The following is a 386,020-nucleotide window of genomic DNA, read 5'->3' as shown; positions in this document are numbered from 1 at the left end:
GCGGTGTCCTAGGCCTCTAGACGATGGGGACACATAAATGTGTCACTAGGACAGTTGATAAGTTTAACTCACATCATGAGCTTTAAGGTAATTGCGTTTAATACAAGTAAAGACTCGAGCTTTAATTGTGACGCTATTTTCTCGGTAAAACCGCCTTTAACTAATAAAAGTTAAGTGGCGTCCCCAAGGGGATTCGAACCCCTGTTACCGCCGTGAAAGGGCGGTGTCCTAGGCCTCTAGACGATGGGGACACAGAAAACTGCTACCCTAGGACAAAACACTAATTTTTGGTGGAGCCATGCGGGATCGAACCGCAGACCTCTTCACTGCCAGCGAAGCGCTCTCCCAGCTGAGCTATGGCCCCAACTTAATCAATACCCGCCGTGATAAACACATCGTGTATCGCTTAGTGCGGGGCGCATTCTATGCACCACCCAAAATAAAGTCAACAGTTTTTTACCTAGCTTTATTTAAATGGTTTAATTTTCAACAAACTGGCTATCAAGCGTGCTAAAAAATACAATTTGAATAAGATTCTAGCCCTACTGCTTATAATAACATCACTATATCGCAGCGAATACTTAACAACACCCTACTCCCCTATTTAATGCAACAAAATTGCATCAAAGCAAAGGTATACATTTATATGCAAATTGAACTTATCTAAAAACTACCAATTAAGGCCCCGCCAATCGCCTTAATCTTTTAAAAGTTACAATTGCTTATAATAACCAAAACTTAAATGTGGATTTGAGAGTACCCGCAGCCTTTACTTGCTTATTAACCAGCGTCACTCGTACTAAAAAACTCGATTATTGTTTGAAGAACATTTTTTAAAGAGCATTGTAGCTTCGTAATGCTATGTACAAAACTTTAGGGCGTGTTGATCTTTGGTGGGTGAATTTGCAGCAGTATGTTTGGTTTTTAGGCAAGGCAGAGCCTATGTAGTTTGGTTATTACCCATGAATAGGCGATAACGCCGCATAAAGTCCAAACATGCGCTGCCCTTTGGGTTCAATCCACTAAGGTCAACACGCCCTAGTTATATGTGATCTATTTAGTCTTAATCCGAAGGCTATTAGTGAAGTATGAGTATTTACGATTTGGCTAGGTTGGCTTATAAAAATAAAGTAAGTACAAAAATAGAGTTTAGAATGCTGAAAATAGCATTTGTTTTGGGGAGTTTAGATTAAATTCATTTTTAAAGGACCGCTCTATTCACTAAATAACTCGCCCTAATATTAATCCATCTTGCTCATAATCATAAAAACGACTCCAGTAAAAAAACAATAAGTATCGTGAAGCTAAATTTAAGATTAATAAAATATAATTCCCTACTCACTTTTAGGAGCTTATTAGGTGCTTAATTGAACTGCAATATCAAATTTGATGATAAAATAGACTTCAACCATATCCTATTGTTTATAAAACCTTCATTCAGCACATTTTTATCATTCAAGTGTTGACACATTTCCAACTCTATCTATAATAGCGCCCCACAACAACGCAGCAATGCAATGTTGTTTAGATGTGGGTGATTAGCTCAGTTGGGAGAGCATCGCCCTTACAAGGCGAGGGTCACTGGTTCAAGTCCAGTATCACCCACCACTTTTTAATTAAAGTGTTCACATCTAAATTCTATATGGGTCCTAAGCTCAATTAGAAAATAGAGAGCATTACCGCTACTTACAAGTAACGGCAAAGTTCACTGGTTAAAGTCCAGTACTATTTATTTTAATAGTAGCGTTTTAATTTATATGTGGGTGATTAGCTCAGTTGGGAGAGCATCGCCCTTACAAGGCGAGGGTCACTGGTTCAAGTCCAGTATCACCCACCACATATAAAACCTATTATTATATAATAGTCGTGTTTTAAAATTGTAATATGGGTCGTTAGCTCAGTTACAAGAAAAGAGAGCATCAACGTCTTTTATAAAAGATGGCGAAGTTCACTGGTTAAAGTCCAGTACTATCTATATAGGTAGTAGCATGTAATATGGGTCGTTAGCTCAGTTGGGAGAGCATCGCCCTTACAAGGCGAGGGTCACTGGTTCAAGTCCAGTACGACCCACCATTCTTAGAATGGTGCATATTACAAGAAAATCTAAATGGGTCGTTAGCTCAGTTAGAAAAAAGAGAACATTACCGCTATTTACAAGTAACGGCGAGGTTCACTGGTTAAAGTCCAGTACTATTTATTTCAATAGTAGCGTTTTAATTTATATGTGGGTGATTAGCTCAGTTGGGAGAGCATCGCCCTTACAAGGCGAGGGTCACTGGTTCAAGTCCAGTATCACCCACCACATATAAAGCCTATTATTATGTTAATAGTCGCGTTTTAAAATTTAATATGGGTCGTTAGCTCAGTTGGGAGAGCATCGCCCTTACAAGGCGAGGGTCACTGGTTCAAGTCCAGTACGACCCACCATTCCTAGAATGGTGCATATTAAAATGTAATTTGGGTGATTAGCTCAGTTGGGAGAGCATCGCCCTTACAAGGCGAGGGTCACTGGTTCAAGTCCAGTATCACCCACCAAATTACATCAAGCGGTTAATTGACAGCAAAGAATTAAATAACAGGCATACCTATTATATGTGGGTGATTAGCTCAGTTGGGAGAGCATCGCCCTTACAAGGCGAGGGTCACTGGTTCAAGTCCAGTATCACCCACCACATATAAATACCATTAAACAACTTCTCTAGTAATAACTCTTCCTTCTCATATTAAACACATTTACAAACTTTATAAAAACTCAATATATAAATCGCATTTAATAAAGAGCATCCCCACTCTTTACAAATAATGGCGAGGGTCACTGGTATCAAGCCAAGTAATCACCCACCACATATAAATACCATCAGACAACTCTTTAAATGACAACTTCTCTAGTAATAACTCTTTTCCCATATTAAATACGTTTAACTCCTCTTTTTACCTTAAATACATTTCATATTTTTATTAAAATCTAAATTACCATATTAAAGCACTCATCAAATATAGCGTTTCCATTTTACTTATTTAGTTTTTAATTATGCTATTCGGCTCAGTACTTTCGAAGTTAGATAAACGTATTAGACAAAGTTAAGTACCTAATAAATACAGCTATCATTTAAATTCCCTTGTAAGGAGTTAAACTGTTGATTATAGTCTGTGTTAAATACAATTACGCTTAAGCCAATGCCAACTAAGATCTATTCAAAAGCCAAAATACTTATAGTAGAGGAGCAGCCACTTGCTCAAAGCTATATGAAACAATCGTTAGAAAGGCTTGGCTTTCGGCAGTTGCGCTTTGCTGATCATGCAAACTCTGCAAAAGAGCAGTGTTTAAGTGAAGAATTTGATCTAATAGTTTGCTCATTCAACTTAAACAAACACCAAGATGGCTACCAGCTTTATGAAGAGCTACGTGTAAAGCAGCTCATAAAAAGTTCGACTGGCTTTATTTTTATCTCAGCAGAAACAAGTGGCTCACTCGTTCATAGTGTTCTTGAGCTGCAGCCAGATGACTTTTTAGTTAAGCCTTTTACAGTACAAGAGCTTAAAACACGCATTGAACGAATCTTAAAGCGTAAACACGACTTACAAACAGTGTATTCATTAATTGATGATGGTAACGATTCAAAAGCTATTAAATTTATTGATACCGCTCTGGATAAAAAAAATAATAATTACAGTCCTATCCTACTTCGCTTAAAAGGCGATGCCCTACTTCGCTTAAAGCGTGCTCAAGATGCAAAAGACTTTTTTAAGTCTGTTCTCGATATTCAAAAATTTGCTTGGGCAAAAGTAGGTTTAGTAGAGGCACTTATAGCGAATAACGAACATATTTTGGCGCAGCGAATGCTCAAGACAATGTTAGAGCGCCAAGAAACTCGTTTAGTAGCCCTTGATTTGTTGGGCAGATTAGAAATAAAGCTAAATCAGTTTGAGCTAGCACAAAGCTTTTTAAGTCAAGCAGCAGACATTGCACCGCGAAACATCACACGCCAAAAATCGTTAAGTAATGTGTCGCTAATTAATCACGACTACGAAAAAAGCTATTTAACTCAAAAAGATATAGCCACCTTTGCAAAGCACTCAATACACGACCACCCCGATGTTTATTTGAATGCAGCACGTGCTGGTATCGACTTTGCGTTAACGACTGATCAAACTGATCAAATTCAACGAATTTCTAGGCAAACCAATCAGTACATTAATGATTTAAAAAAACAGTTTCCTAATAATGCAAATCAAGCTCAAATTGATGTACTTAATGCACGACTTCATTACTTAAAAGACGAGCATCAAAAAGCGAAAAAGCTAATTGAACAACTTGATGATGACGATACTCATATCCGATCGGTTGATGGCGCACTTGATAAAGCAAAAGCATTTCATGAACTGGGGTTTCATCAAAAGGCGCAAACCTTATTCACACAAATAATTAGCCACTGTGAAAGACACCCTGCAGTTAGCGACACAACTTACTTGCGTTATATTCAGCAGCAACAAAGTGAGCGACGCGATATTAAAATGGGTCCAAAAGAGCTTAATAACCATGCCGTTAGTCAATTTAATAAAGGCCAATTAAATACTGCGTTGGAAGCTTTTACACAAGCGTTTAGAGTCATGCCTCGTAATCAAAGTATCGCACTTAATTTATTACAGTGCCTATTTGATTCAACTAAGCAATCTGGCAGCTCATTTAATATGGATCTTGCTAGAAGGTGCTACGCCCTTCTTGATAAAACTAAATTACAAGCAGATCAGACGCAGCGTTTAGATAAGATTTTGCACATAGCAAAAGAAATGAATTTAGATATTCAAAGCGCTAGTAAATAAAATATTAGAGCTTTTTCATTGATGCGGCATTAACGCAATAACGTAAACCCGTTGGTAATGGACCATCTGAAAAAATATGACCTAAGTGCGAATCGCACACGTTACAAACCACCTCTATGCGCTCCATACCATGACTTGTATCGCTTACATAGCCAATCGCTTCAATTGTCGCAGGTTGCGTAAATGACGGCCAACCAGTGCCACTATCAAACTTTTCATCGGCATCAAACAATAGGTTATCACAGCAAATACACACATACTTGCCAGGTTCGAGTAATGTACAACTACCCGAGCTATCTGGGCGCTCTGTTCCTTTCTTACGTGTTACGTAATATTCATCTTCTGATAGTTGCATCCGCCACTGCTCGTCAGTTTTGACTACTTTTTTACTTGGGGTAGGATTGCCGTTGGTGGCAAAGTTAATAACATCATTCCACTTCAACATAATAGCCTCATTGAATAGTTGATTAACCGTACTTAATAAATTTATAAGAAGTACGGTCAATTATTACGTTATTTAATACACTAGAGATCAGCTAAAGAGTGTTGACCGTTTAAAACTAAAACTCGTTCAATTTTAAAGGTAATCTCCTCAGCTAAAGGTAATATTTTGTTTTTCTGAGTCGGTAAGTATTCGTTTAATAAAACTATCTAGCTCTGCTTTTTTTACAGGTAAACTAACACTCATTTGGCGCTCGTTATTACTGTAAATTATTAGCTCATCATCCTTTGTCGTTATACGTTCAATACTCTCAATAACTAACCAATCTGGACCGTGCTTTTTATCAAAAAATCCCATCAAACTAAAAAGTAATAAGTGTTGGGCGTCTCGCTGAATAAAATCCTCTAACCTGTTTCTTGATTTAAATAAAGGCGTTAACCTATAAACGCTTGAGCAAAAAACAAATACCCATAACCCAAATGACGCTTTAAACCACATAAACTCTAAAAGCTCAGTGCTAATCATTAAAATAATAAGCACAAAGCCTATTATCGATATAGCTATCGCTATTTTTTTATTTACGGCGTCCACAACTAATCCCTTTTAAGTCGCTTTTTTTCTTCTGATGCCTTTTCTGTCGGCTCAGGCCAATCATTAAAGAAAACAGTTAAATAGCGGCTTTTCACCAAATACCATAATACCCATAAAACAATCATCATTTGTACTGCTAAAAATGATGAAAATCGATAATGGCTATGCGCTGCTTGAACACTTAACCATGTTAAATCAACAACTGCACATAAAATAAGAGGCCAGCGCATATGTCGCCATATTCTTGCTAACCTGTTGCTTGCACTGTGTGAATCTCGTGGTCTGCGTAAACAAAATAAAATAGTCGGTATTATTGCAATACTTCCAATCGTTATTGCGATAAAAAAATCATTTTTATTTTTAAAAAATAACGACATTAAATCTAGTTCAGGCCTGCGGCTTAAAGCCGCAATAACCCAAATAAAATAACTGCGTAATAGCACAAGCACACTTAAATGAAATGCAATAGGCGTACGGTAACTTCCGTACTTATCCCAGTATTCTGGCCCATATCGGCTCATTGTCATTTTCCTAACCGTTATGCTTTATAAGCAACTCAATTAATTCATCTTCAGTTAGTATGTCTATGCCTAGGTCTTGTGCTTTTGTTAGTTTTGAACCTGCTTTTTCACCCGCCACTAACGCATCTGTTTTAGCCGATACGCTACCAGACACCTTGGCACCAAGTTGTTGTAATCGTGCTTTTGCATCATTGCGATTAAGTGTATTAAGCGTACCTGTAAGTACATATGTAAGCCCAGCGAGCGGCTGTTCTTCCTCAGAAGGTGCGCTCAACGCTGGCCAGTTTACACCTTGATCTATCAGCGCATTAACAACTGCTAAATTATGCTCTTCATCAAAAAAGCCACGAACATGAGCAGCTACTATTTCGCCTACATCACTTACTTGCGTTAAACTATCAATGCTGGCATTTATTACATTTTCAAGGGTTAGAAAGTGATTAGCTAAATTTTGTGCTGTCGCCTCCCCGGCTTCTCGAATACCTAATGAATATAAAAACTTAGCAAGCGTAGTGCCTTTAGCCTCTTCAAGTGCTGTTACTAAGTTTTTAGCTGACTTAGGTCCCATACGTTCAAGTGACTCAAAATGCCCCTGTTTTAAAATAAACAAATCAGCAGGCGTTTTTATAAGTTCTCTATCGACTAACTGATCAACAATCTTATCGCCAAGACCATCTATATCCAGCGCTTTGCGCGAAGCAAAGTGCTTAATAGCTTGCTTACGCTGTGCAGGACATACAAGTCCACCCGTACAACGGGCTACAGCTTCGCCTTCAACCTTTTCAACATGAGAATCACAGATTGGGCAAGTCGTCGGGAATTCGATATCTCTGGCATCATCAGGTCTGCGTTCAAGTACAACTTGAGTTATTTGTGGGATTACGTCTCCAGCACGGCGAATAATAACTGTATCGCCTACTTTTACGCCTAAACGTGCAACTTCATCACTGTTATGAAGCGTTGCATTTGATACGGTAACGCCACCCACAAAAACAGGCTTCAAACGTGCAACAGGTGTAATGGCGCCAGTACGACCGACTTGAAAATCAACATCAAGTAGTTGGGTTATTTCCTCTTGCGCCGGAAACTTATACGCAATAGCCCAACGAGGAGCACGTGCCACAAAGCCTAAACGCTCTTGTAAGGTCTTTTTATTTATTTTTATTACTACGCCATCAATTTCATATTTAAGCTCACCACGGCGCGTTAAAATATCGCTGTAGTAATCGAGCGCGGCTTTTGGACCTTCAACTAATTTTGTTTCTGGGCACAAAGGTAGTCCCCAATCAGTCAGCTTTTCTAATTGCTGATAGTGATCCTCAGGAATGCTGCCATCAGCAACAAGCCCGGTGCTGTACGCATAAAACATGAGTGGGCGTTTAGCGGTAATTTTAGAGTCGAGTTGACGCAAACTCCCCGCCGCTGCATTACGCGGGTTAACAAATACTTTTTCACCGCGTTTTTCTGCCTCAGTATTCAATTTATCAAAGCCAGCGCTGTCCATAAATACTTCGCCGCGAACTTCAAGCTCTTTTGGGTAATCACCACGGAGCTTGAGCGGTACATTACGAATGGTTTTAACATTTTGAGTAATGTTTTCACCGGTAAAACCATCACCTCGAGTAGCCGCTTGTACAAGCACACCATCGCGATAAATAATTGATACAGCTAAACCATCAAGTTTTGGCTCACAACAAAAAGTAAGCTCATCAGTACTCATTAAACGCTCTTTTATACGGCGATTAAACGCAGTGAATTCTTCTTCACTAAAGGCGTTATCAAGTGAGAGCATGGGTACTTGGTGCGCTACTTGTTCAAATTTACTAAGTGCTGCACCGCCTACTTTTTGTGTAGGTGAGTCGGCGGTTAAAAATTCAGGATGCTCGGTTTCAAGTGCGCTTAGTTCGCGTAATAACCTATCGTATTCAGAATCAGGAATACTGGGGGTGTCGAGCACATAATAATTATAGTTGTGTTGCTCTAATGTAGTACGAAGATGATTAACTTGCTCACTAATGCTGCTAGACATTTAAACCTCAATAAACATAAAAAAAGCCACTTTGACGATTCACCGTCCAGTGGCTTATAAAAATATAATGTATGCGTTATTTACGCTGAAAAAGAACGAACCTGCTCAACATATTGTCTTACGCGATCTACTGTCATTTCATTTCGCTCAGCATCTAAAATTTGTGCACCAAATTCATCCGCTAACTTTTTAGCTGCGCTGTGCAACATATTAAATGCAGCTAGACCATCGCCGTCGCACGGTAACGTCATAAATAAGCTTACCCCAGCGGTACTAAACTGTTCCATATTATCAATATCAAACGTACCTGGGTTGTACATATTTACTAATCTAAATAAAACAGGGCCTTGACCAGCCGGATCTAAGTGGCGATTAAAAAAGCCTTCCTCAGAATATTTAAAACCTAAAGTGTTAACTGCCGGCAATAATTTACTGCCCTGCATACTAAGCTCTTCTGGCATTTGAATATGTACAATAACAAAGTCAGACATTTGGGCAGGTGCTTCTTCAGCGCTTTGCTCTTTTGCTTCTAGGTCATCAACTATTTCTAGGTCATCTTCAATCGGCACTTCTGGCACGCTTGTATCTATTTGCGGCTCATTTGCATCAAAGTTAAGCTCACCAAACTGTGGCTCATCACGTTCGTTTTGCATTGGCTCTTTTGGTTCAGCCTCAGTTCGAAACGGTTCAGATGAAGCTGATGCGCTTTCTTGTAATGGTTCAACCCGCTCGTTATCAGATACTTCTGGGCGGTCTTTTTTTCTCACAGACCACAATCCATGTATTAATAAACCACCAATGACAACTACACTGATAATGATTAAAACCCATCTTAATTGTTCGGCCATCCCCTCACCTTTTATTATTTGATATGCCTAAAACCTGTATATTAATTAAAAATAATACACTTGTTATAAAAATTTATGCATGTGCAAGTTGCACAGCCTGCTCTATATCTACAGCAACCATACGGGATACGCCAGGTTCTGCCATAGTAACACCTGTTAATCTACCAGCCATTTCCATCGCAATTTTATTATGACTAATATAAATAAACTGCACTGATTGTGACATTTCTTCAACCAAACGGCAAAAACGCACAACGTTGGCATCATCCAATGGTGCATCTACTTCGTCCAGCATACAGAAAGGAGCTGGATTGAGCCTGAATATAGAAAACACTAATGATAATGCGGTCAGCGCTTTTTCTCCACCACTTAACAAATGAATTGTTGAATTTTTCTTACCCGGTGGTCGTGCCATTATACTAACACCACTTTCGAGTAAATCGTCACTGGTTAATTCTAAATACGCACTACCACCACCAAAAACTTTAGGAAATAGCTCTGCAAAGTCTTCGTTAACTTGATCGAACGTCGCTTTAAAGCGTGTTTTGGTCTCACTATCAATTTTACGAATTGCACCTTCAAGGGTACTTAACGCTTTTGTTAAATCATCTAATTGACTATCAAGATAATCACTACGAGCTTTAGCTAAATCAAACTCTTCTATTGCCGCTAAGTTTACTGCACCTAATTTATCTAACTGATTAGTAAATCCGGTTAACTGATTTTGCGCTGCACTTAAATTCAATGAATCAGGTAATTCATCAAGTATTGCTTTTAAGCTTTGTTTCAACTCTTCTAATGGTTCGAGAGCAACTTGCGCTTTTATTACTAAGCTTTGCTCTTCAATTGTTAGCTTTTGATGCTGCTCTTGCAAGCCCACCAGCTCACCTTGTGAGTTTTTAAGACTTGCTTGCTTGGTGTTTAAACTTTCTTTAGCGTGAGATAATTCTTTTTGTAGCACTACTAGTGCCTGCTCGCCTTTTTGATGCTGCGCTAAAAACTGCGTTATTTTATCGCTAAGCTCTTGCTCTGGGATCAGCAGCTCTTCTATTTCATTGAGTAGTTCTTGCGCACCTTCAGATGCACTAACGTGTTCCTGCTCTGCATGGCTCAATTTGGTTTGGCTTAACTGCCATTCACTGCGTGCCTTTTGCTCTGAGAGCGTTGCCTTATGCGCTTGCGTTTTATATTGCTCAAGCATGCTTAATGCTTCGCTATAACTTTTATCACTTTGTGAGCGCAGGCTATTTGCAGCGTCTACCTCATCCGCTAAGTTAAGTTGCTGCTCATTTAACACTTCAAATTGCTCTGTTTGCTCATCAAGCACGTTATTTAATTGCAAAAGCGCAGTGGTTAATTGCTGTTTTTGTTGCTGTAGCTTTTCTAGTTGCAGCTTAAAGTGCGCTACTTGCTGTTTGAGCATATCGCTGCGTGTACCGGCTACTGCTATATTTTGCGCAAGCTCATGTATGGCTTCTTTTAGCTCGCTTTGCTCGTTAATTAACTTTACTTGCTCGGCTGTATGTTCATCACGAGTGTGTGTTACTTGTTTTAGCTCATCCTCGGCATTGGTTAACTGCTGAGCTTTATCCTGCAATTGCTTATGTTTTAAAAGTAATGAGTTTTCGGCATTTCTATCGGCACTTACATGCCAGTTACGACCATATAAAGCACCGTTTTTATCCATAACGGCTGTATAATAAGCATCTTTTAACAGCGTTAGATCACCGCTCTCGCTATAAGCAATGCGCGTTAAATGATCTGGGTACACGCCGCTTGTTATGAATGCCGCTAAGCTATTTTCAGCAATGTGCTTACCACTAATTGGCCACACACTATTATCAGCTTGCTGCTCACTTACATTTAAGTGCTCTAGCGATTTAAGTGCTTGCTCTATTAAGGGCTCAAAGCCTTCTTTAACACTTAGCTGATTAAACAAACCATTAGTACTTTCACTTTCTTCATCAAGCCCTAATGTACTTTTAAGCCCCGTTATACTGGCTTTTAACTCATTTATTGTTTGAGTAAGCGTCGAATATTGCTTTTGTGAGTTATTAACACGCTCATTTTGCACTTCAAGCTTAGCACTGCACTGCGTGTGCGCTGTTTGTTTAGCGGCAAGTTCTTGGGTTAATGTTTGTGTTTGCTGTGTTTGCTGCGTTAATTGTTGTTCTACATCGCTACTTTGTAAGTCAGTAAGCTGCGCATTTAACTGATCAATTTGCTCGTTAACGTGGCTTATTTGCTGCTGAGTTTGTTTAATGTGACTGCTATGCAGTTGCGCATTATTATTAAGTTGCTGCTGTTGCTCACACAAAGTTTGCCAGTGTGTATTGTGGCGCTGCTTCAGTGCTAATAATTCCTCAAGCTCATGCGTTAACTTCCTTACTTGCTCTTCGCACATTAACGCGTTTTCACTTGCCTCTTGCAGGGTTTCATTTAGTTGCTCGCACACAATTTGCTGCTGCGTTTTAACTTCAGTGCTATGGGTTTGGCGTTGCTGTAATTTAATTAAATTTTGTTTAAGCGTTTGAGTTTGTTGCTTTACATTTATTTGCTGTTGCTCAGCGCGGGTAAGCTCGGTGTGTATTACATGTTGCTGATGTTGTGCATCGCTTAGTTTATCTTGCTGAGCTTGTACTTGCCCTTCTAAGCTTGCAAGTACATCGTCATGCCCTGAGTTAGCAGTTTTAAAAAACGAAATTTGATCGTTCAGTTTTTTAATTAGAGTACTTTTTTCAAGTTGTTGCTGATGTAACTTTTGCCATTTTAAAACCGCAATTTGCCCTTTTAACGTTCGCTCTTGCGCTTTTAACTCGCGGTATTTTTTTGCATCAACCGACTGCACAGCCAATTTATCTAACTGGCTTTGCAGCTCTTTACGCACATCTAACAAACGCTCAAGGTTTTCGCGGGTGCTTTTAATGCGTGTTTGTGTTTCGCGGCGGCGCTCTTTGTACTTAGAAACGCCAGCGGCTTCTTCTAAAAATACGCGTAATTCTTGTGGTTTACTTTCTATTAAACGCGAGATCATCCCTTGCTCAATAATCGCGTAACTACGCGGACCAAGACCTGTACCTAAAAATATATCGGTAATATCACGCTTACGGCATTTACTGCCATTTAAAAAGTACAGCGATAGCCCGTCGCGCGTTACTAAGCGTTTAATTGCAATTTGGTTTCGATCAGCAAATGTATTAGAAGGACTACCTTTATCGTTATCAAAAACAAGCTCTACAGAAGCTTGTGATATGGCTTTACGATTAGTTGAGCCATTAAAAATAACGTCGGTCATGGCATCGCCACGCAGGTTTTTAGCAGAGCTTTCACCTAGCACCCATCGTACTGCATCAATAACGTTAGATTTGCCACAGCCATTAGGGCCTACAACACACGTCATTTGATCAGGAAATGGAATTTTAGTGGGCTCTACAAACGATTTAAAGCCCGCTAATTTAATAGTGCTTAAGCGCATCTTATTGTTATTACCAATTTATTATTGTTATTTGTCATAAACAATTTAACCCATAATTTACTAATAGATTAAGCTTGTCGTTTAAAGTTATCTAAAATAATACCGGTCGCCATTGCAACATTAAGTGACTCTGCTCCACCAAAAGCGGGAATGGTGATTTTATTGGTCACTAACTTTGCACATGTCTCGCGTATACCATGCGACTCACTGCCCATTAGCAAAACGCCTGAGCCCGTAAATTGGGTTTTATGTACACTTTGTCCATCTAAAAAAGCACCGTAAACAGGTAAATTTAAAGACTGTAAGTAATCAGGTAAATCTACTTGGCTTACCGATACCCTTACAAATGAGCCCATTGTGGCGCTAATTGTTTTAGGGTTGTAAGCGTCTGCGCTGTCGGTGCTAGTTACTATATGTTTAATACCGTACCAATCAGCTACTCTAATTATTGTGCCTAAGTTACCAGGGTCTGATACGCCATCAAGCGCGAGTATTAAGCCATTTGCTTGTGGTAAAGCTGCCTTTGGCATATCAACAATAGCAATGGCTGCATTATTGCTAACTAGCGTGCTCGCTTTAGTGAGGGTCTCTTCATCCGCTTCAATAAAATTAGCGTCCTGATACTCACCTTGGTACGCATTTATAAATTCGTTTGTAGCAAAAATATTAACCGCATTTAATGGGCTGTTTAATAACTCAAGTACGTTTTTTTCACCCTGTACAAGGTATTGATTATATTGCTTTCGGTACTTTTTTTGGCCAAGTTGGCGAATAAGTTTGAGTTGGTTTTTTGAAATCATAACAGCCCCATAAAATTATCCAGCAAGTATAACAGATTTCGTTATAACATCTGAACTCGAAAAGCAGCGAATAGGGCTAATTTATCTTACTCGCACTTCTTTCAAAGGTCAGATTAATGCGAATAAACATCCCTTTTATCGCTTCTAATTGATTTGAATCACCAACAGATGCGGCTAATTCGTTATAAAGATTATCAGACGCTTGCTTAAAGTTTTCATCAAACTTACCTTTGGTAGCCAGCATAAATGCATCAGCCAACGTGCGTTGCCACTCATTTAAGTATTTTAGCTTTGTGTCACCAGCAAGGTTTTCGCAAATTGAGTTTAATCGCACTGAAGCATGCCCTAAGTTTAGACCGGTAAGAGCCATATCGGTAACAGCGCGTGAGTGTGAACCCTGATCGTAATTAGTTAAACGGATTAACCTATCTGCCATGCGGCGGTTGTACCAAATACTCGGAGTTTGATGGGTATTTATTTCGAGTAAATCTTTATAGGTAGCCTTAAAAACACGATGAACAAGTAACTGAACACTTGGTCCTGTAAATAACTGAAAAATCCAAAATAAAATACTCACGCCAGCAAAAATAGCGATTGCAGAACTAAGTGTATAATCAATTGAAAACGCTAGGCTCATATCCGTGCTGGGTCTAACCAAAATAGTAAATGGAATACAAAACCCTAAGCCGTATGGCAGCGTTTGTTGATCAGCGAGTAACAGTAAACCCAAAAAATACGGACCAGCTAATACAAGCAACAATATTTCTAATTGCCCACCACTTTGCGACAGTAAATTTAACGCATAAAAAATAGTTACAAAAGTAGCAACAATTATACCTGCCAATAAACGTTTAATTACAACCTGTAAAATAGCCAAGGGTATTCTCGCCAGCATTATCGAAAATATGACCGGTAATATCATAATTAATAATGCAGCTGAAGAACCTGTATTAATCCAAATAAATGCGCCGATAGAAAACACCAAAGCAGTTCTAAATCCAACAATAATGCCAGCTAATGGGTCGCGATATGTAAGCATACTGGGTGCATTTAATAATGTTTTATCGCGTTGTTCTAAAGCTCTGTATGCCCGTAGTAAAATTGTTAAGTCGGCTGCCACTTCTAAGCTTACATTGAGCATGTGAGATTCAAATGGTGAATCACACACCGTATTTGCTCTATAGTCGGTTAGCTCTTTACGCAGTGTTTTAACTTGTTCGGCGCAGTAATCAAAATCGTCAGATTCTTTAATTTGCGCGAATACGTGTTTAAGTTTACTTATTAATTTGTCTAATGTGGAAGTAATGAGGTCTGCGTGGTTTCGTTGCAGGCGACCAATTATTTGAATTGAAGCCAGTAAAGAAAGCACTTTTTGCGACAATTGATTTGCAGCACGTGAGCGCCCTGGACCTTTTGGTCCTTCGTACCTTACTGCGCTAGAGTCTTCGTTTATAGATCCTAATGTTGCCATAATGCCATCTATTTGTTGATGGCGATTTTCGTGCGAGCCTTTAGAATCAAGCTCAGTTACTAAATAATCTAACGTTTGGTTTATAACCGACCGCGCTTGTACTTGCAGTAAGTGTTTAACTTTTACAGGCCAAAACAAATGGCTCACAAGGCCTGCACATATCGAGCCTATTACTATTTCACTCACGCGCGCTTGTGCAATATCAAATATGCTTTGGCTGCTCACCATTGCCGGAGTAACCATGACTAAAAGTACAATAATAGCGGCTGTTACACCTGCCATAGCAAACGCATAAACAAAGTTTGCTTGGCGTACCATTGCCGATAACGCAGAGTTTACCCCCAACCATAATGCCAATGCACCGAGCGCTAAATAAGGGTAGAGAATTAACTGAGTTAAAAGCAATATGCCAAATAAACCACCCACTATGGTGCCTATTATTTGGCAAATTGCTTTTTCAATAACCAATCCGCTTTGCGGGCGTAATTGCAAAAATATAGCCGAGACTAACGCCCAATAAGGTCTTTCAAGATTAAGCCACATAGCAATAGTAAGCGCCATTACCATGGCTATAACGCCCTTAGTCGCAAAAATAATTGCCTGTTTTTTAGGAAAAAACAAATTTTGTAATACAACGCCCACTGTCTTCCCCTTAACGTGTAGCGAGATGTATTGTGGCGGTCATTCCTGCGCTTAACTGTGTATCTTCGGGCAATGAATCTAACTTAATATCAACAGGAATACGTTGCGATAAACGTACCCAATTAAATGTTTGTTGTACTTGTGGTAAAAGCTGCCCGTTACTTTGTGTATTCGTATTTGCAATTGCTTTACCTACACTCACTACATGCCCCGTTAATTGCTTACCACCGCTTAAAAGTGCTATTTTAGCTTTTTGATCAGGATAAATAAGCGGTATTTTACTCTCTTCAAAGTAACCCGTTACGTAAAATGAATCTGACTGCACGATAGCAAACACAGGTGTGCCTTGAGCTACATAGTTACCTTGGCGTAAATTCAGATTAATTATTTGCCCCGATGCAGGCGCAACAATTTTAGTTCTATCAACATTTAATTGCGCAATTGTTTGCTCTGTTTTAGCTAGGTTATAATTTGCCTCAGCAATTTTAGTATTGATACGTGTTGATTCTAGCGTTTCTTCACTTATTGCCTGTTGAGTGTTTAGCTCAACACGTCTTTCGTATTTATGTTTAGCAAGCTCCCATGTATATAGCGTATTTTCTGTATTGGCTTTACTTTTATCAAGCGCTGCTTGGTAACGCTTTTGATCAACATTAAAAAGTACTTCGCCTTTTTGTACGTTTTGACCATCTTTAATGTTTAAAGCAGTCACCCAACCCGACACGTCTGGAGCAATTGTAACTATGTCTGCTCGAATGCGACCGTCGCGCGTCCAAGGAGTATGCATGTAGTCAGTCCATACCCAACGCCCAGCAAAAACCGCAGCTATAACAACCAATATAGTAAAAGTAATACGCAGATATTTAATCATTCAATTTATCTTCCACTTAGTAAATAGACGGCCAGTGCCAAGTAACAAACAAATAGTGACACTTCAAACCAAGCCACTTTCCAAATACGGTCATGCCAATCTAGTCGATGCAAAGCAAAACGAGTCAGCGCTGTTAAAATAAACGCAATTGGGAAGTAAACAATCAGCGGGCTAAACTCTAATCCCCCTAACACGACTGCTTGAAACATAATAAATATCCTAATGTTATTTAAAGCGGTGATAAAAGCTGTAAAACCTAAATAAATTTACATCCCCACTACTCTTACAATCTATTATTTTGGCATATAAATCAATTAGCTTAATTGTACGTAGGTGTGCTTAATACATAATTAATGCCATTACATTTAAGCAGCATTAACTATGTATAGTAGCTAAATCGCATATTAAAAAGCTAAAGTTCCCAGTTACCAGCCAAATAAATAAAACCAGCGAGATTTATTTATAAAAAAGTATTAGAGTATTTAACTCAATACTTAAAACGCCTATTTATAGCTGTTTACAGAAGGGTGAGATAATTATAAACATTGAATTTTGCACTAAAAATGGGTAAATTAACAAAAAAACAACATGGATATAATTTTAATGGAATCAATACACCCTACCCCATCTGAAACAACCCCACCAATAAATGAGCCTGCTGAACCAATTTTTAGCGGAAAAGTGCAGTTTAGTGGTAAAGGCGGTGAGTTTTTTGGAATTTGGATTGTAAATATATTACTTAGCGTTATTACGCTTGGCATATACTCAGCGTGGGCTAAAGTACGTACGCATCGCTATTTTTACGGCCACACCCGTATAGATGGTCATAGCTTTGACTACCTAGCAACGCCAATACAAATTTTAAAAGGTCGGATTTTAGCGGTTATTGTATTTTTTATTTATACATTCTCTATTAGCTTTATGCCTATTTTAGGCCTGTTTATTGCTCTTGGTTTTATCTTTTTAATGCCATGGATTATTAACCAAGGTTTACGTTTTAATCTGCGTATGACCCGCCATCGTAATGTTCGCTTTGCTTTTAAAGGCAGTTATGGCGAAGCCTTTGTTAACTTTATACTTTTACCTATTGCAAGCATATTTACGCTTTATTTATTAATGCCTTACGTTATAAAGCGTATTGATAGCTATATACATAGCAATATTAGTTACGGTGACAAACCGCTTACTGTAAATCTAAAAGGCGAAACCTATTACTTAACAGCGCTTATTTGCTTTGTAGTGAGCTCTATCACCATGGTGGTATTTATGGGGATTTTAGGGTTATTTGGCCTCAACTTAGTAGATATTGAAAACCAACAAAATTTAGAAAACTCTGCAGCTATGGTTATGCTTCCTATCTTTATGATGATTGCCTATGTGCTAATGATTGCCATTGTTTCTGCTGTATGGCATGCCGCTATTAGAAATCACATTTTTGATAACAGCCATTTTGAAGGCGTTGCTACATTTAAATCTGAGCTAAAACCAATTCCTTTCGCTGTTTTACTATTAACTAATATGTTGGCTATTGTATTTTCTTTAGGCCTTGCATACCCATGGACAAAAGTACGTACATCAAAAATGCTCGCTGATGTAACTAACGTCACTATTTATCCTGGTGCATTAAACCTAATCGATACCGCGCAAGAACAGCAATCATCATTTGCTGAAGAAGCTGCAAACGTATTTGATATTGACCTTTCTCTAACTTAAGAGCTCACTATGCATGTAAAGGGACATTTTTTCCCCATCGCATCGAGTAACTATCAAGTGTGTGTTGCAACTATTAGCGACACACACATTGAAGTTATCAACGATGAACACGTTATAGCTCGCCACGCAATCTCAAGTCTAAAATTAAGTTCGGGGATGGCAGGGCTTGCCGACGAACTAAACTTTGAAGATGGCAGTCGTTTTATTCCTCAAGATGTAAGTTACAGATGGCCATTTAAAGAAAATAACCATCACATAATGGAGCGCCTTGAAAAAAGTAAATGGGCAATTTTAGCTGCAGTCATATTTACACCGCTTTTTATGTGGTTAGTACTTTATAAAGCGGTACCGGCCATTGCTGTTTACAGTGTTGATACACTGCCACGTAATGTTGTGGAACAAATGGGGGAGCAAAGCTTTACACTTATTAAAAAGATTGCGCTTGACCCAAGTGAGCTGCCCGCAGAGCAGCAAACTAAAGTACAAGCGCATTTTACAAGTATGCTTAATGCGTTATCGCTTGATCAATCGGTTTATAGATTATCGTTTTATAAATCAGACAGCTTTGGTGCTAACGCGTTTGCACTACCCCATGGTCGTATCGTGGTCACAGATGATTTAGCAAATTTACTTGCCGATAAACCCAATGCACTAAAAGCGGTATTGCTACACGAGATGGGCCATGTAGTCCACCAGCATAGCGTACGTATTACAGCACAATCTGCCGCAAGTACGATTGTGCTAGCGGTTGTATTTGGTGATTTAGAAGGGGTTGCAGAGGTTGCATTAGGTACGGGTGCATCGTTTGCTCAGCAAGGGTTTTCACGAGATATGGAACGCGAGGCAGATACCTTTGCACTCATTCAATTAGAGTCGCTTGGGTATTCGAGTAATGATTTTGCTGATGCAATAGAAGCGCTGCAAGAAAGCCATACCAGCGAAAACGAACACCTAGAAAAAGTAAATGACTTTTTAGAGTACTTATCTAGCCACCCAAGTGCACAAGAGCGTATTGACAATGCTAGGAAATAATCGCGGTTATATTCAACTTGCTCGCTACATAGTGAGTTTAAGTTGGATATATCATGGCTTTTTTCCAAAGCTTTATCATATAGCACCTCTTGAAAAATTAATGACTGGCAGTGCTGGTTTTTCAGCAGAAGTGTCTGACTTAATTACACGTTCGGCGGGTGTTGGCGAAATTATATTTGGATTGTGTTTATTTGTGTTTTATAAAAATAAACACCTAGTAATTTTAAATATTTTAGCATTAATTGGCCTTTTACTCGCTGTAGTTGCAATGCAGCCACAATTACTTATTGAAGCATTTAACCCTGTTACTACTAACCTGCCTCTTATTGGGCTAAGCGTTATTTGGTTAAAGGAAATTAAGCTGCTGAATAATCGATACCTCTAACTAAAAAAGGGTATGCCTGCGCATACCCTTTTTTGTAGTATTTAATTTGTAAAATTAGTACTTATTTTTATGCGTCCACAAATGCAGTAATTCGCTCGCAATGGTTGCTGCGGCAATAGCGGTAAGCTCACTTTGGTCGTACGAAGGTGATACTTCTACCACATCCATACCTACCATGTTTATGCCTTTTAGCGCACGCAGTACTTTAAGTACTTTATCTGACGTTAAACCACCGCACACAGGAGTGCCTGTACCAGGCGCAAACGCAGGGTCTAAACAATCAATATCAAACGTTAAGTAAACAGGTAGGTCACCTACTCGTTCAAGTATTTGCGCTGCAATATCATTTGCATGTAAATCGTTGGCTTGCATTGCATCAATCACAGCAAACTCATGTTTACTTTGATCAAAGTCGGTACGAATACCTATTTGTATACTGTGCTCAACATCAATCAGCCCTTCCATTGGTGCATGATAAAACATAGTGCCGTGATCAAAACGCGAGCCATTGCTATAGGTATCGGTGTGCGCATCAAAGTGCACTAACGCCATTTTGCCATGTATTTTTGCATGAGCGCGTAATAGCGGAAGCGTCACAAAGTGATCGCCCCCTAAACCTAATAGCGTTTTACCTTGGCGAAGTATTTGCTCAGCAGCCATTTCTAGTTGCGCAGTAAAATATTCAGGATCGCCAACGGGGTAAGTAAAGTCCCCTGCGTCTGCCACCTTTAAGCGCTCAAACAACGGGAACGTCCATGGGTACTTAGTGTCTTCCCATGCTAAATGAACCGACGCACGACGAATCGCATCAGGGCCTAAACGTGCACCAGGGCGACCCGATGTCGCTAAATCAAACGGTAAGCCTAAAACGACTACGTCTGCATCAATTGCATTAATATTTTGCACCATAGGACGACGTAAAAACGTCATCCCATTTGAGTACAATGAGTGATCTGCGTGACCAAACAAAGTCGACATTGCTTATAACTCTTCTAAATAAGTGTAGCCATCAAGGCCGCTTTGCAACTCGTCTAAAACGCTTTGCTGTTCGTGTTTTTCAATTTTAGTGCTTACTAACTGCTCGTATGATTGCTGAAAACTTTCAACATCTAAATGTACATAGCGCATCATATCGGCAACAGTGTCACCTTGGTTTATCTCGGTAATACTTGCAACGCCTTGCTCATCCATATTAACAATTGCGCTGTGCGTATCGCCAAACAAATTATGCATGTCACCTAAAATTTCTTGATAAGCACCCACCAAGAAAAAGCCCATTAAATAAGGTTTATCGGCACTAAATTCTGGTACAGGTAATGTGCTTTCAATACCTTGTCCATCTACGTAATGCTCAAGTGCGCCATCTGAATCACAGGTTATATCAAGTAATACAGCACGTTTTTTTGGTGCTTCAGTTAAGCCACTTAATGGCAATACCGGAAACACTTGATCAATGCCCCATGCATCTGGAAGCGATTGAAATAACGAAAAGTTTACAAAAAACTTATCGGCTAAACGTACGTTTAACTCGTCAATAATAGGACGATGAAAACGGTTTTTGTTATCCATGTGCTTGTTAAGTTCATAACAAATACGAATATTAATTTGTTCAGCCCACGCACGCTGCGATAAGTCTAATAAACCGAGTGCAAACTGGTTATGCGCTTCAGCTAAATCACCTTGGCTGTCGTGATAAATTTCAATTAATGCACGGTCATCCGTTAAATCAGTTAATTGTACAAACGATGCCCACATGTTTTTTAATAACAGGGGTGCATCTACTGCTGGCGCTACTAACTCTTCTGGCGTGTAACTTTCAGTACCAATAACATTAGAAATAAGCACAGCATGATGCGCCGTAAGCGCACGACCCGACTCAGAAATAATAGTCGGCATTGGTTGCTCATATTGCTTACATGTATCACCAATGGTGTACACAATGTTATTTGCATATTCAGCTAAGCTGTAATTCATAGAGTTATGCGACTGGCTACGTGTGCCGTCGTAATCAACAGCCAAACCGCCACCTACATCAAGGCAATCAATTTCTGCGCCTAATTTACGTAGCTCACAGTAAAAACGCGCAGCTTCGCTTACACCTAAACGTACGTCACGAATGTTCGCCATTTGTGAGCCTAAGTGAAAATGTACTAGCTGAAGTAAATCAAGCTGGTTTGCGTCTTTTAAACGATTAACTACATGCAAAACTTGCGATGCAGATAAACCAAATTTTGATTTTTCGCCGCCACTCGCTTGCCATTTACCTTTACCTTGCGACGCTAAACGTACACGAATACCAATGCGTGGTTTTACGTTAAGCTCTTTTGCTTGGCTAAGCACCATGTCTAGCTCAGAAAGCTTTTCAAGTACGATATACACTTTATGACCTAGCTTTTCGCCAATAAGTGCTAAACGTACGTATTCTTTATCTTTGTAGCCATTACATACAATAACGGCGCTGGTTTTTTCAGCCAATGCTAATACTGTAAGTAGTTCAGGCTTGCTGCCTGCTTCTAAACCAAGTTGCTTTTTTTCTACTTGTGCTTGGCTTGCTACTATTTCCTCAACCACTTCACGTTGTTGGTTTACTTTTATTGGGTAAACTAATAGGTAGTCTTTAGGGTAACCATAGTTTTCAATCGCAGTATTAAATGCGCCGCATAAGCTGTGTACACGATGGTGTAAAATTTGCGGAAAACGAACTAAAGCAGGTAAGCTTAAACCTTTATCTTGTAGTTGCTTTGCGATATCTGTTAATGCAATGGTTTGCTCTGGGGCATGAGCCTTGGGCGCAACATACACATCACCTTGATCATTAATACCAAAAAAACCTTGGCTCCAATGACGAACATTGTAGCTCGTACGAGCTTGTTCTAGTGATGTTGTTTCTTTCATTTATCTTTCTCTTTTATTTAATTAATTAGTGCCAACTCGGCTAGTGCCGCGCATTAAAAGAAAAATAGACATTCAAGTCCAACAAGTATTTTTACTCGTAACGAGTGATTTTTAATGTTGATAAAACGACCAATCACGTATTGCTCTCTAGCGTATATAAAATAGGACTTTGATGATTATTAAAGATAAGAAAAGCTGTAAAAAATGGCTGTTTTTAAATGACTCATTATAAATTTTATTAGCAAAAATGAGTTGGCTCATTCACTAAAATTAATCTTGAGTTACTTTTTTATAGAATTTACTTTTGATGGATTAGAGCAAGGCATTCTCAACACCTCAATTACTTACAGTTTAGCCAACGTGTTGTGACCAAGTAATACCCATGTATTTTTAATTTAATATAATTTGCACTTCTAAAACGCTCAGCATAACATCCACCAGCTTCAATAGTTGCTTGGCGCATATGTAGCGTTAGGTACTACCTGTCGTAGTGAAGTTGTTATATTTTATTGGCAGTTTGAAAATAATCGAGGTAGGACTTTAAATGGCACTAGGGTGTGTTTATCTTTGGAGGTAGAAATTGCAGCTGTGCCTTTGGTTTTTAGCCAAGGCAGGGCCTATATGTGTTTCCCCCTATAAATAGGCGCTTTTTATTTATTGAGTATGAGCCAGCTATGCACTTTTTGGTGCGAACATAATTATAGCCATACCTAGCAGTGCAACTAAACCACCAATAATATCCCACATAGTAAGCTTTACGCCATCAACAACCCATAACCATAATAGCGCAACACAAATATATACGCCGCCATAAGCTGCATACACGCGCCCTGCTGCAGTAGGATGTAAAGATAGCAACCATGCAAATAGTGCCAAACTTAAAGCCGCAGGAATTAAAAGTAAAATACTTTTATCTTGCTTAAGCCAAAGGTAAGGCAAATAACAACCCACTATTTCTGCTAAGGCTGTAATAGTAAAAAGTGCGATTGTTTTTAGTTCAAACATAATGCTCCACGCTAAGATAACAAGCATAACAATCTATATAAATTGTTATGCTTAGTATTCGTTATGAATCTGCGTTGTTATTCGCTAAGCGCCATAGTGGCAAGCTTCATTGTGCTTTCAAACGACTTAGTGCCCGCTATAAATAAGCCATTGTGACAGAACACAGCGTCATCAATACCGGTTTCATCTACAAACGCTTGATCAGATAAACCTGACCATGCTTTAGGAAGCGGTTTTCTATCTTCAAACGAGCCAGGCTCAACGGGTACTGTTTGTAATATCCATTGCCCAGAATGCGATGGGTAAACCATGTATAGCGCATCGCTTGATAAGATATGCACTGTTTTTTTCCACGGTGTGTATTTTTCAAGCACTATAACTCTGGCATCTTCTGCATTTTCAATTGCTTTAGCAACAATCGCCTTTGCATTTACACTACCGTGAGCTGAGGCGATAAAACGAATGAGCATGCGAGCTGCAAATTCAACAGCTTCATCAAAACAGGTATCAAAGTTACTCTCTTCTTCCCACGTAGGGTTAAACATTGAGATTGTTTGGCTCAAGCTTATTCCCTTTGATACACCTTCAACATGACCACAATCAATGGCATCAATGGTTGAAACTAAGCCCGAATCGACTCTGTCAGCCACGGCTTGGTTATCATCACACAGCGCTAAGCCGTATTTTTTCCACACTAAACCAAATGATGAAAAAGGAATGCCATTTTCTCGCTCGCCTGCACCACCGCGTTGATGATGATCAAAGCGATTAGTTTCAGGATCGTATTCGCCACCTACATCAATTACAAAGTCGGCACTCTCTATAAGCGCTTTATCGCGAGTACGTACCAGTTTAAACGTTGGCAAAACATGTTTAAGTACCGCAATACTAAAAACGTCATCTGCATGAAAATTACCATTGTGGGTTACTACTGTTATTTCGCTCATTTGTTTATTGCTACTTTTAGAAAAGATAAAAATTCTCGCTTTGTAAGTTAGTCACTAATTATCGAGGCAGATTTTATACGAAGACAGGTGTTAAAAACAGTGAAGTATTTTTTGCATCACTATAAAAGCTGCTTTTATAGTTAATAGCTTGAGTATGACTTTTATTACAAGGTAATAATGAGGCCAGATATTTACGACACATTAAGCTTTAACATGTCGTAGCGTTAATAAGCTTATTGGCTAAGCCCTAACTCCATAAATACACTTTGTGGATTATCTACATATGAGCCAAAACTGCTACAGCGTTTAAAGCCTAAATTTTCATATAAATTGATTGATTTTATTTGCTTTGGACCTGTTTCTAAACGTATTAACGGGATTTTCTTTTCGCCAGCTTGATGTAATAAAATCTGCATAATACGTCTTGATAGCCCTTTACCACGATGACTTGGTTTTACATATAAACGTCTTATTTCGCCATAAGGCTGAGTATCAAATTTCTCTACAATCGCACCACAAGCGATAATACCTTCTTCAGTTTTTAAACCAATAGCATACACATTAGGTAAGGTTAATTCGTTTAACTCCAAAGACTGCGCTGTAGCAACAGGGTATAAAGAATTTATAAGTCGGTCTATATCGTCAAATACATTTACTACATCGGGATCATTAGGGTTCAAATCGACTAACTGCATAAAGCTTCCATTCATTGTTATAAGTTTATTAAGCTTTAAATAATATATTCAAGCGGGCATAGCTTAGCATTGTTTAACCAAAAAATCTTTAGTCCTTATTTAGCATATAGTTTGGGGAATTTTAGCAGTTAGAAAAAGTAAAAGTGACCTAGCATATGGGAAATCTCTGTTAGGTTATTCCCAATTATTAAACATTGGCCTTTAAGTAATTAAGCTCTGAGAGCATTTCCGTACCAAATTTGCTTAATTAAGTGATCTATTTTGAGATAAGAAAATCGTGTCGATAACAAGGCAGAATTTTTTAACACAGTTACCGCCAGATTTAATCCCTCTAATTGATTAAGTATTATTGCGGATTGCTATTAGCACTATGCCATTTTAAATAACGTTCTTTATCCATCGGCTTTGCAACTAAGTAGCCTTGCATAGTGTCAATATTCATTTTTTTAAGTAAGTCATACTGCTCTGTTGTTTCTACGCCTTCTGCAACGACCACTAAGTTTAAGCTTTTTCCTAAACTGATAATTGTTTGCGCGATATTAAAGCCAATCTCATTATCTAAAATTTTATCAATAAAGCTTTTATCTATTTTTAATTCTTTAACAGGAAACGCACTTAAGTAAGCTAAGCAAGAGTATCCAGTTCCAAAATCGTCAATCGAAAATAAAAAGCCAGCCGCAATGAGCTCTTTCATTTGCCTAATTGTATAATCTATATCACTAGAGAGCATTGACTCGGTTATTTCTAACTTAATTTGTGATGCTCTAATATCAAATTCATTGATAGTGTTGAACAGCTCACCTTTTAAATTTGATGAATTGAACTGACTTTGACTAATATTAATTGAAACACTAAACGAGTCGTCAATGATAGCGCTTGCTTTAAGCTCGTTAATTAAAATACATATATCATGCAAAACAATATTTTGTAGTTTTTGAATAAGTCCGTATTGCTCTGCAATAGGTATAAATTCGTTTGCTGTTATCAGCCCTCTTTGAGGGTGGTCCCATCTAATAAGTGCTTCAGCACCAACAACATCACCCTGCGTATTAACTTGTGGCTGAAAGTAAGCACAAAACTCATTAGATGCAATTGCTCTCACTATGTCGGTTTCTAGCTCTGTTTGCTTTTCAAGTAGTGTTTGCAAGGCTGGATCGTAAAAGCTGCTGCTATTACCTCCTTTATTTTTAGAACGATACATAGCAGTATCTGCAAATTTTAATATATTGTCAGCCTGTGCATTTACGCTATCAATTAGGCAAATACCTATGCTACAACTTACTTGAAATGCAAGGTTGCCCACTTCAAACTTATCATGAAAAGCTCTTTGAATTTCTTTAGCAACGGCTTTACATTCTAGGATTGCTTGCTTTGTATCTTGCCCTATGTGTTTAAGTAAAATAATAAATTCATCACCACCCGCTCTGGCCAGTGTATCTGAGCCTTTTATTATTGCGCTTAACCTTTTTGATAACTCTACAAGTACTTCATCACCCGCACTGTGCCCTAACGAGTCATTAATACGCTTAAAGTTATCTAGGTCTAAAAATAATAATGCCCCTATATTTTTATTACGCTTAACACTCTCTACACACGTGCTTAATCTGTCGCTAAGCATTCTTCTATTTGGAAGGTTAGTTAATGGATCGTAAAAGGCGAGTTTATGAACTTCTTGCTCAGCCTTTTTCTTTATTGAAATATCTCTGGCCATCCATACTACATGTCTTTTTGTAGGACTATTGGGGTTGTAATGATCTAAAGCGGCAGCTCGTCCCTCAAAAACTATACTTCCTTTTGGCACATCTAATTCATATTCAAAAATTTGCATCTCGTTAGTCGATAGAGTTGTTTCGATGACATCCATTATCATCTTCGCATCTTTTTGAGGAAGCAGGTCTTTAACATTTTCACCAATAAGATCCGTGGTCGAATCAAGCAGTAACTCATTAGAGGTACCATAAACATCGGTATATGTGCCATCTTCACTTAAAATGAGGATGAGATCGGGCATTACTTTGGTGAAGGCTTTAAATTTTTCATTACTGTGCTGTAAATTAACGACAAGCTGTTTTGCCTTCTCAAATTCGTTACTTTTCTCAAGAGCGATACTTGAAAAGTGCACAAAAAAATCTATTAATTCTAAATCTTGCTCTGATGGGGTTTTAGGTGTGCTGTGATAGATAGCAAAGGTGCCTAACAAATCAGCTTGAGTTGAAAAAATAGGTGTTGACCAACATGACCTAAGATCAAACTTTAGCGCTAAATCTTTAAAGTCCTCCCAAAGCGGTGAGGTTTCAATATTTTCTACAATTGTGCGCGATTTCGAAAATGCAGCAGTACCACATGAACCTACTTTTGGCCCTATGTGAACTCCATTAAGCAAACTACAGTACTCTGGGTGAATATTAGGGGCTGCGCAATGAAAAAGCTGCTGGCCTTTAACTGATAAAATAGAACACCTAGCAGACTCATCATTAATAATCTGCTCTATTGATAAACAAATTTCAGTAAGCACCTCATTTAAAGGTACCCCTAATGCAATTTTAGATAGAATGCCTTGCTGGTGAGATAATAACTTTTTTAACCTATCCGTACCCATTTTCACTTGCTCGCATTATTTATACATATTGATACAACAAAAAGCCTCAAACAGATGCTTTTTTTCTACGTAGTAAAGTTCAGTATAGTCATGATTAGTAAGTTCATTCTTTTATTAATAAAAAACTAACCGGGTCTACATTGATTAATCATAATTGCATATTACTAAACACCTGTAGTTACTATATAACCAAAACCGCAACATTAAAGCTAACACTTTGTTACTTAAAATTACTGTTCAAAATTACTCAGCTATTTATACTGTCACTAATGGTGAATATTTTTTGAGGTTACAGTGCAGATCACACAAGGTATGGAATATTTTTTTTCGGGATTTAAATTAATTAGCCAAAAAGGGTTAAAGCGCTTTGTACTTATCCCGCTTTTAATTAATGTTCTGCTATTTGGTAGTTCGTTGTTTTTCTTATTTGGATGGCTAAGTGATAGCTTTAGCTACATCAGTAACATGCTACCAGAATGGTTAAGCTGGCTTGAATGGCTAATGTGGCCAATTGCTGTATTAGTCGTATTATTTAGCTACAGTATGCTATTTACTATAATCACTAATTTTATTGCAGCCCCATTCAATGCTTTATTAAGCGAAAAAGTTGAGCTTTATTTAACGGGTCAAAAAATTAACGATGATGGTTTTTCCGAATTAGTTAAAGATGTACCTAGAATGCTTGCCCGTGAGTGGACGAAGTTGTGCTATTACCTTCCTCGCGCTATTGGTTTTTTCATACTACTTTGGGTTTTACCTGTCATTGGCCAAATACTATGGGTTTTGTTTACCTGTTGGATGTACGCGGTGCAGTATGAAGACTATGCGTTTGATAACCATAAAATTGGCTTTAAGCAGATGAAAGACGATTTAAAATCTAAGCAAGGTTTATCATACGGATTTGGTTTTGCTGTTATGTTATTAACGGCTATACCCTTTGTAAACTTAATAGTTATGCCTGTAGCTGTGTGTGGTGCAACACGTTTGTGGGTCGATAATTATCGACCAAAATACCGTAGTTAATTAAGAGGTAGCTGACTTTTCAATATTCAAAGGTCACCCGTACCCGAGATTAAAAAAGCACCTAAGGTGCTTTTTTAATCTATTTTTAAAGCAATAAACTCAAGCGATGCACGCCTTGGTAATGCGACACTTTGTTTATCTACTTCTTCAAATTTTTTAATCAAAATACTAAAGCGCTGATTGTTAAAATTAACGGCTGTAACTTCACCAATTTTTATACTGTAGTTTTGCTGCTGATCAAACAGCTTTAGTGTTCGCCCTTTTATACGCTCTACGAATAAGTAAGGTGTTTGGTCTGGCATCTTTAAACGGATAACATTGATTTTACTTAACTCATGTACCGCCACCCAATTTTGACTCTGCATTAACGTATTATAACTACTAATGCCTTCAGGTTGATAAACAACATCTTGGCTTATAACGCATGTCTTACAGCCCTTTACTGATTCAACTCGCCAGTCAATAGCTGTATTTTTGTAATATAAATTGTCATTTTTTAGTAACCATTCACGTGCATTGTTAGTATCGCTACACGCTATTAGTAAGCTTAAAAAACTACTACAAACAATAAACTTAATACTTAACCCTAGTTTCATATTAATGCTCTTTAATTGCTTTTAACTCAGCAATAATTGCACTACTTGGCTGCGCTTCTTTTATATAACTGGGCAGCGTTTCAATATTAGTAGGTGAGCTTTGTAAATTATACACCTTACTATTATTAGTATTTGGCACGCCAAATCGATTACCTGCACTTTGCATATAAAACTGCAAATTAAGCATGCTCCACTCATTTACATCACTAAGTATTGATATTGTATTATCTTGGTTAGTATCAAAGCTGGTTAAGCTTTCGGTGTTAATTGCATTACAGTTAAAATCAACAGGTAGTGAGCCATTTCGATTTAGCCCCTGTGCTTCAAGTATTGTGCTCTCATTTAAATCTGCTGAACTACCACTTGAATAATCAATAATAAAATCATCTGTAGAGCCTAAATGACTATTAGTATTTGGTGTAATATCGCAGCTAGCATTGGCGGGATAAAAACGCTCATAATAACGATCGCCTTCGTTATTACCTATTGTTGATAAACCCGCTAATTGATATAAATAATTCATAGAGCTTAAATGATTAGGCTTAAAGTTAACCTCTTCATCGCCACCATGGTATAAGCCTAAGTTATGGCCTAGCTCATGAAAGATAGTTGATGCTTGATAATTATAAGTTACATTGGTTGCTATTTGCGTATCGAGCGTTAAGCCCCAGCCCCCCATAGTTACCATTAAATCATTACCGCTGATCTCAGCAATACCCGACCCACTAATACTGCCATCTTCATTTCCACTACTTGCCATTAATAGGTAATGAAAGATGGGTCTGCGGGTTATATCGGTATATTCCATTTTATAAGCAAACAAATTAGGGCTACTTAAATCGTACTCAAACGGAGTATAACTATTAAAAGGGACAACATTTCCGCCACCTAAATCAAAGTTTTGCGGCGCAATATCGCTACTTTGATCAAATAAGTCACCTACATCAAAATGAACGGTATAGCCTTTACTTGCAAATACACTAACAATTTTTTCAAGTGCAGTTCGATGAGGCGTTATTCCAACATCACTACTATCCATATAATCTATTTCAATAAATATATCTTTTTGTGAAGTACGCGCCCCCCATTCATACAAAGGCAGCCCACCAAATGTTGCCCCCTCTACCTCTGCGCAATCTGGAATACCGTCTTCATCATCATCTATTGAGCAAGTTATATCGTTAGGCCCTGCCGGAGTACTGAATACTGAGTAGTTCCAGTCTGTATTTTGGTTGGTATCGGTTGCGCCGAGCGTACGCTTTAAGCTGGCGCCCTGCTCTGGCAGTATTTGTGCAGCATTTTCGCCTTGCCACTGCGAGGCTGTCACAGGCTCTTGGGTTGAATTTCCAAACTTAACAAAGTCGATAGTTTGTGTACCCGCACTATTAAGTAATTCTGCAAAACCATTTATGTACCAATAAGGCCTAATTTGATCATTCGCGCTACCAACAAGCACAAGCTTAGTGTTATTTAATGACGCACTTGCTAAAAAGTCATCGCCAAAGCGGCTTTGTAAAATAATATAGGCGCCATTTAAAAGCTCTTTATTAGGCAGCGTAAATATTTGCTCACCACTCAACGTACTATCAGACATATTAATACTGCGAGCTTTAAGAGAGTAGTCTTGTAAATTTACTGTCGCACCGGTGCCGTTATAAAGTTCAATCCAAGGTAAGTCATTACTAAATTGCACAGATGAAAGCTCTGTTATTTTTATATCTTGGCTAGAAGTTGTAAACGAGGTGGCAGTTTGCGCCAAAATAGTTGTGCTATCAAAATTAGCTAAATCAGCTGTAACACGAACAATATATTGAGTGTCTTCATCAAAGCTTGCGCTTAAATTTACAGTATGAAAATAAGTACTTGTGTCGCTGGTAGTACCCGACAAACTTTCAATAGTTAAGGCCAAGCAAGTAGTAAAATTATCTGCTGATACTTGTACGCTTCCAGTACAAGTACCACTACTAGAGTTAACGGCTAAAGTACTCACGAGCATAATATCTGAAAATGTAATGCTAACAGGGCTATCTACAAATACTGGTTCATTACTATTTTGGGGCGTTACATTACTAATTGTAGCGGGCGTTGAATCAACAACGGTAACATTCAATACAAATTCAGTTGTGTCTTTTGTATCAGTCGCCGTTAACGTATAGCTTTGTGGAGTGATACTGTTTGCAGGAGGTGTGTAACTAAAACGTAAGGCTTGGTCATCAATAACACTGATTTGCGCTCCATTTAAATCATCACCAAAGTCAATCTGTACGCTATCGTTATCTGCGTCGCTAACCACTAAGCTAAATTCTGTGGCTTGGTTATATTGCACATTTATATTTACATCATCGGCAGTCGGTGGGTTATTTGGGGCTAATATTAAAACTATTTTCTGGGCGTTATTTGTAGCGTTATCGTCATCGGTAACAGTTACTACAAACGTTACATTGGTATTTTGCGCAACAGTAGGCGCATTAAAGCTAATACTTGTTTCTGTTTGGGTAAGTTCAACTACAGGGCCACTTGTTTGCTGCCAGGTTATGCTATTAATACTGCCATCGCTGTCCTGTGCATCTGCAACTAGGGTTACACTGTCATCTTTTTCAGCTTCATCTGGGCCTGTAACAATGACTGTTGGTGCGCTATTTACTTGATTAATTAAAACCGTTTTACTCGCTTGAGCGCTTTTACCGGCATTATCTGTTACGGTTACGCTAAAGCCTAGCGTTGTATTTTCAGATACATTAGGGGCAGTAAAACTAAGTACACCATCTGATTGGCTAAAATCAACATTATCTCCCGCAGACTGAATCCAACTAATAGTGCTTATGGTTCCATCTGTATCTTGAGCGTTAGCAACTAAGCTTACTTGTGTGTTAGCAAGTGCACTACTTGGGCCTGTAATATTAACTGTAGGTGCATTATTTTGAGAAGTGATAGTGCCTGAAAATACTTGTTGTGCAGTAGCACCTGAATTATCAGTAACAGTAACTGAAAAACTAAAGGTCGTGTCAGTGGTTACACTCGGTGCAGTAGCTGTAAGCGTATTGCCATTAACAATAAATGTAAATTCAGGACCACTAAGTTGTTGCCATTGATAATTGGCTATTTGCCCGTCACTATCACTTGCAAGCGCAGTAATAGTAAACGATTGGTTAGAGACAATAACGTTACTACTAACAGAGAGCGTAACACTGGGCGCAGCGTTACCAGAGGGCGTAGTTGAATCACTACCTTCTCCGCCGCCACAACCTGTGATTAAAAGTGATAAAAAAAGTAAACTTAGCCATTTATTAATATTGTTTTTTACCACTTTTAGCCTCTACATATTAACTATACAAATTTTGTGGCACCTTAGTAACGTTTAAATGAACGGTTATTTCCTCACGATCATGATAGAGATGTTTAGCTTGTAACTCGTAATTAATGCTATGTTTCTCAAGCTCTTTTCTTATCATCGAAAGACATTCATAAACACTATCAAAGCGTTTTTTCATAGGTAGTTTTAAGTTAAATATAAACTCTTTTGCGTATGCATTTACTGCCCAGTCAATCATTAGCGTAGTCACTTTGGTTGGTTTTTCCACCATATCGCACACTAACCAAGTAATATTTCTTTTTTCTGGGCGATATTTAAAACCATCTGCTCTAAAATGTTTAACTTGCCCAGTTTGCATTAAATCGTCATTCATTGGGCCGTTATCAATCGCACTTACAAACATACCTCGGCGTACAAGCTGATAAGTCCAACCACCCGGGCATGCACCTAAATCAACACTGCGCATACCTGCTGCCACGCGTGATTCACGTTGTTGCTCAGGAATAAATACATTAAACGCTTCGTCGAGTTTTAACGTTGAACGACTCGGTGCATCGCTTGGCATACGAAGGCGTAAAATACCCATGAAAAATGGAGAATTATTAAAGCTATACGAGTAACCAACATAAGCCGTATTGTTTGTTAAAAACATGACATGCATTACTGGGCGGTTTGCTTTTGGCTCACGCAGTACTGTATTTTGTTTTTCGAGGGCTTTTTTAAGCGGCGTTGATATTTTTTTACAGAACGTTAAAAGCTCTTTGCCTTCATTTGTATCTGGCGTTTCTACGCGCAGCTCTGAGCACAATGTAAAATCTTTAGCAGCTTCAACTACTGCACTTACACGGTCCTCTACTGGCATGTTTTCAAGTAATGTACCGGCAAACCATTGGCGTGCGAACACCATATTTTTAAAATCGACTTTTTTGATTATTTCGTCGCTGTGATGCGCTTCAAAACATTCGTAAACAACATAACCTGTATTTGGCTTTGCTTTTACATACCCTGCAAAACCCTGCTCTGCAGCATGAAACGTTATTTCAGCAGCGGCATCGCTTTCAAAACCACTACGACAATAAATCACAACACTAGACATATTAACCCTTAAACTCTTTAAAACTTAAATCGTGCGACTTGCACTAAAATAACAATCCAACCAATAATAAAGCACAATCCACCAAGCGGTGTTATCGGCCCTAGCCACTTCATATCTGTTAGAGCGAGTAAATATAAACTGCCACTAAAAAGTAGTGTGCCCGTTATAAAAAAGCCACCAGCCCAACTCAGGTTTATGCCCCATTTAATTAAAATAGCCACCGTAATAAGTGCAAGGCCATGCACCATTTGATACTCAGCAGCTGTTTTAAAAACCCCTAATGAATACTCCGATAAGCGGCTTTTTAAACCATGGGCAGCAAATGCACCTAACATAACCGAGAGCATACAAAAAATACTGCCGGCCATTAAAAATAATTTAATCATCTAATCCCCTAATCGAGTCTTAACACATCTCTACTTGTTGCTTAATAAATTCAACGGCACTTAACGCTGCTGTTTCTCTATTTTGCAGTTCAGTTACGCCACTTTTTTTACGTGGTTTTAATGAATGATCGCCATCAGCCAGCCATGTGAGTAAAGGCTGTTTTGGCATTTCCATAGTAAGCAGTTCTTCACGTGTACCAAATGTATCTCGCTCGCCCTGTAATACTAAAAAAGGACAAACAATATCAGCAAAATGATCGGTGCGTAACTTTTCTGGTTTACCCGGCGGATGAAATGGATAACCAAATGCAATAACACCTGAAAGTCTTTGCTCTGTGCTGCACGCAAGCATTGATGCCATGCGTCCGCCCATCGATTTACCGCCTATAAATAACGGTAAATCTGGCTGCGCCTGACCAAGCACTTGCTCATAATAAATAAGTAGCTTTGGCGCTCGCTCAGGAGGCCTACGTTTATTAGTTTGTTTAGCAATTTGCATATATTCAAAATCAAATAAACCAACATCAACACCTTGCTCGCTTATTAATTTTGCCATATGTTGCATAAAGTCAGAATCGCTACCGGCACCTGCACCATGCGCAAATATAAACTGTGCAATTGCAGGTTGTGCGGTGCTTTTAAACCATTCAATCATTATTAATACTCATGTTCTTGCTCATGCTCTACTAAGCTCAGCATCCACTCTTTAAACGAAACTATTTTACCAAGCTCGGTTTGCGATTCGCGAAGCACTAAGTAATATGCATTTTTACTTTCTAGACTGTGATTAAACGGAATAACCAAACGCCCTGCATCTATGTCGGGTTTAGCTAATACACTATTACCAATTGCCACACCTTGCCCATGTACTGCAGCTTGTAACACCATTGATGAGTGACTAAATATAGGTCCTTGATTTACCTGAATGTTACGCACGCCTGCAGTTTTCATCCACGTTTTCCAGTTTTTACGTGTGGTGTCATGCAATAAGGTGTGATGCGCTAAATCACTAGGTTGATCAAGCGGCTTTAATCCGCTTAATAACATAGGACTACAAAGTGGTACTAAATACTCGGTATGAAGTTTGTACGCTTGTACGCCATTCCAATGACCTCTTCCATAGTAAATAGCAATATCTACGTCATCAGTCAGTGAGTTTTCATCTTGATCTTGTGCTTTTATTCGCACGTCTATCTCTGGGTGTAACTCATTAAACAAACTCAAACGAGGCACTAACCACTGAATAGCAAAACTTGGTGTTAGACTAACTGTTAATGAGCCCTTAGCACCACGGGCTAATAGCTTTTCAGTTGCATCAATAAGCTGAGTAAAAATCTCTTTTATATCTAAAAAATAGCCTTGGCCTTCTTCAGTTAATAATAATGAGCGGTTTTTACGTAAAAACAACTTTAAACCTAAATGCTCTTCAAGTGTTTTTATTTGATGACTTACTGCCGCCTGCGTTACATAGAGCTCTTCTGCAGCCTTAGTAAAACTTAAATGACGCGCAGCCGCTTCAAAGGCTTTTAATGCGTTTAATGGAGGTACCCGTCTTGACATAATAACCAAGCTTAGAATTAGTTTTTCTTATGCGTGAGATTATATACATCATATAAGTTTGTGTATATTAAAGGCATAAAAAAAGCGACCTGAGTCGCTTTTTAATAAACATCATGCTTAATTATAAATCGCTTGCACTTGTATCAAGTGGGGCAAAGCTTTTAATTAAATCATCAACCGCTTTCATTTGCGTTAAGTACCCTTCTAACTTACTAAGCGCTAGCGCACATGGGCCATCACATTTAGCTTCGTTAGGGTTTGGATGCGCCTCAATAAATAAACCTGCAATACCTAGCGCCATACCGCTGCGTGCAAGCTCTGCTGCTTGTGCTCGACGACCATCAGCAGAGTCAGCTCGGCCACCAGGGCGCTGAAGTGCATGTGTTGCATCAAAAATAACAGGCGCCATTGCTTTCATGTCATCCATACCCAGCATATCAACCACTAGGTTGTTATAACCAAAGCTAGAACCACGCTCACAAAGTGCGATGTTATTATTACCCGCTTCATTAAATTTAGTAATGATATGGCGCATTTCATGCGGCGCTAAAAACTGTGGTTTTTTCACGTTAATAATTGCACCTGTTTTAGCCATCGCCACAACTAAATCTGTTTGACGTGCTAAAAAGGCTGGTAACTGAATTACATCAACAACTTCAGCAACAGGTGCTGCTTGATGCGGTTCATGTACATCAGTAATAAGCGGTATGTTGAAAGTCTTTTTAATCTCTTCAAATATTTTTAAACCTTCTTCCATACCCGGACCACGGTACGAATTGATTGAAGAACGGTTAGCCTTATCAAATGACGCTTTAAATACATAAGGAATATTGAGTTTCGTCGTAACTTCTACGTAATGCTCTGCAACACGCATAGCTAAATCGCGAGATTCTAATACGTTAATACCACCAAACAATACAAACGGTTTGTTGTTTGCTAGTTCAATTTCATTAATTTTAATAATTTGGTCTTTCATTTAAATTCCTTACGGTGCAACTGCTTGCATCATTAATCCACAAATATAAGCCATATAAGTACCCACACCATAGCCCAGTACAGCTAACAGGACACCAACAGGCGCAAGCGAAGGGTGAAATGCTGATGCTACAACAGGTGCAGACGCTGCACCGCCCACATTAGCCTGCGAGCCCACAGCCATATAAAATAACGGTGCTTTAATTAGTTTAGCTACTACTAACATTATGCTTGCATGCACTAACATCCAAATGGCACCAACTAAAAATAACCCTGGGTTATTAAAAATAGCGGTTACATTCATATGCAAACCAATCGATGCAACTAAAATATACAAAAAGCTAGAGGCTACTTTTGAAGCGCCAAACGCTTCTATTTGTCTCACTTTAGTAAACGATAAGCCTATGCCAATCGTTGTTGATATAACAATTAGCCAAAAGAATTTACTGTTTAAGCTGTATTCTTTTGCCCACTCATAAGTCGTGCCAAAGTACGGACCTAAAAAGTCAGCACAAAAATGCGCTAAACCGGTTATACCAAATGCAATTGCAAGCAGCGTCATGTAATCGTTAAGAGTAGGAATACGGGCATGTTCAGCGTGATAGGCTTCAACACGTTTTTTTAAATCTTCAATTGCGCTTGTATCAGCACCCGTAGCTGCATCAATCTTTTTATGGTTTGCTGCCATTAACAATAAAACAGCCATCCAAATATTCGCGACTATTACATCTACTGTAATCATTACAGAAAATATATCACCACCCACTTCAAACATCTCTTTCATTGAGGCTTGGTTAGCACCACCGCCAATCCAGCTACCCGCAACGGTTGTCATACCGCGCCATACTGCATCGGGCCCATGACCACCAACAATACTTGGATCAAATGCACTCACGACTAAAATAGCTAATGGCCCACCAATAACAATACCGAGTGTACCCACTAAAAACATAATGAGGGCTTTCGGGCCTAAATTAATAATAGCTTTTAAATCAATACTAATGGTAAGCAGTATTAAACAAGCAGGCAATAAGTAGCGCGAAGCCACATAATAAACATTGGATTTATTACCGTCTACAATACCAAAGGTATTTAATAGTGAAGGTAAAAAGTAACACAGTAGTAAAGCAGGTACGTATTTATAAAATCGTTTTAAAGCTGGACGCTCACTGTTTGAGGTTTTAAAAATAAACCCCAAAATAATAGCAAGCAAACCAAGCACAACGGCATCATTTGTAATTAATGCGCTTTGAGTTTCAACCATAATTATTCCTATTCTTAATGGTGCGTTTTATTATTATCTTCTAGTTCTTCTATTTGGTGTTGAATTATCTCTATTGCAGGATCATCCGGACACTCATCGACAAAAAACTGTAAATCATCACGTGCCATTTTAGGGCAACCGAGCTGATTTAATAAGTAACCTCTGTCGCGTCTCTCATACGGGTCGTCGCCTATTAGCTCCATTAGCATCTCTACACAGGTCAAAGCATGACCAAATTTGTTTTCGCTAATGAAAGACCATTTTTGCTGAGCTAAAAATAGCTTATATACTTCGTCATCAAAAATTAACTCTAAAGGTTCTTGTTCTTGCCCATCATCTTCATCTGCGTTTTCAGGGATGATATACCAGCTTTGTTGCCCGCTGCTTGGCTCAATTATGTAGCCCTCTTCATCACTTATCGCCACATGAACACCAACATCACCCAGCGTAAGACTAAGATTTGCATCAAAGTTAGCTTGTTGTAAAAAGTGACAAAGTATAATTGCAAGCGTTGTTGGTGAGCCACTACGCATAGAAAGCGTATAGCTTAATGTATTTAATTTGTATTCTGGCACTTTTAAGCCTGAGGCACTAAATAGCCAATCGCTGTAAAACATATCTAATAATTTTTCGAAGCGATCGTGCTCATCACTCACTTTTAAACACAGCGCTGAAATTTGCTGTTCAAAGTCAGTTAAAGTTTCATAACATGGTGTTAAATCTATCTGAGGGTCCCATTTTGACTCTGCTTTAATACAGCGGTAAATCGCTGGAGGTGTAAATTCATCGTAAGCATCATCAAGATAAGATTCATCGTGTTCGTCAAACCCGAGGGTAGTCATTAATACTGCAACATTTTAGAAAACGAAGGCGTAGTTTACCTAACTTTAAAGCTATATACCAATATAGAGATGTTTTTGAATATTTTCTGAGAGAGAGTCGTATTTGAGCTTTATAAAACAACTATAAAGCTCAAATAGTCAGGTATTACTTAAAGCAAAAAAGCTGATTTAGACGTCGCTAAATAACCTATCGCTAAAATAACAGCAGTGTTAACTAAAACGTAAGCAACTTTAGCCGTCATTTTAGTTTGTCTGGCGCTTTTAGCCCCAATACCAATATATATAACCACTAAAACTATTTTTTCTAATAGCCAATATTGTTCAAACGGGTTAATTTTAGCCATAAATATAAGCGTAAGTGCAGACACTAATAACAAAGTATCTATACTATGACTACCAATCATTACCGCTTTATTTTTTGCTAATTTACCACTGCCCATTCGCGAAAATGCGCGAACATAAAATAAAATCACACTCAACATCGCAATTGCCATGTGTGAATGCTTTACTGCTAAATAATCCATATGCCCCTGTACTTCTGTTTTATAAAAATTTAATCAGGAAAACGGTTAAGAACCGCTTCTAACTCATCAAGCTTCTCGTTAAATACTTCAACCAATTTTGGTTCAAAGTGTGTGCCTTTTTGAGCGTTAATTTCATCAACTACGTTTTGCAGTGTCCAAGGTTCTTTATAGCATCGTTTATGGCGAAGTGCATCGTATACATCAGCAAGTGCAACTATGCGACCAAATACATTAATTGCGTTTCCGCTTAAACCTTGTGGGTAACCAGAGCCATCCCATTTTTCATGATGCTCTTTTGCAATAATTGCACCTGCACTAACAATCTCATGCGGCGAGTCTTTTAAAATAGTATAGCCTTTATCAGTATGGGTTTTCATCACTTCCCATTCTTGGGCGTCTAACTTTGCTGGTTTATTTAATACCGCATCAGGAATGCCCACTTTGCCTACATCATGAAGAGGCGACGCCAACCTTACTAAATCAGCATCATGCTTAGATAAGCCATACCCTTGTGCCAATATATGACAAATATGTGCTACACGCTTAACATGATTACCCGTTTCTGTTGAGCGTTGCTCTACCGCTTCACTTAACCTGTAAACAAGCTCTTGTTGCGTTGCTTCTATTTCAGACTGAAGTTGTACATTTTCAAACGCAAGTTGCACGTTTTGAGAAAAAATCTTAATTAAATGGCGCTGAGTATCCGTTAAATCCTTTGGAATACCTGATATAAATAGCATCGAATTATGATTGTACTCACTGCTACAATACGCAAATAAGTAGTTATCTTTATAAATAATGCTTTTTTCATTAAGCGCCTGATGACATGCACTTAACTGTTCAGCTTGTAATACCTCATCGAGCTCTTTACCTTCACTTTTTTCAAAGTCACCGGTACCCGAGCAAACAATTAATTTTTTATTATTTTGTGCTTCAGGATTTTGCGCAACTAAAGTAGTTGCATACATAGCTTGATCAGCAATACCGAGTAAAGAAGTTAACTGCTGCATAACGCCTTCAATAAAGTGCTCTATTGAATGCGCTGAAAAAATATCACGGGACGCTATAATTATTTTCTCAAGCCCTTCGCGTGACTGCTCAATCGAAATAATATCCCGATACGAACGCAGGCTAGACATAATAACAGTAAATAACTTTTGAGCCGTTAGCTCTGTTTTAGATTTGTAATCGTTAATATCATAATTAATAATTACTTGTCGTTCAGGTGCTTGACCAGGTTGACCCGTTCTTAAAATAATTCGAATATGATTATTTTTAGCTTCTTCACGAATAAACTTAGCAACTTGCAAACCGGCATCATCGGTCTCCATTACTACATCAAGTAGTACAATGGCTGCATCTGGATGCTCTTTCACAAGCTCTTTTGCTTCAGCACCTGAGTACGCACTAATAAATTCTAAGCGTTTATTTTGAAACTCAAAATCACTCAACGCTAGTTTTGTAACAGCATGAACTTCAGGTTCATCATCAACGATTAATACTTTCCAGGTACCGAGTTCAATCTCATTGATTGCTTCTTCTGGCTCATCTGAAAATAAAAAATCACCCATCATAGTCGAAATTCCTTCATGGCATTATTTAACGCACTAGCAGGCAATTATTATTCTTTAGGGCCACTGTGCAAACGTTACACGGTCATTATCACCAAAGTCTTTCACTGTTTTAATATTCACAAATGCCATTTTTTTGAAAAAATGACGAACAGCTTCACCTTGCTCAAAACCGTGTTCTATTAAAAGATAGCCACTAGATAACAAATAGTCACGTGATTGTGTAATTATTTGTTTAATATCAGACATTCCACAATCATCAGCCACTAATGCCGACAAAGGCTCAAAGCGCACATCGCCCTGATTTAAATGTATATCACTGCTTTCAATATAAGGTGGGTTAGTGACAATTAGGTTGAATTTCTCACCATGTAACTCGCTAAACCAGTTGCTTTGCTTAACGTGAACGTTATTAATAGCCAATCGCTGCTGGTTACGTGTAGCCAGTGCAACTGCATCGCTTACTCTATCTACTGCAATAATTTGCCAATTAGGCATTTCACTACCCAATGCCAGCGCTATTGCACCAGTACCCGTGCCTAAATCAAGCACTTTAGCTGTAGCAGGTACAGCCACTTCAAGCGCTTGTTCTACTAACGTTTCGGTATCTGGTCGAGGTATTAAAGTTGTTGCGTTAACTTCAAGCGATAAGCTCCAAAATTCACGTTGCCCCGTAATATGTGCAACAGGTTCACCGTTTAAACGTCTTTGGCAAAATGTATTAAATTGCTGTTGTTGTTCGGCATTAAGCGCATGCTCTGGCCAAGTAAAAAGGTAACTGTGAGGTTTTTGAAGAATATGTAGAAGTAAAACTTGTGCGTCTAATTTAGCACTTTCGCTGCTAGGTGCTAATAAATTAGCGCCTGCAGCAATAGCTTGTTCAAGAGTTTGGCTCACGATTACTCGTCGCCCATAGCCGCTAATAAGTCAGCTTGATGTTCTTGCATTAATGGGTCAATAACGCAGCTTAAATCACCCGCTACCACTTCATTCAAACGATAAAGTGTTAAGTTAATACGGTGATCGGTAATACGACCTTGTGGGTAGTTATAAGTACGGATACGTTCAGAACGATCGCCACTACCTACTAAGTCACGACGTTCAGATGCTTCTGCCGCATGGCGTTTTTCATCTTCAGCCTGTTGCAAACGTGCTGCAAGTACCGACATCGCTTTAGCACGGTTTTTATGCTGTGAACGCTGATCCTGACACTCAACAACAACACCGGTAGGTATATGTGTAAGTCGAATAGCAGAATCTGTTTTATTAACGTGCTGACCACCTGCGCCTGATGCACGAAATGTATCAACTTTTAAATCTGCGGTATTAATTTGTATCGCTTCGGCCTCTGGTACTTCCGCCATTACCGCAACAGTACACGCAGAGGTATGAACTCGCCCTTGTGACTCAGTTTCTGGCACACGTTGTACGCGGTGTACACCTGATTCAAACTTTAATTGACCGTAAACGCCTTCGCCACTAATATTTGCAATAACTTCTTTGTAACCACCGTGCTCACCTTCATTGGTGCTCACAACTTCTACTTTCCATTTTTTAGTTTCTGCATAGCGGCTGTACATACGGAATAAGTCGCCAGCAAAAATAGCCGCTTCATCACCGCCCGTTCCAGCGCGTACTTCAACAAACACGTTGTTATTATCTCGCGGATCTTTTGGCAACATTAATACTTGAATTTGATCTTCAATTGCCAAAATTTGTGCTTTAGCTTCTTTATATTCTTCTTGCGCCATTTCACGCATTTCAGGGTCAGAATCTTTAAGCATTTCTTCTGCACTGGCTAAATCATCTTGCGTTTCTTTGTAAGTTAAAAACGTTTTTACAATCTCTTCAAGCTCAGAGTATTCTTTTGAAAGCCCACGAAAACGATTTTGATCACTAATGACCGACGGGTCGCTTAGTAGCGCTTGTACTTCTTCGTAACGCTCTACTAAGGTTTCTAATTTATTATAAACAGACTCTTTCATTTAACGGTTATTCCTGATCAATACCTAACATTTTTTTCAACTGGTTTAGCTGCGCCACTTCACCTTTTTTCGCTGCGTCTTGTATTGCACGGGTAGGCGCGTGCATTAAGCGATTGGTTAATTTATTGGCGAGCTCTAATATAATTTTTTCTGCATCTTTACCTGTATTTAGCTGACTAACAGCACGCTCTACAAGTTCTGACTTAATTGTTTGTACATCATTTCGATAATGGCGGATTAAATCTACCGAATCGAGTGAGCGCATCCACATTGCAAATTCTTTGGTGCGTTCAGTAATAATTATTTGCGCTTGCTGTGCAGCTTGCTCACGCGCTGCCATATTCTCGCTTACAATGGTTTGTAAGTCATCAACGGAATATAAATAGGCAGCATCTAGCTCACCTACTTGGCTTTCTATATCGCGCGGAACCGCAATATCTATAAATAGCATAGGCTTGTGACGGCGCTGCTTAAGCGCTTGCTCAACCACCCCTTTACCAATAATAGGTAAAGTACTGGCGGTAGAACTAATGACTATATCGGCTTCATGTAAACGTTCTGGTAACTGTGCAAGTGCGATAACATCTGCCGACACTTCATCAGCAAGGCTGCGAGCACGTTCAATTGTTCTATTAGCTACCGTTATTTTTTTAGGCTCATTTTGATATAAATGTTTAGCAACCAGTTCAATGGTTTCACCAGCACCAATCAATAACACATTGGTTTGATCAAGCTTGCCATAAATATGTTTTGCTAAATTAACAGCCGCAAATGCAACCGACACGGCACTTGCGCCTATATTTGTTTCAGTGCGAACTTGTTTTGCTACCGAAAAGGTTTTTTGAAACAACCTATCAAAAGTAACCCCTATTGCATCGTGGGTTTTAGCACTAAAAAACGATTGCTTTATTTGCCCTAAAATTTGCGGCTCGCCTAACACAAGAGAATCCAACCCACACGCTACGCGCATTAAGTGGTTAATGGCGTCATTACCTTCATGGCAGTATATATTGCTGCTCAGTTCATGTTCATCCAAACCATGGAAACTGGCAAGCCACGTTAACAGTGTTTGGGAATTTTGCTGAGCGAGGCTACAATAGATCTCGGTTCGATTACAGGTAGACACAATAACCGCTTCATTAAAGTCGGCATGGCCACTTAATTGTTGCAACGCCTCTGAAATTTGCTCAGGCGAAAAAGCCACTTTTTCACGTAATTCTACGGATGCGGTTTTGTGATTTATACCTAGTGCTATTATGGTCATATTTGCCAAATATTGCTGAGCCCTACTTCAAAGGCGGTAATTTTACCAAAAATCAGCGGAATATGGAAAGTAAGGAACAACATTTGATTCGACAATATTTGATTTTATTCATGTTTTTTTTATTATTAGGTGGCTGTGCCCATCAAATTGATACAAAAACAACACTTTATGATGATTGGAAGCCACGTTTAGCTGCTCAAAAAACTTGGCAGGTCGAGGGTAAACTCGCGTTTATAAGCCCAGAAGAGCGTCAATCTGCAAACTTAAATTGGCAGCAAACAACAAATTCCAATAATTTAATACTGACTACTTTTATTGGTACTCGTATTTTGTCGCTTAAACAAACAGCAAATGGTGCTGAATTAGAGTTTGACGGTGATGAGTACTTTGATACTAATGCTGCAGAGCTTTTAAAGCGTTTAACGGGTTTTACACTCCCTGTTGATAATGCCGATAATTGGCTTAAGGGCACCATTGACGATCAAAGTTTAGTCGTTGATGAACTAGGCCGTGCAAAGCAAGTATTATGGTTTGATAATGCAGGCAAAAAATGGCAAATAGATTACGGCACTTACGTACAAAACGCAGGTTACTGGCTACCAACTAAACTGACGTTAAAGCATCAACAAATAAAAATAAAAATTCAACTCTACGATTGGCAGTTTAAATAAGTATGAATAACAAAACCTCTTTTTCACTTATTGCTCCGGCAAAACTCAATTTATTTTTACATATTAATGCTCGCCAAGAAGATGGCTATCATGAACTAGAAACCTTATTTACTTTTTTAAATTTTGGTGATGAGTTGCATTTTGAGCTAACAACAGACGGTGGTATTTCTGTCGGTGGTGATACTAAAGACATACCCCTAAATGATAATCTCATCTATAAAGCGGCTTTATTATTACAAACACACTGTAAAACCTCTTTGGGTGTAAAAATAAATTTAATTAAACGCTTACCGATGGGCGGAGGTGTTGGAGGTGGTTCATCCGACGCTGCAAGTACTTTATTAGCCCTAAATAAATTATGGAAATTAGAACTAAATTTAGAAATTCTAGCCCAATTAGGACTTAAATTAGGGGCTGATGTCCCGGTGTTCATACAAGGGCAAAGCGCCATAGCGCATGGTATTGGTGAGAAATTACACCAGGTAAAACTTGAACAAAAATGGTACTGCGTTGTACACCCAAATCAACATGTAAGTACCGCAAAAATATTTACACATCCAGATTTAAAACGCGACACACCAAAAATAATAGGCGATTGGAAACACCATACTTTAACCAACGATTGTGAGCCTTTAGTTAAAAAGCTTTGCCCCGAGGTTGAAAAAACCCTCCAGTGGTTGCTAAAATACGCACCGTCGAAGATGACCGGAACAGGTTCATGTTGTTTTGTCGAATTTGCTAGTCAAGTTCAAGCACAAGATGTACTTGAAAATCTCCCCCATACTTGGCAGGGTTTTGTGGCTTCAAGCGCAAATGTCTCACCTGCTCATACGGAGTTAACCGCCATATTCGATCAATGAAGTAACGTACAAGTAATCATAAGTTAACTCGCAGTGATATTTATCACTGCTCGTTAGTCCAAATATTCAGTGCCTGAGGAACCCTACCGTGCCTGACATGAAGCTCTTCGCTGGTAACGCAACACCTGAGTTAGCTCAAAAAGTTGCAAAACGTTTATATATTGAATTAGGCGATGCTGTTGTTGGCCGTTTTAGCGACGGTGAGATCAGTGTTCAAATAAATGAAAATGTTCGTGGCTCGGACGTTTTTATCTTGCAATCAACCTGTGCCCCTACAAACGATAACCTAATGGAACTTATCGTTATGGTTGATGCTCTACGTCGTGCATCTGCAGGTCGTATTACTGCCGTCATTCCTTATTTTGGTTATGCGCGCCAAGACCGTCGTGTACGTTCTGCCCGTGTTCCAATTACCGCTAAAGTTGTTGCCGATTTCTTATCAAGTGTGGGTGTTGACCGTGTTCTTACGGTTGATTTACACGCTGAACAAATCCAAGGCTTCTTTGATGTACCAGTAGACAACGTATTTGGCAGCCCTGTATTACTTGAAGATATGAAAGAACGCGACTTTGAAGACGTCGTTGTTGTATCTCCAGATATTGGTGGTGTTGTACGCGCACGTGCAATTGCAAAACTACTAAACGATACCGATTTAGCAATCATTGACAAACGCCGCCCTCAAGCAAACGTTTCTCAAGTAATGCACATTATTGGTGACGTTGAAGGTCGTGATTGTATTATCGTAGATGATATGATTGATACCGGTGGTACGTTATGTAAAGCCGCAGAAGCACTTAAAGAACATGGCGCTAAACGCGTATTTGCATACGCAACGCACCCTATTCTTTCAGGTAAAGCAGCAGAAAACTTACGTGACTCGATGATTGACGAAGTAATTGTAACTGACTCAATTCCGCTATCTGACGAGCTTAAAGCCCTTGATAAAATTAAGGTACTTACGCTTGCTGACATGTTAGCAGAGACTATTCGTCGTATTAGTAACGAAGAATCTATCTCAGCGATGTTTGAACACTAAAATTAAACATTCCTGAGTATAAAAGCGCCTTTTGGCGCTTTTTTTGTAAGCGATGTTTATTTTGTCTGGGCGTGGTGGTATGATAGCGCGCCTTTTGGCTAGGGACCTTGGTCGCAAAGGCCCTACACATTTTAATAACTGGAGACATCATGTCTAACAAAACTTATACATATAACGCTGAACTTCGCGTAGAAACTGGTACTGGTGCGAGCCGCCGCCTACGTCGCGAAGACAAAGTTCCTGCAATCCTTTACGGAGCTGACAAAGAAGCTTTATCTCTTACTTTTGCTCATAAAGATATGATCAAAGCACAAGAAGACGAAGGTTTTTACACGCATATCCTTACGCTTAACGTAGATGGCGAAGCTGTTGAAGTAATCTTAAAAGATATCCAACGCCACCCATTCAAGCCTAAGCTTACTCACCTTGATTTCCAACGTGTAGATGCTACTCATAAATTTCAAACTAAAGTTCCTCTTCACTTCATCGGTGAAGATATTGTAACTAAAGCTGGCGCAACTGTTGTTCACCAGTTAACTGAAGTTGAAATTACGTGTCTTCCAAAAGCACTTCCAGAATTCATTGAAGTAGATGTTTCTAAGTTTGTTGTTGGCGATTCTGTTCATATTTCTGACCTTACTTTCCCTAAAGGCGTTAGCTCTGTAGATTTAGGTAAAGGCGAAGGCTATGATCAGTCTATCCTGACTATCAAAGCAAACAAAGCAGCTCCAGTTGAAGACGACGCTGCAGCAGCAGAATAATTTTTAAGGTCTCGCAACCTTGAATTCTATTCAAATGCTTGTGGGCCTGGCTAATCCAGGCCCCGAATACGCAAACACACGCCACAATGCAGGTGCTTGGTTCATCGAGCAAATCGCTGCACGCTACAACTGCACCCTAAAATACGATCCTAAATATCACGGCCTTACAGGCAAAGTGATCATTCAAGGCCAAGAATTCAAATTATTGATCCCCACTACTTACATGAATTTAAGTGGTAAAGCGGTCGGTAGTTTAGCTAATTTTTTCAAAATTCCTGTCGAGGACATTTTAGTTGCCCATGACGAATTGGATTTAGACCCAGGCGTTGCCAAGTTAAAAAAAGGCGGCGGGCATGGCGGTCATAATGGTTTAAAAGACATTATTGCAAAAATGGCAAATCAAAAAGACTTTATGCGCTTGCGCATTGGTGTAGGTCATCCGGGGCATCGTGAAATGGTTACTGGTTGGGTGCTTGGAAAAGCGGCCAAAGCAGACCAAGAAAAAATGGATGCTGCTGTTGATGAAGCAGTTCGTTGCATGGAAATACTTGCAAAAGATGGTGTGTTAAAAGCACAAAACAGACTACATTCGTTTAAACCCTAGTAACTTGGGTCCAAGTACACCGTTTAAACGAATTCTAAACAAGGTATCTTACTATGGGTTTTAAATGTGGCATCGTTGGCTTGCCTAACGTTGGTAAATCAACGCTTTTCAATGCACTAACTAAAGCGGGTATTGAAGCCGCTAACTTTCCTTTTTGTACCATTGAGCCTAATACAGGTGTGGTACCTGTGCCAGATCCTCGTCTAGACGAACTTGCTAAAATTGTTAATCCTCAACGAGTTCTTACCACCAGTATGGAATTTGTAGACATTGCTGGCTTAGTAAAAGGCGCATCTAAAGGTGAAGGCCTTGGTAACCAGTTTTTAGCTAACATTCGTGAAACCGATGCAATTGGCCACGTAGTTCGCTGTTTTGAAGATGAAAACATCATCCACGTAGCAGGCACTATTGACCCTGCTGACGATATTGACGTAATCAACACTGAGTTAGTACTTGCTGATATGGATAGCGCCGAAAAAGCCCTTTTCCGTAATTCAAAAAAAGCAAAAGGTGGCGATAAAGACGCTAAAGAGCAAAATGCTGTACTTGAAAAAGTAAAAGTGCATCTTGACGAAGGCTTAACTTTACGTGGTCTAGCACTAACTAAAGAAGAAAAAGCAGCAATCAGCTCTATTAACTTCTTAACGATTAAACCAACAATGTATATTGCAAACGTTGCTGAAGATGGTTTTGAAAATAACCCATACCTTGACCGCGTACGCGCTATTGCCGCAGCTGAAGATGCGATTGTTGTTCCTGTATGTGCCGCTATCGAGTCTGAGCTTTCAGAACTAGATGACGAAGACAAGCTAGAGTTTATGGCTGATCTTGGTCTAGAAGAGCCAGGTCTTAACCTTGTTATTCGCGGTGGTTATGAATTACTACAATTACAAACTTATTTCACAGCTGGCGTAAAAGAAGTACGCGCATGGACAATCCCTGTAGGTGCAACAGCACCACAAGCAGCGGGTAAAATCCATACCGACTTCGAGCGTGGCTTTATCCGTGCGCAAACTATTGCTTTTGACGACTTTGTTGCCTTTAAAGGTGAGAGTGGCGCAAAAGAAGCAGGTAAGATGCGTCAAGAAGGTAAAGAGTACATTGTTAAAGATGGCGATGTAATGAACTTCTTGTTCAACGTATAAGTACAAATTAAACCAATTTCACTTGGTAATAATTTTTAAAGGCTCGTTTTTACGAGCCTTTTTTGTATTTAAGCATTATAAAAATAATAATTAGCCTCAACTAGTCTATCTTTGTAATATCGCTTAATTAAAGAAGTACAGGGTTAATTAAGATTCCGCGCCTTAAAGGCAGCTAAAAAAACAGCATTTTTATTAAATTTTAGCCTGTTAGCTTAATTTTCCTGCAAACAAACACAGTTAAGTGCTTTTTTGCAAAAAAGGTGTTGACGAATTTGGGTCATATCAGCATAATACGCCCCGCACTCAGCGATGAAGTGCTAACAAAAAAAGATGGCTAAGTAGCTCAGCTGGTTAGAGCACATCACTCATAATGATGGGGTCACAGGTTCAAATCCCGTCTTAGCCACCATTATTTTTTTGTTGCTCAATGAAGAGTTTAAAATAACTACCTTGTGTGCGGGAGTGGCGGAATTGGTAGACGCGCTGGATTTAGGTTCCAGTATCTTAGGATGTGAGAGTTCAAGTCTCTCCTTCCGCACCATAATTCTTGATAAGAATTAAAACTATCAATTGTTATTGTTGGGATATCGCCAAGCGGTAAGGCACCAGGTTTTGATCCTGGCATTCCCAGGTTCAAATCCTGGTATCCCAGCCAACAATGGCTAAGTAGCTCAGCTGGTTAGAGCACATCACTCATAATGATGGGGTCACAGGTTCAAATCCCGTCTTAGCCACCATTTCTTCTTTTAGAAATGGCTTTGCAAGAGTTAAATTGCAGCTCAATGAAGAGTTTAAAATAACTACCTGTACTTTATTGTACAAACGATGCGGGAGTGGCGGAATTGGTAGACGCGCTGGATTTAGGTTCCAGTAACTTCGGTTGTGAGAGTTCAAGTCTCTCTTTCCGCACCATTTCTTGATAAGAAATAAAATTATCATTAATTCTTTGTTGGGATATCGCCAAGCGGTAAGGCACCAGGTTTTGATCCTGGCATTCCCAGGTTCAAATCCTGGTATCCCAGCCAACTTCTTCTACCAAGGAAAGTTGGATAAAAGAATTGCTCTAGCTTAGAGTTTAAATTAGCAACTTAGTGATGCGGGAGTGGCGGAATTGGTAGACGCGCTGGATTTAGGTTCCAGTAACTTCGGTTGTGAGAGTTCAAGTCTCTCTTTCCGCACCATGTCTTGATAAGAAATAAAATTATCATTAATTCATTGTTGGGATATCGCCAAGCGGTAAGGCACCAGGTTTTGATCCTGGCATTCCCAGGTTCAAATCCTGGTATCCCAGCCAACAATGGCTAAGTAGCTCAGCTGGTTAGAGCACATCACTCATAATGATGGGGTCACAGGTTCAAATCCCGTCTTAGCCACCATTTCTTCTTTTAGAAATGGCTTTGCAAGAGTTAAATTGCAGCTCAATGAAGAGTTTAAAATAACTACCTGTACTTTATTGTACAAACGATGCGGGAGTGGCGGAATTGGTAGACGCGCTGGATTTAGGTTCCAGTAACTTCGGTTGTGAGAGTTCAAGTCTCTCTTTCCGCACCATGTTCTTATAAGAACTAAAATTATAAAGAATTCTTTGTTGGGATATCGCCAAGCGGTAAGGCACCAGGTTTTGATCCTGGCATTCCCAGGTTCAAATCCTGGTATCCCAGCCAACTTCTTCTACCAAGGAAAGTTGGATAAAAGAATTGCTCTAGCTTAGAGTTTAAATTAGCAACTTAGTGATGCGGGAGTGGCGGAATTGGTAGACGCGCTGGATTTAGGTTCCAGTAACTTCGGTTGTGAGAGTTCAAGTCTCTCTTTCCGCACCATTTCTTGATAAGAAATAAAATTATCATTAATTCTTTGTTGGGATATCGCCAAGCGGTAAGGCACCAGGTTTTGATCCTGGCATTCCCAGGTTCAAATCCTGGTATCCCAGCCAACTTCTTCTACCAAGGAAAGTTGGATAAAAGAATTGCTCTAGCTTAGAGTTTAAATTAGCAACTTAGTGATGCGGGAGTGGCGGAATTGGTAGACGCGCTGGATTTAGGTTCCAGTAACTTAGGTTGTGAGAGTTCAAGTCTCTCCTTCCGCACCATGTTCTTATTAAGAACTAAAACTAATTCAAATTTATAGTTGGGATATCGCCAAGCGGTAAGGCACCAGGTTTTGATCCTGGCATTCCCAGGTTCAAATCCTGGTATCCCAGCCAATTTGACTCCCCTGTCTAAAACTTCTCAATACTCATTAAATTCAACTTACTTTTTCTGCACTTAAATAAACATTTATAAATTCATCTATATTTATTGGTTTGCTATATAAATACCCTTGTAAATAATCACAGTTAAGACTCAACAACGCCTGTTCTACCTCTTTAGTTTCTATTCCTTCAGCAACTACATCGCAATTTAATCGACTCGCTAAAAACAATGTAGATTCTACAATGGCGTAATCAGGCGAGTTAGTAAGCATATCTTTGACAAACGACTGATCAATTTTTATTTGATTGATTGGCAGCTCTCTTAATAATGACAGTGACGAAAAGCCAGTACCAAAGTCATCAACACTAAATTTAAACCCGCGCATACTCAACTGTTGCATCATTTTTCTAGCAGCCGGTATATTTGTCATCATTGCACCTTCTGTAATTTCAAAAATTAACGAGTCGCTTAATGTAGGGTCGGTTGCGAGTAAACTAATTATAAAATCGTAAAACTCGCTGCTTTCAATATCTTTAGTCGATAAGTTGACATGTATAGTACCGGTGAAACCAAATAGCTTGAGCTTTCTAATATGATTAACGGCTTCTTGTACAACCCATTTCGATAAAGGAAAAATAAGCCCTGTACGCTCAGCTACGGTTATAAACTTTTCTGGACTAATAAAGCTACCATCATCTTGCGGCCATCGGATAAGCGCTTCTAGGCCATGTAATTGCAGATCTTTAGAGTCCATTATGGGTTGTAAATAAAGCTCAAACTCATCTTTATGTAATGCCACTTTAATTTTGGCTGATAAATCAAAAAAATCCTCAGCTCGTTTACCTATTGCAGATGAGTAATTTACCAAAGGTTGAAATGTTTTTTTAGCTTCATGCAGTGCCAAGTCAGCTTTTTTTAATAGCTGATCGGGCAATCGGCTATCATCAGGAAAACGGCTTACGCCTATACTTAATTGTATTTTAACCATTTGCTCATTCGTACAAAACGGACTTTTGACGGCTGAGTTTATAATGTTTACACAATAATTCATGCTTTCATCTGTATCGGTATGCAATAAAAAAGCAAACTCATCGCCACCTATTCGATATAACTTAGCAATGCCGCATAATTCTTTATTTAGTTTATTGGCAAATGCAGCCAAGAGTTGGTCACCACACTGATGCCCAAACGCATCATTAATTTGTTTAAAGTTATTTAAGTCGATATAAAATAGTGAAAATGGGGAAGGATATTCAACTTGTTTACTTAAAGATTTAAAAAATTTATCGCGGTTAGGTAGAGTTGTTAAGTTATCGTGCTCAGTTTGATATTTTTGATACTGCGTTGCTTGCTCTATTTTAAGAATACTTTTTAAGCTCAGTTTAATAACTAAAAAAACAAACCCACCACCGCCAAGTAACAACATAGCCACCATATTCATAACGACGGGTGCAATGTCGTGGTTTGAAAAATAATAAAGTATCCACCAATACCCTATAATAAAAAAAATAATAGCGCATAGCAGTACACTCCATGCTCTTTGCGATGTTTTTTTGCAAACTTTAACGGTTGTTTTTAAGCTAGCAACAAGCAGTAGCGCACCTAAAATAATTATTACTGTAAAAAAATTATCCACACACAGGCTCTTTAAAGTTATTAAATTGCGATTTAGTGATGTAACACCAGTTAAATTAAAACCGTGTTCAATATAGCCGAGTCACTATTTGCTGACTTAAAAACAGACATAAAAAAAGGCTCATAAATGAGCCTTTCTAATATCTACTTTAAATTTAGCCTAAATCACCACTAATTGCGTATTTTAAAACCCAGTTTTTTATTGGCCCCGTATTATTAGCCATTTTTAAAAACTGGCTGCGTGCCCATTTAAGTGGCGTAATTTGATTAGAAAACCCAAAGTAACACGCGTCCATCATGCTCATCATTAATAAATTAGCCCTGCGGCGAGCTCGCTCGTATTCTTTAAGTTTTAGTGGGCAACCTATATCTCCTGCTTCGTTTAAAACCTCAGCAAGTGCCACTACGTCCTGAAAACCTAAATTAACGCCCTGCCCAGCAAGGGGATTAATTGTATGTGCAGCGTCGCCCACTAAAACCAAGCGCCCTTGCGAATAATTATTAGCGTGTTGGCGAGTAAGCGGAAATACTGCATGGGTTTGTACTTCAAAGTCTCCAGCAAGTTCTGGGAATTTATTCAGTATGTGCGTTTTTAACTGAGTTGGGCTTAGCCCTTTAAATGCTTGCAATGTATTTGCATCGTCGTACCAAATTAAATTAGCGTACGGTGCCTGCATTGGTAAAAATGCTAACGGCCCACTTGGTGTAAACTGTTGCCATGTTTTAATTTGTTGCGGTGCATCGAGTTTAATTAATACCCCCATGCAATGCTGTTGGTACTGCCAACCCGTAATACCAATATTAGCTTTAGCACGCAGCTGCGATTGCCCACCATCGGCGGCAATTACTAAATCAGCTGTATAGGTTTGATCACCATACACAAGCGTAATTAAATCATCCGTTTGCTCTATTTTAGTTACCGGCAATGACTGCTCAATAACCTCAATCTTATAATGCCCAAATTGCTGCCACAAACTTGCTTGAATTAAACTATTTTCAATCAAGTGGCCTAAATGTGTCGTGTTTATGTCGGCGCAATCAAATAATAAATTGTCACCACCGCGCTCAAAAGCCTCTAATTGTTGATAAGGTGCTATGCGGTTTTGCCTTAAAAGAGGCATTGCCCCTAATTCATCAAGTAAATTTTCTGAAAAACGATTAATAGCAGACACTCTAATATCCACCTTATCGCTACTAAGAATGTGCGATGGGTCTATTAGGTGTTTTTCAATTATGCGCACGCCAAAGCCTTGCTGAGCCAGCTTTATCGCCATAGCCGCGCCAACCATGCCCCCGCCCACCACTATCACATTATTTTTGGTCATGTTTTTCATCATTTTATTATTACTTGAGTCTGTTTTGATTGTATCAAAATTAATTTGTTTTATACCAGAGGATATCCCTAACAGCACATTAAACTCGCCCTGTATTGATTTGAGATCACAAACATGAAAACTATACTTGGATCTGGGCGGGTATCCAGCTAAAATACGCCTCCTTTAAGTGAGCATGCTTGCTCCTTAATCCTGTTTCTAGCACATTTTTGTGCCACTATCGAATTGAACACGAGGCAATATTTCAATGAGCAAAAAGCTGCATATTAAAACCTGGGGTTGTCAGATGAACGAATACGACTCTCAGAAAATGGCTGAACTTTTAGATGCCACCAACGGCTACCAGCTAACTGATGATGCAACAGATGCCGACGTAATCTTACTTAACACCTGTTCAATTCGTGAAAAAGCACAAGAAAAAGTATTTCACCAGTTAGGTCGTTGGAAGTTGTTAAAAGACGACAAGCCAGACTTAATAATTGGTGTAGGTGGTTGTGTTGCCTCACAAGAAGGTGACTCTATTCGCCAACGCGCACCATTTGTAGATGTTATTTTTGGCCCGCAAACATTGCACCGTTTACCAGAAATGATTAAACAAGTGCAAGGCAACAAAGGCTCATCGGTTGTTGATATTTCATTCCCAGAGATTGAAAAGTTTGACCGCCTGCCAGAGCCAAAAGCGGATGGCCCATCTGCGTTTGTATCAATTATGGAAGGCTGTTCTAAGTACTGTACTTTTTGTGTTGTACCGTATACTCGCGGCGAAGAAGTTAGCCGCCCAGTAGATGACGTACTACTTGAAATTGCACAACTTGCTGAGCAAAACGTACGTGAAGTAAACCTACTAGGCCAAAACGTAAACGCATACCGCGGCGACACACACGATGGCGAAATATGTTATTTCTCAGATTTAATTCGTCTTATTGCCGCTATTGATGGTATTGACCGTATTCGTTACACCACATCGCACCCGGTAGAATTTACGCCAGACATCATTGACGTTTACGCTGATGTACCAGAGCTTGTAGATCACTTACACCTACCAGTACAAAGTGGTTCAGACCGTATATTAAACCTAATGAAACGTGGCCATACGGCAATTGAATACAAATCGACAATTCGTAAGTTACGCAAAATTCGTCCTAACTTAAGCATGTCGTCAGATTTCATTATTGGTTTCCCAGGCGAAAGTAAAAAAGACTTTGAAGCAACCATGAAGCTTATTAGCGACATTGGTTTTGATATGAGCTTTAGCTTTATTTACAGTGCACGCCCAGGTACGCCAGCGGCAGATTTACCAGATGACGTAACAGAGCAAGAGAAAAAAGAACGCTTATACTTACTACAAAACCGTATTACACAAATGGCGCAGCAAATTAGCCGTCAAATGTTCGATACAGAGCAACGTATACTTGTTGAAGGTCCTTCTAAAAAGAACCCAATGGAATTACGTGGCCGTACCGAAAATAACCGTGTAGTAAATTTTGTTGGCCCGCACACAGTGATCGGACAGTTTGTTGACGTACGTATTACCGAAGCACTACCTAACTCTTTACGTGGTGACTTAATTCGTACAGAATCAGAAATGAACTTACGACGTGAAATCGCTCCTTCAGCTATTTTAACTAAAGCTGCAGCTGCAGAGCCAAAACCAGACACTGTTAACGAAATTGGCGTAGCTACTTTCGTTCCTTAGTCACACTATTAGCGCCAGTTAACGCTGGCGCAGTACTATAGGAAGCAATTTTGAGTAATCAGTTAAAAACATTAGAGATTTATTTAGAACCTGCCGATAACAAACGCCTTTCTTCTTTATGTGGCCCGTTTGACGAAAACATCAAACAAATTGAACGCCACCTGGCTGTTGAAATAATTCACCGTGACAACTTTTTTAAAGTAACCGGTAAACTACACAACTGCGCCGGCGCTGTAGAAATCTTAAAAAACCTTTATGTTGATACTCAGCCAGTTCGTGGTGTTTTAGGCGAAATAGAACCCGAAGCCGTTCATTTAGCTATTACCGAATCAAAAGCCCTAGAGCAAGACGCATCAAGCAGCGCTTACGGCAAAGAAATGGTGATTAAAACGCGCCGTGGTGTGATTAAACCACGTAACGATAACCAAGGTGTTTATGTGGCTAATATTTTAAACCACGACATTACCTTTGGTATTGGCCCTGCTGGTACTGGTAAAACCTACCTTGCAGTTGCTGCCGCCGTTGACGCCCTTGAGCGCCAAGAAATACGCCGCATATTATTAACGCGCCCTGCTGTAGAAGCGGGCGAAAAGCTTGGCTTTTTACCAGGCGATTTAAGTCAAAAAATAGACCCGTACCTGCGCCCTCTTTACGACGCTCTTTTTGAAATGCTAGGTTTTGAAAAAGTAGAAAAACTCATCGAAAAAAATATCATTGAAGTCGCTCCGCTTGCTTACATGCGCGGACGCACTTTAAACGATGCCTTTATTATTTTAGATGAAAGCCAAAATACCACCGCTGAGCAAATGAAAATGTTTTTAACCCGTATAGGGTTTAACTCAAAAGCGGTTATTACAGGCGATATAACACAGGTCGATTTACCTCGTGGAACACGCTCAGGCCTTCGCCATGCAATGGAAGTACTTGATGGCGTAAACGAAATTAGCTTTAACTACTTTAAAGCCCAAGACGTAGTACGCCACCCTGTTGTAGCACGCATAGTTGAAGCCTACGAGCGAAACGACGAAAGCGAGCGACTAAAGCGCATTGAAAAGCAAAATGCAAAAGACGCACTCGCTGCTCTTCAACAGCCTACTACTAAAGAGTAATACTTTGACAACCGAACTTGATTTACAAATAGCCTGTGAGTTTGACAACCTCCCAAGCGAAGAGCAATTTGCACTGTGGGCTGACAAAGCCCTTAGCCAATACCGTGACGAGTCAGAACTCAGTATCGTTATTAGCGACGAAGCGCAATCGCAACAACTTAATAACGACTATCGCGGTAAAAATAAACCGACCAACGTACTGTCGTTCGAATTTGAAGCACCACCAGGAATAGATATTCCCTTGGTTGGTGATTTAATTATTTGCCCAGCCATTGTATTAGCTGAAGCAATTGAGCAAGAGAAGTCATTTCATGACCACTTTGCTCACATGGTTATTCACGGATGCTTGCATTTGCTTGGATTTGACCATATAAAGAGTGACGATGCTTTAGAGATGGAAAGCATCGAAAAGCAATTACTTGCAGAGCTAAACATAGCAGACCCATACCGGGACGATATTTAAATTAACGGAGCAATTAGACGCAATGAGCGACGGTAACTCGCAATCTAGCCAGGGTTCTTCTGGCAAAACGTGGTTGGGCAGAATAGCCCAAATGTTGCAAGGGGAACCCCAGAATAGAGAAGAGCTGGTCGAAGTTATTGCCGATGCGCAAGAACGAGACGTAATCGATCCTGAAACAAAAGAGATGATAGAAGGTGTGCTTGGCGTGTCTGAGCTTAAAGTGCGAGACATAATGGTTCCGCGCTCACAAATGATCACTCTTGAGATCGACAGCCCGCTTGAAGAGCTAATTCCAATGATGGTTGACTCAACTCACTCACGTTTTCCTGTGGTGATTGAAGACAAAGACCATGTAGAAGGTTTTTTACTCGCTAAAGATTTATTGCCACTGATCTTAAATAAAGACGAGCATTTACCATCAATACGCGATTATTTACGCCCAGCAATGGTAGTACCTGAGAGCAAACGTGTTGATACATTGCTAAACGAATTCCGTCAGCAGCGCTACCATATGGCTGTTGTTATTGACGAATACGGCGGCGTATCGGGCTTGGTAACGATTGAAGATATTCTTGAAATAATTGTTGGCGAAATCGAAGATGAGCACGACGAAGAAGAAGAACATCAAGATATTCGTCGACTTGCTAAACATGTTCACGTAGTGCAAGCACTCACACCTGTAGATGACTTTAACGAGCATTTTAAAACAGGCTACAGCACAGACGAAGCCGATACTATTGGCGGAACTGTACTGCACGCATTTGGCCATATGCCAAGCCGTGGTGAAACGATTGACATAGAAGGTTACCAATTTAAAGTAACCAACGCCGATAATCGTCGTATTTTGCAACTGCAAGTCACCGTTCCTAAGGCTGATGATAACGACAGTGAAGAAACTGCTAACTAGACTTACCCTATTAGCAAAAGATAAAAAAGCATGGCTCGCACTCGTTGCGGGCCTTGTTTTAACTTTTGGCTATGCCCCCTTTGAAATTTGGCCCATCGTATTTATTAGCCTTGGTGCCATAATTTTTTGCGTTAACCCCAATAATACCGGTAAAGCACACGCAAAAACCGCTGCTAAATATGGCTTTATATTTGGCCTAGGCTGGTTTGGTGCTGGTATAAGCTGGGTACATGTTTCAATTGCCACCTTTGGCGGTATGCCGCTTATAGCGTCACTCTCGTTAATGGCATTTTTGTGCGCCTACTTAGCGTTATTTCCCGCACTTGCCTTTTGGGCAACTACACGCTTTGCCACTGGTCCTAAAAGCTTTGGCGCATTACTAATTGCCTGCTTTGCAGTTAGTGAGTATTTACGTGGCACCGTACTTACCGGTTTCCCGTGGTTAAGTTTTGGCTACACACAAACCGACGGACCTTTAAGGCTGCTTGCCCCTTATATTGGCGAGTTTGGCTTAACCCTTACCTGTGTCGCTATTGGCTTTGCACTGTATAGACTTACCCAAAAAGATTTTAAAACCTCGGCGGTTACGGCTACAGCTGTTGCGCTTATTTTTACAGGTGCAAACACCACAGGCAATATTCATTACACAGATAAAAACATGTCAGTATTGCTCGTACAAGGCAACATACAGCAACACCTGCGCTTTGAGCCCAGTGAGTTTTGGACCACAATGAGCAAATACCAAGACCTGACACGCCCACATTGGGATGCCGACTTAATAGTATGGCCCGAAGCCGCAGTGCCTGAAATAGAAATGCTTGCCGATTCCTACCTAGCCAATTTAGACAGTGCCGCCTCGTTTAATAAAACCGCCCTTGTAACCGGTATTGTTGACTACCAGCGAGACACCAAAAATATATTCAATACACTTATTGTGGTTGGTAATAAAGAACGCGGCGACGAGCACGGGCATTATCATTACCTTGATAAAAACCGCTATCAAAAACACCAGCTGTTACCTATTGGCGAATTTGTACCGTTTCAAGATTTTTTGCGCCCTATTGCTCCGTTATTCGATTTACCTATGTCGTCGTTTACGCGTGGCGACAAAGTGCAAAACAACTTACGCGCCAATGGCTATAACTTACTCCCCGCTATTTGCTACGAAATAGTATTTGCCGACTTAGTACGCGGAAATTACAAAAGTGATTCCGACCTACTATTTACGGTAAGTAACGATGCCTGGTTTGGCGACTCTATTGGGCCTTTGCAACATATGCAAATAGCCCGTATGCGCGCGCTCGAACTACAACGCCCTCTAGTACGAGTTACCAACAATGGGGTAAGCGCCGTATACGACCCTATAAGCCACACACAACAAACTATGCCTCAGTTTGAAGCTACCATATTAAAAGCCAACATTAAGCTTATAAGAGGCGACAGCGTGTACAGCCAATATGGAAATATGTTTGTGTGGGGATTTGTGCTTTTGATGGGTGTTGGTGGTTTTGGGGTTAGGTTTAGAAGTTAAGCTCGCTATTTAAGATGTAGGGCCTACATATTTAGCTCTACATTTTTAAAGTGTTTAATTAGCTTCTAAAGCCATTTCTTCTAAAGATAACCTTAGTAAGTAGCTACACCATTCCCTTAAATTTAGCAGACTAACTTGGTAGTACTCTCTAGCGTTACTCATTGTATTGCTATCTAATAGTGGTACCGCACTGCCTGAATATGAATTATCGACAAACCTAGTTCCTTGGTGAAGGTATCTTGATCTTAAACCGTAATATGAATTAATTATTTTAACTAATGGGTCATTATTGCTATCTTTTCCCACATAACTTCTCACTCTATCTGAGATTGAATGTACTTGTTGACCACAACTATCACACTTTTTACTCTTCGAAGCTCCAATCAACGACGCAACTTCTAATGAAGACATATAAAGTATCATTGCATCTTCACTTGATGATGGATGAAGTTTAGCTGCATTAGAGAATCTTAAATCGCTCTGAAAGTCAGTATTCCCCTCATCACTTGCCTCCCCTATTCTCGGAGTTGGGGAATATGTATCTAAGGTAAATGAATCTAAAGATCTGCCTGATGAAAAATGAGCATAAGAATTCAAGAGTAATTGAATTTCATAAGAGTAAATATCATTACTCAGTATGTAATCAATAAGGAAACAGGTTTTTTCTGAGATTTGAACTAAGCCATCAGCTATTGGTTTAGCATCAATCCAACTTATATCTCTAGAGTATTTATTAATTTCAATACTTGAAAACGATGAATCATTGTCACTTTGAGTATCTCGAATAATCAAACAGTTTGTACTAACAGTTAAAATTTCAATAATCGTTTTAATTTTTTCTGCTGCTTTAGCTTCTGCATCTTTAGTATCATAACCATTAATATCAACTATCAATTTAATTGAGCTATTACCTGTTGGTTTTAAAACAAAACTTTTACCTGAGTATGCGGCAATAGAACCCCTAATAACTTCAAGAGAAGTACTAAATCTGAATTTAGAAATCAGTTTTTTATAATCTAAACTATTTTTAACTAGCTCTCTAATAACTTTTAGGTCGCTTATAATTTCATCACTTTCGATATAATCAGAGAACATGACCGCGACTAAATTTCCTTTTTGTTTATACCTGACCGAAACCTCGAAAGAACCTTTAGCTTTATAGTTCATACGTCCTAAAATTATTTGTTTAGAACCTAGCTTTTTATACGGAGAGTAATGCCAAGCACACTTACCAAAGTGATCTCTAATACTTGCCCATAAAGATCTCAAAAAATGATTACTTTCATTTTCATTATTTAATCCTTCAAGTAAGACTTCCAAATAGATATACCTATAGTTTAATTAAATTATGTTAATTGGAGTTAGTCCTTCACTGCTTCTTCTACCGTTTCCACATTTACAACTTGATTCAAGTTACCTTTAATAACCACCGTCGCTGATATTTTATCTTGAATAGCTTGTCTGTTTGGATCCCAATATATCTGTAAAAACCCCAATAACCCGGTGGCAAAGCCTGCACCGTAGCCGCCGTAGCGACCAAAACAGTCTAATAAACCTAATGGCTCGCCGCTTAAGGCAACCACACGAATATTACAAACCTTTTTACCCGGTGTTTGGCCGCGCCAAAGCAGCGAGAACAACGTAAAGTAAACAGCAGCCCAACCAAAACCTAAGCCCAAGTCTTGAATAATGCCTTTGCTCCACTGCAAAATACTATTTGTGGTTGTTTGTGCAGGTTTTTCTTCTATTAACTGCGCAGGCTTTATTTCGTTATTTTCACTGAGTACTAAAAGTTGTAAAAGTACGGTAGCAAGTTGTGGGTTTTGTAGGTCGTCCATTTCTGCTAATTTAGGTACTTGCCCTATTAAATTATCAAGCGCGTTTTGTTGGCAAGGTTGCTCACAGCTTTCATCAGCTGTTTGCGCTAAATAAGTATTTACCTGTTGTTTTTCTGTGGGAGTAAGCTGAATTTCATCTTGTATTTTTACGCCCTGAACAGCTAAAGCTTGATCAGCGTTTTCGTCTTCTAGGTAATCAATGCCAATTGAAAGCACAGTAAGTGCGCTTACAAATAAAATACTTGCTGCCGTTATTTTTAAGATTCTTCGCCACACATTCGACATTTTTGGAAGGTATTGCTGTGCCGTACCTTTATAAAAAGCCATTGCAGCAACAAATGCTATTAAAGCCGCGCTAAGCTTGGCCGCTAAAAATATCAGTGCAACATCAATTATAATAGCTAATGCACGCCGAATTGGCGTAGCTAAAGGTAAGCCCAGTAAAGCACTGTCAATTTTAAAGGCGTAGGGGGTAACAACTTCTCGGGTTTCAGAGTTTGATAATTCTAATTGTTCTATCTCTTTGGCTTTCATTTATTTTCTTGTTATTAAAATAGGTAACCCGGTTAACTTACGCGTTTTTTATTTTTTGCTCAAGATTAACTCTGCTTTATTTTTAAGAAAACCGACCCCACAAACACTAAAAGTTACAACCGTTTACAAATATAAAGTTAACATAATTTACAAAAGTAACTATTGAACATATATTGATGCTGAAACTGCTTTTACACTAAAAATTAAATATATGGAGTATATTTTGAAGTTATTAACTAACGTGTTTTTCTTGTTTTCGGTCCTTATTTTGAGTGGCTGTGCCCACCAAATAAGTTTAAATCCAGACACTGAAAAACTTCAGGTTACAGAAAATAAATCAGGATCGGTTGTAGGTTATTATATTTCTGAAGATGATATAAAAAAACAAGTAAAAACACCTGGCGGTGGTGGCGATAATGTTAGTTATAAACCTTATAAAGACACAGAAGCAGCGTTGTATACTGTGCTTTCTAATAAATTTGAAAACGTTTATAAGCTTGAATCATTAACTGACAGTACATTTTTAAAAGATAAAAAAATTGAGTATGTATTCATACCGACAATAACAACGCAATCTAGCTCAGATAGCTTATTCACATGGCCTCCTACAGAATTTACTTTCACACTAAACTGTAAAACTTTAAATAACAATGGCGATATAGCATGGAATAGTGAAGTTAAAGGTTTTGGCAAAGCTGAATTTGATGAGTTTAAAAATGATTTTTCTTTATCTGCAAAACGTGCAACAGAAGAAGCATTTAACAAACTAGTTGTAGAACTTGATCAATCAAATTTATAAATAAGGACAGAAATAAAATGAAGTATAAAAGTTCACTAGGTTTAATCGCGGCTTTATTTTTAAGTGCATGTACCATTCAAGTTCCACCTTATAGTGCAGATATCAGTAACGTTTCTAAACTAAAAGAAGAGTCTAATACACCAGTCTCAGTCGGAAAAATTGAATCTGAAAAAAAATTAAATAAGATATCACTTCGAGGCTCTCCTCTTGTTTCATCTGTAGGCAACAGCTATGGTGAATATATTGAGAGCGCTTTAATACAAGAATTAAAACTGGCTAAACTTTGGTCTGGTGTTGCTAAAAAGCAAGTGACTGGCAAGGTTATTGACCAAGATATTGATGTAACAGGGTTCTCAGAGGGGAATTCATTTATAAAAGTAAATTTTGTTGTTTCAGAGGATGATGCAATTTTATTTGAAAAAGTAATTTCAGCTGAACATGATTTCGACTCTTCATTTATTGGCGCAATTGCAATCCCAAATGGTCAACGAAGCTATGTAGAGCTTGTTCAAAAATTACTTAAGAACTTGTATTCTGACGAAGAGTTTATTACTGCAATTAAGTAAGTACTCTCAGTGTAATTAAAACAAATAAGGAGCTGTATGCTAAAGCTCCTTATTTATATATAAATTTAATTTGTAACTGGATAATCGGTATAGCCTTGCTCTGCACCACCAAACAAAGTGTCGGGGTTGTGGCTGTTAAGAGGCTTGCCTTGCTTTAAGCGTGCTGGTAAGTCTGGGTTTGATACAAACGGGCGACCAAAGCCAATCATGTCGGCCCAGCCTTCGCTAAGTGCGTTGTCTGCGCGCTCTTTGGTGTACTTGCCTGCGTAAATTAATACACCGCTGTAGGCTTTGCGAATAGCGTGTTTAAACTCAACACTCATTAAAGGTGCGTCATCCCAATCGGCTTCGGCTATATGCATGTAACCTACGCTGGCCTTATTTAATGCCTCAGAAACCGCTAAATAAGTTTCCTCAGGGTTTTCGTCTACAGTGCCATTAAGAGTTGTTAACGGGGCTAGTCTTACGCCTACTTTGCTGCTACCAATTTCGTCGCTAACAGCATTTACCACTTCAATTAAAAAGCGTATACGATTTTGCACGCTGCCACCATATTCATCGGTGCGAGCATTTGATTCTGAGTCTAAAAATTGGTTAATAAGGTAACCATTAGCAGCATGAAGCTCTATGCCATCAAATCCTGCATTAACTGCATTTTTAGCAGCTTGGCGAAATTCGCCTATTACATGCGTAATATCTTGTTTGCTCATTTCGCGTGGGAGTTGGGTGTCTACAAACCCCGGTGCGCCGTTTGTATCTACAAATACTTTTACGTCTTTTGCAGCAATGGCCGAGGCTGAAATAGGCTGCACGCCACCTGTGTTGTCACTATGAGTTACACGGCCAACATGCCAAAGCTGAGCAAACATCACGCCACCAGCGCTATGTACTGCGTTGGTTACTTTACTCCAACCTACAACTTGCTCATTTGAATAAATACCCGGAGTCCAAGCGTAACCTTTACCAAGTTCACTAATTTGTGTGCCTTCGCTTACAATTAGCCCAGCACTTGCGCGCTGTGCGTAATATGTTGCCATTAAGTCGTTAGCTATATCGCCAGGCTGTGTTGAACGCGAGCGAGTCATTGGGGGCATAACAATACGGTTTTTTAATGTTTTACCTGCAAGTTCTATTGGTTCAAAAAGTAATGTCATAATGCCTCCTAAGTTTGATTGCGCTCATAATAACGTAACCAAGCACATGCAAAAACAACAAAAGCTGCAAAATAGTTTTGTTGTATCTGCAATAAAGCTACAAAGTAAAACACATTAACTTTAGGTGAACTAAATGTATTTTATTGACTCTTAACAGCACTATTAAGTTGAGGGTTTGATGTGAATAAAGGGAATGCGTGGCCGTGGGTTATCTCGTTATGTATACATGGCGTGTTGCTGTACTTATTACTTTCACATAAATTACTTTCGCAAAAAATAAAGGTTGAAGAACCTCAAACAAAAAAAGACACCGTAATAAACGCTTATGTAATGGTTAACTTATCAACCCAACCTAAGTTAAGCACCGTTAACACCACCACTAACGCACCGATTGCTGAGCCTGCAAAGTTGGAGGTAAAAAAAGTACCTGAATCTATAAGCACTAATAAAACACCTACAACTCAAACACAAGTTACTAAAGCACCCAAACAACGTGACGAAAAACCAAAAACAACAACAGTAACAAAGTCCACTATTACAAATAAACCTCAACCCCCTGCCCACACCATTAATACCAACACGCAAACGTTTAAAAAACTTAACCCGTATGCGCCTATTTATGGCGCACCTATAAATAACTTAACGCATAAAAAAATGGTCACGTTTGGCGAAGCTGATAACTCAGATAGTACTGATGATGCAATAGCTGCCACCCCCACAATTAAATCACCGGTTAAATCACAAAAATCAGAAGTTATTAGCCAAAATACAATAGGCACACGACGATTAGAAAAATTTAACGGTAAATGCTATTTAATTGATACTTCAACCGTATTTGGTAGTAATGGCATGCCTCAAGGTAGCGCGCAGACCTGCCCTGGCGAGCAAACTGATGATGAAATATTATTTAATAAAATAATGGATAAGTGGGCTCGTAAAAATAATTAGTTTTAAATTAGTGAACAAATACATTATTAAAGCGTATTAGTTATAAGTACTCCACTTACTTAATGCCAATTAGGAAACACGTATGACAACAAAGCAACTATCATCACTTTTTGTATTTAATTTATTAGTTGTAAGTACACAAGCGAATGCAAATCAGCGCTGGTACGTTGTTAATGACTCAGTAATGGGCGGTGTATCTAATAGCCAATTCACTCAAACTCAAGAAAATTTGCTTTTTACAGGCAATGTTTCGCTTGATAATAACGGCGGTTTTGCATCAATACGTACAGAGCTAAATACACAAAGCCAAAATACTAAAGCTATAGCACTGCGCGTTAAAGGCGATGGAAAAACCTATCAGCTTAGGCTCAGAACTACCAATTACCTTGATGGCGCAGCGTACACCCACTCATTTAAAACAGTAAAAAATGAATGGGTAGATATAAACTTTGCTCCGAGTGATTTTACTTTAACGTATCGCGGCCGCGTGCTTGAGCAACAACCGATTATTGATTTTGATGACATAAAACAGCTAGGCTTTATGATTGCAGGCAAGCAAGAAGGTAAGTTTAAACTTGAAGTGGGTAAAATTGAGTTTAAAAGCTAACCCACCAGCATGTTGGTGGCGCTAAATAGTATAGTCGTCGCCCCGCCTCTTCATTTCACTAATAACCAGCTCAACCATTTGTTGTTTTATTGCTGCTTGCTCTGACTTTAACTCCCCTAATTGCAGCTCTAACATATCTATTTGATCTTGCTGTTGCGTGTTTTTATATTTTTTAGAGCCTAAGTGCTCTACATCTAAAGTTAAACTCGCATCACTTTTATTTAGCTCACTTGCAGAAGTGTTTATAGTTAAACTACGTTGTACGGGGCTTTGTTTAAGTTTATTAATTTGCTCTTGCAGCGCAATAACTCGCCCAGTGAAGTGCTTGTATACTTTTTCTAGGTTTTTATATTGATTGCCAAACGTTGCGTTATCTTCACTATATTCTTGCGCTTTGGTATCTAGAAACTTTGATAACACATATTTTGGCTCTTCCTCATTTTCTTCCTCGCTCTTTTCTTCACTCGCTTTTTCAACAGGTAGTTTATCTGATTGCGCTAAAGTTTGAGTATTTGAGCTGTGTACTTGGTATGGGATGGGAGTCAGTGAAATCTTCATTATTTTATCCCTAAAATAGCTTTGTCTCTTTTATAGGTATCGACCTCGTATTAAAATCCTTGAGTAAATTTTAATGTTAGCTAAAAGCAAAAAGCCCCACTTTATTAAAGTAGGGCTTATACCAATTTATTAAACTAACTCGTTGCTTACTTAGTGCTTTGGTTATCTTGTGAGAGCGCAATAAGTGCAAGCGCCGCATTTAGGCGAGTATTTAAATTATTATAAATAGTCATTCCAAACACACCAATAATACAAACTATTAAACCCATTTGTAGGTTAACGCTCATCTCTAGTAAAAAAACAGCTGCAACTAGTAAGCATAGCGCTAATGCATAAATAATAGATTGAAAGGTAAAGTTAATATCACCTTTGGCTATTTTAAGTAATTCGTCTTTATTCATAATTTACTTCCTTGTTATTTAATCACTAAGACTCAATTGCCAGTAACTCTACTTCAAAAATAAGTACTGAGGCAGGAGGAATACCCCCTACCCGTTTTTCGCCGTACGCTAATTGGTGCGGTACATATAGCGTGTATTTATCGCCGGGGCTCATAAGTTGTAAGCCCTCAGTCCAACCTTTAATAACTTGGTGCAAACCAAAGCTAATAGGTGTTTTACGCTCTACTGAACTGTCAAACACAGTGCCGTCGATTAGTGTGCCGTGGTAATGCACGTTAACCATACTTTTTGGGGTTGGTGTGTTTTCGTTTTCGCTTTTATGGATTACTTTATACTGCAAGCCAGAAGTCGTTTCTACTACACCTTCTACCTTTGCGTTAGCGGCTAAATAGTCTGCACCTATTTGTGCATTTATGCCTGCTTGTTGTTTTGCTTTTTTACTATTTTGAAATATTAAAAAACAAAAAATGGCGATAACTACCGCCAAAATTATATTAATCATCATTAACCTTTTTCGTTGTCTAGCTCTTCGTCTTTTTCGTCATCATCGCCGTTTACTATGTCGGCAATCTCTTTGAGGCGAGCAAGTGCAATACCGTTTACTGAGTTTTCTGGATACTGGTCATCAATAATATCGCCAGCTTCTATATCCATTAACAAGTTAAGCGCTTGGTCTACGGTTTCAACTGCGTAAATATTGAATTTACCCGCTTCAACCGCATTAAGTATTTCGTCATCAAGCACTAAGTTAACTTGGTTTGATTTAGGAATGATAACGCCTTGCGAACCTGTTAAACCACGCATTTTACACAGTTTAAAAAAGCCTTCTATTTTTTCGTTTACACCACCAATGGCTTGTACATCACCATGTTGGTTTATAGAGCCTGTAAGCGCAATTGATTGGCTAATAGGTAGGCTTGTAATAGACGAAATAAGCGCACACAACTCTGCTAAAGATGCGCTATCGCCATCTATGTAACCATAGCTTTGCTCAATGGCAATATTAGCGCTAAGCGTTAAGCTAAAGTGCTGCGCATATTTATTACCTAAATAACCGGTAAGCAACATTACACCTTTTGAGTGAATTGCTTTACCAAGCTCAGCTTCGCGTTCAACATCTATTACGCCATCGGCGCCAGCATAAACAGTTGCCGTAATACGCGCAGGGGTACCAAATGAGGTATCGCCAATGTGTAATACGGTTAAGCCATTTACTTTACCAATGGCTTGGCCGTCGGTTGCAATAAGTGTGTGACCTTCTTTTATATCACTGAGCATATTTTCGCTAATTTGGCCGGTACGGTATTGCTTGCCTCCAATGGCTTCGTCAATATGGTGCGCGTCAATAACGGCTAATTTGTCTTGTTTAGCGTAGTAACTGGCTTCTGCAATAAGTTCAAGTACATCAGCAAAACGCGCTGATAATTTATTTTGATGCTCAGCTTGGCGGTAACTAAATTTAAGTAAACGCACCATAGCAGCCTGCGTTGCAGTGCACTTTAATGTTTGCTCGCAATACTCGGTTACTTTAGTAATAAACTGGTATTGCAATTTATCGCTACTTGGCAAGTAGTAATCAAAGTCGGCTAATACTCTAAATAGCTCTGCAAATTCTTCATCGTATTCACCTATGGTGTAGTACAACTCGCGCGAACCTAATAAAATAATTTTAACATCAAGCGGTATAAGCTGCGGGCGAAGTGTAAAGCTAGTCCCTACTGTGCTGTCTTGATACGGTAAGTCGTTTTTAATTTGATGTGTTTTTAACGCGAGTTTTAAACCATCCCACACCTGTGGGTTTGCCATGATTTTTTCAGCGTCCATAATTAAATAGCCGCCATTAGCACGATGCAATGCACCAGCCTGAATTGAGCGATAACAGGTAATTAAAGAGCCTTGAGAAGTTGAATACTCAATTTTGCCAAATATATTGCCAAACGTTGGGTTGGGCTCGTACACAACCGGTGCTGCGTCGTCCTCTTTAAACTCAACTAAAATGTTAGGTGCAAAAAAGTCGGTAAGCATGCCTTTGCGATCAAAGTCTTCTTTGCTTTCTTCACTTTCATCTTCGTCATCTAGCCATTCAAGTACCGCGTCTATAATTTCAACGCGTATATCTTTTAAATAGCGCAGTACACCAATATGCGTGGCATATTTATGTTCTAAGTCTTTTAAAAGTGGTTTAGTGGCTTGCTCTGCAGTCGATTTTTTAAGGTTGCGTTGTTTTTCTTTTGATTCGCGTTTCCAACGTGGCAGCTCTATTAACGCTTCTATTAATGCATCTTCTAGCTTTTCAATTTTTTCAAAAAACTCTTCACGTAACGTTTCTTCAAGTTCGCCAAATTCGCTGTCGCTTAATTGTTTACCATCTACAAGTGGTGCAAACCCTACTGAATTTTTTTCTTCAACTAATGCAACGCTTTGCTCAAACGCCGCAATTTCTACTGCGGTAATAGCACTGTCGTAGGCATCGTTAAATTCACGATCGATTGATTTTTTCTTACGCTGATACGCTGGGTTATCAAATGCCGCAGGAAAGGTGTCGAGTACTTCATCTAAAAATGAATCTATATCGTCACTAAGTTGCTTGCTTTGGCCTGGTTGCATAAACAGCGCAATAGGTTCTCTGTGGTCATCGTAATTGTTTACGTATAACCATTCGTTTGGCGTTGAGCGGTCTTTTGCGTGTTGTTTAAGTTTATCTTTAACAAGCGTAAAGCGCCCGTGAGCGGCCTCGCCCATTACATAAACGTTGTAACCCGGCAGTTCCATCCCTAATGAAAAATCTAAAGCACTTTGGGCGCGTTGTTGGCCTATAAACGTAAGTTGCTCTGGGTATGGATTGTTCATACACGTGTTTACGTGATTAGTAGAAATACTCGGTGCGAGCTTTGAAACAGATAGTGGCAGCAATTTTTTCGTCATTCTAACTTCTTTTTTTACCAGCATATTCGCTGGCCTTTGGGCGTATTAAGTGGCCCGCAGCCACTTAATACTTATATTTAAGGGTGCAGTGCCTTACGACTAAAATAGATTCCATCACATTCAATACACGGTGTAATTTGTGTAGCGTGATAAACATCGTAACTATGGGTGCAATTCTTACATACTAATGTGCCCATGGCTATCCATTCGCCTGCGTGATACACACCATTGTGCTTAAAATCTTGGCTAAGAGATTGCCACTCAAGTTGAGTTTTATCTTCTATGTGCGAAAGTTCAAACCAAAGAGACTCTTTAAGCTCTTGCCATGCAAGCGAATTATAGTGTGATTCGTTCTCTACTATATGTTCAATATCATTCTTTAAATAACTTTTGTAGAGCTCATATCTTTCTTGACTTAAATCTTTAAGCGCCTGCTCAGATTCAACAAACCCAGAAACCACATCTTTTAAACCATGCTCTTTCACATCTTTTATCCAATGGGTAAAACTGCTAAGCCATGTTTTGTAATCAGTCATTTTTTACTCCTTCAAAATTGCTGTTAAATCAGTCTGTAACTTATGTCTTTAGCTAACCACACTATAAAAAGGCAGGTTAACCTGCACTGAAAGTTACAATTTAATAAAAGCATGTTTTTGACGCTGTGAATAGTGTTTTATTTGGGGTATCCTAACGGCAATTTTTTATTAGTTTGCAAGAAGTCTGGAACCATAGATGCAAGAGCAATATAACCCGCAAGATATAGAGTCAAAAGTACAAAGCTACTGGGAAGAAAACCAGGTATTTAAAGTCACTGAAGATGAGAGCAAAGAAAAGTATTACTGCCTTTCTATGTTCCCTTATCCAAGTGGTCGACTGCATATGGGTCATGTGCGTAACTACACCATTGGTGATGTTGTTTCTCGTTTCCAGCGCCTGCAAGGCAAAAACGTAATGCAACCTATGGGTTGGGATGCGTTTGGTTTACCTGCAGAAAACGCTGCTATTAAAAACAAAACAGCACCAGCTAAGTGGACATACGAAAATATTGATTACATGCGTACCCAACTTAAGCAATTAGGTTTTGGTTATGACTGGGATCGCGAAATTGCGACGTGTCATCCAGAATACTACAAGTGGGAGCAGTGGTTTTTCACTAAGCTTTACGAAAAAGGCCTAGTGTATAAAAAAATGTCGACAGTTAACTGGGATCCAGTGGATCAAACTGTACTCGCTAACGAGCAAGTTATTGACGGTCGCGGTTGGCGTTCAGGCGCTGTGGTTGAGCAAAAAGAAATTCCACAGTGGTTTATTAAAATTACCGACTACGCACAAGAGCTACTTGACGATTTAGACAAGTTAGAAGATTGGCCAGAGCAAGTTAAAACAATGCAGCGCAACTGGATTGGCCGCTCTGAAGGGTGTGATATTGAATTTAAACGCACCGATAACGACGAAACATTTAGCGTATACACAACTCGTCCAGATACCTTTATGGGTGTTACGTATGTTGCTGTTGCTGGTGGTCACCCTATTGCGCAAGAAGCCGCTAAAAATAGCGACGCTATTGCAATGTTTGTTGAAGAATGCAAAAACACCAAAGTTGCCGAAGCAGACATGGCAACAATGGAGAAAAAAGGCATCGCAACAGGCTTTTACGCCACTCACCCATTAACGGGCGAGCAAGTACCAATTTGGGTTGCTAACTTTGTATTAATGCATTATGGCTCAGGCGCTGTAATGGCAGTACCTGCACACGATCAACGCGACTTTGAGTTTGCAACAGCGTACGGCCTAGATATAAAACAAGTCATTGCGCCTGCTGAAGGTTCAGATCTTGAAGTAAACCTAAAAGAATCAGCATTTACCGATAAAGGCGTACTTGTAAATTCGGGTGAATTTAACGGCCTTGATTTTGAAGCTGGTTTTAAAGCGATTGCCGATAAATTAGAAGCACTCGGTGTTGGTGAGCGTAAAGTAAACTTCCGCCTGCGTGACTGGGGTGTGAGCCGTCAGCGCTATTGGGGTTCTCCAATTCCAATGCTTAGCGATGAAGACGGTAAAGAACTTGCCGCAACAGAAGATATGCTACCAGTTCGCTTACCAGAAGATGTGGTAATGAACGGTGTAACTTCACCACTTAAAGCAGACCCAGAGTGGGCTAAAACAACAGTAAATGGCGCACCTGCGTTTCACGAAACTGATACGTTTGACACCTTTATGGAATCGTCTTGGTACTACGCACGCTACTGTAGCCCACGCTACGACGAAGGCATGCTAGATCCAGCGGCTGCTAACTACTGGTTACCAGTAAACCAATACATTGGTGGTATTGAGCATGCAATTTTACATTTATTGTACTCGCGCTTTTTCCATAAATTATTACGTGACTTTGGTTTAGTTAATTCAGACGAGCCGTTTGACCGCTTACTTTGTCAAGGTATGGTACTTGCTGAAACATTTTATCGTAAAGATGAAAAAGGCGGCGACATTTGGATTTCGCCAACTGATGTTAATACCGAAACCGACGAAAAAGGCCGCGTTACTAAAGCATGGCATAAGGAAGACGGCGAGCCGGTATTCTCATCAGGCATGAGCAAAATGTCTAAGTCTAAAAACAATGGTATAGACCCACAACATGTAATTGCCCAGTATGGTGCAGATACAGTGCGTTTATTCATGATGTTTACTGCACCACCAGAGCAAACGCTTGAATGGTCAGACTCAGGCGTTGAAGGCGCACATCGTTTCTTAAAACGTGTATGGAAATACGCGGTAGACGTTAAAACAGTAGGTTACCAAGCACTTGATAAATCAGCGCTAACTAACCCGCAAAAAGTACTACGTCGCGACTTACACAAAGCAATTGCTAAAGTGACTGATGATGTTGAACGCCGTCAAACCTTTAACACCGCTATTGCAGCCATTATGGAGCTTTCTAATAAGTTATTAAAAGCACCACTGAGTGACAAACAAGATGTAGCGATTGCTAACGAAGCACTTGAAGCATTAGTTATTATGCTTGCACCTATTACTCCGCATTTATCGCATGAGCTTTGGAAAGAGCTTGGTAAAAAAGGTGAGATTTTAGATGCTGCATGGCCAAAAGTTGACGAGTCTGCACTTGTTGAAGATGAAAAACTAATCATCGTACAAGTAAACGGCAAGCTTCGCGCTAAGTTAACAGTGGCAGCTGATGCAACTCAAGAGCAAGTAGAAGCCCTTGCATTTGCAGAATCTAACGTAACTAAATTTACTGATGGCTCAACCATTCGTAAAATCATTTACGTACCAGGCAAGCTACTTAACGTGGTAGCTAACTAATATGGCTGCATTTAACGCCATTAAAAATGGACTAGCCTTAGTGCTAGTCTGTTTTTTGTTATCAAGCTGTGGCTTTCATTTAAAAAAAGCCTCTAGCCTGCCTGATAACTTAAAACAGCTAACACTTGTAGGCGATGACGAAAAATCGACTTTATTCACTGAGCTTAAAAAAGAGCTTAAAGCGAGTAACGTAGAGTTAGTATCGTCAGCTAAAGATAAAGCCCAATTGTATTTACGCAAAGAAAGCATTGAACGCCAAACACTTTCGCTGTTCCAAAACGGCCAAGTTGCTGAATATGAGCTCGCTTATGGCGTATCGTATGTAGTTAAACGCCCAGGTGAAAAAGCGATAGAAAAACGTTTTGAGCTTTATCGTAATTACCAAGATGATCCGGATCATGCATTAGCAAAAGCAAAAGAGCTTGAGCTACTTATTAGCGAAATTCGTGAGCAAGCCAGTCGTCGTATTGTTAGAGAGCTGTCGCAACTATAATGCGCTGCTACGCTAATCAACTACCGAGTGAATTAAATAAAGGGCTAAAGCCCTTTTATTTAGTATTTGGAGAAGAGCCTTTTCAAGAAGCGCAGTGCGTACAACAAATTCGCGACAGTGCTAAGCAACAAGGTTTTGATGAAGTAATTAAGTTTACTTTAATGCAAGGATTCGATTGGCAAGAAATTATAGCCCAGTACCAAAGTATGTCGCTGTTTAGCGCCCGCACTATTATTGAGCTTGATTTAAACCAACAAAAGCCAGGCGTTATTGGCAGCAACACCTTTAAAAAAGTAGTTGAGCTGGTTAATCCCGATACTATTTTAATTGTTAAAGGCGCTAAAGCCAGCCAAGAAGTACAACGTGGAGCATGGTTTAAAGCTCTTGATAAGCAAGGTGTATTTGTACCTTGCTACCCGCTTACGGGCTCTCATGTAAAACGATGGCTTGATGAGCAATGCCAACGTTTATCACTTAATATGCAAAGCGACGCCAAAGTAAGCTTAATAAATGCCACCGAAGGCAACTTGTTAGCCTGTTTTCAGGAACTTGAGAAGCTCTCGCTACTGCACGGCAATGCATTAATTACTCAGCAATTAGTAATGCAAGGTCTGTTAAACCAAGCCAAGTTTGATATTTTTGATTTAAGCGATGCGCTATTAAATGGCCACGCCAAACAAGCTATAAAAGTATTAAACAAACTTGCCAGCGATAACACCGAAGTGGTAAGTATTTTGTGGGCTATAACCAAAGAGCTTAATACACTTATAAGTGTGCAACTTGGTTTACTGAATGGCGAACCTATCGCTAATTTATTTAAACAAAAAGCAATTTGGAAAAACCAACAAGGTCCAGTTCAAAATGCTATTAACCGTTTAAACATGCACACACTAGAACAAATAAATAGTGATGTTGCGTTGTTTGATGCCAGTTACAAGCAAGGTAATTTAATTGCACCTTACCAAGCGCTTGCTCATATTTGTATTAAATTTTGCCAGCCGCTCAACATTCCTATGCCGTACCACGCGGTTAATTAATAAATAGCTAATGGGTGTAAAATGATCGCAATTTTTGGTGGCACTTTCGACCCAGTCCATTTAGGCCATCTAAATATGGCGCAGCAATGCGTAAATGCGTTTAATTTAAATACGCTTTATTTTATGCCCTGTGCATTACCTGCACATAAAGCAGCTCCGGGTATTAGTGCAGAGCACCGAATTAATATGCTCAACGCAGCTATTGCTCCTTATCCTCATTTTGAACTCGATTTAAGAGAACTTAATCGAACCGGTCCATCGTATTCGTTGCTGAGCTTACAAGAACTTCGTAAAGAGCACCCCACTACACCTATTTTATTTTTAATTGGTATGGACTCATTTAACAACCTAGATAAGTGGTTTGAGTGGAAGGCAATAACGCAGCTTTGCCATATTGTGGTGTACCAGCGCCCTGCTCAACATTGCACTGTAACAGGTGAGCTCAAAAGCTATATGCAACGCGCAAATGCCGGCGAAGTAGCGGCACTTAAACACTCACTTGCAGGTAAACTTTATTTTTTACCGGGCGAAATGCTCGATGCGGCCTCAAGCACCATTCGCGAACAACTGAAAAAAAGTAATAAAAAGAATGAACTATTGCCCGATGCAGTGAGTCATTACATAGAAGTGCATCAGCTCTATCAAATTGATGCTTAAAAACTCCTAGCGTGTTAAAATGCGCGCCATTAAATTTTTAAATTGAGACAAAACCTTGGATTCAAAACAACTACTCGCCTTTGCTATGGACAAAATTGACGATATGAAAGCGCGTGACATCGTTCATATTGACGTTACTGGAACATCAGATATCACAGATTACATGGTAATTTGTTCTGGTACTTCTAAACGCCACGTACAGTCAATTGCCGATCACTTAGCAAAAGAAGCGCGTCATGCAGATTCAGAGCCATTAGGTTATGAAGGTGAAGGCGACGGCGAATGGGCACTGGTTGATTTAGGTGATGTGGTTGTACACGTGATGCAAAACGAAGCACGTAGCTATTACGATCTAGAAAAACTGTGGGGCTAAACGCTCACTCATTTTAGACAATGCTTGGAAGTAATACGTGAAAATACAAATGATTGCTGTTGGTACTAAAATGCCAGCATGGGTAGAAACGGGATTTGCAGAATATCAGCGACGTTTCCCTAAAGATATGGCCCTAGAGTTAATTGAAATTCAAGCCGGAAAACGTGGTAAAAATGCAGATATAAAACGTATTTTACACATTGAAGGTGAAAAAACATTAGCGGCTATTCCAAAAGGCAATCGTATTGTAACGTTAGAGGTAACAGGGAAAGCGCTGGATACTCACCAACTTGCTAAAAATATGGAAAAATGGCAACTCGATGGCCGCGATGTAAGTTTACTTATTGGCGGACCTGAAGGACTTGCTCCAGAGTGCATTGCAGCTTCTGAGCAAAAATGGTCGTTATCTAATTTAACATTGCCGCACCCTTTGGTGCGTATAATTGTTGCAGAGAGCCTTTACCGAGGCTGGAGCTTAAATAACAACCATCCTTATCATCGCGAGTAACCCCTTGCCATGCTAAAACATAGACCCACTATTCGTGACCACTCCGCAGAAGCAAACTTATTTGCTAGGCGAGCATTCGTGGGTTTTGTTTTTGTATTAGGATTAGTCGCTGTATTACTTTCTAATCTTTATACTATTCAGGTAGAAGATCACCAAGACTACCAAACCCGCTCCAACGATAACCGCATTAAAGTTATTCCTATTGCACCCAACCGTGGTTTAATTTACGACCGTAACGGTGTGCTACTTGCTGAAAACAAACCTGTTTACAACCTTGAAGTCATCCCCGAAGAGGTAGATGACCTTGACGAATCGCTTGATCAAATAAGTAAAATAATTGCGATTACAGAGCAAGATAAACAAGACTTTTTAAAAGATATAAAACACACCCGTCGTTTTAAATCACAAGTATTAAAAGCCCGCTTAGACGAAACTGAAGTGGCGAAATTTTCGGTTAATCAACATAAATTCCCTGGTTTTAGTATTGAGGCACGTCTGGCTCGCTACTACCCATTTGGTGACACGCTAACGCATGCGCTTGGATATGTTGCCAAGCTTAATAGAAAAGAGCTAAACCAATTAGAACAAGAAGATCGTGCAACCAATTACCGTGCTACATATGATATTGGCAAGCTCGGATTAGAAAAATACTATGAAGAGACATTGCACGGTAAAGTGGGCTCACAACGGGTAGAAGTTAATAACCGTGGCCGTGTAATTCGCACTCTAAGCATGACCCAGCCACAACCTGGTAGCGATTTAGTGCTTACCTTAGACATTGGCTTGCAACAAATTGCACAGCATGGGCTTAAAGATATGCGTGGCGCTGTTGTAGTTATGGATGCAAAAGATGGTGGCGTGCTGGCACTTTATTCAAACCCAAGTTACGACCCAAATTTATTTGTACACGGCATTAGCAGCAAAAACTATAAAGCGTTACTTAACCAAGACCGTCCGTTAATAAACCGTACTACGCAAGGTCGTTATGCGCCTGCCTCTACGGTAAAGCCCTTAATGGCTGTATTAGCACTTGAAGAAAATATAGTAAATGAATCAACATCAATGTGGGATCCTGGTTTTTTTCAAATTCCAAATGTTGAACACAAATGGCGAGATTGGAAACGTTGGGGCCATGGTCATGTGGATGTATACAAGGCGATTGAAGAGTCGTGCGATACCTATTTTTACGATGCGGCTTATCGATTAGGCATTACTAAAATCAGTGATTTTATGGCCCGTTTTGGCTACGGCGATTTGTCAGGTATTGATATTCATGAAGAAACTACTGCTATTCTACCTTCAAAAGAATGGAAAGAAGGACGCTTTAAAGAGTCTTGGTGGCGTGGTGATACTATTTCGGTAGGTATTGGTCAAGGTTACTGGACTGCTACACCAATTCAAATTGCAAATGCGACTAACATATTAGTTAATCGTGGTATTAATCATCCACCTCATTTGGTGCAAGTAATAAAAAAAGATAGCGACATAACGCAAATTAACAACGAAGAAAAACCCCCTGTTATTTTAAAAGATCCACGCCATTGGCAGGTATCGTTAGATGCAATGCATAATACAGTTCAAAAAATATCAGGCACAGCGCACAAAGCATTTAAAGGCACTAACTACGACTCGGCTGGTAAAACGGGTACTGCACAGGTAGTTAGTATTGCCCAAGGTGAACGCTACGATGCAGAATCGCTTAAAGAGCGCCAGCGTGACAACACAATTTACGTAGGGTTTGCACCTTACAACGATCCTAAAATTGTGGTTTCTGTTGTATTAGAAAACAACCACGGTGGTATTCAAATTGCTCGCCAACTTATGGATTACTACTTTGCAGCCAATCCAGTTAATCTTGCAAGGAACGATACACCATGACCGCTTTGCACGATAAACGCTCTATTTGGATGCGTATGCATCTAGACCTACCACTGCTTATTGCATTACTCATAATGATGGCTGGTAGCATAATGGTTGTTTACAGCGCAAGCGGCCAAGACTCTTCAATGATGATTAGGCACATGACTCGTATGGGCGGTGCGGTTGTTGCTATGGTTGTTTTGGCCCAGTTTTCGCCTGCCACATTAAAGCGTTTAGTGATCCCACTTTATTGCGTTGGTTTATTAATGCTAGTGGGTGTACTTTTATTTGGCGTAAGCTCAAAAGGCGCACAGCGATGGCTCGATTTAGGGGTGACACGGTTTCAACCTGCAGAATTAATGAAGTTGGCAGTCCCGATGATGGTAGCTTGGTATATAGGGCGTAACCACTTACCTCCTCGGCCAATGCACTTAATTATTGGCTTTATGATCGTAATGCTCCCTACATTATTAATTAAAGAACAACCCGATTTAGGTACCGCTATACTTATTGCAAGTTCAGGTATATTTGTTTTGTTTTTGTCTGGATTAAGTTGGCGTTTAATCGGCTTTTTAAGCTCTATTGTAGCGCTTGCCGCATGGCCATTTTGGCACTACGGTATGCACGATTATCAAAAGCAGCGTGTACTCACCTTTTTAGACCCTGAGAGCGATCCGCTCGGTTCGGGTTATCATATTATTCAATCTAAAATTGCTATTGGCTCAGGCGGTATAGAAGGTAAAGGCTGGCTGCTTGGTACGCAATCGCAATTAGAATTTTTGCCAGAGCGCCACACCGACTTTATATTTTCGGTTTTAAGCGAAGAATTTGGTTTATTTGGCGTATGTGTTTTACTTAGTCTCTATTTATTTATTATTGGCCGTGGTTTATACATTGCTGTTAATGCACAAGATGCATTTGGTAAATTGCTCGCAGGCGCACTCACCCTCACCTTTTTTGTATACGTATTTGTAAACATAGGCATGGTATCGGGTTTATTACCTGTTGTAGGCGTACCTTTACCACTGATTAGTTATGGTGGTACATCGATGGTGACGTTAATGGCAGGATTTGGCATTATTATGTCAATCGCAACAGATAAAAGGATGCTTTTAAAATAATGCGACACACTAACCAGCTTATATTTACCACGTTATTAATTTTGCTTTTAAGTGCATGTAGTAGCGGCTCAAGTAGCCGTTATAGCATGCGCCATGATGCAGCACCACTTAGAGCCCCGACTACACTTGAGATGCAAGACGCGATAGTTACCGAAGTAACTAAAAGCGCCAGCGCTAGTCGCCCATATACAGTGCTTGGTAAAAGTTATTCACCCATGCTTGATGAAACAGGCTTTAGTGAAGAAGGCATTGCCTCTTGGTATGGTCGTAAATTTCATGGTTATCACACTTCAAATGGTGAAACGTATGATATGTTTGCCATGACCGCAGCGCATAAAACGCTGCCACTACCTAGCTTTGTTAAAGTAACCAATACAGCAAATGGTAAATCGGTAATCGTTCGCGTGAACGATCGGGGCCCGTTTCATGACGATAGAGTAATTGACCTTTCGTACGCAGCCGCTTATAAGCTTGGCTATTACACCCATGGTACAGCAAAGGTTAAGCTAGAAGCCGTTACGCTTGCGGGCGCAACTGCGCGTCAAACCTATATTCAGGTAGCTGCAGGTAGTACACTTGCTAATATTGAAGCGCTTGCCAGCACATTGCGAGAGCAATACAAATTACCAACAAATATCGTTCAAAAAGACGACATTTACAGACTGCATTTAGGGCCAATAAAAGATACCCCTCATGCAGACGAAGTATTAAAAAAATTAAAACAAAATCAATTTCAAAACGCGTTCTTGCTTTACACTCAGTAAGACTAATACCCAAACTACCCCAGGATGCTCGCATCTTGGGCTGGTTTGGGTATAAAATGGCGTAACGCGAATCTTTAACTTTAACCATTAATGAGTATGATGAAATCTATTAAACATAAAATCCTCAAAGGTGTATGCGGCCTAGTTTGTACAGCCGCCGTATTTTCAGCCAGCGCCCAAATTATTCCGGCACCACCTCAAGTTAATGCAAAAGGTTATTTTTTGGTCGACTTTACAACAGGTAAAGTTATTGCTGAAGGTGAAGCCGATACACAGCTAGCACCTGCAAGTTTAACTAAAATGATGACCAGTTATGTAATTGGTACTGAAATTAAAGCAGGTAATATTGCCACTACCGATATGGTAACGGTAAGCGAAAAAGCATGGGCTAAAAACTTCCCAGAATCTTCAAAGATGTTTATTGAAGTAGGTAAGCAAATTAGTGTTGATCAGCTTAACCACGGTATTATTATCCAATCAGGTAATGATGCATGTGTTGCAATGGCTGAGCATATTGCTGGAAGCGAAAGCGCATTTGCTGATTTAATGAATGCCCATGCTGCTAAATTAGGTATGAGCAACAGCCACTTTATCAACAGCCACGGCCTTGATACTGACGAGCACTTCACAACGCCTCGCGATATGGCGACACTTGGTGCTGCACTTATTCGTGATGTGCCAGATGAATATGCACTTTATAAGCAAAAATCGTTTACTTATAACGGCATTAAGCAATATAACCGTAACTCATTATTGTGGGACGAAAGCTTAGATGTTGACGGTATTAAAACTGGTCATACATCAGAAGCTGGCTACAGCCTAGTTACCTCAGCAACTAAAAACGATATGCGTTTAATTGCTGTTGTTATGGGTACTACCAGCGAACGAGCTCGTAAAGTAGAAAGTAAAAAACTACTTAACTATGGTTTTCGTTTTTATGAAACAATTACTCCGTACAAAGCAGGCGATAGCTTTGCAGAACAACGTATTTGGATGGGTAACAAAGAAAATGTATCTTTAGGTATTTTAGAAGATACACCGATTACTATCCCACGTGGTCAGCATAAAAACCTTAAAGCTAACTTTGAGCTAGATAACACACTTGAAGCACCACTTGCTAAAGGTACTAAAGTAGGTACGTTATTCTTACAACTAGAGGGCGAAGATATTGCTCAATACCCACTAGTAACACTTGAAGAAGTGGAAGAAGGCAGCTTCTTTAGCAAAATTTATGATTACTTACGTTTACAGATCATGCAGTAATTTATAGCTCCCCTATTAACTAGGGTAACTAATTTAAACGTCTCCACTGTGAGGCGTTTTTTTTTGCTTGAAAAATGTTAGAATGCGCCCCATATAAGCAAGACTGCTAATTGCCTATCTGTATTAAGCTTCGAGCTTGCATAGAGTCCACACTTTTGTATGAGGAGTCACCGTCGTGGTTCAACCTGTTAAAGATACTAAATTTGATGAGTACCTAGAGTACCCTTGCCCATTTACATTCAGAATAATGGGTTTAGCTAATGTAAACTTAACTGATCAAATTTTAGCTAAGTTACAACCAATAGCACCTGGCGATTACGCCCCTAAAGTAAAACCAAGCAGCAAAGGTAATTACGAGTCAGTAAGCCTTGTAGCAACGGTTACTAGTGGCAAACACATTGAAGAAATTTACAACGTGATCAGCAATATTGATGACGTACGCCACATGCTTTAAGCCATAGTTGGGATTTGTTGTGAACGAAAACACTTTGATCGTACGCCAACTGGGTCGTCAGCGTTATATGCCAATTTGGCAAAAAATGCAGGACTTTACCGACACCCGTGATGAAAATACGCCAGATGAAATTTGGCTTGTAGAGCACGAGAGTGTATTCACCCAAGGTCAGGCTGGTAAGGACGAACACTTACTGGCTCCTGGCGACATTGAGGTGATTAAAGTTGACCGTGGTGGACAAGTAACTTATCACGGCCCTGGCCAGCAAATGATGTATGTATTATTTAATCTACGTCGTTTAAAGATTGGTGTACGTGAACTGGTTACATGGCTTGAAGAGTGCATTATTGAATCACTCGCCGAGTATGGTATTGAAGCTTATGCTAAAGCTGATGCACCCGGTGTTTACGTTAACGACAGCAAAATTGCATCCCTTGGGTTAAGGGTTCGTCGTGGTTGCTCGTTTCATGGCTTAGCATTAAATGTTAACATGGACCTAAGTCCATTTTTACGCATTAACCCATGTGGTTATGCGGGCATGAATATGGTGCAAACTAAAGAATTAGATGGTCCTCAAAACCTAGAAAGTGCAGGTGAAGGATTGGTGAAACACATGATCAAGAAGCTTAATGCAACACAGGTTAAGCATACTGAAGGGTTTGAAAACTAATGAATAAACCAGTCAAAATGGAACCAGGTGTAAAACTACGCGACGCAGAAAAAATGGCGTTGATCCCAGTAAAAGTTTTACCTACAGAAAAAACTGAAATGTTGCGTAAGCCAGAATGGTTAAAAATTCGCTTACCTAAATCAACCGATCGCATTGACGGCATTAAAAAAGCGCTACGTAAGCATGGCTTACACTCGGTATGTGAAGAGGCTTCGTGCCCTAACCTATCTGAATGTTTTAACCACGGTACAGCTACCTTTATGATTTTAGGTGCTATTTGTACTCGTCGTTGCCCATTTTGTGATGTTGCCCATGGTCGCCCATTAAAACCTGATGCCACTGAACCTGAAAAGCTAGCACTTACTATTAAAGATATGAAGCTAAGCTACGTTGTAATCACTTCAGTTGATCGTGATGATTTACGTGATGGTGGTGCACAGCATTTTGCCGATTGTATTCGCGAGATTCGTAAACATAATCCAACTATCACTATCGAAATTTTAGTACCTGATTTTCGTGGTCGTATGGACCGCGCATTAGAGATATTAATCGAGACGCCACCAGATGTGTTTAACCACAATCTTGAAACTGCGCCACGTTTATACAAACTAGCTCGCCCAGGTGCTGACTACAAATGGTCATTAGAATTACTTCGTCGCTTTAAAGAAGCTCACCCAGAAGTTAAAACTAAATCAGGCTTAATGGTAGGTTTAGGTGAAGAAATTAGCGAAATTGAAGAAGTACTTCGCGATTTACGTGCACACAACGTTGACATGCTAACTGTAGGCCAATATCTACAACCTTCTAAGCATCACTTACCGGTTAAACGCTACGTGCCACCAGTAGAGTTTGACGGCTTAAAAGCGTATGCAGACGAAATTGGCTTTACTCACGCGGCTTCAGGTCCGTTTGTACGCTCAAGCTACCATGCTGATCAACAAGCAGCGGGCAAAGAAGTAAAATAACCACTTTTATCAAAGAATAAAAAAGCCGTTAATAATGCATAATTATTAACGGCTTTTTCATGCTAATTGATAAAATAGCTTACTGCGCTAACTTACCTCTTGTGATAGAAAAATCAGCAAACCTAACACGTTCTTCATCAACTCGAAGGCTGTCGGTTTCAACAATTGAGCGGTATATTCCCCACTTAGGACGAGAAAAATCATCATCATTAAAGCCGCGCCACATATCTATGTTTTGCTCGCTTATATTAAATATCTCTGCGTTGTCGCTTAAGCGCGTTAATGTCATATCAAGCTTACCACTTTCACTAAATGTAGCTTGTACGAATACCTCGACCCATTCATCTGTAATTAAAGACCAGTCGGTTTCAATTAAGTTTTTATCAAGACCCGTGCTGTTACCGTTTTCGTCAAAGCCTGCGCTATATCGAACCTGTAGTTGATTGCCTGTACTGTTTTTTTGCGCACCCGAGAGCGTAATAATAGGCTGATCGTCATTACCATTGGTGTTGTCGTTACTTTCGTTACGGGCTTTTATTTGAAAAAAATGGCTAAACTTACTCGTAAGCTCAAGCTCGCTACTTACTTTAAATTTCCAGCTGTATTGAAATGTCTCCCCCTCAAACGCCAGTGTTTCTTGTGGTGATTTATCGTAGGTTTTTATTTCGTTGCGTTGTCTGTCACTTGCACCTTTGTCTTTATCTTGGTCATCATCTCGGTGGGCTAAAAATACAAAATGGTTACCAATTATCGTATCGGTATCTTCGATAATATGGACAACACTTTCATGATTGCCAGCGTATAAGTCTGGAGATTCAATTGACCCTTCGCCGAATGCATTTTCAATAAGTGTGTATGCGTCAAGTCCCGAATCTACGCCATCTGATTGCAATAAAACGTGCGAGATGCTCTCAAAGCCATCAGCTTGAGTTATTGGTGCACCAACAATTGTTATGATAATTTGTGCGCCAGTACCATCTAAAGAGTTTACTGTTATTGTGTCTTGCAGTGTTTCATCTTCCCTTAAAGATGTTATTGAAGCATTTAAATCATCAAGTGTGTATGACCAATCTCCACCAGCATTTAAGCTAATAAAACCATAGCTTGTAGCGCTATTTTCTTGTGCTATAAAAGCAGCCTCACCGGATTGTTGATCCGTAATGGTTAATGAGCCTGTTATTGCATCATTACTATCACTAATAACTTCGCCTCGGCTATTACCACCAATTATTGCAGGTGTTTGTAAAGTAATCGCTTCATTATTTTGCACCGTAGAATCAGAGCCAGAGCTGCCACAACCAACAACTAAACAAGATAGAAGTGCGGGTGTAATTACATTACACAGTTTAAGATTATATTTAGGCATTGTTAGCTTTTTAGTTAATAGTAAGTTAATAAAACATAAACTTACCAATTAACTATGCAAATAACCACAACTCAATTACCAATTAACATGACCAATTTGATGGCAATCCATTTAAAATTATAAAAGCTATGTTTTTTCAGTGTGATACAAACAATTATTCCTATAGAACGTTTATTTATATATGTTTTAAAATAAAATTAGGTTAAAGCTGAGTTACTTGAGATAATTAGTACTGACATAATTATTTAGGTTCATTATGAAACTATTAGTTCGTAACTTGTCTCGTGCTACCACTGAGCATGAGCTTCGTACTTTATTTGCAGAGCACGGTAAAGTGACTACCTGCAACTTGGTACTTGATAAAGAAACTGGCCAATCTAAAGGCTTTGCCTTTTTAGAAATGCCAAACGACATAGAAAGTAAGAGCGCCATTAAAGCACTTAACCAATCTACTGTTGATAAAAGTAAGATCCGCGTAAAGCTTGCAGACGCATAAAGCTAACTGCAACTTATACTAAAAAACCAGCTAATGCTGGTTTTTTGCTTTTAGTGCCAAGTATTGTATTTAAGCTTTATATTTAGCTAAAAAAACTAAGCGGTTATTAAGCCGCTTTTTTTATACTTATAGTGCCCAATATTATAAAAGAAGCAGACAGCACAAAAAATGTCTCCTGCTCAGCTAATATTGCAGCAGCAAAAAATGCAATGCCACTAGCTATAAATAAATACCCACTTTTTTTACATTGGCTCATTATGTGCTCCTTTAGGTTGTTCGTTATTTATACACATTATAAAATCAATCTGCAATTGAATGAAAAGTTCTCTATAAAAATTCGACATCGCTGCGGTGCTTCCTTTATATTGAAAGCCTAATTAAATAACAATATGAAGACTATGGCATCTACTCTTTTAAAAAGCGCTAGCCTAAGCCTGCTAGTTGCACTCTTTGGCTGCTCAGAGCCTGCAAGCCAACAAACCCCATTAGAAAATACAGCCGGTGTAAGCCTTAGCAATATTAAACAGCATATTAAAACGCTAGCCTCTGATGACTTTCAAGGCCGAGGCCCACTTACTCATGGCGAAGTGAAAACAGTAGGCTACTTAAGCGAGCAATATAAAGCGCTGGGTTTAACCGGTGCTTATAAAGGTAAATACTTACAGCCTGTAAAAATGGCAATGGTGACAGCTAATCAGGACATGCAGTTAAAGGTAGGTGATTTGAGCTTTGAATCAGGCAAAGACTTTACCGCACGTACCGAGCAACTTCAGCCATTAATTGATGTAAGAAGCTCTGACGTTGTATTTGCGGGCTACGGTATTAATGCGCCAGAATATAGCTGGAATGACTATAAAAATATTGATGTAACTGGTAAAACAGTGGTTGTGCTAGTTAACGATCCAGGCTTTGCTACTCAAAACGATGCCCTTTTTACTGGCAATGCAATGACCTACTACGGTCGCTGGACTTATAAATATGAAGAAGCCGCTCGCCAAGGTGCAAAGGCTGTATTTATTGTTCATGAAACAGCACCTGCGGCATACCCTTGGGGCGTAGTTGAAAGTTCAAACACCGGCACTAAATACACGTTAATGGATAACAATTTAAACGCGTCTAAATTACCGGTTATGGGCTGGCTAACACTTGATGCGACTGAGAAAATGTTTAACGCCGCAAAGCTTAACTATCAAGATTTAAAACAAGCAGCATTAAATAATGACTTTAAAGCGACGCCACTTAACTTAAAAGCAAACCTAGCCTTTAAAAACGAAGTATCTCATGCAAAATCGCATAACGTAGTTGCACAAATTACAGGTAGCGAATCACCTGACGAATACGTTGTTATTAGCGCTCACTGGGACCACTTTGGTACTAAACAAACGGATACTGGCCCTAAGATTTATAACGGCGCAGTAGATAACGCTTCAGGCACTGCAGCCACGCTTGAAATAGCACGCATCATGAGCAAAATGAACAAGCAAAAACCATTTAAACGCTCAATTATTTTTGCTAACTTTACAGCAGAAGAAACGGGGTTAATTGGCTCTGAAGAATTTGCATCGGGTGCGGTTGTACCTACAAAAAAAATGGTCGGTCTATTAAATATTGATGGCATGAACGTGCTTGATGGCACTGACTACATTTTACAATACGGTAAAGATTTATCGACAATGGAAAACTATTTAGCAAAGGCTGCAAAATCACAAGGCCGTGTTGTTAAAATGGATCCTCGTCCGCAAAATGGCTTATTTTTTAGATCTGATCATTTCTCACTTTCTAAGCAAGGCGTGCCTAGTTTATTATTTATGAGCCTGGGCGATACCGATCCTGAGTACATTGCGCATAAGTACCATAAAGAAGCAGACGACTACTCTGCTGATTGGTCGTTAGGTGGTGTTAAGCAAGATATAGATCTTATTGTTGATATAGCCACTCAACTTGCAAACAATGGCGATTGGCCAAAGTGGACGAGCGAGTCTGACTTTAAAGCCAAACGCGCGCAAGATAAACAATAAATAACTATTAATAGTTATGTAATATAAAAATCCTCCTACTTGGAGGATTTTTGTTTTAAACGAGCCCGCATTAATAGCGTTTCGGCCTTTGCTCCTAAATAAACATAAATAGCTAGTGCAATTAAAAGCCCCACTACTGCAAGCATCATTGCTATTGCAGGCATTAAATACTCCGATTGCCCCAACGCCGCTTTAAACATAGTTAACAACGCCTCAATTGATATAGCAATTAACACGGTAGATATAAACCGTGTAATAGTGCGCCGCGTAGATGAGTGCCTAAAAATATCCTTATGCATAAGGATTTCTTCTTCGAGTATTGTTTTACCTAAATCGAATACTGCTAATGCTAGGGTGATGTAAATAATGATACTAAAGGGTTCAAGTGGGTCTGATGAGGTATCTACATGGGTTAATAGCGCGTATATATCATTAAAAACGATATTCAGTAAAAATAATACTAAGCAAAATAAGCACGCAACAATAATACCGTAACCCGCTTTAAAGTAAGGCGACATATTAGCGCGCGCAGTATCACCCATTACAAACTCAATAAGCTGCGTTAAGCTCACATCAACGACCAAGTAATGTTGATTATTAATTGGTTTTTTTAGTTCTTTAATCGCCGATATACATAAATGGTTAGTCGCTATAGAAATGTAGGGATCAGTAAAGCACACCCTATCACTTGTTTTAGCGTTCAAAAAATAGGGGCGCTCGCTTAAATCTTGTTGATTACCACTTTCACCTAGTTTTTTTCTATATGCCCGTTTAAAGCAGACATTATTACCCTGCTGCAAACCTTCTGCATTTAAACAATATTGTAATTCTAAAAATGGGTACTGCTTAATCAGGTAGCGGGTATCACGCTCCTTAGTTAACCCATCCTCAATACTCATCAAAATAGATTTAAGTAAGCTGTGTATTACATGCTCATATTCGTGGTAGCGCTCAACACTACTGATATAACTCATTCGCGCCATTTTAAATACTCATTAACCTAAGTTATAAATAGATTTGCAAGTTTAAAACCAATAATAAAACAACTTAATAATCAGTAACTTAATTAAATTAAAACTCGAGTTTTGCACTATTTTGGTGACTAAACAGTAATATATTAAGTTAAATGCACAAAAAAGCAGCTAAGTATTAATTACTTAGCTGCTTTGTGAGTATGACTGGTAAGGCTTTACGACTAACTTAAATATAGAGCCTGTTACTGAACCTTCGAAAACTCTTCTTTAGATAATTCGCCATTTCCATCTGCATCTAATTGATCAAAAAGCTGTACTAGTTGCGAGTTTACTTGGGCTTCTGTTTTACTAATTACGCCGTCGCCATCAGTATCAAAAGAATCAAAATCTACCGCAGCAAACGCCGCTGAAGAAGAAGCAAGGGCTACAAGTGGTAGGGCGTGTTGATCTTTGGTGGGTGAATTTGCAGCAGTATGTTTGGTTTTTAGGCAAGGCAGAGCCTATGTAGTGTGGTTATTCCCCATAAATAGGCGATAACGCAGCATAAATACCAAACATGCGCTGCCCTTTGGGTTCTTTCTAGGGACGATTAACTCTTTGTTGCTCGGTTTTTACTTAGCCCACTAGGTTACAAACCTCGCGCCGCGATTTAATCGCCCCTAGATTGAACAAATTTCAATCCACAAAGATCAATACGCCCTAAAGTTTTGTGTAATGTTTTCATAATCGTTTCCTTAGGCTTTGAGCCTGATTAGGGGTGAGAAGTCCTTTTCAAAGATCCTTTAGGAGTAAAGTGTTTATAAATTAATATTCAAAAAAATCATTTTCTGTCGGACCACCGCTACTTTGAACATTTAGCTCGTCAAATTGCTCTATTACTTGCACCGATTCTTCAGCTTGACTAATTGAAGCGTTGTCGTCTGCATCGAGTGTTTCAAAGTCTGTGTTTGCAAATACTACTGACGAAGAAACAATAGCCATAAGTACAAATGTTGATTGTAGCTTTTTCATAATTTAATCCTTCAAAAGTATGCGGTGTCCTAAATAAATTTGCTCTATAGTGCTCTCTAGTCACTTCCTGGTTATTCTTTTTAGTAGGCTCCCTTGCCTACTTAGGTTGTCTTTGGCAACTCAGAATTTAGATAACATTACAGAACATTAACTGCTTAAGGCTTTAATTTTAGGCCTTAGAAAACTCATCTTCAGATAACTCACCATCTTGGTTTGTATCGAGTTCTTCAAATTTGCTTAAAAGCTCAGCATCCACTGATGCTTCGGCTTGGCTGATTGCGCCATTACCATCTACGTCTAGCGTATCAAAATCTGTTGCTGCAAAAGCCGCTGATGAAGAAGCTAGCGCCATTAGTACTAGTGTTGATTGAAATGTTTTCATAATAGTATTCCTTCATTGGGTTGTTGCGATTAAGGCCTTTGGCTTTCATCACGTTTTGCTTAATACACTCTAGGTATTACAACTTTGGTGCCACTTTTTATTTATTATTTAAAAACAATGAGTTAAACAATATAAAGCGAGAGAAGCTTAATTTGAGGAGGTGTTATTGTTGCTATTTAGCAACAGCCATTTACCTAAAAATAATAAACCGATATAAATCAATTAGTTAGGTTTAGTTAAAAAGACACACTTTTGCTAAAAAGCCAAAAAGGGGGGTGTTTGGGTTAGTCTTCAAAATAAACTGAATATGAACATGGAAGTAACATAGGATTTGTTCGCGACTATTAAATAATTAATTCATTTATAATTAGTCAGTTACATTATTTTTGAGATTTATTATAAAAATTTTGGAAGGATATTTTGAAATTAACTGTTTTGTTGCCAAATGACGAATTACTCAGAAAGAATGTGATATATGAGCTAAGTTATAGCATTGAGTTCATAACTTAATGCACCGTAAAATATAGGTTCGCTTGAGTTAAGCAAACCTACATCGTGTGCCAGCTATCTGCAAATGTGCCGCTATTAGGGCGTGTTGATCTTTGGTGGGTGAATTTGCAGCAGTATGTTTGGTTTTTAGGCAAGGCAGAGCCTATGTAGTGTGGTTATTCCCCATAAATAGGCGATAACGCAGCATAAATACCAAACATGCACTGCCCTTTGGGTTCTTTCTAGGGACGATCAACTCTTTGTTGCTCGGTTTTTACTTAGCCCACTAGGTTACAAACCTCGCGCCGCGATTTAATCGCCCCTAGATTGAACAAATTTCAATCCACAAAGTTCAACACGCCCTAGTGGGAGGTAAAGTAAATAGATTTAAACTACTTCCACCCTTGTAGCCACTTTTGGTTATCTTTTAAATCTCGCCAACTAATTGGATATTGATTTTTTGACATAACAGCCTCGGTAATACACTCAATTACATTACCATCTTCATCAAATTCCACCTCAACAATAATGAAGTGTTTTTCTTTATTTATAGAAGGTGTTGCGGTCCATTTACTATTCAATAATTTTTTAGGGTTTAATTTATTCATTTAATGTAACCACTCCTACTCATAACTTATATGAGGCAACTATACGACCCCAACACCTACTTAGTTCAGACTACTGCGCAACTAGCTTGCCTTTGTACATTTGCATTTGGCAATGAAAGTCATACTCACCGGCTTCAAGCGCAGGTAGTTTAACTGTATTGCCATCACCCATTGCCATCGTTTTACTTATATCAAGCTGTGGAAATACCACGGTTTCGGCGCACGGCGCGCTGTCTTTTCTATCAAAGGTAAGTACAACCTCTTTGTTGGCTGCCACTTTAATGTTTCCTGGCTTATAAACACCGTTATCAACAACTATCGTTACTTTGTTGTCATCACTTTGTGTTTGCTCTGGTTTGTATAGCCAAAACCAATAAATAATTGCGGCTATTAACAGTGCACCACCTATATTAATCATCAACATAATGTACTCCTTAGCTTAAATTACGATTTATTTGGTTTGAAAAAACGTAAGCGATTAGCGTTACTTACCACTGTAAGCGATGAAAGTGCCATAGCTGCACCTGCAACAACAGGGTTAAGTAGTATTCCAAAAAATGGATACAACACGCCGGCTGCAATCGGAATACCCGCCACGTTATAAATAAAGGCACCAAATAGGTTCTGTTTAATATTTAAAATAGTTGCACTACTCACTGCAATTGCATCAGCAAGGCCATGTAACGAACCACGCATTAAGGTAATGTCTGCACTTTCTATTGCAACATCGGTACCTGTGCCAATTGCAAACCCTACATCGGCTTGCGCAAGTGCGGGGGCATCGTTAATACCGTCACCTGTCATACCCACTATTTCACCGTTTGCTTGACGTTTTGTTACTTCGTTTACTTTATCATCGGGCATTACTTCTGCAATAAAGTCATCAATACCAACTTGCTTAGCAACGGCTTGTGCAGTGGCTTTGTTGTCACCTGTTAGCATAACTAGGTGAATACCTTTATCTTGCAGGCGTTTAATAGCTTCAACTGAATCCTCTTTAATAGGATCTGCTACTGCAATAATAGCTTGGAGCTTATTATTACTTGCAAAATACATGGGCGTTTTAGCATCACTGGCAAGTGTTTGAGCTTGCTCGGTTGCATCATCAACGGCTACATCGTATTTATCCATTAGCGCTTTATTACCAAACAACAATGTTTGCCCGTCAACACTGCCGGTTACACCTTTACCTGTAATTGCGTTAAAGTCGGCTACTTTACTTAAAGCTAAGCCCTGCTTTTTAGCGTGTGCCGTAATTGCTTCTGCCAGTGGATGCTCTGAGCTACTTTCAAGGCTTGCAACACGTTGCATTACTGTATTTTCATCACTGTTATTAAACGTAACTACATCGGTAACTTGCGGTGTACCTTGAGTAATAGTGCCTGTTTTATCTAAAATCATGGTGGTGATTTTAGATGTTGTTTGCAGCGACTCACCATTTCGAATTAATATTCCTGACTCTGCAGCTTTACCAATACCCACCATAACCGACATAGGGGTTGCGAGTCCTAGCGCACAAGGACACGCAATAATAAGTACAGTGGTTATTGCAACAACGGCATAAGCAATTGATGGCTCAGGTCCAAAGTTTAACCATGCAAGGCCCGCAAGTACTGCAATAATCATGACTGTTGGTACAAATATTCCTGATATAACATCAGCTAAGCGCCCTATTGATGGCTTAGAGTTTTGTGCACGCTTTACCATATTGATAATATTGGCAAGTGTGGTTTCGCTACCAATGTGCGTGGCTTTAAATAATAAAGTACCACTTTTATTAATACTTCCGGCAACGACTTTGTCGCCCGTTTTTTTGCTTACAGCCATTGGCTCACCAGTAAGCATTGACTCATCAACCGTACTGCTGCCTTCAATAACATCGCCATCCACAGGGATTTTTTCACCCGGGCGTACGCGTACTTCATCATTTTTTACAACATCACTAATGTCGATGTCTTGCTCTTGCCCATCGCGAATTACGCGTGCAGTTTTTGGTTGCAGGCCAATTAAGCGTTTAATTGCTTGTGAGGTGCGCCCACGTGCTTTTACTTCAAAAGCGAGCCCTAAACTAATTAAACCGATGATCATCGATGATGCTTCAAAATATACGTGTCTTGCAACTTCCGGTAATAAGTTTGGTGCTATTACCACAAACATTGAATACAACCACGCAGTACCTGTACCAAGCGCTATTAATGTATCCATATTGGCAGCATGGTTTTTGAATGCCTGCCATGCACCGTTGTAAAATTGTTTACCTGATATAGCCATAACCACAAGCGTGACTATACCCACTAAAAACCATGCCATTCGTTGTGTGTCGGTGGTCACACTCATGTCAAAAATAAGCCCGTATATCATTAACGGCGCACCGACCCCTAACGCTAATATCATATTACGCATTAGCTTTTTGTAATGTGCCTCGTCCGACTTTGCTTTTTCATCAAGTGCATCTTGATCAGACTCGTTACTCATTGGCTTAGCTGAATAACCAATGTTTTCGACTGCTTTAATAAGCGTGCTTTCGCAGGCTTTACCTTCTACACGTACTGTACGCTCAGCAAAGTTCATTTCCACGTTTTGCGCACCTTGAACACTATTGAGGGCTTTTTCAATTTTGGCCACACAACTGCCGCAATTAGCGCCTTCAATAATAAAGTTTTGCGCGGTGTCTTTTGTATTAGTCGTCATTACGCTGCTCCTTATTTGCAGAATCGTTTATTGGATCAACAAAAGATTCTATTAAACTACACACGTCACTGGCATTTGCACCATCGGCTGATGTATCCCATTGCGCCAGAGCTGCATGCATTCTGTTTCGTAATTTTAATGTTTCTTGAAATAGTGCTTCGGTTTCTTCTAGGCGTTTAGTAATGAGTTTACGCGTTAACGGACAAGGACAATTCCCCTGCTCTGACTCGCCTATAATGTGTTGAATATCTTTGAGTGAAAAACCAAGTTGACGAGAGCTAATAATAAACTTTAAACGCTGCTGGTCTTGCTTTGTATACTCTTGATAGCCATTTTCTTCACTGCGTATTGGGTTAAGCAACCCAACACGTGTGTAATGACGAACAGTATCGGCAGTCACGCCCATTAACTTGGCGAGTTGTTTAACATACATAATTTAGCTCCGTCGTGTTTCAGTAGCTTCATAATAAACCTAGGTGCAACACATAGGTCAATGACTATTTTAAAACTAATAAAATAATACCAATTCGCTTAATTAAGTAACCTATTTAAGACAAGAAAATCGTGTTGATAACAAGGCAAAGGTTTCGTTATTTAGTTGTTATCACTAATTGCCTCTGCATCCATGCAGTCGTATATCAAAATGTTTAACGCAGTTAACGCCGAATTTAATCCCTCAAATTGATTAAGTATTGTTGCTCATTAGTATAGTGACACAAACATAATTAACTTAAGCTGATATCGGGCGTGTATTATCTGTAGGGGATGTAATTCAGGAGAGAAGCGCCTAAGTAAGGCGCGTATTAATCTAAGGGCGTGTTGATCATTGGTGGTTTAATTTACAGCAGACTGTTTGGTCTTTAGGCAAGGCAGAGCCTATGTAGTGTGGTTATTCCCCATAAATAGGCGATAACGCAGCATAAATACCAAACATGCGCTCCCTAGTTTGATTCGCTACGGCTTTGCTCTAATTCGTCGCTTAGTTGCTGCGCTAAAGTTTGTATTTTAGGCATAGCATCTTTCATTAAGCTTTGTGACATTTGCATAGACTCTTGCATTACAACAGGCATTTTTTCAAGTATTTTTTGCCCTGTATCTGTTTTATAAAACGCTAGCATATCGGCAATTTCTTGCTCACTAAAATGTTTGTCGTACACGCTAATCATCATCGGCTGCATTTTGGCCCAGCTCATTTCGGTTTTTAATACCGTCGTCATGTCGCTGTAGTATTTATCAAAAATTGCCTGTTCAGAAGGCTTAACGCCCATTTGGTCTGACATGCCTTTCATCATACCTTCAACCTGGCCGTACATAGAGTCAACCATTGAATCTAAATTCATTACACTAATAAGTTCATCTATTTTTTGCTGCTTAGTATTTTGTTCAGCATACAAACTACTAGAAAAAATCAGTAATGATAAAAGTAGTACCTTACCCATAATAATATCCTTTCATATAAATAATCGTTTTATAGTTACATTATTAATTAGTCTTGTAAAGGGTACAAGCAGTCACTAAAAAGGCCGAATAAAATGAATTTATTCGGCCTTTTATAAATATATTTTTATGTTAATCGTCTTCTACATTATCTAGGCCTTTAGTGCCTTCTTTGGCTTTTAGCTTATGATGAATAGCTGACTTTATTAGCATGTAACCACTAATCGGTGCCGTAATTAGTAAAAATATAGTAATGAGTATTTCTTTAACACTTAGGCCATGTCCTGAATTTGCAAAATAAACCATAGCTGCAATTAGCATACTTGCCATGCCCAACGTTGTTGCTTTAGTTGGCCCATGCAAACGCATAAAAAAGTCAGGTAGTTTAACTAAGCCTATTGAGCCAATTAAAATAAACGTACCACCAAATAACAATAATATTGATACAACCCATTCGCTGATCATGTTTTCACCTTATTCAATTATATCGCCACGTAGTAAATACTTACACACTGCAACTGTACTTATGAAACCTAGCATGGCAATAAGCAGTGCAGCTTCAAAATAAAGCCCTGTATCCATACTAATGCTATATAAAATAATCAGTGCAATGACGTTAATGTACATTGTATCGAGCGCTAAAACACGATCAGGCACTGATGGACCAATGATCAATCGCCATAAATTAAGCAATAATGATAAGCCAATCATCGAAAAAACAATGAGTAATACGGTGTCTAACATTGAAATATCTCCTTTAGTGGAGCTTCGTAGCGTTGTTTTATTTGTTTGATAAGTGCTTCTTCATCTTTAAGGTCAAGCACATGTATTAATAAGTAGCGTTGTGTTGGCTCTTCACCCTCAGGTAACGATTCAGCAATTGGGTAAACCTCTGCACTCACTGTACCGGGTGTAAGCGATACACTACTGGCCAATATGGTAATTGGCATATCATGAGTTAAATCTATCGGTACTTTTATAAATGCCGGACGCAAATTTTTAGATGGCCCAAGTATAAGTAAAGCCACTTGTAAATTTGCTACGACAATATCGTACAGCACAATAAGCAACTGCTTAAGAGCCAAGCCCGGCTTTAAAATTAGTGGCTGAGGCTCGCGAAGCGAAAAACTTAATATCGGGATAAGTATTGCAAAAATAGTCGCTAATACTAAGTGCCCTACCGACACGCTATTATTTAACAATAGCCAAACCATAAACAAAAATAAGCTACGAAATGGCGTTGGTAACCAACGAAAACGGGCTTGTAATCTCATCACATGCCTCCTTTAAGTACAGCATTAATACCGCCGCTTATATCATGTAACTGAGTAGCAGCACCTAGCATGTATTCACTTATTGGTCCGCCAAAAATAACGAGCAATGGCGAACACGCAAGTAAACCTATAATTACAATTACCTGCAACGGGTGTGCATTTGCACAATCTGCGTTTTCGCTATTTTTACTTTTATGCTCCCAAAACAAGGTCGTGCCAGCACGCGAAAGCGCTACCAACAACGCGAAGCTTGTTACTAAATATACAGGCCAAAATAGTAAAGCTTGCTCACTATTTAATGTGGCTTTAAGTATCCAAATTTTACCTACAAAGCCTGATAGTGGCGGCATACCAACTACAGTTAAAGCCGCAACAATAAAGCACACACCTAATAAAAATGGTTGTTTAACAGAGCGACCCGCTACTAGCCTATCACCAACTTTACCGCGCTGCGTAGAAACAAGGTCTGCTAGTAAAAACAGTGCGGCACTAACAACTGTTGAATGCACTAAATAATATAAAAGTGCAGCAGTGGCATTTACATTTTGCAATGCAATTAGCGCAACCAACGTACCTACCGATACTAATACTAAGTTAGAGGTGAGTTTACGTAAGTCTTGCGCTGCCATAACGCCAATGGCACCCACTATAATGGTGGCAATTGCTAAGCCCCAAAGCCAAGGCTGCGCCATATGTTCAAGCGCTCCTGCTTGTTCGCCAAATATCACCGTGTAAACACGAAGCATGGCGTAAACGCCTACTTTGGTCATAATCGCAAACAATGCTGCAACTACAGGTTTAGCGCTTGAATACGTATTTGGAAGCCATAAATGCAGAGGTAATAGTGCGGCCTTTAAAGCAAATACAATTAATAGTAATAAACCACCTGCTTTTGCTAGGTATACATCATCGCCCGAAAGCTGTGATACTTTTTGCGCCATATCTGCAATATTAAGCGTACCAAGTACACCGTACAAAATACCCAAACCGATTAAAAATACGCTTGAGCCAACTAAATTTAATATTACATATTGCAGTGCCGCACGAGTGTTTTGTTTATCACCTGCGTGCATTAACAGTGCATATGATGCAATCAGTAACACTTCAAAAAAAACAAATAGGTTAAATAAATCGCCAGTTAAAAACGCGCCATTTACACCCAATATTAAAAAGTGGACAAGTGGATGATAAAAGCTGCCCTTTTCATCATCGCCAGCACTACCATATAAAATAGCGCCCAAACCTAAAAGTGAAGTTAACGTAACCAATAAGGTAGATAACATGTCAGCGACTAAGACTATCCCAAATGGTGCAGACCAACTACCAATAGCGTAAACATTAATACCTGTATTATTAATATGTACAAGTAAAAGCACACTAATGGCAAAAGTAGCTATTGCCATTACAATTGAAACTAAGCGGCGAATTTTGACGCTTTTACCACATGGCGGCAGCAATAAAATAACTGCCGTCAGCATAGGTAATAAAATAGGTAGCGAAGCTAAATGTTGGATCATTTTTGCTCCTTATTATCTGCAGAGGTGTTAGGCACATAACCATCAACATGGTCACTACCTAAATCGGCGCGCCCACGTATTGCCAAAATAACCACAAATGCGGTCATCGCAAAACCAATCACTATTGCAGTTAGTACTAATGCTTGAGGTAGAGGATCGGCGTATTCTGTGCCAGTACCAAGTACTACCGCTTTATTAATAGTAAGGCGACCTGCTGAAAACAAAAATAAGTTAACAGCGTATGAAATCATAGTAAGCCCAAGTACTACAGGGAATGTACGAGCTCTCAGCAGTAAAAACACACCGCAACTGACCAATACTCCAACGCAAGATGCGTACAATAATTCCATTAAATATTTACCTCTTTTTTCTGGGTATCTGCTGTCATATTACCTAAGCTTGCTAAAATCATTAACGTAGCGCCTACAACAGTTAAGTAAACACCTAAGTCAAATGCAATCGCGCTGGCAAGCTCTGTTTTACCGACAAACGGAATATCAAAGTAGTCAAACCAAGTTGTTAAAAATGGCTTATCGAAGAACCAACTACCCACACCTGTAAACAAAGAAATACCAATGCCTGAGGCTATAATTTTGCGATAATTAACATCAAAGCGTTCGTTTATCCATGCTGTACCATGCGCCATGTATTGCAAAATAAACGCGATTGACGTTACTAACCCAGCAATAAAGCCACCACCAGGTAAGTTATGCCCACGTAAGAAAATATATGCAGAAACTAATAACGCAAGCGGTAATAAACTTTGTGAAATACTCGCCAGTAATATTGGATGGCGCTCTCGTGCCCATGGGCGCCCTTCGCTGTCGCTCGCTGGCATAAATAATGGGATTCGAGAAAGTACTTTAAATATACCTAATGCGGCAATGCCTAATACGGTAATTTCACCAAGCGTATCAAAGCCCCTAAAGTCGACTAAAATAACGTTAACTACGTTAGTACCACCGCCACCAATTTTAGCGTTAGCAATAAAGAAGTCTGAGATTGAATCTAATGGACGTGTAAGTAATGCATAACAAATACTTGCTATAACTACACCTAACGTAGAGGCTATTGCTAAGTCTCGAAGTACGCGTAATGAACTTGATTCTTTTGGCGTATGCTGAGGCAAGAAAAACAATGCCAGCATAAGTAAAATAATAGTAACAACCTCAACAGTTAGCTGCGTAAGCGCTAAATCTGGAGCAGAAAAGCGTGTAAATACAACCGACACCATTAATCCTACAATTGAGAGCATTAATAGCGATACCATTCGAGAGCGATGCCAAATAACGGTGGCAAGAGCACCAATAATCAATAAGCCTGCACCAATTGCATTGTGCACATCAACAGGCGTAAGTGGCATGCTACCGGCAAGTTGTTGCATTTCAAATAATGGCCAACCCGCACACAGCAATACTACCGCTAGCATAATTACAAGGTAGCGCTGTAGCGATCCATTTTCGATACTGCTTACCTTTGACTGACACCAAGCAATAACGCTTAATATCACACGTTCAAACGTTTTTTTAGCGTTTAGAGGTGGTAACGATGCTTGAAATTGAAATAGATATTTACGATTAATATAAATAAATAAGCCGCCAGCAATCGCCATCGCACTCATTAGTAGAGGCAAGTTAAACCCATGCCAGATAGCCAATTCGTACACTGGCATTTCTTTTCCAAGTACAGCTAAAGACGCCGCAGATAAAATGCCATCAATTGTAAAGTGCGGGAACATACCCACTAACAAACAAATCACAACGAGTATTTCTATTGGTACACGCATATAGCGCGGTGGCTCATGCGGCGTACGAGGTAAATCAATTGGTTCACCATTAAAAAACACGTCATGAATAAAGCGTGCTGAGTACGCAACAGCTAATGCACCTGCAACAGTTGCCAGTACTGGAATTAACCACGACATAGAACCAAGCACTTGCTGATGCAGCGTTTCTGCAAAAAACATTTCTTTAGACAAGAAGCCATTTAGTAAAGGAACTCCTGCCATTGCAGCCGCCGCGACCATCGCAAGCGTTGCAGTGTATGGTAAGTATCGCCACATACCATTTAATTTACGCATATCGCGCGTGCCCGTTTCGTGATCAATAATACCAACGGCCATAAATAACGACGCTTTAAACGTTGCATGGTTAATTATATGAAAAATAGCAGCAACAGTCGCAAGCTCAGTATCTAGTCCGAGTAATAGCGTTATTAAACCCAAATGGCTTATTGTTGAATAGGCTAACAAGCCTTTTAAGTCGTGTTTGAATAGTGCTATATAAGCGCCAAACAACAGCGTAGCTAAACCCGTTAACCCAACGAGCAAGAACCAAGTATCGGTGCCTGCCAAAGCAGGATGAAAACGTGCTAACAAAAATATACCGGCTTTTACCATCGTCGCAGAATGTAAATACGCGCTTACTGGCGTAGGCGCTGCCATTGCATGAGGAAGCCAAAAGTGAAATGGAAATTGTGCCGATTTAGTAAACGCACCCAGTAACACCAATACCAATGCTACTTCGTATAAATCATGAGATTGAATTATTGCTTTACTCGCTAGAATAACATCTAGGTCGTAACTACCAACAATATCACCTAATAGCATCAATCCAGCAAGTAACGCTAAGCCGCCCGCGCCTGTTACAGCAAGCGCCATACGTGCGCCTTTTCGCGCTTCTGATTTATGCCACCAAAAACTAATTAATAAAAATGAGCTGATGCTCGTTAATTCCCAAAACAACCACAGTTGAATGACGTTGTTAGACATAACAATACCAAGCATTGCAGTCATAAATAGCATTAAGTAACTATATAACTTAGCCATTGAGTCATTAGCGCTTAGGTAGTAACGCGTGTAGAGGATAACGAGCAAGCCTATGCCTAAAATCATAAACATAAACAATAAACTGAGGCCGTCTAACCGCAGAGACAAATCGAGTCCTATTGACGGGATCCAAGCTAAAGAATAACGAATGGTTTCGCCCGCTAAAACGGCAGGTGCATGGTATAGAGTAATCCCCAAAGCCGTCAAAGGCGCAAGAGCCGTTAAACTAGTGCTTAAATTGCGGGATAACTTACCTGTGCATGCAGAAATAACACTGCCAATTAAGGATAACAAGGGTATCCAGAGCAAAGTCATAATGTAGGGCCTTTTATTATCATAAGTTTATCAGGGCATCTCTTTTTAATACTAAGTGATGCTTTTACTGCCTGTTTTTAAACGACATTAATGACTATAGTTATACTGAAAAACACTGATTTTGTCTATAAAAAGCGGTTCTGTATGGATGTTTTTTAAACAAGAACTAACAATTTATTAAGCCTAAAAAAACAATTAATTAATACTGATAATTGTCAATTTAATATGGCCTTATTTGCAAATGTAAGCGCGCCAGGGTGACGATGAAAGTTACCATTGGTCATATCTAAATGTTTCAACCAAAGTTGTCTATACTGCGCTGAGAGCCCTAACTGCTGATATTGCATAATAGACCAATTTTCACTAGGTTTATAAGCAATACCCCCTACCTGGCAACTCTTTGCTTTATGCCAACCTGTTGGCGGCGACTCACCATGAGAAATAAATAAATTAGGTGCAACAAAACCCGTTTTTGCACACAACCATGCTTGCTTAGTTTTAGGCAAAGCGTATTCATCTTCAAAACCGTTAAAATGCATCAGCTCATGCAAAAATATACTGTATTTTGCTTTTGAGTTTATTAGCATTGTTCCCTTCGTGACATTAGCCGTTCCATCTTTAGGCATCATCACTATAAAATCAAAATTGTTAGGAAGCTGGCTATTAAGTTTAGATGATTGCCAGTCACACTTTGCTATTTGACTAGTACTACTTTTACACTCAAGCATACCCGCAACGTAAACGGGTTTTGAAAAGCAAAAAATATTTTCACGGGGCTCTGGTTGTTTATTATAAGCATTAATAAACTCTGTAAGTTTATATAAGCCACTGCGATGATCGCTCATAGTCAGCACGTTAAACATACATTGCTTATTAGGTTTGCTTATATTTCTTAAAGATGAAAAACCGAGATCGTGGATAAACGCGGTAGATATTTTACTCTGTGGTATTTTTAACTGAAGTTTTAGATGATTTAGTACATCTCCTGCTGGTAATTTGTTTTTACTAGCGAGTAACTCTAAATCGCTCCAACGTGATTGCTCAAGTAACTTTGTTGCTAATATTTTACGCTCTGGGATTGTTAAGTCATTTATAGCTGAGAGCCAAAATTGTTTTGCAGTATCACTCTGACTGCTTTTAATAAGCTTAAGAGAATACATATATTGTGCTGAGGAAATTTTACTGCGAGCAAGTATAGCTAAAGAGGTCTTTGGTAACTGCTCTAGGTGAGCAGAAAAATAAGCTGGTGAATTCCAATAACTTTGTAGAACATTGGCTTTTGTATTTAAAACATGCCAAAAGCCAATAGCGCCAAGGTGATTACTCGAGCCTGTAATTAACAAACAACATAGTAATACACCTATTAATTTAAAACGCTTAACTTGCGTCAACACCTTCCATCAACTCAAGTTCTAAACGCGCATATTTGTACTCAATAAACTCATGTACATTGGTTGCTAGCGCAAGCCTAAAATAGTCTGATGCTAAGTACAGCTCACCCGCTGCTTGATGCATTTTAGCTAGGTAAAAATAAGCTTCACATAAACGTTGCGCATATTCTTGCTCAGTTCTAACACCATCACTAATGCCTGATAAAAATGCATGTTCACTCATATCACCCGTATAAAGAGAAATTAACTGATACGCCCATTGCGAATCATCAAGCGCAGTCGCATTTTGTTTAAGTGCATCAAGTGCGATTACTTTATCCTCTTGTGCCTGGGCTAAATAAACCCATAAAACACGGTACGGATCTTTAGGAGAACGGGCTAAAAACTCGTTAAAGTCATTTTTAGCAAGGCCAGCTCTATCGCCGTAATACAGTGCAATTCCTCGATTTAAATAGGCGTATTCATGCTCTTCATCAAGCTCAAGAGCTGAATCGAAAAACTCATAGGCTTTTTCGTACTGCTGCATAAGCGTATGTTGAATACCTAAAAAATTATATACTTCAGCTAAATCAGGCTTAAGTTTTACTGCGCGGTTAAAATCAATACGCGAAAGAGTGGTCATACCTAGACTATCGAAAAGTACACCACGGTCGTAATAAAGCTTAGCTTGTTGCTCTTCGCTTAAGTCAGCCCTATTCAATAACTCCGAGTAGCGTGCAATAGCAATTTCACTTCTAAAGTCAGAGGCTAAAGGTGCAGTAAATGGCACATTAACAATCGGGGTTGGTTCTGATTCTGTTGTAGTTTGGCAAGCGCTTAAAGACAAAATAGCAAAAGATGCCAAAGCTAAATGTTTGAGTATCATTAAAATCCTTAATACCAAGATATATCGCGATTAATATAAGACAGACCTTGTCCAATAAGGTTTCATTAAAGCATAAAAAAAGGGGCTAAACAGCCCCTTTTTTATCATCTAGCTAATATAACTAGATTAATAAGTTAACAATTACGCGTCAGTTGGCGCGTCAGCTGCTGATTCCATTGCTTCTTTAATACTTAGACGTACACGGCCTTGGCGATCTACTTCTAGTACTTTAACTTTAACTTCTTGACCTTCAGAAAGGTGATCAGCCACGTTATTAACGCGCTCAGTACTAATTTGAGAAATATGTACTAGACCATCTTTACCAGGAAGAATGTTTACAAACGCACCGAAATCAACAATACGTACAACTTTACCTTCGTAGATAGTACCTACTTCAAGTTCAGCTGTTAATTGCTCAATACGGCTAATTGCATTAGCTGCACTTTCGCCATCAGTAGCGGCAATTTTAATTGTACCGTCGTCACCGATTTCAATCGTTGTACCTGTTTCTTCAGTAAGCTGACGAATAGTTGCGCCACCTTTACCGATAACTTCAGCGATTTTCTTCTGTGGGATTTTCATTGTGTATATGCGAGGAGCAAACATTGATAGCTCTTCAGAAGGAGCAGAAATTGCTTCATCCATCACTTCTAAGATATGTAAACGTGCAGCTTTTGCTTGTTTAAGCGCAATTTGCATGATTTCTTGAGTGATACCTTCGATTTTGATATCCATTTGAAGTGCAGTGATACCTGCAGCTGTACCAGCAACTTTAAAGTCCATGTCACCTAAGTGATCTTCATCACCTAAGATGTCAGAAAGAACAACGAATTTATCGTCTTCTTTAACTAGACCCATCGCAATACCGGCAACAGACGCTTTAATTGGTACACCGGCATTCATAAGTGCAAGTGAAGTACCACATACAGAAGCCATTGAAGATGAACCGTTTGATTCAGTGATTTCAGATACTACACGGATTGAATATGGGAATTCAGTCAATGTTGGCATTACAGCAGCAATACCACGCTTAGCAAGGTTACCATGGCCGATTTCACGACGCTTAGGAGAACCAACAAAACCAGTTTCACCTACACAGAATGGAGGGAAGTTGTAGTTAAGCATAAAGTGGTTTTTATGAGTACCAGTTAAATCGTCGATTAACTGTGAATCACGTTCTGTACCAAGTGTAGCTGTTACTAACGCTTGAGTTTCGCCACGAGTAAAGATAGCAGAACCGTGAGTACGCGGTAATACGCCAGTCATTACATCTAGTGCACGAATCATATCTGGTTCACGACCATCGATACGTTTTTCGCCAGAAGCGATACGGCCACGAACGATTTTCTTCTCAAGTGAACCGAATATTTTACCAATTTCTTGCTTATCTAAAGACTCGCCTTCAGCAAGTTCAGCCGTTAACACTGCAACAACTTCATCTTTAGCTACGCCAAGTGCTTCTTTACGCGCTACTTTATCAGTGATTAAGTAAGCTGCGCCTACTTTATCAGCAGCAATTGCTGCAACTTTATCTTCTAGTGCAACGTTTTTAGCTGGTGCAGTCCAATCCCAAGTAGGCTTGCCTGCTTCTGCTTTAAATTCTTCGATTGCAGTGATGATCGCTTGAGATTGCTCATGACCATATACAACAGCGCCAAGCATTACGTCTTCTGCAAGTACGTTAGCTTCTGATTCAACCATAAGTACCGCTTTATCAGTACCGGCTACCACTAAATCAAGTTGGCTTTCTTCAAGCTCTTTTAATGTAGGGTTAAGTACATATTCGCCGTTGATGTAACCAACGCGAGATGCACCAATTGGACCACTGAACGGGATACCAGAGATAGCAAGTGCTGCTGAAGTACCAATCATCGCAACCATATCAGGTTGGATTTCAGGGTTAACAGAAACAACAGTAGCAATAACTTGTACTTCGTTTACAAAACCGCTTGGGAAAAGTGGACGAATTGGACGGTCAATAAGACGTGCAATAAGTGTTTCGCCATCGTTAGGACGACCTTCACGCTTTAAGAAACCACCTGGGATACGACCAGCAGCGTACATACGCTCTTGGTAGTTAACTGTTAGTGGGAAAAAGTCTTGGCCAGGTTGTGCTTCACGCTTACCAACAACAGTTACTAAAACTGAAGTGTCGCCAATGCTTGCAAGTACAGCGCCGTCTGCTTGACGAGCGATTGCACCAGTTTCTAGAGTCACTGTATGTTGACCTAGTTTGAATTCTTTAATAATTGCTTGCACTTAAAATATTCCTTAAATGTATTCTAATAAGTTGTCATCAAAGTACCAATTACAGTACATAATTGTATTCAGTTGGAAATCAATTAAGTACTACAATTGGCAATGATGTGAATAAGTGTAGATAAACCTTTTTACCTACGCGCATAGTATATACCAAAGCTGCTTCAAAATGCGAGTCTAGGGTGTGTTGTTCTTTGTGGATTGAAATTTGTTCAATCTAGGGTCGATTTAATCACGGCGCGAGATTTGTAACCTAGTGGGCTAAGTAAAAATCGAGCAACAAAGAGTTAATCGCCCCTAGGATGAACCCGCAGGGCAGCGCATGTTTGGCATTTATGCTGCGTTATCGCCTATTTATGGGGAATAACCACACTACATAGGCGCTGCCTTGCCTAAAGACCAAACATACAGCTGCAAAATTAATCACGAAAGGTCAACACACACTAGCTACTAGATTTAAACTGGGCTAATTAGCGGGTAAATACAACAGCTATTGGTAGGCTATGAAATGGGGGTTTTATATTATAATTCAATAGGTTTAAGAATTTTCTTAATTTGGAAACACAAATTTCAGGCACAAAAAAAGGAGCTAAAAAGCTCCTTTTTCTATAATCTAGTTCTTAGCGACGTAGGCCAAGTTCTTTGATTAACGCAGTATAACTAGTGATGTCTTTACCTTTAAGGTAATCAAGTAGTTTACGGCGAGTGCTTACTTTACGAAGCAGACCACGACGTGAGTGGAAGTCATGCTTGTGATCAGCAAAGTGACCTTGAAGCTTGTTGATGTCAAAAGTAAGTAATGCTACTTGTACTTCTGATGAACCTGTATCGCCTTCTGCACGTGCAAATTTAGCAATGATATCGATTTTTTCTTGATTGCTTAGTGACATAGTAACTCCAAAAATTAAATTTAAAAGGTGTCTTAGCCGATCACTAATTCAGCCAAAACGATTAAGCGGGCGTATTCTACCAACTGTAGGAATAACTACAAGCTAATTATCCCCAACTACAACTAATAAGCCACCGTTAGGCACATTAGTTGCTTATTCAGGCTTCACGTAATCGTCTTGCTGACTAGCAAGACCACGTTTAACCTTTAAATGACCGTTTGAGTTACGCTCACCAGTACCAATAAATATATTATCCGCAACAACTTTAATTGCACCATCAGGTAAAGCGATTGATAATTCTACAGCTTGCCCGTGACTAAAAATTCCCCCTTGTTCTTTTGTAATTTCAACAACGGGTAAATCAGTTAAAGCAGTATCAATTGGTAGCAATAGCGAGTCTAAATAAGTTGAAGGCGCAAGCTCTTCTTCTTTCGCTTTAGCAAGCAACGCTTCAATCTCATCAAGCGAGACCATTTTATCTGCCGGATACTGACCAACAGCGGTTCTGTGGAGCATAATAACGTGTGCGCCACAGCCTAGGTTTTCGCCTAAATCATCAACGATTGTACGAATGTAGGTCCCTTTAGATACATGGGCCGTCATTTGTAATACGTTGCTTTGTTCATCAAATTCGTCAAACGATAAGCTAAACACGTTTATTTTTCTGCATTTACGAGGAACTTCAATACCTTCGCGCGCGTACTTATATAACGGTCTACCTTGGTACTTAAGAGCTGAGTACATTGACGGATATTGTTCAGACTCACCAACAAAAGCAGCTATTTCTTTTGTTAGCTGTTCACGCGTAACGTTCACATCTTTAGTGCTAACAATTTCGCCATCAGAATCTGATGTTGTTGTACGCTCACCCAGTTGTGCACGAACGATATAGGTTTTATCTGTATCGAGTAAAAACTGCGTAAACTTAGTCGCTTCACCAAAACAAATTGGCAGCATACCTGTGGCAAGTGGATCTAAAGCACCTGTGTGCCCAGCTTTTTGCGCAAAATAAACACTTTTTGCTTGCTGTAATGCTTTATTTGATGAAATGCCTTCAGGTTTGTTTAACAACAAAATACCGTCAACTGCACGGCCTTTACTGCGCTTTGCCATCTGTATCAGTGCCTTCTTCGCTATCTGTATCGTCTACGTGATCAGTACCTTCTTCGCTATCTGAAACATCAGCAGCATCAACACTTTCTACGTCTTCATCTACATGCTTTGCGTTATCTTCGCGGATAATAGAATCCACTAAATTAGAAATACGCATACCTTCCATTAATGAGTTATCAACTACAAACTTTAACTCAGGCATTATACGTGCACGGATACGCTTACCAAGTAACGAGCGAATATAGCCCGTTGCTTCATTAAGTACTTTTGCGCTTTGCTTTGCTGCGTCTTCATCTTGTGTGTTAAACACAGTAATGAAAATTTTGGCATAAGATAAATCGCGCGATACTTCTACCGCTGACACTGTCACCATACCTAAGCGTGGATCTTTAATTTCGCGTTGTAAAATTACAGCAATCTCTTTTTGGATTTGCTGTGCAACACGATCAGTGCGAGAAAATTCTCTCATTATACTTGTCCTAAAATAATAACTTATTGAAATTAAATAATAAGTTAACTAAATAATGGATATGCAAATGGGGGCTAAGCCCCCATTTAAAATCTTAGCGTAGGGTGTGTAGAACGTCCGGCGTTAACCTGAGCGTTCAATACTCCCTAGTAACAATTATAGAGTACGTTGTACTTCAACTGTTTCGAATACTTCGATTTGGTCACCAACACGTACGTCATTGTAGTTCTTAACGCCGATACCACATTCCATGCCGTTACGAACATCAGCAACATCGTCTTTAAAGCGACGAAGTGACTCAAGTTCACCTTCATAGATAACAACGTTTTCACGTAGTACACGGATTGGAGCGCTACGTTTAATAACACCTTCAGTAACCATACAACCAGCGATTGCGCCAATTTTTGGAGACTTGAATACGTCACGAACTTGAGCAAGACCAATGATTTCTTGTTTAAACTCTGGCGCTAGCATACCTGACATTGCTTGTTTAACTTCGTCAATCAAGCTGTAGATTACGCTGTAGTAACGTAGGTCTAAGTTTTCAGTCTCGATAACTTTACGAGCTGAAGCATCAGCACGAACGTTAAAGCCAACTACAATTGCGTTAGACGCTGCAGCTAGTGTTGCATCAGTTTCGGTAATACCACCAACACCTGAACCAACAATCTTCACTTTCACTTCATCAGTAGAAAGTTTAGTTAGTGAATCAGAGATTGCTTCGATAGAACCTTGAACGTCTGCTTTAAGTACCACGTTAACTTCAGAAACATCGCCTTCAGTCATGTTAGTAAACATGTTTTCAAGCTTAGCTTTTTGCTGACGTGCTAGTTTAACATCGCGGAACTTACCTTGACGGTATAAAGCAACTTCACGCGCTTTACGCTCATCTTTAACTACAGTCGCTTCGTCGCCTGCAGCTGGAATACCAGAAAGACCTAAAATCTCAACTGGAATAGATGGACCAGCTGACTTAATGTCTTTACCGTTTTCATCGCGCATTGCACGAACACGGCCATACTCAAGACCACATAATACAATGTCACCTTGGTTAAGCGTACCAGATTGAACAAGTACTGATGCTACTGGACCACGGCCTTTATCAAGACGAGATTCAATAACAACACCAGCCGCCATACCTTCAGTAGGTGCAGAAAGCTCTAAAAGTTCAGATTGGTTCAATACTGCTTCAAGAAGGTCGTCAATACCTAAGCCAGTTTTAGCTGAGATATGAACGTACTGCGTATCGCCGCCCCATTCTTCTGGAATAACGTCTAGTACAGCAAGTTCGTTTTTAACACGATCTGGATCTGCGCCTTCTTTATCCATTTTGTTTACTGCGATGATTAAAGGAACGCCAGCTGCACGAGCATGCTGTACCGCTTCTTTAGTTTGTGGCATAACGCCATCATCTGCTGCAACTACTAGGATTACGATATCAGTCGCTTTAGCACCACGAGCACGCATTGAAGTAAATGCAGCATGTCCTGGTGTATCTAAGAAGGTGATCATGTGACCGTTTACATCAACATGGTATGCACCAATATGCTGTGTAATACCACCGGCTTCGCCAGAAGCAACCTTCGCAGAACGAATGTAATCAAGAGTTGATGTTTTACCATGGTCAACGTGACCCATTACAGTTACTACTGGAGCACGTGGCTCTGACTTACCATCTTCGTGGCGGTCATTAAGTACTGTTTGCTCTAATTCGTTTTCTTTAACAATGATAACCTTGTGACCCATTTCTTCTGCAACTAATTGTGCAGCTTCTTGGTCAATCACTTGGTTAATAGTAACCATGTCACCCATTTTCATCATTGTTTTAACAACTTCAGCGCCTTTAACGGCCATGCGTGATGCAAGCTCAGCTACTGTAATTGTTTCGCTAATACGCACTTCATTTTTAACATCAACAGTTGGTTTTTGGAAACCATGTTGTAATGATGCAGGTGCTTTTAACTTAGACTTGTTACGGCCTCTTGACGCTGCAAATTTATCTTTTGCTGGCGCTTTTTTCTTTTTCTTAGCACGGCGTGTACCTTGCTCATCACGAGCATCGGCAACATCTTCTGCTTCACGTGCATAAGTAGAAGTCGTAAGATGGTGATCCGCTGTTTCTTCGCGTTTCTTACGTTCTTCTTCTTCTTTCTTCCAGCGTGCCGAGTTTTCTTCAGCTAGCTTTCTTGCTTCTTCTGCTTGACGTTTCGCTTCTTCTTCAGCTTTCTTCAATGCGGCCTCTTCTGCTTCTTTTTGCAGACGCTCAGCTTCTATGCGATCTTTCTCAGACTTAGCACTTTGCTCTGGGGTCATCTGCTTTTGTTTCGCTTTACGCTCTGCATCAGCTTTGCGTTTAGCTTCTTCTTTGGCTTTACGGTCGGCTTCTTCTTTCGCTTTGCGTTCTGCCTCTTGTTTCGCTTTTAATTCTGCGGCTTCTTGGTCAGCTTTTTGCTGCTCTTCAAGACGCACTTTTTCTTCAGCAGCTAAGCGAGCTTGCTCTTGTTCTTGTTCCATTGCGCTTTTCTTCACGTAAGTACGTGTTTTGCGAACTTCAACTTGAACATCTTTTGCTTTACCAGTAGAGCCCGTAACACTTAAAGTGCTTTTGCTCTTACGTTGTAAAGTCATACGCGCTGGGCCATCTGAACCTGTACCGCCATGATGCTTGCTTAAATGATCAAGTAACGTTGCTTTTTCAGCTTCTGTTACGTTATCAGTTGCTTGCTTAGTGATACCTGCTTGTGAAAACTGCTGTAGCAATTTATCAACAGTCGTACCTATATCGCCGGCTAGTTTTTCAACATTTACTTCTGCCATAGTGTGTAATACCTCCGTTAATAAATTACTCGTCTGCAAACCAACAAATGTTTCGTGCAGCCATAATCAGTTCACCCGCTTTTTCAGATGAAAGTTCTGTGATATCAACTAATTCGTCAATACCTTGTTCTGCCAAGTCTTCAAGTGTAACAACACCCTTGCTTGCCATAACAAATGCTAAGTGACGCTCTAAGCCTTCAAGCGCAAGTAAGTCTTCAGCTGGCTCTGCGCCATCTAAGCTTTCTTCCGTTTTAAGTGCTTTAGTTGTCAATGCATCTTTTGCGCGTGAGCGCAGTAAATCTACAGTCTCTTCATCAAGACCATCAATTTCTAAAAATTCAGACGCTGGTACATACGCCACTTCTTCAAGTGTCGAGAAACCTTCGTTGATAAGTAATGATGCAAACTCATCATCAATTTCTAAATTTTCAGTGAATAAGTTAAGTAACTTATCAGATTCAGCTTCATTTTTAGTACGCATGTCTTCAACAGTCATTACGTTTAGTTCCCAGCCAGTTAACTGACTTGCTAAACGAACGTTTTGACCATTACGACCAATTGCTTGCGCTAGGTTATCTGCTTCTACAGCGATATCCATTGAGTGAGTGTCTTCATCCATTACGATTGAAGCAACTTCTGCTGGCGCCATTGCATTGATAACAAATTGTGCCGGGTTGTCATCGTAAAGTACGATATCAACACGCTCACCGCCAAGTTCTGACGATACAGCCTGAACTCGTGCGCCACGCATACCAACACATGCACCAATTGGGTCAATGCGTTTGTCGTTAGATTTAACAGCAATTTTAGCGCGTGAACCTGGATCACGTGCTGCTGCACGTAATTCAATCATCTCTTCGCCAATTTCTGGCACCTCAATGCGGAATAATTCCATTAGCATTTCAGGTTTAGAGCGCGTTACAAATAATTGTGCACCGCGTGCTTCAGGCTTAACTTCATATAAAAGACCACGGATACGGTCACCCGGGCGGAAGTTTTCACGTGGTAACATGTCATCACGGTAAATTACCGCTTCTGCGTTGTTACCTAAATCAAGTACGATTGCATCGCGAGTTGCTTTTTTAACAACACCCGTTACCAGCTCGCCTTCTTGATCTTTGTATGCTTCAACAACTAAAGCGCGCTCAGCTTCACGTACTTTTTGTACGATAACTTGCTTAGCCATTTGTGTTGTAATACGGTCAAATTTGATTGAGTCGATTTGCTCTTCAACATAATCACCCATTTGCAAATCAGGTTCTTCAACCTGTGCTGCTTCTAGAGTGATTTCGCTGTATGGGTTCTCTAAAGAACCATCTTCTAATACAGCGGCAATCTGCCAACGACGGAACGTATCGTAATCACCGGTTTTACGGTCAATTGCTACGCGTACTTCAATTTCGCCATCGTGTTTTTTCTTTGTAGCTGTCGCTAAAGCGAACTCTAGAGCTTCAAAAATCTTTTCTTTTGGAACCGCTTTCTCATTGGAAACGGCTTCAGCAACCAATAATATCTCTTTTGCCATGGGTAATGCCTCGCTTGCCCTATTCCTTCGCACTCGAATTTAAAACTTCGCGATTAAATTCGCACGTTCGATGTTACTAAGCATGATCAGATGCTCTGCACCATCGCTAGATAGTGTGATCATATCGCTGCTAACTGCTACTAAGTCGCCTTTAAAATTACGACGACCATCCTGTGGAAGTTTAGTACGCACGCGTACTTCCTCTCCTTGCGCCTGCTCGTAGTGATCTTGTTTGAATAATAGACGATCAACACCAGGAGACGATACTTCCAAATCATATTCATTTGTAATTGGGTCTTCGACGTCTAAAATCGCACTAATTTGGCGACTTGCATCCGCACAGTTATCAACTGAGATCCCATCCTCATGAGCAATATATACTCTTAAGGTAGAATGGCGACCCGCTTGCACAAATTCAAGACCATGCAATTCAAAGCCTAACATTTCTACCGCAGGCGTTAACATGGTTACTAAATCTTGTTCAAGTTTTGTCACGAAAATCCTCCATACAAACAAAAAAAGGGCTTATAGCCCTAAAATACTGAGTTTAAGTTTTAATTTGATGACAATTGCCACAAATCGCAAGGTGCAGATACAACAACGCCCCGAACCAAGCGGGGCGTCACACCAATAAAGCATAAAACTGTGTGGCCTAGGGCCAAGCTTGGTTGCGAGTCAGTAAACTGACCTAATTAAACTACATAGTCTAAAACGCAAAACGCGCATTACTTAGAATGCGCGATATAAATTAGTAAGGTAATACCTACTAGTAGAATTGGTTGCGGGAGCCGGATTTGAACCGACGACCTTCGGGTTATGAGCCCGACGAGCTACCAGACTGCTCCATCCCGCGCCAATAGATATCAAACTTTAAATTTAATATCGCTGTTAGCTGTTTTACAACATGCTAAACAATGGCCGCTATTATAAGGATGTACGGGATGATTAGCAACTATAATACGCAATTAGTTTATAAAATTTCCAATTCGTCAAGATGCTAATTTAATGTATATATAAGTAACATAAGTAATCAATCAATTTTATAAAATGCTGTCTCTAAATTATTAAATATTACAGCTTATTATTTTTGAGTGAAAATCAAACAAACTAAATTTGAGCTACCTTAGTACCTTCTAGATGCTTACAATTTACCAGAAAATAAATTGATATAACTAAAACCCATACTTTAACACTAAAAAAACGTGCAGAATTTTATCTGCCCGCTATAATCAATTTTATGCCACTTAATAATAATAGTTATTACTCACTGCAGCGAGATAAAAATGAATCAACAACAATCAGCATTGTTAAATAACTTAACAATTATTAAGCCAAATTTTCATGCTTTCACGGCTCGATTTCACAGTAAATTGGCTGAATCTAGCATTGAAATGAATTACCCAACAGCCTTACAATTTAACGAAAAGAGTTTTACCCTTTTTTGTGTGTTAGAACGAATTGTTAAACATTTAGATAAGCCAGCATCGGTAGCTCCTTTTTTAGCACATCATTTAATGTACCTAAAAAAAAGCAGTGTTTCACAAAATGACATTGCACTATTATCTGATGCGTTTTACGAAACCCTTAAAGAGCACCTTGGTAAACACTTTACTCCTGAGAGCCAGCTCGCTTGGAAAAAAGCCCTTAAATATTTTGAAAACTTTGCCAGCAATATTCTATTTAATGTATCTAATGTGGTTTCGTTACAACAAAAAATGCAGCAAAAGCAAAGTAATAAAATTTAAATATACAATTTTTAGGGGTGGCAATTTAACTTACTTAACCTCCCCATTAATTAAACTCATTTGCACACCATGATCCAGCACGCCTTTATTGCCTTGATAATCGGTTAAGCCTTTTTGCTCTATTCACTCGTAGTTAAATAGTAAAACGATCCTTTAATTAAATACGTCCGTATAAAAAAATTTGGCTTTACTATGACCCATCACAAAACACTCAGACTAATACTAGGCGATCAGCTAAACCCATCTCATTCATGGTACAAGCAAAAAGACGACGACACGCTTTACCTCATCGCAGAACTAAAACAAGAAACTGACTACGTTAAACATCACATTCAAAAACTGTGTGCCTTTTTTAATGCTATGGAAAACTTTGCAACTGCATTAAACACGGCAGGTTTTAATGTTTTGCATTTAACACTTGATGATACCGATGACGACAAGGACTTGATTGAATTACTCAAGCGAGTTGCCGATAAATACCAATGCGACTCTATTGAATATCAATACCCTGACGAGTTTAGGCTAAAATCTCAATTAGCTAAGTTTAAAAGTGATAGCTCATTAAATGTAATTGCTACAGATACTGAACACTTTTTATTACCGTTCACCGATATAAAAACACGCTTTACAAAAAACAAGCATGTAACAATGGAGCATTTTTATCGTGCTATGCGTAAGCAATTTAATATATTAATTGATGATGCAAAGCCAACTGGTGGCAAATGGAATTTTGATAGTAATAATCGTAATAAATTTTCCAAAAAAGACTTAGCCGACATCCCAGAGCCTAAGTTATTCAATACTGATGTTAGCAGCATTATCTCTCGTTTAAATAAACACAACGTCGCTTATTTGGGTGAAATAAATCAACATTCACTGGAGTGGCCAACAACTCGTAAACAAGCGATTGAATCTCTTGAATACTTTTGTGAGCACTTACTTAGTCGCTTTGGTCACTTTCAAGATGCGATGACAGATCAAAGTAAAAACAATACCAGCCTGTACCATAGCCGTTTATCGTTTGCCCTAAACGCAAAAATACTCCACCCGTTACATGTAATCAAACGTGTAATAAGCGAATACGAACAAAGACCCAATGAAATATCCCTCTCGCAAGTAGAGGGCTTTACTAGGCAAATATTAGGCTGGAGAGAGTATGTACGTGCCATTTATTGGATTAACATGCCCGACTACGCAGTTAAAAATCAGCTACAAGCCAAAAATAAACTGCCATCTTATTTTTGGAACAGCTCTACAAAAATGAATTGTCTAAGCCACTCACTCAAACAAAGCCTTGAAACCGCTTATGCTCATCATATTCAGCGCCTAATGGTTATTGGGAACTTTTGCATGCTTACAGGTATTAACCCTGATGACGTAGACAACTGGTACTTAGGCGTTTATATAGATGCCATAGAATGGGTAGAAATGCCCAACACTCGAGGCATGAGCCAGTTTGCCGATGATGGAATAATTGCAACAAAGCCTTATGCTGCAAGCGGTAACTACATTAATAAAATGAGCGATTACTGCAAAAGCTGTCAGTACGATGTTAAACAAAAAGTAGGAGATAAGGCCTGCCCGCTAAATAGCTTGTATTGGCATTTCATGAATAGACACAGAGACAGGCTAGAGAAGAATCCACGTATTGGTATGGTATATAAAAACTGGGATAAACAAGATAAAACACTTCAAGAACAAACGCTGCAACAAGCAACCTACTACCTTAATAATTTAGAAGCGCTTTAAGTAAAAAAACCGCCTCAAATGAGGCGGCTAAATAATCAGGGGAATATGTACTTTAGAAGACTATTTACCTTCTATTAGATTACTATTACCAATTTCTATTTTACGTGGTTTAAGTGCTTCAGGAATTTCACGCTGTAACTCTATGCTCAATAAGCCGTTAGCTAAATCGGCACCAAGTACTTTTACATGGTCTCCAAGCTGAAATTTACGTTCAAAGTTACGCTCTGCTATACCTTGATGAATAAACTTACGTTCATTATTTTCATCTTTATTAGCTTTAATACCTGCAACTTTTAATGTGTTGTTTTCTGACTCAATGGTCAATTCACTATCACTAAAACCGGCAACGGCCATAGTGATTCTGTATTTGTCTTTATCGAGTGCTTCTATATTGTAAGGAGGAAAACTCGGCTGCTTGTCTGTATTAGCTGCCGCATCCATAAGTGATGCTAAATGTTCGAAGCCGATAAATGAACGATAAAGTGGTGATAAGTCTACTGTACGCATAATAATATCCTCATATTTAAGCGATATTTTGCATGTGCTTTTCTATTGAACAAGCTCAAGCAAAGTTTAATTAATAATATAGATTTCAATTGTTTAAGTTTAATTTAGGACCCATCAGGCGTCCTACTTAACTATATATGGACGGTAAAATTGTTTTCAAGTAAATTTATTAAAAATAAATAAAAAAGGCACTGAAGAGTGCCTTTTTTGAAACCATGTAAAATGAATACTATTTAATAAATGTGCCCCGGATTGGATAGTCGTTTTCTCTTGAAAACTTAATCCCACCTAGCAGTTGCTCTAAATCAGGACGAACAAACGGGCTGTTTGATATATCGACCATTTGAAGCTGATTTTTTTCATTAAGCACATAAATCCCTGGTTCAGCAAATGGATGATCAGTTTCTGCACCACTGCGAGGCTCGCTAATATGTAGCCCTAAATCAGTCATTTGTTCGATTGTTAAACCATAGTAAATTGGGAAGTTAATATCTATTTTTTCAAGATGTTTATTAAGCTGCTCATGGCTATCACCACTTACTGCAACCACTTCAACTCCAGCCTCTTTAAAGTCTTTATGAACTTTAGCAAGCTCGTTGAGTTGCGCAGTACATTTAGGGCAGTGCTGGCCTCGATAAACAACAATCATTTTCCACGGAGAGTCACTTATTCTGTCAACTAAATCTACCTTTTTCTCATCAACATCACTCACTACTAGTGATGGCATAATATCCGCAGGTTTTAAACTAGTGTTACTCATTGCGATCTCCTTTTACTATTTCAGATTAAAAATTAATTTTGCTCTTACACATAGAGTTTAGGGTAACTTTTATTAATTCAACCTAAAATTGCAATTAAAATCTATTAAAGCTTTAAGACCATCCCTTTATTTTTCTATAAATGGTAGATGCACTTACCCCTAAATAAGCAGCAGCAAGAGGAATGTTGTCTTCGCAGCTTTTGATTGCGTTTTCAATAGCCCTTTTTTCAACTTGCCATAATGGTTCTATATCGTGAACCGACATAGGAGATAATTGAACACTCTGATCGTTTGTATTGTGAATTGACTTAGTTGAGCTTGAGTGTTTTACAGCGCCTAGACCAAATGAATTTGGTAGCATATCTCTTTCTATTACATCGCCATCATTAATAACGACTGTATTTTCAATTACATTTTGCAGTTCGCGTATATTTCCTGGCCAATCGTAATTACAAAAAAGCGCCTTAACTTCATCAGAAAAGCCAATAAAATGTTTAGCGTTGCTATCGCTTTTTTGTTTTAAAATATACTCAGCGAGCAGTAATATATCGTTTCCGCGCTCCCTTAAAGGCGGGAGCTTTACGGGGATAACATTTAAACGATAATATAAATCTTCTCTAAAGCGCCCTTCTGCTACCTCTATTATTGGATTTCTGTTGGTTGCACATACCAAGCGAACATCGCTGTGTAATACCTCGCTGCTACCAACCTTGCTAAATATGCCGGTTTGTAAAAAGCGCAATAACTTAGCTTGTAAGTTAAGCTCCATTTCACATAGTTCATCTAGAAATAACGTACCGCCGTTGGCCACTTCAACAGCGCCCTTACGATCGCTTAACGCCCCACTAAATGCCCCTTTAACATGCCCAAAAAATTCAGACTCAAATAATTCAGCAGGGATCGCAGCACAGTTTATAGCAATAAACGGCCCTTTATTTCGGGGACTTGCATCATGAAGAGTTTGTGCACAAACTTCTTTACCGGTTCCACTTTCACCTGTAATAAATACGCATGCTTTGCTTCTAGCTGCACTATCTAGCAATCTAAAAACGGTTTTCATTGCGAGAGATTCACCAACAAAATCTTGGCTTTTATCACTGCTTTGAACCAAAGGTTGTACTTTAGCTTGCTCTTTGGGTGTTAACGCGCTTTCTACTGAGCTAATAAGTCGCTGACTTGTGAAGGGTTTTTCTAAAAAGTCGAAGCCACCTAAACGCATAGCTTCCACTGCAATATCAATAGAACTATTTGAGGTGATCATGACTACATTAGCAGGATTTTTTTGTTTATTTACAAATTGTAAAACTTCAAGCCCACTTATATCAGGCAAGCATACATCTTGTACTATCACCGCAGGCATTTTTTCTTTAATACCGACCAAAGCAGAATATCCATCTGCGAAATGCTTACATTCAAAACCTACTTGCTCTAGCTGACTTGCGTACAAAGCACCACTTGCGATGCTATCTTCAACAATATAAACAAGGCCTTTACCCATTATATCTGACACGGCTTTCTCCTAGATAGCTATACTCTTACTCATTATTTGATATGCATCTCGGGTTTTATCCAAGTTATGTTTAATAACAAGCGCTGCGTGCAAGTTTTCTTCTGTGGTTGGTGGTGGTGAATCGTGTAACTGTGTTGCCAATGCAGCTAAAGGAGCGGCTCCATATAAAGCAGCCGAGTTTTTCAAAACATGCATTATTTCTCTAATTTTTATAATATCTGCATTACTAATTGCCGTATCTAATTGGTTAGCCATAGTAACTAATTCATCGATAAATAAGTTTACTAATCGAGCTAAAACGCTTATTCCAACATCCTTTTCAAGTTGAATTAAAACATTTAACTCCGTAATACTTTTATCGATAAACTGCTCTGATATAGGCATAGATAACCTTTGTGTAAGTTAAAGCTTCGTACACTAAGAAAATGTAAGAATTGTAGTTTAAGAGTAATTTGTTTTTTGCATTTTGCAAATCAAAATGAATATAAACAATTACAGAGCCCAGGTATCAATACTTTTTGTTAATGTTTGCGGCTTATCGAGCAAGTACCCCTGAGCAATATCACAACCAAGTTGTTCTAATATTTGTAATTGCTCATTCTCTTCAATGCCTTCTGCTACAGTTTGTAAGCCCAATCGTTGAGCCATCGCAATAATTGCGCTACATAACGTAAAGTCTTCGTTATTAGTTGCAATACCACTTACAAAACTGCGATCAATTTTTAAACCATCGATATCAAATTGACGAAGTAGACCTAAAGACGCGTACCCAGTGCCAAAATCATCAATCCATACCTTTACGCCTTCTTTATGGAAGTTTTCAAACGCCTTAGCTATTTTATCAGGACTATGAATTAGCGCTGTTTCCGTTAATTCAACTTTAATGGCTTGTGGTGGTATTTGGTGCTTTTCTAGCAAAGCCATTACTTTTGAAAACACATCACCATCTAAAATTTGTACCGGTGAAATATTTAAAGAAACAGCAATATCTGTCATACCAAAATGTCGCATCTGTTTTAGATCAGACAAACATTGCTCAAAAATCCAGTCACCTAATTCTAAAATCATTCCCGATTGCTCTACATGCGGGATAAACTCATCAGGGCCTACAATACCAAAGCGCGGTGATTGGCACCTTACTAGCGACTCAAAGCCGACCAACTTTCCCGTTCCTAATGATACAAGCGGTTGATAAACCATTTTAAAATAATTATTTTGCATTGAATCAGACATGATTCTTTCTAACTCATGCCATCTTGCGAGATTGACTGGGCTTTCCGATTCTAGGTATTTAAACGCACTCATGATTTTGCTCCGTTTTTCACTCTTAGTGACTTATTATAATGAGTAGCAATTTACAGGCCATTTTAAATGTGGAAAAATAGAAATAAAAACCAATGGATTCAGGCGGTTAAATTGGAAGGTTAAAAGATTTTAGTTCTCCCACTTTATTCGCATTTTGCAATTCAGTTTGCTATGCACCTAAATTGGCAAATGAGCGCTTAATCGAGCCTATAAAGCACAGATAAGCCAGTTAATAGCTGCTACTAAAGCTAGTGTTAGCAATTGTAGGTGAGAAAAGAGAAAGCTTTGATAAAACCCTGTTTAGGTTAAGCACAATCTAAATTTAAAAGCATATAGCTAATTTTATAGGGAGGGATAGAAAGTTAAAACGGTGGTAGGAACATAAAAAAACGCAGGCAACTATAAATAGTTACCTGCGCAAAAGTCTCTAGTTTGAAAGAGTGTCGTTATTTTCGTTTTTAGGAGCAGTTACATGTTGTGCATAGTTAGTATTTTGCGAGTCAAATGTATTACTCATCAACTGTGCGTTTTCAACATCAGCTTGTGTAAAAGTAATTGGCTGTATATCTGCCAACGGTTCAATCGAATCGCTACCTCGTAAAACTGTAATACCTATTATTAAAGTGGCAACAAGCAAAATAGACAAAACCATAATTTCAGGTGTTAGTACCCAATTGTTACCTTTAGGCTGTTGTTTAGCTTTTGTGTTTGTTTGCATTTTGCACCCCTTAAAATTTAACTAAATTCGTCTTGATTTGATATTTAATATGTTGCGAAAGCCGTGCCAACTAAACAAAAACAAACGAAAGATAAAATAAACAACAAAATCAAAGTATTAAAAAAATTAAAAATGTAATTTAGAATCCAAAAATAATTCGTAACGTTGTATTTTTATTTTGAATTGCAATTTGCGAATCAAATTGAAAAACTATAATAAAAACACTCATTAAATACTAAAAAATAAATTTAACTTACTCCTAAAATACTAGGTTAATTTCTTCGTTTATCAAGTTTTATGCAACACAAACCCACTTTTTATATTAGGGTCTGTTGATCTTTGCGGATTAAAATTTGTTCAAACTAGAGGCGGTTTAATCGCGGCGCGAGGTTTGTAACCTAGCGGGCTAAGTAAAAACCGAGCAACAAAGAGTAAATAGCCCCTAGGAAGAACCCTTTGGGCAGCGCCTGTTTGGCATTAATGCTACGTTATCGCCCATTTATGGGGAATAACCACACTGCATAGGCTCTGCCTGGCCTAAATACCAAACAGACTGCTGCAAATTTAACCCTGAAAGTTCAACAGACCCTAACCTTCATTGCTCAGCTCAGCTTTTCCCACACTTGCGCTAAACGAGTAAGCTTTAGATGCTTAGATTCAATAGCCTGCTTTGGTGCATATTTATCAAGCAATAAATAAAGTGTTTCACTTACAATTGGTTTAGCTAAATAATCATTCATCCCCACTTCAATAAATCGCTCTTTATCACCATGAATTGCATTTGCTGTGAGCGCTATTATAGGGGTGACTATACCTAACTTTCTGATTGCTTTAGTTGCAGAGATCCCATCTAGTATTGGCATCTGGATATCCATAAAAATAATATCAAGTTTATTGTTTTTAGCCTTGGTTATTGCCTCCTGCCCATCGCTAGCAACATATACCCGACAACCTTTTTGCTCTAAAAACTGTCTTATTACTATTTGATTATTAGTATTATCTTCAGCAACCAATACATTGGTCCCATTCAACTGAGTTAACCCTGAAGAGCTTTCTAAGGCTTCTTTTTGTTCACGATTAGTAAATATAATATCTAAATGAAATAACTGCTCTTCCAATAAACTAATTGCTCGCGGTACATGCGATACTTTAAAAGGGCCATTTAACCTAAGCTCTCTGTCGTTAAGATTTTGCGGTAATAAGCTTTCACCTAGTAAGTCTAAGATAAGTAAACACGGTGAATTAAGGGAGTTATATGTATTTATACACTCGCGTGTTTGGGCTAGCATTGGAGGATCAGTTAATACAATTGCATCAGGAAAACTATCATACTCAGGGATATCTGGGCATATTTCATAGTGCTCAAAAGCGATAGAAAACCGAGTGAGTGTGTGCTCCAACGCGGTTTTTAAAATTTGGTTATGTCCTACAATCCATACTCTTGGCTTTTTACTTCGTGCTGCAAACCCCTCTCGCAATATTGAGTCGGTTGTGTCTATTTGTAACGGGTAATTAACGATAAACTCACTCCCTTTATTGAGCTCAGAGTTAACCGAAATATCTCCCCCTACTACATCACAAATTTGCTTACATATAGCAAGGCCTAAGCCACTACCACCATGTTTTCGGGTAATTGAATTATCTGATTGAATAAAAGGCATAAACATACTTTCTATTTTATTTTTTGCGATTCCCATTCCAGTGTCTTTTACTGATAAATGAAGATTTAAATTATTGGCTCCAATGTAAGTACATCTAACGGTCACCGTTATTACGCCTTGCTGAGTAAACTTAATCGCATTGGCTAATAAATTAATGGCTATTTGCCTTATACGTGCATGATCACCAATTACTTGAGCGGGGACATCAGGATAAAAATCAAAAACAACCTCAAGCCCTTTTTGCAAAGCGCTTTGGGAAATTATATCTATTGCTTCTTCAATACACGTATCAATACTAAATGGCTGATTATCGAGTGTTATAGCTTGTGCTTCAAAACGCGAATACGTTAATACATCGTCCAATACACTCAGTAATGCATCAGAGCTTGTTTTAATCATTTGTGTGTAACGCATTTGCTCAGAAGTTAAACCGGTATGATGCAAAATATCTGCAGAGCCAATAACGGCATTTAATGGCGTGCGAATTTCATGGCTAATATTTGCCATAAATCGGCTTTTAGACTCAGCTAATGTTTCTGCCTGATGTTTAGCTTCAAGCAATATTTGCTCGCTTTCAATACGTTCTTGTATATCAACAAGTGTTGCGGCAATAGATAACAAATCGCTTTCGTAGCCACCCACAATGGGAGTAAGTGTCATTTCAACCCAATTATTTATCCCTTGTGCATTAATCAAACGTATATCAAAGCGACGTATATCACGCTTACCATGTTTATAATCAAGCAAAGTGCTACTAATTTTTTCTACATCTTCTTTTGCTATAAACTTAATTATAGGTAAGCCAAGGCTCTCATCTACATTGCTGTGTAAGACGCGTTGCCATGCTTGATTTATAAATAATAGGTTGCCAAATGTATCAAGGCGTAAAACAATATCAGGAATATTATCTACGACAGAGTGATAGTTATATTCTATCTCTGCCATTGCTTGTTCAGCTTTAACTCGCTGCGTGATATTAGTTTCTATAGCGATAAAGTGCTTTACTTGACCTTCATCATCTCGCACTGGGTTTGCATCAATAGCAACCCAATAAATATTACCGTTTTTATCGTAATTTGTAGTTTCAACTTGAAAAGGAAGTCCATTTTTTACGGCATGAGACATAACCTTACGGCTTTTTTCACATGTTTTTGGCCCTTGCAGTAATTGACCAGGGCTAGTGCCTATAACCTCATCACAGGTGTAACCTGTAAGTACTTCAAAACTATTGTTAACCCACTCAATTACGCCAAATTTATCTGTAATTATTACTAAGTTATTTGTATGGCTCGCAACAAGCGATAAGCGTTTTACATATTTTTGTTGTTGTGTGAGCAATAATTGAGAATCTTTATGACGTTGAATGTCATAGAACGAGCCTATAAAGCCGCTTTTTTCATCATAAACTAACCTTAACTCAAACCAGTTCATGAGCCCGATGCTGCTTTTAATTTGTATTTCTACACTGGGAGCCTGCTTCCCTTCTAGTAAACAACAGCTGTATGCGACAAAATGCATAATATCATCGCAATTCATTAACTTAGTAATATTGGAGCCAATTAATGAATCGGTTGAGTAACCTAACTTCTTCTCCCAAGCTTCATTAATATAAGTAAAATTCAAATGTTTATCACACTCAAAAATACACTCATCTAAAATAGCTAATAGCTTTGCTTGACGTCGATTACTATTGGAAAGTTTTTCAACTAGTGCATATTGGATTTGAACTTGTAGCTCATCATTATTATTCATGATCTCTCCAATACTTTATAAAAGTATTACTCTGACAAACTCGTGCATAAAGAAGGGAAACCTTTTCACAGTAGAATGCTTGTTCAAAAGGAGTGCGTCTCGGTGTGCAGTCACTTAAAATAGTGGCATTAGAACCAAGTACAACAGCAGTGCGCACAGTTGAATCAATACAGATAGAAGACACAGTACCCGCTAAAATTATATTAGTGGCCCCATGTTTTTTGATGTTTTCGGCTAAACCTATATGTGTAAAAGCATTTAAACTTCTTTTCCCAAATACCACCTCTATAATATTACTAAAAAGGTCTAGCTGCTTAATGGTTTGAGCACCGTACGAACCCGCTTTAAATGCCCCCACCGCAATGACTTTTAATATACCAATCGGATTTTTAAGCTCGCTATAGTTTTGCGTAAAGTGAATGGGTGTATTAATAACTAAAGCAAATTGCTCTGCGCAGAAGGCCAATAAATAGGGTGTATTTTCCCCCACGCCAGTAATTCTTGATGACTCTTCAACCTCGTCATACAAAATGCCTTTTGGCAAAAAGTAATTGTTTTGAAAACCAATTAAAATAGGTGCTGTCTTAGAGAAATCATCCATAACTCTCTCCTTATTAATCAATTTAAGAGGCTAACTGCCAAGGTTTAATAAATTTCTCAAGTACCGCTTTTGTCACTGGCTTCTGTAAATAGTGAGTAATTCCTTTATCAAACAACTCAGCTATTTGCTCATCGCCTGTTAACCCCGTTAAAATAACTTTAGGAGTATTGTTATTAGGTGTATTTTGCCTAACTAATTGCTGCGCCACATCGCTACCAAACATTCCTGGCATACGCTCATCTAAAAGTAGCAAGTCAAATGGTTCATTTTGAGCAAGTGTTAATGCACTGGCACCATTTTCTGCACACGTTACTAAGCAGCCCAGCATTTCAAGCATTACTTTTGTAGCAATTTGGCTCGGTAAGCTGTCGTCTGCTACTAATACCGATAAACGTGTTTGTGTGTGAAATGTTGTTAAAATAGTAATTAAGTCGGTATCAAAAAATGGCCAGCCTAATATTTTTTTAGATAGTTTATGAGCTTGGCTCAGCTCGTAAATGTCGTTAATAGAGCACAGCTTTATGTGTGTATTTAAGCTGTCACTATTTAATTTATCAATTAATGCGTTACCACTAAGATGGCGTAAATCCTCTAGCTGTGCAGACTCTCTAAGCGTGCTATTAAATAATTTAAAATTTAAACCAAAACGATCGTGAGTATTAGCTGACATTTTTAAACAGCTTTTGAGTAACGCTTCGCAATCAGTTAAAACGTCTACATTTTGTCTAACATCAAGCGCTAAACTAACAGACTCTTTAGTTGCTAAGAGCCCGTGAAAATCCAACGTGTTTACTTGTTCAGAATCATCAATCTGATAGTGAATACTAACTCCCTGAATATTTGCTTCGAGGTTAAGTAAAAAGCACTGCTTTACTGCTGCTAGCGCCGGAGTAAGAAACGCCTCGCATTGTGCAATCATTTGCTCTGGCGGCATTTGCAAACAAACGTAGTTACATTGCAACTTGTTGATTAAGGTAATAGAGAATTTTTGACTTTGGGTTTCACAATATTTACCTATTACCCCTTGGATAATTTCTAAAACGTGACTATTAATATTCATAAAGCATTCTCGTTAACCCAATGTATAGCTCTACATCATCAAGTTATGTGCCATAAATTAATTCTTGTAAACACACTTGCATTCATAGACTTAAGTATTAGACAAACAGGGCTCTGGTTTTTCATTCGCATTTTGCAAATCATATTGCTATGCATAATATGATTTATGCTTTTATTAGAATGGTGCAATCGATTTTTTTCTCTTTAAATAATTTTCCATTCATTTAAACTGATATTAATCAAATTGAGGAGAAAGCTATGTTAACCGTAATTTTTGGCCGTGAAGGCTGTCCATTTTGTGTTCGTGCGAAAGATGTTGCTGAGCAATTATCAAATGAACGTGATGACTTTAAATTTCGTTACATCGACATAATTAAAGAAGGCATTAGTAAAGCCGACCTTGAAAAGTCAGCGGGTAAGCCTTGCCCTACTGTTCCACAAATTTTTGTAGACCAAAATCACATTGGTGGATTTACAGAATTTGAAGCTTATGCAAAAGAAAACCTAGGCTTGTATAAATAAGCTTTGTATTAAATATGTTAACCAGTTTAATAAACCCTACATTGAGCTGGTTAAATTTCGACCAACATCAAACACATACAAATTAGTTTCAATTTATACAAGCATTTGCCTCGCGAATCCTATATAATGCGCGCCTCTTTAAATTCGTTGAGGCGTATTAATGTCAGAACCAGTCACGTTTGAATCTCTAAATCTTTCTCCTGCAATTTTGAAGGCAGTTGAAGAGTTGGGTTACAAGACACCATCTGAAATCCAAGCTCAATGTATACCGTTATTGCTAGAAAGAAAGGACGTACTGGGACTAGCTCAAACGGGTACAGGTAAAACCGCAGCATTTGCACTGCCATTACTAAATAATATTGACCCGTCTGTGAAACAGCCACAGATCCTTGTACTCACACCAACACGTGAGCTTGCGATCCAAGTTGCTGAGGCATTCGAACAATATGCTAAACATGTTCGTGGTATTGAAGTATTGGCACTATATGGTGGCCAAAGCTACAGTATCCAATTAAGCGCACTTCGTCGTGGCGCTCAGGTTATTGTTGCAACTCCAGGTCGTTTAATCGATCACATTAACCGTGGCACTATCAAGTTTGATGCTCTACAAGCACTTGTACTTGATGAAGCCGATGAAATGTTACGTATGGGCTTTATCGATGATGTAGAAAGCATCATGGAAAAAACACCGCGCGAAAAGCAAACATGTCTTTTCTCTGCGACTATGCCTAAGCAAATTCAAAACATCAGCAGCAAGTATATGAACAATCCTGAACAGGTTCATATTTCTGCGCGTAACTCTACAGTATCATCTGTTGAGCAAGTGTTTTGGAATGCAAGCGTACATAAAAATAAAGCTATTGTTCGCTTCTTAGAAGCTGAACAGTATGAAGGTGCTATTGTTTTCGTACGTACGCGTAACGATACAGTACAACTTGCTGAGTTATTAGAGCGCGAAGGTTTCTCTGCTGCTCCACTTAATGGTGATATGAACCAGCAAGCACGTGAACGCACTGTAGAACGCTTAAAAAGCGGCATGCTAAATGTTGTTATTGCAACAGACGTTGCTGCTCGTGGTCTAGATGTTGACCGCTTAAGCTTAGTTATCAACTACGATATACCACAAGATTCTGAAGCCTACGTTCACCGTATCGGCCGTACAGGTCGTGCTGGTCGTACTGGTAAAGCAATTTTATTCGTAAAACATAACGAACGTTATTTACTTAAAAATATCATTCGTCATACGAAGTCTGAAATTGCACAAGTTGAATTACCAACTGCAAAAATCGTTGAAGAAAAACGTATTGAAGCGTTACAAGCAAAATTAACTATTGCGCTTGAAAACAAAGATATTACATTCTTTAACGAGATAGCTACTAACATGGCTGAAAAACTTGAACTTCCTCTTGAAAGCTTAGCGGGTGCGTTACTGTGTTTAGCACAGCAACAGTCTCCAATTAAAGTTGAAGAAGTTAAGATTCAACCTCGTGAACGTAACGAGCGTAACGATCGCAACCCACGTAGTAACGACCGCAATGATCGCGGTGGTGACCGTGGACGTCGTAACGAACGTGGCGGCGAACGTGGTGGTGAACGCGCTGAGCGTAAACCTCGCGAACGTAACAGCCGTGATGCAGGCCCTATGGATACTTACCGTATCGAAGTAGGTCGTGAACATGGTGTTCAGGTTAAGAACATTGTTGGCGCTATCGCTAACGAAGCTGACATCTCAAGCAAGTTTATTGGTGATATTCGTTTACACGACAATCACAGTACGGTTCAATTACCGCAAAACATGCCTAAAGATGTACTTGATCATTTCCAAAAAGTGTTTATTTGTAAACGTCCTATGGGCTTAACAATTACACAAGATCAAGGCCCTGCTGAGCCACGTGCAGAACGCTCTGAGCGTCCAGCTGGTGACAAAAAGCGCACCTTTAGTAAAGATAAAGACGATAGCCAACGCGGTGATAAGCGTACTGGCCCTCGTAAAGAACGTCGCCCAGTAAGCTTCACAGCTAAATAAGCAACGACTCTTTAATAAAAAAACCTTGCCACGAAAGTGACAAGGTTTTTTTGTGTCTGGAGTTTGAAGGTAATAGATTCAAGGTGAAAGGCTTGAGCAACTCGCGTTATATTTTTAACTACATATTAAACTTGAGAAATTAACCGTAAAATATAATTTAACCTTTATTAAAAGTGACTCTTTGAAAAAAATTCAAATTTTATACGTTTGTAATTATTAGCTCCTATCTAGGCTGACTTCTCAATACTTCTGTTATAAAGCAATCATTTCGGAAATCCTCAGCAGTATATTTATCTCTATTAACATTAGAAATTGAACTATATTTAATCCATAAATTTAAAATATCGACTAAGGCACTTTGTCTTTTTTGAGAGAAATAAAAGCTACATTCAGATTCCCCATCGTCAAGAAAGCTAGTTTGTAATGCGTAAATATCTATAATTAATTTTATAATTAAAGTAATAGGCTCTTTTCCAATTGAAAAGTGGCGAATACCTGTAACATGGCACACTTGTAAAAGAGTCGCTTCCATAATTCCTAAAAGATATATTATTTTTAAGGTATATATATTTATAGAATTCTCTTGCTCTATTTTTTGCTCTTCCGAAAAGTCGGGAAACAATAAGTTTATAAACTTCAGCTTATTTCGTTTAGTGTTTGCTATTTTCCCGAATTCAAAAACCTTAGCCTCGAATAGTTTCATAAATTCATATATATACTCTATTTTTTCAATATCTATCTCGAAGTATGGATCTTCTTTTTTTGTTGGTTTTGGATAAAAGCGTGTAAAAATTAATGTGGCATCTTCAGGTCGAATGCATTTAAAGTTACCATTGAATATAACTGCAGAGAATTTTTCTTTAAATAGAGTTAACTCTTTATGATAGAGATCTATTTTATGCTCAAATTCTTGCCTTTCTATTGTTCTTTTCTGGTAATTCAAATTAGATTGGAACTGTAATGCACGAAAGTTAGCAGTTGCTAAAGTAGCAAGCGGTAATGCTGAACCTAAAATCCATAAAGGAACATTCATATATTCTAAGAAAACAGATAGGGTTTCTTTATTTGGCCATTCAATTGATAGGCCATCGTTTATAAAAATAAAACTCATCAGTAAAGAAGATAAGCTAACCGGTATAATTATGGCTATCCAAAAATATGAATATGTGAACACACTACTAATTTTTTTATTGTTATTCATATACTTTAAGTCCCTCAATGCACACTCAAGCTAAGAGAGTTATTATTTAATCCAATTAAATAAATATGCTTAATTTAAAGTTCTAAAAAGCCCTACCAGTTCATGATGGGGCTTTTACTTTTGTTATAGTGATTATTCTTTGTTACGGCGCTACTGCCGGATACACGTAGCTGGCATCAAGCCCTAGTGGAATACCAAGTGCCCAGTAACCTAATAAAAAGATACTCCAGCCAATCATAAAGGCGATTGAGTACGGTAGCATAATAGCAATTAAAGTACCTATACCTGTGCCTTTCACATACTTTTGACAGTACACCACCACTAATGGGAAATAAGGCATTAACGGTGTAATAATATTAGAACTTGAGTCACCTACACGATAAGCGGCTTGAGTTAAGTCTGGCGAAATGCCAAGTTGCATTAACATCGGTACAAAAATAGGGCCAAGTAACGCCCATTTTGCTGAACTTGAACCTACAAACAAGTTAACAAAGCCAGTTAAAAAGATAATGCCCACAACCGTTACTGCACTTGGCAATTCCATTGCCTTTAATAACTGCGCACCTTCGATTGCGAGTAATGCACCTAAATTTGATTTACTAAATGCAGCAATAAATAGCGAACAAAAAAACGCCATAACGATATAATATGCCATGCCGCTCATCGCTTTACTCATAGCATCAATCATATCTTTTGAAGTTTTAAAGGTACCTACCGTAAAACCATATACTGTGCCAGGTAGCCAAAAAAGTAAAAATATTAGTGGTACAATTGATTGCATTAAAGGGGAGCTAAAATTAGTAAGGGATCCGTCACTACTGCGCATTGCAGAATCGTCTGGAGCAGAGACAAATGCTAGTAACGCAAGTCCTGCAATCATCACGGTACTAGCTATATAAAAGGCACGTTTTTCATCACTACGTGCATCTTCAAATACAGGTAAATCCTCTTTAGCACCATCAACCGTTGTTTTTTGTAAACGTGGTTCAATAATTTTATCGGTAATGTACCAGCCTAATGCCACAATAAATAAGCTAGATGCTGAAGCAAATGCCCAGTTATTTAACGGGTTAATTGTTATTGCAGGATTAATTATTTGCGCCGCACTTTGGGTAAAGCTTTGTAGTAATGGATCAATCCCTGATGGAATAAAGTTAGCCCCAAAACCACCACTGACTCCTGCAAATGCAGCTGCAATACCCGCAAGCGGATGGCGCCCTGCAGCATAAAATATAACACCGGCAAGTGGAATAACTAATACATAACCTGCGTCAGTAGCGGTATGGCTCACAATGGCTACTAAAATGATTGAAGGCGTTAATAGCTTTTTAGGAGTAACTTTAAGCATTAACTTAAGACCGGTATTAATGAAGCCCGAATGCTCTGCAACACCGACACCTAACATAGCTACTAAAACGACACCTAAGGGAGCAAAGCCAGTAAAGGTTTTTACCATAGAGGATAAAAAGGTAGCGAGCGAATCACTTGCCAGCATATTATTAATAATAATCGCTTCACCGGTACGTGGGTCTATTGCATCAAAGCTTATGCCTGAAAACCACCACGACAAAAACCAAATTAATAACATTGCAAACAGAAATATTACGGCTGGATCTGGAAGCTTATTGCCTACTCGCTCAACAAAGTTTAAAAAACGCGCTACAACCCCTGAAGGTAAAGCGTCTTGATTATTATTCATTCTTATTGTTCCTAAAATTTATTTTAGTAACAATATCGCATAAAAACAAAACAGTAAATTAACATAAAAATCAGCTTTAAAAGTTTTGGGCACAAAAAAACACGATAGTGATAAACAAATCGTGTTTTTTGTATCACTTACTTTTAAGCGAGGGCTTTAACTTCTTCCCACAAGCGTGCAACTAATGTCTTATCTTCTTCGTTAAGCTCACCATTACGATACGCTTTAACTAAGCTCTGCTCTACAGTTTCGTTTAGCTCATCTATACTGATTGTCAGCTTTTCTACTTCGGCATAACCAACTGCAAGATCAAAATGACCTCGTAAATAGCCGCCTGCAAATAACTCATCGTCAGTTGCTTTTATTACTAAATCATCGAAGTACTGCTGGGCTGCATCGATATAGTTCACTAAACTCATTTATTAATCTCCTGGTTTTGCAAAGCACCTGTATTTTCAAGGTTTTGGTGCCCTACTGCATACATAATATGGTCGTTAAATCCGGTGGTTACTTTAATATAACCCGATAATTCATCATCTAATTCGCCATCGCCGGTGTCACAAATAAGGGGGCGGCTATTAAGCGCTTGTAGTTTTGTTTTTGTTGCTACTACAATAATGTTTTCTTTGCCAATTGCACGTATAAGCGCAGGGCTCAATTGCTGATTACCACGGCCAAATATATGCCCTTGCCCGCCAATGAGCGTAATGACTAACTTAGTACTTTGCTCATGTGTAAGCTCAAGCAATTGCTTAGCCGTTAAATCTTGGGCAACTAAGGTTTGATCTTTTATTAAATCAACGCCAAGTAACGTATTTTCAAGCCCCATTTCTTCCATTATGGCTTCAACCGTTGAGCCGCTACCCATAATATAAAATGTGTCTTCATCCATTTGCGATACAACATGCGCTGCAATGTCGGCAAGTACGAGTTCGTCGGTTTCTTTACCGCCATTTTTAACCGCTTGCATATAGCGTACTTCGCTAGGTGTTTGCATTTCGCCGTAGCGTTTGGCTTTTACTGTGCCTTGCCTGAAAGCATCTTCATCTATATCCATTACATCTGCATCGGCTAAGGTAACTAACTCACCCTTAACCAGCATTTCGACTACGCGCCCTGCAGCCTTTGGCGTGATAGCGTAAACACCAGAATGAATTTTACAACCTGCGGGAATACCAAGTACGGGAATGGTATCCTCTATTGCATGGCAAATGTTACGTGCTGTACCGTCGCCTCCAGCAAATAAGACTAAATCAACACCAGAGTTTTTAAGTATTTTTGCGGCTTGTTCTGTGTCATCAGGGGTTGTTATTGCTGCAGTGTTATATATAACCTCTACATTAAAGCCCAAAGCCTTTGCTGTTTGCTCACCCATATCACCGTTAACAGTGTAAATAGTTAAGCGTTCTTTATAAGGTAATAGCACCTCAAGCGCTGCTTTTGTTCGGCTATTTGCTTTTGGCTCTGCACCTAATTCAATTGCTTTAGCGGCTGTGTGCGCGCCATCACTGCCTTTTAAGGCAACTGTGCCGCCTAAACCTGCTACAGGGTTTACAATTAAGCCTAATTTAAACGCCATTACAAAGCTCCTTTGGGTGTTGCCAATTAAATTGCTGCGCTGTTAATGGCCACTGTGTATTGTAAAAATCACACAGTGCTTTTAAAAGTGATTCTGTACGGGAGTTAAAGCCATTTTCGATTAGCGATAATACCTGTGCATGTACTCGCTGCTGAAAATCAAACCGACACGTTTGCTCGCCGTTTAAGTTATCCACCGACACATTAAAATTAAACCCTGCTGCGGTGCTTAATAACCACTCGATGGCTTGGGGCTTTACTTCTACCTTTTCAAACTCAGCTTGTTTTTGTTTGTCGCGCCCGTCTGGGCAGTACCAGTAGCCGTAATCTTCTAATAACCGACGTGCATCACCGGCCACCAGCCAGTGTGCTATTTCATGTAATGCACTGGCATAAAAACCATGCGCAAATACAACTTGGTGATATGGCACCTGCTCTGTTGCTGGTAAATAGACAGGCTCACAATCGCCTTTTATCAGTCGTGTATTGTGACTTTGATAAAAAGTGCGCTCAAAAATTGAAATTAGATCAGCTATTTGATGCATAAAAATTGATTAATTCGTCTCGGTTACAGCGCCATATTAGCGCACTAAAAACGAGACGAATTGTACGGGCTTTTACAACTAAAGTAAAAATAAGGCGTGATAGTAAAATATAAGCGGATTAATCTTTCACTTTATTGATATTTTTAATAATACCTAAACAGTAAAGAGTATTACCAAGTTCTTTACGCTGTGTTTTTTCACCTGAGGTTTTATTGGCTAAGCTAGTTAACATATCGTACCGTTTACGTAGAATTAGTATATATCTGGCATGTCTACGGCATTCAAAGCAATGAGTACAGTGTGAATCGACCCAAAATCTTAATGTTTCAAACCAATATTGCTGCTCTTGAGCAAAAAAAATAAATGCCTTAGAGCAAGTCCCGCACTTTTCTTCAATATCAACATAAAGTGCCCGAGGATAAATGGCATAGTTTTGCTTTTTTATATCAGCCAATATTACCGTATTAGGGAAGTATTTAAGGCTCGAGTAACGCCAGTGCGCATTCTCTATCGCCTCTATTGTCACTGGGGTATTGGTAGTTATTGGTGTATTGCCATACCTTGGGTGATTTAGATACATGAGCTGCCTAGTTTAAACTTATGATTTTAAGGCATAAAACATGCCATATAAAAAAACAATAATTATACAGGCGTTCCTGCTTCATCACACTCTACAATATCGGTCTCGATTAATGCCTGAGTGATCCATGCTTGCAATACTGGGCAGCGCATAACAAAGTCACAATATTGCTGTGCCTCTGGCGATAACGTAATTTGATAGGTTTTTAAGCGCAGTACAACAGGCACATACATGGCATCAGCAATACTAAAGTCACCAAAAAACCACTCATTTGGAAACACATCTTGTTGCTGGGCAAATATCTCGTCTATACGGGCTATGTCTTTTAGTGCTTCGCTCGATAGGTCTACTTTACGGGTAGCTCTTATATTCATTGGCATTTCACTGCGCAGCGCCATAAAGCCTGAATGCATTTCAGCGCTTAGCGCACGCGCTTTAGCTCTTTGGGTAATATATTTTGGCCATGCAGCGCCCGATAAGTAAGCATCGTTAATATATTCACAAATTGCTAGTGAATCCCATACCTGTAAATCGCCATCAATTAACGCTGGAACTTTTTGCACAGCAAAGGTCTTTTTTAGTTCATTGTAAAAATCAGGGGTGTCGAGTACCAGCTGGGTTTCACTAAACTCAACATCAAATTTACTCATTAAATACCATGCGCGTAATGACCAGCTGGAGTAGTTTTTATTACCGATGAATAATTGCATATTGTAAATACCAAAGTGAATAGACGCTCCTACCTTACTAGGTGATTAAACAACCAACAACATTTTGTTTAAAGTCTCTTTGCTAACGGTTACTTAAAGCTATTAATTACTCACTCAACTGCTTGTTTAAATGCTTGTTTAAATGCTTTTTTAATAGTTGTGTATTACGCGTGTTAGCTTTAAAAAAGGCATCAAAAATATCACCAAAAAATGGCACTAAACCGCCCACAAAGTCTATGAGCATATTGATAATCATCTTAGTCTTTATACGTTTACTCACACCTAAACGCTGCGCTTCTATCAGCACATAGCTTGATAAAATTAGCCCTGCGGCATCACCTATAACGGGAATTAAACCAATCACAGCCTCTAGGCCTATATTAAATTTAGTAAAAGGAATACCAATGCTGCTATCCGTTAACTTACTGAAACGTTCTAAGCGGGCTATTGCAGCTTGGGCTTTTATTTGTGAGTGTTCATTAATATTATCGTTCATGATTACTACCCTCCTTCTTGCAGTATATAGGGCTTACTTGAACAACTCCTGAAAGGCTCCTAACTAAATTACAGACATAAAAAAACGCGGTAATCCGCGTTTTTTTATAATTATAAATACTTACACAGAGCCATTAATTGGCCCGTGTTCGTGATTTACATGCGGATTTTGTCCGCGTTGACGCAGTAAGTGGTCCATTAAGGTAATGGCCATCATTGCCTCAGCAATCGGGATTGCACGAATACCTACACACGGGTCGTGACGACCTTTAGTGATCATCTCAACCGCTTCGTTACTTGTATTAATGCTGTTACCTGGAATAGTAATGCTCGACGTTGGTTTTAGCGCAATAGAAGCAATAATATCTTGCCCTGTCGAAATACCCGCAAGTACACCACCTGCATGATTTGATGTAAAACCTTCAGGGGTTAGCTCGTCGCGATGCTCAGAGCCTTTTTGCTCAACCACATCAAAGCCATCACCAATTTCAACGCCTTTAACCGCGTTAATACTCATTAATGAGTGTGCAAGTTCGGCGTCAAGGCGGTCAAATACTGGCTCACCAAGACCAACAGGTACATTGCTTGCCACTACTTTTACTTTAGCGCCAACTGAGTCACCTTGCTTTTTAAGGTCACGCATATATTCGTCAAGCGCTTCAAGCTTACTTGCATCAGGGAAGAAAAATAAGTTATTTTCCACTTCATCCCAATCAAACGTTTCCGCCTTAATAGGGCCAAGCTGACTTAAACATGCTTTAACTTCAATACCATGAAATTGCTTTAAGTATTTTTTAGCAATAGCACCTGCCGCTACGCGAATCGCGGTTTCGCGTGCAGATGAACGACCGCCACCGCGATAATCGCGCAAGCCGTACTTATGCCAATACGTGTAATCGCCATGACCTGGGCGAAATACATCTTTAATTTTGCCGTAATCTTGCGAGCGTTGATCGGTATTTTCAATCAATAAACCAATGCTGGTACCTGTGGTTTTACCTTCAAAAACGCCTGCTAATATTTTTATTTGATCGCTTTCACGGCGCTGCGTTGTATAACGGCTTTGGCCTGGTTTTCGGCGATCTAAATCAATTTGTAAGTCGGCCTCTGTGATTTCAAGACCTGCGGGAGTACCATCAACAACGCCGCCTAATGCAACGCCGTGGCTCTCACCAAAGGTGGACACTTTAAATAACTGTCCAATGCTATTACCTGCCATTAACTTTCCTCATTCCTAATGACTACCAATAGCCAAGCACACGGCTTGGCTATTCATTTTTTACTTATTTTGCAAAATACTCATCTAGCTGCTTTTTGCTAATTACAAATACACCTAAGCCGCCTTGTTCAAATTCAATCCATTCAAACGGCGCGCCCGGATACAGTGCATCCATATGTACCATAGAGTTACCAACTTCTACAAATAACAAACCGTTATCAGTTAGGTGTTCACTCGCTTCACTTAAAATAGTACGGGTTACATCTAAACCATCGTGGCCTGATGCAAGCCCAAGCTCTGGTTCATGATGAAATTCACGTGGCAGGTCAGCCATATCTTCTGCATCAACATACGGTGGGTTTGCAACTATTAGGTCGTATTTTTGACCTGGTACACCGCTAAATACATCAGACTGAATGGGTAACACACGATCACTTAACATGTAATCGTTAATGTTAATGTCTGTCACTTCAAGCGCTTCATACGATATATCTACCGCATCAACTTGTGCTTCCTCAAAAGCTTGAGCAAGTGCAATTGCGATACAACCCGACCCCGTACATAAATCTAATATGCGGTTAACCGATTGTGGCTCTTCAAGCCAGGGTGTAAAGCGGTTGCTGATAAGCTCAGCAAACGGTGAGCGAGGTATAAGTACACGTTCATCCACATAAAATGGCATACCCGCAAACCATGCAATATTTGTTAAGTAAGGTACTGGTGTGCAGTCGTTAATACGTTCTGCAATAAGACCCGCAAGTCGGTTTTTTTCTGTGCTTGTTAAACGCGCGTGCATTAATTCTTTTGGCGCATCAACAGGCAAGCTAAGCGCAGGCAGTAATAAGCTTACAGCTTCATCCCATGCGTTATCTGTGCCGTGTCCAAAAAATATACTACTACTTGCAAATTGGCTTGTAGTCCAACGTAACCAGTCATGTAAAGTTGACAGTTCTGCAACGGCTTCTTCGAGTGTTGCTTCTTCTATTTGTAAATCGCTCATATATTTTTACCTGTATTAGCTTACTGACTGTTTTGAGTCTTTAAGACGATTGCATTGCCTATCTGCGCTGGGCAAATTACAATTGCCCCTCATTTAAGTATTGTACCGCCTTTTGCGCTGCGTTTTTACGTTTTTTTGTTTAGGTAATAGTTATGAAAAAAGACACTCCATCACATTCGTCCCTAAGCAATGACGACATAAGCTTATTTCGTCAAACAATCACAGGCGCCAAAGTATTTAAACAAGATACTCATCGTTTTGATACAAAGCCTAAGGTGTCACAAGCTAAGCAATTTGCCCAGCAAAAAAAGCAGGCTCAATCTGAATTTTTCTTCTCAGACGTTTATATTCCCGATATAGACACCCACGGCACGGTTAAATATGTAAAACCAGGCCAAGATACCTTCCTAGCTAAACAGCTTCGCCGTGGTGACTTTGCACCCGATTTGACGCTAGATTTACATGGTTTAAATAAAGAACTTGCTAAAGATGAACTCGCTGGACTCATTCACGAATGTAAAAAGCAGCATTACTATTGTGCATGTGTAGTGCACGGTATTGGCGGCGGCGTACTAAAGCACAAAGTGCCTCAGTACTTAGTACAGCACCCTGACGTAATAGCGATGCACCAAGCCCCTCTCGAATATGGTGGTAGAGGCGCTGTACTCATACTAATTAATTTACCGCAAAGTGATGAATTTAGACGCTAACTTTAGCTATTACTAGGATGTAACTTCGTGCATATTTTTTCGATTATTTTTCCACTCATTTTTATTGTTGCGTTTGGTTATAGCTGTTGCCGATTAAAATTTTTCGAAAAGCAGCATATTGCAGGCTTAAGTAAATTTACTTTTTATATTAGTTTGCCTGCTTTTTTATTGTTAAATATGTCGCAAATTAACTTACAGCAAAGCATTAGCCTTTTTGCATTTTTGAGTTTTTACATACCCGTTCTGAGCGTGTTTGGGGTGGGTATTTTAATTGATCGCTTTTATTTAAATAAAAAGTATTTAAAAAATTACCAACAACACGGCGTCTTTGGACTTGCTTCTAGCTATTCAAATATGGTGTTAGTGGGTATTCCTATTGTTATTGCATCGCTTGGCAAAGAGATGATAGCCATTGCGTTTATGATCATTACTTTTCATAGCACATTGTTATTTGCACTTACTTTTTTAATAGGCGCTAAAGGCAGTAGCGATAAATTTTCGTGGTCGCATTTTGGGAAAAGTATGGTGTTAAATCCAATAGTACTGAGTATTGGGTGCGGGCTTATATTAAACATATTAGGAGTAACACTGTTCACCGACTTAGCAAATAGTTTGGAGCTATTAGCTAAACCAGCAATTGCCTGTGCGCTATTTGTACTTGGTGCAAATTTAGCTTTTTATAAAATAGCTACAAATTGGCGACCGGCGTTAATAGCATCAATTTTAAAAATATTTTTATTGCCTGCGTTAGTTTTATTGGTAGGCACTTATGTATTTAAGCTAGACACGCAAATACTCAATGTATTAGTACTTTTAAGTGCGTCCCCTGTTGGCGTAAATGCTTATCTTATTGCGACTCAAATAAAGCAGCATGAAGCTACTCTTGCTGGGGCTGTCGTACTTTCTACTATCTTAAGTGTTATTAGCTTTACGTTTTGGCTAGCTTTATTACTTTAGCTTACAAACCGCCGGCTACATCAACAAAGCTACCCGTTGTAAAAGAAGCGTGCTCTGAAGCTAAAAAGTAAATTGCTGCAGCAACTTCATCGGGTGTACCGCCTCTGCCAAGGGGTAATTTACTTTTAAGACGATCGACTCGATTTTTTTCACCGCCATCGCTATGCATATCAGTGTAAATAAGCCCAGGTCTAACCGAGTTAACTCGAATACCTTTACTTGCCACCTCTTTTGCCAAGCCAATAGTAAATGTGTCCATTGCACCTTTAGATGCTGCATAATCAATGTACTCATTAGGAGAGCCCGTTTTAGCGGCCCCCGATGAAACATTAACAATACTACCGCTATTTCCCATTCGCTTTATTGCTTCACGACTACATAAAAAAGCACTGGTAATATTTGTAGTCAAAACTTCGTTTATGCGCTCAGCACTCATTTCTAACAAAGGCATTTGTGGTTTTAAAATACCGGCGTTATTTATTAGTACATCAAGTTGACCAAAGACTTTATCTATATGCATAAATAAAGCTAAAACGTCAGCCTCTAGTGACACGTCACCTTGAATTACTTCAGCCTCAACGCCTAATTGCTTTACTTTTTCTGCCACCAATATTGCACTAGCTAAATCTGCTTTATAATTAATGCAAACATTATAACCGTGCTTTGCAAAATATAATGCGGTAGCTGCGCCAATACCTCGACTAGAGCCAGTGATGAGTACAACGGGGGAGCAAGTCATTAAAGCTGTTATTCTTTTAAAGCTGCAACGACTGAAATTTCAACAAGCAGTGCATCACGTGCCATTTTAGCTTCTACGCAGGCACGTGCTGGTGCATAACCCTCGGTTACCCACGCATCCCATACTGCATTCATATCAGCAAAGTATTCCATGCTCTTTACATAAATAGTCGCGCTAAGCATATGTTCTTTTGAACTTCCCGCTTCATCAAGCAATGCCTCTACTTTATCAAGCATAGTTTGAGTTTGTTCTTTGATATCTTTTTGTGCGTCGGCGCATACCTGCCCACATAAATACACAGTGCCGTTATGTTTTACAATGCGGCTCATGCGCGCACCTGTTTGTAAACGTTCTATTGTCATTTTACTTTACTCAATTATTTATATTTAAACGTTTTCTGGGGCATTTATACTTAAATAACTACTACGCTGGGTTTGCTCATCGTAACTAATAACAGCAACAGCACCCGTATTAAAAATGGGCATATTGCCAGGGCTTAACTGGTCCACTAAATAACTTACAATAGGCATATGTGATACAACAAGCCATGTATTGCATTGGGGGTGAGTAGCAATAAGTGTTTCGATGTAGTCAGCAGCAATTTGAGGTTTGCCTTCGGGAATTATATCAGACGTGGTTTCGCTAAATTTAAATACGTTATTTTTAGCCACACCTGCAGCTGTTTGCTGTGCTCGAATGTAAGGACTAACTAACAGTGCATCAGGGTAATGTGCTTTACTGAGCCAAAGGCCCATTTTTTCAGCTTCATCGTGCCCTGCTTGGGTTAAATTTCTACCTGCATCATCAGCCTGCATGGGTGTTGCTTCGCCGTGGCGCATTATTAGGATTGTTTTCATAAAAAATCAACCGATTAAAGAATATAAAACAGTAGCCAGTTTGCCCGTTTGTCAGCTATATTAACAATATAAATCTATTTATTTCTAAAATAGTTCTTTCATGAGATTCAGGTAAATCTTTAAGCTGTACTTCGCTTTCCTGAAGCCATCATCTGTTGTTAACAAGTAAACGTTTAGTTTCAGGAGCATCATTTGAATATCAGCCGCAATGATAACAGAGCATACCGCGCCTTTACACTGGACAATGGTCTAAAAGTACTATTAGTGCAAGATAAAGATTCTACAAAAGCGGCAGCATCAATGGCAGTTAACGCCGGACATTTTGACGACCCTCTTGATAGGCAAGGCCTAGCACACTTTTTAGAGCACATGCTTTTTTTAGGCACTGACCAATATCCAGATTCAGGCAGTTTTAATAATTTTGTTTCGCAAGCTGGCGGCAACACCAATGCGTGGACCGGCACTGAGCATACCTGTTACTTTTTTGATATTAACAATCAAGAATTTGAACAAGCGCTTACCCAATTTAGCCGTTTTTTTATTGCGCCACTTTTAAATTCAGCCGAAACAGAAAAAGAACGCAACGCAATTGAAGCCGAGTTTAAACTAAAAATAAAAGACGACGGTCGCCGTATTTATCAAGCCCACAAAGAAACGGTAAACCCTGCTCATCCATTTGCTAAATTTTCTGTAGGAAACCTACAAACCTTAGCTGACAGAGAGCGATGTATTAGTGATGAGCTTCGTGACTTTTTTAATAGCCAGTACCAAGCTCAGTGGATGACTTTAGTTATTTGCGCAAACGAAACACTAGATACACTACAAAGCTGGACTCAAACTTACTTTGGCGCAATTAACGGCAACAAAAACCTTAAAAAGCCAGAGATCAGTGAGCCACTTTATCGCAAACAAGACATAGGAAAAATACTCCATATTGAGCCACATAAGCATATGCAAAAACTTATTATAAGTTTTGCTATGCCTAATATTGACGACTTTTATCGCCATAAAACAGTAAGTTTTATTGCCCACTTACTTGGCTATGAAGGCGCGGGTTCTCTTTATTCTATTTTAAAAGAGCAAGGCTGGATCAATGCACTTTCTGCTGGCGGTGGTATTAATGGCAGCAACTTTAAAGATTTTAATATTAGCTTAGCGCTTACCGATGAAGGTATTGAATACTTCGAAGACATTATTGAAATGGTGTTTGAATACATTTGCTTAATTAACGATAACACCGAAAAATTGCCACGCTTATACCAAGATAAAAAAAATCTATTACAAATAGCATTCGATAACCAAGAAAAGTCACGCCTGATTGATTGGGTCAGTAATTTAAGCATTAATATGCAGCATTACGATGAAGCAAACTACGTGCAAGGCGACTATTTAATGGAAGGCTTTAAAAAAGCGACCCACGAAATGGCCATGCAGTGGTTAACGCCACATAATATGCGCATCGTACTTATACATCCAGATGTAGAGCCTGAACATAAAACGGCATGGTACAACACACCATATAAAGTAGAACATATTTCACCTAGTTGGCTTGATGCCCTTAGCGAGATAAATAAGCCGTTGAGCGAAATGCTGCTACCTACAGCTAATCCTTATTTAACAAAAGAAGTGGTGTTATTTGATGTCGTAAAACCACAAACAAAACCCGAGTTATTAGTAAAAGAACCCGGTTTTGATTTTTGGTTTAAACAAGACAATACATTTCGCGTTGCTAAAGGCCATTTTTATTTGGCCATGGATTCTGATTTTGCCGTAAAAGATGTAAAACATATGGCACTCACCCGCTTATTTACAGATTTATTTATGGATAGTGTGGGCGAGCAATTTTATCCAGCAGAACTTGCGGGACTTAGCTACCACTTAACCTCGCATCAAGGTGGATTAACTCTACATACCGCGGGGCTTTCATCTAGCCAGTTAGAGCTTGTTGATCAATTAATAGATGCTTTATTTAATGTAGAGATCTGTGCAAAACGCTTTGCTGAATATAAAAAACAGCTTGTAAGGCATTGGCGCAATAGCAACCAAAACAAACCAGTCAGTGAGTTATTTAGCATTTTAGGCGCAAAAATAATGCCTTGGAACCCACAACCTGGGGAGCTTGCATCGGCATTAAAAAACACCTGTTTTCAGCAATTTAATGAGTTCAGAACAGACTTTTTTAAAGCACTACATGTTGAATCATTTTTACATGGTAACTGGCAGCAAAGTGATGCAATAGCCTTTCAAAAAAAGGTCGCAAATCACTTAAAAAACGCAACCATAATTGAAGATTTAAGACGCCCTCTTTTTGAAATTAAAAAAGTAACTCGCTACGAGTTAGAGCTTCCTTGTAACGACCATGCAATGGTTATTTACTATCAAGCGCAAACGGATTGCGTGGCCGAAAAAGTAAAAATGATGGCGTTAAATCATTTAATTAATCAAGATTACTTTAATGAATTACGAACTACACAGCAACTTGGTTATTTAGTAGGCGCTGGTTATGCACCATTTAACACGCGTGCTGGTATAGCATTTTATGTGCAGTCACCTAAGTTTGATGCAAAAACATTATTGCATCGACATAACCGTTTTATTAAAAACTACCTTGATAATATTGATGCACTTGATGAAAACGATTGGCAACAGCAAAAACACGGCCTTAGTACTCATATTGCAGAAAAAGATAAAAACCTGCGCCTGCGCTCACAACGGTTATGGCTTGCTATTGGTAACAGAGATCATGAATTTCATATGCAACAACGACTTTTAGATGCCTTAAATGCGCTAACCCTAAAAGAACTAAAAGTTTATGCACTAAGCCTATTTGATGATAATAGACCAAGATATGAGCTTTTAAGCTCGGCAAAAGTCTATAAATCTCAAAATATGCCCGTTTACTCTCAATCTCTTTGACACTAGGTTTAGCTTGTTTTAAATTATCATTTGTAAATTAGAAGTAATAAAAAAATGATAAAAATAATAATAAAACTAAGCATGCTTGTAGTACTTGCTTACTCATTTGAGCTTTTTGCCTTTGAGTCATCATTTAATTACAACTCCGACAATATACTTATACTAGCAAGCGCCATTATAGCGCTTGCTTTGCCCTACCTGTTATTTGTAATCCACAAACTTAGACGCTCACGCCGCCAACTCCGCCTTTCGGAAAAACGCCTTAAAAGTACTGTAGAAGGTAGCGGCGATACACTTTGGGACTGGAACATAAAAACAGGCGAAGTTATTCGTATTAACGATAAGTACTTAATGGATTCGACTACCTTAATGGGGTTTCCGCCAAACAAAGGCCTTATTCATCCTCATGATATTAATAACGTTGAGCACTTGTTAAAAGTACACTTTGCAGAGCAGTCTGCTTTTTTTGAAGCCACCTACCGAATCAAAGATACATTTGGACGTTGGCATTGGGTACTCGATCGCGGAAAAATAATTGAAAAAGACGCTAACTTATCACCTCTAAGAATGACAGGTACCGTTCGTGATATATCACAGCTAAAATCAACGGAAGAGCGCTTAAACCTTTTTGCTAAATGTGTTGAATCGCTCACTGACGCCTTAGCAATTTACGATAAAAACTTTAAACTGGTTGATATAAACCCGAGTTTTTTAACCTTGTTTGGTGGCGTACGCGAGCAATACTTAGGAAAAGATTTCAACCTATCTGGGTATGAGCCAAGCTACACAAACAGAATTATTGAAATAGTAAAAGAGCGCGAACATATCCAACAAGAAGTGAAGCTTCGTAATAGTGAGCGTGTTTTATTGCCTATAGAAATATCGATAGATGAAATTAAAAACGATCAAAATCAAATAACTAATTATGTCGTTGTTTATTCAGATTTAACAGAGCGTAAAAAAGCCGAATCGCAGTTACATAACTTATCGAATCGAGATCGCACAACTAGTCTGCCTAACCGAAATTTATTTTTTACTGATTTGCAAAAGCTAGTAAAGCTCAACTCGCATCACGCCTTGCTTGTATTCGATTTAGATAACTTTAAAAAAATAAATGACTCGTTAGGGCATCAACTAGGTGACAGCTTATTAGCTAAACTAGCAATGCGCTTAAATAAACTAACCCGCGAAAATGATGTATTTTATCGTTTAGGCGGCGATGAGTTTGCTCTTGTAATGTCTGACACTAACGACATACATGTAATTACACGTATGGCAAAACAGTTTTTAGCAGCCATTGCTACACCATTTAAAATGGCTGGCCACGAACTGGCAATCACCTCAAGTGTAGGCATTGTATTATTTCCAGAAGACGGTAATACGCCTGAACTGCTCCTAAAAAATGCAGATACCGCGATGTATCATGCTAAAAAGAAAGGTAATAGCTACCTATTTTTTAACGACACGATGAACCGTCAAGCCGTTAAACGACTGCAAATAGAAAACCTTATGCGCTTTGGTTTAAAAGAAGATCATTTTGAAGTGTACTACCAACCAAAAATGAATATTCGCACAGGCAAGCTAACCGGAATGGAAGCATTAGTGCGCTTTATTACCCCCAAAAAGGGCATTATTAGCCCAGGCGTTTTTATACCCATAGCCGAGGAAACGGGCCAAATAATTGAAATTGGCGAAGTTGTATTAAACAAAGCCTGCAGAGACGTAAAAGAATGGCTAGATAGCGGTTTATTTAGCGGCCGAGTAGCTGTCAACTTATCAGCAAAGCAATTTAGCCTCCCCGATTTAACTTCTCGTATTGACGTTATTTTGCAAAAAAACGAATTACCTTCTTACTTTTTAGAGCTTGAAATAACAGAAGGTACTGTAATGGACGACCCTAAAGAAGCCATTGCAATTATGCGTTCGTTAAGTGCCCGAGGTATTCATTTAGCAATGGATGATTTTGGTACTGGTTATTCATCATTAGCGTATTTAAAGCAATTTCCGCTTAATACACTTAAAGTAGATAAAGCATTTATAGATGACATGACCAACGAACGTGGGCGTAATATGGTCGACTCAATAGTCACTATTGCGCATAATCTTGATTTGCATGTAGTTGCTGAAGGTGTAGAACAAGCTCATCAAATTGATATACTTAAAAAGCTTAATTGCGAAACAGTACAAGGCTATTACTATTCTAAGCCACTATCAAAAAGTGAATTTACTGAATTTTTAAAGCAGCAACAAACTAAAGCAGCCCCAAGCTTAATTAGAAAAAATAAAAATGTGGCGTCGATAAATTAAGGGCGCCATATACACGCATTTATACCTACATTTCTAACTAAAGCACGACGATAATGTAGGTTAAACAAGCACCAGGCCACAGGCCCAAGTAAACCGCCTAAAATAAGCCATCGCTTAATTGGCATACCTTTTTTAATGGCTTCTAAATACATTAAAGCTATAAATACACTGCTTAGTAAAACTATAAACAAAATTACCCTTTAAAGTTGCTCAAAAATACGGCGGTTATTCTAACGCTAACGTGATTAAATTTAAAGCAACAAATCCCCCGCGCGCACAAAAAAGCCGAACCTGTTAAATACAGGTTCGGCTTTTAAAATTATAATTTAAGGGTTACTTTTCAGCACGACCCATAAATTTGTGTTCAACAGTATTAATACGGATACGGTCACCTGTTGAAATATGCTCTGGCACAGAAATATTTAAGCCAGTAGACATACGTGCAGGTTTTGAACGAGCACTCGCAGATGCACCTTTAATAGATGGGTCTGTTTCTTCAACAACAAGTTCAACACTTGACGGTAAATCAAGCCCTACTGGCGCGCCATCAATAACAATTACGTGTACGCCTTGTGTTTCTTCATTAACAAATAAAATTTCTTCGCTAATAGCATCTTTGCTTAAGTTATAAGGCGTGTAATCTTCATTATCCATGAACACATACTCGTCACCATCAATGTACGATAGCATTACTTCACGGCGTGTTAAATCAGCCAGCGTTAGCATGTCACTGTCTTTGAATGTTTCGTCAACTTTACCACCGGTTACCACATCGTATAAACGCATACGGTATAAACTACCACCAGCACGACCTTGCGGCACAGAGCGCACAATATCTTTTACAACTAAAACGCGGCCATTGAAGTCAATAGCAGTACCTTTTTTAACATCACTCGCCTTTGGCATGTGTGAATTCCTATTATTTTTTTGATTGCCAGAAACATACCACGAACTGGATTTTGTTCAACTAAAATTACGTTGGTTTTACGCTACATGTTGTATTAGCTTGTAAAATTTTAATTTATACTAAAATACATATAATCAAATGTGAAAAAAACTGCTATGGTAGCTTTACCGAGTATGACTTCAAGGAATGGATCATGGACCAGAAAAAAGTACATGAGTATTTAGTTAAAAAACCACTTGTTCAGGTTACAAAACCATTTGCGCAAGAGGTTGATGTATATAAAGTGAATCATAAAATGTTTGCGACTCTTGCTATTGGCAATGACGGTCAAACTAATGATGATGGTGAGGTTATTTGGTGGCTTAACTTAAAGTGCGATCCTGATGAAGCAATATCATTGCGTGATATTTTCCCGGCAGTGATCCCTGGTTACCATATGAATAAACGCTTATGGAACACAGTAATTTTAGACGGCACAATTCCACAAGGTGAAATTGAGAGAATGATTGATAACTCATTTAATTTAGTCGTAGAAAACATGCCAGAAAAAGACCGAAAAGCTATTTCACTTCACTTGTAAACACTTTTTGGGCTAGGCTACTAGCCCATTAAAACCCTACACCTTAAGCGTATAAATTAAATCGTCATATAATTTATCGCCTATTGTATGCACTTTAAAAAGTGTATCGGTATGGGTTAAACCGCACTTACCAAGCACTTTTTCAGAACCAATATTGCCACGCGTTACGACTGCTTTAAACTGCCTAATACCACATTCTTTCCAAGCCCAGTCAATCACAGCTCTTAGGGATTCTGTCGCGTAGCCTTTATTAAAATACTCTGGCAATAATAAATAACCAAGCTCTGCGGTTTCTCCGTCATAGGCAAAACCTGTAACACCCACAGGTTGTTTTGTTTGATTATTAATAATGAGTAAACACAGGGGATGACGTGATTTAGCATTCCACTTAGGCAAGCGTATCTCAAAGCGGTTTCTTACCAGTGACTCCATTGGCATATCAAAGCAAAACTTAAGGACTTGAGGATCGCGATGAAGCGCTAGAAAAAGAGGCCAATCAGATTCTTCCATTTGGTACATGCTCAATCTTTGTGTAAATAATGTCATTAAGCTCCTCATTTATTTATAAAAACTATAAAAAAACCGCATTTAAATGCGGTTTTTTTAGATAGCAGAAACTTTATTCTTTCGTTTCAATCTCTTTAGTAACTTCAGGCTCAGTTACACTTTGCTCTTGTGACTCAGTGCTTTGTACTTCAGGAGCTACAACCTCAACATGTGTTGCGTTATAAAAAGTAGCACCAGAGCTTGCCATAGTTACCAGTGATTCACATGGTGCAAAGTTAGCATCGCTGTTAGCTAATGTAGACATATCAGAGCTTATTTTACTCGCGCCTAATTTATCCATATAGCTAAACGGGCCACCTAAAAATGGTGGAAAACCAATACCAAATATTGCACCGATGTCGCCATCACGTGGGCTGGCAATAATGCCATCATCTAAACAGCGTACTGCTTCGTTAAGCATTTGCGATACACAACGCTTAGCAATTTCGCTCTTGTTTAAACGTGGAGCCGGGGTAACACCCAATAGTTCGTAAACTGACTCATCAACCTTTTTGCCTTTTTTATCGTATTCATAAAAACCACGACCAGATTTACGGCCAAGGCGTTTTGAATCAATCATACGCATAAATGCATCAGGGCCTTTAAAACGCTCACCTAATTCTTTTTCAAGAATTGGGGCAATTTTAGAGCCAATATCAATACCTACTTCATCAAGTAGAGCCAGCGGGCCTACCGGAAAACCAAACTCAACAAGCGCTGCATCAATCTTTTCAATTGGCTCGCCTGCAAGCATCAAATTAGCAGCTTCGTTTAAGTAAGGCGCTAAAATACGGTTGACGTAAAAACCGGCCATGTCTTTTACAACAATTGGCGTTTTGCCTTGCTTACGTGCAAAGTTAACAACGCGGGCAATGGTCTCTTGAGATGTACCTTCGTGTGGAATAATTTCCACTAATGGCATTTTTTCCACTGGTGAAAAGTAATGCAAGCCAATTACATTTTCAGGACGTGCTGCCTGCGCTGCAATTTGCGATATTGGTAATGATGACGTGTTACTTGCAAAAATTGTATTTGCTTGGCATTGCTGCTCTACGTCTGCAACCATACCTTGCTTAAGCGCAAGATCTTCAAACACCGCTTCTATTACTAAATCAATGTGTTTAAAGCCACTGTAGTCAGTTGTACCTGTAATACGGTTCATTGTTAACTGCACATCAGCTTTAGACATAATACGACGTTTAAGGCGTTTATCTAAAATTTTATAGGTGTAGCTCATTGCATTACTAATACCCTGCTCTGCTACATCTTTAATACGTACCGGCACTTTAGCTTTAACAGCACTTACGTGCGCAATGCCAGCGCCCATTAGTCCACCACCTAAAACAGCGGTTTTGCTAATTGCTGGTGCGTCATCATTGCGCCACTCTTTTTTCATTTCAGTGGTTGCAAAGAAAATACCGCGAAGCGCTTTAGATTCATCACTCATTACAAGTGTTGCAAAGCTTTCAGCTTCTGTTTTATACGCTTTTAGCTCATCAAGCTCTACACTAGCTCGCACTGCTTTAATAATAGCTAGTGGTGCTGGGTAATGCCCGCCCGTTTTTTTAAGTACGTTTTCTTTAGCTTTTTTAAAGATAAAGTTACGACCAAACGGGTTAGATTCTAATAATTTACTAATATTGTCGAGCTTTGGCTCTTTTGCTTGTGGCTTTTTCTTCGCGGCAAATTCTTTTGCTACTTTTAAAAGTACACTGTGCGGTACACAATCATCAAGCACGCCTGCTTTTTTAGCTTGCTTAGGACGAATTTGCTTACCTGTTAGCATCCACTCTAGTGCTTTTTGAATGCCTACAATTTTAGTTAAACGCTGCGTACCGCCACCACCTGGTAATAAGCCAAGTTGTACTTCTGGTAAGCCAATTTTTGTTAAATCGCTGTCGGTACCAATACGGTAATCACACGCTAAAGCAAACTCTAAACCACCACCTAATGCAGCGCCATGAATGGCACTAACTGTTGTGTATGGCAGTTTTGTCATATCAAAAAACGCTTGATGACATAGCTCGCTAATCGCCAAAGCATCTTCACGCTTTTGAACGCTATCAAGCATTTTTACATCGGCGCCTGCAATAAAGTTATCGCTTTTTCCGCTTATAAATACCATGCCTTTTACGTTTTGCGATTTAGCGTCTTCTAATAACGCTTTTAAATCATCGGCAAAACTGCTGCGCAGGGTATTCATTTTCTCACCCGGCACATCAATCGTTACCACGGCGATTTTATTTTCATCTACCGCTAAATTAAATACTGAATCTGTCATTACGCGCTCTCCAATACAAAGGCTGCACCTAAACCACCAGCAGCACACGCTGTTGTTAATGCTAAACCGCCACCACGACGTTTAAGCTCGTGTAAGCTTTGCGTAATTAAGCGTGCACCTGTTGCTGCAAATGGGTGACCATATGCTAAAGAGCCGCCGTTAACGTTAAACTTATCCATGTTAATTTCGCCAATTGCTTTGCTGCGACCTAAATGCTCTTGTGCAAATTTGTCTGAAGCAAACATTTTCATATTGGCAAGTGTTTGCGATGCAAACGCTTCGTGCATTTCAATTAAATCTAAATCAGCAAGCGTAATACCCGCTCTATCTAGTGCAATAGGCGTTGAATGAGCTGGGCCCATTAACATGTCTTTTTCTACGCCAATTGCCGAAAATGCAAAGCTACGTACGTAACCTAGTATTTCGTAGCCAAGTGCTTTTGCTTTACTTTCGCTCATCATAAGTACGGCCGCTGCACCATCAGTTAATGGTGTTGCATTTGCGGCGGTAACAGTACCGTGCTGACGGTCAAAAACAGGTTTAAGCTTGGCGTAGCCTTCAACCGTTGAGTTTTTACGAATGTTGTTGTCTTCTGAAATAAAGCTTTTATATGGCGGTAAATGCGCCGTCATTACTTCATCTTTTAACTTTCCATCAGCCCATGCTTGCGTTGCAAGTGAGTGAGAACGATGCGCTAACGCATCTTGATCTTCACGGCTAATATTATGTGTTTTAGCCATTTGCTCAGCAGTTTGCCCCATTGAAAGGCCTGTTGAGTACTCTGCAACTGCAGGAGGCACTGGTAATAAGTCTTTTAAACGCAGTTTTGAAAATATTTTTAAGCGTTGACCAAGCGTACGCGCTTTATTTAAATCAACTAAGCTGCCTGCTAGCTTTTTACTAACACCAATTGGCAGTACTGATGACGAATCTGCGCCACCTGCAATACCTACACTTACAGATCCCGCCATAATAGACTCAGCTACATTAGCAATAGCCTGAAAGCTGGTAGCACATGCGCGCGATACAGAATATGCATCAACCGATACCGGCATACCTGTGCCCAATACAATTTCACGTGCAATATTTGGCGCTTCTGGCATTTGTACTACTTGACCAAATACAAGTTGATCAATTTCTGACTTGTTGAAATTTAATCGTTCAAGCATTTCGTTAACCACCAATTTACCCATATCAAGTGCAGGTACATGGTGAAACGCTGTTGCTTGCTTTGCAAAAGGTGTACGTAAGCCGCTAACTATGGCAATACGGTCGCCCTTTGGTGTTTTTAGTATGTTTTGCTCAGACATTTATGCTCTCCCGCTGACAGGTCTGACCTGTTTGTTTTCCTCGATTCTAAACAACCCGTGTACTAAAGCCAATAGATAAACACAAATTTATATAAATAGTGTTTAATTACGACTATCACAATAGGCTTTTTTAGACGCATTTACAAAGTTTTGTGGTACGCTAAAAATCGTTAATAAATAACGAACTATTTTAAAAAATACAGTCTAACTCTTGAGTTACCCAATTATAAACCTTATAAATAGGTCAGTATTTATCACCTAACACTATTAGGTACAAACCCAGCTGACGAGGACAGTCCACTTATTATGGCAGCTAACGCATTTTCACAATTAAAAACGTACTTAGATACACAAATCATTGGCCAGCCAGAGCTTACACAAGCGCTACTTATTGCTATTTTAGCTGATGGTCACTTATTAGTAGAAGGCCCTCCTGGGCTTGCAAAAACACGTGCAGTTAATGCACTTGCTAAAGGTATTGAAGGATCGTTTCAGCGCGTACAGTTTACGCCAGACTTATTACCGGCTGATGTAACAGGCACCGATATTTACCGCCAACAAACTAGCGAGTTTGTATTTGAAAAAGGCCCTCTTTTTCACAACCTAATTTTAGCTGACGAAATTAACCGTGCACCAGCCAAAGTACAATCAGCACTATTAGAAGCCATGGCAGAGCGCCAAGTGACCGTGGGTAAAAACACTTATCCGCTTAGCGAACTATTTTTAGTTATGGCAACACAAAACCCGCTAGAGCAAGAAGGGACTTACCCGTTACCAGAAGCCCAGCTGGATCGCTTTTTACTGCATCTAAGTATTGGCTACCCTGGCGCAGAGCATGAGCTTGATATACTGCGTTTAACACGCGGCGAAGCGCTTAACGAGCAACAACCAGTATTGCAAAAAATTAGTCAAAGCGATTTATTTGCAGCCCGAAAAGAAATACTAGGCCTTTATTTAGCAGAGCCGCTTGAGCAATATTTAGTACAACTTATTATTGCCACCCGTGAAGGCGCTAAATTAGATGCGCAACTAGGTAGCTGGATTGAGTTTGGTGCAAGTCCGCGTGCAACAATAGCACTTGATAAATGTGCTCGTGCTCATGCATGGCTTCAAGGTCGCGACTTTGTAGCACCTGACGACATTCAAGCTGTTGTGCATAACGTACTGCGTCATCGCATTATTTTAAGTTACGAAGCCCAAGCCGATGGCATTACTAAAGATCAAGTAATAAGCCGTATAGTTGAACTTGTAGCCGTACCATAAGTTATGCAAAAACAATTAGAATCCCAAGCATGGCTCAAACAGAGCCATAGCCACGGTGTTAATTTAGCTCTCAAAGAGCTGATGTATTACAAAGCCAAAGCGCAATTGCTTGAACTTGCCCCTAAGGTAAAAATAAAAAATACCTTAACAGGGCAATACCTTGCACCGCACAAAGGCCGAGGAATGGAATTTGCCGAAGTGCGTCATTATCAGCAAGGTGACGATATTCGCTCTATTGATTGGCGAGTCACTGCGCGTACCGGCGAGACTCACACAAAGCTCTTTCAAGAAGAAAAAGAGCGCCCTGTGTTTGTATTTACTGATTTTTCTAACTCAATGCTGTTTGGCTCAAAGTTACTATTAAAGTCGGTGCAAGCTGCGCATATAAGCGCTCTTGTTGCATGGTCGGCGTGTCAACGCGGCGACAGAATTGGCGGTATAGTGTTTAATCAGCACTCGCATTTGGAGCTAAAGCCCAGCGCCCGTGAAAAAGCCGTGCTTAAGCTTTGTCATAATTTATGCGACAACCACCAGCAAGCGCTCAACAATATTGATAAAACAGCCACTAACAACTTTAGCGATAACCTAAAGCGCCTTAATCATTTAGCAAAACCAGGCAGCTTAGTGTATTTGGTGTCTGATTTTAACGCTCTGGATGATGCCAGCTTTAAGCAACTCGAAATATTAAGCCGTCACTGCGAGCTTATTGGTTGCCACATAAGCGATCCGTTTGAGCATCAGTTACCTGCGTTTAAGCAAGCTGTCACCGTTAATGCAAATGGTCAAGACTTTGCCCTACCATTAATGGATAACAACTTTAGAGAACGCTTTGCTAAAAATGCTGAGCAAGCATTTAGTACGCGCTTTAATCGCTTAACTAAATCGGGTCTTAATTTAATATCATTCAATGCAGCAACACCGCTTGAGCTGCAATTAGTGAGAAAATAACCATGCAAACCAATCCACTCGATGGCCTGCACGATATAATAGCGCCAAGCCAAGTTAATTGGTGGCCACTCGCCCCTGCTTGGTGGGTTATTATTGCACTGCTGTTTTTAGCACTGTGCGCAGCTATTTATATATTTTACAAAAAACATAAATTTAAAAAGCCTAAACGCTACGCAATACAATTGAGCCAAAGTGAGCAAAATCCTCAGCAACTGCATATTATTTTAAAACGTTTAGTGATTGAATATTACGACAAGCGCCTTGCTGCGCAATCAACCTCTAAATGGTGCACAACACTAAATACGCTCACCGGTTTGAGCTTTACAGAACAAGAAATACTAAGCTTGTATAACCCCAGCCAAAAAGATACAACACTGTGCGAAAAATTTCGCCAAGGTATTAAACAATTTAAAATAAAGGAGTCAGTAAATGTTTGAATTTAGCTGGCCATGGTTATTTTTATTACTACCTTTGCCTTTATTACTTTTACTATTAAAACCCGCAGCAAGTAATGCCAGTACGCGTTTACGTATACCCAGTTTTGCAAAGCACAATTTAACCAGCCAAAGCATTGAGCCACACGCACGACGTTTAAATCCTTTCGAATGGATAATTTGGTTATTACTTGTTACTGCCGCTGCCAATCCAACATGGTTAGATGAGCCAATCTCATTACCAAATGAAGGGCGCGATATAATGTTAGCAGTTGACTTATCAGGCTCGATGACCGAACAAGACATGGCTTACAATGGCCAATATGTTGACCGCCTTACCATGGTAAAAGCCGTACTCAGTGATTTTATAGAGCAGCGTCAAGGCGACAGGCTTGGGTTGATATTATTTGGCGACACCGCATTTTTACAAACCCCCCTCACGCGCGACGTTAAAACAGTAAGTAAAATGCTCAGTGAAGCGCAAATTGGTTTAGTGGGACGCGCAACAGCCATTGGTGATGCATTGGGTCTTTCGGTAAAACGCTTTGCCAATAAAGATGAAAGTAACCGTATTGTGGTGCTATTAACCGACGGACAAAATACTGCGGGTAATTTAAACCCAGAAGATGCTCTGCTGCTAGCTCGCGAGGAAGGTATTAAAGTGTACACCATTGGCGTTGGCTCAGATAATCCGCGCGGCTTTAGCCTCTTTAACATGGGTGGCTCTAGTGGCAGTAGTTTAGATGAAAGCTTACTTAAAAAGATTGCCGAGCAAACTGGCGGATTATACTTTAGGGCCAAAGATGTAGCAGGCCTTCAACAAATTTACGCAGAGCTTGATAAACTTGAACCTATTAGCGCTGATGAACAAACATTCCGCCCACAAAGCCCATTATTTTACTACCCGTTACTTATCGCTATTTTACTTATTAGCTTAAAAGTAATGCTTAGTACACTGCGTGCATTAAAGGAGCCAAACTAATGGATTTTGAATTTATTCGCCCCGCTCTTTTATGGTTACTCATACCTGCTGTGGCATTATTTTTTGTCGCCTTAATTAAGCATAAAAAAACGACTAGTGAGCAGCTAATTGCACCGCATTTAGCACAATTTATCATGAGCGAAGCAAACACTAAAGCCAGCCAGCCACTTTGGTTAGTTGCTTTGTTTTGCAGCCTTGGCATTTTATTTAGTGCTGGGCCTAGCTTTGAGAAAAAACAAGTTCCTGTATTTCAAAGTAAAAGTGCCCGTGTAATTGTTATGGATATGTCGTACTCAATGTACAGCACCGATATTTTACCAAATCGTTTAATGCAATCACGCTTTAAAGCGCTTGATATGATTGAGCTGTTTAAAGAAGGAGATACCGCGCTTGTAGCTTACGCAGGCACGGCCTATATAATTTCACCACTAACAAACGACGCCACAACACTCAGTAATTTAATTCCAAGCTTAAGCCCTGAAATAATGCCAGACAAAGGCTCAAACGTTTTAGCGGGTCTTGATATGGCCAAAGAGCTATTAACGCAAGCGGGTTATATTGATGGCGACATTATTTTAGTGACCGACGGTATTGACCAACAAGAACAAAGCGACGTGAGTAGCTTTACCAGTAACACCCAATATAGATTAAATATATATGGCGTAGGTACCGCTCAAGGCGCTCCAATTAAGTTACCTGAAGGTGGTTTTTTGAAAGACAGATACGGCCAAATTGTAGTACCTACTCTCAATGCCAGTCAGCTTAAAAATTTAGCATCGAGCAGTGGTGGTGAATTTGCTAGTTACCAACCTAGCAATAACGACATAAATACGTTTGCCCCAAATGCACAGAGTGAATTATTGAAAGACGAAAAACAAAGCCATGCGCTTTGGCGAATAGATGCAGGTATATACGGACTCTTGTTATTACTGCCATTTGGTTTGTATTTATTTAGACGCGCTGCCTTGTTAGGCGCATTTTTAGCTTTTGGTTTTTTACCGCAGCAAAATGCGTATGCCGTAGAGCTCCCTACTCTTTTGCAAAATGCAGATCAACGTGCATTGCAGGCTTACAATAATAAAGAATACGATGCAGCAACACAGGCGCAATCGAGTGAGTTAAAAGGCGCTGCGCTTTACCAGCAAGGTAATTTTGATGCTGCACTTAATGAGTTTAGTAATGATAAGTCGGCTACCGGTTTATACAACTACGGTAATGCCCTCGCCAAAGCTGGCAAGCTTGAGGACGCCATTGAAGCCTACAAACAAGCCCAAACCTTACAAGACGACTTTACACAAGCAACTGACAACCAAGCTTTAGTTGAACAATTACTCAATCAACAAGAGCAACAAAACCAGCAAGATCAGCAAAGCGACGGCGACGACTCTCAAGACCAAGATGATAGCCAGAAAAAAGATGAGCAAAACCAAGGGCAAAATTCTGATGAGTCAAAACAGGATCAGCAACAAAATGGTGATAAAAGCGATTCTGAAAAAGGCGAAAACGAAAGTCAAAGCCCCGGCGATGAAAAATCTGATAAAGAATCAGATAAAGAGTCTGAACAATCAAAAGATCAACAAGGTGAGCCTGGCGAGCAATCAGACAAGCAAAATGAACCTGATATGCAAGCTCAGCCACAAAGTGAGCAAGGGCAAAATAAAGACGCTGACCAACCTCAAGACGAGCAGCAACAAAGTAAGCCACAAGCAATGAATGAGCAACCTGCTACTGATGAGCAAAAACAAAATGCTCAGCAACAAGCTATGCAAGCCCAAGCAAGTGAGCTCACTAATGAAGAAAAAGAAAAAGCACAACAGCTTAATCAACTACTTAGAAAAGTCCCGGACGATCCGGCTATTTTATTACGGAATAAAATGCAATTAGAAGCCCAAAAAAGACAATATAAACGTCGCCCTACAGGAGTCGAAAAATCATGGTAATGCGATTATTTTGCTGTTTATTGCTATTAAGTGCGATGCCTTCGTGGGCTGCCACCAAATTAGAAGCCAGCGTAGATAAAAACCCTGTTTTAGCGGGTGAATTTTTTATGCTTAATATATCCGTAGACGATACAGTTAAAGGCGAGCAACCAGACACCTCATCGCTGTTAAAAGACTTTGTGGTAGGCCCAACAAGCTTAAGTTCTCGTACCAACATTATTAATGGCAGCATTAATAAACAAACCACGTGGTCAGTTAAATTAATGACCCGTGCAGAGGGTGATTACACTATTCCGGCATTTAGCGTTGCAGGGTTAACCTCACAGCCTATTAAATTAAAAGTGGCAAAACGCTCAGTTGATGCAGATAAAAATAACGAAATATTTTTAAAAACGTCGCTCTCAAGTAATTCATTATTTGTCCAAGAAGCCGGTGTTTACACTATTAAGCTTTACCTTGCGAAAGAGCTGCTTGATGGCAGCTTAAGCACACCAAATATGGAAGATGCTCAGCTAACCCAATTGGGTAAACAAACTGAAAGCTATGAGCTTGTTGATGGTAAACGCTACCTTGTTATTACTCGCGAGTATTTGATTCAGCCACAAAAAAGCGGTGCGTACACTATTGCAGGCCCCGCTTTTCAAGGACGAGTACAACAAAATTATCGTCAATTAGAAGTATCAGCTCTTGGCGACGATCAGCAAGTAGAAATCAAACCAATTCCGAGTGACTATAAAGGTGCGTGGTTACCAAGCGAGCTAGTTAGTCTTGATGAAGAATGGCAACCTAACGACAACACCGTAGAAGTAGGTACGCCTATAACACGTACTATTACACTTACCGCGCTTGGTGTTACAAAAGAGCAATTACCTGAAATCTCTATGCCTACCATTGATGGCATACGCAGCTACCCTGATAAAAAAGAAAATAACAATGCAGTACGTGACGGACGCGTTGTATCGCAGCAAACTGCATCGTATGCATTACTGCCGCAAAAACCAGGTACTTACACTTTACCTGAAATACAGCTGCCTTGGTTTAATACTAAAATGAACCGTATTAGCGTAGCTACATTGCCAAAGCGCACTATAACGGTAACGCCAAGTAGCACCGCACCTAATACCGCTGTGGCAAACCTACAATCAAGCCCAAATAATTTATCTGCTATTGAAAATATTTCGAATCAAGCAACAGGTATACAACCTATTGAAACTAAAAGTGATACTCCCCTTTGGTTAATAGTTGTTGCCGCTTTAGGGTATATTTTATGGGTTGGTACTGTAATTTTTTACTTAATGACCCGTTCTACTAAAAATACGACTGAAAATTTACATCCAAACAACCGTGATATTTCTCAGCCGAGCTTAAACGAGCTTAAAACATTAGCTAAAACGCATGATGTGAAAGCCTTTTACACCGCATTAAATAATTTTTCTGAAAAGGTTACTCGCAAAAATGTAGGCGCTATTGATGAGCTTTGCCGTCGCGTAAATAGCAGCGAGCTTAATGGCCTCATTAGCCAATTACAGGCACAACTTTATAGTAATAGAGGCACAGATACGGATCTTAATGCTATTATTAAAACTCTTGAGAACTATCAAACTCAAGCATCAAAGTCGCAACAAGCTGTATTAAAAGACCTTTACGATTAATAACTACGATACTCAGGTCTTTTTTTGCAATAAATAATAATTTTTTATTAAAAAAGTACTTATGCTTGGAAAGAAAAAATCAAACAATCAGGTCTTAATCAATATGGCAGAGAAACAAAAGCGTTATGAAGCCTTGGTCCACGTTTACAATAAAGAGCTTTACCGCTTTGCTTATTGGTTATGCCGTGATCCGCACATAGCAGATGATTTAGTACAAGAAACGTTTTTACGCGCGTGGCGTTCTCTCGACTCTTTACTTGATCAAAAGGCAGCTAAACCTTGGCTGCTTACTATATTACGAAGAGAAAATGCGCGCCGATTTGAACGTAAACAGTTTGATTACAGCGACGTAGAAAACGATACGCTTGTTGATGAAACCAGCCACTCATTAGATGATGAAATGGAGCAAACGGTTATCCAACGCCAGATTGCCCTGCTATCTGATGAATACCGAGAGCCATTATTACTACAAGTTGTAATGGGCTGCTCTGGCGAAGAGATCGCAGGCATACTTAATTTAAATAAAAACACGGTAATGACTCGTTTATACCGTGCCCGAAATCAACTTAAAGAGGCTTTAAGCCGTGATGATGAACAACTTAAAGGGGCATCAAAATAATGGATGAACTTGAGTTTCGTCGCCGCACTATTGCGCAGCCAAACGACATTGACAAGGAGCTCATGGAGTTTGCTAACAATAACCCAGAGCGACAAAGTTTTATTAACGATATGAAAGATTTTGATAAATTTATTCAAGACTCTTTAGATATACCTGTGCCTGAAAACCTTGCAGACCGCATTCTTTTAAACACATCGTTAAAAGAAAAAGCACTACAAGAAGAGCAAGCAACAGGAAAAAATGTAGTTGATGCCCGCTCGCGTTTTAAGCTTGACCGCGTGCATCTTGCATTAGCTGCATCTTTTGTAGTGGCTATTAGTGCTTTCTTTTTTAGTACAGAGCAAAATATTGCACACGAAGCGGGTGAGCATGCGCTTGCCCATGTGTACTACGAAATTAGTGCGCTTGATAAAAAAGAGCCCATTAGCCTACAAAGCGTTAACGACAAGCTTGCAGTATTAGGTGGTCATCTTGATGAGCTTCCTGGTGATGTAACTTACGCTATGTTTTGTGATTTTAAAGGCGAAAAAGGGCTACATTTGATATTTGAGTCTGACTTTGGTCCTATGACGGTATTTATAGTGCCTTCTGAAAATAAATCATTTGGTTTTGGCGATGATAATTTCAAAGACGAGCGCTTTGAAGGTCATATTAACCGAGGCTCACAAGCAGATACTATTTTAGTGGCAAGTGTTGGAGCACCTCTAAATACTTATAACGAACGCGTTACTGGCGCTATTCGTTGGCTTTAAAATAAACAAATTTACCGCTTAGTCTCTACTAAGCGGTTTTTTGATTATATACCTACCAATAAACCTTTTCTTTTATACTCAAAACCTCTGATTTTTAAAGTAATTAATTAAATTCCTTAAGAAAGTAAATTATAATCACGACTCGATTTTAATTAGGGAATTTCATGAAGAACATCATCGTTATTTTTTCATTATTGGCATTATTATGTACTGCCAGTTTTGATGCACACGCACGTAAAAAGTTTGGCAGTAGTAAACGTGGACAAACTCCTGCAACACAACAAACAGCACAAAAACAAAAAGCAGATACAACAACTCCAACAGCAGCACCTAAAGCCACATCAAATAAAAAAGGCATTATGGCTGGCGTTTTGGGTGGTCTTTTAGCGGGTGGCTTAATTGCAGCAATGTTAGGCGACGATTTTGAAGGTTTTCAGCTATTAGAAATGATTTTATTAGCTGGCGGACTATTTATTTTATTTAAGCTAGTAACAGGCTTTTTACGTGCTAATCGTGCCCCACAACTTGCAAATGCCAGTGCGGATACAAGTGCTCAGCAAAATGCTTTTAAACAAGCACCAATCGAGCAGCCAATGAGTACAGGCTTTGCTAACAGCGCCCCACAAGGTGAAAGTGTCCCTTTTAATTTACCACCTAACTTTGACGTTAATGGCTTTTTGCAAGGTGCCCGTAGTCATTACCATACGCTACAAACTGCATGGAATAATGCCGATTACACCACAATGGCTGAATACTTAAGCCCTGCACTTGTTGCCGAATTTAAAGCTGAGCGTGAAGCTATACAGAGTGTAGACACTGAAGTAATGTTTATTGATGCCGAACTTGTGCGTGCAGATACAAATGCGCAATCGTGGCAGGTTAGTGTTCGCTTTAAAGGTAAGTACCGTGATTTAGGCGATAAAAAAGAACAGCCTATTTTAGAAATTTGGCACTTAGGGCGCCTAATTTCAGACGATGCTCCATGGCTAATAGTGGGTGTTGAAGATTTAATTGATACTCAATAAGCTTTTATTATTTTAAACACCGCGCTTTTTAGCACGGTGTTTTTTTATTTAAAAAACAATTGATTTACCGCGCCCTGATGCTTCAGAAGCGGCATCTAATTGACCATTTTTATTAATAATAACGTGTAAGTCACCAAAGTGTCTCTCGTCTATGGTGTAACCCATTTTGGTGAGTTCTGCTTTTACGCTATCGGTTAAACCTATGTGCGTTCTAATTATATTTTTAGGCCACAATTGATGATGAAAACGAGGGCTATTTACAACCTGCTCTGCAGTCATATCAAACTCTATCGCATTTAATATAGATTCGTACACAGAGCTAATAATGGTTGTGCCACCAGGCGAACCTGTCACCATTTTAACGGTGTTGTCTTTAAGTAATATTGTAGGTGTCATAGAACTCAACATACGCTTGTGTGGCTGTATTTCATTAGCTTTACCGCCTATTGCACCAAACACATTCATAACGCCTGGTTTGGCGCTAAAGTCGTCCATTTCATCATTTAAAATAAACCCCGCACCTTCAACAACGACACCGCTACCAAACCCTAAGTTTATTGTGGTGGTATTTGCGACAGCGTTACCCATTTTATCAACGATTGAAAAGTGCGTAGTTTGCTCACTTTCTTTAAGGCCCGGTTTAATATTTTCGGTAGTCGAGATAGCGGTTAACGAAATGCCATTACTGCGCTCTTTGAGGTAGTTAATATTAGTTAACGCGTTTACTGGAACGTCAAAAAAATCAGGGTCGCCTAAATACTCTGCTCTATCTGCAAATACACGTTTACCTATTTCAGAAAGTAAGTGCACATACTGAGTCGAGTTATGCGCTAAGCCCGCATCTGGTTTTTGTAACTCATACATTTTGAGCCACTGTAAAATAGCAATACCACCTGAACTCGGCGGTGGCGAAGTAAGTACTTCATAACCATTCCAACTAGCTTTAATGGGCGCACGTGATTTAGCGGTATAATTTTTTAAATCATCTTGATTAATAATACCACCATGTAGATGCATAAATTTAGCAATAATATTTGCAGTCTCGCCTTTATAAAATCCATCTTGGCCGTTATCACGAATACGCTTTAGCGTCGCCGCTAACTCGGGTTGCTTAAAGACTTTATTAGCTTTTACATCAGCGAAGTATTTTTCGAAGTTTACATTTATTTTTTGCTCTTTTAGGTGGGCTATATAATGGCTAACACCTTTTGCTAACTTAGGCGGAACTACAAACCCTTGCTCAGCCAACGTTACAGCAGGCTGTACTAGTGCTTCCCACTTTAAAGTGCCATGCTTTTGATGGGCAAGCCACATACCCGCTACACTGCCAGGTACACCGCTTGCGTGAATGCCATATATTGATTTGTTTGCAATAACATTACCTTGCTCATCTAAATACATATCACGATGAGCCGCTGTTGGCGCTGTTTCGCGATAATCTATAAAATCGCCTTTGCCATCTTTTTGAATAAGCATAAATCCCCCGCCGCCAATATTTCCAGCTTCAGGAAGCGTCACTGCAAGTACAAATTGTGCCGTAATAGCCGCATCAACAGCATTACCGCCTTGCTCTAATATACTTTTAGCAGCATCGGCACTGAACGAGTCTGGCATTGCGACCGCGCTTTGCGCTAAAGGCTGCGCCAAAACACTAAAAGTAGTGAACTGTAAAACCAGTACACTTTTGACGATTAATTTACGTGGTGAAAAAAACAATCCCATACAACATCCTTAATTTATTATTTTTGTTGCCCATATTAATGCACGTCACTTAAGGACAGGTCAATCTTTATACTGTTGATATTTAATCATCTTCAAACGTTTTTTGAATAAAGCACCGCAGGTAAGTCGCCTTGCTCGTCTGTATGTGTATAATTTTTTATAAATTGCAGACCTAACTTTTTCATTATTGCTATAGAGGCCGTATTATCTTTTAGTGCCGTTGCACTTATCGCCTTAACGTCATCTTGCTTAATGAGTTCATCACATAATGCTAAAGCCGCCTCGGTTGCATAACCATGCCCCCAACTCGCTTGTTTAAAGCGCCAACCTATTTCAATATCGCTGTAATTTGGTGCATCACTAAAGAAATCCATAGGTCTTATTAATACCCAGCCAATAAATGTACTGGTTTGCTTTAGAGTGATACTCCACAGCCCCCAGCCTTTTAGCTCATTTCGATATGCGAGCATACGAGGCACTCCCTCATTTTTTATTTGCTCTGCGGAGGTAGGTACACCTCGCGTTAAATACTGCATTACGGCTGGGTCTTGGTCGAGTTCAAATAATTGAGGCCAATCGTGCTCACTCATTAATTTAAAATTTAATCGTTTTGTTACGGGGGCGTTCATTTTCATTGTTGTATAGTCTGCCTCGAATTAATTATCAGTCTCTAAAGGAGATAGCACATGAATAAATTAGCAGGTTTAGCTTTATTAGGCACTTTAATTACATTAACTGGTTGTGAAGATGCCACCGAAGTAAAAGAAGATGCAAAAGATAAAAGCGCACAAATGCAAGAAAAGCTTGGTGATGCATGGAACGACGTTAAAGAGACAACTAACGATCTTAAAAATGATGAGTCTTTAAACGAGCTATTAGAGCAAAGTAAAACAATGGGCTTAGACATGTACGACGACGGCAAAGAGATTGCGGTTGATGCATGGATTAAAAGCAAAGAAGCTGCTGGCGAGTTAACTGAAAAAACTAAGCAGAAAGCGCAAGAAATTGCTGACGAAATTGAGCAAGCGCGTAAAGAACATAACGAAGGTTAATTTAACTTTCGATAATAAAAAAGGAAAGCCTCGGCTTTCCTTTTTTGTTTTAAGCAGTTTAGCCCTGACATGTGTTTACATATTTAGGGCTTATAAGCTCAAATTAACCTTTGTACTTACTCATAACTAAAGTAGCGTTTGTGCCACCAAAGCCAAAGCTATTAGACATTACAGTATTTAACTCAACGTCACGACGTTCAGTAATAATATCTAAACCTGCCGCTTGCTCATCTAGCTCATCAATATTAATTGAAGGCGCTACAAAGCTGTGCTCTAGCATCAATAATGAGAAGATAGCTTCGTGAACACCTGCAGCACCGAGGGCATGACCCGTCATTGCTTTAGTTGCGCTGATCATTGGTGACTTACCACCAAACACTTCTTGAATCGCACCAAGCTCTTTAACGTCGCCTACAGGTGTAGATGTACCATGCGTGTTTAAGTAATCAATACTGTCTACATCTTGCATAGCTTGGCGCATACAACGTGCTGCACCTTCGCCAGATGGAGCAACCATGTCGTAGCCATCTGATGTTGCACCGTAACCAACAATTTCAGCGTAAATGTGCGCGCCACGTGCAAGTGCATGTTCAAGTTCTTCAACTACAACAATACCGCCGCCACCAGATATAACAAAACCATCGCGATTTGCATCGTATGTACGAGACGCTTTTTCTGGTGTTTCGTTGTACTTAGTAGAAAGTGCGCCCATAGCGTCAAATTCCATTGCCAATGTCCAGTGTAGTTCTTCACCGCCACCAGCAAAAACAACATCTTGCTTACCTAATTGAATTTGTTCTACTGCATTACCAATACAATGCGCAGATGTTGCACATGCAGAGCTAATTGAGTAGTTAACACCTTTAATTTTAAAAGGTGTTGCTAAACAAGCAGATGTAGTGCTCGCCATAGTACGTGGAACCATATAAGGCCCTACACGTTTTACGCCTTTTTCACGTAAAATATCAGCAGCTTCTACCTGCCATTTAGACGAACCACCGCCAGAGCCAACAATAATACCCGTGCGCTCATTTGATACTTGGTCGTCAGACAAACCTGAGTCTTCAATTGCTTGAGTCATCGAAATATAAGAATATGCAGCAGCATCGCCCATAAAGCGCATTGCTTTGCGGTCAACATGTGCTTTAACGTCAATATCAATTTTACCCGATACGTTACTACGTAACTTATAATCGGCAAATTCTTGGTTAAAAGCGATGCCGCTTTTGCCCGTTTTTAACGATTCTAATACTTCTTCTTTGTTGTTACCAATGCTTGATACAACACCGATACCTGTAATTACAGCTCTTCTCATGGGTAATTCCCTTAGCTTAATACTTAATTGCATTCTATTTTACGCGAATTTAATCACCTAAGTGGTCAGCTTTCTAGCGTACACTTGTACTCTGAACTGCTAGCTTATAAATAACGCCAGACTATTACAAAGAAAACCCGTAAAATAATTAAAAATATATCTATAAATTTAAAAAATTATGATTAAAAACACACATAGTCACATTAATAATTTAGGTACACCTTTGACTAATGACTCCGGTGATATTTATTTTTCTAATGACGATGGCTTAGCTCAATCGCATTATGTGTACTATGAGCAAAATAATATAGATGTACGATTACAAAATCATGACCAATCACATTTTGTTATTGCCGAAACCGGTTTTGGCACCGGTTTAAACTTTTTAAATACGTGGCAACGCTTTAAAGACCACCTTGAGCGGATGCAAGTTCAAAATGAATGTGAAAAAAGCGTAAAACGCCTACACTATATTTCGTTTGAAAAGTATCCCTTAACATTAACAGACTTAAAACAAGCATTAACCGCTTGGCCTACCTTAAGTTATTTTAGTGAGCAATTAACAGTAAACTACCCAATTAATTTAGAAGGATGCCACCGGCTCGAATTTAATAATGGCAATGTTGTTCTCGATTTATACTTTGGTGATGCGCTTGAATCAATACAAGCAATGAGCTACCCGCAAACAGGAATTGTTGATGCTTGGTATTTAAATGGGCTTGAGCCAAGTAAAAATCCTGATATGTGGCAGCAAAGTTTATTTAACTCCATGGCTGATATAACAAGAGCTAATGCAACCTTATCGACTTTTACTGCCGCTGACTTTGTTCAACGAGGATTAATAGAGGCTGGCTTTAGTACTAAAAAAGCCAAGGATTTTAATCAAAAAGAAGATATGCTTACTGGCCAACTTAAACATGTTAATAACGCTCAATCAACCCCCGCTTATTTTAATCAGGATAGCAGTACTTTAAAAAATGTAGCGGTCATTGGCGGTGGTATTGCCAGTAGCTGTATTTTATACAGCTTGGCTAAACGAGGCATAACCAGCCAATTATTCTGCCAAGATGAAAAGCCTGCAATGGGGGCATCGCACAATGTGCAAGGCGCTATTTACCCTCACCTACAAGCTAAAAACTCGCCACACAGTGAATTGTTTGCACATAGCTTTTTATACGCAAAACGTTTGTATAACCAGTTACTCGAAAACGGCTTTAGCTTTGATTACGATTGGTGCGGCGTATTACAACACGCAGTGAAAAAACCTCTCGCTGATAAGCACGAAAACTTAGCACAAAAGCAACTGTGGCCAATCCAGCTAATGCACAACGTAACCGCAGAGCAAGGCGATGAAATAGCCGGCGTAACGACAGGTTATTCAGGCGTGTTTTTTGAACAAGGCGGCTGGGTTAACCCGCCACAATTAGTAAACGCTATGCTAAGCGCTGCAAATAGCATAAGCCCATTTAAAAGCCTATTTAACTGCAATATAAAGCAGCTTAAAAAAACTGATAGCGGTTGGTTTTTATTAACGAATGATGAGCAGCTAGGCCCTTTTAGCGATGTAATTATTTGTGCAGGTGAGCACAGCGATGCATTTGAGCAAACAAAAGCGCTACCTATAGTAGGCGTGCGCGGTCAGGTTTCACATATTGAGGCAAGTGAGCAATCACGCAAACTTAAAACAGTGCTATGCCATAAAGGGTATTTTACCCCGGCTTATTTAGATCATCACTGCATGGGTGCCACATTTGAAAAAAACACTAAAAGCCGCCAAGTTACAGCGCTCGACAACCAATTAAACCAAGAGCAACTACTTAGCTTTTATCAGCAAAGTGAATTTGCCTCCACCCTTGGCAATATAACCTCGGCAAAAGCGGCTGTTCGCTGCACATTTATAGATCACCTACCAATGGCAGGGCAATGGTGCGAGCAAAGTGATTATATAATGGCTTTTGCTAATCTACGTTTAGGTAAACGCTACCAGTACGAGCTACTTAATAAGCCGCAACAAGGCCTGCATATTTTCACCGGTTTTGGCGCACGCGCTTTATGCAGCGCACCGCTAAGTGCAGACCACCTCGTAAGTTGTTTAAATAACGAACCCCGCCCATTAAGCGAACGTGTAAGCCAAGCTATTCACCCTGCCCGGTTTATAGTGCGAGACTTAATTCGTAATAAAATTTAAATGACATTGGTGCTTATTGAGGTAAAATAAGTACCAATAAAAGGAATTTATTACTCAAAGGACTCTAATGAAAACTTTAGCATTTTTAATAATGTTGCTATGCACTCTATCGTTTAACGCACTTAGCCAAAACGTCACTGAAATCCCACTTCCTGAAGAGTTTGTTACAACGATGGATGTAGCAAGCGAATACCCAATGGTACGTACTGGTTATTTAACCGATTCAATTTCTGATATCACTCGCTTTTATCAGCAAAAATTAGGTGAACCTTCAAAAACAAATGGCAATAGTACATATCGCACTTTGTTTTATAATTACCAAGAACATAAAGTCCGTATTAGTCTATACCGCCGTAGTTATGTGACCGAAGTGAGTATAATGGTTGAATAAAAAGGTCTAAAAAAACACGCCAAAAGCAGCTAACTTTAATACTCAGTTAAGCATCGTACTTTAATTAAAGTATTTTTTGAAATTAGCTCATTTAAACTCTTTTTTACCCTTTAAAAATAATCCCCTACCCCAAGGTCTGTTTGTAAGCACATTACTTTTACTATTTATTGGAAGGAGTTAATTATGAGTAAGACCCTAATTATTGGCGCAAGCGGACAAATAGGTAAAATGACAACTGAGCTACTTTTAGAAAATGAGCAAAATGTTGTGGCATTAGTGCGTGACAAAAATAAGTTAAGCGATTTAAACAGCTCTTTTTTAACTATTGTTGAGCAAGATCTTGAAGGTGATTTTGGTGACGCAATGAAAGGCTGTGACCAAGTGATTTTTGCTGCTGGTTCTGGTGGAAGTACAGGCGATGATAAAACTGTACTCATTGATTTATGGGCTGCAACAAAAGCAGCTACATTCGCTAAAGAGCACGGCGTTAATCACTTTATTATGGTCAGTTCAATTGGTGCAGACGATCCAGATTCGATTCAAGGTGATTTAAAACCTTACTTGGTTGCTAAGCACATGGCTGACGAGCACCTAATAAATAGTGGTTTAAATTATACCATTGTTCGCCCTGGTACATTGACTGACGATAGTGCTTCAATGCAAGTAACTACGCAGCAACCAAGTGATCGTTCAGAAGCTAAAATTAGCCGCGAAAACGTAGCTAATGCATTATTACATATTGCGACCAACTCATTTATTAGTAACCGCATTTTTAAGTTGTTTGATGGCGACAAGCCAATTAAAGCCGCTGTTAAATAAGCTTTAATACCAATTTAATTAAACGTATGAACAATTATTACAAAGAATATGTAATTCATCGATAAGGCAAAAAATTACAGTATAGTCGCTCTATATCAGTAACTTTTTGGCGCAATGAATTATTTAATCCTCTTAAATAATTTATGTTTAATAAAATTAAATTTACTCCACTAAGCAAATTAGTGGAGTAATATTTTTATACCTTGCCAACCAAGTTGTAGCGTTAATAACGTTAAAACTATCCTAAAAATATACTTAAATTTATCCCCAGACATCCTTTTAAGTAATTTAATTCCGAACCAAGTTCCTACAGCGCCACTTATTACCATGGCAATTACAAGCGGTATCCATTGCCAAAAACTAAAACCAACAGCGCCATAAATTATCGCTTTTAATAAATGCTGCACACTCATAATGCTCGAAAACGTTGCCGTAAATTTTAACTTTTCGTAATTATTTATATATAAACAGCTACCAACTAATGGGCCACTTGCCCCCACAAACATAGAAATAAAAGTAGTTATTCCACCGGCGACCATACGCCACACCTTAGAGGTTAATTTTATAGGTGGCGTTTTACCCCACAGTAAATAAATAACAAAAATAGCGACCACTAACTTCATAGCATCAAGCGATATATCATCAATAACAAAACTTGATAACCCCGCCCCTACTAAGCCGCCTAACGCAAAATATACAAACATGCTTTTATCAATATGCTTAAAACTGAGTAAAAACCTATTTGCATTAGAGCCAAGCTGTACTAAACCATGCACAGGCACAACAACTGCCATTGGCATAAACGACGCCATAACAACAAGCAGCATTAATCCGCCACCAGCACCAAATGCAGCAGATATAAAAGAAGTAAAGCCAGCGGTGATCATTAACAATAAAAACAAAAATAAAGACATGCTGTCAGGAAATAAAAAATCCATAAAACTCCACTGCCTATTTAAGTACTTTTAAGTCGCAGTATTTAAATAGTAAAAAAGGTACTAAACACATTTATAGCAACTTTATCAGCTTCTATCTCGTGCTATGTACTATGTTGCGTTGTTTTTGCACTTTGTTTGCACATTTAACAAATATTATACATTCAACTTCATTACCGGATATTTTTGATGAGAAGATTTAACACACCAATTTTGACACCGCTTGCAGTGTGTATACTTTCACTGGGTTTAGCTGCCTGTAACGGTAGCGATGCTGAAAGTACAGTTGTAACTGAAACAACCACCGATGAGGGAACTACAACAGATACTTCAACCGATTTTGTTGTAGAAGTCGACCCTTTTAACTTTGAAAGCGATGCGCTCATTTCATCAATTACCACTCAAACATGTACGCTAAGTAATGGTGATGAAGCCTCATGCTACAAAATTGATATTGCAGGTGCGCCTTCAAATTACGAGATTGGTGTATTTTGCCCTCAAAATATCACCTCAACAGCAGACGAAGCCGGTATTTGGTTTGATGGCACCGGTGAGGTTTACGATATAACCGGAGACTTTATTTTAAATCTACCTACATTATATAACGATAGTCATTGGCAGCTATACGACGAAGGTACAGGCCTTGTAAATGTAACCGACACACAAGAATCGTGTGATGGCGCTGCACGCCCAAACGTAGAGGAACAATACCAAAACCACTGCGTAGAATGCTCTATTGATTATGTTGATGGCGGTATATCAGAATCATTTTTAATTCCTATAACGCCTGTTGCAACCACTCAAAATAGCAGTATTGGTAACGCCAATGTAGGTGTTGCTCTCAATGGTGTTGTACTTGCTGCACCCGCGCCTGTTGAGGCTATTTTAGGCGCATACACTATTGCAGCCTTTGATGATTGCGCTGGCCATATTAACTTAGTAGCAGGCTATCACTACCACGGTGAAGCAGGTTGTAGCCAAACACAAATTCAATCAGACGGTCATGCCGCCATGATGGGTTATGCACTCGATGGATTTGGTATATTTGGCATGCTTAACGAAGATGGATTAGAACCCACTGATTTAGACGAATGTAGAGGCCACACCGACGATACACGCGGATACCACTACCATGCAGCCGATGTATCTGAAAACATGTTTATTGGTTGTTTTAAAGGTGCTACCGCAAGATAACTCGCATTCTGGCTAAATAATTAACTGAGATACTAATGAAAATATTTAACGTGATAAAAGCACTAACCACTGGCTTTTTACTTGCTGCCTCATGCTCAGCGCTAAGTCATGCAGGCCACGGCTCAAATGCGCCTTGGGAAGCATGTGAAGCAAAAGCCATTAATGAAGATTGCAGCTACACAAGCCATGATAAAAAAGCGACAGGCACATGCCAAGCAATGAACAAAGTACTTATGTGCGTTCGAAATAAACCACTTGAAACATTAATAGACAAAGCAACCCAACCAGCAAGTGATCAAAAGCAATCTGTAAAATCACTCGCTAAACGATAAAGTAACAGCTACACGCCAAAGCCTTAACGCTGTTTGTTAAGGCTTTTTTAATCGCAAATCATTAGAAAGCATACCCTTTATCTGTTAAGTTAGCTTTGTGTATCAAATAATAAAAATAAAATTCCAAAAATGGAATTACACAAGCAAGGTACTAACGTGAGCGCTACATTTAAAATTGTTTTTAATGGTCAGTTATATCAAAATACTGACCTTACCTCTGCCCAAGAACAACTCAGTCAACTTCTTAATATTCCTCATAATATTGTTGTTCAGTTATTTGATGGAAAAGCTTACGCTTTAAAAAAAGACTTATCGAGTATTGATGCTGTTAAAACAGAATCCTCACTTAAAAAGCTAGGTTTGATTACTAAAGTAGAACCTCAACTCATTACTGTAATCTCTCAATCTCAAAATAATCAAATAGCACTCACTGAGCACAGTAAAAATACAGATAAACACATTAGTGAAAGTACTAACGACAAAAGTATTTCAATACAAAATGAACGCCTAGATACAGACGAAGCCCCAAATACAGCTGCAGCTATTAAGCAAAGTTATAATAAATATAAACTACTGCGTAACACTTTAAAAAGCGCATTGTACTTTTGCTATTGCGCACTTTGTATTATTACCTTAGTAGGCGTAGTGATCACTGTTAATGCACTTAAAAACAACTTTGGCACTCTAAATAACACAACTACAAATAACACAACTACAAACAACTTAAGTTACCAAAACTATAAACAATATTTGATTGATCAAAATAGCTTAAATCAACCAACACAAAAAGTAACAAACGAGCGAACAGCTAACCCTACACAGCAAAAAAGTAATGAGTACTTTAGTCGCTTTTCATCGCTAATAAATAGCTACGCGCAAAGTACAGGACAAGCTGATATAAAAACGATGGGGGGTGATAAATTACAACAGCACCTACAAGAAATAGACGACCTAGGCCCTAAAAATGAATTTTGGCAGCAATTGATACAACTTTCAAAAAGCTTAGATAACGATAAGCACGCAATAGGGATGCTCAATAATACTGATCCCGCCAAAATACAATGGATAAACGCGGTAGATTGGATCAGCCAAAGCTATATTAGGCAACATCAAAACTCGCAAACTACCAACACCTCCCCAGCCAATGCGGATGAGCAAAGCAGCAACCCAATACTTAATCTAACGTTGTTAATAAGTATGTTGTCGTTATTCAGTATTTTTATAATTGCGATAAAAATGAAGTTACGCGCAATTAGAAATACTTAAACTTTATTTTATAAATTCCATAAAGAAACCCGCAAATTTGGATTAACAAATTTGCGGGTTTCTTATGGTTTTCGAATAACGAGTTCAAAAACCTTTATTGGTGGAGCTGGGGGATTTGAATCCCCGTCCGAAAAGCCTCGACTGTTAAAGCTAGCCAATAGAAACAATGACTTATTTTAAAATCAAAAACTTAGTTCCTTATACTATTTTCTAAAGTCTTGTGCAATCTATCTGATTTGGGCATTATGTTGACACTAAAATTAAAAGGATTTTTTATGTTCGAAGCTTTCAATTTGAAACTTAACCACGACCAACTAGGCTTGATCTTAACTCCAGAACACCTAAGCAAAATACCTGAATATAAGTCATTTTTAAAAGACGACTTGTATGCTAATTCGAATTCACACTTAGAAAAATTGCGAGAGCATCTAATTGAAAGTAAAGATGTATTAGATGGTGAAAAGATTATTGGAGACTGGTTCCCTCTTCATCATTTCGATATTTTTATTTCGCATTCACATAAAGATGAAAACCTTGTTATTATTCTTGCTTTAATTTTAAAACTTAATTGCAATTTGAATGTATTTATTGATTCATTATTTTGGGGTTTTGCGGATGATTTGCTCAAAGAAATTGATAATAAATATGCTTATGATAGCGTTACACAAACATACTCATATGAAACTCGCAATAAAACCACTTCAAATGTTTTTTTAATGCTTAATGCAGCACTTATTGATGTGATTGATAAGTCAGAGTGTCTAATTTTCTTCAACTCAGAAAATTCAATTTACCAAGGGGGTGATTCATCTAAACTATATAATTCTGAAAGTTATAGCACTTCACCTTGGCTTATGTCTGAACTAAACTTTTCTAGTAAAGCCAGAAAAGTATATCCTGAGCGAATCCCTTTAACCTCTAGAAATACACAATTTAATGAATCTTTATCTAAATCGGCTAGCGACTCTGTTGATATAAAATACAAACTGCCAATTGAGCATTTGAACAGTTTGAGTCAATCTAAATTCTTAGAATGGATTTCTTATATTTGTGATAATGAACTCCTCTCTCATGATGCATTAGATTACTTATACAAATTAACTAATTTAGGCTATACCAACAAGGATTAATACTATGACTGAAAAGCGTTTAGATTTCATTCAACAAATAATTACAAGAATGGCTAACAACTCATTTCTTTTAAAAGGTTGGTCTCTGACAGTTTCAACAGCTATTGTTGGCCTTTCATCGAAAAGTGAGGGTATAGCTGGTGACTATTTTATGCTACTTCCAGTTGTTCTTTTTTGGTACTTAGATTCATATTATTTATCCCAAGAAAGAGCTTTTAGAAAGCTTTATCAAAAAGCAATTACTGCAGAACAGATTACTAATTCTGACTACTCATTGGACAACAGAGAGTTTCTGAATGGCGTTTGTTCTATTATTTTGTCTGCAAAATCGAGAACAGTTTTACCGTTTTATTTAGCGCAAATACTGTTTATTTATTTTGGCTTCATATCTTAGGTCCAAACTTAATAGCATCCTCTAAATGACTTGGTGCAAAGATTTTGAGTAAACCATGGTTTGCTCAATCTTTGCATGACCAAGTATTTGTTGTAACACTAAAATATTACCTCCGTTCACCATAAAATGGCTTACAAAAGTATGCCGTAAAACATGCCTACATTGCCCTTTTGGTAAATTAATATCGCTTTATTTACTGCACTGTAAAACGCTGAAATAACAGCTAAAGCTTACTTGCTACAAACGTTAAACGATCATTAATAATTAAATTATAAGCATAAAAAAACCCGCAACGTGATTGCTCAAGTTGCGGGTTTCTTATGGTTTTCGAATAACGAGTTCAAAAACCTTTATTGGTGGGCTGGGGGAATCTAAACACAGCCAGTAAGTCACTGTTTAAGTTCAATTTTAACGACAACATCTTGATCAACTGGTACTAAAAATGGTACTAAAGTAAATTGCTAGTAGTATTAATAACCACAAGCCATTTGAAAATAATGTTAGTAATTAATCTAGGTGTCCTGCCAATCTAACGACTTTTTGATAATCCTCCCATAACCATAACCTACTTGTAGTGACTTCCACTCCTTTTTTTAAAATATTTTCAGTTTCTGAAAAAGTTTTTTGCATAGTACTATCAGAATAGTTTTGACCAGACTCATTAACTAATATGTGTGTACCTGGGAGTAAAAGCTTAGTTTTTCGATTATAATCATTTTTTTCATAACGGTAATGCAACACTGAGTTCTTCATATTTAGGCTATACAGCTCTGAAAATTTAGTTGGTTTACCCCATTCAGTGCTAACTATTAAATCTGTTGTAAACTGCCCTTCTGTAGCTGGATTGTTTAAAGCTCTTTCAAGAAACTGTTTATATCCCTTATCAAACTCAATTAAGGCGATTAATAGAGAAAATACATTTACAACTTGTACTTCACCATTAGTCCGATTAGCAACAAGTGCTGTGCGTAGGCATGCTTTAAATTTATCTATCAATTGGTCTATATCTCTTAAGCTTAAATCATATACCTTAGCCATCCATTCAACATACTTAGCGATTGTCACATTTAGAGTATTCTCAATAACTGGATACATATCAACTTTTCCAGCATATTCACTAAAACTAAAATCGTGTAAGTTTAAGTAATGTTTATGATCAGGTTCAGCTAACCTAGCTTCTCGATTAAAAAAACGCTTTAGGTAAGTATTAGAGTCAAAATTAAAACCGTAAACTGACTTTATCGACTCTTGTAGCTGTGTAGTATCTGTAGCTACAACAAAAACAAAGTTTTTGGTCGTGAAGAAGTGCTTGATCACTTCTAGCATTTCAATAGCGTAATTAGGTCTACATCTATCAAGCTCATCAATTAATACAATAACAGGCAGTTCTTTACCATGAGTTTGCTTAAGTACTTCAGCTAAAAGCCCTAGTTCTTTTCTTATGCTTTTAATGGCTTCTACTTGCTCCTCATGATCTTTCTTTACACTAGTAAGAAAATCTTTAGGTGAGGTTTCAAATAAAATTTTTACTACTTCTCTTCCAGCAGCAGAGTCATCCACAAGGTACTTGGTAGCTAAACCAGCTCCAGCTATTACTGCCCCCTTTAACGCTTTACCTAGAAAACCTTTTAACTTATCCAAATCAGACCCAATGTTGTGGTTAATTATTGAAAGTTGATTAATTAGCTCACTTGCCACGACTGATAATGGAACTTCCGAAAAATCACTTTCCCATGCGTCAATGTAAATAGTCGGATGCCCTTCGTTCGTCAGATGTGTGTATAGGCGTCTTAAAAATTCAGTTTTACCAGTTCCCCAAGCTCCATTTAAGTTAAGTACAAAGCCGTCGTTCTCTCCCTTAATATAGTTAGATAAAAACTCACCATACTCTTTACGATTAAGCTTACAGTTATCGAATGTATACTCTTGTAACCAATCAGAATATTTACAATTTCTAACAGCCATTAATTCTTACCTCCACTCAACATGTCAAATATCACTCGCGCGAATTGCTGGTTTCTTGCGGGATCTGACAGTAGCTGCATCATTTGTTCTTGGTGTGCGTCACTGCTTCCTAAAATGGCGTCATCCATCGCTTGAGGGAAATCACCTAGCATAGCTTGCTCTGGGCTATTATTTGCAATCTGACTCATTACAGAGGCGTTTTCAGTTAGTTTATCGCGCACTGTAAAAGCATAATTAAGCATGTCTTTATTGGTTAGGTTATCAGTGATGAAAACCTCATTAAGCTTGTCGATTATCTGCGATAAGAACGCTTCTTTTTTATCCTTCGCTTTAGCACTACCCACATCATTACTTGGCTCTAGCTTATAGTCAGGCTCGTCTTCTTTTAGCTGTATATCTTGTTGGCGTATTTTTGATAGGCGGTAATGGCTCATTACTACGTTGTCTAAATCAAGCTCATCTTCAGTCACTACTTTTTCACGTAACAGTGGGCGTAAGTGGCGGGCGAATAAGCTTAGTTTTTCAAGCTCTTTGTCGTCGTACTCCACCAGCTGCGACATAAACTCGTAAAAGCGGGTAAAGCTACCTAAATCCTTTTTGAATATCTCTAGACGGTCTTTTTCTTGTTTACACTCTTTAAAGCTTGTTTCTGCGTTAGCTATTAATACAGCGTCTTCAGTCTTTTTAGTGCGTTCAAACATTTCTTTGGCTTTTATATACGCCTCAATTGCAGATGCGTAACGCTTTTGCCAACGCTCTTTAGCGGGGTGAATAATATTACTGATCGCCGCATTAGATTTATTTTTAGTAAAGAACGCTGCACAAAACTGCTCAACCTCAGACCACAAAAATATACCGCTAGCACGCAGCTTTTCAAACAAATCAAAAACAATCTGAGGGTCAGTAACATCGGCAAGCTCTGCTGTTTGGTAGTAAGGCTGAAATGCTTCTAATATGTCTTCTGGGGCATTAAAGAAGTCCAATACAAACGTACCTGTTTCTGCTTTACTTGGGTAAGTACGATTCAATCGTGACAGGGTTTGTACACACTCAACGCCACCTAGCTTTTTATCTACATACATAGCGCATAGCTTTGGTTGGTCGAACCCCGTTTGAAACTTATTAGCCACCAGCATTACTTGGTAATCATCACTATCAAAGGCTTTGCGCATATCGCGGCCTTTAAGGTCAGGGTTCATATTTTTTTCAGTAAACTTTTTATCTAAAAATGCAGCGCTATCAGGGTCGCTTTTAGTAAATTCAACTTCGCCTGAAAATGCCACCATAGCGCGTATTGTCGAATAACCTGTTTTTTGCTCTGCTAGGGCATCTGCCACATACTTATCAAATGCTAGCTTATATCGCACAGCCTCCTTACGTGAGCCTGTTACTACCATTGCTTTAGCTTGTCCGCCTAATAAACCCATTACGTTATCTTTAAAGTGTTCAATAATCACTTTAACTTTTTGCGATATATTATGGTCGTGTAAACGCACCCATTGGTTAAGTTTTACCGCTGCTTTTTTACTATCAACCTCTTTATCTGCCGCTTCTATTTTTTGAGCAAGTTGGTACATCACCTTATAGTTAGTGTAATTTTTAAGTACATCTAATATAAAGCCTTCTTCTATTGCTTGGCGCATTGAATATATGTGGTACGCCACTGGCTTATTTTGTTTTGATGGAGGTAGTTCTGGGTCAGGTAATCGGCCAAACAGCTCTATTGTTTTTGCTTTAGGAGTGGCAGTAAATGCATAGTAGTTAAGGTTTGCACTACCACGGCGGGCTGCAACGGTTGCATCGAGTATATCCTCTGACGATAACTCAATGTCGTCATCAGTCTCTTCAGTCATTAGCACTTCTTTTAACTGACGAGCTGTAGAGCCACTTTGTGATGAATGAGCTTCATCGGCTATAACCGCATAGTTGCGCTCTTTTAAGCTGGTACTGTTCTCTATAGCACGTAATACAAACGGAAAAGTTTGAATGGTTACAATAATAATAGGCTGAGCGTTTTCAAGTGCACTGGCGAGCTTTTCTGATTTAGAACCGTCACCTTCTTTATTATTAATACGCCCTACTACACCGTCTGCATGCTCAAACTGATAAATAGTATCTTGCAGCTGATCATCAAGTACTGTTCGGTCTGTTACAACAATCACTGAATGAAATTGTTTATTACCTTGCTCGTCATACAAGGTAGAAAGCTGGTGGGCTGTCCATGCAATAGAGTTTGATTTACCTGAGCCCGCACTGTGTTGAACTAAATACTTATTACCTGTGCCCTCTTCAATTGCAGCCTCAATAAGCTTACTTACTACATCCCACTGATGATAGCGCGGGAAAATAAGCGTTTCTTTTTTATCTTTTAGCCCTTCCCAATTTTCAAACTCTTCTATTTGCAAGTGTACAAAGCTGCCTAAAATATTAAGCAGATTTTTAGGCACTAATACTTCATTCCACAAGTAATCAGTTGCATAACGGCTAGTGTCTTCAGGTACATCATTGCCTGCACCACCTTCACTTGTACCTTTGTTAAAAGGTAAAAAGAAGGTGTCGTCACCCGCCAGCTTAGTGGTCATATACACTTCATACTGGCTTACAGCAAAGTGTACTAATGCACCACGCTTAAAGGTAAGTAGTGGCTCTGGTTTTTTAGTCGCAGGGTCTTTAGGTAAGCGGGTTTGTTTGTACTGCTTAATTGCATTTTCAACCGCTTGTTTAAATTCTGATTTAAGCTCTAGGGTTGATACGGGTAAGCCATTTACAAATAATACTAAATCTATGCGCCAGCTTTTGGCTTTGCTACCTGTTACAGCTAAGTGCTCAGCATTGGCATACGGGCTATACACCAACTCTTGCACTATACGGCAGGTGTTTTGTTCATAACGCGCTAGGGTTTCGGGGTTTAGGTTATGCTCTGGTTTAAATTGGCACAGCTCAAAACGCGCATTACGAATTTTTAAACCATGGCGTAATACACCTAATACACCATACGTGCGTGAGGCTTTATCTGTGGCGTTTATATCGGCTTTTTTAAGTTGTGCCACCAGCGCTTCTAAAAAGTGGCGTTCAGGGTCATTGGGGAACACCTTACACAGCTTTTGCCACTCTTTAGGTTGGGTGTTTTTAACAAAGGTCAGTGCATCTTGTTCATACAAAGCGGTTTCGCAGTTATAGCCAGCGCCTGTGCCTTCAACCCAGCCATTAGCTACCATCTGACTAATTATTTCGTCTTGAAAAATACGTTCTTGAGTTACATCATTCATGATTTTATTCTTATTTTGTTATTTAGCATTATCAAATTGTTCAAGCTTAGGTAGCTGCTGCGGCTGCTTTTTTTTCTCATATTTTTTAGCTAATTTATCATACGCATGATTAAGTTCGTTATAACGAGCATTTCGATCATACAGCTCTAAAACAAACTGAAATACTTGAAAAGCGTATAGCAAATCGAGCTCAGCTACATCAGAGCCATGCGTCCCCTCGTTACCAATCTGTCGCAAGGCATCAAGGTATTTAGCCTCTTCAGGATGGGTTTTCTCCAAACTTTTGATCATTCGTCCAAGGTTATTACCCTCAACCTGCATATCCTTGCAAAAGTTTTCAATAGCTCGTCTTAATTTAGATGCAGACGATGGAGGATCAAAATGAAAGTGCTTAAATGCATCTAGTAGCTCTTCAGCTATATGTTTGGGAACATTTTTTGATATCGGAAATATAAAAATAGATGGAGAAAAATGCTCAACTTTTATTTTTTTAGCCTTTGATGATGACTGGCTCATACCTGTTTGGTGCTCCAATAACATTCCTGAAGCACTTATATTCTGTTGGCAGTCTGCACACTCAAAAAAACTATTAAATAAAAAAGTATTACCATTTGTAGGCTCAACAGCCTCAGCATGAGCGCTTGCTAAGATAATAAGCAATGGGATGAAAAACCCCTCGCTTTTATTACTTGCTTCACGGCTTTTATCGATTAGAGTCTGCTTTCTCTCTTTTTCAAATCGGTATTTTCGACTGGTAACAAGTAAACTATCTTTATTTACAGGACGTGTTTGTATACTGTCTTTGTCCAATTTCAGTGCATATTTATTACAATAAGGACAAGGAAGCTCAGGGTAGCTGTTTAAGTCAACAAAGCCTGAAATCCTTTTCCATAATTCAATATCCATTAATTCTCTATCCCTTTGTTATTTTTTTACTTTATGTGCAAAATTTATTTAAATTACTTTTCAGGTTTACCCTGCAGCTGTTTGAGTGCATTGGCTAAGTCTAAATCAACCTTTGATGGCTGAGCATCAATAACTCTACGGTACTTATCGTATTCTTGTTTTGCTTTTTCTGTCGCTTGTACCTGTGAAATATTGCCAGCATGGTTTAGGACTTCATAGTCACTTAAGCGCAAAAAGTCATCAAGCTTGCTTGCCCAGTCTGCCATTTTCATTAGTTTACCGTTACGGGCTTGCAGCTCTGCAAATTCTAAGTAGGAGTTAACCAGTCGGTTTAAGGTATCGAGTTCTTTTTCATCTAAATAATTTTTGCCTGTAACTACCTCTTTGCGGGTTGGTTCTGTGCCTGCAAAGCTGGTTAAGCCTAAATGAGGTTTGTCAGCATCAATACGTTTAAACACGAGCTCTGCTGCAGTATTACCATGAGCCGCCCAGTGCATTTTATTTTGAACTTTAGCAAAAAAATCAACACTTGTTTGTGCTTTGCCGTCATAATCAATGCTGGTGGCATATATGTCACATACTTTGCGCCAAAATATTTTCTCTGATGAGCGTATGTCGCGTATGCGGTTTAACAGTTCGTCAAAGTAATGCATGTTTTCTGGATTTTTAAGACGCTCATCATCCATTACAAAGCCCTTAGTTAAGTACTCTTGTAATGTTCTTGTTGCCCATTGGCGAAACTGTGTGCCTTGCTTAGAGCGAACTCGATAACCTACGGCAAGAATGGCTTCAAGGTTATAATGCGCTACATCACGAGCAACTTCGCGCGTGCCCTCTTTTCGAACTATTCGGAAATTCCTAATGGTTGCATTTTGTTCAAGTTCGCCCTCATTATAAATGTTACTTAAATGCTCATTTATAGTCGGTACACTCTTTTGATACAGCTCAGCTATTAGGTTTTGAGTTAACCAAAGTGTTTCAGTTTCAAAGCGACATTCAACCTTGGTTTGCCCTTCGTCTGTTTCAAATAAAATAAACTGCCCAAGAGTTGGTGTCACCTTGTTAGTCATTAGGTTGCTCCCAGTTACGCACGTCGATTTTGCCTGTGACTGCGGCAGAGATTAGAGCGGTGCGGCGTTCTTTTAAAAGTTTTACAGCATCATTGGCATCATTATCTAGCTTCTCAAAATAATCTAATTTCAGTCTAATGTATTCAACTATCAACTGCTGTTCGCTCAATGGAGGAAGAAGACAATTTATACCTAAATAGTCTTCTTTCGCAATATTCTGCATACTACTACTAGCCCCTTCAGCTGCTAGAGAGATCTGAACCCGAAAACCCTCAACAGTCATAAAGTAAGCTAAGTACTCAGAATTCAAATCAACCTTTTCATTGAAGTTTGTTTGCCATAACCGATCAGGTAAATAGACATTTTGAGCATATTCACCAACAAGCGCACTGGCTCCAACCAGTTCAGGCGTATTCATCCGACTTATAATAATAGCCCCTTTCCTAACGGGACATTTCACGCGATGGAGGTCTTCTGACACAACAGTCTTATTTTCTTCTACTCTAAATGTACGTGTATATACGCAACTAGTTTTTAAAACACCAACTTCGTTAGCACTAGCAGGAACATCAGCGGCATTTACACTACAACCTGACTCTAACGATTCAATTAGATGCTTTAAACGCAATACCCCCCAATGAGCAGGCACTTCACCCAACCACTCTACACCTGAATCTTTCATCGGGGAGTTTTGATTCAGTCCTTTAGTCACTGCATGACTGATCACTGCTTGGCGCTTTTCTTTTAGTAGCTTAATCAGTTGTTGCTGCTTTTTAATCAAGGTATCGATTTTAGCGGTTTCGTGATCGAGAAAGTTAGCGATTTGTGCTTGCTCTAAAACGGAGGGGAATGGTATCTGAAACTTCCGAATTTGTTGTATACCCAAAGCGGCGCGAGTAGAACCTGTAGCTAAATAATTTGTTTGAGATATAACAACATCACTATCTAACGCATACAGTAAATATTGACTATTTACGTTCTGCTTAGCCTTAATAAGAACTAAGGTGGCTGACAATGCGCATCTTCCATGAGGAATTATTTTTCTTGGTAGTCCCAAAGTACCTACTTTACAAAAAATAATATTATCAGGCTCAATTTTAAAGCTCCGTTCTTGCTTCAAAACGGCACTTTCTTCTACAGGGCGCGCTGTTTCAAAATTAAGACTACCGTCTTTATTAACATCTCTTATACCTATATACGGAAAGCCTGAATCACTATTACAAATCGCTGGGGCACGATGATCAGGTTGTGGATCAATGATATCTGAAATGGAGCTCAAAACAGCCCGCTTCCAGAGAGTTGGAATATCTGGAATAAATTGATGACCTGAGCACTTGTATTCAGAATAAGTAACATATTTATTCATTAAGAATGCACCTCTTGCAACAACTTCATAATGTCGCTGCTCACAGCATCAAGCTCTTTATCAATTTCGGCTAAGTCGCGTGGTGGTTGGTACTCATAAAAGTGGCGGTTAAAGGGAATTTCGTAACCAACTATACCTAGCTCGCCGTCTTTATCATCGCACTTGGTGTCGTTAATCCATGCATCGCTTACATGGGGAGCTACTTCACGGTTAAAGTAGTTTTCAACCATGAGTTTTGTGTTAATACTTGGTTGGGCTGAGCCGTTTAAATAAGCCTCTTTTAACGGTACGTTTTCATTATCGCGTAAGTCGCCATCTTGCTTATAAATAACTACTTTCCCTTGCCACTTTGTAACATTACCTTGATATTCAAATGCGCCATACATTGGGTCTGCTGAATCTTTATAGATTTTATCAACCACGCACTCTGCCGCTGGATTTTTAAAAGTAATGGCATCGAGCAGCTGTTTTTTCTCTTTGGTTTCTAGCTTAATATCTAACGCTTTAAGGGCTTGTGTATAGGTTATATCAAACTGGTTAAAGTCGTCTGATTGCAGTTGCTTACCACCAGCATCGCCACCTAATTGTGTTTGTAGTTGCTGCGCTTTTTCCATGAGTGATTTTTGGAATAACCAAAGTTTAGGTTCTAGTACATCTTTAATTTGTTTTTCTTTCAGCTCTGGGAAGTCGGCTTTAATAATAGCTCTGGCTTCAATTTCAACAGTGCTTAAATCACCGTACTGGTCGTCAGTAGTCCACTGCGCGCCAAACTTTTCATACAGCGCCATCATGGCTGCATTGTATGGCTTTGGTGCAAAACGAAGTGATGCAATAGCTTCATCAGTTACTTGCGCTGACAACCTAAGTGGGCGCTCTATAGTGATACGGCGATAACCAAACTCATAGGTATTAAATATTTTACTGGCAAAGGTTTTTGCTACATCGGCTTTAGGGTTAGCCGCTTGGCGACCTCGGCTACTTTTAGCCTCTGTTGGTTTAGCTAATCCTAACTCTTCAAGCGTTGTTGTTTCTACTTGTTCAAAGCTACCAAAACTACGAGTGATTAGTTTAATGTCGTCTTCGCTCATAATGTTACGTTTAGAACCAAGGGATTTACGCATTTTACCGCATAAATTAGCACCATTAATTAGCTGAACCTTATTTTTACGCTCAGCGCTTTGCTGCTGCGCTTTTTTGTTCGACAATACCCACACATAAGTAGCAATGCCTGTGTTGTAAAACATATCGGTTGGTAAGGCTATAATTGCCTCAAGTAAGTCAGACTCTAAAATATAACGGCGAATCTCACTTTCACCACTTCCTGCACCGCCCGTAAATAAAGGCGAACCATTTAGAATAATACCAATACGCCCGCCGTTATCGGATGCATCGCGCATTTTACTAATTAGGTGCATTAAAAATAGCAATGAGCCGTCTGACACTCTTGGTAGGCCTGCACCAAAGCGACCATCAAAGCCCTTAATGGTATGCTCGTCTTTAATATCGCCTTCAATCTTTTTCCAATCTACACCGAATGGCGGATTAGACAGCATGTAGTCAAACTTATCTACTGCAAGCTGATCATTCGATAAGGTATTACCTAGTTTAATACGGCTTACGTCTTGCCCTTTAATCAGCATATCGGCTTTACATATAGCGTAAGACTCTGGGTTTAACTCTTGACCAAATGCGCGCATAACCGCATTAGGGTTAAGCTCGTGTACGTATTCCATACCTGATGATAAAAAGCCGCCAGTTCCCGCTGTTGGGTCGTAAATGGTGCGAATAATACCTTCTTTGGTTAGGGCGTCATCGTCTTCCATAAACACCAGCGAAGTAGTTAAACGGACTATATCGCGTGGGGTAAAGTGCTCCCCTGCGGTTTCGTTAGAGCTTTCAGCAAAGCGACGTATTAACTCTTCAAACACCAAACCCATATCGTGGTTTGATATAGCTTGCGGGCTTAAATCGGTCGTTGCGAACTTTTTAACGACTTTAAAGAGTAAGTTGGCATCGTCTAACAAACCTATAAATTCATCAAACTTAAAATGCTCAAATATTTCGCGGGCATCAGCTGAAAAGCATTGAATATAACGCTCAAGATTAGCTTTAATATCACCCTGCCCCATTTTTCCTAAATCCATAGGCGAGGTATTAAAAAAGGTTAAGCCGTTTGTAGCTCTGACCAACAGCTTTTCTTGTGCATCTTCTGGGAGGTTTAACGTTTTAATGCGCTCAAACTCGGCGACTACTGCATCTTTACTTGGTGCAAGCACACACTCAAGGCGACGTAATAAAGTAAAAGGTAAAATAACACGGCCATATTGAGACTGTTTAAAGTCGCCGCGAAGTAAGTCAGCTACTGACCAGATAAAAGCAGCTGTTTGAGAAAAGTTATTATTAGTTGTCATTTTAATCTTCCATAAAGTAATCGCTATCGAGCGCTTTTACTTCAAATACATGTTTGGTGCTTACGCCTAAATTATGAGTAAGCATGAGTTCGGTTAGTTGCGCGCCATCCACCAGCACTATGCGTTTTTCTATCATGCCTACATATTCGAGGGCATCTTTACTAAAGCTGCTGGTGGTAATGAAAACGCCCTTTTTAGCACGGTGCATATCAAGCGCACCTGCAAAAGCTTGTATATCTGGGCGACCAACTGTTTTATTGGTATAACGTTTGGCTTGCAAGTATATCATTTCAAGACCAAGTTTATCTTCTTTGATTACACCATCAATACCACCATCTTGCGTGTATTGAGTAGCTTGGCCTGCATCTTTACGTGATCCGCCATAGCCCATGGCGAGCATTAAATCGACCACTAGGTTTTCAAAAAATACTGGGGATGCTGCTAATATCGCTTTTAATATTTCGTCACTTAGATTGGTATTGAGCGTATCAATTGCAGCTTCTATAAGCTCTTCTGGGGTTTTATCAGCGTTATTACTTACTATGCTGGTGGTGTTTACTTGTGTGGGCTCGTTTGCGTCTTTAGAGCGTGTTTTAAAATCGAGGAAAGCATCGAACTTACTTAAATATTGGTTATTGATTGGCTCGCCCGACTCTATTGCAGCTAACCCTTTTTGAGTGATTTTACAAAAAGCCCTTTTAGGCTGCTCTATTAAACCTGCTTGCACTAAGTAAGTTTTAGCCCACCCCAAACGATGATAAGCATATGTTTGCTTGCCACTCGGTATGCGGAGCTTTAACTGTTCGGCACTAAGCCCAAGTTTACGATAAACATCGGCATCAATATCACGCAGCTTAACAGTTTTACCATTAGCTAGGCATGCTAGCAACGGTGTCATAAATGATTGGTAATCAGGGAGTGACATAGAATTCCTTTACTGGTGAAGTAGCTATAATCCATTATTAAGTAAAAGATATTATATAAAACTGACCCGTTTATCAAAGCAAACAGGCATGCCTAGGTTCTTTAAAATCAGAATTGACTAAATTACGCATCAAAGGTGATCGTTTAAAGAGCGATCACTTTTAAGCATTAAACTCTCAAAATCAATAAAAACCCATAAGCCACTGTTTTTAAATGACAATAAATTTAATATTTGATTGTTTGGTAGCTTGATCGGTTGCATTCCTATTTTTTAAGTGGGGCTGCTTTAGCTGCTTTGCTGTGTGGCAAGACCCCCTTTAAGCTCAGAGTTTAAACGACAAAGCACCTCCATACCTCTTGAGGTGTTTGTAAATTAATAGCCTGACCTCACAGTCGTGCCTTTTATCCATTTTTTTTAGTGCTTCCAGCTGGACTAAGCATAAGGCTTTATACTCAAATTCAGACAGCTCTTTGTCTAACGGTACACCATGTAATACTTTAGCTCTACCACCATGCTTATAAGCGTTTTTGTTACCCTTTGGCGCACCAGCTCCTTTTCTTTTACCACCCCTAGCCATTTAACTACCCTCCATATATTCAAGTCTACTTGAAGAGTAGTTTTTTACTGACTGCGAGACACGCCGCTTAGAATAGCATTTAGCAAGGTAACTAAGCCTGTAAACTGTTTCCTTAAAAGTTTCGTAGCAACCCCCCTGATTAGTGTACAGGTGGTAAAAACAGTTAGTCGGGACATAAATCGAGCCACCATAAGCCACCTTTTTCCACATTACTTTAAGTAATTCTATTAATTTACTAGGATGCGCTATTTTGTGGCCATTTAAAAAGTAAGCTATGTGATAATGCTGGTGATCAGCTTTAACTTGCTCTCTTACCCAAATGAAGGCGACCTTGCCATATATTTTCTTTATTTTTTGCTGCATGTAATTACCAAATTGCGACATTACCTTGTTGTTTTGGCTATAACTCTTTAACCTCAAGTCCAGCCTTAAAACCAGTACTTTTGAAAAATAACATAGCATTATGTCTAACTGCTTAATCGCCGACTCAACAATTTCATTATGATACCCATCTGGGAAATTCATTACCTCTAAAGCCACGTAAGACTCTTCTGATACTTTGTGATAATGTATTTCTACGCCATATTTTTCTTTTAACTCTTCGACTAACTGTGATGCCATAGTTTTCTCTAAATAATATAAATAACCTGCAGTTCAATGACTCTACTAGCCATGCTATGACTAGCCTCGTGCGAAAGTAATGATTATATAAAAGGGTCATTCCGTTTAAATAACATCCCCTGACGTTCTAAATAGTACCTATAAGGTTAGTTTTTTAACTTCATTTAAAGGCCAACCTGTGACTTTTTGTGCTAATTTCGCAGGCTCTGATAATGTCCCTTCTTTTACCAGCTGACCTATTAAATAAGACGAAATACCAAAGTGAGCTTGTATCGCTACTTTTGAAATAAACACCTCTTCATCTGCGACTTCGATTTCTCGTTTAGCCAAAAACTTCATGCTTGCACTCTTGAGTCAATCCAGTTGATAACATCGCTATATTGCCATCCCATAGCACGACCGCTTTGTACGAGCTTGATACTCTGCGGGAACTCGCCTTTACTCTGTAAGTCGTAAATCATTGTCCTAGATAAACCAGTTAAAGTTTGTACATCTTTAAGGCGAAGAATTCTCTTACTATCAGTTAACAAGCTGTTTAAGTTCATAATATCATTCCAATTATTGAAGGGGTTAAATCCCATAAGTTATTAAAACGAACCAAGACGTTCGCTTAAGTACGGGAAGGATTATGAGTAATAAAACAGACGCATTAAATGGAGTTTAATTGACTAAACTCCATTTAAATCAGAGCCAAAAAAGCCTATTAGACGCTGTGAAATAGTATTAACGGGTTAGAAAAAGTTAATGTTCTAGGTCGCAGAGTTGTTAAGGATGATTACTATTTAAGTCGTTATTCATGTAATCAACGATTTGAGGAAGTGGTATTTTTAATAAGCTATTATCAAAGGTATCAAACATTATATAAACGCTGTCTTTTCAAAAGCGTTACTAATCATCTCATCAAGCTTGCCGCTTTGAATTAAGCCTAGTTTTTTGTGCGCTCTATTACCTTTCTGATAGTAAAATGGCTCTGAACTTGGGATTTTTGAATAAAGCTTACTAATATAAATAGCCTCGTTAAAGCCATCAAACGATGAAATACGAAATTTTCTGGCTAAGCCTTTTATTATTTTATTAACTAACACGTCAAGGCTAATATGGGCTTTCAGGCTTTGAAATGCCTTTTCCTTAACCAGCTTATCAGTTACAGCGTACGCTAACATGAGACGTCTATCATCTTGAGGCATACTTATGCCCGTAATGTCTTGATACCCACTACTAAGAATCGACTCATACAAGTTAATACAATCGCTGGTAAAGTGTTTCTCAAGATAACTAAATGCAATATCTCGTTGCTTTACCTGCTGTTGGCTTCTCTTTCCTTTGCTTAAGTTTAAGCCTATATGTTTGGCTAAGCTTTGTGTGGCTTTATGCTCAGATATAACTAGTTTCACATTTAAGTACTGCCTAAGGAATAGGTCTATACTTGAAATAATACTCCAAGCATCAAAAGTACTATAAGACTCCCTCGAGACTACTATTTGATACAGCTCTTTTGCTACACGTTGATATGTTAGAGTTTTTAACTGCCTTGCCTTGGCAACTTTCTCATTTCTTAAGGCAATCCCTTGATGATACAACAAGCTCTTGGAGTAACGGTTCAACGCATTAAGCTCCCCAATAAGCTCTCCTAGTGATAAAAGCTCTGAAGGCCTCAACTCTTCGTTAGCGGAAGCAGAATCGTAGAGTTTATCAAGCTTCTTCTCTATCTCTACGCGAGTAATACCAAGGATATGCAACTCATCAAAAGTCGTTAAGGTTGTATTATCCTCTATTGCTGATAGTGAATACCTTACCTTATCTAAAAAAGCCAACAAAGAGCCTGACTCAATAAGCTCTTTATCGTTTGAAATTAGACTTGCAGTAGTAATATCAAGGGCATTGAATTGAGATAGCTTGTCAAACACTCGTTGCCACCTTAGCTTTATTGATATAATCGCTCCACCAGCTCATTACTTCTCTACGATTTTCAACGTACTCAGCACGATTGTACGCAGCCCTAATTTCATTTTTCTCTTGGTGAGCCAATGCAACTTCTATTAATTCTGAATCAAACAGTTTAGTTTCATTTAGTATTGTACTAGCAAGTGATCTGAGACCATGAGCAACCAACTCACCTTTAAAACCCATGCGCTTAATTGCAGCATTGGCAGTTTGAGGATTAGTATGACTTCTTGGTTCTCTGTCAGCAGGGAAAATATACTGGCGATGACCACTTACAGGCTTCATTAATTCTAGTATACGTAATGTACTTGGCGTTAACGGTACTTTATGGCTTTTCGACATTTTCATTTTTTCTGCGGGTAATATCCATACCTTGCTTTCAAAATCTATTTCAGACCACTCAGCCATAGCAGCTTCACTAGGCCTTACCATTGTATGCAGTTGCCATTCGATTAAGCACCGAGTTGTAAACTTAATACTTGCTCTTGAAAGAGCCTCCATAAACTCAGGTAACCTTTCACTGCCTATAGTGGCCATAGACTTTTTGATCGGAGTTTGAAACGCAGCTTTAATACCCGCCAAAGAGTTATGCTCTACGACTCCTGTATTAACCGCATAGACCATGATCTCATTTAAACGCTGGCATAGCCTTTTAACAGTTTCAAGCGCCCCCTTGGCTGCAATAGGCTTAATAGTATCGATAGCGAGCTTTGCCGTTAGGCCACTCAAAGGACGTTGGCCTAAAGTAGGGAATATATGCCTTTCAAGTGAATTCCACACATCTTCTGCGTAATTAGGTGAAACCGTACTCCTCTTAAGCTCAAACCAGTCGAGCGCTACTTTCTCTAAAGTATTTAACCGTGATTGCGTCTCTTGAGTATATTGCTGCTCTTTGTACTCTTTTGGGTCTATTTCATTAGCAAGAAGCCCGCGTGCCTCTTCTCTTTTTGCTCTAGCTGCGGCAAGGGTAATTTGAGGATACTGCCCAAAAGAGAGGTTAGTTCTTTTTTTAGTGAATGGTCTGTAGTACTTAAATAACCAACTTTTAGTACCATTAGGCCTTATTGATAACTGAAGTCCACTACCATCAGAAAGTGAGTATTCCTTTTCCTTTGGCTTAGCTTGTTTAATTTGGGTATCGTTGAGGGGTTTTACAGTTCTGGCCATTTATTTTATATATACCATGCTCTAGCCCTGTGAATTCAAGGCTTTCTTATTTGTTAGTACCACAGCATTTTCACAAGTGAGGGCTTTGGTACTAACCATGGTACTAAAAATACTGGATGTAGGTAAACCTCTTGGGATATTACAGGCAATAAAAAACCCGCTAGCCTATGTGGCTAGCGGGTTTCCTGTATCTGTTCGGATGTTATCGAACAGCAAATTGGTGGAGCTGGGGGGATTTGAACCCCCGTCCGAAAAGCCTCGACCGTCGGTACTACATGTTTAGTATTGTCATTTAATTAACCTTTAAGTCCCGGACAAACACGGTAAATAAAGGCGAGGCCGCTTAGTTTTAGCGCTTCAACCCCGGCCAGGGTTTCCGTCGCGATCAGGTGTTAGGGTGACACTCCAAAATCCAGTCCACAAGAATACATGGAAGGAGCGCTAGCCAGCCTAAGCTGCTAGAGAGTAGTTATCGTCGTTTGCGATTACTTTAGGTTGCGGCTGTTTAACGAGGCAAACCGCACCTCGACATGCACCTTGGGCTTCTTGAATTCCGTCGAATCCTAATCAGCCCCTGAATTAGTAACTCAATTCAGAGCGTGCAAACAGTATAACTGAGTAAAGTACTGATACTCAAGGCCTAGTAACGCTTTATTTTAATTGTATGTGCCAATCGCGTGTTAAGTAACCAAAATTTAGTTTATGCAAGCCTATATAAACATTTACTTAACAATGTGTTTAACCTGTGTTCAAATGAGGAGTTAAGGTTTTTGCTATTTCTAAACCTTTAGTTGTAAAAAATAAAAATAATAACAGGCATAGAGTAGGGAATTAATAAATGTCGGTTTTTTCATTTGATAAAAGTACAGGGTTTGTCTCTTTAGAAAGTCACCCTATTGATAGTGGTTTTCCTGTTACAAGTACTCAGTTAACGCAAATGCTAGAGCAATCTGAGTTTAGTGAGTACGAAGCTGTCATTGCCAATATTGGAAAGCTTTTTGCGCCAACTAAAAATTATCAGGAAGTATCGCTTGTCGTTGCTAAAGCTGTAGATGCTTCAATTGTCATTAATATTGATGAAAAAAACATGGTCGCAGAAGCAACATTAACTACCGCTAAAGGTGGCGCACTTTTGTCTATGGAAGGCGCGCAAAAAGCACTTGCTGATGCAGGTGTTAAAAAAGGAATAAGTCCTCGTGCGCTTGATACCTTTTTAGGCCAGCAGTTTGAGCAACCAGCAGGAAGCTCTTACAGTGCCATAATTGCACATGGGCGCAATCCAAAAGAAGGCAGCGATGCCAAATTTGTACGTTTATGCTCAACAGCTCAAGACCGAGTACTTAGCCCACAAGCTAAAGAAGGCGGTAAGGTTGATATGAAAAACCTTGGCGCTATTATCACCGTAAAACCTGGCACTCCCTTAATGCAGCGTATTGCAGCGACCCCTGGAGAAGAAGGCTATACGGTATTTGGCGATTCAATTAGTGCAAAACCAGGTAAAGATCACCAACTCCAGCCTTTCGAAGGTACAAAAGTAGACCCTAATAATCCTAATATGCTTATTGCCGACTGCAAAGGCGTGCCCGTTGCCCTACCCCGTGGCATGCGTGTAGATGATGTTTTATGCTTTGATAACGTAGATGTAAGTACAGGCCATGTTGATTTTGATGGTAGCGTAATTATTACTGGCGATATTAAAGATGGCATGCGTGTAAAAGCCAACGGTGATATTACGGTACTTGGTTTTGTGGAATCAGGAACTGTTGAAAGTAAAAGTGCCGTAACCATTATGCTTGGCGCAATTGGCCGAAAACGTGAAGGCGAGGAAGCATTTACGTGCTGTATAACCTCTCAGCGAACTATTTCGATTGGTTATGCCCAGTACTGCAATATTAAATCCGAACAAGATTTATTTATTGAACGCCAAGCTCTGCATTGTGATTTAAGTGCTAGGCGATTAATACGTGTAGGCAAAGCAAATGACCCGCGAGGTAAAATTATTGGCGGTAATATTTTAGATGCTATGCGCATTGAAACGGGTGAGCTCGGCGCGCCAGCCGGTACTAAAACACGCGTATTTTTAGCGCAGCTCTGGTTTGAGCTTCGCCAAAAGCAAACTCAAATAACCGATTTTGAAAAAGTACTTGCGACTAAAGTAACCGCTTTACAACAAGCTCGCGAAAAAGCGAGTAAAATTGCGGGGGCTGCTCAGCGCCAGCAATTCATGAATAAAATAACTGAAAATGAAAAGCATATAAAAATACGCTCTGCGCATATTCATCGTCAAAAACTACTTATTAAGCAAAAAATAGTGCAATTACTTGCCAGTAGCCGCTTAAAAGTAAATGAATTAATGCACCCTGGTGTGGAGCTTAAAATAGCGAAAGATTCTAAACAATTTTCGCGTATTTACCCGCCCCACCTAGTTAAGCTAACTGAGGGTAAAATTACTCAGACGTTTTAGTTTCTTCGTCATTTTCAGTTTCAACTTCAGCTTCAGCTTCAGCTTCAGCGTCATCTAGTGGCGCTAATGGCCAACCACCTAATTGCTGCCAGCGGTTTACTATTAAACAATAAAGCTCAGCTGTACGTTCTGTGTCGTAAAGCGCTGAGTGCGCTTGGCTGTTATCAAACTCGATACCAGCCGCTCTACATGCTTTTGCTAATACAGTTTGCCCTAACGCTAAACCCGCTAAAGATGTTGTATCAAAGCTTACGAACGGGTGAAATGGCGTACGCTTAATGTTATTACGCTCTATTGCTGCATTTAAAAAGCCATGATCGAATGCGGCATTATGCGCCACAATAACTGAGCGTTGGCACCCAGCAGCCTTTTGCGCTTTGCGTACTACTTTACATATTTCTTTAATTACTTCATCTTCAGGTACTGCGCCACGTAATGGTGAAAACGGGTCTATACCGTTAAAGTCGATGGCTGCTTGTTCTATATTAGCGCCTTCGAATGGCTGAACATGAAAATGAACAGTATGATCTATGCTGAGCAGTCCTTCGTCATCCATTTTTAAAACAGAGGCTGCTATTTCTAACAAGGCATCTGTTTCTTTGTTAAAACCTGCAGTTTCAACATCAATAACAACAGGAAAAAATCCACGAAAGCGTTTTGCGAAAGGTGTTTGCTCAGTATTTGCCATAGTCTTCTTTGTTTATACGTGTAAGCTGACTATTATGTCAAAATTGATGCCCCCTAGGCTAGGGGATTTAAGTATTTATTGCTTTAAAATTGTAGGCACATAACTTGCTTTAACTTATAAGTTAGTTATATAGAGAACAAACTAATCATTGCAGTCGTTAATTTGCCAAATTATTGGCATTCCCGGATAGCTGGAGAGCACCATGAAGTATAAGTTGTTATTTATTAGCCTTAGTATAAGTGCGGTGCTTTGCAGTGCTCACTCGCAAGCTGCTATGCGCCAATACACAGCAACCCAAGACAACTCCAACTGGGAAGTCGTTAAAACAACGCGCTTACAATGCCAGTTAAATCATGAGGTTCCTTATTACGGTGAAGCTATATTTAAAGCTTCAGCAAGTAAAAATAAAAACTTAACATTTAATTTAGATATGGTTGTACGCCCAGATAACTACGCAATTGCAGGTTTAAAAGCAGTGCCACCTACATGGCGTGCAGGATTGCCCGCTCGCGATATTGCAAATATGAAATTACTTAAAAAGTTTGATGGCGAGCTAGGCAATAAAACCGCATGGGAAATGCTTACCGAGCTTGAAAAAGGCTACTACCCTACTTTTTATTATCAAGACTGGCAAAACAGTGCCGATAAAATTGCCGTTGGTATATCGAGCGTAAACTTTAAACAAGCTTACTGGGCTTTTTTACAATGCCGTGATGAGCTACTCCCTTACAGCTTTGAAGATATTTCGTTTACTATAATGAACTATCAATCTAACAGCAGTAAATTAACTAAATCCTCGCAACAACGTCTTGATAAGATTGCTGAGTATTTAAAAAATGATGCAAGCATAGAGTCCATTAGTATTGACTCATACACAGATAGTTATGGCGGACGCTGGAATAACTTAGATTTATCGCGCAAGCGCGCCAAAACTATAAAGGATTATATGGTGAGCTTGGGTGTTGATGAAGCAAAAGTACAAACAACCGGTTTGGGCGAAAAACGCTTTGTTGATAATAACGATAACATTTTAAGCCGAGACAAAAACCGTCGTTTAATTATTCAAATTGAAAAAATGTAGTAAAGCTAATTTGCGCTTACTTTCTTTCGCTTTAAAAACTTATCACCAAATTGAAAAAATGTAGTAAAGCTAATTTGTGTTTACTTTCTTTCGCTTTAAAAACTTATCACCAAATTGGAAAAAACCTAGACTAATTAAAATAATAACCGCACCAATTATTAGTTCTTGGCTTAATGACTCATTATTTAGCCAAGCTCCCAAGGCTAACGCAAAGCTAGGAGTTATAAGTGTAGTAAGTGATACCGTGCTTGCATTTAGGTTTTGCAGCACATGAAAATACGCCAAAGCCCCTACTAAAGATCCAAATATTCCTAGATAACCAATAGCCCACAATGATTTTGCACTCCAGTTTTGTATATGCAACTCACCATCTAATAACCACCAAGCAATAAAAAAGAGTGGGGTTACAAAAACTAAGGCACCAAATGTTGTCGCCATAGGATGAATCGCAATCTGTACGCGCTTGATCATCACACCACTTAAACTAAAAAAGCAGACAGCCATAAACACATAAAGCAACCCGAGCCCTTGAGTTTGCGAGTTTTGTACTTGGTTATAACTAACAAAATATAAGCCAATTAAGGCGCACGCTAACGCAACTAATTTAATCGGGCTAAATTTAGGTTCATTTAATAATTGCTGAGCAAGCAACCCCGACAAAATAGGTGCAAGGCCAAACATAAGCGAAATAATACCAGAAGGGACTGTTTTAGCTGCCATATAGCTCAACAACATACCGCCAAAAATACCTATACTCGAATAAAAATAAAGTAAGCATGCATTTTTGCTCCAAGGCACTCTAATATTTGTAATAGCAACAATTAAGCCGCCTAACAATAGCCCCACCAGCATTCGCATTAACACTGCAAGTGTTGGCGATACAGTTTCACTACTCCACACTATACCCAGTGGTGTAGTAGACCATATAAGAACCATTAAAAAATACGATACTTTAACTGGCACGTGCCATCCCTACGCTTTATATGAATCAATAAAACAAAGAATAAATTATACGCTCACTACCGTGTTTTAGTACTTTTTAAACACTAAAGTCCTTAATAAATACAGTTGTAAATTGTAAGTTACATTTTAATACTGCTCTTTTATTACAAAACTATTTGAGATTTGAGCAACTAGTTATATGGTGCATCAATATTAATAATAATTAAGGTAATTAAGTGCTTAAAAATAAAACAACTGGAAGCATGTTAATTGTTGCAGGCACCACTATTGGTGCGGGTATGTTGGCATTGCCAATTGCATCTGCCGGGCTTGGGTTTAGTACTGCACTTGCATTAATAATTGCTAGCTGGTTACTAATGACCTACACCGCACTACTCATGTTAGAGCTACACCAATATGCACCACGCGATGCTACATTAAATACATTGGCTAAATTATGGCTTGGAAAACGCGGACAATATATTGCGAATTTTTCGATGGTTTTTTTATTTTACGCTTTATGCGCTGCTTATATTGCAGGTGGTGGTGCACAACTCCAAGCGCGTATAAATATAGGCTTTGATGTAGATATAGCCCCACAGTTTGGCTCTGTGATTCTTGCTGTTATTATTGCAAGTGTAGTAACGCTAGGCACTAGCAAGGTAGATAAACTAAATAGAGTGTTATTTACAATAAAAATTATTGTGTTAGCTAGCTTGTTTTACATGCTTACCCCTTATGTGCAAGGTAAGCACTTATTAGAGATGCCTGTGGAGCAAGGGTTAATCCTTTCAGCTATACCGGTTATATTTACTTCGTTTGGCTTTCATGGATCTATCCCCTCTATTGTTAAATATGTTGGTGTTGAAATAAAAGTACTGCGCAAAGTAATGATTGCTGGAGCCGCCCTACCTTTAGTCATTTATATTTTTTGGCAACTACTTAGCCAAGGTATTATGAGCCAAGCTGATTTACTCAACAGCCAAGGTCTTAATGGGTTTGTATCTAGCGTGGCAAGTATTGCGCATAACCCAAGTGTGGCAACGGCCGTTAAATTATTTGCTGATTTAGCACTTGCGACATCATTTTTAGGGGTGAGTTTAGGGTTATTTGATTTTTTTGCTGATGCATTTAAAAAGGGTGACAATAAAACAGACCGAATTAAAACGGCCTTAATTACGTTCATTCCGCCACTTGGCTTTGCATTATTTTATCCTCAAGGCTTTATTATGGCCTTAGGTTACGCAGCAATAGCACTTGTTGTACTGGCAATATTTTTACCTGTAGCAATGGTTTATAAACAGCGTACAACATCAAATAAAACAGGCTACCAAGTTAAAAGTGGGAATGTTGGGCTTGGTATAGCAGCTATATGTGGCATAACTATTATTGCTGCGCAGTTTATGCAAATGGCGGGGCTTATTCCTGCTATCGGTTAAAGATTGCTGCTGTTTGTTTAAATTTAGATAATAAAAAACCGCACATCATTAGTAATGATGTGCGGTTTTTTATATTAACTGCGTTTATTTACAAACGTCAGCTACAGCATTTGAAAAGTATTCAATATTTGAATGACTAACACCTGCAACATTTACGCGGCTAGAGCCAACAATGTAAATGCCGTATTCTTTTTGTAGGCGAGCAATTTGCTCTTTATTAATACCTAAGAAAGAAAACATACCGTTTTGGCGTTCAATAAATGAGAAGTCTTGAGCAATATCTTTAGTTGCTAAGCTTTCTTTAATTAAGCTACGTAAGCCATTTATACGGCTACGCATTTCATCAAGCTCAGAGTGCCACAATTGTGTAAGCTCTGTACTGCTTAAAATAGTATTAACAATGTCAGCACCATGCGCTGGCGGCATTGAGTAAATACTACGTACAACGCTTAGCATTACAGAGTTTGAAATATCTGCTGTTGCGCTGTCTTTTGCAATTAGTGAACATGCACCAATACGCTCGCGGTATAAGCCAAAGTTTTTAGAACATGAAGAACAAATAATTAGCTCTTCTACTGCATCGGCTAAAATACGTAAGCCACGTGCATCTTCTTCAAGTGAGGCACCAAAGCCTTGGTATGCAATATCAACAAGTGGTGTAAAGCCAACTTCTTTTGCCAGTTCGGCAACCGTGTTCCACTGTGTTTCGTTTAAATCCATACCGCTTGGGTTATGACAACATGCATGCAGTAAAACCACATCACCTTTAGGCACTTGTTTAAGTGTGTTGATCATTTCATCAAATAATAAATCTTTATTTTCGTAATCGTAATATGGGTATTCTTTTACTGTTAAGCCTGCAGCTTCAAACAAGCTAATATGGTTAGCCCATGTTGGGTTAGTTACCCAAACAGTCGCGTCTGTATTACAACGCTTAATAAATTCAGCTGCAACACGAAGTGCACCCGTACCACCAGGAGCTTGCGCGGTACGTACGCGGTTAGCTAGTAATACTTGATGCTCACCTAATAGTAACTGCTCCATTTTTTGGCAGTAATCTAAATTACCCGCTAAACCAATGTAAGATTTGCTCATTTCGTTTTCAAGACGAAACGCTTCAGCTTTTTTAACCGCTTTAAGAACCGGTGTATTGCCTTGCTCATCTTTGTAGACACCTACACCTAAATCAATTTTATTAGGGTTTGTATCTTGTTTATAGGCCGCCATAAGGCCAAGAATAGGATCTGTTGGTAATGGTTTTAATACTGAGAACATTGGCTATCTCTTATCGTTATTTAGGGGTTAGCTGTTAAGCTAAGCTTAACATAAAAGCACATCATATTGACTAGCGTTATTTACACTAGAAAGTGAGGAATTTTAATACAACATGCAATTAAAACGGCAAGTGTCTTTTCATCAAAAAAATCATTTTTAAAGGCTTCTGCATCTACAATACCAACGCATTCATTTTGTGCATTAAATAAAGGTAGGCAGGTTTCTGATTTAACTTTAGGATCGCATGTGTAGTATTCACCACCTTGTGATAAATACGCCTCAACGTTATTAATAATGCGGCCCTTGTGAGATAGCGCAACCTGTACGTTGTTACTGCCAGCTGCAAATGCTTGCGTTAAAGGAAACAACGGACGACTAGGCGCTCCATGATAAGCCAATTTTAATAGTTGATTACCTTCAGGGGTATTAGTTGATTGATAAATACCATACCAATCAACGCCCGTTTGCTGCTCAATGTAGCTTACAATACTTTGTAAAGTAGCCAGCTTAAACTGTGTTTGCTCATCATTTTTAATATAGTCAGTTAATTTGAATGGCTCATCTTGTAAGTAACCAAATAAACTACATGCACCGCCCTCGCCAAGCTCAGGTATTTGATACTCCCAACACACATCAGGCAAAGCAGTGTTTGCTAAATGTAGATCAAGCTTTTCAAGCTCTGTTGAAATCAAAGCTGGATTAGCACTAAGTTGTGCTTGTTTTAAGTAAGAAGAAATCATTTGGCCATCCATACATCTAAAGTTTCGAGAATAATAGCATGGATATTTTTACAGAGCTAGCTCAACTTGTAGCACATTTCAACTTGGTTACCACTGGCGTTATAAGTGACTTTTTCGGCTATTTCTTCTAATAAAGACACCCCTCTGCCAAATTCGTTATTAGCCTTTGCCAACTCATCGTGCTTACTACTAAACCCTCTGCCTGAATCACAAATAATAAAATATAAACTGAGCGTGTCGGGGCAATAGCGCATATCAATAATAATCATGGCATCTGTAAGTTTAGCAAGGGCTGCCTCTCTCAACTCGTAGTATCGAAAAAAGCCGTCTTCTTGTTTTTTAATTTCTGAGTTAAGGCCTAATACACCATGATCAAGCGCATTGTTATAAGCCTCAGACAACAGTAAAAATATATTAGAACGATGAGTATTTAACCCCTCAACACTGCTTAAAATATTAACGACGTCGTAAACGGGGTCTGTTTTTTTTATTTGCTCTGAGTTTAGGCTCAAAGACAAATTAAAAGCCAAAGTAGAAAATGCTTCTCGCTCTTGTTCCACGGGAATTAAAGGCAGGCAGTTTAGTAAAACAATGCTTAAATCGTCTTGCTGCTTAGTACCATCTGCAAACTTAGTAACATTTGCAACTATGTCTTCACTACTAATCATCGATTTACTTTTTAAGGTTTGTAAAAAACGCTCTTCCCCAAAAAATATATCCTCTTTGTTTGCCGTTTCTATAATACCGTCGGTTGCTAATACTAGGCGTGTATTACTATTTGTTTCAAAATGAATAACTTCATATTCAAATTCTTGTTCATCTAAAATCCCCAGCGCCATATGCTGCGATTCTAATGTTTGTTTTACATTACCGTCTTTATCTATTAGGTATGCATCGGGTAAGCCGCCCATCCATGCAGAAACACTTTTACCTGATGCACTAAGCTCTATAATGGTTGCAGCACAAAACATATGCCCAGGTAGTAGGTTGTACAATAGTGTATTTAGCTCACAGGCAATATCGTTAACCGCCATGCCTTTTTGTACCATAGTATAAAACACACGAGAAGTTGGTAATGCACCAATAGCTGCAGCAAGGCCATGGCCCGTAAAATCTCCCAACATGCAATACAAATTACCGATTGGGCTTTGCGCTACTAAAAACATATCGCCGTTAAACATAGAGGCAGGTGATAAATTAAAATCTAAATACTCTTTAAACTTACCTTGGTTTTCTAATGAGTTATTAAAAATGTGCTCAATTATTTCGTGTTCACGTTCAATTTGGTTGTGATGATATTCAAGCAATTTCTTTTGTTGGTTTGCTTTTTTACTCAGCTCTCTGGTGCGAATATGTGCTTTAATTTTTGCATGCAGAATAACTTTTTCAAATGGTTTATGAATAAAGTCATCGCCACCCACTTCGAGGCAGCGCTCAAAACTTGCTTGATCTTCTAAGGAGGTTATAAAAATAATCGGTAAGTAAACTTCACTATACTGCTGCTTTATTTTTTCAGCAGCTTCAAAACCATCCATTACAGGCATTAAAACATCAAGTAAAACAACGTCTATTTGCTCTCTTTTAAGTACATTAAGCGCATCTAGCCCGTTATAAGCCACTGATATTTTATAGCCCTCTTGCTCAAGCATTTTACTTAGTAAAATGCGATTGAGCGCCTGATCATCCACAATTAACACATGTATCATTAGCTAATATCAAACTTTTTATCAAAACGTGAAATTTGTAGAATTTTTCTAAGCTGAGGTTGGCAATTGCTTATTTCGATAGTTTTCACTTGGCTATCAATTGTTTTTTTCATGTTAAGTAACATGCCAAGTGCTGAGCTATCCATGTAGTCAGTCTCTCTTAAATCGATAATAACCTTTACTGTTTTTTCGCTCATTTGAGCATAAGCTTGGCGAAAAGATTGCACTAAATTAAAGTCAAATTTACCTTTGATTTGTATTGTTAATGTAGTGCCATCGACTGATTCATTCTTAGTTAAACTCATATTAAACTCCAATAATATTTCCTTTGAACTAAATATAACCTGTTAAAAGTATTTAGCAAAAAGAAAAACACACAACTTCAAATTTGCTATCATTTACGCCAATATTTAATTAATTTTTATCCATAAAGGTAAGGTATGAGTGATAGTCACTTAGTATATTCAACAAGTACGGGTCGCATTGACCAGCCAAAACCAGAAAAAGAGTTAGAAGCTAAGCTGTTTAAAGATGGTTTTATTCGCATTGAGCGTCAAACAAAAGGACGTAAAGGCAAAGGCGTAATGTTAGTTGTAGGCATTGATCCAAAAGATCATGATTTAAAAAAGTTAGCTAAAACTATAAAAAGCAAAATGGGCCAAGGCGGCGCAGTAAAAGAAGGCATTATTGAAGTGCAAGGTGATGACCGCGATAAACTAAAAGCCATTTTAGAAGCGTTAAAATTTAAAGTTAAAATTGCGGGTGGTTAACCCGCAATTTTATTAGCTACTTACTTCGCTATTTGAGAGTTCATTTAACCTTTCATACAATTTTGGTAGTTCGTGCTCAGCAATTGGTTTACTAAAATAATAGCCTTGTACAATGAAGCAATTATTATTTTGTAAAAACTGCATCTGCTCTATTGTCTCAACCCCTTCTGCGACCACGTCTAGCTTTAACTTTTGCGCCATGGCAATAATAGCGGCTGTGATTTCCATATCATTTGTATCCTCAGGGATATCTTTTACAAATGAACGGTCAATTTTCAATATATCAACCGGGAATCGTTTTAAGTAACTGAGTGACGAATAGCCAGTACCAAAATCATCAATAGAAATAGATATACCTAAGGCTTTAAGCTCGTGGAGTTGTGTAATTGCAGCTTCTACATTTCCCATTAGCATACTTTCGGTAAGCTCTAAGTGAAGGCGCTTAGCCGAAACACCCGTCCTAATTATCATTTTACTCAGCGTTGAGACTAAGCTTGAGTCTTTGAACTGGCGAGCCGATAAGTTTATCGATATATTATTTTCTAAGCCTTGCTTTGTTAATCTTACGGCAAAATCACAAGACTCTTGAAGCACCCATTCGCCTAATTCAACTATAAGGCCTGTCGCTTCTGCAATAGGAATAAATTTATCTGGAGGGATTGCGCCTTCAGTTGGGTGGAACCATCTTAATAACGCTTCATAGCCAATGACCTGATGAGTACGACTATCAACTTGAGGTTGGTAGTAAACTACAAACTGTTTTTCTTTTAGTCCTATACGTAGCTCATTTTCAATAAATAAACGCTCATTAGCGGCTGCGTTCAATTCTTGGCTATAAAAATGGAATGTATTACGCCCTTTTGCTTTTGCTTCATACATTGCTAAGTCAGCATGTTTTAATAACTGATCCTCTTCTAGGCTATCGTACGGAGCCATTGTAATACCAATACTCGCGCTCACAATAACTTCATTACTACCTAGTTTTATAGGCACATTCAGTGTTTTTTGAATTGTATTGGCAACATCAGTCGCGTGAGCTTGACTTTCTATACCACTGAGTAATACTGCAAATTCATCACCACCTAAGCGCGCTATGGTGTCCTCGGCTCGTAAACGTTTTTTAAGTCTGTTTGCCACTTCAATTAATAATTGATCGCCGGCATCGTGACCTAATGTATCGTTAATACGTTTAAATTCGTCTAAATCAAAGTAAAACAAAGCAAATGCATAATGCCCGCGTTCTGCTAATGCCATTGATTTACGCAATTGCATTCTAAAAAACGTTCTGTTGGCAAGGCCCGTAAGGGTGTCAAAGTAAGCAAGCTGCTCCATTTTACGCTGGCTTTCTTTTACAAACGAAATATCTTGTGCAGATGCTACATAGCTGGTTATTTCACCGCCCTCTTCACGAATTGGCGAAACACTTAAAGACACCCAAATTGGCTCTTTATTCAAGCCTTGAATTAATGTATCACCGCGCCAGTAATTACGGCTACGTAAATCTATGTCTATATCTTCAACTAAAATAGACATTTCTGAGGCAATAATATTAAGTAATGGTGCTCTATTAAAATGACTTTCTGGGTAGCCTGTCATTTCGAGCATTTTTGGATTTACGTATTCAATTACAAAATTCTCATCGGTGATCACAACGCCAGTGCCCGAGAATGCTACCGCTTTAGATAAACGGTTAGCTGCTTTTTCAGCAATTTCTTTTTCTGTAATTCTCTGGTTTAAGCCATCGATAAGTTTGCGAATTTCTACCGTCATGTCTCTAAATGAGCCATTAAGCGTGCCAATTTCATCTTTGTTTTCTGGTGGAAATTCTGTAGTTAATTGACCTTTGCCAAAACTTGTAACTGCATAAACCAAAGTATGTAAACGGCGAAGGACTAGTTGATAAAGCGCTTGATGCAGCAATAAGGCAACTAATATTGCGTATAAAATAAAGAGACCAAAAAACTTCAGTTTTAAATCTTGTAATGCAGATAACGTCGATGAACGCTTTTTATATACCCCTATGTACCAATCTAAGTCATCAATCTTACGAATATTGATAATATGAGCTTCGTCATTTTTTTCAAACGAATTTGCGTATTCAGGTAATTTCACCGCAATTACATCATCAATAATCGACTGCAGCGCTGGGTTTACAAATTCGTTAGTAGCGAGTGCTTTATTATCACTACCATAGTCGGCTAGTAAGGTCGGATTTAAATCTGGGTGTGCTAACAATTGCCCTTTACTATCAAACACAAGTAGGTGTTTTTCTTTATCACCAACAGGTAAAAATGAAATAAGTTTGTTGAGGGAAATATCGCTCCCTGTCACACCTAAAAACTCATTATCGACATAAACTGGCACTAGTAAGCTAATAACCCATTTGCGCCATACTGTATCGTAATAGACTTTTGACCATGCAGGCTCTCTTACTGTTTCAAGCGTGCTTTTAATCGATTTATAAGTTGAGCCATTCGTTGCTCTAAAGTCGGCAGGTGCGTTTAATGCCCAATTAGGGGGAGAAACACGAATAAAATCATCATCTGTTATTAAATAAAAGTTAAAAAAGTCGTGTACCAGTGTAGGAGAAATTATGCGCCACAGCATCTCAGAATCATTAAATAGGCGTTTATAAAAAGGAGAGTAATTTTGCTGTGGTAAAAATGCTGCTGATAAACCATCAGCAGAGGCACTTCGAATCGTACCGTCACTATTAAATTGTAGCTGTGATTTATTGCTTAAATTAATTGGTGAATTGGGTTGAAAAATTTGTTGTGTTACTACGTTATTAGCTTGCTGAGCAATATTTACTTTTGTTTTAATGCGCTCATTAAATTGCTTCACTAATAAATCTGTCGAGCTTTTTAAAACTTCGTGTTCTTCAAAAACGAGTTGTTTCTCTTCAGATTTAAGCATTAAGGCAGCCGCACATACCCCAGCTATTAAGCAAATAGCGGATATGAGTAGCGATAGTTTTACACTTAAAGAATTCAATCCAAAACGCGATGGAGGGCGTCTGTAAACCACGGGTCAACCTTAATTATTAATAATTGTTATTATTTGAACCAGTTAACGAAATATACCAGATCCGCATTCATATTTATAAATTATTTGTAAACTTTCTATAAAAACTAATATAGGGAAATAAATAGTACTCTAAGCTTATTTAGATCTTTATTGACATTGGTAGCAACTCTCCATACATTAACTGCATGAACATATTTATCTCTCGCACTTTTTTTTCGTTTTTTAGCTTCTTTATATAGAAGAGGCTTCCCTGTTTGTGAGATAAAATCAATCGAATAGTAAAGCCTCCCAACCGGGAGGCTTTTTTGTTTTTGCTGTGTAATAACAGCCTACTTTTGGAATGAGGATACCAAAATGACAAATGATGTATTAAATGCACTAAGACACGATATAAATGAAATAGACTCCGATTTACTCGTGTTATTAGCTAAACGTCGTCGTATTAGCCACGGTGTGGTTGAGTATAAAATTGCTAACAACAAGCCAATTCGCGATGAAGCACGTGAACTCGCACTTTTAGAGAAACTGATTGGTTATGGTAAATCACTAGGTTTAGATGCTTACTACGTGAATAATGTTTTTCAAACTATTTTGGAAGACTCTGTTTTACACCAACAAGCAATGCTACAAAAAAACCTGAATCCAGATGCCCTTAGTGAAACACACCGTGTAACTTACTTAGGTGGTCAGGGTTCTTATAGCCAACTAGCATGCCATAAATATTTTAGCCGCCGCCCGGGTAAATTAGTTGAAATTGGCTGTACATCGTTTGACGAAATAACAGGTAAAGTAGAAAACGGCCAAGCTGATTTTGGTTTATTACCCATTGAAAACACAAGCTCTGGCAGTATTAACGAGGTGTTTGACTTATTACAGCACGCGCAAGTGTCTATTGTTGGAGAAGTAACTCACAGTGTAGAGCATTGCTTACTCGCCAACCCTGATACTGAACTTAGTCAACTAACAAAAATATTTGCACACCCACAACCATTTGCGCAGTGCAGCCGTTTTTTACAGGGCTTAGGTGATTTACAACACGAAACATGTGACTCAACATCAAGCGCGCTACAATCAGCTCTGAACACACCATACAGTGCTGCAATTGGCTCTGCACAAGCGGGGAAAAATGTCGGGCTTGAGGTTATTAAATCAAACCTAGCTAATCAAAGCGAAAACCATAGTCGCTTTATTGTTGTTGCACGTAAGCCTCTACAAGTGTCTAACCAAATTCCAACTAAAACGAGTTTGATCATGTCGACAAAACAACAAGCGGGCTCACTAGCCGATGCGTTAATGATTTTTAAGCAGCATAAGATTAATTTAGTAAAACTTGAATCTCGCCCTACTCCGGGCAATCCGTGGGAAGAAGTTTTTTATGTTGACCTAGAAGCAAACTTAGCTGAAAGCCAAGTAAAAGAAGCGCTAGAAGAACTTAAAGAGCACACCCAATATGTACGTATTTTAGGATGCTACCAAAGCGAGTCACTACAAGCAGTAAGCGTTAATACTTAATAAGCAATTTTACAAATCAAAAAGGGCCGATATCGGCCCTTTTTCGTTAACTAGTACCAGTCTGCATAAATATTTTAGCAATTTAACGAATTAAATCCCCATACTTAAGCAAACGGTATAACAAATATTAATCTAAAACTTTTGAATCATTCGCTTTATTTAATAAGCTTCTGCTTTGCGTTAAAAAGTGTTCTGTCGAGTCAGAAAAGTAAACTTTAGCCTGCGCAAAAGAATCAATAAGCGCGGCTTTATCTCCCGCTTTTAATTTTGCTAATGTACTTGCGAAGGTATCTTGGTACTGTGCAAGTAAGGTTTCGACATCATCGAATTGTGCTAGCATAATATCTGAGTAAAGCTCAGGCGACTGCGCAAATAAACGCCCTACCATCATCAGTTCTAATTGATATATAGGTGACGAGCAGCTACGTAATTCTTCTAGTGTATGACTTTGTTTTGCTAAAAATTGTCCGTACACAAATGTCGTTAAATGGCGCATTACCTGAATAATTTGCATTGCTTCATCATGCTTTTTAGCATCAAGCTCAACAAGCTGACAACCCCATACTTGTAACTGCTGTAACAAACCTTTTGCCGCTTGGTGCTCTCGTCCTTCACATACAACGACTGTTTGTTTTACCCAGTGTGATATATCAGGCCCAAACATAGGATGTAAACCAACCACAGGGCCACTGTGCGCAGCTTTTAGTGCTTTAATAGGCGATTGCTTTACCGATGTAATATCAACTAGTAAACAGTCTTCATCTAGTTTAGGTAACTTAGCAACGACAGCGTCTAATGCATTAATAGGTACGCTAATCATTACCAGCTTGGCACCTTTTAAAATACTTTTCGCATCGTTTTGCTGATCTTTATCTAAAATTTTAACTTCGTAACCTGAGCGAATAAACTGCTGTGCAAATAACTGGCCCATGGCACCTTGACCACCCACAATAACAATTGGCGAAAGCTCTGGCGCTGCGCATGCAAGTTTTGCTTGTTGGTTTTGATAGGCTTCTCGCATCATGCGTCTTAGTATATCTTCAACGAGATCTGGGCTTACATTTTGATTTATTGCTTCTTGTCGTCTTGCCGCTAATAGCTCTGCTTCACGGGAAGGTGCATGTAAAGGTGCGCCTGTTTGTTGTTTTATCTCACCAATTTTTTGCGTAATACCATTACGTTTAGCGAGTAAGGCAACAAGTTGTGCATCGCATTCATCTATACCTTCTCTTAGCTGTGCTAAATCACTTATGTCAGCCACGTTCGTCCCACCTTAAAAAACCAAATAACGTAAATATAAATTTACATAAAAGTAAACTAATCAATACGATAAATACTAACAGGATCAGCTAACTGAGAAAAGGCTAAAGCGGAAATTTTACTAATGAGAAATTGAGAATTGAGAATTGAGAATTGAGAATTGAGAATTGAGAAAATAATATTCTAAAACCAAAACGGGTTGCAACCCGAAGGATGCAACCCGTTTTTTTGCGTTGATAAACAGCGCGTATTAGTTAAGTTTTTCTCTAATACGTGCAGATTTACCAGAACGCTCACGTAGATAGTAAAGCTTAGCACGGCGAACTGCACCGCGACGCTTAACTGTTACGCTATCAATAAGAGGGCTGTGCGTTTGGAATACACGCTCAACGCCTTCACCGTTCGAGATTTTACGAACTGTGAATGCTGAGTGAAGACCACGATTACGCTTAGCGATTACAACACCTTCAAAGGCCTGTAGACGCTCTTTAGCACCTTCTTTTACTTTTACCTGTACAACCACTGTATCACCAGGGCCAAATGCAGGTACGTCTGTTTTAAGCTGCTCATCTTCAAGCGCTTTAATAATATTTTGGTTTACTTTTGCCATTATGTTTCTCACTTTCCTAGGTGTAACTGTCTTCTAGCCACAAGCTTTTTGGTACTCTTGCTGAAATTTCGCGAGTAATACCGCTTGCTCCTCAGTCAGAGCTAGGTTATGCAACAAGTCAGGACGTCGTAACCAAGTTCTGCCTAATGACTGCATAAGCCGCCATTTTGCTATCTCTTGGTGGTTACCACTGAGTAATACAGCAGGAACCTGTTTGTCGTCCAATGTTTCTGGTCGTGTATAGTGTGGACAATCTAACAAGCCATCCGAAAATGAATCTTGTTCCGCTGACTGGTTATGACCTAACACACCTGGCACTAATCGCGCTACTGCGTCAATTAATGTCATGGCAGGTAGTTCACCACCACTCAAAATAAAATCACCAATTGACCATTCTTCGTCAACATATGATTCTATTATTCTTTCATCTATACCTTCATAGCGACCGGCAATCAAAATCAGTTTTTTAGAGTTAGCGAGTTCGCTAGCACCTTGCTGATCAAGTTTGCGCCCTTGCGGGGACATATAAATTACTTTAGCACCATCACCAGCTGCTTTTTTAGCTTCGGCAATCGCTTTTTTTAATGGCTCAACCATCATTAACATACCAGGTCCGCCCCCGTAAGGACGGTCATCTACGGTTCTATGCTTATCTAAAGCGTAGTCTCGCGGATTCCAGCAGTTAAAATCAATTAAGCCATTTTTTACTGCGCGACCGGTAACACCTTGGTCTGTAATAGCGTCAAACATGTCTGGAAAAAGGCTTATCACCCCTACCCATAATGAACTAGTTTGCGTCATTAAAAACCAGGATCCCAGTCTACGGTAATTTCTCTTGCGTCGTATTTAACTTCTTTAATAACTGAATCAGTTAAAAAAGGAATCAAACGCTCAGCTTGACCAAATGCGTCTTTACTGTTTGCTTTAACAACCAGTACGTCATTTGACCCTGTCTCCATCAGGTCATCAACAATGCCTAAGCTATAACCTTTATCGGTTACAACAGACATGCCAATGAGATCTCGCCAATAGAACTCACCTTGCGGGAGTTCTGGTAAATGCGCTGCATCCATTGAGATTTCAGCATGGGTATAAGCCATTGCTTCGTCTCGGTCGTTTACCTGCGCAAATTTAGCGATAAAGCCTTTGTTGTGGCGACGCCAGTCGACCACTTCTAAGGACTGCCATTTACCTTGCTGCCCTATCAACCACGGGCTGAAATCGAAGATCCCTACGGGATCATCAGTAAATGAATGTACCTTAAGCCAGCCCTTTATACCATATGGGGCACCGAGCTTTCCTACGACAATTATTGATGAGGTGTTCTCTTGACTCATGGTTACACTTACGCCTATTAAGCCGCTTTACGAGCGTCTTTTACTAACTTAGCTACGCGATCTGAAAGAGATGCGCCCTGACCTACCCAGTGTTCAACACGTGGTAAATCTAAACGAATTTTTTCTTCTTGACCTGAAGCAATTGGGTTAAAAAAGCCTACTTTCTCGATGAAGCGACCGTCACGCGAGAAACGGCTATCCGCAACCACAATTTGATAGAAAGGGCGTTTTTTAGCGCCACCACGTTGCAAACGAATAGTTACCATACCGTCCTCTATAAAGATTGACTGTTTTCATTAATAAGATTTACTCCCCAGAATGGGGAGCTGGGGAATTGTACGAGTTTTTGGCAATAACGCAAGTAAGAAGTGAACCAAAAAGGCAGTTTAGTAGGTTAAACCGTGATCTCAACGACAAATAAGAGTTAAAGGTGTATTACATGCATAATTTATTCAACAAAAAAGGAGCTATTTGCTCCTTTAAATATGATTCGCTATTATTTTAAAAAGTAACTTAATGGTACTTTTTAAAATTTAGGACCGCCGCCGCCCATCATTCCAGGTGGTAACATGCCTTTCATACCGCGCATCATTTTAGTCATGCCGCCTTTACCTTTCATTTTTTTCATCATTTTTTGCATTTGCGTAAACTGCTTAAGCAACTTATTAATCTCTTGTACTTGTGTACCAGAGCCAGCTGCTATGCGTTTTTTACGCGAACCTTTAATGATTTCTGGGCGTGCACGCTCTTTTTTAGTCATAGAGCTAATAATAGCTTCCATTTGGATAAATGTTTTATCACCCATTTGACCTTTAACAGCATCTGGTAAGTTAGACATACCAGGGAGCTTATCAAGCATTGACATCATGCCACCCATGCTTTTCATTTGCTTTAATTGGTCAGCAAAATCATCAAGAGTAAAACCTGCGCCTTTAAATACTTTTTCAGCAACTCTAGCAGCTTGCTCTTTATCTACTTTCATCTCGACTTCTTCGATTAATGAAAGTACGTCACCCATGCCTAAAATACGCGACGCTATACGGTCTGGGTGGAAAGGTTCAAGTGCGTCAGTGCGCTCACCCACACCCATAAACTTAATAGGCTTGCCAGTGATGTGCCGAATAGATAAAGCAGCACCACCACGAGCATCACCATCGGTTTTTGTTAATATAACACCGGTAAGTGGTAATGCTTCGTCGAATGCTTTAGCTGTATTCGCCGCATCTTGACCTGTCATTGCATCAACAACGAACAAGGTTTCAATTGGATTGATTGCTTTATGAAGATCTTTAATTTCATCCATCATGTTGCTATCAACATGTAGACGACCTGCAGTATCAACAAGTACTACATCTATAAATTTCTTTTTAGCATGAGAAATTGCAGCGGTTGCAATATCAACTGGCTTTTGCGAAATATCACTTGGGAAGAAATCAACATCAACTTCTGCTGCAAGCGTTTCTAGCTGTTTAATCGCCGCAGGGCGATAAACATCGGCACTTACTACAAGTACTGATTTCTTTTTTCGCTCTTTTAAAAACTTAGCAAGCTTAGCTACACTGGTGGTTTTACCCGCACCTTGTAGACCCGCTACCATTACAACGGCTGGCGGTTGCGCATTTAGACTTAGCTCTTCATTAGCCTCGCCCATTGCTTTTTCTAGTTCTTCACGCACTATTTTTATAAATACTTGGCCTGGGCTTAAGCTTTTTGTAACTTCAACCCCAACTGCACGTTCTTTAACTTGTTTCACAAAGTCGCGAACAACAGGTAATGCCACATCAGCTTCTAAAAATGCCATACGCACTTCGCGAAGTGTGTCTTTTATGTTGTCTTCCGTCAGACGGCCACGGCCACTGATATTTTTTAAGGTTTTACCTAATCGTTCTTGGAGGTTCTCAAACATGTAACGGTTCCGATAAGACGTTTATATCAATCCATTTAAATTTTACGATTAATTTGATTTTTCAATTAACCTAGATTGACTTATTAAGTTTCAATTAAAAGTAGTATACCGTATATGGCGTCTTACAATATAGTGTTCAAGTGCACCTTGATGAGTTTCTTTTTTTAAGGTCTATGCATTTGCTTTGCTATAAAATACAATGGCTATATAACAACAAGGATTATTTTGTCTCAAATTAAGTGGCCCAAGCACAATGCTGATTATTAGTTTAACTATTATTGCCAGTTTATTTTATGTGTTAGCAACGTCTCACGTGCTTTCACGCCTGTTTCATCAACAAGGCCCAAGCCAAAAAGTAACCGTTATTTTAAGCACGGTTGCTATAGTGGCGCACATGCTGCTGTTAGTTAACTCTGTTTTTAGAGCCGACGGTCAAGATTTAAGTATCGTAAACGTCGCTCTTTTGACGTGCTGGGTGATTGTGGTCTCGGTGACGGCTGTCTCGCTAAAATTCCCTGCAACTTTATTGTTGCCCGTTGTTTATGGTTTTGGTGCCTTACTAACCATTGCCAGTTTATTTATACCTCATCATATTTTATTGCAAAGTATTAATATTGAGGTGGGTTTAGTAACGCACATCTCTTTATCTTTGTTAGCCTACTGTATTTTAATTATCGCTACTTTATATGGTGTACAGTTTTACTTTATTGATAAACGTTTAAAACGTAAAGATTTAGCAATTGTGCATAGCCATCTTCCGCCTTTAATGGTTGTGGAGCGCCAGCTTTACCAACTTCTTAATTTAGGCACTATATTACTCACATTTGCATTACTTTCAGGGTTTGTATTTCTTGATGGAATGTTCGCTAAAGAGTTCATTCATAAAACAATATTATCGTTAGTTGCGTGGGCTATTTTTGCCGTTGTAGCTATCGGGCATATGAAAAAGGGTTGGCGCGGTAAACCGGTGGTTATTACAATCATGGTCGCTGCATTTGTCCTCACACTCGCTTATTTTGGCAGCCGTTTCATACAAGAAGTGATACTAAATAAGTTTTAACTTGACTCTGCTTGCTCACTCTAGCTTAATACGCATTGATTTATAAGAAAAGGATCCATCGTTGGACGACATATCGACAAGTACCCTATTTATCATTTTAGGTTTTTTGGTGCTTTTTTCTGCTTATTTTTCTGGTTCAGAAACCGGAATTATGTCAATCAATCGTATACGCCTGCGACACCTCGCTAAAGAGGATCATCGTGCAGCTAAACGAGTCAGTAAATTACTTAGCCGTCCAGATAGGCTCATCGGTTTAATCTTAATCGGTAATAACCTTGTTAATATTGCAGCAGCCCAAGTTGCAACCATTATAGGTATTCGTCTTTATGGTGACCTCGGTATTGCAATAGCTACAGGTGTGTTAACTTTAGTTGTGCTTATATTTGCAGAAGTAACCCCTAAAACCCTTGCTGCTCTTTATCCTGAAAAAGTTGCCTTTCCAAGCTCTATTATTTTAAAAGGGCTACTTAAAATAATGTTCCCTTTTGTGGTTGTTATTAACTGGATGACCAACGGAATATTGCGATTATTTGGTATTAGTGCCGCACAAATCGACGAACACAGCATGAGTAAAGAAGAATTAAAAACAGTACTCAATGAGTCAGGCGCACTTATTCCTGCTCGTCATCAAAGTATGCTGACTTCAATTTTAGATTTAGAACAAGTAACCGTTGAAGATATTATGATCCCACGAAACGAAATTGTGGCCATTGATATTAATGACGATTGGAAACTAATTAGTCGCCAGCTTACTCATGCACAACATACTCGTGTGTTGTTGTATCGCGATAATATAGATGATGCAGTAGGTTTTATTCACTCACGTGATGCGCTTCGTCTACTTACAAAAGAGCAATTTGATAAACCATCTTTGCTACGAGCTGTACGTGAAATTTACTTTATCCCTGAAGGAACATCACTAAATACTCAGCTATTAAAGTTTCAGCAATCTAAAGAACGCATAGGCTTAGTGGTAGATGAGTATGGCGACATCCAAGGCCTAGTGACCCTAGAAGATATTTTAGAAGAAGTTGTTGGCGATTTCACAACTACGCAAACTCGTACGCCGAGCGAAGAAGTAGAAACACAAACTGATGGCTCATGTATTGTGGATGGCGGCGCTAACGTACGCGATTTAAATAAAGAAATGGGTTGGGATTTCCCGCTCGATGGACCTAAAACTCTGAGTGGTTTAATTGTTGAATACTTGGAGAATATTCCTGATGCAAATATTAGTCTGCGTATCGCGGGATATCCTATTGAAGTACTCGAAGTAAAAGAAAATATGATAAAACAAGTGAAGATACTGCCGAATAAGCGTTCTCGCTAAATAAAAAAGGAGCCAATTGGCTCCTTTTTTATATCCATTAATAATTATCTAGCCAAATATAAGACGTTCAAACCAACCTTTATCAAGCTCTTCTTCGCAGTGTTTTAATTGCGCACCATAACGGCTCGCTCTGTGCTTAACTTTGTTCGCAACACCCATTAGCCACTTTTTCTTTTTGTACGTGCCACGCTTATACCCACCCCAACCTTCATGATAATTAAGGTATTGTGCGTAAGCATCCCATTTAGATATTTTATTTACTTTATGCGTTTTATAAACAAACCACGCCATAAAGTCGATTGCATCGTCAAAGTCATCTCTATCAGCACCGTTGTTGCCTGTTTCACGAATATAATCAGACCATGTAGGTGTTTTAGCTTGCGAGTAACCATAGGCATCACTTGCGCGACCGGTAGGAATTATCCATAAGAAGTACTCCATAGGCGGAGCGGCATCATGCTTAAATGAGCTTTCTTGGTACATCATACTCATGAGTACATGCTTGGGAGAACCCCATTTTTCTTGTGCATCTTTTGCGTCGAAATACCAATCTGGCTTTTCTTCAAAAATTTTACATAAATCGTTAGGTTGCTTTGGAGGTGCTGTAGCACAACCGGCTAAAGTAATGGCGAGAGATAGGATAATTGCATTTTTTTTCATTTTTCTAAGATCTCACAGAACTTTTTTATAAAGTGTGGGTCTGACTCAATGAATGCAGCAGTACAGCATTAATTCATCCCTGAATATATTTACGCAGCCAACTTAGGCTGCGTTTTTTTTTGCTTAAATGTTGCTAAATACCAAGGTTATTTACCGTCAAAATACGCATCTAAAAACGCGGTAAATGACTGGGTATCTGCTTGCTCAATTGCAGCTTGTGCTTCGTTAGACTCTACAACTTGTTGTTCCAGCCAAGGCTTTAAAAACTCGCTGTAGTCAGTATCTGCGTGGCTTTGCTTATATTTACTAGCCAATGCTAGTGCAAAGTGGCCGTTGTCTAAACCAGACTCTTTTAATTGTGACACGTAACGTCCAGAGTAAGTAAGCTCTGGATTATGTATCCACGTTGCCATGCGCTTTATAGTATCTGAGTAATAGTTAACACCATAAGCATTATCCATCCATTTAGCGACATCTGTAAGCTGGGTAAATATTTCATCGCCCCACGACTGAAGGCTACGCTGTGTGTTATTAAAGTTAAGCATTAGCCCTTCTTCTCGACCTTGGTTTACTACTGTGTCGAGATTTTCAGTACTACGTGCTTGTTCTTTCCAATCCATTGGAGCTGAATCTTTTAATAAACAATACGTTAAAAACACATCTAAAAAGTGAATTTGCTCAATATCAATACCAACTTCGCTAAACGGGTTAACGTCTAATGCGCGAATTTCTACGTATTCAATGCCTGCTCGAAGCAATGCATCCGTTGGCGTTTCGCCACTTTTCGCATTGCGCTTAGGACGAATTGGCGAGTAAAATTCGTTTTCAATCTGCAGAATATTTTTATTTAACTGCTTAGGGTTTTTACTCTTATAGTCATCAAGATCACCATAAATTTCTGATGGTGTGTTGATTGCTTTTTTAAGGCCCGCTACATATTCATCTAACGAGTTATACATTACGCGTAGTGACGACTGAGCGCTATTTGTATAACCTAAATTACCTAAACGCAGTGCTGTACCAACTTCTAAGTAAAGCGTGCCTTTACCTAGTTTTTTAAATGGTAAGTCAGTTTTTCGACCTTGCAAAAATGAGTTACACAATGCTGGCGATGCGCCAAACATGTAACTTATTAGCCATAGTTCGCGTTTAAAGTTACGAATAAGCGATAAGTAGCCTTCTGAAATAAAATCTTGAAGGCTTGCATTGCTTTGTTGTAACGAATGAAGTGACTGCCAAAGCGTATCTGGGAATGAAATATTAAAGTGAACACCTGCAATTGCTTGCATCATACTACCGTAGCGATTTTTTAATCCTTCACGGTATAGTGTTTTCATTTGACCAGTATTTGAACTACCAAACTGAGCTAGCACTATATCGTCTTGGTGCTCAATAAAACACGGCATGCTAATGGGCCAAAGTAGTTCATCGCCCATTTTTTCTAGAGTGAACTTTTGAAGGTCTTTTAATTGCTTAAGCGTTTGTGTTGACGATTCACTAACTGGAGTAATAAATTCAAGTAAAGACTCAGAAAAATCAGTTGTGATATGGCCATTAGTTAACGCACTGCCCACACCTTTTGGGTGACCTTGAGGTGATATTGCACCATTATCTTGTATTCTTAGCGACTCTCGCTCTATGCCACGTTTAATGCCTTTAACTGCATGTTGGTGCTCATTTACTGATAACGCTTCAAGTGCGTTTGCTAAATCATGTGTTGTCAAAAAATCTTTCCTCGGGCCACGTGGCTTAATCATAAGGTTATGGGGACTAATTACTTAGACTCAAGATTAATACCAATTTTATTGAAAATATGATCATTCTATCGCATTAAATAGCGCACTCACTGCGTTAAAAATTATTCATATAGAACAACTATATGTCATAATTTTCGCCTTGTTATTGTGCTATTTTCTTAGCGCTATAATTGATCACTTATTTAATGCAACTGGTATAAATTGCTAGAACAATATAATTTTTCTAAGTTAATAATTATTTACCCACTCTATACATGCGCTCAATATGACCAACATCATTATATTAAGTCGTAATATTGCCATTGCTCTGGGCATTATACAAATGCTTTAAATGCGTATTTAAGTATAAATTAAATACGCAAAATATAAGCCTAAAATAATAGACCGGAACTTATTTAAAATGAGTTCAATTTAGCTACTCGATATTTAAATTTGATCTAGATCAATAAAAACAATTATTTGCCTTATGAGCATAAAAGGAAAGACGCTATTTTTTGCTTTGTAGTGTGTAACCAATATAATGACAGCAACAATAAAGGATGATAATAAACATAATGCACAATGATAAAAGCTTAAAAAATGAAGAAGTATACTTTGATGAGTCACAAGAGCTTGTTTCTACTACCGACCTCAAGGGTGTAATAACATACGTCAATCAAGAGTTTTGCTCTGTAGCAGGTTATAGCGCACAAGAGCTTATCGGTCAGCATCATAATATTGTTCGTCACCCTGATATGCCAAAAGCGGCCTTTAAAGAAATGTGGGCAACATTAAAACAAGAGCACTCGTGGCGCGGCATGGTTAAAAACCGCTGTAAAGATGGCCGTTATTATTGGGTAGATGCCTTTGTAACCCCTATTTTTGAGCATAGCCGACTTGTTGGTTATCAATCAGTAAGAACTAAAGCAAGCTCTCAACTTAAGCAACGTGCACACGCTCTTTACAACAAAATAAATACCAATAAGTCATCATTTTATCTGCGAGAACACACCACAATAAGACAAGGCATTACTTTTATATGCCTATTACTTTGGCTGATTTTTATTGCTGTTACGGGATCAATCTCTATAGCTGTAATTAGCCTACTTATTTGCGTTTTGGTTATTGCGCTAAATTATGATGAACTGATTGTTACTCCTAAAATATTACGCGAACAAAAAGCAAAAGCCGATTCAATCTCTCGCTATATTTACAGCGGCCACACACCGCATAGCGTAAGTGATTATAGAGAGCAAATGCTAAGCGCAAAATTGCGCACGGTTCTTGGCCGTATGAAAGACTCTACATTAAGCTTTAATGGCATCGCGACTGATCTAGATAAACAATCAACACTTACTGAAAAAGGCATTTCTTCGCAAGGTGAGCGTTTAGAACAAATTGCATCAGCGATGACTCAAATGAGTTCTACCATTGGTGAAATATCAGTAAATACCGCTCAAACAGCTGATAAAGTGAATAACACCCACCAAAGCTGCTCTGAAATAAAAGACCATATTGCCGATAATAGTAAAATGGTATCTGATTTAGCTTTTCAAGTAGAAAAGGCTGCAACCACAGCCACCAGCTTAGCCTCTGAAGCAGATAAGATTGGTAAAGTAATGAGTGAAATAGAGGGAATTGCCGATCAAACTAACTTACTTGCCCTTAATGCAGCGATTGAAGCAGCTAGAGCGGGAGAGCATGGGCGAGGCTTTGCTGTAGTAGCCGACGAGGTAAGGACCCTTTCGTCACGTACTCAAAATGCTACAACACAAATCCACAGTTCTATTAAAGAAATACAAGATACTTTATTTAGCTGGTCTAAAGTAATGCAAAGCACTAAAGCACAAGCCGATAATTGTGTGCTGACAACCGATAAAACTCAAGTTGAATTAGAGGGGATTTTTATCCAAATCAGTGAAATATCTCATTTAGCAATACAAATATCATCTGCTGCAGAAGAGCAACAAATGGTTAGTAATGATATTAGTAATAATGTTTCGCAAATTAAAGACTTTGGAGATAACAACTTAAGCTTAAGCTTTAATGTTGCAAAAGGAGCAGCTGAACTTGTTGAAGGTTCACGTAGGGTGAACGATTTATTACTAACTTTTAAAGTTTAACAAACATAAAAAAGCCGCTATTTTAGCGGCTTTTGAGTTTAATTATTTACAATTAACGCTTGGAAAATACCAGAGAGTCGTCATTTGCATCAATAACGATCACGCAACCTGGTAAGTAGTCTCCATTGAGTAACTTTTGTGCCAGCGGGTTTTCAATCGTTTGTTGAATAGCACGCTTAAGCGGACGTGCACCGTACACAGGATCAAACCCACTTTCTGCTATTCGCTCAAGAGCAGCATCGCTTATTTCAAGCAGATATCCCATCTCAGTTAAACGCTCACGTAATTTCATTAACTGAATATCAGCTATTTCTTTTATATGCTCGTTTGCTAACGGGTGGAACACGACAGTCTCGTCTATACGGTTAATAAATTCAGGCCTAAACTCATTAATTAATACTTCCATTACTTTAGCTTTAAGGGTCGTGTAATCATTATTACCCGCTTGCTCTTGGATAATATCTGAGCCTAGATTTGAGGTCATGATAATAACGGTATTTTTAAAATCAACGGTTCTACCCTGCCCGTCAGTTAATCGGCCATCATCTAATACTTGCAGTAAAATATTAAACACATCAGGATGCGCCTTTTCTATTTCATCAAGCAATATCACTGAGTAAGGTTTACGACGAACAGCTTCTGTTAAATAACCGCCCTCTTCGTAACCCACGTAACCTGGAGGAGCCCCTACTAGACGTGCGACTGAATGTTTTTCCATAAACTCAGACATGTCGATACGCACCATGGCATCTTCGGTATCAAACATAAAACCAGCCAGTGCTTTTGTCAGCTCGGTTTTACCCACACCAGTTGGACCTAAAAATAAGAAAGAACCAATAGGACGATTAGGATCTGCAAGCCCGGCACGTGAGCGTCGTATTGCGTTAGAAACAGCAACAACCGCTTCATCTTGCCCTATTACTTTACTGTGTAACTTATCTTCCATTTGCAGCAGCTTTTCACGCTCACCTTGTAGCATTCTTGCAACAGGAATTCCTGTCCAGCGAGACAGTATTTCAGCAATTTCATCCTCACCTACTTGGTTTTTAAGCAGAGTCATTTCTTGCATTTCGGCTTGTGAGGCTAAATCAAGTTTTCGTTCAAGTTCTGGAATTCGCCCATATTGCAGCTCTGACATACGCTGTAAATCACTTGCTCTTCGCGCTACATCTAAATCTAATCTTGCTTGTTCAAGCTCGGCTTTAATTACTTGCGTGCCTTGAAGTGATGCTTTTTCAGCATTCCATATCTCGTCTAGCTCACGATATTGCCCATCAAGGTCGGTGATCAACTCTTGCATTTCAGCTCGGCGTTTTTGACTTGCTTCGTCTTTTTCTTTCGCTAGCGCATTATCTTCTAACTTTAGCTGGATGATACGGCGTTCAAGCTTGTCTAACGATTCTGGTTTGGAGTCAATTTGTAATCGAATTGAAGAACCCGCTTCATCTATTAAATCAATCGCTTTATCGGGTAACTGACGGTCACTAATGTAACGATGAGATAACTGCGCCGCAGCAACAATCGCGGGGTCAGTAATTTCTACTGAATGATGTAACTCATATCGCTCTTTTAAGCCACGTAATATTGCAATGGTATCTTCAACAGATGGCTCTTCAATAAGTACCTTTTGGAATCGACGCTCAAGAGCTGCGTCTTTTTCTATATATTTACGGTATTCATCAAGCGTGGTTGCGCCAACACAGTGTAATTCGCCGCGTGCTAATGCTGGCTTTAACATATTGCCTGCATCCATGGCGCCGTCACTTTTTCCTGCACCTACAATAGTATGTATTTCATCAATAAATAAAATGACTTGGCCTTCTTCTTTAGCCAATTCGTTTAATACTGATTTTAAACGTTCTTCAAATTCGCCACGGTATTTAGCACCCGCAACTAACGCCCCTAAATCAAGTGATAGTACGCGTTTATTTTTTAATCCTTCAGGTACTTCACCATTAATAATACGCTGTGCTAACCCCTCGGCGATTGCTGTTTTACCAACACCTGGTTCACCGATTAATACAGGGTTATTTTTAGTGCGGCGTTGTAGTACCTGAATCGTGCGGCGAATTTCGTCATCGCGACCAATAACGGGGTCAAGCTTACCTTGCTCTGCTCGCTCAGTTAGATCAATCGTGAATTTTTCAAGCGCTTGACGTGTTTCTTCGGCATTTGGGTCATCAACTTTTTGACCGCCGCGAATCGCTTTAATTGCAGTTTCAATTTTAGTCGAGGTAATATTTAACGACCTAAATATATCGCCAAGTGGACCTTTATCATCGCATGCCGCCAGTACAAATAATTCACTTGAAATATATTTGTCTTTGCGTTTTTGCGCGTACTTATCACATAGATTAATAAGTGATGCCATATTGTTTGATAGCTGGACGTCGCCACCTACACCTTCTACTTTAAATAATTTTTCTATTTCTTGTGAAAGCTTGGTGTTGAGTTCGTCAGCGCTGACACCCGTTTGTGCAAATAATGCACGTACACTAGAGCCACTTTGCTTTAGTAGTGAATACATTAAATGTACGGGTTCAATAAATTGATGATCGCGACCAAGGGCTAGCGATTGCGCATCAGAAAGCGCAGATTGAAATTTACTTGTAAATCTATCTAAACGCATGGTGTTACCTATTAAATAATCTAATTGCTTAATTAATGGGTATGTTTAGGTGTTTGTTCAAGGTGTAGGGGGAAATATAATGATTAAAGATGTGAATTACTTGCGCCAGATCAAACTAGCCATACGTCCAGTTTGTCCATCTCGCCGATAAGAAAAAAATAAGTCACTTTGAGAGACTGTGCAGTAGTCGCCACCCGTAATATTTTTAACGCCTTGCTGGGTAAGTAAAGTACGCGCAATACCATAGATATCAGCAAGATATTTACCATTAGTTTGTAGTGTAAATGCTTGAATAAATAAAGGGGACCTTTTTTGAAATAACTCAAACACTTCAGCCCCAACCTCAAATCGAGTTGGCCCAATTGCAGGCCCTAACCACGCATTTATATTTTCACACTTTGAGCTAAAACATTCCAAAGTATTTTTAATAATTCCCTGCTCAAGTCCTCGCCAGCCGCCATGTATAGCTGCAACTTCTTTTTCATCATCACTGACTAATAAAATAGGTAAACAATCGGCGGTCATTATAGCCAAAGGCTGATTTAATAACTGAGTATAAAGCGCATCAGCATCGTGTAACTCATCAAAATCAAAATGTTCATCAACAATAACAACATTAGAGCTATGAACTTGATTTAGCCACACGGCAGGTTTAGGTAGGAGATTTGTTAATAATGAGCGATTTTTTGATACATGATTTTGATTATCACCAACATGGAATCCCAAATTAAAACTTTTAAATGGGATTTTTGAAACACCACCTCCACAAGTAGTACTTAACGTTCCCACTTTATGAAGGTTTTGCCATGTCGCTGACAATAAGTGCATTATCTATCGATATCAGGATTAGCTTTGGTATCTTCACGTAATGCGAGTGTCATAGCAACCATATCATCTGGGATAGGTGCTTGCCATGTCATCATTTCACCCGTGATTGGGTGCGCAATACTCAATTTTACAGCATGTAGTGCTTGGCGTCTAAAGCTACGAAGTAACTCAAACAACTCAGGTGTTGCGCCTTTAGGTGGACGCGGACGGCCGCCATAAGATTGATCGCCAATTAGCGGGTGATTTAAATGTGCCATATGCACACGAATCTGGTGAGTACGACCTGTTTCTAAGCGCAAACGTAAACGAGTATGAGCACGGAATTTCTCAGCAACACGGTAATGTGTAATTGCCGGTTTACCCAGTTCATGTACTGCCATATGCGTACGCTGAGTCGGATGGCGGCCAATCGCTTTTTCAACCATACCACCTGCGGTCATAGTACCATTACACAGTGCTTCATATTCACGCGTGAAGTTTTCACGCTTTTGTAGCGCTGTTACTAAATGCGTTTGTGCTGGAATCGTTTTAGCTACAACCATTAAACCGGTCGTGTCTTTATCTAAACGATGCACAATACCCGCGCGTGGTACGTTAATTATTTCAGGGTAGTAATGTAGTAATGCGTTTAGCACTGTTCCATTAGGGTTACCCGCACCAGGGTGAACCACTAGGCCCATTGGTTTATTAATTACCAAAATATCATCGTCTTCATAAACAATGTTTAATTTGATATCTTGTGCTTCGTATTCGCGTGGTGCTTCAATTGTTGTTTCAACACTTACAACTTCACCACCTAGTAGCTTTTCGCGTGGAGTGTTGAAAATTTCACCGTCTACGGTGATTTTATCATCCAATATCCACGTTTTTATACGAGAACGTGAATAATCAGGGAACAATTGTGCTAATACTTGGTCTAGACGTTTACCACCTAATTCGGTTGGAACGTCGGCTTGAAGAGAAATTTGCTCTGACATTAGTAACTTTACCCAATTTACCAGTGCAAGCTTTGCTCGACTGGGTTAGAATCGCTTTTAATAAAAGCATAATATAATACGCATAGTTTACTCGGTTTTACCGACTTGGCCTAGCCGAAGACATCGAAGGTAACAAATAAAATGATAAATAAAATAGGGAAACGTGCATTTGCCATTGTTTTTTCAGTTTCTGTACTTAGTTTAGGCGCTTGTTCGTCTGCTCCAGACCAAGAAGACATTCAACGTGTACCGAATAAATCTGCACACGCTTTATATGAAGATGCAAAAGAAACACTAGATTCTGGTTTATATGCTCGCGCAATTGAACTTTTGAGTGCAATAGATTCTCGCTACCCGTTTGGCCCATTCTCTAAACAAGTACAAATGGACTTAGTGTATGCACATTACCAATCAGGTAATACTGAACAAGCACTTGCAACCATTGACCGCTTTATCCGCTTAAATCCAAACCATAAAGACCTAGATTACATGTATTACATGCGTGGTTTAGTAAACATTAAAGCAGATAAAAATGCGTTCCAAGAGTACTTTGGTGTAGATAGAGCCGACCGTGATGCTAACCGTACACGTGTTGCATTTACCGATTTATCGACACTAGTAAAACGCTTTCCGAAAAGTGATTACGCGCCTGAAGCTAAGCGTCGTTTAGTATGGCTTTTAAACCGTATGGCACGTTATGAATTAAAAGTAGCCACTTACTATTATGAGCGTGAAGCTTATTTAGCTGCTGCTAATAGAGGTAAGTTTGTTGTTGAACACTACTCACAAAGCAGTTACTTAGATCCCGCGCTTGAAATGATGGAAAAAAGTTACGACCAATTAGGTTTAACTGAGCTTAGTGAGCACGCAAAGCAAACACGAAGACTAAATAAAAGAACTAAATAAACAAAAAGGCGCTTAGTAAGCGCCTTTTTACTGCGTAGAAGAAAATCTTAAATCGCCTCTTCATCTTCCTCAGCAGTACGAATACGTATTACACGCTCAACATCAGTGACAAATATTTTACCGTCACCGATTTTTCCTGTTTGTGCCGTTTTTACAATAACTTCAATTGCACGGTCTACATCTTCATCAGTCAATACAATATCAAGTTTTACTTTAGGTAAAAAATCAACCATATACTCTGCGCCACGATATAACTCAGTGTGACCTTTTTGACGTCCAAAGCCTTTAACTTCGCTTACCGTCATACCTGTAATACCTACATCAGACAATGCTTCACGCACATCGTCTAACTTAAAAGGTTTGATAATTGCTTCTATTTTTTTCATATTAATTACTTTTGAAAGCTCCAGTTGCCTCGATTTTAGACAATCATGATGCTCATAGCAAACAAAGCGATTGAATTACGGTGATAAAACAACCGATCATGGTATAATTTATTGTATAAAAATAGCGATACTTAAATGACTAGCAGTAAATGAGATTAATATGAAAAATAAACAAAACGGATTCACTCTTTTAGAACTCATGGTAACCGTTGCTATCGTTGGGATCATTGCATCCATTGCGATCTGGAATAGCAGCGATATGCTAGAAGAAAATAGAGCTGAGAATTTTTTGTTGGAATTAAAAAGAAGCATTACTTATGCACGCTCTCAAGCGGCAAGTACGGATGAAATAGTTATTTTATGTCCCGCACAAGAAGGCGCTATTAAACAAGCTAAAGATGAGTTTGAATGTGAACCAGAATGGGACACGAATAAAATCATTGTTGTTTTTGTTGATGCTGATAACAATGGAAGTTATAACGTAGCTAACGATGCCTTGTTGAGAGTTATAGAGGATATTCCTGCAACTGATAGCCTTAGTTATAGTGGTAACGAGACAAGTCTTCGTTTTAATACCAGTGGTCGTATTACAACAAATCCGGGAGACTTTATCTATTGCCCTAATAGTGATAATGAAAATAACAAAGCTTTAACAGTATCTCAATCTGGTACTTCTTTTTATACTGGTGATACAGCTCAGACTTGCGGTTAAAAAACATACAAATTAATCTTGTCATATTTGTATCATTTACTAGACTGAGTTAATCATTTATTAACTCAGGTCTTCAAGGATGAGATTATCAATATCAAAAAACAAGGGAGTGACACTTCTTGAATTAATGGTTTCAATTGCTGTTGTCAGTGTAATCAGTCAATTATCGATGTGGTTTTATCCAGACTTCTTGGCTAAAAACCGATTAGATAACCATGTGAATCTACTACACCGAAATATAAATTATGGCCGTCTTTACGCAATTGAAAATGGTACTTACGTCACGCTTTGCGCACTAAAAGGCAGTCAATGCACAAAGGACGAGTGGGATGGTCAAATGTCACTATTTATCGACAAAGATAAATCAACGACTCTAGATGATGATGAGTTACTCTTAAGCACTTTCGAGGATGTTCATGATGCTGATACTTTAGAGTATCCGCGCAACGCCATTACATTTCGTCCAGATGGTTCTTTAAATGGTTTTCAAAATGGGACTTTTATATATTGCCCCAATAGCGATAAAGCCAATCTCGAAGGATTGGCTTTATCTGTAAGTCAAACGGGTAGAATTCGCATCAAATCAACTGATAAGTGTCAGAAGAAGTAATCTAGGCTATCGACCCCAGCAATAGTCAACATCTGAGTCTCCTTTAGACCCTTTTGCACCTTTGAGGCCTGTGTCAGTAATTGTAAGCTCTTTACAATCATTATCGCCTTTTACAGCACCGTCTATAGGTTTAGCTGTAATAGTGAAGGTATTGCTATCGACTACCTTTATGGATAGCTCAAAATGGCCATTTTCGGTTTTACTTTGCAATCCTAAATCAGTAAATGTCTCTGTATATTCCCTATTATCGACAAAATATTGCTCTTCCTTGTTTGCAGCATCTAACAATGCTGCAGCAGCTTCAGCGCGCGAAGCACGCTTTACATATTCAGTATAGTTAGGTAGCGCAATTGAAGCGAGTATGCCGACGATAGCAACGGCTATCATCAGCTCAATTAAGGTAAACCCGTGTTGTTTTTTCATCTAATTTCCTTAATTATTAACTTCGTCATTTTCTTCACGTTTATAGATATATGTTTGTTGGGTTTTAAAGCCAAACCCTACTGCATTGTCATTAACCAACACAACTTTACCATCAACAACAGTTAAACCAGGACCTTTTATTTCTACAGGTTTCATTGGATTTTCCGCATTTTCACCTTTAATACCAGGCCCAATTAAATAAAACTGACTTTCTTGTATTACGTCAACTGTTGGGTTGTCATCACATTTACCATCGCCATTACCATCTACACATGAAGGGCTTTCACCAAAGTATAACTGAGGTGTGTCTGGTACATCATAGCTGGTTGTAAATTTAAGGTCGTCATACACCTTAGTACCGTAATGTAAGTGAAAAGCGTATAAAGAACCGCCACCACCACTTAGCGAACATTGATTTTCAGTCGATGTATCTGATGCAGGTGTGAAGCTTGTAAAATAGGCAACACCTCCAACAACTGTGGCAGCAGCTAGCGACTTTTCACCCGTTCCTAACTCATATCTCCAGCCATTAAATTTAGCCAAGTCTACTTCTAAGTCAACAAAATCATCAACGTCATCTAGGGCATTACCAAATGGATCTGAGTTCATTTGCATTAAATCAGCAGGCACAATAGTATCTGGTGCATTCGTTTTATACGATTTAGTAACCGTATTTTCATCTCTGATCATAAACAATTGATCTTTTTCATTGGTGCCGGTTGGTTTTGAGCGATTACCACTGCCGATAACTATGGCATCATACGGTGTATCTAAGCGTGTTATAACGGTGCTACCATTAACTGTTGACTCGCTTACTTTACTATAAATTGTGCGTGCTACGAGTGGTTTATAGAAAAAGCGTCTGTCTTCAGTTGCTTTATTACTACCAAGTTCAGCTAATTTATAATGGCTAAACTCGCTAGTGTTTCTACCTGGCATATCTACACGCCAAATATCACCTCCGGTATCTGCCGCATAAATTCGGTCTATATATCCATCATAATCTGAGTCAAGCGTGGTTATATCTGCAGCAATACTATGCTTACCTTTAAAGCCATTAATATCCGGTGTTAATGCCCACACCCTTTTACCGGTTTCAGCTTCAACAATATAGATACCTCGCCCTATATCATCATCACTACGAATAGCTTCATCTTTATTTGTATCGTATCCAGCACCAAAAACTAATAAGGGTTTATCCCCAAACGCTTTAATGTAGGCTATTTGTGGCTTTGACCAGGTTTGTGCAAGCTCTTTAAAATCACCTTTACCACCTTCGATTGGAGCGTCCCATAATTTTTTCGGTATGTTCGGGTTTGTTATATCAAGTCCGTAGTAATTTTTACCACCGCGACGCATCCCCGCAAAAGCCCACACTTTATCGTCGCCACTCGCATCAATAATACCGTCATTTAAACCATCACTATTTAAGTTTTTATTATCAAAATAAATACTAATAGGACCATCCATACCATATACTTTCGTATCGGCTTGATTTTCACGTAGAGGTTCAATAATGTTGTATAAAGCAGATGGTATAAATGCCCAACTTTCACTTACACTATCATCTGAATCCTTAAACATATGTAAAAAGCCAGCATTAGTTCCTATCAAAACTCGAATATCATCATTACCATAATCGATTGCAACAGGTTTAGAATGCAGAGGGTCACCAAAAATATCTTTGCGCTGGTCAACGCTAGACCCATCGCCATCTTCATCATCAACGTCTATACCCATTGCCCATTTGATATCATTACTCGATAAGCTTAGCGGATTGTTATCGACTAAATTGAGAATATCACTCACAACTGAGGTATTAAAATTTACTATAGATCCCTGATTGTCAGTGTATAAATTACGGCTATCTGAATCTAATGTCGTTAAATGAAGGTTCACACCACCTTGTGCAACTAAGTTACCATCTGCTGGCTCCCCACTTGGCAACCAAAATGTTTCTGCATTTTCGTCAATTAAACCATTCTCATCAAGTGCCGACAATCCTTTTGAGTCAACAATTTGATTCCCTGATACTTTCAGTTTTTTTAAGTTTCCACGCCAACGAGCACCGGTTTCAGGGTAAAACATGGCAAAATAAACAGCATCCCGGCTACGAGTTTGATCTACATTATTACTCGCAACTGAAGGCGATGAAAAACTATCATTTACTTCTCTAATTCTTGAAATAGTATTTTTTAATGCTTCAGATAAAGCTTCTGAAGTTCGCGCCTCTAAGTACTGGCCTCCACCAACTGATGCAGCTTTCTCTAGTAAGTCGATACCGCCTTCGCTCATTCCTGTGCCAAAGCCAATGGTAAAAACTCTACCAGTATCTAGCACATCACTTGTATCAGAGTATAAATCTACTTTTGTATTATTTGTTCCATGTATTATTTTTGATAGAGCAACTAAATAGCTATTAGAATAATCACCGCTCACAAAAGGGATTGAATCATTAAATAAATTATTATGTACACTTTTAATCTGATCATCACGACCATCATCGTTAGTAGGGTCTCCATCAGTCATCAAAATAATATTAATTGAGTTATCGCACCTGAGAGGATCTCCTGATTCCTTTTTAAATGGTGACTTATAAGTTCCATTAGCATCGGCTGCTTTATCTCTGCTGTTAATACCATACCCATAATAAAGGCTTTGCCCAGTAATATACCTATACGCCTCCCATAATGTTTCAGTTAAAGGAGTTGCACCACTTGCAGGCAAATCGTCAACTTCATTAAGTAAAGTGTTTTTGTTAGCACCAAGCCTTGCTAGTACATAGCCACCTGAACTTTCTCTAAATCTCATTAAACCAAAATCAATATCATCATTATCGGTAATAAGTTGGCTAACAGCGTTTTTTGCTACTAATAAGCGGCTATCTTCACAAACAGCTTGTGCATATCCGTTTACAGACTTGTAACATTGCTGTGTGTAACTAAAGTAAGTCTGACTTTTAAAACAATCTGATGTATAAAACTGTCCATTTTGATATCGACGATAACACTGGCCTCCATCTACAACATCCCAGGCCATACTCCCAGAGGTATCAAATATCATTAACACTCTTGGATTTTCGTCTGTCTCTACATCATGATTTACATAAAGCTCAATATCCTCAGCGAATACCGACATACTTATTGTTAAGCCAAGCAAAGAGGCTAACACTTTGTTTAATTTAAATTTCATCTTAAATCCCCTTGCTTACGCTGGCCATTTCTTGTGCTATACCTGTAACAATAGTTAGTTCATGCTTACTTTTAGATCCATATTCTATTGTGGTGGCAACCTGTAACATATTGCACGATATACCTGCAGTAAAATTAAAGCGTCGAGGACATTCTAAATCTAACGCCCCCTTGTTCAGGTTAGTCATTTTGCTTTGCATATCTGCATGATTTGCAATCACCATACCTTTGTCATCACCATCCGCGATTGCAGTTACTTCATCGGGAGTCAGGAAGAACTGATTATTAGCGCCTTGATTTGCCTCATCAGAGATCATGCGCTGCACTTCACCAATGAGTTCATTTTCGGCCACTTCGCGCTCTTGTGCTGCATTGGTAATTTTAATATCAATACTACTACTGCTCATAAGCGTTACAGCAATACCGGTCACTGCAATAACCATTATTAAAGCTGTAATTAGAACTACACCTTGCTGTTTTTTTCGTGATTGTTTTAAATACGCCATAAATTTGATCCAACATTATTTAATCGAATAGTAGTAGTAAACACAGTACGTCTAAAATTATCGGTAAATGTTAATACACGCTTATCTTCATCCTCACCTAACGTATAAGTTTGGTTTTTAATTTTAACTCCTGGGTCTGGCTGTAATGCGCGTATTAATAAAAAAACCTGAACAGTTAAAATACCTTTACGATTTTCCCAATCTGTATACTTCATATCTTGAATACTTCGGTAGGTATCTACACGATTATCACTGTTAGTATCAAGACCAAAAACAAACCGCATGTTCTCAACACCTTCCATAATAGTTTCTGTGTTGATGCTTCCACCAACCAGGCGCTTTCTCATTAATGCAGGTACAGTTAAATTTTTATTATTAACTTTATAAGTTTGTTCTGATAGATAATAAACATGATGGCTGTAAGGCCAAACGGTTGCATTAACATTAAGAGTGGCAGCGTTAACCGTTCCACGGAAAAATTGAGCTTTCTCTTGCTCAGCTACAAAGTAGTTTTCATCGGCCTGAGTCTCATTAGTTACTGTATTAACTGTTAAACTCTTACCTTGTAAAAATTTTAATTGAATAATGTCAGTGCTTTTAATCGGATTATTTAGGCAGTTAAGCTCTTTTGATTCTCCAGCAACCTTTGCGTAAATAGTTCTAAAATTACTAGCTGTAGCAAAATCAGGAAAACTCCCATTATTTAATCCTTCAAAGCAGTCTGTTCCAGGGTTTGCTAGTGTATCTGTATTTACTGCAGTGAACGAATCGTCATAATAAGTTCCCCAAAAGCCAATTTGTTCAATATCACGTTGCATTATGTTAATTGCAAGGCGCCCTGATTCTTGAAGTTCACCAATAGTCATCGTATCTTTAGTGGTTACTTTCATACCTATATAGGTGAACATAACGCCACCTAGTATTAATCCACCAATAAATAATGAAATCATCATTTCTACAAGTGTAAAACCTTTTTGCTTCATGTTAGCTCCTAAGGTAAATGTAACTAGTTAAAACAACTAAGCGGCGCTTTTTGTCAGCCGTTCCACACTTTATTGCGCCAGTAGCATCATTTGCATTAAACTCTTGTCGACCTTGCCACGAAACAATTACTTCTAAATTAAATGCCTTACCACCCGAGCCAGCAACTGCTGTAGGTGCAATACATACGGTAGCACCATCTAAAGACCCCGTATTTTCTCGAGCTCTTATAGCCCTTTTCCACTGCTCAAGATCTAAGGCCGCAACTTGCGCTGCGCTACAAGTATTTGTAAAGCACGTTTGCGAGGTTGTCGTTGCAGTTTCACTATCAAATGTTTGTGTGTACAGTCCGGCTATTTGAGGGGTATCGTTAGCACGGATACGCTGCACAATATCATTACCAAGTGCAACTGCAGCAGCACGTTGCATAGAATCAAAGCTTGCTTGCTTTGCTTTTGCTTGCAGGGCAACTGCGCCTAAAAGGCCAAAACTAAGAATAATAAATGCAATTAACACTTCAATTAGAGTGAAGCCTCTTTGCACTTTTGTTTGAGATGACTGCATAGTAGAACCAAATAAAAATTATCTGATTATAAGTTTATGCTATTTATTTGAGGAATCAATGAGGACTAAGACAAGCGGTTATATTTGTTGATAAACGGTTAATTAAATCGGCTCATTCAACAAAACAGTAGTAATTAAGTGTAAATGCATTTAAGTCAGAGGCAACTTAATTGCGAAATAAGTCTAAAGCGTATTTTTAACTAATTTAAGCTCGCGGCGGCTCACTGGCAATAACTCACTGCACCCTTGTAGCTCAATCATATGATTGCCATTCCCTTTTGAATGCAAGGCTATTACTTTTTGTTTATTCACTAAAGTATTGCGGTGAATTCGTAAAACATATGCGGGATATTGCAGCTCTAATTGCTTTAGGCTTTGCTCCAGTAAAGCTTCTCCACCCGAGAATATCATTTTGGTATACTTTTCTTCGGCACTAAAGTACAAAACATCATTTATATCAACACTACGTAGAGTACCAGCTAGCTGATAAGAGATTTTTACATTTTGTTGTTTTTGAATATGTACTTTATTTAAACGCCCAACTTGCTTAAGCACCTTTTGCAGTGATTGCACTGAAATAGGTTTAACTAAATAACCTGCAGCGCTTAATTGTAAAGCATCGAAGGCATGCTCAGGGTGGGCAGTTATAAAAACAATAGCAGGAGGTAGAGTTAAACTATTGAGCTCATTAGCAACTTGTAAACCATTCATACCAGGCATATCAACATCTAAAAAAATCAAATCTGGCGTTTGCTTTTTAGCAAGTACTAGGGCTTCATTACCATTACTTGCCTCACCTTGTACAACTATACTTTTATCGTGTGTTAACAAACGGATTAAGCGAGATCTCGCAAGAGGTTCATCATCAACAATGAGCACATTCATACACGGCCCTCAATTAGCTTAGGTATAACGACCTTGACCCTAAACACATCATTTTTATTAGTAATTGTTAGCTGCGCTTTATTTTTATAATAAATATTTAATCGCTGGCGAATATTTTCAAGCGCCATTCCGTTATTAGGCCTAGTTTGAGCATTAGAAATTGTTATAGGGTTAGAAACAATCATGGTTATATAGCCGGTAGTGATATGTAGCTCTACTTTTATTTCTGCACCATGCTCACTTGTTTCAACGCCGTGGCATACCGCATTTTCAATTAATGGCTGCAGGGTTAAGCAAGGAATGCTCAATGCGGGTAGTTCATTAGGTATTTGCCAATCAACTCTTAAGCGATTACCAAAACGCCACGTTTCAAGTGCGATATATTGCTTACTCAACGTTATTTCATCTTCAAGAGATACATTCTTCCCCGAGTGCATTGCAGCCTGCGATAAGGCGGCTAATGCTAAAATAGCCTGCTCTGCCGCATCGGTATCATGATGGGTAAGCTCTGCAGCGGTGTTTAAACTATTATATAAAAAATGAGGACGTATTCTAGCTTGCAAGGCATCAAGCTCAGCTCGAGAAAGCGCTTTAGTTTGCTGCTCTTTTTCAAAATGAATTAATAAAAACTGGACGAATAAAGCCGCCAGTAAAGCCACTATAATGCAATTGCGAAGTGTGAAATAAATTAGGTTATTTGTATCATCTATATCAAAAGCAAAATGAGAAAATAAAATACTAAAAATACAGGTAGATAATAAAAAAAAGGCAAAAAATAGACTTAATTGAAAAGTTTGAGTACGTTTTTGTAAGAAAAATCTACAGAAGTATAAAGAAGAGGTACCGGCTAAAACAATTAAATGCATAAACAAACTAATGATCCCAAGTCGTAGCCAAATATCTCCTTCTACATTAGGTGCAAAAGCTAAAACAATAGCAATAACTTGAGAAACAATAAGCGTGGCTAATACGCCTCGCTCATTAAAAAGAGCCGAAAAAAGCAAACCATCATTTTGAAGTGACTTGCTCATAACGACTCTCCTTTAATCTAAATGTTTAATATATTTAAATTAACGTAGCTCTACAGGAACAGCAAATACTATATTTTCTACTTCACCTGGGTTCTCAACAACCTGTGTGCCACCTAGCTCTTTTAATCGGCTTATTACTTGTTGTACAAGTACTTCTGGCGCAGATGCTCCCGCAGTTACGCCAACTGATTTAGAGCCTGAAACCCACTGCTCTTGTACATCAGTTGCGTCATCAATTAAATAAGCAACTGTGCCCATTTTATCTGCAAGTTCACGTAAGCGATTAGAGTTAGAGCTATTTTTAGCGCCAACAACTAATAGCACATCAACTTTATCAGCTAAGTCACGAACAGCGTCTTGACGATTTTGCGTTGCATAACAAATGTCATCTTTACGAGGTCCGTCAATTGATGGGAATTTATTGCGTAGTGCATCAATAACATCTGCTGTGTCATCAACTGAGAGTGTTGTTTGGCTGCAATAAAAAAGATTTTCAGCATTTTTTACATTAAGCGCAACAACATCATCAACGGTTTCAACAAGATAAATGCCACCTTCTGAGTTATCATATTGTCCCATTGTTCCCTCTACTTCAGGGTGGCCATGGTGTCCAATTAAAATACACTCAATACCTTTACGACTCGCACGTGTAACTTCCATATGTACTTTAGTTACAAGCGGACACGTTGCATCAAATACTTTTAAATCACGACGTTTAGCTTCGCTGCGAACAGCTTGCGAAACACCATGTGCACTAAAAATAACAATGCTGTCGTCAGGTACTTGATCAAGCTCTTCAACAAATACTGCACCACGACTTTTTAATCCATCAACCACATAGCGGTTATGTACTACTTCGTGGCGCACATAAATTGGCTTTTCAAAAATATCTAGAGCGCGCTCAACAATACTAATAGCACGGTCAACACCAGCGCAAAAGCCGCGTGGATTAGCTAGTAATATTTCCATTAACCTTCCACCTCAATAATATCAACTTCAAACGTTAAACGTTGGCCAGATAAAGGGTGATTAAAATCAATCGTTACCGACTCACCTTGCACTTCGCGAACTAATCCAGGAAGCTCAGTACCGTCAGGTTGAGTAAACGCAATAATTGCACCTACTTTGGCTGGTGTTTCTGGGCCAAATTTACTACGGTCAACGTAGTAAATATTATCTGGATTTGGCTGACCAAACGCATCTTCAGGTTCTAATTCAAACGTTTTACTTTCGCCTGCAGTTAAACCTAATAAACACTTTTCGAAGTTTGCCGTTAAGCTGCCATCGCCCATTGTTAATTTAGCAGGTTTGTTGTGCACCTTGGTAGAATCAGCGGCAGAGCCATCTTCTAATTTAATAGAAAAATGGAAAATAACTTGCGAGTTTTCACCAATTACAGATTGGCTCATGCTTTATGCTCCTTTGGACTCTCGCCGGTAAAGGCATCAAATAACAATAATGCTGCGCCAATGCAAATAGCGCAATCGGCAATATTGAATACAGGAAAATGTGAGTCTTTATAAAATACGTGAATAAAGTCGATTACATAACCATACGCAATACGATCGTATAAATTACCAATAGCGCCTGCAAGTACCAGTGCATAAGCACCGCATAGTACTTTGTTTGTTGCAGGTAAGCGTTTTAGCCACCACACAAGTAAAGCACTAATAGCAATGGCAATCGCACTTAAAAACCAACGCTGCCAACCACCCGCTTCACTTAAAAAGCTATAAGCAGCACCATAGTTATGCACATAAGTAATACTAAAAACAGGGAGTAAGTTTATCGACTCTTGATAAGCCATAGTCCCTACAACAAGTGTTTTACTGGCAAAGTCTATTACTAATAGTAATAGACTCAACCAAAGCCACACTAAACCACTTTTTTGGGCTAGTTTGCTCACTAAGAATAACTCCTAAGCGAATTGACGCTTTTCGCCTTCGCCGTCAACATTACTTACACAACGACCACAAATTTCAGGATGAGCAGGGTTAACACCTACATCTTCGCTGTAATGCCAACAACGCTCACATTTAGCAGCATCTGTTGCAGCAACACTAATGAATAAACCTTCAATTTCGGTAGCTTGTGTATCAGCTGGCTGACTATCAACTTCAGAAACATTTACGGCCGATGTTAATAATACAAAACGCAGTTCATCACCAAGCGCATTTAATTTAGCGGCAAGCTCTTTACCAGTAAATAAATTAACCGTTGCTTGAAGCGTTGCACCAATGACTTCTTCTTTACGTGCAGCTTCTAATAAGCGGTTTACTTCGTCGCGTACTGTCAGAATTTCTAACCAGTCATCGTTACTAAATTGGCTATTTGTTGGCGCTTGTAAGCCATCATACCAAACAGATGTAAATACGTAGTCACTACGCTCACCCGGTAAAGCTTCCCAAATTTCTTGTGCGGTAAAGCTCATAATAGGTGCCATCCAACGCGTCATTGCTTCTGCAATATGATAAAGCGCTGTTTGACAAGAACGACGTGCATGGCTGTCACTCTTAGCTGTGTACTGACGATCTTTAATGACGTCTAAATAGAACGAACCAAGCTCACCCGTACAGAAGTTCATTAGCTTTTGCGTTACTAATAGCATTTGGTAGCTATCGTATGCGGCTAAAATTTCGTCTTGCAACTGAGCAGCACGACCAACAATCCACTTATCAAGCTCAACCATATCATCAACAGCAACTTGATCTGTTTTTGGATCAAAACCATTTAGGTTAGCTAGTAAGTAACGGCTAGTGTTACGAATACGGCGGTAGCGATCGGCAGAGCGTTTAAATATTTCATCCGACACAGTCATTTCTGCCGTGTAATCGGTAGAGGCAACCCATAAACGTAGAATGTCGGCACCTAGTTTATTCATCACATTTTGTGGTGAAATAACATTACCTAGTGACTTAGACATCTTGCGGCCGTTTTCATCAACAGTAAAACCATGAGTCAATACTTGGCGGTATGGTGCATGACCATTAATAGCCACTGATGTCATCATTGATGACATAAACCAACCACGGTGCTGATCAGAACCTTCAAGGTATAAATCAGCTGGACCAACCAAGTCTTCACGTGCGTCTACAACACATGCGTGTGAAACACCTGAGTCAAACCATACATCTAGCGTATCTTGCACTTTCATATATTGCTTGGCATCTTCTTCACCAAGTAATGTGGCTGGTTCTAAATCGTACCATGCCTGAATACCAGATTTTTCAACTAGCTGTGCAGCTTGCTCAATGAGTTCTTGAGTATTTGGATGAAGTGCACCGGTATCTTTATCTGCAAACAATGCAATTGGCACACCCCAAGTACGTTGGCGAGATATACACCAATCTGGGCGGCTTTCAACCATGTTCGAAATACGGCTTTCGCCCCACTCTGGCAACCACTGCGTGTTTTTAATTTCTTTTAAAGAATCTTCACGTAAGTTAGCCTGATCCATACTTACAAACCATTGTGGTGTAGCACGGAAAATAATTGGTGTTTTATGGCGCCAACAATGTGGGTAACTATGAGTTATAGCATGATGATGCATTAATGCACCGTGCTCTTTCAATACTTCAATTACGCTCGCATTTGCTTTAAATACATGCTGACCTGCAAAAAGTTCAGTATCTGGTAAATAAACGCCATTAGCGCCAACAGGGTTAGCTACTTCAAGGTTGTAATTTAAACCAGCCACGAAATCTTCTTGACCATGCCCTGGTGCTGTATGTACAACACCGGTACCTGAGTCAGTCGTTACGTGTTCTGCAACAATCACTGGTACATTAAAATCATAAAAAGGATGGGCTACTTGTAAGTTTTCAAGTGCAGCACCTTTTACATAACCTAATACGTGGAAGTGATTAAAACCAAAGCGGTCCATTGCATCTTTAACAAGCTCAGAGCCTAAAATTAGACGTTGTTGTACGCCTTCATCTTCAACCTGCACCAATGCATATTCTAAATCTGCATGCACAGCTACCGCGCGGTTTGCTGGAAGCGTCCACGGTGTTGTTGTCCAAATAACAGTACCAACACTGCCTTCACCTTTATGACCATCAGCCAAATCAAATGCACTAACAACAGCATCTTGATCAACAAATGTAAAACGTACATCAATCGCTGGTGATTGCTTATCTTGGTACTCAACTTCTGCTTCTGCTAATGCAGAACCACAATCTGTACACCAATGCACAGGCTTAGCACCTTTATGCAAATGACCTTTTTCAATAATACGACCAAGTACACGAATTGCATTCGCTTCAAAGTCAAAGTTCATTGTTAAGTAAGGCTTATCCCAATCTGCAAATACGCCTAAACGTTTAAAATCAACTTTTTGACCTTCAACTTGTTTTTTAGCGTATGCACGGCATTTTTCACGAAACTCGCTCGCGGTTACTTTTACGCCCGGCTTGCCTACTTTTTTCTCAACCATTAACTCGATTGGTAAACCATGACAATCCCAACCTGGGACTAATGGTGAATCAAAGTCAGATAATGTTTTAGACTTAACAATAATGTCTTTTAATATTTTATTAACTGAGTGGCCTAAATGGATGTCGCCATTTGCATACGGAGGGCCGTCATGCAAAATAAAGGTCTTTTTACCTTTCTTAGCGCTGCGAATTTGACCGTACAGGTCGTCTTCATACCATGCTTTAAGCATTTTTGGTTCACGTTGTGCCAAATTGCCACGCATTGGAAACGGTGTTTCCGGTAAGTTCAAAGTATGTTTATAGTCGCTCATTTATCCTACATTCCGTCTCTATCGGCTACCTGATTTAAACCAAAACACTGCTTAGCGGCAGCAACATCAGTTGCTATTTGCGCCGTTAATTGTGTTAATGTCTCGAATTTTTTTTCATTGCGAAGTTTTTTTATTAACTCCACATGCATAAATTGTCCGTAAATATCCTGTGCAAAATCAAAAAGATGAACTTCTAATAATGCACGAGTTCCATTAAATGTCGGCTTATTGCCTACATTTGCAACTCCAAAAATCTGTTTTCCTGCAATCGTTGCTTGCACTGCAAACACCCCGTTGACAGGACACACTTGGCGTTTTAGGGCAATATTTGCCGTTCTAAAACCGAGTTCACGTCCTCTTTTCCAGCCGTGTATAACACGCCCAGAAATAGCATAATCGTGACCAAGCATTGTTTTAGCACTTGCTAAGTCACCAGATGCCAAAGCATCTCGTATTAAAGTGCTGCTTACTCTAGCATTTAATTGACGAAAACTCGCGGTGCTTTTTACGTCCATGCCCGCTTGCTTGCCCATGCTAGCAAGTAAGTCAAAGTTACCTTGGCGCTGCTTTCCAAACTTAAAATCATCGCCAACAGTGAGAGCTTTAACACCTAACTTTTTAATCAAAATATCATTAACAAATTGCTCAGCATGCATGTTTGCAAATTGCTGATTAAAGCTAATGCAAATAACTCGCTCAATACCTAAATCACTAAGCAAACGTAGCTTATCTCGTAAGCGCGTTAGCCGTGCTGGGGCATTGTTTTTAGCAAAAAATTCTTGTGGCTGGGGTTCAAATAGCATTACAGTGCTAGACAAACTATGCGCTTTAGCATCAGTAAGTAAGCCTTTTAGTACTTCTGCGTGGCCTAAATGAACACCGTCAAAATTACCAATAGTTAACACACAACCAAAGTGGTGTGGGCGAATATTGTGTATACCTCTAATTAACTCCATGCCACCTAATGCCTTGTTTAGCGAGCTATTAATTACGACTAAAAATTAATTAAAGCCGCAGAGTTGCCGATTATAATCTTTTTTTTAGTTTGATTCAGTAATTGCTACACTTTTTATCGTATTTAGTCTAACGCCCATCAAAAATAGCATTGCAAAGTAGCTAATACCTGCCAAAGCCACGAGTGCTATTAATAAGACTACCTGCTGTGTAAAAGCCCATGTAGCCCAGTAATAGTAACTGCTCACAAACCATGTAACAGCTCCCATAACCATACTTGCAACAACACATTTAAGTGTAAAGCGCATACTCATTGATGAAAACTGATACACATTTTCTTTTTTAAGCTGCCTATACAGCAAAAATGCATTACAACTAGCCGATAGCGAAGTAGCGAGTGCTAATCCTAAATAACCAATAAAAGGAGCCAGCATAATATTAAATACCATATTCAACACTAAGGTAATAATACCAATACGCACCGGCGTTTTTGTGTCTTGACGAGCATAAAAGCCAGGAGCAAGTACTTTAATCAGCATAAAGCTTACAAGCCCTACTGAATATGCGACTACGCCTAAACTTACTGCTTTAACATGATCAACACTGTCTTCTTTAAACGCACCATGGTCGAATAATACGGTGATAATAAGCGGGCTGATGATCATTAGACCTATCATTGCTGGTAGGCCTAAAAATATAACAAAACGCACCCCCCAGTCGAGGGTATGCTGAAAGTCACTACTTTTTTTACTGCTATGTAACCTAGAGAGCGCCGGTAAAATAACTGTCGCAATACCAATACCAAATAAGCCCAATGGAAATTCAATTAAACGGTCTGAATAATAAAGCCATGCAATCGAGCCTGTCATCAGTAATGAAGCAATCATGGTATCAAGCAACAAATTAATTTGGCTAATAGATACACCAAACAAAGCAGGAAGCATAAGTTTACGTACTTTTTTTACGTTTTCGTCTTGCCATGCCCAACGTGGACGCGCCAACATTTTTGCACGGTATAAAAATGGAAGTTGAAACAATAACTGCACAACGCCACCAATAAATACGCCAATTGCGAGAGAATAAGCCCCGACACTAAATTTATCATGTAAAAAAATTGCACACGTAATAATAGAAACATTGAGTAAAACAGGTGTAAATGCAGCAACAGCAAAACGGTTATACACGTTCATTACCGCACCACTAAGCGCAACTAAGCTTACAAAAAACAAATAAGGGAATGTAAATTTAAGTAATGAACTTGCAAGTTCAAACTTTTCGGCATTGGGTCCGCCCTGCCACCAATCTATAAACCAACCGGTGCCAAACAATGCTGCAATAACGGGTGAAGCAACAACACCTATAATAGTGACAATCAGTAAAATGGTTCCTAATGTGCCTGCTGCTTGTGCAACAAAAAGTCTGACCTTGTCGTCGCCTTGCTGTTCTTTAATTTCACTCAGCACGGGTACAAATGCTTGTGCGAAGGCACCTTCTGCAAATAAACGACGTAAAAAATTAGGAATACGGTTAGCAAATAAAAAAACATCAGCCGCCGCACTTGCGCCTAATAAATTGGCAACGACTGCATCTCGAACGAGCCCTAAAATACGCGATATCATAGTCATACAACTAACAATCATACCGGAGCGAAATAAACCTTTTGACACCTTAAACCTACTCAAAAATCCTCAAGATAGGCGATTATGCCACAGTCTTTTTTATAAATCGCTTTAAAGCACTAGGCTGGGGGTCTGTGCTTTGTTACAATGTCGGTATTAACTGCTAAAGCGGCAAATTGATGCTCGTTATATGGTGCAGTTTTTCTTGGATTGTTAAATTTAAATTGACATCCATGATAGAAACAGGCATATTCCACGGCCTTTAATTTAAGCTTTATTTTAAGATTGTTAGGAGCAAACCTTGGCTAACATCAAGTCTGCAAAAAAACGCGCTATCACAAGCGAAAAAAACCGTCAGCACAACGCAAGCCGTCGTTCAATGATGCGCACTTACTTCAAAAAAGTAATTGTTGCTATTGAAGCGGGCGATAAAGAAGCTGCACAGCAAGCTTTTTCTGTTGCTACACCTATCCTAGACCGTTACGCAACTAAGGGTCTAATTCACAAAAACAAAGCAGCTCGTCATAAGAGCCGTATAGCAGCTAAGATTAAAGCTCTATAATTTGTTTTTGATAGAATATAAAAAACCGGCTTTTGCCGGTTTTTTTTTGTTTAAATTTTAAATGTACTTACTTTATTAGACATTTTCTAAATCTGGATAAAACTTCTTAAGCATTGCCGCTATTTTTTTAGGTGTAAATGGCTTTACTACAAACCCTTTAGCGCCTTTATCAATTGCATCCTTAACATTCTCAATACCTGAATGTGCAGATACCATAACCACATTTGTCTCTGGGCTTAATTCATTGATTTGTGCAATCAAATCTTTACCATCACCGTCTGGCAATTCAATGTCTAAAAAAATGATATTATAATTTGCAGCTTGGCACTCACTAATACATTGTGAGGCAGTAGATGCTTCCTTTACGTTATCTATCCCTAAGTGCATGAGCGTTTGGCTCAAAAAACTACGCACTGTGCTAACGTCATCTACAATTAAAATTGATAGCTGCGTATTCATCTTTATTCCTCGTAGGCTATAAGCTAACTTTAAGTTATCATAATAATTAGCTTAGTATATAAATTTACTCATTTAATTATAGAGACCTACGGAAAAAAGGCCAGATTTGCTTTATGTCTAAAACCCCAAATAAACAATCGTTGCTAGGTAAAGCACCGGCAAGAAAAAAAACAGCGCAAAAAAGAAAACCTCAGCGTTCTACTCAGCGCCCTTCACCTGGCGAGTTAAATTCCAGTGCAAAGAATGATATAAGCCAAAAAACAACGCAAAAAAAAGGACTGTTTATATCACTCGCTGTCGTTGCTGTAATAATTTTAGCTTTTCCAAAACCTACCTTACTCACCTATAAAAAATTAGGGATGGTAAGTGAGAGTGTTTACTGGCCCGGATTCTTTGGCAAGGGGGCTACTTTAATTGATTCAAACCTACACCCCACCTATGATTCTAGCCGTGAGTCCCTTTATTTATGCAGTGACTTACAAAAACCGCAGAGCTGCCAAAAGTATCAAGTAATTGCTGATAATGGTTTATTTTCAGCAATCGGTAGCTACTTTTAGCATTAAAAAAACTAATCTGAAAATTTAAAATTACTTGGTTGAAAGGTGCGCAAAAGATCAACATAATGGCGCTCCTTTTTTCAACAACTGAACTATTGAAACGACCATGCTAAACGAGCTAGATTGGCTTTTAAATACTACACTACTTGCACTAGGTTTAGGTGCATTCTTTATTAACCAGATAACACTGCTGCGCGTTGCCGCCATTAGTGCGTGTGGTTTATTATTCTTATCATTTAGCTTAGATCTTATGTCGTCGAGTGTTATTTCAAATATGAGTTTAGTGTTGATCAATACTTTTTACTTGTTTAAAGTTTATACATTTGGGCAATTTAATGTAACCCAAAGTTAACAACTTTTCCCTAGAATATTTAATAGCCCAGCATTGCTGGGCTTTTTTTTGTTAAGAATTTAAAAATATTAAAAAGCACTTTCAATCAAGATGAAAATTAGAGCTTCAGGGGCACACAAGCACTACTGTGAAAATAATGCTTGTGTACTGCTAAAAAGAGGAATACATAGTAAGTAGGCTAGTCCGCTATTGTTAACTCGCTTTGGGTTTGTATTTTAGAAGGAGTATCCTCTGCATTAGCCTGATTAAACCAAGCTGAAACACCAAGTATAATAATTGAAACAATAACTAGGCTTAATTTAACGCCACTTTGACTCGATTTCATAACACCCTCTTTGTATTTTTTATTAGTGAGAATACCTTTTACACTAATGAAAATTACAAATGTTAACAAGCTGTTTTTTAAACTAATTAGCTATCAGCTAATAACCTTTAGTTCTATCTATTGGATTATTAAGTACTAACCCCTTATCCAAGCATTCAATATTATCGGCTATTTGCTCTATAACACTATTTAAATCAGAAATCGCCGCGCAATGTGGTGTAAGCGTTATTTTGGGGTTTCCCCAGTAAGGGTGATTCGACGCTAAAGGTTCTTGATCAAATACGTCGAGTGTAGCTGCGCGTAAGCTATCGTTATTTAATGCACTTAGTAAGTCTTGCTGAACAACATGAGCACCGCGTGCCACATTAATAACAACAGCATGTTTAGGTAGCTTTGCGAGCATTGAGTGATTAATAATGCCTGTCGTTGCTTGCGTAAGGGGTAATAGACATACAAGGTAGTCAACATCAGAAAGCATACTATTGAGGCCTTCCTCGCCATAAAAAATTTCGACATTAGCCGCGCTTTTATTACTTTGCGCCCAGGCACTTACCTTAAAGCCATTATTTATAAGCTTTTGCGCGCATGCTTTACCTAATTCACCATACCCAAGTATGCCGACATGTTTATTACTATGCGCCCGCTTTGGCTTCCATGTTTGCTGTGTTTGCTTAATGTAATACTCTTTTAAACGTAACTTTTGAGCTAACACATGTGTCAGTACATATTCCGCCATATCTTCAGCTAGTTGCATGTCAACAATACGTACTACTTCAACACTTTCGTCGAGTAATGTTAAATCGATACTGTCTACGCCAGCACCAAATGACGACACAGCCTTTAAGTTAGGTAGCTGTGGCCACATAGATTCTGGCGCTTTCCACGCAAGTACAAAATCCACATCATGTGCGTTTTTACAATCAGGCCATTGCTCTATCAGCGTATTTGGTAATCGCTCTTGTAACTTCGTTATTAGTTTTGTGTTGTCACGCCCAGTTATAGCAACCAATACCGACATAAATTCTCCTAACAATACACAGTTTATAAGTTAGCACTTTAAAAAGTCACACTACTGCAAAGTAACTGTCACACCCTTTTTTTAATCTTACATGTATGGCGAATAGGCCAAACGGAATATGAGGTTAATATGATAAGTGTTGATAAAGTAATTGCTGCAAACTTACCACAACTAGAGAACTCTCCAAAAGTAAAAGGTTTAGTAAAAAAAGGCCTAGGCTACTTATTACATGAACAAGAGTTTGTTGCTTTTGGTGATGCCTACCCTCACCTACAAGGATTAGAATTTGTTGAACAAGTGCTCGATGAACTCAATTTTGATACGCGCTATAAACCTAAGCAGATAGAACATATTCCTAATGAGGGTAAACTTGTTATCGTTGCTAACCACCCTATTGGTTCATTAGATGCTTTAGCACTGATTAAAGTACTTTCAACTGTAAGACAGGATTTAAAAGTAGTGGCAAACCGCATGTTGATGTCGGTTACTCCAATGCACTCACTTTTACTCCCCGTAGATAACTTATCAGGCATGAGTAAGAAACAAGAGCTTAGTAATATACAAAACCATTTAAAGGATGAAGGCGCATTACTTATATTTCCGGCAGGAGAAGTATCGCGATTAGGGCCAACAGGTATTAAAGACTGCAAATGGAATAGTGGCTTTTTACGTATGGCAAAAAAAGCTAACTGCCCTATTTTACCTATTTATATTAAAGCCAAAAACAGTCCACTTTTTTATGGCACATCAATGATTTATAAACCTTTGGCAAGTTTACTATTAGTGGCCGAAATGTTTAAGCAGCGCCAAAAATCTTTAGAGTTTGAGATTGGCGCCTCTATCCCTCCTGAATCTTACTTAATAGAAAATCTTAAAGATAAAGAAGTTGTAAACCTCATCCGTAAACAGCTTTATAGGCTTACAACAAAAAAAGCACTGCCGCTAAAAACACAAACACCTATCGCTGTTCCCGAGTGCAGAAAAGAGCTAAAAAAAGCAATTGAGCAATGCCAACTACTTGGTAAAACGCAAGACGGTATGCATATTCATCTATACCAATATGCAGGTAGCTCACCTATTTTTAGAGAGTTAGGGCGCCTGAGAGAAATAGCATTTAGAGCAGTTGGTGAAGGTAGTGGTAAGCGTCGTGATATAGATAAATACGATATGGATTACCAACACCTTGTACTGTGGGACCCAATGCAGCTAGAGCTGGTAGGTGCTTATCGATTAGCCTGTGCACAACAGATAATACAAAAACATGGCCGCGAAGGTTTGTATACTGATAGCTTATTTTCTTATACCGACGCTATGACGCCCTATCTAAAACAAGGAATTGAGCTTGGTAGAAGCTTTGTACAGCCTAAATATTGGGGACGTAAGAGCCTCGACTATTTATGGTATGGCATTGGCGCTTTTATAAAAAGCTATCCACAGTACAGATACTTGTTTGGTGCTGTAAGTGTATCAAATGCTCTACCCGAGCAAGCAAAAGCCATGCTCGTTTATTACTATCAGCATTACTATAAAAGTGGTATTGAATTAGCTACGCCTAATAATGAATTTAAATTAACTGAGCAACAGCTAACCCAGTGCAATACTCTTTTTTGCGGCAATGACGTAAAAGAAGATTTTGTAGAGTTAAAGCATGTGTTAGCTAATATGGGGGCTCAAGTCCCTACTTTATTTAAACAATACACTGAACTTTGTAAACCAGGTGGCGTGCAATTTTTAAGCTTTAGTATTGATCCCGATTTTAATAATTGTATTGATGGATTGGTATTGGTCGATCTTGAAAATGTAAAAGAAAACAAAGCCAAACGTTATTTAGAATAGCCAATAATAAGTGAGTGCTTTATATTTATAAAGTACTCGATTTATATTTAATTATTTATAAATATCTGCTCAAGTAAAGTTGTATAAATAGCTTCAATTTTAAGTAAATCACTAATAGATACGTGTTCATTAGCTTGATGAATCGTATTGTTTCGCACACCACATTCAATAACTTGAGTATGGGGGCTGGCAAAAAATCGTCCATCTGATGTCCCTCCATTTGTACTTAGTAATGGGTAACTTGAAGTGTTTTTGTAAATAGCCTGCTCAATATGAGTAAGTAAACTCCAACCCGTATTATGGCTTGTATAATAAGGCTCGCATGGGCGTTCCCACTCAATTGTAAAATGCTCAGCAAACTTGTTTAGGGTATTCATTAATTGCGTTTTAACTGCTGCACTACTGTAACCGTGGCTATAACGTACATTAAATGTAATCTCACAATGACTTGGCACTAAATTATCGACCACATTATTTATGTTAATTCCAGTCACTTGCAGTGTGGTTTTTGAGCTAGCCACATCGAGTAACCAGATCTGATCACTCAAGCTATTTACTATTTTTGCAGCAATATGAGCAGCATTGAGTGTGTTTTGAGGATAAGCTACATGACCTGCCTTACCAGTAACTAAAATCCGAGCTGAAAGCGCACCACGACGGCCATTCTTAACCGTATCGCCAACTTGTGCCACACTTGATGGCTCCCCGACAATACAGCCATCTAATACAACACCTTGCTTGGCAAGCTTATTAACTATTTCTTGAGAACCAAATTCAGCCTCTCCCTCTTCATCTGACGTGATAAGCCAGTAAAGAGTCCCTACTTTAGCGGATTTACTATTAATTAACTTTTTTGTGGCGCTAAGCATGGCGGCAACACCCCCTTTCATATCGGCCGCCCCTCTACCGTATATTGCATCATTTCGCACTCGCCCTTCAAAAGGAGGACTTAACCAACCGCTACTTGTTGCTGGTACTACATCAATGTGCCCTGAGAAAGCAACACATGGGCCTTCTTTGAATTTTATGCAGGCAATTAAATTAGTCACACCATTTATAGTAAATTGCTCGCAACTTAAACCTAAACCCAACAATTTAACTGCAAGCCAATCAATTGCACCCGCTTGGTTAGGGGTTACTGATTCAAAGCGAATTAGTGTTTGTAAGTGCTCTACAACTTCTTTTTGAATATCCGTTGTTTTTGATTTTTTTTCGAATGCTTCTAAAAACATGTTAAACACACTTTATTATTTAATGTGCCTTTATTAAAACGTGAGTTTATGACTAAGCGATGTCAGCCTTAATACATTCATATGACTGTTGATGAAATAAATATGTCAATCTTTTCAAAAGCAGAACGACGCTAAATTTAATCTAAATCAATAAAGCATTCCACAAGGTTAAAATGTTTTTTAAACTTTGATCTAGAACAGGTTTTCATTTTTATTGCTCGGTAATAATAGCGCCAATCAAACAGTAGTTCTTGGAGAACAACATGAAAACTCAAATTAGCATCGCATTATTAACCTCTTTATTAGCACTCTCTCCAGCTGCACACGCTAACTTTAGCGTAAATGTTGGCGCTATTAACGTAAACCCTGATAACAGTAGCTCAGCAATTAATGAAGCACCTACGCTGGGCCTTAAAGGTGATTCAGATACTCAACTAGGTATCACTGTAGATTATGCATTTAACGATCAATGGGTGTTAGAACTAATAGCAGCAACACCTTTTTCACACGATGTGAATGGCGCAGGCGGCTTAGCAGGCAACAAAATTGCAGATATAAAACAACTTCCACCGTCATTGGTTGCACAATACCACTTTTTAGATACAAGCTATGCGCTAAGACCTTTTATAGGCGTAGGCATAAACTACACTGCATTTTTTGATGAGCAACCCTCTCAAGCACTTAAAGCAACACTAGGAACAGACGATGTAGAAGTAAAATTAGATGATTCGTTTGGCTTTATGGCTCAGGTAGGCGCTAACTATAAAATTGATGCAAACTGGGGTTTACACGCTATGGTATCAATTATGGATATTGATACCGATGCCACTGTTTATGCTAATGGTGCAAAAGCACTTACATCAACTGTTGAGCTTGACCCCGTTGTTGCTATGTTCGGTGTTAGATACAGCTTTTAAAGCATATATAAAGTAGTACGTAGTTACCCAATTACAATGTGTGTTAAAAGGCCGAAAGGCCTTTTTTTCATTTGTAGAGATTAGGGCAGGTTACTTAACTTTTTCTGCTCTAACATTTCTTTCCAGTGCATTACTTCACTTGGCAATATAGGTGTTTGCCCATCAAAACCAGCCACTTCAAGCATTTCTTCAATACTTATAATACCCTTTTTACTCTTAAATACACCGCGTACATAAGCAATAGCATGTAAGCCTCGCTCTGAGTGAAATTTTTGCTCAATATAAAAGTATTTATGATCCCAGCCAACTAACTTAGTACTTATTGTATATCGCTGCATAGGTTTAATATCGCGGATATAAGTAATAGCAGTTGCGTTAACAATCGGAAACCAACGACGCTTCATTATTTGTTTTAGTAAGCCAACACGCTCCGTCATCCACGTGCGAGATAAATCCATCATCGCGAGGTAACGTGAGTTTGTTAAATGTAAATTAATGTCACAATCAGTAGGTAGAGCTTTGTAATCAATATCTACCGTATCAAGTAAATTTTGATATTGCTTGTTACGTTTAATTTTAAAAAACAATAATAAAAGTCGGATATATAAGTTCACAAAAAAGGTCTTACCAGTTAAATTTATTCGAGTGTAGCATAGCCCCTTGCGAAGACGAATATTCTACTTTAATCTTAAATCATTATTACAATAAAAAGATAACTAATGAAATCAAAACTAAAAATTATTACTGCGCTAACTCTATTAGTACCTAGCTACAATGCTTTTGCCGATTTTTCGTTACCAGGTAAAGGCTCTATTACTTACCCTACTGGTGTAGTTAAAGAATTTAAATTTGGTTTTGAATGGCAGCAAAAAGCTGAGAAATTCACTATTGGATCTAAAAGTTACAATATGGAGCAAATTCCTAGCTCTTATTCTGTCGCCATCACGCTTTCAAAAGATGACAGCCAAATATGGGTGCAAGAATTTAATAATGGATTTATTGAAGAGTTTGAATGGCAAATTGGCGAACATAAGATCACTTTAAAAAAGCAGCAATTTAGCGACCCCGTAAAAGGCGATTATGTTATTGAACTTAATGACCGTAGCTATTTTTTCACTCGTAATAACGCCAGCATTGTAATGAACTTTAACGAAGAAGGTATCGAGACGATTGCAATTGACGGGGTAACAAAAAATATGGGCACTAAAAATTAGTCCCCATATTTTAATTTATTTAGGCCAATTACACTTTTACTGTTTTTCGGTTAATACCGTAATCACGTAACTTATTAGCTACCGCGGTGTGACTTAGGCCCAATCGCTTAGCTAACTGACGTGAGCTTGGATAAGCTGGGTAGAGTTTGCGAAGTAAGGTCGCTTCAAAACGTTTAACAGCTTGATCTAGTGAGCCTTCAAAATCAGACTCTAAATACCCTAAATCATGGGTAAAAGTTGGTAACTGTAAATGCTCTACGCGAAGCTCGCTATCATCTAGTAACGACACTGCACGGTAAATTGCATTTTCCAGCTGACGAACATTTCCTGGCCACGGATACTCTTGTAAAAAGCTCAAACACTCTTGTGATAAAACAGGAATTGCATGACCATTTTGTTGCGCATATTTTTGAATAAAATGCTCTGCAAGTGGTCCTACATCTGCTTTTCTATCTCTTAGTGGTGCTATTTCTAAAGTAAGCACGTTTATACGGTAATATAAGTCTTCTCTAAAAACCCCTTCTTGTACCATTGCAGGTAAGTCTTTTTGAGTAGCGGCAACAATACGTACATTTACTTTAACTTCGTTCTCATCGCCTACTTTTCTAAACGTACCATCTTGTAAAAAACGCAGTAACTTAGTTTGTAGTTGAGTCGACATTTCGCCAACTTCATCTAAAAATACAGTTCCACCATCGGCTTGCTCTAATACACCGCGCTTTGGCGCTGCATTTTCTTCGTACCCGGCATAACCAAATAACTCAGACTCAGCAACATCATCAGGAAGTGAAGCACACGACAATGCAATAAAAGGTTTAACAGAACGATTAGATGCGTAATGGCACGCTCTAGCTAATAACTCTTTACCTGTTCCTGTTTCACCAGTAATCAAAATAGGGGCTTCTAGTTGCGCCATTTTGCGTGCTTCGCGCACAACTCGGCGCATTGCCGTACTAAAGTTATGAATAGTAGCAAAGCTTTCTTGCCCGTAACGTCTAAATGCACTGACTTGCTGCCCTAACCGACTTTGCGATTTAATGTTAATAACCGCACCAGCAAGCACATCACCTTCACTACCTTGAGGCACTGCAATTGGCAAAATGTCTGCAATAAAATCCTCACCAGCAACTTCAACGCGAGTGGTTTGTCCGAGTACTTCTTTACCTTCTAACCAGCGTGTAAAGTTAAAGCCTTTAAGCAGGTTATTAATATTTGCACCAATCACGTCTTTTTCAATTAGCTGTAAGTCTTTACATGCTGCATCGTTACATAAACGTACCCAACCTTTGGCATCAATAGAGATAACCCCATCAGGCAATGCACGTAGTAAAGTATTTAATTCGTTGTGTTCACGCTCAGATGGTAAAAATGCAGTGGTACGCACATCATGTACACCGTCGATTAAACGTATCGATGGCATAATTTTTTGGAATTGTTCAAATTCAATTTCGGGAAAACTAACGTACATACGACAATTTATAGAATCGACTTCAATTCCTTTCAAATCAACGCTGTAGTTAACTAATATATTAAGGATTTCTTGAGCAATACCAATTCGATCAGCACAGTGAATATCTAGACGCATACATCCTCAAAGAAGGAAAAACTATATTAGCCGAATAATACGCTAAGTCGCTTTGAGAAGGTAGTTTATTGTAAACATTTTTGGACAAAATAGCTTTTAGAACCAAAGGGTGGGATGTAATTAAACGAGGGAAAAAAGCACTGATATTTATATTTAACTATACCAGTGCTGTTTATTAAATCTTATTATGAGACTACTTACCTTGTGGGTAAGCTGACCAATCACCACCATCTAATTGTATGAATGGTCGTTGGTTAACATACATCATTATTGTGCCTTCATTTTCAGCAACTTTAGGTGCTTTAGGTAGGTTTTCAAGTAAATTAGCAACACTATTATTCCCACCAAACACATCAGTTTGCAGTGCCTTACTTACCAGCTCTGAAAGCGCAAAGTAACTTGTTGAATCATCAACCACAATTTGCGAGTAGTTTTGTACATCAGGACCTATAAATTTAATTGCTACAGGTACCGACACAATTGCTGGACTAGGGATTTCACGTAATCCTGCAAACTGTACTTTATCACCTTTTAAATTAGCGCCGTGTTCAGGCACTATCATTAACATAACGTTGCGACCACGCTTTTCTAATTTTTTTACAAATTGGTTAATATCAGCAAACAAGTTTTTATGCCTGATTGGGTATGTCTCTTTACTATTCACCCTTGGTTGATTCTCTAGCTGATTACCGTCATGTAAACTTGTGGTGTTGTAGTACATTGCACACGGCTTACAATCATCAGCTTGCTCTAACCAACCATCCAGCACAGCTTCATCTGAGTAAATAGGGCTATTATCAAAACCTCGAAGCGCCACTGGCATTGAATCGATATTAAATGGCGTGCTATCTAGGCCACCGTACTTATTTATTAAACCTTTAAACTCATCAAAATGTCCGTCGTGATTCATCACAACATTATTTTGATAACCTAGTTTCTCAAGGTTTTTAAACAAGTGGCATTGTTCAGGTGCCTCTTTAAATAATGCTGTTTGACTAGTTTGCCCACAACTAGCGCGCAACAGTCTTACCGCAGCTGGTCCACTGTATGATGTAGCCGAGTTAAAGTCTGAAAACACCACATCAAAGTCTTTATACATATCAGTAACACTTACACCAATGGCATTTAAATCAGCAACAGCCATTGAGCATATGTTCAAAATAATTACGTCAAACAGTTCACCATTTACTTGGTTCGGAAAGTGACTCATTAATAAGCTTTGTTGTTGATAAAAATCAGCTAATTTTTGATCAGGAGATTGTGCTGCCTGAGTGATCACTTGTGTTTGAGGATTACTTTGACTCTGTGTAACGGGCTCAGGGTTAGCCACATTATTAACAAATTGTGATTGAGAGTTACCCCCTTGCCATCCTACAACTAACAGCCCAACAATAGTGACTGTTGTAAAGCGTATCCATTGCGATGTATACCAAAAACATACACTAATTACGAACAAAGCCAATAACATATCAATGTTAATAACACGGGTTAATAACTCAATAAAGTAACCAAAACTAAAATCTTGAACGTTACCCGCTTGTTTAGTCAACCTGTTTATTGGTGGCAACCATGAGTCTTGGTAAAGTAATACCACAGCAAACACAGCACCTACTATATGTTTTGCCTTCTCTATTAATGGCTGTTTAAATTTAATCGCAAGCAACGCAGCAAAAGCCGCATTAGTTAATACGTTAAAATCAATTGCACCATAATAAAACAGAGCAAACTTAACTAAAAAATAAAGGTTCCAAACCCCTAAACCTGATAATTTCACTTCTTATCCTTTTTTACTGTATTTGGTGTATAAGGCTCTAGTACTTCATGTTTAAAAGTAAGCTTATAATAATATTTTGTTATTTGAGATAAAATGTATTTGCCTAGCATACAAAGCACCGCGCCAAGCACCATTGCAAGAAACACGGTAATTAAAAGCTGATTCATACTCATAAGTTATCTCTTAATTTCATTATAAAAGGCTTAGCATCTGGGCGGCTTTTGCTAGAAAATTCAGGTGTGTTAATATTTTCAGTAACGCTGTTTGCTATATCAGGTGCAAATTTATAGCTATCATTCTCGGCAAGTTTTTGCGAGAAATCTACAACACTCTTACCTTTATAAAAACGCCTTAATTGTTTACATTCTTGTTGAATGTAAAAGTGATCAGAAATTACATTTTGCTGTACAAAAAAATCGCTTGTTTTTAATTTAAACAAATGCTTAATCGCATTATCAACGTCATTCTCTCTACAAGCATGCAAATATAAATAAACTGTATTATCTGCAATACTAAATACATCACCTTCGCGTTTAATATGAAATAAATGCAAAGGGTGTATTGGGTCGATTCGTGGCAGTAATTCAAGCTTTACTAGCACACCACTCACACCTAAATTAACGGCTGAGTCACTATGAATTTCTACTTGTTTTGTAAACTCAATGAAAGGTAAATATCCTTTCGAAAAAGTGTTTTCGGTGTATTTCAATACGTCCTCAACTGAGGGAGGTAAAGGCCTAGAAAACTGAAAACCTTGAATAGATTGAATTTGTGAGAGCAACCGAGAAGGCTCTGAAAAACTATATAGAATAAGGTTTACACCCAATGTTAAAAATAAACATTCATCTTGATGGCGAATAACACCGTCTACATTCTGAATAACAAGCTTTAACCAGCGCCCACAGTTTTTTCTAAGTTCAAAACACTGCTTACCTAATAACGCTAAATCAGTGTAGCGCGTTACTGCAAAAATTAAGGTGGCTGCTTCTACCTTTGGGCCTTTATTAAATAAGTCATTATTATCTTTTACACTATTATAGTGCATTGGTAATTTAGTACCTTCGGGCACCGCACTTTGCACAAGCCAAACATCGTCTTCATCGGAAAAGTCTGAACTTTTAGGTGCTTTGCTCTCGCTTATTATTCCCTTTTGAACAACAAACTGATTATTACTTAATAATAACGGGTAATGTTCACCAGCAATAACACCCGTGCTATGGCGCCAATAATCATATTCAAGAACTCGCATTGCAGAATCATTATCAACAAAAACCAGCCCATCAAATACATTATTTAATCGCCTAACTAGAAAACGGTAGTTAGCAATATCAGGCCCAGATATTAAAAATAGTAATGTAGCTCCGGTACGACGAACAAAGTCGTTGTACTCATTCATCATCAGTTTTAAGCTTTTTTCGCCAGCACTGTTTAACTGTGTTGTATTAAAATGAACAAAAATGAGCGCTTCGTTTAGACGTTTATAAGCACTTATCTCTTTTATAATACCTGAATTGATTCGCTCAATTGAATAGTGTTGTGTTTCTGGGGCCAACGAAAAAGGATATACTCGATTATGTTCATAAGCATAATTTAACGATGCAGAAAAAGAAGAATCAAAAAATGATTCAGCCTCTTGAGAAACTATATATATATCATTAGCCAAACTTTGGTTAATTGAATGTAACGCTAATTCGATTGCAAAATTGTCTAAAGGGGCTAAAACAGCATAACTTGAAGCCGATTTTAACTCTTTTGCAGCAGGCTCTAATCCCGTTATGTTAAAGTTATGCACTTAAAATGCCCTATAAAAAATACTTTTTTACTAGTTTTAACCGTTATTCTATATATAATAGCCAAATATTGTCCACTTTTAATCAAAATAATTAAAGTAACTGTAAAGGTAAAGATGAACAACTTAACATCTAAAAACTCACAAACGTTAACATCGAGTGATATAGAAAACCTTACACTGCGTTTTGGTGGAAAGAGTGATGACTACATAGAAATAGTAAACAAGCAGCAAAATAATAATACAATTAATAAATATGCATTGCTTAAAGAGATAAACAACGAACTAAACACATACACTAGTTAAACTAAGGATAGGTAACCCCGTTGCAAAGAGTTTTCATTAAAGGTATCAAAGGCGGTTTAGGCAGTACTTCTGTAGTTGCCAATCTTGCATGCGTGCTAAAAAAGTCTGACGTTGACGTTGTTGCTATCGATTTAGATGCAAAAAGTGACTTAGGTTTACATTTTGGTTTACCGTGGAAATACACCAAAGGCTGGAGTAATGAAGTGCGCTTTGAAGATGCACTTACGCATTTTCACCAAGATAACGATGGCATTATATTTTTACCATTTGGTGATAACGACGACACTAGCACCGATAACATCACTAAAATGGTCAATAAATGCAAAAACCTAAATTATAACAACGAAGCCTGGATACTTTTTGACTGCCCTTCACATATTAACCTTTCTCACTACCCATTAGAGAAAGACGATATTGTAATTGAACTTGTTAATTGCGACGCTATTTGTCACAGCTTAATTTATAGGCGCCTGCAAAGACTTAAAAATTCAGATACCAATTGGAAACATTACTTTTTAGTTAACCGCTATAACTCTGCATCAACGCTAGAATTTGACTTATTTTCCCTATGGCAATCGACACTTCCCCTTATGGCTCCCTTTTTTATTAATAGTGACGAAGTTATTAAAGAGTCAACCGCATACAGAAATGTAGCACTTAATTGCGCGCCATATAGTGTCGCAAACGATGACTTTGAAACACTAGCTGGTTGGCTAGTTAGTAAAGCGGCCTTATAAAATGAGCATTACACTATTTTATCAGCGCCCTATTCATAGCACTTTATACTTGCTGCTGAGCATTTTATTTACTGATAAGTTAGTTCGGTACATTTTATTCAAGTTTCATAGCTACTTTAATCAACATAAAGTAAATGTAATTGAAGCTTTCTTAATGCCTTTTATTACGCTTTTAAGCTCGCTATTTATAAACATTAAACAGCATAAAATCAGCTTTGAGTTTACCCTTTATGACTACTACCCTCATTTAAGGTTGCCTTACCGAACCTATATTTACTCAAATATATTACGCTTTATTATTCAAAGTGTTTTTTTAGTGTTTTTTAAAAACCAGCTTAAATCTAGCTCAGTAAAAGAAGATGCAGTTAATTATTTCTATGATGGCGTTAGCTACCTTTTAAGGCAATTACGTTGGTTTGATTTAAAGTTAGGTAAATTATTAAAACGCCTACTATCAAAAAACAAAAAAGGCCCTAAAAAAAGTGCATTTAAAGCCATGGCTGATGCACGTGTATGGCAAAATAAATTAGTTAAATACGTCATCCTCGCGTTTATTTTATTTTTATTAGCAATATTCATTACAATTCCTTTTAGCTTGGAAGCTCAAGCCGTATTTATAAGCTTTATTTTATTAGTTGCGTATGCACTTAAACGAGTAAAAGGCCAAATGGCAACCATTGTCATGATCACCTTGTCAGTAACTACGTCTTCTCGTTACTTATGGTGGCGTTACACTGAGACTTTAAACTGGGATGATCCGCTTGCACTTGCACTAGGTGGCGGCTTACTACTTGCTGAAACATATGCATGGCTTGTACTGATTTTAGGTTTTTTTCAAACAGTTAATCCGCTTGAGCGAAAACCAGTGCCTTTACCTAAAGACACTGACCTATGGCCAACTGTTGATGTATATATTCCAACTTATAACGAGCCGTTAAGCGTTGTAAGACCCACTACTCTCGCTGCTTTAAGTATCGATTGGCCTGCAGACAAGCTAAATGTTTATATATTAGATGATGGCAAGCGCTCAGAGTTTAAGGATTTTGCAGCCGAGATTGGAGTGGGTTACTTAGCGCGTTCGGATAACAATCACGCTAAAGCCGGTAATATGAATAGCGCTATGCGTTATACCGATGGCGAATATATCGCAATTTTTGATTGTGACCACGTTCCTGCTCGCTCGTTCTTACAAATGACAATGGGACAGTTTTTAAAAGACAGTAAAGTGTGTTTGGTCCAAACACCGCATCACTTTTTTTCTGCCGATCCATTTGAGCGAAATCTTAATAACCACAGTCAAATCCCTAACGAAAACATGTTGTTTTATGGACTAATTCAAGACGGTAACGACATGTGGGATGCAACCTTCTTTTGTGGTTCTTGCGCCGTATTAAAACGAGAAGCGCTTGATAATATTGGTGGTTTTGCATTTGAAACAGTAACTGAGGATGCTCACACGGCCCTTCGTATGCAGCGCGCAGGTTATAAAACTGCATATATAAACATCCCACAAGCCGCAGGCCTTGCAACCGACAGCTTGTCAGCGCATATAGGCCAACGTATTCGCTGGGCGCGTGGTATGGCGCAAATATTTAGGCTTGATAATCCATTGATGGGTAAAGGTTTAAGCATTCCTCAACGATTATGCTATATAAACGCAATGCTGCATTTCCTATCGGGTATTCCTCGTATTGTATTTTTAACAGCTCCTTTGGCGCTAATATATTTTAATGCCTACATAATTTATGCTCCTTTTATTGCTATTTTTATCTATGTGGTACCGACACTAATTCAAATAAAAGCGACTAACTCACGTATTCAAGGTAAATACCGTTACTCTTTCTGGGGTGAAGTGTATGAGTCAGTACTTGCTTGGTACATACTAAAACCAACTACCGTTGCTTTATTTAATCCTAATAAAGGTAAATTTAACGTAACCGAAAAAGGCGGTTTAAATGATGAAGAGCATTACGACTGGGGGATTTCTAAACCGTATTTAATTCTCTTACTTATTAACTTACTTGGAATAATAGTGGGTGTATTACGTCTGTTTTTAGGTGATTCAAGCCAGATTGGCGTACTTATAATAAGTATGGGTTGGGCTTTTTATAATATTATTATTTTGGGTGCTGCGGTTGCGGTTGCTGCTGAGGCTCGCCAAGTGAGGCACTCGCATCGTATCAAGGCAAACTTTCCTGCCGGTGTTCGTTTAGCAAATGGTCATACTTTAAAAGTAAAAATAACGGATTATTCAGATAACGGTGTAGGTATAGAGACTGAACACGCACATTTATGCCGCGTTAACGATAAAATTGAATTATTAATGAGTCGCGGTAACAAGCAATTTTCGTTTACAACGTATGTATGTAATACCCGTAAAAAACAAATTGGCCTTACACTTAAAGATTTATCTCTCGAAAAGCAAAGAGCTTTTATACAATGTACTTTCTCCAGAGCAGATGCTTGGCTAGATTGGCAAAATAACTTTAGACATGACCGTCCATCGTATAGCTTCAAAGAAGTGCAAAAAACCAGTTTACGGGGCTTTAGTAATTTATTATTTCATGCCCCAAGAGCGTTACAACCTATAATTAAGTTTATGACTAATACTGTCATTTACATAAATTCATTTACTCCAAAAAAACCGATAGTGCATAATAATTATGATTAAAAAGTTACTTAATACATTTCTAACATTGTTACTTATTAGTAGCGCATATCAAGTGCTCGCTATCGAGCCTATGCACGACAAAACTATGTTTGTAAATGGCTACCCTGAGAGCGCTCAGGTTTCTAGTTTACGTCTTAGCTTTGAAAAGTTAGGGTTTAACGACTATAAACTCGACGGCGTGAATAATAATTCTCGAGTCGATTTCACAAATAGAATTGATAAATTAAGCACTAATCTAAAGCTTAACTTTTCGTACACCAACTCACCTTCATTGCTGGCTAATGTATCGCATTTAAAAGTTTATTTTAACGATAACTTAGTTACTGTTTTACCTATTAATGAGCAATTAAGTATTGTAAAAAATACGGTAAGTCATAGCCTAGACCTAAATGCTAAATACATTCAAGACTACAACCAAATTCGCTTTGAACTAGTTGGTTACTACGACTTACGATGCCAAGATTACTTTAGCCGCTCAATTTGGACTGAAATAAACAAATCAAGCCACATCACGCTTGATCAAAAACAGTTAGCAATTGATAGCCGCCTTGAATATTTACCAGAACCATTTTTTGATGCTAAAGATTACAACAAATTAAACTTACCTTTTGTATTTGCAAGTACACCTAATACACAAGCAATAGAAGCTGCAGCCACTTTATCTAGTTGGTTTGGCGCACAAGCTGACTGGCGTGGCGCTAACTTTCCAGTCGTTTTAAATAAAGCACCAGAGCAGCATAGTGTGGTGTTTATTACTAATGACTCAAAACCTGATTTTTTAAAAGATTATCCAGATGTTGAAAAGCCAACCGTCGAGCTAATTTCAAGCCCTATTCACAGATACAATAAAATGCTGTTAATTTTGGGGCGTGATGAAAAAGACTTAAAAATAGCGGTCACTGGTCTTGTATTTGGTCATAAAATTATGACTGGCCGAAGTGCAAGCATCGAAGCTATTAACAAACTCCCACTGCGTAAAGCTTATGATGCGCCGAGATGGCTAAGAAACGATCGTCCCGTGCACTTTGACGAGCTTATTGACTACCCAACTCAGTTACAAGCTGAGGGTCTTAACAACGGCCCTATAAAATTAAATGTTCGTTTTGCACCTGATTTATTTACTTGGCGTGAAAAAGGTATTCCTATTACTTTGCAATACCGTAATACCCCAGAGAGCGAAACCTTAAATTCACGTTTAAACATGCTAATAAACCAAGAATTTATAAGTGGTTTCTTACTTGATAAAAAAGACACATCGTTAACTACCGCTAAAACGTTGCTGCCTTTAATTGCTAATACAGACACAACGCAAAGCGCTGAAGACTTTTCATTAGACGGTATTAATCTTGCCAGCCGAAATGAGTTAAATTTTGACTTTAGATTTGCAGTACTTAAAAAAGGCGAATGTGCCGTTGCTCCACCTGGTGGCGAGTACGGGGTAATTGATGGAAACTCTAACATTGATGTAAGTGGGTTTGATCATTACATGGCTTTACCTGATTTAAATGTATTTGCAAATAGCGGATTCCCATTTACAAAATACGCAGACTTACAACAAACTTTAGTATTGATAGATGAAGTTCCATCACCTAAAGCACTATCTGTATTGTTTAATTTAACAGGCCACTTTGGTGCTATTACAGGCTACCCAGCTCATAGAATAAGTGTTGCTCATTTAAATGAAGATGCCAACTTAGATGATAAAGACATCTTAGTAATCGCCAAACCTAATAGCATTGCTAACAACTTAGATGAAGATGCGCAAACCAATATCCTGCTTGATAACAATCAGCGCGCTATTAAACAAGCTATATACAATGGTGCTTACGATGAGCAGACAACAGATAAAGTCCAAGTAAGTATAAAAAGTAGTGGTGATATGGCCGTTATTACTGGCTTTCAATCACCGTTTGATTCAGAGCGTTCAATTGTATCGCTTAGTGCAACATCACAAAAAGCCTTTACTCTACTAGATGATGCGTTAATGAGTTCAGAAGCTCTTGCGCAAATTAAAGGCAGTGCTGCGGTCATAAATTCTCAAGGCATTAAGACAATTAAAACTGATGAACAATATTTTGTTGGCCACATTCCTGTGCATACCCTAATTTGGTTCCATTTATCGGATCACCCATTTGTACTGGCACTATTGTCTATTTTAACACTACTGCTGATCTCATTTATTATATGGCGATTACTACAAGCATTAACATACAAGCGATTAGCTGAAGGAGATAAGTAATGAAGTCACTCATTAATGTATTTTTTACCGTGATTGCATTATTTACCTTTAATGCCAATGCACAAATAGAGCAATGCCAACCATGGGATGCATGGCAAACGTTTAAAAGTAACTTTATAAGCCAAGATGGTCGCGTTATTGATTTGGGGAGTGAGCAAAAAGTCACAACCTCTGAAGGCCAATCTTATGCCTTATTTTTTGCTGTCGTAGCAAATGACAAAGCAATGTTTGACCTAGTCCTGGATTGGACGCAAGAACATTTATCAGAAGGTGATTTAAGCACTCGTTTACCGGCATGGCAATGGGGTGTTAACAATCAAAATGTTGGCGGAATTTTAGATTCAAATCCAGCGTCTGATTCTGACTTATGGATAGCATACAGTTTATCGCAAGCTGCTATTCTTTGGGATGACCGCCGCTACAGCATATTAGCAGCCGTACTTGCGAAGCGGATAATGCGTGAAGAAACCGCCTATATTTCGGGCTTAGGTTTATCATTACTACCCGCCCCTACTGGTTTTGAATTTGATAATGAGCGTTTTAAGTTAAACCCAAGCTACTCACCGTTATTTATTTATCAGCAGTTTAAAAAGCTTTATCCACACTCGCCTTGGCATCAACTGCACGAAGGCTCAGCAAAGTTGATTTTAGATACAGCAAAGCAAGGTGTTAGCCCTGACTGGGTAATGTTTGATGCAAATAACGGCTTTTATTACGATAAAAAAACGAGCGATTTGGGCAGTTACAACGCTATTAGAGTATATTTATGGGCAAGTATGATGGCAGACAACGCACCTTATAAAAAAGAGCTATTAGCGCAATTTAACCCTTTTATAGAAACAATTAATAAACGTGGTTACGTGCCTTTAAATACTTTTGCTAAATCTGGAAAATCTGAAAAAAGAGGCCCTCTGGGCTTTAACTCAGCTTTATTACCTTTACTAGCGACTAATAACGATAATTCTACAGTAATGGCGATCCAGCAAAAACTAATGATTGATAAATCATTTACCCAGACTCGTTATTACGACAGCGTACTTAACTTATTTGGTACAAGTGCTTTAAATAAGCGTTTTTCAATTACAGCAGATGGGACGCTACAACCAGTATGGAGCACTGAATGCCGTTAAGGTTTGCCCTCGCTTGCACATTAGCGCTTAGCTCTGGATTAAGCGCTAACACAGTCAACGATATTGATACGCAATCTGTTGATTGGTTATTAAGCCAAATAGGTATTGGTGAAGCACAGCAAAATAAAAAACTAGTTGAAGATAGCTTGAGAAAGCTAGTCGCTATTGCCCCTGCCCGCATAGAAACACAGTGCGCGGTAGCGCGTTATGATTTTGCCAATGGCGAATCAGCGAAAGCCAACCAATTACTAAGTAAAATAGATAATGGGCTTACTAAACAAGCTCCGTGCGTTGAAAAGCTAAAAGTCCTTTCGCGTACTGAAGGAAAAGACAAATCTTCAATTCAGCAAGCTAAATTATTGGCTCGCGCGGGTCGTTATGAACAAGCTCGCGAAATCTATAATAATATTTTTAAAAACGTCTACCCAACATTAGATTACGAGCTTGAGCATTTAAGCTGGTATGGACAAGATAGCTCCCAATGGGAAAGTGTTAAAAAAGGCTATAATAAATTAGCTCAAAGCTACCCAAGTATTGCGCAGATAGAAATTGCTTATGCCCGTCACCTACTTAGGCGTAATCTTACAGATAAAAAAGCGATTGATATTTTAAGTAAATATGGCGCAGGCCCTACTTTTATTAATGAAGTAGAATATATTTGGCTTAGTGCTTTGCTAGAAATGCCCTTAACGGATGATACAGTTAAGCAGTATCAGCGCTATTTCACTCTTTATCCTTTTAGTAGTAAAGGTGAATTACAATACCAAGATTTTCTAAAAGATTATAAAAAACGTCAAACACTTCTTGCCGACCCCGCCTATCAGCTTTGGGTTAGGGGCGATAGATTACTTGAGAAAAATAAACTTGCTGCCGCAGAGCCTTTACTTTTAAAAGCTTTAAGGGGCCGACCGCAAGACGGCGCTATAATGCGAAGCCTTGGCACACTCTATTTACGCCTTGGTGAAAACCAAAAGTCGTATCAATATTTTACTCGTGCACAAAAGTACACAACTGAGTTCGCTGAACGTGAAACACTACAAGAATTAGCAAAAACAGCTAAGCTTTGGCTTTATATACGCGAAGCTAAAAATGCCATTAATAATAAAGAATTTAAAACGGCTAAGCTTAAGCTTGATTTAGCTGCCACCTTAGAACAAGAAACTAATACAGTAATTTATAACAAAGGTTTATTACAATTTGCTCAAGGGCAATATTCACAGGCTGCACTTACATATCAAATTGTTTTAAGAAGTGATCCACTTAATAGCAGCGCTTTAATAGGCCTACTTGAAATAGCTGAATTAGAGCAGAATGAAAAAGCCCTAACCTCTTTTTACAACAGCTTATCGTTTAATCAAAAGAAACTAATTAAAGAATCTTATTCTGTATCTTTAAGTAGTCAGTACCGCGCAAAGGCAAATACGTTTGCACAGTCGGGAGATTTAGAGCAAGCCGAAAAAGTACTAAAAGACGCTATTGAAATAGCGCCAGAACAGCCTTGGTTATACTACGATTTAGCCTTTATATACCAACAAAAGGGGTTGACAGAAGAAGCCCGCGCTTTATTTAATAATGTGCTGTGGCAATTTCCGTTAAACCCTCAGATTCGTTACAGCCACGCGCTTTTTTTACGCTCTCTTGATGACTATCAAGGTGCTATTAAAACATTGCAGTACATTCCATTTAAATCCAGAGATAAAGACATTATTGCGCTTGAACAGCAGCTGCAACTTAATGAGTCTTTGACACAAAGTGAGCGCCACCTTGATGCTAAAGATAAAGCCACTGCAATCTATCATTTAAGCAACCTAGAGGCACAAAATTTAACACCCGCTATGCAGGCAGAGTTATCGCGAAGCTGGTATCGAATTAATGAAAAAAAACACGCTATAAAACTTATAAACAAAGCACTGGAAGCTGAGCCTTCTCTTTCTGCTTATTGGCATACACTTTATGGTGAGTGGCTTTTAGAGCAAGGTGATGAAAATAAAACGAAGCAATGGTTTGAAAAGTACGTATTACCAGAGAGCGCAACTGAAAACGAAGCAACTCAATATGTACAGCTACAAAATAGCTATATTACTCAGTATTACAATGGTAGTGATTTAATCGCTAAGCTTAACCAGCTGGATCAAAAATATAAAAATACTCCAGCAACAACTACTGCCCTTATTAATGCAAATTTAGCACTTGAACAACGCGAAGCGGCCGTTATTTTGTACCAGCAAAAAGTACAAAATAAACAAACCATTGAACCTCAAGCACTACTCGCTATTGCTAATGCATACATAGAACTTGGGGACGACTTTCAAGCAAAAGAAGTTACGCAAAAAGCGATTACGCAAACCACATCGCAAGAAGGTTATTTGCAACGCCAAATCATGTCATCTCTCAATGAGTTTAATTACTCAGGGGATGCACTTTACTTAGCTAAGCAACTTGTTGAAAAGTCACCCAACGATCAAGAACTACGTTATTTAGGCGCTCAAGTAGCCAGCAAATTCAACGAAACCGAACAAGCACAATCTTGGTACGCGCAAACCCTATTTCCTAATCGTACATTAAATGAAAAAGAGCTTTACGGAGCGCTTTTAAAAATAGATGAAAACGATCAATGGTATGTAAACGGTGCTAAACGTGAGCTAATAAACGAGCAAAACAAAAACCAAGCATACATTGCCATTGGTGTTAACTTTAGTGGACAAACAAGCACCGAAAGTGAAGCAACACTTGGTGCGGGCTTAGTCCCGATTGAAGCTTACTTTCCGCTTTGGCAAGGCCAAGGGTTTATTAAAGTAGACCCGACTACTATTAGCGCACAAACAACGCGCTTTGATGAGCAATTTGCTGGCAGCCGCTATGGACAAGGTGCACTGTGTATTTTTACCTGTTCAATCAATGAAGTAACACCTGAGGAAAGTGGTGTAGATGTAGGTATTGGTTGGCAAAATGAAAACTGGCGTGTAGATATAGGTACGACCCCACTTGGCTTTTTAATTGAAGATATTGTATGGGGTGTAAATTACGCAGACAGTTTTGGTGATTTTGGATACAGCCTAGAACTTGAAAAACGCCCGGTTACAAGCTCGGTACTTTCTTATGCAGGTCTTAAAGATGTAAAAACAGGTGAAGTTTGGGGTGGTGTACGCTCTACAGGCCTAACGGCTAATGTATCTCACGACTTAGGCGGAAAATGGGGTTTTTGGTCAAGCGCCGACTTTACCCTATATAAAGGCCAAAATGTAAAAGACAACCAACGCTATCGTATGATGGGCGGTACTTATTACCGTGTAATTAGCAATCAAGAGCGTGAATTCACCGCAGGCGCTAGCTTATTACATTGGGCATACAAGTATAATTTAAGTGAAGAAACATGGGGTCATGGTGGTTATTACAGCCCACAAAACTATGTAGGTTTATCTGTGCCACTCACTTATGACGCGCGTTGGGGAGATGATTTTGTTTATCGATTAAAAACCGGTGTTTCGTACTCGCAAACAAAAACTCAATCTATTGATTTCTTCCCTAATGATGGCGATTTGCAAATAGCTGCATATGATAGAGAGTCAATAACAGGTGTTGATCCTGTATTTGAAGGTGAAACAAGTTCTGGTGTTTCATATAATCTTGAAGGTAGTTTTGAGTATAGAATAACGCCGAATTGGTTCTTTGGTGGTTACTTAGCCATCGATCGTTCTGACTTTTACGAACCAAATTTTGGTCAGCTTTATATACGTTACTACTTTAATCCTGTGTACGGAACACTTGAGTTTCCAGGCACCCCTATTGTTCCTTATGCTGAGTTTTAACTTGGCATAAGGTGATACACCGCGAACACTTCCCCTAGCACTAAGGTATATGTATACTTGAGCGCAATTGTAACTAGGATAAGGGTGTGTCTCTTACCTTGTGGTGTTACTGCCATATAGCAAATCATTATCTTAGCTACAAATAATATACTGATGGTCGAGCATTTTAGTGGTTACAAATTCTAAAATAGCTAAAGCAAAAAATTATAAGGCCATTACAACAATTCTTAAAGTTAGGAAGTAAATATGAGTTCAGCTCCAGATAGTGGTTGGTGTGGCCACCCTAAAGGACTTTCGACATTGTTCTTCACTGAAATGTGGGAACGAATGAGTTATTACGGTATGCGAGCTATGCTCGTATTATTCATGACAGCAAGCTTACAAGAAGAAGGCCTTGCCTTTACTGTTGCCTCAGCTGCTGCAATTTATGGTTTGTATACGGGCGCAGTATACTTTTTAGGCTTACCTGGTGGTTGGCTAGCTGATAGATTGTTTGGCGGTCAAAAAGCAGTATGGTATGGCGGCATAATTATTATGATTGGCCATATTATTTTGGCTATTCCACATGATTATTCTTTCTTCATTGGCTTAATATTTGTAGCAACAGGCACTGGTTTGCTAAAACCAAATATCAGTGCAATGGTAGGCCAACTATACAGTGATACAGATGAGCGTCGTGATGGCGGTTACGCTCTTTATTACATGGGTATTAACATGGGTTCTTTAATCGGTTACTACGTATGTGGTTACTTTATGGAGAACGTAGGCTGGCACTGGGCATTTGGTGCGGCAGCTGTCGGTATGGCCATTGGTTTAGTTCAGTACAAACTCACACTTAATAACTTACCAGAGCACAGCGCTTTACCTGCTAATCCACTTGGTCCTAAAGGTACTTCACGTGCATGGATTGGTATTGCTGCATTTGTAATTGCAGCTGCTGCAGTTACTACGGCTGCAATGACCGGCGCAATTGTAATCAATCCAACAGTGGTTGCAGGTTACACAGCGATTGTATTTACTATTATCTTTTTTGTTTATTTTGGTGTTATTTACTTTACAGGTAAATTAACCGATGCCGAAAAACAAAGAATGTGGGCACTATTTTTAGTCTGTATTGCTTCTGCATGTTTTTGGTCTGGCTTTGAACAAGCCGGTTCTTCATTAAACCTATTTGCCCGTGATTACACCGACCGATTTATTGGTACGTTTGAAATCCCTACAACGTGGTTTCAATCATTAAACTCACTGTTTATTATTGCTTTATCGCCATTTTTTGCAGCACTTTGGATTAACTTATCTAAAAGCTTAGTGTCACCTAGCTACAGCGTTAAATGTGCAATTGGCTTAATTATCATGGCATCTGGCTTTTTAGTTATGTTTATGGCGGCTCATTACGCAGCTGAAGGTTTAAAAGTAGCGCCTTACTGGCTTGTTACTACGTACTTTTTACATACAGTGGGTGAGCTTTGTTTAAGCCCTGTAGCGTTAAGTGCTGTAAGTAAGTTATCGCCTAGACGTTACACAGGTCAAATGATGGGTGTATTTGTATTAACTTACTCGATTGGTAATATTATTGCGGGTTTACTTGCTGGTAATTTCGATCCGAATAATGTTTCTGAAATTCCTAACTTATACTTACAAATTGCATTATTTAGCATTGGTGTTGGTGCTGTCTTAGTACTAATGACCTTTAAAGCTAAAGTATGGGAAAAACAAGGGTTAGAAGAGAAAGTCTCTTAATTGTTGTTTATTTTAATATAACAACATAACCTAAACATTCCTCCATAGCCTCTATGGGGGAATTTTTTTATTCAACTTTGCCCTGCCCCCGTTAACTGATATTATGTCCTGATTGATTATTCAATAGACCCAGGGACAGCAGTATATGCATTCATTAACATTATTACGTGCCACTCTAATAGCATTTCTCCTTATTTTTTTATCTGCCTGTGGTGGAGCCGAAGATCAAGTTACAGTAAATCCAAATGATCCTGTAGAACCTGAGCCTAGTGGCTTAATTATTACCAATGCTAATGGCTTACAAACGTCATTAGATGAAGGTAACTTTACTATCAATGCCCCTGGGGAAATAGTGGCTAACGATACTGAAATAACCTACGAAAAATTAGTCCTTGATGAGAATAATCAAGCTAAAAATATCATTTCAGATATACATACGCTTACCCCGAATACACTCCAACTTTCTAGCCCAATGACAATCACTATAAAAATACCTGACGACTATGTATTAGGCGGCCAATTAACTATTGCGCGTTTGAGCGGCGATTCTTGGTCAAGTATTACTAATTCAACGGTATCGCAAGGCTTTGTTAGTGCACAAGTAGACCAACTAGGTAGCTATGCAATAGAAATGCAACGTACTGTCGCGTTTTCTGATATTGGCCCAACCTGTGATGCAAATGCAACAGAGCAATCTGTAAGGTTTGTGCACGTTGCCGACATGCATTCTCGCTTTGGGTATCAGGAACAATATTTTAGCCGCATTAAAGCTTATTATAAAAAAGCGCTAAGCGAATCTCCGCATACATTATTTACCGATGGTGGCGATGATTACGAAAAAGGGACCGTTGCAGAGCAAATATCACAAGGCTTAGCCTCTGATGAAACCGTAAAGCTAATGGCTTTTGATTTACGTGTTTTAGGGAATCATGACTATGCATGGGGTCCTGAAAAGCTGCTTGAGTTTTCACAAGACGATAATGCCATTGTACTTGCAAGTAATACCCGGTTTGAGGGAGAACAAAATAAGAGTTTTGGCGGTGTGGACTTTGCTAAAGTACAGGTTGGCTGCATAACATTGGGTGTGTTTGGGATGACGTCAGTACCATGGGATGAACTTGACGAGCCAATTGAAGATGACCCTATTCCTGACTTTATAAAACAATTTAAAATGAGTTGGAAGTGGCAACAAATCGCACAAAGTATTGTAAGCCAATACAGCGGTGATGTTGATTACATGATAATGCTAAGCCACTTAGGTAAAGGAACTGACGTTGAGATAGCAACCAATGTGCCCGGTATAGATTTAGTGCTTGGTGGGCATACTCATGGTGGTGAAGACTTTATAGAGCTTGAAAATAATGCTTTAGTCATTCAACCAGAATTTTATGCTCGCGGAGTCACCGATTTAAATTTAGTATTTAATACTGCAGATAAAGCACTAAGTCGTTACGATTATCAACATGTAGATACGCGAACATCTATAGAACCTGACGAAGAAACCAAGCTAGCTATCGATGAAGTAATGGGCCGATATGCACCCGATGCTGATACAGAAATTGCCATTTCAGAAAACTACCCAAGTAGTTTTGAAGTTGCAGAAATAGCAGCACTTGCAACTAAACATTCAAGCTCAATCAACGCAGCGCTGCTTAACCCTGAACTTGTACAAAAAAGATGGACGCCAGGCACTGTTACACAAGAAGATTTTCACAAAGCATTTTATGTTGAAAGACAGCCTTCAAACACACCTGGCTTTAATTCGCTGTATCAAGTAACCGTTACAGGCACTGATTTAAATACAATGATTGCCAGCCAACCCGATTGGTTTGTGTTAAAGCCAGAAGATATTCAAGTAACGACAAATTATAATGTCGCTTTATTTAAAGGTCCGGCACTTAATCCAGATTTATTTTTTAGCAGTGTTACTTTTAATGATGTAAAGCCAATTGCCGAAGCATGGTGGCTACTTGATCAATACGCGCGCTTTAGAACAACTCAATGTCTTCACCTTGATACAGACACACAGCTTAATGCTTGCCAAGATGTTGCAAATATAACAACTTGGAACTTTGACGATCCAACAAACCCACTAACTCCAGACTCAGGCCCATCTGTTTTAAGCTACTTTGACCCAGAAAATGACGGTTGGGGCCCAGAAGATACACGCTATGAGACAACCACTGATCTTAATATTGCCGATTTAACTGATGGTCCTTCTGGTGTAATGGCTTTTACTCGTCACTCTCCAACAGAAGGCCTATTAATTACGTTAAACACAGCTGCAAATGGTGATTTTAAGGATGACGGGTTAGTGTCTGACTACACAATAGTTATGGATATAAACTGGCCATTGGAAACAAACGACATTTACCGCGCAATAATCCAAGCAGATACCGAAAACTACGATACAGATGACGCAGATATATTTGCAAGCCCAGACGGTGGGTACGGTGAAGCAACCAGCAATAGTGGATACTTTGGCGATACTGAACCAGGTAACTGGCATCGTATTGCCTTTGTATTTTATGCCGCACCAACAAATGGCGTATTTGAAATATACGTAGATGGTGAACTCGAAGGCGTTAAAGAAGAAGGTGAGATAAACCGTCGATGGGCACTTGATAAAACAATCCTGTTATTTACAGATAACAACTACGAAACCCGACCTGGTTACTTAAATGCATTACTCTATGCTGGTCGTGCTATGACTCGCGGTGAAATTAAAAGTATGGGCGGCGCACAACAAAAGTTGTCCTTTGAGCAACCAACGCGAGTGTTAAACCAAACGATTGAACGTCACTATCAAGCTGCGCCAGCGATAAAAACAAACCAATGGATTGAGCAACGTAACAAGTTCTTTGGTGGCAACTCTAAAAGTGTAAATAATTAAATACAACCAAGCTTTTGCTTGTTCATTCTAAAAGGAGGCTTCACGCAGGTGAACTCTCCTTTTTATTATTTAAAAACAACACATTAAGAATAAAAACCACTATTCAATCCTATACCATATAACTTCATTTTACTTAACTGTATTACAAACACGTAACTTTATAATAACCGTCCTATAAAATTTACACATACACTACACACTAAATAGTGCCCCCCTCTTCCCCAAATCAAGAATCTGGTTGATTATCTACTGCAATATGACAACAACACATAATCGCAGTGCTTAATTGCGGGAGTAATAATAATGAGTGAAGTAAATAACTATTTAGGTTTAGTCGGTATTGAATTTACCGAGTACGCAACACCTGATGCTGATTATATGGATAAAGTATTTACTGATTTTGGCTTCTCTAAGCTTAAAAAATTCAAAGGTAAAGACATTGTTTATTACAACCAAAACGATATTCATTTTTTACTGAATAACGAGCGTGAAGGTTTTTCTGCAGAATTTGCTAAAAGCCATGGCCCTGCTATTTGTTCAATGGGTTGGCGTGTTGAGAATGCGCAAAAAGCATTTGAAACTGCAGTAGAGCGTGGTGCAAAACCAGCCACTGATTCAACACATAAAAACATGCCTTACCCTGCAATTTATGGCATTGGCGACAGCCTAATTTACTTTATTGAAAATTTTGGCGACAAAGGCACTATTTACGAAAGTGATTTTGAAGATTTAGAAACGCAAAATGTTGTAGAAGATAAAGGCTTTATCCGAATCGATCATTTAACCAATAACGTTTATAAAGGCACCATGGAAAAATGGGCTAACTTTTATAAAGACGTATTTGGTTTTACAGAAGTACGCTACTTTGACATTAAAGGTCAAAAAACAGCGCTTATTTCGTATGCACTAAAATCACCTTGTGGCACCTTCTCTATTCCAATAAACGAAGGTAAAGGTAACGATAACAACCAAATTGATGAATACCTTGGTGAGTACAACGGCCCAGGCGTTCAACATTTAGCGTTTTTAACAGATGACCTAGTAAGTTCTCTTGATAAGCTTGATAAATCAACAATTGCAACGCTCGATATTATCCCAGAGTACTACGATACTATTTTTGACCGAGTACCTTGGGTTGCTGAAGATAAAGAAAAAATTCGTAAGCACCAGATACTCGTAGATAGCCAAAGTGAAAATTGTTATTTATTACAAATTTTCTCTAAAAACTTATTTGGTCCAATCTTTATAGAAATGATCCAACGCGTTGATGATGGTGGCTTTGGTGAAGGTAACTTCCAAGCATTATTTGAATCAATCGAACGCGACCAAGAGCGTCGCGGCGTTTTATAAAATATTTGAGTAAATTAAAAGCAGCGAACTTCGCTGCTTTTTGTCGTTTTAATATTTAAAAAGTATGGCGCCAAGTACAAGTATGATTAAATAAACTATACCTTGTCGCCATACAGTAAAATCCAAAGGAAATGTAATGAGCCTAATTAACGAAACCCACGATATTAATTTAACCAGCTGGGTAGAGTCAGCTAATGTTGATAATTGCGACTTCCCTATTCAAAACTTACCGTTTGCAGAGTTTCGCCGTAAAGGGTCTGATGAGGCCTTTCGTGGTGGTGTTGCAATTGGTGACCAAGTAATTGATTTAGCAAAACTGAGTAAATTAAATGTTTTAACAGGTGACGCTAAAACAGCCGCTGATGCAGCAAGTGAAGCAACTCTAAATACATTTATGGGTTTAGGGGGGCAGTATTGGTCAGCACTGCGTTTAGCCCTTTCAAAAGCACTAAGAGCAGGCTCTGAGCACCAACAAGCACTTAGGGATACGCTTGTTGCACAATCTGATATAGAGTTTTCTTTGCCTTGTCGTATCGGTGATTACACTGACTTTTACACTTCTATTTATCATGCTACAGCCGTAGGCAGTTTATTTCGCCCTGACAACCCATTATTACCTAACTATAAATGGGTACCCATTGGTTACCATGGTCGTTCTTCATCTATTGACGTATCAGGTCAAACATTTCATCGCCCTAAAGGCCAAACTAAAGCGCCTGATGCAGAAGTGCCGTCATTCGGTCCTTGTAAACGTCTTGATTACGAATTAGAACTAGGTATTTACTTAGGTAAAGGCAATGCACTGGGCGATGCAATCGCTATCGAAAATGCAGAAAACCACGTATTTGGCTTTTGTGTATTTAACGATTGGTCAGCACGTGACTTGCAAGCGTGGGAATACCAACCGCTTGGTCCTTTTTTAGCTAAAAACTTTGCCTCAACTGTATCGCCTTGGATTGTTACAACCGAAGCGCTAGCGCCTTATAGAACAAGCTGGACGCGTGATGAAAACGATCCACAGCCTATGGACTATTTAGAGTCAAAAGCGAATCGCGACCAAGGTGCTTTTGATATTCAAATGGATGTTAAAATCCAAACGCAAAAAATGCGTAGCGAAGGCCATAACCCAACGCGTGTATCAACATCTAGCTTTAAGCACTCTTACTGGACTGTGGCACAAATGGTTACTCACCACACAGTAAATGGCTGTAACTTTATGCCAGGTGACATGTTAGGTTCGGGCACTCAGTCTGGTCCAACGCACGAAGAAGCGGGTTCTTTACTTGAACTATCTCGTGGCGGTAAAGAAAAAATTACGCTAAGCAATGGCGAACAACGTAGCTTTTTAGAAGATGGCGATAACGTTATTATGCGCGGCTGGTGTGAAAAAGAAGGCTATGCACGCATAGGTTTTGGCTCTGTAGAGAGCACAGTACTGCCTACAAAGTAATACGAGTATTAAAAAAATTATTAAAAGGGCTGCTTACTAAAAGCAGCCCTTTTTTATTAATTTTTGAACAGTTACAATTTTTTTCTAGCTTTTTTAACTCAAATTGCTATCTTAATTCGGTTAATAGCCAGTGTTTATATGCCATGTCAGTATTTATAAAGTCTTTTTATCATAAATTTTTCCCAGCTCGTCAGCTACTTATTCGCCAAAATGGCGAAGTTAAGCATGTTGTTTTAGCCTCTTGGTTTCAACTTCTTGTAGCATCGCTTATTTTAGCCACTTTTATTTGGCTGAGTATTTCGAGCTTTCGTGTTTACACACAAACTAATAAAATATCTGACATAGAACAAAGTCAAATAAACAAGCAAACACTTTGGCAACAAAAAGTCAGTGAGCAACAAGCCCTTCAAGCAACGCAGTTAGAGCAACTTGCGATACTTGAGCAAAAGCAGGCGCTACTGCAAAGCATGATAGAGTCCCTTCCTGCTTCAATTAGCAAAGATGTTATTAAGCTTGATACAGAACTTGATGTACCTATTAATGAAAATGGCAATGAATTTCATGAGCCATTAGTCGATGAAAATCAAAAAGGTAAACAAGCACAGTTAATCGTTCCAATTACATTCGCAACAAGAGTGGCCAACTTAAATAATCATTATGAGCAAAGCTTTACCTATTTAGATAACCAAATTAGTGAACGTCATCAAGCCATTTTAGCTATGGTCAAAGGCGCAGGAATTGAGTCAGCGCTTGAGCAACACTTAATATTAAGTGCCCAAACAACCGCACAAGGTGGCCCACTTGATACATTTAACGAAACAAAAATTCCAAGCCACTTTTTAGCCATCGTTGATAAGTTATTAGCATTAAATAATTTAGAAAACTTTTTAACTGAACTACCAAACACCCTCCCCTTAGCTAAAGCTAAATATTATATTTCGAGTAGTTTTGGTCTTAGAAAAGATCCAATGAATAGTAATCATGCCTTTCATAAAGGAATTGATTTAGCCGGTTGGCATAAAACCGAGATATTTGCCCCAGCAGACGCTGTAGTGCTTCGTGCCGGTCGCAATGGTGGTTATGGTAACTTTATTGAGCTTGAACATAAAAATGGCTTAGTGACTCGATTTGGACACTTAAATAAAATTAAAGTAAAGAAAGGTCAATCAATCACTAAACATGATGTAATCGGTTTAATGGGCAGCACAGGCAGAAGTACAGGTACTCATTTACACTACGAAGTATTACTTAACGGTAAACAAGTCAATCCTCTAAAAATAACAAAGGCGCTTTCTCGTGTTTGGTAGAAAAAAACAAAAAACAGTTAGCTCTAATTTAAAAAGAGTAAATCACACTCCGTCTATTATTTCTGAAGACGTACGCCTTACAGGCACTTTAGTTAGCCAAGGTGAAGTACAGCTTGATGGCCGCATTGATGGCGATATAAAAGTGGAGCATTTAGTTATTGGCTCAACGGGTGTTGTTGAAGGTATTGTTGAAGCTAAAAGCGTTATTGTTAAAGGCAAAGTTATTGGCTCAATTAATGCCAGTGAAGTGAAAGTACAAAGTGGCGCTCATGTTCATGGCGATGTGTTTCACGATACATTGAGTATTGATGCAGGTGCAGTAATTGAAGGCAGTTTAAAACAGCGCTTTGAAAAAGAAGAGCCGGAACTAATTTCAAAAGAACTAAAACCCGCAAAAGAAGTTAAAGCATTATTGAAAGAAGATGGCAGCGACTTATCATTTGTAAATAAACAAGCCGCTGATAAAAACTAAGTAGAATCAGCTTTACGTAAGTTACCTTTTTTCAGTAATGTACATTGTAATATCTGCAGTGAAAACAAGCTCATTGCGGGTATTATACAGTTTAACCGGTACTACTAAGTCTTCTTTATCAATCCACTTATGCGGTAAATCAATTTCAGCGACTGCCCTTACATCTGTATCTACTTTAGCCAAATACCTAACTGTCATGCCTTTTGGGATCCAACGATGCGTTTTAACTGGCACTGTTGCATCAACCATTACACCTGCACACAATTCAGCTAAGTTACACTGCGCAATAGCATGAATAGTTCCAATATGATTATGAACGCTGCGACGATTTTTAACCAACGCACTACAATGCCCTTCTCGAAGGTCGAGCACGTAAGGTTTCATTGAACCAAAATATGGCGCTTTAAAGCAAACAGCTTTAGTAAAAAGCCAATTCCCAAAAGGTAGACGCTTAAATTTATGCCATGTTTGTACAAGTGCAGATTTATTACTCATTATTATTTTCCATCAACAGTTACTTTTTTCAAATTAACACATCAGACCAGTTTTAAAAAGTGCATTTACACTGCCTTTTTAGCTTAATCCAATCAAAAAATAAAAATGACAACCTATGCAGGGGTCATAAGCCCTTTCTTTTTTACGAGTGCCCACCTAAAATACTCGGCAAAAGGAGACTCAATGCAAACACAGCCCGCTAAACCTAATATGACTTTGTTACTTATCCTAGCGTTACTCGTTATATTTTGCCCTATGGCAATCGATATTTACTTACCCGCTTTTCCTACTATTGCAGAACAATTTGCAGTTACAGAACAACAAGTTCAGCAAACCGTTGCTATTTTTATGCTAACAGTAGGTTTAGGCCAATTAATTGCGGGGCCTTTGGCCGATAGGTTTGGCCGAAAGCCAGTGGCTATAGTAGGTATAAGTTTATATGCAGGCTCAGCATTACTTGCCTATTACTCGCCTTCTTTTGAAGTATTGATGATTGCACGTGCCCTGCAAGGTTTTGGAGCCTGTGCCACATTTGTTGTCGCATTTGCGATAGTACGTGACAAATATGGCAGTGAACGAAGTGGACAAATGATTACCTACCTTAACGGGATTGTGTGCTTTATTCCGGCAATGGCACCTATTTTAGGAGCTTGGCTTACCGTACAATTTGGTTGGCGTATGAACTTTATGTTTTTAACCGCGTTTGCCATTGTAGGGCTTGTTGTTACGCTATTCTTTTTTAGAGAAACTCGTCCTGCTGATAGCCATTATCAGGGGCATATTTTAGATTTACGTCGCTTTACACCTATTATAAAAACACCGGTATTTTTGTTTAATAGCCTAATTTGCATGGTCTCAATGTCGGCAATATTAGTTTATGTGACGCTAGCTCCAGGCTGGCTTATTACGCATTTAGGCGGCACTGTAGCCGACTTTACTTTTTGGTTTACGTTAAACGCCGTAATAAGTATTGTCGCTAGTTTTATTTTACCAACGTACATTAAACGAAATAGCCAACGTGCTTTGCGTGTCGGTGTGAGTGTACTGGTTTTTTCAGGTGTTTTAATGCTAGCCCTTAGCGGTATAGAGACGGCATTTGCGCTTATGTTACCTATTTTAATTGCAGCATTAGGCTTTGCTCTAAGTTTAGGCTCAGCTGCAGGTATGGCTCTGTCGAGTTTTCCTAAACAAGCAGGCACAGCCTCGGCATTACTTGGTGCTATGCAAATGAGTGGCGCGAGTATACTCGTTGTTTTAACCCAATATTTGGGGTTAAGTACACCGTGGTTAATTGCTTTTCATTTATTATTACTAGTTCCGCTTTGGATTATTTTAATGAGCAAAAAAGCACATACTTTACACCCAACTAAAAGCGCTCAATGATCAATCCTGATTTTTTAGCCTCGTTTTTATTAGCCAGCTTTTTAATGGCTGTAGCACCTGGGCCATCAAATGCATTTTTGATGGCACAAACATTTGCTAATGGTCGAAGCGCCGGTATGCAAAGTGCTTTTGGTTTTGCATTAGGTGGGGTTATTCATACTCTATTTGCTGTTGTAGGCCTAAGCGCAGTCCTAAAAGCTTCCCCAAGTGCCTATGCCGCAGTGCAATATGTAGGCGCAGCATATTTATGTTATTTGGGATTTATGATGATTAAAGGCACGCTAAAGCAGCCAGAGCCTATATCTGATGACAAGCAAACCGATAAACCGCATATAAGTACCAGTAAAAAAAGTAATGTCATGTTTCAAGCCATGATGACTGAAGTGCTAAACCCTAAAGTGGCGCTGTTTTTTATTGCATTTATTCCGCAATTTGTAGATCCAACGCTTTCATCTGCTACTTTTCAACTCGCTTTTTTTGGCTTGCTTTACCCTATTTTTGCTTTTCCGATTGACTGCACGTATATTTATTTTGGCGACAAAATTGCACAGTTTTTTAGACGTAACCCAAATAGCCAACTTTGGATTGATAGGATCACCGGCATTGTATTTATAGCCCTTGCTATCAATCTATTATTTTAACTAACCTGCACTTTGGTTAAGAGATTTATTACCCAGAGTTTAAGCTAACTAATAAAAAAGAATCAGCATGGAACAAAAAACACAATCTCTTCCCGCACAAAAAAATATTGCTTTAGTTGCCCACGACGGTAAAAAAGCAGCATTAAAATTATGGTGTGAAAAGCACAAAGAAATACTAAGTAAGCACACTTTATATGGCACAGGTACTACCGGGCATTTAATTCAAAAAACCACGGGACTTGATGTGGTTCAGCTATTAAGTGGTCCTATGGGCGGCGATCAACAACTTGGCGCTAAAATAGCTGAACATGAGATACATGTTTTGATATTTTTTTGGGACCCATTAGCATCACAGCCTCATGACCCTGATGTTAAAGCACTGCTGCGTTTAGCCGCTGTTTGGAATATTCCGGTGGCGTGTAATGAGGTGAGTGCAGATATGTTATTAAGCTCACCACTTATGGATGTAGAGCTTGAACGTACATTGCCAGATTACGAAAAATACCTCGCAACCCGACAAATAGATCTTTAAACCTCAATTGTAATCTAGGTTATTTATAAAGCATGCTGGCCCATTTAGTCAGGCCAGCAGTTACACTACCAAAGTGGTCCCCGTTAACCATTTTTATATTACCTAAGTGCTCACTTAAAGCCGCTTTAATCAATGGTGACTGTGCACTACCGCCTGTTAAGTAAATAATGTCTGGCGTGGTCGCAGCGTCGCTGATTGCTTGTTTTGCTAAAGTAACTATTTGGCTAATACTACTCTCAACGGCAACAGCTAAATCGCTTACAGATACATTTTTATTCAGCCCACTATCTAAAAAGCTTAAATCACAATCAAACGCACTAGCTGATGAAAGTGCTATTTTAGCCGCTTCACCTTGTTGTACTAACTGATGACCCTGCTTGTTTTGCTGTAAATGTATTAAACGCTTATAAAGCTCAGGTGCACTTACATCACGTAATTGTGCATTTAGCTCTCGGGTATGGCTTTCACTATAGAATTGGCTTTGTAAATTTACATCGTTAATTTTACACGCTTGCCAAAACGCTTGATTAGGCAAAGGTAGACCTGATTTAAACGTACTGCCTAAACCCAATAACGGCATTAAACCATGAAAGCTCAAAGCAATATCTAAATCGTTTCCGCCAACACGTTTACCACTGTGAGATAAAAAGTCGCCATCGCGCTGGCTATTTCCTCTAAAGCTTGGGCCCATTTGTACAAATGAGCAGTCACTTGTACCACCACCAATATCAATAACGAGTACTTTTTGATCCTGAGTTAAATCACTCTCGTAATCGATACCCGCAGCAAGTGGCTCATATAAAAACTCTACGTCTTTAAAACCAGCGCGTTTAGCAGCGCGTTCTAAAATACCGACCGCTTGTTGATTTGATTGCTCACCACCCACAGCTTGGAAGTTTACTGGGCGACCAATCACTGTTTGTGTAAGTGTTTTACCTAAAGAGAGCTCAGCGCGTTGCTTAATTTTTAAGATCATCGCGGTTGCGATATCTTCAAAAAAGTTAATTTGACCTTGCTTTAAACCTGTTGCGCCAAAAAATGATTTAGGGGACTTAACAAAGTAGCCTTCTTCAGGGAACTGCACGTACTCGCTAATCGCTTCACGACCAATAAATAGGGTTTCATCTGAAGGCTGTAAATCAAGGTCTGACTTAATACGAGGTAAGGTATTTAATAATGCTTGGCGCTGTGTTAAAAAGTCATGCTCATGGGCTGTGCCATGTAAGTGCTTAGCAACAAAGTCAACAACCAAGGCACTGTGATGAGTGTAAAGTGTAGACGGTAAGTAATGTTTTCCTTGCTCTAGCGGTACTAATTGAACATTACCCTCGCTCATTACACCCATAGCACAATTAGAACTACCGTAATCAAAACCTACAAACATACTTCACCACACATTACCAAAAAGGCCGCGCAATTTAGCACACTTTGTAAAATTTATAAATGTTATAAATTATCTCTAACTCGTAAAAAACTAGCAAAACGCGGTAACCCGTTTTTTGTTAAGCCATGATACCGGTACGTTACAGCGCTGCCTATCTCAGGTGGAGTGGCGCGCTCTGCATCATTAAACCCAGTACCAATTGAAAACACCTGCCCTTGTGCTGTTTTTACTCTTAATGCACCTAACATACCTTGGTATTTGCCTTTACCTGGTAAGTGCGCAATTACAATCGCTTCTGCATCTAAATAAGGCTTTAATTTTAGTAATGCACTGCTTCGCCCATTGCTGTGCTTAGCACTGGCCAAATGAAGCATTACACCCTCGCCGCCCTGCTTAGTTATATTTTCAAAATACTCTGTGAGCTGCTCATTATTAGTAAAGCTATATTGAACTACAACGCTAATGTGCGGCGAGTTTAGGCTAGTAATAAGCTCATTATAGTTTTTATAGCGAATGCTAAAAGGCAGGGTTTTATCTGGCATATCAAATACTTTATAAGTAATAGTTTGCCAATCATGATTATTAGGGGTTTTAGTTCTTACTATGCCACTAAGCGCAGAAAAGTGCTCACGTTTGGTCCACAGCTCACCATCAAGCCATACGTTTGGCAATGGCGCTGTAAACCAACTTGGCGCATTAATAATATTACCCTTGCGAGTAACAAACTGCGTGCCGGTCCATACAGCTCTTACGCCATCATATTTTTCACTGACTAAATATTTACTTACATCGTAATGCTTAGTTTCGTCATATACTTTCGCGAGTAAAACAGAGGGTTGTGCTGCACTTATACATTGCGTAAAAAGTACAAAAACAATTAAAAACAGGTGTTTAATAGTAGACATTAGCGCATCCAAGCAAGTAAAAGTTGGCTTAAACTATAGTTGAGATTGCACCCATTGCCAAAACTCATCTAAGTTACTCATTTTATAGGTAGCTTGGCTAAAATCGTGATCTTTTGTGTGGCTATTAGCAATGGCTACAACACGTAACAAGGCGTTATTGGCCGCCGTAACGCCGGTAAATGTATCCTCAACGGCGATTGCATTGCCTGCCTGTATATTTATCTGCTTAAGTGCCAGTAAATATGGGTCTCCAGCAGGTTTAGGATTAGTTACATCGTCTTTTGTTACCACCGTGTCAAACAGCTCATAAAATCCTAAACCTTTAAGTATTGGCATAGCTTCACTTTTAGCACTGCCCGTTACTAGCGCCATTTTTAAGCCACTCGCTTTTACAGCTTTCAACGTTTGCTCAGTAAACGGCATTAGTGGTGGTAAATGTGTTATTACATATTCGCCAAATAAACTGTATTTTTCATCCGCTAAAAACTGTGCGCTTACTGATAAGTTATGCTCTTGCTTAATCTCTATTGCAGCTTCTAAAGTGGGTCGTCCTGAAAAGCGCTGACAAAAATTACTTTCTAAATAACTAACACCATAAGGCTTAAGTAGTTTACTCCAACATACAAAGTGCATGCTTTCTGAATCAACTAATGTGCCATCCATATCAAATAATACTGCTTCTAATGTCATCCTCATTCCTTATTTAACCTAAGCCAAATTTTGACAATAAAAAAGGCGCCTTAAGCACCTTTTATTAAATTGTTGTTATTGCGTTAAGCCTGCTGGTGGCTCACCCGTTGCTTCCTCACCTGTTTCAACATCAACAAGCTCGTAGCCACGCGTTTTACGCATAACTTTAAGTACAGGCTTTTCAAATGCTGTTTTTAAACGATCTGAGTCATCTTTCAACTCATCAAGTGTTGTACCAAAAGGGGCTGCGCCTGTTTCTGACCAGTTAGTCACTTTACCGTTCAGATTATATTCTACTTCGTGTATTTGATATTGCGCTGCTTCATCTTTCGTTGCTTCACAAAAAATTACACGGTAATTCCAAAATCCAGCCATTGCTCTTCTCTTTAAATAAACCAATTAGGCGCTACTTTAGCAGCTCTAAAAGGGGTTATACAAATAAAAAAGCCTGCGCAATGCAGGCTTTTAAAATAAATACTTCTAGCTATTAGTTAGAAAAATCTAACTTTAAACTCAGCACCTACATAACGTTCTTCGTTAACAATACCCGTATTGTTATTAAAGTCTACAGCACCAATAACTTGTTGCTCGTCAAATAAGTTACGAACAAAAGCGGCTACTTCGTATTCGTAATCGCCTTCAGACCATGTGTAACCTGTACGCAAACCTGTTTCAATAAGCTCTTTACCTTCAAACTCTACTGATTCGTAAAGGAACATATTGATTTTACTGCGATAAGAAATATCACCGCTAGCGAAGAAGTTACCATCGGCAAGTTCTTTAGTGTAGCGGAGCGTAAAGTTAGAGATCCACTCAGGAGCATGCGGTAAGCTATTACCATCAAGTACAGCAAGACCAGAACCATTAATTGGGTCAGTTACAGTACATTGAGCACAAACAGCGACAGCTAAATCGTTATCTTTAATTTCTGTTTTATTGTAGCTTAAGTTAAACGTTGCATTAAACTCATCGCTTAATACCCACTGCGTATCTAACTCAAAACCATAGCCAGTCGTTTTATCAGCATTAACTAAACGGTTAAAGTTAGCACCACCGCCTACAGCGGTAAGTTGCTGGTCGTCCATTGTGTAATAAAACACAGTCGCGTTAACACGACCTTGGCCATCTAACACGTCTGATTTAATACCTGTTTCGTACGATGTTACAGTTTCTGATTCAGCTGTTGTTACATCATCACCAAACAAAATACGACCTTGTAAACTAGGTGCGCGGAAGCTGTTTGCTACACGGCCGTACCAGTTAACATCATCGTTTACTTTATAATTTGCAGATAAGTCCCAGCTAACATGGTCGTCACTAACATCACGCTCTACTAGTAAAGCACCACCGCCAATTGGGCTAAGTGTACGGTCAGCGACAAAATCTTTATCATCGTCAGAGTAGCGAAGTCCCGCTGTTACTTTTAAATCATCTGAAAAAGTATAATCTACAGAACCAAATACAGCCCAAGCTGTAGTATCTTGCTGTTGACGAACATAGCCATTTAAAGCACCAGCATCGGGTGTTGAGAATGTATCGTAGCTGTAGTTTTCAATTGTTAGTTCTTCATCGAAGTAAAAAACACCTACTTGATAATTTAAATCGCCATCAAAGTTACTAGATAAGCGTAGCTCTTGCGTCAACTGGTCGTGATCTGGAATGCCATCAGCACTTTCTGAAGAGAAAGGGATAAAACCAGGCCCCATGAAATCTGGAATATAAGAAGCACCGTAACCGCCGTCGATGTCAGCGCGAGAATAAATTTCAGCACTTTCCCATGCAGAAATTGAAGTGATTGTGTGATTTTTAAGTTCCCACTCAAGCTTTAAGCTTGCACCTTCAGATTCTACTTGTTGAGTAGAACGAGATGCCGCATCTTGATAAACAACATCACTTTCATAATTATCTACTAGCTCGTTAGTACCCGTTTTAATTACATTTGCACGAAAGGCAATTGGCGAGCCATCTAAATCACGTGTGTGATAGTTTAATAAAGCAGTAAAATCATCGCCTTCATATAAAAATTGAACACGTGCCGCTTTTTCAGTGTAACCACCTTGCTCGTCTTTAGCTTCAAAGCCTGGAGCTTGGTTATCAATGTAATCGTCTTTATCTTGCCATAATAATGAAACACGAGCAGATAAACGGTCAGTTAAAGCACCACCTACAGCACCACTTGTGTCTACAGCGCCACGGCTACCGTATGAAACAGAGCCATAACCATCAAATTCTTGGCTTGGTTTAACAGTATCAAACTTAACAAGGCCAGCTGGCGTGTTACGTCCAAATAAAGTTCCTTGAGGACCACGTAATACTTCTACGCGTTCAACATCAAATACTGGGAAGCCTTTTAAAATTGCATTTTCTTGAACGACTTCATCAACAACAAGTGATACTGGTTGTGATGCATTCAAATCGAAATCGGTATTACCTAAACCACGAACGTAAAAGCGTGGGAATGAACGACCAAATGAAGATTCAATAGATAAACTTGGAATTTTCGCATTTAAAAAACGAATATCCATACCAGCTGAGCTATACGCATCAAGGTTATCACCTTGTAGAGCAGATACTGCTACTGGTACTTCTTGAGCGTTTTCTACACGTTTACGGGCTGTTACTTGAATAACTTCTAGTTGATTACTTTTTTTAGCTGTTTTTTCTTCAGCAGCTAAAGAAGAAAATGAAGTACCTGCTACTGCAGAGAACAACGTTGCATTGATTAGGGTAGCTAACGTAGATCTTTTCATTGCTTTCATGTTGGGTTTAACCTTTTTTGTGCACTCTTGTTCAACGGTTTTTTGTGTTGCGCAATGTATTCATTGCGGGCTCGTTCAATTTTTCGCGACTTGCGTCATGCGCGCGGACCTTATTACCGAGAGTACAAAAACGATGTTATAAGGCTGAACGAACGATTAAGATTATACCATTGTGTGACAATTTTACTGCATAAATATAGACATAATTAGAAACTTTTTTGCAACATTTAACTACAAAATCACGTGTTTTTATCACTATTTAGATGCAAAATCCTAATATTAAGGACATATGTCCTTTATTGAATTTAATAAAATGGAGTAGGAAGAAGGGATTGTTTTACATGTTAACCTAAAATAGAAACACCTGTGTTTTTATTAAAAGCCGCCCAAGAGCGACTTTTAATATTTACTATATTTGAACTATGAGCGCTTAAATGCAATTTCACCGTCGATATGAATATCACGCTGCGGAAAAGCAATCACTACATCATGCTTTTCAAATACAGCGTAAATACTAAAACGAATATCACTGCGTACTTTTCTAAGCATGGTTTCAGACTCGGCGCACACCCAAAAAATAGCGTTAAATACGAGCGAGCTATCTGCAAAGTCATCAAATAACACCGATGACTTTGGATTAGCCAATATTGCTTCATGATCATCAAGCACTTGTTGAATAAGCTTTTTAACCAGTATCACGTCTGATCCATACGCAACGCCTACACTGACCGATGAGCGTGCATTGCCATCTATTAGCGTCCAGTTTGTTACTGTGTTTTCTAGTAGTTGGCTGTTAGGTATAAGCATATGTACGCCATCGTTTCGGCGAATACGTGTTGAACGTGTATTTATTGTTTCTACCACACCTTTTGCATTACCTACTTCTAAAAAGTCACCTATACGTATTGGGCGCTCCCACATTAATATCCAGCCACTAATAAAGTTATTAATAATATTTTGCGCGCCAAAACCAACACCAATGGCAATAGCACCTGAAACAAAAGCAAACGCAGTAAGCGGTATGCTTAATACTTCTAAAGATGTAAAAATTAAAATAGCGATACTTAAAATAAAGTAGATACGTGTAAATAAATGCACGGCATCTTGGCTTAACTTTTTTGCCAATAATGTTTTTGTTATTAGCTTGCCAATACGCGTCACAATAAACCAAATAGCGAAAAGTATTAAAGGCACTTTAATAATTTTTGCTACGGTAATGTGTACATCGCTGTAACTAAATACAACAAAGGCAAGAATTTGGTTTATGTGTTCTAAGGTCATTTATTTTCCAAAACAAGCAAAGGAGCGCTTTAAATTTAAATCGCTATAAAGTGAAAGCGGTTCAGTGTTGGGTAAGTTTAGCAGTCATAATATAACTAAAACGCCAAGTTAATAAGTTCAATATACTTTTTATGAACAATTTATTAACTCTTTATTGCACCGAGTGCTATATAAATAGTGTACAAGCACTGGAGATCACATATGACACAACTTACTTTAAATCAAAGACTCGCTACTTTGCAGCCGCAGGTAGACTTACATTTGTTTGAAAGCAGCCTAGATTACCGAAATAAAATTTTGTGCCTTCTTGCAGAACAAGAGCAAACACTGGCATCTATCAACAAAGAGTTTGGCCAACAACAACCTAGCAACTTTGGCTCTGAGAGAAAATTTGTACTTGGATATAACTAAGCAATTATGACTCAACGACTTATTAAGTAGCTCAGGTGTTTACTTTTAGAGCTACTTTTACCTCCCTTAAAGCTAAATATTAGCTAATTTGCGTTCAAATCCCCCTTAATACCGATAAACTTTATTGTATAAACGCCAAAATTTGATAAGTTAACTAGGTTTTTCGACTCGCAAAGCCTATTCCGGCTAATCTTTCTATGGAGTTATTATGCGTAAAACCCTGATCGCCACTACTATTGCTAGTGCCTTAATATTATCGGCCTGTTCATCTAACGATACACAAAACATGGCAAAAGAAGGCGCAGCACAAGTGCAAGACATGAACGCAAACAATGTTTTATTTAAGCCAAGCCCATTACAATACATGGCACCAGAGTTTGATAAATTTGGTACAAAAGACTACGAAGCAGGCTTTGACGCTGGTATTGCGCAGCATACAGCGCAAGTACAAGCGATTGCTAACAACCCTGCTCCTGCAACATTTAAAAATACTTTAGTTAAAATGGAATTGTCAGGGGAGCTATTAAATCGCGTATCGGCTGCGTTTTTCAATTTATCAGGCTTAATCTCAGATGACGAATACCAACGCATTAGCAAAAAAATGGCGCCGGTACTATCTGCTCACTCAGATGATATTTACTTAAACGGTGAATTATTTAAGCGCGTACAAACAATTTACGACAATCAAGATAAATTAAACGCAGAAGATAAACGCCTAGTTGATTTTTACTACAAGCAGTTTGTAAAAGCAGGTGCTAAATTAAATGACGCTGAAAAAGCTAAAATGCGTGAAATTAACTCAGAGCTAGCTCAGCTATCTACTGCGTTTTCACAAAACATTTTAAAATCGTTTAAAGAAGACGTTATTGTAGTTACAGATAAAAGTGAATTAGCGGGTCTTTCTGAAGGCGAAATTGCAGGCCTTGCAGCTTCAGCTAAAAAAGCGGGCAAAGACGGCTACATGATCACTTTGGTAAATACAACGCAACAACCAATTTTAAGCAGCCTTGAAAACCGCGACCTACGTGAGCGAATTTTTAAAGCTTCTGCAAACCGTGCAGCAAAAACTAACGGCCCTATTATTATTAAAGAAACCAACCTACGCGCTCAAAAAGCAGAGCTTTTAGGCTACAAAGATTGGGCTTCTTATGTAATGACGTCGCGTATGGCGCAAACAACTGAAAACGTTTACGGCATCCTTGATGACCTAGCACCAAAAGCAGTTGAAAAAGCAAAAATTGAAGCAGCCGCTATTCAAAAAGTGATTAACGATTCAGGCGAAAGCTTTGAGCTTAAACCATGGGATTGGACTTTTTATGCTGAAAAAGTACGTGCAGAAAAGTACAACTTAGATCCAGCACTTGTTAAACCATACTTTGAAATGCAATCGGTTATTCACGATGGCTTATTTTTTGCAATGAACAAACTGTACGGTATTACGTTTAAAGAACGTAAAGACCTTCCTGTTTATCATGAAGATGTAACCGTATACGAAGTATTTAACGCTGATGGCAGCGCTATTGGTTTATTTTACTTAGACCCTTACGCACGTGAAGGTAAACGTGGCGGCGCATGGATGAGTGCATACGTTAGCGAAAGCGGCTTAAAAGGCACCAAACCTGTTATTTACAATGCGCAGAACATTCCAAAACCTGCTGCAGGCGAGCCTACGCTAATGACGTTTGACGAAGTGTCTACTATGTTCCATGAATTTGGTCATGCTGCACATGGGTTATTCTCAGATGTTAAATACCCAAGCCTAGCAGGTACTGCAACGGCACGTGACTTTGTTGAGTTTCCGTCGCAAGCAAATGAAGATTGGATGATTGAACCAACAGTACTTGCAAACTATGCTAAGCATTACAAGACAGGTGAGCCAATTCCACAAGCTTTACTTGATAAAGTACTTGAATCGCAAAAATTCAACCAAGGTTACGGCACTACTGAATACTTAGCCGCTGCACTACTTGATATGGAATGGCATTCATTTGGTTCTGATAAAAAAGTAGCTGACGTTCAAAAGTTTGAGCAAGACGCGCTAGAAAAACACGGTATTGCTTACTACCCTGTTCCACCGCGTTATAAATCAAACTTCTTTAGCCACACATTTGCAGGTGGTTATTCAGCGGGTTACTACGCGTACCTATGGACTGAAGTGTTTGCAGCAGACGCCTTTGCACATATGGAAAACAACGGCGGCTTAACACGTAAAAATGGTGATAAGTTCCGTAAAGAAATCCTATCAAAAGGTAACAGCCGCGACTTAATGCAAAGCTATATTGAGTTTAGAGGTCAGAAACCAACTACCGACGCACTACTTAAGCGCCGTGGTTTAGTTGAGTAATCAATAAACTAATTTATTGATATACTAAATTTATAAAAGCCCGCTTGCGGGCTTTTATTGTTTATACATTAATTTATAACAGATAAACTGCTGCCATTAATTATTTAAAGACGACGGCTATGCGGTACTTATTTGCAGTAACTTTACTTTGGGCATTTTCATTTAGTTTAATTGGCGTGTATTTAGCAGGTCAGGTTGATGCATGGTTTAGTGTGTTAATTCGCATAGCACTAGCAACCCTCGTATTTTTACCATTTTTAAAGTTTAAACAAACACCTAAACCTTTAGCCTTAAAGCTCATGCTGATTGGCGCTATACAACTTGGTGTTATGTATAGCTTTTACTACCATTCCTTTTTATTTTTAAGCGTCCCCGAAGTACTGCTATTTACAGTAATGACTCCTTTGTACATTACCTTGCTAAATGATGCATTGAACAAACATTTTAACCCACGCTTTTTTATAATCGCACTTATTGCTGTAATTGGTGCAATTACCATTCGTTACGAAAACCTAAATAGCAATTTCATAATTGGCTTATTATTAGTTCAAGGTGCGAACATAAGTTTTGCTGTAGGCCAAGTAGCCTACAAACGCTTAATGATGAACAATCAGCTTGATGATAAAACCGTATTTGGATGGTTTTTTATAGGCGCACTTATTATTGCCACAATTTGTTATGCATTATTTGGTAATTCAAACAAATTACCAACCACTTCTACTCAGTGGAGCATACTGATTTATTTAGGGATTGTTGCATCAGGCCTTGGTTACTTTATGTGGAATAAAGGCGCAACACTCGTCAACGTTGGAGCTCTGGCAGTCATGAATAACTTACTTATCCCAGCAGGGATTATAGTTAACGTGCTTATTTGGAACAGAGACGCTGACATAGTTAGGTTAAGTATTGGGGCTGGCATAATGTTAGGTGCATTATTAGTGAATCAAATGCTTAATAAAAAATAAATTAATAAGCTTGTAGCTAAATTGTCATTAATAATCATTAAGGTAGTACAAATTTTACTTTTTAAGGATAAACAATGAAACGTATTACCTTACTTACAAGCTGTATATTGTTAGCCACACTTGCTGGCTGCGACGACGATGTAGAAATAATAGAAAAAGAAGTGGTTGTTACCAACACCGAAGTTGAGATTGTTGAAGTGCCTACGCCTGTTATTGTAGAAGTACCAAACGGTGATGCGCCAGATATTCAACTAGGCACTCGTCCTTATTATTTAGTCAATGATATGAGCGACAGCGCTTTAAAAACACAATTAGAATCTTGTAGCGAAGGTCCTTTTTATCGTACCGATTTTTCTATTGGTCATCGCGGTGCATCAATGCAATATCCTGAGCACACCAAAGAAGCCTACATTGCTGCAGCTAGAATGGGCGCAGGCATTGTTGAATGCGATGTTACATTTACAAACGATAAAGAACTAGTATGTCGCCATTCTCAATGCGACTTACACACCACAACTAATATTTTAGCCATTCCTGAGCTTGCAGCTAAATGCAGTGTGCCATTTACACCAGCAGACCCTGCTAATGGTGTTGCTGCTTCTGCAAAATGTTGTACCAGCGATATAAGCTTAGCGGAATTTTTAACCCTTGAAGGTAAAATGGATGGTGCAAACACTAATGCAACTACCATTGCTGATTACATGGATGGTACTCCAAATTGGCGCACTGATTTATATGCTACCCAAGGTACATTAATGACCCATAAACAAAGCATTGCACTGTTTAATGAGCTGGGTGTAAAAATGACCCCTGAACTTAAATCGCCACAAGTAAGTATGCCATTTGATGGAATGACGCAAGAGCAATATGCGCAAAAAATGCTAGACGAGTACACACAAATGAATGTGCCAGCCTCAAAAGTTTACCCGCAATCGTTTAACCTTGATGACGTAAAATACTGGATTAACACTAACCCTGACTTTGCAGATAAAAGCGTATACCTAGATGGTCGCGACAGTGAAGCCGGATTTGATCCAAGTAACCCACAAACATGGCAACCTGGTATGGATGAACTTGTGGCTGACGGCGTTAAAATTTTAGCCCCTCCAATTTGGATGATGCTAACAATAGATAACGAAAATAATATCGTGCCATCACAATACGCAATTGACGCAAAAGCAGCAGGTTTAGAGCTTATTGCATGGAGCCTTGAGCGCTCAGGTCCGCTTAATGAAGGTGGTGGTTATTACTATCAATCAATTGCTGATGTTATAGATAACGATGGCGATATGATGACGGTCGTTGATGTACTCGCAAAAGACGTGGGTGTAATGGCTATATTTTCAGATTGGCCGGCTACCGTAAGTTATTACGCTAGTTGTAATAAAATGCCTGCAAGTATTTAATACCAATCTGCTTATATATGGGGTCTATTTAACGTTAAGAAAATTACGCTAGAACTAGGCAAAAATTTTTTATCTAGTTGTTCTAAATAAAAAATTTTTAACGACGTTATAGTGAAATTTAATTCGTTAAATTGATCAAAGATTTATGCAGGTTGGTATAAATACTCGACAACAAAAGTCGTTTATTTTATCGCGCTCAGTTACCATATCATTATATAATTTTATTTAACTGAGCGCTTTTATGATAATTCAACAACATAACGCAGACTTGCCAACACCTACAGGTTTAATGCGAACAACCATCTATCGCCCTCAGGCGCAAGGGCAGTTCCCTGCTATTATTTTTTATTCTGAAATATTTCAGCAAACTGCACCTATTGCACGCAGCGCAGCTATTTTAGCAAGCCATGGTTTTGTAGTGTTCGTACCGGAAGTATTTCACGAGTTAAACCCTATGGGCACTGTGCTTGCTTACGACGATGCAGGTAAAGACAAAGGCAATGCAGATAAGTGGGAAAAACCACTGGAGCATCATGATAGCGACACGCAAGCCATGATCGACTTTATAAAGCAGCAGCATTACTGCACAGGTACAGTGGGCGCTATGGGCGTATGTATTGGCGGGCATTTAGCTTACAGAGCGGCGCTTAACCCTGAAATTAAAGCGGCTTTTTGCTTATACGCAACTGATATTCACAGCAATACATTACCGGCAAAATCAGGTAATAACTCATTTGAACGCATGGCTGATATACAAGGCGAAATTCACTTTATATGGGGTAAACAAGACCCGCATGTGCCAAAGGAAGGCCGTATTAAAATATACCAGCAATGCGTAAGTACTGGCATTAATTACCAATGGCAAGAAGTTAATGCCCAGCATGCCTTTATGCGTGATGAAGGTGAGCGATACGATGCAGCCCTTGCAATTAATATGTATCAACAAGCGGTTGCATTATTTAGCCGTACTTTATAAGTGTTTTATAAATGCTTTAAAAGCGAAAATAATTAAACACTTTTCAGCATACCTAAGGCGGTATGCTGTTTTACAAAATACGCTTTTAAGTAATCAATAAATAATCGTAGTTTTTTAGATCCCGCAGCTCCTGGCGGAAATACCCCGTACAGTTCAATATCTTTGCTTTTATAATCATCTAATATTATTTCAAGTAGCCCAGCTTGTACTTTAGGCCACGCATCGTAAAGCGGAATACGCCCAATGCCATGCCCCGCTTCTACAAAGGCAGTACGTGCAGCTGCGTTATTAGTACTTAAGGCGCCTTGCATTGCAATGTCGTGTTTTTTGCCATCTTTTGAAAGTGTTAACGTTTTACTTCCTAGCTGATAAACCACCCATTGATGATCTGCCAATTCTAAAGGTGTTTTAGGTTTACCAAAATGTGTAAAGTAATCCGGCGCGCCACAAATACAAGTGCTCATTGTAGTCAGCTTGGTTGCTTGCAAGTTGGAGTCACTCAGTGCCACTCCCCTAATTGCAAAATCAAACCCATTTTTAATAATATCAACCACATCGTCAGTAAGCTGTAAGTCTATTTTAATTTTAGGGTATTGGCGCTTAAACGTATTTATTGCAGGCACAATTAACTGCATTCCCACATTTACTGGGCAACTAATTTTAAGTAAACCTTGTGGCTCGCTCTTTATATTTTCTATTTGCTGATTAGCCGCATTAGCTTGTTCTGTAATTATTCTACAACGCTCATAATAAGCAATGCCTGCTTCAGTGAGCGCCATGGTACGGGTTGAGCGATTTAGTAAAGTAACTTCAAGCTGCGTTTCTAATTTTTTTAAATGATAACTTGCAACTGCTCGCGTAAGCCCTAGCTGTTTGGCAGCAGCGGTTAAGCTGCCCTGCTCTACAATTTGCGCAAATACAACCATGCTCTTTAACTGCTCAAACGACACCTTCATATGTGCTCCGTAGCGTGTTTTAAATTCAACCCCTCTATTGTATCAATTATTAAACCAATAAAGTTAAATTTATCATCGTTGTTTAAAGCTCTGTTAGTGCATATAGTAATTGGTAAGCAAGATAAACCAATTTAAATCATCAGAAGGAATATATTCAATGTCTAAAAAAATACTTATGGTTCTTACATCTCACGCAGAACTTGGTAACACTGGCGAAAAAACAGGTTTTTGGGTAGAAGAATTTGCAGCCCCTTATTATGCATTTGTTGATGCAGGCGTTGAAGTAACATTAGCGTCTCCAGCTGGCGGTCAACCACCAATTGATCCGACAAGTACACTTTCTGATTTTCAAACAGATGCAACTAAACGTTACGACGCCGATAGCGCAGCACAAACACTTATGGCAAACACTAAAGTGTTGAGTGAAGTAAAATCTAGCGATTTTGACGCTGTATTTTACCCAGGCGGTCACGGTCCATTATGGGACCTAGTTGACAACACTGATTCAATTTCGCTTATCGAAAGCTTTGTAAAAGAGCAAAAGCCTGTTGCTGCGGTATGTCATGCAAGTGCTGCATTTTTAAATGTTAAAGATGCTGATGGCAATGCATTAGTAGCGGGTAAAAAAGTAACTGGTTTTACTAACTCTGAAGAAGCTGCAGTACAACTTACCGATATCGTGCCATTTTTAGTTGAAGACGAGCTAATTAAAAAAGGCGGCGATTATCAAAAAACTGACGACTGGGGCGTATTAGCGCTAGTAGATGGTTTAGTAATTACCGGTCAAAACCCAGCAAGCTCTGAACTAGCTGCAAAAAAACTATTAACTAAACTAGGTTAATAGTGAGTAAAAATTAAAAATAAGCACAGCATTTTATGCTGTGCTTTTTTAATTGCTTTTCATTAGCAAATACAATTCCTATACTGGCAACTCTTAAAGTCAATTAGGGCGATTATATGGCAACCAAGCCAACCACACTGTCATTACTAACGAGTACCCGCTTCGCAATTTTTAGTATTGTTGTTATTTGCTTCGTACTACAGGTGATCAATAGTCTACCTGGCATAAATCTTAATGGTTTAGGCATATATCCACGCAGTATCCAAGGATTAATTGGCATACTATGCGCACCTTTTTTACATGGTAGCTGGTGGCACTTTGCCAGTAATATGATCCCATTTGTAGTATTAAGCTGGCTCATTTGCCAGTACAGCGTAAAACGTTTTTATAACGTATTTATTTTTACCGCTCTAGTCGGTGGACTGTTAGTTTGGGCATTTGGGCGCAGTAACATACATGTTGGTTTAAGCGGTGTTATATATGGTTTATGGGGCTTTATTCTATGCTACGGCTTAGTAAGACGCTCATTAAAATCAATTATAATTGCAGTTGTAGTGGCTATACTTTATAGCGGTTTTATATGGGGTGTTTTACCTCAGCGCTATCATGTATCGTTTGAAAGCCATTTATTTGGAGCGCTAAGCGGGTTGTTTTTAGGTTATAGATTAGCAAAAGCCGATAAATTAAAAGGTCGGTAAATTAAGTATTAGGGCCTTTAATTAATTTTTTATGGCCACATTTACCATATATGTATTTCATCTAACAGAGGTTATTTATGAGTGATAAAAACGAATACACGCCACCAAAAGTATGGACGTGGGAAAGTGAAAGTGGCGGTAAGTTTGCCAGCATTAACCGCCCAATCGCAGGCGCGACTCATGACAAAACTCTACCTATTGGTGAGCACGCATTTCAGCTTTATTCTCTTGCGACACCTAATGGCCAAAAAGCTACAATCATGTTTGAAGAGCTTTTACAGCTTGGTTGCACCGATGCAGACTATGACGCATATTTAATAAACATAGGTGATGGCGATCAGTTTGGATCTGACTTTGTTGATATTAATCCAAACTCAAAAATCCCAGCGCTAATGGATCATTCAACCACGCCGCCTACTCGCATCTTTGAATCAGGTTCTATTTTACAGTATTTGGCTGAAAAATTTGATGTACTTATACCTAAAGATCTAAAAGCTAAAACAGAGTGTCGTAACTGGCTATTTTGGCAAATGGGCTCAGCGCCTTACTTAGGTGGTGGGTTTGGTCATTTTTATAGCTACGCACCAAGTAAAATGCAATACCCTATTGACCGTTTTACCATGGAAACTAAACGCCAGCTTGACGTGTTAAATCGCCATTTAAGCGAAAATGAATACATGGCAGGTGATGAATACTCAATTGCCGATATTGCAATTTGGCCGTGGTACGGATCGTTAGTGCTTGGAGCTTTATATGATGCAGCAGAGTTTTTAGATGTTGCCTCATACACCCATGTTGTACGCTGGGCTACGCAAATATCAGAGCGACCCGCTGTTAAGCGTGGTCGTCGCGTAAATCGCACATGGGGTCCTGAAGAAGAGCAAATGGCAGAGCGCCATAACGATAGCGATTTCGAAGGTTAAATCTATAGAACAGCAAGTAAAGTCGTTAACACTTTAACCTGCTTGATAATTTTAAGGCTCAAAATAAATATTTATTTTGGGCCTTTTTACTTTTTAAACTTTTTTTATCCCTCCCGTAAACTATATTTACTTTACATTAAAGTTTTATTTAGCTGCGTAAAGGCTTATTAAGCTCTTTGTATTACCAGTATTGCATTAGTGTAATTTGCTAAATGGTTTACTTAATTTCCTAGGGGTTGTTTTTGAAAAAGGTTTTAATTAGTGCCATATAACAATTTAAGTAATAATGAGCGAAAAGAAGCGCTCAAAATTTTATACTCGAATGCTATTTCCGGAATTGCAGTCTCTGTACTAGTCAGCGTTGCTTTAGTATTTGCTTTTGATATAACTAATGAGAAAACTAACCACGATAAAGTAGTCTGGTTAGGCATAATGATGTGCGTGCTTACTTTACGTATTATTGATGTAGGGCTTTTTTTGAAAGCTCAAAATTCTCGCCAACCTTACAACACACACTCTTATCTAAATCGCTTTGCTATTGGCTGTATATCAACAGCCGTGTCTTGGTGTGGTTATGCTCTTTGGTTTCATAGCACTTCATCTACGGTGGAAGTTACTACGACCATCGCTATTTTATCGGCGCTTGCCGGTGGCTCTGCAAATTTGCTGTCTGGAAGTCGTTTTACCGCTGTTCTATATAGTTTTACTTTATTGGCGCCCTACTCTTTTTTGCTAGCGCTTTCAAACGATCACTACCAACACGTATTGGGGTTATTAGGTTTAACTTTTGCCACAATCATGATTGCCTCTTCGTACAAATCAGCCACATTTACACACAGTGCAATCAAGCTCAAAAACCAAAACAGAGAGCTGCTTAATGAAATGGAAAACAAGGTCGAACAACGCACTGAAGAAATTTACCGCTTATCGAATACCGATCCACTCACAAATCTATTAAACCGCACCGCATTTTTAAAAAATGCAAACAAACAACTAGCAGATAACCCTAAAGAACCCTTTGCTTTATTATTTGTAGATTTAGATGGTTTTAAGCAAATCAACGATTCGTTGGGTCATAAAGTGGGCGATAAAGTATTAAAAGAAATAGCACTGAGAATTAGTAATGTATGCAACCAACAACTCTATAAATGCCGTTGGGGCGGGGATGAGTTTTTAATTTTAGCAACGTATCAAAACCAAACTGAGCTTATCGAGTTTGCTAATAAAGTGCTTCAAAGCATTAGCGCCGAGCATGAAACATATAAATATCAAAAATGGGTATCAGCAACTATTGGAATGGCCATGTACCCTGAGCACGGGAGTGATTTAAATACCTTAATTCGCTCTGCTGATATTGCAATGTATCACCAAAAACGCATGGCTAAAGGTAATATCAATATTTATAACGATTCACTCAAATTAAAACAAGAAAGAGAGTACCTGTTGAGTCAACGCCTAGCCAGTGCCATAGAAGAAAACAGTTTAAGACTAGTATTTCAGCCAATTGTAGATAGCAAAACATCAAAAGTAACCTCTTTCGAATCATTATTACGCTGGCAACTAGACGGTGAAAATATTTTCCCTGATGAGTTTATAACTATTGCCGAGCAATACGGTTTAATAACCCAAATGGGCCTCTGGGTCATAGAACAAGCATGTATACAAGCAAATAAATTCAACCATTTACCGACAAAAATTGCAGTAAGCGTGAACGTATCGGTAATACAATTACAAGATCCAAATTTTGTAACTAAGGTATTAAAAATAGTAAACAATCACCAAGTAGAGCCTAAAGATCTGCATATAGAAATTACCGAATCAGTATTTGCCGAAGATAAACTCACGTTTTTGACAGCCGTTAAAGCACTACAAAAACAAGGCTTTTGTATTTCAATTGATGATTTTGGAACTGGCTACTCATCACTATCAAGCATGCTTGATATTGGTGTAGATATAGTAAAAATAGACAGAAGTTTTATTCAAAACATGGATAAAAGAGGGTTAAGTATTATTCATGCAATTGTACAAATGGCCTCATCTTTAGATTTTACTGTGGTTGCCGAAGGCGTTGAAACTATTGAACAAGCAAACACGCTTACTAATATTGGTGTATCTCACCTGCAAGGTTATTACTTTTCAAAACCGATGGAAGTAGATTTTGTAGATGCTTATTTAAATGAGCAAAATAAGCTGTGCCGTTGATAACCAAAACCCGCTAAAAGCGCTTAACTACCATATGAGTTTTGCGCTACCTTTCTTATTAGGGCTTGTTTATCTTTCGAGGTTGAACTTGCAGCAGACTGTTTGGTATTTAGGCAATACAGAGCCTATGTAGTGTGGTTATTCCCCATAAATAGCCGATAACGTAGCATTAATGCCAAACATGCGCTGCCGAAGGGTTCTGCCTAGGGGAGATTGACTCTTTGTAACTAGGTTACAAACCTCGCGCCGCAATTAAATCGTCCTTGGGTTGAACAAAGTTCAATCCTGAAAGGTCAATAAGCCCTCCTTAAAACATAATCTTACAATTACTTACACCCAGTACATAGTTATTAGCGTAGGCTAAATATAAACCAACTTACATAAGTGTATTACGTTTAAATTTACGCTAATTAGCAAACCGCCAGCGCTGGACCCTACGTTAAGTTGTGCGCTGATGTTGCTTATATAAGTGAATAATAAAAATGTAACGATACAACTAAATATAAAAAAGGGATTTGCATGATAAAACCACTTTGCTATTCACTCATCACTTTACTTACCCCCATTAGCGCTATAGCTCAAACAATAGCAATAAAAACAACGGATGAATTAGTATCAACCGATTCAGAGATTTTATTTGCATATAATAAAGAATCAAAACAATTAGAAGCCATCAATTTACTCACATCACTAAGTAGTGAACTTGCTTTACCAAAAAATGCCATCGGGTTTGATGTGGCTACACTTGCTAACATTACCGATAAACAAGCACTCGTACTAACAAGTGATGGCGTATACAAAGCCCAAGCTGGTAAACCAACACTATTGTTTAATTATGAGTCGGTTCTAAATCAATTAAAAATAGATAAATTTGAAAAAGTAGACTTTGTCTTCGATGCCAACAATGACGGTCTAAGCGATATTTTTATCCCTGGGTTAGCAAGCAGTACTTTATACATTCAAAATAAAGATGGCAGCTTTAAGCCTAACAAATTTAAACAAACACCTATGTATGAAGGCAGCTTTTCAGGAAAAGGGCTTTCTCTAGAAGTTAATATTAACAATAAACCCGTCGTTATTGATTTTAACCACGACGGATTAAGCGACTTGGTTTTTTCAAATGACTTTGGAGCAGATGTACTACTTGCTAATTCAGAAGGTTTTGAGCAAAAGCTCACCTCAATTGATTTTAACATCGAGTTAGGCGAGCTAAGCAATGGCGAAACTCGCAAAATAAAGCAAATTATTGATATTAATAACGACGGATTTCTAGATTTTACAACCAGACAGTTTAAGCCAACGCAAGGTATGGACTCGCTAGATATAAAAATAGCACATACTTTGTACCTAGGAAGTGCTAAAGGCTTTACTAATACGCCCATTACCTTATTTGAAACACAAGGCCCTAGTGAGTTATTGCTCAAAACTGATTTTAATAATGATGGCTTAATTGATTTACAAAAAATGGATTTAGATATTGGCTTAGGTACTATTGCGTCTATGGCATTGGGCGGTGGCAGTACTGATGTAGATGTAGAAATGAACCTTTATAAGCAGCAACCCGACGGCTCATTTACCAATAAATCGAGTATAGAACTTGATTTAGAAATGGAAGTAGGAATGAACGGCGATGATTCCGAGCCAGCCCTATATTTAGGTGATATTAACGGCGACAGCTATATTGACGCAGTATACAAATACAGTAAAAAAACGCTGTATATTTATTACGGAGAGCAAGACTCACTGCTAAATGATAAACGTAAAAAATTAAAACTAACGCTGCCTAAAAATAATAAAGATATTCTTCTAGTAGATATAAACCAAGACGGTAAAAAAGATTTTGTATTTAAATTTACCGAAGAAGATGGCACCAGCAAAATAGAAACACGCTTAAATTAAGCCAATAAAAAAGCCCAACAGAGTTAACCGTTGGGCTTTGGACTTAAGACTTTCGAGTAACAGTCAGCTTTACTCTAAGTTATAACACCTAAGCAGTTACATTTAGCAGTGAATCGCCTTCACTTAAACCAAACTTCTCTTGCACTGATGCAAGGATTGATTCTTTATCTTCATCAGACAACTGGTTTGAATACTCAGTTAATAGCTCATCTAAGTAGCTGACTACTTCGTCTGTATCTACTGATTCTAATGAGTTCTGTGGCGGCGGTGGCGGTCTTTGACCTTCCACTCGTCCTGCATCACCAATGCTTTTAGCATCAAACTCAAGTTCGCTCATTAAATCAGCAAGCTCTTTTGTTGGTTCAATACCTTGTTCTTTAAATGCCGCTTGAATACTTTGCGCGTTTTCTTCGGTTAAGTTTTCAGCGTCAAACTCTGCAAGCGTTTCTTTAACAAAATCGCTTTGCTCTGTTGTTAGTTTTGCAGCCTGACTACTTTGTTGCGGCATAAAACTCGCAGAACTACTGTTAATACTATTAATCATTTTAGTATCCTTTCAGCGTTCACGACGAGGTGGTTTATGATCGCTAAGTTCTTGTTCACTAATTTCGCCATTACCATCGGCATCTATAGAATCAAAAATTGTTTGTGCATCGCCGTGTGGCGGTTTTTTAGCACTAAACTCTTCAAAGCTAATTACGCCATCACCATCAGTATCAATAGTTGAAAAGTCAGGTTTTTCAGGAGGATTGTCACCGCCTCGAGCAGCTACATTAGCTGAAAAAGCAATAGATAATATTGCCACAGTGGCAAGAGTTGAAAAATGCTTCATAGTAATAACCTCGTATTTAAGAATTAAACTAAGCTTACGCTTTAAAAACGCAAACAATGTGCAAATAATGAGGAAGTAATAAATTATTTTAATAAAAAATAGTAATCTAAATGCTTATTTAAAAAGTTCTGGTTGATTGCTTTGCAATCAATATATAAGCTAATAAAATAATACGATTAATTACTCTCAGGCAGTAGTGTTACTGCCCTTAATTCTCAAAGCTGATATACTGCTTGAGCCAATTAAACAAACAAATACAGAGCACTTTCATAAATAATGATTAATAACCAACCCTACTTAGCAGGCAATCTGTGAAAATACCTAAACGCCTACAACCCCTTGTTGATGATGGCCTTATTGACGAAGTTATAAGCCGACTAATGAGCGGTAAAGAAGCCGATGTATTTATTGTCCGCTGTGGTGAGCACATTCGCTGTGCAAAAGTGTATAAAGACGCGGTTAAACGTAGCTTTAAAAAAGCGGCACAATACCAAGAAGGCCGAAAAGTACGTGGTGGACGCCAAGCGCGTGCTATGGGTAAACGTTCTAGCTATGGCCGTCAATTAGAAGAAGAGATTTGGCAAAATGCCGAAGTTGATGCGTTATCTCGTTTAGCTGGCGTAGGTGTACGTGTTCCTGATACTTACTTTTGTATTGATGGCGTGCTGCTTATGGAGCTTGTGTCGGACGAGAATGGTAACGTAGCCCCTCAACTTGGACATGTCGTTTTTAGTGAAGAGCAAGCGATTGAGCAGCATAAACTCATGATGCATTACATTAAGCTTATGCTTTGCGCAGGTATAATACACGGCGATTTATCTGAATTTAATGTACTTGTAGATAATAACGGCCCTGTAATTATAGATTTACCGCAAGCAGTTAACGCTTCAGCAAATAACAGTGCACAAGCTATGTTTGCACGCGATGTAAATAACATACGCCGCTATTATGGTGAATTTGCGCCAAGCATACTAAAAACTCAATACGCTAAAGAAATGTGGGCATTATTTGAAGAGGCCAATTTAACGCCTAATTCAACGCTTACTGGTGAATTTGAAGACAGTGACGAACTTGCCGATGTAGATTCTATTCTTGATGAAATTCAAGCTGCCGAATACGAAGAGTTTGACCGTTTAGAGCGAATTAAAAATGCTGACGATGATGAGTAACTCATCGTCATAGCTCACTAATACCTCTTACTGCGGGTGCACAAATCGGTAGCCAACCCCATAAACAGACTGAATAACACTTTCAGTTTGTGTCACTTCATCTAGTTTTTTACGCAACTTTTTAATATGGCTATCAATAGTACGATGGCTCACAATACGCTGATCGGCGTACATAGTGTCCATTAAACTATCGCGCGAATAAATGCGATTTGGGTTGTTAAACAAAGGTTTAAATAGCTGAAATTCAAAGTTCGTTAGCTCTATGCTGCTTGATTTGTATTTTACGCTGTAAGTGCTCTCGTCAAGCTTCATTGTTGACTCTGTAACATCACTTGCGCTACTTAATCGCCTTAATATAGCTTTAACTCGCGCCACCAGCTCAGCATAACTAAACGGCTTACAAATATAATCATCTGCACCTAACTCAAGTCCAAGCAGCCTATCTATTTCTTCTACTTTTGCCGATACCATAATAATAGGCACATTTGAAAAGCGCCTGATTGCTTTACATAGTTCTATACCACTTTGACCAGGTAGCATTATGTCGAGCAAAATTACGCTCGGCCTGTTAATTTCAAGCCAAGGTAATACTTCATTCCCGTGATGTATTTGATGAGTAATAAAGTGATGGCTGCTTAAAAAGTCACTCATTAAGTTAGCTAGCTTTACTTCATCTTCCACAATTAGTATTTGTTCACTCATAAGCATCTCTGTAAGTAACCTTAACTTTATTTTGTAAACTAAATAGTTGGCAATCTAATAATAATAGCAAGACCGCCTAGAGTGGCTTTTTCAGCAGCTATTTCACCATTATGGCCTTTAACTATATGCTGGCAAATAGATAAGCCCAAGCCCGAACCTCCCTCTTGGCGATTACGCGAACTATCTACTCGATATAAATACTCAAACAAATGCGATAAATGCGACTGCTCTACACCTACGCCATTATCTTCAATTATAAGCTCTAAGTAGGTTTGCCCTTTAATGCTTATATTATTAGCTGTTAATGAAATAGTGGTGCATTGTGCATAGTGCACGGCGTTCATTAAAATATTATCGAGCAGCTGCAAAAGGCGTGTTTTATCTGCTTGTACAGTTATGTGTTTAGCGCTATTGAGTAAGTAAATTTTTATATTGTGCTGCTCAAGTATAACCTGATATTTTTGCTCAATAGTATTTAATAATAACGCCATGTTAGTGGGTTGCATAGTGTAATGCATACCCCCTAACTCTGCGCTATTGAGCATATGCAAATCATCTATTAAGCGTTTTAAATGCAATGCCTCGTCGTTAGCCGAACTTATATTTTTTGCGTTCGGTTCTCGTATGCCAAGTAGCATAGCTTCAAGTTCACCGAGCAAAATACTCATTGGCGTTCTAAGCTCGTGAGAAATATTGGCAAGCCAGCGTTTGCGCACTTGCTCGTCTTTAGCGAGTGTAAATGCAAGGATATTAAAATCTTCGCTTAATTGGCCTAATTCGTCTTTTCGCTCAAGCGTAAGTTTGGTCTCGTAATTACCTTGCGTTAAGCGATGCATACCATTAGCAATTTGTTTTACTGGGCTAACTAAGTGACGAGACAATAAAAAGGTAACTAGCAATGTAAGCAATACAGCGGCTAAAGCAATAAACCATAAGTAGTTAGTTTGCTGCTGTAAAAAATCAAGCTCATAACCATCAACCAAGCTATCTCTTTTAGATACAGCTAAGTAACCCACTGTTTTATCGCCCACTGTAATTGGGGTTGTTATATATTTTAAATCGCTGAGGTATCTACCCACTACTCGCTGCTTATTTTCGTCAAGCAAAGCGTAGTGAGCAATATTTTCAGGTGGTAGGCGGCGCTCTCCCCCTAAACGAATATGATCGGGTGGCGGCCGTCGCATCATTCCCCCTCTGGGGCCTGGACCTTCTGGTGGCCTAGGTAAAAACTGGCTATTTTCTAGCTGAGATTCAACAAGTTTTCTAAAATTTTCGCCATTGCCGACAACACGTTCCCATGAGGGGTTTTGTTCGTATTGCTTTGCAAGTTGCACAACAAGTGGTTCAAGCGCTTTTACTTCTTTTGCATTAACAAAATCAATTACGCCTTGCCCTATACTCCATTGTATAAGTACTACTAGCCCTGCAATAACACTAAAGGTAAAACTAAATAGTATTAAGAAAAGTTTATTATGAATTTTCATTAATTAGTGTTTTCAACCTTGCTAGGAAAGCTTTCAAATCGGTATGTTATAAACTCTTTGGTTTGATCGTTAACATACAGCGTAGCAACTATTTTTTTGCCCTGAGCGGTCCAATACATATGACCATGATTATTTAAAGTAACCGATACGGTATTTATACCACTTTTAAATAAGTTAGCAGGTAAATGCAATGCATGTCCGTAAATTCGCTGTATTTTAACCCCATTTATATATAAATGAGCATGACCTTGTAAAAAGCCCGTGTCATCGTTTGTAGTAACGCTCATCATTTGCTGCATGTTCATTGCGCCCTCAGGGGGTACAGATAAATCATAGCGCTGAGTATCTAAAATTAAGTTATAACCCGACATACTATCTTTTAATAACTTAAGGCTTAATGCCGGGATTGGCGTATCACTTGGCACTGCTATAGGCATATGGCTATGATCCATCATTTCCTGCTGCGCAAAGAGCTTAAAGCTCAATAGCACAGCAGTAGTTAGGATCAATGCGTATTTAAAATAACGCATAGTTACTCCTTACATTCCCGGTGGTGGACCCATTGTTTCGCCCGTATCACAGCGACCAATTGAATTATCGGCTAATTGACCTTTAAAACGAGGCCCTATTTGATAAGGGAAAGAAGGCTGTAATTTACCATCGCTGTCTAACGTTAGTGTTATATGGTAGTGATAACCCTTGCCATCGTTAGTATCGTGGCCGTTATGCTCATCTAATTGAGCACCGGTTACTGTTTTTTGTGCGTAGTAGAAATCTTCAAAATAATAACCATCGTCGGCATTTAATGTATTACCAGAGAGCGTCGTTACTTCTGCGCCAATAGCAGGACCTGCATCACTTGTTTGTGTACCTTGGCTAACATCGTATTGATCAACTAAAGTACAGCTTCGCTCACCCTCAGTACCACAACCACCTTCACTTTCTGATGCGCCATAATCACGCATTTCCCAGCCGCTTAATGCAAGTTGACCGTTACTTTCATAAGGACCATAAAGCGGATAGCCATCAGCTGCAAACCCATAAATAGGTGAATGCGCATCGCCATCATCTTCAAGTAAATCAGCTAAGCAACTCGTGTAAAAATGGTGATGATATTCACCGTTAGCAGCATGTCCGCCACACACATCAACATCGTATTGCTCAGCAATGGGCGCTAATGTATACCAAATATTATTACCGTAGCTCATACCATCGCCCCAGTTAAATATACTGGTGCCATTAACCATTAAGCCAACTGTACCTAAACCTGTTTCGCAAGTTTCAGTGTCAGATAAATCGGTAGGTGTTATCGGAAAATACGCCTCAACGGTTTGTTCTGTCGGGCAACCTGGTCCTGGAGGCCAATAGCCTGCGCCGCCTGTGTCATCACAGTTTTCAGTGCTGCTGTTATAGCCAATATCTTCACCAAACGAAATAGTTTGCCCTACTGCTGCTGAGGTTACACCGTTATAAAAATCAGTAGCTGCACGCGGGCGATTATTTAACGTGTCTACTTGGTCTTGTGTAAGCGTTACGTCATATTTAGGGATGTCAGTTGTTTGCACATACATGTAATCAACGTCAGCATCTTCCTCAGTAACAGTAACAACCTCAATTGATTGAACATCTTCAACCACTGCGCCATTGTTTTGTATATAAGTAGAGGTTGTATCGTTATTAATTAACCAGCTGGTAAGTTTTGCACTATTATCAACTGCACCAGTATCTGAGCCTGAGTCTGATGAAGCAATAACATTAACTATAACTGTATCTACAACGACATCGTTTGTGCCGTCATCTGCACTGATTTCAAATACAAGTGCTTCATCGGTTAAAACTTCAGGTGCAACAAACTCAGTAGACGTTGCAGTACTTGAAGATAAGCTAACGGTAGTGCCTGATGTTTGTGACCAGCTAACAGATACTTCGCCATCATCTTCAACTGTTGAAATTAAATAAACGGTATCGCCCGCATTAACAGTTTGGTCAATACCGGCGTCAACCGTTGGAACACTATTACTGACTGTCTCGCCGTCTGTTGTAGTACTTGTAGAATCGCTATTACATGCGCTTAAAGCGATACAAAGCGCACTTAACGCGAATAACTTAGTTACATTAGAGGCTTTTGTTTTAAGAAGTGTTTTCAATGTTTGAACCTTTACTTTAACGTTTAATAAAACAAAGTTAACAAGTAAAAGTGCAAACATTGTGCACAAACTAAGGAAGAATAAACATAAGACTAGGGCGTGTTGATCTTTGGTGGTTGAATTTGCAGCAGTATGTTTGGTTTTTAGGCAAGGCAGAGCCTATGAAGTGTGGTTATTCCCCATAAATAGGCGATAACGCAGCATAAAGACCAAACATGCGCTGCCCTTTGGGTTCTTTCTAGGGACGATTGACTCTTTGTTGCTCGGTTTTTACTTAGCCCACTAGGTTACAAACCTCGCGCCGCGATTAAATCGCCCCTAGATTGAACAAATTTCAATCCACAAAGATCAACACGCCCTAAATTTGTGGTCGTTTAAGTACAAATTTGTCTTTAGTGGTTGCATAATAATCTCCACCCATTCTACCTACCGCATCTAAAAGTGTTGGGTCAATATAACCGTCAACAAACACTTCATCGTCAACACAAATACCCACTATGTCTAGTAACATCATTTGCCCGCCACCTGGCTCGCTTGAAATAGTAATAACTTCGCGTAGCTTACACTCATAGCGTACTTTTGAATCAGCAACACTCGGCACTGCGACCATTTGGCTATCAATTTTAGTTATATTTGCAGCATCAAACTCACTAACATCACTAGGATAATTAGCACAGCTTTGATTCATTTTTTCAACCAGTTCATGGCTCACAATGTTAATCACACATTCTTTAGTCGCTAATAAGTTAATTAATGTATCTTTACTTGGTTTATCGCGTGGATTTACTTGCGTCACACTCAATACTGGTGGGTTACAACTCGCTACTGTAAAAAATGAGTAAGGAGCAATATTAGCCACACCGTCGCTACTTAATGTACTTATCCATGCAATTGGACGAGGGCTGATCCCGCCAACTAAATACGAATAAACATTAAGCTCTTTATTTACAGTTAAATCTAAAAACATACTTTTCCTTTTAATACATTAAAACTAAATCTTAATTCAAGTTAGTTACGTATAGGTTTGGCTGACTCAGTTAAATAACAAGCTAATTTTTATCTCTATTTAAAGCAATAAACAAATTATATGAAAATAAACATCGTGTGGTTTAAACGTGATTTGCGTCTTAGCGATCATCAACCATTAAAAAATGCATTCAGTAATGGCTTACCTACCCTATTACTTTATAACTTTGAGCCATTACTGCTCGAAGATGCACACTACAATGAGCGGCACTGGCGCTTTGTATATCAATCAATAGTTGAGTTAAACAAGCAACTAGAGCGTTTTAACGCCTGTGTTTATATATTTAATTTAAATATGAGCGATTTACTTGAATCGTTAAAGGCACAGTATGAAATAGTTAATATTTTTAGCCATCAAGAAATAGGCTTAAATAACACCTTTAAGCGCGATAAAGCAATAAAAGCATGGTGCCAGCATAACCATATTAACTGGCAAGAGTCGCAAACAGGCGCGGTTATTCGCGGCAAAAAAAATCGTAATAATTGGAACGAACGCTGGCAGCAAACAATGCAAGCACCTATTGCTGTTCCTAATTGGAAGAGTATAAAAACAATTACCCTCAATAACTACCAAACACCTGAGCTACCAAGCGCTTACATGCAAGATCACGACAGCTTTCAACAAGGCGGCCCGCTGCATGCGCGAACTGTAATGCAGAGCTTTTTTGCCGAGCGCGGTAAAGGTTATCAAAAAGGAATATCGAGCCCAAGTTTAAGCCAAACACATTGCTCCCGACTTTCGCCGTACCTAGCATGGGGGAACATTAGCCTTAGGCAAGTGTATCAAATGGCCATTGATGAATATCATTCAAAACACCCTGACAAAAGAGGCTGGAAGCGCCCGCTTGCTGCGTTTGTATCGCGCTTGCATTGGCACTGCCACTTTATGCAAAAGTTTGAGAGCGAATGTTCTATGGAGTTTTTAGCCCTTAATCCGGGTTATCATGTATTTCCGTATCGTGATGATGAACATGTTAAAAACGATATTGAACGCTGGGCGCAAGGTCAAACAGGTATTCCCATTATTGACGCTTGCATGCGCTGCTTAAAAGCCACCGGCTATATAAACTTTAGAATGCGCGCCATGCTTGTAAGCTTTGTAACGCATCATTTAAATATAAGCTGGCAGCAAGCAAGCTTTCCTCTCGCTAATTACTTTTTAGATTTTGAGCCCGCAATTCACTATCCGCAAATTCAAATGCAAGCCTCGGTAACAGGCATAAACACCATTAGGCACTACAACCCAATTAAACAATCAGAAGATCAAGATCCAACAGGTTCATTTATTAAAAAGTGGTGCCCCGAGCTTGAAAAACTCCCTATTGAATATTTACATCAGCCTTGGGAGCAAACTCCAATGGAAGCACTCTTTAACGACTTTAAGTTAGGGGAGGATTATCCCGAACCCATGCTTGATTTAACAGCAGCCTCAAAAGAAGCACGCGAGCGCTTATGGCAATACCGTGAGCGAGCCGATGTTAAACGCGCCATAGGGAGGATTCTTAAAAAGCACGTTGGGGGTACTCAAAAAGTTACTCGAACAAAAAGTAAAACAGATACTAAAAGTAACAGCAAGGCTAAGTAAGCATGGCGCACAAAAAACTAAACTTACCTCAGAAAATATGCCCTATTTGTAATAAACCTTTTACGTGGCGTAAAAAATGGCAGTGCGACTGGGATAACGTTATTTTCTGTTCAGAGCGCTGCAGGCGTAATAAATAAGAGTAATAATTAACTGGCGTCTATTTTGCAACATCATCAGCAATTAATGCTTTTAAGGCTTTATATAAGTTTATTTTGTAAATAACGCTTAGCTAACCTGAAAAGCTTACACTCAAGCAAGGAGAAGATGATGACGATTAAAAAAACGGCTAGTTCAACATGGTCTGGCGATATTAAAACAGGCAAAGGTAGCATATCAACTCAAAGTGGCGCGCTTGATAAACAACCTTATGGTTTTAATACCCGCTTTGAAGATAAGGCAGGCTCAAACCCTGAAGAATTAGTAGGTGCAGCTCACAGTGCATGTTTTAGTATGGCACTTTCGCTTGCATTAGGTGATGCAGGCTTTACCGCAGATAAAATTGATACTAAAGCCACTGTAAGCCTTGATGAAGTAGATGATGGTTTTTCGGTGACGCATATTACCCTTGAAGTAAAAGCGCGTATTGATGATATTCAAAATGAGCAGTTTCAAGCCTTATGCGAGCAAACCAAAAAGAACTGTCCTATTTCCAAGCTCTTAAATACTGAAATATCACTAGATGCGACACTTCAATCAGCATTTTAAATATTTAGACTTAACTATTTAGACTTTACTATTTAGACAGTTTCCTACTAAGCAAGCCAAGTAATTACTTGGCTTGCTTATTATAAAGAAGTATTTTTAGGTTTATTCCAGCTCAAAGTATTTACTGCAAGCCCTATTCCCATCCCAATTGCTGGCCATACAACCCATATATAACTAGGCGAAGTTAGTAAATTTATAACGCTTAGCAAAGTTAAAATAAGTAAATATCCTTTAATTTTTTTGCCTAATGTCACTGTATTGCTCATTTATATTCTCCAAGTGATGTATGTCGCTATTATTATTTTAATAAGCAACGTACACACTTGCTAAATGTCACTAAGTGATCTGACATTAGTCATCAATTTTCATTTAATTACATAGTCATTTATTATGTGTAAAAACATAAAAAACAATACTTTAATCTATTTGTGTTAGAATCTCAACTAACCTAAACAAATAAACATAAAAGGATGAGCTAAATGAGCGAAAAATCAAAAGATTGTGAAAAAGTTACGTGTAGTAACTGTGCTGACGCTAACGATCTCGAATTTGATTTTTCTATGGCTTTTCAACCGATTATAAACTGTAAAACTAATCTTATTTATGGCTATGAAGCGCTGGTTAGAGGTTTAAATGGCGAGTCTGCTTATTCAATCATTTCAAAAGTGAATGAAGACAACCGCTATGCATTTGATCAGCTTTGTCGTATTAAAGCCATTCAACTAGCCTCAAAGCTAGGCATAACATCAATGCTAAGCATTAACTTTTTACCTAATGCTATTTATAAACCAGAGCGATGTATACGCACCACACTAGAAGCGGCAAAAAAGTATAACTTCCCAATTCAAAATATTATGTTTGAATTTACTGAAGTTGAAAAAATAGAAGACACCGCACACATTAAACGCGTTGTTGATTACTATCAGTCTCTCGGATTTAAAACCGCCACTGATGACTTTGGTGCAGGTTATTCTGGTTTAAATCTGCTGGCTGACTTTCAAACAGATATTATCAAGCTGGATATGGCGCTAATACGCGATATAAGCAACGACAAAAAACGCCAATTAATAGTAACTCATTGCTTAAATATGTTTCGCGATTTAAATATTATCGCACTGGCTGAAGGGATTGAAACAGTAGATGAATATACATGGCTTAAAAACGCAGGTGTTGAGCTTATGCAAGGGTATTTATTTGCCAAACCAAGCTTTGAAAACTTGCCTGAAGTAAATTTTGAGGAAATAGGTGCTGATTAATACCCAGCACCTATTTTAAGTTTATTGAAACTAAGTACGCTTAAACTACATATTACCTAGCTCTATCATCATCGCTGTGTACATACGTAAATTAAGCTTAAGTTGCTCAATGGTCATAAATTCATGCTCTGAGTGACCGGTGTAGCGCTTGCCTGGCATTGAAGGACCAAACGATACCGCATTATCAAACAGCTTTGCGTTAGTGCCACCACCTATTGATACAAAGTCAGCTTTTTCGTCGCCCGTAAAATGCTTGAAAATATCAAGCAGCTTTTGCGCATGCGGCGCGCTATCAAGCAGCATAGGTGTGCCAATAATTGTTTCTATGTTAGCAAGCGTTACATTGTTAGCAGCTTGCCAATTAGCGAGCGCATCATCAATTTGCTTTTGTAATACAGCTTCGTCTTTACCCATAGGGCGACGTGCATTTACAGCAAGTGTTAGCGCATTACCATCGCGCTCAATAACGGTTGGTGCCACTGTCATCGGGCCCATAAAGTCGTGCTTGTAAGCTATTTCGCCAAACTGTTTACCATGAATATCTAAACCAATTAACTGATTCACAAAGTCGATTAGCTCACCGTCACTGTTATTTTCAAGCTCCACGCCTTTAAATAACTCAGCTAAATAAGCAATGGCATTTATACCCGACTCCGGCTCAGATGAATGCGCCGACATACCTTTAACGCTTATTGCTAAACCATTACTTTTTTCACTAAAGTTAAACTCAACTTTATTTAATGTTTTGGCTTTTGCTTTTAATGTATTAATAAGTGCAGCGTCTGCATTGTGAAGTACTAAGCTGGCGTCTTCTGGAATTTGGCTTCTAAACGCACCGCCAGTTACATCCTTTACATATAAACCCGTTTGTGGTGATGTTGCATTAAAAGTAGGTGCAATTAAGCTCCAGCCTTTCTCGGCAACCACTACAGGATATGATGCATCAATCGTTACTGCATATTTTGGTTGTTCATACGTTTTCATAAATTGAGTAAGCGGACCCCAATCAGACTCCTCAGCAAGGTAAATCATAAGCTCAATTCGGTTATTAAGGGTTATGCCTTTATCTTTAATTGCTTTCATGGCGTAAAGCGCTGTTGCTATTGCACCTTTATCGTCTTCCGTACCACGACCAACTAATTTTCCCGGTTCAGATGTATCAATAATAAAAGGACTTTGTTTCCATTTGCTAGCATTAGCAGGTTGCACATCACCGTGCGTTACTACCGTTACTTTTTCGCTTTGCTCGCCCATTCCAATTAAAACGGTGTAGCCTAAATCTTGGTAGTCAAAACCAAGCTCTGCGGCTTTCATTTTTAAAAGTGCTTTAAAGCCAATAAAATCGGGATTTTGAGGAGCGGTAATGTCGCTTTTATTAACGGTCGGAAAAGCCACTAAGTTAGTTAGTGTGTGTATTTGAGCATTTTGGTAGGTATTTACTGCGTAATCGGCAACGCTATCAATATTTTTATTTAACTGCGCATGAGCACCAAACGCAAATAAAGCAATACTGGCTAAAGCTAACTTTTTCAAAACAATTCCCATTTAATTAATAACTAAGAGCGGTAATTATAACGCTATGAAGCGCTTACTTATAGCTCTTTACGCTAAACACGCAGGTAACTTAAGCTGAATATTTATATAGCAGCTTTTATGAGGATGAATGTATAATGCGCGACTTAAAATTAACAGGGTATTTAATTGTGAACCGTCGTAAAAAAATCGTCACTAAATTTCAAAAGAAAGATAAACGCACTAACGCTAAACTACATAAAAGCAACAAACCTGGTTATGTGTCAAAAGCTGAGCGCGAAAAACTAGCTGAACAAGAAAGTAATGAGCCACAGGCAACCCAAGAGTAACTCTACGTTACCTGTTCCTTTGATAGTTTAAAGTGGCAAAAGTACCGACCACTTACATAACCGACTACTGCCGTGGCGACTATAAGTTCAAACGTAGCTAAGTAACTAACTGCATCTACATATGGTATTGCGAGGTTTATACTTTGCATCCAGTCTTTCATTTTAAATAATGCAGTTGCCCCAATAACCATTGGAAATGTAAAAGCAGCGTAGCTCGGCGTAAAAGGTCTGCGTAATAACTTTATAAATAACACATAAACAATCAGTGTTTTTATTATCGCTAATATAAATAATGCGCCCACTATAAAGAGTGATGGATTAGCAACAATATGAAAATACCCCGCTAATGTTAAACTGGCAGGCGCAGCTAAAATGGCAAGTGTTGGCTGTATTTCGTAGTCACTTTTTAATGCTAATAAAAAACGATAAAACATAATTGGCAGCATAATACTGTACGTTGATATACCAATCACCAGTGCGCTATAAGCTAACCACGCTAATGTCGGATTTCCCGAAAAAGTAACATCTGCAATAATTATCCCCACTGGCGGCACAAACCAGCTGGGCGCCATATCCTCAAAGTTAAACTTTTTTGCTCGCTGGTATAAAAAACTCACCAAAAATGTGAGATGCAGCACAAAAGCTAAAACCCACATAATGTCGCCAGCTAATGAATTAAATTGCCCAACTGAGTTTGAAATAACAAGATTAGCCATTGCAAATGTAGGGATCACACTTCCTGCAACTGGGTGTGCTAAATCGGCTTTTAATAAATGAGGGTGTAGTAAAAACTTAGCAGCCAAAAGTAAAACTAATACGCCAGCTAGTACCGCTCCCAAAAATTGCCCTTGGGAGTTTAAATTAAAAACGTTTTCCCATGTCCATCCCATACTAGCAATACCCAAAGCTAAACCGGCCATAGCTGTTGGCGCACCCATCACTTTATTTTTAAATTGCTTAAACACTGTACTTCCTAATTATTGGGTGATGAACAAGTTACTGCTTTTTACTGCATTGCCTTAAAATAACGCTGTAAAATTAGTACAAGCGTGCTTAATAGAACGCTTTTTGCATACAAATATTTCATAAAAATAAGTTTACGGCTTACATATTAGTTATTAGTTATTAAAGCGCAAAAAAAAACCATAACGTGGTTATGGCTTTTGCTTTATTTTTAATTTGAATGTGAGGTTAATTAAAACGCGTAACTAACGCTTAAATTAAATGAACGCCCCTGCCCTGCAAGTTGTTCAAACCCGTTGCTGCTATCTTGTTTAAGTGCCGCAATACTTACACCACCTAGCGGAAGTTGGTAGTACTCATCAAACACGTTACTCACTTCAGTACTTAGCGTTAATGAATCCCATGTGGCTTTAGAGCTTAAATTAACCAGGCTGTAGCTGTCTGTTTGGTTTTCAAAACGATTATTATCTACACGGCTTTTAGTATCGACCCACTGCCAAGATAACGCGTTTTCAAATCGACCTATTTGCTGGCTAATACCTAGCTGGGTTTGCAGTGGTTTAATTTGATAAAGCGGCTGGTTAGTATCGTCGCGCTTACCTCTCGTATTAGTAACATTAGCGTGTAACTGCCAATTACCTAATTGCTTAGATTCATAAATGTTGGCTGTTAAATCTATTTTTGCACCATACAAAATAGCATCTACATTAGTAAACTGAAAAATGTTACGCGCAGTGTTGTCCAAGTCATAACTATTGAAGCTTCTTACAATATCAGCATCAATATAGTCACTCACATCTGTATACCACACATTGGTGCTTAACCGCCAACCATCATCTTTAGCCTGCTTAATATAAGTAGCACTTATTGTATGCGCTGTTTCAACGTCTAAATCAGGGTTACCAATATAACCATTACCATCACCATACCAACCAATCATGGTGGTTGCCATGGTGCTTACACCCCAACTGTATCGCTCGTATAAATTAGGCGCTCGGTTTTTACGGGCAAGACCAAATTGCAGCTCATCATAATTTGTTATTTGGTAGTTAATTAATAAGTTAGCATCAACTATAGTGTCGGTTTTATCTCTGTCGCCAGCATTAAAATTCTGTGCAGCGATGGTATTATCTGTAGACGTATCGCTCATGGTCATACTTTTCATACTACCCATGTCGCTCATATCGTCCATATCCGTCATGCTCATACCATCGTTGTAAGATTGAACCTCTCCAACGTGGGTATTAATACTTTCAATACGTACGCCTGCGTTTAACCATAACTTTGTATTTACTTGGCTCTCAAATTCTGCGAATGCCGCTATGCGCTCTCGTTTACCGTTATTTACATTTACGTAATCGTCTGGTCCCATCATGGTTGAGCCTTCAATACCTGGCCACCAATCATCAATACTGTAATTGTAATATTCTTGACCGAGTAAAATACTGCTGTTTTTATCAAGCGCGATACGCCATTTAAGCTGCGTACTTATATCTTGTGCATCGGTTTTCATTCGCATCATGCCTGTTTTTTCTTCACTGAAAAAACCCATTTCGTGCTTTACGCTATGCCAGTTAACTTGCCCTTCAAGCTCGCTGTTTTCAAAGGAGCGTTTGTATTGAGCTATTGCACCGTAGCTGGTGTTATCGGTCATATCCATATACTGATTTGCAAATCCCTGATACGGGATTTTTTGATGCGTTAGCTTTATAACTAATTGCTGCTTATCATCGCGCATAGCTGCGGTTAAACTATGATTTTGTGCTCGATACAATGTATCTAATACTACATCGCCGTTACCGTCTTCATAACTATCTGCGTCACTAAACGAACCCTGATAATTAAGGCTAAACGTGTCACTTGCTAAACGTGCACCAACGCCAAGTTTACGTCCGTTATCAACGCTACTGTACTTTGCTGACACATAACCTGAGTGCCAACCTAATTCATTGCTATCGCTATACTGTGGTGAAATAGAATTAACGCTTATTACACCGGCAATATTATCGCCGCCCGCGCTTACTGGCGACACGCCTGCAACCACATTGTAAGACGTAATTTGATTAGCCGAGATATACGAAAGTGGCGGGTTCATATGATTAGCACATGCAGCGGTTACATCTGCACCATCAACTAACACTTTAATTCTGTCGCCCATTAAACCATTTAAAATAGGTAAGTTAGATACGCCGCCCGCTGCTGAAAAATCGACACCTAAATCACTTAATAACGATTCTGACGAACCAAGTGCTAAATGCTTATTTTGAGCATGTCCGTGTACTTCAATCACTTCTAAAGGCGTATCGTCGGCAAATGCAAAAGGAGATAGCACACCGCTAATAAAAAGTGCGACAGGAGTTAGTAAATATGTTTTTTGAGTTTTGCTTTTATAAACCATTGTTAATTTATGCCACTGTAATAATTGGCGTAATTATAGTGTGAGTTGCAAAAGCAAAAGCGCGACATATTGTCGCACTTTATCAATTTAAAATGTTGTTAGGTGTGTTTGAGCACATAAGAAGGCAGCTTTAAACATAGGAACATGCAATTAACTAAGTATTTAACTTAGCTACCGTTTGAGAAACAATATCGGCTCCACGTTCAATCTCTTTAATGACCTCAGACACATTAGCAATAAGCTCTCTTCCTTGTTTTGATGAGTCTGAAACTGACGTTATTTGCTTTGATATATCATTAGTGAGCTCTTGGTTATTTTTAACAACACTTGCTATTTCATTAGTAGATCGACTCGTACTGGCTGCAAGCTGCCTTACTTCATCAGCTACTACAGCAAAACCTCGACCATAATCACCAGCACGCGCTGCTTCTATTGCGGCATTAAGTGCCAGTAAATTAGTTTGATCCGCAATGCTGCTAATTGTCGAAACAATGGAACCTATGACCGCAGACTGTTCATTAAGATTTTTTATTAAATCTACCGATTTAAGTACTTGGCTTACAATGGCGTCGGAGTTCGCTATAGAGCTTTGTAGTATTTCAGAGCCTTTTTTAGCGGTTGTAGCAGTAGCTACCGCCGATTCATGTGCTATTGCAGCGGCTTCTGTCACTGCACTGTTATTATTAATTCGATCGGTAATATTTGATGCAAACTTAATTATTTTAATTACATTACCTTTGCTATCTAAAATTGGATTATAAGTTGCTTCTAACCAAATTTCTGAACCGTCGGCGGCAATACGTTTGAATTTTCCTGACTTAAACTGCCCCTGCGCTAATTCACTCCAAAAGCGTGGGTTTTTCTCATAAAACAATTTAGTACAAAACATTTTATGATGCTTGCCTACAATGTCTTTTAAGCTATAACCTATTGTTGCTAAAAAGTTTTGGTTCGCCTTTAAAATATTACCCTCTGGGGTAAACTCTATTGTAGCCAAGGCTTTGTCGAGTGCATTTGCAATAGCTTCTTGCGCTTTTCTTTGTATGTAACTGGTCGTAATATCAGAGGCTATTTTAATAACTTTGGTGACTACGCCGCGCTCTTCTACAGGAAAGTAAGTTGCCTCAAGCCAAAGCTTATCGCCATTAGCTTTGTACCTTAAAAACGAGCCTGCTTTAGAATTCCCTGTTTTTAATGCTTGCCAAAATTGACTATATTCGTTTGACTTTGCATATTCAGGTTCGCAAAACATACGATGATGCTTACCAATTATTTTCTCTTTGCTATACCCAATCGTTTTTAAAAACAACTGGTTTGCGTCTAATATTATTCCATCAGGTGTAAACTCTATATAAGCAACGTGCTTATTAATTGCCGATAAAATAGATTGTTTTTGAATTAATTGAAGCTCCATTTCTTCAATTTTTGCGTTTCTTTTAGAAATACCAAACATATAAAAACCTTAAGGAGTAAATTAGTACAAAAATTAGCAAATTAATGTGATATCAATATGTAGCTGTACTGTAAATATAAGCTTTAAATAACCTTTCGGCTAATATTTAATATCTTATATATATATGCTTTATAAATAGTTTTTTTATTTTATAAATGTTAAGTAGTATTTTCTTCTAATTAACATTTTAAAAACCTAATAAAACCACTAATTTATGCATGACTCTGTACTTTTTTTAACTTAAAATAGCGCCCTCACAGACTACCCTCTTACACCAAAATTTAAGCATACACATAATATGTCCTATTCTAGATCTATTGTGCAGTTTCATTTTTAAAATTAAACCTTAAGGGATCATCTATGGCATCAGATGTAACGTCGGCATCTAGTCAACTTAACAGAACCGCTATTTTACTCGTATTAGCGCTAGGCACATTTATTTTAGGATTATCTGAGTTTTCGATGATGCCTATGCTGCCACTAATTAGCGAAACATTTGGCTCAACGCCATCACAAAGTGGCTATGCAATTAGTGCTTACGCCATTGGTGTTGTAGTGGGTGCCCCTATTTTAATGCTTACCACTGCTAATATGAGAAAGCGCAAAGCATTGCTCATATTTATAAGCTTAATGTTTGTCTCAAACGGATTAAGCGCGATGGCAACGTCGCTTGAGCAGCTTGTAATATTTAGATTTTTAAGTGGTTTACCTCATGGTGCATATTTTGGCGCGGCTATTTTATTAGCATCGGATATTGCCCCAAAAGGTAAGCGTACTAGCTTTATGTCTAAGGTGTTTATGGGTTTAACTGTGGCCACTATTGTTGGTGTGCCTGTTGTAACACTTGTGGGTCAAAACCTTAGTTGGCGGTACTGTTTAGCCGGCGCTGCAGTGCTTGCATTTATTGCTTTTATTTTTGTTTACAAAGTAGTTCCAAATATAGATAACGCTAAGCCTTCTAACTTACTAAACGAGTTTGGCGTACTTAAAAACAAACTGGTTTGGTCTATTTTGGGTATTGTAATTATTGGCTTTGGCGGGGTGTTTTGTATTTATACTTACATTGCCGACACCATCTTAGTGGTAACAAAAACAGCCCCGTATACTATTTCTATCGCAATGGTAATGTTTGGTATTGGTTGTACGCTCGGTAACTATGTACTGGGTAAAGCTGCCGATAAATCAGCAATTAAAACGACTGGCCTTGCGCTTGTATGTACCATTGTATTTGCCTTTGTTTATGTAACGGCAAGCCATAATATTTGGGCTCTTTACGCAGTGATCTTCTTTATTGGTTGCAGTGTGGGCTTGGCTACGCTGATTCAAACGCTTTTAATGGACGTTGCACCCGAAGGCCACGCTATGATTGGTGCCTTAGTACAGTGCGCATTTAATACTGCCAATGCTATAGGCCCTTGGGTCGGTGGAATTGCAATAGCACAGGGTGCTGCACCTAATCAAACAGGTTACGTAGCAGCTGCATTATTTTTAGGTGGTTTGGGTATGTGGCTACTAAGTTACTTACAACTAAATAAACAGCAACCAACAGCGCAAGCTACTAATTAACTTGAGTTCAGATTAATTTAAAATACAAAAAGAGCCGCTAATTAGCGGCTCTTTTATTTTTAATTTACCTAGGGCCTGTTGACCTTTCAGGATTAAAATTTGTTCAATCTAGGGGCGATTTAATCGCGGCGTGAGGTTTGTAACCTAGTGGGCTAAGTAAAAACCGAGCAACAAAGAGTAAATTGCCCCTAGAAAGAACCCAAAGGGCAGCGCATGTTTGGCATTTATGCTGCGTTATCGCCTACTTACGGGGAATAACCACACTACATAGGCTCTGCCTTGCCTAAATACCAAACAGTCTGCTGCAAATTCAACCTCGAAAGATAAACAAGCCTTAGTAAATTAAGCGTTTAACGATGCCATATCAATAACAAAGCGGTATCGTACGTCAGACTTTTCCATACGCTCGTATGCAGTGTTAATTTCGTCAATGTTGATCATTTCGCACTCAGGTAGCACGTTATTTTCACCACAAAAGTCGAGCATTTGTTGCGTCTGTGCAATACCACCAATAAGTGAGCCTGCAATACGACGGCGACCCATTAACAGTGGCACCGTGCTTAGCTCATCTACAGGACCAACTTGGCCTACAATAACTAAAGTACCATCTACATCAAGTAGTGGTGTGTAAATAGATAAATCATGTTTTACAGGGACCGTATCTATAATGACGTCAAAGGCAGATTGCGAGTCTTTCATTTCGTCATCATTAGATGACACTAAGTAGTGCTGAGCACCCAATTTAACCGCATCATCTTTTTTAGACTCACTACGGCCAATTACCGTAACGCTTGCGCCCATTGCAACTGCATTTTTAACGGCCATATGGCCAAGTCCGCCTAGACCAACAACACCAACACGGCTACCTTTTTTTACGCCCCATTTATGAAGTGGCGAGTAAGTAGTAATACCTGCACAAAGTAGCGGTGCTACGCGAGAAAGGTCTAAATTTTCTGGCACGGAAAGTACGAATTCTTCGCGTACAACAACATGTTTAGAATACCCACCTTGGGTCATTTCACCACTAATGCGGTCTTTGCCTGCATAAGTACCAATCATACCTTCGCGGCAAAATTGCTCTTCATCGTTATCACATTGATCGCAGCTTTGGCACGAATCAACCATACAACCAACAGCAACCGTGTCGCCTTGCTTGTATTTTTTAACGTCGCTACCTACCGACATAACTTTACCAACAATTTCGTGCCCAGGTACCAATGGGTAGTCACTGCCACCCCAATCATTTCGTACGGCGTGTAAATCTGAATGGCACACACCACAATATAAAATTTCAATTTCTACATCGTTATTTCGTAAATCGCGACGCTCAAAAGAAAATTCTGTCAATTCAGAACCTTGGCTTTTTGCTGCATATCCTACTGTCTTCATAATAACTCCATAGTGGTTAAAAATTTAAATCATCAACAGCATAGTACATAGCCTGTGAATAGAACCTGACAATATAAAATAGGCACAAAAAAAGCCCAAACAGTGTTTGGGCTCAATCATTAGTACTAGGGCGCTAAATTTAGTTATTTTGCAAGTAAGCTGTTTAATTCATTAATAATTGAATGAATGCGCTCTGCATTTTTTCCTAAATCACTACGCCCTACTCGCGACTTACTACGAATATCAACAAAACGTTGGCTGCCTTCATCTTTAATACGAATTACCACATCGTCTTTAAAACCAAACCACGTTGTTGTATCGGTAGCTTCCACAATACCTGTAGCCGTATTTGCACTTACCAATGCAAAGCCAAGATTTTTAACTGCTTGTTCGCTTGCTGTCATTAAATCGGCTTTAGATTGTGCAAAGCTTAACGTTACCAGCTCCGGGTATGCTTTGCGTTGCTGTACTGCCGTTTCTTCACCCGCGTATTCTACTGGGTTAGATGCATTTGCACGTAGTGGTGCAATTGCTACAAATTTTGGTGGATTAACTAAATCAGTTGAAATGTCATGAATTGCCGGTACACCTTCAGCCTTGTTCATCATATTAAGTGGCATAGCAATAGCCACAACCGAAAATACAAGTGCAATAACACCACTGCTTAGCGTTAACGTTTTACGCATAAATAACGCTTGTACTATAAGTAGCACCAATGCAGCGCCACCAGCATAAACGCCAAATTTAAACCCCGTAAACGCAACACCTAATTCTACAATACCAAATTTATACAAAGGCCCTGGCAGTATGACGAGTAAAAAAGCGATTAAACTAACTAAGCTCACTAAAACTTTCATTTTATGATTCCTATATTGTGTGTGATTTTTATTATTAAAACAGATAAGCACTATTAACCAGTAGCTTATACTACTAACAAGTGCTTTTAGATTACTATTAGCGACTAATTACACAAAAAAGTCCAATGTTGTGTGATCAAAGTTACTCAAGTTTGGAAAAATATCAACAAGCTCAGAGCTTGGCACACCAAACCACTGAGCCAATGTGGCAAAGTACTGCTCATTTGCAACACTTGGAATTAAACGCCCGCCACCGGTATCTTGTGGGCCATCCAAATGTTGCGTTAGTAGCTCGCCATATATATTGCCGCCTTTTACTGCGCCGCCCATTACTATTTGGTTTCCTGCCCAACCATGGTCAGTACCATCGCCATTTGAGGTCAACGTGCGACCAAAATCAGACATAGTAAACGCAGTCACTTTATCAGCCATATCAAGCTCTTTCATCGCGCTATCAAATTCACTTAACCCTTGAGCTAACGTATTTAATAAAGCAGGGTGCGTTGTTAATTGGTTATCGTGCGTATCATACCCCCCCATAGAAACAAAAAACACTTGGCGCTGAGTGCTCAATTTTGCCTGTACGCTAATTGTTTTAGCTACTGCTGCAAATTGCTCACTAAGGCTATTATCGCTAAATGGGGTAATAAGTGCAGGCGCGCTTTCTAACGCGCTGTTCATTGCTTGAGTGTTATTTATCGCACTTGTTAAGCCATTGGCATAAGCTGTACTTAACGGATGGCTCGTATTGCCTAGTAAGCGGTTCATAATAGAAGTTACGTGCTCGCTACGAGGTTGATACCCTCCAAACGCGTTAATACTACTAATGCCACTTTTGTTAAGCGCAAATGCATTGCTAGCACTTCCCGTTTGCCATAGGTTAGTACCGTCGAGTGATACATTAGCTGCAAACTCATCTTGTAACTCTAAACGTTCTAAAAGTCGTGCGCCCCACCCACTGTTAAGTGATTGTTTTTCTCTACCATACATCCACGCAGCCTGCTGATCGTTATGCGAAAACAAATGCTTAGGCAAGCCTACTGTTTTATTTTTATAGTCACTCAATGTCGTGGGAGCGAGTAAAGTACCTACCCCGCCTATAAATGCTAAATTTTGAGATTCAAATACACTTTGTATAGGTTCAAGTGAGGGATGAATACCGACTCCACCGGCAAACTGGCTTTTAATACTTAACTCAAGTGGGCTCTCTACCGCTAGGTTCTGCCTACTTTGCTCGTAAACACTACGTTGCTCGCCTTCAAGCGGAACTAGCATATTTAACGAATCATTCCCTCCGTATAAATAAACACACACTAATGCTTTGTAATCACCTAGCTCAACAGCATTAGTCGCTCCAGTTAACGCTTGTAATTGCAGGCTTGTTAACGCGGCGGCCGATACGCTGCCTTTTACACATAACGACAAAAACTCTCTTCTATTAATGCTCATTATGCGCTCCTAATACTGCACGTTAAATTCAGGTGAAATAGCAATCATATATAATAAATACGAAACCCGTTCACGGTATTGCTCTTCATTAAAATAGGCATCTAAATCAAATAATGCTTGGCGTGTGTCACTGCTCATTGCGCCTGCAAAATATAGCGTGTTGTACTGAGTTAATAGCGCGCTAACACCGTTTTTCTCTAAAACATTCATGTCGTCTTGAACATAAACATAAATACCATTTGAATTTAAATCACTGTGCGCTTCTGCGGTACTCCACACTAAACTTGCGTAAAGCGCGTTCATGGTGCCAATCAGTGTTGCATCGTTTGCTATTTGTAATTCTGGCGCAACAATACCTTCATTTCGTAAAGCTGCGGTTTGATAATCAGGCCTAAAAAAGTTAAATACCGAAGCCGACTGCATGGGCCCTTGCCCGTAGTTATTTATTAAATTCCATGTTTTATAGTAACCAGCCAAAGATTTAGCATCGAGATTTCGCCAAAACTGTACAGTTTTTAAAATAGGCTCTTTAATTTTACCTTGGTAATTAAGCACTGAGCCAAAATGCCGAGCTTCATCATCTAAGTAAATAGCCTTTACTACAGCCGCTAAATCGCCGCGTACACCAGCACCGTTATCAATAAATACATTAGCTACTCGCTCAACGTATTGGGGTGTTGGGTTTGACGTAATTAATCGCTGAATAAGTTGCTTAGTAATAAATGGCGCAACATTTTGATGATTAAATAAATTATCGAGCGCTATTTGCAATGACTCTTCTGCTGCATAACCTTGTGGTATAACCTCGCCATTTAGTAAGGTTTTTTGTTTACTAGAATGGTACTCGTCAAATGCTTCCATTGGCTTAATATAATCACGACTTTTGCGCTTAAATGTTTCACTATCGGCAAACGTCCAACCTGTAAATACGCGTGCAAAACCCTCTATTTCTACCTGTCCGTAAGTGGCAATGGTATTACCTTGTGCATCAAGCTTGGCGCTGCCATCCAGGTTTAGCTCTTCAAGGCCAATAGTAAATAACTGCATTACTTCACGTGCGTAATTTTCGTCTGGGCGAATATTAAGTGCATCGTCTGCTTTTTCGTTACCCAAATGGCTTAAGTAAGTCCCCATAATAGGCGAAAGCGTCACATCTTCGAGTAAGTCACGATAATTACCAAAGGCATGTTTGAGTAGCAAATCGTAATAAGTGATCATGCCCTCAGGTTGGCCTCTTAAGGCACTATTTTCATCCGACACCACTAATATTTCACTTAACGCAAACGCAACACGTTGACGAAGTTGATCGTCACTTTGCATTACTGCTTTCCACCATGCATCTATGCGGCTTATGTATTTAAAGTCGTCATCGTCATTTAGCTTTACTAAATAATCACGGTGATAATTAATAGGTAGCGCTATTTGTTTATCAAGCCATTGCTGCTCGCTTAAACCTTGTGCGTTTTGTATTTCACTAAGCTTAGGCCCCATTGTTGCTTGGTGTAGTAACCGTGCGGCGCTAATCTCATCCATATTATTGCGCGCTATAAAGCTCAGCGTTTTTACACTGCTTGCTCCTTCATTGTCGGTTGCTGTGACCGAAAAAGCGTAATTAACAGGCTTATAACTTTGCGCATTTAGCAGTGTTACTGAGGTGGTTACTGCCTCTAAAGGCCCGCTAATTAGTTCAGGCCCTTGCGTTTGTTGCCATACAACCGATGTAATAGTGCCGTCTTTATCACTGGCTGTTGCTGTTAGCTCAATTGTTTGGCCCTTACTTAATTCACTAGGAATATCAGCGACTGACAAAATGGGGATTTTATTTCCGTTAACGGTTGGCGTATCATCTGAGCCTGAACCACCGCAAGCGCTTAGTATAAAAACAGTGCTTGCGATCAGAGCAAATTTATAATGCATGTAAAGTCGTCATCATTTGTTAATTAAAGTACGTTAGTGTGTACCGAGTTTGATGCATTTATTGAAACACAAAATTTACAATTTAACTCTTTATTTTTTGTAACCGAATCATGAACGCCCCATTAATAATGCACTAGCTGCAGGGGTAAACAGCCAGAGCTTTATTATTTATGAAAACAGAAATTCGCTATTGTTTTGAATCTTCACAAGTTGCTAACCGGTTTTTACACGAGCTGAAAGACTGGCCGGTTAACGATGTAAAAACACGACTTTTTAATGGCGGCGATAGTGTAAAAGTGACATACGAATACGACGAAAGTGGTTTTGATTACACTTGCGCCGAACTTGACGACCTAGCACAGAGCCATGGCGGGAAAGAGGTTTAAGCGTTTTATAATAAAAAACAGCTGATGCATCTTTAATAATTCACTTGAATTATATAGATTTGATTGATGTTTTATCTCTACCTGAGTTTTTCGCTTCGTAAAGCATTATGTCAGCTTCTTTAATTAGTGATTGCATAGACACATTATTACTACTTAAGGTTTCTTTTGTAGCAAATACACACCCAGCACTAATTGTTAAATATTCACGTACAGGCGACGCTTCATGAGGTAGATTTAATTCCCTAACCGCCAAAAGCAATTGCTGAGATATATCTACAAACTCTTCATAAGAAAGCTGTTTAAAGAATAATATGAACTCTTCGCCGCCATAGCGCGCCACTGTACCTGTGTTTTGCTTAGCTACTTGCTTTAGCTTTTGGGCAAGAGCTTGTAAAACGTTGTCTCCGCCTTGGTGACCATAAAAATCGTTATAATTTTTGAAATGGTCTACATCAAGTAATATTATTCCAAAGGCATTTTTTTGCTGTTGAGCCTGTTCCCATTGCGCCACAATAATTTCGTCAAAGGCACGCCTGTTGTAAATTTGGGTTAACCCATCAATTTTACTTATTTTTTCAAGCTTAAAATTTTGATCTTTAACTTGTTTAATTAATGCATTAAACCCGCTAATTAAAACGCGCATTTCTAAAAATTTATTACTGAATCTCAGAGGCTGTAAATCGTTTTTAACCAACATTGAATTGATAGCGGACGCACCGTTAATAAGTGGTTCAATAAAGTAACGATTTACAATATAGAAACTCAAAAGTGACATTACAAAAAACATTAACAAAATAAGTTTTAAATAGTGATCAAATAAAACTGGCAGTGTTTGATGGTGGTGCTTAATGTTCAAAGCAAGAAGTGGATTACCGTTTATATCTAGAATCACCCTTTTCCTTTGAGTGGCAATGTCCTCTCCTTGGAGGCTCCCTTTAAGCGTCGCAATATCGTTTAAAGAACTAGCCTGTTCTATTTGTAAGTAGCTAAGCTCCACTTGTGCAATCTCAGCTAAGGACTTGATCAACGACGGTCTTACTTTTTTTATAAAAACAATACTACCAACAGGCTCACCTGTTTTATCTGTTCGCTTTATTACATGCGATGCAAACATGACAGGGCCGTCCGCTGTTTGCAAAAAACCAGAATGGCTTAAACTGTTGTCGTCTTCAGAGGCTTTTGAATTAGGAATAATTGCGCGGTTTAATTTATTAACCTGTAAATCTAAATCAGGCGCATCAAACTCAGTATGTTTAATATAATTATACGCTTGCCCGTAAACCATATTAAAGTTTATATCGTAAATAAACACACCATCAATTTTGAGAGAGTAGAAGGTGTCACCTACAAAGTTTGAATCTACATATTCTACGTCAAAATCAGCCATGTAATTATAGGTATCGTCCCATACGGCGTAGTCATAATTGAGTGTTTCTAAAAATATAAACTCTCTATCAAGCGCAATTTTAAGACTTAATAATTCACGATTTTGATAATCTTCAATACTAGTGTTTATGGTCGGCAGGCTAAAGAAATAGCGGTACCCTACTAATAAACTTGTTACAAAGCACATTAAAATCAAAGTACCTATTATTACAAAAAATCTTAATGTCATAGTCTCTATCTAATCGTGTAAAATTAAGTCAAAGTAGCTTACATTTTTATATTTTAGACTCCCTGTAACTAAATAATAAATAATTAGCTTCTTACTAAAGCGTAGTATAAATTCATGAGCAGGAATAAACAAAGTTTACTATTAAATTTTATAGCGTTAAAACTTTAGCCCTTTCAATAATATATTTAATATAGACATAAAATTATACCAATTCGCTTAATTAAGTGGTCTATTTTGAGGGCGGAAAAACGTGTTGATAGCTAGGCAAAAAATTCGCTATTTAGTTGTTCTAAATGAGAATTTTTTAACGCAGGTAGCGACACGTTTAGCCCCGCAAAATGATTAAGTATTATTGCGGATTGGTATTACACATTTAAAGTAGTACAAAAAGCTGAAATTATTCCACTACAGAAAATTCAACTTTTGATGGAGACGAACTCGCAAGCTCCAGTACTTCGTAATAATTTAAACCATCTATTTTTTTGCCAATAATAAAATAATTCATTTCCCCCATCATGGTCGGGTCGCCCATAATATCGTCTAAGCTTTGCACGTCAGAAAATTGAATTGCGATTAAAGCGCCTAAAAAACGCATGGAATCTTGAGGCTTTAATGCTTTTAAAATTTTATTAACTCCCATTTGAGTTGTCTCTGGTGTAGAGCCATCAAATCTAAAATCACTTTTTGTACTAGCGCATGCACTAAGCATTAATATTGATAGTGCGATAAGTAAATGTTTCATATATATCCTTATTTGTTATTCGTGATACTTGCGGATCATCGCCACTTTACCGTTTTCAACTTCTATTACTTCCATCATTGTGGAGGTGTATTCTATTGGCTGCTTACTTTGCGGGTGAATGCCCTTTGCATGACTCTTATAACGAATAGCAAAGCCTGTATCGTTAAATACAAATGTATTAAGCAGTGTGCTTTCAAACAATGTGTGCGCACCTAAGTAAAAACTCATACCTTTGCGCATCTGCTTTTTACCATCTGGAGTACGTGAGTCATCCGGTTGATACGGAATATGCTGATTGCCAATATCATCGGTTAACAATGCAAGGTAAGCCTCAAGCTCTTTAGCACCTGCGTTAGGTGCTTGTGTGGCGGTCATTGTTTTATAGTACTGCTGCGCAAACGCATTTAAGTCGAGTGGCTTTTCAGCATAAGCCGAAAAAGCAGTTACTAAGGCCAAGCCTAACGTTAAAAGTAGCTTCATCACTTACTTCCCTGTAGTTAAAAATATTGATTCATTTATAGGTACACTATATTAATACGCTCAATAATAAAACAAATAACTTTAAGTAACTAACATCTACATTTTGCTCTTAACTCTATTCGTTGCAACGCTGTTGGCAGGGTCGTCTGGCCAAAAATGCTTAGGGTAACGACCTTTCATTTCCTTTTGCACATCGCGGTAACTGCTAGCCCAAAAGTGTGCTAAATCTTGAGTAAGTTGCAGTGAGCGTTTACCTGGCGATAACAACTCCATAAGCAGTGGCAGTTTACCGTTGGCAAGCATAGGCGTACTGGTCAAGCCGTAAACTTCTTGCATACGCACGCTTAGCTTTGCGGGGCCATCAAGCTGGTATTCTATTTTTATATTTGAGCCACTTGGCACCGTTAAGCGCAGTGGTAACAGTGCTTTTAACGCGGTTTGTTGTTGCCAATCAAAACAGTTTTGTAATGCTTCAAAGTAGTTAAACTTTTTAAGCTGCGTGAGCGTTTTAATATCTTCTAAAAACACGCTTAGCCACTGCGCTGCATTTTGAATGAGTTGTTGCTCATTTGTTTTTGGAAATTTATCGGGTAATAACTTACTTGCTAGACTCATACGTATCAGCAATTGCTGCGCATCAGGTTGCTCGTTAAATAATGCAAAACCGTGTTTAGCAAATAAGTTTAGCCACGCTTTAGCGCGCTCGCTCTTATCTAGTTTTTGTTTACTAGGCTGGCTGCTGAGCGTTATAGCCCCGAGCTTTACTTCATCTTGATGAATAAAACGTGCTGATTTTTCGTCAAACTCACAGCGAGTAAGTTCACTAAATAAATGCGGTAAAAATTCTTGTAACTCAAATGGGTTAAGCGCGGTGGCTGCAAATATACGCCCTCCTTTGTGCCCGCCCATGGTTGCTATAGCTAAGTAATCGTCGTTGTGCCAGTAATCGGCATTTAACTCAGCACCTGCACCATTGGCAAGTAGGTAACCATTACCGCGTTTTTTAGCGATGCGATCTGGGTACGCCAATGCCACTAGCAAACTAATATAATGCGTATTTAATTCGCTGTTTTCGTCTTTTACTTTTAAGCGGCTTTGCCAATATTTTAACTGCTGTTTAAATACCGGATGCGGACGTTGCTGTTGGCTATGCAACGCTAAACTCAACTCGTTTGCACTGTTTACTCGGCTCTCAAGTAATGCCACTAAATAAATAGCGAGCCTAAAAATACCAGGGAGTTGGTCATCAAGTATTTGTGCTTTTAATAGCATATGCGCCAAACGAATATCAGCACCAAAACCTAACATTTTACTGCCAAGCGGTGTGAGCTTACCTTTGCTATCAATAGCTTCAAGCATGTTGAGCAGGTTACTTGCTTGCTCGCATTGTTGCTCAGTGGGCTTATCGAGCAAGGTTAGCTCATCAATACTGGCTCCCCACTGCTTTGCCTCAAGCATAAGTTGGCTTATGTCTGATGTGAGTATTTCGGGATTGTCGTGGCTATTACGTCGCTCAAAGGTTTGCTTTGAGCCAATTCGATAAACAATGCCCGGCTCTATTCGCCCTGCACGCCCTGCACGTTGCACAGCAGACGAGCGCGATATACTTTGTGTTGTGAGCTCAGTAACCCCTGTTTTTAAATTAAAGGTAGCTGCACGGCGCTTGCCGCTGTCAATTACAATGCGTATGCCTTCAATAGTTAAACTGGTTTCGGCTACATTGGTGGTAAGCACTACTTTGCGCATGCCGTTTGGTGCAGGAGCAATAGCAGCTTGCTGATTGGTTTTATCTTGCTCGCCAAATAACGTTGCAACTTGGCAGTTACTGGGTAAATCGCTAAGTGCTTGCTGCACGCGTAGTATCTCAAATTGCCCAGGTAAAAATACCAACGCACTGCCTGTTTGCTCATTAAGTGCTTGTTTTATTATGGTAGGAATTGCATCAAGCCAACGGCTTTCATCTTTTATGGGTATGTATACTTCGTCTATTGGGTAGCTGCGACCGCTTGATTGAATTACAGGGCAGTCAAAAAACGCTGTATAACGCTCAGTATCAAGAGTTGCCGACATAAGCATAATGGTTAAATCTTCACGCAGCGCACTTTGGGTCTCGAGCGCAAAGGCAAGTGAGGTATCGGCTGCAATTGAACGCTCATGAAATTCATCAAATATCAGTAAATCAATATCGCTTAATTCGGGATCGTTTTGCAGCATGCGCGTTAGCATGCCTTCGGTAACTATTTCAAGAAGCGTATTAGCGCTTACTTTACTCTCGCCCCTAATCCGCAAGCCCACACTTTGCCCAACACTCTCGTTTTGGCACTTTGCTAGGTAGCTGGCAATATTACGAGCAGCTAAACGGCGAGGCTCTAGCATTACAATACGTTTAAAATGCCCATCGCGCATTAGTTGCAGCGGCAACCACGTAGATTTACCCGCACCAGGCGGCGCTTGTAATAACGTAATAGGATTACTTTGTAATGTAGTAACGAGTTGTTGATATATGTCTTGAACAGGCAGCACAGCTATTTACCCTAAATTGCTTTGCAGGCATTGTAACAAAAAACCAAAGCCTAGCTGCGGTTGATGTTTATTAATAATTGCTATTAACTACCCGATACTAATCTAATTCGCTCTGCAGGCACTCGTAATTGCTGCATTAAGTAAATTTTAAATGGTGCTTCATAAGGTTGCTCATCAACCGCTTTTTGCATGCACAAAAGCCATGCATCACTTTGCTCAATTCCTACATGTAAATGTTTATGCGCTTGAGGAATGTTAATACTGCCAAAATGTTCAGCGTATAATTTAGGACCACCTAACCAGCCCGACAAAAAATAAGCGAGCTTTTTACGTGATGCCGATAAGTCTTTTGAATGCATACTCCTTATATGCTCAGCCTCTTTTAAAGCGTCCATATTATCGTAAAACGCATTCACCAATTGTGTAATACCTGCTAACTCACCTGCCATTTTGTATGAGCAGTCACCCACTCCGTATTCACACGTTTTTGTATTCATAACTCACTCAGGTTAACTACTTTGTTTAATACCTGCATATTAGCTTAAAACAAAAATTTAAGAATGAGTTACATCAAAGCGGCGTAACTTATGTCAGCAATAATTACAGGCTGCTATGTATATTTTTTAATAAATAGCGCAATATTAAAAACAAAATCGCTCAACATAAAAATATAACCAACTGATAATAAAAACAATAAAACCATTATTATTCCTTGGTACAAGGCTTGCTACTTTATAACTGACAGTTAATTCACTAACCTAAAGTAAGGATAAACTTATGAACAGCGATCGTATCGAAGGTAATTGGAAAGAACTTAAAGGTAAGGCTCAACAAAAATGGGGCGATCTTACCAACGACGATTTAGATAAAATTGAAGGTAGCCGTACAGAGCTAGTTGGTAAAATTCAGCAGCAATACGGTAAATCTAAAGAAGAAGCAGAGCGTGAAGTTGATGAGTTTGAAAAAGGTCGTTAAACCGCGTTAACCGCTTTTAAAAAAACCGCCATTTGGCGGTTTTTTTGTTTAAGCTGTAGGTTATTTAGCTACGCTTTTAATTGGTTACCAATCGGTAACTGCCTAATACGCTTTCCGCACGCTGCAAAAATAGCATTACATAATGCTGGCGCATAAACTGGTGTAGACGGCTCGCCTACCCCTGCTGGTGGTGCATCGCTTTGTACAATTTCAACGTCAATCTCAAGAGGTGCGTCGCTCATACGCGGTACGCGATAATCATGAAAATTACTTTGCTGTACGCGCCCTTTATCAAAGGTAATACCATCGCTGATTGCAGTTGTAATACCGTAAATAGAGCCACCTTGGGTTTGGTTTTTAACGGTGTCGGTGTTTACAACCGTACCCGCATCAATGGCAACCCACGACTTAATTACTTTTAAATCGCCAGCATCCGACACTTCTACTTCAACTACCGTAGCTACATAAGTTAAAAAGCTTCTGTGTGCTGCTATGCCTAAACCTCGACCTTTAGGAAGCTCTCGCCCCCATTTACTCATGTCAGCTACTTTTTCAATAACATGGCGCAGTCTGCCAATATCTAGAGGATAAACCGCTTTATCGCCACCGTAATTATCGTATGTAGCATTTTGCTCTGTTACATCAACAATACGACTCGGACCTATAGTGTCTAGTAAATAGTCTTTTTGGTCGCGACCGGCTTTGTGCGCTGCTTCACCAATAAATGACTGAATAGCAAAGGCATGAAAAATATTTGATACAGAACGCATCCAACCAATTCGTGCTTTAGCAGGCGCATCACCGTTTTCTAACTTCATATTAGGTGTGTTAATAGGGTTATCGGTAAATCCTAAGCGCAGTTCAAAGCTTCCTGGCGTAGTCGCCCCTTCTGAAAAGGTAGAGGTGATCGGTGAAAACGCGGTGCGGTGTAAATAAGATTCTATAGCGCCATTTTTATCTAGCGATGCTTCAATGTGCTGAGCCGAAACCGCATGGTAAAAACCATGTTGTATGTCGTCTTCACGCGTCCATTGCACACGAATAGGTTTGCCTACTTTCATTGAAAGGTAAGCTGCTTCTGCTGAAAAGTCAGGTTTTGACTTACGCCCAAAACCGCCTCCTAACATGGTAACGTGAACATTAATTTTGCTCTCATCCATGCCAAGCATTGCCGCCACTGTTTTCATATCGGCTTGTGGATTTTGCGTAGCAGCCCATATATCAACACTGTCTTTGTTGTACATAGCTGTTGCACAAGGCGGCTCCATTGGTGCTTGAGCAAGATGCGGTGCGTAATAATCAGCTACCAATTTATTGCTCGATTTAGCCAACACGCCCATGGCATCGCCTTTATCACGTATGTTTGCCTGTGGAGTTTGTACTGTTTGTAATAATGACTTTTTAAATTCTTCTGAATTGTAATCGCCATTTTTGCCATCATCCCACACGACTTTTAATGCTTTACGCCCTTGCCATGCAGCCCATGTGTTTTTAGCTATAATCGCAATGCCACCTTTTGGCTGAAACTGCGGTGCGCCTTTTGGTGCAGGTATTTCAATAACATCTATAACGCCGTTTATCGCTTTTGTAGCACTGGCATCAAACGACTTAACAACACCGCCTACTACCGGCGGGCGTTCAATTATAGCCACCAGCGCTTGTGGTTCGCGTACATCGGCTGCAAATATAGCTTTACCTGTTACTAAATCGGCTAAATCTATGTGCGCCATGCCGGTATTAATATAACGCCATTCTTTGCGTGTTTTAAGCGTTAGTTTGTCAGCTTCTGGTGGCGTTATTGTAAGCGCTAAGTCGATTAAATCTTTATAAGTAAGCGATTTACCTGAGCTGTGTGTAACAACGTGTTGATTAGCAGTACAGGTTCGTGGATCAACTTTCCAAAACTTAGCGGCAGCATGCTGCATCATGTAACGTACACTTGCGCCCATTTCACGCAGGCGCTGCATGTTGTAGCGAATACTGCGCGAGCCATCGGTATTTTGATCGCCGTATTTAGGGTCGCCCTTACCCTGAATAACAATAACCTTATCCCACGCGGCTTCCATTTCATCGGCAACTATTTGTGCAATCGCGGTGCGAATTTGCTGACCCATTTCAGAGCGATGGCACGTTATTTCAACCATGCCGTCTGGGCGCAGTGCAATAAATAAGTTTGCGCGTTTTGCCAGCTCAGATGGCTGCTCTAACACACCCGCAATCGCTCTTGGCGCACTGCCTACAAAATAAGTACCAAGTACCAATGCACCTATTGCGCTAGTTTTTAAAAACTTACGGCGGTTTAAATCAAAATATTTATTATCTTGGTTCATACTTCTTCCCCTTGTTCATTTGGGTCAAAATACTGAACACTCGCCATTGTTTTAGCGGCTGATTTAATTGCTTTATGAATGCGCGGGTATGTACCACAACGGCAAATATTTCCCGACATATTACTTACTATTTCATCATCGGTAGGGTTTGGATTGGCAGCTAATAAGCTTGCAGCTTGCATCATTTGGCCGCACTGGCAAAAACCACACTGCGGTACTTTATGCTCAACCCATGCTTGTTGTACTGGATGGTCGCCCTGCTCGCTTAACCCTTCAATTGTTGTAATTGAAAGACCCGCTACTGCCGCTACAGGTAATACACACGAGCGCTGAGCTACCCCATCAATATGCACAGTACACGCACCGCACTGAGCCATACCACAGCCAAATTTAGGGCCGGTTAAATTCAATTCGTCTCGGAGATACCATAATACTGGCGTTGACGGATCGCCAGAAAACTCATGTTTATTACCATTAATGGTAAGCGTGATCATACTAAACTCCTTGGCAAAGCGCTTTACAGGAGGGTTCCTTGTTGCGCGAGAACTATTTTTAATTGCTTACTATTTTATACTTACTACTTTAAGCCTACCACTTAGATCTGTTTTATAAAAATACTAATTATTAGAACGTTTTACTGTTAAAAACAGTTCTACATTATCAAGCATACTAAAACATACATTAATGAGTGCTTATAACATTTTCAAATAGTAATCGCTCATCGTCTTTATAAACTTCAAGCCAACCTGGTGGTGATGTATCGCAGCCAATAATAGTTACTTGTAGCACATAACTATAGCGACCATTTTTAAACGTATAGTGATGATTCCCGCCGCTACCCTCAAATGTAATATCGCCATTTAGTAAAACCATATCAGGCTTGTCGCTTGGTTTTTTATTAATACCTCACGATACATACCGATAATTATGCTCGCCTAAATCATCAACACGAATATGGTAGTTAGCCGTTTTCCAATCAAGTACTGGTTTTTCAAAAGTATTAATACTTGCGTGCAAGGATTGCTTACCTTGTTCGATTAAGCTTTTAGCAAGTGCCTCCTCTTTGGCATTTTGTGTATTTATTGCAATAATTTTACCGTCAGTATCGACCCACATAACGCCGTTATTTAGCATAATGCCGCGCCAACCTACTTTATCCCAATCAGTATCAATGTTTGAACTGGCAATAACTGCCACTAGCTCATCATTAAATACTTCATCAAAGCGGTTAATAAGCTCAGCCTCATCTTTAATGTCAGGTATCGGATATCGTCGTTTTAGCGGGTAACGAATAAGTGCAGCAATTACAGGTTTATCGTGATCTGCAAAGGCTGCAATAACAGGTAAAACGAACTCGTGATATTTTTGCTCAAGAGCAAATGTGCTAGATGTAAAAAGTAGGCATAACCACAATACTATGTGGTAATGCCCTTCAAAGTTGAACCTGATCTTCATTTAAAGGTTCTAATATAACGAAACTAATTATATTTTTAGTTTTTCTCTTAACCCTGCAGGAGATAAATATCTAATAGCTTTGCTTTTTTTACTTTTCGTAGCAATTAAAAGATCTGCATCAACTAATCCATTTAAATATGTTCTTGCTGTGTTCTCATTAATATCAAATTCTATGGAAACCTGTTTAGTAGTAAATATTTTACCTGGATGCTTTACAGCTTCTTTGAGCAACTCTAATTGACCTCGCTTGAAGTTCTTTGATAGAGGGCTTTTTTCGATCCACTCCATGAATTGATAAAATTCACTTTTTTTAGATTCTATGTGAGTATTTAATGAATTAACCGCTTTCATGACAACATCAACTTGATGATAAATAAAGTAAGTTAAGTCAAATTCGTCTGTTTCTGTGTAAACAAATGCTGCATCATAATCACTTCTCTTTTCTTGGATTAGCTTACTAATTGACACATATTCAAATAACCAATAACCAGAACTGAGCATATACCAATAAAAAATAGCTCTGGCAGTTCTTCCATTCCCATCCCCAAAAGGATGAATGTAACCGATCATGAAATGTAAAATAATCGCTTTAACTAATGGATGTATAAACGTGTCGCTATTAGCCCCATCATGCTTTTCATTTGCAAAATCACATAAAGATAATAACCTTTCCTTTAAAGAAGAGAAGCATGGAGGTGTATGCGCTAATTCATTGTAGAGGTTTGAAACTGCTATATCATTGTCTTCTCTTAAAGCTCCTGAAATCGCATCATTATCAATAGCTTTATATGTAGCAATTGCATGAAGCTCTAGTATTAGCTCTATAGAAAGAGCTTCATCTTTTCTCTCTAGTGCTTTTTTCATCAAAAGGTAATTATTGAAAATCATTTGTTCAGATTTATCGATAGGTTGCCTTTTTGTTTCAAGCATTTCTTTCGCTATTTTCCTCGTTGTAGATGCGCCTTCGAGTTGAGAAGATGTTATTGCTTCTTCCATCATTAAGCTCTTAACCAGGTACCTATCTTTTTCTTTTGTAGTAATAAATGAACCATCACCAATTGCATGCCCACCACCAGATAATTTATCGATCTGATGAAGTAATGCATGAAGTGAATCTGGAATACAGTAAGTGAATTGTTTATTTTTTTCTGCAACTAATGATATTTTTTTTGATATAGTTTTCCTTGACAGCTTCGTAGCTACCCAAGCAGCTTGTTCTGATATATCTTTAGGTATACGCCATATAAATTTATCCCAGTGGAGATATTTCCCTTCTGAATTTGTAGGACCAAACTGCCCTAAAAGTGGAATAAACTCATCAGAAGGTGTAATAGATAGTAACTCGTTTAATGGTTTGGGAACTCTAATTCTTGCCATAGTAAAACACCTAAACTTAATTTTTATATAATGAGTTTACTTATAATTAAAAACTCGTCAACGTAAAAAAACAAATTTAAGTTTAGGTAAATAACTTTATGCCAAAAGCGAGCTTAATTAGGCTCGCTTTTATTTTAACTGACAGCTGTTCTATTACTCCGGATCATACCCCAAATTAGGCGATAGCCATCTTTCAGCTTCTGCTAGCGTCATATTAGTTCGTTTAGCGTAATCTTCTACTTGGTCACGTTGTACCGCTGCTACTGCGTAGTACTTAGCTTCTGGGTGTGAGAAGTACCAACCTGAAACAGCAGCACCTGGCCACATGGCGTACGAGCTAGTTAGCTGCATGCCAATGCGTTTTTCGGTATCGAGCAACTGCCAAATTTTCTTTTTCTCGGTGTGCTCTGGGCACGCTGGGTAACCTGGCGCTGGGCGAATACCTTGGTAGTTTTCGCGTATTAGCTCATCGTTTGCTAGGTTTTCGTCTGGTGCAAAACCCCAATACTCTTTACGTACTTTTTCGTGTAGGTATTCGGCAAACGCTTCGGCGAGTCTGTCGGCAACCGCTTTAATCATTATTTTGTTGTAATCGTCTTGCTGTGCGTCAAACGCATTTGCTAAGTCGTCTTCTTCTAAACCGCCCGTTACTGCAAACGCGCCAAAATAGTCTGGTGTGCCTTTGGGTGCTATGTAGTCGGCTAGGCAGTAGTTAGCAAAGTCGGTTTTTTCGGTTTGCTGACGTAAATGGCACGAGGTAGTTAACAGCTCTTTGCGTGTTTCGTCGGTGTATATTTCTATGTCGTCCCCAACGCGGTTAGCAGGGAATAAACCTATTACGCCAAGTGGTTGCAAACTGCCTGCTTTTTCAAGGTCGTCTAACATGTCGTTAGCGTCTTTAAATAAGCTTTGCGCTTGCTCGCCTACTACTTCGTCGGTCATTATGCGTGGGTATTTACCGGCGATTGACCACGTCATAAAGTATGGCGTCCAATCTATGTATTTACGCAAAGTGGCAATTGATACGTTTTTAAACTCGATCACGCCGAGCTTTTTAGGCACCGGTGGCGTGTAGTTATCCCAATCAAGCACCGCTGCGTTATCGCGTGCGCGCTGGATTGTAACAGGCTTAGAGCGAGGTTTTTTACGCGCTTGTTGCTCGCGTACTTTTACATATTCAGCTTGGGTTTTTTCTAAAAAACCAGGCTTATGCTCTTTTGATAATAAATTAGATACTACACCTACCGCACGGCTGGCATTACTTACATACACTACGCCTTTGTCATATTGCGGCTCAATTTTTACTGCGGTGTGCGCTTTAGAAGTAGTAGCTCCACCAATTAACAGCGGCAGTTCAAAACCACGGCGTTTCATTTCTTTTGCTACATGTACCATTTCGTCAAGCGATGGGGTAATTAAGCCCGATAATCCAATAATATCGGCTTTTTCGTCGATGGCGGTTTGCAATATTTTATCAGCCGGTACCATTACACCTAAATCGATTACTTCATAGTTATTACATTGCAGTACAACACCCACAATATTTTTACCTATGTCGTGTACGTCACCTTTTACGGTCGCCATTACTATTTTACCGTTAGTTGAGCCTTCTTCTTTTTCAAGCTCAATGTATGGGTCTAGGTAGGCTACGGCTCGCTTCATTACACGCGCCGATTTAACAACTTGTGGTAAAAACATTTTACCTGCGCCAAATAAGTCACCTACTACGTTCATGCCGTCCATTAACGGCCCTTCAATTACGTGAATAGGTTTAGCTGCTGCGGCGCGGCATTCTTCGGTATCTTCATCTATAAAGGTAGTAATACCTTTTACAAGCGCGTGCTCAAGGCGTTTTGCAACAGGCCATGTGCGCCACTCTAAATCTTCTACTCGCTCGGCTTGCGCCATACCCGAGTATTTTGGTGCAAGCTCTACTAAACGCTCGCCTGCGCCAGAGTCGGTGTTAAGTATTACGTCTGTAACGGCTTTACGTAACTCTTCTGGTATATCATCGTAAACGGCTAGTTGCCCCGCATTTACAATACCCATGTCCATACCCGCTTGAATGGCATGATATAAAAACACCGAGTGAATAGCTTCACGTACAGGGTTATTACCCCTAAACGAAAACGATACATTTGATACACCACCCGACACTTTACAGTGCGGTAAGTTTTGTTTAATGCGGCGTGTGCCTTCAATAAATTCTACGGCGTAGTTGTCGTGCTCTTCAATACCGGTGGCTACGGCAAATATATTAGGGTCGAATATAATATCTTCTGGCGCAAAGCCAATGTCTTCTACCAATATTTTATAACTGCGCGCACATATTGCGAACTTACGGTCTGCCGTGTCGGCTTGCCCGTCGGTATCAAACGCCATTACAACAGCGGCTGCACCAAAGCGTTTTATTATTTTAGCTTGGCGAATAAACGGCTCTTCACCCTCTTTTAGCGATATTGAGTTAACAATTGCCTTGCCTTGAATACACTTTAAGCCTGCTTCTATTACTTCCCATTTTGAGGAGTCGACCATAATTGGTACGCGAGAAATATCAGGCTCTGAGGCTATTAAGTTTAAAAACTTAACCATGGCGGCTTTTGAGTCCAACATGGCTTCGTCCATGTTTATATCAATAACCTGTGCGCCATTTTCTACTTGTTCGCGGGCCACTGTTAGCGCGGCTTCAAAGTCTTCTTCCATGATTAAACGTTTAAACATGGCAGAACCCGTTACATTGGTACGTTCGCCGACATTAGTAAATACTGCTATTTGTTGGGTCATGCTGGCTCCTTAATTTAAGTTACAGGCTTCAAGGCCTGATAAACGCATGCGTACTTCAAGCTCTGGTAGTTGGCGTGGTTTAACGCCCGCTAAACCTTTTGCAAAAGCGCGAATATGCGCAGGCGTGGTGCCACAGCATCCGCCTACTATATTAATAAAGCCCGATTTACCCCAATCGATAATTTCGGTTGCCATATCGCCCGCTTCTAAGTCGTATTCACCAAACTCATTTGGTAAGCCCGCATTAGGATGTACCGATGTAAAGGTTTCGCACACGCGCGATAACTCTTCTACATACTGGCGCAGTAAATCAGGACCAAGCGCACAGTTTAGACCAATAGAAATAGGCTTAATATGGCGAATAGAATTATAAAATGCTTCGGTTGTTTGCCCCGAAAGCGTACGACCAGATGCGTCGGTAATAGTACCTGAGATCATAACTGGTAATGTGCGCCCTGCTTGCTCAAAGGCTTCTTCTACGCCAAACGAGGCCGCTTTTGCGTTAAGGGTGTCGAATATAGTTTCGATTAATATTAAATCGGCGCCGCCTTCCATTAATGCAAGTGTTGATTCAATATACGCAGTAACCAGCTTATCAAAGGTGACATTTCGGTAACCCGGATCATTTACGTCTGGCGAAATTGAACACGTTTTAGATGTCGGCCCTAAAACACCGGCTACATAGCGTGGTTTTTCTGGCGTTTTAGCCGTAAATTCATCGCAAATTGCGCGTGCTAATTTAGCCGACTCTAGGTTTATTTCACGGCTTAAGCTTGCCATGTCGTAATCTTCCATCGAAATATTGGTCGAGTTAAACGTGTTGGTTTCGATAATATCGGCGCCCGCTGATAAAAAACCACGATGAATATCAGTGATTAAATCGGGCTTGGTTAGGCTTAATAAATCGTTATTGCCTTTAATTAATACATGCCAGTCTTTAAAACGCTCTCCGCGATAGTCTTCTTCTTCTAGCTTATGATCTTGGATCATGGTGCCCATAGCGCCATCTAAAATTAAAATGCGTTCTTTTAATGCGGCGCTTATTTCGGCTTGCTTATTATTTGTAGGAGCGTTATTCGGCATAGTTGTTAGTCCTCACGTCTTGGCTAACTAAATTAATATCATACGGTGTGGTTTGGTACACGTAGTAATTTAACCAGTTCGAAAAAAGTAAAAAAGCATGGCTTTGCCACGTTTTTGAAGGTTGTTTGGTTGCATCGTCATCCGGAAAATAATTTTCGGGTTTTGGTGCATTAGGGCTCTTTTTACAATCGCGCTCGTATTCTGCTTTTAGCGAGTCGGCGTCGTACTCTGGGTGGCCGGTTATAAACACTTGGCTACCTGATTTATTTTTAAGTAAGTAAGCCCCTACTCGCTCAGAACCTGCCAGTACTACTAACTCGCCACAGGCGTTTATTTTATTTATATCAATGTGGCCGTAGCGTGAGTGCGGTACTAAAAAGGTGTCGTCGAATCCGCGAGTCAGTGCGCCGTGATCAAAGTAACATTGGTGGGTAAATACGCCACACAGTTTGTCGTCTTTTAAATCGCGCTTTAAATTGTAACGGTGATATAACGCTGCATGTGCTGCCCAACACGAAAATAACGTAGAGGTAACGTGTTGCTCAGCCCAATCAATAATGACTTTTAGCTCATCCCAGTACGCTACATCGTCGTATTCTAAATGCGCAAGTGGCGCACCGGTTACAATTAACGCATCGTAATTGTTGTCTTTAACCTCAGAAAAATAACGATAAAAGGTATCAAGGTGCTCTTCTGAATTACTGCTACTGCGGTGAGTGTCGAGACGCAGTAGTTCTACGTTTACTTGCAAAGGCGAGTTGGCAAGCAAACGAATAAACTGAACTTCGGTTTCTACTTTATTAGGCATTAAGTTTAAAATAGCCAAACGCATTGGGCGTATCTCTTGCGTTTTTGCACGTGTTTTTGGCATTACAAATACGTTTTCTTGACGTAAACGTGCAATTGCCGGCAACTCGTCTTTTACTGTAATTGGCATACTTTACTCCTGCTCATAAAAACCGAAGCTTAATTATGAACTGAAAGTAAAAAATATCAACCTCTAGATGTATAGATGTCTAAATGAAATTTATTCATGATTTTATACTTTACTTACAAGCATGCTTTAGTGCTTTAAAACCCGCCATTCGTTGACTGTTTCACCTGTCAGCCACTACAATACAATATTGAAATTTTTATTATTATTTGAAGGCTTTCCTCCATGGTTTTACCTGATAAATTTATATTCTCGATGAGTCGAGTGTCTAAGGTTGTGCCACCTAAGCGCACTATCTTAAAAGATATTTCGTTACACTTTTTTCCTGGCGCTAAAATTGGTGTGCTTGGTTTAAACGGTTCTGGTAAATCTACGTTACTACGTATTATGGCCGGTGTTGACCAAGATTTTGAAGGTGATGCACATCCTCAGCCTGGTACAAAAATTGGTTATTTACCGCAAGAGCCTGTTTTAGACGAAAGCAAAACAGTTCGTGAAATTGTTGAAGAAGCTGTTGGCGAAGTTAAACACGCACTTAAACGCCTTGACGAAGTGTATAACGAATACGCCATGGAAGACGCTGACTTTGACGCACTTGCAAAAGAGCAAGGCGAGCTTGAAGCTGTTATTCAGGCGCACGATGGTCACAACATTGATAACGTTTTAGAGCGTGCTGCTGATGCACTTCGCCTACCAGAATGGGATGCTAAAATTGAGCACCTTTCAGGTGGTGAGCGTCGTCGTGTTGCTATATGTCGATTATTGCTTGAAAAACCAGACATGCTTATTCTCGATGAACCAACTAACCACTTGGATGCTGAGTCGGTTGCATGGTTAGAGCGCTTCTTACACGATTACGAAGGCACTGTTGTGGCGGTAACGCATGACCGTTACTTCCTTGATAATGTAGCGGGTTGGATATTGGAGCTTGACCGTGGTGAAGGTATTCCATGGGAAGGTAACTACTCTTCTTGGCTTGAACAAAAAGATGCGCGCTTACAGCAAGAACAAAAATCTGAAAAAGCACGTCAAAAATCAATTGCGCAAGAACTTGAATGGGTTCGTTCAAACCCTAAAGGTCGTCAAGCTAAGTCAAAAGCACGTATGGCTCAGTTTACTGAAATGCAGCAGTCTGATTACCAAAAACGTAACGAAACTAACGAGATGTTTATTCCACCTGGCCCACGTTTAGGCGACCAAGTGCTTGAAGTAACTAACCTTCGTAAGAGTTTTGGCGATCGCGTTTTAATTGACGATTTAAGCTTTAGCATGCCAAAAGGTGCCATTGTGGGCATTATTGGTGCTAATGGCGCGGGTAAATCAACGCTGTTTAAAATGATCAGTGGTGAGCAAAAGCAAGACAGCGGTAGCATTACCGTTGGCGAAAGCGTACACCTTGCTACTGTTGATCAGTTCCGCGACGGTATGGACGAAAGCAAAACTGTTTTCCAAGAAATATCAGACGGCCAAGACGTACTAAAAATTGGTAACTTTGAGTTCCAAAGCCGTGCGTATGTAAGTCGCTTTAACTTTAAAGGTAACGATCAGCAAAAGTTTGTTAAAGACCTATCAGGTGGTGAGCGTAACCGTTTACACCTTGCTAAGTTATTAAAAGCTGGCGGCAATGTGTTACTACTCGATGAGCCAACCAATGACTTGGACGTTGAAACACTACGTGCACTAGAGAACGCTATTTTAGAGTTCCCTGGTTGTGTAATGTGTATCTCGCATGACCGTTGGTTCCTTGACCGTATTGCTACGCACATTTTAGATTACCGCGACGAAGGTCAAATTAACTTCTTTGATGGTAACTATACTGAATACGAAGAGTGGCTTAAAAAGACACTAGGTGCAGCAGCAACTGAACCTAAACGTATTAAGTACAAAAAAATTGGTTAATATTTACTGTAGCTAATTTATTACAGTAATACTAAGCCCTGCATTTATGCGGGGCTTTTTTATGCCACCAGCATTACAGGAGCATATCCTGCTAGCATGTAGAGAATTACCCGCTATGCTTAATTTATTATAAAAACAGTAAGGCTAAATTAGGTTATGCAAAATCGTCGTCAGTTTTCTCGTGTTTTATTTTCAACCGATGCACAAGTAATTTTTAATGATCACCAATACCCATGTAAATTACTTGATGTATCTTTGCATGGCGCATTAATCACTAAATGTGATGCTTTTATTGGCAACCAAAATAGCCAAGCTGTTCTGCGTTTTTCGCTGCCTCAAAGCGAAATAGAAATAAAAATGGAGGTTGTGGTGTGCCATATAGAAGCAGATCATATTGGTTTAAAATGCCACCATATTGATATAGACAGCATTACTTATTTAAAGCGTTTAATAGAGCTAAACTTAGCTGATGACGAACTATTACATCGCGAACTCGCTATGTTGATTCACGACACGCAAGAATAGACTCATTTGGATTAGTTGATTACCATAGTGCAAACTTTTTAACTTGTGCAAACATGACTTTAAATCCACATTTACCTTTGGTGTATCACCCTAACTACTCGTTTAATTTCGATCCAAAGCATCGTTTTGCAATGAGTAAGTTTGCACATTTATATCAGCATGTAGCAAAGCTTGGTTTGATTGGCGATAACCTGGTTGAGCCAATATTAGGCACGCCAGAGCCACTTGAGCTAATACACTGCGAAAATTACATACATGATTTGTGGAATAACCGCTTAGATGAAAAAGCAATGCGTCGCATTGGCCTACCTTGGTCAAAAGAGCTTATGGCACGTACCTTTACAGCTCCTCAAGGTACTTTGCAAACAGCTCGTTTAGCACTTAAACATGGTATAGCGTGCCACTTAGCCGGTGGTACACACCATGCGCATACCGATTTTGGCTCAGGCTACTGCATGGTTAATGATTTAGCCTTTACCACGCAAACTTTAATTGAATCGGGTGAAGTAACTAACGTACTTATTTTTGATTTAGACGTGCACCAAGGTGATGGCACAGCCGCAATGTTAGAGCATCAAGCATACGCTTATACTTGTTCTATCCATTGTGAAAAAAACTTCCCTTTTAGAAAATCCGCTAGCGATTTAGATATTGGCTTAGTCGATAATATGAAAGACGACGAATACCTTGCCTTAGTTGACGACACCTTGAGTTATTTACTTAAAGAGCTAAACCCAAGCTTGGTACTTTACGATGCTGGCGTTGATATTTGGCAAGGCGATGGCTTGGGTAAATTAGATATCAGCTGGGATGGCATAGTTAAGCGCGACCATTTAGTGCTAAAACGCTGCCTTGAACACAACACACCCGTTGCTACAGTAATAGGTGGTGGCTACGATAAAGACCATCTTCGCCTCGCTAAACGCCATGCTATTGTTGTTGAGCAAGCCGCTCGCTTTTAGTTTGAAATAAAAATGTTAAATTCTCGTTCTTATTTAATATGTAAAATAAGAACGAACATATTATGAAACAACTATTTATTGCCATCGCACTAATTTTTATAAGCTTTACAAGCTATTCGCAAGAAGAAAGTACGCAAGAAACATACCCTAAGTTACCTACATTAAATTTACAAATGGCTGATGGGTCGCCACTCAATACTCAAGATTTATTAGGTCAACCTTACGTTTTACACTTTTGGGCAACGTGGTGTCCGTACTGTAAAAAGCTGCAGCCAGCACTTCAAAAAATTGATGATATGGGCTTAAAAGTTATTGCCGTGAGCTTTAAAGAAGATGACGATGCTACTCCCGCTAAAGCGCTTAGCGATAGAGGTTATACTTTTAAAACAGCCGTAAAAGCCGATGCAATAGCACAGCAATTAGGTATACGAGGCACACCTACTACATTGTTTGTAAATAAAGAAGGCAATGTAATTTGGCTGACTAATACGTCAAACCCAGAGGACGCAAATCTACATTTAAAGGCACGAACATTGTTGCACTCCATATCTGAACAATAATATAGGTCTAAATTTAGTTTAAAAATATAAGTAATATAAACTTTATACTACAATTTAAGCTCATAAATTAATTGAGATTATAATGCGCTTACTACTTACTTTATTACTAATCACTTTAAGTGGCTTTGCCGCAGCTGAAGAAGAAAAAGCAGAACTTCCACCGGTAGACCCCGCTTACAATGCTGAGCACCCTATAGCTTTGGTTAATCAAGGCTCGTCTATTATTGCAATGAATTTACCCACCTATAATTTACCCAATGATGTGCAAGTTGTTTATAAAATAGGAAACCCCGATGTTCCATTTTTAGGCTTTGTTAGAAATGCCGAGTTAATCACCGTAAAGCCACAAGCGTTTAATATTCAGCATTTAATGCGTGGTGAAGAAATTACGATTATTGCCGATATTTACGAGGGTGATTATCAACAAGGTGGTAGTTTAATTTATTCAAAAAAAGAGTTGGTCTTGAGTAAGCAGCTGTATGCCAGAGAACTAAAAGATTTAAGTGAATCATCGCAATGGCAAGACTACGACATGATTACACTAAGCGGCACTGAGCGTATTTATATTCATAAAATTCAAAAAGCGCCGAGCTATAACCATCTTATTTTTGTCGATTTAGTTAATGCGTGTATGCAAAAGCTTCGTACCTCAAAACGTGTCCCAGCTGAAAATGAGCTTACCTATAAGTTTATTAATTGCGGCACGCTTAAACCACTTTATTACAATGCTGATGATTTTAAAAAGTAAAAGAGCGAGTATACGAATGTTCAATTATTTTAATATTTAGGCATAAAAAAAGGCTCTTTCGAGCCTTTGGATTAACTTTGGAATAGTTAAAAATTTTAAATTAGGTAAGCGTTAATAGCTGTGGAGCAACACTATGATAATCAACAGCCATAGCAATGCTTAACGCTGTAATATTAATAATTGAAAATGCGAACACTTTACGTGCCCAACTGCTCATATCAATATTACGACGATAACCACGTAGCGCCATTAGCAACCACCAAAAGCTGGTAATACAAGCAACAGCCATAAAAGCAGCACCTGTGTAGCCAGTAATTGGCAGTAACATCACAACTAATGCGTATACAGCGATGTAAAGTACGATATGGCGCTTTGCTTTATCAATACCTTGCGCCACGGGTAATACAGGAATACCTGCAGCTTGGTAATCTTTAAAGCGAAAAATAGCGATGGCGTAAGAGTGCGGCATTTGCCACAAGCTAAACATAACTAGCAGTATTAATGCGCCCATATCGAACTGCCCTGTTACGGCGCAGTACCCTACTACTGGCGGTACAGCGCCAGAAAGGCTGCCTACAAAAGTGCCATATACTGAGTTGCGTTTCATGTAGAGGCTATAAACCCCTACATAAATTACGTAGCCAAAGGCTGCAAAAAATACCGCGGCTTGAGTGGTATAGGCGATAAGTAAACCAAAGCCAATAACGCCCAATAAAACACCGTGGCTAAGTGCAGCAAAGGCCGACATTTCGCCTGTTACTGTTACCCGCGTACGAGTACGTGCCATGGCTACATCTATGTCTCTATCTATAACATTGTTGATAGCACAGCCCGATGCAACCACTAGCGACAAACCAATTAATGTGGCAATCATTAACCATGGGTCTATATCACCGCGCGAGGCAAGTAAAAACCCACCCGCTACGCTAATCAAATTGCCCATAATAATACCCGGCTTTGTCACTGATAAATAACGACGAAACATCTTCAACTCCTAGTACATCATCATTGCGTTAGATTCATAAATGATCCAAACAGATAACCCAACAACCATTACGATGATCAGAGCACTGAATAGGAATGAGAAAGTACTTGCTCGGCCATTTTCGGTGGTAAAATTAAGGTGTAAAAAGTACTTTAAATGCACCCAAATTTGTACGATTGCAAAAGTAACAATGCTCCAAAGCGTTGTTGCTTTTGAGAAGTCACCTTCCATAACCATATAAAACGGTATAGCAGTTAAAATTACCGATAGCACAAAGCCAATTAAGTAAGTTTTAACACTTCCATGAGATTCATCATGATGATCACTTTGCGCTTGTTTTAACGCATGCGTTTCGCTGTGGCTCATTACATTGCTCCCATCAAATAAACAACGGTAAATACACAAATCCAAACAATGTCTAAGAAGTGCCAAAATAGGCTTAAGCAGCTTAAACGCGTTACGGTTGCTTTGCCTAGACCACGTTTAGCAACTTCAATCATCATTATGGTCATCCAAATTAGTCCAGCCGTTACATGTAATCCATGTAAGCCAACTAATGAGAAAAACGATGTTAAAAAGGCACTTTGTTGTGGGCCATTACCGTGCACAATTAGGTGATGAAATTCGTATACTTCCATACCAATAAACACAGCACCTAAACAAAACGTAACAAATAACCAAGTAAGTGTTAGTGCCTTTTTTTGCCCTTGAGCGGCAATCATGGCAAAGCCAAAGGTAATACTACTAATAAGTAGTGCAGCAGTTTCTACTGCTACAAAGTCGAGTTCAAAAATATCTTTACCCGATACACCACCGGCTGTGTTCATAAATAACACAGCGTAAGTGGCAAAAAACGAGGCAAACAATAGGCAATCGGTCATTAGGTATAACCAAAAACCGAATATGGTGTCACCCGATGTATCGTGATGATCATGCACGTGGGCGTGATCATCGTGCGATACTGATTCTAAATTTGCAGAAAGTGTACTCACGCTTTTAGCTCCTTAATGCCACTTGAATTATACGCAGCTTCAGTGCGTGCAATTTCATCAGGTTGAATATAGTAATCAACATCGCTGGTGTAACAACGTTTGATAAAGATGGCAATTGCGCCGACTAGCCCAACAACAGCTAACCACCAAATATGCCAAATCATTGCAAAACAGAATACTGTTAAGCTTGCTGCCATTAACACGCCAGCTGATGTGTTTTTAGGCATATGAATAGGGCTATAGTTTGCTTTATCTTGGTATGCTTGGCCTTTTTCTTTCATGTCGGTCCATGCATCAATATCATCGATGTGTGGAATTGTTGCAAAGTTATAAATTTGCGGAGGTGAACTTGTAGCCCACTCAAGTGTATGGCCGTTCCATGGATCGCCTGTTGTATCGTCAAGCGCTTCACGGTCTCTAAAGCTCACATATAATTGAATTACTTGGCTAACAATACCAAACATAATAATTACAGCACCGCCTGCGGCAATGTATAACCAAATGTTCCAATCTGGGTTGTTAGTGTGGTTTAAACGACGTGTCATACCTAAGAAACCAAGTACGTACAACGGCATAAATGCAACGAAGAAACCGATAATCCAACACCAGAATGATGCTTTGCCCCATTTTTCGTTAAGTTTAAAGCCCATTGCTTTAGGGAACCAAAATACAAAACCAGCTAGGTAGCCAAATACAGCACCACCAATAATGGTGTTATGAAAATGTGCAATTAAGAATAAGCTGTTATGCAGTACGTAATCGGCACCAGGAATAGCAAGTAATACACCGGTCATACCGCCTACGGTAAAGGTAACCATAAAGCCAAGTGTCCAAAGTACCGGTACGCTAATACGTAAGCGACCTCGGTAAATGGTAAATAACCAGTTAAACAACTTAACCCCAGTTGGTACAGCAATAACCATGGTCATTACCCCAAAGAACGCGTTAACGTTAGCACTCGACCCCATCGTAAAGAAGTGATGTAACCAAACAATAAAGCCTAAAATTGAGATTGCACCGCTGGCGTAAACCATCGATTTGTAACCAAATAAACGTTTACCGGCAAAGGTAGAAATAATTTCAGAGAAAATACCAAACGCTGGTAATACTAATATGTATACCTCAGGATGACCCCATGCCCAAAACAGGTTGATGTACATCATGGCGTTACCGCCCAATTCATTGGTAAAGAAGTGGAAATCGAGATAACGGTCAAGCGTTAGCATTGCAAGTACAGCAGTTAAAATTGGGAATGATGCTGCAATTAAAATGTTTGCCCACGTACATGTCCATGTGAAAATTGGCATTTTCATTAGGGTCATACCTGGTGCACGCATTTTAAACACGGTTGCTAAAAAGTTTACTGCTGTTAGAAGTGTACCGAGCCCGGATATTTGCAAGGCCCAAATATAATAATCTACCCCCACCCCAGGGCTAAAGGTCAACTCCGAAAGCGGTGGATAGGCCACCCAACCTGTTTTAGCAAACTCACCAAACACTAGCGACATATTAATTAAAATGGCACCGCTGGCTGTAAACCAAAAGCTTAAGTTATTTAAAAATGGGAATGCAACATCGCGAGCACCAATTTGCAGTGGTAAAACAATGTTCATTAAACCAATCATAAATGGCATAGCCATAAATATGATCATAATTACGCCGTGGGCAGTAAATATTTGGTCGTAGTGTTCAGGTGGTAAATAACCGGGCGCACCACTGGTAGCAAGCGCTAACTGAGCACGCATCATAATGGCATCAGAAAAACCGCGGAACAGCATTATTAGTGCTAAAAGAATATACATTACGCCTAAGCGTTTATGATCAACAGACGTGATCCAGTCGCGCCAAAGCACGCCCCATTTTTTATACTTTGTAATAAGCCCGGCAATAATAAGCCCAGCTATAGCAATAACCGACATCGTGAACACAAGAATTGGCTCATGAAACGGAATTGCGTCTATTGTTAGTTTACCTAATAACGACATTATTATTCCTCGCCCTGGCTGTGAGATGATGGCATTGAGTGTTCATCCATTACTTGATGCTTCTTACTCATTTGCCCATGTTCGCCCATTGCATGTTGCTTTTTGTTCATATCGCCATGTGCCTGCATGTATTTCATAACGATGGTATGAAATAAGCCGTCATCAACTTTACCGTAATAAGCAACTGGGTTATTTTCGCTTGCTTTTGCAAGCTCAACATAATTTGCATGAGTAAGATTATTAGCGCTTGAATTCGCTTTTACATCATTCACCCACTTATCAAAACCAGCTTGAGTAGGTGTAGCAATGGCATTAAACTTCATACCAGTAAAGCCTGCACCACTGTAATTTGCCGAAAAGCCTTTAAATGTACCTGGCTCATTAGCAATTAAGTGAAGCTTGGTTTCCATACCGGCCATTGAGTATATTTGACTACCCAATTGCGGAATGAAAAACGAGTTCATTGTGCTCTCTGAAGTGATTTTATATTCAACAGGTACATTAGCCGGAAACACTAATTCATTAACCGTAGCAATACCTTGCTCAGGATAAATAAATAGCCACTTCCAATTTAATGAAACCACTTCAACAGTAAGATGCTTACCTTTACCTTCAATTGGTTTGTAAGGGTCTAGCTCTTGGGTAGACACCCAGGTAATAACACCTAAAATAATCACAATAACAATAGGGACAGCCCAAACTGCGGCTTCAATTTTATTTGAATGAGCCCATTTTGGAGCGTAAATTTCATGAGTTTGCGTGTCTCTATATTTCCATGCGAAATACAAAGTCATCACAATAACGGGAACGACTACAAGCAACATAAGCACGGTTGCGATGATGATTAAATTTTTCTCATCTATGCCTATCTGCCCTTTTGGATCGAGTATCCCGCCTTTACAGCCTGACAACGCCAGCACTGTACTAGCTAAAGCAATATTACAAAGGTTACGAATTAACAAGGGAGTATCCTACAAACCTAAAAGTTCTAATTTGCTGCTTTAAATAAAAAACAAAGCAACGATTTTTCGGTAAAAACCCAAGTTAACTGGAATTAAATTATAAAAAATAAGGGGGCTATTCAAAACCTAAAGCTCATGCCAATAATGACCTAGCAACAAACCCAGCTTTCTAAACGCATTTATATAACGTAATAAAAGTTAACTTGGGTGAGTGGTGGTTGGCTGAAATGTGTTTAAAAAACACTGAGCTACTTTGTTTTAGCTAACCTTAATTATTTACAGCAAGAACAAATAATTAAAACCAGCAACAAAATGCAGCCTTACAGACAACCTGTAAAGCTAGGTGGAGCACGACAACCGTGTGCAACTTGCACTGGCTGAAGAACTTTAGCCTCGCTAAAAGCAAAGGCTGCTTTACGGAGGATAATTCCAGCACGACGCGCTGGAAAAATATGGAACAATAGCCAGCAAAGGCCAATAAGTAACTGACTTGATATGATCGGATGAGCTAAAAATTGCACAATAGTAAGTAACAGCGGCTCTACAATAAACCCATCACTTAATAGCGCTTCAAGCTTGAAGGCATCCTCTAGTGCACCACTTAGCAACATTACAGTATTAAACACTAATAAAGTTATAGCTACACACACGCCCTTGCCTGCTTTATTCAAGCGCTCACACGTCTGCGGCTCGCCAGAGGCAAGATCCGTATTTGTATGATGCAAAGAAAGTGTGTTCAAAAACATTAACCTACTAAAATGACTATAACAAAATTAGAGGAATACAGTTTGCAATGGAGAAATCAAAAAACATCGCTGCTGTAAGCCCTAAAACCAGGTGCTAAATACGATCAAATCCGGTTAGCACAAATTTACCTTGTGAAAATTGATCCGTATCAATCAAACTTTCAAAACTTACTGAAAGTTCGAACGTGAGTATAACAAAGAGAATTTTCTGTTCAACTAAAAATCAATTAATTTGAGTTAAGCTTTCGAAGCTATTTTGTTAATAAAAAATAACATGATAATAAACAATCGATTAGAACAAATAAAAAACGATTTAAATAGAAATATTTAATAGAATTATAGCTTTTTAGGAGGGGGTAATAATTGTGTGGCACAAATAAAAACAGCCCAAATTCAGTCACCACCGAACTTGAGCCGCCTTTCACACTGACAACATCTTCACACACAATATAAAGATTTTTGGTTTACACTGCGTGGCAATTGTAGGGAATAAAAACAACTCAAACTCGTTCTTTATGGAAGTGAATCCACCGGATTTGAGTTGCCTTTCACACTGACAACATCTTCACACACAATATAAAGATTCTTGGTCTACATTATGTGGTATTGAAAGGAAATAAAAACAGCTCAAATTCAGTCACCACCGAAATTGAGCCGCCTTTCACACTGACAACATCTTCACACACAATATAAAGATTCTTGGTTTACACTGCGTGGTATTGAAAGGAAATAAAAACAACTCAAACTCGTTCTTTATGGAAGTAAATCCACCGAACTTGAGTTGCCTTTCACACTGACAACATCTTCACACACAATATAAAGATTCTTGGTTTACACTACGTGGCAATTGCAAGGAAATAAAAACAACTCAAACTCGTTCTTTATGGAAGTGAATCCACCGAACTTGAGTTGCCTTTCACACTGACAACATCTTCACACACAATATAAAGATTCTTTTAAGCGAGGCTAACTTGCCTCAAGCTTATGACGAGAGCCTTGCTCTGTGTCTATGGTTAAACTTTAGAGTGTTAGCTCCAATTTGACAAACGAGAAAAATAAACCTAATAGGTGAAAAAAACTAAACTATAGACGTTTGTCTAATACATTAAGATTGGATTACTTTAGAAGCTATCGAGTTAAGCAGTTTTACAGACACAAAAAAAGCGCTATAAAGCGCTTTTTAATATTTAAGGCGGACTTAAATAATTTGGTTTTCTTTCCAGGCTTGCTCTTTAGCTAAACGGTTTTTGCGTTTATCACATGGATCATCGCAATCACAGGCTTTATCAATACCAACCGAACCTAAACCACCACAGCTGCTTGCCATAGATTTTTTTTGCACGATCATACCAACGGCCATAGCCGAAACTATCAAAATTAGTAAGCCAAAAGTAAGAAGAAAAAGTGACATTGCTTAGCCCCTATTGATCAGCAATTAATTAAACTCAAACATTTTTGAGCGACTGCTATTATATACCCAAATAACGCGAAAATAAACAAGCCAGCACCATACTACAAATAAGGTTTAAATGCAGGGCTTGAATAAGTAACTAAACCCTCATTTGATTTACCTATTAAGTATACCGGTAAATCGTGCTGCTGAGCGTATGCCTGCGCTTTTTCCATACCCATCACAGTAAGTGCAGTCGCTAAACCATCTGCCGTCATAGCGCTTGGATGAAGCACAGTTACCGACACTAAGTCGTGCTTAATAGGCATGCCGGTCACGGGATCAATTAAATGAGTATAGATCTCGCCATCCATTTTATAAAAAATACGGTAATCACCTGACGTAGCAATACCGTTTGTACCTGGCGATAAAACACGGTGTACCTTTCGCTCTCCAGGTTGCGCATCTGGTTGCTCAATCGCAATTTTCCAATCCTGATTATTTGGCTTTTCACCTGCTATACGCAGCTCTCCACCAATCTCAACCATGTAATTGGTAATACTGTGGCTTTCTAATAACTGCGCTACTTTATCAATACCATAGCCTTTAGCCGTTGCCGAAAACGAAAGCTCTAACCCATTAACTGTTTTAGACAGTCCTTGCTCATCTAAAATAAGTTTATCAATACCTATTTTTTCGACCATAGTTGCAAGCTCTTCATCACTTGGGCGATTGGTTGGTTTTTTATCAGGACCAAAGCCCCATAAATCAATTAAAGGCCCCATAGTGACATCGAGTGTTTTAGTTGATTCGCCTAAGCGAATAGACTCGCTGATAACAGCCCTAAAATCTTCGCTAATTGGCATAACTTGATTTGCTGGTAATCTGTTAAATGTATTTATTTCAGAGTCTTCTATGTAAGTAGACATAGACTGATTCACATCTTTTAAAACAGCGTCTATTTGCAGCTGTAATTGTGAAGCTGATAGCTGGCCCTGCTCATCGTAATATTTAATATGATAAGTGGTGCCCATAGTCTTACCTTCTAAAAAGGTTTCCCTCGACTCTGGTTTTTCACCACACCCAGACAGTAATAAGGTCAGTGTGATTAGTAAAAAGGCCATTATGCCTTGTGAAGTACTTACTCGATTCATAACAGCTCTACTTAATAGATTGATAAAAAAAAAAGCCTCGTAACACAAGTGCTACGAGGCTGGTATTTTAACCAAAACTAAACTGTTTTGGTATTAGTGTTAGCCACCGAAGTCATCTAGTAAGATATTTTCGTCTTCAACACCTAAATCTTTAAGCATAGTAATAACTGCCGCGTTCATCATTGGAGGACCACACATGTAGTACTCACAATCTTCCGGCGCTTCGTGATCTTTAAGATAGTTCTCAAATAACACGTTATGGATAAAGCCAGTATAGCCTTCCCAGTTATCTTCAGGTTGTGGATCTGAAAGTGCTGTATGCCATACGAAATTAGGATTTTCAGCGGCTAGGCCGTCAAAATCTTCTACGTAGAACATTTCACGTTCAGAACGTGCACCATACCAAAAGCTCATCTTACGTTTAGAGTTCAAACGTTTAAGTTGGTCAAAGATATGTGAACGCATTGGCGCCATACCAGCACCACCACCAACAAAGATCATTTCTGCATCTGTGTCTTTAGCAAAGAACTCACCAAATGGACCTGAAATAGTTACCTTGTCGCCTTTTGTAAGTGACCAAATGTACGAAGACATTTTACCACATGGCAAGCTTAGGTTTCTTGGAGGCGGAGCAGCAATACGCACGTTAAGCATAATGATGCCTTCTTCTTCTGGGTAGTTAGCCATTGAGTATGCACGAATTGTTTCTTCGTCTACTTTTGACTCCAGGTCGAAGAAACCAAAATGGTTCCAGTCGCCACGATATTCTTCAGGAACATCGAAATCTGCATATTTAACATGATGAGGTGGCGCTTCGATTTGGATGTAACCACCCGCACGGAAAGGCACTGACTCATCACCAGGGATTTGCAGTTTAAGTTCTTTAATGAACGTTGCTTTGTTATCGTTAGAGATAACTTCACAATCCCATTTTTTAACACCGAAAATTGACTCTTCAAGCTCAATCTCCATGTCGTTTTTAACATTTACCTGACACGCTAAACGACAGCCTTCACGGGCTTCACCTTTAGAAATGTGATCAAGTTCAGTTGGCAGAATATCGCCGCCACCTTCTTTAATGTGTACACGACACTGACCACAAGAGCCACCGCCACCACATGCAGAAGATACGAAAATACCTGATTCAGATAATGCACTTAAAAGCTTATTACCTGCTGAGGTAGTAATGGCTTTATCTTTATCGCCATTAATACCGATGATGATGTCACCGCTTGCAACTAACTGAGATTTAGCACCAATAATCACTAAAACTAGTAGTACAACGATAGCGATAAAAACACCAACGCCTAAGAAAATCTGATAATCCATGATTTATCCTCGCTACCCTTTACAGTGAAATACCAGAGAATGACATAAAGCCAAGTCCCATTAAACCAACAGTGATGAAGGTAATACCTAAACCACGTAAGCCATCTGGTACGTCTGAATATTTCAGTTTCTCACGGATACCTGCAAGTAATGTAATTGCAAGCGCCCAACCAACACCAGCGCCAATACCATAGACAACAGACTCGCCGAAGTCATAGTTACGCTCAACCATGAAAGATACCGCACCAAATATTGCACAGTTAACTGTGATAAGTGGCAAGAAGATACCTAATGCGTTGTATAGTGCAGGGAAAAACTTATCTAATGCCATTTCAAGAATTTGCACAAGTGCTGCAATAACACCAATGAAAGTTAAGAAACGTAAAAAGCTAAGATCCGCATCTGGATAACCTAACCAAGTAAGTGAACCTGGTGCAAGTACCGCATGGTAAACCAAGTTGTTAACAGGTACAGAAATACCCAATACAACTATAACCGCTATACCTAGGCCAATTGATGTAGTTACTTTTTTAGATACTGCTAAAAAAGTACACATGCCTAAGAAGAATGACAACGCTAAGTTCTCAATAAAAACGGCTTTTACAAATAAACTAATATAATGTTCCACTATTTGCCCCTTACGCTTTAGCTTCTACTTGGTCTTTCTTATAAGTACGAAGTACCCATATGAATAAACCAATGATGAAGAATGCACTCGGTGGTAAGATCAATAGACCCATAGGCTGATACCAACCGCCATCTTGTACTAATGGGATAATATCAACACCGAATAGTGAACCCTTACCGAATAGCTCACGAATGAAACCAACAGTAAGTAGTACTACAGAGTAACCTAAGCCATTACCAATACCGTCAAGGAAAGACATAATTGGTGGCGACTTCATCGCATATGCTTCAGCACGACCCATTACAATACAGTTAGTAATAATTAGACCAACGAATACAGAAAGCTCTTTTGCCGTAGCGTAAGAGAATGCCTGTAATACTTGGTCAACAACGATTACCAACGATGCAATAATTGTCATTTGTACGATGATACGAACAGATGATGGGATCTGGTTACGAATAAGCGAGATAAAGAAGCTCGAAAATGCAGTTACTAATGTCAATGCGATTGACATGATTAACGCATTTTTTAAGCTAGACGTTACCGCTAGCGCAGAACAAATACCAAGTACTTGTAGTGCGATTGGGTTGTTAGCTAAAACCGGACCAAATAGGACCGCCTTCATTTCTTTAGTATCAGCCATTATTTCAATGCTCCTTTACGTACTTTCGCAAGGAAAGGGCCAAAGCCATTTTCGCCAGTCCAAAAGTCAACTGCATGATCAACACCGTTAGACGTTAATGTAGCACCTGAAAGACCATCGATCTTATGCTCATCATTGCCCGCAGTACCTTTAACAATTTGAATTGGAAGTTCTTTACCTTCCCATGTAGCAGTCCACTGTGGATTTTGGATTTCGCCACCTAGACCTGGGGTTTCATTATGCTTATAAAAGATAATGCTCTTAACTGTTTCAGCGTCGCTTTCAAGCGAGATAAAACCGTACATTAAGCCCCATAAGCCGTAGCCTTGGATAGGAAGAATAATTGCATCAACTGAGCCATCTTCTTTTTTAGAGATATACACCGGCGACTCTTTAGTCACACGTTGAATACCAGCAATATCTTTAACGCCTTTCTCTTGAAGAGAAACACTTAGCGCTGCATCATATTTGCTTTTTTCAAAATCAAAAATTGTTGGGTCTGTATCTACAAACTCACCTGTAGTCATGTTTACAACGCGCGCTTCGATTTTTGCATCAAATGTTTCTAAAACATTTTCAACTTTATCGATACCCGCAGCAGCCAAGATATTGCTTTGAATATCTTTGTTTTTATTAGCTTGCTGTAAAGGACGAAGCTGTACAGAAGCAAACGATACAATGATTGCACACACTAAACATAGTGCTACAACAACTGATAACGTTTTACCGATTGATTCGTTATTACTAGACATTACGTGCCAACCTCCGCTTAATATTAGCCTGCACTACAAAGTGATCGAACAGTGGAGCGAATAAGTTAGCAAATAAGATTGCTAGCATCATACCTTCTGGGAAAGCAGGATTCACAACACGTATCATAACCACCATAAAGCCAATTAATAGACCATATGCCAATTTACCTTTGTCAGTAAATGCAGCTGATACAGGGTCAGTAGCCATAAAGAACATACCAAACGCAAAGCCACCTAGTACTAAATGCCAATACCAAGGCATTGCAAATACAGGGTTAGTTTCTGAGCCAACAGCATTTAGTAAAAATGCAGTTGCTACCATACCTAGGAATACACCTAGTACGATGCGCCAAGAAGCGATACGAACGTAAATTAAGAACAAACCACCTACTAACAATGCAAGTGTAGATGTTTCACCTACAGAACCTTGAATGAAACCGTAAAACGCATTCCACCATAATTCCATGTTTGCAAAGTCTAGTTGCCCAATGAAAGCTTGGCCTAGCATAGTTGCACCAGAGAAAGAATCTACTGCTGTCCATACTGTGTCACCCGAGATTTGAGCTGGGTATGCGAAGAATAAGAACGCACGACCGGCTAAAGCAGGGTTTAAGAAGTTACGGCCAGTACCACCAAAGATTTCTTTAGCGATTACTACACCAAACGTAATACCTAACGCAACTTGCCATAAAGGAATCGTTGCAGGCAAAATAAGTGCGAATAATACTGAAGTAACGAAGAAACCTTCGTTAATTTCATGCTTACGCACAGAAGCAAATATTACTTCCCAAAAACCACCTACTGCAAATGTTACCGCGTAGATAGGTAGGAAGAAACATGCTCCATAGAACATCTTAGCGCCCCAGCCTGCATCAGCGGTTAATTCACCACCGAATAACTGGAACAAACCAACTTGCCACGTGTTTGCTAGTTCAAAACCTTGTGCTAAAGCACCTGCGGCCTGATGACCGATATTGAACATACCAAAAAACATAGCTGGGAACGTCGCCATCCACACTAAAATCATCATGCGTTTTAGGTCGATATTATCGCGTACGTGTGTCGCGCCTTTATTTACGTAGCCTGGTGTATAAAAAATAGTTGCAGCTGCTTCATACAGTGCATAAAACTTCTCATATTTACCACCGGCTTCAAAATTCGGCTCGATATCTTCTAGATATTTTTTTAAACCCATCTCTCTAGCCTTCCTTCTCGATCGTAGTTAAGCAATCGCGTAGGATAGAACCATACTCGTATTTGCCTGGACAAACGAAGGTACATAACGCTAAATCTTCTTCATCAAGTTCAAGCGCGCCCAATGAAATTGCACTGTCTAAATCGCGTGCAATTAAGTCACGTAATAATAGAGTAGGCAAAATATCTAGCGGCATTACGCGCTCGTAGCTACCAATTGGTACCATGGCACGTTTTGAACCACCTGTTGACGTTGTCATTTTAAATAAACGACTCGGCGCAAGGTGAGAAAGGAATGTACGCGTTACAGAGAATTTATCACTACCTGGTGCAATCCAGCCAAACAATTCTTTTTCGCGACCTTCAAGTAAAACAGATACTTGAACGTGGTAACGACCTAAGAATGCATGAACACCGTTTGAAATAGAACCTGATAGAACAGAACCAGAAATAACGCGGTTATCTCCGTCTTCTAGCTCACCAGCCACTAAATCATCCAATGAAGCACCTAATTGTGTTTTCACTAAACGTGGGTTTTTAACGCGAGGACCTGCAAGCGAAATAACACGATTTGTGTAAATTTCACCAGTAAGGAATAGGTGACCATACGCAATAACGTCTTGGTAACCAATATGCCAAACTTGTTTGCTAACAGAAACTGCATCAAGATGATGGATATGAGTGCCAACGAGGCCAGCCGGATGCACACCACCAAACTCATGTACTTCTACTTGAGCTATAGATGAGCTAGGAACTTGGCTACCTGCTTTTTTACACACAAATACTTTGCCATCGGTCAAACGCGAAATAACAGCAAGACCCGCTTCAAATGCTTGCGCATTTTCGGCAATTATCACTGCAGGATCTGCAGCTAATGGGTTTGTGTCAGTTGCGGTCACGAAAATAGAACTAGGATTTGCATCCACAGCCGCTACTTTACTGAATGGGCGAACACGAAGTGCTGTCCATTGACCAGACTGGATAAGTACTTCTTTGGCTTTTTCACGCTCTAAGCTCGCAAGCTCGTCTGCTTTGAAAGAGTCAAAGGTGATTTGCTCACTGCCTGTTACTTCAATAACAACAGATTGCAGCACACGTTTAGCACCACGATTTATTTCTTTTACTGTGCCAGAAGCTGGAGCAGTAAATAGGACGCCTGGGTTCTTTTTATCTTCAAAAAGTACCTGGCCTTTTTTGACTTGGTCATCCACACGAACATGCATGGTTGGACGCATACCGATAAACTCTTCGCCAAGCACAGCTACACGTTTGACAGCAGAACCGTCATGTATAACTTGCTGTGGCGCGCCCTCTAAGGGTAAATCCAGACCTTTTTTTATATTGATCATACGCACTTGCATTACATTAAAGGAAAGAAACTGAAAAATCGTATCAACCACGTCGCCATTTGAGTTATTCCAAGTTATATCAAGGTACAAAAGAGCAGCTTGCTAGAAATATCAAACAAGCAACGTAGTAAAACTCATCACATATTGTCGAGATTTTAACATCATTTTAGATGACTATGCGAGTGTATTTATGAAAATTATACGACAGAAACACTTATTTAGTTTTGTTAAGTGATTTAAATAAAAATCAAGGTAGACCAAAGTGGTAGCCTAAGCAATTATCGTTCCTGATTTCATCGCAAATTAAACAAATCGCATAATACAAAAAAAGCCGCTATTGCGGCTTTTAATAACTAGGGCCTGTTGACCTTTCAGGATTAAAATTTGTTCAATCTAGGGGCTATTTAATCGCGGCGTGAGGTTTGTAACCTAGTGGGCTAAGTAAAAACCGAGCAACAAAGAGTAAATAGCCCCTAGGCAGAACCCTTTGGGCAGCGCCTGTTTGGCATTAATGCTACGTTATCGCCCATTTATGGGGAATAACCACACTACATAGGCTCTGCCTTGCCTAAATACCAAACAGACTGCTGCAAATTTAAACTCGAAAGATAAACAGGCCCTAAGTTCTGTTAGTCAATCATATTAGCAATTGGCTTAACTGAATCTATGTCTTGATCGTAGTCAACACCGTCTATACCAAAACCAAATAAGCGTAAAAACTCATTGTGGTAACCAACATAGTCTGTTAGCTCATCAATGCTGCTTGTATCAACACTATCCCATACAGCTTGAACGCGTGCTTGCACATCATCTTCTAGCTCTTTATAGTTTTGTAATAAATGCCCACCGTCGTCAAAGCGAGGCGATTCACCATATAGGTTTTCACTAAATAATGCGTGAATTTGCTCAATGGTGCCTTCATACGTGCCATCTGCTTTCATAACTTTAAATAAAGCAGAAATATATAACGGCATAATAGGAATAGCAGAACTTGCTTGTGTCACTACTGCATTAAGGGATGAAACATACGCCTCACCATTTAAATCTTTTGTCGATTCTTTAATAGCAGCCGTTGCACGGTCTAAATCTTCTTTAGCTTTACCAATAGTAGCGTGTCCGTATATTGGCCATGTTAGCTCTTTACCAATATAAGTATACGCTGTAGTTTTAAAGTTATCGGCAAGTACACCGGCTTCTTTTAATGCATCAATCCACATTTCCCAATCTTCACCACCCATTACTTTAATAGTGTTGTCGATATCGTCTTGATTTGCAGCTTCAACCGTAATTTCATCAATTTCACGCTTTGATGTATTTAAGTTTTTAGTGGTTACTGCATTACCTATTGGCTTAAGTGTAGATGAGAACACTTCACCTGTATTTGGATCAGTACGACGAGGAGACGCTAGGCTGTAAATAATACAATCTACTTTACCCAAATCTGCTTTAATAGTGTCGATTGCTTTTTGCTTGATTTCGTTAGAAAACGCATCGCCATTAATATTTTTAGACCAAAGACCCGCTTCGTCTGCAGCTTCTTGAAAAGCAGCGGTATTGTACCAACCAGCAGAGCCTGTTTTACGATCTGTACCTTCTTTTTCAAAGAAAATACCTAATGTTTTAGCACCACCACCAAATGCAGCAGTAATGCGCGATGCCAAGCCGTAGCCTGTTGATGCGCCAATAACTAATACATTTTTTGGTGCACTTTTTAATGCGCCTTGTTGTTTTACATAGTTAATTTGTTCTTGAACATGCTCTGCACAACCAGCTGGGTGTGCGTTTGTGCAGATAAATCCACGAATTTTAGGCTTAATGACCATTGATCATCCTATATCTTTTACAATAAAAATTAGCGCTAGTTTAAAGGCTAATACTAAAAACACTGATCTGATCAGTTAAACACTCATCAAATACTCTAAAACATTACTTAGCTAACTTTAGAGCCACCCATACAATTGGGTGAATCAGGCGCTTCGCCGCCCTGCTCTGCATACTCATCGGGTGTATATGTATGAATAGCGAGTGCATGAATATGATTTGCTAACTCATCTTTCAAAATTTCATTAATTTCGCGATGACGTTGTAATAAACGCTTACCCGCAAAATCTTCGCTAACCACTACTACTTTAAAGTGTGATTCAGTGCCAGCACTGTGCATATGGCTTTCGTTAATCACGTTTAAATGTTTACACGCAATGGCGTTGCTTATTTTTTCTTGGATCTGTTGCTGCATTGACATAAAAAGACCGTTTTAATTAGCTAATTTATACACTTACTATAACAATTTAACGCAGCGATTGGCTAACTAAATTACTTTGCTTAATGTGCTTTATAAATCGGTAAGTTAAACTTATTCGCGGATGCCCAAGCGTGGTTTGCTTAGGTATTGCATGTTGATAATCTCGTTGGCTGTGATCGTTCATAATCAAACAACTACCGCTTTGTAACTTTAAGTCGGTTACTTTATTGCTCGCCTTGTGCTTTAACTTTAAAACCCGATCAGCTCCTAGAGAGACACACACAATTGTTGGTTTATCACCAAGCTCTATTTCATCATCACTGTGCCATCCCATCGTATCATTACCATCTCGGTAATAATTAACGAGCAATGAGTTTAGAGGCTGGTTTAAATGTGCTTCTAAACGCTTTCGCATATTAAGTAACAATTCATCCCATGGTTCTACTATTTGCTTACTACTTGAATAGCCGTATTCAATATTTAAATCACTCATGAAACATTGCAGTCGTGGAATAGGCCCCGTTTTGCCATAAACGGTTACATCGGGTTGCTGCCAACGTAGGTTTTTTTGCAAATAATAAAATAGATCGAGGCTTTTTTGTGCACTAAGTGCCCTACTTTGATAAGAAAAGCCATTTGGTAACTGTTGGGGGTTGGCGTTTTGCCGTTGCATGTTAGAATTTACCTACATTAGATTACTGATCAACGAACCATTATGACGACGCAAGCCCAGCTAGGCGATAAAACCTTTACTCTTGAACGCTTTCCATTGGATCAAAAAAACCGCAGCTTACAAGCGTGGGATTCGGCAGATGAGTACCTTATCAATTATGTTAACGAACATCACCCAGATTGTCGCTCATTGCTTATTTTAAACGATAGCTTTGGTGCACTTGCTTGTTATTTTAATAAGTTAACGGTTTGTTCAGTTAATGATTCTTATATTAGCCACCAAGCTGCGGCTTATAACTTACAAGAAAACAAGCTGCCTACAGCAGAGTTTACGCAAGTAGATAGTTTGTCGGCATTACCAGAGGATGTAGATTTAGTACTTATTAAAATCCCTCGTAATGTAGGTTTTTTACAGTTCCAATTAAGTGAACTTAGTGAAGTACTTGCACCTGGTACACCAGTAATTGCCGCAGGTAAAACAAAAGAAATTCATAATTCAACAATAAAATCATTTGAGCAATTTATTGGTGAAACAACAACAAGCCTAGCAGTTAAAAAGTCTCGCCTTATATTAAGCACAGCTAAAGGCGGATATAAAGCAGCAGACTTCCCTATAACATGGGAGCTTGAAGGTACTGAGTTTAATATAACAAATCATGCAAATGTGTTTTCGCGTGATTCGTTAGATATTGGTGCGCGCTTCTTTTTTAACTACTTACCAGAAACACCTAAAGCTAAAAGCATTATTGATTTAGGCTGTGGTAACGGCGTTGTTGGATTAATGACGCTTGCTCGTTGCCCTAATGCATCAATTACCTTTGTTGATGAGTCTTACATGGCAGTAGAGTCAGCCCGGTTAAATGTAGAAATTAACCTAGGCGATAAGTTTGATAACTGTGAGTTCATCGAAAACGATTGTTTAACAGGCTTTGAAAGAGACAGTGTGGATATGGTGCTTTGTAATCCTCCATTTCACCAAGCTCAAGCTGTTACCGATCACATTGCTTGGCAAATGTTTAAACAAGCAAAAGATACTTTAAAAGAAGGCGGCGAGCTGCGTATTATTGGTAATCGTCATTTAGATTATCACGATAAATTAAATCGCATGTTCGGAAACTGTAAGTTGTTAGGCTCAAACAAAAAGTTTGTCGTTCTAAGTGCAACTAAAAATAGTGGAATGCTATAAATGAAATTAACAAACATTATAATTGGGTGTTGTGTATTACTAATACTTGGTGGCTGTGCGAATCAGCCTAGCCAAGTAATACTCAATCCTGTTTATAAAAGTGGTCAAATAAGCACTATAAATAGTAGCTTAAGCACCAGTGTAATTGATTTACGTGGCGATTCGTCAACACTTAAACTTATTGAATCAGACAAAACTAAAACCTTTGCAAGCCAAGGTCTTACTGAATCAGTTAAAAGTGTTTTAGACAGCGCCCTTAGCCGCAATGGTGCCAGCATTTCTAACTTGGCAACTGTTCGCTTTGAAGTAGATATTCATGCACTGCAGGCTGTTGTGACCGAAAAACTTGTGAGCCATACCAGCGAAGCCCATATAGAGCTTGGCGTGCGCGTTATTCGCGCCTCAAGTAATTTTAATAAAGTGTATAGAGGCAGTGCTAATTTAGAAGGTCCGTTTAGTCACGAGCGAGCAAAAATAGAAGGTCAGCTCAATAAGTTGACTGAGCAAATTATTACCCGCATTGTATCTGACCCTGAATTAATAGAATTTTTAGAAGGTTAACTATGAAACGACTTTTTTTAATCTGCTTAGGCCTATTTTTTAGTGTAAGTAGCTTGGCAGCCCAAGAAGGCCGCTTTGTTCAAAAAGATAATATTTTTCCACGCGTCGAAATCGTAACGACAATGGGCAGTATTGTTGTTGAACTGGACCGTTCGAGAGCGCCTATTACGGTCAATAACTTTTTAACTTACGTGTCAGATAAAAGCTATCAAGGCAGTGTTTTTCATCGTATTGAGCGCGATGTAGAAAACGACCGCGACTTTGTTATTCAAGGTGGTGGCTACGATAAAGATTACGACGGCTTACACGAAAACGATCCTATTTTTAATGAAAGCGGTAACGGTATGAAAAACGATATGTATAGCATTGCTATGGCGTATCAAGACCGTGAACCGCACTCTGGTACTCGTCAGTTCTTTTTTAACATGGATAATAATGATCACTTAAACCCAGGTAAAGATTGGGGTTTTGCTGTTTTTGGTAATGTGATGGAAGGCTACGAAACATTAGATAAAATTATGGCGGTTGAAACAGGGTTTAATGAAAAAATTGGTTACGATTTTGTTCCTAAAAAACCAGTGGTCATCTTAAATATTAAAATGCTTGAACAAGTTCCACTGTAATTTTTTTAAGAGCAGCTTAGCTGCTCTGCATCTAAGCCAATGAAGGCCCTATGAGCAAATCTCTCTCTATTAGCGAATATTTTTCTTACTTTAAAGACAAACGCTTAATCCATATTTTTATATTTGGTATGAGTAGCGGTTTTCCGTGGGTATTAATTGGCTCTGTTATGTCGGCTTGGCTAAAGGATGAAGGGCTAAGCCGCAGTATGATTGGCCTATTCGGCATTGTATTTGGCGCTTACAGTATCAATTTTTTATGGTCACCGCTCATTGACCGCACAAAACTCCCTATTTTATATAAATGGCTAGGCCAACGTCGTAGTTGGATACTATTTTGCCAGAGCTTTATTTTTATTGGCACCTTATTATTAGCTGGGCTTGATTTAAAAGCTAATTTAGCAATTGTTGCTGCAATTTGTTTGTTAATCGCCATTGCTTCTGCAACACAAGACATTGCTATTGATGCATTCAGAATAGACACACTTAAAGCAAACGAATCTCACAAAGCAACAGCGGCAGCCGCTATGGCAACATCTGGTTGGTGGACAGGTTATGCGCTTTTAGGTGCAATTCCATTTTATATGGCTGATATCCCCTCGCTCGACTGGCCACAAATTTATTACTTTTTAGCTGCTGTAATGTTGCTGCTAATGAGTGGAGCATTGTTTGCAAAAGAGCCTGAATCAAATAGAGAAGCGGTACATGCCGAACTTGAACGTGTGTACCTTGAAAAACTGTCCTCTACAAAACAAACCCCTCTTACAAAAACTGTTGCGTGGCTCGCGGTAACCGTTATTGATCCCTTTAGAGCTTTTTTTACTAAAAATGGCGTTAAAACGGCACTGGCATTACTTGCGTTTATTTTCTTATTTAAAATAGGTGAGGCATTTTTAGGGCGAATGTCGATTGTTTTTTATAAAGAAATTGGTTTTAGCAATAGCGATATAGCTACATTTTCAAAGGTAGGTACTGCCGTTCTTACAATCATATTTACCTTTGTTGGCAGTTTATTTAATCAAAAATATGGCATTGTTAAAGGTTTATTTGTAAGTGGCATTGCGATGGCGGCCTCAAACTTAGCCTTTTCGTGGATTGCTTTAGTTGGCCCTGATTTAAGACTGTATGCCTTTGCTATTGTTATTGATGGGTTTACGCAAGCGTGGTCGCTGGTCGCTATGGTGGCCTTTATTTCGATGCTATGCGATAGAGCATTTAGTGCAACACACTATGCATTACTAGCGTCGTTAGGGAATTTAGGGCGAACGTTACTTTCGAGCTACAGTGGTGTAGTAATTGATGATTGGTTAATGGGAAATTGGTCGCTGTTCTTTGTTTTAACAGCCTTGATGGTTATACCTTCGCTGATATTTTTATACCTGATTAGGCATAAATTATATGAGCTTGAGAAAAATTATCATAAAAATATTTAATGCATCCCTGCATTAACATATTGCTTAGCACTATCAAGTGCCCCTTAAAGTGTACTAAGCAATGTTTGAGTTAATCTACTTTTAGCAAGCTAAGTGCTTCATGTGGATCAACTTCTAGAGCTGTACAATAACGAACAAACTCAATCACATCTAAACGGCGTTCTTGATTTTCAATCTTGCCGATAAACGAATGAGGCGTTCCCAGCACTTGTGCTAGGCTTCGCATTGTATGACCCTTTTCGTGGCGCTTACTTTTAAGCCACTTTGTTAGCTTTGCATTTTCTTCAGAAGAAACTGTTTTGCCCATCATTTTACATCTCCTACTAGATGATTTGACGTACCTATTAAAGCAGTAGTCTCTATCAATAGCTGTAGGCAAGTAAGCAGTCATACCATATTTTCAATAGCAAGCTATTGCTTAACAAAGCATGTGTTGCTACTCACTCCACCAATATAGCTAAAAAACTACGCTAATAATGTGGTAAAGATTTGTTTTTATTGAGAATGAAATTTTGCCCGTCTCATTCTTGGATACATTATATACTATTAACACTTTGGTTAAATAACTAATTACATACTCGGTACAAATATGAACACGAGTGAATATTTATAAACGCTGAATATTGACCTAAGTACTCAAAAAGTATTAATAAATTAATTTCTAGTTATAAAATATTTAAATGAATTTTTATAACAATGTTGTTCCAATTTATCGTCACATGTTTATGATTAAGCAATAATTAGCACCAAAAAGGCCGAATAATGTTCAGACTTCTTTTTTTATTACCGATTGTGTTGTGCTTGGGTTGGTACTTTTTTTTGCGCCACAACGGCGTACCAATTAAGCAAGGCAAAAAAGGCTTCATATACATTTTAGCGTTTTCTGCTTTTGTACTTGGCTTTTTTGTATTGATAATGCAAATAACCGAATATGCCCCAACCGATTTGTAGGCATTAAAAAAGCCGCAAAAGCGGCTTCATTCTATTTAGCGTTTGGCTGTTAAACGCTAAAGCTTGCACCACAACCACAGGTTGTTGTTGCATTAGGATTAGATACAAAAAAGCGTGCGCCTTCTAATCCCTCAGTGTAATCAACTTCACCGTCAACCAAATATTGAATGCTCATTGGATCGATAACGAGTGTTACACCATTTTTTACAATTTCTAAATCGCCAGGATTCGCTTTTTCATCAAAAGTAAAACCATATTGAAAACCAGAACAACCACCACCTGTTACATAAACACGCAGTTTTAAATCTGGATTTTCTTCTTCGTCGATTAACTGTTTAACGCGAACAGCAGCTGCATCGCTGAACTTAATTGGTAATTCTTCAGACATTTTAAAACCCTCAATATCGCAATGGCGTGATTATCTAATACCCGAGTGTTTTAATCAAGTATAGTAAAACAACTCTTTACTCTAAGTTATACCTATAAATTAGTAAAAAAGTGGCTAAACATTAGCTCACTAAAATAATACTTAAGCAAACTAAAAGCGACCCTTGTAAACTATAAATTCATTAAAAATTTTAGTTATAAAAAATAGGTCTTAATCTTTACTGCAAATTGTTAATATAAGTTACGAAAAATTCAAAATCACAAGGACTTAACTAAACTCTTTTGCTAAAATGCTGCTGAAAAATGCGGCGAGGAAATAATGCATGTGGCTTGAGCAACTCAGGCGTCGACTGGCAAAACCTAAAACATCTGTACAATTATGCTTATTAGGCGTAGTTGCCGGATTAATTGCTGCATTTTTTATTATTTTATTTCGCTTAACTATTTTGTTTTTTCAAAGCTTATTTTTGGAAACACCTGACGACTTTACTACCCTACCGACTCTTGAACGCGTTTTAATGCCATTAATAGCCGCATTTTTAATTGCGTGCTTTGCTGCATTTACTGGCTTTAAACATTACCGTTTAGGCATTCCTTTTGTTATTCATCGTATTAAACGCCATTACGGGCAAATGCCTTTATACAATACGGTTAATCAATTTGTTGGTGGCGCACTTGCACTCATTAGCGGTTTTTCGGTTGGCCGAGAAGGGCCTTCCGTACATATGGGCGCAACAGGTGCGAGTATTTTAGCGGATAAACTACATTTACCGCATAACGCCATGCGTACTTTAAGTGGTTGCGGCGTTGCAGCAGGTATAGCCGCTTCGTTTAATACCCCACTTGCAGCCGTTATTTTTGTAATGGAAGTGGTACTTCGAGAATATAAAGTACACATATTTGTGCCAATCATGCTTGCTGCTGTTACTGGTGCACTCGCTACGCAGTTTGTTTTTGGTGAAGGCTCTGAACTTGCACTCATTACAATAGCGCCATTAAGTGGTTGGCATTACCCTTATTTAATATTATGCGGTATGGCGCTGGGCGCTATAGCATTTAGCTTTAATCAAAACTTAATGCTAATTATTAAAACATTTAAACCTTTAAGTATGTTTCCTCGTTTACTAATCGCAGGCTGTATTGCCAGTTTAATAGCTTACGCAGTGCCTCATGCTATGGGTTCTGGTATGAGTGCGATTACTATCGCGGTTGAATCGCCTGATAACGTAAAGCTGCTTACTACCATTTTAATCGCTAAACTACTTGCCACATTGTTTGCTATTGGTTTGGGTATTCCTGGTGGTTTAATTGGTCCTGTAATTGGGCTTGGTGTATTAATTGGGACATTAATGGCCTTTTTTGCTCAATATATTAGCCCGGGTACTGATATTGCGGGTACGTATGGGGTTTTAGGTATGGCTGGATTATTAGCGGCTACACTGCATGCACCACTTGCTGCATTAACAACAGTAATGGAGCTTACATCATCACCTGAAATAATCGTTCCTGCGATGATAGTTATAACCACTGCATATGTAACTGCATTACAATTTTTTGGAAATCGCTCCATATTTTTGCAGCAATTAGATTTTCAGGGATTGCCGTACCATGTATCTCCCGCTACCGAAGCATTACAAAAAGTGGGAATAATGGATGATATGGATGAAGACTTTAAATTGCTCTACTCAGACGATAAAGAGCAAATAAAAAATACGCTTGATGCCATGGATAGCCAAACACCCTTGATTGTTTTTGACGAAGAAAATGGCTATCGCCTCGCTGAATACGATTTAACGCTAATGTCTGATGAAGCAATAAATATAAATTACATTAGCTTGCAGGGCATCAGCAGCCAAGCCACCCTAGCCGATGCATTCGATATACTAAAAGATAAAAGAAGTGGCGCGCTTTACGTTTATAACCTTTTAGATAATCAACAAATTATGGGGCTATTACGCTGGGATCAAATTCATCATATTTTAACCATTCGTAACAGCTTACTTTAAGCAATAAGGACTATTATGAGCGCATTATTGATTTATAAAACACTCCACATATTTTTTATGATTGCGTGGTTTGCCGGTATTTTTTACTTGCCTCGATTATTTGTATATCACGCAATGAGCGAAGAAAGATCATGTAACTCTATGCTTAAAGTTATGGAGCGCAGGTTACTTTATTTCGTAACCCCATTTGCTGTTTTAACGGCTGTATTTGGTGTGTTAACCATTGTTGAATATGGTCGTGATTGGTTTAAATACAGTATGTGGCTACATTACAAACTTGTACTGGTAATTATTTTATACCTATACCACGGCTACTGTTTTAAGTTATTAAGTGACTTTAAACATGACCGAAACACTAAAACAGACCGCTTTTACCGTATTTTTAATGAGCTCCCTGTTATTGCGCTGCTCATCATAGTGGCACTTGCGGTAATAAAACCTAATTTATAAGCGTTTCGGTGCATGTTAAACTGCGCTGCAATTTACAATACTTGCTATAACACGCGCGATTGCGTGCTCCATTTATGGATTATCGCGCCCATTTGATTGATTAGGAATTACCCCATGTTAAGTTTCCAAGGCGAACATATACTGTCTGTAAATCAGCTAGACAGAGACTGTATTGAACGTATTTTTGCAGTAGCTAAAAAAATGGAGCCTTATGCTAAAAAACAAAAGCAAACAACGGTGCTTAAAGGCGCTATTTTAGCTAATTTGTTTTTTGAACCAAGCACTCGCACGCGAGTTAGCTTTGGTACAGCCTTTAACTTACTAGGCGGTGGTGTACGTGAAACTACAGGTATGCAAAGCTCAGCGCTTGCAAAAGGTGAATCACTTTACGATACCGCGCGCGTTATTTCAGCTTACGCCGATGCTGTTGCTATGCGTCACCCTGACGCAGGCTCAGTAAGTGAATTTGCTGATGGCTGTACTGTGCCAGTTATTAATGGCGGCGACGGTCCAAATGAGCACCCGACTCAAGCATTACTTGATTTATTAACCATTGAGCGTGAATTACACCGTTTTGATCAAAATATTGATGGCATGCATATAGCGCTTGTGGGTGATTTAAAATATGGTCGCACAGTGCATTCTCTATCAAAGCTATTGTGCCATTATAAAAACGTAAAGTTTTCGATGGTCGCGCCTGATGGCCTACAAATGCCAACGAGCATTTTAGATGCCGTAGAAAATGCAGGACACAAAATTGAGCTAGTAAACAAGATGGAAGGTAATTTAGCCGCCGATATTGTCTACCAAACACGTATTCAAGAAGAGCGTTTTCCTTCACAAGAAGAAGCAAATAAATACCGTGGCGGTTTTAGAATTAGCCAATCTATTTACAGCGCTCATTGCAAACCTAACTCTGTACTAATGCATCCGTTACCACGTGATAGTCGCTTAGAAGCCAACGAGCTTGATAACGACTTAAACAGTAACGACAATTTAGCAATATTCCGCCAAGTACAAAATGGCGTATTAATTCGTATGGCACTGTTTGCTTTAACACTCGGCGTAGAAAATAAAGTCGATAAGTATGAAGTGGACGTACCTTGGTTTAGCCGCAAACGCGACAGCTAAACCTTCTTTAAGTGACAATTTATAGGATTTTTCATGACAATTAGCCAAGACTTATTTGAACGCGCTCAAGCCTCTATTCCAGGTGGCGTAAACTCGCCAGTTCGTGCTTTTAATGGTGTAGGCGGTACGCCGCTATTTATTACAAAAGCAGAAGGCGCGTTTACATTTGATGCCGACGGTAATCGTTACATTGATTATGTTGGCTCTTGGGGGCCTATGATCATGGGCCATAACCACCCTGCAATTAAACAAGCCGTGCACGAAGCCGTAGAAAATGGCCTTAGCTATGGTGCGCCAACTGAAGCCGAAATATTAATGGCTGAAAAAGTAAAAGAGCTGGTTCCATCAATCGAAAAAGTACGCATGGTTAGCTCAGGCACTGAAGCAACAATGAGTGCAATTCGTTTAGCACGTGGCTTTACCGGCCGCGATAAAATATTAAAATTTGAAGGTTGTTACCACGGCCATGCTGACTCGTTATTAGTTAAGGCAGGCTCTGGTGCACTAACAATGGGCGTACCTAATTCTCCTGGTATTCCTGAGGACTTTGCTAAGCATACGCTTACTGTATCGTTTAATAACCTAGATGAAGTAAAAGCTATTTTTGCAAAATACGCTGACGAAATTGCCTGTATTATTGTAGAGCCAGTAGCCGGTAACATGAACTGCATTCCACCAGTACCTGGCTTTTTAGAAGGTTTGCGTGATGTGTGTGACGAATATAAATCAGTACTTATTTTTGATGAAGTAATGACGGGTTTTCGTGTTGCACTTGGCGGCGCTCAAGCGTATTACAACATTAAACCAGACCTTACGTGTTTAGGTAAAGTCATTGGCGGCGGCATGCCTGTTGGCGCGTTTGGTGGTAAAACAGAAATAATGGATTACATTGCGCCTGTGGGCCCTGTTTACCAAGCGGGTACTCTTTCTGGTAACCCTATTGCGATGGCTGCAGGTTTAAAATCACTTGAGCTATTATGTGAGCCAGGTCTACACGATAAGTTAGAAGCAACGTCTAAAGCAATTTGTGAAGGCTTTGAAGCTGGCGCTAAAAAAGCAGGCATTGCATTAACAACTAATTATGCTGGCGGCATGTATGGATTCTTTTTTACTGATGCTGAAAAAGTAACGACATACAAACAAGCTACTGAATGCGACCTAGAGCGCTTCAAACGTTTTTTCCACCTTATGCTTGAAGAAGGTGTGTACCTTGCTCCATCAGCATTTGAAGCTGGTTTTGTATGTGCTGCGCATACTGAGCAAGAAGTAAAAGAAACAATAGCGGCAGCAGAACGCTCGTTTGCTAAACTTTAAGTTAAAATTACTTTTTATATTTTATAAGCGCTTGTTTTTACAGTGTGTAATTAAGACTAAAGATTGAAAAAAGCCCGAAAGGGCTTTTTTTATTTGTAAAGTACTATAAATGAATGATAATTAAGCATAACAAGGTCTATTCACCTTTACCCTAATTACAAAAATACAAGAGAGCCTTATGTCAGGATTACGCCAATTTTCTTTTCCCGCTATCCAGCTAATGGCAAATTTAAAATACAAAACTAAAATCAGCTTAATGTTTGGAATTTTACTCGTTCCTCTTGCACTTAGTTTGTTTTTTTTAGTCTCATTATTAAGTGAAAGTATCGCTGTTTCAAAAATGCAGCAACAAGGTTTAAAAGGCTACAGGTCAATACTCTCAAATCAAATGCAGGGGGAAGCAAATCAAAATATAAAAATTGCTCGCTCACTCGGTTTTGATATAAAAGACGATCAAGCAAATGATGTACTTGAACTTGTTTCTATTCAGTCTAACTTAGCATTAGATAGCCAGTTAGCTAGTGCTTATGTAAACCGCTCTTTAGTCACGCCAATTCCTGCACTTATAATGCAAATAAACTCGACAGCGCAAAGCGCAAACACTGTTTTGGCAAGTAATCGTTTTACGCCAGATACGTTTATAGCACTTTCAAATTTTAGTAAGTCACTTCCTTTATACGAAAAACAACTCGATAAAATACTCAATGTAGCCACCAATGCAGATAAATCAGTAAATAAAGCGCTCATGCCCTCGTTAGATAATTTACACAGTGCTGTTGGCGCATTTAAAAAAGCGATAGATGAAAAACTACTTGAGCCAGACGATATTTTATTAACTCAATCAGAATTTACTAAACTAACAAACAATGTTCACAGCAGTATTAATCAACTTGTTAGTAAGAGTATTCCAACGCTTGAGAGCCTTATTGAAGCAAAACTGCAAACTCAACAGTGGACTCGAAATCTTGTTTTAGCTGCTTCATTAATTAGTTTGTTATTTGCATTTTATTTGATGATTGGTTTTTATTTTGCAGTTGTTGATACCATTAATCGCTTTGCTGATGCAGCGAATAGAGCCGCGAATGGCGACTTAAATGCAACTATCGATTCGAGCACTAATGATGAAATGGGAATTATTGCATCGCGCTACAACGCATTACTTAATGCATTTTCACATTTATTATTTGATGTTAAAGCAAGTACAGAAGAGCTATGCGGCGCAACTAAATCGCTATCACATGCGAGTAGCCAAACAAGCAATGATGTTTCAAAACAGCAAATCCGAGTAAATGCCATTTATAATGCACTAAGCGAAATGGCTCAAAACGCACTTGCTGTTGAAGAGTCAGCGCATCAAGCAACGCTTACCGCGCAAGATGCTGCTGCGCATGTAAAACAAGGTTCAGACAATACAATGGAGCTTGCTAAATATATGCAAGATCTACAAATTGAATTTGCAGAGAGCCAACAAGCGCTCGATAAGCTAGCACAAGATAGCCAAGAAATTAGCAAAGTAAGTAAAGGTATTAGTGAGATAGCCGATCAGACAAACTTGCTTGCACTCAATGCCGCTATTGAAGCTGCACGAGCTGGCGAGCATGGTCGAGGCTTTGCCGTTGTAGCTGATGAAGTAAGAACTCTTGCTCAGCGTACACAAACACAAACACAAGAAATTCACCAAATTATTAGCTCCTTACAACAAGCATCTGACGACACTCAGCAAAAAATGCGCTCAAGTGTTGAAAAAATGGAGCAATCAGTAAAAGCAGCCAATCAAACCAATGAAGTATTGCAAAGCGCAGAGCAAAGTATGGGCGACATTAAACATCAAGGTGAAGTTATTGCAGAGCGTGTTAAACAGCAGTCAAATGCGACAACACAGGCATTGAATGATTCGCAAGAGGTGAGCAATTTAGCAGATCAAACGCTAACATCAGCTCAATCAACGCTGCAAGATGCACAGCAGCTAAGTCGCTTATCTAATGATTTAACCAAATCAATGCAGTTTTTTAAATCTTAAGCGTTAACTACAACTCACAAAAAAGCCGCTAAATAAGCGGCTTCGTTGTTTAAAGTAGTCTTAGATTAACGAATACATTGTGGTCTTGGCTCAAACTCACTCGCTCTAAGTGGTAGCTGAATCACCTTGCCACATCCTGGTGGTGCCTGCTTACCCGTTTGCTCATTTACAAATGCCCAGCGTATTGATGGCGGACGCGTATCGGCTATTGCTTGTGGATTAAGTGGCTTTAAGTAGCGAATATATGCTTCTAATGCACCTACGCTGCCCGTTAAACCCGTGCTTTTGTTGTCGTCTCGACCAAGCCAAGCTACCGTCACTGTATTTTGATCAAAGCCTGCAAACCAACTATCACGTAAATCGTTACTAGTGCCAGTTTTGCCTGCAAGTTGGATTGATGGGAAGTGTAAATTTAAGCGTTTAGCAGTGCCGTCTTTCGTTACGCGTTTCATCGCGTATTTAGTCATATACATTGCAGATTTATCAAAACGAGGCTCTGCATTTACTTTATGCTTATAAAGTACTTTACCAACCGAGTCAGTTAATGCCGAAATTGCAGTGAGCTTTTTATATTCGCCATCTGCAGCAATTGTCGTATAAAGCTGAGCAACTTCAAAACTCGACATTTCAACAGCCCCTAAAAGCAACGATGGGTATTCGTTTATCGCCCCTTTAGCGCCTAATCCTTTTAGTGTTTTCGCGACTTTATCAACACCTACATCGAGGCCTAAATTAACCGCTGGAATATTAATACTGTTGCTAAATGCTTTATAAAGAGGGATTGCTCCACGGTATTTATGATCAAAATTTTCTGGTTGCCACACTTTTCCCTGCTCATTTGTAACCTGTACTGGCGAGTCATCAAGCAAAGTAGCTAAATTATAATGTGGTAATTGCAATGCGCTTAAATACACAGCCGGTTTTACCAGCGAGCCAATATTACGCTTTGTATCTAAAACACGGTTAAACCCTGAATAACGAACATCGCGCCCTGCAACAAGTGCAGATACACCGCCCTTTTCTACATTAACAGAGATCATGGCTGCTTCTAGTTTTTCGGTTCTAGGACGATTTTCCAGGTACGGTAAGCTCTTTTCAATAGACTCTTCCATTGCTGTTTGCTTTTGTAAGTCAAAATAAGTAAATACTCTTACGCCTGCATCAAGTGTTTGCTGATCTGGCAATAATTCATTTAGTTCTCTGTTTACTAACTCTAAATAGCCTGGATATGATTTTTGTAAACTCGCTTTCATTGGCGCAATATCAATTGGGCGATTAAGCGATGCACGGTACTCTTTTGTGCTAAGTAGCTTGTTTTCAACCATAAGGCGAAGCACTAAGTCTCGGCGCTCCATTGTGCGCTCTTTATAGCGACGTGGATTGTAATAAGATGGACCTTTAACCATTGCCACCAGCAAAGCAATTTGATCGTACTCAAGCTCATCTACCGGCTTTGAAAAGTAAAAGTCAGCAGCAAGCCCCATACCGTGCACACCTTGGTTGTATGACTGCCCTAGGTATACTTCATTTAAGTAAGCTTCTAATATCTGATCTTTTGAATAACGATAATCTAAAATAAGGGCAATAAAGGCCTCATTTATTTTTCGTACTAAAGAGCGCTCACGTGTTAGGTAAATATTTTTAGCTAACTGCTGAGTAAGCGTACTACCACCTTGAACGGTGCGCCCCGCTTTAATATTAGAATAAAGCGCGCGTAAAATAGAAAACACTGATACACCATGATGTTCGTAAAAATCACGGTCTTCAACCACCAATAGCGTATCTTTTAGCATTGCTGGAAACTTATCTAGTGGTACAAATTCTCTATCTTGTTTAGAGTCATTACCAATACGCGCTATTTGCACAGGCTCTAGACGAGCAGAATTTAAACGCCTGCCAAATTTATCTTTAATGGTCGCAACTTTTTGCCCTGCAAAGCGAAGTTCAATAATATGTGATTCTTCAAGGCCATCATAAAATTCAAAATCACGACGATAAATCTTGATGCTATCTGCTGTTTTAACAAACTGCCCTGTGCGGCTTAATCTATTAACCGATGAATAATTTAAACGCTCTAGCTCAAACACTACTTCCTGGCTTGATAAAAATTGTCCCGGATAAAACTCCATAGAACGAGCATACACTTGCGCTGGAAGTTGCCATTTATTACCTTCAAATATACGCGTTGTTTTTGAATCTAAATAAATGAAGTACATTGCCATTGCAATAAAAACAGCCAAGCTTAGTTTCCAAAACACTGACCATGTTTTTCTCATAAAAGAGCGTTTAACAGTGGTTTGCACTGTTTTTTTACTGCCCTTTGAGGTGCTTTTTTTTGTTGTGCTTGACGATTTACTTGCACGTTTAGCTGCAGGTTTACTGGTAGGTGTTTTTTTATTGTCGGCCATTTAAGTGTAATTTATTCCAAGGGTTATTCACGAGTGTGAGCTTAGCATATTGGATATATCCTAACATCCGAAAAGTTAACCCCCCCTGAAACAAAAAAAGCCCTACCGAAGTAGGGCTTTGTGTAAACACACTATTATTTAAATAAACTATTAGCTATTTCGAACAGAAACAAACTCTGGGTAGGCTTCAATACCACAATCGTGTTGATCCATACCGTTTAGTTCTTCTTCTTCGGTTACTCGTATACCCATTGTTTTGTTAAGCACAGTCCAAACAATAAATGATGCTACAAATACAAAGGCAAGAATACATACTAGACCCGTTAACTGATTAACAAAGCTTGCGTCACCATTGGTTAGCGGTACTAACATAATACCTAATGCGCCACACGTACCATGAACAGAGATAGCACCCACTGGATCGTCAATCTTAACTTTATCAAGTGCTATGATACTAAATATAACAAGTGCACCACCAAGTAGACCAAGTAGACATGCCATTAATGGTGATGGAGATAGAGGGTCTGCTGTTATAACAACTAAGCCAGCTAATGCACCATTTAAGACCATTGTTAAATCTGATTTACCCCAAAGTACTTTACATACAAACAGTGCTGCAATAGCACCCATTGCAGCTGCTGCATTGGTGTTAAGTAATATTTGGCCTACTGCAGTTGCGTTTTCTTTATCCGAAAGTAGTAATTGAGAACCACCGTTAAAGCCAAACCAACCCATCCATAAAATAAATGTACCTAGTGTAGCAAGTGGTAAGTTTGAACCTGGAATTGGGTATATTTCACCGTTCTTACCATATTTACCTTTACGAGCACCTAGGATTAATACACCAGCTAGTGCAGCGGCTGCACCTGCGCCATGTACAATTGCAGAACCTGCAAAATCAACAAAGCCCATTTCAGATAAGAAACCGCCACCCCATGTCCAGTAACCTTCAATAGGGTAAATAAAACCAGTTAGTACTACAGCAAAACCTAGGAAAGCCCACAGTTTCATACGCTCAGCAACAGCACCCGATACAATCGACATAGCGGTTGCAACAAATACTACTTGGAAGAAAAAGTCAGATTCTAAAGAATGGTCAGCATCGGCAGCTTGTGTACCAATTAAAGCGCCTATTGAAGGAATAAAACCACCTTCGGCATTGTCTACATACATAATGTTGTAGCCAACTAATAAAAACATCGTACATGCAATTGAATATAGCGCGACATTTTTAGTTAAAATTTCAGCTGTGTTTTTAGAGCGAACTAAGCCAGCCTCTAACATGGCAAAACCTGCTGCCATCCACATTACTAATATACCTGATATTAAAAAATAGAAGGTATCGAGTGAAAACTTTAGTTCTATTATTGTATTTTCCATGAGACCCCCCTTAAATTGCTTCTTCGTCAAGTTCGCCAGTACGGATACGAACAATTTGATCCAAGTCGTACACGAAAATTTTACCGTCACCAATTTTACCTGTTGATGCAATTTTAGTGATTGCTTCAACAACGCGTTGACAATTTTCAGTACGAGTTGCAATTTCAAGTTTGATCTTAGGAATAAAATCTACTTGGTATTCTGCACCACGATATAACTCAGTATGACCTCGTTGACGTCCAAAACCTTTAACATCAACTACTGTCATCCCCTCAATTCCTAAATCAGCGAGTGCTTCACGCACGTCGTCTAATTTAAATGGTTTTATGATTGCACTAATCATTTTCATAGCGGCCCCCTCGGACTCTTTATTGTTATCCTATTGGGTTAAACAATCCAACCTTTGTGCCACTATTTTATATCAATTAAAAACAGCCACTTAGTAAAAAACACAAACTCAAGATCAAAAAAAACGCACCAATTAGGTGCGTTAATTTAACAAGTCAGCTACATTGGTGCGTAGTATATCTCTATATATTTATCACGTACCTAGCTTTGTTTAAGAAGGGTTATACCACGCAGTTTCTGCCTTGGTTTTTAGCTTCGTATAATGCTTTGTCAGCAACACGCATTGCCTGCGTTAAGCTAGTGTCTTGAAAGTCAGCCAAGCCTATACTCGTGGTAATTTTAATTGATTTATCGCTAATAGAAAAATCGTAACTAGCCATCTTTTTCCTAAATGCTTCAAAGTATTCACGACCGCGTTCTAGCTCTATTTCAGGTAATATTATGGCAAACTCTTCCCCGCCAACCCGTGCAACCGTAAACTTTGAAAACGTAGATCGGATTAATGAACCAACCTGCTTTAAAGCCTGATCGCCGCCTTCATGGCCTAATGTATCGTTAATGTTTTTGAAAAAATCGATATCAAGCAATGCCAAAGTATTTTTCTGGTTTTTACTTTTAAGGAGCTTTTCTGCATATTGATAAAAGTAGCGTCGGTTATGAAGCCCTGTTAAGTGATCCCTATGTGCGCTTTCTTTAATATCTGAAATTAACGACAGTTGCTCCATTGTTTGAAGTACTCGACAATGAAACTCTTCATTCATAAATGGCTTTGTTAAAAAGTCATTGGCGCCGTATTTAATAAACCGCGCTGATAGGCCATGCTTCCCCGCGCCCGACAAGCCAATAATTGCTAAGTCGTCTCGGCCTCTAAAATTACGTACCGCTTTGACAAGTTCAAAGCCATCCATAGAGGGCATAGCATAATCGGTCATAAGTAGCTTTATATCAGGGTTAGCTTTTAATATTTCGAGTGCTTGTTGTCCATCGTGGGCATCTGTTACATCAAACAATTGCTTTTCTAGCATTTGCTTCATTAACGAGCGACTTAGTAACGAGTCATCTGCTATTAGTGCTTTACAGCCTTGATTTCTGAGTAATTGCGCAACGAGCTTAACGGCATAATGGTAAGAATCGCGATTATCTTTAATAACATAATCAACTACGCCCAATTCAAGCATTTGTTGGCGCTTGTACTCATCTATTTTTGAGGTTAAAACAACCGTAGGAATTTTTTTAGATAAAGTATATTTTGCAACTTCACCGTGCGGAGCATCTGGCAAAGTTAAATCAACTAACGCAAGCGTATAATCGTACTTTTCTACGAACGTAGCGCATTCTGCTAAAGACCAAGCAAAATCAATTGCTACATCAAGGTATTGTGCAGTTAAGTGGCGAAGCACCTGCTGCACTACTTTACTGTCTTCAACCACTAATACTCTTTGCATAAAGCTTCTCTTTACCTTTAATTAATTTTGTAACAAAACGACAAATACAATGCTATTACTGCAATAGCATTAGTCATAAACATCCGGTGTAGAGTGCACTTATGTGCTTGAAAGCGTAATCCATTAGATTTTTTTGGTGATAGCTTGTATATAAAACCAATACAAGTAGGCCCGCAATATACCTGAATTCTGTGATTAACTAAATAAAGAAACCCAACCCAAAATAACTATAGAAGTGATTAATACGAATCTACAAGTGTATTAATCACTTACTTAACTAGTATTATCGGCCACTAGTCTCAATACTTTTGTTATTTAACTCATTAATGTCTTTAATGGTGTATCAACAATAATAAGGACACCTAATGAAGCTTAGTCGTATTATCAGTTTACCGATAACCGTTATTGCATTAATAATCAGTACAAGCACGCTTGCCGATAACCAACGTCGTATTGATGTAGACAGCAAAGTTGTTACTCAACATAAAGCTAAAATCAACGGTCAACGCTTTAATTACACCGTTGCCACAGGCACACAACCTGTATGGGATGATAAAGGCGATGCGGTTGCGACATTGCAATACACCTACTACACACGCGACAAAGTTGACGACAGGACAACTCGCCCATTACTTATTTCATTTAATGGCGGGCCAGGTTCGGCTTCTGTATGGATGCACCTTGCTTATACTGGTCCTCGCGTATTAAAAATTGATGACGAAGGCTATCCAATTCAACCTTATGGCGTAAAAGACAACCCATATTCTGTACTTGATATTGCCGATATTGTTTACGTAAACCCTGTAAATACAGGCTACTCTCGCGTACTTGAAAACGAAAAAGGCGAACTTCCTTCTAAAGCAAAACAAAAAGAGCTATTTTTTGGTGTTAATGCCGATATTAAATACCTTGCTGAGTGGTTAAATACTTTTGTAAATAGAGCTGAGCGCTGGCGATCGCCTAAATTTTTAATTGGTGAAAGCTACGGTACAACACGTGTATCGGGTCTTGCTCATGAGCTTCAAAATAGTCAATGGATGTACATAAACGGTGTTGTTCTCGTATCACCTACTGATATTGGTATTAAGCGCGACGGCCCGATTAAAGCCGCTAACCGCCTACCTTACTTTGCAGCGACTGCTTGGTATCACAAAGCACTTAAAGCCGATTTACAAGCTAAAGATCTAGATGAGTTATTACCTGAAGTTGAAGAGTTTACTGTAAACGAGTTAATCCCAGCGCTTGTTAAGGGTGGCCTTATTAATGCTGAAGAAAAACGTCGAATTATTACAAAAATGGCACACTACGCAGGCTTATCAGAAAAGTTTGTTGAACAAAATAACTTGGATATTCCAACTCAATTTTTCTGGAAAGAGCTACTACGTGAACGTGGTCAAACGGTGGGTCGCTTAGATTCTCGTTATTTAGGAATAGATAAACGAGGCGCAGGTGAATCCCCAGACTACTGGGCTGAACTTACCTCTTGGTTACACTCTTTCACTCCTGCAATTAATCACTACTTACGTGAAGAGCTAAACTATAAAACAGATGTAAAATATAATTTATTTGGTAATGTTCACCCATGGGATAGAACCGGTAATAATACGGGCGAAAATCTACGTTTAGCAATGGCGCAAAACCCTTACTTAAACGTGATGATTCAATCAGGATACTTTGATGGTGCAACCAATTACTTTGACGCTAAATATACGTTATGGCAATTAGACCCAAGCGGTAAAATGAAAGACCGTTTGAGCTTTAAAGGCTACAGAAGTGGGCATATGATGTACCTTCGCCACGCTGACTTAGAAAGCTCTAATAACGATTTACGTGACTTTATACAGGACGCTTTACCTAAGAAAGGGGAAGCGGCTAAATACTAAAATATTTTAAACATAAAATGGCTCTTTATGAGCCATTTTTTATGTGCGTTTTTCATATCGTAAACAATAGCTTTTAAGTTGCGTTACTACATCGTTGAAGCAGGTCTCGAGACTTTGCATTTCATTGTTATCAATAGATTCATTTTCTGCATACGTTTCGATCTGCTGGCATATATCAGCCAGTTTAATAGCCCCTACCGATTTTGACGACGACTTTAAGGCATGGGCCTGAAAAGCCAAATCAACATAATTTTTACTCTTAGCATACGCATTAGCTAATTTAATTTGCTCCCCTGCCGTTTGTAAAAACGCATTAAACACCATGCAGTGCACAGTAGGATCATCACCAAGCATTGCTTTTAATAACGTGATATCTAGTTGATCAAAACTATCTGAAGCTATATTTTCACTATCAGATTTATCTGAACATGTACTAACCATTGTTTGAGAGTGTTCCATCAACAGCGATTTTAATTTAACAAGCTCAATGGGCTTGGTTAAAAAGCCGTTCATTCCACAACCATAACAATTATCTATATTGTTTTTGGTAATGTTGGCCGTAATTGCAATTATAATAAGTTTATCAAAATGAGTGTTTTCGCGTATTTTTTTGGCTAACCCTAACCCATCGAGTAAAGGCATTTGAATATCGGTTAGTAAAATATCAAAGTGTTTATTTTGCAGAGTTTCCCAAGCTTGTTCGCCATTACTTACAAAAGTAGAACACACCCCAAGCATGGTTAATTGCTGCTTTAATACTTGCTGATTTGTAACCTGATCTTCTGCAACTAAAACCTCAAGTGTAGGAAGAGTTACTGTATCTAAGCTTTGCAGTGTTATTTGAGGTACTTGCACTTGTGCTGGCAAGTCAGCTTCATCAAAGCTGTTAAAGTTTAGTGTAAAACAAGAACCTTTGTGCTGCTCACTTTGCGCGCTTAAAGAACCCTGCATGCGCTCTACCAGTTGCTTAGTTATCACTAAACCAATACCCGTGCCATTTACTTTACTGGTTTCAGCTCCTAAACGGTCAAAAGGTTTAAATAAGCGAGAAATATCATCTGGAGCAAATCCACATCCGGTGTCTGTTACATCTATTTCGCATTGTTTATTACTTAACACTCGGCAATTTATATTAATGCTGCCATTTGGTTTGTTGTATTTAATCGCATTTGAAAGCAAGTTAAGCATCACTTGTTTAAAGCGCCGCTGGTCAATATAAACTCTCAGCCCTTCTAAGGACTCTAAACCCTGGGTTTGCAGTGTTATTGAGTGCCCTTTAACAAGCTCAGTGACGAGCTCTACTGACTCCTCTAATATGCTTTTAATAGGCACATAAGAAAAACTAAACTGCATATTACCCGACTCAATAGCGGTCAAATCAAGTACATCGTCTATGAGTAATAGTAAATGTTCTCCAGCTTGATAAATGCTTTTCGCGTTTTCTTTTTGTATTTTATTAGCACTTTCATCATATCCATACAGTTGGGCTAAGCCTAAAATTGCATTTAACGGGGTTCTTAATTCGTGGCTCATACTGGCCATAAAATCTGACTTTGCTTTACTTGCTGACTCAGCCTGAATTCGTAATACATTTAATTTTTGATGGTTATTAGCAACCTCATCAACCATGTTATTAAATGCACTTATTACGCTGCCTACTTCATTTTGTTGTTGTTTATCTATATGACAATCAAAATCACCTTTGGCTAAACGTGAAAACCCCTGTTTTAAAGTCCTTAAAGGCGACGTAACCCTGTAATCCACCAGCCAAGCTAAACCTATAAAAACGATAACTAAAATAATAAATTGTATATATATTAGGGTGTAATGAAGCTTTGAAGATTCGTTTATTTCATTCGTAAAATTAACAACCAAGCTAATATTAGCCAGCGGTTTATCTAAAAACACCACCTGCTGAGATAACAGCATGTCACCGTTTTCATTTGCTCCAACCCAGTTTTCAAGCGGGTATAATTGGTTATTTGAATCCACATCAACAATTTTAATACTTTTCCAATTAGGGCGAGTTTGGAGTTGGCTGTCTATTTCTTCATACAGCTCTGCATACTGCCTAGTTAACAACGGAGTCGTTATAGAGGTCGATAACTGCGCTAAAGAACGCTGAGCAGCCTTTGAAAGCCCATCGTTTACCCAACGCGCTTGCTCAGGTAAGGCGTAAAACATAAAAAGACAGGCCATAAGCAAGCCACAAAGCAATACAACAATAAAGCTTTGTGCCCTTAGACTACGAAACCCTCTAATTTTCAACATAAAATGAGCGCAAGCCCCACTGAGTCAACTGCTGATACTCTGCTAAAGTTGCAATACTAGGTTTAATAATTGGGATACCTGCAAGTAAATGTTTATGCTCTGCGCTTTGGCTAATATCTAAAATAGCTTGTTGCACTTTTAACTGTATTGTAGGGTCAACCCTTGGGTGGGCTACAATTGGATGGCGACTAATTTCACGCGTTTTATAAAGAATTTTAAGCTTATTTTGCAAGCTTTCTGGTTGTTGTTTAAATGTGCCCATTACACCACCGCCCGCCATTGTTGAATGCAGTGCTACATTTAAATATACCGAAGGGTGGGTTTGAACATATACAGGCTTTATTGTTAGCCCATACAACAACGCTAAGTCGGCTCTCATTAATAATGACGCACCTAATGCATTAGGTGCAGGGAATGCTATTTCGACGCCCTCTAGTTGGCTTAAATTATCAATACCACTGTCTTTATTTACGAGCAAAATACCTTGCAGCTTTCGCCCTGCATCTTTTATTAGTGGCAAATACCCCTGCTTCTCATATGCTACAACACTGTGCCATGGATTCATGTATGCAAAGTCGTACTCGCCATTAGCAAAGGCTTTTTCAAATACCGGAATAGACTCAACTGTAATTAGCTTTATTGATACCCCTGTTTGCTTACTTACTTGCTTTAACAAAGGTTGCCAAATAGCATTTAGCTTTTGCGGCTCATATTGCGGCACTACACCAAAGGTATATTCTTGAGCCAATAAGAGTGAGCTGTGCATCAAACATAATATAGCCACTAAATACTTCATCAATTCTCCAAATAATAGCGTGTCATTATTGCTTAAGCGTAGTTAAAGACTACTCAACACACCATAAAATTATTATATATTCGATATTTAGCACTGACCGGCTTTGATTACAGGCAGTTTTGGAGTGTATTTTTATGTGTGAGCATATGATGTAAATTAATAAAGATGTTGTAAGTACTTTTTAGGCAGGCTTTGTTGCTTAGCCAAGTAGGGATTGATCCATAAGGCAAAGCTGGTTGGTATTTCGCTCATCTGCGCTTTTACTTTAAAAATATTATCACTGTGGCTTTGATAATACACACTTACGCCATTTTTGTTTTTATACAAATGCCATGTTGGCTCAGCGTAAGTGTTAAAACTAACTGATAAAAGAATAACGAATAAGCACTTTTGTAACTGAATTTCATTACAAAAGCGCATCATTTATTTTTGCCAGTAAGGTTCTATGTCAAATGAAGCAAGGCGACTTTGCTCCATCGCACTAACTAAATATTCAGACTTTTGTTCAAGCCATGACTGGATTTTAGCAAGCTGTTCGTCTTCTTGCCCTGCACATAGCTGCTTTAAATACTCAAGCGTACTTAACTCATAAATACCATGAGAAATATCAAGCCAAGGCAATCTAAACTCTAGGCGTTCTTCTTTATCAAATAACGATCCTAAGCAGTTACCGCTCAGTAAACTATTTTCAAGTTGAGTGCGCAGGTTTAAATACGAAGCGACATCGAGTGTTTGTTCTTTAGGCAGTAATTCGTGCAGATTTTTCCAGTCTTTATTAAAAAGCCGACTCGCAATAGACGACACGTTTTGCTCAGCCGCTTGAAGCTCTATTTGCCCCCAATCTTTACGCCACTGTTTATCAATTAACCACGTAGTTAACGACAGTAATAAACGATTATAACGCGCGCTATGAAACAGTGCATTTATATCGTCAATGCTTGGCTGTAACTCTTTTAAATCACCAATGACTTGAGTAAGTGCTGGAGCAGCATTAATTTTTTTATAAAAAGCATGGCGTTTAGACGTGTACGTTTTTAATTGAATCGCGTTTTCTACCCACGCTAATTCGCTTAATAACCATTTAAGCTCTGTACGTAAATGTTCTGTACTTTCTTTGGATACTATATCGTCGTACAGCCAAAAAGTATGGCGTATTAGGCTAATGCCGTCAGTTACGCGTTTAAGCGTTTTTAAACTTGGCTTATCGAAATAGCATTGCTCATGCTTTTGCACAAAGCGAATGCCAAAGTTCATGGCTTCAACTAAAGCACGCTCTTGGGTAGTCGACTTTGGTAATTGAACAAAACCAATAGATTTGCTTGGTGTTAAAGGTTTTTCATCTGCAAGGCGATAACCACGCGCGGCCTTAGAGTATAATCCTAAACGGATACAGTTCTGGCTAACCAGTACATCTGCAAACGCAAACAACTCACTACGACTGCCCTCAACAAGCTCAATTTCAAGCTCGCTAATAATTTCAATTTTACCCGAAGCCGCAATTTCACCTTTATCGAGTACAACTTCAATTTTAGCGCCACTTTCGGTTTCAATTAACCAAGTACGACGAATAAAGTTAGTACTAAATATTGGATACAAGTTTTTTGAGATTGCGCTTATTTGCATGCCATGAGGCCAAATATCAGCATCAAACGCCATTAAATTAGGGCGACTTGATTCAATTGGTAAATTGTACTCTGGACGTTGGTGTAAACCACCTACAACTTCACCTGCAAGCTTTATAGTTTGCTCGCATTCGCTGTCAGAACAGCGAGTTCTAAAGCCTATGTCAAGCGCTCTAAGCTCTCGGCTTGGCGTGTCGTAGTATGCATTTTGTAAGCTGCGTGACGGTTTATTCTTCACCGTTTTTGCAAATTGAGTAATTAACGAGGGGATCAGTGGAATAACGGCATCTGATACCAAAAATTTCAGTTCTATCTCAGTATCCATTCGGTTTGCGGATTACCTTTAAAATAAATAAGTGCTCAAAATAAACAAAGCACACTAACAATGCAAATTTTTTAGCCTTATTTTAGTGCCTGTTGACCTTTGTGGATTAAAATTCGTTCTATCTAGAGGCAATTTAATCGCGGGGCGAGGTTTGTAACCTAGTGGGCTAGGTAACTGCTACTAGGTTACAATATCAGTCTTGCTATTGAGCTATTTAATCCATACTATCTAACTACTTATGTGAAATGAAAATCACGTTCATAACGGACGCAGTTAGATCAACAAGGTAGATAAATGCTAAAACATTGTTTATTAGGGCTACTTTTAACAGCCACCACATTTATGAGTTATGCAGAAGAAGCAAAACCTGCAAATTCAACTAATGCAAACACCGCTTATATTATCGATAATTTATATACTTTTATGCGCTCTGGTGCGAGTAAGAATTATCGACTACTCGGCTCTGTAGATGCTGGAACAAAGTTAACCTTGTTATCTGCTGAAGAAAACGGCTTTATAAAAATTAAAGATGATAAAGACCGCGAAGGTTGGATAGAAACTAAGTTTGTTACCAAAACGGCAGGCTTACACCAACAGTACAAAACACTAAGTAGCGAAATGAGCACTATGCAAGAAAACCTGCGCCAAGCTCAAATAGAACTTCCGCAGCTACAAGAGCAAAACCAAACTTTAACTGATCAAAACCTGCAGTTATCGGCCCAAATTACTAAGCTTAAAACGACACTAGAACAAGAGCGCACCCAAAAGGAAGCTGCTAGCTCAAAAGAGAAACGTCAGCTACTTACTTACGGTGGTGCTATTGCGTTTTTAGGCCTGTTTTTAGGTATTATATTAACGATAGTGTTGTCGCGTCGTAAGCGCTACGAAGGTTGGGCATAACCCCCTCTTTCTATAGAATACAAAAAAGCCGCTTTATAGCTGTCTCTTATACACAAATCCCTGCTAAGAAATTAGCGGGGATTTTTTT

At 39.0% G+C, this 386,020-nt stretch carries 340 protein-coding genes, 25 tRNA genes, 1 other RNA gene, 3 pseudogenes and 1 other annotated feature; of the genes and pseudogenes, 152 read left to right on the top strand and 217 right to left on the bottom strand.

Translation table 11 applies throughout. The features are described 5' to 3' along the window. Nucleotides 1-175: 175 nt before the first annotated feature. Nucleotides 176-251, bottom strand: a tRNA-Glu gene (locus GQR38_RS03710). Nucleotides 252-288: 37 nt separating this feature from the next. Beyond that, nucleotides 289-364 (bottom strand) — tRNA-Ala (locus tag GQR38_RS03705). 1,168 nt (nt 365-1,532) lie between these two features. Between GQR38_RS03705 and GQR38_RS03700 the strand changes: the two genes are divergently transcribed. The 8 genes from GQR38_RS03700 to GQR38_RS03665 all read left to right on the top strand — a co-directional run bounded on the left by GQR38_RS03700 (nt 1,533) and on the right by GQR38_RS03665 (nt 4,824). Next, a tRNA-Val gene (locus GQR38_RS03700) sits at nt 1,533-1,608 on the top strand. A 153-nt stretch (nt 1,609-1,761) separates the two neighbouring features. Beyond that, nucleotides 1,762-1,837, top strand: a tRNA-Val gene (locus GQR38_RS03695). Between the two features lie 160 nt (nt 1,838-1,997). Beyond that, nucleotides 1,998-2,073, top strand: a tRNA-Val gene (locus GQR38_RS03690). 153 nt (nt 2,074-2,226) lie between these two features. Further along, nucleotides 2,227-2,302: transfer RNA gene (locus tag GQR38_RS03685), tRNA-Val, on the top strand. A 49-nt stretch (nt 2,303-2,351) separates the two neighbouring features. Further along, a tRNA-Val gene (locus GQR38_RS03680) sits at nt 2,352-2,427 on the top strand. 32 nt (nt 2,428-2,459) lie between these two features. After that, a tRNA-Val gene (locus tag GQR38_RS03675) sits at nt 2,460-2,535 on the top strand. Nucleotides 2,536-2,596: 61 nt separating this feature from the next. Continuing rightward, nucleotides 2,597-2,672 (top strand) — tRNA-Val (locus tag GQR38_RS03670). Nucleotides 2,673-3,177: 505 nt separating this feature from the next. Continuing rightward, on the top strand, nt 3,178-4,824 hold the full coding sequence (locus tag GQR38_RS03665; protein WP_165721415.1) for a tetratricopeptide repeat-containing response regulator: 1,647 nt from the start codon (nt 3,178-3,180) through the stop codon (nt 4,822-4,824). Between the two features lie 4 nt (nt 4,825-4,828). Here the strand turns inward: GQR38_RS03665 and msrB are convergent, their stop codons facing one another. From msrB to GQR38_RS03615, 10 genes are all read right to left on the bottom strand, one after another. Then, nucleotides 4,829-5,269, bottom strand: coding sequence for a peptide-methionine (R)-S-oxide reductase MsrB (gene msrB / locus GQR38_RS03660; protein ID WP_165721414.1), 441 nt, complete (start codon nt 5,267-5,269; stop codon nt 4,829-4,831). A gap of 147 nt (nt 5,270-5,416) precedes the next feature. After that, nucleotides 5,417-5,857, bottom strand: coding sequence for a hypothetical protein (locus GQR38_RS03655; RefSeq protein WP_165721413.1), 441 nt, complete (start codon nt 5,855-5,857; stop codon nt 5,417-5,419). A 2-nt stretch (nt 5,858-5,859) separates the two neighbouring features. After that, entirely contained in the window at nt 5,860-6,378 is a 519-nt protein-coding gene (locus GQR38_RS03650; protein WP_007584017.1) for a DUF2919 domain-containing protein, read from the bottom strand. A 10-nt stretch (nt 6,379-6,388) separates the two neighbouring features. Continuing rightward, complete coding sequence (gene ligA / locus GQR38_RS03645) at nt 6,389-8,407, bottom strand: NAD-dependent DNA ligase LigA (RefSeq protein WP_007584014.1); 2,019 nt, start codon at nt 8,405-8,407, stop codon at nt 6,389-6,391. Nucleotides 8,408-8,487: 80 nt separating this feature from the next. Then, nucleotides 8,488-9,255, bottom strand: coding sequence for a cell division protein ZipA (gene zipA, locus GQR38_RS03640; RefSeq protein ID WP_165721412.1), 768 nt, complete (start codon nt 9,253-9,255; stop codon nt 8,488-8,490). 73 nt (nt 9,256-9,328) lie between these two features. After that, nucleotides 9,329-12,730, bottom strand: coding sequence for an AAA family ATPase (locus GQR38_RS03635; RefSeq protein ID WP_165721411.1), 3,402 nt, complete (start codon nt 12,728-12,730; stop codon nt 9,329-9,331). A gap of 68 nt (nt 12,731-12,798) precedes the next feature. Next, nucleotides 12,799-13,530 (bottom strand): RNA methyltransferase, encoded by a 732-nt coding sequence (locus tag GQR38_RS03630; RefSeq protein ID WP_165721410.1) that lies wholly within the window; start codon nt 13,528-13,530, stop codon nt 12,799-12,801. Between the two features lie 76 nt (nt 13,531-13,606). Then, nucleotides 13,607-15,643, bottom strand: coding sequence for an FUSC family protein (locus GQR38_RS03625; protein ID WP_165721409.1), 2,037 nt, complete (start codon nt 15,641-15,643; stop codon nt 13,607-13,609). Nucleotides 15,644-15,653: 10 nt separating this feature from the next. Next, on the bottom strand, nt 15,654-16,514 hold the full coding sequence (locus GQR38_RS03620) for an HlyD family secretion protein (protein WP_165721408.1): 861 nt from the start codon (nt 16,512-16,514) through the stop codon (nt 15,654-15,656). A gap of 5 nt (nt 16,515-16,519) precedes the next feature. Beyond that, nucleotides 16,520-16,723 (bottom strand): DUF1656 domain-containing protein, encoded by a 204-nt coding sequence (locus GQR38_RS03615; protein WP_008171772.1) that lies wholly within the window; start codon nt 16,721-16,723, stop codon nt 16,520-16,522. A 394-nt stretch (nt 16,724-17,117) separates the two neighbouring features. Here GQR38_RS03615 and GQR38_RS03610 point away from each other — a divergent pair, with 394 nt between their 5' ends. From GQR38_RS03610 to GQR38_RS03600, 3 genes are read left to right on the top strand one after another with little or no spacing between them, the layout of a single operon-like run. After that, a complete protein-coding gene (locus GQR38_RS03610; RefSeq protein WP_165721407.1) occupies nt 17,118-18,227 on the top strand; it encodes a YjgN family protein in 1,110 nt (369 codons plus the stop codon). A 9-nt stretch (nt 18,228-18,236) separates the two neighbouring features. Beyond that, nucleotides 18,237-19,259 (top strand): M48 family metallopeptidase, encoded by a 1,023-nt coding sequence (locus GQR38_RS03605; RefSeq protein ID WP_024593854.1) that lies wholly within the window; start codon nt 18,237-18,239, stop codon nt 19,257-19,259. Beyond that, a complete protein-coding gene (locus GQR38_RS03600) occupies nt 19,246-19,644 on the top strand; it encodes a DoxX-like family protein (RefSeq protein WP_101164108.1) in 399 nt (132 codons plus the stop codon). The genes GQR38_RS03605 and GQR38_RS03600 overlap by 14 nt, the downstream gene beginning before the upstream one ends. Before the next feature lie 54 nt (nt 19,645-19,698). On the opposite strand, the gene speB is transcribed toward GQR38_RS03600, so the two are convergent. The 6 genes from speB to GQR38_RS03570 all read right to left on the bottom strand — a co-directional run bounded on the left by speB (nt 19,699) and on the right by GQR38_RS03570 (nt 27,785). Continuing rightward, nucleotides 19,699-20,622, bottom strand: coding sequence for an agmatinase (speB, locus tag GQR38_RS03595; RefSeq protein ID WP_007583987.1), 924 nt, complete (start codon nt 20,620-20,622; stop codon nt 19,699-19,701). A 3-nt stretch (nt 20,623-20,625) separates the two neighbouring features. Continuing rightward, nucleotides 20,626-22,539 (bottom strand): biosynthetic arginine decarboxylase, encoded by a 1,914-nt coding sequence (gene speA / locus GQR38_RS03590; RefSeq protein WP_024607696.1) that lies wholly within the window; start codon nt 22,537-22,539, stop codon nt 20,626-20,628. 672 nt (nt 22,540-23,211) lie between these two features. Then, on the bottom strand, nt 23,212-23,544 hold the full coding sequence (locus GQR38_RS03585) for a YnfA family protein (protein ID WP_007378102.1): 333 nt from the start codon (nt 23,542-23,544) through the stop codon (nt 23,212-23,214). Between the two features lie 77 nt (nt 23,545-23,621). Next, nucleotides 23,622-24,491, bottom strand: coding sequence for an MYG1 family protein (locus tag GQR38_RS03580; RefSeq protein ID WP_007583983.1), 870 nt, complete (start codon nt 24,489-24,491; stop codon nt 23,622-23,624). A gap of 233 nt (nt 24,492-24,724) precedes the next feature. Beyond that, the gene (locus GQR38_RS03575) at nt 24,725-25,186 is read right to left on the bottom strand and encodes a GNAT family N-acetyltransferase (RefSeq protein WP_024591605.1); all 462 of its coding nucleotides are present in this window, start codon (nt 25,184-25,186) and stop codon (nt 24,725-24,727) included. 346 nt (nt 25,187-25,532) lie between these two features. Beyond that, on the bottom strand, nt 25,533-27,785 hold the full coding sequence (locus GQR38_RS03570; RefSeq protein ID WP_165721442.1) for an EAL domain-containing protein: 2,253 nt from the start codon (nt 27,783-27,785) through the stop codon (nt 25,533-25,535). A 294-nt stretch (nt 27,786-28,079) separates the two neighbouring features. Here GQR38_RS03570 and cysZ point away from each other — a divergent pair, with 294 nt between their 5' ends. Next, nucleotides 28,080-28,808 (top strand): sulfate transporter CysZ, encoded by a 729-nt coding sequence (gene cysZ, locus GQR38_RS03565; RefSeq protein ID WP_024591607.1) that lies wholly within the window; start codon nt 28,080-28,082, stop codon nt 28,806-28,808. 74 nt (nt 28,809-28,882) lie between these two features. On the opposite strand, the gene GQR38_RS03560 is transcribed toward cysZ, so the two are convergent. From GQR38_RS03560 to hemA, 14 genes are all read right to left on the bottom strand, one after another. After that, entirely contained in the window at nt 28,883-29,404 is a 522-nt protein-coding gene (locus GQR38_RS03560) for a hypothetical protein (protein ID WP_165721406.1), read from the bottom strand. A gap of 1 nt (nt 29,405) precedes the next feature. Beyond that, complete coding sequence (locus GQR38_RS03555; protein WP_165721405.1) at nt 29,406-32,711, bottom strand: hypothetical protein; 3,306 nt, start codon at nt 32,709-32,711, stop codon at nt 29,406-29,408. 16 nt (nt 32,712-32,727) lie between these two features. Next, nucleotides 32,728-33,813, bottom strand: coding sequence for a 23S rRNA (cytidine(2498)-2'-O)-methyltransferase RlmM (gene rlmM, locus GQR38_RS03550; RefSeq protein WP_007583974.1), 1,086 nt, complete (start codon nt 33,811-33,813; stop codon nt 32,728-32,730). A 17-nt stretch (nt 33,814-33,830) separates the two neighbouring features. Beyond that, on the bottom strand, nt 33,831-34,199 hold the full coding sequence (locus GQR38_RS03545; RefSeq protein WP_165721404.1) for a DUF423 domain-containing protein: 369 nt from the start codon (nt 34,197-34,199) through the stop codon (nt 33,831-33,833). A 19-nt stretch (nt 34,200-34,218) separates the two neighbouring features. Then, complete coding sequence (locus tag GQR38_RS03540) at nt 34,219-34,854, bottom strand: alpha/beta family hydrolase (RefSeq protein WP_165721403.1); 636 nt, start codon at nt 34,852-34,854, stop codon at nt 34,219-34,221. A gap of 2 nt (nt 34,855-34,856) precedes the next feature. Then, nucleotides 34,857-35,759 carry a transcriptional regulator GcvA gene (locus GQR38_RS03535; protein WP_002958561.1) on the bottom strand — a complete coding sequence of 301 codons (903 nt, stop codon included), beginning with the start codon at nt 35,757-35,759 and terminating at the stop codon, nt 34,857-34,859. 121 nt (nt 35,760-35,880) lie between these two features. Then, nucleotides 35,881-36,735 (bottom strand): 3-deoxy-8-phosphooctulonate synthase, encoded by an 855-nt coding sequence (kdsA, locus tag GQR38_RS03530; protein ID WP_007583968.1) that lies wholly within the window; start codon nt 36,733-36,735, stop codon nt 35,881-35,883. Nucleotides 36,736-36,744: 9 nt separating this feature from the next. Then, nucleotides 36,745-37,998 (bottom strand): DUF819 family protein, encoded by a 1,254-nt coding sequence (locus tag GQR38_RS03525; RefSeq protein ID WP_007583967.1) that lies wholly within the window; start codon nt 37,996-37,998, stop codon nt 36,745-36,747. Nucleotides 37,999-38,012: 14 nt separating this feature from the next. Then, nucleotides 38,013-38,840, bottom strand: coding sequence for a tetratricopeptide repeat protein (locus GQR38_RS03520; RefSeq protein ID WP_007583966.1), 828 nt, complete (start codon nt 38,838-38,840; stop codon nt 38,013-38,015). Between the two features lie 149 nt (nt 38,841-38,989). Continuing rightward, a complete protein-coding gene (locus tag GQR38_RS03515; RefSeq protein ID WP_007583965.1) occupies nt 38,990-39,364 on the bottom strand; it encodes a SirB2 family protein in 375 nt (124 codons plus the stop codon). Nucleotides 39,365-39,393: 29 nt separating this feature from the next. After that, complete coding sequence (locus tag GQR38_RS03510; RefSeq protein ID WP_007583964.1) at nt 39,394-40,938, bottom strand: response regulator; 1,545 nt, start codon at nt 40,936-40,938, stop codon at nt 39,394-39,396. 54 nt (nt 40,939-40,992) lie between these two features. Beyond that, the gene (prmC, locus tag GQR38_RS03505) at nt 40,993-41,832 is read right to left on the bottom strand and encodes a peptide chain release factor N(5)-glutamine methyltransferase (RefSeq protein ID WP_010554719.1); all 840 of its coding nucleotides are present in this window, start codon (nt 41,830-41,832) and stop codon (nt 40,993-40,995) included. 2 nt (nt 41,833-41,834) lie between these two features. Further along, nucleotides 41,835-42,920 (bottom strand): peptide chain release factor 1, encoded by a 1,086-nt coding sequence (gene prfA, locus GQR38_RS03500; protein ID WP_024593863.1) that lies wholly within the window; start codon nt 42,918-42,920, stop codon nt 41,835-41,837. 7 nt (nt 42,921-42,927) lie between these two features. Continuing rightward, a complete protein-coding gene (hemA, locus tag GQR38_RS03495) occupies nt 42,928-44,184 on the bottom strand; it encodes a glutamyl-tRNA reductase (protein WP_010554718.1) in 1,257 nt (418 codons plus the stop codon). Between the two features lie 83 nt (nt 44,185-44,267). Here hemA and lolB point away from each other — a divergent pair, with 83 nt between their 5' ends. From lolB to GQR38_RS03390, 21 genes are all read left to right on the top strand, one after another. Then, nucleotides 44,268-44,855: a lipoprotein insertase outer membrane protein LolB gene (gene lolB, locus GQR38_RS03490; protein WP_024593864.1), complete on the top strand. Its 588-nt coding sequence runs from the start codon at nt 44,268-44,270 to the stop codon at nt 44,853-44,855. Nucleotides 44,856-44,857: 2 nt separating this feature from the next. Beyond that, nucleotides 44,858-45,715: a 4-(cytidine 5'-diphospho)-2-C-methyl-D-erythritol kinase gene (gene ispE / locus GQR38_RS03485; protein WP_165721402.1), complete on the top strand. Its 858-nt coding sequence runs from the start codon at nt 44,858-44,860 to the stop codon at nt 45,713-45,715. Nucleotides 45,716-45,803: 88 nt separating this feature from the next. Further along, nucleotides 45,804-46,751 (top strand): ribose-phosphate pyrophosphokinase, encoded by a 948-nt coding sequence (locus GQR38_RS03480; protein WP_007583957.1) that lies wholly within the window; start codon nt 45,804-45,806, stop codon nt 46,749-46,751. Between the two features lie 149 nt (nt 46,752-46,900). Beyond that, a complete protein-coding gene (locus GQR38_RS03475) occupies nt 46,901-47,512 on the top strand; it encodes a 50S ribosomal protein L25/general stress protein Ctc (RefSeq protein ID WP_007583956.1) in 612 nt (203 codons plus the stop codon). 19 nt (nt 47,513-47,531) lie between these two features. Beyond that, nucleotides 47,532-48,116, top strand: coding sequence for an aminoacyl-tRNA hydrolase (gene pth / locus GQR38_RS03470; RefSeq protein WP_007583954.1), 585 nt, complete (start codon nt 47,532-47,534; stop codon nt 48,114-48,116). A 53-nt stretch (nt 48,117-48,169) separates the two neighbouring features. After that, on the top strand, nt 48,170-49,261 hold the full coding sequence (ychF, locus tag GQR38_RS03465; RefSeq protein ID WP_007583951.1) for a redox-regulated ATPase YchF: 1,092 nt from the start codon (nt 48,170-48,172) through the stop codon (nt 49,259-49,261). 332 nt (nt 49,262-49,593) lie between these two features. Next, a tRNA-Met gene (locus GQR38_RS03460) sits at nt 49,594-49,670 on the top strand. A 47-nt stretch (nt 49,671-49,717) separates the two neighbouring features. Then, a tRNA-Leu gene (locus GQR38_RS03455) sits at nt 49,718-49,802 on the top strand. A 39-nt stretch (nt 49,803-49,841) separates the two neighbouring features. Next, nucleotides 49,842-49,916, top strand: a tRNA-Gln gene (locus GQR38_RS03450). A gap of 5 nt (nt 49,917-49,921) precedes the next feature. Beyond that, a tRNA-Met gene (locus GQR38_RS03445) sits at nt 49,922-49,998 on the top strand. A 90-nt stretch (nt 49,999-50,088) separates the two neighbouring features. After that, nucleotides 50,089-50,173 (top strand) — tRNA-Leu (locus GQR38_RS03440). Nucleotides 50,174-50,211: 38 nt separating this feature from the next. Continuing rightward, nucleotides 50,212-50,286 (top strand) — tRNA-Gln (locus GQR38_RS03435). A 71-nt stretch (nt 50,287-50,357) separates the two neighbouring features. Next, nucleotides 50,358-50,442: transfer RNA gene (locus GQR38_RS03430), tRNA-Leu, on the top strand. Between the two features lie 38 nt (nt 50,443-50,480). Next, nucleotides 50,481-50,555: transfer RNA gene (locus GQR38_RS03425), tRNA-Gln, on the top strand. Between the two features lie 5 nt (nt 50,556-50,560). Beyond that, a tRNA-Met gene (locus GQR38_RS03420) sits at nt 50,561-50,637 on the top strand. A 90-nt stretch (nt 50,638-50,727) separates the two neighbouring features. Then, nucleotides 50,728-50,812: transfer RNA gene (locus GQR38_RS03415), tRNA-Leu, on the top strand. Between the two features lie 38 nt (nt 50,813-50,850). Further along, a tRNA-Gln gene (locus GQR38_RS03410) sits at nt 50,851-50,925 on the top strand. A gap of 71 nt (nt 50,926-50,996) precedes the next feature. Further along, nucleotides 50,997-51,081, top strand: a tRNA-Leu gene (locus GQR38_RS03405). A gap of 38 nt (nt 51,082-51,119) precedes the next feature. Then, nucleotides 51,120-51,194, top strand: a tRNA-Gln gene (locus GQR38_RS03400). 71 nt (nt 51,195-51,265) lie between these two features. Next, a tRNA-Leu gene (locus GQR38_RS03395) sits at nt 51,266-51,350 on the top strand. Between the two features lie 39 nt (nt 51,351-51,389). Continuing rightward, a tRNA-Gln gene (locus GQR38_RS03390) sits at nt 51,390-51,464 on the top strand. Nucleotides 51,465-51,505: 41 nt separating this feature from the next. Here the strand turns inward: GQR38_RS03390 and GQR38_RS03385 are convergent. Both GQR38_RS03385 and GQR38_RS03380 read right to left on the bottom strand, forming a co-directional pair. After that, on the bottom strand, nt 51,506-53,089 hold the full coding sequence (locus tag GQR38_RS03385) for a bifunctional diguanylate cyclase/phosphodiesterase (RefSeq protein WP_007585601.1): 1,584 nt from the start codon (nt 53,087-53,089) through the stop codon (nt 51,506-51,508). 154 nt (nt 53,090-53,243) lie between these two features. After that, on the bottom strand, nt 53,244-54,500 hold the full coding sequence (locus GQR38_RS03380; protein WP_101216149.1) for an FAD-dependent monooxygenase: 1,257 nt from the start codon (nt 54,498-54,500) through the stop codon (nt 53,244-53,246). A gap of 169 nt (nt 54,501-54,669) precedes the next feature. Here GQR38_RS03380 and miaB point away from each other — a divergent pair, with 169 nt between their 5' ends. From miaB to lnt, 5 genes are read left to right on the top strand one after another with little or no spacing between them, the layout of a single operon-like run. Continuing rightward, a complete protein-coding gene (gene miaB / locus GQR38_RS03375) occupies nt 54,670-56,118 on the top strand; it encodes a tRNA (N6-isopentenyl adenosine(37)-C2)-methylthiotransferase MiaB (RefSeq protein ID WP_165721401.1) in 1,449 nt (482 codons plus the stop codon). 50 nt (nt 56,119-56,168) lie between these two features. Next, on the top strand, nt 56,169-57,227 hold the full coding sequence (locus GQR38_RS03370; protein ID WP_007585598.1) for a PhoH family protein: 1,059 nt from the start codon (nt 56,169-56,171) through the stop codon (nt 57,225-57,227). 4 nt (nt 57,228-57,231) lie between these two features. After that, nucleotides 57,232-57,690 carry an rRNA maturation RNase YbeY gene (gene ybeY / locus GQR38_RS03365; protein WP_002958542.1) on the top strand — a complete coding sequence of 153 codons (459 nt, stop codon included), beginning with the start codon at nt 57,232-57,234 and terminating at the stop codon, nt 57,688-57,690. Nucleotides 57,691-57,712: 22 nt separating this feature from the next. Further along, complete coding sequence (corC, locus tag GQR38_RS03360) at nt 57,713-58,597, top strand: CNNM family magnesium/cobalt transport protein CorC (RefSeq protein ID WP_007585597.1); 885 nt, start codon at nt 57,713-57,715, stop codon at nt 58,595-58,597. After that, nucleotides 58,578-60,128: an apolipoprotein N-acyltransferase gene (gene lnt, locus GQR38_RS03355; RefSeq protein ID WP_346774065.1), complete on the top strand. Its 1,551-nt coding sequence runs from the start codon at nt 58,578-58,580 to the stop codon at nt 60,126-60,128. The genes corC and lnt overlap by 20 nt, the downstream gene beginning before the upstream one ends. Before the next feature lie 54 nt (nt 60,129-60,182). Here lnt and GQR38_RS03350 read toward each other — a convergent pair whose 3' ends face one another. Then, nucleotides 60,183-61,448 (bottom strand): hypothetical protein, encoded by a 1,266-nt coding sequence (locus GQR38_RS03350; RefSeq protein ID WP_165721399.1) that lies wholly within the window; start codon nt 61,446-61,448, stop codon nt 60,183-60,185. Nucleotides 61,449-61,489: 41 nt separating this feature from the next. Next, nucleotides 61,490-62,500 (bottom strand): RDD family protein, encoded by a 1,011-nt coding sequence (locus tag GQR38_RS03345; RefSeq protein WP_165721398.1) that lies wholly within the window; start codon nt 62,498-62,500, stop codon nt 61,490-61,492. A 223-nt stretch (nt 62,501-62,723) separates the two neighbouring features. On the opposite strand from GQR38_RS03345, the gene GQR38_RS03340 reads away from it, so the two are divergent. Further along, a complete protein-coding gene (locus GQR38_RS03340) occupies nt 62,724-63,299 on the top strand; it encodes a hypothetical protein (protein ID WP_165721397.1) in 576 nt (191 codons plus the stop codon). Nucleotides 63,300-63,316: 17 nt separating this feature from the next. After that, nucleotides 63,317-63,865 carry a hypothetical protein gene (locus tag GQR38_RS03335; RefSeq protein WP_024591118.1) on the top strand — a complete coding sequence of 183 codons (549 nt, stop codon included), beginning with the start codon at nt 63,317-63,319 and terminating at the stop codon, nt 63,863-63,865. 65 nt (nt 63,866-63,930) lie between these two features. On the opposite strand, the gene GQR38_RS03330 is transcribed toward GQR38_RS03335, so the two are convergent. Next, nucleotides 63,931-65,019 (bottom strand): alkene reductase, encoded by a 1,089-nt coding sequence (locus GQR38_RS03330; RefSeq protein ID WP_165721396.1) that lies wholly within the window; start codon nt 65,017-65,019, stop codon nt 63,931-63,933. A gap of 180 nt (nt 65,020-65,199) precedes the next feature. On the opposite strand from GQR38_RS03330, the gene GQR38_RS03325 reads away from it, so the two are divergent. Continuing rightward, nucleotides 65,200-65,967 (top strand): hypothetical protein, encoded by a 768-nt coding sequence (locus tag GQR38_RS03325; protein WP_165721395.1) that lies wholly within the window; start codon nt 65,200-65,202, stop codon nt 65,965-65,967. Nucleotides 65,968-66,049: 82 nt separating this feature from the next. After that, nucleotides 66,050-66,574 carry a CIA30 family protein gene (locus GQR38_RS03320; protein ID WP_165721394.1) on the top strand — a complete coding sequence of 175 codons (525 nt, stop codon included), beginning with the start codon at nt 66,050-66,052 and terminating at the stop codon, nt 66,572-66,574. Between the two features lie 21 nt (nt 66,575-66,595). Here the strand turns inward: GQR38_RS03320 and GQR38_RS03315 are convergent, their stop codons facing one another. The 5 genes from GQR38_RS03315 to GQR38_RS03295 form a co-directional block, all read right to left on the bottom strand. After that, a complete protein-coding gene (locus GQR38_RS03315; protein ID WP_165721393.1) occupies nt 66,596-67,132 on the bottom strand; it encodes a hypothetical protein in 537 nt (178 codons plus the stop codon). A gap of 146 nt (nt 67,133-67,278) precedes the next feature. Beyond that, nucleotides 67,279-67,533, bottom strand: coding sequence for a hypothetical protein (locus GQR38_RS03310; protein WP_002958531.1), 255 nt, complete (start codon nt 67,531-67,533; stop codon nt 67,279-67,281). A 25-nt stretch (nt 67,534-67,558) separates the two neighbouring features. Beyond that, nucleotides 67,559-68,035, bottom strand: coding sequence for an FKBP-type peptidyl-prolyl cis-trans isomerase (locus tag GQR38_RS03305; RefSeq protein ID WP_165721441.1), 477 nt, complete (start codon nt 68,033-68,035; stop codon nt 67,559-67,561). A 2-nt stretch (nt 68,036-68,037) separates the two neighbouring features. Beyond that, on the bottom strand, nt 68,038-70,458 hold the full coding sequence (locus tag GQR38_RS03300) for an AAA family ATPase (protein WP_240917386.1): 2,421 nt from the start codon (nt 70,456-70,458) through the stop codon (nt 68,038-68,040). A 77-nt stretch (nt 70,459-70,535) separates the two neighbouring features. Then, nucleotides 70,536-70,994, bottom strand: a complete 459-nt coding sequence (locus GQR38_RS03295; RefSeq protein WP_007585575.1) for a zinc ribbon-containing protein — start codon at nt 70,992-70,994, stop codon at nt 70,536-70,538. A gap of 196 nt (nt 70,995-71,190) precedes the next feature. Here GQR38_RS03295 and leuS point away from each other — a divergent pair, with 196 nt between their 5' ends. The 13 genes from leuS (at nt 71,191) to lipA (ending at nt 83,944) form a co-directional block, all read left to right on the top strand. Further along, nucleotides 71,191-73,779 carry a leucine--tRNA ligase gene (gene leuS / locus GQR38_RS03290; protein WP_165721391.1) on the top strand — a complete coding sequence of 863 codons (2,589 nt, stop codon included), beginning with the start codon at nt 71,191-71,193 and terminating at the stop codon, nt 73,777-73,779. 1 nt (nt 73,780) lies between these two features. Beyond that, entirely contained in the window at nt 73,781-74,272 is a 492-nt protein-coding gene (gene lptE, locus GQR38_RS03285; RefSeq protein ID WP_010554703.1) for an LPS assembly lipoprotein LptE, read from the top strand. Continuing rightward, nucleotides 74,272-75,309: a DNA polymerase III subunit delta gene (gene holA / locus GQR38_RS03280; RefSeq protein WP_165721390.1), complete on the top strand. Its 1,038-nt coding sequence runs from the start codon at nt 74,272-74,274 to the stop codon at nt 75,307-75,309. The genes lptE and holA overlap by 1 nt, the downstream gene beginning before the upstream one ends. Nucleotides 75,310-75,330: 21 nt before the next feature. After that, a complete protein-coding gene (nadD, locus tag GQR38_RS03275) occupies nt 75,331-75,966 on the top strand; it encodes a nicotinate-nucleotide adenylyltransferase (protein ID WP_165721389.1) in 636 nt (211 codons plus the stop codon). Between the two features lie 55 nt (nt 75,967-76,021). Then, on the top strand, nt 76,022-76,339 hold the full coding sequence (gene rsfS, locus GQR38_RS03270; protein ID WP_007585564.1) for a ribosome silencing factor: 318 nt from the start codon (nt 76,022-76,024) through the stop codon (nt 76,337-76,339). Between the two features lie 37 nt (nt 76,340-76,376). Continuing rightward, on the top strand, nt 76,377-76,847 hold the full coding sequence (rlmH, locus tag GQR38_RS03265) for a 23S rRNA (pseudouridine(1915)-N(3))-methyltransferase RlmH (RefSeq protein WP_007585562.1): 471 nt from the start codon (nt 76,377-76,379) through the stop codon (nt 76,845-76,847). Between the two features lie 9 nt (nt 76,848-76,856). Continuing rightward, nucleotides 76,857-78,725 (top strand): penicillin-binding protein 2, encoded by a 1,869-nt coding sequence (gene mrdA / locus GQR38_RS03260; RefSeq protein WP_033012431.1) that lies wholly within the window; start codon nt 76,857-76,859, stop codon nt 78,723-78,725. Continuing rightward, nucleotides 78,722-79,828, top strand: coding sequence for a rod shape-determining protein RodA (gene rodA / locus GQR38_RS03255; protein WP_007585558.1), 1,107 nt, complete (start codon nt 78,722-78,724; stop codon nt 79,826-79,828). The genes mrdA and rodA overlap by 4 nt, the downstream gene beginning before the upstream one ends. Beyond that, on the top strand, nt 79,828-80,592 hold the full coding sequence (locus GQR38_RS03250) for a septal ring lytic transglycosylase RlpA family protein (protein WP_165721388.1): 765 nt from the start codon (nt 79,828-79,830) through the stop codon (nt 80,590-80,592). The genes rodA and GQR38_RS03250 overlap by 1 nt, the downstream gene beginning before the upstream one ends. Before the next feature lie 99 nt (nt 80,593-80,691). Continuing rightward, entirely contained in the window at nt 80,692-81,855 is a 1,164-nt protein-coding gene (locus GQR38_RS03245) for a serine hydrolase (RefSeq protein WP_010554697.1), read from the top strand. 175 nt (nt 81,856-82,030) lie between these two features. Then, nucleotides 82,031-82,309: a DUF493 family protein YbeD gene (gene ybeD, locus GQR38_RS03240; protein ID WP_002958517.1), complete on the top strand. Its 279-nt coding sequence runs from the start codon at nt 82,031-82,033 to the stop codon at nt 82,307-82,309. A 19-nt stretch (nt 82,310-82,328) separates the two neighbouring features. After that, a complete protein-coding gene (gene lipB / locus GQR38_RS03235; protein ID WP_165721387.1) occupies nt 82,329-82,979 on the top strand; it encodes a lipoyl(octanoyl) transferase LipB in 651 nt (216 codons plus the stop codon). Further along, nucleotides 82,979-83,944: a lipoyl synthase gene (lipA, locus tag GQR38_RS03230; protein ID WP_002958515.1), complete on the top strand. Its 966-nt coding sequence runs from the start codon at nt 82,979-82,981 to the stop codon at nt 83,942-83,944. Before lipB ends, lipA begins: the two co-directional genes overlap by 1 nt. 79 nt (nt 83,945-84,023) lie before the next feature. Here the strand turns inward: lipA and GQR38_RS03225 are convergent, their stop codons facing one another. Further along, entirely contained in the window at nt 84,024-85,310 is a 1,287-nt protein-coding gene (locus GQR38_RS03225) for a VCBS domain-containing protein (RefSeq protein WP_165721386.1), read from the bottom strand. A 256-nt stretch (nt 85,311-85,566) separates the two neighbouring features. Here GQR38_RS03225 and GQR38_RS03220 point away from each other — a divergent pair, with 256 nt between their 5' ends. Further along, complete coding sequence (locus GQR38_RS03220; protein ID WP_007585551.1) at nt 85,567-85,806, top strand: RNA-binding protein; 240 nt, start codon at nt 85,567-85,569, stop codon at nt 85,804-85,806. Nucleotides 85,807-85,912: 106 nt separating this feature from the next. Here the strand turns inward: GQR38_RS03220 and GQR38_RS03215 are convergent, their stop codons facing one another. Further along, entirely contained in the window at nt 85,913-86,062 is a 150-nt protein-coding gene (locus GQR38_RS03215; RefSeq protein ID WP_007585545.1) for a hypothetical protein, read from the bottom strand. Between the two features lie 142 nt (nt 86,063-86,204). Between GQR38_RS03215 and GQR38_RS03210 the strand changes: the two genes are divergently transcribed. Then, the gene (locus tag GQR38_RS03210; protein WP_165721385.1) at nt 86,205-87,824 is read left to right on the top strand and encodes a M28 family metallopeptidase; all 1,620 of its coding nucleotides are present in this window, start codon (nt 86,205-86,207) and stop codon (nt 87,822-87,824) included. Nucleotides 87,825-87,859: 35 nt separating this feature from the next. Here GQR38_RS03210 and GQR38_RS03205 read toward each other — a convergent pair whose 3' ends face one another. From GQR38_RS03205 to GQR38_RS03085, 25 genes and pseudogenes are all read right to left on the bottom strand, one after another. Next, nucleotides 87,860-88,807: an EAL-associated domain-containing protein gene (locus GQR38_RS03205; RefSeq protein ID WP_165721384.1), complete on the bottom strand. Its 948-nt coding sequence runs from the start codon at nt 88,805-88,807 to the stop codon at nt 87,860-87,862. A 233-nt stretch (nt 88,808-89,040) separates the two neighbouring features. Further along, nucleotides 89,041-89,229 (bottom strand): annotated as a pseudogene (locus tag GQR38_RS03200) (EF-hand domain-containing protein); the annotation flags it as partial. 373 nt (nt 89,230-89,602) lie between these two features. Further along, nucleotides 89,603-89,809: a hypothetical protein gene (locus GQR38_RS03195; protein WP_024593886.1), complete on the bottom strand. Its 207-nt coding sequence runs from the start codon at nt 89,807-89,809 to the stop codon at nt 89,603-89,605. A gap of 169 nt (nt 89,810-89,978) precedes the next feature. Continuing rightward, entirely contained in the window at nt 89,979-90,191 is a 213-nt protein-coding gene (locus GQR38_RS03190) for a calmodulin (protein ID WP_007585535.1), read from the bottom strand. An 881-nt stretch (nt 90,192-91,072) separates the two neighbouring features. Beyond that, a complete protein-coding gene (locus GQR38_RS03185) occupies nt 91,073-91,288 on the bottom strand; it encodes a TIGR02450 family Trp-rich protein (RefSeq protein WP_007585532.1) in 216 nt (71 codons plus the stop codon). 70 nt (nt 91,289-91,358) lie between these two features. Further along, on the bottom strand, nt 91,359-91,712 hold the full coding sequence (locus GQR38_RS03180; protein WP_165721383.1) for a cupredoxin domain-containing protein: 354 nt from the start codon (nt 91,710-91,712) through the stop codon (nt 91,359-91,361). Nucleotides 91,713-91,732: 20 nt separating this feature from the next. Continuing rightward, entirely contained in the window at nt 91,733-93,979 is a 2,247-nt protein-coding gene (locus GQR38_RS03175) for a heavy metal translocating P-type ATPase (RefSeq protein ID WP_165721382.1), read from the bottom strand. Then, nucleotides 93,969-94,412 carry a MerR family transcriptional regulator gene (locus GQR38_RS03170; RefSeq protein ID WP_010554688.1) on the bottom strand — a complete coding sequence of 148 codons (444 nt, stop codon included), beginning with the start codon at nt 94,410-94,412 and terminating at the stop codon, nt 93,969-93,971. Before GQR38_RS03170 ends, GQR38_RS03175 begins: the two co-directional genes overlap by 11 nt. Nucleotides 94,413-94,920: 508 nt before the next feature. Next, the gene (locus GQR38_RS03165; protein WP_010554687.1) at nt 94,921-95,418 is read right to left on the bottom strand and encodes a DUF2059 domain-containing protein; all 498 of its coding nucleotides are present in this window, start codon (nt 95,416-95,418) and stop codon (nt 94,921-94,923) included. 130 nt (nt 95,419-95,548) lie between these two features. Continuing rightward, the gene (locus GQR38_RS03160) at nt 95,549-95,881 is read right to left on the bottom strand and encodes a Na+/H+ antiporter subunit G (protein WP_007585525.1); all 333 of its coding nucleotides are present in this window, start codon (nt 95,879-95,881) and stop codon (nt 95,549-95,551) included. Between the two features lie 9 nt (nt 95,882-95,890). Next, nucleotides 95,891-96,160, bottom strand: coding sequence for a K+/H+ antiporter subunit F (locus GQR38_RS03155; protein WP_007378493.1), 270 nt, complete (start codon nt 96,158-96,160; stop codon nt 95,891-95,893). Continuing rightward, entirely contained in the window at nt 96,154-96,690 is a 537-nt protein-coding gene (locus tag GQR38_RS03150; RefSeq protein ID WP_007585523.1) for a Na+/H+ antiporter subunit E, read from the bottom strand. The genes GQR38_RS03155 and GQR38_RS03150 overlap by 7 nt, the downstream gene beginning before the upstream one ends. Further along, on the bottom strand, nt 96,690-98,207 hold the full coding sequence (locus GQR38_RS03145; RefSeq protein ID WP_007585521.1) for a monovalent cation/H+ antiporter subunit D: 1,518 nt from the start codon (nt 98,205-98,207) through the stop codon (nt 96,690-96,692). Before GQR38_RS03145 ends, GQR38_RS03150 begins: the two co-directional genes overlap by 1 nt. After that, complete coding sequence (locus tag GQR38_RS03140; protein WP_010554685.1) at nt 98,204-98,557, bottom strand: Na+/H+ antiporter subunit C; 354 nt, start codon at nt 98,555-98,557, stop codon at nt 98,204-98,206. Before GQR38_RS03140 ends, GQR38_RS03145 begins: the two co-directional genes overlap by 4 nt. Continuing rightward, nucleotides 98,557-101,349: a monovalent cation/H+ antiporter subunit A gene (locus GQR38_RS03135; protein ID WP_033012429.1), complete on the bottom strand. Its 2,793-nt coding sequence runs from the start codon at nt 101,347-101,349 to the stop codon at nt 98,557-98,559. The genes GQR38_RS03140 and GQR38_RS03135 overlap by 1 nt, the downstream gene beginning before the upstream one ends. A gap of 215 nt (nt 101,350-101,564) precedes the next feature. Next, the gene (locus GQR38_RS03130; protein WP_165721381.1) at nt 101,565-102,740 is read right to left on the bottom strand and encodes a hypothetical protein; all 1,176 of its coding nucleotides are present in this window, start codon (nt 102,738-102,740) and stop codon (nt 101,565-101,567) included. Beyond that, nucleotides 102,727-103,605, bottom strand: coding sequence for a lipoprotein NlpI (nlpI, locus tag GQR38_RS03125; RefSeq protein WP_165721380.1), 879 nt, complete (start codon nt 103,603-103,605; stop codon nt 102,727-102,729). The genes GQR38_RS03130 and nlpI overlap by 14 nt, the downstream gene beginning before the upstream one ends. A gap of 141 nt (nt 103,606-103,746) precedes the next feature. Continuing rightward, nucleotides 103,747-105,864, bottom strand: coding sequence for a polyribonucleotide nucleotidyltransferase (gene pnp, locus GQR38_RS03120; protein WP_165721379.1), 2,118 nt, complete (start codon nt 105,862-105,864; stop codon nt 103,747-103,749). A gap of 620 nt (nt 105,865-106,484) precedes the next feature. Further along, on the bottom strand, nt 106,485-106,754 hold the full coding sequence (rpsO, locus tag GQR38_RS03115; RefSeq protein WP_007585509.1) for a 30S ribosomal protein S15: 270 nt from the start codon (nt 106,752-106,754) through the stop codon (nt 106,485-106,487). A 153-nt stretch (nt 106,755-106,907) separates the two neighbouring features. After that, nucleotides 106,908-107,867 (bottom strand): tRNA pseudouridine(55) synthase TruB, encoded by a 960-nt coding sequence (truB, locus tag GQR38_RS03110; RefSeq protein WP_007585508.1) that lies wholly within the window; start codon nt 107,865-107,867, stop codon nt 106,908-106,910. Further along, on the bottom strand, nt 107,851-108,336 hold the full coding sequence (gene rbfA / locus GQR38_RS03105) for a 30S ribosome-binding factor RbfA (RefSeq protein ID WP_007585506.1): 486 nt from the start codon (nt 108,334-108,336) through the stop codon (nt 107,851-107,853). Before rbfA ends, truB begins: the two co-directional genes overlap by 17 nt. A 156-nt stretch (nt 108,337-108,492) precedes the next feature. Continuing rightward, nucleotides 108,493-111,153: a translation initiation factor IF-2 gene (gene infB / locus GQR38_RS03100; protein ID WP_007585504.1), complete on the bottom strand. Its 2,661-nt coding sequence runs from the start codon at nt 111,151-111,153 to the stop codon at nt 108,493-108,495. Between the two features lie 25 nt (nt 111,154-111,178). Then, nucleotides 111,179-112,678, bottom strand: coding sequence for a transcription termination factor NusA (gene nusA, locus GQR38_RS03095; RefSeq protein ID WP_007585502.1), 1,500 nt, complete (start codon nt 112,676-112,678; stop codon nt 111,179-111,181). A gap of 39 nt (nt 112,679-112,717) precedes the next feature. Beyond that, complete coding sequence (rimP, locus tag GQR38_RS03090) at nt 112,718-113,173, bottom strand: ribosome maturation factor RimP (RefSeq protein WP_002958482.1); 456 nt, start codon at nt 113,171-113,173, stop codon at nt 112,718-112,720. A 281-nt stretch (nt 113,174-113,454) separates the two neighbouring features. Next, nucleotides 113,455-113,531 (bottom strand) — tRNA-Met (locus GQR38_RS03085). 430 nt (nt 113,532-113,961) lie between these two features. On the opposite strand from GQR38_RS03085, the gene GQR38_RS03080 reads away from it, so the two are divergent. Next, nucleotides 113,962-114,423 (top strand): globin domain-containing protein, encoded by a 462-nt coding sequence (locus GQR38_RS03080; RefSeq protein WP_010554682.1) that lies wholly within the window; start codon nt 113,962-113,964, stop codon nt 114,421-114,423. A gap of 192 nt (nt 114,424-114,615) precedes the next feature. Next, complete coding sequence (locus GQR38_RS03075) at nt 114,616-116,172, top strand: cryptochrome/photolyase family protein (RefSeq protein ID WP_165721378.1); 1,557 nt, start codon at nt 114,616-114,618, stop codon at nt 116,170-116,172. A gap of 60 nt (nt 116,173-116,232) precedes the next feature. On the opposite strand, the gene GQR38_RS03070 is transcribed toward GQR38_RS03075, so the two are convergent. The 9 genes from GQR38_RS03070 to GQR38_RS03030 all read right to left on the bottom strand — a co-directional run bounded on the left by GQR38_RS03070 (nt 116,233) and on the right by GQR38_RS03030 (nt 126,046). After that, nucleotides 116,233-116,679 carry an Hsp20 family protein gene (locus GQR38_RS03070; protein WP_007585496.1) on the bottom strand — a complete coding sequence of 149 codons (447 nt, stop codon included), beginning with the start codon at nt 116,677-116,679 and terminating at the stop codon, nt 116,233-116,235. Between the two features lie 229 nt (nt 116,680-116,908). Continuing rightward, the gene (locus GQR38_RS03065) at nt 116,909-117,439 is read right to left on the bottom strand and encodes a peroxiredoxin-like family protein (RefSeq protein WP_007585494.1); all 531 of its coding nucleotides are present in this window, start codon (nt 117,437-117,439) and stop codon (nt 116,909-116,911) included. A gap of 112 nt (nt 117,440-117,551) precedes the next feature. Then, a complete protein-coding gene (locus tag GQR38_RS03060; protein ID WP_346774064.1) occupies nt 117,552-118,949 on the bottom strand; it encodes a sigma-54 dependent transcriptional regulator in 1,398 nt (465 codons plus the stop codon). A gap of 9 nt (nt 118,950-118,958) precedes the next feature. Then, nucleotides 118,959-119,333 (bottom strand): Hpt domain-containing protein, encoded by a 375-nt coding sequence (locus GQR38_RS03055; protein ID WP_024591627.1) that lies wholly within the window; start codon nt 119,331-119,333, stop codon nt 118,959-118,961. Between the two features lie 108 nt (nt 119,334-119,441). Continuing rightward, nucleotides 119,442-120,254 (bottom strand): EAL domain-containing protein, encoded by an 813-nt coding sequence (locus GQR38_RS03050; protein ID WP_231388455.1) that lies wholly within the window; start codon nt 120,252-120,254, stop codon nt 119,442-119,444. Nucleotides 120,255-120,681: 427 nt separating this feature from the next. After that, entirely contained in the window at nt 120,682-120,972 is a 291-nt protein-coding gene (locus tag GQR38_RS03045) for a hypothetical protein (RefSeq protein WP_024591629.1), read from the bottom strand. Between the two features lie 602 nt (nt 120,973-121,574). After that, the gene (locus tag GQR38_RS03040; RefSeq protein WP_165721377.1) at nt 121,575-124,385 is read right to left on the bottom strand and encodes a PAS domain-containing hybrid sensor histidine kinase/response regulator; all 2,811 of its coding nucleotides are present in this window, start codon (nt 124,383-124,385) and stop codon (nt 121,575-121,577) included. Next, nucleotides 124,378-124,986: an isochorismatase family cysteine hydrolase gene (locus GQR38_RS03035; RefSeq protein ID WP_165721376.1), complete on the bottom strand. Its 609-nt coding sequence runs from the start codon at nt 124,984-124,986 to the stop codon at nt 124,378-124,380. The genes GQR38_RS03040 and GQR38_RS03035 overlap by 8 nt, the downstream gene beginning before the upstream one ends. A 22-nt stretch (nt 124,987-125,008) precedes the next feature. Then, nucleotides 125,009-126,046, bottom strand: coding sequence for a response regulator (locus GQR38_RS03030; protein ID WP_165721375.1), 1,038 nt, complete (start codon nt 126,044-126,046; stop codon nt 125,009-125,011). A 257-nt stretch (nt 126,047-126,303) separates the two neighbouring features. On the opposite strand from GQR38_RS03030, the gene GQR38_RS03025 reads away from it, so the two are divergent. Beyond that, the gene (locus tag GQR38_RS03025; protein ID WP_007585470.1) at nt 126,304-126,567 is read left to right on the top strand and encodes a GrxA family glutaredoxin; all 264 of its coding nucleotides are present in this window, start codon (nt 126,304-126,306) and stop codon (nt 126,565-126,567) included. 160 nt (nt 126,568-126,727) lie between these two features. Beyond that, nucleotides 126,728-128,593 carry a DEAD/DEAH box helicase gene (locus GQR38_RS03020; protein ID WP_007585469.1) on the top strand — a complete coding sequence of 622 codons (1,866 nt, stop codon included), beginning with the start codon at nt 126,728-126,730 and terminating at the stop codon, nt 128,591-128,593. Nucleotides 128,594-128,816: 223 nt separating this feature from the next. Here the strand turns inward: GQR38_RS03020 and GQR38_RS20460 are convergent, their stop codons facing one another. From GQR38_RS20460 to prmB, 10 genes are all read right to left on the bottom strand, one after another. Continuing rightward, nucleotides 128,817-129,794, bottom strand: coding sequence for a hypothetical protein (locus GQR38_RS20460; RefSeq protein ID WP_010554673.1), 978 nt, complete (start codon nt 129,792-129,794; stop codon nt 128,817-128,819). A gap of 142 nt (nt 129,795-129,936) precedes the next feature. Then, nucleotides 129,937-131,493 (bottom strand): AbgT family transporter, encoded by a 1,557-nt coding sequence (locus tag GQR38_RS03010; protein WP_165721374.1) that lies wholly within the window; start codon nt 131,491-131,493, stop codon nt 129,937-129,939. A 143-nt stretch (nt 131,494-131,636) separates the two neighbouring features. Then, nucleotides 131,637-131,912: a YfcL family protein gene (locus tag GQR38_RS03005; RefSeq protein WP_002962183.1), complete on the bottom strand. Its 276-nt coding sequence runs from the start codon at nt 131,910-131,912 to the stop codon at nt 131,637-131,639. Further along, complete coding sequence (locus GQR38_RS03000; protein ID WP_165721373.1) at nt 131,909-133,072, bottom strand: ATP-NAD kinase family protein; 1,164 nt, start codon at nt 133,070-133,072, stop codon at nt 131,909-131,911. Before GQR38_RS03000 ends, GQR38_RS03005 begins: the two co-directional genes overlap by 4 nt. Then, nucleotides 133,062-133,616 carry an elongation factor P hydroxylase gene (locus GQR38_RS02995; protein WP_165721372.1) on the bottom strand — a complete coding sequence of 185 codons (555 nt, stop codon included), beginning with the start codon at nt 133,614-133,616 and terminating at the stop codon, nt 133,062-133,064. Before GQR38_RS02995 ends, GQR38_RS03000 begins: the two co-directional genes overlap by 11 nt. A gap of 118 nt (nt 133,617-133,734) precedes the next feature. Continuing rightward, the gene (locus tag GQR38_RS02990) at nt 133,735-134,196 is read right to left on the bottom strand and encodes a zinc-ribbon domain containing protein (protein ID WP_165721371.1); all 462 of its coding nucleotides are present in this window, start codon (nt 134,194-134,196) and stop codon (nt 133,735-133,737) included. 62 nt (nt 134,197-134,258) lie between these two features. Next, on the bottom strand, nt 134,259-134,906 hold the full coding sequence (locus tag GQR38_RS02985) for a glutathione S-transferase family protein (protein ID WP_165721370.1): 648 nt from the start codon (nt 134,904-134,906) through the stop codon (nt 134,259-134,261). A gap of 106 nt (nt 134,907-135,012) precedes the next feature. Further along, on the bottom strand, nt 135,013-135,402 hold the full coding sequence (locus tag GQR38_RS02980; RefSeq protein ID WP_101216624.1) for a DUF4112 domain-containing protein: 390 nt from the start codon (nt 135,400-135,402) through the stop codon (nt 135,013-135,015). Nucleotides 135,403-135,522: 120 nt separating this feature from the next. Beyond that, the gene (aroC, locus tag GQR38_RS02975) at nt 135,523-136,620 is read right to left on the bottom strand and encodes a chorismate synthase (protein ID WP_008138551.1); all 1,098 of its coding nucleotides are present in this window, start codon (nt 136,618-136,620) and stop codon (nt 135,523-135,525) included. Nucleotides 136,621-136,684: 64 nt separating this feature from the next. Further along, nucleotides 136,685-137,620, bottom strand: a complete 936-nt coding sequence (gene prmB / locus GQR38_RS02970) for a 50S ribosomal protein L3 N(5)-glutamine methyltransferase (RefSeq protein ID WP_007580615.1) — start codon at nt 137,618-137,620, stop codon at nt 136,685-136,687. A gap of 152 nt (nt 137,621-137,772) precedes the next feature. On the opposite strand from prmB, the gene smrB reads away from it, so the two are divergent. Next, a complete protein-coding gene (gene smrB, locus GQR38_RS02965; protein WP_007377742.1) occupies nt 137,773-138,330 on the top strand; it encodes an endonuclease SmrB in 558 nt (185 codons plus the stop codon). A gap of 27 nt (nt 138,331-138,357) precedes the next feature. Next, on the top strand, nt 138,358-139,287 hold the full coding sequence (locus GQR38_RS02960) for an AEC family transporter (protein WP_165721369.1): 930 nt from the start codon (nt 138,358-138,360) through the stop codon (nt 139,285-139,287). A 1-nt stretch (nt 139,288) separates the two neighbouring features. Here GQR38_RS02960 and GQR38_RS02955 read toward each other — a convergent pair whose 3' ends face one another. Genes GQR38_RS02955 through sixA form a run of 3 tightly spaced genes read right to left on the bottom strand, consistent with a single transcriptional unit; the run spans nt 139,289 to nt 140,883 of the window. Next, nucleotides 139,289-140,026: an SDR family oxidoreductase gene (locus GQR38_RS02955; RefSeq protein ID WP_165721368.1), complete on the bottom strand. Its 738-nt coding sequence runs from the start codon at nt 140,024-140,026 to the stop codon at nt 139,289-139,291. Between the two features lie 8 nt (nt 140,027-140,034). Continuing rightward, nucleotides 140,035-140,388, bottom strand: coding sequence for a RidA family protein (locus GQR38_RS02950; RefSeq protein WP_024591642.1), 354 nt, complete (start codon nt 140,386-140,388; stop codon nt 140,035-140,037). A gap of 24 nt (nt 140,389-140,412) precedes the next feature. Next, entirely contained in the window at nt 140,413-140,883 is a 471-nt protein-coding gene (sixA, locus tag GQR38_RS02945) for a phosphohistidine phosphatase SixA (RefSeq protein ID WP_024608902.1), read from the bottom strand. A gap of 192 nt (nt 140,884-141,075) precedes the next feature. Here sixA and GQR38_RS02940 point away from each other — a divergent pair, with 192 nt between their 5' ends. Continuing rightward, nucleotides 141,076-143,799 carry an insulinase family protein gene (locus GQR38_RS02940; protein ID WP_165721367.1) on the top strand — a complete coding sequence of 908 codons (2,724 nt, stop codon included), beginning with the start codon at nt 141,076-141,078 and terminating at the stop codon, nt 143,797-143,799. Between the two features lie 54 nt (nt 143,800-143,853). Next, nucleotides 143,854-146,106 carry an EAL domain-containing protein gene (locus tag GQR38_RS02935; RefSeq protein WP_007580604.1) on the top strand — a complete coding sequence of 751 codons (2,253 nt, stop codon included), beginning with the start codon at nt 143,854-143,856 and terminating at the stop codon, nt 146,104-146,106. Here the strand turns inward: GQR38_RS02935 and GQR38_RS20455 are convergent. Continuing rightward, nucleotides 146,103-146,297, bottom strand: a complete 195-nt coding sequence (locus tag GQR38_RS20455; RefSeq protein WP_240917385.1) for a hypothetical protein — start codon at nt 146,295-146,297, stop codon at nt 146,103-146,105. The genes GQR38_RS02935 and GQR38_RS20455 overlap by 4 nt on opposite strands. Nucleotides 146,298-146,439: 142 nt before the next feature. Then, a complete protein-coding gene (gene yeiP / locus GQR38_RS02930) occupies nt 146,440-147,012 on the bottom strand; it encodes an elongation factor P-like protein YeiP (protein ID WP_007580599.1) in 573 nt (190 codons plus the stop codon). 194 nt (nt 147,013-147,206) lie between these two features. Between yeiP and GQR38_RS02925 the strand changes: the two genes are divergently transcribed. After that, the gene (locus tag GQR38_RS02925) at nt 147,207-147,593 is read left to right on the top strand and encodes an MmcQ/YjbR family DNA-binding protein (protein WP_007580596.1); all 387 of its coding nucleotides are present in this window, start codon (nt 147,207-147,209) and stop codon (nt 147,591-147,593) included. Nucleotides 147,594-147,629: 36 nt separating this feature from the next. On the opposite strand, the gene GQR38_RS02920 is transcribed toward GQR38_RS02925, so the two are convergent. From GQR38_RS02920 to fadI, 3 genes are all read right to left on the bottom strand, one after another. Next, complete coding sequence (locus GQR38_RS02920) at nt 147,630-148,139, bottom strand: GNAT family N-acetyltransferase (RefSeq protein ID WP_165721366.1); 510 nt, start codon at nt 148,137-148,139, stop codon at nt 147,630-147,632. Between the two features lie 73 nt (nt 148,140-148,212). After that, the gene (fadJ, locus tag GQR38_RS02915; RefSeq protein ID WP_165721365.1) at nt 148,213-150,420 is read right to left on the bottom strand and encodes a fatty acid oxidation complex subunit alpha FadJ; all 2,208 of its coding nucleotides are present in this window, start codon (nt 150,418-150,420) and stop codon (nt 148,213-148,215) included. Further along, a complete protein-coding gene (gene fadI / locus GQR38_RS02910; protein ID WP_004335629.1) occupies nt 150,420-151,730 on the bottom strand; it encodes an acetyl-CoA C-acyltransferase FadI in 1,311 nt (436 codons plus the stop codon). Before fadI ends, fadJ begins: the two co-directional genes overlap by 1 nt. Nucleotides 151,731-152,036: 306 nt before the next feature. Between fadI and GQR38_RS02905 the strand changes: the two genes are divergently transcribed. The 9 genes from GQR38_RS02905 (at nt 152,037) to GQR38_RS02865 (ending at nt 161,345) form a co-directional block, all read left to right on the top strand. Continuing rightward, entirely contained in the window at nt 152,037-152,993 is a 957-nt protein-coding gene (locus GQR38_RS02905; protein ID WP_024598407.1) for a MoxR family ATPase, read from the top strand. 3 nt (nt 152,994-152,996) lie between these two features. Further along, nucleotides 152,997-153,941, top strand: a complete 945-nt coding sequence (locus GQR38_RS02900) for a DUF58 domain-containing protein (protein WP_024598408.1) — start codon at nt 152,997-152,999, stop codon at nt 153,939-153,941. 2 nt (nt 153,942-153,943) lie between these two features. Beyond that, a complete protein-coding gene (locus GQR38_RS02895) occupies nt 153,944-154,378 on the top strand; it encodes a DUF4381 domain-containing protein (RefSeq protein WP_004335624.1) in 435 nt (144 codons plus the stop codon). Next, complete coding sequence (locus tag GQR38_RS02890) at nt 154,371-155,357, top strand: VWA domain-containing protein (RefSeq protein ID WP_165721364.1); 987 nt, start codon at nt 154,371-154,373, stop codon at nt 155,355-155,357. Before GQR38_RS02895 ends, GQR38_RS02890 begins: the two co-directional genes overlap by 8 nt. Then, nucleotides 155,357-157,297 (top strand): VWA domain-containing protein, encoded by a 1,941-nt coding sequence (locus GQR38_RS02885; RefSeq protein ID WP_165721363.1) that lies wholly within the window; start codon nt 155,357-155,359, stop codon nt 157,295-157,297. Before GQR38_RS02890 ends, GQR38_RS02885 begins: the two co-directional genes overlap by 1 nt. Beyond that, complete coding sequence (locus tag GQR38_RS02880; RefSeq protein WP_165721362.1) at nt 157,291-158,949, top strand: BatD family protein; 1,659 nt, start codon at nt 157,291-157,293, stop codon at nt 158,947-158,949. Before GQR38_RS02885 ends, GQR38_RS02880 begins: the two co-directional genes overlap by 7 nt. Before the next feature lie 61 nt (nt 158,950-159,010). Beyond that, a complete protein-coding gene (locus tag GQR38_RS02875; RefSeq protein WP_165721361.1) occupies nt 159,011-159,568 on the top strand; it encodes a sigma-70 family RNA polymerase sigma factor in 558 nt (185 codons plus the stop codon). After that, a complete protein-coding gene (locus GQR38_RS02870; protein WP_007582005.1) occupies nt 159,568-160,320 on the top strand; it encodes a DUF3379 family protein in 753 nt (250 codons plus the stop codon). Before GQR38_RS02875 ends, GQR38_RS02870 begins: the two co-directional genes overlap by 1 nt. Before the next feature lie 164 nt (nt 160,321-160,484). After that, entirely contained in the window at nt 160,485-161,345 is an 861-nt protein-coding gene (locus GQR38_RS02865) for a TIM44-like domain-containing protein (RefSeq protein WP_165721360.1), read from the top strand. A gap of 48 nt (nt 161,346-161,393) precedes the next feature. Here GQR38_RS02865 and ggt read toward each other — a convergent pair whose 3' ends face one another. Both ggt and GQR38_RS02855 read right to left on the bottom strand, forming a co-directional pair. Further along, nucleotides 161,394-163,067: a gamma-glutamyltransferase gene (gene ggt / locus GQR38_RS02860; RefSeq protein WP_165721359.1), complete on the bottom strand. Its 1,674-nt coding sequence runs from the start codon at nt 163,065-163,067 to the stop codon at nt 161,394-161,396. A 92-nt stretch (nt 163,068-163,159) separates the two neighbouring features. After that, on the bottom strand, nt 163,160-163,702 hold the full coding sequence (locus GQR38_RS02855) for a GNAT family N-acetyltransferase (protein WP_165721358.1): 543 nt from the start codon (nt 163,700-163,702) through the stop codon (nt 163,160-163,162). Nucleotides 163,703-163,753: 51 nt separating this feature from the next. Between GQR38_RS02855 and GQR38_RS02850 the strand changes: the two genes are divergently transcribed. Then, nucleotides 163,754-164,119 (top strand): hypothetical protein, encoded by a 366-nt coding sequence (locus tag GQR38_RS02850; protein ID WP_165721357.1) that lies wholly within the window; start codon nt 163,754-163,756, stop codon nt 164,117-164,119. Between the two features lie 103 nt (nt 164,120-164,222). Here the strand turns inward: GQR38_RS02850 and fabB are convergent, their stop codons facing one another. Continuing rightward, nucleotides 164,223-165,434 (bottom strand): beta-ketoacyl-ACP synthase I, encoded by a 1,212-nt coding sequence (fabB, locus tag GQR38_RS02845; RefSeq protein ID WP_007582000.1) that lies wholly within the window; start codon nt 165,432-165,434, stop codon nt 164,223-164,225. A 178-nt stretch (nt 165,435-165,612) separates the two neighbouring features. Between fabB and mnmC the strand changes: the two genes are divergently transcribed. The 3 genes from mnmC (at nt 165,613) to GQR38_RS02830 (ending at nt 168,832) form a co-directional block, all read left to right on the top strand. Then, nucleotides 165,613-167,622: a bifunctional tRNA (5-methylaminomethyl-2-thiouridine)(34)-methyltransferase MnmD/FAD-dependent 5-carboxymethylaminomethyl-2-thiouridine(34) oxidoreductase MnmC gene (gene mnmC / locus GQR38_RS02840; RefSeq protein WP_165721356.1), complete on the top strand. Its 2,010-nt coding sequence runs from the start codon at nt 165,613-165,615 to the stop codon at nt 167,620-167,622. Between the two features lie 67 nt (nt 167,623-167,689). Next, the gene (locus GQR38_RS02835; protein WP_165721355.1) at nt 167,690-168,013 is read left to right on the top strand and encodes a hypothetical protein; all 324 of its coding nucleotides are present in this window, start codon (nt 167,690-167,692) and stop codon (nt 168,011-168,013) included. A gap of 183 nt (nt 168,014-168,196) precedes the next feature. Beyond that, nucleotides 168,197-168,832, top strand: a complete 636-nt coding sequence (locus GQR38_RS02830; protein ID WP_007581997.1) for an NAD(P)-binding oxidoreductase — start codon at nt 168,197-168,199, stop codon at nt 168,830-168,832. Between the two features lie 179 nt (nt 168,833-169,011). Here the strand turns inward: GQR38_RS02830 and GQR38_RS02825 are convergent, their stop codons facing one another. After that, nucleotides 169,012-169,770, bottom strand: a complete 759-nt coding sequence (locus tag GQR38_RS02825; RefSeq protein WP_165721354.1) for a sulfite exporter TauE/SafE family protein — start codon at nt 169,768-169,770, stop codon at nt 169,012-169,014. A gap of 186 nt (nt 169,771-169,956) precedes the next feature. Here GQR38_RS02825 and GQR38_RS02820 point away from each other — a divergent pair, with 186 nt between their 5' ends. From GQR38_RS02820 to GQR38_RS02800, 5 genes are all read left to right on the top strand, one after another. Continuing rightward, on the top strand, nt 169,957-170,961 hold the full coding sequence (locus GQR38_RS02820) for a YHYH protein (RefSeq protein WP_165721353.1): 1,005 nt from the start codon (nt 169,957-169,959) through the stop codon (nt 170,959-170,961). Nucleotides 170,962-170,996: 35 nt separating this feature from the next. Next, nucleotides 170,997-171,293 (top strand): hypothetical protein, encoded by a 297-nt coding sequence (locus GQR38_RS02815; protein WP_007581994.1) that lies wholly within the window; start codon nt 170,997-170,999, stop codon nt 171,291-171,293. A gap of 156 nt (nt 171,294-171,449) precedes the next feature. Beyond that, nucleotides 171,450-172,559 carry a hypothetical protein gene (locus tag GQR38_RS02810; protein WP_346774063.1) on the top strand — a complete coding sequence of 370 codons (1,110 nt, stop codon included), beginning with the start codon at nt 171,450-171,452 and terminating at the stop codon, nt 172,557-172,559. A gap of 275 nt (nt 172,560-172,834) precedes the next feature. Then, complete coding sequence (locus GQR38_RS02805; RefSeq protein ID WP_165721351.1) at nt 172,835-173,689, top strand: hypothetical protein; 855 nt, start codon at nt 172,835-172,837, stop codon at nt 173,687-173,689. Between the two features lie 4 nt (nt 173,690-173,693). Further along, a complete protein-coding gene (locus GQR38_RS02800) occupies nt 173,694-174,083 on the top strand; it encodes a hypothetical protein (protein WP_165721350.1) in 390 nt (129 codons plus the stop codon). Here GQR38_RS02800 and GQR38_RS02795 read toward each other — a convergent pair. From GQR38_RS02795 to ssrA, 14 genes and pseudogenes are all read right to left on the bottom strand, one after another. Beyond that, nucleotides 174,073-174,263: pseudogene (locus GQR38_RS02795) on the bottom strand (tyrosine-type recombinase/integrase); the annotation flags it as partial. The gene GQR38_RS02800 and the pseudogene GQR38_RS02795 overlap by 11 nt on opposite strands. Before the next feature lie 327 nt (nt 174,264-174,590). After that, a complete protein-coding gene (locus tag GQR38_RS02790; RefSeq protein ID WP_165721349.1) occupies nt 174,591-176,048 on the bottom strand; it encodes a P-loop NTPase fold protein in 1,458 nt (485 codons plus the stop codon). After that, a complete protein-coding gene (locus GQR38_RS02785; protein WP_165721348.1) occupies nt 176,048-179,317 on the bottom strand; it encodes a DEAD/DEAH box helicase family protein in 3,270 nt (1,089 codons plus the stop codon). The genes GQR38_RS02790 and GQR38_RS02785 overlap by 1 nt, the downstream gene beginning before the upstream one ends. Before the next feature lie 18 nt (nt 179,318-179,335). Next, entirely contained in the window at nt 179,336-180,223 is an 888-nt protein-coding gene (locus GQR38_RS02780; RefSeq protein WP_165721347.1) for a DUF4145 domain-containing protein, read from the bottom strand. 53 nt (nt 180,224-180,276) lie between these two features. Further along, the gene (locus GQR38_RS02775) at nt 180,277-181,293 is read right to left on the bottom strand and encodes a virulence RhuM family protein (RefSeq protein ID WP_165721346.1); all 1,017 of its coding nucleotides are present in this window, start codon (nt 181,291-181,293) and stop codon (nt 180,277-180,279) included. Next, complete coding sequence (locus tag GQR38_RS02770; protein ID WP_165721345.1) at nt 181,286-182,659, bottom strand: restriction endonuclease subunit S; 1,374 nt, start codon at nt 182,657-182,659, stop codon at nt 181,286-181,288. Before GQR38_RS02770 ends, GQR38_RS02775 begins: the two co-directional genes overlap by 8 nt. Then, entirely contained in the window at nt 182,659-185,070 is a 2,412-nt protein-coding gene (locus tag GQR38_RS02765) for a class I SAM-dependent DNA methyltransferase (protein WP_165721344.1), read from the bottom strand. The genes GQR38_RS02770 and GQR38_RS02765 overlap by 1 nt, the downstream gene beginning before the upstream one ends. 1 nt (nt 185,071) lies before the next feature. Next, nucleotides 185,072-185,995: a restriction endonuclease gene (locus tag GQR38_RS02760; RefSeq protein WP_165721343.1), complete on the bottom strand. Its 924-nt coding sequence runs from the start codon at nt 185,993-185,995 to the stop codon at nt 185,072-185,074. 577 nt (nt 185,996-186,572) lie between these two features. After that, a complete protein-coding gene (locus GQR38_RS02755) occupies nt 186,573-187,193 on the bottom strand; it encodes an inovirus-type Gp2 protein (protein WP_165721342.1) in 621 nt (206 codons plus the stop codon). A gap of 138 nt (nt 187,194-187,331) precedes the next feature. Further along, nucleotides 187,332-187,532, bottom strand: coding sequence for a hypothetical protein (locus GQR38_RS02750; RefSeq protein WP_165721341.1), 201 nt, complete (start codon nt 187,530-187,532; stop codon nt 187,332-187,334). After that, nucleotides 187,529-187,738 carry an AlpA family phage regulatory protein gene (locus tag GQR38_RS02745; RefSeq protein WP_165721340.1) on the bottom strand — a complete coding sequence of 70 codons (210 nt, stop codon included), beginning with the start codon at nt 187,736-187,738 and terminating at the stop codon, nt 187,529-187,531. The genes GQR38_RS02750 and GQR38_RS02745 overlap by 4 nt, the downstream gene beginning before the upstream one ends. A 312-nt stretch (nt 187,739-188,050) precedes the next feature. Next, nucleotides 188,051-189,100 (bottom strand): hypothetical protein, encoded by a 1,050-nt coding sequence (locus tag GQR38_RS02740; RefSeq protein WP_165721339.1) that lies wholly within the window; start codon nt 189,098-189,100, stop codon nt 188,051-188,053. After that, the gene (locus GQR38_RS02735) at nt 189,093-190,304 is read right to left on the bottom strand and encodes an integrase domain-containing protein (protein WP_165721338.1); all 1,212 of its coding nucleotides are present in this window, start codon (nt 190,302-190,304) and stop codon (nt 189,093-189,095) included. Before GQR38_RS02735 ends, GQR38_RS02740 begins: the two co-directional genes overlap by 8 nt. 218 nt (nt 190,305-190,522) lie before the next feature. Continuing rightward, nucleotides 190,523-190,879: a transfer-messenger RNA gene (gene ssrA / locus GQR38_RS02730) on the bottom strand. Between the two features lie 263 nt (nt 190,880-191,142). On the opposite strand from ssrA, the gene GQR38_RS02725 reads away from it, so the two are divergent. Continuing rightward, the gene (locus tag GQR38_RS02725; protein WP_165721337.1) at nt 191,143-192,768 is read left to right on the top strand and encodes a FapA family protein; all 1,626 of its coding nucleotides are present in this window, start codon (nt 191,143-191,145) and stop codon (nt 192,766-192,768) included. Here GQR38_RS02725 and rnt read toward each other — a convergent pair. Then, nucleotides 192,752-193,456: a ribonuclease T gene (rnt, locus tag GQR38_RS02720; RefSeq protein WP_165721336.1), complete on the bottom strand. Its 705-nt coding sequence runs from the start codon at nt 193,454-193,456 to the stop codon at nt 192,752-192,754. The genes GQR38_RS02725 and rnt overlap by 17 nt on opposite strands. A 202-nt stretch (nt 193,457-193,658) precedes the next feature. On the opposite strand from rnt, the gene GQR38_RS02715 reads away from it, so the two are divergent. After that, nucleotides 193,659-194,537: an OmpA family protein gene (locus GQR38_RS02715; protein WP_165721335.1), complete on the top strand. Its 879-nt coding sequence runs from the start codon at nt 193,659-193,661 to the stop codon at nt 194,535-194,537. Nucleotides 194,538-194,606: 69 nt separating this feature from the next. Here the strand turns inward: GQR38_RS02715 and GQR38_RS02710 are convergent, their stop codons facing one another. Then, nucleotides 194,607-195,500: a DMT family transporter gene (locus GQR38_RS02710; protein WP_165721334.1), complete on the bottom strand. Its 894-nt coding sequence runs from the start codon at nt 195,498-195,500 to the stop codon at nt 194,607-194,609. A 215-nt stretch (nt 195,501-195,715) separates the two neighbouring features. Between GQR38_RS02710 and GQR38_RS02705 the strand changes: the two genes are divergently transcribed. Then, nucleotides 195,716-196,918: an aromatic amino acid transport family protein gene (locus GQR38_RS02705; RefSeq protein WP_024608927.1), complete on the top strand. Its 1,203-nt coding sequence runs from the start codon at nt 195,716-195,718 to the stop codon at nt 196,916-196,918. 84 nt (nt 196,919-197,002) lie between these two features. On the opposite strand, the gene GQR38_RS02700 is transcribed toward GQR38_RS02705, so the two are convergent. From GQR38_RS02700 to GQR38_RS02685, 4 genes are all read right to left on the bottom strand, one after another. Continuing rightward, nucleotides 197,003-198,193 (bottom strand): amino acid aminotransferase, encoded by a 1,191-nt coding sequence (locus tag GQR38_RS02700; RefSeq protein ID WP_010554636.1) that lies wholly within the window; start codon nt 198,191-198,193, stop codon nt 197,003-197,005. 80 nt (nt 198,194-198,273) lie between these two features. Further along, nucleotides 198,274-198,933 (bottom strand): GAF domain-containing protein, encoded by a 660-nt coding sequence (locus tag GQR38_RS02695; RefSeq protein ID WP_024593588.1) that lies wholly within the window; start codon nt 198,931-198,933, stop codon nt 198,274-198,276. 56 nt (nt 198,934-198,989) lie between these two features. Beyond that, a complete protein-coding gene (locus GQR38_RS02690) occupies nt 198,990-200,639 on the bottom strand; it encodes a SpoIIE family protein phosphatase (RefSeq protein WP_010554634.1) in 1,650 nt (549 codons plus the stop codon). After that, nucleotides 200,639-200,944, bottom strand: coding sequence for an STAS domain-containing protein (locus GQR38_RS02685; RefSeq protein WP_002962948.1), 306 nt, complete (start codon nt 200,942-200,944; stop codon nt 200,639-200,641). Before GQR38_RS02685 ends, GQR38_RS02690 begins: the two co-directional genes overlap by 1 nt. A 135-nt stretch (nt 200,945-201,079) precedes the next feature. Here GQR38_RS02685 and GQR38_RS02680 point away from each other — a divergent pair, with 135 nt between their 5' ends. Further along, nucleotides 201,080-201,409, top strand: a complete 330-nt coding sequence (locus GQR38_RS02680) for a translation initiation factor (RefSeq protein ID WP_007581414.1) — start codon at nt 201,080-201,082, stop codon at nt 201,407-201,409. Nucleotides 201,410-201,421: 12 nt separating this feature from the next. Here GQR38_RS02680 and GQR38_RS02675 read toward each other — a convergent pair whose 3' ends face one another. After that, nucleotides 201,422-204,436, bottom strand: a complete 3,015-nt coding sequence (locus GQR38_RS02675; protein ID WP_165721333.1) for an EAL domain-containing protein — start codon at nt 204,434-204,436, stop codon at nt 201,422-201,424. A 192-nt stretch (nt 204,437-204,628) separates the two neighbouring features. Then, nucleotides 204,629-204,746 (top strand) — a sequence feature (Phe leader region). A 44-nt stretch (nt 204,747-204,790) separates the two neighbouring features. On the opposite strand from GQR38_RS02675, the gene GQR38_RS02670 reads away from it, so the two are divergent. After that, nucleotides 204,791-205,948: a chorismate mutase gene (locus GQR38_RS02670; RefSeq protein ID WP_007581410.1), complete on the top strand. Its 1,158-nt coding sequence runs from the start codon at nt 204,791-204,793 to the stop codon at nt 205,946-205,948. A 127-nt stretch (nt 205,949-206,075) separates the two neighbouring features. On the opposite strand, the gene tyrA is transcribed toward GQR38_RS02670, so the two are convergent. The 6 genes from tyrA to ffh all read right to left on the bottom strand — a co-directional run bounded on the left by tyrA (nt 206,076) and on the right by ffh (nt 211,061). Beyond that, nucleotides 206,076-207,209: a bifunctional chorismate mutase/prephenate dehydrogenase gene (gene tyrA / locus GQR38_RS02665; protein WP_165721332.1), complete on the bottom strand. Its 1,134-nt coding sequence runs from the start codon at nt 207,207-207,209 to the stop codon at nt 206,076-206,078. A 249-nt stretch (nt 207,210-207,458) separates the two neighbouring features. Next, a complete protein-coding gene (rplS, locus tag GQR38_RS02660; RefSeq protein ID WP_007581406.1) occupies nt 207,459-207,818 on the bottom strand; it encodes a 50S ribosomal protein L19 in 360 nt (119 codons plus the stop codon). A 33-nt stretch (nt 207,819-207,851) separates the two neighbouring features. Next, complete coding sequence (trmD, locus tag GQR38_RS02655; RefSeq protein ID WP_007581405.1) at nt 207,852-208,619, bottom strand: tRNA (guanosine(37)-N1)-methyltransferase TrmD; 768 nt, start codon at nt 208,617-208,619, stop codon at nt 207,852-207,854. After that, nucleotides 208,619-209,155 (bottom strand): ribosome maturation factor RimM, encoded by a 537-nt coding sequence (gene rimM / locus GQR38_RS02650; protein ID WP_010554631.1) that lies wholly within the window; start codon nt 209,153-209,155, stop codon nt 208,619-208,621. The genes trmD and rimM overlap by 1 nt, the downstream gene beginning before the upstream one ends. Before the next feature lie 17 nt (nt 209,156-209,172). Beyond that, nucleotides 209,173-209,421, bottom strand: a complete 249-nt coding sequence (gene rpsP, locus GQR38_RS02645) for a 30S ribosomal protein S16 (protein WP_002962192.1) — start codon at nt 209,419-209,421, stop codon at nt 209,173-209,175. A 260-nt stretch (nt 209,422-209,681) separates the two neighbouring features. Next, nucleotides 209,682-211,061, bottom strand: a complete 1,380-nt coding sequence (gene ffh, locus GQR38_RS02640) for a signal recognition particle protein (RefSeq protein ID WP_007581399.1) — start codon at nt 211,059-211,061, stop codon at nt 209,682-209,684. Between the two features lie 253 nt (nt 211,062-211,314). Here ffh and ccsA point away from each other — a divergent pair, with 253 nt between their 5' ends. Together ccsA and GQR38_RS02630 are read left to right on the top strand one after the other, a co-directional pair. Next, on the top strand, nt 211,315-212,121 hold the full coding sequence (gene ccsA, locus GQR38_RS02635; protein WP_024593585.1) for a cytochrome c biogenesis protein CcsA: 807 nt from the start codon (nt 211,315-211,317) through the stop codon (nt 212,119-212,121). Nucleotides 212,122-212,182: 61 nt separating this feature from the next. Then, a complete protein-coding gene (locus tag GQR38_RS02630) occupies nt 212,183-213,451 on the top strand; it encodes a CNNM domain-containing protein (protein ID WP_007581396.1) in 1,269 nt (422 codons plus the stop codon). 48 nt (nt 213,452-213,499) lie between these two features. Here the strand turns inward: GQR38_RS02630 and GQR38_RS02625 are convergent, their stop codons facing one another. Together GQR38_RS02625 and gshA are read right to left on the bottom strand one after the other, a co-directional pair. Continuing rightward, on the bottom strand, nt 213,500-214,111 hold the full coding sequence (locus tag GQR38_RS02625) for a transglycosylase SLT domain-containing protein (protein ID WP_010554629.1): 612 nt from the start codon (nt 214,109-214,111) through the stop codon (nt 213,500-213,502). Between the two features lie 146 nt (nt 214,112-214,257). After that, a complete protein-coding gene (gene gshA, locus GQR38_RS02620) occupies nt 214,258-215,835 on the bottom strand; it encodes a glutamate--cysteine ligase (protein WP_165721331.1) in 1,578 nt (525 codons plus the stop codon). Nucleotides 215,836-216,422: 587 nt separating this feature from the next. Here gshA and GQR38_RS02615 point away from each other — a divergent pair. Continuing rightward, on the top strand, nt 216,423-217,970 hold the full coding sequence (locus GQR38_RS02615; RefSeq protein ID WP_165721330.1) for a PAS domain-containing methyl-accepting chemotaxis protein: 1,548 nt from the start codon (nt 216,423-216,425) through the stop codon (nt 217,968-217,970). Between the two features lie 52 nt (nt 217,971-218,022). On the opposite strand, the gene clpB is transcribed toward GQR38_RS02615, so the two are convergent. The 3 genes from clpB to rluD all read right to left on the bottom strand — a co-directional run bounded on the left by clpB (nt 218,023) and on the right by rluD (nt 222,404). Then, nucleotides 218,023-220,599 carry an ATP-dependent chaperone ClpB gene (gene clpB, locus GQR38_RS02610; protein ID WP_007581388.1) on the bottom strand — a complete coding sequence of 859 codons (2,577 nt, stop codon included), beginning with the start codon at nt 220,597-220,599 and terminating at the stop codon, nt 218,023-218,025. Nucleotides 220,600-220,695: 96 nt separating this feature from the next. Then, the gene (gene pgeF, locus GQR38_RS02605) at nt 220,696-221,427 is read right to left on the bottom strand and encodes a peptidoglycan editing factor PgeF (protein WP_165721329.1); all 732 of its coding nucleotides are present in this window, start codon (nt 221,425-221,427) and stop codon (nt 220,696-220,698) included. Beyond that, the gene (gene rluD / locus GQR38_RS02600) at nt 221,427-222,404 is read right to left on the bottom strand and encodes a 23S rRNA pseudouridine(1911/1915/1917) synthase RluD (RefSeq protein ID WP_007581384.1); all 978 of its coding nucleotides are present in this window, start codon (nt 222,402-222,404) and stop codon (nt 221,427-221,429) included. Before rluD ends, pgeF begins: the two co-directional genes overlap by 1 nt. Nucleotides 222,405-222,545: 141 nt before the next feature. Between rluD and GQR38_RS02595 the strand changes: the two genes are divergently transcribed. Next, nucleotides 222,546-223,310, top strand: a complete 765-nt coding sequence (locus GQR38_RS02595) for an outer membrane protein assembly factor BamD (RefSeq protein ID WP_007581382.1) — start codon at nt 222,546-222,548, stop codon at nt 223,308-223,310. 47 nt (nt 223,311-223,357) lie between these two features. On the opposite strand, the gene glnB is transcribed toward GQR38_RS02595, so the two are convergent. Beyond that, nucleotides 223,358-223,696 (bottom strand): nitrogen regulatory protein P-II, encoded by a 339-nt coding sequence (gene glnB / locus GQR38_RS02590; RefSeq protein ID WP_002962211.1) that lies wholly within the window; start codon nt 223,694-223,696, stop codon nt 223,358-223,360. A 160-nt stretch (nt 223,697-223,856) separates the two neighbouring features. Here glnB and GQR38_RS02585 point away from each other — a divergent pair, with 160 nt between their 5' ends. After that, nucleotides 223,857-224,408 carry a GspH/FimT family pseudopilin gene (locus tag GQR38_RS02585; RefSeq protein ID WP_121954429.1) on the top strand — a complete coding sequence of 184 codons (552 nt, stop codon included), beginning with the start codon at nt 223,857-223,859 and terminating at the stop codon, nt 224,406-224,408. A gap of 79 nt (nt 224,409-224,487) precedes the next feature. Further along, nucleotides 224,488-225,018: a GspH/FimT family pseudopilin gene (locus GQR38_RS02580; protein ID WP_024589415.1), complete on the top strand. Its 531-nt coding sequence runs from the start codon at nt 224,488-224,490 to the stop codon at nt 225,016-225,018. A 6-nt stretch (nt 225,019-225,024) separates the two neighbouring features. On the opposite strand, the gene GQR38_RS02575 is transcribed toward GQR38_RS02580, so the two are convergent. From GQR38_RS02575 to murJ, 13 genes are all read right to left on the bottom strand, one after another. Further along, nucleotides 225,025-225,441 (bottom strand): type IV pilin protein, encoded by a 417-nt coding sequence (locus tag GQR38_RS02575; protein ID WP_024607276.1) that lies wholly within the window; start codon nt 225,439-225,441, stop codon nt 225,025-225,027. A 9-nt stretch (nt 225,442-225,450) separates the two neighbouring features. Further along, nucleotides 225,451-228,633, bottom strand: a complete 3,183-nt coding sequence (locus tag GQR38_RS02570; RefSeq protein WP_165721328.1) for a PilC/PilY family type IV pilus protein — start codon at nt 228,631-228,633, stop codon at nt 225,451-225,453. Between the two features lies 1 nt (nt 228,634). After that, entirely contained in the window at nt 228,635-229,138 is a 504-nt protein-coding gene (locus tag GQR38_RS02565) for a hypothetical protein (RefSeq protein WP_007581376.1), read from the bottom strand. Further along, the gene (locus tag GQR38_RS02560; protein ID WP_007581375.1) at nt 229,126-230,121 is read right to left on the bottom strand and encodes a PilW family protein; all 996 of its coding nucleotides are present in this window, start codon (nt 230,119-230,121) and stop codon (nt 229,126-229,128) included. The genes GQR38_RS02565 and GQR38_RS02560 overlap by 13 nt, the downstream gene beginning before the upstream one ends. A gap of 1 nt (nt 230,122) precedes the next feature. Beyond that, the gene (gene pilV, locus GQR38_RS02555) at nt 230,123-230,683 is read right to left on the bottom strand and encodes a type IV pilus modification protein PilV (protein WP_007581374.1); all 561 of its coding nucleotides are present in this window, start codon (nt 230,681-230,683) and stop codon (nt 230,123-230,125) included. Nucleotides 230,684-230,866: 183 nt separating this feature from the next. Further along, nucleotides 230,867-231,568, bottom strand: a complete 702-nt coding sequence (locus tag GQR38_RS02550; RefSeq protein ID WP_165721327.1) for a LytTR family DNA-binding domain-containing protein — start codon at nt 231,566-231,568, stop codon at nt 230,867-230,869. Next, a complete protein-coding gene (locus GQR38_RS02545; RefSeq protein WP_165721326.1) occupies nt 231,565-232,599 on the bottom strand; it encodes a histidine kinase in 1,035 nt (344 codons plus the stop codon). The genes GQR38_RS02550 and GQR38_RS02545 overlap by 4 nt, the downstream gene beginning before the upstream one ends. Before the next feature lie 39 nt (nt 232,600-232,638). After that, entirely contained in the window at nt 232,639-233,568 is a 930-nt protein-coding gene (gene ispH / locus GQR38_RS02540) for a 4-hydroxy-3-methylbut-2-enyl diphosphate reductase (RefSeq protein ID WP_165721325.1), read from the bottom strand. Next, nucleotides 233,568-234,008: an FKBP-type peptidyl-prolyl cis-trans isomerase gene (fkpB, locus tag GQR38_RS02535; RefSeq protein ID WP_165721324.1), complete on the bottom strand. Its 441-nt coding sequence runs from the start codon at nt 234,006-234,008 to the stop codon at nt 233,568-233,570. Before fkpB ends, ispH begins: the two co-directional genes overlap by 1 nt. Then, the gene (lspA, locus tag GQR38_RS02530; RefSeq protein WP_007376920.1) at nt 234,005-234,505 is read right to left on the bottom strand and encodes a signal peptidase II; all 501 of its coding nucleotides are present in this window, start codon (nt 234,503-234,505) and stop codon (nt 234,005-234,007) included. Before lspA ends, fkpB begins: the two co-directional genes overlap by 4 nt. Before the next feature lie 12 nt (nt 234,506-234,517). Next, nucleotides 234,518-237,346: an isoleucine--tRNA ligase gene (gene ileS, locus GQR38_RS02525; RefSeq protein ID WP_024589422.1), complete on the bottom strand. Its 2,829-nt coding sequence runs from the start codon at nt 237,344-237,346 to the stop codon at nt 234,518-234,520. Between the two features lie 5 nt (nt 237,347-237,351). After that, nucleotides 237,352-238,302: a bifunctional riboflavin kinase/FAD synthetase gene (gene ribF / locus GQR38_RS02520; protein WP_024607280.1), complete on the bottom strand. Its 951-nt coding sequence runs from the start codon at nt 238,300-238,302 to the stop codon at nt 237,352-237,354. An 84-nt stretch (nt 238,303-238,386) separates the two neighbouring features. Then, nucleotides 238,387-239,967: a murein biosynthesis integral membrane protein MurJ gene (murJ, locus tag GQR38_RS02515; RefSeq protein WP_010555111.1), complete on the bottom strand. Its 1,581-nt coding sequence runs from the start codon at nt 239,965-239,967 to the stop codon at nt 238,387-238,389. 253 nt (nt 239,968-240,220) lie between these two features. Here murJ and rpsT point away from each other — a divergent pair, with 253 nt between their 5' ends. After that, nucleotides 240,221-240,481 carry a 30S ribosomal protein S20 gene (gene rpsT, locus GQR38_RS02510; RefSeq protein WP_002958225.1) on the top strand — a complete coding sequence of 87 codons (261 nt, stop codon included), beginning with the start codon at nt 240,221-240,223 and terminating at the stop codon, nt 240,479-240,481. A gap of 75 nt (nt 240,482-240,556) precedes the next feature. Here the strand turns inward: rpsT and GQR38_RS02505 are convergent, their stop codons facing one another. Then, nucleotides 240,557-240,940 (bottom strand): response regulator, encoded by a 384-nt coding sequence (locus tag GQR38_RS02505; protein WP_002958224.1) that lies wholly within the window; start codon nt 240,938-240,940, stop codon nt 240,557-240,559. Nucleotides 240,941-241,053: 113 nt separating this feature from the next. On the opposite strand from GQR38_RS02505, the gene GQR38_RS02500 reads away from it, so the two are divergent. Next, entirely contained in the window at nt 241,054-241,497 is a 444-nt protein-coding gene (locus tag GQR38_RS02500; protein ID WP_101217800.1) for a hypothetical protein, read from the top strand. A gap of 106 nt (nt 241,498-241,603) precedes the next feature. Continuing rightward, nucleotides 241,604-241,849: a hypothetical protein gene (locus GQR38_RS02495; RefSeq protein WP_002958222.1), complete on the top strand. Its 246-nt coding sequence runs from the start codon at nt 241,604-241,606 to the stop codon at nt 241,847-241,849. A 178-nt stretch (nt 241,850-242,027) separates the two neighbouring features. Here the strand turns inward: GQR38_RS02495 and GQR38_RS02490 are convergent, their stop codons facing one another. Both GQR38_RS02490 and GQR38_RS02485 read right to left on the bottom strand, forming a co-directional pair. Further along, the gene (locus tag GQR38_RS02490; RefSeq protein ID WP_007581365.1) at nt 242,028-242,174 is read right to left on the bottom strand and encodes a hypothetical protein; all 147 of its coding nucleotides are present in this window, start codon (nt 242,172-242,174) and stop codon (nt 242,028-242,030) included. Nucleotides 242,175-242,271: 97 nt separating this feature from the next. Next, the gene (locus tag GQR38_RS02485; RefSeq protein WP_165721323.1) at nt 242,272-243,192 is read right to left on the bottom strand and encodes a glyoxylate/hydroxypyruvate reductase A; all 921 of its coding nucleotides are present in this window, start codon (nt 243,190-243,192) and stop codon (nt 242,272-242,274) included. 129 nt (nt 243,193-243,321) lie between these two features. On the opposite strand from GQR38_RS02485, the gene GQR38_RS02480 reads away from it, so the two are divergent. Next, a complete protein-coding gene (locus tag GQR38_RS02480; protein ID WP_024589427.1) occupies nt 243,322-245,028 on the top strand; it encodes a lysophospholipid acyltransferase family protein in 1,707 nt (568 codons plus the stop codon). 47 nt (nt 245,029-245,075) lie between these two features. Here the strand turns inward: GQR38_RS02480 and dapE are convergent, their stop codons facing one another. Next, complete coding sequence (gene dapE / locus GQR38_RS02475) at nt 245,076-246,260, bottom strand: succinyl-diaminopimelate desuccinylase (protein ID WP_165721322.1); 1,185 nt, start codon at nt 246,258-246,260, stop codon at nt 245,076-245,078. Between the two features lie 263 nt (nt 246,261-246,523). Here dapE and GQR38_RS02470 point away from each other — a divergent pair, with 263 nt between their 5' ends. After that, nucleotides 246,524-247,177 carry an OmpW family outer membrane protein gene (locus GQR38_RS02470; RefSeq protein ID WP_002958218.1) on the top strand — a complete coding sequence of 218 codons (654 nt, stop codon included), beginning with the start codon at nt 246,524-246,526 and terminating at the stop codon, nt 247,175-247,177. Nucleotides 247,178-247,257: 80 nt separating this feature from the next. On the opposite strand, the gene GQR38_RS02465 is transcribed toward GQR38_RS02470, so the two are convergent. Further along, nucleotides 247,258-247,791 (bottom strand): thioesterase family protein, encoded by a 534-nt coding sequence (locus GQR38_RS02465; protein WP_002958217.1) that lies wholly within the window; start codon nt 247,789-247,791, stop codon nt 247,258-247,260. A gap of 105 nt (nt 247,792-247,896) precedes the next feature. Between GQR38_RS02465 and GQR38_RS02460 the strand changes: the two genes are divergently transcribed. Beyond that, on the top strand, nt 247,897-248,391 hold the full coding sequence (locus GQR38_RS02460; RefSeq protein WP_165721321.1) for a hypothetical protein: 495 nt from the start codon (nt 247,897-247,899) through the stop codon (nt 248,389-248,391). Between the two features lie 28 nt (nt 248,392-248,419). Here GQR38_RS02460 and tyrR read toward each other — a convergent pair whose 3' ends face one another. The 3 genes from tyrR to bcsE all read right to left on the bottom strand — a co-directional run bounded on the left by tyrR (nt 248,420) and on the right by bcsE (nt 253,542). Then, a complete protein-coding gene (gene tyrR, locus GQR38_RS02455) occupies nt 248,420-249,976 on the bottom strand; it encodes a transcriptional regulator TyrR (protein ID WP_007581355.1) in 1,557 nt (518 codons plus the stop codon). A gap of 193 nt (nt 249,977-250,169) precedes the next feature. Then, entirely contained in the window at nt 250,170-251,750 is a 1,581-nt protein-coding gene (gene bcsG / locus GQR38_RS02450; RefSeq protein ID WP_024607285.1) for a cellulose biosynthesis protein BcsG, read from the bottom strand. Nucleotides 251,751-251,919: 169 nt separating this feature from the next. After that, on the bottom strand, nt 251,920-253,542 hold the full coding sequence (bcsE, locus tag GQR38_RS02445) for a cellulose biosynthesis protein BcsE (protein ID WP_165721320.1): 1,623 nt from the start codon (nt 253,540-253,542) through the stop codon (nt 251,920-251,922). Nucleotides 253,543-253,656: 114 nt separating this feature from the next. Here bcsE and bcsR point away from each other — a divergent pair, with 114 nt between their 5' ends. The 12 genes from bcsR (at nt 253,657) to GQR38_RS02385 (ending at nt 273,643) form a co-directional block, all read left to right on the top strand. Continuing rightward, nucleotides 253,657-253,845, top strand: coding sequence for a BcsR/BcsP family cellulose biosynthesis protein (gene bcsR, locus GQR38_RS02440; protein ID WP_007581346.1), 189 nt, complete (start codon nt 253,657-253,659; stop codon nt 253,843-253,845). Between the two features lie 20 nt (nt 253,846-253,865). After that, nucleotides 253,866-254,582 (top strand): cellulose biosynthesis protein BcsQ, encoded by a 717-nt coding sequence (gene bcsQ, locus GQR38_RS02435; protein ID WP_165721319.1) that lies wholly within the window; start codon nt 253,866-253,868, stop codon nt 254,580-254,582. A gap of 1 nt (nt 254,583) precedes the next feature. After that, nucleotides 254,584-257,253, top strand: a complete 2,670-nt coding sequence (gene bcsA, locus GQR38_RS02430) for a UDP-forming cellulose synthase catalytic subunit (RefSeq protein WP_007581342.1) — start codon at nt 254,584-254,586, stop codon at nt 257,251-257,253. Further along, on the top strand, nt 257,246-259,492 hold the full coding sequence (gene bcsB, locus GQR38_RS02425; protein WP_165721318.1) for a cellulose biosynthesis cyclic di-GMP-binding regulatory protein BcsB: 2,247 nt from the start codon (nt 257,246-257,248) through the stop codon (nt 259,490-259,492). Before bcsA ends, bcsB begins: the two co-directional genes overlap by 8 nt. Further along, entirely contained in the window at nt 259,492-260,622 is a 1,131-nt protein-coding gene (gene bcsZ, locus GQR38_RS02420; RefSeq protein ID WP_165721317.1) for a cellulose synthase complex periplasmic endoglucanase BcsZ, read from the top strand. Before bcsB ends, bcsZ begins: the two co-directional genes overlap by 1 nt. Next, nucleotides 260,613-264,431 (top strand): cellulose synthase subunit BcsC-related outer membrane protein, encoded by a 3,819-nt coding sequence (locus tag GQR38_RS02415; RefSeq protein WP_165721316.1) that lies wholly within the window; start codon nt 260,613-260,615, stop codon nt 264,429-264,431. The genes bcsZ and GQR38_RS02415 overlap by 10 nt, the downstream gene beginning before the upstream one ends. A 246-nt stretch (nt 264,432-264,677) precedes the next feature. Further along, nucleotides 264,678-266,171, top strand: coding sequence for a peptide MFS transporter (locus GQR38_RS02410; RefSeq protein ID WP_007581335.1), 1,494 nt, complete (start codon nt 264,678-264,680; stop codon nt 266,169-266,171). 145 nt (nt 266,172-266,316) lie between these two features. Continuing rightward, the gene (locus GQR38_RS02405; RefSeq protein WP_165721315.1) at nt 266,317-269,064 is read left to right on the top strand and encodes a metallophosphoesterase; all 2,748 of its coding nucleotides are present in this window, start codon (nt 266,317-266,319) and stop codon (nt 269,062-269,064) included. A gap of 303 nt (nt 269,065-269,367) precedes the next feature. Next, nucleotides 269,368-270,414 (top strand): 4-hydroxyphenylpyruvate dioxygenase, encoded by a 1,047-nt coding sequence (hppD, locus tag GQR38_RS02400; RefSeq protein WP_010555129.1) that lies wholly within the window; start codon nt 269,368-269,370, stop codon nt 270,412-270,414. 136 nt (nt 270,415-270,550) lie between these two features. Beyond that, the gene (gene fahA / locus GQR38_RS02395) at nt 270,551-271,864 is read left to right on the top strand and encodes a fumarylacetoacetase (RefSeq protein WP_165721314.1); all 1,314 of its coding nucleotides are present in this window, start codon (nt 270,551-270,553) and stop codon (nt 271,862-271,864) included. Nucleotides 271,865-272,007: 143 nt separating this feature from the next. Further along, nucleotides 272,008-273,171, top strand: coding sequence for a M23 family metallopeptidase (locus GQR38_RS02390; protein WP_165721313.1), 1,164 nt, complete (start codon nt 272,008-272,010; stop codon nt 273,169-273,171). Continuing rightward, a complete protein-coding gene (locus tag GQR38_RS02385; protein ID WP_007581324.1) occupies nt 273,161-273,643 on the top strand; it encodes a polymer-forming cytoskeletal protein in 483 nt (160 codons plus the stop codon). The genes GQR38_RS02390 and GQR38_RS02385 overlap by 11 nt, the downstream gene beginning before the upstream one ends. 21 nt (nt 273,644-273,664) lie before the next feature. On the opposite strand, the gene GQR38_RS02380 is transcribed toward GQR38_RS02385, so the two are convergent. After that, the gene (locus GQR38_RS02380; protein WP_007581322.1) at nt 273,665-274,138 is read right to left on the bottom strand and encodes a hotdog fold domain-containing protein; all 474 of its coding nucleotides are present in this window, start codon (nt 274,136-274,138) and stop codon (nt 273,665-273,667) included. A 183-nt stretch (nt 274,139-274,321) separates the two neighbouring features. Here GQR38_RS02380 and GQR38_RS02375 point away from each other — a divergent pair, with 183 nt between their 5' ends. From GQR38_RS02375 to GQR38_RS02365, 3 genes are all read left to right on the top strand, one after another. Beyond that, on the top strand, nt 274,322-275,521 hold the full coding sequence (locus GQR38_RS02375) for a multidrug effflux MFS transporter (RefSeq protein ID WP_101164158.1): 1,200 nt from the start codon (nt 274,322-274,324) through the stop codon (nt 275,519-275,521). Continuing rightward, nucleotides 275,518-276,162: a LysE family translocator gene (locus tag GQR38_RS02370; protein WP_101164159.1), complete on the top strand. Its 645-nt coding sequence runs from the start codon at nt 275,518-275,520 to the stop codon at nt 276,160-276,162. The genes GQR38_RS02375 and GQR38_RS02370 overlap by 4 nt, the downstream gene beginning before the upstream one ends. Nucleotides 276,163-276,229: 67 nt before the next feature. Further along, nucleotides 276,230-276,694 (top strand): methylglyoxal synthase, encoded by a 465-nt coding sequence (locus tag GQR38_RS02365; RefSeq protein ID WP_002958191.1) that lies wholly within the window; start codon nt 276,230-276,232, stop codon nt 276,692-276,694. A 19-nt stretch (nt 276,695-276,713) separates the two neighbouring features. Here GQR38_RS02365 and yegD read toward each other — a convergent pair whose 3' ends face one another. The 6 genes from yegD to GQR38_RS02335 all read right to left on the bottom strand — a co-directional run bounded on the left by yegD (nt 276,714) and on the right by GQR38_RS02335 (nt 283,713). Then, entirely contained in the window at nt 276,714-278,078 is a 1,365-nt protein-coding gene (gene yegD / locus GQR38_RS02360; RefSeq protein WP_007581315.1) for a molecular chaperone, read from the bottom strand. Between the two features lie 62 nt (nt 278,079-278,140). Further along, a complete protein-coding gene (locus GQR38_RS02355; RefSeq protein WP_101217787.1) occupies nt 278,141-278,983 on the bottom strand; it encodes a DNA ligase in 843 nt (280 codons plus the stop codon). Between the two features lie 33 nt (nt 278,984-279,016). After that, nucleotides 279,017-279,673 (bottom strand): HAD family phosphatase, encoded by a 657-nt coding sequence (locus tag GQR38_RS02350; RefSeq protein WP_101217786.1) that lies wholly within the window; start codon nt 279,671-279,673, stop codon nt 279,017-279,019. A gap of 75 nt (nt 279,674-279,748) precedes the next feature. After that, nucleotides 279,749-280,048 (bottom strand): hypothetical protein, encoded by a 300-nt coding sequence (locus tag GQR38_RS02345; RefSeq protein WP_101217785.1) that lies wholly within the window; start codon nt 280,046-280,048, stop codon nt 279,749-279,751. 116 nt (nt 280,049-280,164) lie between these two features. After that, entirely contained in the window at nt 280,165-282,432 is a 2,268-nt protein-coding gene (locus GQR38_RS02340; RefSeq protein ID WP_165721312.1) for a TonB-dependent receptor, read from the bottom strand. A 420-nt stretch (nt 282,433-282,852) separates the two neighbouring features. Then, nucleotides 282,853-283,713 carry a mechanosensitive ion channel domain-containing protein gene (locus tag GQR38_RS02335; RefSeq protein WP_007581304.1) on the bottom strand — a complete coding sequence of 287 codons (861 nt, stop codon included), beginning with the start codon at nt 283,711-283,713 and terminating at the stop codon, nt 282,853-282,855. A gap of 201 nt (nt 283,714-283,914) precedes the next feature. On the opposite strand from GQR38_RS02335, the gene GQR38_RS02330 reads away from it, so the two are divergent. The 5 genes from GQR38_RS02330 to GQR38_RS02310 all read left to right on the top strand — a co-directional run bounded on the left by GQR38_RS02330 (nt 283,915) and on the right by GQR38_RS02310 (nt 289,815). Further along, nucleotides 283,915-284,124 carry a hypothetical protein gene (locus GQR38_RS02330; protein WP_024590275.1) on the top strand — a complete coding sequence of 70 codons (210 nt, stop codon included), beginning with the start codon at nt 283,915-283,917 and terminating at the stop codon, nt 284,122-284,124. 208 nt (nt 284,125-284,332) lie between these two features. Then, entirely contained in the window at nt 284,333-286,468 is a 2,136-nt protein-coding gene (locus GQR38_RS02325; protein ID WP_165721311.1) for a M3 family metallopeptidase, read from the top strand. Nucleotides 286,469-286,587: 119 nt separating this feature from the next. Next, nucleotides 286,588-287,433, top strand: coding sequence for a carboxylate/amino acid/amine transporter (locus tag GQR38_RS02320; protein WP_165721310.1), 846 nt, complete (start codon nt 286,588-286,590; stop codon nt 287,431-287,433). 74 nt (nt 287,434-287,507) lie between these two features. Then, nucleotides 287,508-288,839, top strand: coding sequence for a glycerophosphodiester phosphodiesterase family protein (locus tag GQR38_RS02315; protein WP_165721309.1), 1,332 nt, complete (start codon nt 287,508-287,510; stop codon nt 288,837-288,839). Between the two features lie 241 nt (nt 288,840-289,080). Then, the gene (locus GQR38_RS02310; protein WP_024590279.1) at nt 289,081-289,815 is read left to right on the top strand and encodes a dienelactone hydrolase family protein; all 735 of its coding nucleotides are present in this window, start codon (nt 289,081-289,083) and stop codon (nt 289,813-289,815) included. Between the two features lie 32 nt (nt 289,816-289,847). Here the strand turns inward: GQR38_RS02310 and GQR38_RS02305 are convergent, their stop codons facing one another. After that, nucleotides 289,848-290,771 (bottom strand): LysR family transcriptional regulator, encoded by a 924-nt coding sequence (locus GQR38_RS02305; protein WP_010555363.1) that lies wholly within the window; start codon nt 290,769-290,771, stop codon nt 289,848-289,850. A 157-nt stretch (nt 290,772-290,928) separates the two neighbouring features. Between GQR38_RS02305 and GQR38_RS02300 the strand changes: the two genes are divergently transcribed. The 5 genes from GQR38_RS02300 to GQR38_RS02280 all read left to right on the top strand — a co-directional run bounded on the left by GQR38_RS02300 (nt 290,929) and on the right by GQR38_RS02280 (nt 297,334). Next, nucleotides 290,929-291,612, top strand: coding sequence for a type 1 glutamine amidotransferase domain-containing protein (locus GQR38_RS02300; RefSeq protein WP_165721308.1), 684 nt, complete (start codon nt 290,929-290,931; stop codon nt 291,610-291,612). A gap of 116 nt (nt 291,613-291,728) precedes the next feature. Next, nucleotides 291,729-292,310 (top strand): rhomboid family intramembrane serine protease, encoded by a 582-nt coding sequence (locus GQR38_RS02295; RefSeq protein WP_010555361.1) that lies wholly within the window; start codon nt 291,729-291,731, stop codon nt 292,308-292,310. Nucleotides 292,311-292,387: 77 nt separating this feature from the next. Then, nucleotides 292,388-293,233: a glutathione-dependent disulfide-bond oxidoreductase gene (gene yghU, locus GQR38_RS02290; protein ID WP_007581288.1), complete on the top strand. Its 846-nt coding sequence runs from the start codon at nt 292,388-292,390 to the stop codon at nt 293,231-293,233. A gap of 261 nt (nt 293,234-293,494) precedes the next feature. Beyond that, on the top strand, nt 293,495-295,435 hold the full coding sequence (locus GQR38_RS02285) for an EAL domain-containing protein (protein ID WP_165721307.1): 1,941 nt from the start codon (nt 293,495-293,497) through the stop codon (nt 295,433-295,435). A gap of 519 nt (nt 295,436-295,954) precedes the next feature. After that, nucleotides 295,955-297,334 (top strand): VCBS repeat-containing protein, encoded by a 1,380-nt coding sequence (locus GQR38_RS02280; RefSeq protein ID WP_165721306.1) that lies wholly within the window; start codon nt 295,955-295,957, stop codon nt 297,332-297,334. A gap of 88 nt (nt 297,335-297,422) precedes the next feature. On the opposite strand, the gene GQR38_RS02275 is transcribed toward GQR38_RS02280, so the two are convergent. Further along, complete coding sequence (locus GQR38_RS02275) at nt 297,423-297,878, bottom strand: hypothetical protein (protein WP_165721305.1); 456 nt, start codon at nt 297,876-297,878, stop codon at nt 297,423-297,425. Between the two features lie 12 nt (nt 297,879-297,890). Then, nucleotides 297,891-298,166, bottom strand: a complete 276-nt coding sequence (locus GQR38_RS02270) for an EF-hand domain-containing protein (RefSeq protein ID WP_007581281.1) — start codon at nt 298,164-298,166, stop codon at nt 297,891-297,893. Between the two features lie 311 nt (nt 298,167-298,477). Here GQR38_RS02270 and GQR38_RS02265 point away from each other — a divergent pair, with 311 nt between their 5' ends. Then, complete coding sequence (locus GQR38_RS02265; RefSeq protein ID WP_010555357.1) at nt 298,478-299,335, top strand: PA4780 family RIO1-like protein kinase; 858 nt, start codon at nt 298,478-298,480, stop codon at nt 299,333-299,335. Between the two features lie 27 nt (nt 299,336-299,362). Here the strand turns inward: GQR38_RS02265 and GQR38_RS02260 are convergent, their stop codons facing one another. The 5 genes from GQR38_RS02260 to GQR38_RS02240 form a co-directional block, all read right to left on the bottom strand. Then, on the bottom strand, nt 299,363-300,037 hold the full coding sequence (locus GQR38_RS02260) for a response regulator (protein WP_033016000.1): 675 nt from the start codon (nt 300,035-300,037) through the stop codon (nt 299,363-299,365). Nucleotides 300,038-300,075: 38 nt separating this feature from the next. Then, nucleotides 300,076-301,521, bottom strand: coding sequence for an ATP-binding protein (locus GQR38_RS02255; RefSeq protein ID WP_165721304.1), 1,446 nt, complete (start codon nt 301,519-301,521; stop codon nt 300,076-300,078). Continuing rightward, on the bottom strand, nt 301,521-302,051 hold the full coding sequence (locus GQR38_RS02250) for a hypothetical protein (RefSeq protein WP_024593548.1): 531 nt from the start codon (nt 302,049-302,051) through the stop codon (nt 301,521-301,523). Before GQR38_RS02250 ends, GQR38_RS02255 begins: the two co-directional genes overlap by 1 nt. Nucleotides 302,052-302,060: 9 nt before the next feature. Further along, nucleotides 302,061-303,728 (bottom strand): YHYH protein, encoded by a 1,668-nt coding sequence (locus GQR38_RS02245; protein WP_165721303.1) that lies wholly within the window; start codon nt 303,726-303,728, stop codon nt 302,061-302,063. Nucleotides 303,729-304,026: 298 nt separating this feature from the next. Beyond that, on the bottom strand, nt 304,027-304,635 hold the full coding sequence (locus GQR38_RS02240) for a flavin reductase family protein (protein ID WP_149594224.1): 609 nt from the start codon (nt 304,633-304,635) through the stop codon (nt 304,027-304,029). Nucleotides 304,636-304,755: 120 nt separating this feature from the next. Between GQR38_RS02240 and GQR38_RS02235 the strand changes: the two genes are divergently transcribed. From GQR38_RS02235 to GQR38_RS02225, 3 genes are all read left to right on the top strand, one after another. Next, complete coding sequence (locus tag GQR38_RS02235; RefSeq protein ID WP_165721302.1) at nt 304,756-306,279, top strand: deoxyribodipyrimidine photo-lyase; 1,524 nt, start codon at nt 304,756-304,758, stop codon at nt 306,277-306,279. 2 nt (nt 306,280-306,281) lie between these two features. Beyond that, nucleotides 306,282-306,416 (top strand): DUF2256 domain-containing protein, encoded by a 135-nt coding sequence (locus GQR38_RS02230; protein WP_121954948.1) that lies wholly within the window; start codon nt 306,282-306,284, stop codon nt 306,414-306,416. A gap of 130 nt (nt 306,417-306,546) precedes the next feature. Next, nucleotides 306,547-306,984 (top strand): OsmC family protein, encoded by a 438-nt coding sequence (locus GQR38_RS02225; RefSeq protein WP_165721301.1) that lies wholly within the window; start codon nt 306,547-306,549, stop codon nt 306,982-306,984. Nucleotides 306,985-307,064: 80 nt separating this feature from the next. On the opposite strand, the gene GQR38_RS02220 is transcribed toward GQR38_RS02225, so the two are convergent. Next, nucleotides 307,065-307,250, bottom strand: a complete 186-nt coding sequence (locus GQR38_RS02220; RefSeq protein ID WP_165721300.1) for a 2TM domain-containing protein — start codon at nt 307,248-307,250, stop codon at nt 307,065-307,067. A 213-nt stretch (nt 307,251-307,463) separates the two neighbouring features. Between GQR38_RS02220 and GQR38_RS02215 the strand changes: the two genes are divergently transcribed. Continuing rightward, nucleotides 307,464-308,240, top strand: coding sequence for an EAL domain-containing protein (locus GQR38_RS02215; RefSeq protein WP_165721299.1), 777 nt, complete (start codon nt 307,464-307,466; stop codon nt 308,238-308,240). A gap of 45 nt (nt 308,241-308,285) precedes the next feature. On the opposite strand, the gene GQR38_RS02210 is transcribed toward GQR38_RS02215, so the two are convergent. Further along, nucleotides 308,286-309,773: a dipeptidase gene (locus GQR38_RS02210; protein ID WP_165721298.1), complete on the bottom strand. Its 1,488-nt coding sequence runs from the start codon at nt 309,771-309,773 to the stop codon at nt 308,286-308,288. Between the two features lie 137 nt (nt 309,774-309,910). Here GQR38_RS02210 and GQR38_RS02205 point away from each other — a divergent pair, with 137 nt between their 5' ends. After that, a complete protein-coding gene (locus tag GQR38_RS02205; protein ID WP_007581250.1) occupies nt 309,911-310,102 on the top strand; it encodes a DUF2986 domain-containing protein in 192 nt (63 codons plus the stop codon). A gap of 2 nt (nt 310,103-310,104) precedes the next feature. Here GQR38_RS02205 and GQR38_RS02200 read toward each other — a convergent pair whose 3' ends face one another. The 3 genes from GQR38_RS02200 to GQR38_RS02190 form a co-directional block, all read right to left on the bottom strand. Next, a complete protein-coding gene (locus GQR38_RS02200) occupies nt 310,105-311,067 on the bottom strand; it encodes a TDT family transporter (RefSeq protein WP_165721297.1) in 963 nt (320 codons plus the stop codon). Nucleotides 311,068-311,297: 230 nt separating this feature from the next. After that, a complete protein-coding gene (locus GQR38_RS02195; protein WP_165721296.1) occupies nt 311,298-313,463 on the bottom strand; it encodes a TonB-dependent receptor in 2,166 nt (721 codons plus the stop codon). A gap of 154 nt (nt 313,464-313,617) precedes the next feature. Then, a complete protein-coding gene (locus GQR38_RS02190; protein ID WP_165721295.1) occupies nt 313,618-314,916 on the bottom strand; it encodes a PAS domain-containing methyl-accepting chemotaxis protein in 1,299 nt (432 codons plus the stop codon). Nucleotides 314,917-315,276: 360 nt separating this feature from the next. Between GQR38_RS02190 and GQR38_RS02185 the strand changes: the two genes are divergently transcribed. Next, the gene (locus tag GQR38_RS02185; RefSeq protein ID WP_165721294.1) at nt 315,277-316,482 is read left to right on the top strand and encodes an MFS transporter; all 1,206 of its coding nucleotides are present in this window, start codon (nt 315,277-315,279) and stop codon (nt 316,480-316,482) included. Nucleotides 316,483-316,824: 342 nt separating this feature from the next. Here the strand turns inward: GQR38_RS02185 and GQR38_RS02180 are convergent, their stop codons facing one another. The 4 genes from GQR38_RS02180 to GQR38_RS02165 form a co-directional block, all read right to left on the bottom strand. Then, entirely contained in the window at nt 316,825-317,871 is a 1,047-nt protein-coding gene (locus GQR38_RS02180; RefSeq protein WP_007581239.1) for an NAD(P)-dependent alcohol dehydrogenase, read from the bottom strand. 143 nt (nt 317,872-318,014) lie between these two features. Then, nucleotides 318,015-318,728, bottom strand: a complete 714-nt coding sequence (locus tag GQR38_RS02175) for a DUF1499 domain-containing protein (protein WP_010555166.1) — start codon at nt 318,726-318,728, stop codon at nt 318,015-318,017. Between the two features lie 108 nt (nt 318,729-318,836). Beyond that, the gene (locus GQR38_RS02170; RefSeq protein ID WP_165721293.1) at nt 318,837-320,177 is read right to left on the bottom strand and encodes a DUF1501 domain-containing protein; all 1,341 of its coding nucleotides are present in this window, start codon (nt 320,175-320,177) and stop codon (nt 318,837-318,839) included. Nucleotides 320,178-320,186: 9 nt separating this feature from the next. Next, nucleotides 320,187-322,094: a DUF1800 domain-containing protein gene (locus tag GQR38_RS02165; RefSeq protein ID WP_165721292.1), complete on the bottom strand. Its 1,908-nt coding sequence runs from the start codon at nt 322,092-322,094 to the stop codon at nt 320,187-320,189. Nucleotides 322,095-322,264: 170 nt separating this feature from the next. Here GQR38_RS02165 and GQR38_RS02160 point away from each other — a divergent pair, with 170 nt between their 5' ends. Then, nucleotides 322,265-322,480, top strand: a complete 216-nt coding sequence (locus tag GQR38_RS02160; protein ID WP_002958138.1) for a hypothetical protein — start codon at nt 322,265-322,267, stop codon at nt 322,478-322,480. 49 nt (nt 322,481-322,529) lie between these two features. Here the strand turns inward: GQR38_RS02160 and GQR38_RS02155 are convergent, their stop codons facing one another. The 5 genes from GQR38_RS02155 to GQR38_RS02135 all read right to left on the bottom strand — a co-directional run bounded on the left by GQR38_RS02155 (nt 322,530) and on the right by GQR38_RS02135 (nt 328,337). Beyond that, nucleotides 322,530-324,095 (bottom strand): diguanylate cyclase, encoded by a 1,566-nt coding sequence (locus GQR38_RS02155; RefSeq protein ID WP_240917384.1) that lies wholly within the window; start codon nt 324,093-324,095, stop codon nt 322,530-322,532. Between the two features lie 397 nt (nt 324,096-324,492). Further along, nucleotides 324,493-324,837 carry a DUF6694 family lipoprotein gene (locus tag GQR38_RS02150; protein ID WP_165721291.1) on the bottom strand — a complete coding sequence of 115 codons (345 nt, stop codon included), beginning with the start codon at nt 324,835-324,837 and terminating at the stop codon, nt 324,493-324,495. A gap of 15 nt (nt 324,838-324,852) precedes the next feature. Next, nucleotides 324,853-325,317, bottom strand: coding sequence for a nuclear transport factor 2 family protein (locus GQR38_RS02145; RefSeq protein ID WP_165721290.1), 465 nt, complete (start codon nt 325,315-325,317; stop codon nt 324,853-324,855). 96 nt (nt 325,318-325,413) lie between these two features. After that, a complete protein-coding gene (gene hrpB / locus GQR38_RS02140) occupies nt 325,414-327,840 on the bottom strand; it encodes an ATP-dependent helicase HrpB (RefSeq protein ID WP_165721289.1) in 2,427 nt (808 codons plus the stop codon). A gap of 83 nt (nt 327,841-327,923) precedes the next feature. Beyond that, complete coding sequence (locus GQR38_RS02135) at nt 327,924-328,337, bottom strand: group II truncated hemoglobin (protein ID WP_165721288.1); 414 nt, start codon at nt 328,335-328,337, stop codon at nt 327,924-327,926. Nucleotides 328,338-328,617: 280 nt separating this feature from the next. Between GQR38_RS02135 and GQR38_RS02130 the strand changes: the two genes are divergently transcribed. Next, entirely contained in the window at nt 328,618-328,815 is a 198-nt protein-coding gene (locus tag GQR38_RS02130; RefSeq protein ID WP_007581220.1) for a CsbD family protein, read from the top strand. Nucleotides 328,816-328,883: 68 nt separating this feature from the next. Here GQR38_RS02130 and GQR38_RS02125 read toward each other — a convergent pair whose 3' ends face one another. The 7 genes and pseudogenes from GQR38_RS02125 to metA form a co-directional block, all read right to left on the bottom strand. Further along, nucleotides 328,884-331,145, bottom strand: coding sequence for a molybdopterin cofactor-binding domain-containing protein (locus GQR38_RS02125; RefSeq protein ID WP_165721287.1), 2,262 nt, complete (start codon nt 331,143-331,145; stop codon nt 328,884-328,886). Beyond that, nucleotides 331,142-331,639: a (2Fe-2S)-binding protein gene (locus tag GQR38_RS02120; protein WP_165721286.1), complete on the bottom strand. Its 498-nt coding sequence runs from the start codon at nt 331,637-331,639 to the stop codon at nt 331,142-331,144. The genes GQR38_RS02125 and GQR38_RS02120 overlap by 4 nt, the downstream gene beginning before the upstream one ends. A gap of 187 nt (nt 331,640-331,826) precedes the next feature. Then, nucleotides 331,827-332,600: pseudogene (locus GQR38_RS02115) on the bottom strand (hypothetical protein). Nucleotides 332,601-332,627: 27 nt separating this feature from the next. Further along, the gene (locus tag GQR38_RS02110) at nt 332,628-333,977 is read right to left on the bottom strand and encodes a Fic family protein (protein ID WP_010555175.1); all 1,350 of its coding nucleotides are present in this window, start codon (nt 333,975-333,977) and stop codon (nt 332,628-332,630) included. 153 nt (nt 333,978-334,130) lie between these two features. Next, complete coding sequence (gene metH / locus GQR38_RS02105) at nt 334,131-336,761, bottom strand: methionine synthase (RefSeq protein WP_165721285.1); 2,631 nt, start codon at nt 336,759-336,761, stop codon at nt 334,131-334,133. A 9-nt stretch (nt 336,762-336,770) separates the two neighbouring features. Beyond that, nucleotides 336,771-337,844, bottom strand: a complete 1,074-nt coding sequence (locus GQR38_RS02100) for a homocysteine S-methyltransferase family protein (RefSeq protein ID WP_165721284.1) — start codon at nt 337,842-337,844, stop codon at nt 336,771-336,773. Continuing rightward, on the bottom strand, nt 337,834-338,781 hold the full coding sequence (gene metA / locus GQR38_RS02095) for a homoserine O-succinyltransferase (RefSeq protein WP_165721283.1): 948 nt from the start codon (nt 338,779-338,781) through the stop codon (nt 337,834-337,836). The genes GQR38_RS02100 and metA overlap by 11 nt, the downstream gene beginning before the upstream one ends. A 222-nt stretch (nt 338,782-339,003) precedes the next feature. Between metA and ettA the strand changes: the two genes are divergently transcribed. The 5 genes from ettA to GQR38_RS02070 all read left to right on the top strand — a co-directional run bounded on the left by ettA (nt 339,004) and on the right by GQR38_RS02070 (nt 343,472). Beyond that, on the top strand, nt 339,004-340,677 hold the full coding sequence (ettA, locus tag GQR38_RS02090; protein WP_007581203.1) for an energy-dependent translational throttle protein EttA: 1,674 nt from the start codon (nt 339,004-339,006) through the stop codon (nt 340,675-340,677). A 156-nt stretch (nt 340,678-340,833) separates the two neighbouring features. After that, a complete protein-coding gene (locus GQR38_RS02085) occupies nt 340,834-341,202 on the top strand; it encodes a PilZ domain-containing protein (protein WP_007581201.1) in 369 nt (122 codons plus the stop codon). A gap of 53 nt (nt 341,203-341,255) precedes the next feature. After that, entirely contained in the window at nt 341,256-342,164 is a 909-nt protein-coding gene (locus GQR38_RS02080; RefSeq protein WP_165721282.1) for a histone deacetylase, read from the top strand. Between the two features lie 62 nt (nt 342,165-342,226). After that, on the top strand, nt 342,227-342,724 hold the full coding sequence (locus GQR38_RS02075) for a TlpA disulfide reductase family protein (RefSeq protein WP_165721281.1): 498 nt from the start codon (nt 342,227-342,229) through the stop codon (nt 342,722-342,724). 82 nt (nt 342,725-342,806) lie between these two features. Continuing rightward, nucleotides 342,807-343,472: a hypothetical protein gene (locus GQR38_RS02070; RefSeq protein ID WP_165721280.1), complete on the top strand. Its 666-nt coding sequence runs from the start codon at nt 342,807-342,809 to the stop codon at nt 343,470-343,472. Nucleotides 343,473-343,572: 100 nt separating this feature from the next. Here the strand turns inward: GQR38_RS02070 and cyoE are convergent, their stop codons facing one another. The 17 genes from cyoE to GQR38_RS01985 form a co-directional block, all read right to left on the bottom strand. After that, a complete protein-coding gene (cyoE, locus tag GQR38_RS02065) occupies nt 343,573-344,457 on the bottom strand; it encodes a heme o synthase (protein WP_007581172.1) in 885 nt (294 codons plus the stop codon). Between the two features lie 9 nt (nt 344,458-344,466). Next, a complete protein-coding gene (gene cyoD / locus GQR38_RS02060) occupies nt 344,467-344,823 on the bottom strand; it encodes a cytochrome o ubiquinol oxidase subunit IV (RefSeq protein WP_024589276.1) in 357 nt (118 codons plus the stop codon). Further along, entirely contained in the window at nt 344,823-345,449 is a 627-nt protein-coding gene (gene cyoC, locus GQR38_RS02055) for a cytochrome o ubiquinol oxidase subunit III (RefSeq protein ID WP_024589277.1), read from the bottom strand. The genes cyoD and cyoC overlap by 1 nt, the downstream gene beginning before the upstream one ends. Then, entirely contained in the window at nt 345,446-347,434 is a 1,989-nt protein-coding gene (gene cyoB, locus GQR38_RS02050; protein WP_007581166.1) for a cytochrome o ubiquinol oxidase subunit I, read from the bottom strand. The genes cyoC and cyoB overlap by 4 nt, the downstream gene beginning before the upstream one ends. A 2-nt stretch (nt 347,435-347,436) precedes the next feature. Further along, entirely contained in the window at nt 347,437-348,396 is a 960-nt protein-coding gene (gene cyoA / locus GQR38_RS02045; protein WP_165721279.1) for a ubiquinol oxidase subunit II, read from the bottom strand. 320 nt (nt 348,397-348,716) lie between these two features. Further along, nucleotides 348,717-349,136, bottom strand: coding sequence for a hypothetical protein (locus tag GQR38_RS02040; RefSeq protein ID WP_007581161.1), 420 nt, complete (start codon nt 349,134-349,136; stop codon nt 348,717-348,719). 1,204 nt (nt 349,137-350,340) lie between these two features. Next, the gene (gene nqrM / locus GQR38_RS02035; RefSeq protein ID WP_007376137.1) at nt 350,341-350,553 is read right to left on the bottom strand and encodes a (Na+)-NQR maturation NqrM; all 213 of its coding nucleotides are present in this window, start codon (nt 350,551-350,553) and stop codon (nt 350,341-350,343) included. 101 nt (nt 350,554-350,654) lie between these two features. Next, complete coding sequence (locus GQR38_RS02030; protein ID WP_024608763.1) at nt 350,655-351,686, bottom strand: FAD:protein FMN transferase; 1,032 nt, start codon at nt 351,684-351,686, stop codon at nt 350,655-350,657. Between the two features lie 99 nt (nt 351,687-351,785). Next, nucleotides 351,786-353,015, bottom strand: a complete 1,230-nt coding sequence (gene nqrF / locus GQR38_RS02025; RefSeq protein WP_007584893.1) for an NADH:ubiquinone reductase (Na(+)-transporting) subunit F — start codon at nt 353,013-353,015, stop codon at nt 351,786-351,788. Nucleotides 353,016-353,034: 19 nt separating this feature from the next. Continuing rightward, entirely contained in the window at nt 353,035-353,643 is a 609-nt protein-coding gene (gene nqrE / locus GQR38_RS02020) for an NADH:ubiquinone reductase (Na(+)-transporting) subunit E (protein WP_007584892.1), read from the bottom strand. 10 nt (nt 353,644-353,653) lie between these two features. Then, a complete protein-coding gene (locus GQR38_RS02015) occupies nt 353,654-354,286 on the bottom strand; it encodes an NADH:ubiquinone reductase (Na(+)-transporting) subunit D (protein ID WP_007584891.1) in 633 nt (210 codons plus the stop codon). Next, a complete protein-coding gene (locus GQR38_RS02010; RefSeq protein ID WP_007584890.1) occupies nt 354,286-355,038 on the bottom strand; it encodes a Na(+)-translocating NADH-quinone reductase subunit C in 753 nt (250 codons plus the stop codon). The genes GQR38_RS02015 and GQR38_RS02010 overlap by 1 nt, the downstream gene beginning before the upstream one ends. Then, nucleotides 355,031-356,233 (bottom strand): NADH:ubiquinone reductase (Na(+)-transporting) subunit B, encoded by a 1,203-nt coding sequence (locus GQR38_RS02005; RefSeq protein ID WP_007584889.1) that lies wholly within the window; start codon nt 356,231-356,233, stop codon nt 355,031-355,033. The genes GQR38_RS02010 and GQR38_RS02005 overlap by 8 nt, the downstream gene beginning before the upstream one ends. Before the next feature lie 4 nt (nt 356,234-356,237). After that, nucleotides 356,238-357,581 carry a Na(+)-translocating NADH-quinone reductase subunit A gene (locus tag GQR38_RS02000; protein ID WP_165721278.1) on the bottom strand — a complete coding sequence of 448 codons (1,344 nt, stop codon included), beginning with the start codon at nt 357,579-357,581 and terminating at the stop codon, nt 356,238-356,240. Nucleotides 357,582-358,210: 629 nt separating this feature from the next. Then, nucleotides 358,211-359,404 carry an enoyl-ACP reductase FabV gene (gene fabV / locus GQR38_RS01995; protein ID WP_165721277.1) on the bottom strand — a complete coding sequence of 398 codons (1,194 nt, stop codon included), beginning with the start codon at nt 359,402-359,404 and terminating at the stop codon, nt 358,211-358,213. A 107-nt stretch (nt 359,405-359,511) separates the two neighbouring features. Next, nucleotides 359,512-359,823 (bottom strand): BolA/IbaG family iron-sulfur metabolism protein, encoded by a 312-nt coding sequence (locus tag GQR38_RS01990; protein ID WP_165721276.1) that lies wholly within the window; start codon nt 359,821-359,823, stop codon nt 359,512-359,514. A 46-nt stretch (nt 359,824-359,869) separates the two neighbouring features. After that, nucleotides 359,870-360,496: an alpha-ketoglutarate-dependent dioxygenase AlkB gene (locus GQR38_RS01985; protein WP_165721275.1), complete on the bottom strand. Its 627-nt coding sequence runs from the start codon at nt 360,494-360,496 to the stop codon at nt 359,870-359,872. A 42-nt stretch (nt 360,497-360,538) separates the two neighbouring features. On the opposite strand from GQR38_RS01985, the gene GQR38_RS01980 reads away from it, so the two are divergent. From GQR38_RS01980 to GQR38_RS01965, 4 genes are read left to right on the top strand one after another with little or no spacing between them, the layout of a single operon-like run. Continuing rightward, entirely contained in the window at nt 360,539-361,681 is a 1,143-nt protein-coding gene (locus tag GQR38_RS01980; protein WP_010555194.1) for a methyltransferase, read from the top strand. Further along, nucleotides 361,682-362,242: a YajG family lipoprotein gene (locus tag GQR38_RS01975; RefSeq protein ID WP_165721274.1), complete on the top strand. Its 561-nt coding sequence runs from the start codon at nt 361,682-361,684 to the stop codon at nt 362,240-362,242. A 2-nt stretch (nt 362,243-362,244) separates the two neighbouring features. Then, complete coding sequence (locus GQR38_RS01970) at nt 362,245-362,865, top strand: peptidylprolyl isomerase (RefSeq protein WP_165721273.1); 621 nt, start codon at nt 362,245-362,247, stop codon at nt 362,863-362,865. Nucleotides 362,866-362,915: 50 nt separating this feature from the next. Continuing rightward, nucleotides 362,916-364,295 carry an MFS transporter gene (locus GQR38_RS01965; RefSeq protein WP_007584875.1) on the top strand — a complete coding sequence of 460 codons (1,380 nt, stop codon included), beginning with the start codon at nt 362,916-362,918 and terminating at the stop codon, nt 364,293-364,295. A 70-nt stretch (nt 364,296-364,365) separates the two neighbouring features. Here GQR38_RS01965 and GQR38_RS01960 read toward each other — a convergent pair whose 3' ends face one another. After that, the gene (locus GQR38_RS01960; RefSeq protein WP_007584874.1) at nt 364,366-364,605 is read right to left on the bottom strand and encodes a helix-turn-helix transcriptional regulator; all 240 of its coding nucleotides are present in this window, start codon (nt 364,603-364,605) and stop codon (nt 364,366-364,368) included. Between the two features lie 452 nt (nt 364,606-365,057). On the opposite strand from GQR38_RS01960, the gene GQR38_RS01955 reads away from it, so the two are divergent. Then, nucleotides 365,058-365,246, top strand: coding sequence for a hypothetical protein (locus GQR38_RS01955; protein ID WP_010555198.1), 189 nt, complete (start codon nt 365,058-365,060; stop codon nt 365,244-365,246). A 49-nt stretch (nt 365,247-365,295) separates the two neighbouring features. Here the strand turns inward: GQR38_RS01955 and erpA are convergent, their stop codons facing one another. Continuing rightward, on the bottom strand, nt 365,296-365,634 hold the full coding sequence (gene erpA, locus GQR38_RS01950; RefSeq protein ID WP_002958911.1) for an iron-sulfur cluster insertion protein ErpA: 339 nt from the start codon (nt 365,632-365,634) through the stop codon (nt 365,296-365,298). Between the two features lie 322 nt (nt 365,635-365,956). Here erpA and GQR38_RS01945 point away from each other — a divergent pair, with 322 nt between their 5' ends. The 5 genes from GQR38_RS01945 (at nt 365,957) to GQR38_RS01925 (ending at nt 372,554) form a co-directional block, all read left to right on the top strand. Next, complete coding sequence (locus GQR38_RS01945) at nt 365,957-367,639, top strand: chloride channel protein (protein WP_007584866.1); 1,683 nt, start codon at nt 365,957-365,959, stop codon at nt 367,637-367,639. A gap of 15 nt (nt 367,640-367,654) precedes the next feature. Then, complete coding sequence (locus tag GQR38_RS01940) at nt 367,655-368,089, top strand: CopD family protein (protein ID WP_007584864.1); 435 nt, start codon at nt 367,655-367,657, stop codon at nt 368,087-368,089. Nucleotides 368,090-368,203: 114 nt separating this feature from the next. Continuing rightward, nucleotides 368,204-369,220: an aspartate carbamoyltransferase gene (locus tag GQR38_RS01935; protein ID WP_007584862.1), complete on the top strand. Its 1,017-nt coding sequence runs from the start codon at nt 368,204-368,206 to the stop codon at nt 369,218-369,220. A gap of 33 nt (nt 369,221-369,253) precedes the next feature. Further along, the gene (gene hemL, locus GQR38_RS01930) at nt 369,254-370,534 is read left to right on the top strand and encodes a glutamate-1-semialdehyde 2,1-aminomutase (protein WP_024589288.1); all 1,281 of its coding nucleotides are present in this window, start codon (nt 369,254-369,256) and stop codon (nt 370,532-370,534) included. Nucleotides 370,535-370,712: 178 nt separating this feature from the next. Beyond that, nucleotides 370,713-372,554 carry a methyl-accepting chemotaxis protein gene (locus tag GQR38_RS01925; RefSeq protein WP_007584858.1) on the top strand — a complete coding sequence of 614 codons (1,842 nt, stop codon included), beginning with the start codon at nt 370,713-370,715 and terminating at the stop codon, nt 372,552-372,554. Nucleotides 372,555-372,619: 65 nt separating this feature from the next. Here the strand turns inward: GQR38_RS01925 and mrcB are convergent, their stop codons facing one another. The 4 genes from mrcB to GQR38_RS01905 all read right to left on the bottom strand — a co-directional run bounded on the left by mrcB (nt 372,620) and on the right by GQR38_RS01905 (nt 378,135). After that, the gene (gene mrcB, locus GQR38_RS01920) at nt 372,620-374,962 is read right to left on the bottom strand and encodes a penicillin-binding protein 1B (protein ID WP_165721272.1); all 2,343 of its coding nucleotides are present in this window, start codon (nt 374,960-374,962) and stop codon (nt 372,620-372,622) included. Nucleotides 374,963-375,112: 150 nt separating this feature from the next. Beyond that, nucleotides 375,113-376,342, bottom strand: a complete 1,230-nt coding sequence (locus GQR38_RS01915) for an ammonium transporter (protein ID WP_010555509.1) — start codon at nt 376,340-376,342, stop codon at nt 375,113-375,115. A gap of 10 nt (nt 376,343-376,352) precedes the next feature. After that, nucleotides 376,353-376,691 (bottom strand): P-II family nitrogen regulator, encoded by a 339-nt coding sequence (locus GQR38_RS01910; RefSeq protein WP_004587162.1) that lies wholly within the window; start codon nt 376,689-376,691, stop codon nt 376,353-376,355. 220 nt (nt 376,692-376,911) lie between these two features. Continuing rightward, entirely contained in the window at nt 376,912-378,135 is a 1,224-nt protein-coding gene (locus GQR38_RS01905) for a diguanylate cyclase (protein ID WP_007584842.1), read from the bottom strand. A gap of 365 nt (nt 378,136-378,500) precedes the next feature. Here GQR38_RS01905 and GQR38_RS01900 point away from each other — a divergent pair, with 365 nt between their 5' ends. Further along, nucleotides 378,501-380,018 carry a carboxypeptidase gene (locus GQR38_RS01900; protein ID WP_165721271.1) on the top strand — a complete coding sequence of 506 codons (1,518 nt, stop codon included), beginning with the start codon at nt 378,501-378,503 and terminating at the stop codon, nt 380,016-380,018. Nucleotides 380,019-380,057: 39 nt separating this feature from the next. On the opposite strand, the gene GQR38_RS01895 is transcribed toward GQR38_RS01900, so the two are convergent. From GQR38_RS01895 to GQR38_RS01880, 4 genes are all read right to left on the bottom strand, one after another. Next, nucleotides 380,058-382,289 carry an ATP-binding protein gene (locus tag GQR38_RS01895; RefSeq protein WP_165721270.1) on the bottom strand — a complete coding sequence of 744 codons (2,232 nt, stop codon included), beginning with the start codon at nt 382,287-382,289 and terminating at the stop codon, nt 380,058-380,060. Continuing rightward, nucleotides 382,276-383,085 (bottom strand): phosphate/phosphite/phosphonate ABC transporter substrate-binding protein, encoded by an 810-nt coding sequence (locus GQR38_RS01890; protein ID WP_165721269.1) that lies wholly within the window; start codon nt 383,083-383,085, stop codon nt 382,276-382,278. Before GQR38_RS01890 ends, GQR38_RS01895 begins: the two co-directional genes overlap by 14 nt. Before the next feature lie 156 nt (nt 383,086-383,241). Continuing rightward, complete coding sequence (locus GQR38_RS01885) at nt 383,242-383,508, bottom strand: hypothetical protein (protein WP_240917383.1); 267 nt, start codon at nt 383,506-383,508, stop codon at nt 383,242-383,244. Continuing rightward, nucleotides 383,509-385,032: a CYTH and CHAD domain-containing protein gene (locus tag GQR38_RS01880; RefSeq protein ID WP_165721268.1), complete on the bottom strand. Its 1,524-nt coding sequence runs from the start codon at nt 385,030-385,032 to the stop codon at nt 383,509-383,511. A 294-nt stretch (nt 385,033-385,326) separates the two neighbouring features. On the opposite strand from GQR38_RS01880, the gene GQR38_RS01875 reads away from it, so the two are divergent. Next, nucleotides 385,327-385,932 carry a TIGR04211 family SH3 domain-containing protein gene (locus GQR38_RS01875; protein WP_007584830.1) on the top strand — a complete coding sequence of 202 codons (606 nt, stop codon included), beginning with the start codon at nt 385,327-385,329 and terminating at the stop codon, nt 385,930-385,932. Nucleotides 385,933-386,020 lie beyond the last annotated feature (88 nt).

This window comes from Pseudoalteromonas sp. c7(2019) (assembly GCF_011378625.1).
GTDB lineage: Bacteria > Pseudomonadota > Gammaproteobacteria > Enterobacterales > Alteromonadaceae > Pseudoalteromonas > Pseudoalteromonas arctica.
Note: the sequence above shows the minus strand (reverse complement) of the source record. Positions and strands in the feature narration are given on the sequence as shown.

Bases quoted from the DNA above. Each gene is read 5' to 3' on its own strand.
- GQR38_RS02260 (WP_033016000.1), bottom strand. From the start codon at position 300,037: ATGAGTGAACAAATACTAATTGTGGAAGATGAAGTAAAGCTAGCTAAC.
- GQR38_RS02905 (WP_024598407.1), top strand. From the start codon at position 152,037: ATGGCAGCTAACGCATTTTCACAATTAAAAACGTACTTAGATACACAA.
- GQR38_RS02680 (WP_007581414.1), top strand. From the start codon at position 201,080: ATGAGTGATAGTCACTTAGTATATTCAACAAGTACGGGTCGCATTGAC.
- GQR38_RS03535 (WP_002958561.1), bottom strand. From the start codon at position 35,759: ATGTCAAGACGGGTACCTCCATTAAACGCATTAAAAGCCTTTGAAGCG.
- GQR38_RS02215 (WP_165721299.1), top strand. From the start codon at position 307,464: ATGAGCGAAAAATCAAAAGATTGTGAAAAAGTTACGTGTAGTAACTGT.
- GQR38_RS03245 (WP_010554697.1), top strand. From the start codon at position 80,692: ATGAAATCTATTAAACATAAAATCCTCAAAGGTGTATGCGGCCTAGTT.
- GQR38_RS03205 (WP_165721384.1), bottom strand. From the start codon at position 88,807: ATGGCGCGAATGAGTTATATCAGTAGTGTTGAGCGCTACCACGAATAT.
- GQR38_RS03600 (WP_101164108.1), top strand. From the start codon at position 19,246: ATGCTAGGAAATAATCGCGGTTATATTCAACTTGCTCGCTACATAGTG.
- GQR38_RS02205 (WP_007581250.1), top strand. From the start codon at position 309,911: ATGCGCGACTTAAAATTAACAGGGTATTTAATTGTGAACCGTCGTAAA.
- GQR38_RS02075 (WP_165721281.1), top strand. From the start codon at position 342,227: ATGAAACAACTATTTATTGCCATCGCACTAATTTTTATAAGCTTTACA.
- GQR38_RS02345 (WP_101217785.1), bottom strand. From the start codon at position 280,048: ATGGCTGGATTTTGGAATTACCGTGTAATTTTTTGTGAAGCAACGAAA.
- GQR38_RS03560 (WP_165721406.1), bottom strand. From the start codon at position 29,404: ATGAAACTAGGGTTAAGTATTAAGTTTATTGTTTGTAGTAGTTTTTTA.
- fadI (WP_004335629.1), bottom strand. From the start codon at position 151,730: ATGTCTGAGCAAAACATACTAAAAACACCAAAGGGCGACCGTATTGCC.
- GQR38_RS02695 (WP_024593588.1), bottom strand. From the start codon at position 198,933: ATGATTTCTTCTTACTTAAAACAAGCACAACTTAGTGCTAATCCAGCT.
- ccsA (WP_024593585.1), top strand. From the start codon at position 211,315: ATGCTGATTATTAGTTTAACTATTATTGCCAGTTTATTTTATGTGTTA.
- GQR38_RS03610 (WP_165721407.1), top strand. From the start codon at position 17,118: ATGGAATCAATACACCCTACCCCATCTGAAACAACCCCACCAATAAAT.
- GQR38_RS02870 (WP_007582005.1), top strand. From the start codon at position 159,568: ATGGATGAACTTGAGTTTCGTCGCCGCACTATTGCGCAGCCAAACGAC.
- GQR38_RS02225 (WP_165721301.1), top strand. From the start codon at position 306,547: ATGACGATTAAAAAAACGGCTAGTTCAACATGGTCTGGCGATATTAAA.
- GQR38_RS03165 (WP_010554687.1), bottom strand. From the start codon at position 95,418: ATGGGTAAGGTACTACTTTTATCATTACTGATTTTTTCTAGTAGTTTG.
- GQR38_RS03140 (WP_010554685.1), bottom strand. From the start codon at position 98,557: ATGGAATTATTGTACGCATCTTGCGTTGGAGTATTGGTCAGTTGCGGT.
- GQR38_RS02565 (WP_007581376.1), bottom strand. From the start codon at position 229,138: ATGGCGTATTTAAAACAATCACGAAAAAAACAGCAAGGTGTAGTTCTA.
- GQR38_RS03135 (WP_033012429.1), bottom strand. From the start codon at position 101,349: ATGACTTTGCTCTGGATACCCTTGTTATCCTTAATTGGCAGTGTTATT.
- GQR38_RS02495 (WP_002958222.1), top strand. From the start codon at position 241,604: ATGCTAAACGAGCTAGATTGGCTTTTAAATACTACACTACTTGCACTA.
- GQR38_RS01915 (WP_010555509.1), bottom strand. From the start codon at position 376,342: ATGGAAAATACAATAATAGAACTAAAGTTTTCACTCGATACCTTCTAT.
- ispE (WP_165721402.1), top strand. From the start codon at position 44,858: ATGAATAACAAAACCTCTTTTTCACTTATTGCTCCGGCAAAACTCAAT.
- GQR38_RS03580 (WP_007583983.1), bottom strand. From the start codon at position 24,491: ATGAGCGAAATAACAGTAGTAACCCACAATGGTAATTTTCATGCAGAT.
- cyoD (WP_024589276.1), bottom strand. From the start codon at position 344,823: ATGAGCCACAGCGAAACGCATGCGTTAAAACAAGCGCAAAGTGATCAT.
- GQR38_RS02245 (WP_165721303.1), bottom strand. From the start codon at position 303,728: ATGTTTGCACTTTTACTTGTTAACTTTGTTTTATTAAACGTTAAAGTA.
- GQR38_RS02150 (WP_165721291.1), bottom strand. From the start codon at position 324,837: ATGAAACATTTACTTATCGCACTATCAATATTAATGCTTAGTGCATGC.
- GQR38_RS01900 (WP_165721271.1), top strand. From the start codon at position 378,501: ATGAAGCTTAGTCGTATTATCAGTTTACCGATAACCGTTATTGCATTA.
- GQR38_RS02935 (WP_007580604.1), top strand. From the start codon at position 143,854: ATGATAAAAATAATAATAAAACTAAGCATGCTTGTAGTACTTGCTTAC.
- GQR38_RS02865 (WP_165721360.1), top strand. From the start codon at position 160,485: ATGAAGAACATCATCGTTATTTTTTCATTATTGGCATTATTATGTACT.
- clpB (WP_007581388.1), bottom strand. From the start codon at position 220,599: ATGCGTTTAGATAGATTTACAAGTAAATTTCAATCTGCGCTTTCTGAT.
- GQR38_RS02100 (WP_165721284.1), bottom strand. From the start codon at position 337,844: ATGCCGAATAACGCTCCTACAAATAATAAGCAAGCCGAAATAAGCGCC.
- GQR38_RS03585 (WP_007378102.1), bottom strand. From the start codon at position 23,544: ATGTTTGAACTAAAAACAATCGCACTTTTTACTATTACAGCCTTAGCA.
- GQR38_RS02415 (WP_165721316.1), top strand. From the start codon at position 260,613: ATGCCGTTAAGGTTTGCCCTCGCTTGCACATTAGCGCTTAGCTCTGGA.
- nlpI (WP_165721380.1), bottom strand. From the start codon at position 103,605: ATGATACTCAAACATTTAGCTTTGGCATCTTTTGCTATTTTGTCTTTA.
- ggt (WP_165721359.1), bottom strand. From the start codon at position 163,067: ATGGGATTGTTTTTTTCACCACGTAAATTAATCGTCAAAAGTGTACTG.
- GQR38_RS03320 (WP_165721394.1), top strand. From the start codon at position 66,050: ATGACAACAAAGCAACTATCATCACTTTTTGTATTTAATTTATTAGTT.
- GQR38_RS02850 (WP_165721357.1), top strand. From the start codon at position 163,754: ATGAATAAATTAGCAGGTTTAGCTTTATTAGGCACTTTAATTACATTA.
- GQR38_RS02120 (WP_165721286.1), bottom strand. From the start codon at position 331,639: ATGATCACGCTTACCATTAATGGTAATAAACATGAGTTTTCTGGCGAT.
- GQR38_RS02470 (WP_002958218.1), top strand. From the start codon at position 246,524: ATGAAAACTCAAATTAGCATCGCATTATTAACCTCTTTATTAGCACTC.
- fkpB (WP_165721324.1), bottom strand. From the start codon at position 234,008: ATGAGCCAATCTGTAATTGGTGAAAACTCGCAAGTTATTTTCCATTTT.
- GQR38_RS02110 (WP_010555175.1), bottom strand. From the start codon at position 333,977: ATGGCAAGAATTAGAGTTCCCAAACCATTAAACGAGTTACTATCTATT.
- GQR38_RS03345 (WP_165721398.1), bottom strand. From the start codon at position 62,500: ATGAAAGCCAAAGAGATAGAACAATTAGAATTATCAAACTCTGAAACC.
- GQR38_RS02235 (WP_165721302.1), top strand. From the start codon at position 304,756: ATGAAAATAAACATCGTGTGGTTTAAACGTGATTTGCGTCTTAGCGAT.
- GQR38_RS03310 (WP_002958531.1), bottom strand. From the start codon at position 67,533: ATGAATAAAGACGAATTACTTAAAATAGCCAAAGGTGATATTAACTTT.
- GQR38_RS02990 (WP_165721371.1), bottom strand. From the start codon at position 134,196: ATGTATCTAAATCACCCAAGGTATGGCAATACACCAATAACTACCAAT.
- GQR38_RS02230 (WP_121954948.1), top strand. From the start codon at position 306,282: ATGGCGCACAAAAAACTAAACTTACCTCAGAAAATATGCCCTATTTGT.
- GQR38_RS02330 (WP_024590275.1), top strand. From the start codon at position 283,915: ATGACACAACTTACTTTAAATCAAAGACTCGCTACTTTGCAGCCGCAG.
- GQR38_RS01990 (WP_165721276.1), bottom strand. From the start codon at position 359,823: ATGTCAATGCAGCAACAGATCCAAGAAAAAATAAGCAACGCCATTGCG.
- GQR38_RS02410 (WP_007581335.1), top strand. From the start codon at position 264,678: ATGAGTTCAGCTCCAGATAGTGGTTGGTGTGGCCACCCTAAAGGACTT.
- hemA (WP_010554718.1), bottom strand. From the start codon at position 44,184: ATGACCATAATAGCACTAGGTATAAATCACAAAACCGCATCCGTAGAA.
- GQR38_RS02700 (WP_010554636.1), bottom strand. From the start codon at position 198,193: ATGTTCTCAGTATTAAAACCATTACCAACAGATCCTATTCTTGGCCTT.
- yeiP (WP_007580599.1), bottom strand. From the start codon at position 147,012: ATGCCAAAGGCGAGTGATGTTAAAAAAGGTACTGCTATTGACTTCAAT.
- GQR38_RS03195 (WP_024593886.1), bottom strand. From the start codon at position 89,809: ATGAAAAAGCTACAATCAACATTTGTACTTATGGCTATTGTTTCTTCG.
- fabB (WP_007582000.1), bottom strand. From the start codon at position 165,434: ATGAGAAGAGCTGTAATTACAGGTATCGGTGTTGTATCAAGCATTGGT.
- GQR38_RS03050 (WP_231388455.1), bottom strand. From the start codon at position 120,254: ATGAGTGCGTTTAAATACCTAGAATCGGAAAGCCCAGTCAATCTCGCA.
- GQR38_RS03605 (WP_024593854.1), top strand. From the start codon at position 18,237: ATGCATGTAAAGGGACATTTTTTCCCCATCGCATCGAGTAACTATCAA.
- GQR38_RS03005 (WP_002962183.1), bottom strand. From the start codon at position 131,912: ATGAGTTTAGTGAACTATATCGATGCAGCCCAGCAGTACTTCGATGAT.
- GQR38_RS02815 (WP_007581994.1), top strand. From the start codon at position 170,997: ATGAAAATATTTAACGTGATAAAAGCACTAACCACTGGCTTTTTACTT.
- GQR38_RS01945 (WP_007584866.1), top strand. From the start codon at position 365,957: ATGTGGCTTGAGCAACTCAGGCGTCGACTGGCAAAACCTAAAACATCT.
- GQR38_RS03475 (WP_007583956.1), top strand. From the start codon at position 46,901: ATGTCTAACAAAACTTATACATATAACGCTGAACTTCGCGTAGAAACT.
- GQR38_RS02315 (WP_165721309.1), top strand. From the start codon at position 287,508: ATGAAACGTATTACCTTACTTACAAGCTGTATATTGTTAGCCACACTT.
- GQR38_RS02880 (WP_165721362.1), top strand. From the start codon at position 157,291: ATGGTAATGCGATTATTTTGCTGTTTATTGCTATTAAGTGCGATGCCT.
- leuS (WP_165721391.1), top strand. From the start codon at position 71,191: ATGCAAGAGCAATATAACCCGCAAGATATAGAGTCAAAAGTACAAAGC.
- GQR38_RS02125 (WP_165721287.1), bottom strand. From the start codon at position 331,145: ATGAACCAAGATAATAAATATTTTGATTTAAACCGCCGTAAGTTTTTA.
- GQR38_RS02895 (WP_004335624.1), top strand. From the start codon at position 153,944: ATGCAAACCAATCCACTCGATGGCCTGCACGATATAATAGCGCCAAGC.
- GQR38_RS02240 (WP_149594224.1), bottom strand. From the start codon at position 304,635: ATGTTTTTAGATTTAACTGTAAATAAAGAGCTTAATGTTTATTCGTAT.
- GQR38_RS03170 (WP_010554688.1), bottom strand. From the start codon at position 94,412: ATGTATGTTAAACAACTCGCCAAGTTAATGGGCGTGACTGCCGATACT.
- GQR38_RS01910 (WP_004587162.1), bottom strand. From the start codon at position 376,691: ATGAAAATGATTAGTGCAATCATAAAACCATTTAAATTAGACGACGTG.
- GQR38_RS02160 (WP_002958138.1), top strand. From the start codon at position 322,265: ATGAAAACAGAAATTCGCTATTGTTTTGAATCTTCACAAGTTGCTAAC.
- yghU (WP_007581288.1), top strand. From the start codon at position 292,388: ATGAGTGATAAAAACGAATACACGCCACCAAAAGTATGGACGTGGGAA.
- GQR38_RS02835 (WP_165721355.1), top strand. From the start codon at position 167,690: ATGAAAACTTTAGCATTTTTAATAATGTTGCTATGCACTCTATCGTTT.
- GQR38_RS01970 (WP_165721273.1), top strand. From the start codon at position 362,245: ATGAAACGACTTTTTTTAATCTGCTTAGGCCTATTTTTTAGTGTAAGT.
- zipA (WP_165721412.1), bottom strand. From the start codon at position 9,255: ATGGCCGAACAATTAAGATGGGTTTTAATCATTATCAGTGTAGTTGTC.
- GQR38_RS01880 (WP_165721268.1), bottom strand. From the start codon at position 385,032: ATGGATACTGAGATAGAACTGAAATTTTTGGTATCAGATGCCGTTATT.
- GQR38_RS02135 (WP_165721288.1), bottom strand. From the start codon at position 328,337: ATGAATACAAAAACGTGTGAATACGGAGTGGGTGACTGCTCATACAAA.
- GQR38_RS03315 (WP_165721393.1), bottom strand. From the start codon at position 67,132: ATGAAGATTTCACTGACTCCCATCCCATACCAAGTACACAGCTCAAAT.
- GQR38_RS03030 (WP_165721375.1), bottom strand. From the start codon at position 126,046: ATGAATATTAATAGTCACGTTTTAGAAATTATCCAAGGGGTAATAGGT.
- GQR38_RS02725 (WP_165721337.1), top strand. From the start codon at position 191,143: ATGTCGGTTTTTTCATTTGATAAAAGTACAGGGTTTGTCTCTTTAGAA.
- GQR38_RS02185 (WP_165721294.1), top strand. From the start codon at position 315,277: ATGGCATCAGATGTAACGTCGGCATCTAGTCAACTTAACAGAACCGCT.
- GQR38_RS02955 (WP_165721368.1), bottom strand. From the start codon at position 140,026: ATGACTTGCTCCCCCGTTGTACTCATCACTGGCTCTAGTCGAGGTATT.
- bcsZ (WP_165721317.1), top strand. From the start codon at position 259,492: ATGAAGTCACTCATTAATGTATTTTTTACCGTGATTGCATTATTTACC.
- GQR38_RS03570 (WP_165721442.1), bottom strand. From the start codon at position 27,785: ATGGGTACGGATAGGTTAAAAAAGTTATTATCTCACCAGCAAGGCATT.
- GQR38_RS02785 (WP_165721348.1), bottom strand. From the start codon at position 179,317: ATGAATGATGTAACTCAAGAACGTATTTTTCAAGACGAAATAATTAGT.
- GQR38_RS02580 (WP_024589415.1), top strand. From the start codon at position 224,488: ATGAGATTATCAATATCAAAAAACAAGGGAGTGACACTTCTTGAATTA.
- rodA (WP_007585558.1), top strand. From the start codon at position 78,722: ATGACCGCTTTGCACGATAAACGCTCTATTTGGATGCGTATGCATCTA.
- GQR38_RS02030 (WP_024608763.1), bottom strand. From the start codon at position 351,686: ATGAATCGAGTAAGTACTTCACAAGGCATAATGGCCTTTTTACTAATC.
- GQR38_RS03075 (WP_165721378.1), top strand. From the start codon at position 114,616: ATGACCCATCACAAAACACTCAGACTAATACTAGGCGATCAGCTAAAC.
- GQR38_RS02765 (WP_165721344.1), bottom strand. From the start codon at position 185,070: ATGACAACTAATAATAACTTTTCTCAAACAGCTGCTTTTATCTGGTCA.
- GQR38_RS03185 (WP_007585532.1), bottom strand. From the start codon at position 91,288: ATGAATAAATTAAACCCTAAAAAATTATTGAATAGTAAATGGACCGCA.
- GQR38_RS02275 (WP_165721305.1), bottom strand. From the start codon at position 297,878: ATGATTAATAGTATTAACAGTAGTTCTGCGAGTTTTATGCCGCAACAA.
- GQR38_RS02155 (WP_240917384.1), bottom strand. From the start codon at position 324,095: ATGACATTAAGATTTTTTGTAATAATAGGTACTTTGATTTTAATGTGC.
- GQR38_RS02800 (WP_165721350.1), top strand. From the start codon at position 173,694: ATGACTGAAAAGCGTTTAGATTTCATTCAACAAATAATTACAAGAATG.
- GQR38_RS02855 (WP_165721358.1), bottom strand. From the start codon at position 163,702: ATGAAAATGAACGCCCCCGTAACAAAACGATTAAATTTTAAATTAATG.
- GQR38_RS02485 (WP_165721323.1), bottom strand. From the start codon at position 243,192: ATGTCGGTATTGGTTGCTATAACTGGGCGTGACAACACAAAACTAATA.
- kdsA (WP_007583968.1), bottom strand. From the start codon at position 36,735: ATGAAAGACCAAATTATTAAAATTAATGAAATTGAACTAGCAAACAAC.
- GQR38_RS03065 (WP_007585494.1), bottom strand. From the start codon at position 117,439: ATGAGTAACACTAGTTTAAAACCTGCGGATATTATGCCATCACTAGTA.
- GQR38_RS01975 (WP_165721274.1), top strand. From the start codon at position 361,682: ATGAAATTAACAAACATTATAATTGGGTGTTGTGTATTACTAATACTT.
- GQR38_RS01890 (WP_165721269.1), bottom strand. From the start codon at position 383,085: ATGAAGTATTTAGTGGCTATATTATGTTTGATGCACAGCTCACTCTTA.
- GQR38_RS02820 (WP_165721353.1), top strand. From the start codon at position 169,957: ATGAGAAGATTTAACACACCAATTTTGACACCGCTTGCAGTGTGTATA.
- mnmC (WP_165721356.1), top strand. From the start codon at position 165,613: ATGATTAAAAACACACATAGTCACATTAATAATTTAGGTACACCTTTG.
- GQR38_RS02760 (WP_165721343.1), bottom strand. From the start codon at position 185,995: ATGTCACTCCCTGATTACCAATCATTTATGACACCGTTGCTAGCATGC.
- GQR38_RS02755 (WP_165721342.1), bottom strand. From the start codon at position 187,193: ATGGCATCACAGTTAGTCGAAGAGTTAAAAGAAAAATATGGCGTAGAA.
- GQR38_RS02380 (WP_007581322.1), bottom strand. From the start codon at position 274,138: ATGAGTAATAAATCTGCACTTGTACAAACATGGCATAAATTTAAGCGT.
- ffh (WP_007581399.1), bottom strand. From the start codon at position 211,061: ATGTTTGAGAACCTCCAAGAACGATTAGGTAAAACCTTAAAAAATATC.
- GQR38_RS03525 (WP_007583967.1), bottom strand. From the start codon at position 37,998: ATGGTTGAAACTCAAAGCGCATTAATTACAAATGATGCCGTTGTGCTT.
- GQR38_RS02825 (WP_165721354.1), bottom strand. From the start codon at position 169,770: ATGGATTTTTTATTTCCTGACAGCATGTCTTTATTTTTGTTTTTATTG.
- GQR38_RS02320 (WP_165721310.1), top strand. From the start codon at position 286,588: ATGCGGTACTTATTTGCAGTAACTTTACTTTGGGCATTTTCATTTAGT.
- rnt (WP_165721336.1), bottom strand. From the start codon at position 193,456: ATGGCAAATACTGAGCAAACACCTTTCGCAAAACGCTTTCGTGGATTT.
- GQR38_RS03000 (WP_165721373.1), bottom strand. From the start codon at position 133,072: ATGGCGTTTAAATTAGGCTTAATTGTAAACCCTGTAGCAGGTTTAGGC.
- GQR38_RS02170 (WP_165721293.1), bottom strand. From the start codon at position 320,177: ATGAGCATTAATAGAAGAGAGTTTTTGTCGTTATGTGTAAAAGGCAGC.
- GQR38_RS01885 (WP_240917383.1), bottom strand. From the start codon at position 383,508: ATGATGCGCTTTTGTAATGAAATTCAGTTACAAAAGTGCTTATTCGTT.
- GQR38_RS02405 (WP_165721315.1), top strand. From the start codon at position 266,317: ATGCATTCATTAACATTATTACGTGCCACTCTAATAGCATTTCTCCTT.
- GQR38_RS01960 (WP_007584874.1), bottom strand. From the start codon at position 364,605: ATGATGGGCAAAACAGTTTCTTCTGAAGAAAATGCAAAGCTAACAAAG.
- GQR38_RS03575 (WP_024591605.1), bottom strand. From the start codon at position 25,186: ATGCAGTTAGTCGATTTGAACCCTAATGATCCCGATGTAGTAAATGTA.
- GQR38_RS02685 (WP_002962948.1), bottom strand. From the start codon at position 200,944: ATGAGTTTAACTAAGAATGAATCAGTCGATGGCACTACATTAACAATA.
- GQR38_RS03330 (WP_165721396.1), bottom strand. From the start codon at position 65,019: ATGACATTACTTTTTGAACCAATAGAACTTGCAGGTAAAACATTAAAA.
- GQR38_RS02875 (WP_165721361.1), top strand. From the start codon at position 159,011: ATGCTTGGAAAGAAAAAATCAAACAATCAGGTCTTAATCAATATGGCA.
- GQR38_RS02570 (WP_165721328.1), bottom strand. From the start codon at position 228,633: ATGAAATTTAAATTAAACAAAGTGTTAGCCTCTTTGCTTGGCTTAACA.
- GQR38_RS02390 (WP_165721313.1), top strand. From the start codon at position 272,008: ATGTCAGTATTTATAAAGTCTTTTTATCATAAATTTTTCCCAGCTCGT.
- GQR38_RS03175 (WP_165721382.1), bottom strand. From the start codon at position 93,979: ATGACGACTAATACAAAAGACACCGCGCAAAACTTTATTATTGAAGGC.
- nadD (WP_165721389.1), top strand. From the start codon at position 75,331: ATGATCGCAATTTTTGGTGGCACTTTCGACCCAGTCCATTTAGGCCAT.
- GQR38_RS02460 (WP_165721321.1), top strand. From the start codon at position 247,897: ATGAAATCAAAACTAAAAATTATTACTGCGCTAACTCTATTAGTACCT.
- GQR38_RS02085 (WP_007581201.1), top strand. From the start codon at position 340,834: ATGCAAAATCGTCGTCAGTTTTCTCGTGTTTTATTTTCAACCGATGCA.
- GQR38_RS02295 (WP_010555361.1), top strand. From the start codon at position 291,729: ATGGCAACCAAGCCAACCACACTGTCATTACTAACGAGTACCCGCTTC.
- nqrM (WP_007376137.1), bottom strand. From the start codon at position 350,553: ATGTCACTTTTTCTTCTTACTTTTGGCTTACTAATTTTGATAGTTTCG.
- GQR38_RS02980 (WP_101216624.1), bottom strand. From the start codon at position 135,402: ATGAACGATAATATTAATGAACACTCACAAATAAAAGCCCAAGCTGCA.
- GQR38_RS02490 (WP_007581365.1), bottom strand. From the start codon at position 242,174: ATGAAATCGAGTCAAAGTGGCGTTAAATTAAGCCTAGTTATTGTTTCA.
- GQR38_RS02000 (WP_165721278.1), bottom strand. From the start codon at position 357,581: ATGATCAATATAAAAAAAGGTCTGGATTTACCCTTAGAGGGCGCGCCA.
- GQR38_RS03225 (WP_165721386.1), bottom strand. From the start codon at position 85,310: ATGCCTAAATATAATCTTAAACTGTGTAATGTAATTACACCCGCACTT.
- GQR38_RS03520 (WP_007583966.1), bottom strand. From the start codon at position 38,840: ATGACTACCCTCGGGTTTGACGAACACGATGAATCTTATCTTGATGAT.
- fabV (WP_165721277.1), bottom strand. From the start codon at position 359,404: ATGGTCATTAAGCCTAAAATTCGTGGATTTATCTGCACAAACGCACAC.
- sixA (WP_024608902.1), bottom strand. From the start codon at position 140,883: ATGAAAACAATCCTAATAATGCGCCACGGCGAAGCAACACCCATGCAG.
- GQR38_RS03510 (WP_007583964.1), bottom strand. From the start codon at position 40,938: ATGATGGGTGATTTTTTATTTTCAGATGAGCCAGAAGAAGCAATCAAT.
- GQR38_RS03620 (WP_165721408.1), bottom strand. From the start codon at position 16,514: ATGATTAAATATCTGCGTATTACTTTTACTATATTGGTTGTTATAGCT.
- GQR38_RS03010 (WP_165721374.1), bottom strand. From the start codon at position 131,493: ATGAATAATAATCAAGACGCTTTACCTTCAGGGGTTGTAGCGCGTTTT.
- GQR38_RS03180 (WP_165721383.1), bottom strand. From the start codon at position 91,712: ATGTTGATGATTAATATAGGTGGTGCACTGTTAATAGCCGCAATTATT.
- GQR38_RS02985 (WP_165721370.1), bottom strand. From the start codon at position 134,906: ATGCAATTATTCATCGGTAATAAAAACTACTCCAGCTGGTCATTACGC.
- GQR38_RS02690 (WP_010554634.1), bottom strand. From the start codon at position 200,639: ATGATACATGTGTTAATTGTGGATGATCAGGCGCTCAATCGCATTTTA.
- rpsP (WP_002962192.1), bottom strand. From the start codon at position 209,421: ATGGTAACTATTCGTTTGCAACGTGGTGGCGCTAAAAAACGCCCTTTC.
- GQR38_RS02480 (WP_024589427.1), top strand. From the start codon at position 243,322: ATGATAAGTGTTGATAAAGTAATTGCTGCAAACTTACCACAACTAGAG.
- nusA (WP_007585502.1), bottom strand. From the start codon at position 112,678: ATGGCAAAAGAGATATTATTGGTTGCTGAAGCCGTTTCCAATGAGAAA.
- GQR38_RS03040 (WP_165721377.1), bottom strand. From the start codon at position 124,385: ATGAATAATAATGATGAGCTACAAGTTCAAATCCAATATGCACTAGTT.
- GQR38_RS02305 (WP_010555363.1), bottom strand. From the start codon at position 290,771: ATGAAGGTGTCGTTTGAGCAGTTAAAGAGCATGGTTGTATTTGCGCAA.
- GQR38_RS02920 (WP_165721366.1), bottom strand. From the start codon at position 148,139: ATGACATTATTTACACAAAGATTGAGCATGTACCAAATGGAAGAATCT.
- corC (WP_007585597.1), top strand. From the start codon at position 57,713: ATGAGCGACGGTAACTCGCAATCTAGCCAGGGTTCTTCTGGCAAAACG.
- miaB (WP_165721401.1), top strand. From the start codon at position 54,670: ATGAGCAAAAAGCTGCATATTAAAACCTGGGGTTGTCAGATGAACGAA.
- GQR38_RS02175 (WP_010555166.1), bottom strand. From the start codon at position 318,728: ATGAAAGTTTTAGTGAGCTTAGTTAGTTTAATCGCTTTTTTACTCGTC.
- speA (WP_024607696.1), bottom strand. From the start codon at position 22,539: ATGAAAGAAACAACATCACTAGAACAAGCTCGTACGAGCTACAATGTT.
- cyoB (WP_007581166.1), bottom strand. From the start codon at position 347,434: ATGTCGTTATTAGGTAAACTAACAATAGACGCAATTCCGTTTCATGAG.
- GQR38_RS02560 (WP_007581375.1), bottom strand. From the start codon at position 230,121: ATGAAGCAAAAAGGTTTTACACTTGTAGAAATGATGATTTCATTATTT.
- metA (WP_165721283.1), bottom strand. From the start codon at position 338,781: ATGCCAATTACAGTAAAAGACGAGTTGCCGGCAATTGCACGTTTACGT.
- msrB (WP_165721414.1), bottom strand. From the start codon at position 5,269: ATGTTGAAGTGGAATGATGTTATTAACTTTGCCACCAACGGCAATCCT.
- ribF (WP_024607280.1), bottom strand. From the start codon at position 238,302: ATGGAGTTAATTAGAGGTATACACAATATTCGCCCACACCACTTTGGT.
- GQR38_RS02775 (WP_165721346.1), bottom strand. From the start codon at position 181,293: ATGACTAACAAGGTGACACCAACTCTTGGGCAGTTTATTTTATTTGAA.
- GQR38_RS01905 (WP_007584842.1), bottom strand. From the start codon at position 378,135: ATGCAAAGAGTATTAGTGGTTGAAGACAGTAAAGTAGTGCAGCAGGTG.
- pilV (WP_007581374.1), bottom strand. From the start codon at position 230,683: ATGCAGTCATCTCAAACAAAAGTGCAAAGAGGCTTCACTCTAATTGAA.
- GQR38_RS02735 (WP_165721338.1), bottom strand. From the start codon at position 190,304: ATGGCCAGAACTGTAAAACCCCTCAACGATACCCAAATTAAACAAGCT.
- ligA (WP_007584014.1), bottom strand. From the start codon at position 8,407: ATGTCTAGCAGCATTAGTGAGCAAGTTAATCATCTTCGTACTACATTA.
- GQR38_RS02950 (WP_024591642.1), bottom strand. From the start codon at position 140,388: ATGACAATAGAACGTTTACAAACAGGTGCGCGCATGAGCCGCATTGTA.
- rplS (WP_007581406.1), bottom strand. From the start codon at position 207,818: ATGGCAAAAGTAAACCAAAATATTATTAAAGCGCTTGAAGATGAGCAG.
- lipA (WP_002958515.1), top strand. From the start codon at position 82,979: ATGAATAAACCAGTCAAAATGGAACCAGGTGTAAAACTACGCGACGCA.
- GQR38_RS03305 (WP_165721441.1), bottom strand. From the start codon at position 68,035: ATGATTAATATAATTTTGGCGGTAGTTATCGCCATTTTTTGTTTTTTA.
- GQR38_RS02370 (WP_101164159.1), top strand. From the start codon at position 275,518: ATGATCAATCCTGATTTTTTAGCCTCGTTTTTATTAGCCAGCTTTTTA.
- ispH (WP_165721325.1), bottom strand. From the start codon at position 233,568: ATGGAAATATTACTAGCTAATCCACGCGGCTTTTGCGCTGGTGTTGAC.
- GQR38_RS03295 (WP_007585575.1), bottom strand. From the start codon at position 70,994: ATGACTGATTACAAAACATGGCTTAGCAGTTTTACCCATTGGATAAAA.
- GQR38_RS20460 (WP_010554673.1), bottom strand. From the start codon at position 129,794: ATGAATAACAATAAAAAAATTAGTAGTGTGTTCACATATTCATATTTT.
- GQR38_RS02615 (WP_165721330.1), top strand. From the start codon at position 216,423: ATGCACAATGATAAAAGCTTAAAAAATGAAGAAGTATACTTTGATGAG.
- GQR38_RS02365 (WP_002958191.1), top strand. From the start codon at position 276,230: ATGGAACAAAAAACACAATCTCTTCCCGCACAAAAAAATATTGCTTTA.
- smrB (WP_007377742.1), top strand. From the start codon at position 137,773: ATGAAAAAAGACACTCCATCACATTCGTCCCTAAGCAATGACGACATA.
- ileS (WP_024589422.1), bottom strand. From the start codon at position 237,346: ATGAGCGACTATAAACATACTTTGAACTTACCGGAAACACCGTTTCCA.
- GQR38_RS02750 (WP_165721341.1), bottom strand. From the start codon at position 187,532: ATGAAGTTTTTGGCTAAACGAGAAATCGAAGTCGCAGATGAAGAGGTG.
- GQR38_RS02250 (WP_024593548.1), bottom strand. From the start codon at position 302,051: ATGCGTTATTTTAAATACGCATTGATCCTAACTACTGCTGTGCTATTG.
- GQR38_RS03145 (WP_007585521.1), bottom strand. From the start codon at position 98,207: ATGATCCAACATTTAGCTTCGCTACCTATTTTATTACCTATGCTGACG.
- GQR38_RS03150 (WP_007585523.1), bottom strand. From the start codon at position 96,690: ATGAGATTACAAGCCCGTTTTCGTTGGTTACCAACGCCATTTCGTAGC.
- GQR38_RS02830 (WP_007581997.1), top strand. From the start codon at position 168,197: ATGAGTAAGACCCTAATTATTGGCGCAAGCGGACAAATAGGTAAAATG.
- bcsR (WP_007581346.1), top strand. From the start codon at position 253,657: ATGAACAACTTAACATCTAAAAACTCACAAACGTTAACATCGAGTGAT.
- GQR38_RS03160 (WP_007585525.1), bottom strand. From the start codon at position 95,881: ATGATCAGCGAATGGGTTGTATCAATATTATTGTTATTTGGTGGTACG.
- pgeF (WP_165721329.1), bottom strand. From the start codon at position 221,427: ATGCACTTATTGTCAGCGACATGGCAAAACCTTCATAAAGTGGGAACG.
- GQR38_RS02310 (WP_024590279.1), top strand. From the start codon at position 289,081: ATGATAATTCAACAACATAACGCAGACTTGCCAACACCTACAGGTTTA.
- GQR38_RS03045 (WP_024591629.1), bottom strand. From the start codon at position 120,972: ATGCAAACAAACACAAAAGCTAAACAACAGCCTAAAGGTAACAATTGG.
- rpsO (WP_007585509.1), bottom strand. From the start codon at position 106,754: ATGTCACTAAGCAATCAAGAAAAAATCGATATCATTGCTAAATTTGCA.
- GQR38_RS03025 (WP_007585470.1), top strand. From the start codon at position 126,304: ATGTTAACCGTAATTTTTGGCCGTGAAGGCTGTCCATTTTGTGTTCGT.
- GQR38_RS02070 (WP_165721280.1), top strand. From the start codon at position 342,807: ATGCGCTTACTACTTACTTTATTACTAATCACTTTAAGTGGCTTTGCC.
- GQR38_RS02015 (WP_007584891.1), bottom strand. From the start codon at position 354,286: ATGGCTGATACTAAAGAAATGAAGGCGGTCCTATTTGGTCCGGTTTTA.
- mrdA (WP_033012431.1), top strand. From the start codon at position 76,857: ATGCTAAAACATAGACCCACTATTCGTGACCACTCCGCAGAAGCAAAC.
- mrcB (WP_165721272.1), bottom strand. From the start codon at position 374,962: ATGGCCGACAATAAAAAAACACCTACCAGTAAACCTGCAGCTAAACGT.
- tyrR (WP_007581355.1), bottom strand. From the start codon at position 249,976: ATGCGTCTAGATATTCACTGTGCTGATCGAATTGGTATTGCTCAAGAA.
- rlmM (WP_007583974.1), bottom strand. From the start codon at position 33,813: ATGTCTAGTGTTGTGATTTATTGTCGTAGTGGTTTTGAAAGCGATGCC.
- GQR38_RS01965 (WP_007584875.1), top strand. From the start codon at position 362,916: ATGAGCAAATCTCTCTCTATTAGCGAATATTTTTCTTACTTTAAAGAC.
- GQR38_RS02780 (WP_165721347.1), bottom strand. From the start codon at position 180,223: ATGGATATTGAATTATGGAAAAGGATTTCAGGCTTTGTTGACTTAAAC.
- GQR38_RS03155 (WP_007378493.1), bottom strand. From the start codon at position 96,160: ATGTTAGACACCGTATTACTCATTGTTTTTTCGATGATTGGCTTATCA.
- GQR38_RS02180 (WP_007581239.1), bottom strand. From the start codon at position 317,871: ATGAAGACAGTAGGATATGCAGCAAAAAGCCAAGGTTCTGAATTGACA.
- GQR38_RS02585 (WP_121954429.1), top strand. From the start codon at position 223,857: ATGAAAAATAAACAAAACGGATTCACTCTTTTAGAACTCATGGTAACC.
- ettA (WP_007581203.1), top strand. From the start codon at position 339,004: ATGGTTTTACCTGATAAATTTATATTCTCGATGAGTCGAGTGTCTAAG.
- GQR38_RS03540 (WP_165721403.1), bottom strand. From the start codon at position 34,854: ATGATTGAATGGTTTAAAAGCACCGCACAACCTGCAATTGCACAGTTT.
- dapE (WP_165721322.1), bottom strand. From the start codon at position 246,260: ATGTTTTTAGAAGCATTCGAAAAAAAATCAAAAACAACGGATATTCAA.
- truB (WP_007585508.1), bottom strand. From the start codon at position 107,867: ATGGCAAAGCGCAGTAAAGGCCGTGCAGTTGACGGTATTTTGTTGTTA.
- GQR38_RS03035 (WP_165721376.1), bottom strand. From the start codon at position 124,986: ATGGATGATTTCTCTAAGACAGCACCTATTTTAATTGGTTTTCAAAAC.
- metH (WP_165721285.1), bottom strand. From the start codon at position 336,761: ATGACCCAACAAATAGCAGTATTTACTAATGTCGGCGAACGTACCAAT.
- GQR38_RS02255 (WP_165721304.1), bottom strand. From the start codon at position 301,521: ATGAAAATTCATAATAAACTTTTCTTAATACTATTTAGTTTTACCTTT.
- GQR38_RS02325 (WP_165721311.1), top strand. From the start codon at position 284,333: ATGCGTAAAACCCTGATCGCCACTACTATTGCTAGTGCCTTAATATTA.
- GQR38_RS02010 (WP_007584890.1), bottom strand. From the start codon at position 355,038: ATGTCTAGTAATAACGAATCAATCGGTAAAACGTTATCAGTTGTTGTA.
- fahA (WP_165721314.1), top strand. From the start codon at position 270,551: ATGAGCCTAATTAACGAAACCCACGATATTAATTTAACCAGCTGGGTA.
- GQR38_RS02550 (WP_165721327.1), bottom strand. From the start codon at position 231,568: ATGAATGTGCTCATTGTTGATGATGAACCTCTTGCGAGATCTCGCTTA.
- GQR38_RS02335 (WP_007581304.1), bottom strand. From the start codon at position 283,713: ATGACCTTAGAACACATAAACCAAATTCTTGCCTTTGTTGTATTTAGT.
- GQR38_RS02890 (WP_165721364.1), top strand. From the start codon at position 154,371: ATGTTTGAATTTAGCTGGCCATGGTTATTTTTATTACTACCTTTGCCT.
- GQR38_RS02595 (WP_007581382.1), top strand. From the start codon at position 222,546: ATGATAAATAAAATAGGGAAACGTGCATTTGCCATTGTTTTTTCAGTT.
- GQR38_RS01895 (WP_165721270.1), bottom strand. From the start codon at position 382,289: ATGTTGAAAATTAGAGGGTTTCGTAGTCTAAGGGCACAAAGCTTTATT.
- GQR38_RS02280 (WP_165721306.1), top strand. From the start codon at position 295,955: ATGATAAAACCACTTTGCTATTCACTCATCACTTTACTTACCCCCATT.
- yegD (WP_007581315.1), bottom strand. From the start codon at position 278,078: ATGTTTGTAGGTTTTGATTACGGTAGTTCTAATTGTGCTATGGGTGTA.
- GQR38_RS03300 (WP_240917386.1), bottom strand. From the start codon at position 70,458: ATGACGAAAAAATTGCTGCCACTATCTGTTTCAAAGCTCGCACCGAGT.
- GQR38_RS03335 (WP_024591118.1), top strand. From the start codon at position 63,317: ATGAAGTATAAAAGTTCACTAGGTTTAATCGCGGCTTTATTTTTAAGT.
- GQR38_RS02805 (WP_165721351.1), top strand. From the start codon at position 172,835: ATGTTCGAAGCTTTCAATTTGAAACTTAACCACGACCAACTAGGCTTG.
- GQR38_RS01940 (WP_007584864.1), top strand. From the start codon at position 367,655: ATGAGCGCATTATTGATTTATAAAACACTCCACATATTTTTTATGATT.
- GQR38_RS02165 (WP_165721292.1), bottom strand. From the start codon at position 322,094: ATGCATTATAAATTTGCTCTGATCGCAAGCACTGTTTTTATACTAAGC.
- GQR38_RS02355 (WP_101217787.1), bottom strand. From the start codon at position 278,983: ATGTCTACTATTAAACACCTGTTTTTAATTGTTTTTGTACTTTTTACG.
- GQR38_RS02145 (WP_165721290.1), bottom strand. From the start codon at position 325,317: ATGAAGCTACTTTTAACGTTAGGCTTGGCCTTAGTAACTGCTTTTTCG.
- GQR38_RS02080 (WP_165721282.1), top strand. From the start codon at position 341,256: ATGACTTTAAATCCACATTTACCTTTGGTGTATCACCCTAACTACTCG.
- GQR38_RS03665 (WP_165721415.1), top strand. From the start codon at position 3,178: ATGCCAACTAAGATCTATTCAAAAGCCAAAATACTTATAGTAGAGGAG.
- speB (WP_007583987.1), bottom strand. From the start codon at position 20,622: ATGTCGACTTTGTTTGGTCACGCAGATCACTCATTGTACTCAAATGGG.
- GQR38_RS03635 (WP_165721411.1), bottom strand. From the start codon at position 12,730: ATGCGCTTAAGCACTATTAAATTAGCGGGCTTTAAATCGTTTGTAGAG.
- GQR38_RS02505 (WP_002958224.1), bottom strand. From the start codon at position 240,940: ATGAATACGCAGCTATCAATTTTAATTGTAGATGACGTTAGCACAGTG.
- prfA (WP_024593863.1), bottom strand. From the start codon at position 42,920: ATGAAAGAGTCTGTTTATAATAAATTAGAAACCTTAGTAGAGCGTTAC.
- GQR38_RS02715 (WP_165721335.1), top strand. From the start codon at position 193,659: ATGAAGTATAAGTTGTTATTTATTAGCCTTAGTATAAGTGCGGTGCTT.
- GQR38_RS03055 (WP_024591627.1), bottom strand. From the start codon at position 119,333: ATGCCTATATCAGAGCAGTTTATCGATAAAAGTATTACGGAGTTAAAT.
- GQR38_RS01980 (WP_010555194.1), top strand. From the start codon at position 360,539: ATGACGACGCAAGCCCAGCTAGGCGATAAAACCTTTACTCTTGAACGC.
- cyoE (WP_007581172.1), bottom strand. From the start codon at position 344,457: ATGTTTCGTCGTTATTTATCAGTGACAAAGCCGGGTATTATTATGGGC.
- fadJ (WP_165721365.1), bottom strand. From the start codon at position 150,420: ATGACAGATTCAGTATTTAATTTAGCGGTAGATGAAAATAAAATCGCC.
- GQR38_RS03070 (WP_007585496.1), bottom strand. From the start codon at position 116,679: ATGCGTACAGTAGACTTATCACCACTTTATCGTTCATTTATCGGCTTC.
- rluD (WP_007581384.1), bottom strand. From the start codon at position 222,404: ATGTCAGAGCAAATTTCTCTTCAAGCCGACGTTCCAACCGAATTAGGT.
- trmD (WP_007581405.1), bottom strand. From the start codon at position 208,619: ATGACGCAAACTAGTTCATTATGGGTAGGGGTGATAAGCCTTTTTCCA.
- GQR38_RS02270 (WP_007581281.1), bottom strand. From the start codon at position 298,166: ATGAAGCATTTTTCAACTCTTGCCACTGTGGCAATATTATCTATTGCT.
- GQR38_RS01985 (WP_165721275.1), bottom strand. From the start codon at position 360,496: ATGCAACGGCAAAACGCCAACCCCCAACAGTTACCAAATGGCTTTTCT.
- GQR38_RS02350 (WP_101217786.1), bottom strand. From the start codon at position 279,673: ATGACATTAGAAGCAGTATTATTTGATATGGATGGCACATTAGTTGAT.
- nqrF (WP_007584893.1), bottom strand. From the start codon at position 353,015: ATGGATTATCAGATTTTCTTAGGCGTTGGTGTTTTTATCGCTATCGTT.
- GQR38_RS01925 (WP_007584858.1), top strand. From the start codon at position 370,713: ATGTCAGGATTACGCCAATTTTCTTTTCCCGCTATCCAGCTAATGGCA.
- glnB (WP_002962211.1), bottom strand. From the start codon at position 223,696: ATGAAAAAAATAGAAGCAATTATCAAACCTTTTAAGTTAGACGATGTG.
- ychF (WP_007583951.1), top strand. From the start codon at position 48,170: ATGGGTTTTAAATGTGGCATCGTTGGCTTGCCTAACGTTGGTAAATCA.
- infB (WP_007585504.1), bottom strand. From the start codon at position 111,153: ATGGCAGAAGTAAATGTTGAAAAACTAGCCGGCGATATAGGTACGACT.
- GQR38_RS01935 (WP_007584862.1), top strand. From the start codon at position 368,204: ATGTTAAGTTTCCAAGGCGAACATATACTGTCTGTAAATCAGCTAGAC.
- erpA (WP_002958911.1), bottom strand. From the start codon at position 365,634: ATGTCTGAAGAATTACCAATTAAGTTCAGCGATGCAGCTGCTGTTCGC.
- GQR38_RS02300 (WP_165721308.1), top strand. From the start codon at position 290,929: ATGTCTAAAAAAATACTTATGGTTCTTACATCTCACGCAGAACTTGGT.
- GQR38_RS02900 (WP_024598408.1), top strand. From the start codon at position 152,997: ATGCAAAAACAATTAGAATCCCAAGCATGGCTCAAACAGAGCCATAGC.
- GQR38_RS02925 (WP_007580596.1), top strand. From the start codon at position 147,207: ATGGACCAGAAAAAAGTACATGAGTATTTAGTTAAAAAACCACTTGTT.
- GQR38_RS02005 (WP_007584889.1), bottom strand. From the start codon at position 356,233: ATGGGTTTAAAAAAATATCTAGAAGATATCGAGCCGAATTTTGAAGCC.
- GQR38_RS02340 (WP_165721312.1), bottom strand. From the start codon at position 282,432: ATGAAAGCAATGAAAAGATCTACGTTAGCTACCCTAATCAATGCAACG.
- GQR38_RS03190 (WP_007585535.1), bottom strand. From the start codon at position 90,191: ATGAAAACATTTCAATCAACACTAGTACTAATGGCGCTAGCTTCTTCA.
- rimM (WP_010554631.1), bottom strand. From the start codon at position 209,155: ATGAGTCAAGAGAACACCTCATCAATAATTGTCGTAGGAAAGCTCGGT.
- GQR38_RS01875 (WP_007584830.1), top strand. From the start codon at position 385,327: ATGCTAAAACATTGTTTATTAGGGCTACTTTTAACAGCCACCACATTT.
- GQR38_RS02995 (WP_165721372.1), bottom strand. From the start codon at position 133,616: ATGCATCAAATAGCTGATCTAATTTCAATTTTTGAGCGCACTTTTTAT.
- GQR38_RS02375 (WP_101164158.1), top strand. From the start codon at position 274,322: ATGCAAACACAGCCCGCTAAACCTAATATGACTTTGTTACTTATCCTA.
- GQR38_RS02190 (WP_165721295.1), bottom strand. From the start codon at position 314,916: ATGTTTGGTATTTCTAAAAGAAACGCAAAAATTGAAGAAATGGAGCTT.
- GQR38_RS03615 (WP_008171772.1), bottom strand. From the start codon at position 16,723: ATGTTTCAAGCAGTCGTGTTAGGGGGATTAGAGTTTAGCCCGCTGATT.
- GQR38_RS03250 (WP_165721388.1), top strand. From the start codon at position 79,828: ATGCGACACACTAACCAGCTTATATTTACCACGTTATTAATTTTGCTT.
- aroC (WP_008138551.1), bottom strand. From the start codon at position 136,620: ATGGCAGGTAATAGCATTGGACAGTTATTTAAAGTGTCCACCTTTGGT.
- GQR38_RS02575 (WP_024607276.1), bottom strand. From the start codon at position 225,441: ATGAAAAAACAACACGGGTTTACCTTAATTGAGCTGATGATAGCCGTT.
- rbfA (WP_007585506.1), bottom strand. From the start codon at position 108,336: ATGAGAGAATTTTCTCGCACTGATCGTGTTGCACAGCAAATCCAAAAA.
- GQR38_RS02195 (WP_165721296.1), bottom strand. From the start codon at position 313,463: ATGGTTTATAAAAGCAAAACTCAAAAAACATATTTACTAACTCCTGTC.
- bcsB (WP_165721318.1), top strand. From the start codon at position 257,246: ATGATTAAAAAGTTACTTAATACATTTCTAACATTGTTACTTATTAGT.
- hppD (WP_010555129.1), top strand. From the start codon at position 269,368: ATGAGTGAAGTAAATAACTATTTAGGTTTAGTCGGTATTGAATTTACC.
- GQR38_RS03215 (WP_007585545.1), bottom strand. From the start codon at position 86,062: ATGAGCCAATGTAAAAAAAGTGGGTATTTATTTATAGCTAGTGGCATT.
- GQR38_RS03515 (WP_007583965.1), bottom strand. From the start codon at position 39,364: ATGGATTATTTAGCAGTAAAGCATTCACACATGGCAATTGCGATGTTG.
- GQR38_RS02130 (WP_007581220.1), top strand. From the start codon at position 328,618: ATGAACAGCGATCGTATCGAAGGTAATTGGAAAGAACTTAAAGGTAAG.
- lptE (WP_010554703.1), top strand. From the start codon at position 73,781: ATGGCTGCATTTAACGCCATTAAAAATGGACTAGCCTTAGTGCTAGTC.
- prmB (WP_007580615.1), bottom strand. From the start codon at position 137,620: ATGAGCGATTTACAAATAGAAGAAGCAACACTCGAAGAAGCCGTTGCA.
- GQR38_RS02220 (WP_165721300.1), bottom strand. From the start codon at position 307,250: ATGAGCAATACAGTGACATTAGGCAAAAAAATTAAAGGATATTTACTT.
- bcsA (WP_007581342.1), top strand. From the start codon at position 254,584: ATGAGCATTACACTATTTTATCAGCGCCCTATTCATAGCACTTTATAC.
- GQR38_RS02885 (WP_165721363.1), top strand. From the start codon at position 155,357: ATGGATTTTGAATTTATTCGCCCCGCTCTTTTATGGTTACTCATACCT.
- GQR38_RS02790 (WP_165721349.1), bottom strand. From the start codon at position 176,048: ATGGCTGTTAGAAATTGTAAATATTCTGATTGGTTACAAGAGTATACA.
- GQR38_RS03630 (WP_165721410.1), bottom strand. From the start codon at position 13,530: ATGATTTCAAAAAACCAACTCAAACTTATTCGCCAACTTGGCCAAAAA.
- GQR38_RS03210 (WP_165721385.1), top strand. From the start codon at position 86,205: ATGGCATCTACTCTTTTAAAAAGCGCTAGCCTAAGCCTGCTAGTTGCA.
- GQR38_RS03650 (WP_007584017.1), bottom strand. From the start codon at position 6,378: ATGAGCCGATATGGGCCAGAATACTGGGATAAGTACGGAAGTTACCGT.
- GQR38_RS03545 (WP_165721404.1), bottom strand. From the start codon at position 34,199: ATGATTAAATTATTTTTAATGGCCGGCAGTATTTTTTGTATGCTCTCG.
- GQR38_RS02545 (WP_165721326.1), bottom strand. From the start codon at position 232,599: ATGAGCAAGTCACTTCAAAATGATGGTTTGCTTTTTTCGGCTCTTTTT.
- GQR38_RS02625 (WP_010554629.1), bottom strand. From the start codon at position 214,111: ATGAAAAAAAATGCAATTATCCTATCTCTCGCCATTACTTTAGCCGGT.
- GQR38_RS02500 (WP_101217800.1), top strand. From the start codon at position 241,054: ATGTCTAAAACCCCAAATAAACAATCGTTGCTAGGTAAAGCACCGGCA.
- GQR38_RS03020 (WP_007585469.1), top strand. From the start codon at position 126,728: ATGTCAGAACCAGTCACGTTTGAATCTCTAAATCTTTCTCCTGCAATT.
- GQR38_RS03220 (WP_007585551.1), top strand. From the start codon at position 85,567: ATGAAACTATTAGTTCGTAACTTGTCTCGTGCTACCACTGAGCATGAG.
- holA (WP_165721390.1), top strand. From the start codon at position 74,272: ATGCGCTGCTACGCTAATCAACTACCGAGTGAATTAAATAAAGGGCTA.
- GQR38_RS01955 (WP_010555198.1), top strand. From the start codon at position 365,058: ATGTTCAGACTTCTTTTTTTATTACCGATTGTGTTGTGCTTGGGTTGG.
- GQR38_RS03080 (WP_010554682.1), top strand. From the start codon at position 113,962: ATGAATCAACAACAATCAGCATTGTTAAATAACTTAACAATTATTAAG.
- GQR38_RS02745 (WP_165721340.1), bottom strand. From the start codon at position 187,738: ATGAACTTAAACAGCTTGTTAACTGATAGTAAGAGAATTCTTCGCCTT.
- hemL (WP_024589288.1), top strand. From the start codon at position 369,254: ATGACAATTAGCCAAGACTTATTTGAACGCGCTCAAGCCTCTATTCCA.
- GQR38_RS02670 (WP_007581410.1), top strand. From the start codon at position 204,791: ATGACAAATGATGTATTAAATGCACTAAGACACGATATAAATGAAATA.
- GQR38_RS02770 (WP_165721345.1), bottom strand. From the start codon at position 182,659: ATGAATAAATATGTTACTTATTCTGAATACAAGTGCTCAGGTCATCAA.